Source organism: Mucilaginibacter pocheonensis (assembly GCF_031456535.1).
GTDB classification, from domain to species: Bacteria; Bacteroidota; Bacteroidia; order Sphingobacteriales; family Sphingobacteriaceae; genus Mucilaginibacter; species Mucilaginibacter pocheonensis.
This window is the reverse complement of record NZ_JAVDUU010000002.1, coordinates 230,687-692,059: the sequence shown is the minus strand read 5'-3', so window position 1 is coordinate 692,059 and position 461,373 is coordinate 230,687. Positions and strand designations below refer to the sequence as shown.

Annotated in this window: 422 protein-coding genes, 4 tRNA genes and 1 pseudogene (2 of these 427 only partly in view); 194 read left to right on the top strand and 233 right to left on the bottom strand. The window is 42.8% G+C overall.

Translation table 11 applies throughout. The features are described 5' to 3' along the window. The 4 genes from J2W55_RS09940 to J2W55_RS09925 all read left to right on the top strand — a co-directional run. Positions 1-698, top strand: the 3' portion of a protein-coding gene (locus J2W55_RS09940) for an endonuclease/exonuclease/phosphatase family protein (protein ID WP_310095033.1). It extends 418 nt beyond the left edge of the window; the window shows 698 of its 1,116 coding nt (coding positions 419-1,116); its start codon lies off the left edge, out of view; it ends in the stop codon at positions 696-698. 9 nt (positions 699-707) lie between these two features. Continuing rightward, positions 708-1,550, top strand: coding sequence for an NAD-dependent epimerase/dehydratase family protein (locus tag J2W55_RS09935; protein WP_310095030.1), 843 nt, complete (start codon positions 708-710; stop codon positions 1,548-1,550). 79 nt (positions 1,551-1,629) lie between these two features. Further along, positions 1,630-3,093: a cysteine--tRNA ligase gene (cysS, locus tag J2W55_RS09930; protein ID WP_310095026.1), complete on the top strand. Its 1,464-nt coding sequence runs from the start codon at positions 1,630-1,632 to the stop codon at positions 3,091-3,093. Between the two features lie 273 nt (positions 3,094-3,366). Next, the gene (locus tag J2W55_RS09925; protein WP_310095023.1) at positions 3,367-4,230 is read left to right on the top strand and encodes a hypothetical protein; all 864 of its coding nucleotides are present in this window, start codon (positions 3,367-3,369) and stop codon (positions 4,228-4,230) included. A gap of 89 nt (positions 4,231-4,319) precedes the next feature. Here the strand turns inward: J2W55_RS09925 and J2W55_RS09920 are convergent, their stop codons facing one another. Both J2W55_RS09920 and J2W55_RS09915 read right to left on the bottom strand, forming a co-directional pair. Further along, entirely contained in the window at positions 4,320-5,282 is a 963-nt protein-coding gene (locus J2W55_RS09920) for an AAA family ATPase (protein WP_310095020.1), read from the bottom strand. Positions 5,283-5,291: 9 nt separating this feature from the next. After that, entirely contained in the window at positions 5,292-6,764 is a 1,473-nt protein-coding gene (locus J2W55_RS09915; RefSeq protein ID WP_310095017.1) for a peptidylprolyl isomerase, read from the bottom strand. 181 nt (positions 6,765-6,945) lie between these two features. Between J2W55_RS09915 and J2W55_RS09910 the strand changes: the two genes are divergently transcribed. From J2W55_RS09910 to J2W55_RS09900, 3 genes are all read left to right on the top strand, one after another. Beyond that, positions 6,946-7,518, top strand: coding sequence for a hypothetical protein (locus tag J2W55_RS09910; protein WP_310095014.1), 573 nt, complete (start codon positions 6,946-6,948; stop codon positions 7,516-7,518). A 46-nt stretch (positions 7,519-7,564) separates the two neighbouring features. Then, complete coding sequence (locus tag J2W55_RS09905) at positions 7,565-8,152, top strand: non-canonical purine NTP diphosphatase (RefSeq protein ID WP_310095013.1); 588 nt, start codon at positions 7,565-7,567, stop codon at positions 8,150-8,152. An 88-nt stretch (positions 8,153-8,240) separates the two neighbouring features. Next, positions 8,241-8,723, top strand: a complete 483-nt coding sequence (locus J2W55_RS09900) for a hypothetical protein (RefSeq protein WP_310095011.1) — start codon at positions 8,241-8,243, stop codon at positions 8,721-8,723. A 102-nt stretch (positions 8,724-8,825) separates the two neighbouring features. Here the strand turns inward: J2W55_RS09900 and J2W55_RS09895 are convergent, their stop codons facing one another. Beyond that, entirely contained in the window at positions 8,826-9,968 is a 1,143-nt protein-coding gene (locus J2W55_RS09895) for a lactonase family protein (RefSeq protein WP_310095008.1), read from the bottom strand. A 73-nt stretch (positions 9,969-10,041) separates the two neighbouring features. Next, on the bottom strand, positions 10,042-11,463 hold the full coding sequence (locus J2W55_RS09890; protein ID WP_310095007.1) for a pseudouridine synthase: 1,422 nt from the start codon (positions 11,461-11,463) through the stop codon (positions 10,042-10,044). A 231-nt stretch (positions 11,464-11,694) separates the two neighbouring features. Here J2W55_RS09890 and J2W55_RS09885 point away from each other — a divergent pair, with 231 nt between their 5' ends. Then, entirely contained in the window at positions 11,695-12,477 is a 783-nt protein-coding gene (locus J2W55_RS09885; RefSeq protein WP_310095004.1) for a lytic transglycosylase domain-containing protein, read from the top strand. A gap of 164 nt (positions 12,478-12,641) precedes the next feature. Here J2W55_RS09885 and J2W55_RS09880 read toward each other — a convergent pair whose 3' ends face one another. Continuing rightward, positions 12,642-13,031, bottom strand: a complete 390-nt coding sequence (locus tag J2W55_RS09880) for a hypothetical protein (protein ID WP_310095001.1) — start codon at positions 13,029-13,031, stop codon at positions 12,642-12,644. A 367-nt stretch (positions 13,032-13,398) separates the two neighbouring features. Between J2W55_RS09880 and uvrA the strand changes: the two genes are divergently transcribed. Then, positions 13,399-16,248 carry an excinuclease ABC subunit UvrA gene (gene uvrA, locus J2W55_RS09875; RefSeq protein ID WP_310094998.1) on the top strand — a complete coding sequence of 950 codons (2,850 nt, stop codon included), beginning with the start codon at positions 13,399-13,401 and terminating at the stop codon, positions 16,246-16,248. 112 nt (positions 16,249-16,360) lie between these two features. Here the strand turns inward: uvrA and J2W55_RS09870 are convergent, their stop codons facing one another. Further along, on the bottom strand, positions 16,361-17,797 hold the full coding sequence (locus tag J2W55_RS09870; protein ID WP_310094993.1) for a DNA sulfur modification protein DndB: 1,437 nt from the start codon (positions 17,795-17,797) through the stop codon (positions 16,361-16,363). A 243-nt stretch (positions 17,798-18,040) separates the two neighbouring features. Here J2W55_RS09870 and J2W55_RS09865 point away from each other — a divergent pair, with 243 nt between their 5' ends. The 5 genes from J2W55_RS09865 to J2W55_RS09845 all read left to right on the top strand — a co-directional run bounded on the left by J2W55_RS09865 (position 18,041) and on the right by J2W55_RS09845 (position 24,903). Further along, a complete protein-coding gene (locus J2W55_RS09865) occupies positions 18,041-18,436 on the top strand; it encodes a hypothetical protein (protein WP_310094990.1) in 396 nt (131 codons plus the stop codon). Positions 18,437-18,642: 206 nt separating this feature from the next. Beyond that, on the top strand, positions 18,643-20,001 hold the full coding sequence (locus J2W55_RS09860; RefSeq protein WP_310094987.1) for a TolC family protein: 1,359 nt from the start codon (positions 18,643-18,645) through the stop codon (positions 19,999-20,001). 13 nt (positions 20,002-20,014) lie between these two features. Then, positions 20,015-23,266 carry an efflux RND transporter permease subunit gene (locus tag J2W55_RS09855; protein WP_310094984.1) on the top strand — a complete coding sequence of 1,084 codons (3,252 nt, stop codon included), beginning with the start codon at positions 20,015-20,017 and terminating at the stop codon, positions 23,264-23,266. Further along, positions 23,263-24,345 carry an efflux RND transporter periplasmic adaptor subunit gene (locus tag J2W55_RS09850; protein WP_310094981.1) on the top strand — a complete coding sequence of 361 codons (1,083 nt, stop codon included), beginning with the start codon at positions 23,263-23,265 and terminating at the stop codon, positions 24,343-24,345. Before J2W55_RS09855 ends, J2W55_RS09850 begins: the two co-directional genes overlap by 4 nt. A 138-nt stretch (positions 24,346-24,483) precedes the next feature. Then, positions 24,484-24,903 carry a VOC family protein gene (locus J2W55_RS09845; protein WP_310094979.1) on the top strand — a complete coding sequence of 140 codons (420 nt, stop codon included), beginning with the start codon at positions 24,484-24,486 and terminating at the stop codon, positions 24,901-24,903. A gap of 7 nt (positions 24,904-24,910) precedes the next feature. On the opposite strand, the gene J2W55_RS09840 is transcribed toward J2W55_RS09845, so the two are convergent. Genes J2W55_RS09840 through J2W55_RS09825 form a run of 4 tightly spaced genes read right to left on the bottom strand, consistent with a single transcriptional unit; the run spans position 24,911 to position 27,307 of the window. Next, positions 24,911-25,303 carry a DoxX family protein gene (locus J2W55_RS09840; RefSeq protein WP_310094976.1) on the bottom strand — a complete coding sequence of 131 codons (393 nt, stop codon included), beginning with the start codon at positions 25,301-25,303 and terminating at the stop codon, positions 24,911-24,913. Positions 25,304-25,323: 20 nt separating this feature from the next. Beyond that, the gene (locus J2W55_RS09835) at positions 25,324-26,358 is read right to left on the bottom strand and encodes an EamA family transporter (protein ID WP_310094974.1); all 1,035 of its coding nucleotides are present in this window, start codon (positions 26,356-26,358) and stop codon (positions 25,324-25,326) included. 1 nt (position 26,359) lies between these two features. Then, the gene (locus J2W55_RS09830) at positions 26,360-26,788 is read right to left on the bottom strand and encodes a cupin domain-containing protein (protein WP_310094972.1); all 429 of its coding nucleotides are present in this window, start codon (positions 26,786-26,788) and stop codon (positions 26,360-26,362) included. Positions 26,789-26,806: 18 nt separating this feature from the next. Beyond that, positions 26,807-27,307 (bottom strand): TQO small subunit DoxD, encoded by a 501-nt coding sequence (locus J2W55_RS09825; protein WP_310094969.1) that lies wholly within the window; start codon positions 27,305-27,307, stop codon positions 26,807-26,809. Between the two features lie 167 nt (positions 27,308-27,474). Between J2W55_RS09825 and pdxR the strand changes: the two genes are divergently transcribed. Then, positions 27,475-28,959, top strand: a complete 1,485-nt coding sequence (gene pdxR, locus J2W55_RS09820) for a MocR-like pyridoxine biosynthesis transcription factor PdxR (RefSeq protein WP_310094967.1) — start codon at positions 27,475-27,477, stop codon at positions 28,957-28,959. Here pdxR and J2W55_RS09815 read toward each other — a convergent pair. After that, positions 28,956-29,858, bottom strand: a complete 903-nt coding sequence (locus J2W55_RS09815; protein WP_310094965.1) for a metallophosphoesterase family protein — start codon at positions 29,856-29,858, stop codon at positions 28,956-28,958. The genes pdxR and J2W55_RS09815 overlap by 4 nt on opposite strands. Before the next feature lie 92 nt (positions 29,859-29,950). Further along, the gene (locus J2W55_RS09810) at positions 29,951-30,883 is read right to left on the bottom strand and encodes a glutamate--tRNA ligase family protein (protein ID WP_310094962.1); all 933 of its coding nucleotides are present in this window, start codon (positions 30,881-30,883) and stop codon (positions 29,951-29,953) included. A 49-nt stretch (positions 30,884-30,932) separates the two neighbouring features. Between J2W55_RS09810 and J2W55_RS09805 the strand changes: the two genes are divergently transcribed. The 4 genes from J2W55_RS09805 to J2W55_RS09790 all read left to right on the top strand — a co-directional run bounded on the left by J2W55_RS09805 (position 30,933) and on the right by J2W55_RS09790 (position 34,941). Further along, entirely contained in the window at positions 30,933-31,232 is a 300-nt protein-coding gene (locus tag J2W55_RS09805; protein ID WP_310094959.1) for a Dabb family protein, read from the top strand. A gap of 682 nt (positions 31,233-31,914) precedes the next feature. After that, on the top strand, positions 31,915-32,802 hold the full coding sequence (locus J2W55_RS09800; RefSeq protein ID WP_310094957.1) for a glycosyltransferase family 2 protein: 888 nt from the start codon (positions 31,915-31,917) through the stop codon (positions 32,800-32,802). Between the two features lie 241 nt (positions 32,803-33,043). Then, positions 33,044-34,120, top strand: a complete 1,077-nt coding sequence (locus tag J2W55_RS09795; RefSeq protein ID WP_310094954.1) for a GNAT family N-acetyltransferase — start codon at positions 33,044-33,046, stop codon at positions 34,118-34,120. Positions 34,121-34,137: 17 nt separating this feature from the next. Then, positions 34,138-34,941 (top strand): phytanoyl-CoA dioxygenase family protein, encoded by an 804-nt coding sequence (locus J2W55_RS09790; RefSeq protein WP_310094951.1) that lies wholly within the window; start codon positions 34,138-34,140, stop codon positions 34,939-34,941. Between the two features lie 256 nt (positions 34,942-35,197). On the opposite strand, the gene J2W55_RS09785 is transcribed toward J2W55_RS09790, so the two are convergent. Then, the gene (locus J2W55_RS09785) at positions 35,198-35,629 is read right to left on the bottom strand and encodes an SPW repeat domain-containing protein (protein WP_310094948.1); all 432 of its coding nucleotides are present in this window, start codon (positions 35,627-35,629) and stop codon (positions 35,198-35,200) included. Between the two features lie 293 nt (positions 35,630-35,922). Here J2W55_RS09785 and J2W55_RS09780 point away from each other — a divergent pair, with 293 nt between their 5' ends. Continuing rightward, on the top strand, positions 35,923-36,063 hold the full coding sequence (locus tag J2W55_RS09780) for a hypothetical protein (protein WP_310094944.1): 141 nt from the start codon (positions 35,923-35,925) through the stop codon (positions 36,061-36,063). A gap of 82 nt (positions 36,064-36,145) precedes the next feature. Here the strand turns inward: J2W55_RS09780 and J2W55_RS09775 are convergent, their stop codons facing one another. Then, positions 36,146-38,101 carry a TonB family protein gene (locus tag J2W55_RS09775; RefSeq protein ID WP_310094942.1) on the bottom strand — a complete coding sequence of 652 codons (1,956 nt, stop codon included), beginning with the start codon at positions 38,099-38,101 and terminating at the stop codon, positions 36,146-36,148. Between the two features lie 3 nt (positions 38,102-38,104). Further along, positions 38,105-38,476 (bottom strand): BlaI/MecI/CopY family transcriptional regulator, encoded by a 372-nt coding sequence (locus J2W55_RS09770; RefSeq protein ID WP_310096478.1) that lies wholly within the window; start codon positions 38,474-38,476, stop codon positions 38,105-38,107. Positions 38,477-38,641: 165 nt separating this feature from the next. Between J2W55_RS09770 and J2W55_RS09765 the strand changes: the two genes are divergently transcribed. Then, positions 38,642-40,159 carry an MBL fold metallo-hydrolase RNA specificity domain-containing protein gene (locus J2W55_RS09765; RefSeq protein ID WP_310094938.1) on the top strand — a complete coding sequence of 506 codons (1,518 nt, stop codon included), beginning with the start codon at positions 38,642-38,644 and terminating at the stop codon, positions 40,157-40,159. Here J2W55_RS09765 and J2W55_RS09760 read toward each other — a convergent pair. From J2W55_RS09760 to J2W55_RS09745, 4 genes are all read right to left on the bottom strand, one after another. Continuing rightward, the gene (locus tag J2W55_RS09760) at positions 40,090-41,652 is read right to left on the bottom strand and encodes a M20/M25/M40 family metallo-hydrolase (protein WP_310094936.1); all 1,563 of its coding nucleotides are present in this window, start codon (positions 41,650-41,652) and stop codon (positions 40,090-40,092) included. The two genes, J2W55_RS09765 and J2W55_RS09760, sit on opposite strands and share 70 nt — an antisense overlap. A 154-nt stretch (positions 41,653-41,806) precedes the next feature. Continuing rightward, complete coding sequence (locus tag J2W55_RS09755; RefSeq protein WP_310094933.1) at positions 41,807-42,499, bottom strand: response regulator transcription factor; 693 nt, start codon at positions 42,497-42,499, stop codon at positions 41,807-41,809. Between the two features lie 80 nt (positions 42,500-42,579). After that, the gene (locus J2W55_RS09750; RefSeq protein ID WP_310094930.1) at positions 42,580-44,391 is read right to left on the bottom strand and encodes a sensor histidine kinase; all 1,812 of its coding nucleotides are present in this window, start codon (positions 44,389-44,391) and stop codon (positions 42,580-42,582) included. 262 nt (positions 44,392-44,653) lie between these two features. Further along, complete coding sequence (locus J2W55_RS09745) at positions 44,654-45,022, bottom strand: DUF3127 domain-containing protein (protein WP_310094928.1); 369 nt, start codon at positions 45,020-45,022, stop codon at positions 44,654-44,656. 89 nt (positions 45,023-45,111) lie between these two features. Between J2W55_RS09745 and J2W55_RS09740 the strand changes: the two genes are divergently transcribed. The 5 genes from J2W55_RS09740 to J2W55_RS09720 all read left to right on the top strand — a co-directional run bounded on the left by J2W55_RS09740 (position 45,112) and on the right by J2W55_RS09720 (position 49,327). Beyond that, positions 45,112-46,284 carry a THUMP domain-containing class I SAM-dependent RNA methyltransferase gene (locus J2W55_RS09740; RefSeq protein ID WP_310094925.1) on the top strand — a complete coding sequence of 391 codons (1,173 nt, stop codon included), beginning with the start codon at positions 45,112-45,114 and terminating at the stop codon, positions 46,282-46,284. Beyond that, positions 46,285-46,782, top strand: a complete 498-nt coding sequence (locus J2W55_RS09735) for a hypothetical protein (RefSeq protein ID WP_310094918.1) — start codon at positions 46,285-46,287, stop codon at positions 46,780-46,782. Between the two features lie 197 nt (positions 46,783-46,979). Next, positions 46,980-47,222, top strand: coding sequence for a helix-turn-helix domain-containing protein (locus tag J2W55_RS09730; protein ID WP_310094916.1), 243 nt, complete (start codon positions 46,980-46,982; stop codon positions 47,220-47,222). A gap of 104 nt (positions 47,223-47,326) precedes the next feature. Beyond that, complete coding sequence (locus tag J2W55_RS09725; RefSeq protein ID WP_310094913.1) at positions 47,327-47,974, top strand: HD domain-containing protein; 648 nt, start codon at positions 47,327-47,329, stop codon at positions 47,972-47,974. Positions 47,975-48,016: 42 nt separating this feature from the next. Beyond that, positions 48,017-49,327: a carbohydrate porin gene (locus J2W55_RS09720; RefSeq protein WP_310094910.1), complete on the top strand. Its 1,311-nt coding sequence runs from the start codon at positions 48,017-48,019 to the stop codon at positions 49,325-49,327. Positions 49,328-49,544: 217 nt separating this feature from the next. Here J2W55_RS09720 and J2W55_RS09715 read toward each other — a convergent pair whose 3' ends face one another. Then, the gene (locus J2W55_RS09715; RefSeq protein WP_310094908.1) at positions 49,545-50,429 is read right to left on the bottom strand and encodes a UbiA family prenyltransferase; all 885 of its coding nucleotides are present in this window, start codon (positions 50,427-50,429) and stop codon (positions 49,545-49,547) included. 167 nt (positions 50,430-50,596) lie between these two features. Between J2W55_RS09715 and J2W55_RS09710 the strand changes: the two genes are divergently transcribed. Genes J2W55_RS09710 through J2W55_RS09675 form a run of 8 tightly spaced genes read left to right on the top strand, consistent with a single transcriptional unit; the run spans position 50,597 to position 57,679 of the window. Further along, positions 50,597-51,130 (top strand): YceI family protein, encoded by a 534-nt coding sequence (locus tag J2W55_RS09710; RefSeq protein ID WP_310094906.1) that lies wholly within the window; start codon positions 50,597-50,599, stop codon positions 51,128-51,130. A gap of 21 nt (positions 51,131-51,151) precedes the next feature. After that, positions 51,152-52,261, top strand: coding sequence for a type III polyketide synthase (locus tag J2W55_RS09705; RefSeq protein WP_310094903.1), 1,110 nt, complete (start codon positions 51,152-51,154; stop codon positions 52,259-52,261). A 3-nt stretch (positions 52,262-52,264) separates the two neighbouring features. Further along, positions 52,265-53,389: an NAD(P)/FAD-dependent oxidoreductase gene (locus J2W55_RS09700; RefSeq protein WP_310094900.1), complete on the top strand. Its 1,125-nt coding sequence runs from the start codon at positions 52,265-52,267 to the stop codon at positions 53,387-53,389. 18 nt (positions 53,390-53,407) lie between these two features. Then, positions 53,408-54,106, top strand: coding sequence for a methyltransferase domain-containing protein (locus J2W55_RS09695; protein ID WP_310094898.1), 699 nt, complete (start codon positions 53,408-53,410; stop codon positions 54,104-54,106). A gap of 9 nt (positions 54,107-54,115) precedes the next feature. Further along, on the top strand, positions 54,116-55,180 hold the full coding sequence (locus J2W55_RS09690; protein WP_310094895.1) for a sensor histidine kinase: 1,065 nt from the start codon (positions 54,116-54,118) through the stop codon (positions 55,178-55,180). Positions 55,181-55,227: 47 nt separating this feature from the next. Next, entirely contained in the window at positions 55,228-55,878 is a 651-nt protein-coding gene (locus J2W55_RS09685) for a DUF47 domain-containing protein (RefSeq protein ID WP_076371689.1), read from the top strand. 20 nt (positions 55,879-55,898) lie between these two features. Then, positions 55,899-56,909 (top strand): inorganic phosphate transporter, encoded by a 1,011-nt coding sequence (locus J2W55_RS09680; RefSeq protein ID WP_310094886.1) that lies wholly within the window; start codon positions 55,899-55,901, stop codon positions 56,907-56,909. A 38-nt stretch (positions 56,910-56,947) separates the two neighbouring features. Next, on the top strand, positions 56,948-57,679 hold the full coding sequence (locus J2W55_RS09675) for a DUF4197 domain-containing protein (RefSeq protein WP_310094883.1): 732 nt from the start codon (positions 56,948-56,950) through the stop codon (positions 57,677-57,679). A gap of 97 nt (positions 57,680-57,776) precedes the next feature. On the opposite strand, the gene J2W55_RS09670 is transcribed toward J2W55_RS09675, so the two are convergent. Both J2W55_RS09670 and J2W55_RS09665 read right to left on the bottom strand, forming a co-directional pair. Next, positions 57,777-59,153, bottom strand: a complete 1,377-nt coding sequence (locus J2W55_RS09670; protein WP_310094880.1) for a carboxypeptidase-like regulatory domain-containing protein — start codon at positions 59,151-59,153, stop codon at positions 57,777-57,779. A 13-nt stretch (positions 59,154-59,166) separates the two neighbouring features. After that, positions 59,167-59,739 carry an RNA polymerase sigma factor gene (locus tag J2W55_RS09665; RefSeq protein WP_310094876.1) on the bottom strand — a complete coding sequence of 191 codons (573 nt, stop codon included), beginning with the start codon at positions 59,737-59,739 and terminating at the stop codon, positions 59,167-59,169. Between the two features lie 81 nt (positions 59,740-59,820). Here J2W55_RS09665 and J2W55_RS09660 point away from each other — a divergent pair, with 81 nt between their 5' ends. Continuing rightward, positions 59,821-61,749 (top strand): vWA domain-containing protein, encoded by a 1,929-nt coding sequence (locus J2W55_RS09660; RefSeq protein WP_310094874.1) that lies wholly within the window; start codon positions 59,821-59,823, stop codon positions 61,747-61,749. A 145-nt stretch (positions 61,750-61,894) separates the two neighbouring features. On the opposite strand, the gene J2W55_RS09655 is transcribed toward J2W55_RS09660, so the two are convergent. From J2W55_RS09655 to J2W55_RS09640, 4 genes are read right to left on the bottom strand one after another with little or no spacing between them, the layout of a single operon-like run. Further along, on the bottom strand, positions 61,895-62,629 hold the full coding sequence (locus J2W55_RS09655) for an NADPH-dependent F420 reductase (RefSeq protein WP_310094872.1): 735 nt from the start codon (positions 62,627-62,629) through the stop codon (positions 61,895-61,897). A 32-nt stretch (positions 62,630-62,661) separates the two neighbouring features. Further along, on the bottom strand, positions 62,662-63,111 hold the full coding sequence (locus J2W55_RS09650; protein ID WP_310094871.1) for an SRPBCC family protein: 450 nt from the start codon (positions 63,109-63,111) through the stop codon (positions 62,662-62,664). Positions 63,112-63,123: 12 nt separating this feature from the next. Beyond that, on the bottom strand, positions 63,124-63,447 hold the full coding sequence (locus tag J2W55_RS09645; protein WP_310094869.1) for an ArsR/SmtB family transcription factor: 324 nt from the start codon (positions 63,445-63,447) through the stop codon (positions 63,124-63,126). Position 63,448: 1 nt separating this feature from the next. Continuing rightward, positions 63,449-63,880 carry an SRPBCC family protein gene (locus J2W55_RS09640; protein ID WP_310094867.1) on the bottom strand — a complete coding sequence of 144 codons (432 nt, stop codon included), beginning with the start codon at positions 63,878-63,880 and terminating at the stop codon, positions 63,449-63,451. A 253-nt stretch (positions 63,881-64,133) separates the two neighbouring features. Between J2W55_RS09640 and J2W55_RS09635 the strand changes: the two genes are divergently transcribed. From J2W55_RS09635 to J2W55_RS09625, 3 genes are all read left to right on the top strand, one after another. Further along, positions 64,134-64,694 (top strand): helix-turn-helix domain-containing protein, encoded by a 561-nt coding sequence (locus tag J2W55_RS09635; protein WP_310094865.1) that lies wholly within the window; start codon positions 64,134-64,136, stop codon positions 64,692-64,694. Between the two features lie 109 nt (positions 64,695-64,803). Continuing rightward, positions 64,804-65,538, top strand: coding sequence for a heavy-metal-associated domain-containing protein (locus tag J2W55_RS09630; RefSeq protein WP_310094863.1), 735 nt, complete (start codon positions 64,804-64,806; stop codon positions 65,536-65,538). A 210-nt stretch (positions 65,539-65,748) separates the two neighbouring features. Continuing rightward, positions 65,749-66,636 carry a PfkB family carbohydrate kinase gene (locus tag J2W55_RS09625; RefSeq protein WP_310094861.1) on the top strand — a complete coding sequence of 296 codons (888 nt, stop codon included), beginning with the start codon at positions 65,749-65,751 and terminating at the stop codon, positions 66,634-66,636. Positions 66,637-66,650: 14 nt separating this feature from the next. Here J2W55_RS09625 and J2W55_RS09620 read toward each other — a convergent pair whose 3' ends face one another. The 8 genes from J2W55_RS09620 to J2W55_RS09585 form a co-directional block, all read right to left on the bottom strand. After that, complete coding sequence (locus tag J2W55_RS09620) at positions 66,651-67,439, bottom strand: tetratricopeptide repeat protein (protein ID WP_310094860.1); 789 nt, start codon at positions 67,437-67,439, stop codon at positions 66,651-66,653. After that, complete coding sequence (locus J2W55_RS09615) at positions 67,417-69,231, bottom strand: BatD family protein (RefSeq protein WP_310094859.1); 1,815 nt, start codon at positions 69,229-69,231, stop codon at positions 67,417-67,419. Before J2W55_RS09615 ends, J2W55_RS09620 begins: the two co-directional genes overlap by 23 nt. An 18-nt stretch (positions 69,232-69,249) precedes the next feature. Continuing rightward, positions 69,250-69,993 (bottom strand): tetratricopeptide repeat protein, encoded by a 744-nt coding sequence (locus J2W55_RS09610; protein ID WP_310094858.1) that lies wholly within the window; start codon positions 69,991-69,993, stop codon positions 69,250-69,252. After that, positions 69,990-71,030 carry a vWA domain-containing protein gene (locus J2W55_RS09605; protein WP_310094857.1) on the bottom strand — a complete coding sequence of 347 codons (1,041 nt, stop codon included), beginning with the start codon at positions 71,028-71,030 and terminating at the stop codon, positions 69,990-69,992. Before J2W55_RS09605 ends, J2W55_RS09610 begins: the two co-directional genes overlap by 4 nt. A 213-nt stretch (positions 71,031-71,243) precedes the next feature. Then, complete coding sequence (locus tag J2W55_RS09600; RefSeq protein WP_310094856.1) at positions 71,244-72,248, bottom strand: vWA domain-containing protein; 1,005 nt, start codon at positions 72,246-72,248, stop codon at positions 71,244-71,246. Further along, positions 72,245-73,210, bottom strand: coding sequence for a BatD family protein (locus J2W55_RS09595; RefSeq protein ID WP_310094855.1), 966 nt, complete (start codon positions 73,208-73,210; stop codon positions 72,245-72,247). Before J2W55_RS09595 ends, J2W55_RS09600 begins: the two co-directional genes overlap by 4 nt. Further along, positions 73,207-74,088 (bottom strand): DUF58 domain-containing protein, encoded by an 882-nt coding sequence (locus J2W55_RS09590; protein ID WP_310094854.1) that lies wholly within the window; start codon positions 74,086-74,088, stop codon positions 73,207-73,209. The genes J2W55_RS09595 and J2W55_RS09590 overlap by 4 nt, the downstream gene beginning before the upstream one ends. Positions 74,089-74,187: 99 nt before the next feature. After that, complete coding sequence (locus J2W55_RS09585; RefSeq protein ID WP_310094852.1) at positions 74,188-75,243, bottom strand: AAA family ATPase; 1,056 nt, start codon at positions 75,241-75,243, stop codon at positions 74,188-74,190. 260 nt (positions 75,244-75,503) lie between these two features. Here J2W55_RS09585 and J2W55_RS09580 point away from each other — a divergent pair, with 260 nt between their 5' ends. Then, positions 75,504-76,550, top strand: a complete 1,047-nt coding sequence (locus J2W55_RS09580) for a YjiK family protein (RefSeq protein ID WP_310094850.1) — start codon at positions 75,504-75,506, stop codon at positions 76,548-76,550. Between the two features lie 28 nt (positions 76,551-76,578). Here J2W55_RS09580 and J2W55_RS09575 read toward each other — a convergent pair whose 3' ends face one another. Continuing rightward, entirely contained in the window at positions 76,579-77,427 is an 849-nt protein-coding gene (locus J2W55_RS09575; RefSeq protein ID WP_310094847.1) for a DUF4198 domain-containing protein, read from the bottom strand. A gap of 59 nt (positions 77,428-77,486) precedes the next feature. Here J2W55_RS09575 and J2W55_RS09570 point away from each other — a divergent pair, with 59 nt between their 5' ends. After that, complete coding sequence (locus J2W55_RS09570) at positions 77,487-79,466, top strand: alpha-ketoacid dehydrogenase subunit alpha/beta (protein ID WP_310094846.1); 1,980 nt, start codon at positions 77,487-77,489, stop codon at positions 79,464-79,466. Positions 79,467-79,605: 139 nt separating this feature from the next. On the opposite strand, the gene gldD is transcribed toward J2W55_RS09570, so the two are convergent. The 4 genes from gldD to J2W55_RS09550 form a co-directional block, all read right to left on the bottom strand. Beyond that, positions 79,606-80,184: a gliding motility lipoprotein GldD gene (gene gldD / locus J2W55_RS09565; protein WP_310094844.1), complete on the bottom strand. Its 579-nt coding sequence runs from the start codon at positions 80,182-80,184 to the stop codon at positions 79,606-79,608. Next, a complete protein-coding gene (locus J2W55_RS09560; protein WP_310094843.1) occupies positions 80,181-80,981 on the bottom strand; it encodes a shikimate dehydrogenase family protein in 801 nt (266 codons plus the stop codon). Before J2W55_RS09560 ends, gldD begins: the two co-directional genes overlap by 4 nt. 230 nt (positions 80,982-81,211) lie before the next feature. Further along, entirely contained in the window at positions 81,212-81,973 is a 762-nt protein-coding gene (locus J2W55_RS09555; RefSeq protein WP_310094841.1) for a phosphosulfolactate synthase, read from the bottom strand. Between the two features lie 225 nt (positions 81,974-82,198). Continuing rightward, positions 82,199-83,602, bottom strand: coding sequence for a tetratricopeptide repeat protein (locus tag J2W55_RS09550; RefSeq protein WP_310094840.1), 1,404 nt, complete (start codon positions 83,600-83,602; stop codon positions 82,199-82,201). Between the two features lie 239 nt (positions 83,603-83,841). Here J2W55_RS09550 and amaB point away from each other — a divergent pair, with 239 nt between their 5' ends. Together amaB and J2W55_RS09540 are read left to right on the top strand one after the other, a co-directional pair. Next, positions 83,842-85,383, top strand: a complete 1,542-nt coding sequence (gene amaB / locus J2W55_RS09545) for an L-piperidine-6-carboxylate dehydrogenase (protein ID WP_310094839.1) — start codon at positions 83,842-83,844, stop codon at positions 85,381-85,383. Positions 85,384-85,407: 24 nt separating this feature from the next. Further along, the gene (locus J2W55_RS09540; RefSeq protein WP_310094838.1) at positions 85,408-87,060 is read left to right on the top strand and encodes a S8 family serine peptidase; all 1,653 of its coding nucleotides are present in this window, start codon (positions 85,408-85,410) and stop codon (positions 87,058-87,060) included. A gap of 74 nt (positions 87,061-87,134) precedes the next feature. Here J2W55_RS09540 and J2W55_RS09535 read toward each other — a convergent pair whose 3' ends face one another. From J2W55_RS09535 to ileS, 3 genes are read right to left on the bottom strand one after another with little or no spacing between them, the layout of a single operon-like run. Continuing rightward, complete coding sequence (locus tag J2W55_RS09535; protein WP_310094837.1) at positions 87,135-87,740, bottom strand: lipoprotein signal peptidase; 606 nt, start codon at positions 87,738-87,740, stop codon at positions 87,135-87,137. Continuing rightward, positions 87,741-88,124: a TraR/DksA family transcriptional regulator gene (locus J2W55_RS09530; RefSeq protein WP_310094835.1), complete on the bottom strand. Its 384-nt coding sequence runs from the start codon at positions 88,122-88,124 to the stop codon at positions 87,741-87,743. Continuing rightward, positions 88,125-91,517 carry an isoleucine--tRNA ligase gene (gene ileS / locus J2W55_RS09525; RefSeq protein ID WP_310094832.1) on the bottom strand — a complete coding sequence of 1,131 codons (3,393 nt, stop codon included), beginning with the start codon at positions 91,515-91,517 and terminating at the stop codon, positions 88,125-88,127. It lies immediately after the preceding gene. A gap of 83 nt (positions 91,518-91,600) precedes the next feature. Here ileS and J2W55_RS09520 point away from each other — a divergent pair, with 83 nt between their 5' ends. Beyond that, positions 91,601-91,804, top strand: coding sequence for a hypothetical protein (locus J2W55_RS09520; protein WP_310094829.1), 204 nt, complete (start codon positions 91,601-91,603; stop codon positions 91,802-91,804). Between the two features lie 55 nt (positions 91,805-91,859). Then, positions 91,860-92,060: a hypothetical protein gene (locus tag J2W55_RS09515; protein ID WP_310094827.1), complete on the top strand. Its 201-nt coding sequence runs from the start codon at positions 91,860-91,862 to the stop codon at positions 92,058-92,060. Here J2W55_RS09515 and J2W55_RS09510 read toward each other — a convergent pair. Together J2W55_RS09510 and J2W55_RS09505 are read right to left on the bottom strand one after the other, a co-directional pair. Next, complete coding sequence (locus J2W55_RS09510) at positions 92,057-92,833, bottom strand: SDR family oxidoreductase (protein WP_310094824.1); 777 nt, start codon at positions 92,831-92,833, stop codon at positions 92,057-92,059. The two genes, J2W55_RS09515 and J2W55_RS09510, sit on opposite strands and share 4 nt — an antisense overlap. Positions 92,834-92,969: 136 nt before the next feature. Then, a complete protein-coding gene (locus J2W55_RS09505) occupies positions 92,970-95,303 on the bottom strand; it encodes an efflux RND transporter permease subunit (protein ID WP_310094821.1) in 2,334 nt (777 codons plus the stop codon). A 160-nt stretch (positions 95,304-95,463) separates the two neighbouring features. Between J2W55_RS09505 and J2W55_RS09500 the strand changes: the two genes are divergently transcribed. The 5 genes from J2W55_RS09500 (at position 95,464) to J2W55_RS09480 (ending at position 103,495) form a co-directional block, all read left to right on the top strand. Then, positions 95,464-95,832: a diacylglycerol kinase family protein gene (locus J2W55_RS09500; protein ID WP_310094816.1), complete on the top strand. Its 369-nt coding sequence runs from the start codon at positions 95,464-95,466 to the stop codon at positions 95,830-95,832. Further along, a complete protein-coding gene (gene recO / locus J2W55_RS09495; protein ID WP_310094814.1) occupies positions 95,822-96,547 on the top strand; it encodes a DNA repair protein RecO in 726 nt (241 codons plus the stop codon). The genes J2W55_RS09500 and recO overlap by 11 nt, the downstream gene beginning before the upstream one ends. Positions 96,548-97,016: 469 nt before the next feature. Then, positions 97,017-97,544 (top strand): DUF2062 domain-containing protein, encoded by a 528-nt coding sequence (locus J2W55_RS09490; protein WP_310094810.1) that lies wholly within the window; start codon positions 97,017-97,019, stop codon positions 97,542-97,544. 893 nt (positions 97,545-98,437) lie between these two features. Then, positions 98,438-101,608 carry a SusC/RagA family TonB-linked outer membrane protein gene (locus J2W55_RS09485; RefSeq protein ID WP_310094808.1) on the top strand — a complete coding sequence of 1,057 codons (3,171 nt, stop codon included), beginning with the start codon at positions 98,438-98,440 and terminating at the stop codon, positions 101,606-101,608. Positions 101,609-101,626: 18 nt separating this feature from the next. After that, complete coding sequence (locus tag J2W55_RS09480) at positions 101,627-103,495, top strand: RagB/SusD family nutrient uptake outer membrane protein (protein ID WP_310094806.1); 1,869 nt, start codon at positions 101,627-101,629, stop codon at positions 103,493-103,495. Positions 103,496-103,679: 184 nt separating this feature from the next. Here the strand turns inward: J2W55_RS09480 and J2W55_RS09475 are convergent, their stop codons facing one another. From J2W55_RS09475 to J2W55_RS09465, 3 genes are all read right to left on the bottom strand, one after another. Further along, positions 103,680-103,994 (bottom strand): hypothetical protein, encoded by a 315-nt coding sequence (locus tag J2W55_RS09475; protein ID WP_310094804.1) that lies wholly within the window; start codon positions 103,992-103,994, stop codon positions 103,680-103,682. A 255-nt stretch (positions 103,995-104,249) separates the two neighbouring features. Beyond that, positions 104,250-104,555, bottom strand: a complete 306-nt coding sequence (locus tag J2W55_RS09470) for a MafI2 family immunity protein (RefSeq protein WP_310094802.1) — start codon at positions 104,553-104,555, stop codon at positions 104,250-104,252. A 311-nt stretch (positions 104,556-104,866) separates the two neighbouring features. Beyond that, complete coding sequence (locus tag J2W55_RS09465; RefSeq protein WP_310094799.1) at positions 104,867-105,460, bottom strand: hypothetical protein; 594 nt, start codon at positions 105,458-105,460, stop codon at positions 104,867-104,869. 415 nt (positions 105,461-105,875) lie between these two features. Between J2W55_RS09465 and J2W55_RS09460 the strand changes: the two genes are divergently transcribed. Together J2W55_RS09460 and J2W55_RS09455 are read left to right on the top strand one after the other, a co-directional pair. Then, a complete protein-coding gene (locus tag J2W55_RS09460) occupies positions 105,876-106,256 on the top strand; it encodes a hypothetical protein (RefSeq protein WP_310094797.1) in 381 nt (126 codons plus the stop codon). Positions 106,257-106,642: 386 nt separating this feature from the next. Continuing rightward, a complete protein-coding gene (locus J2W55_RS09455; RefSeq protein ID WP_310094794.1) occupies positions 106,643-107,050 on the top strand; it encodes a hypothetical protein in 408 nt (135 codons plus the stop codon). Positions 107,051-107,260: 210 nt separating this feature from the next. Here J2W55_RS09455 and J2W55_RS09450 read toward each other — a convergent pair. Further along, positions 107,261-107,335: transfer RNA gene (locus J2W55_RS09450), tRNA-Val, on the bottom strand. A 127-nt stretch (positions 107,336-107,462) separates the two neighbouring features. Then, the gene (locus J2W55_RS09445; RefSeq protein WP_310094792.1) at positions 107,463-107,774 is read right to left on the bottom strand and encodes a hypothetical protein; all 312 of its coding nucleotides are present in this window, start codon (positions 107,772-107,774) and stop codon (positions 107,463-107,465) included. 460 nt (positions 107,775-108,234) lie between these two features. On the opposite strand from J2W55_RS09445, the gene J2W55_RS09440 reads away from it, so the two are divergent. Beyond that, positions 108,235-108,930: a ferritin-like domain-containing protein gene (locus tag J2W55_RS09440; protein WP_310094789.1), complete on the top strand. Its 696-nt coding sequence runs from the start codon at positions 108,235-108,237 to the stop codon at positions 108,928-108,930. 13 nt (positions 108,931-108,943) lie between these two features. Beyond that, a complete protein-coding gene (locus tag J2W55_RS09435; protein ID WP_310094786.1) occupies positions 108,944-109,801 on the top strand; it encodes a ferritin-like domain-containing protein in 858 nt (285 codons plus the stop codon). A gap of 70 nt (positions 109,802-109,871) precedes the next feature. Here J2W55_RS09435 and J2W55_RS09430 read toward each other — a convergent pair whose 3' ends face one another. Together J2W55_RS09430 and J2W55_RS09425 are read right to left on the bottom strand one after the other, a co-directional pair. Next, a complete protein-coding gene (locus J2W55_RS09430) occupies positions 109,872-110,336 on the bottom strand; it encodes a thioredoxin family protein (RefSeq protein WP_310094783.1) in 465 nt (154 codons plus the stop codon). Positions 110,337-110,421: 85 nt separating this feature from the next. Continuing rightward, the gene (locus J2W55_RS09425; protein WP_310094781.1) at positions 110,422-112,185 is read right to left on the bottom strand and encodes a DUF6600 domain-containing protein; all 1,764 of its coding nucleotides are present in this window, start codon (positions 112,183-112,185) and stop codon (positions 110,422-110,424) included. Positions 112,186-112,380: 195 nt separating this feature from the next. Here J2W55_RS09425 and J2W55_RS09420 point away from each other — a divergent pair, with 195 nt between their 5' ends. Beyond that, positions 112,381-113,343: an isopenicillin N synthase family dioxygenase gene (locus tag J2W55_RS09420; RefSeq protein WP_310094779.1), complete on the top strand. Its 963-nt coding sequence runs from the start codon at positions 112,381-112,383 to the stop codon at positions 113,341-113,343. Between the two features lie 42 nt (positions 113,344-113,385). On the opposite strand, the gene dtd is transcribed toward J2W55_RS09420, so the two are convergent. After that, positions 113,386-113,844 carry a D-aminoacyl-tRNA deacylase gene (gene dtd, locus J2W55_RS09415; RefSeq protein ID WP_310094776.1) on the bottom strand — a complete coding sequence of 153 codons (459 nt, stop codon included), beginning with the start codon at positions 113,842-113,844 and terminating at the stop codon, positions 113,386-113,388. A 183-nt stretch (positions 113,845-114,027) separates the two neighbouring features. Between dtd and J2W55_RS09410 the strand changes: the two genes are divergently transcribed. Then, on the top strand, positions 114,028-115,263 hold the full coding sequence (locus tag J2W55_RS09410) for a cystathionine gamma-synthase family protein (RefSeq protein WP_310094774.1): 1,236 nt from the start codon (positions 114,028-114,030) through the stop codon (positions 115,261-115,263). 98 nt (positions 115,264-115,361) lie between these two features. After that, complete coding sequence (locus tag J2W55_RS09405) at positions 115,362-116,549, top strand: serine hydrolase domain-containing protein (protein WP_310094772.1); 1,188 nt, start codon at positions 115,362-115,364, stop codon at positions 116,547-116,549. Positions 116,550-116,597: 48 nt separating this feature from the next. On the opposite strand, the gene rsgA is transcribed toward J2W55_RS09405, so the two are convergent. Then, complete coding sequence (gene rsgA, locus J2W55_RS09400; protein WP_310094770.1) at positions 116,598-117,518, bottom strand: ribosome small subunit-dependent GTPase A; 921 nt, start codon at positions 117,516-117,518, stop codon at positions 116,598-116,600. Between the two features lie 258 nt (positions 117,519-117,776). Here rsgA and thrA point away from each other — a divergent pair, with 258 nt between their 5' ends. The 5 genes from thrA to J2W55_RS09375 all read left to right on the top strand — a co-directional run bounded on the left by thrA (position 117,777) and on the right by J2W55_RS09375 (position 123,870). Beyond that, complete coding sequence (gene thrA / locus J2W55_RS09395) at positions 117,777-120,227, top strand: bifunctional aspartate kinase/homoserine dehydrogenase I (RefSeq protein ID WP_310094768.1); 2,451 nt, start codon at positions 117,777-117,779, stop codon at positions 120,225-120,227. A 46-nt stretch (positions 120,228-120,273) separates the two neighbouring features. Continuing rightward, positions 120,274-121,272 (top strand): homoserine kinase, encoded by a 999-nt coding sequence (locus J2W55_RS09390; RefSeq protein WP_310094766.1) that lies wholly within the window; start codon positions 120,274-120,276, stop codon positions 121,270-121,272. Between the two features lie 241 nt (positions 121,273-121,513). Then, complete coding sequence (thrC, locus tag J2W55_RS09385) at positions 121,514-122,824, top strand: threonine synthase (RefSeq protein ID WP_310094764.1); 1,311 nt, start codon at positions 121,514-121,516, stop codon at positions 122,822-122,824. An 87-nt stretch (positions 122,825-122,911) separates the two neighbouring features. Then, positions 122,912-123,268 (top strand): hypothetical protein, encoded by a 357-nt coding sequence (locus J2W55_RS09380; RefSeq protein WP_310094762.1) that lies wholly within the window; start codon positions 122,912-122,914, stop codon positions 123,266-123,268. Then, positions 123,265-123,870: an HAD family hydrolase gene (locus tag J2W55_RS09375; protein ID WP_310094761.1), complete on the top strand. Its 606-nt coding sequence runs from the start codon at positions 123,265-123,267 to the stop codon at positions 123,868-123,870. Before J2W55_RS09380 ends, J2W55_RS09375 begins: the two co-directional genes overlap by 4 nt. Before the next feature lie 378 nt (positions 123,871-124,248). Here J2W55_RS09375 and J2W55_RS09370 read toward each other — a convergent pair whose 3' ends face one another. Then, on the bottom strand, positions 124,249-126,153 hold the full coding sequence (locus J2W55_RS09370) for a beta-N-acetylhexosaminidase (RefSeq protein WP_310094758.1): 1,905 nt from the start codon (positions 126,151-126,153) through the stop codon (positions 124,249-124,251). Positions 126,154-126,338: 185 nt separating this feature from the next. Between J2W55_RS09370 and J2W55_RS09365 the strand changes: the two genes are divergently transcribed. Continuing rightward, positions 126,339-127,730 (top strand): Gfo/Idh/MocA family protein, encoded by a 1,392-nt coding sequence (locus tag J2W55_RS09365; RefSeq protein ID WP_310094756.1) that lies wholly within the window; start codon positions 126,339-126,341, stop codon positions 127,728-127,730. Between the two features lie 69 nt (positions 127,731-127,799). On the opposite strand, the gene J2W55_RS09360 is transcribed toward J2W55_RS09365, so the two are convergent. From J2W55_RS09360 to pdeM, 6 genes are all read right to left on the bottom strand, one after another. Beyond that, complete coding sequence (locus J2W55_RS09360; protein WP_310094754.1) at positions 127,800-128,588, bottom strand: succinate dehydrogenase/fumarate reductase iron-sulfur subunit; 789 nt, start codon at positions 128,586-128,588, stop codon at positions 127,800-127,802. A 53-nt stretch (positions 128,589-128,641) separates the two neighbouring features. Continuing rightward, positions 128,642-128,848: a four helix bundle protein gene (locus J2W55_RS25850; protein WP_310096477.1), complete on the bottom strand. Its 207-nt coding sequence runs from the start codon at positions 128,846-128,848 to the stop codon at positions 128,642-128,644. Positions 128,849-128,889: 41 nt separating this feature from the next. Further along, positions 128,890-128,994 (bottom strand): four helix bundle protein, encoded by a 105-nt coding sequence (locus J2W55_RS25845; RefSeq protein ID WP_310094752.1) that lies wholly within the window; start codon positions 128,992-128,994, stop codon positions 128,890-128,892. Between the two features lie 86 nt (positions 128,995-129,080). Continuing rightward, positions 129,081-131,015, bottom strand: coding sequence for a fumarate reductase/succinate dehydrogenase flavoprotein subunit (locus J2W55_RS09345; protein ID WP_310094750.1), 1,935 nt, complete (start codon positions 131,013-131,015; stop codon positions 129,081-129,083). A 131-nt stretch (positions 131,016-131,146) separates the two neighbouring features. Continuing rightward, on the bottom strand, positions 131,147-131,929 hold the full coding sequence (locus tag J2W55_RS09340) for a succinate dehydrogenase cytochrome b subunit (protein WP_310094747.1): 783 nt from the start codon (positions 131,927-131,929) through the stop codon (positions 131,147-131,149). 1,011 nt (positions 131,930-132,940) lie between these two features. Then, positions 132,941-133,606: a ligase-associated DNA damage response endonuclease PdeM gene (gene pdeM / locus J2W55_RS09335; protein WP_310094745.1), complete on the bottom strand. Its 666-nt coding sequence runs from the start codon at positions 133,604-133,606 to the stop codon at positions 132,941-132,943. 227 nt (positions 133,607-133,833) lie between these two features. On the opposite strand from pdeM, the gene J2W55_RS09330 reads away from it, so the two are divergent. The 12 genes from J2W55_RS09330 to J2W55_RS09275 all read left to right on the top strand — a co-directional run bounded on the left by J2W55_RS09330 (position 133,834) and on the right by J2W55_RS09275 (position 141,847). Beyond that, positions 133,834-134,226: a hypothetical protein gene (locus tag J2W55_RS09330; protein ID WP_310094741.1), complete on the top strand. Its 393-nt coding sequence runs from the start codon at positions 133,834-133,836 to the stop codon at positions 134,224-134,226. 170 nt (positions 134,227-134,396) lie between these two features. After that, positions 134,397-134,816, top strand: coding sequence for a cobalamin B12-binding domain-containing protein (locus J2W55_RS09325; protein WP_310094739.1), 420 nt, complete (start codon positions 134,397-134,399; stop codon positions 134,814-134,816). A 12-nt stretch (positions 134,817-134,828) separates the two neighbouring features. Then, positions 134,829-135,611, top strand: a complete 783-nt coding sequence (locus tag J2W55_RS09320) for an enoyl-CoA hydratase/isomerase family protein (protein ID WP_310094736.1) — start codon at positions 134,829-134,831, stop codon at positions 135,609-135,611. 373 nt (positions 135,612-135,984) lie between these two features. Next, positions 135,985-136,581, top strand: coding sequence for a hypothetical protein (locus J2W55_RS09315; protein ID WP_310094733.1), 597 nt, complete (start codon positions 135,985-135,987; stop codon positions 136,579-136,581). Between the two features lie 172 nt (positions 136,582-136,753). Then, positions 136,754-138,172 (top strand): sigma-54-dependent transcriptional regulator, encoded by a 1,419-nt coding sequence (locus tag J2W55_RS09310; protein ID WP_310094731.1) that lies wholly within the window; start codon positions 136,754-136,756, stop codon positions 138,170-138,172. Position 138,173: 1 nt separating this feature from the next. Continuing rightward, a complete protein-coding gene (locus J2W55_RS09305) occupies positions 138,174-138,383 on the top strand; it encodes a hypothetical protein (RefSeq protein WP_310094729.1) in 210 nt (69 codons plus the stop codon). An 88-nt stretch (positions 138,384-138,471) separates the two neighbouring features. After that, a complete protein-coding gene (locus J2W55_RS09300; RefSeq protein WP_310094727.1) occupies positions 138,472-139,515 on the top strand; it encodes an AI-2E family transporter in 1,044 nt (347 codons plus the stop codon). Positions 139,516-139,666: 151 nt separating this feature from the next. Then, positions 139,667-139,933: a YtxH domain-containing protein gene (locus tag J2W55_RS09295; RefSeq protein WP_310094725.1), complete on the top strand. Its 267-nt coding sequence runs from the start codon at positions 139,667-139,669 to the stop codon at positions 139,931-139,933. Between the two features lie 65 nt (positions 139,934-139,998). Then, the gene (locus J2W55_RS09290) at positions 139,999-140,346 is read left to right on the top strand and encodes a phage holin family protein (protein ID WP_310094724.1); all 348 of its coding nucleotides are present in this window, start codon (positions 139,999-140,001) and stop codon (positions 140,344-140,346) included. Positions 140,347-140,351: 5 nt separating this feature from the next. Beyond that, the gene (locus tag J2W55_RS09285; RefSeq protein ID WP_310094722.1) at positions 140,352-140,792 is read left to right on the top strand and encodes a hypothetical protein; all 441 of its coding nucleotides are present in this window, start codon (positions 140,352-140,354) and stop codon (positions 140,790-140,792) included. A gap of 63 nt (positions 140,793-140,855) precedes the next feature. Beyond that, positions 140,856-141,506 carry a tRNA (guanosine(46)-N7)-methyltransferase TrmB gene (gene trmB, locus J2W55_RS09280; RefSeq protein ID WP_310094720.1) on the top strand — a complete coding sequence of 217 codons (651 nt, stop codon included), beginning with the start codon at positions 140,856-140,858 and terminating at the stop codon, positions 141,504-141,506. 8 nt (positions 141,507-141,514) lie between these two features. After that, positions 141,515-141,847: an MGMT family protein gene (locus tag J2W55_RS09275; RefSeq protein ID WP_310094718.1), complete on the top strand. Its 333-nt coding sequence runs from the start codon at positions 141,515-141,517 to the stop codon at positions 141,845-141,847. Here the strand turns inward: J2W55_RS09275 and J2W55_RS09270 are convergent. Continuing rightward, a complete protein-coding gene (locus tag J2W55_RS09270; protein ID WP_310094716.1) occupies positions 141,842-142,201 on the bottom strand; it encodes a VOC family protein in 360 nt (119 codons plus the stop codon). The genes J2W55_RS09275 and J2W55_RS09270 overlap by 6 nt on opposite strands. A 91-nt stretch (positions 142,202-142,292) precedes the next feature. Then, positions 142,293-143,546, bottom strand: coding sequence for a hypothetical protein (locus tag J2W55_RS09265; protein ID WP_310094714.1), 1,254 nt, complete (start codon positions 143,544-143,546; stop codon positions 142,293-142,295). A gap of 93 nt (positions 143,547-143,639) precedes the next feature. Here J2W55_RS09265 and J2W55_RS09260 point away from each other — a divergent pair, with 93 nt between their 5' ends. The 6 genes from J2W55_RS09260 (at position 143,640) to J2W55_RS09235 (ending at position 150,931) form a co-directional block, all read left to right on the top strand. Continuing rightward, positions 143,640-143,984 (top strand): carboxymuconolactone decarboxylase family protein, encoded by a 345-nt coding sequence (locus J2W55_RS09260; RefSeq protein WP_310094711.1) that lies wholly within the window; start codon positions 143,640-143,642, stop codon positions 143,982-143,984. 106 nt (positions 143,985-144,090) lie between these two features. Further along, a complete protein-coding gene (locus J2W55_RS09255) occupies positions 144,091-144,672 on the top strand; it encodes a DNA-3-methyladenine glycosylase I (RefSeq protein ID WP_310094710.1) in 582 nt (193 codons plus the stop codon). 200 nt (positions 144,673-144,872) lie between these two features. Further along, positions 144,873-147,680: a DNA polymerase I gene (gene polA / locus J2W55_RS09250; protein WP_310094708.1), complete on the top strand. Its 2,808-nt coding sequence runs from the start codon at positions 144,873-144,875 to the stop codon at positions 147,678-147,680. A gap of 314 nt (positions 147,681-147,994) precedes the next feature. Beyond that, positions 147,995-149,419, top strand: a complete 1,425-nt coding sequence (locus tag J2W55_RS09245) for a glycogen synthase (protein WP_310094706.1) — start codon at positions 147,995-147,997, stop codon at positions 149,417-149,419. Further along, complete coding sequence (locus tag J2W55_RS09240) at positions 149,416-150,678, top strand: glucose-1-phosphate adenylyltransferase (RefSeq protein ID WP_310094704.1); 1,263 nt, start codon at positions 149,416-149,418, stop codon at positions 150,676-150,678. The genes J2W55_RS09245 and J2W55_RS09240 overlap by 4 nt, the downstream gene beginning before the upstream one ends. A 70-nt stretch (positions 150,679-150,748) precedes the next feature. Further along, positions 150,749-150,931, top strand: a complete 183-nt coding sequence (locus J2W55_RS09235; RefSeq protein WP_310094702.1) for a hypothetical protein — start codon at positions 150,749-150,751, stop codon at positions 150,929-150,931. 75 nt (positions 150,932-151,006) lie between these two features. On the opposite strand, the gene J2W55_RS09230 is transcribed toward J2W55_RS09235, so the two are convergent. The 3 genes from J2W55_RS09230 to J2W55_RS09220 all read right to left on the bottom strand — a co-directional run bounded on the left by J2W55_RS09230 (position 151,007) and on the right by J2W55_RS09220 (position 153,338). Next, positions 151,007-151,687, bottom strand: a complete 681-nt coding sequence (locus J2W55_RS09230; RefSeq protein ID WP_310094701.1) for a metal-dependent hydrolase — start codon at positions 151,685-151,687, stop codon at positions 151,007-151,009. Between the two features lie 69 nt (positions 151,688-151,756). Next, on the bottom strand, positions 151,757-152,062 hold the full coding sequence (locus J2W55_RS09225) for a YbaB/EbfC family nucleoid-associated protein (RefSeq protein WP_310094699.1): 306 nt from the start codon (positions 152,060-152,062) through the stop codon (positions 151,757-151,759). Between the two features lie 61 nt (positions 152,063-152,123). Then, positions 152,124-153,338: a serine hydrolase domain-containing protein gene (locus J2W55_RS09220; protein ID WP_374726364.1), complete on the bottom strand. Its 1,215-nt coding sequence runs from the start codon at positions 153,336-153,338 to the stop codon at positions 152,124-152,126. A gap of 109 nt (positions 153,339-153,447) precedes the next feature. Here J2W55_RS09220 and J2W55_RS09215 point away from each other — a divergent pair, with 109 nt between their 5' ends. From J2W55_RS09215 to J2W55_RS09190, 6 genes are all read left to right on the top strand, one after another. Further along, on the top strand, positions 153,448-154,449 hold the full coding sequence (locus tag J2W55_RS09215) for a tetratricopeptide repeat protein (protein WP_310094696.1): 1,002 nt from the start codon (positions 153,448-153,450) through the stop codon (positions 154,447-154,449). Positions 154,450-154,496: 47 nt separating this feature from the next. After that, on the top strand, positions 154,497-155,342 hold the full coding sequence (locus J2W55_RS09210) for a CPBP family intramembrane glutamic endopeptidase (protein ID WP_310094693.1): 846 nt from the start codon (positions 154,497-154,499) through the stop codon (positions 155,340-155,342). A gap of 259 nt (positions 155,343-155,601) precedes the next feature. Continuing rightward, a complete protein-coding gene (gene fumC / locus J2W55_RS09205) occupies positions 155,602-156,999 on the top strand; it encodes a class II fumarate hydratase (RefSeq protein WP_310094691.1) in 1,398 nt (465 codons plus the stop codon). Between the two features lie 55 nt (positions 157,000-157,054). Then, positions 157,055-157,591 carry a fumarate hydratase gene (locus J2W55_RS09200; RefSeq protein ID WP_310094689.1) on the top strand — a complete coding sequence of 179 codons (537 nt, stop codon included), beginning with the start codon at positions 157,055-157,057 and terminating at the stop codon, positions 157,589-157,591. A gap of 1 nt (position 157,592) precedes the next feature. Then, positions 157,593-158,384: a S1/P1 nuclease gene (locus J2W55_RS09195; protein WP_310094685.1), complete on the top strand. Its 792-nt coding sequence runs from the start codon at positions 157,593-157,595 to the stop codon at positions 158,382-158,384. Positions 158,385-158,499: 115 nt separating this feature from the next. After that, on the top strand, positions 158,500-158,937 hold the full coding sequence (locus tag J2W55_RS09190) for a low molecular weight protein-tyrosine-phosphatase (protein ID WP_310094682.1): 438 nt from the start codon (positions 158,500-158,502) through the stop codon (positions 158,935-158,937). A gap of 48 nt (positions 158,938-158,985) precedes the next feature. On the opposite strand, the gene J2W55_RS09185 is transcribed toward J2W55_RS09190, so the two are convergent. Continuing rightward, positions 158,986-159,498, bottom strand: a complete 513-nt coding sequence (locus tag J2W55_RS09185; RefSeq protein WP_310094680.1) for a GNAT family N-acetyltransferase — start codon at positions 159,496-159,498, stop codon at positions 158,986-158,988. A 284-nt stretch (positions 159,499-159,782) separates the two neighbouring features. On the opposite strand from J2W55_RS09185, the gene hisS reads away from it, so the two are divergent. Further along, entirely contained in the window at positions 159,783-161,171 is a 1,389-nt protein-coding gene (hisS, locus tag J2W55_RS09180) for a histidine--tRNA ligase (protein WP_310094677.1), read from the top strand. A 59-nt stretch (positions 161,172-161,230) separates the two neighbouring features. Here hisS and J2W55_RS09175 read toward each other — a convergent pair whose 3' ends face one another. The 7 genes from J2W55_RS09175 to J2W55_RS09145 all read right to left on the bottom strand — a co-directional run bounded on the left by J2W55_RS09175 (position 161,231) and on the right by J2W55_RS09145 (position 171,606). Next, complete coding sequence (locus J2W55_RS09175; RefSeq protein WP_310094674.1) at positions 161,231-162,769, bottom strand: YifB family Mg chelatase-like AAA ATPase; 1,539 nt, start codon at positions 162,767-162,769, stop codon at positions 161,231-161,233. A 230-nt stretch (positions 162,770-162,999) separates the two neighbouring features. Continuing rightward, on the bottom strand, positions 163,000-163,380 hold the full coding sequence (locus tag J2W55_RS09170; protein ID WP_310094671.1) for a hypothetical protein: 381 nt from the start codon (positions 163,378-163,380) through the stop codon (positions 163,000-163,002). 299 nt (positions 163,381-163,679) lie between these two features. After that, a complete protein-coding gene (locus J2W55_RS09165) occupies positions 163,680-165,317 on the bottom strand; it encodes a carboxylesterase/lipase family protein (RefSeq protein WP_310094669.1) in 1,638 nt (545 codons plus the stop codon). A gap of 206 nt (positions 165,318-165,523) precedes the next feature. Then, positions 165,524-167,107 (bottom strand): M1 family metallopeptidase, encoded by a 1,584-nt coding sequence (locus tag J2W55_RS09160; protein ID WP_310094666.1) that lies wholly within the window; start codon positions 167,105-167,107, stop codon positions 165,524-165,526. 143 nt (positions 167,108-167,250) lie between these two features. Beyond that, positions 167,251-168,987: an RDD family protein gene (locus tag J2W55_RS09155; protein ID WP_310094663.1), complete on the bottom strand. Its 1,737-nt coding sequence runs from the start codon at positions 168,985-168,987 to the stop codon at positions 167,251-167,253. 111 nt (positions 168,988-169,098) lie between these two features. Next, positions 169,099-170,427, bottom strand: a complete 1,329-nt coding sequence (gene ffh / locus J2W55_RS09150) for a signal recognition particle protein (protein ID WP_310094660.1) — start codon at positions 170,425-170,427, stop codon at positions 169,099-169,101. 156 nt (positions 170,428-170,583) lie between these two features. After that, a complete protein-coding gene (locus J2W55_RS09145) occupies positions 170,584-171,606 on the bottom strand; it encodes a DUF3078 domain-containing protein (RefSeq protein ID WP_310094658.1) in 1,023 nt (340 codons plus the stop codon). Between the two features lie 254 nt (positions 171,607-171,860). Between J2W55_RS09145 and J2W55_RS09140 the strand changes: the two genes are divergently transcribed. Then, on the top strand, positions 171,861-173,297 hold the full coding sequence (locus J2W55_RS09140; protein ID WP_310094656.1) for a DUF2142 domain-containing protein: 1,437 nt from the start codon (positions 171,861-171,863) through the stop codon (positions 173,295-173,297). 48 nt (positions 173,298-173,345) lie between these two features. Here J2W55_RS09140 and J2W55_RS09135 read toward each other — a convergent pair whose 3' ends face one another. The 5 genes from J2W55_RS09135 to ruvX all read right to left on the bottom strand — a co-directional run bounded on the left by J2W55_RS09135 (position 173,346) and on the right by ruvX (position 177,106). After that, on the bottom strand, positions 173,346-174,149 hold the full coding sequence (locus J2W55_RS09135; protein WP_310094653.1) for a peptidase associated/transthyretin-like domain-containing protein: 804 nt from the start codon (positions 174,147-174,149) through the stop codon (positions 173,346-173,348). A gap of 152 nt (positions 174,150-174,301) precedes the next feature. Then, positions 174,302-175,135, bottom strand: coding sequence for a glucosaminidase domain-containing protein (locus tag J2W55_RS09130; protein WP_310094651.1), 834 nt, complete (start codon positions 175,133-175,135; stop codon positions 174,302-174,304). 64 nt (positions 175,136-175,199) lie between these two features. Next, a complete protein-coding gene (locus tag J2W55_RS09125; RefSeq protein ID WP_310094648.1) occupies positions 175,200-175,748 on the bottom strand; it encodes a glycoside hydrolase family 73 protein in 549 nt (182 codons plus the stop codon). Between the two features lie 3 nt (positions 175,749-175,751). After that, entirely contained in the window at positions 175,752-176,390 is a 639-nt protein-coding gene (locus J2W55_RS09120; RefSeq protein ID WP_310094645.1) for an O-methyltransferase, read from the bottom strand. A 302-nt stretch (positions 176,391-176,692) separates the two neighbouring features. Then, a complete protein-coding gene (gene ruvX, locus J2W55_RS09115; RefSeq protein ID WP_310096475.1) occupies positions 176,693-177,106 on the bottom strand; it encodes a Holliday junction resolvase RuvX in 414 nt (137 codons plus the stop codon). A gap of 166 nt (positions 177,107-177,272) precedes the next feature. On the opposite strand from ruvX, the gene J2W55_RS09110 reads away from it, so the two are divergent. The 6 genes from J2W55_RS09110 (at position 177,273) to J2W55_RS09085 (ending at position 182,541) form a co-directional block, all read left to right on the top strand. Then, positions 177,273-178,418, top strand: coding sequence for a DNA polymerase III subunit (locus tag J2W55_RS09110; RefSeq protein WP_310094642.1), 1,146 nt, complete (start codon positions 177,273-177,275; stop codon positions 178,416-178,418). Between the two features lie 2 nt (positions 178,419-178,420). Beyond that, positions 178,421-179,812 carry a PSP1 domain-containing protein gene (locus tag J2W55_RS09105; RefSeq protein WP_310094640.1) on the top strand — a complete coding sequence of 464 codons (1,392 nt, stop codon included), beginning with the start codon at positions 178,421-178,423 and terminating at the stop codon, positions 179,810-179,812. A gap of 2 nt (positions 179,813-179,814) precedes the next feature. Continuing rightward, positions 179,815-180,297 (top strand): gliding motility lipoprotein GldH, encoded by a 483-nt coding sequence (locus tag J2W55_RS09100; protein WP_310094638.1) that lies wholly within the window; start codon positions 179,815-179,817, stop codon positions 180,295-180,297. A gap of 90 nt (positions 180,298-180,387) precedes the next feature. Continuing rightward, positions 180,388-180,639: a hypothetical protein gene (locus tag J2W55_RS09095; RefSeq protein ID WP_310094634.1), complete on the top strand. Its 252-nt coding sequence runs from the start codon at positions 180,388-180,390 to the stop codon at positions 180,637-180,639. A 95-nt stretch (positions 180,640-180,734) separates the two neighbouring features. Continuing rightward, positions 180,735-182,105 (top strand): DNA recombination protein RmuC, encoded by a 1,371-nt coding sequence (locus tag J2W55_RS09090; RefSeq protein WP_310094631.1) that lies wholly within the window; start codon positions 180,735-180,737, stop codon positions 182,103-182,105. A 166-nt stretch (positions 182,106-182,271) separates the two neighbouring features. Continuing rightward, positions 182,272-182,541: a GIY-YIG nuclease family protein gene (locus J2W55_RS09085; protein ID WP_310094628.1), complete on the top strand. Its 270-nt coding sequence runs from the start codon at positions 182,272-182,274 to the stop codon at positions 182,539-182,541. Positions 182,542-182,808: 267 nt separating this feature from the next. Here J2W55_RS09085 and J2W55_RS09080 read toward each other — a convergent pair whose 3' ends face one another. The 3 genes from J2W55_RS09080 to nadA form a co-directional block, all read right to left on the bottom strand. Next, positions 182,809-183,240, bottom strand: a complete 432-nt coding sequence (locus J2W55_RS09080; RefSeq protein WP_310094625.1) for a hypothetical protein — start codon at positions 183,238-183,240, stop codon at positions 182,809-182,811. 3 nt (positions 183,241-183,243) lie between these two features. Next, the gene (gene thiL, locus J2W55_RS09075; RefSeq protein ID WP_310094622.1) at positions 183,244-184,287 is read right to left on the bottom strand and encodes a thiamine-phosphate kinase; all 1,044 of its coding nucleotides are present in this window, start codon (positions 184,285-184,287) and stop codon (positions 183,244-183,246) included. Between the two features lie 199 nt (positions 184,288-184,486). Continuing rightward, the gene (nadA, locus tag J2W55_RS09070) at positions 184,487-185,479 is read right to left on the bottom strand and encodes a quinolinate synthase NadA (RefSeq protein ID WP_310094618.1); all 993 of its coding nucleotides are present in this window, start codon (positions 185,477-185,479) and stop codon (positions 184,487-184,489) included. 408 nt (positions 185,480-185,887) lie between these two features. Between nadA and nadB the strand changes: the two genes are divergently transcribed. Both nadB and J2W55_RS09060 read left to right on the top strand, forming a co-directional pair. Next, positions 185,888-187,480, top strand: a complete 1,593-nt coding sequence (gene nadB / locus J2W55_RS09065; protein ID WP_310094615.1) for an L-aspartate oxidase — start codon at positions 185,888-185,890, stop codon at positions 187,478-187,480. 8 nt (positions 187,481-187,488) lie between these two features. Further along, a complete protein-coding gene (locus J2W55_RS09060) occupies positions 187,489-188,040 on the top strand; it encodes a hypothetical protein (protein ID WP_310094612.1) in 552 nt (183 codons plus the stop codon). On the opposite strand, the gene J2W55_RS09055 is transcribed toward J2W55_RS09060, so the two are convergent. Further along, positions 188,040-188,112 (bottom strand) — tRNA-Gly (locus J2W55_RS09055). The two genes, J2W55_RS09060 and J2W55_RS09055, sit on opposite strands and share 1 nt — an antisense overlap. 79 nt (positions 188,113-188,191) lie before the next feature. Here J2W55_RS09055 and J2W55_RS09050 point away from each other — a divergent pair. Next, entirely contained in the window at positions 188,192-188,704 is a 513-nt protein-coding gene (locus J2W55_RS09050) for a gamma carbonic anhydrase family protein (RefSeq protein WP_310094609.1), read from the top strand. Here the strand turns inward: J2W55_RS09050 and J2W55_RS09045 are convergent. The 5 genes from J2W55_RS09045 to J2W55_RS09025 all read right to left on the bottom strand — a co-directional run bounded on the left by J2W55_RS09045 (position 188,694) and on the right by J2W55_RS09025 (position 195,220). After that, entirely contained in the window at positions 188,694-190,343 is a 1,650-nt protein-coding gene (locus J2W55_RS09045; RefSeq protein WP_310094606.1) for an Ig-like domain-containing domain, read from the bottom strand. The two genes, J2W55_RS09050 and J2W55_RS09045, sit on opposite strands and share 11 nt — an antisense overlap. Positions 190,344-190,458: 115 nt before the next feature. Next, positions 190,459-192,321, bottom strand: coding sequence for a tRNA uridine-5-carboxymethylaminomethyl(34) synthesis enzyme MnmG (gene mnmG, locus J2W55_RS09040; RefSeq protein WP_310096474.1), 1,863 nt, complete (start codon positions 192,319-192,321; stop codon positions 190,459-190,461). Between the two features lie 135 nt (positions 192,322-192,456). After that, positions 192,457-192,702, bottom strand: a complete 246-nt coding sequence (locus J2W55_RS09035) for a CBU_0592 family membrane protein (RefSeq protein ID WP_310094603.1) — start codon at positions 192,700-192,702, stop codon at positions 192,457-192,459. Positions 192,703-192,704: 2 nt separating this feature from the next. After that, on the bottom strand, positions 192,705-194,567 hold the full coding sequence (locus J2W55_RS09030; RefSeq protein WP_310094600.1) for an ABC-F family ATP-binding cassette domain-containing protein: 1,863 nt from the start codon (positions 194,565-194,567) through the stop codon (positions 192,705-192,707). Continuing rightward, positions 194,564-195,220 (bottom strand): oxidoreductase, encoded by a 657-nt coding sequence (locus J2W55_RS09025; RefSeq protein ID WP_310094597.1) that lies wholly within the window; start codon positions 195,218-195,220, stop codon positions 194,564-194,566. Before J2W55_RS09025 ends, J2W55_RS09030 begins: the two co-directional genes overlap by 4 nt. Before the next feature lie 83 nt (positions 195,221-195,303). Here J2W55_RS09025 and J2W55_RS09020 point away from each other — a divergent pair, with 83 nt between their 5' ends. The 4 genes from J2W55_RS09020 (at position 195,304) to J2W55_RS09005 (ending at position 198,462) form a co-directional block, all read left to right on the top strand. Beyond that, positions 195,304-196,014: a pirin family protein gene (locus J2W55_RS09020; protein ID WP_310094592.1), complete on the top strand. Its 711-nt coding sequence runs from the start codon at positions 195,304-195,306 to the stop codon at positions 196,012-196,014. An 89-nt stretch (positions 196,015-196,103) separates the two neighbouring features. Further along, positions 196,104-196,880: an MlaE family ABC transporter permease gene (locus J2W55_RS09015; RefSeq protein ID WP_310094588.1), complete on the top strand. Its 777-nt coding sequence runs from the start codon at positions 196,104-196,106 to the stop codon at positions 196,878-196,880. Positions 196,881-196,882: 2 nt separating this feature from the next. Beyond that, positions 196,883-197,674 (top strand): ABC transporter ATP-binding protein, encoded by a 792-nt coding sequence (locus tag J2W55_RS09010; RefSeq protein WP_310094585.1) that lies wholly within the window; start codon positions 196,883-196,885, stop codon positions 197,672-197,674. Continuing rightward, entirely contained in the window at positions 197,671-198,462 is a 792-nt protein-coding gene (locus J2W55_RS09005; RefSeq protein ID WP_310094582.1) for an MlaD family protein, read from the top strand. Before J2W55_RS09010 ends, J2W55_RS09005 begins: the two co-directional genes overlap by 4 nt. 82 nt (positions 198,463-198,544) lie before the next feature. Here J2W55_RS09005 and J2W55_RS09000 read toward each other — a convergent pair whose 3' ends face one another. The 5 genes from J2W55_RS09000 to J2W55_RS08980 all read right to left on the bottom strand — a co-directional run bounded on the left by J2W55_RS09000 (position 198,545) and on the right by J2W55_RS08980 (position 203,957). Next, a complete protein-coding gene (locus J2W55_RS09000; protein WP_310094578.1) occupies positions 198,545-199,060 on the bottom strand; it encodes a glutathione peroxidase in 516 nt (171 codons plus the stop codon). A 48-nt stretch (positions 199,061-199,108) separates the two neighbouring features. Further along, a complete protein-coding gene (gene ybeY / locus J2W55_RS08995; RefSeq protein ID WP_310094577.1) occupies positions 199,109-199,534 on the bottom strand; it encodes an rRNA maturation RNase YbeY in 426 nt (141 codons plus the stop codon). Beyond that, the gene (locus tag J2W55_RS08990) at positions 199,534-199,959 is read right to left on the bottom strand and encodes an ATP-binding protein (protein WP_310094574.1); all 426 of its coding nucleotides are present in this window, start codon (positions 199,957-199,959) and stop codon (positions 199,534-199,536) included. Before J2W55_RS08990 ends, ybeY begins: the two co-directional genes overlap by 1 nt. Position 199,960: 1 nt before the next feature. Beyond that, positions 199,961-203,254, bottom strand: coding sequence for a DUF4175 family protein (locus tag J2W55_RS08985; RefSeq protein WP_310094571.1), 3,294 nt, complete (start codon positions 203,252-203,254; stop codon positions 199,961-199,963). Positions 203,255-203,471: 217 nt separating this feature from the next. Further along, positions 203,472-203,957 (bottom strand): hypothetical protein, encoded by a 486-nt coding sequence (locus tag J2W55_RS08980; protein WP_310094569.1) that lies wholly within the window; start codon positions 203,955-203,957, stop codon positions 203,472-203,474. A 296-nt stretch (positions 203,958-204,253) separates the two neighbouring features. Here J2W55_RS08980 and J2W55_RS08975 point away from each other — a divergent pair. Further along, positions 204,254-204,327 (top strand) — tRNA-Pro (locus tag J2W55_RS08975). A 145-nt stretch (positions 204,328-204,472) separates the two neighbouring features. Here J2W55_RS08975 and J2W55_RS08970 read toward each other — a convergent pair. The 7 genes from J2W55_RS08970 to J2W55_RS08940 all read right to left on the bottom strand — a co-directional run bounded on the left by J2W55_RS08970 (position 204,473) and on the right by J2W55_RS08940 (position 213,324). After that, a complete protein-coding gene (locus J2W55_RS08970) occupies positions 204,473-206,677 on the bottom strand; it encodes a hypothetical protein (RefSeq protein ID WP_310094566.1) in 2,205 nt (734 codons plus the stop codon). A gap of 168 nt (positions 206,678-206,845) precedes the next feature. After that, positions 206,846-207,808, bottom strand: coding sequence for a hypothetical protein (locus tag J2W55_RS08965; protein ID WP_310094563.1), 963 nt, complete (start codon positions 207,806-207,808; stop codon positions 206,846-206,848). Between the two features lie 5 nt (positions 207,809-207,813). Continuing rightward, positions 207,814-209,097, bottom strand: a complete 1,284-nt coding sequence (locus tag J2W55_RS08960) for an MBOAT family O-acyltransferase (protein ID WP_310094560.1) — start codon at positions 209,095-209,097, stop codon at positions 207,814-207,816. A 356-nt stretch (positions 209,098-209,453) separates the two neighbouring features. Continuing rightward, positions 209,454-209,735 (bottom strand): hypothetical protein, encoded by a 282-nt coding sequence (locus J2W55_RS08955; protein ID WP_310094558.1) that lies wholly within the window; start codon positions 209,733-209,735, stop codon positions 209,454-209,456. 26 nt (positions 209,736-209,761) lie between these two features. Next, the gene (locus J2W55_RS08950) at positions 209,762-210,127 is read right to left on the bottom strand and encodes a response regulator (RefSeq protein WP_310094554.1); all 366 of its coding nucleotides are present in this window, start codon (positions 210,125-210,127) and stop codon (positions 209,762-209,764) included. Positions 210,128-210,338: 211 nt separating this feature from the next. Further along, complete coding sequence (locus J2W55_RS08945) at positions 210,339-210,968, bottom strand: nitroreductase family protein (RefSeq protein WP_310094551.1); 630 nt, start codon at positions 210,966-210,968, stop codon at positions 210,339-210,341. A gap of 109 nt (positions 210,969-211,077) precedes the next feature. Next, positions 211,078-213,324: a transglycosylase domain-containing protein gene (locus J2W55_RS08940; RefSeq protein ID WP_310094549.1), complete on the bottom strand. Its 2,247-nt coding sequence runs from the start codon at positions 213,322-213,324 to the stop codon at positions 211,078-211,080. A gap of 117 nt (positions 213,325-213,441) precedes the next feature. Between J2W55_RS08940 and J2W55_RS08935 the strand changes: the two genes are divergently transcribed. From J2W55_RS08935 to J2W55_RS08925, 3 genes are all read left to right on the top strand, one after another. Beyond that, the gene (locus J2W55_RS08935) at positions 213,442-214,536 is read left to right on the top strand and encodes an Mrp/NBP35 family ATP-binding protein (RefSeq protein ID WP_310094547.1); all 1,095 of its coding nucleotides are present in this window, start codon (positions 213,442-213,444) and stop codon (positions 214,534-214,536) included. Between the two features lie 110 nt (positions 214,537-214,646). Continuing rightward, the gene (locus J2W55_RS08930) at positions 214,647-214,925 is read left to right on the top strand and encodes a NifU family protein (RefSeq protein ID WP_310094545.1); all 279 of its coding nucleotides are present in this window, start codon (positions 214,647-214,649) and stop codon (positions 214,923-214,925) included. Between the two features lie 111 nt (positions 214,926-215,036). Then, complete coding sequence (locus J2W55_RS08925; protein WP_310094543.1) at positions 215,037-215,672, top strand: peptidase associated/transthyretin-like domain-containing protein; 636 nt, start codon at positions 215,037-215,039, stop codon at positions 215,670-215,672. Between the two features lie 90 nt (positions 215,673-215,762). On the opposite strand, the gene def is transcribed toward J2W55_RS08925, so the two are convergent. After that, a complete protein-coding gene (gene def / locus J2W55_RS08920; protein WP_310094540.1) occupies positions 215,763-216,335 on the bottom strand; it encodes a peptide deformylase in 573 nt (190 codons plus the stop codon). Positions 216,336-216,467: 132 nt separating this feature from the next. Continuing rightward, positions 216,468-217,697 (bottom strand): M16 family metallopeptidase, encoded by a 1,230-nt coding sequence (locus J2W55_RS08915; RefSeq protein ID WP_310096473.1) that lies wholly within the window; start codon positions 217,695-217,697, stop codon positions 216,468-216,470. A 149-nt stretch (positions 217,698-217,846) separates the two neighbouring features. Between J2W55_RS08915 and hpt the strand changes: the two genes are divergently transcribed. Then, a complete protein-coding gene (gene hpt, locus J2W55_RS08910; protein WP_310094537.1) occupies positions 217,847-218,389 on the top strand; it encodes a hypoxanthine phosphoribosyltransferase in 543 nt (180 codons plus the stop codon). Between the two features lie 258 nt (positions 218,390-218,647). Here hpt and mfd read toward each other — a convergent pair whose 3' ends face one another. Then, a complete protein-coding gene (mfd, locus tag J2W55_RS08905; protein ID WP_310094535.1) occupies positions 218,648-222,004 on the bottom strand; it encodes a transcription-repair coupling factor in 3,357 nt (1,118 codons plus the stop codon). Positions 222,005-222,160: 156 nt separating this feature from the next. Between mfd and J2W55_RS08900 the strand changes: the two genes are divergently transcribed. From J2W55_RS08900 to J2W55_RS08890, 3 genes are all read left to right on the top strand, one after another. Beyond that, complete coding sequence (locus J2W55_RS08900) at positions 222,161-222,574, top strand: DUF4199 domain-containing protein (RefSeq protein WP_310094533.1); 414 nt, start codon at positions 222,161-222,163, stop codon at positions 222,572-222,574. After that, complete coding sequence (locus J2W55_RS08895; RefSeq protein ID WP_310094531.1) at positions 222,567-222,881, top strand: DUF2752 domain-containing protein; 315 nt, start codon at positions 222,567-222,569, stop codon at positions 222,879-222,881. The genes J2W55_RS08900 and J2W55_RS08895 overlap by 8 nt, the downstream gene beginning before the upstream one ends. A gap of 206 nt (positions 222,882-223,087) precedes the next feature. After that, the gene (locus tag J2W55_RS08890) at positions 223,088-223,450 is read left to right on the top strand and encodes a TM2 domain-containing protein (RefSeq protein WP_310094529.1); all 363 of its coding nucleotides are present in this window, start codon (positions 223,088-223,090) and stop codon (positions 223,448-223,450) included. Positions 223,451-223,566: 116 nt separating this feature from the next. On the opposite strand, the gene J2W55_RS08885 is transcribed toward J2W55_RS08890, so the two are convergent. Both J2W55_RS08885 and serS read right to left on the bottom strand, forming a co-directional pair. Further along, positions 223,567-225,222: a M28 family metallopeptidase gene (locus J2W55_RS08885; protein WP_310094527.1), complete on the bottom strand. Its 1,656-nt coding sequence runs from the start codon at positions 225,220-225,222 to the stop codon at positions 223,567-223,569. A 676-nt stretch (positions 225,223-225,898) separates the two neighbouring features. Beyond that, the gene (gene serS, locus J2W55_RS08880) at positions 225,899-227,170 is read right to left on the bottom strand and encodes a serine--tRNA ligase (RefSeq protein WP_310094525.1); all 1,272 of its coding nucleotides are present in this window, start codon (positions 227,168-227,170) and stop codon (positions 225,899-225,901) included. Positions 227,171-227,317: 147 nt separating this feature from the next. Here serS and rsmI point away from each other — a divergent pair, with 147 nt between their 5' ends. Then, the gene (rsmI, locus tag J2W55_RS08875; protein ID WP_310094523.1) at positions 227,318-228,037 is read left to right on the top strand and encodes a 16S rRNA (cytidine(1402)-2'-O)-methyltransferase; all 720 of its coding nucleotides are present in this window, start codon (positions 227,318-227,320) and stop codon (positions 228,035-228,037) included. A gap of 40 nt (positions 228,038-228,077) precedes the next feature. Further along, positions 228,078-229,697, top strand: a complete 1,620-nt coding sequence (gene lnt, locus J2W55_RS08870) for an apolipoprotein N-acyltransferase (RefSeq protein WP_310094521.1) — start codon at positions 228,078-228,080, stop codon at positions 229,695-229,697. Between the two features lie 192 nt (positions 229,698-229,889). Here lnt and J2W55_RS08865 read toward each other — a convergent pair whose 3' ends face one another. From J2W55_RS08865 to J2W55_RS08840, 6 genes are all read right to left on the bottom strand, one after another. Next, entirely contained in the window at positions 229,890-230,744 is an 855-nt protein-coding gene (locus tag J2W55_RS08865; RefSeq protein WP_310094519.1) for a BadF/BadG/BcrA/BcrD ATPase family protein, read from the bottom strand. Beyond that, positions 230,741-231,121, bottom strand: coding sequence for a response regulator (locus J2W55_RS08860; RefSeq protein WP_310094517.1), 381 nt, complete (start codon positions 231,119-231,121; stop codon positions 230,741-230,743). Before J2W55_RS08860 ends, J2W55_RS08865 begins: the two co-directional genes overlap by 4 nt. Positions 231,122-231,186: 65 nt before the next feature. Beyond that, the gene (locus tag J2W55_RS08855) at positions 231,187-232,506 is read right to left on the bottom strand and encodes a TolC family protein (protein ID WP_310094515.1); all 1,320 of its coding nucleotides are present in this window, start codon (positions 232,504-232,506) and stop codon (positions 231,187-231,189) included. Positions 232,507-232,511: 5 nt separating this feature from the next. Continuing rightward, positions 232,512-235,637, bottom strand: a complete 3,126-nt coding sequence (locus J2W55_RS08850; RefSeq protein ID WP_310094513.1) for an efflux RND transporter permease subunit — start codon at positions 235,635-235,637, stop codon at positions 232,512-232,514. A 4-nt stretch (positions 235,638-235,641) separates the two neighbouring features. After that, a complete protein-coding gene (locus tag J2W55_RS08845; protein ID WP_310094511.1) occupies positions 235,642-236,724 on the bottom strand; it encodes an efflux RND transporter periplasmic adaptor subunit in 1,083 nt (360 codons plus the stop codon). A 35-nt stretch (positions 236,725-236,759) separates the two neighbouring features. Beyond that, positions 236,760-237,194 (bottom strand): MarR family winged helix-turn-helix transcriptional regulator, encoded by a 435-nt coding sequence (locus J2W55_RS08840; RefSeq protein WP_310094506.1) that lies wholly within the window; start codon positions 237,192-237,194, stop codon positions 236,760-236,762. Positions 237,195-237,364: 170 nt separating this feature from the next. Here J2W55_RS08840 and J2W55_RS08835 point away from each other — a divergent pair, with 170 nt between their 5' ends. Both J2W55_RS08835 and J2W55_RS08830 read left to right on the top strand, forming a co-directional pair. Then, a complete protein-coding gene (locus J2W55_RS08835; protein WP_310094505.1) occupies positions 237,365-239,119 on the top strand; it encodes a M61 family metallopeptidase in 1,755 nt (584 codons plus the stop codon). A 131-nt stretch (positions 239,120-239,250) separates the two neighbouring features. After that, positions 239,251-240,573 (top strand): APC family permease, encoded by a 1,323-nt coding sequence (locus J2W55_RS08830; protein ID WP_310094503.1) that lies wholly within the window; start codon positions 239,251-239,253, stop codon positions 240,571-240,573. A 16-nt stretch (positions 240,574-240,589) separates the two neighbouring features. On the opposite strand, the gene J2W55_RS08825 is transcribed toward J2W55_RS08830, so the two are convergent. Further along, on the bottom strand, positions 240,590-241,003 hold the full coding sequence (locus tag J2W55_RS08825) for a hypothetical protein (RefSeq protein ID WP_310094501.1): 414 nt from the start codon (positions 241,001-241,003) through the stop codon (positions 240,590-240,592). A 388-nt stretch (positions 241,004-241,391) separates the two neighbouring features. Then, the gene (gene gltX, locus J2W55_RS08820) at positions 241,392-242,927 is read right to left on the bottom strand and encodes a glutamate--tRNA ligase (protein WP_310094498.1); all 1,536 of its coding nucleotides are present in this window, start codon (positions 242,925-242,927) and stop codon (positions 241,392-241,394) included. A 176-nt stretch (positions 242,928-243,103) separates the two neighbouring features. Here gltX and J2W55_RS08815 point away from each other — a divergent pair, with 176 nt between their 5' ends. Together J2W55_RS08815 and J2W55_RS08810 are read left to right on the top strand one after the other, a co-directional pair. Next, positions 243,104-244,318, top strand: a complete 1,215-nt coding sequence (locus J2W55_RS08815) for a sensor histidine kinase (RefSeq protein ID WP_310094496.1) — start codon at positions 243,104-243,106, stop codon at positions 244,316-244,318. Continuing rightward, positions 244,296-244,811: a DinB family protein gene (locus tag J2W55_RS08810; RefSeq protein WP_310094494.1), complete on the top strand. Its 516-nt coding sequence runs from the start codon at positions 244,296-244,298 to the stop codon at positions 244,809-244,811. The genes J2W55_RS08815 and J2W55_RS08810 overlap by 23 nt, the downstream gene beginning before the upstream one ends. An 86-nt stretch (positions 244,812-244,897) precedes the next feature. Here the strand turns inward: J2W55_RS08810 and J2W55_RS08805 are convergent, their stop codons facing one another. Together J2W55_RS08805 and J2W55_RS08800 are read right to left on the bottom strand one after the other, a co-directional pair. After that, entirely contained in the window at positions 244,898-245,272 is a 375-nt protein-coding gene (locus J2W55_RS08805; RefSeq protein ID WP_310094492.1) for a DUF6249 domain-containing protein, read from the bottom strand. 224 nt (positions 245,273-245,496) lie between these two features. After that, a complete protein-coding gene (locus tag J2W55_RS08800; RefSeq protein ID WP_310094490.1) occupies positions 245,497-246,186 on the bottom strand; it encodes an SIMPL domain-containing protein in 690 nt (229 codons plus the stop codon). Positions 246,187-246,413: 227 nt separating this feature from the next. Between J2W55_RS08800 and ku the strand changes: the two genes are divergently transcribed. The 4 genes from ku (at position 246,414) to J2W55_RS08780 (ending at position 248,808) form a co-directional block, all read left to right on the top strand. Further along, the gene (gene ku / locus J2W55_RS08795) at positions 246,414-247,184 is read left to right on the top strand and encodes a non-homologous end joining protein Ku (RefSeq protein ID WP_310094488.1); all 771 of its coding nucleotides are present in this window, start codon (positions 246,414-246,416) and stop codon (positions 247,182-247,184) included. 160 nt (positions 247,185-247,344) lie between these two features. Next, positions 247,345-247,500 (top strand): lmo0937 family membrane protein, encoded by a 156-nt coding sequence (locus J2W55_RS08790; protein ID WP_310094486.1) that lies wholly within the window; start codon positions 247,345-247,347, stop codon positions 247,498-247,500. A gap of 232 nt (positions 247,501-247,732) precedes the next feature. Continuing rightward, positions 247,733-248,314: an RNA polymerase sigma factor gene (locus J2W55_RS08785; RefSeq protein ID WP_310094484.1), complete on the top strand. Its 582-nt coding sequence runs from the start codon at positions 247,733-247,735 to the stop codon at positions 248,312-248,314. 5 nt (positions 248,315-248,319) lie between these two features. Beyond that, on the top strand, positions 248,320-248,808 hold the full coding sequence (locus J2W55_RS08780; protein ID WP_310094482.1) for an anti-sigma factor: 489 nt from the start codon (positions 248,320-248,322) through the stop codon (positions 248,806-248,808). Positions 248,809-249,072: 264 nt separating this feature from the next. Here the strand turns inward: J2W55_RS08780 and dapF are convergent, their stop codons facing one another. Beyond that, entirely contained in the window at positions 249,073-249,867 is a 795-nt protein-coding gene (gene dapF, locus J2W55_RS08775) for a diaminopimelate epimerase (RefSeq protein ID WP_310094480.1), read from the bottom strand. A 188-nt stretch (positions 249,868-250,055) separates the two neighbouring features. Here dapF and J2W55_RS08770 point away from each other — a divergent pair, with 188 nt between their 5' ends. Next, entirely contained in the window at positions 250,056-251,588 is a 1,533-nt protein-coding gene (locus J2W55_RS08770) for a Do family serine endopeptidase (protein ID WP_310094478.1), read from the top strand. Positions 251,589-251,725: 137 nt separating this feature from the next. Here the strand turns inward: J2W55_RS08770 and J2W55_RS08765 are convergent, their stop codons facing one another. From J2W55_RS08765 to J2W55_RS08750, 4 genes are read right to left on the bottom strand one after another with little or no spacing between them, the layout of a single operon-like run. Further along, complete coding sequence (locus J2W55_RS08765; protein WP_310094476.1) at positions 251,726-253,423, bottom strand: peptidase associated/transthyretin-like domain-containing protein; 1,698 nt, start codon at positions 253,421-253,423, stop codon at positions 251,726-251,728. Positions 253,424-253,436: 13 nt separating this feature from the next. Then, positions 253,437-254,420, bottom strand: a complete 984-nt coding sequence (locus J2W55_RS08760; protein WP_310094474.1) for a FecR domain-containing protein — start codon at positions 254,418-254,420, stop codon at positions 253,437-253,439. 4 nt (positions 254,421-254,424) lie between these two features. Continuing rightward, positions 254,425-255,054, bottom strand: coding sequence for an RNA polymerase sigma-70 factor (locus J2W55_RS08755; protein ID WP_310094472.1), 630 nt, complete (start codon positions 255,052-255,054; stop codon positions 254,425-254,427). Positions 255,055-255,078: 24 nt separating this feature from the next. Further along, positions 255,079-255,759, bottom strand: a complete 681-nt coding sequence (locus J2W55_RS08750) for a DUF6134 family protein (protein ID WP_310094470.1) — start codon at positions 255,757-255,759, stop codon at positions 255,079-255,081. 556 nt (positions 255,760-256,315) lie between these two features. Here J2W55_RS08750 and ypfJ point away from each other — a divergent pair. Further along, a complete protein-coding gene (ypfJ, locus tag J2W55_RS08745) occupies positions 256,316-257,173 on the top strand; it encodes a KPN_02809 family neutral zinc metallopeptidase (RefSeq protein WP_310094468.1) in 858 nt (285 codons plus the stop codon). A 138-nt stretch (positions 257,174-257,311) separates the two neighbouring features. Here ypfJ and J2W55_RS08740 read toward each other — a convergent pair whose 3' ends face one another. Beyond that, a complete protein-coding gene (locus J2W55_RS08740; RefSeq protein WP_310094465.1) occupies positions 257,312-258,367 on the bottom strand; it encodes a hypothetical protein in 1,056 nt (351 codons plus the stop codon). Positions 258,368-258,468: 101 nt separating this feature from the next. Here J2W55_RS08740 and J2W55_RS08735 point away from each other — a divergent pair, with 101 nt between their 5' ends. The 3 genes from J2W55_RS08735 (at position 258,469) to J2W55_RS08725 (ending at position 261,388) form a co-directional block, all read left to right on the top strand. Next, positions 258,469-258,900, top strand: a complete 432-nt coding sequence (locus tag J2W55_RS08735; protein ID WP_310094463.1) for a very short patch repair endonuclease — start codon at positions 258,469-258,471, stop codon at positions 258,898-258,900. A 61-nt stretch (positions 258,901-258,961) separates the two neighbouring features. Further along, positions 258,962-260,308 (top strand): DNA cytosine methyltransferase, encoded by a 1,347-nt coding sequence (locus tag J2W55_RS08730; RefSeq protein ID WP_310094461.1) that lies wholly within the window; start codon positions 258,962-258,964, stop codon positions 260,306-260,308. 246 nt (positions 260,309-260,554) lie between these two features. Beyond that, on the top strand, positions 260,555-261,388 hold the full coding sequence (locus J2W55_RS08725; RefSeq protein ID WP_310094459.1) for an N-acetylmuramoyl-L-alanine amidase: 834 nt from the start codon (positions 260,555-260,557) through the stop codon (positions 261,386-261,388). 78 nt (positions 261,389-261,466) lie between these two features. Here the strand turns inward: J2W55_RS08725 and J2W55_RS08720 are convergent, their stop codons facing one another. The 4 genes from J2W55_RS08720 to J2W55_RS08705 form a co-directional block, all read right to left on the bottom strand. After that, on the bottom strand, positions 261,467-263,134 hold the full coding sequence (locus tag J2W55_RS08720; protein WP_310094457.1) for a glutamine--tRNA ligase/YqeY domain fusion protein: 1,668 nt from the start codon (positions 263,132-263,134) through the stop codon (positions 261,467-261,469). Positions 263,135-263,229: 95 nt separating this feature from the next. Then, positions 263,230-263,505 (bottom strand): hypothetical protein, encoded by a 276-nt coding sequence (locus J2W55_RS08715; protein WP_310094455.1) that lies wholly within the window; start codon positions 263,503-263,505, stop codon positions 263,230-263,232. Between the two features lie 4 nt (positions 263,506-263,509). After that, on the bottom strand, positions 263,510-264,301 hold the full coding sequence (locus tag J2W55_RS08710; RefSeq protein ID WP_310094453.1) for an SDR family NAD(P)-dependent oxidoreductase: 792 nt from the start codon (positions 264,299-264,301) through the stop codon (positions 263,510-263,512). Next, complete coding sequence (locus tag J2W55_RS08705; protein WP_310094451.1) at positions 264,289-265,407, bottom strand: NAD-dependent epimerase/dehydratase family protein; 1,119 nt, start codon at positions 265,405-265,407, stop codon at positions 264,289-264,291. The genes J2W55_RS08710 and J2W55_RS08705 overlap by 13 nt, the downstream gene beginning before the upstream one ends. Before the next feature lie 292 nt (positions 265,408-265,699). Between J2W55_RS08705 and J2W55_RS08700 the strand changes: the two genes are divergently transcribed. The 5 genes from J2W55_RS08700 to J2W55_RS08680 all read left to right on the top strand — a co-directional run bounded on the left by J2W55_RS08700 (position 265,700) and on the right by J2W55_RS08680 (position 268,926). Further along, complete coding sequence (locus J2W55_RS08700) at positions 265,700-266,056, top strand: TM2 domain-containing protein (protein ID WP_310094449.1); 357 nt, start codon at positions 265,700-265,702, stop codon at positions 266,054-266,056. A gap of 39 nt (positions 266,057-266,095) precedes the next feature. Then, on the top strand, positions 266,096-267,193 hold the full coding sequence (locus tag J2W55_RS08695) for a Nif3-like dinuclear metal center hexameric protein (protein WP_310094446.1): 1,098 nt from the start codon (positions 266,096-266,098) through the stop codon (positions 267,191-267,193). After that, positions 267,193-267,936 (top strand): zinc ribbon domain-containing protein, encoded by a 744-nt coding sequence (locus tag J2W55_RS08690; RefSeq protein WP_310094443.1) that lies wholly within the window; start codon positions 267,193-267,195, stop codon positions 267,934-267,936. The genes J2W55_RS08695 and J2W55_RS08690 overlap by 1 nt, the downstream gene beginning before the upstream one ends. A gap of 125 nt (positions 267,937-268,061) precedes the next feature. Beyond that, positions 268,062-268,508, top strand: a complete 447-nt coding sequence (locus J2W55_RS08685) for a DinB family protein (protein ID WP_310094440.1) — start codon at positions 268,062-268,064, stop codon at positions 268,506-268,508. A 7-nt stretch (positions 268,509-268,515) separates the two neighbouring features. Then, the gene (locus J2W55_RS08680; protein ID WP_310094438.1) at positions 268,516-268,926 is read left to right on the top strand and encodes a ribosomal maturation YjgA family protein; all 411 of its coding nucleotides are present in this window, start codon (positions 268,516-268,518) and stop codon (positions 268,924-268,926) included. Between the two features lie 21 nt (positions 268,927-268,947). Here the strand turns inward: J2W55_RS08680 and J2W55_RS08675 are convergent, their stop codons facing one another. From J2W55_RS08675 to rsfS, 7 genes are all read right to left on the bottom strand, one after another. After that, complete coding sequence (locus J2W55_RS08675) at positions 268,948-270,018, bottom strand: PA0069 family radical SAM protein (protein ID WP_310094436.1); 1,071 nt, start codon at positions 270,016-270,018, stop codon at positions 268,948-268,950. A 29-nt stretch (positions 270,019-270,047) separates the two neighbouring features. After that, positions 270,048-270,692 (bottom strand): response regulator, encoded by a 645-nt coding sequence (locus J2W55_RS08670; RefSeq protein ID WP_310094433.1) that lies wholly within the window; start codon positions 270,690-270,692, stop codon positions 270,048-270,050. Beyond that, positions 270,658-271,488, bottom strand: a complete 831-nt coding sequence (locus J2W55_RS08665; protein WP_310094431.1) for a sensor histidine kinase — start codon at positions 271,486-271,488, stop codon at positions 270,658-270,660. The genes J2W55_RS08670 and J2W55_RS08665 overlap by 35 nt, the downstream gene beginning before the upstream one ends. Positions 271,489-272,185: 697 nt before the next feature. Further along, positions 272,186-272,545, bottom strand: coding sequence for a hypothetical protein (locus tag J2W55_RS08660; RefSeq protein WP_310094428.1), 360 nt, complete (start codon positions 272,543-272,545; stop codon positions 272,186-272,188). A 117-nt stretch (positions 272,546-272,662) separates the two neighbouring features. Beyond that, a complete protein-coding gene (locus tag J2W55_RS08655; RefSeq protein ID WP_310094424.1) occupies positions 272,663-273,316 on the bottom strand; it encodes a LutC/YkgG family protein in 654 nt (217 codons plus the stop codon). Between the two features lie 54 nt (positions 273,317-273,370). Beyond that, positions 273,371-275,470 (bottom strand): ATP-dependent zinc metalloprotease FtsH, encoded by a 2,100-nt coding sequence (gene ftsH / locus J2W55_RS08650; RefSeq protein WP_310094422.1) that lies wholly within the window; start codon positions 275,468-275,470, stop codon positions 273,371-273,373. 95 nt (positions 275,471-275,565) lie between these two features. After that, positions 275,566-275,940: a ribosome silencing factor gene (gene rsfS / locus J2W55_RS08645; RefSeq protein ID WP_310094418.1), complete on the bottom strand. Its 375-nt coding sequence runs from the start codon at positions 275,938-275,940 to the stop codon at positions 275,566-275,568. A gap of 47 nt (positions 275,941-275,987) precedes the next feature. On the opposite strand from rsfS, the gene J2W55_RS08640 reads away from it, so the two are divergent. The 4 genes from J2W55_RS08640 (at position 275,988) to pfkA (ending at position 280,092) form a co-directional block, all read left to right on the top strand. Further along, positions 275,988-276,758 carry a biotin--[acetyl-CoA-carboxylase] ligase gene (locus J2W55_RS08640; protein ID WP_310094415.1) on the top strand — a complete coding sequence of 257 codons (771 nt, stop codon included), beginning with the start codon at positions 275,988-275,990 and terminating at the stop codon, positions 276,756-276,758. Between the two features lie 4 nt (positions 276,759-276,762). Further along, entirely contained in the window at positions 276,763-277,215 is a 453-nt protein-coding gene (locus J2W55_RS08635) for a protein-disulfide reductase DsbD N-terminal domain-containing protein (RefSeq protein ID WP_310094413.1), read from the top strand. Between the two features lie 18 nt (positions 277,216-277,233). Continuing rightward, positions 277,234-278,973, top strand: a complete 1,740-nt coding sequence (locus J2W55_RS08630; protein ID WP_310094411.1) for a protein-disulfide reductase DsbD family protein — start codon at positions 277,234-277,236, stop codon at positions 278,971-278,973. Positions 278,974-279,114: 141 nt separating this feature from the next. Next, entirely contained in the window at positions 279,115-280,092 is a 978-nt protein-coding gene (pfkA, locus tag J2W55_RS08625; protein ID WP_310094409.1) for a 6-phosphofructokinase, read from the top strand. Between the two features lie 20 nt (positions 280,093-280,112). Here the strand turns inward: pfkA and J2W55_RS08620 are convergent, their stop codons facing one another. Both J2W55_RS08620 and J2W55_RS08615 read right to left on the bottom strand, forming a co-directional pair. After that, on the bottom strand, positions 280,113-281,861 hold the full coding sequence (locus J2W55_RS08620) for a PAS domain S-box protein (protein ID WP_310094407.1): 1,749 nt from the start codon (positions 281,859-281,861) through the stop codon (positions 280,113-280,115). Between the two features lie 83 nt (positions 281,862-281,944). Further along, a complete protein-coding gene (locus J2W55_RS08615) occupies positions 281,945-282,487 on the bottom strand; it encodes a 5' nucleotidase, NT5C type (RefSeq protein ID WP_310094404.1) in 543 nt (180 codons plus the stop codon). Positions 282,488-282,642: 155 nt separating this feature from the next. Between J2W55_RS08615 and J2W55_RS08610 the strand changes: the two genes are divergently transcribed. From J2W55_RS08610 to rplS, 8 genes are all read left to right on the top strand, one after another. Further along, complete coding sequence (locus J2W55_RS08610; RefSeq protein ID WP_310094402.1) at positions 282,643-283,179, top strand: 30S ribosomal protein S16; 537 nt, start codon at positions 282,643-282,645, stop codon at positions 283,177-283,179. Between the two features lie 78 nt (positions 283,180-283,257). Then, entirely contained in the window at positions 283,258-283,785 is a 528-nt protein-coding gene (gene rimM, locus J2W55_RS08605) for a ribosome maturation factor RimM (protein ID WP_310094400.1), read from the top strand. Positions 283,786-284,108: 323 nt separating this feature from the next. Next, on the top strand, positions 284,109-284,534 hold the full coding sequence (locus tag J2W55_RS08600) for a hypothetical protein (protein WP_310094397.1): 426 nt from the start codon (positions 284,109-284,111) through the stop codon (positions 284,532-284,534). Positions 284,535-284,551: 17 nt separating this feature from the next. Beyond that, positions 284,552-285,460: a hypothetical protein gene (locus J2W55_RS08595; protein ID WP_310094395.1), complete on the top strand. Its 909-nt coding sequence runs from the start codon at positions 284,552-284,554 to the stop codon at positions 285,458-285,460. Further along, a complete protein-coding gene (locus tag J2W55_RS08590; protein WP_310094393.1) occupies positions 285,457-285,657 on the top strand; it encodes a helix-turn-helix transcriptional regulator in 201 nt (66 codons plus the stop codon). The genes J2W55_RS08595 and J2W55_RS08590 overlap by 4 nt, the downstream gene beginning before the upstream one ends. A gap of 13 nt (positions 285,658-285,670) precedes the next feature. After that, positions 285,671-286,060 carry a VOC family protein gene (locus J2W55_RS08585; protein ID WP_310094391.1) on the top strand — a complete coding sequence of 130 codons (390 nt, stop codon included), beginning with the start codon at positions 285,671-285,673 and terminating at the stop codon, positions 286,058-286,060. A gap of 75 nt (positions 286,061-286,135) precedes the next feature. Beyond that, the gene (gene trmD, locus J2W55_RS08580; RefSeq protein ID WP_310094390.1) at positions 286,136-286,810 is read left to right on the top strand and encodes a tRNA (guanosine(37)-N1)-methyltransferase TrmD; all 675 of its coding nucleotides are present in this window, start codon (positions 286,136-286,138) and stop codon (positions 286,808-286,810) included. A 182-nt stretch (positions 286,811-286,992) separates the two neighbouring features. After that, positions 286,993-287,340 carry a 50S ribosomal protein L19 gene (rplS, locus tag J2W55_RS08575; RefSeq protein ID WP_310094388.1) on the top strand — a complete coding sequence of 116 codons (348 nt, stop codon included), beginning with the start codon at positions 286,993-286,995 and terminating at the stop codon, positions 287,338-287,340. Between the two features lie 1,065 nt (positions 287,341-288,405). On the opposite strand, the pseudogene J2W55_RS08570 reads toward rplS, so the two are convergent. From J2W55_RS08570 to J2W55_RS08555, 4 genes and pseudogenes are all read right to left on the bottom strand, one after another. Next, positions 288,406-289,059: pseudogene (locus tag J2W55_RS08570) on the bottom strand (phosphatidylserine decarboxylase family protein); the annotation flags it as partial. Positions 289,060-289,178: 119 nt separating this feature from the next. Next, complete coding sequence (locus J2W55_RS08565) at positions 289,179-290,015, bottom strand: phosphatidate cytidylyltransferase (protein WP_310094386.1); 837 nt, start codon at positions 290,013-290,015, stop codon at positions 289,179-289,181. Next, the gene (locus J2W55_RS08560; RefSeq protein ID WP_310094383.1) at positions 290,012-290,224 is read right to left on the bottom strand and encodes a putative signal transducing protein; all 213 of its coding nucleotides are present in this window, start codon (positions 290,222-290,224) and stop codon (positions 290,012-290,014) included. Before J2W55_RS08560 ends, J2W55_RS08565 begins: the two co-directional genes overlap by 4 nt. Next, complete coding sequence (locus tag J2W55_RS08555) at positions 290,224-291,168, bottom strand: CPBP family intramembrane glutamic endopeptidase (protein WP_310094381.1); 945 nt, start codon at positions 291,166-291,168, stop codon at positions 290,224-290,226. Before J2W55_RS08555 ends, J2W55_RS08560 begins: the two co-directional genes overlap by 1 nt. Positions 291,169-291,208: 40 nt before the next feature. On the opposite strand from J2W55_RS08555, the gene dusB reads away from it, so the two are divergent. Continuing rightward, positions 291,209-292,201: a tRNA dihydrouridine synthase DusB gene (gene dusB / locus J2W55_RS08550; protein WP_310094378.1), complete on the top strand. Its 993-nt coding sequence runs from the start codon at positions 291,209-291,211 to the stop codon at positions 292,199-292,201. Positions 292,202-292,247: 46 nt separating this feature from the next. Then, on the top strand, positions 292,248-292,634 hold the full coding sequence (gene apaG / locus J2W55_RS08545) for a Co2+/Mg2+ efflux facilitator ApaG/CorD (protein WP_310094373.1): 387 nt from the start codon (positions 292,248-292,250) through the stop codon (positions 292,632-292,634). Between the two features lie 786 nt (positions 292,635-293,420). Here apaG and J2W55_RS08540 read toward each other — a convergent pair. Together J2W55_RS08540 and J2W55_RS08535 are read right to left on the bottom strand one after the other, a co-directional pair. Continuing rightward, positions 293,421-294,449: a YXWGXW repeat-containing protein gene (locus J2W55_RS08540; protein ID WP_310094370.1), complete on the bottom strand. Its 1,029-nt coding sequence runs from the start codon at positions 294,447-294,449 to the stop codon at positions 293,421-293,423. Between the two features lie 231 nt (positions 294,450-294,680). Then, the gene (locus J2W55_RS08535; RefSeq protein ID WP_310094367.1) at positions 294,681-295,409 is read right to left on the bottom strand and encodes a zinc metallopeptidase; all 729 of its coding nucleotides are present in this window, start codon (positions 295,407-295,409) and stop codon (positions 294,681-294,683) included. 136 nt (positions 295,410-295,545) lie between these two features. Between J2W55_RS08535 and J2W55_RS08530 the strand changes: the two genes are divergently transcribed. Continuing rightward, positions 295,546-296,685, top strand: coding sequence for an NAD(P)/FAD-dependent oxidoreductase (locus J2W55_RS08530; RefSeq protein WP_310094364.1), 1,140 nt, complete (start codon positions 295,546-295,548; stop codon positions 296,683-296,685). On the opposite strand, the gene J2W55_RS08525 is transcribed toward J2W55_RS08530, so the two are convergent. After that, the gene (locus J2W55_RS08525) at positions 296,682-298,040 is read right to left on the bottom strand and encodes a UDP-N-acetylmuramoyl-tripeptide--D-alanyl-D-alanine ligase (protein ID WP_310094361.1); all 1,359 of its coding nucleotides are present in this window, start codon (positions 298,038-298,040) and stop codon (positions 296,682-296,684) included. The genes J2W55_RS08530 and J2W55_RS08525 overlap by 4 nt on opposite strands. Before the next feature lie 41 nt (positions 298,041-298,081). Continuing rightward, positions 298,082-300,238 carry a DNA helicase RecQ gene (recQ, locus tag J2W55_RS08520; RefSeq protein ID WP_310094359.1) on the bottom strand — a complete coding sequence of 719 codons (2,157 nt, stop codon included), beginning with the start codon at positions 300,236-300,238 and terminating at the stop codon, positions 298,082-298,084. Between the two features lie 218 nt (positions 300,239-300,456). Between recQ and J2W55_RS08515 the strand changes: the two genes are divergently transcribed. After that, a complete protein-coding gene (locus J2W55_RS08515; protein ID WP_310094356.1) occupies positions 300,457-302,967 on the top strand; it encodes a M14 metallopeptidase family protein in 2,511 nt (836 codons plus the stop codon). Positions 302,968-303,105: 138 nt separating this feature from the next. Here J2W55_RS08515 and J2W55_RS08510 read toward each other — a convergent pair whose 3' ends face one another. The 4 genes from J2W55_RS08510 to J2W55_RS08495 form a co-directional block, all read right to left on the bottom strand. Next, on the bottom strand, positions 303,106-305,559 hold the full coding sequence (locus J2W55_RS08510) for a TonB-dependent receptor domain-containing protein (RefSeq protein WP_310094353.1): 2,454 nt from the start codon (positions 305,557-305,559) through the stop codon (positions 303,106-303,108). Positions 305,560-305,900: 341 nt separating this feature from the next. Next, positions 305,901-306,113 carry a hypothetical protein gene (locus J2W55_RS08505; protein ID WP_310094350.1) on the bottom strand — a complete coding sequence of 71 codons (213 nt, stop codon included), beginning with the start codon at positions 306,111-306,113 and terminating at the stop codon, positions 305,901-305,903. Positions 306,114-306,139: 26 nt separating this feature from the next. Further along, positions 306,140-307,804, bottom strand: a complete 1,665-nt coding sequence (locus J2W55_RS08500; protein WP_310094346.1) for a PspC domain-containing protein — start codon at positions 307,802-307,804, stop codon at positions 306,140-306,142. A 23-nt stretch (positions 307,805-307,827) separates the two neighbouring features. Further along, positions 307,828-308,160: a PadR family transcriptional regulator gene (locus J2W55_RS08495; protein ID WP_310094342.1), complete on the bottom strand. Its 333-nt coding sequence runs from the start codon at positions 308,158-308,160 to the stop codon at positions 307,828-307,830. A gap of 184 nt (positions 308,161-308,344) precedes the next feature. Here J2W55_RS08495 and J2W55_RS08490 point away from each other — a divergent pair, with 184 nt between their 5' ends. Next, positions 308,345-311,602 carry a SusC/RagA family TonB-linked outer membrane protein gene (locus J2W55_RS08490; protein ID WP_310094339.1) on the top strand — a complete coding sequence of 1,086 codons (3,258 nt, stop codon included), beginning with the start codon at positions 308,345-308,347 and terminating at the stop codon, positions 311,600-311,602. A gap of 10 nt (positions 311,603-311,612) precedes the next feature. Further along, the gene (locus J2W55_RS08485; RefSeq protein WP_310094336.1) at positions 311,613-313,076 is read left to right on the top strand and encodes a SusD/RagB family nutrient-binding outer membrane lipoprotein; all 1,464 of its coding nucleotides are present in this window, start codon (positions 311,613-311,615) and stop codon (positions 313,074-313,076) included. 56 nt (positions 313,077-313,132) lie between these two features. Here the strand turns inward: J2W55_RS08485 and J2W55_RS08480 are convergent, their stop codons facing one another. Together J2W55_RS08480 and J2W55_RS08475 are read right to left on the bottom strand one after the other, a co-directional pair. Then, on the bottom strand, positions 313,133-313,540 hold the full coding sequence (locus J2W55_RS08480; RefSeq protein ID WP_310094333.1) for a DoxX family protein: 408 nt from the start codon (positions 313,538-313,540) through the stop codon (positions 313,133-313,135). Between the two features lie 25 nt (positions 313,541-313,565). Further along, positions 313,566-314,480, bottom strand: coding sequence for a S66 peptidase family protein (locus J2W55_RS08475; protein WP_310094330.1), 915 nt, complete (start codon positions 314,478-314,480; stop codon positions 313,566-313,568). Positions 314,481-314,579: 99 nt separating this feature from the next. Between J2W55_RS08475 and metG the strand changes: the two genes are divergently transcribed. Both metG and J2W55_RS08465 read left to right on the top strand, forming a co-directional pair. Continuing rightward, on the top strand, positions 314,580-316,649 hold the full coding sequence (gene metG / locus J2W55_RS08470) for a methionine--tRNA ligase (protein WP_310094328.1): 2,070 nt from the start codon (positions 314,580-314,582) through the stop codon (positions 316,647-316,649). A gap of 128 nt (positions 316,650-316,777) precedes the next feature. Next, positions 316,778-316,849: transfer RNA gene (locus tag J2W55_RS08465), tRNA-Arg, on the top strand. A 367-nt stretch (positions 316,850-317,216) separates the two neighbouring features. On the opposite strand, the gene J2W55_RS08460 is transcribed toward J2W55_RS08465, so the two are convergent. The 3 genes from J2W55_RS08460 to J2W55_RS08450 are packed head-to-tail and all read right to left on the bottom strand — an operon-like array spanning position 317,217 to position 319,698. Next, positions 317,217-317,621, bottom strand: a complete 405-nt coding sequence (locus tag J2W55_RS08460; protein ID WP_310094324.1) for a very short patch repair endonuclease — start codon at positions 317,619-317,621, stop codon at positions 317,217-317,219. Continuing rightward, positions 317,621-318,544, bottom strand: coding sequence for a DUF4928 family protein (locus J2W55_RS08455; protein ID WP_310094321.1), 924 nt, complete (start codon positions 318,542-318,544; stop codon positions 317,621-317,623). The genes J2W55_RS08460 and J2W55_RS08455 overlap by 1 nt, the downstream gene beginning before the upstream one ends. A gap of 2 nt (positions 318,545-318,546) precedes the next feature. Then, the gene (locus tag J2W55_RS08450) at positions 318,547-319,698 is read right to left on the bottom strand and encodes a DNA cytosine methyltransferase (RefSeq protein WP_310094318.1); all 1,152 of its coding nucleotides are present in this window, start codon (positions 319,696-319,698) and stop codon (positions 318,547-318,549) included. Positions 319,699-320,318: 620 nt separating this feature from the next. Here J2W55_RS08450 and J2W55_RS08445 point away from each other — a divergent pair. Then, the gene (locus J2W55_RS08445) at positions 320,319-320,876 is read left to right on the top strand and encodes a hypothetical protein (RefSeq protein WP_310094315.1); all 558 of its coding nucleotides are present in this window, start codon (positions 320,319-320,321) and stop codon (positions 320,874-320,876) included. Between the two features lie 362 nt (positions 320,877-321,238). Beyond that, the gene (locus J2W55_RS08440) at positions 321,239-323,599 is read left to right on the top strand and encodes an ABC transporter permease (protein ID WP_310094312.1); all 2,361 of its coding nucleotides are present in this window, start codon (positions 321,239-321,241) and stop codon (positions 323,597-323,599) included. A gap of 85 nt (positions 323,600-323,684) precedes the next feature. Here the strand turns inward: J2W55_RS08440 and J2W55_RS08435 are convergent, their stop codons facing one another. The 10 genes from J2W55_RS08435 to J2W55_RS08390 all read right to left on the bottom strand — a co-directional run bounded on the left by J2W55_RS08435 (position 323,685) and on the right by J2W55_RS08390 (position 335,825). Continuing rightward, complete coding sequence (locus J2W55_RS08435; RefSeq protein WP_310094309.1) at positions 323,685-323,885, bottom strand: hypothetical protein; 201 nt, start codon at positions 323,883-323,885, stop codon at positions 323,685-323,687. 18 nt (positions 323,886-323,903) lie between these two features. Further along, positions 323,904-324,131 carry a hypothetical protein gene (locus J2W55_RS08430; RefSeq protein ID WP_310094307.1) on the bottom strand — a complete coding sequence of 76 codons (228 nt, stop codon included), beginning with the start codon at positions 324,129-324,131 and terminating at the stop codon, positions 323,904-323,906. A gap of 1 nt (position 324,132) precedes the next feature. Further along, positions 324,133-324,324 carry a DUF2188 domain-containing protein gene (locus J2W55_RS08425; protein ID WP_310094304.1) on the bottom strand — a complete coding sequence of 64 codons (192 nt, stop codon included), beginning with the start codon at positions 324,322-324,324 and terminating at the stop codon, positions 324,133-324,135. A gap of 227 nt (positions 324,325-324,551) precedes the next feature. Then, positions 324,552-325,442 (bottom strand): helix-turn-helix domain-containing protein, encoded by an 891-nt coding sequence (locus J2W55_RS08420; RefSeq protein WP_310094300.1) that lies wholly within the window; start codon positions 325,440-325,442, stop codon positions 324,552-324,554. A 90-nt stretch (positions 325,443-325,532) separates the two neighbouring features. Beyond that, positions 325,533-326,351, bottom strand: coding sequence for an SDR family NAD(P)-dependent oxidoreductase (locus tag J2W55_RS08415; RefSeq protein ID WP_310094297.1), 819 nt, complete (start codon positions 326,349-326,351; stop codon positions 325,533-325,535). A gap of 116 nt (positions 326,352-326,467) precedes the next feature. After that, positions 326,468-331,774 (bottom strand): Ig-like domain-containing protein, encoded by a 5,307-nt coding sequence (locus tag J2W55_RS08410; protein WP_310094294.1) that lies wholly within the window; start codon positions 331,772-331,774, stop codon positions 326,468-326,470. 300 nt (positions 331,775-332,074) lie between these two features. Further along, positions 332,075-332,857, bottom strand: coding sequence for an indole-3-glycerol phosphate synthase TrpC (gene trpC, locus J2W55_RS08405; protein WP_310094291.1), 783 nt, complete (start codon positions 332,855-332,857; stop codon positions 332,075-332,077). A 206-nt stretch (positions 332,858-333,063) separates the two neighbouring features. Next, positions 333,064-333,675 carry an anthranilate synthase component II gene (locus tag J2W55_RS08400; protein ID WP_310094288.1) on the bottom strand — a complete coding sequence of 204 codons (612 nt, stop codon included), beginning with the start codon at positions 333,673-333,675 and terminating at the stop codon, positions 333,064-333,066. Positions 333,676-333,753: 78 nt separating this feature from the next. After that, positions 333,754-335,163, bottom strand: coding sequence for an anthranilate synthase component I family protein (locus tag J2W55_RS08395; protein WP_310094286.1), 1,410 nt, complete (start codon positions 335,161-335,163; stop codon positions 333,754-333,756). A 233-nt stretch (positions 335,164-335,396) separates the two neighbouring features. After that, positions 335,397-335,825 carry a cytochrome B gene (locus tag J2W55_RS08390; protein WP_310094283.1) on the bottom strand — a complete coding sequence of 143 codons (429 nt, stop codon included), beginning with the start codon at positions 335,823-335,825 and terminating at the stop codon, positions 335,397-335,399. A gap of 206 nt (positions 335,826-336,031) precedes the next feature. On the opposite strand from J2W55_RS08390, the gene J2W55_RS08385 reads away from it, so the two are divergent. After that, positions 336,032-336,553 (top strand): DinB family protein, encoded by a 522-nt coding sequence (locus J2W55_RS08385; protein ID WP_310094280.1) that lies wholly within the window; start codon positions 336,032-336,034, stop codon positions 336,551-336,553. 198 nt (positions 336,554-336,751) lie between these two features. Here the strand turns inward: J2W55_RS08385 and J2W55_RS08380 are convergent, their stop codons facing one another. Both J2W55_RS08380 and pdhA read right to left on the bottom strand, forming a co-directional pair. Next, a complete protein-coding gene (locus J2W55_RS08380) occupies positions 336,752-338,401 on the bottom strand; it encodes a dihydrolipoamide acetyltransferase family protein (protein ID WP_310094277.1) in 1,650 nt (549 codons plus the stop codon). A 40-nt stretch (positions 338,402-338,441) separates the two neighbouring features. After that, positions 338,442-339,437 (bottom strand): pyruvate dehydrogenase (acetyl-transferring) E1 component subunit alpha, encoded by a 996-nt coding sequence (gene pdhA, locus J2W55_RS08375; RefSeq protein WP_310094275.1) that lies wholly within the window; start codon positions 339,435-339,437, stop codon positions 338,442-338,444. A gap of 496 nt (positions 339,438-339,933) precedes the next feature. On the opposite strand from pdhA, the gene J2W55_RS08370 reads away from it, so the two are divergent. From J2W55_RS08370 to J2W55_RS08360, 3 genes are read left to right on the top strand one after another with little or no spacing between them, the layout of a single operon-like run. Then, on the top strand, positions 339,934-340,524 hold the full coding sequence (locus J2W55_RS08370; RefSeq protein ID WP_310094272.1) for a C40 family peptidase: 591 nt from the start codon (positions 339,934-339,936) through the stop codon (positions 340,522-340,524). 34 nt (positions 340,525-340,558) lie between these two features. After that, entirely contained in the window at positions 340,559-341,794 is a 1,236-nt protein-coding gene (locus J2W55_RS08365) for a CapA family protein (protein WP_310094269.1), read from the top strand. A 52-nt stretch (positions 341,795-341,846) separates the two neighbouring features. Further along, positions 341,847-344,192: a S9 family peptidase gene (locus J2W55_RS08360; protein ID WP_310094266.1), complete on the top strand. Its 2,346-nt coding sequence runs from the start codon at positions 341,847-341,849 to the stop codon at positions 344,190-344,192. 194 nt (positions 344,193-344,386) lie between these two features. Here the strand turns inward: J2W55_RS08360 and J2W55_RS08355 are convergent, their stop codons facing one another. Further along, entirely contained in the window at positions 344,387-344,572 is a 186-nt protein-coding gene (locus tag J2W55_RS08355; RefSeq protein ID WP_310094263.1) for a hypothetical protein, read from the bottom strand. 91 nt (positions 344,573-344,663) lie between these two features. Between J2W55_RS08355 and J2W55_RS08350 the strand changes: the two genes are divergently transcribed. The 6 genes from J2W55_RS08350 to J2W55_RS08325 all read left to right on the top strand — a co-directional run bounded on the left by J2W55_RS08350 (position 344,664) and on the right by J2W55_RS08325 (position 350,612). After that, entirely contained in the window at positions 344,664-345,602 is a 939-nt protein-coding gene (locus tag J2W55_RS08350; protein WP_310094261.1) for an SPFH domain-containing protein, read from the top strand. A 21-nt stretch (positions 345,603-345,623) separates the two neighbouring features. Continuing rightward, positions 345,624-346,190: a DUF922 domain-containing protein gene (locus J2W55_RS08345; protein WP_310094258.1), complete on the top strand. Its 567-nt coding sequence runs from the start codon at positions 345,624-345,626 to the stop codon at positions 346,188-346,190. Positions 346,191-346,837: 647 nt separating this feature from the next. Further along, positions 346,838-348,094 carry a pyridoxal phosphate-dependent aminotransferase gene (locus J2W55_RS08340; RefSeq protein ID WP_310094255.1) on the top strand — a complete coding sequence of 419 codons (1,257 nt, stop codon included), beginning with the start codon at positions 346,838-346,840 and terminating at the stop codon, positions 348,092-348,094. A gap of 202 nt (positions 348,095-348,296) precedes the next feature. Continuing rightward, positions 348,297-348,881: a DUF4142 domain-containing protein gene (locus J2W55_RS08335; protein WP_310094253.1), complete on the top strand. Its 585-nt coding sequence runs from the start codon at positions 348,297-348,299 to the stop codon at positions 348,879-348,881. Between the two features lie 180 nt (positions 348,882-349,061). Then, the gene (locus tag J2W55_RS08330; protein ID WP_310094250.1) at positions 349,062-350,081 is read left to right on the top strand and encodes a Gfo/Idh/MocA family protein; all 1,020 of its coding nucleotides are present in this window, start codon (positions 349,062-349,064) and stop codon (positions 350,079-350,081) included. 42 nt (positions 350,082-350,123) lie between these two features. Further along, positions 350,124-350,612 (top strand): TlpA family protein disulfide reductase, encoded by a 489-nt coding sequence (locus tag J2W55_RS08325; protein ID WP_310094247.1) that lies wholly within the window; start codon positions 350,124-350,126, stop codon positions 350,610-350,612. Positions 350,613-350,670: 58 nt separating this feature from the next. Here J2W55_RS08325 and J2W55_RS08320 read toward each other — a convergent pair whose 3' ends face one another. From J2W55_RS08320 to J2W55_RS08290, 7 genes are all read right to left on the bottom strand, one after another. Further along, positions 350,671-351,645: a transglutaminase family protein gene (locus J2W55_RS08320; protein ID WP_310094245.1), complete on the bottom strand. Its 975-nt coding sequence runs from the start codon at positions 351,643-351,645 to the stop codon at positions 350,671-350,673. A 15-nt stretch (positions 351,646-351,660) separates the two neighbouring features. Beyond that, positions 351,661-352,596 (bottom strand): alpha-E domain-containing protein, encoded by a 936-nt coding sequence (locus J2W55_RS08315; RefSeq protein WP_310094242.1) that lies wholly within the window; start codon positions 352,594-352,596, stop codon positions 351,661-351,663. Positions 352,597-352,688: 92 nt separating this feature from the next. Then, positions 352,689-354,137 (bottom strand): circularly permuted type 2 ATP-grasp protein, encoded by a 1,449-nt coding sequence (locus J2W55_RS08310; protein ID WP_310094238.1) that lies wholly within the window; start codon positions 354,135-354,137, stop codon positions 352,689-352,691. Between the two features lie 261 nt (positions 354,138-354,398). Further along, complete coding sequence (locus tag J2W55_RS08305; protein ID WP_310094235.1) at positions 354,399-355,532, bottom strand: acyltransferase family protein; 1,134 nt, start codon at positions 355,530-355,532, stop codon at positions 354,399-354,401. A 113-nt stretch (positions 355,533-355,645) separates the two neighbouring features. Beyond that, a complete protein-coding gene (locus J2W55_RS08300; RefSeq protein ID WP_310094232.1) occupies positions 355,646-357,427 on the bottom strand; it encodes a RagB/SusD family nutrient uptake outer membrane protein in 1,782 nt (593 codons plus the stop codon). 21 nt (positions 357,428-357,448) lie between these two features. Continuing rightward, positions 357,449-360,949 carry a TonB-dependent receptor gene (locus J2W55_RS08295; RefSeq protein ID WP_310094229.1) on the bottom strand — a complete coding sequence of 1,167 codons (3,501 nt, stop codon included), beginning with the start codon at positions 360,947-360,949 and terminating at the stop codon, positions 357,449-357,451. Positions 360,950-361,165: 216 nt separating this feature from the next. Next, positions 361,166-362,233 carry a FecR family protein gene (locus tag J2W55_RS08290; protein ID WP_310094226.1) on the bottom strand — a complete coding sequence of 356 codons (1,068 nt, stop codon included), beginning with the start codon at positions 362,231-362,233 and terminating at the stop codon, positions 361,166-361,168. Positions 362,234-362,506: 273 nt separating this feature from the next. Here J2W55_RS08290 and J2W55_RS08285 point away from each other — a divergent pair, with 273 nt between their 5' ends. Next, complete coding sequence (locus J2W55_RS08285) at positions 362,507-363,271, top strand: SDR family NAD(P)-dependent oxidoreductase (RefSeq protein ID WP_310094224.1); 765 nt, start codon at positions 362,507-362,509, stop codon at positions 363,269-363,271. A gap of 252 nt (positions 363,272-363,523) precedes the next feature. Next, a complete protein-coding gene (locus tag J2W55_RS08280) occupies positions 363,524-364,090 on the top strand; it encodes an RNA polymerase sigma-70 factor (protein ID WP_310094221.1) in 567 nt (188 codons plus the stop codon). On the opposite strand, the gene J2W55_RS08275 is transcribed toward J2W55_RS08280, so the two are convergent. The 13 genes from J2W55_RS08275 to J2W55_RS08215 form a co-directional block, all read right to left on the bottom strand. Then, positions 364,072-364,572, bottom strand: a complete 501-nt coding sequence (locus J2W55_RS08275; RefSeq protein WP_310094218.1) for a hypothetical protein — start codon at positions 364,570-364,572, stop codon at positions 364,072-364,074. The two genes, J2W55_RS08280 and J2W55_RS08275, sit on opposite strands and share 19 nt — an antisense overlap. A 47-nt stretch (positions 364,573-364,619) precedes the next feature. Further along, complete coding sequence (locus J2W55_RS08270) at positions 364,620-365,297, bottom strand: TonB family protein (RefSeq protein WP_310094216.1); 678 nt, start codon at positions 365,295-365,297, stop codon at positions 364,620-364,622. A gap of 49 nt (positions 365,298-365,346) precedes the next feature. Next, positions 365,347-366,033 carry a peptidoglycan DD-metalloendopeptidase family protein gene (locus J2W55_RS08265; RefSeq protein ID WP_310094213.1) on the bottom strand — a complete coding sequence of 229 codons (687 nt, stop codon included), beginning with the start codon at positions 366,031-366,033 and terminating at the stop codon, positions 365,347-365,349. Between the two features lie 9 nt (positions 366,034-366,042). Further along, positions 366,043-366,414, bottom strand: a complete 372-nt coding sequence (gene rbfA / locus J2W55_RS08260; protein ID WP_310094210.1) for a 30S ribosome-binding factor RbfA — start codon at positions 366,412-366,414, stop codon at positions 366,043-366,045. Positions 366,415-366,512: 98 nt separating this feature from the next. Continuing rightward, positions 366,513-366,884 carry a hypothetical protein gene (locus J2W55_RS08255; protein WP_310094207.1) on the bottom strand — a complete coding sequence of 124 codons (372 nt, stop codon included), beginning with the start codon at positions 366,882-366,884 and terminating at the stop codon, positions 366,513-366,515. Positions 366,885-366,893: 9 nt separating this feature from the next. Next, positions 366,894-368,120, bottom strand: coding sequence for an FtsX-like permease family protein (locus tag J2W55_RS08250; protein WP_310094204.1), 1,227 nt, complete (start codon positions 368,118-368,120; stop codon positions 366,894-366,896). A gap of 98 nt (positions 368,121-368,218) precedes the next feature. Next, the gene (locus tag J2W55_RS08245; RefSeq protein WP_310094201.1) at positions 368,219-368,857 is read right to left on the bottom strand and encodes an MBL fold metallo-hydrolase; all 639 of its coding nucleotides are present in this window, start codon (positions 368,855-368,857) and stop codon (positions 368,219-368,221) included. Positions 368,858-368,974: 117 nt separating this feature from the next. Further along, complete coding sequence (locus J2W55_RS08240; protein WP_310094198.1) at positions 368,975-369,586, bottom strand: SprT-like domain-containing protein; 612 nt, start codon at positions 369,584-369,586, stop codon at positions 368,975-368,977. 126 nt (positions 369,587-369,712) lie between these two features. Beyond that, positions 369,713-371,827, bottom strand: coding sequence for a ferrous iron transport protein B (feoB, locus tag J2W55_RS08235; RefSeq protein WP_310094192.1), 2,115 nt, complete (start codon positions 371,825-371,827; stop codon positions 369,713-369,715). An 11-nt stretch (positions 371,828-371,838) separates the two neighbouring features. Continuing rightward, positions 371,839-372,054, bottom strand: coding sequence for a FeoA family protein (locus J2W55_RS08230; protein WP_310094189.1), 216 nt, complete (start codon positions 372,052-372,054; stop codon positions 371,839-371,841). Positions 372,055-372,347: 293 nt separating this feature from the next. Further along, positions 372,348-372,683, bottom strand: coding sequence for a VanZ family protein (locus J2W55_RS08225; RefSeq protein ID WP_310094187.1), 336 nt, complete (start codon positions 372,681-372,683; stop codon positions 372,348-372,350). 60 nt (positions 372,684-372,743) lie between these two features. After that, positions 372,744-373,124, bottom strand: a complete 381-nt coding sequence (gene gcvH / locus J2W55_RS08220; RefSeq protein ID WP_310094185.1) for a glycine cleavage system protein GcvH — start codon at positions 373,122-373,124, stop codon at positions 372,744-372,746. A gap of 190 nt (positions 373,125-373,314) precedes the next feature. After that, a complete protein-coding gene (locus J2W55_RS08215; protein WP_310094182.1) occupies positions 373,315-374,031 on the bottom strand; it encodes a hypothetical protein in 717 nt (238 codons plus the stop codon). Positions 374,032-374,085: 54 nt separating this feature from the next. Between J2W55_RS08215 and J2W55_RS08210 the strand changes: the two genes are divergently transcribed. Next, the gene (locus tag J2W55_RS08210) at positions 374,086-374,793 is read left to right on the top strand and encodes an SAM-dependent methyltransferase (RefSeq protein WP_310094179.1); all 708 of its coding nucleotides are present in this window, start codon (positions 374,086-374,088) and stop codon (positions 374,791-374,793) included. A gap of 6 nt (positions 374,794-374,799) precedes the next feature. Continuing rightward, positions 374,800-376,392 (top strand): FAD-dependent oxidoreductase, encoded by a 1,593-nt coding sequence (locus J2W55_RS08205; protein WP_310094176.1) that lies wholly within the window; start codon positions 374,800-374,802, stop codon positions 376,390-376,392. Between the two features lie 124 nt (positions 376,393-376,516). Here the strand turns inward: J2W55_RS08205 and J2W55_RS08200 are convergent, their stop codons facing one another. The 4 genes from J2W55_RS08200 to J2W55_RS08185 all read right to left on the bottom strand — a co-directional run bounded on the left by J2W55_RS08200 (position 376,517) and on the right by J2W55_RS08185 (position 379,459). Further along, positions 376,517-377,113, bottom strand: coding sequence for a MiaE family protein (locus tag J2W55_RS08200; RefSeq protein ID WP_310094173.1), 597 nt, complete (start codon positions 377,111-377,113; stop codon positions 376,517-376,519). A 137-nt stretch (positions 377,114-377,250) separates the two neighbouring features. Next, on the bottom strand, positions 377,251-377,823 hold the full coding sequence (nadD, locus tag J2W55_RS08195) for a nicotinate (nicotinamide) nucleotide adenylyltransferase (protein ID WP_310094170.1): 573 nt from the start codon (positions 377,821-377,823) through the stop codon (positions 377,251-377,253). 88 nt (positions 377,824-377,911) lie between these two features. Then, positions 377,912-378,493, bottom strand: a complete 582-nt coding sequence (gene gmk / locus J2W55_RS08190) for a guanylate kinase (protein ID WP_310094167.1) — start codon at positions 378,491-378,493, stop codon at positions 377,912-377,914. A 90-nt stretch (positions 378,494-378,583) separates the two neighbouring features. Continuing rightward, entirely contained in the window at positions 378,584-379,459 is an 876-nt protein-coding gene (locus tag J2W55_RS08185) for a YicC/YloC family endoribonuclease (protein ID WP_310094164.1), read from the bottom strand. Positions 379,460-379,652: 193 nt separating this feature from the next. Here J2W55_RS08185 and J2W55_RS08180 point away from each other — a divergent pair, with 193 nt between their 5' ends. Then, the gene (locus J2W55_RS08180; protein WP_310094161.1) at positions 379,653-380,450 is read left to right on the top strand and encodes a hypothetical protein; all 798 of its coding nucleotides are present in this window, start codon (positions 379,653-379,655) and stop codon (positions 380,448-380,450) included. A 62-nt stretch (positions 380,451-380,512) separates the two neighbouring features. Here the strand turns inward: J2W55_RS08180 and rnc are convergent, their stop codons facing one another. From rnc to J2W55_RS08165, 3 genes are read right to left on the bottom strand one after another with little or no spacing between them, the layout of a single operon-like run. Then, positions 380,513-381,238, bottom strand: coding sequence for a ribonuclease III (rnc, locus tag J2W55_RS08175; protein ID WP_310094158.1), 726 nt, complete (start codon positions 381,236-381,238; stop codon positions 380,513-380,515). A gap of 10 nt (positions 381,239-381,248) precedes the next feature. Further along, positions 381,249-382,502: a beta-ketoacyl-ACP synthase II gene (gene fabF / locus J2W55_RS08170; RefSeq protein ID WP_310094155.1), complete on the bottom strand. Its 1,254-nt coding sequence runs from the start codon at positions 382,500-382,502 to the stop codon at positions 381,249-381,251. 19 nt (positions 382,503-382,521) lie between these two features. Continuing rightward, the gene (locus J2W55_RS08165) at positions 382,522-382,758 is read right to left on the bottom strand and encodes an acyl carrier protein (protein WP_031266521.1); all 237 of its coding nucleotides are present in this window, start codon (positions 382,756-382,758) and stop codon (positions 382,522-382,524) included. A gap of 154 nt (positions 382,759-382,912) precedes the next feature. Here J2W55_RS08165 and J2W55_RS08160 point away from each other — a divergent pair, with 154 nt between their 5' ends. The 4 genes from J2W55_RS08160 to J2W55_RS08145 all read left to right on the top strand — a co-directional run bounded on the left by J2W55_RS08160 (position 382,913) and on the right by J2W55_RS08145 (position 387,175). Next, the gene (locus J2W55_RS08160) at positions 382,913-383,332 is read left to right on the top strand and encodes an IPExxxVDY family protein (RefSeq protein WP_310094093.1); all 420 of its coding nucleotides are present in this window, start codon (positions 382,913-382,915) and stop codon (positions 383,330-383,332) included. Positions 383,333-383,398: 66 nt separating this feature from the next. Next, positions 383,399-384,835 carry a pyruvate kinase gene (gene pyk, locus J2W55_RS08155; RefSeq protein ID WP_310094088.1) on the top strand — a complete coding sequence of 479 codons (1,437 nt, stop codon included), beginning with the start codon at positions 383,399-383,401 and terminating at the stop codon, positions 384,833-384,835. Between the two features lie 140 nt (positions 384,836-384,975). Then, positions 384,976-386,451 carry a DUF5687 family protein gene (locus J2W55_RS08150; RefSeq protein ID WP_310094085.1) on the top strand — a complete coding sequence of 492 codons (1,476 nt, stop codon included), beginning with the start codon at positions 384,976-384,978 and terminating at the stop codon, positions 386,449-386,451. 1 nt (position 386,452) lies between these two features. Next, a complete protein-coding gene (locus J2W55_RS08145; RefSeq protein ID WP_310094082.1) occupies positions 386,453-387,175 on the top strand; it encodes an ABC transporter ATP-binding protein in 723 nt (240 codons plus the stop codon). A 108-nt stretch (positions 387,176-387,283) separates the two neighbouring features. On the opposite strand, the gene J2W55_RS08140 is transcribed toward J2W55_RS08145, so the two are convergent. Both J2W55_RS08140 and J2W55_RS08135 read right to left on the bottom strand, forming a co-directional pair. Further along, complete coding sequence (locus J2W55_RS08140; protein ID WP_310094079.1) at positions 387,284-388,528, bottom strand: peroxiredoxin family protein; 1,245 nt, start codon at positions 388,526-388,528, stop codon at positions 387,284-387,286. Between the two features lie 58 nt (positions 388,529-388,586). Beyond that, complete coding sequence (locus J2W55_RS08135; RefSeq protein WP_310094076.1) at positions 388,587-389,726, bottom strand: acyl-CoA dehydrogenase; 1,140 nt, start codon at positions 389,724-389,726, stop codon at positions 388,587-388,589. Positions 389,727-390,129: 403 nt separating this feature from the next. Between J2W55_RS08135 and J2W55_RS08130 the strand changes: the two genes are divergently transcribed. From J2W55_RS08130 to pnuC (J2W55_RS08120), 3 genes are all read left to right on the top strand, one after another. Next, the gene (locus tag J2W55_RS08130; RefSeq protein ID WP_310094075.1) at positions 390,130-390,372 is read left to right on the top strand and encodes a helix-turn-helix domain-containing protein; all 243 of its coding nucleotides are present in this window, start codon (positions 390,130-390,132) and stop codon (positions 390,370-390,372) included. Positions 390,373-390,458: 86 nt separating this feature from the next. Beyond that, positions 390,459-392,510, top strand: coding sequence for a M13 family metallopeptidase (locus J2W55_RS08125; protein WP_310094073.1), 2,052 nt, complete (start codon positions 390,459-390,461; stop codon positions 392,508-392,510). A gap of 50 nt (positions 392,511-392,560) precedes the next feature. Then, complete coding sequence (gene pnuC, locus J2W55_RS08120; protein ID WP_310094070.1) at positions 392,561-393,169, top strand: nicotinamide riboside transporter PnuC; 609 nt, start codon at positions 392,561-392,563, stop codon at positions 393,167-393,169. Here the strand turns inward: pnuC (J2W55_RS08120) and J2W55_RS08115 are convergent, their stop codons facing one another. Then, the gene (locus J2W55_RS08115) at positions 393,170-393,664 is read right to left on the bottom strand and encodes a GNAT family N-acetyltransferase (protein ID WP_310094067.1); all 495 of its coding nucleotides are present in this window, start codon (positions 393,662-393,664) and stop codon (positions 393,170-393,172) included. It lies immediately after the preceding gene. Between the two features lie 27 nt (positions 393,665-393,691). Beyond that, positions 393,692-394,942 carry a peptidase T gene (pepT, locus tag J2W55_RS08110; RefSeq protein ID WP_310094065.1) on the bottom strand — a complete coding sequence of 417 codons (1,251 nt, stop codon included), beginning with the start codon at positions 394,940-394,942 and terminating at the stop codon, positions 393,692-393,694. A 73-nt stretch (positions 394,943-395,015) separates the two neighbouring features. On the opposite strand from pepT, the gene J2W55_RS08105 reads away from it, so the two are divergent. From J2W55_RS08105 to J2W55_RS08090, 4 genes are all read left to right on the top strand, one after another. Continuing rightward, on the top strand, positions 395,016-395,762 hold the full coding sequence (locus J2W55_RS08105; RefSeq protein WP_310094062.1) for a hypothetical protein: 747 nt from the start codon (positions 395,016-395,018) through the stop codon (positions 395,760-395,762). Further along, positions 395,759-396,118 (top strand): MmcQ/YjbR family DNA-binding protein, encoded by a 360-nt coding sequence (locus J2W55_RS08100; RefSeq protein WP_310094059.1) that lies wholly within the window; start codon positions 395,759-395,761, stop codon positions 396,116-396,118. The genes J2W55_RS08105 and J2W55_RS08100 overlap by 4 nt, the downstream gene beginning before the upstream one ends. A gap of 70 nt (positions 396,119-396,188) precedes the next feature. Beyond that, complete coding sequence (locus J2W55_RS08095; protein ID WP_310094056.1) at positions 396,189-397,934, top strand: M14 family zinc carboxypeptidase; 1,746 nt, start codon at positions 396,189-396,191, stop codon at positions 397,932-397,934. Then, positions 397,935-398,564 (top strand): rhomboid family intramembrane serine protease, encoded by a 630-nt coding sequence (locus tag J2W55_RS08090; protein ID WP_310094054.1) that lies wholly within the window; start codon positions 397,935-397,937, stop codon positions 398,562-398,564. Here the strand turns inward: J2W55_RS08090 and J2W55_RS08085 are convergent. Further along, positions 398,533-399,549, bottom strand: a complete 1,017-nt coding sequence (locus J2W55_RS08085; RefSeq protein ID WP_310094050.1) for a hypothetical protein — start codon at positions 399,547-399,549, stop codon at positions 398,533-398,535. The genes J2W55_RS08090 and J2W55_RS08085 overlap by 32 nt on opposite strands. Positions 399,550-399,576: 27 nt before the next feature. Here J2W55_RS08085 and J2W55_RS08080 point away from each other — a divergent pair, with 27 nt between their 5' ends. Then, a complete protein-coding gene (locus J2W55_RS08080; RefSeq protein WP_310094048.1) occupies positions 399,577-400,587 on the top strand; it encodes a dipeptide epimerase in 1,011 nt (336 codons plus the stop codon). A 797-nt stretch (positions 400,588-401,384) separates the two neighbouring features. On the opposite strand, the gene J2W55_RS08075 is transcribed toward J2W55_RS08080, so the two are convergent. The 5 genes from J2W55_RS08075 to J2W55_RS08055 form a co-directional block, all read right to left on the bottom strand. Then, a complete protein-coding gene (locus tag J2W55_RS08075; RefSeq protein WP_310094046.1) occupies positions 401,385-402,182 on the bottom strand; it encodes an alpha/beta hydrolase in 798 nt (265 codons plus the stop codon). A 97-nt stretch (positions 402,183-402,279) separates the two neighbouring features. After that, entirely contained in the window at positions 402,280-403,140 is an 861-nt protein-coding gene (locus tag J2W55_RS08070; RefSeq protein WP_310094043.1) for a helix-turn-helix domain-containing protein, read from the bottom strand. Positions 403,141-403,212: 72 nt separating this feature from the next. Further along, a complete protein-coding gene (locus J2W55_RS08065) occupies positions 403,213-404,118 on the bottom strand; it encodes a prohibitin family protein (RefSeq protein WP_310094041.1) in 906 nt (301 codons plus the stop codon). Between the two features lie 9 nt (positions 404,119-404,127). After that, entirely contained in the window at positions 404,128-404,316 is a 189-nt protein-coding gene (locus J2W55_RS08060; RefSeq protein WP_310094038.1) for a DUF6358 family protein, read from the bottom strand. Positions 404,317-404,318: 2 nt separating this feature from the next. Then, positions 404,319-404,633: a rhodanese-like domain-containing protein gene (locus J2W55_RS08055; protein WP_310094035.1), complete on the bottom strand. Its 315-nt coding sequence runs from the start codon at positions 404,631-404,633 to the stop codon at positions 404,319-404,321. Positions 404,634-404,840: 207 nt separating this feature from the next. Between J2W55_RS08055 and J2W55_RS08050 the strand changes: the two genes are divergently transcribed. Then, a complete protein-coding gene (locus J2W55_RS08050) occupies positions 404,841-405,959 on the top strand; it encodes a DUF4407 domain-containing protein (RefSeq protein ID WP_310094032.1) in 1,119 nt (372 codons plus the stop codon). A 48-nt stretch (positions 405,960-406,007) separates the two neighbouring features. Here the strand turns inward: J2W55_RS08050 and J2W55_RS08045 are convergent, their stop codons facing one another. From J2W55_RS08045 to J2W55_RS08000, 10 genes are all read right to left on the bottom strand, one after another. After that, a complete protein-coding gene (locus J2W55_RS08045; protein ID WP_310094029.1) occupies positions 406,008-406,352 on the bottom strand; it encodes a four-helix bundle copper-binding protein in 345 nt (114 codons plus the stop codon). A gap of 72 nt (positions 406,353-406,424) precedes the next feature. Then, the gene (locus tag J2W55_RS08040) at positions 406,425-407,507 is read right to left on the bottom strand and encodes an SGNH/GDSL hydrolase family protein (RefSeq protein ID WP_310094027.1); all 1,083 of its coding nucleotides are present in this window, start codon (positions 407,505-407,507) and stop codon (positions 406,425-406,427) included. 151 nt (positions 407,508-407,658) lie between these two features. Further along, positions 407,659-408,759, bottom strand: a complete 1,101-nt coding sequence (locus J2W55_RS08035; protein WP_310094024.1) for a DUF6515 family protein — start codon at positions 408,757-408,759, stop codon at positions 407,659-407,661. Between the two features lie 160 nt (positions 408,760-408,919). After that, positions 408,920-409,492, bottom strand: coding sequence for a thiamine pyrophosphokinase (locus J2W55_RS08030; RefSeq protein WP_310094021.1), 573 nt, complete (start codon positions 409,490-409,492; stop codon positions 408,920-408,922). A gap of 75 nt (positions 409,493-409,567) precedes the next feature. After that, the gene (locus J2W55_RS08025; RefSeq protein WP_310094019.1) at positions 409,568-409,939 is read right to left on the bottom strand and encodes a hypothetical protein; all 372 of its coding nucleotides are present in this window, start codon (positions 409,937-409,939) and stop codon (positions 409,568-409,570) included. Between the two features lie 9 nt (positions 409,940-409,948). After that, the gene (gene thiE / locus J2W55_RS08020) at positions 409,949-410,572 is read right to left on the bottom strand and encodes a thiamine phosphate synthase (RefSeq protein WP_310094016.1); all 624 of its coding nucleotides are present in this window, start codon (positions 410,570-410,572) and stop codon (positions 409,949-409,951) included. A gap of 140 nt (positions 410,573-410,712) precedes the next feature. Continuing rightward, the gene (pafA, locus tag J2W55_RS08015) at positions 410,713-412,395 is read right to left on the bottom strand and encodes an alkaline phosphatase PafA (protein WP_310094013.1); all 1,683 of its coding nucleotides are present in this window, start codon (positions 412,393-412,395) and stop codon (positions 410,713-410,715) included. A gap of 713 nt (positions 412,396-413,108) precedes the next feature. Beyond that, positions 413,109-414,197, bottom strand: coding sequence for an acyl-CoA dehydrogenase family protein (locus tag J2W55_RS08010; RefSeq protein ID WP_310094012.1), 1,089 nt, complete (start codon positions 414,195-414,197; stop codon positions 413,109-413,111). Between the two features lie 75 nt (positions 414,198-414,272). Continuing rightward, positions 414,273-414,887, bottom strand: a complete 615-nt coding sequence (gene pnuC / locus J2W55_RS08005) for a nicotinamide riboside transporter PnuC (protein ID WP_310094010.1) — start codon at positions 414,885-414,887, stop codon at positions 414,273-414,275. A 7-nt stretch (positions 414,888-414,894) separates the two neighbouring features. After that, positions 414,895-417,348 (bottom strand): TonB-dependent receptor, encoded by a 2,454-nt coding sequence (locus J2W55_RS08000; protein ID WP_310094008.1) that lies wholly within the window; start codon positions 417,346-417,348, stop codon positions 414,895-414,897. Positions 417,349-417,767: 419 nt separating this feature from the next. Between J2W55_RS08000 and aspS the strand changes: the two genes are divergently transcribed. The 5 genes from aspS (at position 417,768) to J2W55_RS07975 (ending at position 422,551) form a co-directional block, all read left to right on the top strand. Continuing rightward, a complete protein-coding gene (gene aspS / locus J2W55_RS07995; protein ID WP_310094006.1) occupies positions 417,768-419,513 on the top strand; it encodes an aspartate--tRNA ligase in 1,746 nt (581 codons plus the stop codon). Positions 419,514-419,596: 83 nt separating this feature from the next. Next, the gene (locus tag J2W55_RS07990; protein ID WP_310094005.1) at positions 419,597-420,058 is read left to right on the top strand and encodes an FKBP-type peptidyl-prolyl cis-trans isomerase; all 462 of its coding nucleotides are present in this window, start codon (positions 419,597-419,599) and stop codon (positions 420,056-420,058) included. A 273-nt stretch (positions 420,059-420,331) separates the two neighbouring features. Continuing rightward, positions 420,332-421,639, top strand: a complete 1,308-nt coding sequence (locus tag J2W55_RS07985) for an amidohydrolase (RefSeq protein WP_310094003.1) — start codon at positions 420,332-420,334, stop codon at positions 421,637-421,639. 27 nt (positions 421,640-421,666) lie between these two features. Then, positions 421,667-422,179, top strand: a complete 513-nt coding sequence (locus tag J2W55_RS07980; protein WP_310094001.1) for a nuclear transport factor 2 family protein — start codon at positions 421,667-421,669, stop codon at positions 422,177-422,179. Between the two features lie 15 nt (positions 422,180-422,194). Further along, complete coding sequence (locus J2W55_RS07975; protein WP_310094000.1) at positions 422,195-422,551, top strand: low molecular weight protein tyrosine phosphatase family protein; 357 nt, start codon at positions 422,195-422,197, stop codon at positions 422,549-422,551. Between the two features lie 14 nt (positions 422,552-422,565). Here the strand turns inward: J2W55_RS07975 and J2W55_RS07970 are convergent, their stop codons facing one another. The 9 genes from J2W55_RS07970 to J2W55_RS07930 all read right to left on the bottom strand — a co-directional run bounded on the left by J2W55_RS07970 (position 422,566) and on the right by J2W55_RS07930 (position 435,561). Next, on the bottom strand, positions 422,566-425,460 hold the full coding sequence (locus J2W55_RS07970) for a DEAD/DEAH box helicase (protein WP_310093998.1): 2,895 nt from the start codon (positions 425,458-425,460) through the stop codon (positions 422,566-422,568). Positions 425,461-425,820: 360 nt separating this feature from the next. Further along, a complete protein-coding gene (dinB, locus tag J2W55_RS07965; protein WP_310093996.1) occupies positions 425,821-426,939 on the bottom strand; it encodes a DNA polymerase IV in 1,119 nt (372 codons plus the stop codon). A gap of 244 nt (positions 426,940-427,183) precedes the next feature. Continuing rightward, the gene (locus J2W55_RS07960; protein WP_310093994.1) at positions 427,184-427,645 is read right to left on the bottom strand and encodes a MaoC family dehydratase; all 462 of its coding nucleotides are present in this window, start codon (positions 427,643-427,645) and stop codon (positions 427,184-427,186) included. Positions 427,646-427,713: 68 nt separating this feature from the next. Next, a complete protein-coding gene (locus J2W55_RS07955) occupies positions 427,714-429,330 on the bottom strand; it encodes an ATP-dependent DNA ligase (protein WP_310093992.1) in 1,617 nt (538 codons plus the stop codon). Further along, on the bottom strand, positions 429,327-430,424 hold the full coding sequence (locus J2W55_RS07950) for a ligase-associated DNA damage response exonuclease (RefSeq protein WP_310093990.1): 1,098 nt from the start codon (positions 430,422-430,424) through the stop codon (positions 429,327-429,329). Before J2W55_RS07950 ends, J2W55_RS07955 begins: the two co-directional genes overlap by 4 nt. A 170-nt stretch (positions 430,425-430,594) precedes the next feature. Next, entirely contained in the window at positions 430,595-432,739 is a 2,145-nt protein-coding gene (locus J2W55_RS07945; protein WP_310093988.1) for a carboxy terminal-processing peptidase, read from the bottom strand. Positions 432,740-432,927: 188 nt separating this feature from the next. Further along, positions 432,928-433,425 (bottom strand): hypothetical protein, encoded by a 498-nt coding sequence (locus tag J2W55_RS07940; protein WP_310093987.1) that lies wholly within the window; start codon positions 433,423-433,425, stop codon positions 432,928-432,930. 275 nt (positions 433,426-433,700) lie between these two features. Continuing rightward, complete coding sequence (locus tag J2W55_RS07935; RefSeq protein ID WP_310093985.1) at positions 433,701-434,543, bottom strand: isoaspartyl peptidase/L-asparaginase; 843 nt, start codon at positions 434,541-434,543, stop codon at positions 433,701-433,703. Positions 434,544-434,637: 94 nt separating this feature from the next. Continuing rightward, positions 434,638-435,561: a cyanophycinase gene (locus J2W55_RS07930; RefSeq protein ID WP_310093982.1), complete on the bottom strand. Its 924-nt coding sequence runs from the start codon at positions 435,559-435,561 to the stop codon at positions 434,638-434,640. Positions 435,562-435,719: 158 nt separating this feature from the next. Here J2W55_RS07930 and cphA point away from each other — a divergent pair, with 158 nt between their 5' ends. Beyond that, positions 435,720-438,347, top strand: coding sequence for a cyanophycin synthetase (cphA, locus tag J2W55_RS07925; RefSeq protein ID WP_310093979.1), 2,628 nt, complete (start codon positions 435,720-435,722; stop codon positions 438,345-438,347). A gap of 127 nt (positions 438,348-438,474) precedes the next feature. Here cphA and J2W55_RS07920 read toward each other — a convergent pair whose 3' ends face one another. Then, positions 438,475-439,140 carry a DNA-3-methyladenine glycosylase family protein gene (locus tag J2W55_RS07920; RefSeq protein WP_310093977.1) on the bottom strand — a complete coding sequence of 222 codons (666 nt, stop codon included), beginning with the start codon at positions 439,138-439,140 and terminating at the stop codon, positions 438,475-438,477. A gap of 70 nt (positions 439,141-439,210) precedes the next feature. On the opposite strand from J2W55_RS07920, the gene J2W55_RS07915 reads away from it, so the two are divergent. From J2W55_RS07915 to J2W55_RS07890, 6 genes are all read left to right on the top strand, one after another. After that, positions 439,211-439,444 carry a hypothetical protein gene (locus J2W55_RS07915; protein ID WP_310093975.1) on the top strand — a complete coding sequence of 78 codons (234 nt, stop codon included), beginning with the start codon at positions 439,211-439,213 and terminating at the stop codon, positions 439,442-439,444. After that, positions 439,429-439,731, top strand: a complete 303-nt coding sequence (locus J2W55_RS07910; protein ID WP_310093974.1) for a type II toxin-antitoxin system RelE/ParE family toxin — start codon at positions 439,429-439,431, stop codon at positions 439,729-439,731. The genes J2W55_RS07915 and J2W55_RS07910 overlap by 16 nt, the downstream gene beginning before the upstream one ends. A 105-nt stretch (positions 439,732-439,836) precedes the next feature. Next, positions 439,837-441,117: a replication-associated recombination protein A gene (locus tag J2W55_RS07905; RefSeq protein ID WP_310093972.1), complete on the top strand. Its 1,281-nt coding sequence runs from the start codon at positions 439,837-439,839 to the stop codon at positions 441,115-441,117. 242 nt (positions 441,118-441,359) lie between these two features. Then, complete coding sequence (locus J2W55_RS07900; protein ID WP_310093970.1) at positions 441,360-444,692, top strand: vitamin B12-dependent ribonucleotide reductase; 3,333 nt, start codon at positions 441,360-441,362, stop codon at positions 444,690-444,692. Between the two features lie 250 nt (positions 444,693-444,942). Then, the gene (locus J2W55_RS07895) at positions 444,943-445,680 is read left to right on the top strand and encodes a carboxypeptidase-like regulatory domain-containing protein (RefSeq protein WP_310093968.1); all 738 of its coding nucleotides are present in this window, start codon (positions 444,943-444,945) and stop codon (positions 445,678-445,680) included. Between the two features lie 85 nt (positions 445,681-445,765). Next, positions 445,766-446,554 carry a DUF1835 domain-containing protein gene (locus tag J2W55_RS07890; RefSeq protein ID WP_310093964.1) on the top strand — a complete coding sequence of 263 codons (789 nt, stop codon included), beginning with the start codon at positions 445,766-445,768 and terminating at the stop codon, positions 446,552-446,554. Between the two features lie 12 nt (positions 446,555-446,566). Here the strand turns inward: J2W55_RS07890 and J2W55_RS07885 are convergent, their stop codons facing one another. Next, a complete protein-coding gene (locus tag J2W55_RS07885) occupies positions 446,567-448,129 on the bottom strand; it encodes a glycoside hydrolase family 10-like protein (protein ID WP_310093961.1) in 1,563 nt (520 codons plus the stop codon). Between the two features lie 348 nt (positions 448,130-448,477). Here J2W55_RS07885 and J2W55_RS07880 point away from each other — a divergent pair, with 348 nt between their 5' ends. Beyond that, entirely contained in the window at positions 448,478-449,392 is a 915-nt protein-coding gene (locus J2W55_RS07880) for a DUF8428 domain-containing protein (RefSeq protein WP_310093958.1), read from the top strand. A 116-nt stretch (positions 449,393-449,508) separates the two neighbouring features. On the opposite strand, the gene J2W55_RS07875 is transcribed toward J2W55_RS07880, so the two are convergent. The 11 genes from J2W55_RS07875 to J2W55_RS07825 all read right to left on the bottom strand — a co-directional run bounded on the left by J2W55_RS07875 (position 449,509) and on the right by J2W55_RS07825 (position 459,096). After that, positions 449,509-450,309, bottom strand: coding sequence for a hypothetical protein (locus J2W55_RS07875; protein ID WP_310093956.1), 801 nt, complete (start codon positions 450,307-450,309; stop codon positions 449,509-449,511). A 23-nt stretch (positions 450,310-450,332) separates the two neighbouring features. After that, positions 450,333-450,833 carry a heavy-metal-associated domain-containing protein gene (locus J2W55_RS07870; RefSeq protein ID WP_310093954.1) on the bottom strand — a complete coding sequence of 167 codons (501 nt, stop codon included), beginning with the start codon at positions 450,831-450,833 and terminating at the stop codon, positions 450,333-450,335. Between the two features lie 77 nt (positions 450,834-450,910). Further along, positions 450,911-451,300, bottom strand: a complete 390-nt coding sequence (locus J2W55_RS07865) for an HYC_CC_PP family protein (protein WP_310093951.1) — start codon at positions 451,298-451,300, stop codon at positions 450,911-450,913. Between the two features lie 153 nt (positions 451,301-451,453). Further along, the gene (locus J2W55_RS07860; protein WP_310093948.1) at positions 451,454-452,134 is read right to left on the bottom strand and encodes a YiaD family glycine zipper/OmpA-like lipoprotein; all 681 of its coding nucleotides are present in this window, start codon (positions 452,132-452,134) and stop codon (positions 451,454-451,456) included. 224 nt (positions 452,135-452,358) lie between these two features. After that, on the bottom strand, positions 452,359-453,693 hold the full coding sequence (locus tag J2W55_RS07855; protein WP_310093946.1) for a sensor histidine kinase: 1,335 nt from the start codon (positions 453,691-453,693) through the stop codon (positions 452,359-452,361). 3 nt (positions 453,694-453,696) lie between these two features. Beyond that, the gene (locus tag J2W55_RS07850) at positions 453,697-454,380 is read right to left on the bottom strand and encodes a response regulator transcription factor (protein ID WP_310093944.1); all 684 of its coding nucleotides are present in this window, start codon (positions 454,378-454,380) and stop codon (positions 453,697-453,699) included. A gap of 8 nt (positions 454,381-454,388) precedes the next feature. Continuing rightward, the gene (locus tag J2W55_RS07845) at positions 454,389-455,264 is read right to left on the bottom strand and encodes a hypothetical protein (protein WP_310093942.1); all 876 of its coding nucleotides are present in this window, start codon (positions 455,262-455,264) and stop codon (positions 454,389-454,391) included. Positions 455,265-455,294: 30 nt separating this feature from the next. Beyond that, on the bottom strand, positions 455,295-455,639 hold the full coding sequence (locus J2W55_RS07840) for a hypothetical protein (RefSeq protein ID WP_310093941.1): 345 nt from the start codon (positions 455,637-455,639) through the stop codon (positions 455,295-455,297). Positions 455,640-455,822: 183 nt separating this feature from the next. Next, positions 455,823-456,770, bottom strand: a complete 948-nt coding sequence (locus J2W55_RS07835) for an FAD:protein FMN transferase (RefSeq protein ID WP_310093938.1) — start codon at positions 456,768-456,770, stop codon at positions 455,823-455,825. Positions 456,771-457,081: 311 nt separating this feature from the next. Then, the gene (gene prfA, locus J2W55_RS07830; protein WP_310093936.1) at positions 457,082-458,155 is read right to left on the bottom strand and encodes a peptide chain release factor 1; all 1,074 of its coding nucleotides are present in this window, start codon (positions 458,153-458,155) and stop codon (positions 457,082-457,084) included. Between the two features lie 194 nt (positions 458,156-458,349). Next, the gene (locus J2W55_RS07825) at positions 458,350-459,096 is read right to left on the bottom strand and encodes a UDP-2,3-diacylglucosamine diphosphatase (RefSeq protein WP_310093933.1); all 747 of its coding nucleotides are present in this window, start codon (positions 459,094-459,096) and stop codon (positions 458,350-458,352) included. A gap of 24 nt (positions 459,097-459,120) precedes the next feature. Here J2W55_RS07825 and J2W55_RS07820 point away from each other — a divergent pair, with 24 nt between their 5' ends. After that, complete coding sequence (locus J2W55_RS07820) at positions 459,121-459,450, top strand: hypothetical protein (protein ID WP_310093931.1); 330 nt, start codon at positions 459,121-459,123, stop codon at positions 459,448-459,450. A gap of 106 nt (positions 459,451-459,556) precedes the next feature. Here J2W55_RS07820 and J2W55_RS07815 read toward each other — a convergent pair whose 3' ends face one another. Beyond that, positions 459,557-460,309 carry a hypothetical protein gene (locus tag J2W55_RS07815; RefSeq protein ID WP_310093929.1) on the bottom strand — a complete coding sequence of 251 codons (753 nt, stop codon included), beginning with the start codon at positions 460,307-460,309 and terminating at the stop codon, positions 459,557-459,559. Between the two features lie 331 nt (positions 460,310-460,640). Here J2W55_RS07815 and J2W55_RS07810 point away from each other — a divergent pair, with 331 nt between their 5' ends. Beyond that, a protein-coding gene (locus tag J2W55_RS07810; protein ID WP_374726363.1) for a prolyl oligopeptidase family serine peptidase crosses the window boundary here: on the top strand, positions 460,641-461,373 show its 5' portion. The gene runs 1,388 nt beyond the window's last position; the window shows 733 of its 2,121 coding nt (coding positions 1-733); it begins with the start codon at positions 460,641-460,643; its stop codon lies beyond the right edge, outside the window.

Genomic DNA, 461,373 nt, shown 5'->3' with positions numbered 1-461,373 from the left:
AGCCCGATATTATCGGCATCCAGGAGTTTTATACTAAAAACCGCGGGCAGTATGAAATGCGCGACTCGATAACCAGGATAATTGGAGCAGGTAATTTTTATTTTGAGCCATTTAACTTTAACAGCACTGAGGCTATAGGCATGGCTATATTTTCAAAATTCCCGATAGTTGGAAAGGGCATGATCCATTTTTCTGACACCAAATCAGAAAACCAGTGTCTGTATGTTGATGTAAAAAAAGGCGAAAAAACATTTCGTTTATATAGCGTGCACCTGCAGTCTATCCGTTTTGATCCTAAAGATTATAAATACCTTGACAGCGTATCAAAAAAAGGTAAAACTGATATGCAATCAACTAAAAGGCTGGGCGGCAAATTAAAAACAGCCTTTATTAAAAGAAGCGAGCAGGTATTTAAAGTAAAAGAACACGCCGCCAAATGCCCCTATCCTTATCTTATTACCGGCGATTTTAATGATACCCCAACCTCATTCGCGGTAAACCAGATGGCCAAAGGGCTTAAAAACGCATTTCGTGAAAAAGGATCAGGTTTTGGACGGACCTATAATGGTGATTTTCCTAATTACCAGATCGACTATATTATGGCAAGCCCGCAATTTGAAATAGCAACCTATAAGATCATCGAAAAAAAGCTGTCTGATCATTACCCGTTACGCAGTGACGTGGTGCTAAGTAATTGATAATTGGATATGAAAATCTTAGTTACGGGATCATCCGGCCAATTAGGATCTGTTACGGTGAAACATTTACGAGCCAGCGGATACATTGTTTCCGGCATTGATATAATTCCTTCCGTTACAACCGATAAATTAATTGATATTACCAATGCGGATGACGTTGAACGAGTAACCGGGGGCTTTGACGCCCTTATACATACTGCCGCTATACATGGCAAGCACTATGAGTTAAGTTGTCCCCGCGAAACGTTTATTGAAACAAATATTAAGGGCACGCTCCATTTATTGAATGCCTGTGTTAAAAATGGTATAAATAAATTTTTATACACCAGTACCACTTCTATATATGGCAGTGCCTTAATTGATGACCACAAGGCGGTTTGGGTTGATGAATTGCTTACCGAAAAGCCACGTGATATTTACGATATAACCAAACAAACTGCCGAACAGCTTTGCAAAGACTTTTTTTATAAGGAGGGACTTCAAACCTCGGTGTACCGTGTTGCCCGCTTTTTGCCCGAGGATGAAAACCTTAAAATAAATCACAGATTGTACCGCGGCCTGGATGAGCGTGATGGCGCAGAGGCGCTAAGGCTGGCTCTGGGGGTTTCATTCAGTGATTTTGAAATATTTAATATTTCTGGTAACCCGCCTTTTAACAAGCACGATCTTACCTTGTTAAAGCATGCTCCGGTTGATGTTATTCTGAAGTACTTCCCTGAGGCCAGGGATATTTATCAACAAAAAAAATGGACGTTCCCGCAAAGTATCGACCGTGTTTATGTTTGCGACAAAGCCAGGCAATATTTGGGTTATACCCCACAATACACTTTCGAATACTTATTGCATCAATAAATATATCTTTAATGCAATTTATTGGTCATGCCGGCAAGTTACTTAATCTTGAAATTGAAAAAATCGTAAGTTTGCGCTTATGCAACAAAATTTGTTTGTTTACAATACTTTAACTCGTAGAAAGGAAGAATTTAAACCGCTTAATGCACCGCATGTTGGCATGTATGTTTGCGGGCCGACTGTTTACAGCGACGTGCATTTGGGCAACTGCCGCACTTATATATCATTTGACCTGATGTTCAGGTACCTTACTCATATTGGCTATAAGGTGCGTTACGTTCGTAACGTAACAGATGCCGGCCACCTGGAAGGCGATGCCGGTGATGAGGGGGAAGACAAAATATCAAAAAAGGCAAAAATTGCCCAACTTGAGCCCATGGAAATTGTGCAAAAATATACCGTTGGTTTTCATGAGGTAATGCAAATATTTAACACCCTGCCGCCAAGTATTGAACCCACGGCTACCGGCCATATTATTGAGCAGATAGAGTTGGTTAAAGTTATACTTGAAAAAGGTTTTGCCTATGAGGTAGACGGAACGGTTTATTTTGATGTTGAAAAATACGACAAAACAAAAAATTATGGCGTATTAAGCGGCCGTAACCTGGAAGATCTGCTTAACAACACCCGTACCTTGGGCGGTCAGGAAGAAAAACATGGTAAACTTGACTTCGCCCTCTGGATAAAAGCAAAACCGGAACATTTAATGAAATGGCCCTCGCCCTGGAGCGTTGGCTTTCCCGGATGGCACCTGGAGTGCTCGGCCATGAGCCAGAAATACCTGGGCAACCAGTTTGATATACATGGCGGCGGCATTGACCTGGTACCCACCCACCACACCAATGAAATTGCCCAGCATGTGGCCTGCTGCGGTAAAAACCCGGCCAATTACTGGGTGCATACCAATATGCTTACTGTAAACGGTCAAAAAATGTCAAAGTCATTAGGCAACAGCTTTTTACCGCATGAGCTTTTTACTGGCAGTAACAGTATATTGAATAAAGGCTATAGCCCCATGACCGTCAGGTTTTTTATGCTGCAGGCACATTACCGCAGCACACTTGATTTTGGCAACGAGGCCATGGAAGCATCAGAAAAAGGCTTTAAGCGTTTAATGAATGCGTTTGCCCTGCTTAATGGCTTAAAGGCAAGTAATACATCCGAAATTGAAATTGAGCCGCTTTTGAACCGTTGCTATGCTGCCATGAACGACGACTTTAACAGCCCGGTACTTATTGCAGAACTTTTTGAAGCGTCGCGTATCATTAACTCTGTGCATGATGGTAAAATGAAGATAGATGAGGCCAATCTTCAATTGCTTAAAACCCTGATGAATACCTTTGTGCTGGATGTACTGGGACTAAAGGATGAACAGGCTGCTAATGATGACTTGCCCAATATATTAAACCTGATTGTCGATCTGAGGAGCGAGGCAAAGGCCAATAAAGATTATGCCATGTCTGATAAGATACGGGATGGCTTATCAAAAATAGGCTTTCAACTCAAAGACAGTAAAGAAGGCACCCTCTGGAGCAAATCATAAAAAGGCTACTTGTAATGTGCATTTAATTAAAACATAATTATAGCTGTTGGGTTAATTAGTTTTTAATTCAGTCAACTAAGACAATAAAATTATCTGCAGGTACAGGTTTCGCATGTTAAACTCTCCACATTTACAATTAAATATAATCATAACCGTTTCAGATAAAAACATATTTAGCGGCAATGTAACCAGGCCATTTACTTATGGCAATGGCCCAAATTACATTTCCGACTTAAAATTTATTCTTAAATTGCCCAAAAATCTAATATGATCATGAAGAAAATAATATTAGCTGCTACATTTATAGGCCATAGTATACTTGCCTTGGCGCAAACGGCTCCAGCTAAAGTAAATACCGTAGTTAACGCCGAAGAGGCTTTTAATAAGTTAGTTGAACGTAAAGGAATAAAAGATGGCTTTTTATCTGTTGCCGATCCCGAGGGCATTGTTTTTAAGCCCAATGCTGTTAAAATAACCGATTTTTATAATAGTATTGATAAGCAAGCAGGCAAATTAAGCTGGCAGCCCAAAATTGCCCGCATCTCGGCCAACGGCGACCTGGCCTTTACTGCAGGGCCATACATTTATTCAAATGGCAAAAGTGATGATGATAAACTATATGGAGACTATGTTTCCATTTGGCGTACTGACGCTGAGAATAAGCTAAAATTGCTGGTAGATCTGGGTATACAACACCCTGAACCGGAGCAGGAAGAAATAACTGATTTTAAAGAGCCTACAGCATCACGCACAGCGCCAAGTAAAGATCCGTTTGCTGCAAAAAACATTATCGTTGGCACTGATAAAATATTGAATCACTCTTTAACCATTTCTACATTAGCTGGTTACAAAGAGTTTTTAAGCCCGGAGGCACGTTATTATTTCCCTGGGTTTCAACCAATGACAGGTCCGGATGTTATTATGAAATTTATTAACAACCAAGCCATTGTTATCAGTGCTGAAACCATAGATGGCGGCCGCTCAAGCAGTAACGACCTGGCCTATACCTACGGCCGCGCACGTATTACCAAAGGCAACGTAGTGAGCAATTATAACTATGTGCGTATTTGGGAGTTAGATAAATCGAAAAAATGGGATATCCTGCTCGAAGTTTTCTCTGCAATTGAAAATGAATAACAGGTAACGGAATTATATAAAAGGGAGATGTAGTTGATACATCTCCCTTTTTGTTTAAATAAGCAAGCCTGACGACTTGAATAATTCCTTTAAAACAATTGTTCAATAATATCCGCTGCCGACAGGCCTTCGGCCTCTGCGTGATAGCTTCGTACAATACGGTGGCTTAAAATGGGTTTGGCAATAGCTTGCACGTCCTCAATATCCGGCGAATACTTTCCGTTGATAACAGCATGGCATTTAGCCCCCAGGATCAAAAATTGTGAAGCACGCGGCCCAGCACCCCAACTTAATAAACGATTGATCTGCGGCGAAGCAAACTCTCCGTTAGGGCGCGTTTTTGATACCAGTTTTACTGCATATTCCATTACATGATCAGTAACGGGGATGTTTCTTACCAATTGCTGAAAATAAATGATCTGGCTGGCGTTTAATATTTTATTTACGTCTGTTTGTATAGTACTGGTAGTATTTTTAACAACCTGCAGCTCCTCCTGAAACGTAGGGTAGTTTAACGCAACACTAAACATAAAACGGTCAAGCTGCGCTTCGGGCAATGGATAGGTGCCTTCTTGTTCAATAGGGTTTTGTGTGGCCAATACAAAAAAAGGCTTGGCAAGCTTATGGGTAATTCCTGCGGCAGTAACTGCTTTCTCCTGCATAGCTTCAAGCAAGGCCGCCTGCGTTTTGGGAGGGGTACGGTTAATTTCATCAGCAAGAATGATATTGGAAAAAACCGGGCCGGGTATAAATTTAAAGTTCCGGTCTTCGCCCAATATTTCGGAGCCGATGATATCTGATGGCATCAGGTCGGGCGTAAACTGAATGCGTTTAAAATCAAGGTCAAGCACCTGCGCAATAGTTTGCACAAGCAGCGTTTTGGCCAGGCCCGGCACCCCAACCAGCAAACAATGCCCGTTGCTAAAAATGGATACCAGCACAAATTTTACTACCTCATCCTGCCCAATGATAACTTTGCCTATTTCAGAACGTATTTGCTGATATGCCTGCCTTAAAGCATCTGCAGCTTCCACATCAGAGCGGTGTTGCATATTGTTTTGTTAGGGTTTAACCTGCGCAGTTGCAGGCGATGCAGTGATCCATTTTTTTAACACATCACATGACTGATAGTCCTGGTCAATTTTAATAAAGGTTTCTTTCCGGCGCTTTTCAAACCATTGGCTTATTACGCGGTTGTTTTTATCCTCATAAGCCATATCTTTTAGTTTAGGAAAATCCTGTTCTAAATTTGCCTTATGTGCATTTGTTGCCGATTTAAGGTATAAAATCTTATAGCTTTTTTTACCACCAGCGTCAGTAAACAAATCTGGTTTTGATATACTTCCAATTTTCATGGTGTCTACCGTAAGGGCAACCTTAGGGTCAAGCTTGTCAGTAGGAATGTAAGTTGAACGGCTTTGAACGTTTTCGGCATTCAGCATCATGCCACCGTTGTATTTGGTATCCTTGTCATCAGAATAATAGGCCGCCGCACTTGAAAAATCAATCTTTTTGTTTTTTATCATCAGGTTGTAAATACTATCAGCCTTGATTTTAGCCCTGTCTAAGCTGGCCTGGGTAATTACAGGCGTAATGAGTATATGGCGTACATGCACCTGTTCGCCCCGGCGCTCGATTACCTGTAAAAAGTGGAACCCAAAATCGGTTTCAAACACCGGTGATATTTCTCCCGCCTTAAGTTTAAAGGCATTTGCGGTAAATTCCTTTACAAAGGTAGTACGATCGGCAAAGCCAAGGTCGCCGCCATCCGGAGCCGAACCTGGATCCTGCGAATATAGCCGGGCCAGTGTTCCAAAATCTTCGCCTTTTTTAACCCGTTGACGCAGTTCCTCTGCTTTTTGCTTGTATAATTCCTTTTCCTCTTTATTCAATTGCGGCTGAAACGCTATTTCACCCACTTCAACCTCTTTATTAAAAGATGGGAGGCTATCCTTTGGTATCGATTCAAAATATTTTTTAACGTCCTGAGGGGTTACATTTAATTTTTCAGTAATATGTTGTTGCATTTTTTGCGCAACCATTTGCTCCTTCATATCCGGGCGAATCTCGTCCTTATACTGTATAACCGACCGGCCTAAAAATGCTTCCAGCTTTTCCTGGCCGCCTGCTCTTTGGGTCATTTCACGCATTCTGCGGTCAACATTATTATCAACCTCATCATCCTTCACTTCAATACTGTCAATAGCGGCTTGCTGCGCCAGCAATTTTTGCGTTAACAATGATTGCAGCACACGGCACTTAACTTCGGGATTGGGTTGATTACCTTCAACCAGGTAACGGGCATACTGTGTTTCAATATCTGACTGCAGTATAGGGCTGTTGCCAACAACGGCGGCAATTTTATCAAGCATATGACGCGGACCCGCAACTACAGCCGTATCGGCCTTAGCCGGTGTTTTTGCAGTTGAATCTGATTTAAAAAGTGATTTTGCAGTTGAATCGGGCTTGGTTTGCGCCCCGGCAATTGATATTATGAAAATAAACCCTAAAATGAATACCCCTAACTTTCTCATGTAATGCTCTTATACTCTAAATAAAACGGATTGATAACCCGTTAAAAACTACGAATTTCGGTAAAATTTATTAATTATAGCCGAACAAAAGATGTCAATTAAAATACCACCCTATATAATTGTGCTAATATGGTTATAAAGCTTGAAACGGTTTAACTACTTTTGGTTAAAATTTGTTAAAGTGAAAGTTGAAAATCCAGTAGCATTGCGCTTTTTATTACAGGACGAGCTTTATCTTTTAGATACCGACAGGCCTCTTTATGAAAACAGGGAGACCGCTGAACATATAATTGAAAAGCCTGAACCAGAAACAATAACACAGGCACAGGTTCCAACAATTCAAGTAACTAAGCCTGAGGTAAAAACGCCTGCAGTTACTTTTAATTATCTGGGGAAAAATTTAAAAAGCTTTTTAATACTGGTACACTACCCGGGGCTGGATTTTATTGCTGATGTGCATTTAACCGCTCTGCAAAACATATTAAAACGTAAGGATCTTGAAATTGATGATGTAGCCATACTAAATATGGACAAATACAACACCACCAATCATGACGAGCTGATCAGCTTTTTTAAACCCGCTAAGCTTTTGCTGTTAGGACAGGCAGCCCTGCCGCAAGGTATGGCGCCGCTCGCGCTAAACACCCCGAAACAACTGAATAACTATACTGCTTTATATAGTTTTAGTTTTAATGAGATGATGGAAAGCACCGAAAACAAGAAAACGTTTTGGGAGCAGATGAAAACGCTGTAAGTGCATAGTCCTGATCATTTCACTTTATGTTCTTAATCCTTAATAAATGCAGCAATTAGTTTTTGCAACAAATAACCGCCATAAACTGGAAGAGGTAGCCGCTAAGCTGGACGGTAAAATTCAACTGCTAACCCTCAATGATATTGGTTGTACTGATGATATTGAAGAAACGGGCACAACCTTTAAAGAAAACGCGGCAATAAAAAGCCGTTATATCTATCAAAAATATAAACTGAATTGTTTTGGCGATGACAGCGGGCTGGAAATTGATGCATTGAACGGCGAACCAGGTGTATACTCGGCCAGGTATGCCGGTGAGCATGGTAACCACGCTGCCAATATTAACAAAGTGCTCCTGAATTTAAGCGGTGAAACTAACCGTAAGGCGCGTTTCCATACGGTTATATCATTGATATGGAATGGCGAAGAACACTTTTTTGATGGAACTGTTGAAGGCAGCATCCGCACCAGCCCCAGTGGGACAGATGGTTTTGGTTACGACCCTATATTTGAACCCGACGGATATAGCGTTACGTTTGCCGAAATGAGCATGGCCGAAAAGAACAGGATAAGTCACCGGGCCAAGGCCATGGAAAAACTGATCAATTTCCTGAGCAGTATTGATAAACCTTAATATGCTTTGTTCGGTTATAGAACCAAACAGCCACGCTTAGTTATATTTGGCAGGGTTTATGCTCATATGCATTAAAATACCCTTAATCATGAAAAATATATTTCAAACCTCAATCGCAATCTTATCCCTTATTTTTGTTTTGTCGGCATGTTCGTCTACAAAAAACACTACCTCGAGTAATGTATCACGTGGCAAATTTGTGGGCACATGGACACTAAACAACGTTAGTTATGATGGTCTTGTTCAAAATGCCGTTCAGCAAGTATTTGACCAGGCACCTCCTGAAGCCTTTGCCGGCAGCACCTGGAAACTAACCAATAGTGGCAACGGTGTGTATACTTTAGCAAACGGTGCATCGCAAACCATATTTTGGTCGGTTTATAACGGTGGAACCACAGGTACGCAGTTTCAGTTTAAAAAATTATTTGAAGGCGATAAAGCTAAAAATGTATCTGAAGGCTACCGCTTGGATATAGCCAGCAACGATGGATCAACAATGACCTTAAAATCGCCGGTTGCTGTGGGTAATGGAACAGGATACATCATTTACTCTTTCACCAAAACTAAATAAGCACAGGCTTAAACAAAAAAAAGCTCAAAGCAGAAGAGGATTACACTCTTACTGCTTTGAGCTTTTTTATTTCAAGGGCATTTGGCTGCGTGCCTTAAAAGTTTAAAGGGCTGGCGCAAATTTCAAACAAACCGGGTTGCCAATTTCAAGTTTAAAACCAGTTGGCGTTATTTTACCGGTTGCATTATCAATTCTGAACACAAATATGCTATCGCTGTTTTGGTTAGCCACAAGCAGGAATTTTCCGGTAGGATCAATGGCAAAATCGCGTGGGTTTTTACCCATTGATGATTGGCGCTGAACAAAGGTTAGTTCGCCTGTTTCCTGGTTAATGGAATAAACAATAATTTCGTTGGTTTCCAGCCGGTTTGAGGCATATAAAAAGCGGCCATCGGGCGCTATATGTATAGCGGCCCCGGCGGTTTTCCCTTTAAATCCTTCGGCCAGCAGGGTTATGGTTTGCTTTTGTTTAAGCTTGCCGTTATCATAATCAAATACATAAACGTTTGAACCCATTTCAGTTATCAGGTACGCGTGTTTCTTATCCGGCGAAAAATCTAAATGCCTTGGGCCCTCTCCGGGGGTAACACTCACAAAGGCAGGGTCGGCTGGTGTTAAGGGCGAATTTTTTCCCGAACGGAAACGGTATATATTTATCCGGTCGGTGCCCAGGTCATTATAAAGCACATACTTGCCGTCGGGCGATAATAGGCTCATATGCGCATGAGGACCTTCCTGGCGTTCTTTGTTTGGCCCATGGCCGTCATTGCGTACGGTTTCTACACCGTTTGCCAGTGAGCCATCTTTATTTATGGGCATTACTGTTACCTGTCCGCTCGAATAATTAGCGATAAAAGCATTTTTACGGGCGTTGTCAACTGCAATATAGCAGGGGTTTGATCCCAGGGACGATTGCTTGTTCAAAAACACCATCTTACCGGTTTTAGGCTCAAATGAAAATGAACTTACCTCGCCTTTGGGCAATTCGTTTACGGCATAAATAAACTTGTTGTCGCTGCTTAGGGTTAAATAGGATGGATTTTCAACACCGTCAATCTGGCTTAAATAAGCCAGTCTGCCATTTTCGGCATAAAAGCGGTATATAGCTATTCCCTTACTGGTACCTGTGGTGTAAGTACCTATAACCAGATCATAGGTTGAGGGCCCTTTTTTTGTGATTTGCTTATTTTGCGCGTAAGAAAGCACAGGCAATAATAAGGCCATGATCAAAACAGTTTTTTTCATGTGTGATGACATTAGTTACAAAGCGCAAGATAACAAAACCAACAAAAAACGCCCTGATAAACAGGGCGTTTTTTTATTTTATTAAATGTTTTAACTGGATGATCTCCTGCTCGTCCAGATAACGCCATCTGCCGCGGGGCAGGTCTTTTTTTGTTAGGTTGGCATAAACCACACGGTCAAGCTTTACCACTTCATAGCCCAGGCTTTCAAAAATACGGCGCACAATGCGGTTTTTACCGCTGTGTATCTGTATACCAACTTCCCTTTTTGAGCCGCCGGCAACGTATGACACTGCATCGGGCTTTATTAAGCCGTCCTCCAGCTCAATGCCGAAACCTATTTTATTCAGATCGCCCTGGGTTAAGCTTTTGCTTAGCTCAACCTGGTATAGCTTGGTAATATTGCTGCGCGGATGTGATAGCTTATCTGCCAGTTCACCGTCATTAGTCATTAAAAGCAAACCGGTAGTATTCCTGTCTAAACGGCCTATAGGATAAATGCGCTCTTTGGTTGCTTTTTCAACCAGGTGCATTACCGTACGGCGTTCCTGCGGGTCATCGGTAGTAGTTATATAGTCTTTAGGTTTATTTAATAATACATAAACCATTTTTTCGCGGCGTAAGGTTTCGCCGTTGTATTTGATCTCATCCTTCATCGGATTGATCTTTGCACCCAGTTCATCAACCACCACGCCGTTAACCATTACCACCCCGGCAATAATCAGTTCATCGGCCTTGCGGCGCGAGCAAATGCCCGCGTTTGATATATATCGGTTAAGGCGAATCAATCCGTCATCCTTGGCTTTAGGTTCAGCGGCTTTTTTACGGCCGCGCAACGTTTTTACCGGCGCGTTCTCATCGCGTGTTATTTTATCGTAAACCGGTTTCCGCTGTGGCGGCCTTTCGCCGGAGTATGGTTTAGCTGCGCCTTCGCGCTTTTTAAACCCGCTGGCAGGTCTTTCCCCGAATTTCTTATCGGTTGAACGTTCTCCGGGTTTTGCGCCTGCATCAAAGCTCCTTTTGGGCCTGTCATCAAAATTTGATGTTCTTGCACGGGGCGACGAGTATGGTTTTTTGTCTCCGCTAAAACTTCTTTTTGGTTTTTCATCATCACCGCCTCCCGTTGGCCTGCCCGAATAGGGCTTGCTGCGCGGAGAAAACGATTTTCTATCGCCTGATGATGCACCATCCCTGAAATTGCTTTTAGAGGAAGTATCGCCGGTTGGGCGTCCTGAGTAAGGTTTTGATCTTGATGCTGATTTTTTATCGCCTGATGATGCCCCGTCTCTAAAATTGCTTTTAGGCTTATCATCGCTAAACCTGTTGCTTTGAAATGTTTTGGGTTCGGGCTTTGTGAATTTCTTTTTCTCTCCGTTTGGAGTAGCACGGCCTTTAGCCGTTGCAGGTCTTTTAGGTTTCTCGTCGCTTCCTGAGCTCCGGCCTGCTGTTCTTTTTGGCTTGTCGTCGCGACTACCTGTTGGTCTCTTAAATACCATATTTTTTTGTTTTGCGCTTTCGCAGCGTGAGGGTCAAAGGTACGCTTTTTTGGCAATTTTTAATCAAAAAAATCAAAAATTTTAAGCGGTTCAAAAAGCGGGTTTAAACAGTTTTAAAGCCCGTTTTTGAACCAAAAACAGCCGCTAAAAAAATTAGCAAAAAGCTAAGTATTTGATTATGTGCCTTGTATATCATACCTTTGCAGCACATTTTACCTTAATGTATAGTTAATGATAAAAAAAGAAATGATCAAAAAACACTTATTTACGTGCTCCGTAATGCTGGTGCTGGTTCTCATTTCAAAGCTTAATATTTTCAGCACAACCATCAACAGATCGGTTGTAAATACCGGAGATTTAAGCCATCGGACCTCGAAATTTATTTTTATAAAAAGCAATGCAAATGCATACAATTTTGCAAACGAAGCTTTACCTGTTAATGATGCCAGGGTTACACGTAAACTGACAAAATCGCTTAAACAGCACAATTTTAAAACAGTTCAGTCAACCGTGTTACATCGCAAAGCCGAAAAATGGTTCCCCGTTATTGAGCCACTTTTAAAGCTTTATGGTATCCCCGATGATTTTAAGTACATCCCGCTGGTTGAGTCGGGCCTTTGCGAAGGCACTTCACCAAAAGGAGCCCGTGGTTTATGGCAGTTTATGCCAGGCACGGCACGTACTTATGGCCTTAAGGTAGGCCGTGGTATTGATGAACGTAATAACTTGCGTAAATCAACCATTGCAGCCTGCAAGTACATCAAAGAACTATACGGTGAATTTAATAGCTGGACACTGGCTGCCGCTGCTTATAACAACGGCTCCATTAAACTTGAAAAAGCTATTAACAAACAAAATGAAGATAATTACTTCCGCATGAGCCTGAACCGCGAAACCGGTTCATACATTTACAAGCTTGTTGCCATGAAAGCAATTATCCAGCAACCTAAAAAGTATGGGTACAATGACTATTACGCGATGACCCAGCCTTCTCAATTGCTGAACTTTAATTAAGTATCCTAATTAGTTAAAGAAATATACGGAGCACCCGAGGCCGGCTTTCCCAGATGGAAGGCCGGCCTTTTTGCTTATATTACTGAAGAAGCGATTTAATGTTTTTTTGCCTGAGCCTGAATTGGCGAAAGTTGAGAATCAACGGAATTGATCTTCGCTCCTGGTTAATAGGTAAACTTAGGCATTCCGTTCTCACATGTTACACTTTTTGGAGCGATGATTAGGGAACAATCCGAATATACATCCCATTTTTTATTGAACTCGGCTTGCTGTGCTGTATATTCTTTTGTCTTTTGCAGAAATACCGCCGTATCTATTTTAATGGAATATGCTATATAACCGGTTGCTCCGCCACAAGCTTTTGAGCCTATGGCTGTGAACTTCCATTCACCGGCATCCACACAGTTAAATTGATGTGCCATCGTTTTAATATCAGCATAAAGTTCCGCAAGCTTTTTTTCATCGTCGGCTTTTAGGTTTTCGTGTGTCCTTTTACAGGATACAACAAAAAACAGGAGTATACCGGCGCTGAACAGCAGCATTTGCTTTTTCATAATTATATGATAATGATTTCTTTACAATACGGATCAAAAAGCAATATGCTACAGATGTTTTAAAAATATATTGCCGCACCTTATATCCCCCGGTCCTGAGTCCGCCCACTTCAGGTTACTATGCCTGCATTGCAACCATTATAAGTTCAAAGACGAGACCAGGAACAGTGCGATTAAATTTATGGGCATTCTCTAAATATTAACCTTATCCTGACATGCTTAGCATAAAATCCACATCAATTTTCTTTATCTTTGCGTAATTTTTTAGCAAACGCTTTTAAAGACACCTATCTCATAAAACAGTTTACGTTAGGCTTTTAAAACTAAGCCCGTTTACCCGGGTTTAATAAATTTGGCACCATAATACATGATAAAGGAAATACCTATTGACCTGGGCGAACAAAGCGAAGTTGAAGTTTACGGAGCCCGGGTGCATAACCTAAAAAATATCGACGTTTCTTTTCCGCGCAATAAGCTGGTAGTAATTACCGGCCTCAGCGGCAGCGGAAAATCATCACTGGCCTTTGATACCATTTATGCCGAAGGACAGCGACGCTATATGGAAACATTTTCGGCCTACTCACGCCAGTTCATGGGCGGTATGGAGCGCCCCGATGTGGATAAAGTATCGGGTCTTAGTCCGGTTATTGCCATTGAGCAAAAAACAACGAGTAAGAATCCCCGGTCAACCGTAGGGACCATTACCGAGATATATGATTTTATGCGCTTGCTTTTTGCCCGTACGGGCGACGCCTTTTCTTATACCACAGGCGAAAAAATGGAGCGCATGTCTGAAGATCAGATCCTGAAAACCATTACTGAAAAGTTTGACGGGCAACCGGTTAATATCCTTGCCCCGGTGGTAAAAGCCAGGAAAGGGCATTACCGCGAACTTTTTGAATCGATACGTAAACAGGGCTACCTTAAGGTATGGATTGATGGCGCCATGGTTGATGTTGAACCCAAAATGCAGGTTGATCGTTACAAGATTCATGATATTGACATTGTGGTTGACCGTTTGGTAGTATCTGAAAAGGACAGCAAACGATTATATACCTCTGTACAGGCCGCGCTTAAAATTGCAAAAGGCATTATCAGGGTAGGCGATAAGGACAATAATGTAGCTTATTACAGCAAGTATTTAATGGATCCGGTATCGGGCATATCATATGACGAACCACAGCCAAATACATTTTCTTTTAATTCGCCTTACGGCGCCTGTGAAAAGTGTAACGGTTTAGGATACATTTTTGAGGTTGATGAGGCTTCCGTTATCCCCAACCCTAAGTTGAGCATCCTGAACGGCGGGCTTGCCCCAATAGGCGAATACCGTGAAACCTGGATCTTCCAGGTGCTTAAATCGCTGGCAAAAAAATATGAGTTCTCTTTGTCAACCCCAATTGAGAAACTCACCCGCGAGCAGCTGGATATTATCCTGAACGGATCGCCGGAAATGATCACTGTTGCGGTGGAGTATAACAAATGGAACGTACAAAGCTACCAGATCACTTTTGATGGCATCATCAGGATGCTGGAAGAACAGCAGGAACGCCGCGGCGACGAAGGTGTGGACGATATGGAAAACTATCGCGTGCTTAAAACCTGCCCGGTTTGTGATGGCGCCCGCCTTAAAAAAGAATCATTGCACTTTAAGGTTGATAATAAAAACATATTTGAACTAGCCTGCATGGATATACGTACCCTGCAGGAGTGGTTTACCAACCTGGAAGACAGGCTTACCGAGCGCCAGAATGTTATAGCCAAAGAAATATTAAAAGAGATAAGGGCACGCATTGTGTTCCTGCTTGATGTTGGCCTGAGCTATTTAACACTCGACCGTACAGCCAAAACGCTTTCGGGCGGCGAGGCACAACGCATCAGGCTGGCTACGCAAATTGGCTCACAGCTAATGAATGTAATGTACATTCTTGATGAACCAAGCATTGGTTTGCACCAGCGCGATAACGAGCGTTTAATAAACGCCCTTAAAAACCTGCGCGATCTGGGTAATACCGTACTGGTGGTTGAGCATGACAAGGACATGATACTGGAGGCCGACCACGTAATTGATATGGGGCCTGCCGCTGGTGTACATGGCGGCGAGGTTGTTGCCGAAGGCACGCCGGCCGAACTGATGGCCAGGCACACGCTTACCACCAGCTATATTAATGGCGAGCGCTCTATAGCCATCCCCCAAAAGAGGAGGGAAGGCAATGGCAAAACATTAAGCCTTAAAAAGGCAACAGGGCACAACCTTAAAAAAGTATCTGTTGATTTTCCATTGGGCAAGCTGATCGGGATAACCGGGGTATCGGGCAGCGGGAAATCAAGCCTGGTCACGGAAACTTTGTATCCTATATTGAACCATCATTTTTTCCGCTCCAAGAAGCAACCGTTGCCTTATGAAAAAATTGAGGGCCTTGAAAATATCGACAAGGTTATTGAAATAGACCAAACGCCTATAGGCCGCACACCACGGTCAAACCCTGCCACTTATACAGGGGTGTTCTCTGATATCCGTAACCTGTATGTAGCATTGCCCGAATCAAGGATCAGGGGGTATAAGCCAGGGCGTTTTTCGTTCAATGTTAAAGGAGGGCGTTGTGAAACCTGCCAGGGCGCAGGCATGAAGGTTATTGAAATGAACTTTTTGCCCGATGTACAGGTTCCGTGCGAAGAATGCGGCGGCCGGCGCTACAACCGTGAAACACTGGAGGTTCGCTACCGCGGCAAATCCATCAGTGATGTGCTGGACATGAGCATTGAGGATGCCACTCCATTTTTTGAGCATATCCCTTCTATTTACCGCAAAGTAAAAACATTGTTTGACGTTGGCCTGGGTTATATAACCCTGGGACAGGCCTCAACTACCCTATCAGGCGGCGAGGCTCAGCGTGTTAAGCTGGCTACTGAGTTATCAAAAAAAGACACCGGCAATACTTTTTATATATTGGACGAGCCCACAACCGGCCTCCACTTTGAAGACATCAACGTGCTTTTAGGGGTGCTTTACCAATTGGTTGATAAAGGAAATACGGTACTGGTAATTGAGCATAACCTTGATGTAATAAAGGTGGCCGACCATGTGATAGATCTTGGCCCCGAAGGTGGCTCGGGCGGCGGTAATATATTATTTGCCGGCACCCCCGAAGGGCTGTGCAAAGTAAAGAACAGCTTTACCGGCCAGTTTCTGAAAAAGGAAATGGGGATAAAATAAAAAACTGTGTCGCTATGTTTCAGCGTCTCGTGATCAGGTAACCAATTTAATTGCATGTTCATAATACTTACGAAGTTTAAAACTTCGTAAGTATATCGCCCCTATAAAATCATTAATCACTTTTTCTTCTGCTTGGCAATCCGATACTCCAACGTATCATATCTCCTATAATAGGATAGATATCGTTATGTTTAGCACCAAATCTAAAAACCTTGGTATGTTCATCGTATTTTCCAATATCCCTGTTATAACCTTCATCTTCGGAGGGAAGGTATTCTGTTAGTCCCTCGAGACCATGGAAAACTCGCTCTTCTTCAGAAAAATCATAGTATCTCCACATCGGGTTATCATGACTAAAATCAAGGATTTTAATATTTGAAGACAAAAGTTTCGCATTCTCCGTTCCAGCCCATTCTTTATTCTTTCCGAAAGCCAAGTCAAACGTGAGCTTCGCTAATGCCTTAAGAACAACAGGTTGTGCAGCTACAGTTAACTGTTTCGAAGATACGTCATTAATATTATTAATACTTAAAACATTCTCCCAAAACTCACGGGCGATTTCAAGCTTAGGTTCTATAAAAGCAGGAACAGCACCATTGATATTAGTCTTATTCATGAATAACAGCGCATTAATAGCAACCAATTCTTGTCTAGTTAAACCCGAACTATTCCAATCTGTTTTTTCTTTATCATTGATTAATGAAAAATTAAATTCATTAAATAAATCATCAATGATAACCTCCTTAACAAATGAGTTTACGGGATTAGACCCATCAAAATTTAAAGCTAAACTTTTATCGACCTTTTTACTTAGATTATTTAAGTCGTGGAAAAGTTGCCTTTCCTGATCTATACTTAATCCGAGATGTACTTCCAATGAAACATAACACTCTCTTAACATTTCAAAGCAGTCCGCCCAAACATTTAATTGTTCTGTCGACATATCTGCTTTGGAATCTCCTTTGTATAATGAGCCTTTTGTTGGATATCTATGATAGGTTGCGATATTCTTTAAGAATTCATAAGTTAAATGAAGTCCCATTCTCCTATGCTGGCCGTCAACAATCCATAATGTGTCACCAGGATTCAGATATATTTTAAAACAGGATGTTTCTCCCTCCAAAGTCTGTAATGGGGTTACTTTTAAGTTTGTTCCATTTGGCTCGCAATTTCTCAATGAAGCCACAAGCGGGGGTATAGATAAGTAAGGTTGCATCCCAAGATTTTTTTGAATTTCTTCTAATGCTTTAGAAATAGGCAAACCGTGTTTTTGCTTTTTTCTTCTCGCGGCGGTTAGCAAACCTTTCAAAATATAGGTCGCAATATTTGAAGCGTGATTGATGTCTAATTTACGTTGTGCGATTTCAGTTGAACTTTTTGATTGCTCATTAGCAACTTCTGTCATTTCTTGTATTTCAAATAACGACAAGCTTACCGTGAATGTTCTATATCCAATATTAAACCCGATAAAGGTTTTAACAGGACGTCCATACGAGTTTTGTGTTGACAAAGCTTCTTCTAAAGAGAATACCTGAGAATAATTTTCCATGATTTTTTTTTAACGAAGATAAACAAATAATTAAAATAAAATGCCAGGATTTTTATTTAATTATCCTGGATGATAAAAATAAATCCCTGGATGATTATAAAAGTTCTATAATTGAATTAGCTGATCATAATTCCATAAATTATATAACACTTCCATTTAACTTCATCCTTACTTCATATTGCAACAATACTTTTGCACAAGCACATTTAAAATTTTACCATTTTTGCATTTAAAATTTAATAGGTGCAGCATAACAGCTTAGATAGGTTTAAAAAACTGCAGGTAATTATTTTAGTTGCCTGTTACTTTTTTATTGCAGTATCGCACCTGTTTTTTTTGCCAAGACTAACACAACTGACAGACAGGAACGCCAGAAGCCACAATTCTATTTTTAAGCGTAAGTCCGAAGTTTCTATCGCCGGCATTAACCACATAAATTTTCTTAAACGCACGGATAAGTTTATTGTAAATGATAAAAAATCGGCAATTGACCTGCTGAATATGGTTGTGGGCAGTTTTATATTACTGCTGTTCATGCAACAGATATGGAAGCTCGATCCAAAATACTACCTAACATTCAGATGGTTACCCATCAATTCGCAACTCACTTATTTAACCTGCTGCACTTTTAAAATTTGATTTACGCATTCGCCATGATCTGAGCAGAACGCCCGGATCTTGTATTTCAAATTAGTTCATCAATCATTTACCGGTATTTACTGCTCGCTGCTTGTAATTGCTGCGCCATATCATAATAGCGCTCATTTTGGCTGATCTGTACTGCCGGGATATCCCATTCCAGGAAACTTAAAATGCACGGTTTAAAAAGAAAAATACTTATGGGTATGGGTCTACTCCTTACCCTGCATACTTATGCGCAACAAAATAACCCGCCGGTGGGTTTAAAAACGCTGCTTACCCGGGTTGATCAAAATGCGCCCACGCTGCTTACCGACTCGGCCGCTATCGATATCCGGCGGGCCCAGGCGGCCGAAACACGTAATAACTGGCTGCCCAATCTAAAACTTAATTACCAGGCCGATGTAGGCACCAATAATAATGTGGCAGGCCCATACTTTGGTTTTGGCATTATTCCTTCAAACTCCAGGGGGGTGCGTACCACTGATAATACAACTGCCGTATCTGCCAATGTAGGTGTGGCGGCCCTTGACTGGGAGATCTACAATTTTGGCGCGTATGGCGCTCAAAACAAAGTAGCCAATTCAGACATACAGGTGGAGCAAAACCAATTCGCACGCTCGCGCTATCAGTTGCAGGCTTATACCATTAATAACTACCTGCAATTGCTGCGCCTGCATAACTTGTTGTCAATACAGGCCCACAACATACAACGGAACACAGAAATTCTCCGATCAGTGCAGTCGCTCGCCAAAAGCGGGGTAAGGGCAGGGGTCGACACCAGCATTTCGGAGGCCGAATTATCAAAAGCCAGGTTAAATTATATTGAATTGGCCAACCAGGAAAAGCAGGTGCAGCTGCAGCTTTCGGCGGTAAGCGGCATGCCCTATCAATCCATTGTAGCAGATACCTCTGTCGAAACCATGCTGATCGGTCAATCATCAGCTGTAAGGTCATTAAACCCCGATACCAGTAACCACCCCCTTATTAACTATTACAGGTCGGTATATCAAAACAGCCTGCAACGCGAGGATATGGTAAAAAAAAGCTACAACCCTAAAATATTACTGGAGGGAGCAGTTTGGGGCAGGGGTTCAAGTGTTGATGCGAACGATCATTTCAACCCTCTTTCAAGCGGCTGGGGGTTTGACCGGAACAATTACCTGGTAGGTATAGGCATATCCTATAATTTGGTTGACCTGCGCCGCAAACAGCTCAAACTGCGCACCCAAAAGGCCTCCACCAATTATAATTCGCAAAAACTGGCGGAGCAAAAACAATTGCTGGCCATAAACATAAGCCAGGCTGATGTGGAACTGGAAACTGCCCGGCAGCGCTTAGAAGAAATCCCGCGCCAGCTGAAAGCAGCAAACGACGGGTATCGGCAAAAGCTATCCCTGTATAAAAATGGCTTAACAGATATCATTGAGCTTAATGCCGCGCTCAACATCCTTTATCGTGCCGAAACAGATTACGCCCAGGCTAAATACAGCTACTCGGGAGCGTTGTTTCAAAAAGCGGTTACCGCAAACCAGGTCGGCACAATTTTAAACCTTTTAAAATAACTTAACTATGTCAATGGTCACATCAGCACTAAAAAGGCCAATCACTACGGTGGTGATCACTATGAGCCTTTTGATATTTGCAGTGCTTAGTGCAATAAAAATACCGATAGATATTTTCCCGCAGTTAAACCTGCCAACCATATATGTAATTGAATCATACGGCGGCATGTCGCCGCAGCAAATGGAAGGTTTCTTCTCCACGCGTATGCAGGATCAGTTTCTGTACGTAAACGGGGTAAAAACCATTACAAGCAAAAACATACAGGGTTTAACCATGCTTAAGCTGAGCTTTTATGAAAGCACAGATATGGCCGAAGCCGAAGCCCAGGTGGCCCTGCAGGTTAACCGGGCCATGAAGTTCTTTCCGCCCGGCGCGTTGCCGCCCCAGGTTGTCCGTTTTGATGCTTCCTCTTTGCCGGTTGGCCAACTGGTGTTATCCGCGCCATCCCGAAGCCTCAAAGAGATCTATGACATGGCCGCAACCCGTATCAGGCCCATGTTTGCTTCGGTTCCGGGCCTGTCTGCTCCACCTCCATTTGGCGCCAATTCACGGTCAATAACCGTAAATGTTGACCCCAATAAGTTGCGCAGTTATAATTTAACGCCTGATCAGGTGGTTGAGGCACTGGCCAAGTTCAATGTCATGTCGCCATCAGGTTACCTGCGTTTGGACAATACCATGTTTGTTACTTCTATTAACACGCTTGTAAAAAAGGTTGATGAGTTTGGCAATATTCCGGTGGTTACCAAAAATGGGGTGCCTGTTTTGGTAAAAGATGTGGCCCGCGTGGCCGATGCCAGCGACGTTACCGTAGATTATGCCCTGATAAACGGCAAGCGCTCGGTTTACATTCCGGTAGTAAAAACTGCCGATGCCAGTACCTGGAGTGTGGTTCAATCGCTAAAAAGCAAAATACCCGAGATGCAAAGCTTACTGCCCGATGATGTAAAGATCTCCTATGAATTTGACCAGTCGGTTTTTGTGATCAACGCGGTAAAAAGCTTAATGACCGAGGGTGGCTTAGGCGCTATACTTACAGGCCTGATGGTGCTGCTGTTCCTGCGCGACTGGCGAAGCAGCCTTATCGTAGTGATCACCATACCGGTATCTATCCTCATTGGCGTATTGCTATTAAGCCTGTTTGGCCAAACCATCAATATCATGACTCTGAGCGGACTGGCCCTTGCCATTGGTATTCTGGTGGACCAGGCCACCGTGACCATTGAAAACATACATCAGCACCTGGAAATGGGTAAAAGCAAAGCACAGGCCATTTATGATGCCTGTGAAGAAATTTCTTTCCCGTTATTGCTCATATTGCTTTGCATCCTGGCGGTATTTGCACCATCATTTATGATGAATGGCGTACCCAAAGCCATGTTTCTGCCTTTGTCCATGTCGATAGGCTTAACCATGATCGTATCGTACATACTGGCGCAAACACTGGTGCCAATTTTATCAAACTGGCTCATTAAAGCCGAAGTTTACCAACATTATGAGCATGGCGAACTGCATGCCCACGCGGGCGAAGCGCTGAATAAGCCCGAGGAAGAACAGGTTATACACCATTTAAAACAAGAGCAGCAACATCCTGAAAAAAATGATCTTTTTGAAAAGGTTAAGATGCGGTTTGTGAGCATTATACAAGGCCTCATGCCCGCCAAAAAGCTTATCGTACCGGTTTATCTTGTTGTGGTAATAGCGCTGGCGGGCTTATGTTTTGTTTTTATTGGGAAAGATATGATGCCCAGGCTCAATAACGGGCAGTTCCAGATCAGGATAAAAGAACCTGACGGAACCCGGCTGGAACGTACCGAAGATAAATTAAAACAGGTGCTTCAAATTATTGACAGTACGGTAAATCATCATGTAGCCATCAGTTCGGGTTATGTGGGCTTAATACCCAGCAGCTATGGCTCCAGCAACATGTATATATTCAATACCGGTACCCATGAGGCTGTTTTGCAGGTTAACCTTGACCCGGAGTACAAAATGAACATGGATGAACTGAAGGACGCACTGCGTAAAAACATCGGGGCACGACTGCCCGAGCTGCGTATCACCTTTGAGCCTATTGACATGACCGAAAAGATCATGAGCCAGGGAGCCGCTACGCCAATTGAAATAAGGGTAGCCGGCAAGGATATGGCACAGATTGAAAACTATGCCAATAAAGTACTGACCAGGCTTAAAAACATCACTTATCTGCGCGATGTGCAGATTGTACAGCCCCTGAAGTTTCCGGTGGTAACAATCACTTTAGATCGTTTAAAGGCTGCCCAATTGGGCCTGAACGTAACGGATATTGCCCGTTCAGTTACGGCCAGCACCTCGTCAAGCCGTTTTACCGAAAAAAACCAGTGGCTCGATGAAAAATCGGCTTACACCTACCAGGTGCAGGTGCAAATACCTGAATATGTGATGAACACCATGGATGAGCTTAAAGAAATTCCGTTGGTAAAAGGGCAGAACACTCCGGTTTTGGGTGATATAGCCGACTTTAAAGTAAAGTACGTTCCGGGCGAATATGATCGTTCAGGCCCCAGGCGGTTCCTTACCGTAAGCGCAAATATCTATAAAAAAGACCTTGGTACCGCAACTAACGATGTACGGCAGGCTATTAAATCGGTTGGCACACCACCCAAAGGTTTAATTGCCGAGGTAAAAGGGATGTCAAACCTGCTAACCGAAACGCTCACCAGCTTGCAGAATGGTTTAGCCTTCGCCATACTGGTAATATTGTTATTGCTGGCGGCTAATTATCAGTCGTTCAAGTTGTCGCTTACGGTATTATCAACTATACCGGCGGTAATACTGGGATCATTAACGGCATTGCTGCTGACAGGGTCAACGCTTAACCTGCAATCGTATATGGGCATGATCATGTCAACAGGGGTTTCTGTGGCTAATGCCATCCTCATTGTTACCAATGCCGAAACCCTGCGTTTAAATTATAAAGATTCTACCCGGGCAGCAGTAACCAGTGCCGCTATCAGGTTAAGGCCAATACTCATGACCAGCCTGGCCATGATGGCCGGTATGGTACCCATGGCATCGGGCATGGGCGAAGCCGGCGAACAAACCGCGCCGTTGGGCCGGGCTGTTATAGGCGGGCTGTTCGCGTCAACAATTGCCGCCCTGTTCATATTACCCCTGGTATTTGCATGGGTTCAACAAAAAACCACCTATAATTCGCCTTCACTAATGCAGGGTGTAAACACAAATGAAACAAAAGAACTTCAAACCGTAATAATAGAACCATGAAATCAAGATCCATCATATTAATAGGCGGCGTTTGCTTGTTTGCCGCCTGTTCCGGAAACCAAAAGCCTGTGGATATGACCCGGCAGGAAACAAAAAACAAAAATCAGTATCAAGTTGGGAGTATAACAGAAAAAGCGCTTTCAAGTAATGCACGTTTGCCCGGTCAGCTAAAGCCTTTTAATGAGGTTAACATTTTCCCAAAAGTGAATGGTTTTGTTAAAAAGTTATTTGTTGACCGCGGTACCATCGTAAAAAAGGGCGAGCTGCTGATAACCCTTGAAGCACCGGAAATGGAATCACAGTTACAGGCCGCCAATTCGCGCTATTTACAGGCCCAGGAAAACGCGCTGGCCAGCAAAGAGAAATATCGTCGCTTAAAAGAAGCTGCCAAAGAGCCCGGCTCGGTATCGCCGCTTGACCTGGATAATGCCATGGCCAAAATGAAGGCCGACGATGCCATGGCCCAGGCAGAGCGGTCAAATGTTGCATCTGTGCGCACGGTGCAGGATTATCTGAACATACGCGCGCCGTTTGATGGTATGATTGTTCAGCGGAATGTATCAGCCGGGGCGCTGGTATCGCCGGGCAAAGGTACCGATCAGCCCATGTTGGTGCTGCAGGACATCAGCAAGCTGCGACTGGAGGTGTATATCCCCGAAAACTATGTTGATCAGGTTGATTTAAAGCAGCCGGTTAAATTTACCTTTAATGCCATGCCAGGGGTTGAGCAAACCGCGAAAATAAGCCGCTCGGCCAACTCGTTGGGCAATATGCGCTCAGAGGCTATTGAAATTGATGTTCAAGATAAAAGCGGACAGCTTAAGCCCGGGATGTATGCCGAAGTGAGGATACCGGTGCTTTCGGGCGCTAAATCATTGCTGGCCCCCAACAATGCCATCGTAAGGTCAACCGAGCGCGAGTATATAGTGGCGGTTAAAAAAGGGCGGGCTGCTTTGATCGATATAAAGGAGGGTTTAAGCCGGAACGACTCGACCCAGGTATTTGGTGATCTGAAAGACGGCGATAAGATACTAAACCATGCCAATGATGAAGTGAAGGAGGGAACAATCATTCAATAAAATAGGGGCCGCCCGGTGCTGATACATTGGGGCGGCCTGTATTTTGTCGGTAATTGCCCGTTCAATTGTCGTATTACACCCCCATCCATTTGCGTTCCAACACCGATTTTTGTATTGTCAATCAAACTGTATTTTAAGATGGCAAACATCAATTCTTACCTCACATTCAATGGTAATTGCCTGGAGGCAATGACATTTTATAAAGATTGCCTCGGGGGCGAGCTCAGCGTTCAAACAGTTGGCGAATTGCAATTACCGCTTGCCGAGCCTATGCCACCCTGCATGGAAAAGTGCATTGTTCACGCTACGTTAATTAATGACTCTTTAGTAATTACCGCCTCTGATATGGTTCCTGAAACAGGTTTGATAAAAGGCAACTCCGTTTCGCTCTTACTGAGCTGTAACAGCGAAAACGAAGCAAGAACCTTTTATAATAAACTATCCATCGGCGGCGAGGCTACCCATCCCCTGGAAAATACTTACTGGGGTTCCATATTTGGCGATCTAACGGATAAGTTTGGCACACACTGGCTCATTAGCTTTGATAACCTCTACTGAATGTAATTTAAGCAATACTCAAACCGGGCTGCCTGATATTTAAACGCTTATGATGAAAAATATACGACCCAGCTAACAAAATATAGCCGATCAGTATAGGCAGCGATTGTAAAGTTTCGCCTATAGCGATGCCCGAAAATAAAGCGCCGGTAAGGTCAAAAGCAAACCCCGCGTAGGCCCACTCTTTAATTCTTGGGAATCCCGGAATTAAAATGGCTACCACTCCCAATAATTTGGCCGCCCCCATAAATGGCGATAAATAAGCCGGATAACCCAAATGCCTAAACACCGCAATGGCTTCGGGCATGGATAAAAGATCAGGAATGGCCCCCAACCCCATAAAAATTAAGAACAGAGCGGTAAAGATCCAGTAAATAATGTTTGTTTTCTTGGCAGACATAGGGTCGTATTTAAAGATTATTATGATTGATTTACACACATCCCGGTGTTTTGGGCTGTGCTTAAATATCTCTTTAACTTGCTATTACGCAGAACCTTCCCCAAGTGCGACAGTATTAAAGTGAATTTTCCGTATTTAACCATATTAACCAATAATACGCTTACCAGTATAATGAATAAACCCAGTATCTGCAATCCAGATATATTTTCATTGGCAAACAGGGTGCCCAACAATACCGCGATAACCGGGTTAACGTACGAGTGCGTACTTACCTCTGTAGCCGGACGCACTTTTAACAGCCATACATACGCGCTAAAAGCGGCAATGGAGCCAAAAAGTATAAGATAAGCAATGGCAAACCATGATTGTGCCGGCACCTGTGCAAAATGAAACGATTGAAATTCATGGTTAAACAAACCGGCGGGTATAAACGCCAGGCCTGCAATGATCATTTGCCATGATGTATTTACACGCGCGGGAGCATCGCTGCCACGTTTTTTGGAATATAATGAACCGACCGACCATGCGATGGGCCCGGCAAGTAATAAAAGCAAACCATTTAATTGCGCGTAACTAATGGCGCCGGCAAGTGATTTACTGATAGCCTCGCCAAACAGCAGGATTACGCCGGCAAACCCAAGTATAAGCCCGGCAATGGTGGTACGGCTTTTAAAATTAGTTTTCCAGTTTACTTTATCCAATAGCACAAACCAAATGGGATTAGCCGATACCATGATGGCCACCATGGCGCTGGGTAATGTACGCTCGGTCCAGATTACAATGCCGGTGGCTACAAAAAGCATGAGCAAACCGCTTATGCCCGAAGTGATGATATCCTTCATAACCCAAAGCTTGTCGCCTTTAAAGTAACACCAGGCCAGCAACAATACTCCGGCTGTAAAAAAGCGCATGGCGCCCATAAGCATTGGAGGGAAGCCTTGTACGGCCATTTGGATAAAAAAGTAAGTTGAACCCCATACTATATATACAATAACAAACGCTATTATTACTAAAAGGGTTGATGGTTTATTTGATGTTGATGATGCAGTTTCCATGTTATTTAATTTTTACAGGTACAGTACTGGGTTTGCCTTTTTCGGCTATAAAGAATACCAGTAGCTTTGCCGGTTTATTTGCACTGGTATTGCGGGTTACCGCGTGCAGGCCGTTTGGCTTTTCGTAAAAGGAGTCGCCTGGTTTATAATGGTACGTTTTACCCTCAAATGTTGATTCCAGCTCACCTTCAAGCAGGTAGCCAAAGGTTGGCACCGGATGCCGGTGCGGGGCAGATACGCTTGAAGGCGGAAAGGTTACCACCAGCATCTGTACTTCTTTATTACTGATGCCCGGCTGGTTCAGCATGGTTTTGAGCAAATAGGTTTCGGTTATTTTGCTGTTGGCGTTCTGATGGTCATGGTCCTGTGCATACAGCCTGCCCGGGTGTACAAATAAAAAGACCAAAATACAGGTGAATAGTGTTTTCATGTTTATGAGGTTTGCGGATCAAACAGCTTCCATGCTGCTTTTATCCTGGTAAATGCCTAATTGTTTATTAATTTTGCGGTGTTGCAGCCAGGAGTCAAAGCTCCAGGCGTAAGAAGGTAAAGTAGCCAGTAAAAAGCTGGCGGCACTCAGCGTGAAAACAGAATAGCCCAGGGGCGATTCGATCCCGAACGATAAGGCCATAGCCATTGCAAAGCAAAAGCCCAAAACCCCGCTACCTATAGCAGCCTGCCGGGTAAACAGCCCGAGCAAAATTAAAAGGCCGAATAAGGCTTCGCCTATAGTGGCTATAACTGCGAACGGCGGTATCAGCCATGCGGGCAAAAAACCCATTACCTGGCTGGCATAAGCCATAAAATGCGCCCAGTCGCCCCAGCCCACATGAGGTTTGCCATTGGCCCCCAATATACCCAGGCGATCAGCAACCTCCCAGATATAGGCCGAACCAATAGCTATCCGGAGATACAATGAGGCTAATTTGAAATTTTGAACGAGTTGCATAACGTAACTGACTTAATAAACAATACCTAAAGTTACGCTTAACCTGGACCACGTACATGGTCCACAAATCATAAACCATATAGTCCAGATGGTGACATTGTTATAAAACTTATTTAATTATTTGGCCTATATTTACAGGGTAAAATAAACCATTCAAATAGTCCAGCATGCTTTTAACCGGAAACTTAATAAGCATTGATAAAACAGCCCAAACCCCGGTATACCTTCAGGTGGCAAACGGTATCATTAACCATATCAGGCAGGGCAGTTTAAAACCGGGCGCCGCCCTGCCCGGCAGCCGTATACTTGCCAAAAACCTTGCAATACACCGGCAAACAGTAGTTGCGGCCTATGATGAACTGTATGCTCAAAGCTGGGTTGATGTTTATCCGCGCAAAGGCATCTTCATAGCAAAAAACTTACCTGATATAAAACCACGGCCTTTAACTGAAGCGGCCGAAAAAACCGGCTTCGCGTCAAAAACATATTTTGATGTTGATGATAATAAGATCCCTTTTAGCCAGCTGTTCACCCCGGCTAAAAACACCAACCTGGTGTTTAATGATGGTTTCCCCGATACGCGTTTAGCGCCTGTAGAATTGATGTTACGTGAATACCGGCGTTTTGGCAGCTATCATTTCACATCAAAATATTTAATGTACGGGCCCGAACATGGCTCAGAAAATTTGCGTGCTGAGCTTGCCCGTTTTTTGGGTGATACACGCGGATTACAGGTTAGCGCCGATCATATCATCATTACCAAGGGTGCGCAAATGGCGCTGTATCTTACCGCCCAGATACTGCTCTCCAAAAATGACACCGTAATAGCTGCCGATCCCGGATACCTTGAGGCTAATAACGTATTTGAGCAGGCGGGCGCAAATGTAGCGCTGGTGCCCGTTGATGATCATGGGATAAACCTTGATGCTGTAGAGGCCATTTGCAAAAAGAAAAAGGTAAGGCTGGTATATGTAATTCCACACCATCACCGCCCTACCACGGTAACCTTAAGTTCGGAGCGGCGCATGCAATTACTGGAGCTTGCCCATAAATATCGTTTCGCTATTATTGAGGACGATTATGACTATGACTTTCATTACTCCAGCGGCCCCATATTGCCACTGGCCAGTGCAGACTATTATGGCAGCATCATTTATATCGGGTCGTTTTGTAAAACCATAGCGCCGGGTATCCGCATAGGCTTTATGGTGGCTCCGCCAAATCTTATTGTTCAAGCTGCCCGGCTGCGCAAATTAATTGACCGGCAGGGCGAGCTGCTTTTAGAAGAAGCGATGGCCAGCCTGTTAAAAAATGGTGATATAGGCCGTCACCTCAAAAAAACAAACAAAATATACCACGAAAGGCGCGACACTCTTTGCAAGCTGTTAAAAGAGCAGCTGAATGACCATGTGAGCTTTAAGATCCCTGATGGCGGTTTTGCCGTTTGGGTAAACTATTTAAACGGAATTAAGGCGAATGAAGTGGCGCAAAAAGCGGCTGTCATGGGCCTGTCTGTCAGTAACGGCACGGGTTATTTTCATAACCCTGCACAAGCGGGCGGGTTTGTACGGCTTGGCTTTGCATCATTAACCCCAAAAGAAATTGAAACGGCTGTTGATATATTCGCCGGCGCAATCAAAAAGCTCCGTTAGTAGTTAATATAATCCTCGGTAAAGCTTCCATCGGCATAAAGGTCAATAAGGCCGTACCCGGGCGCGGTTTCCCTCCGGTTGCCCTCCCACCAGGCCCCGCTCACAGCGCCGTTGCATATATAGGTAACATGGTTGTAAACAACCTTATCGCGCAGGTGAATGTGGCCGCTCAGGCATAGCTTAACATTAGGGTGCCTGTAAAACAGGCTTATCAACTTAGCATTATCGGTATGCATATCCCCGCCAAGCATTACCCATTTGTTAACGGTATTATCTTCAATAAGATTGGTGGCGGTTAAAATAGGGATATGGGTCATGATCAGCACCGGCATATCGGCGCTGGTAGTTTTAAGCTCCTGCTCAAGCCAGGCATATTGTTCATGGCCCAGTTTGCCAATATACCAGGTATCATCAATATCTAAATGAACGCTGTCCAGTATAATGAATTTCCAGCCGCTTTGTATAAAACTATAATAAGGCTTTACAAGCCCCAGCTGATCCATGGAGTATTTTTTTCCATATATGGCTTGTCCTTTATCATTCTCGTTCCACCAAATATCATGGTTGCCCAAACAGTAATGTACCGGCAGGCTGCATTCCGTCTTCATTGTTGATTTGGTAAGCTGCCACTGGTCGTTAATGGTGCTTATGTTCTCTTTATTCATATCAAACACCATGTCACCGCCGTTTAATACGAAGTCAACTTTAGGCGTTTGTTGTTGTACATGGTGCAGGCATTTTACAAACCGTGCCGGCGCGTCAAATTTGTTTTTAAGATGGATGTCGGTTAAATGCGCAATCCTTAAAACAGGTTTCTTTTTTGCCTCAGTATTGCCAAATGTTAAGGAAGGGACCAAAAGCAGTCCCCCGATGTTTTTCAGAGCCGATCTTCTTTGCATAATCTTTTAGCTGTAGCTGCAAAGTTGCTTTATCTATTTCGATTTTACCTTAAATCGGGGTTAAATAATCTTCAAAAAATTTAGCAAACTTATCACAACCGGAATGCAATAGCCGCAAGCTGCTGCCAGTTCTCAGTATGTTGGTTAATCCCAAGCATTCGGGCGGTAAGTGTATAAATATCAGCTGCTGTATGGCCATGCTGACGCAGGTACCTGACAGACGTTGCCCCCGCCGATTTGGAGAGCTTTTGGCCCGATTGCTCCATAAGCAGCGGATGATGAAAAAACCCAATATGATGAAAAGCGCTTTGCTTAAGGGCCAAAGCCAGCTCATGTTGTGCCAGTGTAGACGGCCACAGGTCGTCCCCGCGTACCACCAGGTCAATCTCATAAAAAACATCGTCAATTAATGATGCAAGCTGGTATGATGGGAAGCCATCCTTCTTTTTAATAATAAAATTGTGCATGCTTGCCGGCAATGCGGCCCTGATGATGTGGCCGTCGTAATTTTTCACTGCCACATCATCACCTGTAGTAAGCAGGCGCCAGTTAACATTTTGGGCGGTTAAAGGCTGGTTATGCTCAAAACAGGTACAGCTGTTAACTAATCCTTCCTCGCGCATTTGCTTACGCGAACACGTACAGGCAAAAACAAGGCCCGCATCATATAATTGTTTAAAAGCAACATTATAAAGCGGCATCCGGTGCAGCTGGGAGTATTTATCCTTAAACTCTTTAATATCGCGCGGGCCCTCATCCCAGGGTATCTGCAAAAAGTTAAGGGTATCAAAAATATCCTGTAGGTACTCATCATTTACACGCAGCTGGTCAAGATCATCTATCCGCAGTAATATTTTAGCCCCGGTTTTTTGAGCAAGCCCGGCAGATATAGCAAAAGACAATACATTACCCAGGTGCAAAAAACCACTTGGCGTAGGAGCAATGCGGGTTTTATGGTAATTGGTAATATTGCTTATCACTTTTAATACAGCTGTACTTACGCCAAAGTACAAAAAGCAAAGCATCCGGTTAAATACCTGACCGGATATTTTTACATTTGCCGAAAAACACAAAATGATAGTACACCATGTTTTATTTTGGCTTAAAGCCGATACCAACGCTGATCAAAGAACTGAATTTCGCAAAGGCCTGCAGTCTTTACAGGGTATAGAAGTTATAAAAACATTGCACATTGGCACGCCCGTTACGGCTATTGATCGCCCCGTGGTTGATACAAGTTATACCTTTAGCTTAACCGTATTTTTTGACGACCTGGCCGCGCATGATGTTTACCAGGAGCATCCGCTGCATAAAGCGTTTTTGGAGCAGTTCCGCGTATTTTTTGAAAAAGTAGTTATTTACGATGCCGAATAAGGATAACTCCTTTGGTTAACCTTTTATAAAACAACAGGCCGCCTAATTAATGTTAAGCGGCCTGTTGCTTTTGATGCTAAAGTAGATACCGGCTTTGCTTTCCATTTAAGTACGACAGTTAAAGAACCGTACAAGCATGATACCTGCACACTTTTTAAGCCGTTGGGCCCGGTTTTGGGTTATCCTTTTACATATTTTGTAAACATTTTTAATTGCTTTTACAATAAGTGTAAAGTATTAAAAGGCGATTTACAATTTGATGTCAAAATATAAAGTTGCTTTATTATTGAGTGCCAATTAAATACATTTGACTATGTAAAAAGCTTATTATCAGCTTATTTTTTGCATTTGTAATAAAAACACCACCAAACTTTATCTTGCCGTTATAACACAGCATGCTATACAACACAGGTTTGAAACAGGCAATGCAAAAAAGCTGTAACAAAGTTTGGCCGGTACAAAACAAATTACGGTAAACCCATCATGTAAGTGATATTGCGAAGCTGTGACCAGCCCTTAATTTAATTGAACTTGTCCGTTCAAAAAACAACCCGTATTTACAATTTAAATATCCTGCTAACAATGTTATTCAATAAGTACAGAATCAAAACTACTGATGTTGGTTATGCCAGTCACCCCTCGGTCATACCGTTTGGCAAAATAAATGGATTGCCCAAACCTGATGCAAAAACTGTTAAAACAATATGGTATGATGATGAGGCATGATTTGATGGTCAGCATCTGCTGTATTACCTACAACCAGGAAAGGTTTATAGGCCAGGCTATTGAAAGTTTTATGATGCAGCAAACTGATTTTCAGTTTGAAATTGTTATTGGAAACGATTGTTCAAAGGATGGTACAGCCGCGGTGGTTGAATCGTTCATTGAAAAATATCCCGGAAAGATCAGGATGCTTACGAACGAAAAAAATGTGGGTTGCCACCACAACATGATCAACACACTTAAAGTTTGTAAAGGCAAGTATATTGCGCTATGCGAAGGTGATGACTACTGGACCGACCCCAACAAGCTGCAAAAACAGGTTGATTTTTTAGAGAATAACCCGGAGTATATTATTTGCTGCCACTATACAAAAGTGGTTGACACCGATAACAACACCCTGTATGTAAATCCAAAGCCCTCGCCTTTGGTACATACCTATTATGATTTGCTTACCGGGAAACAGGAAGAAACAAAAACGGCTACTGTATTATACCATAATGTGCCCGAAGTACACCAGCTATTTCAAAAACCATGGTATTTTGCCTGCTTTGCCGGCGATAAAATGTTAAAACTTTACGCCACCTTTAATACAGGCCTTAGTATATATGTAATGCCCGAGGTAATGAGCTGCTACCGGAACCATGTTGACGGTATATGGAGCATGATCAAAGTAGAATCGCGGATGGAAATGATGATCAGCGATTTTAACCTCATCATTAAACACTTTAGCTACCCGGCGTTTCAAAAGAAAAAGCTGTTGCTGCTATATGTAAAGAGATATATATTGTTTGAGCTGGCACGTTTTAGGATCCGCAAAGCTTATGATACTGTAAAATATCTGCTTTAACCCTCCCTCGCTGATCATTTATTACCTGATTGAGCATCATGGCAACACCGGCTATGATGCCGGTGATACGTATTGGCTTTTTTTAATTGACCAGGCTGTATAAAAAGGAGAAGGGCGCCGGGCGTTTAAAAATTTGTACAGCATTACACAACCACTACCCCCTCGCTTTCATTAACCCGAAAACATCCCTTATAAGTAGCCTTTAACCAATTATTTTACGTGCTCAAACCAACCTTATTTTATGCTTTACCGAAACTTTACCATCCGAAACAAAGAGCAATGGGATGCTTATATAACTAAGTCAAAAATGCACGAAGCGTATCATACCTGGTACTATCATTCTTTAAATAAAGAAGGCGAGGCGCTTTTATTTGTGCATGAAGAAGACGCTTTTTTTATTGCGCTGCCCGTAATTAAACGAAAGATCGAAGGCTCCTTACTTTTCGACCTGACCTCCGCTTATGGTTATTGCGGGCCGATGTCTGATATTGACCTCTCAGCTTTACCGCTACAAACCATTGCAAATTTTAAAGCGGCGTTTACAAACTTCATGAAAGAAGAAAATGCCATTTGCATATTTTCAAGACTGCACCCGTTCATGAATCAGCACCATTTGCTGCAAAGCATTGGGGGCCTGCAAGAAAACGGCACAACTTTATATATAGACCTTTCATTACCTGTTGAGGATCAAAGAGGTCGGTATGACAGAAGGCTTTTTAGGCAGATAAGAAAACTGCGCGAAAAAGGTTATGTGATGACGGAGGTTAATAATAAGGACGCGATTAAAAATTTCACCGAAATGTACTGCAAAAACATGGACCGGGTGAACGCCTCGCCAAACTATTATTTTGATGAACAGTACTTCGCCGATCTTTTAAATGTAGATGGTTTTGAAAATAAGCTCCTGCTTATTTACGACGGACCGGAGCTTATATGCGGGGCGCTCGTGTTATTGTCTGACAATATTATTCGCAATCACCTTTCGGCCACATCGCCTGAGTATCTGAAAGAATCGCCGAGCAAACTATTAACAGACGAGATAAGTATGATTGGAAGAAGGCTTGGGAAAAAGATCTTCCACCTGGGCGGCGGCGTAGGCGGCAAGGAGGATTCTCTTTTTACTTTTAAAAGGTACTTTTCTGATCTGCAGGTAAAGGACCATATATGGTGTTACATTAATGATGAACCTGCCTATAATGAGCTTGTTTTAAAAGCCGGAACAGAGATCAATGCGGAGTCGGGCTATTTCCCTTTATACCGCCAGCCCAAAAGAAAAACCCAGCCGTATGTATCAAACATAGAAGCCAGTACTATTTAACCGTTATCAATTACAAGATGAAAAATAAATTTGTTTATTCTGCAACTGACCTAACCACCTTTGATAAAATAATGGCTGATTATGGTTGGATTATTTATGAAGATGCATTAGATGCTAATTTTATTGAAGAGATTACCAGTTCATTGGTAAAAGCTTATGAGGTAAGGCGCGAAATTCAAATTGCAAACGGGATAGGTGCAAACATGAACGGCACACTTCACCATTTGGTGGAAAGAGATACTTTTACTTTGAAATTTCTTGACCAAAAATATTGTGCAAACCAGATAAAGCACTTCTTAAAAGGGAACTACATCCTGAACTCGCTGGGGGCTGTGATCAATTTAAAAGATGACAGGCCTTATGTGCAAAATATCCACAGGGACGTCAGGAGCTTTACCGGGGATTTTAAAGTAATGATCCAAATGATGATTATTTTAGATGATTTTACCCTTGAAAATGGGGCGACCTATTTTCTTTCGGGTTCCCATAAAAAGGACGACAGGCCGGATGATGATTATTTTTATAATAATGCCGATCGCGCGGTAGCAAAAAAGGGCAGCATTATTTTGTTTGACTCCAACTTGTGGCACGCCGCCGGGAAGAACAACACGAATGAGAAAAGACGTACGCTCACCATGGCGTTCACCCGTCCGTTCTTTAAACAGCAGCTTGACTACCCCCGGTTTTTAGGCTATGCCTTTGGCGAAACTCTGAATGAAGATCTGCGGCAGGTTTTGGGTTATAATTCCAGGACTCCCGAAAATTTGGATGAATATTATCAGCCAGTTGAAAAGAGGATGTACCAGCCGGGACAGGGTTAAAGCAAGGTTGTGCAGATGACTTTTATATAAAAAACGCTGTCAATTCCGGCATTTCACTTTTTTGCTCCAAAACAGCACCAAATAAAGTTAAAAACGAATGGAATAGATAGTTTTTATGCGTTTTTTGTTGATATTTAATCAAAAAATGATGGTCTAAACGCACATTTGCCGCATTAGCGCTCAAAGAAAAAGACAAAAAAAAGCCGTTTCATAATTTACTTATGAAACGGCTTTTTCATTTATTATTGAATCTGTTTTAAACAGATAACCTGCCTTCATGCGAATCTGTTGAACCAAGGCTGCCTTCGCGCGCCGGCTCATGTGGTTTATCCGTAAACGGCGAACCCTTAACAAAAAGGCCCATTACAACAATTAAACCACCTAAAAACACCTGCGGCCAAAAGGTTATTGCGGCATAACCATATATCCACGGCGAGCATAACAGGAATGAACCAGAAAGCACATCCAGGAAATTATGCATTCCCATAGGGAATTGTTTAATAAAACCCAATTTATTATTGCCAAAGATGGCCATTATAAGCTGGAACCATCCTATGATCATCGGCAGCAGTAAAGCAGAACCTATTTTATGACCCTCAAAACCAAATAACCATGGAGATGCGATCAGTACAATAGCAATTACATAGTTTAAACCGGCATAAAGTGTTTTTGGAATAAAACTTTTCATTTTTTAGCGAATTGTTGTAATTTATCTATATAAATATTATGTGTATCAAAAATTGTTTCAAAGTTAGCATTTATACAGGCAGTTGGCAATTAAAATGTGCATAATATAAATTGTACTGCTTTATGCATTTATTAATTATAAAAAACTACCTTTAATTGATCAGAAAGCGATCTTTTTTCTTCTGCTAAGCCAGGCATTGAACTATGAGCCCGGCAAATACCACAACAATATAAGCTAACGGGCACAAATAATCAGTGACCCAGTTTTATCTAACACTAAAAAACTATAAGACTATGAGCAAGGACAGACAGGCTATAAAGGAAAAAAAGAAACCCGCATCTGAAGGCAGTAAAAAAGCCCCTTCAGATTATCAATCAGGCAAAAAGGATTTTGTAAAGCCTATTGGAGACACCGGAAAAAAGAAAAAACAATAGCGCGAGAAAACAATAAAGCCCTGTAATAGAGACTATAACAGGGCTTTATTATTAACAATGTGCCATTAATTGTTATTGGGTGTTATTGTTTAGCTTTGCTTTTCGAATTGATGATAATCACCCCATTGGCACCCCGGCTACCATAAATGGCAACTGCTCCCTTGTCTTTAATAACATTAATACTGGCAATATTGTCTGAATTTAATGCTGTCATATCTGCCTTGGTTATTACTTTACCATCTAATATGTACAAGGGTTCGGGGCCCTGGTTGTTTTTATTGCTTCTAAATACAATAGAAGGCTGATTATTATGCCTTTTACCGGTGTCCTGTACAGCCGCAAATAAAACACCATTGCTTTGATCGCTTGATTCAACCGCTCCGGTTTTATTGGTACCCGGTTTACTTGATTTATCGTCATTTGCCAAACTAAAGTTAATTGGGACAGAATATTGAACGCGTACCGGTTCGCCGTTCTGTATGCCGGGCTTCCATTTTGGCGAGAGTTGCAGCACTCGCCGGGATTCATTATCCAACCCTTCGGTTACACCCCTTGTAATTTTAATATCAGTTAGTTCTCCATCCGGCTCTACAATAAAAGTCGCGATTACCCTTCCCTGTACACCCTTCTCCCGGTCGGCTTTGGGATATTTGATATTTGAAGCCAAAAACCTGCCGAAAGCATTAACTCCTCCGGGAAATTCAGGAACCTGTTCAACTGATGTAAATACCTGTCCGGTTTCCTTTGACACCGGTTTACCAGTCTCATTTGCTAATGTAAAGCTGATTGGAATGGAATACTGAACCCGCACTTTTTTTCCTTTAACGTTCCCAGGCTTCCATTTAGGCGATAATTTAAGCACTCTTACAGATTCATTATCCAAACCCTTGCTAATTCCCCTTACAACCTTTAAGTCAGACAAGGATCCATCCTTTTCAACAACAAAGGTTACAACAACGCGTCCCTGAATTCCTTTTTCGCGTTCGGCTTTGGGATACTTGATATTGGTACCTAAAAACCGGCCCAAAGCGTCAAGCCCGCCCGGAAACACAGGCACCTGATCAACCGAGGTAAATACCTTGCTGCGTGCGGTATCGGCAACCGCAATTCCATTGCCTGATGTGCCGTCGTCATCAAAAGCGTCTCCTAAAAAAGTGGGTTCAGCAGGTGTAGTAAATAATTGGTGTGCTTTATTGTTAATAGTAGTAACGGGTTTACTGTTATTAATGGTAGCTGATGATAAAATAAGCATCAGGATAAACAACGGGGCCGAAAGCCCGTATTTAATGAGCGATATACGCTGTGATCTATCTTTTTGTAACATGATAATACGCTGTTTTAATAAACTGTGGTTATAAAATGGATTCACTAATCGATGAGCCGGTGTTTCAAATGTTTGGCTCAACAGTAATAAGGCGTAATCAGCTTTGTTGGTGCCCGCTTGTACAGCCTGCCTGTCGGCAATGTATTCATGAATGTGTTTAATAGCATAACAATACAGATATACCACCGGGTTAAACCAGTTAATGATCATTACCAGTTCAATAAGCAATACATCTGCCGAGTGCCATTGTTGCGCGTGTACCCGTTCATGGGCAGCAATGATCAGGTTATCAGCATTATCCTCATCCAGCCTGATCTTATTAAAAAAAGAGTAAGCGGCTTTCGCCCGCGGTTGGTTAATTACCCTCCTTAATTTGATAAGTTGCCACATGAGCCGCAACGATAAAAATAATATGCCCACGCCATACAAAACAGTAAGAACCTGACCAATACTAATGTGGGTGGCCTCAATGGGCTTAAAACCGTAAACCAATACCGGACTGCTATAAATAGTATATTTTACCTGTTGTGTAATAAACAAATTCCGAACCCAGTCTACCTGTATAAGTGGTATAAAGAACGATAGTAACGCGGCCGTTACAAGGTAGATCCGGTTAAGTTGAAAGAAAGTTTCTTTCCGCAACAGCAAAACATAAAAAGCATAGAACAGCACCAGGTAAATATTTACCAGTAATAAGTATTGCCACCAGTTCATTTTTTATTTGTCTTTAAGTTTCTCTATCAGTTTCATAATGGCATCCGCCTCTTTCAGGTCTATCTTTTCTTTTTTTACAAAGAACGACAGCATGCGGTTTACCGAATTGTCAAAGTACCCGCTTAGCAGCTTATCAGCAGCGAAGTTCTGGTATTGGTCTTTGCTCACCACCGGATGGTACTGGTGGCTTTTGCCAAAAGCGGTATGCCCAACAAAACCCTTGGTTTCCAATATCCTGATAATGGTTGATACCGTATTATAAGCAGGCTTAGGCTCGGGTAACAGATCGATCACATCTTTTACATAACCCTTTTCAAGTTGCCATAATACCTGCATAATTTGCTCTTCGGCGCGCGTTAACTCTTTAATTTCCATAGTGCTCATTGATAGTTTTTTGATGCATTAACCAACACTGCATCAAATTTTCCAATTGGTTAATCTAAGGTAAAAACTATAATTCAAATTAACAACTAAAGTTTTAGTTTTTATTTTATTAAACTTTTATTGTGCATTTTCGTTAGCAAATTATACTCTTTATAAATGAATATAACCTTTCATGGGGCTGCCCGGAATGTTACCGGCAGCAAACACCTTATCAGACTAAAAAACGATACTTCTATTTTATTGGACTGCGGTATGTTCCAGGGGTTGGGTGATCAATCTGAGGATATGAACGAGCATTTTGGGTTTAACCCTAAAAAGGTCGATTTCATGATATTATCGCATGCGCATATTGATCATTGCGGCCTTATCCCGCGTTTGGTAGCCGAAGGTTTTAACGGCCCTATATTTTGCACATCGGCTACTATGGACCTGACCCGGATACTGTTGATGGACTCAGCTCACATACAAATGCAGGATGTTGAGTACAGCAACAAACACCGCGCCCGCAAAGGTTTGCCATTATTAACCGCTCTTTATACTGATGAGCAGGCTATGGACGCTCTAAGGTTGTTTAAAATTGTTGAATATCATGAAGAGTATGAAATAACGCCACAGGTAAAATTTAGCTTTACCGATGCCGGGCACATTTTGGGCAGCGCGGTTGTACATTTAGTTATACAGGAAGACGGGAAATCAACCCATATTACTTTTAGCGGTGACGTAGGCCGTTATAATGATATGCTGTTAAACGATCCGGAAACATTTGGGCAGGCCGATTATATTTTGCTGGAGTCAACTTATGGTGATTCGCTGCATAAAGACCTTGCCCCCATTGACCAGGCTTTGCTTGATATTATCAGGCAAACCTGCCTGGTAAAAAGGGGCAAACTAATTATCCCGGCATTCAGTGTTGGCCGCACACAGGAGTTATTATATGCCCTTAACGCCCTTGAATTAGAAGGGCAGTTGCCCGATATACCGTATTATGTGGATAGCCCGCTATCACAAAAAGCTACTGAGGTGCTTATGAACCATCCAGAAGTATATAATAACGATGTTAAAGAAGTTTTAAAAACCGATGCCAACCCTTTTGGATTTAAAGGCCTCCGCTTCATACAATCAACCGAAGAATCCAAGGCCTTAAATGATGATAACCGCCCTTGTGTAATCATCTCTTCATCGGGCATGGCCGAAGCCGGCAGGGTAAAGCACCACATTAAGAACAACATAGGCAATAGCAAGAACACTATTTTAATGGTGGGTTACTGTGAGCCAAATTCACTGGGCGGCCATTTACTAAAGGGCGACCATGAAGTGCATATTTTTGGTGAAACATTTGATGTTAGGGCCGAGGTAAGGTCGATCAAATCAATGAGCGCTCATGGCGACTATGAGGACCTGCTTCATTTCCTGGCAGGTCAGGATCCGGAAAAGGTAAAAAAAATATTCCTTGTTCATGGCGAGTATGAAGTGCAGCAGCACTTTAGCGACACGTTAAAAGAAAAGGGCTTTAAACATATTGAGATTCCTTACCAGCATCAGAAAATAGAACTGGATAAAAAAGCGCGCTATTGTTACCGAACAATAACGCACTTTTTGTTTTTTTACCTGGCTGGCTGTGGCTGCGGCAATGCTTTTCTTGGTATCATTTGTACCCGTTCAGAAGTATTGTAAACAAACGAAGCAATAATAGTTGCTGCCTGTTTAAGGTCGTCTTCGATCAGGCGGTCATAAGTGTCCTGGTTGCTGTGATGGGTACGTGAACCATAATCAACAGGGTCCTGTATAAACTGGAAACCCGGGATGCCTACTGCATCGAAAGAAAGATGATCCGTTCCACCGGTATTCCTGATGGTTAAGGTTGTTGCGCCAAGATCTTTAAACGGCTCGAGCCACGATTTAAATATCGGTCCCGCAGCCGAATCACCCTGTAAGTAAATGCCCCTAATTTTTCCTGTTCCATTATCCAGGTTATAATAAGCAGAAAGCTTGGCCTGCTCGGGCTTTAATTCCATAGTTTTGGGATCGCCAAAATGATTTAACACATATCCGCGCGAGCCAAATAATCCCTGCTCTTCCGAACTCCATAGCGCTATGCGTATGGTACGCTTAGGTTTAAAATTAATAGCTTTTAAAATGCGTATTGCTTCCATCATTACTGCACTGCCCGCGGCATTATCAGTAGCGCCGGTTGCAGCATGCCATGAGTCAAGGTGACCGCCAATCATAACCACCTGTTCTTTTAACCTTTTGTCGGTTCCGGGTATTTCGGCAACTACATCATATCCCTGCATATCGTTGGTTAAAAACTGCGTTTTAATATCAGCCTCCAGTTGCACCTTTTGCCCGGAATTTGCCAAACGTAAAATACGCTGATAATCTTCGCTGCTGGTTTCCAGCTCAGGTGCTACAGCTTTGGCGGTATCAGCATATGAGGCGCCATTTGTTGTAAACACCGTACCATCGGTTCCGCGGGCCTGGCTTAAAATCAGCGCCGCTTTTTCGGCATATGCAAAATCTCTTAAGGCAGCCTGAAAAGCCCGCGCTTTACGCATGGCTGCAAACTGAGGCGAATTTGAATCAAACGCCCTGCGTTGTGCGGCCGGCTGTTCTGTAGCATTGGCCATTTCAGCAAGTTCTTCATCGGTGTAACGGGCCGCATCTGATTTAAAACTACGCTCAACAAGAGGTTTTACATCGAATATTACCACCTTGTTTTGTAATTTCCCTTTATATTTATCCAGATCAATAGCCGAGTCGGCTTTAACCACTATTACATCGCCTTTAATTAATCCGTTAGTTCCCGGCGTCCATGCTTTGGGAATAGCTATAATGGCGTGATAATATGGAAGTGTAATAGCGGCATAGTTTTTTTGAACTTCCCAGCCCTTGCCAAATTTGCCCCAGGGCTCCAGTTTGGCATTTACCAATCCCCAGGTTTTTAACTGGCTTACGGCCCAATCTTGGGCCCGTTTTAATCCGGGAGAGCCTGAAAGACGCGGGCCGGCAACATCAGTAAGGTAAAAGGCAGTTTCCATTACTTTTGAATGGTTTAAGCCTTCCTCGCGTATCTTTTGTATAATCGCGGGGTCAACGGTTTCCTGTGCAAATAAAGGCAGGGATATTCCCGCCGAAATAAGGCATGAAAAAAGTAGTTTTAATTTCATAAACAATAAATTAATGTGATCAGTTAATAACAAACCTATCCATTTATTGCTTAAAAATCACCAGCCGGCGCTAACAAAGTTGTTACATGTGAAATTTTTGAAACCGAAAATTGCCTACAGCAACCTTAGCCATTGGTCAGTTTATTCCGTGCGGTTAATTGATGAGCAGCTTATAGCCGCGACCATGTACGTTAATGATCTCTACGTTAGGATCGTCCTTTAAATACTTGCGTATCTTGCTCAAAAACACATCCATGCTGCGGCCGTTAAAATAATTATCATCATGCCATATGTTCAGCAAAGCTTCCTCACGCGTAAGCACTTCATTTTTACGCATGCAAAGCAGCCTAAGCAATTCGGCCTCTTTGGTCGATAGTTTTTGCTGCATATCGCCAATAGTGATGATCTGCGTGGTATAATCAAATGTATAGCGACCTATTTTAAAAAGGGTTTGCTTTTCTTCCTCCTTTTTCTCGGTGTTTTCGGTACGTTTAAGCAAGGCGTTAATGCGGAGCAGCAACTCCTCGATGCGGAAAGGTTTGGTAATATAATCATCGCCACCCAGGTTAAAGGCTTGCATTTTATCCTCTATCATGCCCTTGGCGGTGGCAAAAATAATAGGTACATGCGGATTTATTTTACGGATATCCTTACCCAATGTAAAGCCATCTTTTTTGGGCATCATTACATCCAATATCAACAGGTCATATGTTTGTTTGGTAAAAGCCCGCAAACCTTCTTCACCATCCTTACACAAAACAACATCAAATTTACCCTTTAACTGCAGGTAGTCCTGTAGTAGCAAACCCAAATTGGCATCATCCTCAACCAGTAGTATTTTCTTCATGTAATTTGTTTAGCCCGGAAGTCGGAAAAGACCGCAAATCCCGGATTTTTAATGCTTTACCTTTTAATCTTTCCCCTGTTTTAAGTCAGCGAAAATTTAAGTTCAAACTCCGAGCCTCTTTCTTTTTCAGATCTTACGCTAATTGTGCCGTTAAGTCTTTTTACTATCGTATTTACATAACTTAACCCCAAACCAAATCCTTTAACATCATGGAGATTACCGGTTGGAATACGGTAAAACTGTTCAAATATTTTTGTTTGCTGGTCGCGGCTCATGCCGATGCCCTTGTCAGCCACCCTTATAAGCACATGCCCACCTTTTACCACAGTGCTTATGGTTATTTCAGGGGTGTCGGCACTGTATTTTATGGCATTATCAATGAGGTTATATAACACGTTCGAAAAATGCAGTTCGTCAGCTATAATAACCGTGCTTTCATCAGTAAGGCTCAGCGTTGTTTTGGCACCGCATTTATGAAGCTTAAGGGCCATGCTATCCAGCACAACGGCTATCATGTCATTTACATCAAGCGGTTTCTTGTCCAGCTTAAAATCGTCCTTTTCAATACGGGCTATATTCAGTACCCGTTCAATATGGCTGCCTAAACGGGCATTTTCCTCAAAAATGATGTTGGCCAGGCGCGATACGCGGCTTCTATCCTCAGTGATTTCATTATCCTTTAAAGCCTCACTGGCAATCATGATGGTTGATACCGGAGTTTTAAATTCATGGGTCATGTTATTAATGAAATCTATCTTCATTTCAGATACCTTTTTCTGTTTAAGAATGGAGAAGATCGTATAGCCAAAACAGAATATCAATACCACTAATAATCCACCTGTAGTGCCCATGGTGGCGGTCATATTCCTGAGTATCAATGAATTTTTTTGTGGGAAGGTCAGTTTGATCTTACCAGGATCATTGATCACATCCTTACTGAAAATTGGTGTCTGGTAGGTATTCGCTGCAATAAACACTGGCTTGGTACCGTCATTATCAATAGCGCTTGAAAATATAAGTGAATCGCTGTTGGCTGTGGTTACTTCATAGCTAAAAGGCAAAGAGATACCCTTATTATGCAACTCGAACCGCAGTAATGAATCTATCCAGAAAGGGTTAACACGTTTCTTTAGCGGTTCCCCTGTTTTGCGGTATTCCTCGGCCAGGTTCTCGATCACGGTTGTTTTCCCGCTGCTGAGGTTTTGCAGCGAATCCGTTTCCAACATCTTCTTTATCTGGGCAACCTGCCTTTCTTTTTGTTTCCGTATCTGTTCCCGTTGCCATAAAGGATTGATCTGCGGCACAGATATCAATTGCTTGCCAAACTGCGGATCAATATAAACATACCTCAGGGTATCGTATTTATGCAGTTTTTTGGGGCGACTTATGGTACGGGTGATACGTGTACGTACTATTTGCGGGGTAAAACGGCCATGTACCACACCAAACTCATCAGTATATTCCTCTACCTTTACCTGGAAATCAACGGAGCTTTCCTGTTGCAACAAACCGGCCAGTTCATCATCCATTTTTTTGTGCATGATCATCCGCTCCAGGCTATCACGTAAAATCGCTATTTTCTTTTCGCGTAAAGTTTGTTTTTTCCCTTTTGAGGCATATTGCTTATTAGCGCTGCTTTTTATTACCCTTATTTCGGCATTACCGTCACCCGTGTTAGCAACGTTACGCTGAGCTTTATTACTCAAAAAATTTACCGCGTCTTGTTTGCTGACTTTTGAAACCACATTGTTAAGCGCTTCATTAACAGAGCGGTCAAACAGTTCAGATTGCATCTGGTACGATTGCCTTAAAAAGTACAATTGCATGGCCATTACACCCAAAAGTGCAAAACCCATTAATCCTATAATTAAACCAATACTTCTTTTCTTCATTTATTAACAAGCAAAATTATTTTAAATAACTTTACAATAACTGCTTTTAACAAAATTTAACAATTGCCAACAGTCAATAACGGTTTGAAATATAACCTTTTGCTATTTACTAATCCTGGTCAGGTGTTCAGTTTACACAATATACAAAAATAGGAAGTATTGGTGGGTATAAAGCCAGATAGAGGGTGTGTATTATACCAAAAAGCGACCCATTTTTGTTAAAAATGGGTCGCTTTTTGTAAAGCCTTATTGTGCAGGCAAATTAAAACGGCAGATCGTCATCCTCGCTTGATGAGCTGATATCTGACGATGGCGCTGCATATTCCGGGGAGGTAGCGTTACCGGCACCTGCGGCCAGCGCGTTCACTCTCCATAATTGCAACGAATTAAAATAGCTTTTTTTACCTGTTTTATCGGTCCATGGGCGGCCTTTTAGGTTAAAGAAAACTTCAACGTCATCGCCTACTTTAACATTGTCCAGTAAACTGCACCGGTCCTGTATAGCTTCAAACTTTAAATATTCAGGATACTGAGGGTTCTCAATATATTCAAGTATCAGTTCACGCTTTTTAAGTGACTCCGTTACCTGTACTGTTGGCGACACTTCATATACCTTACCTTTAACTTCCATAATAATCTTCTCAAAAAAATTTAAAATGTAAAGTTAATAGATAAGAAATTAAAATAGGGTGTTTTTAATTTATAAATTCGCAAAATAATATGCAAGTTTTCCACACCGAGAGTAAAATCATAATTACCTGTAACAAAAGGCTGTCATCATACCTGCAACAGGAAGTTGAGGCATTGGGCTTTACACCAACCCGCGTTTTTCAAACCGGGGTTGAGCTTAAGGGTACCGTTACCGATAGCATTGCGCTTAATCTTAACCTGCGCTGCGCAAGCCAGGTGTTATACCTGTTAAAAAGCTTTAAAGCTGCTGATCCAAATGAGCTTTACAATGAACTGGTTACCATTGAATGGGAAAAACTGATAGATTTTTCCGGGTACTTTTCTGTGTCATCCAATGTAAATAACGAGCATATCCTTACACCTTTATTTGCCAACGTAAAAGTAAAGGATGCCATTGCCGATAGGATTAAGTCAATAAAAGGCATCAGGCCTAACTCTGGCGCCGATGCAAATAAAACCCTGGTGCACCTATATTGGCAGGATAGCGACGCCGACATTTTTATCGATACCTCGGGCGAAACACTGGCCAAACACAGCTATCGCAAAATACCGGGTAAAGCCCCTATGCTGGAAGCCCTGGCCACATCAACCATTATGGCTACCCGCTGGGACAGGGAAAGTACCTTTATTAATCCTATGTGTGGCTCAGGTACACTGGCCATTGAAGCCGCACTACTGGCCACGGATAAATGCCCGGGCTTATTCAGGATGAATTATGGTTTCATGCACATCTTAGGCTATGATGAAACGGTATTTTTTACAGAACGGCGCAAATTAAAGGACAAGGCCAAAAAAGAGACCGGCTTTAAGATCATTGCTACTGATATATCTGCTGACGCGGTTGACATCGCCAAAAAAAATGCAAAAACCGCCGGTGTAGAACATTTGATCGATTTTAGCGTTTGTGACTTTGAAGATACTGAAGTGCCCGAAGATGCAGGTGTGGTAATGTTTAACCCCGAGTATGGCGAACGACTGGGCGTACACTCCAAACTTGAAGCTACCTACAAACGTATGGGCGATTTCATGAAGAAAAAATGCCTGGGTTACCGTGGTTATATTTTTACCGGCAATCCCGACCTGGCAAAAAAGATCGGTTTGCGCCCGTCACGAAAAATTGAATTTTACAATGGCAAACTGGATTGCCGCCTTTTGGAATACGAATTGTATGAAGGCAGCAAAAGAGAGCCAAAAGAAGTATAAATGAAGAAGATCATATTTTTTACCATAGCTGTTTTATCATCTGTTTACTGTAAAGCACAAACTGAACTGGCATTCCCCTTTCAGGGCGGAGGCTCTGTAATGACCCGCTTTTTTAGAGACAGCCTGAAAGTTTCGCCGGAGATCATTAAGAAGAAAGCCTCGGGTACTGCTGTATTTAAATTCACAGCTGATGAAAAAGGAACCATTAAAAAGATCATCGTTTATTACGCCGATGATTATATTTTAACTCTGCCTATTATAGAGGCCCTCAAAAAATCGAACCATAAATGGGTTATCCCTGATCATGAAAAATTTCATGATTTCATTATTCCTTTTTCAATCAGCTTTAACCCGCCAACCATGGCCAGTAACGCTACAATAAAAGAAGCTTACAAATTTTATAGTCAGCGTAAACCCATTATATCATATAATCAGGTACCTTTAGAGTATGCTACGCTATTGCCAACGGTTGTTGTTAGTTATGATATAGCGGAGTAAGACTAAGATAACAATTTAGAGGAACGGATGACTTGTGGGGTATGCTATAAATAGGCAGCTTTCCACTGCATTTTATATATAGATATTTATTTAATTCGTCGTTTTATTCGCTAAATAAAAAAATTTTGTAATTAAAAGTAAAAATCAGCAATCCTTTTCATAGTTATAATCGTTTATTATATAACCAGATAAAATAAATGATGAAAGACTTATTGAACTTCAAAATAAAAGCAATTGCTGCCAATATCAGAAACGAGAGAGAAACCCTTAATTATACTCAGGAATACCTCGCTGCAAAATTGGGTATATCTCAAAACGCGTATAGTAAAATTGAACTGGGCTATACCAAAATAACCGTTGAACGGCTTTTTCAGATCGCAGCTATATTAAATGCTGATGTTCATGAGCTCATAAATACCGAAAAAGAAGTTGCTGCTTAACAAGCGCGAAGCAAAAAGCCTGAAATTTTTAAATATGTGTTCGAAGAAAGATCATTTTCTTTGTTTTGAACCACCTTTAAGCTTTTCATTTAAATTTGCAGCAGATGGAATACAATAACATTATTGATGCAACCGTAAAATTTGTTCGCGATACGCTTAAAGACGCCGAAGGCGGCCATGACTGGTGGCATATTCAACGGGTTTGGACAAACGCTAAACTAATAGCCCAAACCGAAAATGCACACCTGCTTACTGTGGAGCTCGCAGCACTATTGCATGACATTGCCGACAGTAAGTTTCATAACGGCGATGAAGAGATAGGTCCGTTTACTGCCGGGCAGTTTTTACGCAGCATAAATGTTGATGTTGCTGTTATTGAGCATGTGCAACAAATTATCAGGCATATATCATTTAAGGCAAGTTTCAATAAAGCTACTTTTCATTCAACCGAATTGGCCATTGTGCAGGATGCCGACCGCCTTGACGCCATTGGCGCTATAGGTATTGCCCGGGCATTTACCTACGGAGGATTTAAAGGTCGCGAACTTTTCAACCCTGAAATTAAACCAAACCTGAACATGACCAGGGAGGAGTATAAAAATACAACCGCCCCTACCATTAATCATTTTTATGAAAAGCTTTTATTGCTAAAAGACAAAATGAATACGGAAACAGGCAAGAAACTGGCCCTGCAAAGACATGAGTTTATGGAGGCATATTTGCAGCAGTTTTATATGGAATGCGGGTTGTAAACTAAATAAAGATTGCCTTTCTTTGCGCAAAAATTAAGGCTTATGAAAAAAACCTTACTGCTTTCTTTGATCCTGTTTAAAATAATTACCCTGTCAAACGCGCAGGATACGTTAAAACAGCAACGTTTTAACTTTCATTTCCAGCAAACCGTAATTACTCAGTATAAGCCCTCCTTTGGTGCAGACTATACAGGTGCTAATAGTTTGCTCACCAAGTCAGAAACACAGAGTTCATTAACAACCACTCTTTTTGGCGGGGCAAGGTTATGGAAAGGAGCCGAAGCCTATTTTAATCCGGAATTGTCAGGTGGTTCGGGTCTGAGCAAAACACTCGGGGCAGCAGGTTTCCCCAATGGCGAGACCTTTAGAGTGGGTGGGGCCGAACCCAAAATTTACATCGCCAGGTTATACTTTACACAAAATTTTGAGTGGGGCAGGGAAAAAGATACGATTGCCGATGACCTGAACCAACTGGGCGGACTCAAAAGCAAACGTTATTTCTCAGTAACCGTTGGTAAATTTGGCATGGCCGATTTTTATGATGGTAATGAATTTAGCCATGACCCGCGTACACAGTTCATGAACTGGGCGTTAATGGATAATGGAGCCTGGGATTACCCGGCCAATACCCGGGGCTATGTAATGGGCATACATACCGAATTAGGCCAACCCAACTGGACCCTGCGTTTTGCCTTTACCATGTCAACTACCGAGGCCAACGGCGCCATATGGGATGCAAAAATTGGCAAAGCCAATACCCAGACTTTGGAATATGAAAGGCGCTACACACTTAACGGAAACAAAGGAACAGTAAGAGTGTTGGGTTTCCGCAATAATGGCAAAATGGGCAATTATCGCCAGGCCCTTGCTATGAATCCAAACAATCCAGTAGTTGATACCAACCTGGTATATGGCAAACATAAATATGGTTTCGGTATCAGTGCAGATCAGTACCTGAGCAAGGATTTTGGCGTATTTGCTAAGCTAAGCTATAACAATGGCAAAACAGAAACCTGGTATTTTACCGAGATAGACCGCTCATTGAGCTTTGGCGGTGTGCTTAAGGGAAGCTCCTGGAAACGTGGCGACGATGAACTGGGCCTGGCCTTTGTAGCTAACGGTTTGTCAAAAGCCCACAGTGATTATCTTGCGGCAGGTGGTTATGGTTTTATAATTGGGGATGGCAGGTTAAACTACGGTCACGAACTTATAGCCGAGCTATATTATAAAGTTAACGCCTTTGAGAAAAAATTCTGGCTTAGTCCCGATTACCAGTTTATCATGAACCCGGCTTACAATAAAGATCGCGGCCCGGTAAATGTTTTTTCGCTGAGGGCACATGTGGAGTTTTAAGCGGGTCATTCACTTTAAATAACCGCCTCACCCGGCCGGGCCTGTAGGCCGGGGTGCAGCGGAAAACCTCATCGTGTTCACGTTCACGCGCCGTGAACACCGTGAACGCTAATGAACACTTGATAATCAAGCATTTATATTTACAGCCTTAATAGAAAACGTTTAAAACCCTCCAAACCCGCTTGCCGTCGCAAGGCGAAGAGTGACATAAGCAGCGTTATCCAAACACGGCCAGCACACCGAAATAGACCAACATGCAGGCCGAGCTTAAAAAATTCATGCGCATGGCATTTTTATAATTGGCATTTGCCGTTGATTGGCCCACTTTATAAAACCAGTAGTTGAAAAACAAAAATATAGGCAGCGCGCAAAGCAAAAAAAAGTAAAAATTAAGCATCATTCCCATGGAATGCCAGTAATAATAAGACAAAGCTATCCCCAGCGCAAACAATATCCCCGAAAAAATAAAAGAGCCTTTATAGCCCAGCAACAAACTCAGCGTTATATCGCCGCGGCGGCTGTCTTCAGCATGCTGATAAACCTGGGTAAGCGGATACGATGCGCCGATAAGGCACGAACAAATAGCCCCCGCCACAACAAAGCCGGTATCCCAATGATCAAACAGGCTTGATCCGCTCAAAGCGGTGTACGTTGTAAAATAAATAAACGCCCCCTGAAAAAAGAAAACCACCAGGAAACTAATAACCGGGTATTTTTTTAACCGCGTAGCCGGATGGCTATATAGTTTCGACATAATGCCGTACAACAATACCTCAAAGGCAAACTCCCAACTAATAAAAAACCCCAGCAAAAATGCCACTGCCTCAAGCAATATCGAAAAATAATAAAGACTGATATCAACCTCTGGAGGTTTGGCCAACAAAGCAATGCTGTCTTCATCGCGGTCAAAATAGCTGTTATACCCGTTACTTGCCGGGTAAGCCAGCAAATGCCAGATAAAAAATATGAGCAGCGCATGCGCCGGACGGATACCCGTTGCCTGGCTAAAGGCAAACAGATATACAGGCAGCAAAAAAACAGAAAAAACAAACCGGAGATGGGCCCATGCCGATGAAGTGGGTATTAGCTGTTTAAATTTCATCCGGGCGCAATTGTTTAAGTAAAGTTACAGTAAACATTTATTAAAGTTTAAACCAACCTATATCTTTATAAACGTAACGATTTTGAACATGGTTGCTTCATTGATACAGAATATAAAGTTGATGCGGTGTAAAATGTTATGTTTGAAAAGAACGTTGTAACTTCGAGATGAAAAAAATATATATCGCTTTAATTTTAGTAACTTTAGTAAGCAGCAGTTTTGCGCAGGTAAAATCTACGGTCACCAAATCGGCTGTAACATTTAAAATCAAGAACCTGGGTATTAATACCACTGGTAATTTTAGCGGGTTACAGGCTAATATACAATTTAAACCCACAGATTTGGCAAACAGCAGCATTGAGGGCTCTGTTGATGCAGGCTCTGTTAATACAGAAAACAGCATGCGCGATTCGCACCTTAAAGGCGCCGATTACTTTGATGTGGCCACCTATCCAAAAATCACGCTGAAATCTGTATCGTTTAAACAAAAAAGCTCAGGCAACTATATCGGCAGTTTCAACGTAACTATAAAAGATAAAACAAAGTTGATTGATGTGCCTTTTACATATGCCGAGTCGGGAAGTACCGCCGTATTTAACGGAAGTTTTACTATAAACAGGGCTGATTTTGGCATTGGCAGCAAAAACATGGTGCTGTCTGATGAGGCCACAGTTACAGTAAGTGCTCAGATCAGCAAATAAGCAGGGCTTATATAATTTTAAATGGATAGTTGCATCAGTGCCATTGGGATAGCAAATCCCGACAACCGATTAGCGCAAAATGATATTTACCATTTTATGGTGAACGCATTTGGACTGGATGCAATTAACGCCGCAAGGCTTAAAGGCATTTATGACCATTCGGGTATTGATTACCGCTATTCGGTGATCCCTGATTTTGGCACTACCGATGCTTCGCAATACGTTTTTTTTGAACAAACTGCTGATCTTGAACCTTTTCCCGGCACACAAAAACGGTTAAAGTTTTACGAGCGCGAGGCTATTTCTATTGCCATTAAAGCAGTACAAAATTGCCTGGATGGTTTTGATGCCGACATTTTACAGCAAGTAACCCACCTGATAACCGTTAGCTGTACCGGCATGTATGCGCCGGGCATTGATATTGAACTGGTTGAAAAACTGCAATTGAACCGTGATACCGAGCGCACCTGTATTAACTTTATGGGTTGCTATGGGGCCATCAACGCGTTAAAAGTGTCCGATTATATTTGCCGGGCCAACCCTCACGCCAAAGTATTGATAGTAAGTGTTGAGCTTTGCACCCTGCATTTTCAAAAAGGCAATACGCTTGACAACTGGGTGGCCAATTCTTTGTTTAGCGATGGTGCAGCAGCTGTACTGGTTGAAAATATGGCCAATCGTTTGGGCAAGGGCACCTGCCTTTCTTTAAAGAACTTTTATACCGAGTTTGTAACCGAGGCCCGCGATGATATGGGCTGGTACGTGGGCAATACCGGTTTCGAAATGAAACTTACTTCGAGGGTATCCAAACAGATCAAAAAAAACATCAGGGCCCTAACAGATCGTTTTTTGCAGAAAGCCAAAACCGATGCCGGGCATATAACTGCCTATGCGGTACACCCGGGCGGCCGCACCATACTCGAGGCGGTAGAAGAGGCTCTTGAACTGCCTGAAGAAAGCAATGCCTTTGCTTATCAAACCCTGCAGGAGTATGGCAATATGTCGTCGGCTACTATATTATTTGTTTTGCAGAAAATGCTGGCGGCACAAAACCTCAAGGGCCAAAAAATCATGAGCTTCGCTTTTGGGCCGGGGTTAACGGTTGAAGGTATGATACTGGAAATGCACTAACCCATGAACGATGTAATTGTAGTTGGCGGCGGCCTGGCTGGTTTATTCAATGCTATTTTGCTTAACCGTGCCGGTCTCCGGGTTACAGTTATCGAAAAAAAAACCTATCCCATGCACAGGGTATGTGGCGAATATATATCAAACGAGGTAATTCCTTTTCTTCACAAATTTGATATCGACCTGGAAGAATTAAATGTTGCGCGCATTAACCGATTGGAGGTTACCGCGGTATCGGGCGCCAAACTTTCACAAAAACTTGATCTTGGCGGTTTTGGTTTAAGCCGTTTTACGTTTGATAATTTGTTGTATAATAAGGCACTTCTTGAGGGCGTAAACATAATGACCGCCACCAGGGCAGAGGATATCCGCTTTGTTGATGATCATTTTGAGGTAAATATCCCCGGTGATATATTAATTGCACCGCTGGTTATCGGGTCATTTGGCAAACGCTCCAATCTTGATCAAAAACTAAAGCGGCCGTTCTTTTATAAACGCAGCCCCTACCTGGCCGTAAAGTTTCATGTCCGCATGGATTTTCCCGATGACCTTATTCAGCTTAATAATTATAAGGATGGCTATTGCGGCGTAAGTAAAACCGATGGCGACCGTTATTGCATGTGTTATATGGCCCACCGGGACGACCTGCGCAAATACGGCACCTTAGAAGCATTGGAAAAAAACGTGATCCGCAAAAACCCATACCTGGATGACATTTTTACTAACGCCGATTTTTTGCTGGATAAGCCAGAGGTGATCAATGAAATATCTTTCGAAAAAAAATCGCCGGTTGAGGATCATATCCTGATGAGCGGCGACACTGCCGGAATGATAGCGCCGCTTTGCGGTAATGGCATGACCATGGCTATCCATTCGGCCAAAATACTATCAGAAAAGATCATCAGGCATTATCATCCCGGTAAATTCACTAATAGTGCCCGTTTAAACCTTGAAGCCGATTACACCCAAAGTTGGAATAGCCGGTTTGCACAAAGACTGTGGGTAGGGCGTCAGTTACAGCGTTTATTCGGTAATAACAATACTACCGCTCTTACCTTAAATATTTTAAAAGGGCTCCCCGCAGTATCGCGTTTTTTGATCAGTCAAACCCATGGCAAACCTTTTTCCTGACCCCGACGTAATTATGGTATGCCTGATTTAAGAACACGTGTATTTGACGCCGAAATAATGGACGACCCGGATTTGCCGCATAGCGAAATAGCGCCGGTTTTAGCGGGCCTGGCTAAGGTAAACTCCTGGTTTGGCGGGCACAAAAGTCTGATAAACGTATTGAAGAATTTCCCCATACAAACCGGTTACTCCATAAGCGACTGGGGGTGCGGCGGGGGCGATACTTTAATTGCTATTGCCAAATGGGCTGCTAAAAATAAGCTTGATTTAAAATTGACCGGCATTGATATGGCACCTGCCGCTATCAGCTTTGCCCGCAAAGCATCTGCCGGATTTACTAATATTGATTATGTGCAGGCCAATGTTATTACAGATAAAGGCGATATAAAAACACATGACATTATTATCAGCAGCCTTTTCACTCATCATTTTGATGACGAGCAATGGGTACAGCTTATTAAAAACATGCACGCTTCGGCACGTAAAGGCATCATTATCACCGATCTGCACCGGCACTGGGTACTGTACTATGCCATAAAACTTATTACCGGAATTTTTACCAGCAATAAAATGGCACGCCATGACGGGCCGCTTTCTGTAAAACGGGCCTTTAAAAAACAGGATTTAGTGGCCTTATTAAAAAAAGCTGCAATTGATAACTATAATTTAACATGGCGCTGGCCATTTCGCTGGCAGTTAGTCATCCGCAAATTGTAACTTTACGATATGAATTTGCGTGTACTGGTTTTAATAACCGCCCTGGGCGTGGCTATAACGCTATCAGCCGTTAACTTTTATTTTCAGCACAAGTGGTACGATGTTATGGTTACCTTTCTGGCTACCCTCATCACCAGCTATGTGGTTTTTTATTACCTTATTGAAAAATACATTTATTCGCGCATAAAGCTTATCTACAAGCTTATCCACAATTTAAAACTGGGCCGCGACCTAAGGGATGCACTGGGCGAACATGTAAGCGCCAATCCCATTAACGATGTGGAAGCTGAGGTAAAAGAATGGGCAAAGCAAAAAAAGATAGAGATTGACGAACTGCGCAAACAGGAAAAATTTCGCCGCGATTTTTTATCAAACATCTCACACGAGTTTAAAACCCCGCTTTTTGCCATACAAGGCTATATTGAGGCACTGCAGGATGATGATTTTGACGACCGTGAAATGGCGCGTCAGTTTTTGGAAAAGGCCTCAAAAAACGTTGACCGCCTGAGCTACCTGATCAAAGACCTGGATGAGATATCAAAGCTTGAATCGGGCGAGATACCTATTAATTACAGCAAATTCAAGATCAATGACCTGATCAAGGAGGTTTTTGAATCATTGGAAATTAAAGGGAAGCAATACCATATTAAATTAATATTTAAACAAAAATATGATGAGGGCATACTGGTATATGCCGACCGTGAAAAAATAAGGCAGGTATTGGTTAACCTTATTGACAATTCATTTAAGTACGGAAAAGAAGAAGGCAGCACATCGGTAAGTCTTTTTGTGCTGCATGACCAGGTGTTGGTTGAGGTAACCGACGATGGCATTGGCATCGAAGAAAAGTTCCTTCCTCGCTTATTTGAGCGGTTTTACCGCACAGACAGCAGTCGCTCAAGGCAAATTGGCGGCTCGGGACTGGGGCTGGCCATTGTAAAGCACATTATTGAGGCTCACCAGCAAACCATTAACGTGCGCAGCACCGAAGGCCTGGGATCTACATTTGGATTTACACTGCAAATTGCCAAACAAACCTTACATTTACCGAATATACCCGTGTTAAAAAGTTAACATTAACTTAACATAGCAAACGTACCTTTACCCCAATTTAAAGCATTATGTCACTTAACAGTATATTCCAGTATTTTGTACCCAAGGATAAAAAGATATTTTTTCCTTTATTTGAGCAGGCAGCAAGCAACGTAGTTACTATGGCTACGGTATTGGTTGAGGCTGTAAACTCCAATAACCCCGCTACACAGGAGGAACTGTATAAACAGATTGATAAGTTAGAGAATAAAGGCGATGAGCTAACCCACCAGATATACCTGGAACTGGGCAAAAACTTTATTACTCCTTTTGACCGCGAAGACATACATGCGCTGGCCACCGCCATTGATGATGTGGCCGATTATATTCATGGGGCCGCCAACCGCATGAGCCTTTATAAAATAGATGACTTTAATGAGCACATCCGCAAATTGTCTGACCTGATATTACAGGCCAGTATTGACCTGGAAAAAGCGGTAAAGGAATTAAAAGACCTGCGTAATGTGCGCAACATTGCCGATTCATGCATCAGGATAAACAGTGTGGAAAATCAGGCTGATTATGTTTTTGACCGTGCCGTAGCCGACCTGTTCCTGTATGAAAAAGATGCCATCCGCCTTATAAAATACAAAGAGATACTTGCCGCGCTGGAAACCGCCACCGATATGTGCGAAGATGCCGCGAACGTTATGGAATCAATTTTAGTTAAAAACGCTTAAGCATACTTAATCATCACTAAATGGTTACCTCCCTACTTGTTGTTGTTGTTGTACTTGCCCTTCTGTTTGACTATACCAATGGTTTTCATGACGCTGCAAACTCTATTGCCACCATCGTATCAACCAAAGTATTAACACCTTTTCAGGCTGTCTTAATGGCCGCGGTGTTTAACTTTGTTGCCTACTTTTTTATAAAAGACCATAAGGTTGCAAATACCGTTTCAAAAATTGTACTGGAGCATTTTGTAACCATCCACGTAATACTTGCCGGCTTAATAGCCGCCATATCATGGAACCTCATCACCTGGTGGTTTGGTATACCCTCAAGCTCGTCTCATACGCTTATAGGCGGTTTTGCAGGCGCCGGGATGACCAACGCGCTTTATATGCACTTAAATCCTTTAAGCGCCATTGAAACTCAATATGTGGTAACCATTATAGCATATATTGTACTTGCGCCCTTTATTGGTTTGTTAATAGCTTATCTAGTAACCATACTTATACTGCACATTTGCAAAAGGGCCAAGCCCGCCGTTGCCGAACGCTGGTTTAAAAGGCTGCAATTGGTTTCATCGGCAGCGTTGAGTTATGCGCATGGCGGTAACGACGCGCAAAAGGTGATGGGTATATTATACGTAACCCTGGTTACCTCAAACGTAATTAAAAGCGGTGCGCCCATGCCCGAGTGGATACCACTTGCCTGTTACTCGGCTATTGCCGCAGGAACCATGTCGGGCGGATGGAAGATTGTAAAGACCATGGGATCAAAAATCACCAAGGTAACCCCGCTTGAAGGGGTGAGTGCCGAAACAGCAGGTGCCGTTACTCTTTTTATAACCGAACGTTTTGGTATTCCGGTATCAACCACACATACTATCACCGGTTCAATTATTGGCGTGGGCTTAACCAAGCGGGTTTCGGCGGTGCGCTGGGGCGTAACCATTAACCTGGTTTGGGCCTGGATCATAACCATACCTATATCTGCCCTTATTGCCGCGGGTGTATTTGCCTTATTAAAGGTTATCGGATAATTCTTCCGGGGCTGTATTTTTTTACTAATTTAACCGCCATGAGATCAAAAATTTTAGTAATAACGTCTTTACTGTTATTTATAACATTAACCAGTTGCGATACCCTGAATCAGGTTGCACAGGCAACTGTACAACAGCAGGGAACCCCGTCAACATTAGAAATTGGCAACGGTCTTAAACAAGCCCTTGAAATTGGCACTGGCAAAAGCTCAGACCAGCTTTCGGCTTTAAACGGCTTTTTTGGTAACGCGGCTATTAAGATCCTGTTTCCGCCAGAGGCTCAAAAAGCCGAAAAAACCTTACGCGGACTTGGCTTAAACAGCTTATGCGATAATGTAATACTATCCCTTAACCGCGCTGCCGAAGATGCAGCCAAGCAGGCAAAACCTATTTTTGTTGATGCTATTAAGCAAATGACCCTGCAGGATGTTACCAATATTTTGTTGGGCAACCAGGACGCTGCAACCCAGTATTTTAAACGGACCACTACCTCACAACTTACGCTTAAATTTAAACCGGTAATACAGGGGAGCCTTAATAAAGTAAACGCTACAAAATATTATACAGATGCCGCGCAGGCATATAACAAGGTACCCTTTGTAACAAAGCTTAACCCTGATATCAGCGATTATGTTACGCAAAAGGCTATTTCGGGCTTATTTGTTGAAATAGCTAAAGAAGAGCTGAACATTCGCCAAAACCTGGGTGCGCGTACCACACCGTTATTGCAAAAAGTATTTGCTTTTGCCGATAGGAAGAAAAAAGCATGATCAGGATATAATCATTAAACAAAAAAGCGAAGGAAAACCCTTCGCTTTTTTGTTTAATACCTCCGGGGATACTTTTTTAGTTTGTCACAGCTCCGGGTTATTTTTGTTTTTGGAACTTAACCTTTATGGTAACCTGCTCCGGTTTATGGCTATTGTTCCCAACCCATGAAGGGCCATTCTTTATCAGGTCTATCGCCTTTTGATCGGCCTGTGTATTCAGGCTTTTTTTAATTTTAAAATCACTCAGTGTGCCATCAGTCGCAACGGTGAAAATTACGTTAACATTACCGGTAGTGCCGTCAGGCAAAAAGGTGTTGGCCTGTAAATATTTTTTTAGGTCGCTCCAGCCATTTTGCGGATGCGCGCTTTGAACAGCCGTTTCTTCATCCGCTTCTTTCTTAGTTCCATAGCCAACAACAACAACCTCGCTTAGCGCCGCTTTATCCTGATCCAGCTCTACTTTTAAGCTGTCGCCGGCTTTAGCGTTTATCTGCTTCTTTTCATAGCCTATGGAAACTATATCCAGTGTTTCTTTATTATTGCCTGATGCCGGCAAAGCAAAATGCCCATACGTATTGGTAACGGTGCTTTTATTGGTTCCCTTAACGCGTATGGCGGCCCCAATTACAGGTGAGCCGTCGTCTTTTGAAATAATAATGCCCGAAATATTGGTGCCGGGAATTTGGCCTCCAAATTGTGTTTTAGCATCTTTTGAGGTCACCACTGTTAATCCTTCTACCTTGCCCTGTAGTTTTTTGTCAACCGCTGATACAGAATACTTTGCCTTGTTTTTCAGCATCTCAGCATTGTCCGCACTGTCCTGTTTGCTCTGCTGAGTGTAGTTCATCACTACCATTTCGCTTAACTGCTGGGTATTATCCTTTTTTTCTGCCTGGGGTTTAACCTCACGCAGGATCACCTTAGGCGGCTCGTTCGCGGTATAACCCGCGCTGGTTTGCGGAGCGGCTGCCGGAGACCTGGCATTATTGTCGGCGGCAGATATTTCCTGTTGATAAACCGCATTATCAGCCTGCTTTTCAACAGGTTTGTCAGCCTGTTTCAACACCGGCGCGGGTTTTGAATTTTGAGCTATTAGTGGCGCTTTTGCCTGTGATGCCAGCGCTTCGGTCTTTAAAGTGTCTTTGTGTTTTACCACGGTTTTATCCGGCACTACCACATTGGCCACTTTCTGGCTAACAGGTGCTTTTTTTAGCCATAAGCCCCCAATAGTTAGCACTATTATAACCGATGCCGCTATTGACCATACCTTCCACTGAATGATACGCCCGCTTTTTGCATTTGTACGCTGCACCAGGCGCCCGGACAGCTCATTAAGATTATCCTGCTGATCTTTTGCTACAGCACCGTACCCTTCCAGCGCATCCATTAAAAACGGATCATCAAGGGCCTCACGTTCCAGCTTGTGCATAGCTGTAGCATTAAGCTCCCCGTTCAGGTACTTCCTTATCTGCACTATATCTGCTTTTTTATTGCTCACTGCTCTTCTCCAGGCAAATTTTTAAATTCCGTTTGCCATTTTGTATATAACTTTTCACCTCGTTTAAACTAAACCCGGTAATATCCGCTACTTCTTTATAACATTTCTCCTTTAAATAAAAAAGGTCAATGCTTTGTTTTTGCGCCCCGGTCAGTTTATCAATACAGCGCTCCAATGCTATATAAGCTCCTTCGCGGTTATCAGTATCAGGATGCAAAAGCGGGGTAAATTCCATAACATCATCCAAATTAACCAACTCCATCTTTTTACCTGCCCTTAATTGCATCAAGCAATAATTGCGCCCAAGTACATATAACCAGCTCCTGAATACGCTGATATTGTGCTGTTTCACTTTAACAACCAGCTCTTCAAATATCCCCATCACCGCGTCTTTTGCCAGCTCCTCATCTTTGAGGTATTTTAAACAAACGCCATAAACCAAAGGCATATATCCTTCAAACAATTGGCCTAAAACCGCAACATCCCCGTTACTACGGTAAATAGATAGCAGCTCGTCGTCAGTCGGCGGACTTTGTTTATTCGGTTTGATAGAATTGGTCATTAAAAAGCGCAAAATAAATTTTTTAAACCGTTTATGGAAATTAACCGTTGCCTGCATCCTATTTAAAAAAACAAAAGAGTTATGAAGCAGCTATTATTCATATTAATGTTCGCAGGCTTAGCAGCGTTTAAGCCTACCAGCAGCCACCACATTAGCGGTACTGTTTATGATGAAAATAAAACGGTGCTGCCAGGGGCACAGGTGTTGGTGACGGGCACCCGCATTGGCACCCAAACAGATGCCAAAGGGCATTATGAAATTGACGTACCGGATAACAGAAAAACCCTTACATTCAGCTTTATCGGTTTTGAAACGCAAACCATAAAAACAGGCAAAAGCAATACAATAGATGTTTATTTGAAGGCATCAAATAAATCATTAAGCGAAGTTGTTGTGATTGGCTACGGCGTGCAAAAGAAAAAGGATGTAACAGCAAGTGTATCCAATGTCAATCCGGCGCCAATGCAAGACAAATCTTCTCGTTTAATGCTAAGCGAAAAAAATAGCAAAATGATTTACGGGGCCCAGGCATCTAACGGATATATGATGGAGCCCCCACAGGTAGAAAACACGGAAAGTTACAAAGGCATCAATGAAAACGGCTTTAAAACTGTGAGCAACGAGCCGCTATCAACCTTTTCGGTTGATGCGGACGCGGCATCATACAGCAATGTAAGGCGATTTATCAATAACGGGCAACTGCCGCCTGCTGATGCGGTAAGGATTGAGGAAATGATCAATTATTTTCATTACGATATAGCCGGCCCTGCCAATGATGAACCGGTAGCCATACATACCGAACTGTCTGCTGCGCCCTGGAACAGCAAACACCGCCTGCTGCGCATCGGCCTAAAAGCTAAAACCATCGCTACGGATAAGCTGCCGGCATCAAACCTCGTGTTCCTGATAGATGTTTCGGGGTCAATGAACGCGCCTAATAAACTGCCATTGGTACAATCATCTTTAAAAATGCTGGTTAACCAGCTAAGGCCGCAGGATAGGGTAGCCATTGTGGTATATGCCGGGGCAGCCGGGGTTGTATTGCCCGCCACCACAGGCAATAAAAAAACTACTGTTAACAATGCTATTGATAACCTGCAGGCCGGCGGCTCAACAGCGGGCGGCGAGGGAATTAAGCTGGCTTACAAAATTGCGCTGCAGAACTTTATGAAAGGCGGCAATAACCGGGTTATACTGGCTACCGACGGCGATTTTAATGTGGGCGCATCTGGTGATGACGATATGGAAAAATTAATTGAAAAGGAACGTGAAAGCGGTATATCACTATCTGTTTTGGGCTTTGGAATGGGTAACTATAAAGACAGCAAAATGGAAACCCTGGCCGATAAAGGCAACGGCAACTATGCCTACATTGATAATATTACCGAGGCGCGCAAAACGCTGATCAGCGAGTTTGGCGGTACTTTATTTACCATTGCCAAAGATGTAAAGCTACAGGTTGAATTTAACCCGGCCAAAGTACAGGCATACCGGTTGCTTGGATATGAGAACCGCGCCCTTAACAAGGAAGACTTTAACAATGATAAAAAAGATGCGGGGGATATGGGCTCGGGGCATACGGTTACCGCGTTTTATGAAATAGTACCGGCCGGTATCAAAGATGATTATTCGGGCAGTGTTGATCCGCTTAAATATCAAAAAAACAAACCAGTTACATATGCCAGCTCGTCTGATGAAATGCTGACTATTAAATTCAGGTACAAACAACCTGCCTCATCAGTAAGTAAGATGAGCCATACAGAGGTTTATGATAAACCGGTAGCTCTGGCTTCTACTACTACCGATTTCAGGTTTGCGGCCGCAGTGGCGGAGTTTGGTATGGTGTTGCGCGATTCGCAGTTCAAACAACACTCCACTTATGATGATGCCATAAAAATGGCACGCTCGGCCAAAGGCGATGACAGCGAAGGTTACCGTGCCGAGTTTATTAAACTGGCAGAAAGCGCCAGGCTATTAAGTCCGGGCAAAGCATTGGCATCAGAGGAATAAGCTTATACCAATGGGAAGGTCATTGGTTAAGGAAAAATAACATCGAATACGGAATGTCGAACATCCAACACAGAAGGTTTTAATTCAAAATCCCGCATTCCGTATTCGATGTTCGATATTGCTTTTTCATTAACCTAAATATTTATCAGTCCTGCAAGCTTTTCAGATAGGCGGGATAATCTTCCCTCATTAGTGCTTCGCTGGCTTTCCGTTTTGCAATGATAGTGTTCCGCATGTCGGCCCATGCTGTTCCCATCGTATCTATTCTTCTTTTTAGTTCTTTAATACCAATATCCCTGCAATAAATAGAAGAGCCCGGCTGCTGCTTCCATGACTCAGCAATATCGCCTACGTCAAAGGGATCAAAACCTAATTCATCCACCAGTTTAAACACAACTTCCTTTGCCCTTGCATCGTCGCCCGAAACGGCTAAAGCGATACGTTCCTGTGCGCCGCTGGCGCTGCCCATATCATTTAAACTTGTTGCAAGAATGGAGTTAAACACTTTAACAACCGGAAAGCCTAATTGCTCCTGTACCCACAAGCTATCAATACCGCTTTGGTCAAGCGCCGGTATGGCTCCATCACGCAGGGTTGGATAATAATTTCCAGTATCAATCACAACCACATCCCGCGGAAGGTTTTTGAACAGGTTTTGGGGGAGGTACGGCACGGCTTTTTGAGGGATGGAAACAATGATCACTTTTTTATTTTTTGTAACCTCTTCCACTGTTCCAGCCTCAACTCCAATATCAGCGGCAAGCTCTTTTAAAGAGGCCGGCCCGCGGGAGTTGGCCATAGCAACAGCATGTCCCAGCTTAACAAACTTTGATGCCAGGCACCTTCCCATTTCGCCTGAGCCAATAATTCCTATATTCATAGCTCAATATTTTAATATGCTCCGGTTTTTGTCTATTCTACCTTTGGGTTTGGCTGTCCTTTGCCTGTAGTAATAAGGCTTTGCAAACTACCTTTGATATAGCTGCTCCAGGCGCCAAAGCAAACATCATAACATTCATACGCCGGAACCAGGCCCCAATGGGTGAATTTGAGTTCGGTTTTTCCGTCTTTTTCAGCAATATCAAAGCTGATATCAGTATCGATCCACTCCGTTTTGTCTTCGGTGAAACTGAAATAGTTATCCAATACTTTCCAAACTACTTTTTTGCCGGGTATAACTTCTGTTAATTTCATGGTACACTTGTGCAGCTCCCAGCGTTGGTAGGTAAACTCATCATTGAGCTCGGTTGTTCCGCCGTCAATTCTTTCGGACCACCATCCGCGAACATTATTAACGGCATTGAATACTTCGTTGGGGGTTTGGTCTACCAGTATGGTAGTGGTAAAATCTGATGTAGTCATTTTGTTGATGTTTTAATTTGGCAATTTGTTATTTAATATAGTTTCTAACTTTTTTAGTTTAGACGCCCAGAATGCGTCAAAATACGCGAGCCATGCCTGCAGTTCTTCAAAGCCATCCTTTTTCAGCGTACAATATCGTTCCCGGCCAATGTCCTGAATGGAGATGAAGCCAGCGGTGTACAGGATCTTTATGTGTTTGGAAACGGCAGGCCGGCTCATGTCGAAATTATCAGCCAGGCTGTTGATGGTTAAGCTATCTTCTGACAGTAACATCAGCATTTTCCTCCGGCTCGGATCGCCGATCACCTGGAATGCGTCAAGCGTTGGTATGGCCATGTTATGCTGCGTTTAAAAGTTTGTCGATATTTTGGAGCTTTTCCAGCCAACCGTGAAGCAAGCCGTTGTAAAAATTCAGGTTTTCCTTTCTCGCGAAACCGCTGTGCTCCAGTAAAAGGTTGGTGCCTTTATCTTTGGGTTCCAGTTTCCATGTCACTACGGAATCAAGCGTGATGTCGCCTCCACCCGGACCGCTCTTCCAGGAATAGGAAAGCTTTTTAAAGGGGATGATCTCTAATACCCTACAATAAAAGATGCCGTCAAAATCAAGGCTGGGTATTGGACCTGTCCTGAATTGAAAATCGGCCCCTACAGTAGGCTGAAAATCATTTTTCATAAGCCATTGCTCCATCAGCTCGGGCTTTGTCAGATATTCCCAAACCGTTTCAATTGGATGGGAGAAGAAAAATTCATGTTTAATAATCTTTTTCATGATATGTAACTTTAGAGTTACCCAAATGTATATGTAACTTCTGAGTTACGCAAATATTTTCAAAAATAATTTACTGACTGCGATACTGTCAGGTTCAAAATATTCGACTACAAGGCTTCGCGGTAGGCAGGCAAAAGAGATCATCATATTAAATGCCGGTACTCTGTTATTAGGCATTTGATATTTATTCCTGTGCGGACAGGGCTTTTATACCAAATTAATTTATGCGTAATTTGTGTCACATTTATCATTTGTGAAACTCTACATAAAAAATATGGTATGCAACCGCTGTAAAACGGCGGTACAAACAGAACTGGAAAAAGTAGGTCTTGAACCCGCAAACATTGATCTGGGCGAGATCACGCTCAAAGAGAAGCCAACAGCTGTGCAGCAGGAAAAATTAGCCCAGGCGCTGAACAGCCTGGGGTTTGAAATGATCGACAACCAGAAAAGCCGGCTCATTGAACAGATCAAAACACAGATCATTAAACTGGTACATTACACCGATACGTCAACGCCCTTAAAACTGTCGGCCGTATTAACCGACCAACTGAACCACGATTATAGTTACCTGAGCAACCTGTTTTCGGCGGTTGAAGGGACTACCATCGAGAAGTATTACATCGCCCAAAAAATTGAGCGCGCAAAAGAACTGCTGGTTTATAATGAGCTCAATCTTTCAGCAATAGCGCTTCAAATGGGGTACAGCAGCGTAGCTTACCTGTCGGCCCAGTTTAAACAGGTAACCGGAATGACGCCTTCACAATTCAAAAACCTGCAAGGTCATAACCGTAAAAACATCGACGACCTGTAAACTATTCTTTAAGCGACAGCGAAAAATCTTATAACATCCATCAATAATTACGTAAAGCATTAGGCGGCAGCGGCAGGTAAATTTGTGTTATCAATTAATTATTTTAATCATGACACATACCTATCAAATAACCGGCATGACCTGCGGTGGTTGCCAGCATAAAGTTCAAACCCTGCTTTCGCAAATACCCGATGTACAAAACGTAGACATCTCATTAGCCGAAGGAACTGCCGATATTACCATGGCCCGGCATATCCCTACCGGCGTATTACAAGGGGCCCTAAAAGATTACCCAAAATATCAGTTAACCGAAGCTGCGCATACCCATGCCATGAGCCCGGAATTCGAGGATGAGAACCGGTCATGGCTGGCAACATACAAACCTATACTGCTCATATTTGGTTATATTTTAACCATAGCCGTTATAGCTGGCAATACCCAGCATGGTTTTATGAGCATGACAGCCATGCGCATATTTATGAGCGGCTTTTTCCTTGTATTTTCTTTTTTTAAACTACTTAACCTGCAGGGTTTTGCCGATAGCTACTCCATGTATGACATTATAGCCAAACGGTTCAGGCCGTGGGGTTATATCTATGCTTTTATCGAATTGGGGTTAGGCCTTGCCTTCGCGCTGAATTTCGCGCCCCTTGTGATGAATGCCATTACGTTTATAGTAATGACCGTAAGTTTAATTGGTGTACTGCAAAGCGTCTTGAATAAAAGGATGATACAATGTGCCTGCCTCGGGGCCGTATTTAATTTACCCATGAGCACGGTTACTATTGTTGAGGATGCGCTGATGATTATAATGAGCGCGTTAACATTGGTTAGTATCATTTAATTATACTTCATTATAAGGCGAAGGACGGGTATAAACACCTCCCTTTGCCTTTACATCATTGTATAATGTAACCATAGTTTTACCCACTTAAATGTCATTTATTTTACATGTTGAGCTACTGATTCCGATATAAGCATCTTATTGCCTACATTTGCGGTTTGCCCAAAATCATAAATATGTGAAGGGTAATTTATCAAAAACTGGAACTTCATGTATGATATTTGTTGCATAGGGCATATTACGTTAGATAAGGTGGTAACACCCAGGGCGGTTAAACACATGGCAGGTGGCACCTCTTTTTACTTTTCAAGCGCCATCCGTAATATGGATGTGAGCTATACCCTGGTTACCTCGCTTGCCGAAAGCGAAATGCACACTGTAGAAGCACTGCGTGCCAAAGGCACCGAGGTTCACGCCTCAACCTGCGCGCATACGGTATATTTTGAAAATATTTACTCAGACAACCAGGACCACCGTACGCAACGTGTACTACAAAAAGCTGATCCTTTTTCTATTGAACAACTGCTTGATATTAACGCCCGGATATTTCATTTAGGCCCGCTGCTGGCTGATGATATTCCGGTTGACCTGATCAGGGCCCTGAGCGCCCGCGGCAGGGTATCGTTGGACGCGCAAGGGTATTTACGCAAGGTTGAAGACAAAAACGTAGTTGCCGTTGACTGGCCCGCCAAAAAAGAAGCTTTACGCTATATTGATATCTTAAAGGTAAATGAGCATGAACTGGAAGCACTTACCGGCCTTACTGATATTAAAAAAGGTGCCGAAGTACTGGCCGGCTGGGGTGTTAAAGAAGTAGTAGTTACCCTGGGCAGCATGGGCTCCGTGATATATGCCGATGGTATCTTTTACAACGTACCGGCCTATGTGCCAAGCGCTGTAGTTGATGCAACCGGCTGCGGCGATACCTATATGGCGGGTTATTTATACCAACGCATCAAGGGCGCTGCGTTTCAGGAGGCCGGGGAATTTGCCGCTGCAATGGCCAGCTTTAAAATTGAATCGTCGGGACCGTTTACGGGCACTCAAGAGGATGTGATGAATTTGTTGGAGTTGGGACAAAAAACCTATAGTTACTGACCGGGACATTCCCCCTATATTTCCTTTACATCTGTAGCGTTTATCCAGCCTTCATTGCCGTTGGGCAGCCTTATCTTTATCCAGTCGTTATTATGCTCCAGGATTTCAATTTTCGCACCATCGTGCAGTACAAAAAGGTTCTTTGAAGCATTTGCAGGTTCGCTTTTGATGGTTACCGATCCACTGAAAACAATAGCCTCGCGATGGCTTTCAAAGTAGTCGGCCTGCCGCCCGGCTACAAAAATGAAAGCAAGCCCCAAAAATAACACCACCAGAGCTGTATAAAATGATGCCTTTTTTACACTTACCGAACCGGCAAACCGGTACAATATAAAAATACCGGAGGCTGCTAAAATAAACAGCACGCTCAATATAGCCAGTGTGTTCAAGGAAAGTCCTAAAATAAACGCATGCCACCATTTGGTGATAAAAAATTCGGGGGCCTCGTCAAACTTATCGGTGGTTTTTGAATTGGCCAGCTGCAGGTTAACACGAATATCTTCATCGCCGGGCGAAAGTTTATGCGCCTTTTCATAATACAGCAAGGCAGACGCTATATCGCCGGTTTTATAATAAGCGTTCCCCAGGTTAAAATAAACCGCCACCGACTGGTAACCGCCGTCAACCACTTTTTGGTATGATGCTATCGCCTCCTTGTATTGGGCTTTGGCATATTCGCTGTTCCCTTTTTTAAACAGAGCCATGGCAGCATCATCGCATAAAGCAATAAATGGCCATGCCACCAAAAGCAGCAATAAACACAGTATGTGCCTTATCCTGTTATATTTCATTTTCAATGTCATTGATCATGTTTTTTGCTTTGTCAAATACCTGCTGTGCCGATATACCCGATACAGGCGCGAAACGCGCCATATCGCACAAGTCAAGCGTCTCCAGCAGCGAGTTGATCAGCCCTTCATCAAGCGAACGGGCCTTCAGTTCGGCCGCAATCTTTTCACGGTTCAGATCGGCAGCCGCGATATTCAGCTTATCGCTTAAATAGCCATATAAGCCTTTAAACACATTTTCATAAAACAACCTGGAATTATTGGCCGATAGCTGGGCCTGCGCGCTGGCCAGGTGTTTGGCGGCTATTTTGCCCGCTTTACGGCTCTTTACCTTAACTATGTCGCTATTGTTCTTTTCGTCCCATTTACCATAGGCCAATGCCGCTAAAAACAAAAGCGGGCCGGCAGCAAGCAGGCTGTAATATAAACCCGACCCATAAAAGCCCTCACCTTCTTTGGTGATATTGGCATCAGTTTTAATATATCGAATATCTTTATTCAGCAATTTAACATCCTGCTTATCAGCGGGCGAAAAAGCGGTAACATTGTTTTCAGACAAGCCCTTGTTTACCTTAACCGGGAAGCCCCTACCAGTAAGGGTTACATATTTGCCGGTTGAGGGGTCGAAGTAGGAGAACTTAACCGGGTCAATGGTAAAATTCCCTTCATGCCTTGGGATCAGCAAGTAAGTATAGGTGCGGCTGCCCGATGACCCTTTTTCGCTTTCGGCAATAGAATCAACCGTTTTGGGGTCATACTTTTCAAAATCGGCCGGGAACGCAGGATTGATTGGTTTAAGGAGTTTAAGACTGCCTGTGCCCGAAATTTTAATTTTATAGTTGAGCGGCTCATTGGCTTTAAGCTCCTTCTTATCTAATGAAGTACTGATAGCGAACCTGCCCACCGCTCCGCCAAAACTATCGGGCTTGCCTGCCTGCGGCAGAGGGTTAACATGCACCACTACCGGGGCGCTCTTGATTTTATATTTTACGTCATTGTAAGAATCAAAAAACTGCCCGAACATGTCATCGTCGCTCGCGGCAGTTTCCCTCACCACAAAAAACATCGACATTGGATCAATGGTAATATCGCCGGCGTGCTCGGGAAACAAAATACTTTGCTTCATATCGGCCACATTATATTTTACACCCTTATAAACCTCGGTTCGCCATTTTACGTTCTGGTCGGGGTTTTTAATATCCTGGCTGTAAAAACCATTCAGATCAGGCAGCTTCTCCGGTTCGCTTCCAACGAGGGCCACCCGGGTATAAAGCCGGTAAGTAAGGGTGATCTGCTCGCCCAGGTAAACCCGGCTTTTATCAACCACAGCCTTAATGAACAGCGATTTGGATATATCAGTACCCGGTTTGTGCATCGTAACACGGCTATCAGGGGCATTTTGAGTTACTGCAGGGTTATTATTTTGAGAAGCGGCTCCCTTAACCACCTTCATTTTAATGGGATTGGTGCTCAGCTGTTTGCCATTTACAACAATGGTGGCGGGGCCAATGGTATAAGTACCCTCTTTAGCCGCAACCAACACATAGCTATACGCCATACTTGAGGAGGCATTCCCGTTTACGACCATCATACTGGTTGACACGTTTGGGCCCGACACTACAATAAAGTTGTTGAATGATGGTGGCGTAAAGCGGTCGCCGTTGCCGTTTACGGTAAAAGTAATTTCAAACTGCTCAGTTGTACCTACTTCTGTTTTACTAACCGAGGCTGTGAACCTGATATCGGCAGCAAACAGCAGGTTTACCTGGAGCAGCAATAACAACAATATGCAATATATTTTTTTCATTATTTAACGTAATAACGCTTACCAGTCTTTAGTGATATGCACTTTAGCGCCTTTTAACTTTTTGTTTTTCAGCTTATCCTGTGTTTGCTTTTCATCATTGTTCAGGGCTTCCAGCATGCGTTCGGCATCTTCTTTTGATACATTGTTGGGTTGCTGGCCATTTTGCTGATCGTTTTTATCCTGGTCTTTCTTATCCTGATCGTTTTTGTCCTTGTTCTGGTCCTTCTTATCCTTATCGTCGTTCTTTTTATCCTGATCCTTCTTATCCTTGTCCTTATTTTTATCGTTCTTATTATTCTTGTTATTCTTATTCTGGTTCTTTTTGTCCTGCTGCTGTTTTTTCAGTTTTTCCTGCGCATAGGCCAGGTTATACCGTGTTTCCTCATCCTGCGGATTGTTGATCAGCGATTTCTTATACGCGGCAATACTTTCTTCCAGTTTCTTTGACTCAAGCAGGGAGTTACCCAGGTTATGATATGCTTTCGCCAAAACATCTTTATTATTTGGCGACGCGGCTATTTTGTTAAACTGCTCGCCGGCCTCGGCATACTTCTTTTGTTTGTACAGGGCATCGCCGAGGTTAAAATTGCCTTCAATTGTTTTGTCCTTTTTACCAACCGACAGCCGGTAGTTTTTTTCGGCATCTTTATAGTTTTGCTGCTGGTACAAGTCGTTACCTTTTTTAATATATTTTTTTTCCTGCTGGGCAAAAAGGAACGAAGCCTGCAGCACTAATAATACAAGTATGATAAATTGCTTCATGGCTTTTTTACTTCAAATAACTTTAACCCGCTCAACCGCATATTTTTACGGTTCGAGATAAAAAACTCTATCACCAGCAGCACAAAGGCAATGCCCAGGAAAAACTGAAAACGGTCCTCAAAATCTTTGTATGATTTACTGTCGTACATTTTACGCTGTACTTTGGCTATCTGATCCATCACTATACTTAAGCCGCTGTTAGAGTTATTGGCCCTTACATAAACGCCGCTGCCGGCCGCCGCTATATCCCTGCACATATCCTCATTAAGCTTACTTACAACCGGTTTGCCCAGGCTATCGGTATGAAAACCAGCGGGCTGGCCATCCCTGTAAATTGGTATAGGCGCCCCGTTGGCAGAGCCCACGCCCAGTACATTTATAATTACACCCTTGCTTTTTGCCTGTGTAGCAGCTTCAACCGCGTTATCTTCATGGTTTTCGCCATCGGTTATAATGATCATGGCCTTACCTGTTCCGTTCTTAAAATCAAATGATCGCATGCCCAGGTCAATTGCCGCGCCTATAGCAGTGCCCTGGGTAGGCACCATGCTGGTGTTAATGGTATTTAAAAACAGCTTGGCGGCAGAATAATCTGTGGTGATAGGCAACTGTACATAGGCCTGCCCTGCAAAAACTATAATGCCTATGCGGTCATCATGCATCTTGTCAATAAGCTGGGCAATGGCCTGTTTGGCATTCTCAAGCCGGTTTGGAGCAAGGTCCTGCGCAAGCATACTGTTTGATACATCGAGCAGGATCATCAAATCGGCGCCTTTGCGTTTTACCTCTTCTGTTTTTGAACCCAGCTGTGGATCGGCCATGCCTACTATTAAGCAGGCATACGCCACCAAAAAAAAGATGAATTTAAGCCAGGGCCTTGAAAAGGAAACCTGGGGCATCATTAGTTTCACCACATTTTTATCACCCAATGAGGCAATAGCTTTCTTTTTCCAGCGGCTTATCACAAAAAACAGCAGGAGGAACACCGGGATCGCCCAAAGTCCCCATAAAATATCTATATGTGCAAAACGTAGCATTCTTTAATTAATTTTTTTACTCAAAACCTGAGCTATTCAGCATATATGTCCACGCGTCATTGCGAGGTACGAAGCAATCTCTACGCAGGCAGGTGCACCAGCGGGTTTAAACATTTCTGTCGGCTCTGTATAGTATAGAGATTGCTTCGTACCTCGCAATGACGCGTTTGCGTTTGGTTTAAACAATATTTTGCTTTGTAATTCACCATGCCGTTAAGTTAAAGCCCCTTTGAACAGGGTGTTTTTTAATAAAAATTCAAGCGATAACAATATCAGCGCTATAATAGCCCAGGGTAAAAACATCTCTGTTTTTTTATGATACTGGGTTACGTCAATCTTAGCTTTTTCCAGTTTGTCAATCTGGACGTAAATCTGTTTCAGCGTTTCATTGTCCGTGGCCCTGAAATATTTACCCCCGGTAATACGGGCAATTTTTGACAGGGTACCCTCGTCAATATCAACCTTCATACGCTGATACTGTACGCCAAAGGGCGTTTGAACAGGGTACGGCGCGTAACCGTTGGTGCCCAAACCCACCGTATAAACCCTTACGCCAAATTGCTTGGCAATTTCTGCAGCGGTAATAGGTGGTATGGAGCCCGAATTGTTTGAACCATCTGTAAGCAATATCACAACCTTGCTCTTTGCATCGCTTGTTCTTAAACGGTTCACGGCGGTTGCCAGACCCATGCCAATGGCGGTACCGTCCTGTATCATTCCGTTCTTTATATCGGCATACAGGTTTACCAGCACATCGTGATCAATAGTAAGGGGGCATTGCGTAAAGCTTTCGCCGCTGAATATCACCAGGCCAATACGGTCATTCGGGCGGTTCTGTATAAAATTAATGGCGATGTTTTTGCCCGCCTCCAGCCGGTTGGGTTTAAAATCCTCGGCCAGCATGCTGCCCGAGATATCTGAAGCGATCATGATATCAATACCTTCGGTAGTACTGTCTTGCCAGCTTAATGACGATTGCGGCCTGGCCAGCGCCACTATTAAAGCGGCCATGGCTAATGACCGTAATACAATACCCACGTGCCTGAACCGTGCCACATTGCTTTTTCTTATCACCGTAAACCCCCTGAGCGTGGGTACGCTCAGGTTACCCTGCAACTGGCGCTGTTTCCATATATACCAGCCTACCATTAACGGTATGATGATCAATAACCAGAAAAATGCAGGATGGGCAAACTCTATTCCCTTAAACCAGCTCATTTCTTATCCTCTTCCTTTATTACGGGTGTTTGAATTACCTGTTTGGTGTTGTTTACAAACGCCACCGCGTTATCCAGACTTTGCTCATTTTCATGCGGCAGGGGCTTTTCCTTTGCAAATTTCACCAAATCGGCCAGTACCAGCAGCTGGCGCAGTATATTCCGGTTGGCATCGGTAATATCCATATGCCTCAGGCTGGCAAATATCTCGTCAGAGGTTTGCTCCTGAGCCTGTATGGCATAACGGCTTTCCAGGTACTCGCGCACCACATCGCTTAGTTCAGTATGGTATTGTTTGGTTTGTTCCTGCTGCCAAAGTTTTTTATCGCGCAGTTCTGCCAGTTTCTGCAAAGCGGTAACATGGGGCGGTATAACCGGTTGTGGCGCCTCAACAACAACTTCTTTCTTTGGTCTTTTCCTGATGTAGTAAATAATACCTGCAATGATCAGTATTGCGGCCAGGCCGGCAACCACCCATACCCAGTTATCGCGCAGCCAGTCCATAAAAGTATAGGAAATAGCAAGCGGCTGCTTAATGTCATAAGCGGCTTTGGTGGTATCAACTGCAACGGTGGTCACCTGTAAGGTTAAGGGCTGTGTTTTAACATCGCCCCCGGGCGCATGGAACGCGTACGCCGGGATGGTATAGTTCCCGCTGTCAAACGCGGTAATAGTATAATTATGACGGATGGTTTCCAGGCTTACATCATCTTTATCAAATGTAGTATCAACTTTAACGCTTACTATTTGAATTTTACCAATACTATCGGCCAATGCGGGAAAATCAACTTTATCCTTAGCGTGAAAGCGTGCTATAAAGTGCAGCTGGGTTTGCTCGCCTATTTTTATGGCAACGCGGTCAAGCTTAGCCTCTGCTTGAACGCCCTGCGCACGGCTTTGATAAGAGAACCCGGTAAGCAGCACGGTAAATGTAAGCGCGTATTTAAAAAACAGTTTTATCATCTTTTGCCTTCCCGCTTTTTAAACAATGTCATTAATGGTTTTACGTAAGATTCATGTGTGCCAACGCTGGTAAAATCAACGCCTGACCTGCGGAAGGTTTCCCTTAAACGGTCGTTCCTTTTCAAGGCCTCGGCCTTAAAGGCATTGCGCACGGCAGCATCGGCGGTGTTAACCCATAGCAGTTGGCCGGTTTCTTCATCTTTCATCGGGATCAAACCCAAATCGGGGAACTCCTCTTCATGCTTATCATACAGCCTTAAGGCGATGATGTCATGCTTTTTATTGGCGATCTTTAGCTCGTCGTCAAAAGCCGGGCTTATAAAATCGGAGATAACAAAAGCCGTGCATTTTTTCTTGATCACCCGTGTAAAATATTTAAACGCCTCGGCAACGTTAGTACCTTTACTTTCGGGCTTAAAATCAATCAGCTCCCTGATGATCATCAGGATATGTGTGCGGCCCTTTTTTGGCGGGATGAATTTTTCTATTTTATCGCTAAAAAAGATCACACCCACCTTATCGTTATTTTGGATGGCCGAAAATGCCAGTACGGCACAAAGCTCCGTTGCCAGGTCCTGTTTTTGCTGGTTTTGGGTTCCAAAGTTTTCTGAGCCGCTCACATCCATCAGCAACATTACGGTAAGTTCGCGCTCCTCATCAAACACCTTAACATAGGGATGGTTAAAACGGGCGGTTACGTTCCAGTCAATAGTTCGTATCTCATCGCCCATCTGGTATTCACGCACCTCGCTAAAAGCCATACCGCGGCCCTTAAAAGCCGAGTGGTACTCGCCCGAGAATAAGTGGTTACTTAAGCCCCGGGTTTTGATCTCGATCTTTCTTACTTTTTTTAGCAGTTCTTTGGTATCCTTAGCCATAAGCCTCACCTAATCCTCTCCAAAGGAGAGCACTTTTGATTTGATAATTTTTAGTCTTTTCTTTTTACACCCTCTCCTTTGGAGAGGGCCGGGGTGAGGCTACGGCACCTCAACCGCGTTCAGTATACCGGTAATGATATTTTCGCTGGTGATGTTCTCGGCCTCGGCTTCGTAGCTCAAACCTATACGATGGCGTAATACATCATGGCATATAGCGCGCACGTCCTCAGGGATCACGTAGCCCCTGTGCTTGATAAAGGCATAAGCTTTGGCCGCCAGTGCCAGGTTGATACTTGCCCTTGGCGATGCCCCAAAAGTGATCAGGTTTTTATAATGCGCCAGCTTAAACTGCTCAGGGAAACGGGTGGCAAAAACAATGTCAACAATATATTGCTCAATTTTTTCGTCCATATACACTTCCCTTACAATTTTACGGGCGCGTACAATTTCTTCCGGCTTGATAATAGCAGTAGGTTTTGGCATCCCGCCAGGCAATATATTAGCGCGTATAATTCTTTTTTCTTCTTCCTTATCGGGGTAGCCAATAACCACTTTGAGCATAAAACGGTCAACCTGCGCCTCAGGCAATGGATAAGTACCTTCCTGCTCAATAGGGTTTTGTGTGGCCAGTACCAGGAACGGGTTTGGCAGCGGGAAAGTGTTATCGCCAATGGTAACCTGACGTTCCTGCATTGATTCCAGCAGCGCGCTCTGCACTTTGGCCGGAGCACGGTTTATTTCATCGGCTAGGATAAAGTTGGAAAACAACGGGCCTTTGCGTACTATAAACTCTTCCTTTTTTTGATTGTAGATCATGGTACCCAGCAAATCGGCAGGTAAAAGATCGGGAGTGAACTGGATACGGCTGTAATCGGCCTGTATGGCTTTTGCCAGCGTATTAATGGCCAGCGTTTTTGCCAGCCCCGGCACACCCTCTAAAAGGATATGGCCATCTGCCAGCAAACCGATCAGCAAACGCTCCACCATATACTTTTGCCCGATGATCACTTTATCCATCTCCATCTTAAGCAAATCAATAAAGGCACTCTCTTTTTGTATCATTTCATTCAGCGCCCTGATATCGGTTGAATACGATAAGTTACCCGGCACTGAGCCTGATAAAACATTTTCGGTATTACTCTTTAATTCTTCCATGCAATCTTTTTTATTCGGTAGGCAAACTTAAACACCCTAACATTTTTTTGCCACAAAAAACGCCTGTTTAATTGTTAAATAATGTTAAATTCTCACTTTTGGAGATAAATATATATGTTAAACGGTGTATTAAAGCTTAATTCTGACTTAAATTTTAAAACTAAACGCATATAGCTTGGCGATCAATATATTGTGCATCACATTATCTTAAGGGATGTGATTTATATGCTATATTTATACTGCATATTAACCCCTTGCTTATGTATAAAAAACAGTACCGGTATGTATTGCTGATAGCAGCGGCAATTATATGCACTTCGTTTAGCGTAAGCGCTCAAAACACCTTTAAAACCATAGCGCTCCCTCCTGCTATCAACAATGTATATGAAGAATTTTCGGGTATGACCATGTATGACAACCGGCTTTATCTTATACCGCAGTATGGCGATCACAAAAAGATCAAACTTGACGGCGATTTCTTCATATACTCAATACTTGCTGATAGCATTGGTCGGGTTATAGACGGTAAAGACGCAGCCTTATCCATTTACAGAAGTATCACCGTTAAAAATCTGGATAAACTTCCCGACTCTGTAAAAACCTATTATGAAGGTTTTGAGGCAATTACCATTGTAAATAATACCGTATTCTTATCCATAGAAACCGATGATACTTATAACTATTGCTTTTTACTGAAAGGTAAGTTGAATGCCAGTAAAAATGAAATAATAATTGACCCTGATGTTAAAACACTTAAAAGACCGCTTCATATTGAAAATGCCGGCTTTGAAAGTGTAACCTGGGTACCAAAAGAAAAAAAGTTACTGGCTTATTACGAATTTAACGCAAACCCTGAGGGAGGCAGTGGGTATTTAATAGATACTTCTTTTAAAATGCCTCCTGAACAGATAAAAACGCCATTTTTATATTTCAGGATCACAGATATTGCCGCTGCCAGTGATGATAAAATTTATGGTATCAATTACTTTTGGAACGGCGACTATAATGCCTACCTCAATAACGATATAATAAAAAACCAGGAAGAAAAAATAAAAAAAGCCATCCCGGATCTGCAAGACAGCCTAACCCGTAACGCCGACTATTTAAAAGCAAAAACAACCAGCTATGCCCGTATTGTAACGCTCAATAACCGCAATGATACAAGCTGGAAACAGGTTACGTCGGCCTTTCCGGCACCAAAAAACAATTGGGAGGGCATAACACTTTACCGTAAAGGCGCTTTGATCATTACAGATGCCAATAGGAGTTACAGGCAATTAAGCACGTTTGGCTATATTGCTTTTTAAGTAGATATAAGCGGGATTAAATCCTGGTTCAATGCTTATCCCCCAATCCAAATTCTTTATAGGTATTTGGCATACTGTCGGCATTGCTGAAAGCAAAGGTGAAGGTTGCGCCCCAGCTTTCAAAATCAGCATTTTTATCGGTCGATGCTTCAACATGTACCGAACTGATCATATAAATGCCCTCACGGCTTAGTTTAAAATAAACCTGGCCCTGGGCATCGGTACTTAACTTTTGCGGAAACACGTTGCCGTTTATGGTTTTAACATATACAATAACTACAGCATCCTTCAACTCTTTCCCTTTAAACAAAACCTGGGCCGTTACATCATCGCCATAACTGCTTTTGTAGGGATTTTGCTGTATAACTATCTCATAATCTTCGCCCAAAGGTTTGTCAAAGTCCTTGCCGTTGGCCTTATCAACAGCGATCAGGGTTTTTAAATAACGATTTGATTTTTCAACAAAATACTGCTGATTGCTATTCTTCGCGTCTTCAGCTATTTTATCCAACCCCTCGTTATCCAGGTATTTTAAGAATTTGTTCCTTTCAGATTCTATACTTTCACTTTTTACCAGTTCAATTAAAGCCAGGCCACTGTTTTCAAGCTGATAGTTAAGCACATTGGCTGATGTATCTTTTGAACCACTCAGATCTGTTCTTTTTGACCCTTCATACAACATGAATTTCGAGATCTTTTTAGGTTCATACTTATATTCCGCATCTTTTTGAAATTCATTACCGCTTAAAAGATGCAGGTTAAGCTTATCCCCCTTTTTCATATAAAAGCTTTGAGGAAGCAAAAAATAATCCTGCGAACTGGCGGCAAAACCAATGATCAATAATAGCGCGAACAATAAAAAACCGATTCGTTTCATAGTTTTTAGATAGGATCATCAAACATACAAAGTTTTAAAAACTTCAGTAGTTTTACAGTATGATTTTTGACCGTAAAGACCTGAATAACGAAAATTTAACATTTTTTTACAAAAAATTGCTATTGCCGCGACTGGTTGAGGAGAAAATGTTGATCCTTTTACGACAAGGGCGTATTGGCAAATGGTTTTCAGGAATAGGGCAGGAAGCCATTGCGGTTGGCAGTACGCTGGCCATGCAAAACGATGAGTACATTTTGCCAATGCACCGTAACCTCGGCGTTTTTACCACCAGAGATATTCCGCTTGCCAGATTGATGGCGCAGTGGCAGGGCAAGCCGTCGGGCTTTACCAAAGGGCGCGATCGCTCTTTTCATTTCGGGACACAGGAACATAGGATCATCGGTATGATATCACACCTTGGGCCGCAGCTGGCCCTGGCCGATGGTATTGCCCTGGCTGATGTTCTATCGCAGCAAAAAAAATCGACACTGGTATTTACAGGTGAGGGCGCTACCAGTGAAGGCGATTTCCACGAGGCCCTTAACATTGCCTCGGTTTGGAACCTGCCCGTAATATTTTTAATTGAGAATAATGGCTACGGCCTTTCAACCCCGGTTAATGAGCAGTACAATTGCCTTAAGCTTGTGGATAAGGCCATAGGCTACGGCATTGAGGGCCGCCGCATTGATGGCAACAACATACTGGAGGTTTACCATACTATCAAAGACATTAACCAAAGCATCCGTGAAAATCCGCGACCGGTTTTATTGGAATGCATGACCTTCAGGATGCGTGGCCATGAGGAAGCATCGGGCACCAAATATGTTCCGCAAAATTTATTTGAATGGTGGGCCGGAAAAGATCCGGTGTTAAACTTTGAACAATACTTACTAAGTGAGGGTGTGCTGCTGCCCGAATGGATCCCTGTCATCAAAAAAGAGATGACCACACTTATCGAATCTGAATTTGAAAAGGTGTATAACGAACCCGATATTTTGCCTGATATGGCAACCGAGGTAAGGGATATGTATCACCCCTACCAATTCCCCGCGGAAAACCCTCCCGCAACGCCGGCAACCAATAAACGTTATATTGATGCCATAAGCGACGGATTACGGCAGGGTATGCGTAAGTACGCCAACCTGGTGATCATGGGCCAGGATATTGCCGAATATGGCGGCGCGTTTAAAATAACCCAGGGGTTTGTTGACGAATTTGGCAAAGAGCGGGTACGGAACACGCCTATTTGTGAGTCGGGCGTTGTTGGGGCCGGCATGGGCCTGGCATTAAACGGGTACAAAGCCATAGTTGAAATGCAGTTTGCCGACTTTGTTACCTGTGGTTTTAACCAGATCATTAATAACCTGGCCAAAACGCATTACCGCTGGGCCCAGGCCGTTGATATGGTGATCCGTATGCCAACCGGCGCAGGCACGGGTGCCGGGCCTTTTCACTCGCAAAGTAATGAGGCCTGGTTTACCAAAACCCCAGGGCTTAAAGTTGTTTATCCGGCGTTCCCGGCTGACGCCAAAGGTTTGCTGCTGGCCGCTATTGATGATCCAAACCCGGTAATTTACTTTGAGCACAAATATCTTTACCGCAGCATCAGCGGCGAAGTACCCGATAATGACTGCCTGATAAAGATTGGCAAAGCTAATATTGTAAAACAGGGCAGTCGGGCAAGCATCATCACCTTTGGACTTGGCGTGCACTGGGCTTTGGAGTATGCTGATAAACATCCGGAATATTCAATCGAGATCATTGATCTGCGCAGCCTGTTGCCGTGGGACAAGCAAGCGGTTGAAGAAACTGTAAAGAAAAACGGCAGGGCGCTGGTTTTACACGAAGACACACTAACCAGCGGCTTCGGCGCCGAAATAGCGGCCCACATTGCCGAACATTGTTTTAAATACTTGGATGCCCCCGTTATGCGCTGCGGCAGCCTGGATACGGCAATCCCTATGAACAAAGCCCTGGAAGACCAGTTTTTGGCAAAGGCAAGGCTGGAGGAAACGATGGATAAGCTGCTTGCTTATTGAGTTTTGAGTAAATATTAATCATGCCAAATTTGTTTCGGCATCCCACTTACAAAGGTAAAGCACACAGGATAACTGTCCTGCGAGATCCTGAAACAAGTTCAGCATGACACACTTTTTATTTCTTAATTCTTGTCACGCCTTACTTCCATTTAAAACTCTTGATCATCACGGCTACATCCTTTTTTATAAAATTGAGTACGGGCTGGATGGAGTCAAGACGCGGCTCGGTGTTAAAATAAAGCGCACCGCGTAAATAGTTCCTGGTGCTATCGGTTAAAAAGAATTGCGCTGATGACGCGGCATTGCCATCAATAGTATAATAAATACCGTAAACCTTACGGTCGGTATAGCTAATCACACCTTCATCTATCGATGTTGCCTTTACCGTATGTTTAAAAGCGAAGGTGCGGGCATCTTCTACCAGTTCATTAAAAACTTTTTTTGACGTTACCGGCTGATAGCTCAAATGCAGCGTAGCTCCAAACTGCGGAAACTGCATATTTACCCAGCATGGTTTTGCGCCCTTGGTTTTATCGGGTTCAATAAAAGCATATTTAGGATAGCTAAAAGTATAAGGGCAACCGGCGTTATAATCCTGGTATTCCTTTTTTGGAAAAGCAATGCGATAATAGCCCCGGGGCTTGGGCGAATAATCATGATTACCCCCGCAAGCCGTAAAAAGCATCAGCGTTATAACCAATAACCCTATATATTTCATAGGCGGTTATCTTTTGCGTTCCATATCTCCCATGATCTTTCGGCCTGCAAAATGAGCATCTCATAACCGTTCTTGGTAACCGCGCCCTGTTCGCGTCCTTTTTTTAAAAACAAGGTTTCTTCGGGGTTGTAAATAAGGTCGTACAGCAAATGGTCGTCGGTTATAGCTTCATAGGGTATGGGCGGGCATTCGTCAATTTTAGGCGATGTGCCAACCGGCGTAGTATTAATGATGATCTTATGCTGTTTGATGTGGTGCGGTTTAAGATCAGTAAATAAAATATGATCAGGATGGGGTTTGCGGGTAACCGTTTTATAGGTGATGCCCATGTTTTCCAGTACGCATTTAACAGCCTTTGCAGCGCCGCCATCGCCCAGCACCAGGGCTTCGTCATTAGTGTCCCTGATCAACGGCCTTATCGACATCTCAAAACCATAAAGATCGGTGTTATACCCTTCCAGCCGGAAATCATGGCCCTGTACACCTACCTCGCCTGTAAAAGCGGCCTGCAGGGGGCTTTCGGCTATTACGCAAATACAGTTTACCGCACCGGCGGTGCGGGCATCATGCTCTATCCAGTCAAGGTAAGGCAGCACCGCTACTTTATGCGGGATAGTTACATTTAACCCCACAATATGCGGATTTACATCCAGCAGGTCCTGCAGGTCTTTAATGTGTTCAAGCGGGTATATATCATAAACAGCGTCTGTAATATTTTCGTTTTTGAATTTCTCGGTGAAATACTTCTTTGAAAAAGAGTGTGAAAGCGGATAGCCTATAAGCCCATATTGTTTCATGTGGTAATATTAATAACAATTCATAAGTAATGGAAAACTTTAAGTGCCATTATTACTTTCAATTAAAAAAATGACAACGGGTTTTAAATATTGTAAAATAATGTTTCCGGGTTTATCCTGCAGCGTTACCCATAAATCTGCCGGCAAGCTCACGTACCGAGCAGCCTGAAATAAAAAAAGCCTTCAGAAATTAATCCAAAGACTCTTCAACTTATAGTAAGATCAGTCAGTTATAAATTCAAAAAATGATCGAAAGTGTCGCTCCGGATCCCCAGGCGCAGTGTTTCGAGTGGTATAATATCAGCAGGGGCAATATTGCCCAAGCTTACATTGGCGCCTATCAGTTTTATGAACCAAACCTGCTGCGCCTTTTGCGGGGCCTCCCATATAATGGTTCCTTCGGGTATTTGTGTCAGTATTTCATCAACCAGGCCCTGTCTTACCTCGCCAGAATCACGATAGATCCCTACGTTGCCGCTTTCGCGCGCTTCGGCTATCACCTTCCATGAGCCCGCTTCAATTTCGGCATTCATCAGTTTGATCCATTTGTAAGGGGCAAATATCTTTTGCACATCCTTTGAGCCCACTTCTGATATTACGGTTACCTGTTTGGCCAGTTTAGTGATATAGTCGCACTTGATATCATGCTCAATGGTGATAGACCCATCAGATACTTCGCAATGCTCCAGTTTGTATTTATCCAGCAAACGGCGGTAATCATCAAACTGGTTACGTACAATAAAAGCCTCAAACAAGGTGCCGCCAAAATATACCGGTATACCAGCCTGCTGATATAAATTTATTTTTTCGCTCAGGTTTGGCGTAACATATGATGTAGCCCAGCCTAATTTAACAATGTCTGTATACGGCCCGCCAATCTCAATAAAATCTTCTACCTGCCTTAAACTTAGCCCTTTATCCATCACCATGGTAATGCCTTTATCACGGGGTTTTAATGTGCGTTCGGGGAGATCATTGATCATATAATTCATATAGATGCTTGGTTATAGCCTATAACTAAAAGTTCTAATGGCGCAAATGTCGGAAAAAAAACTGATATCAGTTATGCTAATTTCAAATGTACAGATGTATAAACGATGAAGTTTTTGTAAAAATTCTGATAGCGGTCACAAATAGGGGAGAAACTTACATTATACTAAAATGTGCAGCTGATGATCAAGTAAACATGATCAACAGCTGCACATTATTAACGGGTGTTACTTCGTATACCTGTTTATAATATCTACTATCACCTTATTTTTTTGTAGCTGAGGCAGATAGTCAAACAGTATATAATGCTTCTCGGGGTCGGCGGTAAGGGCCATTTCCAGGTGGTTCAAAGCCTCATTATATTCGCCTTTGGCAAACAGGTAGGCCACCATCCGGTAATAAAGCTCAGCAGCTTCCGGGTTATTTTTTATGGCTTCTGAAATAATTTCAATAGCGCCAACCAGCCGGTCCTGCTCATATAATATAGACGAATAATCGAGCCAGGCATCAATATCAAGCGGATTTAGTTCAACCACCTTCTCGTAAGCCTGTTCAGCTTCGGTCATGTGGCCCAGCTTATATTCGGCATCGGCAATCGCAAACCAATAGTCGGCATTGGCAATATCCAGGTCAAGCGCTTTTTTATAAAAGTGCAGGGCCTCAAAATAACGTTCCTCAAAATCAAGCGTAACCCCAATACCAAACCAGGCATCGGCCAGCTTGGGGTCCATTTTAACCGATTTCTTATAAAAAGCGCGCGCGTCATCCATCTGCTCAAGCTTTTCATAGCATTCGCCTATGGCGCAATAAGTATCGGCATTAGGCTGTTCATACTCAAAAGTATGGCGGTACACTTCAATAGCTTCGGCATATTTTTCCAGGTTAACCAGGGCGTTCCCTTTGTTAAAATAGGCTGATGCAAAGCTGTCCTTAATAAGTATGGCATAGTCATACGCGTCAATAGCTTTTTCAAACAGGCTCAGCTTGGTATAAGCGTTGCCTAAATTATACCAGGCGGCATAACTGTAAGGCTCGTTATCAATATACTGCTGGTAAAACTGAACGCTTTCCTGCTGGTTGTCCATTACATCATAGCAAAAAGCCAGCTCGTAAAGGGCATCCTGATTTTCCATATTTTGCTTAAGGCAAAGCTTAAGGTAAGTTATGGCGGTATCATAATCGCCCATGTTTTGATAAACGTAGGCAATATGCAGCAGTATCTCGTCGGTTTCTTCGGCAAGGCCCAATGCTTTTTCATAATTTTCCAGGGCTTCGCCATAGCGCTCCATACTTTCGTACAAATTGCCGCGGATGATATAGATATCCGCATCAGAAGCCTCCAGCATAGCAGCCTTGTCTAAAGCCGCGAAAGCTTCGGTTACCTTATTGGTTACAACCAGTAACTGTGCTTGCTTAATTAAAAAAACTGCTGCAAAAGGGTGCTGGTTACGCGCATACTCTGCTACTTGCAGTGCCTTGGCCGGATCATTTTTTTCGATGTAGTAGTCGATAATGTTCTCAAACGCCTGGGCATCAAAAAAGTACTGGTCGTGATTACGAATCATCTCCTCGTACCGTTCTACCGAAAACTTTGGATCTTCGGTAAAACCAAATTCAAATTCTTCTTCCATTCAATTTTGTTTGCAGAACATCCGCTTTAGGTTAACAATTGTTATTGCTTCGTAAAGACTTATTGAGTTCAAAATACAACAAGTAAGCGTCCGATTAACAATTAAGTTTTCCACATTCACACATTTATACAACAATTGTATTGCAATGCATTGATAATTAATAACAATCAATTAATAGGCCAAAGATGGGAAAACGAAAAATTGCCTTAAGATTTTTACCTTTGACAAAAGTAACAATTATGAACCTCGATATTTCAAATATTCTAAAACGTTTACATATAAACGATATTAATGAGGCTTTTAGTACTGGTGCTAACTGGGGCAGCAGCGCCGGGGCTACCGTAAAAGATGTAATATCGCCGGTTGATGGTAAAAAAATAGCATCGGTAAAATTTGCTGCCGAAAACGATTATAACCAGGTGGTTGAGCAGGCCGCACGCGCTTTTAAAACCTGGCGCAACACCCCTGCCCCAAAACGGGGCGAAATTGTACGCCAGATAGGCGAGGCCCTGCGTGCCAATAAACAGGACCTGGGTACCCTGGTATCCTATGAAATGGGCAAAAGCCTGCAGGAAGGCTTGGGCGAAGTGCAGGAAATGATAGACATTGCTGACTTTGCCGTTGGGCTTAGCCGCCAGCTTTATGGGTTAACCATGCACTCTGAAAGGCCCGAACACCGCATGTATGAGCAATATCACCCGCTGGGTATTGTGGGCATCATTTCAGCATTTAACTTTCCGGTGGCTGTTTGGAGCTGGAATTCATTGTTGGCATGGGTTTGCGGCGACGTTTGCATCTGGAAACCATCAGAAAAAACGCCCTTAACCGCTATTGCCTGCCAGCACATTGCACAGGAGGTATTTAAAAGGAACAATATTGACGAAGGGGTATCAAACCTGATTATTGGCGACCGTAACATTGGTGAGCTGATGGCTGCGGATACCCACGTACCATTAATATCTGCTACAGGCTCAACCCGTATGGGTAAAGCGGTCAGCGCCGCTGTTGGCGCGCGTTTGGGCAAAAGCCTGCTGGAGCTGGGTGGCAATAATGCCATTATTATAACAGAACATGCTGATCTGGACATGTCGCTTATCGGAGCGGTGTTTGGAGCGGTGGGCACCGCGGGCCAGCGTTGCACCAGTACCCGCCGGCTTATTATTCACCAAAGCGTTTATGAAGCCTTTAAACAAAAGCTGATAAACGCCTACGGGCAGATACGCATTGGCAACCCGCTTGATGAACATAACCACATGGGCCCGCTGATTGATCATGACGCGGTAAACCTGTATCTTGATTCTATTGAAAGATGCAAGGCCGAAGGCGGCAGGTTTGTGGTTGATGGCGGCAAACTGGAGGGCGACAACTATTTATCAGGATGTTACGTAAAACCCTGCATTGCCGAGGTGGAGAACCATTTTAAAATTGTACAGCACGAAACCTTTGCACCTATACTTTACCTTATTAAATATAGTACTATTGATGAGGCTATTGAATTACAAAACGGGGTGCCGCAGGGTTTATCTTCGGCTATAATGACCAATAATTTGCGCGAGGCAGAACAATTTTTGTCATATGCCGGTTCTGACTGCGGCATAGCCAACGTAAACATTGGCACGTCCGGAGCTGAAATTGGCGGCGCCTTTGGTGGCGAAAAAGAAACCGGCGGTGGTCGCGAATCGGGCTCTGATGCATGGAAAGTTTATATGAGGCGCCAAACTAATACTATTAATTACTCAAAAACGTTGCCTTTAGCACAAGGGATCAAATTCGATCTCTAATTTTTTTATTACTAACTTTTGTACATGTTTAATTTCCGCAAATTCCTTACAGGCACTACCTTATTAGTTTCATTTACCGTAATTCTACCTGCATCGGCACAAATACAGCCCAAACCAGAATCCGAATCGCCAAAAGGCTGGCAACTGATGGATCTGAAAGAAAATGGGTTTTATGGCATCAGCCTAAAACAGGCTTATACATTTTTACAGGGCAAAAAAAGCAAGCCTGTTGTTGTGGCTACAATTGATAGCGGTGTTGATACACTGCAAAAAGACCTGAAAAGCATTTTATGGGTAAACACCAGGGAAATTCCGGGCAACGGCATTGATGATGACCACAACGGCTATATTGATGATATACACGGATGGAATTTTTTAGGCGGCCCTGATGGCAAAGCCGATTTTAATGAAACCACCGAAGAAGTTAGGGAATACAACAAACTAAAAGGAAAATACGAGGCTATTACCGACACCAACGCTGTTGATAAAAAGCAATACGCATACTGGAAACGGGTAAAAACCCTTTATGACACCACCGTTAATAAGGCCCGTACCGAAACTGAACAACTGCAACCCATTATGAATGCCCTTATGGTGACCAGCGGTTATATAAAAAGGGGGCTTAATTTACCGGCTAACGGAACCTTTATGCAGGCCGATCTGGTAAAGCTTAAATTGAGCAATGATACCCTTACACAAAGTAAATATGTTTGGGATTCGATATTTTCACAAGAAGGCAGCAACCATACCAACGCTGCTATTATTAAAGACCTGAGCGAATATCTGGCTAAGTTAAATAACGATCTGTCGCCCGACCTGGAGGCCCGCAAACGCATTGTTGGCGATAATCCTGACACCTTGGATAATAAGCCCTATGGCAACAACCTGCTTAAATTTGCAGATGCATCACATGGTACCGGCGTAGCGGGGCTTATTGGCGCAATACGCAACAACGGATATGGTATTAACGGCGTTGCCGACAATATAAAGATCATGGCTATAAAGGCCGTACCAAATGGCGATGAGTACGATAAAGACATTGCCAACGCCATACGTTACGCTGTTGATAACGGCGCCCAGATCATCAACATGAGTTTCGGCAAAAAACTATCGCCGCATAAGGAATGGCTTGATGAAGCTTTTAAATACGCCGCGTCAAAAAATGTATTGCTGGTACAGGCGTCAGGCAATGACAGTGAAGATATGGATGCCAATCCCGATTTCCCGAATGACACGTTCCTGGACGGATCTTCAACCGATGCTGATAACCTTATAAATGTTGGCGCCTCGGGACCAAAACTGGGCGACCACCTGGCGGGTGATTTTAGCAACTACGGTAAAAAAAATGTGGATGTGTTTGCTCCCGGCGTTAAAGTAACCACCATTGATACCGATGCTGAATTTATGACAGAGGACGGCACCAGCTTTTCATCACCCATTACTGCGGGGGTAGCGGCCTTGGTATTGGAATATTATCCTTCTCTTAGCGCTAAACAGCTTAAGCAGGTTATCCTTCAATCTGCCACGCCTTTAACGGGTACTATGGTATTTAAACCCGGCAGCAAAACCATTAAGGTTGATTTTGCGTCGTTAAGCAAAACCGGCGGTATTGTAAATGCCTTTAAAGCATTACAGATAGCATCAAAAATGAAGGGCGAACAAGTAGCCGCAAATTAAGAGCTAATGAATATCAAAACAAAAAAGCCGCTTATAGCGGCTTTTTTGTTTGTTTCTGTAATTTTTAAATTGATTTACTCTTCAACCATTTCACTGTTGGGGCTGTTTACTTCCGGGGCTTCATGTTTAAAATAATGCTTTTGGAATAGCAGTATCATAATTACCCCTACACAAATGGCCGAATCGGCCAGGTTAAAAACAGGCCTGAAAAACTCAAACGATTCATTGGCCCACAACGGGAACCATGAAGGATAAGTACCCCTTAACAACGGGAAATAAAACATATCAACTACACGTCCGTGAAACAACGGGGCATAGTTATACATTACCCCATAAAAGGTTGAATCAATTATATTACCCACCGCACCCGCTAAAATCAGTGCAACATTCATGATGAGGCCGCGGTGGTATTTATGTTTTATTAAATATATAAGGCAGTAAACTATACCGCATACTGCAAAAATACGGAACAGCGTTAACGCCAGCTTTCCTGCAGCACCTCCCCATTCCATGCCAAAGGCCATACCGTTATTTTCGGTATAGTGCAACATTCCACGGCTGCCCAAAAAATGGATCTCTTCGCCCATGAACATATGCGATCTTACCCAGGTCTTGATGATCTGGTCGGCAAGAATAATAAATATAGCAGTTAAAAAAGGTTTGGTGTAAGCAGCCTTCATTTATTGCTTTAGTTTAGCTTCCATCGTTAGGGTGGTATGCGGTACGGCACGTAAACGCTCTTTTGGTATCAGTTTGCCTGTTTCACGGCAAATACCATAAGTTTTGTTCTCAATACGTATCAGCGCAGCTTCCAGCTGGTCAATAAACTTTTTCTGACGGGCAGCCAACTGGTTTATCTGTTCTTTTTCAAGTGTTGCCGACCCATCTTCAAGGGTTTTATAAGTACCGGCTGTATCATCAGTTCCGTTAGCATTAGGCGAACTTAACGAAGTTGCCAGAGAGTTTAACTCTTCTTTGGCGATACGCAGTTTATCAAGAATAAGAGTTTTAAACTCTTGCAGGTCTGATTCAGAATATCTGGTTTTTTCGTTTTCTACTTTCATTTATATTTTACTAATAACAATAAAAATTTCATTTTCATCAATGGTGACCAATTCACCATCATTTAGCTGGTTATCAAGCATTATGCTATCGGCTAAAATTTCGGCGCAAATATAGGATAAATTATTTTTTACCGCCTCACTTATGAATGGCTGGTCGCTAACGCGTACATTTATCTTATCAGTAACCTCAAATTCTTTCCCCTTACGCAGATTCTGGATACGGTTTATCAGCTCTCGCGATATACCCTCCTGTTTCAATTCGTTGGTTATGGTAACATCTAAAGCTACAGTTAGTTTTCCTAAATTTGCAACTTGCCATCCGGGAACGTCTTCTGCTATGATCTCAACATCTGTAGCCAGTATTAAGTATTTGTCATTAAGCACATTAACAACACCATCACTCTCCAGCTTAGCTATGTCATCCTGTGTAAAATTATTAATAGCTTCGGCCACGGCCTTCATATCCTTACCAACTTTTTGTCCTAAAGCTTTAAAATTGGGCTTTATTTTCTTTTTGATAAATCCGGCGGTGTCTGTAATGTACTCAATATCTTTGATATTTGTTTCAGATAATATTAACTCCTTTACCTGTTCCACATGTTGCTTAAAGCCTTTATCCAATATAGGCAATAATATTTTGCTGAGCGGCTGACGTACATTAATGCCCACCTTTTTACGCAGTGATAACACTAATGATGATACATCCTGTGCCAGCTGCATACGTTCTTCCAGGTCGGCATCAACCAGTTCATCATGGTAAGTTGGGAAATAAGCCAGGTGAACCGACTCAAATTCCTCTTTGCCGGTTACTTTATTCAAATCTTTGTATAAACGATCAGCAAAGAAAGGCGCTATGGGCGACATCAGCTTGGCTATAGTTACCAGGCAGGTATATAATGTTTGATAAGCCGACAGCTTATCCTCAGAGTTATCTGACCTCCAGAAACGGCGGCGGCTCAAACGGATATACCAGTTACTAAAATGCGCATCAACAAACTCCTGTATGGCACGGGCAGCCTTGGTTGGCTCAAAGTCGGCATAAAAACCATCAACCTCGCGGCTCAGGGTATTTAACAGCGATATGATCCAGCGATCAATTTCGGGGCGTTGGGTCAGCGCCACGTCGGGCTCCTGGTATTTAAACTTATCAATATTGGCATAAAGCACAAAGAACGAGTAAGAGTTGTACAGGGTACCAAAAAACTTACGGCGAACTTCATCAAGTCCTTCTTCATTAAATTTAAGGTTATCCCATGGCGAAGCATTACTGATCATGTACCATCGGGCGGTATCCGCGCCGTATTTATTAATGGTTTCAAAAGGATCAACAGCGTTACCTAAACGCTTTGACATTTTGTTGCCATTTTTATCAAGTACAAGGCCGTTTGATACCACATTTTTAAAGGAAATTCCCTTGTTGCCAACCAGGGAATTTACAGCTTTTATTTCATCGCTGCACTCGCTCAGCATTACTGCTATAGCGTGCAGGGTAAAGAACCAGCCACGGGTTTGATCAACCCCCTCGGCAATAAAATCAGCAGGGTAGGCATTTTTAAACGCCTCACGGTTTTCAAAAGGGAAATGCCATTGCGCGTAAGGCATGGCGCCTGAGTCAAACCAAACATCAATCAGATCGGGCTCACGAAACATTTTGTTGCCCGCCTGTGAGGTTAATATTACATCGTCAACATAGGGACGGTGCATATCTTCCAGCTTAAAGCCTTCGGGCATAAAACCGGCGTCAATTGATTTTTGTATTTCCGCGTTCAGTTCATCGATAGAACCAATACACTTTTCTTCGGTGCCATTTTCTTCGCGCCATATAGGCAGGGGGGTACCCCAGTAGCGTGAACGCGAAAGGTTCCAGTCAACCAGGTTTTCCAGCCAGTTCCCAAAACGGCCCGTCCCGGTTGATTCGGGCTTCCAGTTAATGGTTTTGTTCAGCTCAACCAGTTTGTCCTTTACCGCTGTGGTACGGATAAACCAGCTATCGAGCGGATAATATAGTATCGGCTCGTCTGACCGCCAGGAGTGCGGGTAGCTGTGCTCATATTTCTTAACGTCAAAGGCTTTGTTGTCTTCCTTAAGCTTGATGGCTATTAATACGTCGGTACCTTTAAAATCAGGCGCGGCACGTTCTCCATCCGTATAGTATTCGTCTTTAACATAGTGGCCGGCATAGTCGGTTACCTCATCAACAAAGCGGCCCTGTTTGTCAACCAGGGGAACATCTTTGCCAAATTCGTCCTTTACCATTACCGATGGCACATTATTCTCTTTACAGGCCCTAAAGTCATCCGCACCAAAAACCGAGGCCGTATGCACTATGCCGGTACCATCCTCCGTAGTAACAAAATCGGCCGGGATCACACGGAACGCATTTTTTTCCAGGTCCTCATTGCTTACATAAGGCATCAGTTGGTGATACCGCAAACCTATCAGTTCAACGCCCTTAAATTCAGCCCTTACCTCCCACGGTATAATTTTATCACCCCCTTTATAGTCCTGGAACGAAGCGTTTTCACCGTCGGCTTTAAAGTATTTACCAACCAGCGCTTTTGCAAGCACCACACTTACCGGCTCATAAGTATAAGGATTAAAGGTACGCAGCTTAACGTAGTCGATGTTTTCGCCAATAGCCAGCGCGCAATTGGATGGCAGCGTCCAGGGGGTAGTGGTCCATGCCAATATTACTGTATCCTCGTTTACATCTTCAAACAAAACCGGCATCAGCGGGTGCTGCTGGTCGTTCTTTAAATGAAACTGGGCTACTATGGTAGTATCTTTTACCATTTTGTACGTGCCTGGCTGGTTAAGCTCATGTGAGCTTAAGCCGGTACCTGACTTTGGCGAATACGGCTGTACGGTATAACCTTTGTATAAAAGATCTTTATTGTAAAACTCCTTCAGTATCCACCAAAGGCTTTCAATATATTCATTTTTGTAGGTAATGTACGGATCATCAAGGTCAACCCAATAGCCCATTTTCTCGGTCAGGTCGTTCCAAACATCGGTATAGCGCATTACCTCTTTGCGACAGGCATCGTTATAATCTTTAACGCTTATTTTTTTGCCGATATCGTCCTTGGTTATTCCTAAAGCTTTTTCAACTGCCAGCTCAATGGGCAGGCCGTGGGTATCCCAGCCGCCTTTACGCTTAACCTGGAAACCTTTTAACGTTTTGTAACGGCAAAAAATGTCCTTTATAGAACGTGCCATTACGTGGTGAATACCGGGCATGCCATTAGCGCTCGGCGGCCCTTCGTAAAACGTGTAAGGGTTACTTGCCGGGCGACTGCTGATACTTTTTTCAAATATCTGGTTCTGCTGCCAAAATTCCAGTATCTCTTTGCCTGTTTGCGATAGGTTTAACTGCTTATATTCCTTGTACATCTATATATTCTACCTTTTATCACCTCTTTTTTAAGAGGTTGCAAAAATACGGAATTTATAAATGATTTTTTTAATTTAGACGGGTGAAAAATAAAGTAAAGCGTACTATATTAATGCTATTGGTTGCCTTGATCCTGTTTTCGGCATCAATGGTTATCCCGGCTTTACATTATTCAAAGTGGAAAGATCTTGTACAGGGAGCGGCATTAGGCTTAACCATTGCCGGTATCATAAGTATAATTACTCTTATACTTGATTATTTGCGGGAAAGTAAACGGGGCGCATAACTGGTATTTAACCGGCTGATCAGCAATTTAAAAATAATCACGTAAATTAGGGTTTATGAAAACAAAGCAATTAATAACGCTTATAACCGGCGTGTTAACGGTTATTTTTTTGATCATTAATCTAACTTATGCCAAAAACCCAACCATTGATAAATGGACCAGCTTTGGTTTGGGCATTACTTCTGTATTTTTTATTGGAGAGGCCTTATTGCTTATTAAAGGCAGAAAAAACAATACCGAGACAAATCCCAATTAATAAATACTCCGGTTTGCGCCTCCATCAACCTGTATAGTGGTGCCGCTAATATAGGCTGCCTGTTCTGATGCTAAAAAAGTAACCAGCGCGGCCAGTTCCTCGGGCTTGCCAATGCGGCCAAGTGGTATACCTTTTGTTTTTTCGTGTAATGCCTGTTCAGGATCAGTATCTTGTGGTAAAGTATGCTTAATTCTGTCAGTAAGGATCAGGCCGGGGGCAACATTATTTACGGTAATATTGTAGGGGCCAAATTCATCGGCCATTAATTTGGCCATGCCTACCACACCCATACGCATACTGGTTGATAGTACCGAGTTGCCCAGCACCGCCTTTACCGAGCCGCTAATAATATTGATGATACGCCCGCTGCCAGTTTTTTGCATGTGGGGCAATACCAGGCGGCTTAACCGTGCAAAGCTAAGCAGATTAAGGTCAAACGCTTTTTGCCACTGTTCGTCATCAAAGTTCTCAAATTTATCAAACGGCGGCCCGCCTGCATTATTCAACAAAATATCTATGTGACCGAATGCCCCTGCGGCTTTTTCTACAAATGCCTCTATTTCATCAGCCTTTGATACATCCACAGGAATAGCAATCACTTCGTTGCCCGTAAGTTGTTTTATCTCGTCCGCTGCTTTATCAAGCTCAGTTTCATTACGCGAACCAATGATCACTTTTGCACCTTCGGCAGATAAGGCAGTGGCTATTGCTTTGCCTAATCCTTTACTTGCTGCCAATACCAGGGCTACTTTGTTGTTAAGTTTAAGATCCATAAAACCTTTCCATGCCCTCTTCAAACAAGAGGGTCTTTAATAGTTTTTAATATTTAAACAATACATCAACAGGCACTCAAAAGTTTCACCCGCGAAATTTTTAACTCCCTCGCCTTTGGGGAAGGCAGGATGGAGGCTACTCCTCAATATCCGGCCCTTTTAACTTCTTACGGTCTACCCCGCCATCCAGGCTCAATAAAAAAGCGGGCAGCAGGGTTAGGTTGCTAATCATTGCCACCAACAAGGTTATTGACAATAAAATACCCAAAGCCACGGTTCCGCCAAATTTTGATACCGCAAATATCCCAAAACCAAAAAACAATACTGTAGCAATAAATATCATGCTCACCCCGGTTTCGCGGATGGTATCTGATATGATCTGCGATATGCTTTTTGCGCTGTGGCGCAGTTCGTGCCGGTAGCGGGTTATAAAATAAATGGTTTGATCAGATGATATGCCCATCGCGATGCTGAATATCAGTATTGTTGATGGCTTTAACGGGATACCAAAAAAACCCATGATACCCGCTGTAATAATAAGCGGCACCAGGTTGGGCACCAGCGATACAGCTATCATTTTTATTCCCCTGAACAATATCCACATTACCCCGGCAATTAGTAAAATAGCCCAGGCCAGGCTTTCATATAAGTTTTTTAACAGATAATTGGTTCCTTTTATAAATATAATACTTGAGCCTGTAAGCTCAACATGAAATTTCTTTGGATTAAAGATCGAGTCGATACGAGGTTGCAATTCGGCCAGTACGGCATTCATTTTTTTTGATCCGGCATCAACCATTTCAAATGTTACCCGGGTTACCTGATGGGTGCTATCCAGATAACTGTTAAGCGTGCCTGAGCTTTTACCGGAGTTACCTGCATAGTTAAGAATGAAATTTTGCTCCAAACCATCGGGTAACCGGTAATATTCAGGGTTGCCCCCATAAAACGCCTGTGTTGAAAATTTTAATACCTGGATCAATGAGATTGACCGGCTAAACTCCGGATATGATGAAATAAGGCGTTCCAGTTTTTCCACCCTGCGAATGGTTCCCTGGTTCATTACCCCATTTTTGCGTCTGGTATCAATGCTTACTTCCAGCGGCAACACCCCGTTAAAGTTCGACTCAAAAAACTTAAGATCGGTTAATGTATTGTTATTCTGCGGCAAATCATCAACCACATATCCATTGATGTTGATCCTGTATATGCCAATAACAGAGATCCCGATAAGTACCAGCGTAGTTATATAAATAACTTTGCGTTTTTGATGTACCAGGCCATCTAAACCAGCCAACAAGGCTTTCATCCATTTGCGGTGCTTAATACCGGTTTGTTTTGCTTTAGGTTTTGGCAAATAGCTAAAAACAATAGGCACCAGTATCAGGCTCAGCGCGAATGTGGCCAATATGCTCAGTGAAGCCACCAGGCCAAATTGTGTAAGCAATTCGCTGTTGGTAAAACAAAGCACGCCAAAGCCTATGGCTGTAGTAATATTGGCAATAAATGTGGTTATCCCGGCTTTTTCAAGGGCTATCTTCAAAGCCTCCATTTTATCGCCTGATATTTCAAATTCGTGATAGTATTTATTGAGGATAAAAATAGTGTTGGGGATGCCAATAACTACCACAAGCGGCGGAATGATGCCTGTAAGTATGGTCATTTCATAATGCATTAACACCAACACGCCCAGGCTCCATACTACCCCAAGCACCACAATAAGTACCGGGAAAATAACCGGGAAGAACGACCTGAAAAAGAGCAGTAATATTAACGCGGTGATGAGTATTGATAAGCTTAAAAACATGGAGAATTCATGCGACACCAAATCGCCCACAACAGTCCTGATAAGCGGCAGGCCGGAGTAGTGTACTTTTATTCCGTGCTTTTGCTCAAACTGCATGCCCAAATCGGTCATTTTTTTGATGATGGGAACACGGTACGGGGTATTGATTATCTTGTCATCAAAAGTAACCGCCATAAGGGTTGATTTGCCATCATTGCTCAGCACCAAACCTTTATAGAACGGCAGGTTTAAAAGCTGCTGTTTTACACTATCAACGGCCTGAGCGGTTGGCAATTCCTGGCTAACCAGCGGTTTTATTACAAAACGGTGTTGTGCTGTATCTTTTTGCAGGTTGTAAATATTGGCTATAGAAACTACCGCTTTAATGCCTTTTATTTGTTGTAGCCGGGTGCCTATGCGGTACCAGTCATTAAATACATCTTTGTCAAAAATTTTATCTGACTTTATACCTATTACCATCGATGAAGCATCCTGGCCAAAGGTTTTTTTAAACTGGTTATAGCGTATATAGGCGGAATCGGTAACCGGAAGCACCTTACCGCCATTAAAGGTTATCTTTACTTTTGCAGCCTCAAAACCCATAAAAGTGCTTAGCGCTATAACGCAAATAAGTACTATAAGCCTGTTTTTGAGGATAAAAGAAGCGGTATGTTTCCAGAACATTACAAGTGATATTAAGGGCGGCGCTAAACTACGAATTTTGATCTATCCGCCGGTTGAGATATTTATATTGTGACAAAGAGATAGACATCAGCCTATTTACCGGCGCAAAGCACAAATAATTTAAATGTATAAGTATCAATAACAATGTACTTTTGTATGTATGAAAAGACTGATACGCAGTTTTGGTTTTGCCATTAACGGGTTGAAATATGCAACAGCTACCCAGCTTAATTTCAGGATACACCTGGTAGCCGGTATTGTTGTATTGGCAATGGGCCTGGCGTTTCATATTTCGGCTTCAGAGTGGCAATGGATTTTGCTGAGCATTACCTTAGTGCTGGTTACAGAACTTTTAAATACGGCCATTGAAACGTTAACCGATCTGGTTTCGCCTACTTATAATACCAAAGCCGGGCATGTTAAAGATATAAGTGCCGGCGCTGTAGTAATTGCGGCGGTATTTGCCCTTATTACTGGCCTCATTATCTTTTTACCCAAACTTATTTTACTGTTACCTCATGCTGCATAAAACCAGGGGCATTGTATTTAAGGCCACAGATTATGGCGAAAGCAGCGTTATTGTACAGTTACTTACCGAAAAGTTTGGCCTGCAGTCATACATCATTAATGGCGCTAAAAAACCGAAAGCCAAAATAGGCCGCAATATGCTGCAGCCGCTGCACCTGCTTGACCTGGTAGTTTACCACAAAAATACAGGCAGTGTACAGCGCATAGCCGAGCTTAAAAACTCACCGGTGCTGCAAACCATTCCTTATGATGTGATAAAAAGCTGCGTAGCCATATTCCTGAATGAGGTATTGTATAAAGCAATAAAACAACAAACGGCCGACGAAAATTTATTTGATTTTGTATTTAGCGCCATAGAATGGCTTGATCATCAAACGGGGAGCGTGGCTAATTTTCACCTGCTGTTTTTGGTACAGCTGAGCCGTTACTTAGGGTTTTATCCGGACAGGCAACTTGCCGGCAGTGCCGATTATTTTGATATGAAGAACGGCATCTTTAGTAAATATAAACCCGACAGCGTTTTGTACCTGTCGCCACCTCATACACAAAACTTTAGTTTGTTGCTGCAATGCAGCTTTGAAAACATGCAGCAATTAAAAATAAGCAATGACGAACGCCGTTACCTGATACAGAAACTATTAGAGTATTATGCCATCCACATTGAAGGCTTTGGCAGCATACGGTCGGCCGAGGTATTGGAAGAAGTATTGTCATAATAACCAAGCCGCATCCCGGTCTCAATTATCATGATATCTTTTACAGGGCATTTGAAATTAGGTGTTCTAAATAGTAAAGGAAGCCCTTATAACACAAAAAAAAGAGAAAGCCAATGGCCATCTCTTTTTTTTAGTTGACTGACCTCATTATTTACCATAAAGAACTAATTGGTTAGATCGATAATAACAATTGTTACAAATATATGCACTATAGAATTAGTAGACTAATTTTTTAATAAAAATTTAACATGTATTTTGCTAATAATGTGCATTATAATTAATGCCGCCTTATTAAATGTTTTTTAAACCTGCTATAATTACATTTACCTTTGGCTTTTTACAACAGAATGATTGCTTATTAAAAAGATAAAAGCTGCTTAATGTCAATACAGATAAATTTGCGCTGTGCCTTACCTAAATTTTGTTTAAAGCATGGAAATAACCCCGATAAGGTAAAGGCTGAAGCCCTATGAGTAATATCAAAAAGATAAATACACGGTTTTTGGAATTTTGGAAATGGATCGCTAAATCAGCCGATACACTCTGGATTTTGTTCAGTAAGGAAAAAAGTAAACAGTTTTTAAAAACACACCTGTTTAACCCAGATCACTCTGCACAACTTAAAGCTATATCAATCGGGTTTGGGGTATTTATGGGGATTGTGCCCATTTGGGGCTTTCAGTTAATAGTGGCCTTTTCCCTGGCCGCGCTGTTCCGCCTGAATAAAGCGCTGGTTATTTTAGCAGCACATATCAGCTTTGCGCCCATGATACCGGTAATAATTTTTCTGAGCTATAAAACCGGCGGTTACCTGATGGGAGATAATAATACAGACATTCCATTTTCAGGTAACATTACCATAAAATCAATCAGCTTACACCTTGAACAATATTTGTATGGCAGTATATCACTTGCCATAATTGCCGGTCTGGTGACTGGCCTGCTCAGTTTGGCATTACTTAAATTGTTTAAAAAGAAACCCATAGTTGTTGCCTGACAACAAAAAACGCCTGGTAAAAATTAAAACAGAAGCGCATAATGATGAATGCGCCAGTGCCTGGGAGCCTTTTTCACCCTTGCCTTCCCTAATAAAATAATATACCTTATTGAGTCAAAAATACTGACAGCCAATATTTGTGTAAAACCTTTTATCAGCGCTTAAGCGGATACGTGTGTTTTTACAGAATGTGCTATACTTAACTCCGCACGACAATTTTTTAACGAAAACGTTATCGTAAATAAAAATAGTTAAAGCTTATGAAAAACTGTTCACTCCCAATACTTTTGATAAATCCAACAATATTATTTAACCAATTATAAATAAACAAGCGATTTAATTTTTAATAAAACCGACTTAGTTATTATTGTTAAGCTGCCTTAAATACCTGCACGCTTCCGATGTACTGCAGAACGTAAGTGATATTGGTCCACATATGGTCCGACAGGGGATAATAGCGGCATATTAAGTAAAACGATTAACCATATATCATGAAAAAGTAGAACAGGCCCATTCAAAAAAAGAATCGGTAGTGGGTTCAGCACTACCGATATCTGTAAATGTTCCGTTAGCCAAACAACAACACCAGGTGTTGCAGGGAACGCTTTTGCCTTATTCAACCGAAATTTAAATAAGCCATACAAATATGAAGAAAAAACTCCCCCATTTTGTCATATAACGAGCTTTTGTACAGGAAAGTATCGTCAACAATTATGATCCGCGCAAATTAGCAGCCCAGGGATAAGTTTCCGGTATCGCATCAATTAAATTTTATGGGAAGGTAGCAGGTCGGTTATAACGGATCTGTTTGCCTGTTTGTGCAATTCTACTGAACTGGGCATTCGCCTTACTAAACAAAAATCTATAAATCAATTAATTAACCAATTAAAATTATGAGAAAACAAATTACTCTCCTTATTTTATTCTTGATGGCAGGCTGCACACTTGCCCTTGCCCAGGACCTTTCCATAAAAGGAACGGTTAAGGATAACAAGGGCCTGCCCGTACCCGGTGTATCTGTAAAGATAAAGGGTACCGGAAATGGTGTAGCCACTGACATAAAGGGCCAGTTCGCGCTCAGTGCTCCATCAAACAGCACGCTCGTGTTCAGCATAATTGGGTATGTTGCCCAGGAGCAATCAGTAAACGGCCGCACAACCATAAACGTTACTCTGGCCGAGGATAACAAACAGTTAAATGAAGTAGTGGTTGTTGGTTATGGTACCCGGCAAAAAAAAGACGTTACAGGCGCTGTATCGAGTGTAAAAGCCACCCAGCTTGAAAACGAAAACCCTAACAGTATTGGCGATGTACTGAAAGGGAATATCCCCGGGCTTTCCGTAAGCATGAATACTTCGGCAAAGGGCGGTGGCAATCTGCTTGTTCGCGGAAAGGCTACATTAACCGGCAATACATCCCCTTTAATAGTACTGGACGGAGTTATATATAATGGCCAGCAGGCAGATATCAACCCCAATGACATAGCCTCAATAGACGTGCTGAAAGATGCCAGCGCCCTTGCAGTATATGGTTCAAGAGCAGCAGCAGGTGTAGTTGCCATTACCACAAAAAAAGGTAAAACCGGACCGCCCCTCATCACACTTAATTCAAATTTTGGTATTGCGCAGTTAGAAAAAGAACAAAAAGTATACGGCCCGCAGGGGTTTTTAGACTGGCGTGCCGATGTTATGAGAAGCATTAACGTTAATAACCCTGCATACGAATATACTGATCCCAGAAAGCTGCCTGCCGATGTAACCTTAGAACAGTGGATGGCCTTAACAAATGCATCGGGCGATCCGGTTGACCAATGGTTGAGCAGACTTGGCTTAGTGCCAAATGAAAGAGCCAATTATATGGCTGGCAAAACTATTGACTGGTTTGACAAGGTTTTTCGGAACGGTTTCAGGCAGGACCACACGCTCAGCATGTCTGGAAGAAGGGAAGATGTTAATTACTACATGTCATTAAACTATACCAAAAACCAAAACCTTATTGTTGGGGGCGAATATAGTAACGTACGTGCAAGGTTAAATCTGGAAGGGCAGGCCACTAAATTTTTAACCGTTGGCATCAACGCTCAATATGCTGTAAGGAATGAGAGCGGTTTACCTGCCATTAGTAATGTTAATACCAATGCGGTTGACAGAACCCATACCACAGAAGCCGACTGGACCCAGATCACCAATAACTCTCCGTATGGCGATTTTTATAACCCGGATGGTTCACTCAGAAGGATCCCGACCGATGATGCCGGATTAAACGCTCGGAACCCTTTTTTAAATAATTATTATGATGAAAGCATGAACATACAGAATACTTTGTTTGCAAATCTGTATGCAAGGCTCACATTACCATTGGGCATCACTTTCCAAACAAATTTTACGCCCAGCTATGACTCATACCGCAATTTCTATCATAATTCATCACACAATCCTAATGTGACCGTACCGGGCGGACAGGCTCAGCGGGCTATGGAGAACCGCTATAATTACCAGATAGATAATTTACTTAAGTGGAACCGCACCTTTAACAATATTCACAATATTGATATTACTTTACTGGCCAATACCGAAAAGTATCAGTCATGGTATACTTACGAGTATAATGAGGGTTTTAATCCTAATGATGACCTGAGTTTCCATAACCTTGGCGCCGGCAATAAGCCAACCGTAAGCAGCGATGACCGTTACTCTACAGCCAATGCATACCTCGGTCGTATCAACTATACATTACTTCAACGCTATTTACTTACAGTCTCTGTTCGCAGGGATGGGTATTCGCTTTTTGGACAAAAGCACCCAACTGACAATTTTCCTTCAGTAGCAGGCGGCTGGATTTTTTCTGACGAGGATTTTATGAAATCAGCCAAATGGTTAAGCTATGGCAAGCTGCGCTTATCCTACGGCGTTAACGGGAACCGTGATATAAGGGACAATAATGGTACGGTTGACCCCAACCGGGCGCTTGCTGTTATTACCGCCGAAAAATATCCCACGGTTACTCCCGGGGGCACAGCTATTGCCAGCTCTGCTTTATACATCAGCAGAATGGCCAGTCTCGACCTAAAATGGGAGCGCACAACTTCACTGAACGCCGGCCTTGATTTTGCATTATTTAACAGCCGTTTAAACGGCTCAATAGATGTTTATAGCAAAAAAACCACCAATTTGCTGGTGCAAAGAACGCTGCCGCAGGTTTCGGGATTTGCAAGCGTTATTTCAAACATTGGCCAGGTAAACAATAAAGGATTTGAATTTGCTCTTTCCAGCAAAAATATAACAGAAGGTAATTTTACCTGGAACAGCACCCTTAACTTTTTCTTAAACCGCAATACCATTAAACATTTATATGGCCTGGCTGATGTTATTAATGCCGATGGAACGGTAAGCCGTATTGAAAACAGTGATAAAGCCAACGGCTGGTTTATAGGTAAGGATATTGACGCGGTATGGGACTACAAGGTCTTAGGTGTTTGGCAAACTAACGAAAAAGACCAGGCTGCACTATATGGCGCTGTCCCCGGCGATTTTAAATTGCAAAAACTGGTAAACAGCGGTCCTAATCAATATAAATATACTGATGATGACAAACAGTTTATTGGGCATGAATCGCCCCGTTTCACCTGGACCTTACGTAACGACTTCAACATCTATAAAAACTTTGACTTTTCCTTCCTGTTGCTTTCCAACTGGGGGCAGCTCAGGCGCTATAATCAGGCTATCAACAACCAGGGCGGCGTAAGTATTTCCAGAACCTCATCATATATACAACCTTACTGGACGCCCAATAATCCTATAAATGATTATGCCCGTTTAAACTCAGGCTCAAGCGGCACAACGGTAAATGTTTGGCGTAAAGCTTCATTTGTTAGGCTCAACACCGTTTCATTGGGTTATAATTTACCTAAATCATGGCTTACACCTTTAAAAATACAAAGTGCAAAATTATATGCCAATGTAACCAACGCAGCAGTATATGCCCCTAACTGGGACTATTGGGACCCGGAAAATGACGGTCCGACACCAAGGTATATATCGGTAGGCGTAAATGTAGTATTTTAAAAATTTGAACTGACTAACATGAAAACGATAAGCAAAAAAATAATAGCCTCTGTTACTTTAGCCGCTATGCTGGTTACAGGGAGCTGCAAAAAGGACTTTTTAAAACCAAAAGATCTTTCTGATTTTACTCCCGATCTAACTTTAACCTCGGTACCGGCTATGCAGGCCGCGCTTAATTTCTTAAATAAGAATTTGAGGGCTGAGTTCTTTGGCGATTCGGCCCCCATGCTTACAGAATCTATTTTTTCTGATGTAGCCGTTGAAGGAACTACAGATAAAACAACGCCGGCACAGGATTTGAATGTACGCATTACCCCAACAGCCGAGTTGAACAATAACGATTATAACAAGATAGGCTGGTACTGGAAACAATGGTACCAGGGCGTGCGTTATGCCAACACTATTATTAGCCGTATTGATAATGTTAAATATACCTCTGACGCGCAAAGGAATGATATTTTAGGTAAGGCCTATTTTCACAGGGCATATTGCTATTATCGCCTGGTTCATGAGTTTGGCGATGTACCCTGCCCCATCAAAGAGGAGAGTACCCCAAATGTTGCTTATGCAACCGTAAAACGAGAGGTGATCCTTCAAAAAATGAAAGCCGACCTGGAGTTTGCACAGCAATGGGTAACCGATGGTGGCAATAAAGGAGATGTTACCAAAGGCGCTGTGAGTCATTTACTTACCAAGATTGACCTTTCTTTAGGCAAGTTTGATGATGCCATTGCCGCTGCAAATTCTGTGATCAACAGCGGACCATACCATTTAATGACCGCCCGCTTTGGAAGCACCGGGGCCGATGCCACCAAAAATGTTATCTGGGACCTGCACCGCCCTGACAATAAAGCCATCGCAGCCAATACCGAGGCTTTATACCTGGTAATTGACCGGGATAACCTGGAAGGGAACACCGACCAGGGCTCGCAATTAATGCGCAACTGTACACCTTTTTATTCACAGGCCAATACCATACTTACTCCCGGCAAAAACAAAGCGGGGATAGTTGACGCCGTGAACGTTGAAATTCCGCTTACGCTTTATTATGGCAGAGGCATTGGCCGGTACAGGGGAACCTCATACAGCACACAGTATATCTGGACAGACGCCACCGATTTAAGGCATGCTCCGGGCAACTGGATAAACATGACCGACCTGGTTTATAATAACCCGGCCCTAAAAACCTCAGACCCCAGCTGGTATGGCAAGCACCTGGAGCAATGGACAAAAGATAATGTTGCCACCCGGTTTTTAAACGGGCCAAGAGATACCATACGCTGCTGGTTTGGCTGGCCGCATTATAAAGTATTTATCAGTTCAACCAATATCGCCACTGATAAATTCTGGAGCCCGCCCCGTGGTACCGATACCGACTGGTATGTATTCCGCTTAGCTGAAACGTATTTGTTGAGAGCAGAGGCTTATATATGGAAAGGCGACCAGGCAAGCGCCATGGCCGATCTGAATGTGGTTAGGGCACGGGCACAAGCCGCACCCTTAACTGATGCCAGTAAAATTAATTTAGGCACTGTACTTGACGAACGTGCCCGTGAGCTTTATTGGGAAGAACCCCGCAAAACCGAGCTTACACGGATGGCCTATATTTTTGCCCTAACCGGGAAGGCGTCATATACAGGCAAAACATACAGTATGAATAATTTCGCTGAATCGAACTTTTTTTATGACCGCATCATGGAAAAGACCGACTTCTACAACAAAGGAGTAATTACCAATTCGGGGAACACCTTTACTATATCGCCATACCATGTATTATGGCCCATTCCTAACAATGATATTCAGTTGAATATTAACGGTCATATCAATCAAAACAAAGGATATGCAGGCGCAGCAAGCAATGTGCCGCCGTTGGATAAAATTCCATAGGCCATTACTAAAAGAGGATAATGCTTTAAAGCATTATCCTCTTTTAGTAAATATCAGATAGTCGCTAAAAACCTATTCCGTTTTTAAGATTATGAGGATATTACTCTTTGCAGGCTGCAGCAAAACGCTGGATCACAGATTAAGAATGTTCAAACTCAATTCAGAGAATTTACATTTTCTTGCTTTACAGAGGCCTGTCAAAACCTGAATTGAATAAGCATATATCCCCTTTTAGGTCATCAGGTATATCTGACCAACTTGTATGACCAGTTATAACTAACTCGCAACCATACTCATCTTTAACAATCGTTACGATGTGTTTGTACCAATCTAAATAAGACCATTCTCTTGGTTTAGGTGAATACAAATGATGCTCTTTATCATTCCAATGGACCTCCGAGGCACTACGCCAGATCAAAGGAAACTTCTCTTTGTAAGGTTTAAGATATAATTGCCCATCTGTATTAATTCCGACTTCGATAATGTTATCTGTAGTCATTTACTTCAATACCTTTTAATAAAGTAGCTTACGATACTTTTGTGAATTTAGTGATCTCATTTAACGTCTAAAACCAGATTAGCTTATAAAAAGCAAAAACTCAACGCAGTGGTTGAATTGATTGCTATTAATATCTCTCCTAATATTACAAGCGGGATGGTTACGGCAAGAGTACTTATTTTACGCGCGCATGCAAGCGTTACCCGCTCTTGCATACACATTATCAACGTACTGCAAGAGGGATAGAATCTTTAATCAATTCTCTTCATAAACTGCAAAAACAACAAAATCGTGCTTTACATTTTCATTATAATCATAACCCACCTTGACTTCTGTATAAACTAAAAAATCCGGGATATGTGCCTGACTATTGGTTTCTATATCATCCAATAACTCCAATTCCAATTCTGAAGGTGTTTTTGAATAGTAAGCCGTTAGGTACATTTTATGTAAATCTAAATCAATATCAAGATATATACGCCTTAAATTAGGAGTTATGCTGAATGCTAAAAACCTTAGAACTGTCAGGTACAGATCAAACTTTTTTTCTTCGTTGGTCATAATCACTCTATTTATATTTTGTTGTTGAAGGGTGGATAGGAACTACTGTGGAAGATTTTATTCCTTTAATCAGAAATTTGTTGGTGGGCCTTACTACGCCGTTATCATAAAGACCTTGATTCCTTTATATTCAACATAATCCCCTTTTAGGCAGCATTTATGTGGAGAATTTATAGTAAAACAAGTCATAGTTTCCTTCTGTAGTACGTTTTACAAAGTAGTGAATAGCTGAGCGATTAAATTTATATGTGTCGTTCGCGAGACGCCATCTTTACAGATAACACGCAAGTAAGTATAACCCTGTATCTTAACTAAGGAACAACATCATAAGTTGTAGCATCATTATTGGAAAACAAATCAGCCATTAATTTCTTTCCGATCAGTGCCATTTCAGAGTTACTTGCATTCGTGTGAATGTGAAGTACAGGCGCTGATTCTGCAGAGTTATACATAGGCTTATTATTGTAGGTAGTGTCTGAGGTTTTCCAATGATGTTGATCGGCATATAAACGTAGTTCTTGAAGATAAGGCTTTTGATCTTCACTCATAACTTCAAACTCTATGTCGAAGTGATCTGCAGTAGGGATGAAGTAAATACAGTCCACACCATTTGAAGTAATTCCAAAGAAATCATATTCTAGTTGCCTCTTTTGTAAATGATAAAGCAGATTCGGTAACTCTGCTATTTTAATACGCGTGGCAACAAAACTATTAGACTGGCTTCGCTTATTTTCTTTTTTTGATACTTGCTTGCAGCTAATTATAGTTATTAGGGCAATTAGGAATACAGTGATTGATAAATATGGATAATGCAAAGTTATATGTGTTTTAATGAAATGTGATATTGTTTGGGCTGTTTCGCAAGTAGCCTTTGCGAAGATATGATGTCTATGAAGGATATTCAAATTGTTTATCCAACATGGTTTTTTGAAGATCGATTTTAATTTCCGTACCCCGCATCTGAAACTACAGCCGGGACATCCGCATATTTTAATTCAACTGCATCATGTCACCTACTTCTTTAATCCCCGATCTTCCATATCGCCTATGCCGGAAAAGGCCACGCTGATACATTTTATTATATGGTGATAGAATCTGATTAGTTGTTGTTGTTTCATATCATTTGGTTTGACAGAAAATAATTCCTTTTCTATGGGCAACAGGAAGAGGGGTAGATTCAAAACGGGTCGTTCGCCCAGAACACACTTTTAAATTATTTGTTGAAGCTACTTATTTATCGGGAGAGAGACCTTCTTGAAAACTTCTTGGATGAATATCGTACGCGTTTCTTAAATTCACTTTGTAAACTTATAATAACAGATGAATGAGGATAAAAGCCTGGTGGTTAAGACGCCGTTTGATGAGAACTTCTGTTTGCTTCTTGAATATCATTTAAGCAACATGCTCAGTAATTCAGAAGAGCCGCAATTCAAAGACTTGTGGTGTGATGGTGTTCAAATGCCTTCAGTCGATAGCCATCTATCAAAGAAAAGCGTTAACGACACAAGGAAGATCATAACCAAAGCATGGATTGGAGTGGATGGCCAAGATAATTATGATATGGTAATCAAATTTGGAAAGAGTTCCCTAAGGCTATACGCGAAGGGATTAAGTCTCGAATATTGCATTCCAAAAGAACAACTATCTGAATGGGTAGCCATTGACCTTGAAAACAAGGTGATTGAATTACAACTAAAGTGAAGTTGGTTGATTTAAATTTTAATGAAGCTATTGTCAATTGTAAAAGTATATTGTCCCTTGAACTCGTAATGCGTACCGTCCTCTCTGACGAACTCAACCTCAAATGAGGTCTCACTCCATACCTCTAAAACAACACCGATCATACCCGCCGCAATATTTTTATATTGTTGCTACTTCCTTTCGCAAAGTAAGCTGAGCAGTATAAACCTTAAATTATTACTTGCTCTAATTGGGGCCATGCTTGTCTTTATCCCATTTTGGCCGTTCAATGGGACAGATACCAAGATAGATTCTTTCCTTCTATCCCCGCTCATTATTTATACCATAGTAGTTGTAGGTGGCATATGGTTTTATAGCGTTGAAACCAATACTCAACCAATGGAGTCATGAAGCAAACGCTTATTTATAGTCTTAAGATCTGGCTAACAAGCGTAGTTATAGGCCCTTTGATTTACATAGTTCATGAAACTAAACTCCAAGATCTTAAAGGCAGTGCGGGGTTTATTCTGTATTCAATACCATATGGCCTTGCCCTATCTTCACTGATTTGGTTGCTGTTTTGGCTTTCTTTACATTGCATCTATCAACTAAATATAAGCACTTTAACATTCAAGCTATACCTTAGCTCTATCGGTTTTGTACTGTCATTGCTGCCGTTCTTTCTGATATTTGGCAACGATGATCCTATAACCTATAAAGAAATATTACCCTGGGCTTTATCTTATTGCATTGTGATTGTTGCCGGTGTGTGGTTCTTTAAGCTTAAACCTTCATCTTATTCGGTTAAGACATAGACGAAAAAGCTGTATCTTGCCTTTATTAAAAGGGAGCCAACTGATCCGATTGCCAGTATACTTACCTGAGCCACCTTTTAAATGGTTGAAGTAGCCTCTTAACAATTCTCGACTCGGCACTAAATAAGTCAGTGCCATGTTTATACCCCTTTTCAAGTAACCCATCAAACAAAAAACCCCTCAGAATTTAATCTGAAGGGTTTAAAAGTGTGGGAGTTACTGGGTTCGAACCAGTGACCCTCTGCTTGTAAGGCAGATGCTCTGAACCAGCTGAGCTAAACTCCCTTGCGTTTGGGACTGCAAATATAGAAGTTCTGATCTATTCTTCAAAAAAATATTTTCAATTTCATTTAAACAACTCACTTTTAGTTAATTGCATTTCAAAACTTGCTGAAAAGTGCTTGTTTTGCTATTACATGGCTATATTCTGGTTCGGACGCGGATCCTCCGGTAATATTTCCATTTTGGGACAATTGATATAATTAGCATACCATTTAATGGCATTAACCAAATCAATGGCGTCTTCGGCTGCAACATCAATGGTTTCAAACGCCAATAATTTATTGTCGGCATAACCATATAATTGCAATTCATTACTGTCCGGACTAAACCTTTCCTTATCAAGACAAAAAACTTTAACCTTCAAGCGCGTATCCCTTGAATGAATAACGTCCCGGCAGGGGTTTTTAGGGTCAGTTGCCAACAAGTAAATGTTATGGTCCATAAAAATGATAACAATGTTGGTGGCTTATGGTTTCTTGAATATAGCATTTAATAATAACCTGTTGGTTAAATTTTAACCGTGGGTAAATAGTAACCACATTTGGGAAGTATTTTCCACACTGTGCTGATAATCAGCTACCCCAAAAAGGTTTTAGCTTACTTACTTAGCCCGTTTTGTAAACTGGCATTACATTTGAATTAAACTTAATACCCTTCTCTAAAGGGTTGTTTTTCATAGGTAGATGTAGGGCCGAAACACTGCGAGAGTTTTTCGGCCTTTTTTATTTAAGAAATTTTTACGGCAAATAGTCCCACTTATTCCAACCCCCTCTGTTCAAATTGATTTAAAGTAAATTACTCTTGTTAGGAGTGAGGTATTTACCGCATCCTCCAATCCGTTAGGTTCAATTAGGCGTATATCTTCTACAAAACTAATCGAACACTTAAAAAACTTACCTTTTATGAAAACAGAACAACAAGAAAGCGTACTGGATGCAAATATGGCCCGAAGGTCGTTTTTGCGTTATGCCGGGGTGGCGTCGGTTGGCTTACTGACTACAGCAGCTTGCCATAAGGACCATAAGATCACGCCATCATCAACCGGGGTGGATCTTGGCGCTAAAAATGATTTCGCTATATTAAACTACGCCTATGCCTTAGAGCAACTGGAAGCGGCCTTTTACTTGCAAGTTGCGGCCACTCCTTTTAGCGGCATTACCAGTGCGGAAACTAAATTGTTAACTGATATTCGGGATCACGAAGTTCTGCACCGCGAATTTTTCAAGGCAGCCTTAGGAGCAAAAGCTATCCCTGATTTAACTCCGGATTTTTCTTCTATCGATTTTAGCAATCGCGCAAAAGTATTGGCTGCAGCAAAGGCATTTGAAGATACCGGCGTAACCGCCTATGATGGCGTTGGGTATCTTATTGAAAGTGCAGATTACCTGCTCATAGCAGGGAAGATTGTTTCTGTAGAAGCACGCCACGCTGCATTGATCAGCAATATGATTACTCCGGGATCGTTCGCCGGACCTGATGTAATTGATACAACAAATAGTCTAAATAAATCAGCAACTATCGGTGAGGTTCTTAAGATTGCCAACGGCTTCTTAAAAACTAAAGTTAGTGCAGTTAATTATGGTTACATAGCATCTTAAACCCTCCATCACTATGAATTTATTTAATATAATAGAAGAAATTGAAAACGTTGATCCGGAAGTTTATGGGCGGTTAAGCCCGCGCCGGGATGTGATCAAAAACATAACCAGTTTTGGTTCAAAAGTAGCAGTTGCAGCGCTTCCGTTTGCTGTGGGTACTATGTTTAAAAAAGCGTATGCTGCCGATGCAGCGGCTTCAACTGTAATTGGTGTATTAAATTACGCGCTTACTTTAGAGTATCTTGAATCTACATTTTATAACGCGGGTAAAGACAAAGGCATTGCTTTAATACCCGCAAGCGCTGCTACAAATTATTTTAACCAGGTAACAACAGACGAAAACAACCACGTTACATTCTTAACCTCTGTAATTAAATCATTAGGTGGCACACCTGTTTCAAAACCCGAAATTGATTTAACCGCAGGTAACGGATCGGGTGATGGTCCGTTTAAAGATGTATTAACAAATTACAGTACTTTTCTTGCTGTTGCCCAGGCGTTTGAAGACACTGGCGTAAGGGCCTATAAGGGTCAGGCCGGTTTCTTGTTAAAAAATCAGGTGGTATTAACAGCGGCATTATCCATTCATGCGGTTGAGGCGCGCCATGCTTCGGCCATTCGCCAGATCCGCGCTCAAACACCCTGGATCACCAGTACAACATCCTTAGGTAACGATACCGGAATTGCGCTGTTAAACGGCAACTATGATGGCGAACAAAATGTTACTCAGGGAGGTGTAAATGTTACCTCTTTAAAAAGCGCGACAAGCAGTACCACTTCTGTTGCCGTAGCCACGGCCGCTTTTGACGAGGCACTAAGCAGCGAGCAGGTTTTGGCCTTGCTATCAGGAAGTTTCCTGGTTAAACACTAATGTACAGCACCTTGTTATATGACAAATTAAAAGACCGGAATTTAAACTTTCGGTCTTTTTATTTAACCGTTTACTTATTAAGTGCTTGTACACCAAATTTTATCAGGTCATCCGCTTTTATAAACCCTTCGGTGCCGTAAACCGGCTTTCCCTTAGCATTAAAAATAATCAGTGTTGGATAAACCCGCAGTCCCCATTGTGCGGCAAGTGCCGGACCCTGTCCTTTTTCCATATCAATAGCCACATTTATAAAATTACCGTTGTAAAAAGCAGCTACTTTATTGTTTTTAAAGGTGGTTGCTTTAAGCATTTTGCAAGGCCCGCACCAACTGGCATAGGCATCTACAAAAATATATTTGTTTTGAGCGGCGGCGCGTTTTAAAGCTTCGGTCCATGAATTTTCAATAAAATTAATCTGTCCAGGCGATTTAACCACAGCCTTTGAACCAAGCTGAGCTTTGCCGTCAAATGCAAATAAGGTGAGAAGTAAAGTAATTGAGAGTATAAAATATAGCTTAAAAAATGATGGCTTCATAGATATAGCAGTCATAGGTCATAAAAATAGCACATATAAACCGTATTCGCTTATATGTGCTACCTTCTTATAAATAAAGTGTGAATTAATCGTTAGCCTGTGGCCTTGCCCGGTGCCCGCCTTGCTGTTGCTGACGTTGTTGCTGCTGCTGTTGACGCTGAGCTTCCTGCTGTTGCTGGCGTTGAGCCTGTTGCTGTTGACGCTGAGCCTCCTGCTGTTGCTGACGTTGCGCCTGTTGCTGTTGACGCTGCGCCTCCTGCTGTTGCTGGCGTTGAGCCTGCTGCTGTTGACGCTGTGCCTCCTGCTGTTGCTGGCGTTGCGCCTGTTGCTGTTGACGCTGCTCTTCCTGGCGTTGCTGACGTTGAGCATCCTGCTGTTGGCGTTGTGCCTCCTGCTGTTGCTGGCGTTGAGCCTGTTGCTGTTGACGTTGCTCTTCCTGGCGCTGCTGGCGTTGAGCCTGCTGCTGTTGGCGCTGCTCCTCCTGGCGTTGCTGACGTTGAACATCCTGCTGTTGGCGCTGTGCCTGCTGCTGTTGCTGGCGTTGGGCTTCCTGGCGCTGCTCACGCTGACTTTCTTGCTGTTGGCGCTGGGTTTCCTGACGCTGTTGCAATTGTTGTTGCTTTTGATCGTCCTGTTGCCTGCGGTGCGATTCTTGCTGCTGGCGCTGGGTTTCCTGGCGCTGTTGCAATTGTTGCTGCTTCTGAGCGTCCTGTTGCTGGCGTTGCGATTCTTGCCGTTGCCCGCCTTGGGTTTCCCGCGGTTGGCGCTGGCTTTCCTGCCGCTGCTGCAACTGTTCTTGTTTTTGAGCCTCCTGTTGCTGGCGCTGCCGTTGGGCCTGATTTATATTCGATGGCTCGGTACGTTGACCTGGCCTTGCATTTGGCTGCTCAGAACCCCGGTTACCAGGCTGGGTGGGCCTTGCAGCCCGGTCATTATTTACTTTTACCAGTTTATTATCATTGCTTTTAGCAATTTGCGCCAATCTTACAGCATTACTACGGTTTACAGTTGCCTGTCCGCCTACGCGGTGGGCAATACCTTCTGTAGGGTGCTCTCTCCTATACTCGGCTGCATTTACTACCCTGGCCGGGCGGGCATCTGGAGCTTTTCTTATTTCAGGACGATAGATGTTCAGCCTGTTATTGCTAATGGTCGGTCTGCCGGTTGGCCTGCTTGCATTGTTAACCCTGTATACCTGCACATTTTGGCGGGTAACACGCCTAACTTCGTTAACGCGGGGGCCGGTAATATAAGTACGATTGTTATAAACATAAGTGTTATTTATAACAGTAGTGTTATGAATAATATTAACCACCCTGGTATGAGGTGCATAATAGTTATAAATGTTAGGGCGGTTTATGTATGCCTGCGGTGCACATACCCAATAATAATCAGGAACACGGTAACCGCTGCCAAATGACAGGTTGATACTTATCCCGGGGGTTAAAGGAGCCCATCCGTAATAACCGCCACCCCTGCGCCAGCTAACCCAGGCCGGGGCCCACTCATGTCCGGGAATCCATTCCCAGCCATAATAATCATCATAGCGCCAGCGGCCATAATGAAAGGTTGCCCATCCCCATGGGTAATCAGATACCCAGGTGTTACCATAATCGGTTACTACCCAATGGCCGCGGGTAGCGTACGGCCTAAAGCCATCTTCGGCGTCAGGCACCCAAACGTTCCCGTAAGTGGGGTCATCTATCCAGGTACCATAGGGGTCCAGTTCGTCATAAAACTCCTGGTCAGAAACGTATTCTCCTTCCTGTGCCCGGGATTTATCTGGAGCGGCTAGCATTATTAAAAATGCTATTAAGCTTAAGCCGCATATTTTCTTTATTAATTTCATTTTCTATCAGGTTTAAAATGATCTGCGTATATAGGTATGACAAAACAAACTATAAAACGTTTAAAATGAGAATTGTTTTGCCTGATAATAATGTCAGCGGCGAGCAGTCCGGGCTTAAAACTTTTTTTATTTTTATACCTTGCATAAGCTATCTTAAATTAAATAATTTTACGTTTCATTATCCATACTACCATCATGAGCACAGTAAATATCCCAAGGCTTGACCTCAACAACTATATAAATGGCAGCGGTGCCGATCGCAAACAGTTTTCAGATGATATTGGCAGAGCCTTTAACGAAACCGGCTTTGTAACCATTACCAATCACGGCCTGAGCAAACAGTTAATAGATGACCTGTACGAGCAGGTTAAGGCCTTATTTGCCTTGCCCGATGCCACCAAATTAAAATATGAAATACCCGGGCTAGCCGGTCAGCGGGGATATACAGGCAAAGGAAAAGAGACCGCTAAAGGTTTTAAAACGCCCGACCTGAAGGAGTTTTGGCAAATAGGCCAAACCGTTACCGATGGCTCTGCCATTAAGGATCAATATCCCGACAATATAGTGGTTGAAGAGTTGCCCTCTTTTAACAGCACCACACGTGAGGTTTATCAAAAGCTGGAAAGAGCCGGTAAACATTTGCTTAGGGCAATTGCGGTTTATTTAAATTTAGACGAGAGCTATTTTGATGATAAGGTTCATAATGGAAATTCCATACTGCGTACCCTGCATTATTTCCCTATCCTTGATCCCGACTCGGTACCTGCCGATGCGGTGCGCGCCGGGGCGCATGAGGATATAAACCTGATCACTCTGCTTATTGGCGCAAGCGCCGACGGCCTTGAGCTGCTTACCCGCGAAGGCACCTGGTTCCCTGTTAAGGCCCATGGCGAAGATCTGGTGGTGAATGTAGGCGATATGCTGCAGCGTTTAACCAACAATAAGCTCAAATCAACCACACACCGCGTAGTAAACCCACCGCGTGAGCTCATGAAAAACTCGCGTTACTCCGTTCCGTTTTTCCTGCACCCGGTATCTGATATGGATCTGACCAGCCTGGAAACTTGTATCGACGCGCAGCACCCCAAAGTGTACCCTGATATTACCGCCGGCGAATATCTTGATGAACGTTTAAGAGAGATCGGTTTAAAAATGTAATAACAAAAAAGCCTTTTTCTATCAGGAAAAAGGCTTTTTTGTTTAATGATTGTCTTTGTCCTTAGTATCCATTATAACGGTAACGGGGCCGTCATTAAGTAAGCTGATCTTCATATCTGCCCCAAAAATACCGGCAGCTATTTTTTTACCTGTCAGCGTTTCAAGTGTTTGTATCATCTCTTCGTATAAAGGTATGGCCTTGTCGGGTTTGGCGGCGCGTATAAAAGAGGGGCGGTTGCCCTTTTTGGTTTGCGCAAAAAGGGTAAATTGCGATATCAGCAATATATTTCCATCCACATCGGCCAGGGCTTTGTTCATGAGGCCATTTTCATCACTAAACACACGCATACCCACAATTTTATTGGCCAGCCAGTTAAGGTCGTCGGCTGTATCGGCTTCCTCAATCCCCAATAAAACCAGGAAACCAGTCCCTATTTCGCCGGTTATTTTATTGTCAACTCTGCAGTTTGCTTCAGTAACGCGTTGTAATACCGCTCTCATAAATTAAAATAAACCCTAATTATCCTTAATAATTTTTGAATTTCACGAATAAAACTTTAATTCCCGCCTTATTATCTTGTTTATGTCAAATAGAACGTATTCATACAACGCACGCCTTTTAATTTCGTGTCTATTTCACTAAGTTCGCAACCGCTATTATGTTTTTTAATTAATAGGGGTAACATGACAACTAAAAAAGGCTTTACTACTTCCATTTTACATGCCGACCGCCTGGGGAAACCCGAGCACGGTTCTTTACATAAACCCATACATACTTCAGTAACCTACGGACATGAGGATGTACAGGACCTGGTTGATATTTTTCAAAACAAGAAAAAGGGTTACGCATACTCGCGCCAAGGCAACCCAACAGTTACCGCTTTGGAGCAAAAGGTAACACAAATGGAAAAAGGATTGGCTTCCATTGCTTTTTCAACAGGCATGGCGGCAATTTCGGCCACAATAATGGCCCTTATAAAACATACCGATCATGTTGTTGCCAGCTCTTTTTTATTTGGCAATACCCGCAGTATATTTCAAACCTATATTGACATGGGTTTAAACATCACGTTTGTTGATGCCACCGATGTTGAAAATGTACGTAATGAAATTAAAGAGAATACCCGCCTTGTTTTTGTAGAAACCATTGCCAATCCGGCCACCCAAATTGCTGATCTGGAAGCTATTGGCGAGCTGTGCGCGCAAAAAGGCATTATATATATGGTTGATAATACCATGACCTCCCCGTTTCTGTTTAACCCGATTGATGTTAAGGCTGGTTTGGTAATCAATTCATTAACTAAATATATTGGCGGCCACGGCAACGCGCTTGGCGGCAGCGTTACAGATACCGGCTTGGTTAACTGGACGGTATACCCTAACATATTTGAAACATTTAAAAAACAGGTAAAGCCCGAAACGCTTGGCCTTACCCAGATACGTAAAAAAGGGTTGAGAGATTCTGGCGGCACCTTATCGCCGGAAGCTGCGCATTCCATATCAGTAGGCGCCGAAACGCTGGCCCTGCGCATGGAACGCTGCTGTAACAATGCCCTGGCTTTGGCTCAATATTTTGAAACTCATCCGTTGATAAAAAAAGTATTCTATCCGGGAGTGAAAAGCCATCCGCAGCATGAGCGCGCCGCTAAACTGTTCAGGAAATTTGGCGGACTGATGAGTATTGAACTGGACGAAAGCCTTGATTGCCTTGCTTTTTTAAATAAACTGAAACTGGTTGTTAAATCAAGTAACCTTGGCGACACCCGCACACTGGCCATCCCGGTTGCACAGACCATATTTTTTGAGCTTGGCGCCGAAAGGCGCGCCGAAATGGGCATTCCTGAAACCATGATCCGTTTATCAATAGGTATCGAAGACCTAGACGATCTGATGGCTGATTTTAAGGAAGCATTGGGATAAGCTAAAGCTTAAAAGCCGCGGGAGAGTCTTAAATGGCAGGATAATTTATTATCAGGAGTGGGATAGGGGTTATCACATGTATTGTTGTATCATCATATATGAAGATCAAAAAAATTATTCCCTACGCCATTCTTATCAGTTTGATCTGTGTTTCAATGGCGAAAGCACAAACCAAACCCGACTCGCTTAACAACAAACTGCAACAGGCATTTACACAGGATAGCCTGCCCGGCATGTATGTGATCATGACCGATGCGCATCACATAACTTATGAGCATGGCTTTGGTTATGCCGATATCGCCAACAACATTCCCTATTCGGCCGCCACAATTCAAAACATCGGCTCGGTAAGTAAAACTGTTATAGCCGTTGCCCTGATGAAGGCCATCGAGCTAAAGTATTTTGCTTTAGAAACCGACATTAATGACATCTTGCCATTTAAGGTAGTAAACCCTCATGATCCAAACGGAAAAATAACCATAAGGCAATTAACCGATCATACATCGGGCATTGTTGATAACCCCGAAATCTATCATTACAGCTATCATTTTTATCCTAAACTACGGGCGTATGACAGCACCTCGTTAATTGTACTGAATAAGATGGGTTTCGGCGATAAATTGAAGGACACTTCCTTAACCCAGTTCTTTTACAATTATTTGTCGCCGCAAGGCCAATATTACAGCAAAGCTAACTTTGGCGATGGTGAGGCAGGAAGCACGTCATCATACAGCAACATCGGTTCGGCACTGGTGGCTTATCTTATCGAGATCAAATCGCATTTATCCTATGCCGATTTTACAAGGAAGTATATCCTGAAGCCATTAAGAATGGATCATTCCGGCTGGCATATTGCTGATGTTAATTTAAAAGACCACGCCAAATTATATCTCGATCAAAAAAGCTGGTTTCCACTATATGATCTTGTTACATACCCCGACGGTGGCTTAAAAACCTCGGCGGCAGATCTGAGCCGATATCTGATGGCAATTAGCCGGCACGATAAGAAACTACTGACCGAAGCATCATACCGGGCCATGTTCACCCCGCAGTTCAGCAACGAGCACCCACCCAAAAACATCAGTTTAACCTATCGTAACAAAGGCATTTTCTGGAATTTGTATACTAACGGCACCATCGGTCATGACGGAGACGACCCGGGTGTGGGCACCTATCTGTTCTTTAACCCGGCTACCGGCAAAGGTGGTTTATTCTTGTGTAATAAGTATTTACCCAACAAACAGGCCATAGTTGATGTATTGGTGAAAGAAGCGGCAAAGAAATAAACAGGGTATTTTCAATATCTCCTGATTCCGAAAGTCAGCCGTTTTAAACTACGCCCTCGTATCGTTACCGTTATAAATGCTCAAATAACTCTCATAGCGCGACAGTTCTATCTCGCCGTTTTCAAGAGCTTCCAATACGGCACAACCCGGTTCGTTGATGTGGCGGCAATTGTTAAAACGGCATTCGTTCATTCGGGAGCGCATTTCAGGGAAAAAGTGGCCAAGTTCCTGTTTTTCAATATCAATAACACCCAACTCGCGAATGCCCGGGGTATCAATAATAAACCCACCCTGTGGCAGTTCAAACATCTCGGCAAAAGTAGTGGTATGCATCCCCTTATCGCTCCATTCAGATACCATGTGTGTACGCAGGTCCAAATTAGGCAGTAAGGTGTTAATAAGGCTTGACTTACCCACGCCCGAGTGCCCCGAGAACAAGGTAACCTTGTCTTTCAGTATTTCCTGCACCTGGTCAATATTGGTACCCTCCAGTGCCGAGATCTCGTAGCAAGGGTAGCCAATGTTTTCATAAATAGCTTTATGGTCGGCCAGTATTTCCAACCCCTCGTCGCTAAACAGGTCAAGCTTGTTAAAAATTAGCCCCGCAGGAATGTCATAAGCTTCGGCAGTAACCAAAAAGCGGTCAATAAACCCCAGTGACGTTCGGGGAGAGGCCAAAGTAACAACCAGCAGGGCCTGATCAAGATTGGCTGCAATGATCTGCGCCTGCCTGCTCAGGTTAATGGATTTGCGGATAATATAGTTTTTACGCTGGTGTAAATTGGTGATCACGCCGTTGTCGCTATCGGGCTCCATTTCAAAATCAACTACATCGCCAACGGCCAGGGGGTTGGTGGTGGTGATACCCTTGATGCGGAACTTTCCCTTAATACGGCAATCTATTCGTTGCCTGTTGGGGGTTTGTACCTGGTACCAGCTTCCTGTTGATTTGGTGATTAGTCCGTGCATTTCGGGTGCAAGTTAGGAAAGTTAACAGGCATTGAAAAAATAAAACATTTTTAGCTTGCTTATTAAAGAAATATCTATTTACTTTGTCGACATTAAATATGACAACTAACAACACCATTATTACATCTATTATTACCACCGGCATAAAACTCGGAGGAAGATAATCGTATGGTGTAAAAACATAACAAGAAACCAAATGAAAGCCTTCCTCCGCAAAGAGGAGGGCTTTTTTTATTTAATATTGATACTAAACCATAAATGAAAGTTCTAAAATTTGGCGGTACGTCCGTAGGGTCTGTTGCCAGTATCCAAACTCTTTTAAACATCTTAAGTGATGAAGTTAAAAACGAAGAAAAACCGGTAGTGGTGTTGTCGGCCATGAGCGGGGTAACCAATCTGCTGGCATCAATGGCAAATGATGCCGCCAATGGCAAGGATTTTACAGCCGATTTAGCCGAGCTTGAAAAACGCCATTTCGACGTAGTGAAAAGCCTGCTTGATGTGCAAAACCAAAACCCCGCCTTTACCCGCTTAAAAATTCATTTTAACCAGTTAGAAGAGTTATTGCAGGGCATACTGACACTAAGGGAGCTTACCCCAAAAACCCGCGATCATGTATTAAGCTTTGGCGAACGCTGCTCAACCATTATGATAAGCAGAATTGCAGCCCAGCATTTTACCGATGTGCTTTTTGTTGATGCCGCCGAAGTGGTAAAGACCGACAGCGCCTTTGGCAATGCCCGGGTAAATACCGAATTGTCTGAATTACTTATCCGCAACCTTTACGAAGCTAATAGGGACAAGATGCTCATCGTAACCGGCTTTATTGCTGGTAACGAGGCCGGACAAACCACCACACTTGGCCGTGGGGGCAGTGACTATACCGCTGCCATATTTGGCGCAGCGCTTAACGCCCGCGAAATACAGATATGGACCGATGTTAATGGCATGATGACCGCCGACCCGCGTATGGTGAAAAAGGCATTCTCTTTAACCGAGCTTACCTATACCGAGGCAATGGAGCTTTCTTACTTCGGCGCCAAGGTGATATATCCGCCAACTATGATCCCGGCATTTTTGAAAAAGATCCCTATTGTGATCAAAAATACTTTTGAACCAGGGTTTGAAGGCACGGTGATCCGTCATGACTGTAAAGCTTCCAACCTGCCTATAAAAGGGATATCCTCAATCAACAACATCAGCATCCTTAATTTAGAGGGCAGCGGCATGGTGGGCAAATCGGGCTTTAGCGGCCGCCTGTTCTCATTACTGGCACGCGAGCAGATCAACATCATCCTCATCACCCAATCATCATCAGAACACAGCATTACTTTTGCGGTGCAGCCGCAGGATACCGAACGCGCCAAACTGGTAATTGAGCAAGAGTTTGAGCTGGAGCTGCTGGCCAAAAAACTGGAACACCTGGTTATCGAAAAAAACCTGGCCATTTTAGCCGTAGTTGGCGAAAACATGAAACAAACACCGGGCGTATCAGGCAAATTATTCCATGCTTTGGGTCGCAATGGTGTTAACGTAAGGGCCATTGCGCAGGGCTCGTCCGAGTATAATATATCGGTTATCATATCATCAAATGATCTTTCAAAGGCTCTTAATGCCGTTCATGATGCCTTTTTTGTACAGCTTACCAAAACCCTGCACGCCTTTTGCCTGGGAACCGGCAACATTGGTAAAACATTGTTTAACCAACTGAACGCGCACCGCGAATACCTTAAAGAGAACAATGGCATACAGGTAAAAATTGCGGGCATCAGCAATACCCGCAAAATGACCTTTAACAGCGATGGCATATCATTAGATACCTGGCAGGGCGACCTGCAGGCTTCGCCGCATGAGGCCGATCTGCAGACATTCATTGATAAGATGAAAGAAATGAACCTGCCTAACTGTGTTTTTATTGACAATACCGCCAGCCCGGTACCGGTAGGCTTTTATGAAAGCATTTTTCAGGCCAACATATCGGTTATTACCTGTAATAAAATTGGCAACTCGGGCAGTTATAAACAGTATAAAACTTTCAGGGATACTGCGCGCAGCCACGGGGTTGATTTCTTTTACGAAACCAACGTAGGTGCCGGCCTACCGATCATCAACACATTAAAAAACCTGATGAACAGCGGCGACAGGGTGCAACGCATCGAAGCCATCCTGTCTGGAACTATATCGTTCATCTTTAATAACTTTAAAGGCGATGCTAATTTCCATGACGTAGTAAAAGAGGCACAGGAAAAAGGTTACACCGAACCCGATCCGCGTGATGATTTGAGCGGTAAAGACTTTATGCGTAAAATGCTGATCCTTGCCCGCGATGCAGGTTACCAAATGGAAGAGGCCGACGTGGAGATTGAGAGCGTATTACCCAAAGCCAGTTTAGAAGCTAAATCTGTGGAGGATTTTTATACAACGCTTAAAACCGAAGATGCTCACTTTGCTAAGCTAAAAGAGCAAGCTGAAAAGGATGGAAAAGTGTTGCGCTATATTGGCAAGCTGGAAAATGGTAAAGTGACCATCACACTGCAAATGGTCGATGAAAATCATCCGTTCTACATGCTGTCGGGTAGTGATAATATCATATCCTTTACTACCGACAGGTACCGCGAGCGCCCGCTGGTTGTAAAAGGCCCCGGAGCTGGCGCCGAAGTGACCGCTGCTGGTGTATTTGCTGATTTGATAAATTTGGGAGCCAATTAATTGCCCCTCACTCCTCTAAAAAGCGGAGTAACAGTTTGATAACAATATGGAAGATAATAAGATACAAGAAGTAAAAAGCCCCTCGCTCATAACTACCCCTTCAGGGGGCTGGGGGGCTTCTGTCCACGTTTTTGCGCCGGCCACCGTGGCCAATGTGGTTTGCGGTTTCGATGTGCTGGGTTTCGCGGTTAATGAGCCAGGCGATGAGGTGATCATGCGCATGACCGGCAAACCGGGCATCACCATCAGTAAAATAACCGGCGATGACGGGCGCTTACCGCTTGACCCTGCCAAAAACACAGTAAGCGTAAGCGTGCAGCATTACCTGCAAAGCGTTGGTCGCGCCGATGTAGGCCTGGACATTGAACTGCACAAAAAAATGCCGATAGGCAGCGGGCTGGGCTCCAGTTCGGCCAGTACCGTGGCCGGGTTATTTGCTATAAAAACCCTGTTAGGCGATGAGGCCGACCCGGCAAAGCTTTTACCCTTTGCCATGAAAGGCGAAGAAATGGCCTGCGGGCAGGGCCATGCTGATAATGTGGCCCCGGCTTTATTAGGCGGCTTTGTGCTGATACGCAGTTACGAACCGCTTGATGTGGTACGCCTGCCGCACCCGGCGGGCTTATGGTGCGCCATTGTATTTCCGGATGTGGATGTGCCCACACGCGAAGCGCGCCAGATTATCCGTAAAAACATACAGATGAAGGACGCCGTAACTCAATGGGGTAATATTGCAGGCCTGGTGAGCGGCTTATTTATGCAGGATATTGACCTCATTGGCCGTAGCATGAAAGATGTTTTGGTTGAACCGGTACGGTCCATGCTGATCCCTGATTTTTATAAAATGCGCGAAATGGCCATGGGCATGGGCGCGGTAAGCTTTGGTATATCAGGTTCGGGTCCGTCGGTTTTCGCGTTCACAAAAGACGAAGAAACCGCCAGGCTCATCACCCAAAAACTACAGCAGCATTTAACCGGCCTTAAAATTGGTTCAAATACTTATGTATCAACCATAAATGATGCAGGCCCAAGGGTGCTGGGATAAAAATCCCATCCTCCCCGAAAGGGGAGGGTTTTAAAATAAAAAGCAAAAGGGTTGTCACCCTGGGCCCGTCGAAGGGCGTGCGCAGAGGCCCGCCATGCTTCGGCAAGCTCAGCATGACAGCCAACTTTATCATCCTGAGGAATGAAGGATCTCGCCGAATAGATGCATTACGTGCCCGGCATGACAAATAATAAATTAAATAAATCCCAAATCGAAAAAATCCGATATCCGAAATAAAAAAATGAAACTTTACAGTACTAACAACACATCATCACAAGTATCTTTTAAAGACGCTGTTTTTAACAGCATGCCGCAGGATAAAGGTTTATATATGCCCATCAGCATTCCCCGTTTAGATGCTGATTTTATTAACAACCTTGATAAATATACATTGCCTGAGATAGCTTTTCATATTGCTCAAAACCTACTCGGCGATTCCATACCTGCGCATGACCTTAAAGCCCTGATCAATAATGCCATTAACTTCCCTGCACCGGTTGTAAAGCTGGATGAGAATGTTCACGTGCTGGAGCTTTTCCACGGCCCTTCGCTGGCATTTAAAGATTTTGGCGCCCGTTTCATGAGCCGTGTAATGAGCTATTTTTTAGAAGAAGGCGAAAAACAACTTGATGTGCTGGTTGCCACCAGCGGTGATACCGGCGGCGCGGTAGCTTTAGGCTTTTTGGGCGTGCCCAATACCCGTGTAACTATATTGTACCCCAAAGGCAAAGTGAGCGGCGTGCAGGAGCAGCAGCTTACCACCAACGGCCAAAATATACGTGCGCTTGAAGTTGATGGTACTTTTGATGATTGCCAGGCGCTGGTTAAACAAGCGTTTACGGATGCGGAACTGAACGAGAAATTCAGGCTAACGTCGGCCAACTCTATCAACATTGCCCGTTTAGTGCCGCAAACTTTTTACTACTTTAATGCCTATGCACAGTTGTTAAGGCAGGGCGTTAAAAAGGTGATCTTCTCGGTACCGAGCGGAAACTTTGGCAACATTGGCGCTGGTTTGCTGGCCTGGAAAATGGGATTGCCGGTTGAAAAATTTATTGCCGCTACCAACGTAAATGATACTGTTCCCGCATTTTTGAAAACCGGGGTTTATGAGCCCAAACCATCAGTGGCTACGCTTTCAAACGCGATGGATGTGGGCAACCCAAGCAACTGGGTGCGTATTGCCGATATGTTTAAACAGGATATGGATGAGCTTAAAAAACTGGTTGTGGGCTTTAAATATAATGATGAAGAGACTGTAAAGGCCATCAACTGGGTTTTTGATACCTATGGTTATGTGGTGTGCCCACATACCGCTATAGCCTGGCAGGCCTTAACCGACTATCAGCATGATCATGCCAGCGCCGATACCGCGGGTGTGTTTTTATCAACAGCCCATCCGTGCAAGTTCCCTGATGTTTTCAGTGAGGCGATCAGCGCTAAGATCGAGATCCCTGAACAGGTGAAAGAGCTGGCATCAAAAACCAAGCTGGCAGTACCATTGGGTAAAGATTTTGAAGGATTTAAAGCTTATTTGTTAAGTGCTGAATAAGCCGGGCATCGCGTTATTATTAAAGTATAAAAATCATTGATCTATTTCAGGAAATTAAGGGATATTTGGTTTGTGAAACTTAATTCAATGTTCAACAGAAATTTAATTTTTATACTTTACCTGCTCCTTATTTCATTTACCGCCTGTAACAGCGGGAAAACGTTTGACCGCGACAAATGGAATTATGGCGACGGTTTAACTTTTCCAAACCGTAACCGGATGCTGAACGACCTGCTTGAGAATCAAAAGCTAAAGGGGAGGAAGTACTACCAGGTAATTGGGATGCTACATCGGCCGCAGGGGGGCGATTCAACCATGATGTATTACGAGATAGTCCGCAATATTGAACCGGGATCTGCCCCGTACAGAAAAAACCTTGTCCTTTACCTCAGTAAGGATTCAGTTGTAACAGGCACCAAAATTGTGGAAAGCGGAAAGAAATGATCAATACTATAATTTTCGACCTCGGCGCGGTTTTAATTGACTGGAACCCGCATTATTTATACAAAACCATATTTGATGATGAACAGGAAATGAAAAATTTCCTGGCAAACATCTGTACTCCCGATTGGAACGAAGAACAGGATGCCGGCCGCTCCTTACAGGATGGTACCGATATACTGGTAGCCCAGTTCCCGGAGCATGAAGCCAATATCCGCGCGTTTTATGGCCGCTGGCAAGAAATGCTGGGTGAACCTTTTCATGGCACGGTTGAACTGCTGCGCCGCTTAAAGGATAGCGGAAAATATAAACTGTATGCCCTTACTAATTGGTCGGCCGAAACCTTCCCGGTGGCTATGCAGCGCTATGATTTCCTGAGCTGGTTTGATGGCATTGTAGTTTCGGGCACCGAAAAAATGCGTAAACCAGCATCTGAGTTTTACCAGCTCCTGCTTAACCGTTATGGGGTGAACATAAACGAAGCGCTGTTTATTGATGACAATTATCGAAACGTGCTGGCTGCCGAGAAAGTAGGTATTAAAACCATCCATTTTACCTCTTCGGAACAGCTGGAAAAAGAACTGACCGAACAGAACTTGCTTTAAAATACTTTATTAGAACGAATGTCATTTCGAACGACAGAGAGAAATCTTGTACGCCTTACATGCTGATTACACGGCGTAGAAGATTTCTCTTTCGCATCCTCCACATTCCTCTCCTTGCTCTATCGAAATTACATTTAGGCTACTTCGTCCCTCATTCGAAAGCAAGGAAGCCTGTCATTTCGAACGATAGTGAGAAATCTTGTACACCTTACATGGTAATTTCCACGGCGTAGAAGATTTCTCTTTCGCACCCTCACTCATTCCTCTCTTTGCTCTATCGAAATGACATTTTTGAAGAGCTATTATATAAACCAGAAGTTTTTCAACCTGCTGTTTAATTTTTGCTAAAAAACACGCCCATTGGAAGTAAAATACTGATTACTTGATCCGGCTGTTCAGTTCTGATAACGGCATGGTAACCATGCGCCCAATTGGTTTTTTGCCTCGGTAAGTGATCACCCGCAATGTGGTGGCATCCTTTGGTGCATCAATGGGCCCGGTGTATTTTGGATAAAACCTGTCGGGGAACGAGTTGTCAAAACTGTAATAAATATCCAGACCCTCAACCTCATTCGTCAGGGTAATCTTCAGGGTATTATCCGGATTACGAACGGCAGTAAATGACGGGTCATAAACGCTTGGGGCATATTTGGTTTCGGCCTCATCAAATCGGTTAAATTGTTTTTCAACCTTACCAAAAAAGTAGTTCCAGTTTTTCTTTTCCTTCGGCGACCATACCGATTCGGCAATAGCCATTCCCCTTGGCCAGGTCATATACTCCGCCTGGCGAATGTTGTAAACCTGCTCTGTCCATAAATTAGCCTGGCCGCCTTTTATCAATTTGGCATCAACGCTATCAGGCACCGGTTCAAACTCGTATGATTTACTCAGGCGCAGCGTGGCGTAGATCTTGGTCTCGTTCACACGGTCGCTCTGCATATAATCAAGGTAGGCAAATGTGGTAGGGCTCATAACCACCTCATGACCCATTTTGGCCGCTTCAATGCCACCTTTTATGCCTCTCCAGCTCATTACAGCCGCGTTGGGCCCCAGGCCGCCCTCAATGATCTCGTCCCATCCCATGAACTTTTTACCTTTTGACTCTACAATTTTTTCCAGCCGTTTCTCAAAATAGCTCTGAACTTCCTGCTGGGTCTTTAGGTTTTCCCGGGTCATCAGGGCCTTAATGGCATCGCTTTGTTCCCAGAAATTTTTGGCGCATTCATCGCCGCCCATATGTATATAACCGAAAGGGAACAGCTGCGCAATCTCCGTTACAACTTTGTCTAAAAAGGTATATACGTTCTCATTGGCAGGGCAAAGGGTGTTATCAACAATAGCGGTATTATGCGGGCCGTTCCAGTTCATGAATGGCTCGCCCGAATTAACTACATATTTATCAGCGCCGGGCGTGCAAGACAATTCCGGGTAAGCAACCACCGCCGCAAGGCTATGCCCGGGCACATCAATCTCGGGCAGTATATCTACAAACCTGTCTTTGGCGTATTGCACCAATTCTTTAATATCATCCTGGGTATAAAAGCCGCCATAGGTACGCGGCTCATCCGCGGCAGGCGGCGTAAACGTACCAAACTGCCCAACCTTTTTTACGTTATAAGCACCAACAGTGGTTAGTTTAGGCAAGCTTTTGATCTCCACGCGCCAGCCCTCATCATCAGTAAGGTGCAGGTGCAGCAGGTTAAACTTATACTTCACCATAGCATCTATATATTGCTTTACCTCGGCTTTGGTAAAAAAGTGGCGCGCCACATCAAACATCAAACCCCTCCAGGCAAAGCGGGGATAATCGGTAATTTCAACACAAGGCGCTGCCCATTTTACATTTTTAACTGGCTCGATGCTTTCAATTTCCGATGGAAATAATTGCATCAGGGTTTGTACGCCATAAAACAGGCCGGCTGCCTCATTAGCCCTGATCACTATCTTTTTTGCTTTTACAGATAATTTATATCCTTCTTTGCCTATCAGTGTATCGGCTGTTTTATTCAGAACCAACCTGATCGATGCCGTTGGCGCAACAGTTTTTATAGTAACTGTTGAACCAGGAGCGGTTGATAGTTTCTTTTTAAGATAAGCCGATACCCCGGCAACCTCCGGTTGTGCGCCGGCCTCAACTATAACACGTTTAGGCAACAGGAACTGACCGGCAAACCGTGCAGCTTTCACCGGTTCGGGAATAATGGACAAGCCTGCCGGGGCTACCTGGCCAAATGATAAAAAGTGCACCATGCAGCCGCAAAGCAATAAGGATAATTTTTTCATACAGAGGGTTTTGGTTTATTAACGTCACGCAAATTAAACTTTTTAAATAATATTAAAAAGTTGCAGGCTAAATTTTGTTCTTTTATATTGCATACAAATACATCCGGTATTTGCGCCCCCTGCAATATATTACCGGATAGCATTTACCAATTATTTATTTACCTGACCTTCAAATAATAAAACCTATGGCAACCAACAGACGAAAATTTTTAAAGCAATTTGGCACTTCGGTCATCCTAACCTCGGCATCACTTACCAGCCTGGCTGCAAAGGAAGAGCATGAGCAGCGCATATTACAGGCCGAAAAACGTGTTAGCCCGAACGATAAGATCAGAATAGCTACCATAGGCATGGGCATTATGGGCTTTAACGATACCCGTGCGGCGCTAAGCGTACCGGGAGTTGAGCTGGTGGCCTGCTGCGATCTGTATAAGGGCCGGCTGGAGCGTGTTAAGGAAGTTTATGGTAACAACATTTTTACCACAACTAACTATCATGACATATTGAACCGCAAGGATATTGATGCCGTAATTGTTGCCACCAGCGACAACTGGCATACCCCCATTTCTATTGAAGCCATGCACAAAGGCAAAGCAGTTTATAGCGAAAAACCCATGGTGCACCATATTAGCGAAGGACTCAAAGAAATAAAAGCGCAGCAGGACACCAAAGCGGTGTTCCAGGTTGGCAGCCAGCGGGTAAGCAGTATTGCTTTCAAAAAAGCGCAGGAATTATACCAGGCAGGCGCCATCGGCAAGATCAATGCGGTTGAGGCATCTTTTAGCAGGCAAAGCGCGTTGGGGGCCTGGGAATATACCATCCCGCTTGACGCATCGCCTCAAACGGTGGGGTGGGACCAGTTTCAGGCCAATAGCAAGGTGAAGCATGGTTATGACAGCAACCGCTTTTTCAGATGGCGCAATTACCGCGAATATGGCACAGGCGTAGCCGGCGACCTTTTTGTGCACCTGCTTACCGGCATCCATTTCATAACCGGCTCTAAAGGTCCTGACAAGATATTTTCAATAGGGGGGCTCACTTACTGGAAAGATGGCCGGAATGTGCCTGATGTGATGAGCGCGGTGATCTCCTATCCCGAATCGCCAGAGCACCCAGCTTTTCAGGCTACGTTACGGGTAAACTTTGTGAGCGGCGAAGGCGAACGCTCTTCAACAAAAATAATAGGCTCTGAAGGGGTTATTGACATGAGCGATGGCGGCGGCTTTACCATACACAAAAGCAAAATGCCCGTGGCACCGGGCTATGGCGGCTGGGATTCATTTGAAACCTATCCCGTAGCCATGCAAAAGGCAATTGTTGAAGATTATAATAAAAAGTACTCCGCTGCCGACCAGCAAGCCCCTCGCCTGGACGATGTTACCTACCGCGAGCCCGAAGGTTATAACGATTCAAACGAGCACTTCGCCAATTTTTTTGATTCTATGCGGACGGGTAAACCTGTTGTTGAAGATGCCGTATTTGGTTTCCGCGCCGCGGCCCCGTGCCTGGCCTGCAACGACAGCTATTTTGAAAACAAGATCATTAAATGGGATCCGGTGAATATGAAGCTGGTGTAATTAATTATATTATAAAAAACAAGCAAGGCTTTGGGGTTCCCAAAGCCTTGCTTGTTTTTTTATCGGTGATTAAGCTCCGTGTTGCTCTTCGTGAATTTCTTCTTCGCGGAACAGTTTTGCGCTTAAATAATCGTTATTCATGCGGGCAATATTGGTTAGCTTAATTTCCTTAGGACATTCTGCTTCACAGGCGCCGGTATTGGTACAGCTGCCAAAACCTTCTTCGTCCATTTGTGCTACCATTGATTGTACACGGCGGTAACGTTCGGGCTGTCCTTGCGGCAGCAAACCTAACTGGGTTATTTTGGCCGATACGAACAGCATGGCCGACGCATTTTTACATGCCGCTACACAAGCGCCGCAACCAATACAGGTGGCAGAGTTAAAGGCCTCGTCGGCTATTATTTTAGGGATGGCTATAGCATTACCGTCGGGTACGCCGCCGGTGTTCACTGATACATAACCACCAGCCTGTTGTATACGGTCAAAAGCAGAGCGGTCAACCGCCAGGTCCTTTATCACCGGAAATGCCGAGGCGCGCCATGGCTCAATGGTAATGGTTTCGCCATCATGAAAGGTGCGCATGTGCAGCTGGCAGGTTGTAATGGCACGCTTTGGCCCGTGAGGGTGCCCGTTAATGTATAAAGAGCACATTCCGCAAATACCTTCGCGGCAATCGTGATCAAAATGGATAGGCTCGTCGCCCTTATGGGTTAAACTCTCGTTTACAACGTCAAGCATTTCAAGGAATGACATATCAGGCGAAATATTTTCGGCCTTGTAGGTCACAAATTTTCCCGCGGTCTGCGCGTTTTTTTGACGCCATACTTTAAGCGTCAGGTTCATATTTCCGTTCATTCTATTTAGATTTGAGATATGAGATTTGAGATATGAGACATTCTGTTTATTTACTAATTCAATAACATCTTTTGAAATGCATAATTCATTTTTTGCAACTCTTCAATCTGTTTAAGCAAGTCATTTAACAAATCGTCTTTTAATAAATTTAACTTATTTGATATAACTAATTGTGTTTGTAACTCATAAGCAGAACCATTGGCTATGCCTAAAAAGTTACAGAAGTCTTTTTTTGAGTTCCTCCCTGCGCCTTCGGCAATATTTGAAGAGATGGAAACTGCAGCGCGCCTGATTTGATTAGTTAGCCAAACTTTTCGTCTGATGGATAACTCACAGTTGCTTTATATACATCAACCGCCAGATCAACCGCTTTATTCCAAATTTTCAACTCCTTTAAATTATGCATGCTTTGGGTAAATTTGAGATATGAGACAGAATTCCTTGAAACCGTACAAGCAAAAGTCTCAAATCTCATATCTAACATCTCAAATCTTACTTATAACTTCTCTGTGTTAAATGCACTGATTCAAATACCAGCTCTTCTTTGTGCAGTACCTCGGGTTGGTTTTCGCCTTTAAATTCCCAGGCTGCTACAAAGGCAAAGTTATCATCGTCGCGCAATGCTTCACCTTCTTCGGTTTGTGATTCTACCCTGAAGTGGCCTCCGCATGATTCACGGCGCATCAGCGCATCGTCAACCATCAGTTCGCCAAGCTCAATAAAATCAGCTACGCGGCCGGCTCTTTCCAATGAAGCATTAACTTCCTCGTTTTCGCCGGTTACAATGGCGTTCTTCCAAAAATCAGCTTTCAGCTCCTGTATCAGGCCTTTTGCCTTCTTCAGGCCTTCTTCGGTACGGGCCATTCCGCAATATTCCCACATAATATGGCCAAGATCGCGGTGGTATTCATTAACTGTTTTGGTGCCTTTTAGCGCAAGCAGTTTATTTACATGCGCAATTACTTCTTTTTTGGTTTGCTCAAAAGCAGGGTGCGAAGTATCAACCTTTTTAGGACCGATGGTAGCCAGGTAATCGCCAAGGGTGTAAGGGATTACAAAATAACCGTCAGACAGGCCTTGCATTAATGCAGATGCACCCAGGCGGTTAGCCCCGTGATCAGAAAAATTACACTCGCCCAAAGCATAAAGGCCCGGTACGTTGGTACTTAAATTATAATCAACCCAAAGGCCGCCCATGGTATAGTGTACGGCAGGATAAATACGCATAGGTTGTTTGTATGGGTTCTCGTTGGTGATCTGTATATACATATCAAACAAGTTACCATACTTGGCAGCAACCGTTTCTTCGCCCAGGCGCTTTATAGCATCGGCAAAGTCAAGGAATACAGCAAAGCCCGATGAGCCTACGCCGCGGCCTTCTTCAACCATTTCCTTAGCGTTACGTGAAGCCACATCGCGCGGAACAAGGTTACCGAATGACGGGTATTTACGTTCCAGGAAGTAATCGCGGTCTTCTTCTTTAATCTGGTCGGCTTTGATCAGCCCTTTACGCAGCTGCTCGGCAAGTTCAACCGTTTTTGGCGCCCAAACCCGTCCATCATTACGTAATGATTCTGACATCAGCGTTAATTTAGACTGGTGATCGCCGGATACCGGGATACAGGTTGGGTGTATTTGAGTATAGCATGGGTTGCCAAAGAAAGCGCCGCGTTTGTGGGCCCTCCAGGCAGCAGTTACGTTTGAACCGATAGCGTTTGTTGACAGGTAGAACACATTGCTGTAGCCGCCTGTACACAACAGCACCGCGTGGCCTGAGTGCGTTTCAATAGCACCGGTGATCATGTTACGGGTAACAATACCTTTGGCATGGCCATCAACGACAACCACATCAAGCATTTCGGTACGGGTGTACATTTTTACTTTGCCAGCGTGTATCTGGCGATTAAGCGCTGAGTACGCTCCTAACAACAGTTGTTGTCCGGTTTGGCCGCGGGCATAAAACGTACGTGATACCTGCGAACCGCCGAAAGAGCGGTTATCCAGCATGCCGCCGTACTCACGGGCAAATGGAACACCCTGTGCTACGCACTGGTCAATAATGTTTACAGATACTTCGGCAAGGCGGTATACATTGCCTTCGCGGGCGCGGTAATCACCGCCTTTAATGGTATCATAGAACAAGCGATAAACACTATCGCCATCATTCTGATAGTTTTTTGCCGCGTTTATACCACCTTGTGCCGCAATAGAGTGCGCACGGCGGGGGCTGTCCTGAAAGCAAAAAGATTTTACGTTATAACCCAGCTCGGCCAGTGAAGCCGCGGCCGAAGCTCCTGCCAAACCGGTACCTACAATAATAATATCGTATTTACGCTTGTTGGCCGGGTTAACCAGCTTCAGGTTAAATTTATGCTTGCTCCATTTTTCGGCTAATGGGCCTTGAGGAATTTTAGCATCTAAACTCATTTCTCTTATAATTTATATTAGTGAGTGGTTGAGTGGTAAGTGGTGAATGTGTAAGCGGTGAGTGATTAACAACACCTTGCCATATTCAACCTGTTACAACCTGATCAACCATTTAACTTAATCAACTTAAATTAGCCTTTGTGTACAAAAAAGTAATACACAGGCATAAGGGCAAAACCCAGCGGTATAATAACCGCAAACAACCATGTACCTATTGCATATACTATAGGTGTATACTTACGGTGTACCCAACCCAGCGAGCGAAAAGCGCTCTGGAAACCATGTAACAGGTGAAATGACAAGGCACCCATAGCTATAACATAGATAAGTACATACCAGATGTTACCAAAGGTATGTGTTACACGTGCATGAAGGTCTTTTACCCTCACTATTTCCACATTGTTTTCAGTAGAAACAGAGTGATTGAAATCGGCAGATGCCGGTGTATAGGCCGACTCTGTAGTTTGGCCTGTAGCCAGGTCGGTACGATACTCCTTAAAACCAACTTCGTTGGTGTATTTATATTTGTACCAAAAATCGCCCATGTGTATCACTATAAACACAAACAGGATTGATCCTAAAAGTCCCATGTTTTTCGATGACCAGCTGGCATCTGATTTTGGCTGTACTGCATAACCCACCGGGCGGGCCTTGCGGTTTCTAACCGTTAAAACAACAGCATATACCGCATGTACTACTATACACAGGTACAAGATCCATGCAACAACTTCAATTGGTGGAAAGTGTGTTAAGAAGTTTGCATACACATTAAAACCAAAACCATTATCGTTGCTAAACAACAGCAGGTTGCCCCCAAGGTGCACTATTAAAAAAGTACACAAAAACAAGCCTGTTAAAGCCATGATCAGCTTTTTTCCCAGCGATGAGTTAAAGGTTTGTTTAAATTCGCTCATTATGAAATAGATTTATTTTTGGCAAAAGTATTTATTAAATGCCAAAAGATAGAAATGCAATTGGCTTATTACCCGCTAAATGGCTATTTAGAATCAATCTAAGAAATTACTTTCAAATTACACTGTGTTCTCTATATAATTGGTTTAAAAAACAGGGTGAATTTGATGTCCGCAGCGCTAAACTAATCGTTTGGGATATACTTTCTCCGCGCCGGCCGAACGGCTTCGGGCCAAAGCGGGCAGGACTTGCTGGCCTGGTTCGGCCGAGGGGGGATTAGCAATTTTGCCTGAACAAGACCGGTGTGGCAAAGAAGCATTTCTGGCGACTTGATAATTAATTAGAGATTAAGTATATCCTTAAACTGTTAAATGATAATTTTATAAGAAAGTTCTAATATCTTTCATAGCATCATGAAAGCACTGTTAAGCCTAATAAAGTGACCTGTTTTGATTGTGATGCTAATACCAAACAGACTGACGGTAAAGAGTACCAATGGTCAAACGGGCATAAGTTTAAAAAATGAAAAGATATACGATTTTGATCATTGGTTGTTTATTATGTCTATCAGGATGCGGAATGTTCTGTTTCGGAGTATCAATGTTTGCTTATCAAGGGCCTCCTTTAACTCCGTTTAAGAGCAAGTTAGGAGAGATTTCATTTTCCTGGTGGCTACCAACTATTATAGTGGGTGCAATCTTTTTAGTTTTTACTAAAAAGCCAAGTAAATAAATTACTTAACTTCTGTGGCTTGATACGTTATGGCCTCCTATCAAGACAAAAGTAACAGCCCTGGGATACAATTGGCGCTCTGCGATAGGTTTGTTCGCTCTGTATAGCATGCGGTTGCCACGCTACGCTCGCAATGACATGGGAAGATGATGCTTTTATTGCAAATGGGTAACGATAGGCTATTCGCTCTGTATAGCATAGAGATTGCTTCGTTCCTCGCAATGACGGGTATTTTTTTATTAATGGGCCGGGGGTGGATGAGTAATGCTGTAATTTTTTAGTTAATCAATCGCCATCACTTTATCTTTTAAAACCGCGAATATCCTGTCGGTTTTTTGGCTACGGATAGCCACCTTGCCGGTAAATTTACCGAAAGAGGGTAATATGGCCTGTCTGCCGCCAAACGCGAAACAAGGCAGGGTAATCTGTTGCCGTCCGCGCCCGCTTAAACAAACGCCGGGATGGATGTGTCCGCAAAAAACGTATCCCTCAGCGTTTTGCAGCTCATCGCCCTGCAATGGCTGATGCATCAGTAAAAAAGGACCCAACAACAGCTCGTCATATAGTTGAATATTTAATTGCTGGTAATGGCTATCGGCAATAATATCATGGTTTCCCCTGATCAGGATGATCTGTAAGCCGGGGAACTGACTGCGCCAAAGGATGAACCAGTCCCAGTCGTTATTCATGTCGCTATGAAAGAGGTCACCCAGGAACAACAGTTTTTCGGGCCGGTGCTCATATACCAGGTCAGACAGGGTAGCCAGGTCGCTTTGCTCCATATCGCGTGGTACGGCAATGCCTGCTTTGCGGAAGTGGCCAACCTTGCCAAAATGCACATCGGCAATAATCAAAGCTTTTTGCTGCTCCCAGTATATGGCTTTTTGAGGAAGCAGGGAGAGGTTTTGCCCGAGTAAATTAAATGGAGTTGCCGCACTGATCATCATAGAACGGCAAATTTAAAAAATTTATTCGGCGGATGGAGAAGTTGCTGTAGTTGTAAACTGTAGCTGTCCGAAGTCTCTGACTTCGGACTTTTATGCAGGTAGTCTGAAGACTACCGCGTGGATAACTGCAAGCCTTGATTGTAAAAGCGGCGGTAATTGTTTGATTTAGTGTAGCGCGGGTTTCATATCCGCCGTAATGGTATAAAGCCAATTGAAACCGAACCGATATGAAATTACAAAGACTTATTATGACGCCGTTGGCCCTGCTTGGTTTAGCTGCCTGCCATAAAGATAATGCCGAACCGGTAAAATTATCAGGCACCTATACAGGTATATTTAAATCAACCAGCCCAAATGCCGCGAGCGGTACAGTAAAACTTGTTGTTACCGATAAAACATACCTGGCGGAATTAAAAACTTTTATGAGGATTGAAAGCCGTGGTACATATACTATAAATAATAATCAAATAACTTTTAAAGACAGCACCGCGCATACCGCAAACTTTGACTGGAGCTTGCTGCTGAACGGCGTTTATGAGCAAAGTGCAAAGAACGATAGCCTGATACTGGTTAAAAAAGGCGAAGGCTATAGTTATATGTACAGGTTGAAAAAGCAGTAGGTCTTCCAGTGTTGTCATACACCTCCACTGCTATTGGGACGGGGGAGAAATCTGGCATGATTAATAGCCGGTGCCGAAACACTGCCGGGCAGCCTTTACATCATTATATATCTATATTAAAACAACATCATAAATTTCTTATTACTTTTACTGCAACCAATACGGTTTACATGAGTAATACCTTTAACCGACCCATTCGCGTTTTAGTTGCCAAGGTGGGGCTTGACGGGCATGACCGCGGAGCTCGCATTATTGCCACCTCCCTGCGCGATGCCGGCATGGAAGTAATTTATACCGGCCTGCGTCAAACACCCGAAATGGTGGTGAACACCGCCCTGCAGGAAGATGTGGATGCCATAGGCATATCCATATTGTCAGGAGCGCACATGACCGTTTTCCCCAGGATAATTAAGCTGATAAAAGAAAAGCAAATGGATGATGTGCTGCTTACCGGCGGCGGCATTATACCCAATGATGATATGCTTGCGCTAAAGCAATTGGGCGTTGGCGAGCTGTTTCCTCCCGGTACCAATACCCAGGATATTGTTGCCTATATTACAACCTGGGTGCATGAGCACCGTAATTTTTAATGACCAGAAGCCATGGAATATCAAAATTTACTGATACAAAATAAAGACCGCATACAATACATTATTATAAACCGCGAAAGCAAGCTTAACGCGCTGAACAAAGACACCCTTACCGAACTGCATACCGCGTTCTCTGAGGCTTTTAAAAACCCGGCAGTGGGTGGCATTATTATTACGGGCGCGGGCCCTAAAGCCTTTGTAGCCGGGGCCGACATCAGCGAGTTTGCACATTTTGATGTTGCGGGCGGCACAGCCCTCGCACAGCAGGGGCACTCTAAAGTGTTTGATCTGATTGCTAACGGCAACAAACCGGTAATAGCGGCAATAAACGGTTTTGCACTGGGCGGCGGCCTGGAACTGGCCATGGCCTGCCACATCCGCATGGCGTCTGAAACGGCAAAAATGGGTTTGCCCGAAGTAACGCTGGGTTTAATACCTGGTTATGGGGGCACACAGCGTTTGGCCCAGTTAATTGGCAAGGGAAAAGCTTTGGAAATGATCCTTACCGCTGATATGATAACGGCGGTAGAAGCACAGCAGTTTGGCCTGGTTACCCACGTGGCCTGCCCGGAAGACCTGCTACCCGCGGCCGAGGAACTATTGCAAAAGATATTATCAAGGGCGCCGCTGGCGTTAGCCTCGGCCATTCGCGCGGTAAACGCCGGATATACGGATGGCATAAATGGTTATCAAACCGAAATTGAGGAATTCGGCCATTGTTTTGGCACCCGCGATTTTAAGGAAGGTGTGGACGCTTTTTTAGGAAAACGAAAGGCAGAATTCAAAGGCGAATAGCGCATCTCCATTTTTAAGCTTTTCGCACCGCCAAAAAACTAAACTGAAATTTTAAAAAACCAGACGCGTTTCTGGTTTTTGAACAAATTGAGCGTTTTCTCGCTAAAAATGTGTTAAAAGCATTATAAACATCAATAAAACGACTTCAAAACACTTCTTTTTTAAGCTTGACCCTGCATTAATTTTACAAAAACCAGTGGGTTAAAATCTATTTTTACAATACCCTGACCATAAGACCCATTTGGTCAAAAAATAAATCATTGTTAATCAATTGATTAAATATTCATGACTTTTGGATGAAAAATCATATATGATTCTGTGCTTTACTTTGCACTGTGTTTATAAAAACATATATCAAAAACACACAATTGTTATGAAAAATACATTTAAAATTTCAGCCCTTGTTTTAGCATTTGCAGGATTTGCAGTAGGCGCTAAAGCACAAACATCTACCCCTTCAACCACATCAACTACAACTAAAGACGGTATCCGCTACAGCATCGGTGTTGATGCAGGTATCCCTCTTGGAGATTTTAAGGACAGCCACAAATGGAACTTAGGTGGTTCGGTACAGGCAGATATCCCGGTTCTTTCAAACCAGTTATTTGTAACCGTTAACGCTGGTTATAATAACGTATTCGGTAAAAAAGATATCGGTGGTGTTGCTGGCGCTGACGCTACTGATCTTCACTTAATACCAGTTAAAGCCGGTTTAAAATACTTCCCTATCGAGAACTTTTACGTTCAAGGCGAAGCTGGTGCAGCATTCTTGTTAAACAAATCTGACGTTAATGCTACCAAATCAACCGCGTTTGTTTATGCTCCTCAGGTAGGTGTTCAATTTCCTGTAAGCGCAAACGGTAACTTTATTGATGCTGGTATCCGCTATGAAGCAACTACCAAGTACAATAGCGCGTTTGATGCCAGCAAAGTTAATTTCCTGGGTATTCGCATAGCGTACGGGTTTTAATATGGCCCTACTTATACCTATAAGCAAAAGGGGACGGTCAATTGACCGTCCCCTTTTGCTTATGTGCTTTTTTTATATTTAAGCGCCGTTTTAAAATAAAGCTCCATAAATTAGCAACATTGTTAGTAACTTAACACGTTTAAATACATTTACCGTTATCAGTATTGCTTTTATGAAGAAAATCCTCATCATTGATGATGAAGTTAATGTGGCTTTATTGCTATCCAAATTTTTAATTCGCAACGGCTTTGATGTTAGTACCGCTTCAAGCGGCACAAGTGGTATGGAGGCGCTTAAAAACGATGAATTTAACCTTGTGCTGTGTGATTTTAGGCTGGAAGATACTGACGGCCGCGAGATGCTCAGAAATATAAAAAGTCAATATCCTAAAACCGGCGTAATTATTATTACCGGATATTCAGATATTAAAATGGCAGTTGAGCTTATTAAGATGGGCGCCTATGATTATATTACCAAGCCTTTATATCCAGATGAGATATTAAATACTATTAACAAGGCTGTTGAAACCCATTACGCTCTGGTAGAGGAGAGTGACAGTGACACCGTAATTATCGACAAATCAAAAAGCAAAGACAATAAAAAACAGGTATTTGTTAGTGAATTTGTAGCCGGCAACAGTAAGGCTTCAAAAGAGTTACTTCGGCAGATAGAACTTGTAGCGCCTACCAATTACAGCGTGATCATACTGGGCGAAAGCGGCACGGGAAAAGAATCGGTAGCCAAAAGCATTCACCTGAACAGCCCAAGGCATAACCAGCCTTTTATTGCCATGGATTGCGGCTCACTAACTAAAGAGCTGGCTGCCAGTGAATTCTTCGGACACGAAAAAGGGTCATTTACCGGCGCTTTATACACCAAGATAGGCCACTTTGAAATGGCTAACGGAGGCACTTTGTTTTTAGATGAAGTAGGGAACCTTTCATACGAGATACAAGCGGCTTTGCTGCGCACCGTTCAGGAACGGAAAGTAAAGAGGATAGGCAGCACAAAAGAAATTGACCTGGATGTTCGCATTATTATAGCTACTAATGAAAACCTGCTTGATGGTATACAAAAAGGTAAATTCAGAGAAGACCTTTATCACCGTTTTAATGAGTTTACCATATATATGCCGCCCCTGCGCGAGCGTGGTAGTGATATTATGCTATTGGCTCAACATTTTTTAAAGATGGCCAATAATGAGCTCGGACGCAATGTAACTGCATTTTCGCCCGAGGTTATTGATTGTTTTATGAATTACAGGTGGCAGGGGAATATACGGGAACTTAAAAATGTGATCAGACGGGCGGCTCTGCTGGCCGAAGACAACGAGATTACGATGAAAGCGCTTCCGCTGGAGATTTCAAATTTTAAAAACACCTCATTTGAACAATCCTTTGCCCCAATTTATGAAGCGCCTGAACTGAAAGAAACGCGGCACGATCTTAAAAACGCAGCGCTCGAGGCCGAATATGAAACCATTATTAAAGTTTTAAGAGAGGTAAATTTTAATAAAACAAAGGCAGCCGAGATATTGAACATCGACCGGAAAACATTATACAACAAAATGAAGGCTATAAACCTCAAATAAAATGGAAGATCAGCGGCAAGGGACAGAACACAACGATGATAACCTGCGTCAGCTGAGGCACGACATAAAAAATCAGCTTTCAAACATTCATCTCGCACTTGAGCAATTGAAATATGAGATCCCGGAAATTTCTGCCGATTGTTTGTTTTATCTGGATACAATTTCAACAAGTTCAAAGCAAATAGACAACCTGCTTAATACCCTTAAATAGCATTTTATAAATGCATATTACTTTAAAAAACGCTAAACCAATTTGGTGTTTTTTTGTTTTATATACAGCATAAACTAACTAAGCCTTAATGTCAATTTTTAATTATAAACAACGTAATAACATCATCCTGGTGAGCATTGTTGTGCTGGGTTGTTTTTTGTTGTATGCACTTAGCGGTTTATTTAGTTCCATATTAGGAGCCATTGTATTATTTACCATTTTTAGGCCCCTGTACATTACACTTGTCGACAAAAAAGGCTGGAATAAAGCACTTGTTGCCTTATTTATCATTTTCTTTTCGCTGATAGTCATAGTTATTCCGTTCTTATCGCTAAGTATAATGGTTGTTGGTAAAATTTCCAGCATCAATATCAAATCGCTGCCTATTGATCAATGGACTTCCAAAATAGATGCTTTTGCCGCTACAAATCTTAACCAGCCACATTTTGCCGAAAACACCTTACAAAAATTAGGGACTTTTGCTACCGAACTATTCCCATCCATATTGAGCAGCGCGGCAAACATTATCATAACCCTGCTGGTTTTATATTTCTTGTTGTATTTTATGCTCACCCAAATAAAAGAGTTTGAAGCGGGCCTGTTAAAATACGCGCCCTTTCGCGAGCAGCATGCATTAAAATTTGCGGCTGCCCTGCGCGATTCTACCTATTCCAACGTTTTAGGACAGGGAATAATAGCAATTACGCAAGGCACCTTACTGGCCATGGGCTTTTATGCATTCAAAATTCCGGATGCTGTATTCTGGGGAGTTATAGGCGCCTTTATTTCGTTTTTACCGGTTGTGGGGGCACCAACACTATGCATACCTGCCAGTATTATACTATTTGCACAAGGACATACTTTAAGTGGCATTTTACTTTTAGCATATGGCCTGTTATTCATAGGCAATGTTGATAACGTTTTACGGATGATCATCAACAGGCGCATCGCTAATACCCATCCTATCATATCAGTGATCGGGGTATTTATCGGATTGCCGCTTTTTGGAATTTTAGGCCTGGTTTTTGGACCAGTATTGTTATCTTACTTTTTATTGTTGCTGGAGATATACGAAACTAACAGAATGGCCGCTGATCGCCTTGAACGAATACGAACAACGCCAGAGAACTGACAAATTGAACACTTTTGTGAACACAACAACAAAACATTATGAGCTCAAAAGTGATTTTATATAAAAATTACAAACAAATTTGCTGATCTGTAATATTTGGCAGGATATTTAATCATATTAAAACAAATGTTCAACTTAAAATTATATTACAATGAATGATAACACAAAAGTAGTTGTTGCATTGCTTGCCGGTTTGGCAGCGGGGGCAGCTTTAGGGATCTTATTTGCGCCTGATAAAGGTAACGAAACACGCGACAAGCTCACTGAATCATTAAAAAATCTGGGCGATTCAATTAAAGAAACCGCCGCAGCCGAAATTGATAACCTGGTGGGGTTAAAAGACAAGGTGGTTGAAAATATAAAATCAAAGATTAGAGGTGCAGAAGAAGAGTACCAGGATGATCTGGAACACGCATAATTTACATTGTCCCGGATGATCTGTTTTTTGGATTGGATTGTCCGGGATCTATAAAATAAATATCTATGGAAGCCAAAAAGGAAACACCACCACTGCCGCCAATTGTTGATCAGCTAAAAGAATACGCCGAAACGCGATTCAAGCTGTTAAAATATGAAGCTATTGAGGGTGGAACTTCAATTTTAGCAAGTATGATCACTGATGTCATTACGGCTATAAGCATGATATTGGCTTTTATATTTGCCAGCTTTACCTTAGCTTATTATTTGTCCGACGTGTTAGATTCATTTTGGGAGGGTTTTGGATGTGTTGCGCTTATATATTTAATAATAGCAGTTATTATAAAACTTAACAAAGAGCGTATTGAAAAACCACTTGCTAACCTCTTTATCCAAAAAATATTTAAAAAATAAAAGCCATGGACTTCCAGATAAAGAATATTGAGGATCTGAGAGAGGAGATATCCAGGATCAGGATTATTCAAGAGCAGCAAGGGGTAGCATTGGCTAAACGCTTTAATAGCCCTTCAGCAATATTTTCAAGCATAATGTCCCTGATAAACTCAGGGAGTAATGACGATGGGGATAAACAGCCAAGTATTTTTAATCAGGATCTTTTAGGGCTGTTATCAAGAATTGTATTACCTGTCACCCTGAATAAAACCGTGTTCAAACGGTCAAACATCTTGGTTAAAGCATTAGTTGGCCTATTATCGCAAAAAGCGTCAAATTATATCAGTGGCGATGCGGTTCATACCATATGGGACAAGGCAAAATCAATTTTTAGCGGCATGTTAAAATCCAAACCACAAAGTACATCAAAGCCAATGCCGCATGTGCCGCCGCCGGTTGTTATGTAGTGTATTTTAACCAAAAGTTTTACAATTTACAGAAAAGGCTATTTTTGCACTTTATTTAATAAAGTGGGAAAAGATAAATTAAAACGCTTTGCCGAAATTGAAACCTTTAGCAACGTACTACAACTGGAGGCGGGTAAGCCTTTTAAAGGCCAGTGGAGCAATGCTTTTTTTAAAAACAACAATCCGGTAGTTTTGGAGCTGGCCTGCGGTAAAGGCGAGTACACTGTAAACCTGGCCAACTTGTTTCCTAATAAAAATTTTATTGGCATTGATTATAAAGGCAATCGTATTTGGCGCGGTGCCAAAACAGCCATTGAAGATGGTGTAACAAACGTTGCGTTTTTACGCATCCAGATAGAAAACCTGCTTGATTATTTTTACGACGGCGAAATTGATGAGATCTGGATAACTTTTCCAGATCCCCAGCCACAGTTGAGCCGAGAAAAAAAGCGCCTTACTTCTCCGCGTTTTCTCGATAAATACATTAAAATACTAAAACCGGGCGGCTGCGTCAATTTGAAAACAGATAATGACGGTCTGCACGCTTACACTGCCGAAAAAATAGAGGAACTAAAGCTAAAACTGCACGTTAAAACCGAAGACCTTTATCAGTCGCTTCATGCGGATGATGTATTATCGATCAAAACATATTACGAAAAAAAATATTTAAAGGATAATAAGAACATTAACTATCTTAAGTTTTCTTTTGCGTAAACTGATAAATGGACGATATTAATTTTTTTGATAAGGTGTACCAGGTAGCCCGGCTTATACCACCGGGGAGAGTAACCTCATACGGTGCAATTGCCAGTTATTTAGGAACTAAAGGGTCATCGCGCATGGTTGGCTATGCTATGCAGGCCGCCGGCAAGGTAGTTCCTAAAGTGCCTGCACACAGGGTGGTAAACCGGCAGGGCCTGCTTACCGCTAAATTTCATTTCGGGGGCGATTTGATGCAGCAACTGTTGGAAAGCGAAGGGGTTAAGGTAAAGGACGATCAGGTGCAGGATTTTAAAAACCTGTTTTGGGATCCGGCCATCGAGCTGGCGTTATAAAAATTGCAACAGCTCCATCCTGTTGCCAAACGGATCAATAAAAGCAAAACGCTCGCGGCCCGGGATCAGCGGTTCTTCAACTATTTCAACTCCGTTACTTACTAAATGTTTACGGGCGGCGGCAATATTGCTAACCTCAAACGCTGTATGCCTTATGGAACGGGGCAAACTATCTTCAACCCCGATATGCATTTCTATATCAGCCACTTTAAACCAATAACCGTCTGACGAGAACACATCGGGCCGTGTTATTGGCTGAAGGCCTATAACACGGGTATAAAAAAGTCTTGCTTCTTCCAATTTTTCATGAGGAACACAAATGTGTATATGGTCGGCCCGTTTAAAGTTGATCATGATCGCGGATTGTCTTTAGCTTTTCGGGTTGAAGAAATGCTGTAATAGCCCATCTTCCATCCTGATGCTCCGGTAAAGATAGATCACCGGGCTATTTAAACAAATAATTTACACCAAATTGAAATGCGGATAAGTCCGTTGTGTAATAAATATATCTGGTTATGGATGCAGGTATCCAGTAGGTACCGTAAATCTCAATGTGTTTGTTGATCTGGGTTCCTGCTTTTATAGGAAGAGAAATAACAAGGCTCTGAAACTGCGGGTATTTATTCTGGGTTGTAACAACACCATAGCTATAGGTAGTAACGTAGTTGTAATTATTATACTTAAAAACATTCACCGCTAACCCCACATCAAAAAACGCTTTTAAATTATCTGTGGAATAAAAATTATACAATATCTGCGGCGTTATTGCGGCATTAAATTGCTTGAAATCAAGATCATATTTTGTAGGACCGGTACCTTGCTGTTTCGAAAACTTAAATCGGTTCATAGCAGCAGCCACTTCCAACCTTACAACCAGCCTTTCGGTGTATTTGTTCAATAAAAAATCCATCCCTCCCGATATAACCGGCGAAAAAGCATTGTCGCTCGACCCTTCTTTAAAAGGGGCCACGGTATTGTCGCCCTTAAATTGTAGCTTACTGCTCCTTACTCCGGCCCCGGCAAAAAACCGCACACTTGAATTTATATGAACCGACTGCTGTGCTTTAGTACCGCCGTTTATCCCTATGGCAATGTCAGAAAGGTCATGTTCTGTATATGTTGCCTTCTGTATGCGTGTCAAAATCCCTTTATTATCCGGTTGGTACATGACCGCCAGTCGCAATAACTGACCAGTGTAACTGTTTATACTTGAAATGGATCGGTTTTCCTCATCATAGTACAAATATTGCTTTAAGCTAATAACGGTTTTAAGGCGCTTATCTAATACATAATAACTTGATTTAATGCTGTTCGTATATACATAAAGCGAGATATTTTTCCCGTCTACAACGTTTTTTAAGAAAACGGTATCTGTTACGTATGCAGTATCAAGCTTATGGCTTAATTGCGTCAGCTCAACAGTACTTGTGGTAATATTAACAACAAAACGATCATAGTATTCCGAATTATTTATTCCGAACGCATTCGCATTTAATACTGAAATTTTTTGGGGCGAACCGCTTAACGTTTGTTTGAAGGTGATCTCTTCGGGATTTCTGGCCCATTCCCGGTAGTCAATAAACCCATTTAATGTATCATTCTTAAAATTAACAACATAGCCGGGTTTGTAATTGCTTTGAGCGTTTAAAAAAAGAGGTACAACTGACAATAAAAGTACAACACAAATAAAATATTTCATATATAAGATTTAGGTTTGCTAAATATATTGGATTTTTTTTTTAAAAACTGAAGCGCCCTATAAATAGCATCAGAAATTTTACTTAATAAACTCATGGGAAAACTTATAGCAGAATTTGATGCCTACCGTACTAAAATGAACGATAGGATAATGGAGACAGCCAACACGAATATTAAACGTTTTTTTGCGCTTGATACAACCAGCTATGCCGAAGCCGCGTTAGATGTAAAGACTAAAGAAATGCTTGGCCTGGTAGCCAGCATGGTTTTACGTTGCGATGACTGCATAAAATACCACCTGGGTAAATGTCATGAAGCCGGCGTAACCAGCGACGAAATGAACGAAGTGTTTATGATTGCCAATCTGGTAGGCGGCTCTATCGTAATTCCCCATTACCGCCGTGCGGTAGAGTATTGGGATGAACTGAATGAAGATTAGCAAGTTGTGGGTTGTCTAAGTAATCATTTATAAATCGCACTAGTGGATTTATGTAACTCATAACTTCTCATTTGCAACAAGGTATTATCAAATTATTAAAACAGCTATGCCAACTGCTCATACAAAACTGCCAGATGAAAATTTAACCCGCTGTGCCTGGGCCGGCACCGATCCTTTATATAGAAAATATCATGATGAGGAATGGGGAAAAGAAACCCATGATGATAAAACGCTTTTTGAGTTCCTCGTGCTCGAATCGGCACAGGCCGGTTTAAGCTGGATCACCATTTTACGCAGGCGCGAGGGCTACAGAAAGGCGTTTGCCGGATTTGATGTAAAAAAAGTTGCCGCTTTTACCGATGAGGATGTTGAACGGTTAATGCAGGATACCGGCATTATTCGCAATCGCTTAAAAATTTTAGCAGCTATTAATAATGCACAGCTCTTTATTAAAGTACAACAAGAGTTTGGCTCATTTGATAAGTACCTGTACAGTTTTATGCCCAATGGTAAGCCCCTTGTTAATCACCCTGAACATACCGTCCCAGCCAGTACACCCATATCAGATGCTATAAGCAAGGATATGAAAAAGAGGGGATTTAAGTTTTTCGGAACCACCATTTGCTATGCTCATATGCAAGCCACCGGCATGGTGAACGATCATTTGGCCAGTTGCAGTTTTAAGTAAATTCAACCCGTTTGCAGACAAAAGCGCGTTTAACAAACTGCTTGTTGCGCCTCATTAAGGTATTTAATTCATTTTAATTCGTGCTATTGATGAAGCTTTTAATTCTATTTTTGCACAGAACCTTTATATTGTAAAGCTGCCAAGCATTAATGGTAAAAAGTCAAAGCCATTAATGACAATATAAAACTAGTGAACGTATCATGAAAAAACTATTTCTTTTGGATGGCATGGCCCTTATTTACCGGGCGCATTTTGCTTTAAGTAAAAGTCCGCGATTTACATCAAACGGACTAAACACATCGGCGGTAATGGGTTTTACCAATACCTTGCTTGATGTTTTGAAGAAAGAAAAACCAACACACATGGCCGTTGTATTTGATACCGACGCGCCAACCGAACGCCATACTGATTATGAGCATTACAAGGCCCATCGTGAAGCCATGCCCGAAGATCTGGCCAAAGCCCTGCCATATGTAATCAAAGTAATTTTGGGTTTTAACATACCGGTAATTACCTCCGATGGTTATGAGGCTGATGATATTATAGGCACACTGGCCAAAAAGGCTGAAAAAAAAGGCTATCAGGTTTATTGCATGACCCCCGATAAGGACTTTGCACAATTGGTATCTGAAAATATCCGCATTTACAAACCGGCCCGCATGGGTAACGAAATGGAGATCCTGGGTGTTAAAGAAGTACTGGAGAAATGGGAAATTGAACGGGTAGAGCAAGTTATTGATATTTTAGGCTTGTGGGGAGATGCTGTTGATAATATCCCCGGCATTCCCGGCATAGGCGAAAAAACAGCCAAAGCTCTAATTAAACAATACGGCTCTGTAGAGGAAATCATCAGCCATAGCCATGAGCTTAAAGGTAAACAGCGCGAAAATGTAGAACAATTTGCTGAGCAGGGATTGCTATCAAAAAAACTGGCCACCATATTGCTGGATGTGCCCGTTGAGCTCGATGAGGAAGGACTGGAGATTTGCGCGCCAAGTAAGGGGCTGCTGGAGCCGCTTTTTGCTGAATTGGAGTTCCGCACACTGGGGAAGCGTGTTTTTGGTGACGATTTTAGTATAACCGAAATGAAATCGGTATCGGTACAAACCGATCTGTTTGGCGAACCCGTTGCTACCGCCCGTAACACCATGACGGTTGATGTGGAGGATATATATGAAGACAACATCATTGCGGCGAAAAACATTGATAATGTACCTCATGAATACCACCTGGCAGATACCCTTGAAAAACGGGTAGAGCTGATCGATATATTACTCCAACAGCAAACCATTTGTTTTGACACGGAAACCACTGGTACTGATGCCAATCATTGCGAACTGGTTGGACTGTCATTTGCTGTTAAACCCGGACAAGCCTGGTATGTGCCCGTGCCGGCCAACCAGGATGATGCTAAAAGTATTGTAACAGAGTTTAAGCCGGTATTTGAACATAAACAAATTGGCAAGATCGGCCAAAATATAAAGTTTGATATTCTGATGCTCAAATGGTATGGCGTTGAAGTACAAGGTGACCTGTTTGATACCATGATGGCGCATTATGTGATAGATCCTGATACGCGGCATGGCATGGACATTTTGTCTGAAAACTATCTGAATTATAAGCCCGTTTCTATAACCGCGCTTATTGGCCCTAAAGGCAAAAACCAGGGCAATATGCGCGACGTGGAGATAGAAAAGATAAAAGATTACGCCGCTGAAGATGCAGATATCACACTGCAGCTTAAATCTGTTTTTGAGCCTAAATTAAAACAGGTGGAAAGCGAGAAGCTGATCAACGAGATTGAACACCCGCTGATATATGTACTTGCCGACATGGAATACGAAGGGGTGAAAATTGATCATAACACTCTTCGCGAGTTTTCAAAAGAACTGGAAACCGATATTGCCAAACTTGAAAAAACAGTTTATGACAAGGCTGGTGTGCGCTTCAACATTGCTTCGCCAAAACAACTGGGGGAGATATTGTTTGAAAAACTGATGCTTGATCCAAAAGCTAAGAAAACCAAAACAGGCCAATACCAAACCGGCGAGGATGTTTTGCTTTCGTTAGCCGCCAAAAGCGATATTGTGCGCGACATCCTGGATTTCCGCCAGTTGCAAAAATTAAAATCCACTTATGTAGATGCGCTGCCGCAAATGGTAAATCCTAAAACCGGGCGCGTGCACACTTCCTACAACCAGGCGGTAGCGGCAACCGGGCGCTTAAGTAGTGTTAATCCCAACCTGCAAAACATCCCTATCCGTACCGAGCGGGGCCGCGAGGTACGCAAAGCCTTTATCCCGCGCGACAGCGACCACAGTATCGTGTCGGCGGATTATTCACAGATTGAGTTGCGCATCATTGCAGAGATCAGTAAGGATGCCAATATGATGCAGGCATTTATCAACAACCTTGATATCCATACCGCCACAGCTGCTAATGTATATGGCATAAGCCCTGATGAAGTAACCAGCGATCAGCGCCGCAATGCCAAAGCGGTTAACTTCGGTATAATTTATGGCCAGTCGGCTTTTGGTCTTTCACAAAACCTGGGCATTCCGCGTAAGGAAGCGGCTGATATTATTGAACAATATTTTGCACAGTTCCCCGGTATAAAACAATACATGAGCAACACCATGAACTTTGCCCGCGAAAACGGTTATGTATGCACCCTGATGGGCAGGCGCAGGTACCTGCGTGATATTAATTCGGCCAATGCAACCGTACGCGGTTTTGCCGAACGAAATGCCATTAACGCGCCAATCCAGGGGTCGGCAGCTGATATGATCAAAATAGCCATGATCAATATCCACCGCGAGTTAAAAGCTCAAAAACTGGATGCCCGCATGACGATGCAGGTGCATGATGAGTTGGTTTTTGATGTGCCTAACCACGAAATTGAACTGGTTAAACCAATTATTATGCATAACATGAAAACCGCCATAAAAACCGAAGTGCCTATCCTCGTAGAAATTGGCACAGGCCTAAACTGGCTGGAAGCGCATTAAAGAACGGTATAAATAAACCCCGGTAGGGCAAAAAAACCTCCGCTGCCAAAACCAAGCGTTTTGATAGCGGAGGTTTTTAATTTTTGGCTGCTTAGCCTGTTTATACGGTTTTTTGATATAAACAAGGGGCTTTGTGTATCCAAATTAAAAAAGCCCTCCGGCCGTTTCGCTGATTTTAGTACAAATACTTCAAAGTAAAGCCTAAAACTTTACTAAGTTTTTTACAATAATCTACCTAAATTTTAAAAACTATATTAATTATAATAGGTTTCTCTTTTAGTAATCTTTGCTTAAATTGAGCCAATAAAACCTGAATGAAAATATTCCATCTGAGTGCTGAGTGTTACCCTGTTGCCAAGGTTGGCGGCCTTGCAGACGTTGTTGGCTCGCTGCCAAAGTACCAAAATATGGCAGGACTGCAGGCTGCGGTTGTAATGCCTTATTATGATAGAAAATTTACCCGCGAAAACGAATTTGATATTGTTTTTAACGCGGCCACATTATTAGACACCAAAAGGCTTTATTTTGAAATATTAAAAGAAAAAACCAACAAGCTTGGCTTCGAGCTTTTTTTAGTAAGGATACCGGGCTTGCTTGATCGTGAAAACGTATACAGCTACCCCGATGAAAGAGAGCAGTTCATCGCTTTTCAACTGGCTTTTCTGGACTGGATAAGCTATTCGCAGCAAACCCCGGATATTATCCACTGCCATGATCACCATTCAGGATTAGTGCCCTTTTTATTATATCACTCCAAATTATACCGCCGCCTGGCAAATACACCTACTGTATTTACCATTCATAACGGACAATATCACGGAGCCTTCGGGTGGGAGCACCTATCATACCTGCCTGAGATTGATCTAACACAAACCGGTTTGCTTGACTGGGCCGGGGGTATTAACCCGCTGGCATCGGCGGTAAAATGCTGCTGGCGCTATACAACGGTATCGCCAACCTATCTTCATGAGCTTTCTATTAACTCAAACGGGCTGGAATACCTGTTCTGGATTGAAAGTGCAAAAGGTTACGGTATTATAAATGGCATTGACACCGAGGTTTGGAACCCGAAAACCGATACTATGATTGCCGGCAATTTTACCTCAAAATCTATAGCAAAAGGCAAACAGGTTAATAAGGATGCCCTTTGCGAAAGGTTCGGATTAGATCCAAACAAGCCATTGTTTACCTTTATAGGCCGCTTAGTGATTGAAAAAGGGGCCGACCTGTTGCCCGAAGCCATTGAACTCAGCCTTATGGATCCCGCAGAAGAGGCCAGCTTTTTAATATTAGGCTCTGGCGACACGGAAATGGAAACTGCCCTGCTGGAACTTAAGGAAAAATATCCCGGCCGGTATAATGTATTTATTGGTTATGACGAAGCACTTGCACACCTTATTTATGCCGGCGCCGACTTTTTACTCATGCCATCGCGGGTGGAACCATGCGGGCTTAACCAGTTGTACTCGTTAAGATATGGCACCATGCCGCTTGTACGTAGTACCGGCGGGCTCATTGATTCTGTTATTGACTTTGGCGATGAGGGCGGTTATGGAATTCGCTTTAATAACGCCAGTGTTGCCGATATTAATCACTCCGTTTCCCGGGCCTGCGCCCTTTATCAAAATACCGTATTACTGCAACAGCTGCGCAAACGCATGATGGCACTCGATTTTTCGTGGGACCGGTCTGCAAAAGAATATATTAACCTGTATGAAAGTTTAAACCCTACGATATGACATCTAAAGTAATTTCAATTGTGCTTGGCGGTGGCCAGGGCAGTCGTTTATCACCCCTTACTGCAACACGTTCAAAACCAGCTGTTCCCATTGCAGGCAAATACCGTCTGGTTGATATTCCTATTTCCAATTGTTTGCACTCGGGTATTACACGCATGTATGTGTTAACACAGTTTAATTCTGCATCGTTAAATAAACATATCAAAAACACCTATCACTTTAGCAGTTTTAGCGATGCGTTTGTTGATATTTTAGCTGCCGAGCAAACGCCGTCGAACGTAACGTGGTATCAGGGTACTGCCGATGCGGTAAGACAAAGCCTGCATCATCTGGCGGTTCATGAGTTTGAGTATGTGCTTATCCTTTCGGGTGATCAGTTATACCAAATGGATTTTGAGGAGATGATCAATCAGCATATAGATGCGGGTGCCGATATTTCGATTGCGACCATTCCGGTTGATGCAGCAGATGTACCGGGTTTTGGTATATTAAAAACCGACGAGAACAATATGGTAACTGCCTTTATTGAAAAGCCTAAAAAGGACTTTGAAAGCTGGGCATCTGAAGTGAGCGATGAGATGCAGGCCAAAGGCCGCGTTTATCTTGCTTCAATGGGTATTTATATTTTTAACCGGAAACTTTTATATGACCTGCTCAACGGGAATGACCATACCGATTTTGGTAAGGAGATCATCCCTCAGGCAATAAAAGAGCATAAGGTATCAAGCTTCCAGTATGAAGGCTATTGGACAGATATTGGTACTATCCCATCGTTCTTTGAAGCGAATCTGGGCTTAACGGATGATATACCAGAGTTTAACCTTTTTGGCGAAAACCATATATACACACGGGCACGGATGTTGCCGCCGTCAAAAATATCAGGCACGTTGATGGAAAAATCCATCATTGCTGATGGCTGCATTATCACTGCAAAAAAAATCACCCGTTCGTTAATTGGCATACGTACCCGCATTGGTGTTGATACAACTATTGAGAACTGTTATGTAATGGGTAACGACAGCTATCAAACGTTGGAGCAAATTGCAGAACTGAAATTGAGCAGTTCGCCGATAATGGGCATAGGCGACAGGTGTGAGATCAAAAACGCTATTATTGACAAAAACACTTATATAGGCAATGATGTAAAAATAAACGTTGGCGAAAGATTACCCGACGGCGATTTTGGCACACATACGGTACAGGATGGCATTGTTGTTATAAAAAAACGGGCTATTATACCAAGTGGAACAATTATTTAATTTAAACTTAAAAAAACAATTCATTATTAATTTGTTATAATAGGTAAAAACTATTTAAAACAAAAAGACGATGAAAAAGGCACTTTGTATGATCGCTTTAGCAGCGATTTCTTTCGGGAGCGTTTTTGCGTATGGTACGGAAGTAAAAACCGGACACGGTTCAATGCAAACCGACACCACCAAGAAAAAGTGGAAACACAAAAAAATGAAGAAGGATACTACAATGAAGAAAGACACGATGAAAATGAAGTAATCTTCTTTATCAGCAAAAAGGCTTCCGATGAACACCGGAAGCCTTTTTGCTGCAATATTATGTAAGTTGACGTACTTACAAATCAATAGTTTCGCCTATGGCGGGCAGTTTTAAGTTAAGACCAGCTTTTATAAACTTTTCGGCCACTTCACTTTTGTCAATTTTAATTACCGGGAACGAGTCATAGTGCATCCCTACAATGTTCTTGCAGTTTATAAATGCGCTGGCTTTTATGGCATCATCGGCGCCCATCGTGTAGTTGTCGCCAATAGGTAAATAAGCCCACGCCAAATCTTCATCGGCAAGTAGCTTCATATCATAGGTAAGTGCAGTATCACCGGCGTAATATATATTTTTACCCTCGTTGGTGTAAATCACAAACCCGGCCGGGTTACCGCCCGGCGCCCCGTCGGGCATGGTGCTTGAATGTATGGCGTTAACCATTTTAACCCTGCCGAAGTCAAAATTAAAACTACCTCCAATATTCATACCATGTACATTATCAATGCCTTTGCCGTTAAGCCACGCGGCAATGTCAGCTATGCAAATAATTTGGGCTCCGCTGTTTTTTTGTATCGTGATCAGATCCGCCACGTGGTCGCCATGTCCGTGCGATACCAGGATATAATCTGGCTTAATGTCGTTAATATCAATTTGCTTAGCCAATGAATTAGGCGTAATAAATGGATCAAACAGTAGTTTTTTGCCGCCTGTTTCTATTTCAATGGCAGATTGTCCGTAATAAGTAGTTTTCATAGCGTATCAGTGTTTGTGGACTCGTATGCTTTAAATATCCGTGTTTAAGCGTAATGATAAAACCATTCCTTACTTCCCAAACATGCCGCCAAGGTCGCCAAACATATCTTTGGTCATTGCTGCCATTTCACTCTGACTTACATTATCAGCTTGTTCTGTGGCTTTGTTAATTGCCACTGCCAATAATTCCTCAATTTCTTCCTTATCCGCCCCGGCAAAAAAAGCGCTGTCGATATGTACAGATTGTACCACTTTATTACCGTTAACAGTTACGGTAATTTTCCCACCCTCGGCAGACCCGGATACGCTGATAGCATCCAAACGTTTTTTTACTTCGCCCGCTTTTTGCTGGGCTTCCATTAATTTATCAAACATGATATTTTAAATTAAATCTACAATCGCCTTAATTAACCTAATTAAACCAATTTACAGGCTGCTAATCGTCACTGGTATCGCCGTTACCATTATAAGCGCTTTTACGCACTATAGGCATACCCGCGGCCTTAAACAGATCATCAAGCTTTAATAAGCTGCCATTGGCTAAGTTAGTTAACAATACAATGGTAATATCGTTTTTCATATCGCGCAAATAAATATGCCTGAACCCGTGCCACCATCCTGTATGGTAAATAACTTGCTGCCCGGGTGCGGTAAATGTACGCCAGCCATAACCATAGCTAAAGTGCCCGTGTACCATAGGGTTACGAGGCACGTAGGCCGAATCAAGTGTGGATTGTTTTAACAACCGGCCTGCGCGTAAGGCACGGTCAAACAGAAAAAGGTCGGCCACTGTGCTGTAAATGCCCTTATCTCCAACTGGGCCATCCAAAAAGTTTTGTACAACAGAGTACCGCCATTGTCCGCGGTCGTGCCCAACCACATCAACCGGTATTTTATCATATACGGCTTTAGAATACACATGCGTATGTGTCATGCTGGCCGGCATAAATACATTGTCTTTCATAAACTGCGCGTATGACATGCCGCTAACCTTTTCAATAATGGCTCCAAGCACCATAAAGTTAGAGTTGTTATACAAGAACCGCTTATTAGGCACGTTAAAAGGGCGCGGCTTATAATCAGCTATCAATTTCATAGCCTCAGCATTAGTGAGCCCCTTTCTTTGATTAAGGTGCTGACTGCGGTATAAATCGTCAACAAAATACACGTAGTTCATCATACCCGACCGGTGAGTGAGCAGCAGGCGTATGGTAATGCCATCATAAGGAAAGTCGGGGAAAAACTTCTTCACGTTATCATCTAAGGTAAGCTTACCGCGCTCCATCAGCATTAAAATAGCGGTGGAGGTCATGGTTTTAGTTACCGACGCCAGCTCAAACTGCGAGCTTAATTTCAGGCTGTCACGATGCAGGTAATCTGCCCATCCAATAGCGTTTTCGTATATGATCTTTCCTTTTTTGGCAACCAGCACGTTGCCGTTAAACCCGCGGGTACGATGAAGCTCTTTCATAACTTCATCTATTTTTCTATCGGCATTTTTAGGGTTGTACGCCAGCAGCGCGGTGGTATCTAATGGCTTGCTGTTGGCAGGGCTTGTCCCTTTATTTTTATCATTGTTTTTTGATGAACAGGATGTCAATATCAGTAGGGCGGCGGTAAATGTTAAAACACTTTTGTACACTAATCTCATAAATAAATTTCTCACTCTTAAACGAATGCGAAAATTAGAAATTATACCGCATGTATATGTTAAAGTTTTAATTTTTTTCGTTTAATTGATACTCTTTATATGTTTAAGTATGAATATTCCGTCAAAATTGCGCTTCCTGGTAATTATCATATTGTTTGCTTCGGCCGCCAGGGCGCAGCAAACCGATATAAACGCGTTGATAAAGCAAGGGATACAGCTTAATAGCGAACATAATTATGCCGGAGCTATTGAAAAATACAAGCAGGCGTTAGTTACCGATCCCGACAATGCGCAGGCCAACTATCAGCTTGCATTTACCCTGCTTGCTTCGGGTAAGGGAACAGATGGCATTCCCTATTTAAACAAAGTAACTAAAACAACCAGCAATTTCACCGGGCCGGCCTTTGAGCTTTTGGGTAGTATTTACGATGCTTCGCACCAGCCGCAGCAGGCTATTGACGCCTACAAAGAGGGGCTTAAAGTAAAACCCGACTATCAGCCGCTGTATTTTAATTTAGGCATCGCATACTTTAGGGCACAGCAATATGCCAATGCCGAACAGGCTGCAATTGAGGCTATTAAGCTTGATCCTAAACATGCCAACAGCCAACGATTGTATGGTTTAGTTACCTTTCATCAAAACAAAAGGGCTGCCGCATTGCTGGGCCTTTGCCGCTTTCTGTTGCTGGAGCCCGATGGCCCCCGTTCGGCCGAGGCTTATACTAATATGCAAAGCATTTTAAAAGGAGGCACTCTGAAAACCGAAAAAACGGATGCTGCCAATATTGCTTTAAATAAAGCGCTTTCGGCGGCGGTAGCCACTACCGCGTCGAGAAGATATGCATCGCCGGCCGATCTGCTGGCGGCCCAGCTTAAAGCTATATTTGTGGCCGTTGGTCAGCTGGCCGAAAAACAAACCGGTAACAACTTTTTCAGGACTTATTATGCCTCGTTTTTTTATAAACTGGCCCAAACAGAGCACATGCCTGCATTTGCCCGGTTAATGGACATGAGCGCCAATAAAGCAGCCGACACCCAATGGCTGCAGCAAAATGAGGATAAACGAAAAGCGCTGGAATCCTGGGTGACCGCAACGGAAGGAAGTTTGTAAGAGGCCCCAATTTTCCCGCTTTAATAATATTCTTTATAATATTGTATATGGACAACCCTGAACCTCTGAACATTGATTATCCAAACGCTGCGCCAGTTATAGCAAAATTTGTATACCCCGACTGGAAATCTCTTTACAAGCTTTTTTTCATGTTTATTTTGTATTCAATAGTCGGCGCGATGGTTTTGGTTTTTTTTTGGAGGGACGCTAAAGATTGGGCTACCCCAACAGTAAAATCGCTCTCGAATCTTGTGCTTTACATTATTACGATGTTGCTTACAATTAGATACGCGATCAGGAAAAGCAACAAACAGTCTTTTTCTACCTTCAATTTTAGTTTTAATAGGATACCGGGTTGGCTTGTGCCTGTCATTATTATAAGTGCTTTAGCTTTGATCGTTGGCTTGGAGCGGATATCCAGCCTGATCCCGATGCCGGAATATGTGCAAAAGATTTTTGAAAAGACATTTACAAAAAATGTTTTTTCTCTTGTTACCGCCATTATTGCAGCTCCCATACTGGAAGAAATATTATGCAGGGGAATAATATTGAAAGGATTGTTAAAAAACTATTCTCCACGAACGGCTATCTTAATTTCGGCTATATTTTTTGGCGTGATACATCTCAATCCCTGGCAGGCGTTGACAGGCTTTTGTGCAGGTTTATTTTTAGGTTGGATTTTTTACAAAACCCAATCAGTAATACCTGGAATAATCATACATGCTACTATTAACATTACGGCTTCGTTGTTTTTATTTTTACCCAAACATCAGCGAGGGCTTTTTAACCTGTTAGGCATGCCTTATTATATTCTACTGTGTGTATGCGCCACGTTGATTTTTGTAGGTGGATGCGTAATCATTCAGAAAAAAACATTACCAACGACAGACTAATACCGCGAGAAGAATGAATTTTGAATGACAGAATCCTAAACATTTGATTATCAGATGTTCATTAATGTTCACGGTGTTCACGGATCGTGAACGTGAACATCACAAGGGTTTTAGGTTGTTTTCCCTTAAATTACCCGCACAAATACATCAAAAGTCTCCCACATCTCACGCTAACATCTTGTATTAAAAAGATTACGCTTAGCCATTCCCTTACATCATATAAAACCATAACTTTGCCCTGCAAAATTTTAATACTACCATGAGTTTCAGAACCGAACACGATACCATGGGCGAGGTACAGGTACCTGCCGATAAATACTGGGGAGCGCAAACAGAAAGATCACGCAATAACTTTAAAATTGGTCCCGAGGCATCCATGCCGAAGGAGATCATCGATGCGTTTGCTTATCTTAAAAAAGCCGCTGCCTATACCAATAGCGACCTGGGCGTGCTTCCGGCCGAAAAACGCGACCTGATTGCACAGGTTTGTGATGAGATATTAACGGGAGCATTAGCTTCGGAATTTCCACTGGTAATATGGCAAACAGGCTCGGGCACACAGTCAAACATGAATGTGAATGAAGTTGTGGCCAACCGGGCTCATGTATTACAGGGCAATAAACTGGGCGAAGGCAAAACTTTTATCCACCCGAATGACGATGTAAACAAATCGCAGTCGTCAAACGATACCTATCCTACAGCCATGCACATTGCTGCATATAAAATACTGATAGATGTAACCATCCCCGGTATTGAAAAACTGCGCGATACCCTGCAGGCCAAGGTTGAGGCCTTTAAAAACGTTGTAAAAATTGGCCGTACACACCTGATGGATGCTACGCCATTAACTTTGGGTCAGGAGTTTTCTGGTTATGTGTCGCAGCTAAACCACGGCCTAAAAGCTTTACGTAATACGCTTGACCATCTTTCTGAACTTGCGCTTGGCGGTACCGCCGTTGGCACAGGCATTAATACGCCAAAAGGCTATGATGTAAAGGTAGCTGAGTATATAGCAAAATTTACTGGTTTGCCATTTATTACCGCCGAAAACAAATTCGAGGCCCTGGCTGCACATGATGCCATTGTGGAAAGCCACGGAGCGTTGAAACAGATAGCCGTATCGTTAATGAAGATTGCTAACGATATCAGGATGCTGGCTTCCGGACCGCGCTCGGGTATTGGCGAGATCCATATTCCTGATAATGAACCAGGCTCATCTATTATGCCCGGCAAGGTTAACCCAACCCAAAATGAAGCGGTTACTATGGTGGCGGCTCAGGTAATGGGGAATGATGTGGCCATATCTATAGGCGGATCAAATGGTCATTATGAGTTAAATGTATTTAAACCTGTAATGGCGGCCAACTTTTTACAGTCTGCCCGTTTAATTGGCGATGCCTGCGTGTCCTTTAATGATCATTGCGCAAAGGGCATTGAACCAAACTACGATGGCATTAAAAAACACCTGGAAAACTCGCTGATGCTGGTTACGGCACTTAACCCGCACATAGGGTATGAAAATGCCGCCAAAATAGCTAAAACAGCATTGAAAGAAAATAAATCATTACGTGAAGCGGCTATAAACCTCGGCCTGCTGACCAATGAGCAGTTTGACCAATGGGTTAAGCCTGAAGACATGATAGGTAGCTTAAAATAACCTCACCAAAGCCCCTCTTCTAAAGGAGAGGGGCTTTTTATTGAACTTGCAGGGTATGCAAAAAATCCAACAAACACGCTTTTTCCTTTTCCGTTTTAAGCTATTTGCTTTAAGTTTTCTGCTTGGGGCCTTTAGCCTTACTGCATGTACCATGAACCCCGACAAACAAACACCCGGCGAAGAATACGTTCAAGGGGAGTGGCGGCAAGACTCGGTACCGGCGCAAAATCGCCTGGTTTCCTATTCATTATATGATCTTAAATTCAGCTGTGATTCTTTTTATATGAAGATCAGTTCATTCAGTAAGATAAATTATGGCCCGGATACCTGCATGAATAGTGGCCATTGGGCAGAATATATTAAAGGAACCTACTCACAAAAGCTGGATACATTGCACCTTAAAGGCGAGTTTTGTAATGCCGACGGCAGTTATAAAGACGAAAAAGGCTGCTTCCGCTCTGGCGATTATGAAGAATATTTTAAAGTGAAGCAAAAGACCGATTCGCTTATTCAATTTGCAAGTACGTCCAACGTTATACCCATCAATGCCCGTTTAATAAAAAGAACAAGCTGTGTACCTAAACCTTTGTGAAATGAAAAAGCACTTTTTCAAAAAGATCATCCTTATCGCATTATTGTATGTTCCCCTGCAAAGTATGGCCTGGGGAACAAATGGACACCGTATTTGCGGACAAATAGCTGACAGCTATTTAACCCCAAAAGCACGTAAAGCTATACAGTCTATATTAGGCCCTGAATCCATCTCCATTACCAGTAACTGGGCCGATTTTATAAAATCTGATCCTGCTTACAATTATATGTACAACTGGCATTTTATTGATCTGGATAAGGCATACACCTACCCGGAGCTGCAAGCCTATCTTAAACAGGATACCAGCGCCGATGCCTATACCAAAATGAACTTTTTGATTACAGGGCTAAAAAAGAAAAACCTTTCCGAAGCAAACAAGCTGCTTTATCTGCGTATGCTGATCCACATTGTAGAGGACGTGCACCAACCCCTGCATACCGGCCATACCACCGATAAAGGCGGCAATGATATTAAGGTACAGTGGTTTGGCAAGGAGAGCAACCTGCATTCGGTTTGGGATAGCCAGCTTATTGATTTTCAGCAGCTAAGCTATACTGAATATACCGCAATGATAAATCACACTACAGCGGCACAGCGTGTGAAGCTGCAAAAAGCGCCCATCAGTGAGTGGTTGTTTGAAAGCAACCAACTTGCCGAAAAACTATATGCAGATGTTAAACCTGGTGATAACCTGAGCTATAAATATAATTTTAAATATATAGAGATCCTTAATAACCAAATGCTTAAAGCCGGCATACGCCTGGCCGGGGTATTAAACAAGATATTTGGATAATTTTAAGGTGAAAGATAAAGGGTTGAATGGTTTGTTAAAAACATCTTCGGCACTTTACTTTTTGCATTTCAATTAAAAATCTTTTGCACTTTACATTCAGCTTTAACCTTAAAAAATGAAAATATTAATGGTTTGCCTGGGTAACATATGTCGTTCGCCGCTGGCTGAGGGTATTATGAAACACCAAGCGGCGGCAAGCGGACTAAATTGGGAAATTGACTCGGCTGGTACAGGCAATTGGCATGTTGGCGAAGCGCCAGACAGGCGTTCCATACGTACCGCCCGCAATCACGGCATTGATATCAGTAAACAAATTTGCCGGCTTTTTGAGGCGGACGACTTCGATTATTTCGACTATATTTATGTGATGGATAAAAACAATCTGAGCGATGTTTTAGCCATGGCCCGGAATGAGCAGGATGCGGAGAAGGTAAAACTATTACTCGGCGATAAGGTGGTGCCGGATCCTTACTATGATGACTCCCGGTTTGAACCCGTTTTTGAATTGATTGAAGGTGGTTGCAAGGATATTATCAGGGAACTTACCAAATAAACAATACGTCCATTGCTCAATGCGTAGCGATGAATAGCAAGAATGTACTCATAAAAAACTCTGTCTCACAACCTTAAATAAGGGCAAATCTTCACCATACCAAAAGGCACGGCCATGCGGCTCAAAGCCGGCTTTGGATAAAACCTTTTGCGAAGCCAAATTCTCCGGATGGGTAACTGCGCAAATTTCCTTTAGCCCAATTTCATTCAGGCCATAAAACACCAGGGCCCTGGCAAGTTCGGTGGCTATGCCGGCTCCCCAGTATTTAAGGTGCAGGCGGTAACCCAGCTCAATACTGTTGCTGTCATAGTCGCTGGGCGAAAGTATACATATCCCTATAAAGTCATTATCGGCTATATTAAAAATGCCCCAGCGCCCCATGCCCGATTGTTTTTGATACTCTTTGAGCGTATCCTTAAAAACCTTTCTGCTTTCCTGCGCTGTACGCTTTTTTACATAGCGTGTTAAGCGGGCATCGGCATCAAGCTCCAATAAAAGGGGTTCGTCCTCGGGTGTAAATTCACGTATCAGCAGGCGCGGCGTTTTAGCAATAATGTTCATGGTTCCTCAAAAATATATTATTCGCCTGTGGCTTAGGTAAACAGAATGTCATTTAAGCCGATACGGAATTACCGCCGGCGTCCCACGAATGCTGACATGAACGCGTCTGTACTTTTTTGATAAACCCACGCTTCAGATAAAGGATTTGCCTAATGGGTAGGCAACTACATGTTTTTTTTAACACCTTTCGGGGCCTTTCTGCATGTAAAAGTGCAAAAAGCGTGCGTTTTTGAACAAAAAAACTAAAAATTAACGCATAATTTGCTTTTTTGTACATTTGCCGCATGGCATCCATCAAACCATCTGTACCCAAAGGCACCCGCGATTTTTCACCTACCGAAATGGTGAAACGTAACTATATTTTTGACACCATTAAAAGTGTGTTCCGCAAATATGGCTACCAGCAGATAGAAACCCCAACGATGGAGAACTCATCTACCCTGACCGGTAAATATGGCGATGAGGGCGATAAGCTGATTTTTAAGATCCTGAATAGTGGCGATTTTTTGGCCAAGGTAAATCCGGAAAAGCTCACAACTCACAACTCCCAACTCATAACTTCCGACATCTCCGAAAAAGCCCTTCGTTATGACCTTACCGTGCCTTTTGCGCGGTATGTGGTACAGCACCAGAACGAGATCACTTTTCCGTTCAAGCGGTTTCAGGTGCAGCCGGTTTGGCGTGCCGACCGTCCGCAGCGTGGCCGTTACCGTGAGTTTTACCAGTGCGATGCCGATGTGGTTGGCTCCGATTCTTTACTGAACGAGGCAGAGTTTATCATGATCTATGACGAAGCCCTTGGTAAGCTCGGACTAAAAGATTTCAGTATAAAAATCAATAATAGGAAAATACTATCGGGGATTGCTCAAATTATAGATAAAGCTGATAACATCATCGACCTAACCGTTGCCATAGATAAATTAGATAAGATAGGGCTTGATGGCGTGATCAAAGAACTGCTGGAACGCGGTTTTACCCAGGCTGATATTGAAAAAATAAAACCGGTTATTTTACTGGAAGGCTCCAATACCGAAAAACTGCAAAGCCTGCGCGAAGCACTTGCCGATTCAGAGACCGGTCTGAAAGGTTGCGACGAAATTGAAACCGTATTTAATTATATAAAAAGCTGTCCGCTGCAAACTGCCAAACTGGAGCTGGACATTACCCTTGCCCGCGGATTAAACTATTATACAGGCGCCATATTCGAGGTTAAAACCAATGAGGTAAATATGGGTAGTATAGGTGGCGGCGGCCGTTATGACGATCTTACCGGCATGTTCGGGCTTAAGGGATTAACGGGGGTGGGTATCTCCTTTGGCGCCGACCGTATTTATGATGTAATGGAAGAGCTTAACCTTTTCCCGGCGGCGGCTAACCAGAGCACACAGGTACTCATCTGTAATTTTGATGCCGCGGGCGAACAATATGGCTTGCCGCTGTTACAGCAGTTGCGCCGCCAAAATATCAATGCCGAACTATATCCGGCGGGGGCCAAGATCAAAAAGCAAATGGAGTATGCCAATAATAAAAATATTCCCTACACGGTAGTAATTGGCAGCGACGAAATGCAAAGCGGCCTGCTTTCCTTTAAAAACATGACCACCGGCAACCAGGAAAAACTTACCGCCGAAGAGATTGTGGAAAAACTGGTAGATAACCGGGCAACTATTTGATCGTACAACGCAGACACGGAATAGCACCTTGTTGTCCTATTTGCCTTGTCTCCGCCATATTATCCTGCCCAGCCTTCTCTGTCCAAACTTCTGAAGTGTATAGCCTCGGCCAAATGTTCCAGCCTGATCTCTTCGCTTCCGGCAAGGTCGGCAATGGTACGTGATACTTTCAGAATCCGGTCATAAGCCCTGGCCGACAGGCCCAATTTTTCCATAGCCCTTTTAAGCAATGTTTGGCCCGCAGCATCTATTTTACAAAGGTCGCGCACCATTTGTGGGCTCATCTGGGCGTTAGCGTGCAAATCAGGCCGGTTGCCAAAACGCTCAACCTGTGCCTCACGCGCTTTGATCACCCGTTCGCGGATCAGCTCGCTTTTTTCTGCCGCACGGTCTGACGATAATTCATTAAAGTTTACCGGCGTTACCTCCACGTGCAGGTCTATCCTGTCCAGCAGCGGGCCCGATATTTTACTCAAATATTTCTGCACCATCCCCGGAGGGCAAATACATTCTTTTTCGGGATGATTATAATACCCGCAGGGGCAGGGGTTCATACTGGCTACCAGCATAAAGCTCGATGGATAATCCACCGTAAATTTGGCCCGCGATATCGTTACCCGGCGCTCTTCAAGCGGCTGGCGCATTACCTCAAGGGCACTGCGTTTAAACTCGGGCAGCTCATCTAAAAACAATACCCCATTGTGCGCCAGCGAAATTTCGCCGGGCTGCGGGTTACCGCCGCCGCCAACAAGAGCCACATCGCTGATGGTGTGGTGCGGCGAACGAAAAGGCCTTATCGTAACCAGCGCATCGGCAGCAGCCAGCTTACCGGCCACGGAGTGTATTTTGGTGGTCTCTAATGATTCATACAGGCTTAGCGGCGGCAATATGGAGGGCAGCCTGCGGGCCAACATGGTTTTACCAGCACCCGGAGGACCGATCAATATTACATTGTGCCCGCCCGCGGCGGCAATTTCCAGCGCGCGTTTAATATTTTCCTGGCCCTTTACCTCGCTAAAATCGCTGTCATAATTACTCAGGCTGTTATAAAATTCCTCGCGGGTGTTCACTACCTCGGGTTCAATACTTATATCGCCATTAAAAAAGCCTGCTACCTCTTTAATATTTTCCACCCCGTACACTTCCAGGTCGTTCACAATAGCGGCTTCACGGGCGTTTTGTTTGGGCAGTATAAACCCTTTAAAACCATCCTTACGTGCCTGTATGGCAATGGGGAGCGCCCCTTTAATAGGCTGCAGGCTGCCATCAAGCGATAGTTCGCCCATGATGATATACTTATCAAGGTTTTCGGATTCCATCTGGCCAGAGGCAGCTAAAACGGCTGTGGCGATGGTAAGGTCATACGATGACCCTTCCTTTTTAATATCGGCAGGGGCCATGTTTACTACAACCTGCTGGCGCGGCATCCTGAATCCGCAGTTCTTCAATGCCGATTCGATACGAAAATAGCTCTCTTTTACGGCCACATCGGGCAAGCCAACAATAAAATATTTGGTCCCTGCTGCAATATTTACCTCAACTGTTATGGTAATAGCTTCGATACCATAAACCGCGCTCCCAAAAGTTTTAACCAACACTGTGATAAGTTTAAATCAAAGCGAAAGATAAATATTTTTTATGGAGGTGAAAAAGGAGTGGGAATATTAAATATCGGCGAGGGAAAATCCTGGCTAAATATTGAACATCGAATGCAGGATGCCCATAAAAGAAAAACACCGAACACCAAAGTAAAAACCTTCAGTATTCGGTGTTCAAAATTCATTATTCGATATTAATTGCTTTTTACCGGGATCTCCTGTACTGTATTTTAAAACAGTAAAAGTCCGCAGGAAACAATTACGCTGGCCAGCACCATAACCGACCATACATTTTGATGCCGTCTGCTCATTTTTTCAAAAGCGACATTGAGCTTTTTTAATCGTTTATTGTTCAGCAATATAAAATGATTGAGCAGCAAAGCGCCAACAGCGCCCAATAAAATAGCTGTACCCATAGTTTCACTAACGCTAAACCAGCCCGATCTTAAACAAAGCTGGGCCAACAGCATCAAATTCGTCAATAAAATGATCATCAGGAAACTCACCCCAAAAAGTGAGTTGAAACGAGGTAAGCTGCCTTGTCCGAAATTTTTGAAGGTCCACCGGTAAAAACTTACATACACGGATTTATAAAATCTTGCAGTGTTCATAATGCTGTGGTTTAAGGTAAATAATCAGTTATAGTAAATATAAAGTATTATATATTGATATAACGGCAAATCATAAAATTTTATTGCGCAATTTTTATAAATAATATTGATTTAGATAGGTTTTGCTTAAAAAGACAAAAATTGTAATAAGTGGAGTTGTATGATGTGAACAATGCAAATAATACCTGCAAAAACTGGTTAAATTAAAAATAAACACGGTGTGTTGGTAGGGAGTATGCACCTATCGCATGCAAAAAGGGGCCGGTTAAAACCGGCCCTTTTTAATTCCAAAACAAGCTTTATTTTGCGGTGGCGGCCATTTCAAGCAGCACTTTATCATTATTTTGCTTTACAACCGACTGGTTATCAAACAACATGGCGGCTCCATTTTGCTGCGTGTAGGCCGGCCAGCTGGGCAACCCTTTGGCATTGGGGTTACCGGTACGGGCAAAGTTTATCCACGCCTGGCTCATTTTAGCGGCAAGGGCATAGGCTTCTTTACCGCCGCCTGTCATTTCTTCACAGCGTTTAATATTATCGAACTCAAATGGTATATCAATACAGTGTATTGATTTGTACATGCCATCCATAACCGGCGATTGCCAAGCAAACTGGTACATGTAAACAGGTGCTGCACCAGCCACCGCCGATTTGGCATTTGCCTGCCGCACCACGCCCGGCCTGAAAGTAGTAAGGTCAATGTCAATATAGTCGGATGGTTTTACCGTATTGGGATATGCTTTGTTTACTTCGGCTATATAGGCATCGGTTTTATCACCATATTTTTTTTGCAGGTATGCTTTGGCTTCGTCCATGGTAAACTTCCTGATGGCAGGGTTAATCATCGAAGCCATAAATTCTGTTTTGGTTGAACCAACCAGCAACGGGATATTTTTTGAAAGCTCAATAGCAGCAGGGTCGGTCATGTTGTAGGGTAAAAAGCTGCCGTCAACACTTGGTTCCCACATCAGGCCAAATGCGCCAACAGCCTTGCCTTCTGTTTTTAGCTGCTGCTGAACTTTTGCAAACGCTTTTTTGCAGGCAGCGCTCAGGCGCTCATACGACATGGTTTGTAACGAATCAACCTGTGCGGGTTGTAAATTTAAAACCTCCATCACTGCCGCACCAATCCGTTTGGACACATCGGCAGTCATAAAATCGCTGCGATAACTGCCGCTCTCAATAATAGCCTTTTGAAACAACCCTTTTGCCGATGGTGCATTCATGAGTGTGCCTACCTTTGCACCGCCTCCCGACTGGCCAAAGATGGTTACATTATCAGGGTCGCCGCCAAAACTGGCTATATTTTGCTTTACCCACTGTAGGGCGGCCACAATATCCATCATGCCCACATTGGCCGATGCTTTGTATTTATCGCCATAGGCCGACAGGTTTAAAAAGCCCAGCGCGTTTAAACGATGGTTAATGGATACCACTACAACATCGCCTTTTTTACTCAGGTTTTCGCCATCATAAGAGGGCAGCTCAATAGCCGAGCCCGCGCTAAAGCCGCCGCCATGCAGCCAAACCATTACGGGCCGCTTTTTTTGATCATTGATGCCGGGTGTCCAGATGTTGAGCTTTTGGCAATCTTCGTTCATATAACCCCAGTTATGCTGAAAAGCAAATTCAATAGGATCAATAACCGTTGTGGTGGCATCAATTGGGCAAACCGCACCATATACCAGCGAGGCACGAACGCCCTGCCATGACGCGGGCTTTTCGGGCGGCATAAAACGTTTGGCCTGCGCGTAGGGTATGCCTTTATAATTAAACATTCCGTTGTGAATGTAACCGCGAACCTGCCCGTTATCGGTACTGGTTACGGCTACATCGTCGCCGGCAATAATGGCGTCATTACTTTTACTTTGGCAAAAGCCATAAGTGGGTAAAAAACACATGGCTAAGACAGCCCAAAATTTGGAGACTTTTTTCATGACTTATCTGGTTTATATAATTGGTTTATAATTATCCTTTAGTTCGAATAACAGAAAACCACATGATATTACAGATAAAGTTTGACTGATAGGCTACCGGCTAACCATCTGAATTATCATTGTGTAGGTTTTACACAATGATAATTATAAATTTTTATTTCCCAATGCCGCAAAACATTTTTTTCCTGCAAATTATTGTACAGCAATTAATTGGCCGTTACCTCAAAAGAACCTAACAAATTAACGTCAGGATCGGCAATTACAGTTGTTGGCTTTGCCTTTACTGGGAATTGCACCGTTGTTGTTTTATCTTTTATGCTGATGTTGTGCAGTTCTCCGTCTAAAGTTACCTGTAACGGGAACTCATAAACGATGGCCTGTTTCTGTACAATGTTAATATCAGCTATATTTTTATCGGCGTCATAATGCCAGGTTATGCTCAGATCAGGGTGGCCCGCGGTGCGCAGCCATTGGTTAAAAAATTGTTTGAGGTCCTGCCCGCTGGTTTGTTCCATTACCTGTCGCAGGTCATCAGTATTGGCATTACCGCCGCGATATTTTGCATAGTAGTTACGGATGCCTTTCCAAAACAGATTGTCGCCCAGCTTGCGCCTCAGCATGTGCAATACCCAGCCGCCCTTCTGGTAGCTGTTGTCATTAAGTAGCTGCATATAGTTGCTGTTAACAGCCGTGTCAACCACCGGGGTAAGCCGTTTTTGCTCAAAGCGCAATACCATCTTTCTGTCAAGAGTTAAGCGCTTCCTCAGGGTATCGGCACCGTATTTATTCTCGAGGTACAAGTTGGTCATATACGTTGCAAAGCCCTCGCTAAGCCACAGGTGCCAAAAGTTTTTTTCGCTGGCGCCATCGCCAAACCACTGATGCGCAATTTCATGCGCCATTAGCTCTTCAATACCCGGCGCATTAACCGATTCCTCAAAATAAAATATGGCGCTGGCGTTCTCCATGCCGCCAAATATGGTTTTTGACTGTACATTGGCCAGCTTTTCATAGCTGTACGGACCAACCTTTTCTATAAAAAAGGGTAAAATCTCTTTGGCTACAGCATAACTTTTAAATCCGGCTTCTTTATTCTCGGGGAACACATAGGTATATACCGGTATTTTGCCAACATTGCCTGGGTGGCCAATGGCAAAATTCGCCACGCCAATCACCATAACCTTGGTTGGCAGCAGGGCGGCTTCACGCCAGTGGGTTAGCTTTGCATGACCAGGCAGTGTTTGCTCTTTTATTTTCAAGCCGTTTGATATCACCTGGTAATGATCTGGCGCGGTAACCACAAATTCAACCGTTGCCTTATCGGCCGGATGGTCAACACAGGGCAGCCAGTTATGCGCGCGGTTGGGCCAGTTATCACCAAAAAAGGTACGATGGCCAAATTTATTGGTTGATATGATGAGCCCATCGGCAGGTACGCCGGCATAACTTAATTTATAGCTGTGGATGCTGTTTAGCTTTGCTCCGGCATATATTTTAACTGCGTCACTATCCTGCACAAACTTCAGCTTTTTACCATTTTCGGTAACGGCCGATACCAGCATCCCCTTACCGGTGCTATTCTTTTTAACAAGGTTCAAATTAAATTCGCCTGTATTCTTGAGAAATTTGATAGCAACGGTAGCCTGGCCTTTAATGTTGTTATTAACATCATTAAGCTGCAGGGCAAATGTATAATGCTGTACATCAATAGCTGCCCCGGGAACCTGGGCATGAGCCGGAACAGTAAAAAGGGTTGGTAACGATAAAAGAACTGGAAATATCCTGCGCATAAGCTTCCTTCAAAATTGTATTGTACAGCAACAAAGCTAAATAAAAACAGGCTGTTATCTATCTGTACATCCCTGCGGACAATCATATTTTTTAACGTTGGTAAAACGTTACATTAACCCGATAGCCAATAAAAATAACTAGCTTATTTCAACCTCGTTAAAACCTTGTTCTTGTCGTTACAATTTCCGCTCAATTGGTAAACCTGCTTACGCCCCAACGTATCGCGTAAAGTTAAATTGATCTTAAAATCGTTTCCGTTTTCCATTTCTCCCATGATCTGGAACAAATAGCCCGAGCCACCATATCCTTTTGATGGTAAATGCAGCGGTGCAAAAGTGCTGAATTTGATATCGCCTTCTTCAGCGCTTATTTTCGTAACATCTGCAGCCCAGCCAACGCTCAGCAGGGCAATATCAATATGATGCGGCCCCCAGCTAATCCTGTCACTCAATTTGATATTGGCTTCGTAATACCTGTCAATACTGCCGATATAATAATACCTGTCACCAATTAAAAGCCCCAGGTTTGCTTCAGTTTCCCGGCTTCGCGGAGATCTTACCGCCTGGCGCAGAGCTTGTTTTTTGAATGAAACTTTTTTATAGATGTTCTGATCCTTAAACATTTCGTAAGTGCGCTCGATATCGGTATGGCTAACCGTTCGGCTGCTATTGGTGTTTAAAGGTATTACCGAGAAGGCTACGTCATCGCCCGCAATCTTTTCTACTTTTAACAATATCGGCGCTCCTCCGTAATAATCTGATCCAAGCGATCTCAATTCAAAAAAATCGTTCGTGTTGATCTTTTCCAGTTTATCCAGCATATCGGTTTTCATCCGTTGCTGCGCGACTTCATATTCGGTTCTTTCCTTATAATCCTTATACCACTCCATACTCCAATAGCCCAGGCCCCAAAGCATCAGGCCAATAGGTATGATCAGCAAATACCTTCCGCCGTTAACGCCGGTTCGTTTTTCCCTGATCACCGCCGTTCCCGAAATGCGATCATGCCATCCATTATCTCTCATTAAAAACGAGAAAGTTTCAAAAGGGATAAACCTGGCCAAGGATCGTTTCAAAACAGCACCAAAACCGGGTTTCTCCCCCTCGTTGTTAATTACACGCGTTTCGGTAAAATATTTGGCCGGTGTGGCACCAGTAAGCAATTCGAACGGAATGTAATATAACAGTCTGCAAACTGCGATAACAATTATCAGCGTAAATTTCTCGCCCACAACATTATAAAGCTTCACTAATATATTGGCATGCAGATCGCGATAAACAAGCGATTCGATCAATACCGAAAAAAGCAATATCCCCATAAACATATCTATCAGCAGGTTCATGAATCGCTGCTGCCGCGATGCACTAACATAACTGGTTGATACCTCGTCGCCATAAGTATCGGTTTGAGTTTCCAGCTCTTTTTGTTTATTAAAATATTCCAGCACTTTCCAGGCCAGCCAGATCCAGACCAGGCGGCTTAGCATATAGAGCACATAAAACAAAATGGTTCCACTAAGCCGGTGACTCAATGTGCTTGCAAATAACGTATAAATAGCATACGCCGAAAAAAGCGCTTTGTGAAATATGATGAGCGCAAAGCCAAACCGCGGCAGCCTTGTTTCTTTTCCTTTTGAAGCAACCAAAAATATCGCACCCAATAGCATCAGGAAGTAAAAGATCCAATTAAAAACATTGATGTTTGAAAAAATGCTATGCCATAGGTTAAACCAGCTTAAGTTTAACGAGCTTGCCAGGTCTGATGCCGCGCCGATAAAATAGCTATAGTTTCTGTTATATATTTCGGACAGGAAGCCCAATATGGGTACTGCAAAACATATAATTACCACACTTTTTGCAGAAAGTTGCTTTTTTAGCATAAGGTTAAGTTTATCTGATATAAAAGTAACAACAATGCCGGACAGATAAAGAAAATAAAAACGCCGCTTGTTTAGCAAGCGGCGTTTTTATATGTCTTAATAAAACTTATATTACATCTTCGGCATCCTACGCATCATGCTGGCCATTGCCGCAGGGTTGCTCATTTGCTTCATTACCTTTTTCATATCATCAAACTGCTTCATAAGGCGGTTTACCTCCTGCAGATCGGTGCCAGAGCCTTTGGCTATGCGGCTCCGGCGGCTTTGATTTATTGTTTCAGGATTTTCCTTTTCAAACGGGGTCATTGATTGTATAATGGCTTCGATGGCTTTAAAAGCGTTGTCATCAACCTCCACATCTTTCATCATTTTCCCTACGCCCGGTATCATTCCCATCAGATCTTTCATGTTGCCCATTTTTTTGATCTGCTGTATCTGGCTGTAAAAATCGTTAAAGTCAAATTTGTTTTTGCGGATCTTCTTTTGCAGCTCGGCGGCCTCTTTCTCGTCAAACTGTTGTTGGGCGCGTTCAACAAGGGAAATCACATCGCCCATACCCAAAATACGGGAAGCCATACGGTCGGGATGGAAAACATCAAGCGCTTCCATCTTTTCGCCGGTACCAATAAATTTAATCGGCTTGTTAACTACCGATTTAATTGACAGGGCAGCGCCACCGCGGGTATCACCATCAAGCTTGGTTAACACCACGCCGGTAAAATCAAGGCGGTCATTAAACACTTTGGCCGTATTCACCGCATCCTGACCGGTCATGGAATCAACCACAAACAATATTTCGTGCGGGTTAACCGCTGCTTTTACCTGCTCAATCTCCACCATCATAGCCTCGTCAATAGCTAAACGGCCGGCGGTATCAATGATCACAACGTTGTGTCCGTTCTGTTTGGCAAGCGCAATACCTTCGCGGGCTATAGCAACAGGATCTTTCGATTCGCGGTTAGCATACACCGGGATGCCTATCTGCTGGCCTAAAACTTCCAGCTGGTCAATAGCCGCGGGGCGGTAAATATCATCAGCAACCAGTAGTGGCTTCTTATTTTTTTGTGTTTTTAAGTAGTTAGCCAGTTTACCGGTAAAGGTGGTTTTACCGGCACCGTTAAGGCCTGCTATTAATATAATGGTTGGCGTAGCCGGAAAATTAAGTTCGGCTGTGGTACCACCCATTAGTTCGGCAAGCTCATCATTCATGAGCTTAGTTAGCAACTGGCCCGGCGAAATGGCAGTCAGTACATTCTGGCCTAAAGCCTTTTGCCTTACCTCATCGGTAAATGCTTTGGCGGTTTTATAGTTAACGTCGGCATCAAGAAGGGCTTTGCGAATCTCCTTCATGGTTTCGGCCACGTTTATTTCAGTAATAGTTCCCTGTCCTTTCAGGACCTTGAACGCCCTGTCGAGTTTATCCGAAAGATTTTCAAACATTATAATAAAGTACTTTAATCTTTTAAAGGTTACAAAGGTATGATTTTGAAATATATCCGTGAATTAATTTAGGAAACGCATTTGAAATGCATAACAGCCCGGTACCTTTGTTGAGGATACCGGGCTGCTGTGTATTAGCAAATTTCACACAATATCTTATGGGAACCTGTACAGCATCCCCAATGCAAGGCCTTCTGTTGCCTGCACATCTTTAGCGGTGTGCCTGTCATAAAGCATCGTTCCGTTGATGGTAACATTTATCAGCCTGTTTACTCGGGCTGATAATACCAGGTCAATACGGTGGGTTATATATTTAAGCTCCTGCCCATAAGGTATAAACAACGCGTAACGCGTGTTTAAGTGAACATTTTTCATGATATCCTTGTCAAACAACGCCACCATCTGGAACGCCAGATCGTTTTTAACCGTTTTTAGGGTATCCACACCATAATTATCTGTTTGGTATTTGTGAATGGAGTGATCTAAAACAAAGGTTTGCCTGGCGGTACCGGTGCCCAAACGAAGGTCAAAATAGGGGGCGGGCTTGTACTCAAAACCGAGCGCCTCTGTTAAATAGCCCGGCGACATAAAATTGGAGATATACTGCGCGTTTATTACGCCGTTACCCATATCTACATAGTTAAACCCTTTATCAAACTGCGACTCAAACGTAAGTGAACCAAAAAGGTACCAGTGTGCCGATAATTGTGAGGCTATCTTATTATCGAAATAGATACGATCATTGGTTTTGCGTTTACCCTGACCTTTATTTTTTGATACCCCGTAGGTAAGGTTCAGCTCAGAAACATAGCTGAACGGTGCCTTGTTGTACTCCGTGTGGTAAATAAAGTTTGTCCCTAAGGCTACAGCATTTACACCCCCGGCTGCATAATTGTTACTGAAAGCCGACTGGCTGAAATTAAGGCCAAAAGTAACCGCCTTTTTCCAATATATCACCTTATAATCAAGCATGTTTAACGGAACCTGGGCCCTTTGTATCTGTATTGGCCTTACGCGGGTAGGGATGGCATTTTTACGGGAATCGATCCTGAGTTTGTTGATCTGCGCGGTGTCAATCTTAACAGTGTCGCGCTTCAAAGAATCTGTTTGTTGTGCTTTGGCTTGAATGCCGCAGGTAATTGATACCAGGAAAAATAGTCCAAGTCTGGTTTTAATCATAGTAAACAAATTAAAGCAAAAATCTCCTTTTATAACACATTAATAAAAAATGTTAACAGATGGTTTTAAATAAATAAACATTTACGGCAAATTATTACACGCGTAAAAATACGCGGCTGCCCTTTTATCATTCAAAAAAACAATCCTTGTTTGCATAATTTTCACCTATAAAAACGTTAATAACGTTCTTCGGTGGTTTGTACTTAATATGATTAGTTTTGCCCCCGTACTATTAAATGTTAAAATTCTACCTGATGTTTAACCCTGTCGTTACGTATACAAATCTGCTGCAACGACTACATTATATTTATCTGCTTTATGCGATACCGATGGTTCTTGTGACCGCGGCCCTGATACCGCCGTTTCAAAACCCGGACGAGCCCAACCATTTTCTGCGGGCCGAACAGGTTTCGAGGATGGAACCTATCCCTGCTTTTCATCACCAATACGACACAAATGCCGTAAAAACAGCCATTCCTGCCGATTCTCTAGTACTGTACCCCACTCCCGGCGGGTTCAAGGCCGACGCAAGTATAATTGCAGCAGCCAGCATTTTTTCCCCGGTAGAGGCACAGGCCAATGTTAAAGTAACTGACAATATGTTTTTTGCTGCCAGGCAAATTAAATGGGGTACCGGCATTACCTATTTTAATTTTGGTAATACCGCCATTTATCCCCCTGTGGTTTACCTGATGCCTGCTTTGGGTACCGCCCTGGGTAAGCTGCTTCACTTGTCTGTTATCCGTACGCTTTTTATAGCCCGGCTTTTAAACGCCGCGTTGGCCGTAACGCTCAGCTTTTTTGCATTATTGCTGGCTAAGCGAAGTAAGATTTTACTTTTTATTGTTTTGCTGTTCCCCATGGTCATTGAGCTATTTGCATCGGTTAGCCAGGATGCTATTTTAATTAGCTGCGCTTTTCTTTTAGTGGCAATTATTGATCGGGCCGAATTTCATGCCGTTCCTAAATATCAGAGGTGGCAAATTTTCACCCTTATTATACTGATGAGCCTAATAGGGATGGCCAAACCACCTTATGCTTTATGCGCGGTTGTTTTTTTATTTCTCAGCATGAAGCCCAAAGTAAAAGTTGCGCTTTTAGGAGTTCCTTTTCTTGTCATTGCAACATGGCTTTATCTTGACCACGCAAACTTGTCTGTAATATTTGCGCCACCTTCGCTTCGGATAAACGCTAAATTACAGGCGCTGCATATTCTTCAACATCCTTTAAATTTTTTAAGAATGTTCTTTGATATTGATAAGGTGGCGGTTCTGGCAAATATCCGTTCGTTTATCGGTATTTTAGGCTGGCTCGATACCTCCTTTACCTTATTTTATTACTTTACCGCTTTTTTAATCCTTGTTTTGGGGTTTGTTATGAATGCCCGGTTTAAAACGGATAATCATTTTTGGCTGCGGGTTGCTGCTCTTACAGGTGTAATAATAACCATAGTCGCCCTAATGACTGTTCAATACATTACCTGGACGGCTTTAGACTCTCCTGTTTTAAATGGGATGCAGGGTCGGTACCTTTTACCCATTTTTCCATTTCTTGCACTGGCGTTGTGCGGTTCGGCAGTTCCAGATAAATTAAATAAGCTTAAAATGGTTCTCTATTCCTTGATCTTGTTATTCCCTCTATTTACCCTGATAAGCTTAATACAATTATTGATATCAAGATACTACTGTTAATAATAACGGGAAACAGGGTTCGAAACTGGTTATAAATACTAACAGCGATTATTTTTTATCCAGATCTTCTGTCTTGGGGGTAATCAATTGCGGCAGCTCATATTTGCGCGGCGTTCTTAAAAATCTTTTCAAATTGGCTTTTATAGAGGTAATAAATTCGTAATCGCTTGCCGTTTTCACCTGGTAGTAACCCGGACGGTACCGCTGCATAAAATCTGTAAGCTGCTGGTCTTTTAATTGCGTTATACTACCTACATAGGTTCGGTTAAACCGGTAATCTATCACATTTTGCTGGTAATCACGTTCTATTATTTCGCGCAGGTGCCCGGCGTTGCGGCCGCTGCGGCTCAGTGAGTTCCATAAGGCATCAATACCAATACCGGCTCCCAGCCCTGGGGTTACCGAAAGCACGTTGTGGTTATCCAGCGATCCGTAAATTTTAGTATAATCCCTTTTGGTGGCCTCCAGTTGTTTTTGCGGATTGAGCATAGTATCGCGCACAATAACCTCTTTAAGTTGTATAGCCGAGCGCTTCATATAAACTGCCAATGAAGCGTTATTTTGTACCTTCAAGGTATCGGGGTAGTGGTCGGGCTTGGTAAAAACCAATACGTCGCCGGGTTTGGCATCAATATTAAACTCGCCCTTAAAAGTGTTATAAACCGACTTTCCTGTAGTAACGTTGCGCACATTTACTTTCGCTATGCGACTTTTGCTATCCTTATCAAACACAATACCATCAACAATGGTTTTTTGCTGGGCAAAAACCTTTACTGATAATGTGCTAAAAATTAAAAGCATCCATATTTTCATGGTGGTGCCAAAAATAAACGTTCGGCAGTGCTTACTCATACTATTTAACAACAATTAACAGCTTTACAGGGTTTTTAAGAAAGGAAGGTATAGCCCAACTCGCCCGCAAGGGACAGCTTAAAACAAAATGCCCCGATACCAAAGGATTTAGAGAACATTCGCTTCCTTTTCTTGGATCCTTATCCTTTTCCCTACTTCACCACTATAAGCTTTTGGCCAATGGCAATATGGTCATCGGCAATACTATTTAACGCTTTTAGCTCATCAACTGTTATCCCAAAACGTTTTGATATGTTGTATAGTGTGTCGCCCGTTTTAACGGTATATATTTTATCGTCGGGCCTGGTTTTAGTAAGCGTATCTGTATTTGTATTCCCAATGCTGTCGTTGATCTGCGAAAGCACGCGGTCTTCGCGTTTAATTTTGGCTATCTCACCTTCCGACCGATCATACTGGTCAAGGTTATACTTTACAATAATGTTAATAAGCAGTTCGGGATATTTAGGGTTTGTAGCATACCCGGCCTTTTTTAATCCCCGGGCCCAACCCTCATAATCATTCTTATCCAACTCAAATAGCTTCGCATAGTTTTTCCGTTTTAAAAACGCGGAATGGTCACGATAAGAATCGTCGGGGTTATCATATACCCTGAAACATTCATTGGCGCTGTCATCATCCTTATAATAGCTTTTTCCCCTCCACTCACTGGTACATTTAATGCCGAAATGGTTGTTGGCCACCCGGGCGAGCTCGCTGTTGCCGCTGCCCGATTCAAATAAACCCTGTGCAAGAGTAATACTGGCGGGTATGCCATACTGATTCATTTCCTGTATGGCAATATCTTTAAAGCGGTCAATATATGACAGAGAAGTATATGACTGGTAGTTGGCTATAGCATCACGTTTGCCTTTTTTGATGCTGTTATTATTGCGGCGGGCCTGGCCGTTTGAAAGTGTTCCTTTTCTTGATGAGCACGAGCTAAAACAAATCGTGGCTATAAATAATAAATAAATTAGTTTTTGCATACAGCTAAACCGTTATGTGGGTTTAAATAAAATATGCCAAAATAAGATTTATAAATTGTATTTATTAATTTGTTTCTGCTAATTGAGGCTGATTTGGAGTTCTGGGTTGTTCTGCAGGTTTTTCGTCGAGATCATGCAGGTCGTACTTTTTAATAATGCCCAATACCTGCGATGCCCATTTACGGCTGCTTGCATACCCGCTGCGTTGTATTCCTTTTGCCCAGCCTAAATAATCATAATGGCTAAGCGCATCGGCCAGGTGGCTAAACTGCTTGCGCTCGGTCATGATGCGGGCAAAATCCTGGAACGAATCCATAACCGAATCATATTTTTTATAAGCCGTACGAACCTTTTTGTTGTGTTTGGTATAAACAGCGCCACCACCGCCTTTTACGCCAAACTGGTTGTTTAAATTTTGAGCTATGGTGCTGTTGCCGCATCCTGATTCATGCATGGCCACGCCCAGCACTATACTTGCCGGAATTCCTGTTTCGTGCATGATACGAACGGCATCATCTTTAAATTTTTCGATATATGATTGTGAAGTGTTTTTTTGAGCTGAAGCAGCTAATGTTGAGATCAACAGTGTTGTAATCAGTAAGATTTTCTTCATAATTTATTTTTTTCTGATAACCAGCAGCCCGTCGCGTACCGGCAGGATCAATTTTTCTACCCTGCTGTCAACAGCTATCTGGTCATTTAGTTTGCGGATATTTTCGGTATCGGCATCATTTTCGTTGCCATATACCTTTCCTTTCCACAAAACATTGTCAATTATTATTAAACCTCCGGACCGCACTTTATCAAATGTCATTTGAAAGTAAGTATAATTATTCTTTTTGTCGGCATCAATAAACACCAAATCAAAATTATCTTCCTTTAAATCAGCGATAATGGTCTCTGCCTGGCCAAAATGCAGCTTTATTTTGTTTTCAACATTTGTTAGTTTAAAGTGTGAATTTATGATATCCTCCATTTCGCGGTTCACTTCAATGGTATGGAGGGTGCCGCCTTCGGCCAATCCTTCGGCCAGGCAAATTGCAGAATAACCGGTAAATGTACCTATCTCCAAAATGAGTTTTGGCTGTATCATTTTGCTCAAAAAACTGAGCAGCCGGCCCTGATAATGTCCCGACAGCATATGCGGACGGAGCACCTTTAAATGCGTTTCACGGTTGAGCTTTTTTAATGCTTCGGGCTCCGGATCGCAATGGTTATCTAAGTATGCCTGAAGGTCATGTGGTAGAATATCCATGGCGCAAAGATAACCCGTTGATGGGTTTGATGGCGTTGCTTTAGCTAATTTTTTTTATAAAATACTGATTATTAGCGCGTTTTAATTGTTTGTTTAATCGTTTTAACCATTAATTTGCAGCCATTCTTAGTGATAGCCCTTAATTTAGGGGATACTATTTCTTTCCTTTTTATTAAAAATTTTTCTTGAAAATTTGCAATTAAACTCATCACAAATGAATACAAATTAGCAAGGCAACAAAGCAATAATCATCACGTCAAAAAACCATCTACAGATGCAAAGCTCCAGCTACATCAACACCATCAAAATAATCTGCGGTCCATCCAGCTTTGCAGTAGTATCACGGCCGATATGGTATCCACCAGTTCTTTATTTTGCCGGTTCTTTTTGTTCATTCCGCTTTGGGCTATGGTAGCTGATGCCATTTTGGAGGTAAAACGCTCGTCGAGCATTTCGATGGGAATCTCGGGGAATGTTTTTTTGAGTAGGTTCACAAAACCTTTTACGTGTATGGCCGATTGGGATGGCGTATTATCCATCTGCTTGGGTTCGCCTACAATAAAGCGCTCAACGGGCTCCGTTTGCATGTACTTTTTCAGGTAATCAATAATGTATTGCGGGTGTATGGTATCCAGCCCGGTGGCTATGATCTGCATGGGATCGGTAACCGCTATGCCAATGCGCTTGGTACCGTAATCAAAAGCCATTATTCTCATAGCACAAAGATAGGAGATGTGAGACATGAGATGCCAGATTTTTGCTTTAGTTTGATAATATAAAATGAGACCGCCGTACCAATCTCCGCCCCATATCTCATATCCCACATCTAAAAACTAACCCGCAATATCTTATATCTCACATCTAATTGCTATTTTGCACCAAATGCAGTTTAAAGATATAGTAGGACAGGAAGCAATAAAGCAACGACTGATTAACTCGGTTAATGAGAACCGGGTAAGTCATGCGCAGTTATTTTTGGGTCCCGAAGGTTCGGGCAGCCTGGCGCTTGCTGTTGCTTACGCGCAATATCTGTCGTGCGAAAATAAGCAACCCGATGATTCCTGTGGCGAATGTTCGTCATGCCGAAAGTATCAAAAGCTAATGCACCCCGATCTGCATTTTTCCTATCCGTTCTTTGCGAAACATAAGGACGATACCGCGCTTACCTTTATTGAGCAGTGGCGCGATGCTTTTACCAATAATCCGTATATGAGCCTGGACACCTGGCGCGGGTACCTGGATGCTGAAAATAAGCAGGCCAATATCAACATTGCCGAGTGTCACCAGATCATAAAAAAACTGAGCTTTAAGCCTTTTGAATCAGTATACAAGATATTGATCCTTTGGTTGCCAGAGTATCTTGACAAAGAGGGAAATGCATTGCTAAAGATCATTGAGGAGCCACAGCCAAACACGCTGTTTATTCTGGTGGCTCAAAACCAGGACCAGATATTAAATACCATTTTATCACGTACCCAATTAATAAAAATACCCGGCCTTGGTTATGAGGAAGTGAAGGACTATTTGCTAACGCAGCATAACCAAACAGAAGATGCTGCTGCCGAAATAGCCTACCTGAGCAATGGCAATTTAACCGAGGCTTTAACCATGCTGCAGCAGGACAACAAAGGGTACCACAACCTTTTTGTGCAATGGCTACGTTTCTGTTTTTCAAATAAAGGCCTTGAGGTTTTAACCTTTGTTGATCAGTTTGCCAAAATGGGCCGCGAAAATCAGAAAAACTTTTTACGCTATGGCATTAGCTTTATACGCGAATGCTGCCTGTTGATGGCCGGTGCCGGCAGCCTGGTGCATTTGCCTGCAAAAGAGCTTGAAACCGCACAAAAAATGACCAGCGTGCTTGATATTTCAAAAGCGAACTATATAAGTGCCGAGCTTGAAAAGGCTCATTATCACGTGGAGAGAAATGCAAATCCTAAAATTTTATTTTTAGATGTATCTTTACAGATTATAAAAATATTAAATTTAAAAACCATCCCTCAGGGGAGTCAATATATACCAAATTAACTATGGGTTGTGGAAGTTGCTCAACAGGGGGCGGATGCTCACCTGCGGGCTGCAAAAGTAATGGTTCATGCCTTACTAATGGTTGCAGCAAATTAGATGTTTACGATTGGCTTGCCCATATGGACATGCCTACAAATTATAAGCCGTTCCCGGTTATTGAAATAAAGTTTAAAGGCTCACGAAAAGAGTTTTTTTTAAACAGCGATAATATTTACCTGGAAGCCGGCGACCTGGTGGCTGTTGAGGCCGCAACTGGTGGTTACGATATTGGTCACGTATCGTTAACGGGCGAGCTGGTGCGCATGCAAATGGTGAAACGCCATGTTAAAGAAGCTGATGTGGCAAAAAAAATATACCGCAAAGCCACCGTTGCTGATGTAGATAAATGGAAAGCGGCCAAAGATATGGAATGGGAAACCATGCATAAATCGCGCAAGCTGGCACTTGATCTTAACCTGAGCATGAAGCTGAGCGACGTGGATTACCAGGGCGACAAAACCAAAGCCACGTTTTATTATACAGCCGAAGGTCGCGTTGACTTTAGGGAGCTGATCAAAAAAATGGCCGAAACCTTCCGCATCCGTATTGAGATGAGGCAAATAGGAATGAGGCAAGAGGCAAGTCGCCTGGGTGGAATCGGATCCTGCGGCCGCGAACTTTGCTGTTCAACCTGGCTAACCGACTTTAAAACGGTATCTACCTCTGCCGCCCGCTATCAAAATTTATCATTAAATACTTTAAAGCTGGCCGGGCAATGCGGTAAACTAAAGTGCTGCTTAAATTATGAGCTGGACACTTATATGGATGCCCTTAAATATATTCCGGATAATGTGAATGTGCTTAAAACTGAAAAGGGAGAGGCGCGCCTGCAAAAAACCGATATATTTAAAAAGATCATGTGGTTTAGCTACCCGCGCGAAGAATCATGGATTCCATTACCTATTAGCAAGGTAAAAGAAATTCAGCAGCAAAATAAAGACGGCATTATCCCAGCTGACCTTGGCGAACTGGTGGAAGTTGAGACCCAGCCGGTAAAAGTACTTGATTATGAAAATGTGGTTGGACAGGATAGTTTAACCAGGCTTGACGAACGCAGCCGCAATAAAAATCAAAAGAAAAACAAAAACCGCAATAAAAACCAAAAACCGGGGGGCCAGCCAACCGATAACCGTTCGGGGAATCAGGCAAACCAGGTGCGCCCGGGCATAACCCCGTCTGCCGAAAAACCGGTACAGGGTACTGCTGATGCAAACAGGCCCCAACAACAGGGAAACCGGCCGCCACAGGCGCAAGGCAATAAACCGCAACAGGAAAATAAAAACAACAACAGACGAAACAGGCCAAACCGCCCTAACCCAAATAACCGCAACAATAATCCTTCGGATACCAAGTGATCATGAAACCGGCCTTAAAAATCTTTTACCCGGCAGCATGTGCTCTGTTTATTATGCTGCTGGGTAGCTGCACCGACCCAAATGCTGTTATGGATAACAATACGGCCATAGCCAGCCATAACTGGTCATATGTGAATAAGGTTAAGTTTGATTGCAAAATTGATGACGATAAGGCCGCTTATAACCTTTATTTGAATTTACGCGTAACGGATAATTATAAGTATTCAAACCTTTTTGTGCTCATTTATCAGTCAACTCCGGGCGGTAAGGCAAAAGTTACCCGTTACGAGCTGAAACTGGCCGGCCGTGATGGCGAATGGTTTGGCAAAGGATCTGGCAATTTATACAGCTACCAAATGCCTTTTAAAACCGGTTATAAATTTCCTGCCGCCGGCATTTACCATTTTGAAATAGAACAGAACATGCGCGATAACCCCTTGCATGAAGTAAGTGATGTGGGCTTAAGAATAGAAAAGGCCAGGTAAACTTTCCCTGATTGGTGTTCATCAATCCCATTAAAAACAAATAATCAGAACCAATGCTGCGGGTGGATGTTAGTTTATTAAACATCAACTATGAAAAAGTTAATTATTATTGCTTTTGCAGCTGCCAGCCTCATTGTAGGCGCCTGCAACGGAACTGATAAAACCAATCGTAACAGCGACACCAGCGCCGCGAAGGGTAATAGCGGCCCGGCAGATAGTACCCAGGGCATAGGTACTTCATCCGCTTCCGGCAATAGCGCAGCAACTCCTGGTTCAGCTGATACCACTAACACCGGGGCCTCGCCCAATGTTCCTAAAGCGGATACGGCCGGGAACCCTTGATCACATTTACGAATGTAGATAATGGGTAAACCACTCTAACATTTATTTTGAAATACTAAAAATATTATCATATTTTTACTAATATTTTTATCAAAATGAATGCTGATACCCTATTGATCGTGTCTGTGCTGATACTGACGCTATCCGTTTTTTTATTCTTAAAAAGGCCCAAAGCACTTGAACTGATCTCTGCCGATGAACTGAATAAACTTCGTAATGAGTGTGATTCGTTTAAAATAGCTTTGGCCCGCGCCGAGGAAAAAGCCGACATTATAGCCGGCGAAAAGGAAAATATCATTCAGCTTTTAAAGGATGAAAAAACGCGCTTGCTTGACGAGCTGCTGTATGAGCGCACACAACTGGCTCAGGTTAATCAGCAGTTGGAAAGCATAAAATCATACCATCAGTCGCAGCAGGAAAAAATGCAGGAGCAAAAGATGGAGGTGGAGCAGATACGCTCACAATTTCAGCGTGAATTTGAAAACATAGCCGAAAAACTGCTCAAAGAAAAATCAAAGGAGTTTATTGATGTAAACCGCAGCAACCTGGATATGATCCTTAACCCCCTGAAAGAAAACCTGAAAGCATTTGAGGATAAGGTGGAAAAGGTTTATAACATGGAAGCCGCCGAACGCAATACCCTTAAAGGAGTGATTACCCAATTAATGGATCTTAACAAACAGATAAGTGACGAGGCTCAGAATTTAACCAAAGCCCTAAAAGGCGACAATAAAAAACAAGGCAACTGGGGTGAGGTTATACTGGAAAGGGTGCTGGAACGCTCCGGACTGGTACGCGACCAGGAATACCGCATACAAGCGGCCATGCAGGCCAATGACGGCACGCGATACCAACCCGATGTGATCATAGACCTGCCAGACGAAAAACATTTGGTAATTGATTCAAAAGTTTCACTTATTGCTTATGAACGATTGGTAAATGCCGATACAGCAGAAGACCGCAAGCTGTTTGCCAAAGCACATATCGAATCTATCCGTAACCATATAGGCGGCTTATCGTCCAAAAAATATCATGATCTGTACCGGATAAATTCGCCCGATTTTGTGTTGCTTTTTGTGCCTATCGAGTCGTCCTTTAGTATTGCTGTTCAGCTGGACGGTGAGCTTTTTAATTATGCCTGGGATAAAAAAGTGGTGATCGTTAGTCCATCAACTTTACTGGCCACATTGCGTACCATTGCCAGCATGTGGAAACAGGAGCGACAAAACCGCAATGTATTGGAAATTGCACGTCTGAGTGGCGATATGTATGATAAGTTTGTGGGTTTCCTGGGCGATATGGACAGCATTGGCAAAAACATTAGCTATACTCAAAATGCCTATAATAGCGCCCTCAATAAATTATCGGCCGGTCGCGGAAATTTGACCACCACCGCCGAAAAGATAAAGAAACTTGGGGCTAAAGCCGATAAACAAATAGACCAGAAGTTTATTGGGGATGAGTAAAGCTAAAGTTTCAATAGCTATATCATCGAACTGTTCTCCCATATGCTGGGTTGTTTGCTTGTCCTGTGGGATGCCGAAATAAATTCGGCATGACAAAATGGGTTATTTTTATAATTTATTAAATGTCACTTCAATATTAATGCTTTATAAACAGGGACATGTGTACATGATGTCAAATACTTATCGCACAGTATTTTATATTGGTGTTACGGCCGATCTTCGTTCAAGAGTATGGCAGCATATCAATGGCGAAGGATCGATATTTGTAAAAAAATACAAATGCCATGATCTTATTTATCACGAGTACTTTGAAAGGATAACCGACGCTATAGACCGGGAGAAACAATTAAAAAGATGGCATAAAGATTGGAAAATCAATCTCATTAAATCTATTAACCCGGAAATGAAGGATCTAAAAGTTGAGTTGGATCTTTGATCTTTCTTATATACCCCTTACCAGGTCATGCCGAATTTATTTCGGCATCTCATATGCTGAGCCGCTTTGCGGGTTGTTTGCTTGTCCTGTGGGATGCCGAAATAAATTCGGCATGACTAGATGGAGATGGATGGAGAGTCTTTTTAAAAAAAATCGCATTCTTAATTGTTGCGGGACATTTCTTGGGATGGTTAATTACATGCTTAATACTTAACATATGGCGTGCCGGAAGAAATTCGGTACGACTAAACTAAATATACCAGAAACTTAGTCCACTATCTCGGTCTTCTTCACATTAAACCAGGCGTTGGCCGGTTTGGAAAAAAGCAGTACTAAAGCAACAATTTCCACAGCTATCTCAACGGCATAAAATACCATAACCAGGTTGGTGAATTTTTCCATCTCGCTATTGTTTAACAGCTGTACAATATTGGATGAAAATAGAACCAAATTAAAAAACACCAGGATAAGCATCACAACTCTTGCCCATTTTTTACCCTGGTTGGTTGAGGATATAAAGAAGCTTATAAATAAAAAAACAACTATAAAAGGGACTACGCCAATACCATCGAGCCAGTCGGTGATCATGGATAAAATAAAGGCTATATACAATAAAATAATCCCCTTAACTACCTGCTTTGGTTTATCACTATCATCATTTGGCCGGGAATTAAATTTTTTAAAAAGACTGTTGAACATTTTTTAAGCCTTTTTAAACGCGTTCCACCCCTGTGCCTTTAAAGCATGTACATTACCTGATTTTGTAATAAGGTTGCAGCCTGCTGAAGGCTCTGTCATGTGTCCAATAATGGTGATATCCATTTTGAACTTTATCTTGTCATAGTCGGCCTGTTTAATGGTGAAAAGAAGCTCATAATCCTCACCGCCGTTTAGTGCGCAAACAGTAGGATCAAGGTTAAATTCGCGGGCCGTTTCATAGGTCATGGGATCAAGCGGAATCTTTTCTTCGTATAAGTTACAACCCTTATCGCTCTGCTTACAAATATGTAATATTTCGGACGCCAGGCCATCAGATACATCGATCATTGAGGTAGGCTTTACATCAATGCTTTTCAACAATTCCACAATGTCGCGCCGGGCCTCCGGTTTTAACTGGCGTTCTACTATATAATCTTTTCCTTCCAGGTCGGGCTGTATCTTTGGATTCTCCAGATAGATCAGTTTTTCGCGTTCCAGCAGTTGCAAACCTACGTAAGCGCCGCCAAGGTCGCCGGATATACAGATCAGGTCGCCATCACCTGCACCGCTCCGGTATACAATATCCGCTTCATCAGCATAGCCAACGGATGTTACACTAATCACCAAACCTTGTTTTGATGACGTGGTATCGCCACCAACAAGGTCAACATTATATTTTTCGCAAGCAATATAAATACCTTCGTATAATTCTTCAATTGCCTCCAAAGGAAACTTGCTTGACATGCCAATAGAAACAGTAACCTGCGACGCCATTCCGTTCATGGCATAAATATCGCTTAGGTTTACCTGTATAGCCTTATAACCTAAATGTTTTAGGGGAGTATATGCCAAATCAAAGTGGATCCCTTCGAGCAGCATATCGGTACTTATTAAAACTTTTTTGCCTGTAAAATCAAGTACAGCGGCATCATCGCCAACACCTTTTTGGGTGCTTTGCTGTGTTAGTTTTATATTTTTTGTGAGATGACTTATTAATCCAAATTCACCTAACTCTTCCAAATTTGTCCTGTCCTGATTTTCAAACATTGTTCCTTAAAAATTTAGTTCGCAAAAATACGAAAGCAAAGTCAATTACCGCGGCCCTCATATTCCATCATCTCCGCCGCAGGCGGGAAATTTTTTTAGAATTTTGGCCTTCAAGAACATCAATTATGCCCGGGCGCAACAAACCAACATCATCCGCCAGTGGCGGAAAAAAATTTTTAATTTTTAGCTCATAACAGCATTATAAACCCAGTTGGGCTGATATTTCAAGCATTCGTTCAATTGGTTTTACCGCACGCTCAATAATATGTTGAGGAACAGTAATTTCAGGCATTTCGTTTTTTAAACACAAATAAAGTTTTTCAAGCGTGTTACGTTTCATGTGCGGACAATCGTTACAAGCGCAAGTATTATTTGGTGGTGCAGGGATAAACACTTTGTCGGGATTCTCCTTTTGCATCTGGTGTAATATACCGGCTTCGGTAGCTACTATAAATTCCTTATCCGGATGGCTGCCGGCATATTTAAGTATGCCGGTTGTTGAGCCAATATAGTCGGCCATTTGCAATATAGTTTCCTCACATTCGGGGTGGGCCAATAATTTAGCGCCGGGGTGTCTTTCCTTTAGCTTTGTTATTTTTTCCCTGGAGAAAATTTCATGTACCATACAGGCACCGTTCCATAATACCAGGTCCCGACCGGTTTTTTTTGCCACATAAGCCCCCAGGTTCTTATCTGGTCCAAATATGATCTTTTGATCTTTTGGCAGGCTTTCTACTATGGCCACGGCATTACTTGATGTACAAACAATATCGCTTAAAGCTTTCAGTTCTGCCGTACAGTTTACGTAGGTGATCACCAGGTGATCGGGATAGTTTTCTTTAAACTTTTTAAACAAATGTGGCGGGCAACTATCTGCTAATGAGCAACCTGCCTTTAAGTCGGGTAATAAAACTTTTTTCTCGGGAGATAATATTTTGGCTGTTTCGGCCATGAAGTGTACCCCGGCAAAAACAATAACATCGGCATCAGTTTTCGCTGCTTGCTGTGATAACCCAAGACTATCGCCAATATAATCTGCAATGTCCTGAATGTCGGGTTCCTGGTAATAATGAGCCAAAATAACTGCATTTTTTTCCCTTTTTAGTTTTTCAATTTCATCAAAAAGATCAAGTGTGGGGTCGATGTATTCGTCCACAAATCCTTTCACATTTATTTCTTCGAAGATATCCATTTCAACAATTCAATTAATAACAACTAATTTTTTATATAAATAAAACTATTGTTTATTGGTGTGTTAGTTATGTTTAAAATTAGTTCCTGATTTGATATGAAAAATTAGTTTTAAGATTTTACTAACAATTTTCCACAGTTTTTTATTTTGTATTGGTTTGATTTTGTGATCTGTATGTCAATCAAATTTTACTTTTAAAAGTTATATGTTAATATTTTCTTAATGTAGAAAATGTTAGCTTTATCATTTGAACACCTCAAAAGTCGCTCAAAAATTATTCATATCTGCAACAAAAATGTAAGTTATCAACCCTTTTTTTATTTGTTAGGTATTTGTTTACACAAAATTAACATCTTTTGTACCTGTTATTAACACAAGTAGTACTTTTACACATCTTATATATAAAATATGACCAAAACTGTTGATTTTTTAGTAGTGGGATCAGGTATAGCCGGATTGAGTTTTGCCCTAAAGGCGGCAAAGCATGGTAAGGTTCTGATAGTTACAAAATCAAATGAAGACGAATCGAACACTAAGTATGCCCAGGGCGGCGTGGCGGTAGTTGTGGATAAAAAAGAAGATTCTTTTGAAAAACATATAGAAGACACGTTGATATCGGGAGATGGCCTTTGTGATAAGGAAGTTGTTGAAGCCGTTGTTAAAGAAGGACCGGCACGCATTAATGAAATTATTGATTACGGAACCAACTTTGACAAGACCAACGAAGGTTTTTATGACCTGGCTAAAGAGGGAGGGCATTCTGAATTCCGCGTATTGCACTATAAAGATGTGACCGGTTTGGAGATTGAAAGATCATTACTGGCAGAGATCCATAAGAACCCTAATATTGAGATATTAACACATTATTTCGCTGTTGATTTGATAACCCAGCACCATTTGGGCCAGCTGGTAGGTAAATCGAGCACAGATATTACCTGTTATGGAATATATGCCTTTAATACCGAAAGTAATGTGGTTGAAAAGATATTGTCAAAAGTTACCGTGATGGCCTCGGGAGGGGCGGGACATATCTACTCCATAACCACCAATCCCACTATTGCTACCGGGGATGGCATTGCAATGGTTTACCGGGCCAAAGGCAAGGTAAGGAATATGGAATTTATCCAGTTTCATCCAACGGCGCTGTATAATCCCGGTGAATACCCTTCGTTTTTAATATCCGAAGCTGTACGTGGGTTTGGAGGAATATTAAAACGTACCAACGGCGAAGAATTTATGCAGGAGTATGATCCCCGTAAATCACTGGCCCCGCGCGATATTACCGCCAGAGCTATTGACGCCGAGATAAAAAAATCTGGTGAGGACTTTGTTTACCTGGACATCAGGCACCGGAGCAAAAAGGATATTTTAAACCATTTCCCTAATATATATGCCAAATGTTTGGAAATTGGGATTGACATGACTAAAGATATGATACCTGTAGCCCCGGCTTGTCACTATATGTGCGGCGGTATTATGGTTAATCATAGCGGACAATCATCTATATTACGGTTGTATGCCTGTGGTGAATGTTCTTCAACCGGTTTGCATGGGGCTAATCGTTTGGCTTCCAATTCTTTACTTGAAGCATTGGTTTTCGCGCACCGTATATATGAAGACGCAATGGGTAAGTTTAATGATTTTGTTATCCCTGAGAATATTCCTGACTGGGATGAGCATGGCGTACAACTGTCAAATGAAGATATCCTGGTGACGCACAACGTACGCGAAATGCAAAAGCTGATGAATGACTATGTAGGTATAGTGCGTTCTGATTTCAGGCTGGAAAGGGCTATGCGCAGGTTAGGTCTTTTGTATGAAGAAACCGAATCTTTTTATAAAAAGACCAAACTATCTGTAAAGCTTTGTGAGCTGCGTAATCTGATACAGGTTTCATTTATTGTGGTAAAATCGGCTATGTTGCGTAAAGAAAGCCGCGGCCTGCATTACACTACCGATTACCCGGTACATGCTAACAAAGTAGAGGATACTGTGTTTTAAGAGCAATTATGATTAAAGCAAAAAAATATATAGATTTTATTTTTTTAGCCTTACTTGGGTTATCAATCTCAGTAAGCCTTTGTCTGCATTTTACGGAAGGCTTTGTGTTATCAATTAATAATTATTTAGCGCTGTTATCTTGGATTTTTGTTTTACTATTCAAGCTGATAAAACCTGATAAGGAATTTTTTGGTGTACTTATTCTTTTATTATTATCAACCATAGGAGTTATCAACTTTACTATAATTACGGTGAACGCTGAACTACATCATAGCGAAAGTGGGTTTGTTTATAATGGTATTGGTTTTAACATAATTTTCTTTTTGTTATTGATTGTTTATCTCGTGATGAACAAAAGAGCTACAAGTTATATTAAAATTCTTCTAAGAGGATCCGAGAAAGAACAGGAAGAGAAAAGAAATAAGATGATCAATTTTTATTATGAAAAATTCAAAGTTTTTGGAGACCAGGAGTTCAACGAATTAATAAATAATTTTGATCATTATCCAGTGGAAGCACAGGTAGCTTTAAATAGAATAAAAGCTGAAAAAATAAATTGAGCGGAAAACGGGATTCGAACCCGCGGCCTTCAGTTTGGGAAACTGATGCTCTACCAGCTGAGCTATTTCCGCTTAATTTTGTATCCAAACATAAATAAAAATTCAATCAAATCAACAAATCACTAACCCAATAAATCAATAATTAAGCTATATGCCTGTTATATTGCCCGTAAAAGATAAAAGCCCGGTTTGGGGCGATGATTGTTTTATAGCCCCGAATGCTACCATTGTTGGTGATGTGGTAATGGGAAAAAATTGTTCTGTTTGGTTTAATGCCGTGATCAGGGGTGATGTCCATTATATTAAAATTGGCGATAACACCAACATACAGGACGGCGCGGTAATACATGCTACCTATTTAAAAGCGGCAACCAATATTGGCAGCAATGTATCTATAGGGCATAATGCGTTGGTGCATGGCTGTACGCTGCATGACCACACGCTGGTAGGTATGGGCGCCATTGTAATGGATCATGCGGTAGTAAATGAATTTGTTATCATAGCAGCAGGCGCTGTGGTATTGGAAAATACCATTTGCGAATCAGGTTATCTATATGCCGGAATACCTGCAAAAAAAATAAAACCTTTGACAGATGAGCAACTGGCTATGCTCAAACAATTGCCCAATAACTATATCATGTATTCGGGTTGGTTTAAGGAGTAGGGGTTTCTTTAGGGATGGTTATACTTTCTTCTGCCTCCCAGTTTGGCCGTAATGATATAACATTAGGGCTTACCCAGGTGTTTTCGGGCTGACGTTTCTGACGTACGTTGCCGCTATCCCACTTGCCATTCTTATTTTCATCATAAACTACCCTAATAAGGTATTTTCCGGTTAAATAATTAGAATAAACTATAGGTGTACTTTTCGTTATAGGGTTACTTTGCAATACCGCTTTTTGCTCGTTCATCAGCTCAACAACATAAGCCTTTGCAGGATCGGGTACGGTTACTTTTACCGTAAGCGTGCTATAGTTTTCTGTTTTGTCAACCTGGAATTTTTTTGATATCCTTTTATTTTTATCGCCATAAATAGAAGTGAATGCCCCCTCGTTTAAAATGATCTCATACTTACTGCTCTGTCGCCACCGGTATTTTAAATAAATGTGTTTAAGGTTTCCGGTGTCTTTTTGTAAAGTATAATCACTTGTTGCAACGGCAATGGAATCTTCATTCAGGGTGATCTGTGAATTATCAAAATTTTCAATCGGCAGGCTTGCTATTAATTTCAGGTCGTTGTTTGGTTTAAGCAGACTATTGCCATTTATATTATATTGAAAGGTAAGCGTTCGTTTAAAAGATTCATTTTTTCGTTTCGAGAGCGATACCGTATCAATAGGTTTACCCTTATCATATAACGCAACCCTTATCGAATCAAAATTCATATTACGGAGGTAAACAGAAGCCGTATCCTTTGTTTTGCTAAACTCCACTTGTTTTTGCTTGTCAATGTCGGCCGGGTAAATAACTTTCATCGATGGGTTATCAAGTGATTTATTAAAAACGAAAAGTAATTTACCATCTGCATCAAAACGTTTTTCTGCGAACCTGAATTTTTCCGGGAGTTGTTTAAATAAGTTCAGTTGCACATTTGATGTGTCTGACCTGAGATGGATAGGTTTTTTAAGAAAAGCGATAAGTTCTATATCATTATCAAATATTTTATTCGGCGCGGTTTCTTTTAACGCGTATATGCGATAGTCGTCTTCACGTAAATTGTTTAAGCTAAAATTTCCCGATGAATCTGTTGTTGTAAAAATACTTGGTTTCTTTTTTCCAAAAAGCAGCGAATCCTGTTTTAGCGGAAATATCATCACGGTTACGTCTTTTTCTTTTTCCTGGGTTAGGGTATTGGTAACGGTTCCTGATATGCTTAATGAATCGATGTGACTGCCCGTTGAAAAAACATAAGTAAAATTTTTCATCACGTTACTTTCGTTCACGTCCTGTATTGACTTTCCAAAATTTATAACGTAAGTGGTATTTTTTTGAAGCGTGTCTTTAAATTTAATTTTGAGGTCCCTTTTGTTCGACGAATATTCCGGTGCTTTTTCCATCGCCGGGCTCATGCTTATTTCCTGGTACTGATTTGTCAGTTTTATAAACTCATCAAATTGCAGGTCAATTTCTTTAGCCTTAAAATTTCTGGTCTTGTTGGCAGGCACAGCCTTCAGCAGTTTGGGTGGGGTGAGGTCACGGGGGCCTCCCTGCGGTGGTTGCTGCGCTGCACAGCCATAAAGAAACAAAAGGACGATAAAAGGAGTTAAAAAATTGTAATAATTGACCCGTTTTTTGTTTAACATGGTTTTTAGGCGATATAAGCGATTTTTATGTTTTTATGAACCGTACTATTAAAAAATGAAAATAATTGATTTAAAAAGACTTTTTATAACTTATTTATTATCAGTTATTTACGAATTATCTTGATACATGAACCATTAAAACTGAAATATCAGAGGGCGAAACACCCGAAATGCGGGAAGCTTGACCTAAAGTACGTGGTTTTATCTTCATCAATTTTTCGCGTGCTTCTTTTGAAAGTGATACCAGGGTATGATAATTAAATTCCGGATTTATTTCCCGGTCTTCCATTTTTTTCATCCGGTCAACAATCTCCATTTCTTTTATAAAGTAACTCTCATATTTGATTTTTATTTCAGCCTGCTCAACAGTTTCTTTATCATAGGCTGATAATAATTCGGCCAATGTCGTATCTGCTTTTTTAAGATCATTGAAACCAACCTGCGGGCGGCTCAATAAATTAAATAATTTGGCACTTTGTGATAGGGGACTTGTACCCAGTTCGTCAAGCAATGAGTTTACATGTGACGGATCGATGGATCTGCTTTTGGTGTATGCAACAATATCATCAGAGTTTTTTACCTTTTGGCGTACCTTTTCCAAACGTTCATTACTGATTAAACCGAGCTCATGACCCATCGGACTTAGCCTGATGTCGGCATTGTCCTGGCGCAGAAGCAGGCGGTGTTCAGCCCTGGAGGTAAACATTCGGTAAGGTTCTTCAGTACCTTTTGTTACCAGGTCATCTATCAAAACGCCAATGTATGATTCTGATCTTTTCAATATCAGTTCGTGTTTATCATTGATCTTTTGATGCGCGTTTATGCCGGCAATAAAGCCTTGTGATGCCGCTTCTTCATAACCTGTGGTGCCATTGATCTGGCCGGCGAAGTATAGGTTGCTGACCAGTTTGGTCTCTAAGGTTAGGCCCAGTTGCACAGGCGGGAAATAGTCATATTCTATGGCATAGCCAGGCCTGAACATTTTAGCGGTTTCAAAACCGGGTATCTGGGTGAGGGCTTTGTATTGTACATCCTCTGGCAGCGAAGTTGAAAATCCATTTACATAGATCTCCACAGTGTTCAATCCTTCGGGTTCAACAAATATCTGGTGACGTTCGCGTTCGGCAAAACGGTTTATTTTATCTTCTATAGATGGGCAATAACGCGGACCCAAACCCTTAATGCGCCCGGTAAACATTGGCGATTTTTCAAAGCCTTCTTTTAGGGTTTCGTGTACATTGGTATTGGTATAGGTGATCCAGCAACAACGCTGTTCTTTGATCATATCAACATCAGTAAACGAAAAACGGCCGCGTTCTTCATCGCCCCATTGCTCTTCCATCCGGGTATAGTTAAGGCTTCGTCCATCAACACGGGGAGGGGTGCCTGTTTTCATCCGGCCGGAGTCAAAGCCCAGTTCTACCAGCTGTTCGGTTAAGCCGGTAGCTGCCTTTTCACCTGACCTGCCGCCGCCAAATTTCTTCTCACCTATATGTATTACGCCGTTTAAAAATGTTCCGTTGGTAAGTACAACAGCATCGGCTTCTATCTCTACACCAATAGAGGTACGCACACCTTTTACGGTATTGCCTGATACCAATATAGAGGTAACTGTGTCTTGCCAGAAATCTACATTGGGGGTCCTTTCAAGCGCTAAGCGCCACTCTTCGGCAAAGCGCATACGGTCGCTTTGTGCCCTTGGGCTCCACATTGCCGGTCCTTTTGATTGGTTTAGCATCCGGAATTGGATAGAAGTTTTATCCGTGATTATACCAGAGTATCCTCCCAATGCATCAATTTCCCGCACTATTTGCCCCTTGGCCACACCACCCATAGCGGGATTACAACTCATCTGCGCAATTGTCCCCATATTCATGGTGATCAGTAAAACAGATGAGCCCAGGTTGGCTGCAGCTGCAGCGGCTTCGCAGCCTGCGTGGCCTGCGCCAACAACAATTACATTATATTTTTTAAACATTTTCGCCTCCATGTTCCACGTGGAACATTAAATCTTTCTATCTACTTCTTTATTTAAGAAGCATGTTTTAAACCTCTTTTTGTGTCCATGTTCCACGTGGAACGTTTATTAATAGGATATACAAAATTATTCAATCTAAGCCGATGTTCCACGTGGAACTTTGAATAATGATATTAACGCTACAATACCCCAAATAGCCTCTAAAACAACAAAAGGGTAAAAATTAATAAGGTAGGATGAGTAGCAACAGGTAGCCGCGCCAGCAAAATTCATTAGTTTATATGCTGTGCTATCTGCTGTTAGTTTATTAAATAAATTTAATAAAAAAGCTATTAAAAGCACCACTACGCCCACCGATGCGATAATATCCGATGTTTTCATAACTATGATTCTTTTAGTTCAGTTAATTCAATCCAACGGGCACTTTTATCATCCAGTTTCTTGTTCAAATCATCAATCTGAGCTAAAATTTCATTGAGCTTTGCGGGTTCAATACCTACTCTGTTCAGTTGTTCTGTTTTATCCCTTATCTCGTTTTCAATTTTTTCAATTTCCGCTTCGGTAGTTTCCAATTCCTTTGCCTCTTTAAAGTTTAGCTTGCTTTTCTTTGGAGCGGGGATAGGGGTTTGTACAACCGGTGCTTTCTTGTTTTGTTGTTTCGCTTCTTCCAGTTCCAGGCGGTACGATGAATAATTTCCGTTGTATATCCGTACATTACCGCCATCTTCCATAATAAAAAGCTGGTCTGTAAGTTTGTCAAGCAAATACCTGTCGTGCGATACCATCATTAATACACCACCATAATTGGTTAAAAACTCCTCTAGTACGTTTAATGTATCAATATCCAGGTCATTTGTGGGCTCATCCAGTATCAGAAAGTTGGGATTTTTCATCAGGATGCTCATCAGTTGCAAACGTTTCTTTTCGCCACCGCTTAATTTGGATATAAACCCATATTGTTTAGCTGGCGGAAACAGGAATAAAGTAAGCAGGGCAGATGCTGATATCGTTTTACCATCAGCCATGGTAATAAACTCCGCGACATTCTTCACAATGTCAATTACGCGCTCATCTTCCTTAAAAGTAATGCCCGACTGATGAAAATAACCTAAAACTGTAGTTTCGCCTTTAATAACAGTTCCTTTATCGGGCTGTAACGCACCGGTGATCAGGTTAAGCAGGGTAGACTTTCCGCTTCCGTTTTTCCCCGCAAGACCGATGCGGTCGCCTTTTTTAAATACATAACTAAAGTTATCTATAAAAGTACGGCCGTTAAATGATTTGTAAAGATGTTCCATCTCCATGATCTTGTTTCCCTGTCGCGCTGTTTTTACGCTCAGCTCAACCTTTTCACGGATGCCGCCACTTTTGGTTTTCTCTTCCAGGTCATAATAGGCATCAATACGGGCTTTTGATTTGGTGCCGCGGGCCTGGGGCTGCCTGCGCATCCATTCCAATTCTTTACGCAGCAGGTTACTGTTTTTTTGGAATGCCGCCTCATCAGCCGCGTCACGCTCGGCTTTCTTTTCCAGGTAGTAACCATAACTACCATTGTAAGGCACTATCTTACCACGGTCTATCTCCAGTATCTCGTTACAAACATTATCCAGAAAATACCTATCGTGCGTAACCATTAAAATGGTTTTATTGCCTTCGGTCAGTAATTTCTCAAGCCACTCAATGGTATCAATATCAAGGTGGTTGGTAGGCTCATCTAAAATATAAATGTCAGGGTCTTCAATCAGCAATTTGGCCAGGGCCAAACGTTTTTTTTGCCCGCCCGATAGGGTATTGATCTTTTGGTTAAGGTGATGTATATCCAGCCTTCCTAAAATGGTCTTTATTTTATATTCATATTCCCAGGCATCCACATCGCTCATTTCTTCCATCACTTTTTCAATGGCTTTGGCATTATCGGGCTCGTTTTCTAAAAGCTCCTCATATTTGCGGATCAGTTGCTGTTGCACATCATCGGCATGAAAAATATAATCGCTGATGGTTACCGCGTTTTTAAAATGCGGGTCCTGTTCCAGGTATCCCATATTAAGGTCGCGGCTTTGCACTACTTTACCTTCGGTAGGTTTCAGGTGACCGGCTAATAATTTTAGCAGGGTAGATTTTCCCGCCCCGTTAACACCAACCAACGCTACGCGCCTGCCGCGGTTAATGCCGATGGTTATATTTTTAAAAAGCCAGTTGTCATGAAATTGATGACCAAGATTCTCTGCTGAAATGTAAGTGCTCACGATAGTTCTTTTATTTTATCAGACTCATATATAAATAAGCCTGTATTGGTTTTTATTGATTGTTTGTACATGGCAGCCGCTACCGTTGCCCCGGGGATGCTTCGGTATTTTTTCAGCCCTCCAAACAGTAAAGGATCTATTATTTTAAATAGCCCTGCCATTACTTTTTCCATCATCCGTTTTTCCGTTCTTTCGCCAGTTAATAATGATGGGCGATAAATATGTACTGCCGGAATGCCTATCTGTTGCAGATTAGCTTCCGTTTCGCCCTTTGTTTTTATATAAAAGGCCGACGACATTTTGTTGGCGCCGATAGAGGATACCAGGTGATATTGCCCAATACCGTTTTGATGCGCTAATTCTGCCAATCGGATAGGGTAGCCATGGTCAATTTTGCGGTACACTGTTAGGTTGGGCGTTTTATTTTTGGTTGTACCCAGGCAGCAAAAAACCGCATGGCCATTTATTGCAGCGGAATAGGTTTCCAGCTGGTCAAAATCGACCACCAGTTGGGTAAGTTTGGGATGTTTTAAAGGCAATTCTTTTCTGACCAGGATTAAAACTTGGTCATAAAAAGCCTCACGCAGCAAAATATCCAGTAATTTACTGCCAATTAGTCCGCTTGAACCTGCAATAATAGCTTTTTTTGCCATTGTACGCATAATTTTTGCAAAAATACGTATAATTTAATTGTGGAATAAAAATTGTATGTTTAAACATATAAATAGGAGATTAAATGAAAACAATATTTTATCCCGAAAACAAACGCGGGAAAAATGACATTGGATGGTTAAAAGCTAATTTTTCATTCAGCTTTGCGTCCTACCATGACCCTGAAAAAGTTCATTTTGGAGCATTACGGGTACTAAATGACGATACAATAGCAGCAGGTGCGGGCTTTGGCTCGCATCCGCATGACAATATGGAAATTGTTACTATTCCGCTAGAAGGTGCTTTGGAACACAAGGATAGCATGGGCAACACCGGGGTAATTAATGCGGGCGAAGTGCAGGTAATGTCGGCAGGAACAGGTATTTATCACTCTGAATACAACGCGTCACATACCAAAGAAGCTAAAACGCTGCAAATATGGCTTTTCCCGAAAGAGAGGAATATACAGCCGCGTTATGATCAGAAAAGTTTTAAGGAAGCCTTTAAACTTAACCAGTTAACCACCCTTATATCGCCGGTAAAAAGCGCTGATACGCTGTGGTTAAACCAGGATGCCACCTTTAGCATAGGCGATTTTGAAGCCGGAAAGCAAGTTAGCTATGATATAAAGACCACTGGCAATGGCGCTTATGTGTTTGTTATTGAAGGATCGGTTAAAATAAACAGTACGGTTTTAAACAAAAGAGACGCACTGGGTGTTTATGATACAAGTTCATTTAATATTGAAGCCGATCAACTGTCAAGATTCCTTATCATTGACGTACCCATGTCATAAACCAACAAGCCGAACCTGAAGGCCCAATTTTCTTGAACTGCGAACAACCGGGTAAAGTATTGTTTACCAGGAAATTATTAACGTAATGTATGGCAGAACAGGCAATAACCGGATGGAGAAAGTGGGCAGAGGGAATTGGTGAGCAAGGGGTTTTCTTTGCCAGGTTTTTCAGGAATATTTTTACCGGCAGCTTTGAATGGTCGGAATTTGTACGGCAATGTTATGAAATAGGCTACCGCTCCGTGATGCTGGTGGGCATTACCTCCTTTATCATGGGGCTGGTACTTATTGTACAGCTCAGGCCCTCGTTAGTAGAACTTGGGGCCGAAAGCATGCTCCCCAAAACACTTGCAGTATCGCTGGTGCGCGAAATTGGCCCGGTAATTACAGCCATTATCTGCGCAGGCAAAATTGCGTCGAGCATAGGCGCAGAGCTGGGCAGCATGAAGGTAACCGAGCAAATAGATGCTATGGAGGTATCAGGGGCCAATCCGCTGCAATACCTGGTGGTTACCCGCATTTTAGCAACCAGCTTTATGGTGCCCCTCCTGGCCATTATGGGCGATGTTATAGGGCTGTTTGGCGGCTATCTGGCCTTAAATATCACCGACGATATCAGCTTCCCGCTTTATTTTAATAAATGTATCGCTTCTCTTGACTTTTCAGACTTTCTGCCCGCCGTGGTTAAAACCGTATTTTTTGGTTTTGCAATAGGTTTTGTGGGTTGTTATAAAGGGTATCATTCCAACAAAGGGACCGAAAGCGTGGGTATTGCTGCCAATTCGGCTGTTGTAACCGCATCCCTGTGGATATTTGTTATTGATGCCATAGCGGTTCAGATCACCAGTTTATTATTTTATAAATAACGATGAAAGCTGCTGCCCAAAATACCGGAGACCAGGAAACGCCTGAATTTAAAAAAGATGAGGTGGTGATTCATGTTAAAGGCCTGAAGAAGGATTTTATTGATAAAAAAGTGTTAAAAAACATCTCTTTTGATCTAAAACGGGGCGAAAACATGGTGGTTTTAGGCAAATCCGGGTCTGGAAAGTCGGTTACAATAGAATGTATAGTTGGCATGCTAAAACCCGATGCCGGCGACCTTACCGTTTTTGGGAAAGAAGTAACCGCCATGAATGATGATGAGCTGAAACAGCTTCGTATGAAAATTGGGTTCTTGTTCCAGAGCGGGGCTTTGTATGACTCCATGACCGTGCGCGAGAACCTGGAGTTTCCGTTAACGCGGGTGTTAAAGCTTAAGGATCAGCAGGATATAGATAAGCGGGTGGAAGAGGTTTTGGATGCGGTAGGCCTGCTTGACGCTATTGATAAATTACCTGCCGACCTCTCTGGCGGAATGCGTAAAAGGGTAGGGCTTGCCCGTACAATGATTGTAAAGCCCGAGATTATGCTATATGATGAGCCTACTACCGGTCTTGATCCCATTACATCACGGGAGATCAGCGAGTTAATACTTCACATGCAAAAGAAATATAAAACATCCTCCATCATTATAACCCATGACATGGAATGCGTTAGGATCACTGCCGACCGCATTGTGGTAATGGATGACGGAACATTTATAGCTGAGGGCTCTTATAAGGAGCTGCAAAAATCGGCAAACGAAATTGTAAGATCCTTTTTTACCGAAACAACATGAAAACTACTTCTTCACAAAAAATAAAGATAGGCCTGTTTGTTTTTGCCGGTCTGGTACTATTGATACTGGGCATATTCTTTATTGGGAATCAAAAGAGCCTGTTCAATTCAACCTTTAACATTTACGGTACATTTAAAAATGTAAGTGGCTTACAAGCAGGCAATAATGTGCGCTTTGCCGGCATTAATATAGGGGTAGTTCAATCCATAAACATTATTACCGACAGTTCGGTAAGGGTTGATCTTACATTGAATAATAACGTGCGGAAATTTATAAAAACCGACTCTAAACTTAGCATAGGCAGCGACGGGCTGATGGGTGATAAGCTGATAATAATTGCTCCCGGAGGTATAAAAAGCCATGAGGAGATACAACCAGGCGGCCGCCTGGAATCAATTAACCCGGTAGATGTGGATAAAATAATAACCAAACTTACACGGGTGGCTGATAATGCTGAAACCCTGACTACTGATCTGTCGCAAATAGTGGGAAAGATCAACAGCGGTAAAGGGAGTATTGGCCGGCTGTTAAATAACGACAAAATAGCCAAAGACCTTGAAGGTACCGTAAAACAAGCGCAAACTACTATGAAAACGGTACATAAAACCACTAATACCCTTAATGAGGATTTGACAGCTGCACAGCATAACTTCCTGCTCAGAGGGTTCTTTAACAAAAAGAAAAAGGCGGCTAAAGCCCGGCAGGATTCGATTAAAAAAGTACAGGAACAAGCAAAAAAAGACAAAGAAAAAGCAGCGAAGAGCAAGGCCGACGATAAGGATAATTGAACCCAATTGCAGCTGAGCATTAATCAAAGAAGCCTGCCGATATCGGCAGGCTTCTTTGATCGTAATGAATGATACTTAATACTTAGTTAAGGTATTTAGTAATATCTGTTGATAACGGAGTGGTTTGAGACCTGAAACGATGTATCAGTTTGCCATTCTCATCTATCAGGAATTTTTCAAAGTTCCATTTAATATCGCCTGTAAAGTCAGGATTAGGGGCGGTTGTTAAATACTGAAACAACGGATCAATGTCAAGTCCGAGTACGCTAACCTTTCCGCTCATCGGAAAAGTAACGTTAAAATTTTCTTTGCAAAAGGTTTTGATGTCCTGGTTTGTTCCCGGTTCCTGACCGCCAAAGTTATTGGCCGGAAAGCCCACAACCACCAATTTGCCTTTATACTGTTCTGATAGTTTTTCAAGATCAGTATATTGTTTGGTAAAGCCGCATTTTGAAGCGGTGTTAACAATAAGTACTTTTTTGCCTTTGTATTTTGCCAGCGTAAAGTCTTTACCATCAATAGTTTTCAGTTTAAACTCATACACAGATGATGGCGCTGATATAAAAAGGAATGCCAATATTAACGTAAGTAATTTCATTTTGATTTGTAATTGATCGTGAAATAAATTCTTAAGTAAAATTAACCATTAAAAAAGTCTTTTTGCCAAATACTCATCTTCTTTTTGTGTCATTTTCTTCTTTGTAACAACACTTTTATCAGTGTAGCCTAAAAGGTGCAGTGCTCCATGAATAATTACGCGGTGAAGTTCGTCCGTTTCGGAGATGTTGAATTTGGCAGCATTTTCACGAACACGCTCAACAGATATAAAAATATCCCCCAAAATTTCATCTTTAACCGATGAATTATCAAAGGTTATGATGTCGGTATAAGTATCATGATTCAGATATTGCTGATTCATCGGCAGCAGATAGGCATCCGAACAAAAAACGTAGGTGAGCTCTTTTAATTTAAAGCCCTCGGCGGCAATGGCATCTTTGATCCACTTACGCACAAGGGCTTTATTTTTTAGTTTGTAGCTGATATCTTCTTCAAAAAACTGAATAGCGGGCATTATATTTTAAAGTGTAGTTCAATAGTGTTGCCTGCTGCATTAAAAATGCACTGATCGGCCAGGTGTTTTATTATAAAAACGCCCCTGCCGGTTAAATTCTCCAAGTTTTCGGGTGCGGTTGGATCGGCCAGATTGGTATAATCAAAGCCGGGGCCTTCGTCGCTAACGGTCCATATAATGCGTTTAGGTTCTACCTCAGCATTAATAATCACCTTTTTTGTTTCGTCGAGTTTGTTGCCATGTATAATGGCATTTATAACAGCCTCGTTAAGGCAAGTCATCATATTGGCAAAGGTATCTTCTGTTACCTGATATTTATCAGCAAGGCTCTCAATCAGCAGCTCAAGTTGCGCTATGCTCTCCGGTTTTGACGGTAGCTGTAACGTATACAGTTCGGTGCTGGTATGAACATTTGCCTGTTCCATGTTATTTGGCATTAAGTTGATCAAAGTAAGATTTTATTTTTTGTTTATAATACAAATTAAGTGCCGGAGATATTGTTTTTATTTGTTCTGTTTGTTTATTTCTTTGCTGCTGGTATCCCTGCAGCGCTTTTATATATCCAGGAGGTATGTCTTTACCGGCATGGCTTTCCCTTTGCTGATCCTGTTCGCGTTCTTGTTCGGCCTTTTCTGCTTCCAATAACCGGCTTTGAATTTGTTGTTGCCTTTTTAACGCGTCTGTTATCTTCCTGTTTACGAGATCATGCTCAGTTTGTTCCATTTCTTTCGAAATTTTATCCAAATCTCCCAGTCTGCCGGAACCATCTTTATTCTCTTCGCGATTTATTTGCTCAAGCGATTGCCTGATCATTTGCTGCTGGCGGGCCATACGGGCCAGTTGCTCACTCATATTTCCTTTACTTCCAGGCTGACTTTTTCCCGGGTTGCCTTGCTGCTGCATTTGCTCCCGCGCCTTTTGCATGTTCTGATTTAGCTGCTGCTGCATTTTGGCCAGTTGTGATACCGATTGATTTTTACTTTTGCCTTGCCCGCCTTTATTCATCATTTTTTGCAGTTGTTCTAACGCTTCGCTCAGCATAAGCGCCAGGTTATTCATAGATGTCATGGCATATTGCTGATGGCGGTTTGCTTCGGCAGTACGCCGATCGCCCAGATTATCCAAAGCCTGGTCAATATGCGAGTTAATACTGCTGATTTCCTGGTTTACGGTTGACTGTATTTGTGGAATGCGCCTGCTGATGGCATATAGGCTATCTTCGGCGGTTTTCAGGTTGTCCTTAATGTCCTTTTGATTTTGCGAAAGTGTAATATAAGCCGGATCTGTTGGATTGGTGCTTTTTAATGTTTGCATGATCTTTTCCTGGTTAAAGGAGCTATTGACCAGGCTTTTTAACAATTCACGTAATTGCTGCGCGTCAATAGCATTTTCCTTACTTTCACCTTCCTCATTTTTTTGATGCAATTTAGCTGCCAGTTGCTGCATTTCTTTAGCTGCCTGCTGCTGCGATTTGCTTGCGCCGCTTTTATTGTTCTTTTGCAATTCGCCCGCGCTTTGATCCATTTGCTTGTCAATGCTTTGGGTTTCCTTTTCAGGATTTTGAAAGTCCTGTTTACGCTCTGCCTGCTCGTTTGTTTTTTGCAGGTCCCCGAGGCCTTTTTTTATATCCTGAAAGTCTTTTTTCAGATCTTGCTGTTCCTGTTGCAATGCTTTTTGATCGCTGTTTTTCTGGCCGGTTTTGTCAGATAGCTTTTGTTGTTTATCGGCCAGTTTATTAAGCTCCTCAACACTTTGATTTAGCTTTTGCTCAAATTCCAGCTTTTTGTATAACTCCAGCATCCGGTCAAGCTCTTTTTTTAGCGATTTATTATCCATTTGCATTTTTGATAATTCATCGCGGGTGGCATCTTTTTGTTCCTGATCTAATAGTTTCTGCAGATTTTGCAGCAGTTCTTTTGTTTTTTGATCAAGCACGTTGTTAAAAAGATCCTCAATTTGCTTTTGTTTGGCCAGCAACTCCTCATTTTGTTGCTGGTTTTCCTGGCGGTTATACAGGTTCTTCTTATTATCGTCTTTAATTTCTTTTACCAGGTTTTCCAGATCGCGGCGCTTTTGAAGCAGATCTTCCACTTGTTTTTTTTCATCGAACGAAAGAGTGTTTTTATTTAGCAGTAATTGATTTAACTTTTGCGAATCATGCTCAACCTGCCCCGCCAATTTTATAGCCGATTGCATTTTTTGTTTTACGGCTTGTGTCCCGGCATTTAATTGCTCATTTATGGCCCTGGCGTCGGGCATATTGAGGGTACGCTCGGTACTGCGAGCTCTTTTGGGACCATTTACTCCATCATTATCTGCAACTTCAAAAAAGTAGGTTACACGGGCGCCCGGACTTATGCCCAGATCCTTCATGTTCCAGAAATAAAAAAAGTCCGACTGTGTTTGGTTCATGGAAGCATCTACCCGTTTAACAAACGTTTTTTGCTGGTTGTTGTTGCCCGGCGATTGCACGCTGTAATGGAAACTTAACGATGAGAATCCATGATCGTCCTGTATTTTTCCATTAAAATACAAGGCATTCATACTTATAGAATCGGCCTTTTCCTGTACTGTGATAGCCGGCGATTCATCGGCAATAACATTAATGTGGTAAGCCGCAGAGTCGCTATGGTTAACGAGCGGATTGATAGGATTAAGCTTGAAAACAGCATTTTTATAAACCCGCTCACTGTACTCAAACAGGTCGGCGCCGTTTGAGCGGGCCGCGTGTATTGTGCCATTCATATTAAATTGCAGGCCGGATGCATGCTGGGTATGTAATAGCCAGTGTACCTGTGTTCCTTCTGGAACAACAAGATCGCCTGCATTTATCAGTTTTTCGGCATTTTTGTGCAGGTAAGCCGGGTAAGTGAGCTCTACATCAAAATGCAGCAGGGCGGGCTTTTGATTTACCTTAATTTCATATTGCACCGAACTGAACCCGTTACCTATAAGCTTGAACTTTGTGTTTTGCTGCAGGTTGGTAAACAGGTAATGAAAACGGCTGATATTCTCTTTGTCGAGCTTAAATGTGTTGTTGGCGGTTTCAATATAAACATCAGAAGGCAGTCTGTCACCATCAAGTTTTAAATCAAGCTTCAGATCGTCGCCTTGTATTACATACAAGCTTTTATTAAGTATGTTAAAGCTAAAAGGAGCAACCGGTGCAAAATATTCATTGTGCCTGATAAGCCTTTTTGTACTTTCGGTTAGTACAGATGGCGCAGCAAAAGCCAGTACAATGATTACCGCCAATGGGGCCAGCACCCATTTTAAATACCGGCTGTTTTCGCGAATATTGATGGCCGATGGAAAACTAACCGGCTTAAGCATCTCTATTTTTTGATCAATACTCGCTTCGATAAGCGCCCGGTGGTTTTCATCGGCGGCAGCTAATTTTTTTAACTGCAGGGTATTTAGCAGCTTATCATTAACATCATGAAAATGTTTGCCTATAATTTCAGCGGCCTCATCATGAGTTAATGAATGCCCCAGTTTTAGCCAGGCCAGTAATGAGGGTAAAATAAGCCAGCATACCAGACTAATATTGAGCAGAATAAAGAAATAAAAAAGAATCGTACGAAAAACGATGTTAAAATTGCCAAAATATTCGCTCAGGGTAATAACAACATAAGCAGTAAATAGCCCCGCTCCTAAAAATATCAATCCCCTCAAAAAATTATTGAAATAGTATTTCCTGATGAAGATGTTGATCTTCATGATTAATACGTCAAAATTTTCGGAAGAGTTCATATTTCAGGATAAAACACTTGATACAATTTTAACGAAAAAACGGAGCAAATTATACAATACCACAATTAAGTTAAAATATAGTGTACTGTAAACCGTATGAGTGGTATTTTTAATTGTACTGTTTTGTGCCTGTTGTACTTTATTAACCCATGTGTTCTGTTATCCTATCCGCCGCGATAATTGGCTAATAAACATTTGCCACGCTTTGATTATCGGCCACCTGTGATGTTGACTGCAGGGTATAGCTAAAGAGAATTTGACCCGTATCAATATCGAATAATACCACGGCTACCGGGTTTTTGCGGTATGATTGATGCCGTTGCGTATTATAAAAGGTCTTCATTTTTTCTTTAATGATTTGCATTGTTTCTTCAAAATCAGCTGTTGATACGCTGCTAACCAGCTGATTGGTTAAAAGCCCGGCCCATTGCGGGTCAACATATCTTACCTGGCTTTCGATTGTTTGGATGGCCTGTTGCTGATGTTCGGCCGGGGGGAACACGTAAGAGGATTCACGGCGATATTTAAAAGCCTTAGGCGAAGTGAATGCATAAATGTCAGTCGATTGCAGATGGATACTTGCCCAAAAATAGCTATAGCCTTTTATTTTTTGTGCTTGCGATGTTATTGAGCTGCTCAATAAAATTAACATCATAAATGTCCATTTCATAACCCTAATTAATTGATATATTGTAGGTTAGGTATTTACATGCAAATTATTGATTTTAACAGTTTGTTTGCGGGCAATATTTGTACAATATGCTTTACATAATTGGGAAATATTGTAAAGCAGAACCGGGCATTATTCTTTGCAGATGATGGTGTATTATGTGTTTTGAAATTAAAAACCATAATATATATTTGCAGTTGAAAGGGCACATTGCCGCTTCAAAAAATAGTAACGGGTATAAGCGATAAAACAAGCTATTGCGGAAAAACGATACTATTAACACAAAATACCACATTCGGGATGTAGCGTAGCCCGGTATCGCGCCAGCATGGGGTGCTGGAGGTCGTGGGTTCGAATCCCGCCATCCCGACAAAAGGCGATATCAACCATAATCAAAAAAGCCCTTAAATCTATGATTTAAGGGCTTTTTTGATTATACCCCAACTCTCTCACGTCTCAATCATTTCATCAGATCAGGTATCCAATAGTTATTGAGTATATATACTCATTATGACTTAGAATTTAATTGTGACCTCTGCATTGCCCGGAACCAGGAATTCAAGATGCCCACCTTTGGCGGGTTTGCCTTTGAGGGGTTCTTGCTGACCTTTTACAATTACCTCAATGTCCGGTAACTTATCGCCGGTTTTGACCACCATAAGCCGGCTGGTAATACGCCCGTCGCCGGCGAGCCGGAACTTAACCGGAGGGCGTTTTTTTGGAGCGAATCCATAAACCGGATAATCCGTATAGATCATTAGGCCGGCATCGGGTACCTGCATATAATGCCGCGGCAGGATACCAAAGGCATTGCCGGCGCCGTAAACTTCCTGGCCCACCTGGCCATTCTGTTCCCAGCCGTCATGCAGGTCCTCCAGTGCTATCCATAGCCTTGGATCTACCTCGCCGATCTTCGGCTTTTCCTGCAGCGCTTCTTTTGGCAGCATAGGCGGATAATAATAAACGGCACGATCTGAAAGGTAACGAATATATTCTGCCATTAACAGGCGCACAGATGGTTCAATCTCTTCGGTTTCGGCATGTCTGAGGTAATCATGAAAAGCACAAAAAACCTCCTGTTCTTCATAAACCGCGGAATAGGGTGCATCGCTCAAGGGGAACAATGTGAAGAACGACGGAACGTTTTGACGGTGGCCATAGTTGCAATCCCAAAGTTGTACGTTTTTAAAAATATTTGCCAGGCACAAATAACTCAGGTTTTTGTACTGTTCCTTTTTGGTTGCTTTATAAAGGCGAAGCAAGGCCCCGGCCGAGAAAGCCGTATTGTTTGCCTGATAAAATAATTCAAAACCCAGGCCATGTAGTTTTTGAGCTGCCTTTTCGGCCTCCTGCAGATAGCGTTTTTTGCCGGTAAGTTCCCAGGCTTGCATCATCACATGGGCGTACAGACCGGGTACATCCTTTTCGCCGCCCTTGCCGGGCTGGGTTTCTGCTTTAAGCACCTCCAGCGTATCTATCTTATAGAATACCGGCCATTGGTATTTGAAATGATGCGCAACTTTGATAGAGAATTCAAGGGAATCCAAAAATAGTTTTTTAGCTATTTCATCGCCCTTTAGCGCCAGTCGCGATAAATTTAAAAGCGGATGATGCAGGTACCACGAATCCATTGTCAGCGGTTTTTTTTGTTCTTCTTCGCCTTCCAGCTGATCAGCCAGCTTTGGATGCCAGCGCAATATCGTGCCTAACTTTTCATCATAAAAGGCGGGTAAACCCCGTCTAATTTTTTCTATTACTTCAACCGTTGAACCGCTCCATTCCGCGTAATCCTGCAGCGGCAATAATACAGCCAGCTGCACCATGATCTCGGGTGGTGTAGCGTAATCACAAACATAAGCGTTAAAATAATGGTTGCCATCTACCTGCGACCAGCAGCCGGGGCTATCGATCAGATCGGCAAGGCCTTTTTTCAGGATGTCTGGCCAAGGTTTATAGGTTGTTTCCGGCCTTGGCAATGCCAGGTAAATAGCGGCCAGCAAGTCCAGATATTGTTTAACCATAGCCGGTTCATTGGCTGGTACCTCTTGAGAAAAAGCCACAAAAGCGTCACTAAGCACATAGGCTTTACCGGCTTCCAGCGGTTTATTTTTAATGGTGGGCGGCAGCGCAAAGCCAATCTCCGGCCACTCGCCGGCCACGGTATTTGCTGCCGAGGTTTCCGTCTGCTGGTTGTAATCGGCCAAAGCGGTCAGATTTTGAAGATATAATACCGAGCCCGCGCTTGGCCTGGTCAAACTAAAATAAAGCTGACCCGACCGGCTGCCCACCTGCTGTACATGAACCTTGCCTAATGCCAGCAAATCGCTGTCGGCGGCACCCAGTGGCACAATATCCCGTGGCCAAAAAGGAAAAAGTAATGGCGATACAGGTACAAGCGACGTGGTCATCCGCAGTACCGGCCGCTCTGCTGATGGCAGCTGAATATTGATCTGATATTTTCCAAGCAAGCAATTACCGCCAACTGATAATCCATCAGCTGTTTCTTTTACCTTTAAATTAAATTCATCGCCTGGCGAATACGCCAGCCGAAAGGCAATCCGGCTGCCTTTTGGCCAGCTTGCAACCAGCCAGCAGCTGTCGCCCATCATATAAATGTTAAAACGATAATCAAGTGCGGTCCGTTCAATAGCCGGCCGCGGGAGTAATCGGTTCAGCTCGCTATTTGTGTTCAATAGCCAGGGAGATATCGCATTTATCATAAGAAAGATTAAAATCGGATTACCGGTTTTCAAATGCCGGGGAAGCATAGATAGACCGGGTTATCATATAACTTTAATTTATCCTATTAGGTTTTAAATAATTTTGATCTGGCTTGTTCGATCATATAGCCCAAAGCTATATTGTTTGCCATAAGGCTACACGGCGTTTTATTGCTCTTGTGTAAGGTACATTGCCTTATTTGTTTGTATGTTTTTTTTAATAAAGGAGATAACCGTATCGGTATACAGGTTTGCACCAATGCCGTTTAAATGGGCGCGGTCGGCATAATATTCGGGGCGTTTAAGAACTGAATTATTTGTAAAATCCTGAAAAGGAATATGGTGATCCTTGCAAAGGTTTTTAATTTTTAAATATGAGTTCAGCTTGGTATCGTCATTGTACCTGGGCGATATAAAAACAAATAATTGTACCTGGTTGGTTTTACAAATGGTTATAAATGAAACCAGGGCTTTTATGTTGGCGGGGTCAACAAGATCTGCATATGGTGTAAAAGCGGTTTTTGTAGTCACCTTACTGGCATCCATTTTTTCATCCAAAGCGTTAAAGCCTAAAATGTATTTACTGGAGGGTAAAAAATGGTGCTGAAGTATCGAAAGCACCTGGCCGTTATAACGGTATGTTTTTGAAAGGCTTTTGTACATTTCAAATGGGCTCCGCTCTTTTATAATATCCTTTATAACATCTGATTGTTGCAAAAACGGCAGTAAAATAGATAGTTTATCCTTCTCGTCTTTATTCTGATCAAGTGCATCACTGTTGATATCTAAAATAACATACTGCGGAATATGATGTTGCAAGGCCAGCTGAAGCATAGCTGTACTATACAACAGCCCTTCGCCGTCGCGGCCGCCGTTATAACAATTGAGCCCAAAACTGTTTTTTATTGTTGATGAGTTGTAGTGGTGCGACGCCCTTGAACTGCCTAAAACCAGTATTTCTTCATCCTTATTGAAAGCAACGTGATTTGCCACGGCAAACTCACCGGTATTTTGATGGGTGAAGAAATAATACAGAACAGCGCCAATCAATTGGTCTATACAAATGATGATGAGCAAAAACAGGACTGCTCTTATTAAAAACTGTTTGTTTTTTGTTTTAAGCGACTGCATGTTTTCTAAAATTGAAAATAAATAAACTGCCCACCGTCAAAAACGCCGAATAAAAGGATAAAAAAGATCAGCACAGCATACGAGGCCATCCGGACAGCCAGTTTTTCGCTCGTTAAAAATTTTATATTCGGGTTGCCATATTCCTGCTTAAGCTCATAGAATAGTAAGGCAAATATGGCCATGAAATCATATACAAAATACGAGGGCTCGCCTATAAAAAAACCACTTTTAAAAACAAATACCCGGTTAATTATTCCCCAGGCTTCGCTTAGGGAGTTTGCCCTGAAAAATATCCAGGCCAGCGTAACCAATAAAAACGTGGAAATAATATTTAAGACTTTTGAAACGTATGTATTATGCAGCCCAAGCTTTTGCATAAGAGATTGCCGCCATGTTTTGCTAATAACGCCGGTAACCAGGTAAATTCCATGCAGTGTGCCCCAAACAATAAAAGTCCAGTTGGCGCCATGCCACAAGCCACTAATAATAAATACTACAAAAAGATTAAAATATAATCTTGCCTTTTTTACCCGGTTGCCGCCCAATGGTATATACACGTAATCCCTGAACCAGGTTGAAAGGGAAATATGCCACTTGCTCCAAAACTCGCCGATACTTTGTGCAAAGTATGGCCGCTTAAAGTTTTCCATCAGCTTAAAGCCCATTACGCGGGCGCTGCCAATAGCAATATCTGAGTAGCCCGAAAAATCACAATATATTTGAATGCCAAAAAACACAGATGCCAGTATAACACTCGCTGTTCCATGATTGGGATAATTGTTAAACACCGATTGTACGTATATGGCTAACCTATCTGCAACTACAACTTTTTTAAAAAAACCGATCAGCATCCGTTTTAATCCTTCAGAAACATCGGCAGCGTTAAATACCTTTTTCTCATGAAACTGGTGTAAAATGTTTTGCGGGCGCTCAATTGGCCCGGCAACCAGCTGCGGATAAAACATCACATATAAAGCGTAAATACCGAAGTGGCGCTCGGCCTTTTGGTTGCCCCTAAATACCTCAATGGTATAGCTCATGGCCTGAAAAGTGTGGAAAGACAAGCCTATGGGCAATAATATATTTAACAAAGGGATAGGGTTAGTATAGCCGCTCCATGATAATATGCCTGATAAATTGTTGTTTAAAAAGTTGAAATATTTAAATACAGCCAATACGCCAACATTGGCCGTAATACTTAATATGAGCAATAGTTTTTTCCTTTTAGGATTGGTGGTTTTTTCAAGATATATCCCGGCGAAGTAGTCAATTACTATAGTAAAAAACAAGATCAATATATAAATAGCCTTGAAGAACATATAAAAATAACAGCTGGCCACAAGTAATACCAACCATCTGAACTTATATGGACAGAGGAAATAAAGTAGGGTTACTATAGGAAAGAAAAGAAGAAAGCTAAATGAATTAAAAATCATCTGGTTAAAACTTCAAGTGTATATAAACTTATAGAAATAAAACCAGTGCTAAAATGCATTGCCGATGTTGTGCGCTATTATGTAAACTTAGTTGTAAATGTTTACACTCGTTTTTACATAAATAAGCGAGCGGTTATACACCGAAAGGACGAGCCGTTATTGAAAATTTATAGTCATCAAGTGGATCGCGGGGGAGGGGAATAAGAAAATTACATCCTGAATCTTAAGGAAACTGAGCGACCGAGTGCCTGAGCAAATTCCGGATCAATTAAAGGTCCGTCGCCCATTTGTACCCATGCTCCGCGGGCGTCTTTTTGCAAGGTTATTTTTTCACCATTAAGCAATATCTCCAGCTCGCAGGTGGCCTTACTAATTGGTGTTGTGTTTATCTGGTAAACGTGGTCGGTATCGTTATATGTTATACGTAGTGGCAGGCCCATCTTTTTCTTCTTCGGCGGTAAATATACAATTGTTGCTAATAAAACAAGCATTTTAAAAAAAATGGAATAAAAATTATTCAGGCGGCTAACTGATATTCAACCTTTTCAATCAGGTTGTTCATGCCAAATGGTTTGTGCAGTATATCATCCGGCGCGCCCTTTTGTTTAGGGGAGCCGTTAATATCATCATTGTCAGTACAGATAATAACAGGAAGGTTTTTTGTTTCTTTATTGAGCTTTAGCAATCGGCATACATCCCGGCCATCAATACCAGGTAATATAGAATCAAGGATGATCAGGTCTGGATGGTTGGTCCTGATGTTATTAAATATAAGATCGGCACGGTCAAGTGTAATTACATCATAGCCATTATTGGTTAATATATATGACATTACCTCGGCCATTAACTTGTTATGATCAACTATCAAAATTTTCTTTGCCATAGTCTTTCCATCTCTTCATATTAATCAACACAAAGTACATGCCATTGATTAACTTATGGTTATGTGATAGCCGGCAGGAAAACAAATACGGAAGGAAGTGTAGTTAAAAGATAACCGGGCAACACAAGGCAAAAAGAAAAGTTAATAACCCAATCAACAATTCTCCCGACAACAGCATCACTAATATGCCTGCGCGGCCCGGTTAATAACCTTATATGTGGATGAATAGTTCTTCTTTTGGCCTGCGTACCTTGATCATTTTGCTGTACACATCGTCATGGGCGCGGTAACCAACCGCCGCTATTACAGATGTGGTTAAGCCTTTTTCTTTTAAGCCAAGTATTTCGTCAAATTTGTCGGGATCAAAGCCTTCCATCGGCCCGGCATCAATGCCCATATCGGCAGCGGCACTTAATAATACCCCTAAGGCTATATATGTTTGTTTATGCGACCAGGCAATTTTTTGCTCATCAGTGCGGCTGTTCAGCGTGCCTAAAATCATTTGTTCAAAACCTTCCAGGCTTTCGCGCTCAACGCTACGGGTTGCAGCAACCAGGTCAATATATCTTTTTCCGAAATCTTCGTCGAGCTTGGTTAATGAGGCAAAAACAAATAATGCTGCAGAATCTGTGATCTGAGGCTGGTTATATCCGGCTGCACGTAATTTTTCTTTTGTTTCGGCATCCTGAACAACAATAACTTTAAAAGATTGCAAACCCAAAGAGGAGGGGGCAAGCTGCACAGCGCTTAAAAGATTATCTAGCTGTTGGGCGGTTATTTTTTTTGTGGGGTCGAATTTTTTAACGGCGGCGCGCCATTGTAATTTTTCTATGAGTGACATGATATTTTCTAATTATTTAAACAAAATTAGATGTTCAAACATCAATATTAGTCACAGCGATGTAATTAGATGTTTAAACATCTAATTACATCGCTTAATAAGTAGTGGATTATAGATTTGCCTTTTCTTTTAGCTCGTCTTCTTTGTCGCTTTGTTCTTTTTTAAGACGCCGTTTTTCCTGGCGGATTTCTTTCCTTGTTTTGCCGGTGGTATCGATATTATCTATCCGGTTCTTATAGTCGAGCTTAAGGGCTTCAATTTGTTCCTTTAATTTTTCCTTGGCCGATTTTTCTTTTAGTTTTTCTTTTTCTTCTGCTTTTTGAGCTGTTGTATCCTTTTTGCCAAAGAGCCGCTGAAAGAATGTTGGTTTTTTTACCGGATCTTCAAGCGCCGGCAAAAGTTCAGTATCATCGCTTTGCTTCATCAGGCTATCAGCGGTAGCTGTATCAACAGGCGCAATAGCGCGGCGCAGGCCTTCCCTTAAACGTACCTCGTAAAAGCCATAGGCGTTGGTATCACGCTGCGTATAGCCTTTTTGGGCCATTAGCCGGCCAATAAGGTTAAAGTAGCCGTGCAGCCCCGGCCGGAGTGTGCCATCGGGCTGAAAGGCGTAAAGGCCGCCTTTAGGGTAGGGAACAATGCTGGCCAGGTAAATACTTTCGCCCAGGGTAAGCTCAGAGGGTGATTTTCCAAAGTAGTAATGCGAGGCCTCTGATATGCCATAAATACCGCGACCCCATTCAATAATGTTAAAATAAACTTCCAGCATCCGGTTTTTGGTCATGATGCGGTTGTTTTCAATGATCCAAACAATCAGGATCTCTTCAATTTTGCGGGCCAGTGTTTTTTCCTTGCTCAAATAAGCGTTTTTAACCAGTTGCATTGATATGCCGCTGCCCCCCCGTTTAAATTTTTTGTCTTTAAAATCGGTGACCAGCGATTTTCTGATAGCCTCTTCAACAAAACCATGGTTGGTATAAAAAGAAGGATCTTCGGCTGTCATTACCGCGTTGCGCAGGGTTGGCGCAATACGTTCAAGCGGGGTAAACTCCGGATTTTCGGGGCCTATCAGGTGCGGCGACATGGGTTTGCCCTTTTCATAAGGCGTATAAACAAATGTGCTGTTAAGCTTGGTTAGGTCGGTTTTGCCATACTTCACTATCCTGAAATTATCTTTGCTCAGCCGCGAGTCGAATTGAAGATCGTCGGGCTTGGTGGTGTTCATATAAAAATTAAGCGCGTAATTTAGCTTGCCTGCAACCTGTATGCCATCAAGTGCCTCAAACATCCCTGATGGGAACGAATCAAAAATATCAGCGGCATTTAGCCAGCCGGTGTTAATTTTAAGCTCGTAAATTTTGACCGGGTTAAGCGTATACTTGATAAAAGGCCTTGCCGTAAGTTTTTTAATGTGGATAAGCGATGAGCTGTCAACCGAGATATAATTTTGGCCTACAAACAAATTTGCATCAATAGACGCGTCGGGAAATACAATATTGCCCGATGACAAAGCCGGATGATTAATGAGCAGGTTGTGTACTGCCCAGGAGCCAAAGATCTTTGTTTCGCCGCCGCCATGTTCAACTTTGGTTAACCGGGTGCTGATGGTATCAAAATTTAATTTAAGCTTAAACTTTTTTTCGATGACAGGCAGTTCAACCTTTTTACCCTGCGCGTAAAGTTTAACATCGATGTCTTTATCAGACGGGTGCATTTTGCCATCAATGTGCCAGATGGACGCCCCGTTATCCACATCAATAGTTGATGTAAGGTTGCCATCTTTAATCAGGGCGGTTTTGGCAAGTAGTCTTATCCTGTCGCTATCGGCCCTGAAGCTCAATAAAAAATTACTCAAGTGCAGGTTGTCCGGAATTTTATAGAGAATTTCGTTCACCAAGTGGTTGGCCAGTTGAGAGAGATCAACTTTAGTATGGGTTGCGGTGGAATCGCGTTTCTTTTTAAACAGGAAGTCGAAGTTTTTAACCCCTTTTACACTGGTAAGGTTAATAAAGCCATCCTGCAGATAAACATCGGCCAGTTTAATATTGCCAATAACCAGCGGAAGCAGCTTAACACTTACCACAAAGTTTTTGATGTTTAGCAGGCTGTCGCGTTGCTCCGGTACAATGGTGACATCGGAAAAAGAAACCGTGCTCATCCCCGTAAAATGGGCCGAACCTATTTTTACATCCAAATTATAATCGCTCCTGGCTTTTGCTTTAGCTTTGCTTATAGCTTTTTGAAGCAGGGCTTCGCGTTTTGAATAAACAATATATCCGCCTGTAAAAATTATCAGTAATAAGGGTATCAGTATAAATGCGGCTATGCGTATGTATTTAGGATTAAGGCGCTTCATTTGTAAATTTTTCCAAAACTAAACTAAATCTTATCCCCTGCAAACGGTTGTTTCTGCAAATTGTTTCTTTAACAAACGCAATTCAACAACCTGTTTTCATAAATTTGCCATAATATTATGATAATTACCAAAGAACAAGTTTTACAAGCCCTGGGCAATGTTGAGGAACCGGATCTGAAAAAAGACCTGGTTACCCTGAATATGATCCAGGATATCCATATTGATGGCAACAACATTAGCTTCTCGGTTATATTGACCACGCCGGCATGCCCGCTGAAAGCCCTGATTGAAAACGCATGCCGTAATGCCATTAGTCACTTTATTAACAAAGAGGCCGTGGTGAACATCAATATGACATCAAGAGTAACCTCTCAAAAAAACACGGGGGTGCCGGGCGTTAAAAATATTATAGCAGTAGCATCAGGTAAGGGCGGTGTAGGTAAGTCGACAGTGGCGGTTAACCTCGCGCTGGGTTTGGCAAAAGCCGGAGCTAAAGTAGGGTTGATAGACGCGGATATTTATGGCCCCTCTATACCCATTATGTTTGGTTTAGAAGGCGCCCGCCCGCAGGCCAGCCAGGTTGATGGGAAAACCCGCATCGAGCCGATTGAAAAATATGGTGTAAAGTTGTTATCGATAGGTTTTTTTACTGACCCTAACCAGCCTGTGCCGTGGCGTGGGCCCATGGTTTCAACCGCGGTAAAACAACTGTTTAATGATGCTGACTGGGGCGAGCTGGACTATCTGGTAATTGATTTGCCGCCAGGCACTGGTGATATTCACATTACTGTTACTCAAACCTTCCCCGTAACCGGGGCTGTTATTGTAACCACGCCGCAAAATGTAGCCCTGGCTGATGCCAAAAAGGGGATAGGTATGTTTTTAATGCCGGCCATTAATGTGCCGATACTGGGTGTGGTTGAAAACATGTCATACTTTACACCAGCCGAGTTGCCCGAAAACAAGTATTATATTTTCGGTCAGGGTGGTGGCCAAAAGCTGGCGAAACAACTTGATGTACCATTTTTAGGAGAAATTCCGTTAGTAAAGGGCATAAGTGACTCTGGCGACGCCGGCAAACCAACCATACTGGATGAAAACGGCGTGATGACCCAGGCGTTTTTGGAAATGGCCCGGCGTGTAGCGCAACAGATTGCCATATCAAACGCAAAAGCGGCGGATAGCCAGACTATTACTGCCGCCGCAAATTAAGATCAGGAATAAGCAACGGCGCAATTACCTTTGGTATAGTGTGGTAATTTATTCAAATAAGAATATTGTAAATAATTAAGTAACTTTACTTTTATTATAAATTAGTTAAAATGAGTTTATTGAATCAGGTAGAAACAGCTTTAGACACCATTCGCCCATATTTGGAGGCTGATGGCGGGAATGTTTCGATTGAGGAGATCACCCCTGAAGGTGTAGTTAAGTTAAAACTGTTAGGATCATGCGGATCATGCCCTATGAGTATCATGACGCTTAAAGCAGGCATTGAGCAGGCTATTAAAAAGGCGGTTCCGGAAATAACCGGTATTGAAGCCGTGAACTTAACAGATATTGATGACCCTAACGCGGTACTCCCAGAAAATTTAAGATAGTGTTAAGTATTGTTAAAAACCGTATGCATTTACGGTTTTAGCTTACTTTTGATTAAAGTTTTGAAACTTTTTCCGGCCGTAACGGGTAGGTAAGGAAAGAGGGACCGGTATATGAAATATTTAATTGTTATAATTTTTTTATTTGCAACAATTAGCGCCTTTGCCCAGGATCATAATGACAGGCCAATTGTGCAGTTCTCGGGTATTGTACATAACGCCGATAGCGCCAATGTAATAGTGCCTTATGTAACCATTACCAATGCTTCTTCACGTAACGCTGTCAGTTTAACAAACTATAAAGGTTATTTTTCTTTTGTTGCACATGAGCAGGATACCCTCCGCTTTACCTGTGTGGGGTATGGCCAGGTAACCATGGTTATTCCGGCAAATGTGCCTAATAAAAGCTATACGGTACAGGTATTGCTTAAACCGCAAATTATCAACCTGCCAACGTTCCACGTGTTCCCGTGGGCTACTACTGATGAGTTTAAAAAGGATTTCCTGGCTATAAAACTGGCTGATGATGATCTTGAAATTGCGCGGAAGAACATAAGCCGTACATCATTGACGGCTTTATCAAATGTATTACCGAGAGATGCACAGGAAATACAATCGGCAAATGCGCAGGGCATGCATACCAGCATATTAAACTCGCATTCGCTAACACCAAATCCTTTGCTTAATCCGTTGGCATGGGGCAGCTTAGTAAAGCAGATAACCGACGGCGACAACAAGAGCAGTAATTAAACTACCGACAAAGATTAAGCACCTTCTTTAGCGCTGGCTAATATTGAGGATTTGACTAAAAGCTTAAGAAACGAGGGGCAATAGTTACGCTTAACGGCCCTTTTTAACAGCCGGGAATTTCATCTTATAATCCACGTCAACCATCCCTTTTGATATTTCGTTCAGCTTTTTCTCGATGAGGCGCCTGCGGAGCGGGCTCAGCTTATCAGTAAACAGTTTGCCTTCAATATGGTCATATTCATGCTGTATAACACGGGCAGCTAAACCTTTAAAGGTATCTTCGTGGTGTTTCCAGTTTTCATCATAATATGATAACCTTACAACCGGCTTGCGGTAAACATCCTCCCTTATTTCAGGAATGCTTAGGCAGCCTTCATTAAAGCCCCATTCTTCGCCGGTTTCTTCTAAAACTGTAGCGTTTATAAATACCTTTTTAAAGTCTTTCAGGTCGGGTTCATCATCGCTAAATACAGAGGCATCAACTACAAATAAGCGCATTGACATGCCAACCTGTGGTGCCGCCAAACCAACGCCATGAGCGGCGTACATGGTTTCGAACATGTTTTCAACCAGTTCTTTTATATGCGGGTATTCCTCTGGTTCAATTGCTGTAGCTTTTTTTCTCAGAACAGGGTCTCCGTAGGCAATGATAGGGTATTTCATTAATATGGTCTCTTTTTCTTTTATTATTCGTTTTTCACCGGTACTTTCAATCGGCTAAGCCATTTAACATGGCCTGCCATTAATTGTTTTTAGCAATATAGGTGATATTTTAACCTTACAAAAATACAGGTTTTATTGCTTAGGCTCAAACTTCAATGTAATAAGCTTATGCAAATCAAACACTTCGTTACTTATTTCAAGTACCTGTTCTGCTGTTACGGCGTTAATTTTAGCAAATACGTCATCCAGCGTGTCAATGTGGTTAAAATCAAGTAAGCTTTTGGCCATTGAAATGATCAGGCCCATGCGGTTCTCTTCGGCCAGTGCAATCTGACCAATAAATTTTTCTTTGGCCTGATGCAGTTGCAGCGTACCCAGTTTTTGTTCGCGCAATTTTTTAAGCTCTTTATGTACCAGTTGTAAAGCTTTATCAGCTTTCTCGGCATCGGTTCCAAAATAGATGGAAAAAATACCGGTATCAGTAAGTGCCGTATAGTTTGACTCTATGGTATACGCAATGCCATGTTTTTCACGGATCTCCAGATTAAGCCGGCTGCTCATGCCCATGCCACCCAAAAGGTTATTTAAGAGCAATAACCCATTTTTGTATTTGTGCGATGATGAATATGCCTGGTTGCCAATAATACAATGTGTTTGCGATATGGGCTTGTTGACAATATAAATTCCACTTTGATTAGCCGCCGGAGTAAGCCGGGTTTTTTGAGGCCGGGTTTCAGCGATGGCCCCAAAATACTTTTCAGATAACCTGATCAGCTTTTTAAAATTGTAATTGCCATGAACGGCAAATATCATTTCGGCTGTGCTGTAATTAGCTTTGATAAAAGCCCTGATATCATCGCTGTTCATTTTGGCAACCGTATCTGGTGTGCCTAAAATGTTTTTACCAATGGGATGATCTTTAAAAAGCAATTCCTCAAAATCGTCCTGGATAGCCTCTTCCGGCTGGTCGAGGTATGAAGCGATCTCATCCAATATCACACCTTTTTCTTTTTCCTGTTCATCTTCAGGAAAGGTGGAATGGAAAAGAATATCTTCAAACAGATCCATTGAGCGCTCCAGGTGCTGATTAAGCAAAGAAGCGTGTATGCAGGTATATTCCTTGGTGGTGTAGGCGTTAAGGTCGGCGCCAACCAGCTCCAACCGGTTTAAAATTTGATTGGTGCTGCGCTTTTCTGTTTCTTTAAAGAGCAGGTGTTCTATAAAATGCGCGAGGCCTTCCTGTCCCGGATTTTCATCGCGCGAGCCTGCGTTTACGATAAAACAGCAGTGTGTTATGGCAGATGGCGCATGTTTATACAATATCCTGATGCCATTGGGTAAGGTGTAAGCCTGGTAGTCGATCATGAAGTGCAAAGATAACGTTATATACGTTACAATTATTTTGATGCCATTATAAGCGATTTATGCTATTTTAGAAGAAAAATGTAAAGAACATGCAAGTTATTTAATATTAATTTAATTAAGCCCCCAACATTAAAGTAGCCGCATCTATGAAAATTAAAATTGCCGATCTTGAATTTGAACCGCTTATCAATGAAACCCTAATAACAGAACGAACTAAAGCAATAGGACAGCAGTTAAATAACGACTACCAGCAAAGCATACCCGTATTTGTTGGTGTATTAAATGGCAGCTTTTTATTTATAGCTGACCTCATAAAGCAGATTGACGTTCCCTGTGAAATTGCCTTTACCAAACTGGCGTCTTATTATGGTGGTACCACCAGCAAACTTAAAATACGCGATGATATTGACCTCATCATGGATATAACGGGCCGTGATGTAGTAATCATTGAAGACATTGTTGATACCGGCAATACCCTCCATTACCTGATAGATAAATTAAAAGCGCGCAACCCATCATCTATCACCGCTTGCTCTCTGTTATTAAAGCCGTCGGCTTTGTTAAACCCAATTAAAGAGTTGAAATACGTAGGATTTGAAATTGAGAACGAGTTTGTTGTTGGCTACGGACTGGATTACCAGGAGAGGGGCCGGAATTTAAGAGATATTTATAAAAAGGTAGGGTATTAATCATTAAACGCCTTAGCGGTTTGTGTCATCACAAACCGCTGAGGCAAACCCAGGCAACGGCGGAGTAGATATCCCTAAGATTTGTGTCTCTACAAACCTCCATTTGATCAACTCCAAACATACCCGCTATTTCATTCAGGAATATACGAGCTGGTCAATGCTGTTTCTTCCCGCGGTTTGTGTCCTCACAAACCGCTTTTGAGGCGAAGATACAAGCAACGGGGAGCATTCTGAAGTTTGTTGGTACGCAAGCCTCTATTAATCAACCCCAACCATACCCGCTATTTCACTCAGAAACAATACGGCCTGGTCAATGCTGTTGACCCCCTCAATGCTTAAGCGCAGGGTGTTTTTTACTTCTTTAAGGTTGGTACGGCGCATATTGCTTTGTACAAAAGTGAGGACATTGCGAAAAGCATCCGATTCAAAGTAGGCCGACTGCTGGTTGGCGATAAAGTAACCCCTCAGCACATTCTTTTTAAGCGAAATCTTTTCGAAGCCAATAGCCTTGCCCAGCCATTGCAGGCGCATGGTGTTCAGCAAATCTTTTACCTGTGGCGGAATTGGCCCGAAACGGTCATGCAGTTGTTGCTGAAAAGCGGATAGCTCCACCTCATTTTCAAGCTTGGATAGCTCGGTATACAGGTTATACCGTTCGGAAATGTTGGTCACGTACTCGTCGGGGATCAGGATCTCCAGGTCGGTATCTATCTGGGTAAAGGAAATGAACGGGCGGGGTTTATCATCAGGAAAAACACCTTTAAATTCATCCTCTTTCAACTCCTGTATGGCTTCGTCCAATATCTTGTGGTACATGTCGAACCCAATTTCGGCAATAAAGCCGCTTTGTTCTGCCCCAAGCAGGTTACCGCTGCCGCGAATGTCCAGATCGCGCATGGCAACATTAAAGCCACTGCCCAGATCGCTGAACTCCTCAATAGCGCTCAGGCGTTTGCGGGCCTCGCTGGTGAGTGTTGACAACGGCGGACTTAACAGGTAACAATAGGCCTTTTTATTACTTCGGCCCACACGGCCGCGCATCTGATGCAGATCGCTAAGGCCAAACATATGAGCATAGTTAATAATAATGGTATTGGCATTCGGGATATCCAGCCCTGCCTCAATAATGGTTGTAGCCACCAACACATCATACTCATGATTCACAAATTTGAGCATTACATCTTCCAGCGCGTCGCCCTCCAGCTGCCCGTGTGCAATACCAACGCGAGCTTTGGGCACCAGCTTATGGATCATGCCACCCAGTTGGGGCAGATCGGCTACGCGATTATGGATAAAGAATATTTGCCCGCCGCGGTCAATTTCAAACTCAACCGCGTTTTTGATCAGGGTATCATTAAATACATGTAGCTCGGTAACCACAGGCTGTCGGTTTGGCGGCGGTGTGGATATGATGGAAAGATCACGTGCTCCCATTAATGAGAAATGCAGGGTACGCGGAATAGGGGTGGCCGTAAGTGTAAGCGTATCCACATTGGCGCGCATTTGTTTAAGCTTCTCTTTGGTTGATACGCCAAACTTTTGCTCTTCGTCAATGATCATCAACCCCAGGTCCTTAAATTTAACATCTTTGCTTACCAGGCGATGAGTCCCAATGATGATATCTACTTTGCCTTCTTTCAATTTATCTAAGGTTTCCCTGATCTGCCTACTTGATTTAAAGCGGTTAACATAATCAATGTTGGCCGGAAAGCCTTTGAGCCTGTCAGTAAATGTTTTGTAGTGCTGAGCCGCCAAAATGGTAGTAGGTACCAGTATAGCCACCTGCTTGCTATCGGCTACTGCTTTAAAAGCTGCACGCACGGCCACCTCGGTTTTGCCAAAGCCCACATCGCCACATATCAGCCGGTCCATAGGATGCGGCGATTCCATATCCTTTTTAAAATCGGCAGTAGCCTTTTCCTGGTCAGGGGTGTCTTCGTACAGGAATGAAGCTTCCAGTTCGGTTTGCAGGTAACTATCGGGAGAAAAAGCATTGCCGTGCTGCGACTTACGCAAGGCATAAAGCTTGATCAGGTCGCGGGCTATGTCCTTAACTTTTTTTTTTGTTGTTTTCTTGAGCCGTTCCCAGGTATCGGTGCCCAACTTGTTCATTTTGGGAACGGTGCCCTCTTTGCCGCTGTATTTTGATATGCGGTTTAGCGAGTTGATATTTACATATAACAAGTCATTATCGGCATATATGAGGCGGATCATTTCCTGTTGCTTGCCGTTCACTTCCACTTTTTCTAACCCGGCATATTTGCCTATACCGTGGTCAATGTGGGTTACATAGTCGCCGGGCTTTAAGTCACGGAGTTCTTTAAGGGTGATGGCCTGCGAGCGCTGATAGCCCTTTTTGAGCTTGTATTTGTAATACCGGTCAAATATCTGGTGATCTGTATAACAAGCCAGTTTTTGTTCATGATCCACAAAGCCTTCGCGGATGGAAACACTTATCGGGGTAAATTTTACCGTTTTATCCAGATCATCCAATATGGCATATAAACGCTCAACCTGCCGGGCCGAATCAGTAAGAATAAAATTCTCGATATGTTCGGCCTCATTATTTTTAAAGTTGTGGATAAGCAGCGTAAAATCTTTATTAAAAGACGGCTGCGGCCGCATATCAAAATTGATTGACGCGTTGGGTTGATAAAAAAACTGTTTGCCAAATTCCACCACAGGAAAATCATGCAGCTGATCGGCTATCAGCTTTTCGTCGGTGAAGCCAAACTTGGGATCGATCCATTCCGGGTTCTGTGCTTTTTCGTCGGCAGATAAGGCCGCCCACAGGTTTACCGCCTTTTTAAAGCCTGTTTGTATAATATCAAGCGTAAACTGCACGTCTTTTATCCAAACCTGCGTGCCGGCATCAACATATTCCAATAATGAAATGTTGCTTTCGGTTAAAAATTTTGATTGCACATTAGGTACAATGGTAATGCTTTTAACCTGCTCAACAGACAGCTGGCTTTCAATTTCAAACGTGCGGATAGACTCGATAAAGTCGCCGAAGAACTCGATGCGGTAGGGCAGGTTATGCGAGAACGAAAATATATCAACAATACCGCCCCTTATGGAGAACTGGCCAGGTTCATAAACAAAGTCAACCCGGTCAAAGTCGTACTCAATTAAAAACTCATTAATAAAATCGATGCTGAGCTTACTGCCGACAGCAATTTCCAGCGTGTTTTTTTCGAGTGATGAGCGGTCTATTACTTTTTCGGCTAAGGCCTCGGGGTAGGTTACAATAAGCTGTCCAAATTCTGATGAATGATTAAGCTCATTTAATACCTCGGCACGGGCCAGCACATTGCTGCTATCTGGTTGTGTAAATTCAAATGGTTTGCGGTATGAGGACGGGAAAAGCAGTACCTCTTTGCCAGTAAGGCTTTCCAGGTCGGCCTGGAAATACCCGGCCTCTTCGCGCTCGGGCAGCACAAATATCATGTGCTTATGCTGCAAAAAATACAATGCTACCGCCATGGCCGAATCACTTGACCCGACTAAACCACGAAGCTGTATCCTTGGATTTTTAGAAGCGTTAAGGGCAGTTGCCAGCGCTTTTATCCTGTTGTCAGCTTTATATCTGTCTAAAATATCACGGATGTTCAAAACTGATGCAAATGTACGAAAAAAGGACTTTTTAAATAATTAAAGCTAAATAGTATACAATTATGCAAACAATATTCGTGTATAATTACTTTTTAATGGTAAATTCAATAAACTTATAATTTAAGCCAACCTATTACTTTAACTAATTTTATAACCATGAAAAATGCAATTATTTGGGGTGTTGTTATTGGTGTATTAAGCGGAATATGGATGTTTGTAATGCACAGCTCGGGTATAACCCCCACGAATGACAAAGTAGCGACGCTTGAATACTTTTCTTTTCTGATACCTGCTTTAGGGTTATTATTGGGGATATACAGCTACCGCAAAAATGAATGCAAAGGGCAGATGGGGTTTTTGGAAGCATTGATACAGAGTTTTAAAATATTAATTGTAGGAGGTATTTTAACTGTTTTTGCCACTATATTGTATTTAAGTTATGCCCAGGTATCAATGAGCGATATACTTAAAGATTCGTCGGGGCGTATATTTGGTGCGCTACTGGTAGGTGTGATACTGGCCTTTGGTGTTTCGCTATTGTTTCACAACAAATCAAACAAGATTGATTAAACGGCTCTTCTCAAAATATTTTGAACTGGTTTTCTGGGTGGCTGCAATGTTGTCACTGGCGTTTACCGCCCCGGCGGCTCAATCGCATTTTTCTTTATGCCCTTTAAAACTAATGGGTATAAAATGGTGCCCGGGCTGCGGCCTCGGGCATGCTATTATTTATTTGTTTCATGGCGATATACGCAATTCATTTCATGCCCATTGGCTGGGCATCCCCGCAGTGCTCGTTATTTTTCACCGTATTTATGTTTTGACAAAAGACAGGATGGGCTATGGCCCGCGGTTTGAACAAAAGCACATTTCCTGAATTTATCGTCTATATTGCAGATAGCAGGAAGGAGCACGCCTAACCTGCATTTTTCAGGTCCTCGTTTAAATACCCGGTTTGTTTCACCGTTAAAATCTCCCAATTCACCGACTTGTTTTGCTTATTAGCCAGCTTTGTATATGCTGGTTTTGTTTGTTGCCCTACCTTTATATCATAAAACAAACAATAACCTTAAGCTTACTAAGATGAACACTTACCAAAATCCATATATAATGTTTGATGGGATGACACCTGAAGAACATGCCTTTTTACACCAGGCCATTAGCTCCCTTACCGAAAATCAGATAGGATACTTTATGAGCATTTACGGCAATAAAAGAAGGAATCCGCAGGACATTATGCTGGCGACGCTGGCTGGTTTTTTGGGAGTATCAGGCGTTCAGCGTTTCCTTACCGACCAGATAGGCATGGGCATACTGTACTTTTTTACCGCCGGCTTTTGTTTTATCGGTACTATTATCGACCTGATAAACTATAAAAATATCGCCAATGAATACAACAAACAAATGGCTTTTGAAAGCTTTAACATTGCAAAAATGAGCAACTAAAGTTCCCTCGCGGGGAATATAGTTTCACTATATATCAAAAAAAATCCACCTTCTGTTACGGGGTGGATTTTTTAGTTTTGTTAAACAATGTAAGTTCGGCATGGCGGAAAGCGATCTTATTTTGCGATGGATTTATCCCTCACCGCCTTAAATTCTGACCCGGGTTTCCAGCCGGGGAAAGAGGTTTCATTACTTAATTTGGTGCCCACCCGGTAAAGAATGTCAGCTATCTGGGCCATACCTGTGGCATCCATATCATCGCTGTAATTATCGGCAGGCTGATGATAGCGGTTATCACCGTAGTCTTTTTGCTTTTCCTCGCCGTAGTTTGCGCCGTGTGTTTTGCTCACACTCCCGTTGTTTATATCAAGCGCAGGCACCCCCAATTTGGCAAAGTTAAAATGATCAGACCGGTAATAACTACCCGATCCCGGGTGGCGGTCGCCAACGATGGAAAGCCCATCCTTTTTAGCTATATCAGCAACATAGTCTTCCAGTTCGTTCTGGCCTTTGCCGGTAATGGCAATGTCCTTTGTTTCGCCGTAATTGCCCAGCGCGTCCATATTAAGGTCGGCAATGGTTTTATCGAGTGGATAAATAGGATGAGTAGCGTAATATTCAGACCCTAAAAGGCCTTGTTCTTCGGCAGTTACCGCCAGGAATACGATGGAGCGTTGCGGTTTTTCTTTGGCCTGTTGAAATGCTTTGGCTACACTAATAATAGCTGCTACGCCGCTTGCATTATCAACCGCGCCATTGTAAATGCTGTCTCCTTTGGCATCTGGTTTTCCTATTCCAAGATGGTCCCAGTGAGCGGTGTATAAAATATATTCATCAGGCCGGGTACTGCCTTTTAGGATGCCCGCTACATTGTGTGATGTGGAGTATTTTAATTTATTATTTAAAGTTAAAGACACATTCATGTTTAGCGGAATAGCCTTAAACCCTTTTTTGCGGGCAACGGCACGGATATCACCGGTAACGCCGGAACCGGCTAATAATTTTTTAGCGGCATCCTCCGTAATCCAGCCCTCCACTTTACAACGCGACAAGTGTTTGTCCTTTTGAGTAAGGTAAAGTTTTGCACCACTAAAACTGTTGGTTACAACGCTCCATCCATAACTGGCGGGCTCGGTTTGATGCACAATGATCACCCCGGCAGCACCCTGACGCGCCGCTTCCTCGTATTTATAAGTCCACCGGCCATAATAGGTCATGGTATCGCCTTTAAAAAACGTAGGATCGCCGCTTTTAAAACCCGGGTCGTTTACCAGAACGATCACCGTTTTTCCTTTCACATCCAGGCCCGCGTAATCATTCCAGTGGTACTCCGGCGCAACAACGCCATAACCCGCAAACACGAGCGGTGACTTTTTAAGTTCAACGGTTGGCAGTTCCTGACGGGTGGAGGTTACAAAATCAGTTGAAACATGAAGGCTAACAGGTGATTTACCACCGCTGATCTCCATTGTTTCAGATGGCGTGCTGGTGATCTCAACCATGGGCACATCCTGAAAATAACTGCCATTGTTGCCTGGTTCAAGTCCAGCTTTTTTAAACTCAGCGGCTATGTAGGCAGTAGCCTTTGTTTCGCCGGCGGTAAATGGCTTGCGACCCATCAGGGAATCATTGGCCAGTACCGCGATATGCGATTTTATCTCCTCTGGAGATATAGCTTTTTCGGGTTCTTTGGTGTTGTTATTGTTTTGGTTGCATCCGGTTAATATGGCAAAGCCGGCTAATGCCAACAAAGAATAGTATCTGTAGTTCATAATGATGTGTTTATCCCAAATGTAATTAAAGGAAATGCTTAGTGCAAGAAAAGAGAGGGGTAAGGTGTTTGGCGGGGTGGGTTTAATTGCCAAACGAGTAAAAATTACTCCTGAATCGACTCACCCCGGCTACGCTACGCTGGGCGACCCTCTCTATGGCTTTGCCATAAAGAGGGTTGAGGAGATAATTGTTTTCTGCATTTGATTTTTCCCGTTCCCTCTTTGCGCCGCAGGCGTAGAGAGGGATGTCGAGCGAAGCGATGACAGGGTGAGTCTAAAACGCGGGAAGACTCACCCCGCCTACGCTGCGCTGGGCGACCCTCTCTATGGCTTCGCCATAAAGAGGGTTGAGAAGTAGTGATTTTTTCTTTGCCCCTTTGTCTAATTATTTTTTAGTTGATTTATAAACTCCCTCTTTGCGCCGCAGGCGGAGAGAGGGATGTCGAGCGAAGCGATGACAGGGTGAGTCTACACCGCGGGTTAGACTCACCCCGCCTACGCTACGCTGGGCGACCCTCTCTATGGCTTTGTCATAAAGAGGGTTGAGGAGATAATTGTTTTCTACATTTGATTTTTCCCCGTTCCCTCTTTGCGCCGGAGGCGGAGAGAGGGACGTCGAGCGAAGCGATGACAGGGTGAGTCTACACCGCGTGCCAAACGTAGCTCTTTAGGGGAACTAATCAATCCACTCAAACCGGGTATATGGCACTAATACCTCCGGTATTTTAATGCCCTTTTCCGTTTGATTGTTCTCCAGTAAGGTTGCTACAATACGGGGCAAGGCCAGGGCGCTGCCGTTCAGCGTATGGGCCAGCTGGGTTTTTCCCTCGGCATTGCGGAAACGCAGTTTTAACCGGTTGCTCTGGAATGTCTCGAAGTTTGATACCGATGAAACTTCCAGCCAGCGTTGCTGAGCCGCGCTCCATGTTTCCATGTCATAAGTTAAGGCAGAACCAAAGCCCATGTCGCCGCCGCAAAGGCGCAGTACACGGTACGGTAAGCCCAATTTTTGCAGCAATCCCTGCACATGGGCGCTCATTTGCTCAATAGTTTCGTATGATTTTTCCGGATGCACCACCTGTACTATCTCTACCTTATCAAACTGGTGTAAACGGTTCAAACCACGCACATGTGACCCATATGAGCCGGCTTCGCGGCGGAAACATGGCGTATGCCCGCAATTTTTTACCGGCAATTCATCTGCTTTTAATATTACATCGCGGTACAGGTTGGTAATAGGTACCTCAGCGGTTGGTATCAGGTATAAATTGTCAAGGCCAACAAAATACATTTGCCCTTCTTTGTCGGGTAATTGTGAAGTGCCAAAACCAGATGCCTCGTTAACCATTAATGGTACGCTTACCTCGCTGTAGCCTGCTTTTTCGGCCTCGTCAATAAAAAAGTTGATAAGCGCGCGTTGCAGCTTTGCTCCTTTATTTTTATAAACCGGAAAACCGGCGCCGGTTATTTTAACACCCAGTTCAAAATCAATCAGGTTGTATTTTGCAGCAAGCTCCCAATGGGGCAGGGCCGCAGCCGGAAGTTCCGGTTTAGCGCCATTTTCAAGCACCACTTCATTCTCTTCGGGTGTTAAGCCTTTGGGAACAGAGCTGTGGGGAAGGTTGGGTAGCAATACCAGCTTTTGGTACAGTTCTTCTTCAGTAAAAGCTAATTGTTCGCCAAGTTTTTTGATTTCTTCTTTCCACGTACCGGTTTTTGACTTGATCGCCTCGGCTTCGTCCTTTTTGCCGTTGCGCATCAGATCGCCAATTTGTTTGGCAGCTGCATTGGCTTCGGCCGAAATATTATCCAGGCTGGTTTGTGTTTGGCGGCGTTTATCGTCTAATTGAATAATTTCATCAACCAATTCGGTCTGTTTAAAATTTTTTACAGCCAAACGTTCTAAAACCTGTTCCCTGTTATCGCGGATATAACTAACTTGCAGCATTGAATTTATTTTTAGGCAAAGATATAACGAGTTGGCAGTTTAGAGTAGTGAGTTATAAGTTTTTTGTAAATAGTGATTATATAGGCGTATTTACACTAAACTTTTGTTGTTACTACTTACAACTTATAACTCACAATGCGAAACTGAATGCCCGGTAAACTATACTTAGTACCCACCCCCATAGGCAACCTGGAGGATATCACTCTTAGGGCCATCCGTATTTTAAAGGAGGCCGACCTGATACTGGCCGAAGACACCCGTACATCGGCACCGTTGCTGAAACATTTCGACATCCATCAAAAAGTATTTTCACACCATCAGCATAACGAGCACCAATCGTCAAACGAAATAGTAAAGTTTTTGCTGGAAGGAAAAAATATCGCGCTTATATCAGATGCCGGCACACCTGCCATATCCGATCCGGGATTTTACCTGGTACGTGAAGCTTTGAAATTTGACATTGCTGTAGAGTGCCTGCCCGGAGCAACAGCTTTTGTCCCGGCACTGGTAAATTCAGGTTTCCCTACAGACAGGTTTTGTTTTGAGGGCTTTTTGCCATTAAAAAAAGGCCGCCAAACACGCTATAAATTTTTAGCAGAGGAAGAGCGCACTATTATACTGTATGAATCGCCGCACCGTTTATTAAAAACGCTTGATGAAATGGCTGTTTATTTTGGCGCCGACAGGCAACTATCTGTATCGCGTGAGCTCACCAAAATGTTTGAAGAAACGGTGCGCGGAACAGTAGCCGAAGTGAAGTTATATTTTGAAACCCACCCGGTAAAGGGGGAGTTTGTGATTTGCGTAGCGGGAGCCCCGGCTAAGGCATCTAAAAATAAATATAAAGACGACGACGAAGCCGAATAATAAAAACGAATAAACGCCGTCATTGCGAGGTACAAATCAAATGAAAAAAAACCTTCCCTTAGCCATTCTTTCCGGTTTACTATTGTGGATAGCGTGGCCGCCTACGCCTTACACTACTTTCCTGCTGTTTATTGGTTTTGTGCCCATGTTGCTGGCTATAGAAAATATTATCCAGTCCACATCTGAAAAAAAGGGCAGGCAGATATTTAATGTAACTTTTATTGGCTTCTTTGTTTGGAACACGGCTTCTGTTTATTGGGTGTATAACGCTTTGAAACAGGTTGGTAACCTGGTGGCTATTCCCATCACACTGATTCCGTATTCGCTTGGTCCGCTGCTTATGGCAACGGCGTGCTGGCTGTATTACCGGTTAAGGATGGTAACCAATCGTGCCTGGGCCCTGGCTGGTTTTGTTTGCTTGTGGATAGGCTACGAATACCTGCACCAAAGCTGGGATCTTAACTTCCCATGGATGACCCTGGGCAACGGTTTTGCAGTAAGTCACCAGTGGATACAGTGGTACGAGTATACCGGCGTTTATGGCGGTACTATTTGGGTGTGGATATTAAATATACTTGCTTTTTTAATATATGCAGGCTTACGCGAGGCGCAATTGAAAGCGGTACGATTAAAGCTCATTGCCGCTTTTGCCCTGCTGTTGCTGCTACCCCTGGGCTTTTCCTTATATACTTACTATAACTATACTGAGCAAAAAAATCCATCAAATATCGTAGCCGTGCAGCCTAATATTGACCCGTATGAAAAAGCGGGAAGCATACCGGTTTCGCAGCAGATCGATGTTATGACCCATCTTTCGGATAGCATAGGGCAACCCAATACGGAGTTTTTTCTTTGGCCCGAAACTGCCATACCAGACTATATGGATGAGGACAGGATACAATCAAACAGCTCTTTTATACAGGCTAAGCGCTTTTTGACCAAATATAAGAACGGCAATTTGCTTACCGGTGCCGAAACCTATAAGATATACAATACCAGGGCTACAGCAACGGCCAGTCCGGATATGCATGGCCAGTTTTTTGACAACTTTAGCACGGCTTTGAACATTGAAAATAGCGGGCATGTGCAATTTTATCATAAATCAAGACTGGTGCCCGGTGCAGAGTCATTGCCATTTGGTAATGCGCTTGCGTTTTTAAAACCGGTGTTTGAGCATTTGGGAGGGGCTACCGGGGCCTATGGCAACCAGCCCGATGCCGGGGTGTTTTATTCGCAAAGTGGTATTGGCGCCGATCCGGTTATTTGTTTTGAATCTATTTGGGGCGAATATGTGGCCCGGTCGGTGCGTAAGGGTGCTCAATTCATCGCTGTTATTACTAATGATGGCTGGTGGGAGAACACATCAGGAAAAGACCAGCACCTGGACTATGCCAAGCTGCGGGCTATTGAAACACGGCGCTGGGTTGCGCGTTCGGCCAATACCGGCATCTCCGCTTTTATAAACCAGCGCGGCGATGTGGTGCAGCAAACCAAATGGTGGACAAAAACAGCCATTAAACAAGATATCAACCTTAACTCGGAACTTACCTTTTATGTTCAGCATGGCGACTATCTGCCAAGAGCCGCGAGCGTTATTGCGATTTTATTGATAGGGTTTATCGCAGTGAAGAAAGGATTTAAGAAAAGGGCGGTTGCCTGATGTTTAGCGTTTTATTGTGTTATGTAAAATCGAATCGTCTGATTATCAGGTGTTCATGGATGTTCACGGTGTTCACGGGATATGAACATGAACAGCAGGCGGTTTTTAGGTGCACATCAGATGCCAATCTCCAAATATTATTTAGCTTTTGGCGAATATAATCCCGGGTTAAAGATAACCAGGCTAAGTTAACTACAACCCGTTCCGTTTCAGGATAAAGGCCATGAGGTCATTAATGGGTTGTTTGATGATCTTGCCGGTCTTTACTCCCTGCTGATGGCAAAGCGCCGTTAGTTCTTCAGAAAAGGTATAGGCAATAGAGCCAACAAAGTGGCATTTATAGCGGTGATACTCTGGATACGATTTAATATTAGTTTCAATAAACTCCTGCAAGCCCCGCTCCAGCAGCGACTGCCCATAGGGCGTGGTTTTTATTTCACTTATAAAGCGCGAGAAGGAAGCAAGATAGGTATTGGCGTTAGGTTTTTGATACACATTCTTGATCACGATCTCTTTGTTTAGCCCATAAGCTTTATCAAATTTCTGGCTAACATCTGCAGGCATATTTCCGTACAGAAAATCAGTGATCAGCGCTTTGCCAAACCAGGTTCCTGAACCTTCGTCGCCCAGAACAAAACCCAGGCCATGCTGACCGTCATGTATGTTCTCTCCATCAAAAAATGAAATGTTTGATCCCGTCCCCATCACGCAGCAAATACCTTTTTCGCGCCCGCAGGTGGCGTATGCGCAGCCCAAAAGGTCGCTATCAACGCTTATAAAAGCCCGGCCGAATAACTGGCTTATGGCGTTTGAAACAATCTCGTGCCTGTCGGGGCTTGAGCAGCCGGCGCCAAAAAAATATATTTCCTCAATATTATCGGCATAGGCCACCATATCTGGCACCTGGTCATGTATTATTTTGGTAATTTCCTTTTCGGTTAAAAAATATGGGTTTAATCCCGCGGTTTTAAATGATATGGCCTCTTGCTGTGGGATACTGAGCAGCCAGTCTGTTTTTGAAGATCCGCTATCGGCAACTAAGATCATGGACAAATTTCTTCGAGCGCTTTAACGGTTAAAGGCTTATGAATAAATTGGGTAATATATTTATTGCTTAATGATTCTTTCATATCTGTAGGGTCAAGCGAAGAAGAAAGCATAAATATTTTTATATCATTCTTATTTATCGGGAGGGCATCATACTCCTGCAAAAACTCAAATCCGCTCATTATGGGCATCCGGATATCTAAAAATATGACATCGGGTATAATATCACCATCTCTCAGCAAACGTATAGCCTCGGCCGGCGACTGACTTACAATAATCTCTTCGGCAAAATTGCTGCTTTCCAAAATCCTTCGTGTAACAAAATTGTCGATGTAATTATCATCGATCAAAAGACAGGTTTTGTATGGAATTAACATTGTTTCAAAAATAGCTTTTTAAAACAATTTAAAAAATATGCGCAATAAATAAATACTTATTCGTCTTAATTAATATTGATACTGTTTGTGATCTGTTTTAAAGTAACTTCAGCAAGCTTTGCCTGGTACTGGGCCGCAAAAAATTTAGACTGAGCATCAAGATAATTGCGTTGCGCTTCCCTTATTTCCAAAGGGGTGATATTACCCAGCTTATATTTCTCCAATGAAATATCAAGATTTTTTTTAGCGATCACCACATTAGCCTGTCCCAGCTTTATGAGGTCGAGCCCTGATAAATAACTCACGAAAAAATTATTGATCTGCGCTTCTACATTCAGCCGGGTTTGCTTGGCGTCAATAGCAGCATTATCAATCTGTATCCTGGCGTTTTTTTCGCGCCGGTTTTGGTTAAAGCCATCAAAAATATTGATGGTAGCAGTCAGGCCGTAATTTAAACCATGCGTGTTTTGCGACAGCGTAAACCCTGCCGGCGTTTTACTATTTGAAAAAGTATAGCCCGAGGTTAAGGCTATCTGCGGGTACCGGCTTGAGCGAACCTGTTTTAAATTAATATCGGCCAGGCGCTTATTTATTTGTGCCGATAAAATAGCCGGGTTTTGCAATTGGGCGCTGTTAATAATATCTGCCATTATCAACTTATCATCAATAACAATGGTATCTGTCACAGAAAAATCTGTTTGCAGGTCTCGGATCAATAATTGGTTAAGTTGAATTTTAACCGCTTTAAATTGTTGATATTGTGTAACCAGGTTGGCGGTATCTGTATTGAGGTTTACCTGGGCATTTAAAACATCCAGTTTTGAAGCCCTGCCCACGGTAAATTTATCATTGGCGTAATGCAGCTGTGTGCGCGAAATGTCAATGGCCCCTTTCAACGCTTTTATCTGCTGGGCCTGGCTAATGAGGTCATAATAGGTGGTAATAACATTGGCAATAGTACTTTGGATGGTGTCTTTCAGTCTTACGGCACCCAGGGTATCCTGTGTTTTTAACTGATCATAATTGGCAAACATGTTAAAGCCGTCAAAAATGGTCCAGTTAAGATTTACGCCATAGTTGTTGTTGGAGTTTTTAGCGTCTTTGATGTTATTAACGGAGCCGTCATTACGGGTTTGCTTAGTGGTTTGGCGGCTGTTGGTTGTTGTAAAATCGCCGGTTACCTGCGGTAATACACCCGCATTGCCCAGGGTTACGTTGTTTGATGCAATGGTGGAGTTGTTTTGCGACAACTTTATGTTATAATTGTTTTTTAAGGCTATCTCTACCGCGTCTTTCAGGGTAAGCATAGGGGCATCCTGCGCCCAAGCCGTTACGCCTAAAATCATGCTGCAAAAAATAAAGAAAGCTATTTTTTTAGTGATCATATCGCTTATATGTTTTCAATTAGTTTGGGTATTTTTTCTTCCTCTATTTCGGTATCTTCAGGTTCATGGTCAGGATCGCGACGGGTTTTTGAAGCAAAGATCACATACATCATCGGAATAATATAAAGCGTTAGTATCAATGAAAACAACATACCACCCATGATTACAATACCTAATGATACCCTGCTTTTTGCACCCGCGCCTAATGCGAAAGCAATTGGTACCGAACCAAGTACAACGGCCAAGCTGGTCATTAGTATAGGGCGTAAACGCGCGGTTGCTGCTTCAACAGCGGCTTCGTATTTGGGGATGCCGTGTTCCATGCGCTGATTGGCAAACTCCACTATAAGAATACCGTTTTTAGTTACCAACCCCACGAGGGTTATGATACCTATTTCGCTGAAGATATTAAGGGTTTGATTAAAAAGCCACAGCGACAAAAACGCACCCAAAATAGCCAGAGGCACAGTGAGCATCACAATAAAAGGATCCATAAAGCTCTCAAACTGGGCAGCCAATACCAGGTATATGAGCAACAATGCAAAGCCAAAAGCAAAAAGGATGTTTGATGACCCCTCGGCATAATCACGCGATGGACCACTTAGCGCCGTGCTGAATGTTTCGTCAAGCATGCTTGCGGCTATGCGGTCCATCTCTTTAATACCATCGCCCACGGTACGGCCTGGCGCCAGGCCTGCTGAAATAGTAGCCGATTTGTAACGGTTAAAGTGATAAATAGCCGGTGGGGTGGCGCCTTCGGTAATCTTTACTACGTTATCCAACTGTACCAGGGTGCCCTTACTACTGCGAACATAAACCGATTTAAGGTCAAGCGGCTGATCGCGGTTGGCACGGTCAACCTGTGCAATTACCTGGTACTGTTTACCGTTTATTAAAAAATAGTCTAAACGGCCTGCACTGTAATACAATTGCAGCGTTTGAGCTATATCATCAACCGATACACCAAGGTCCCGCGCCCGGTCTCGATCGGTGGTTACGCGCAGCTCGGGTTTGGTGAATTTAAGATCCACATCAGTCCCCTGGAAAACAGGGCTCCTGGAAACTTCGGCAAAAAACTTGGGCAGTACTGTCCTTATTTTTTCGAAATCCTGGTTCTGAATTACATATTGCACCGGCAAAGATGTTTTTGACCCGCTGCCGCCACCGCTTATAGTTTGCTCCTGCACTACAATAGCCCGGGCATCGGGCATTTTGCTTAGTTTCTTATTTAACCAATCGGCCAGTTGTTGCTGTGTTCGTCCACGTTCATCGGGTGGTACAAGTCCCACACGCCCAAAGCCGGTATTAGCTCCCCTGCCACCAAATGAGGGCGAAACGATCTCAAAATTAACCGTTGCTTCGGGTATGGAATCATCAACAAGCTTGGCTACCTTATCCATGTACCTCGTCATATACTCATAAGTGGCGCCCTCAGAACCGGTTACACTATAGCGCAACAAACTGCGGTCATCAAGCGGGGCAAGTTCAGATGGGATGACCCTAACCAAAACCCCAACGATGATTAATGATACGGCCAATATTACAAATGAAACCCATCTCACCTTCATAAATTTAACCAGCGTGTTGGTATACGACGTGGTCATGTTTACAAAGAAAGGTTCGGTACGCTCGTAAAATTTTGACTTTTTGTTGCTTTTTCTGATCAGCTTTACGTTAAGCATGGGGGTTAATGACAGTGATACAAATGCCGATATCAACACCGCTCCAGCCACTACCACAGCAAACTCACGGAATAAGCGGCCTGTAAAACCTTGTAAGAACACAATAGGTAAAAACACAGCCGCCAGCGTAACTGAGGTAGATACAACCGCGAAAAATATTTCGGCCGAACCCTCAAAAGCTGCTTTGCGGATAGCCATACCGGCTTCTACCTTTTTGTAGATATTTTCTGTTACCACTATACCGTCATCAACCACCAGTCCCGTAGCCAGCACTATACCGAGCAGTGTTAATATATTAATGGAGAAACCAAAAATATACATAATAAAGAAAGCGCCTATTAATGAAACAGGTATATCAATCAGCGGGCGGAAGGCGATAAGCCAATCGCGAAAGAAAAGGTAGATAATGATTACCACCAGCACGAATGAAACAATAAGCGTTTCCTGTACTTCAGAGATGGACTGGTTAATAAACCTGGTATTGTCGAGCGCTACTTTTACCGAAATGTCCGAGGGAAGATCCTTCTTGATCTGGTCAAGGCGTTTATAAAAATCTTTGGCAATTTGAACATAATTTGCGCCCGGCTGCGGAACTATGGCCAAACCGATCATGGGTACGCCTGATTCCTTAAATATGGTTTCCTCATTGGCCGATCCTAAAACTGCGTATCCAATATCGCGCAGACGGATCACCCGGTTGCTGTCTGACCGGATAATGAGATCATTAAAATCTTTCTCTGTAGAAAGCTTCCCCAGCGCCCTGATGGTAACTTCCGTATTATTGCCCTCAATTTTTCCGGCAGGCAATTCCACATTCTCCTTAGCCAGCGCCGCGCCAATATCAGTAGCAGTTACACCCTGTGCCGTTAGCTTGTTAGGGTCTATCCATAAACGCATAGCATACTGCCGCTGGCCCTGTATGTTAACAGCGCTTACGCCAGGTATTGTTTGAAGGCCTTCCTGCAGCACATTTTCGGCGTAGTCATCCAATTGGTTAATGTTACGCGTGTTACTGCTTACCTCCAATGTGATAATATTATCGGCATTGGCATCGGCTTTGGTAACCACCGGCGGGGCGTCAATGTCTTGAGGCAACTGACGCTGGGCCTGACCAACTTTATCGCGTACGTCATTAGCCGCTGTTTCCAGATCAGCATCCAAATCAAACTCAACCGTAATATTGCTGGCCCCAACGGCGCTGTTTGATGATAGATTACGGATACCGGGTACACCGTTAATCGCTTTTTCGAGAGGTTCGGTGATCTGCGATTCAATCACATCGGCATTTGCGCCCGAATAACTCGTAGATACCGATATAATGGGCGGATCCACGGAAGGGAAATCCCTTACCCCTAAAAATTTGTAGCCGATAATGCCAAACACAACAATAACCACAGACATTACTGTTGCCAATACCGGCCTTTTTATACTAACTGAGGATAAACTCATAGGTTTACTTAATTACTTTAGCAATTTTTAAAGGAACCTTTGGCCGCATTTGTATTAGGCCCGATACTACTACACTGTCGCCGGGTTTTAGGCCGTCAATGATCTGTATTTTGGTATCCGTACGCATATCGGTTTTTACCGGTTTTGACATAGCTACGCCATTGTGATAAATGTAAACCAGGCTGCTTTTTAAATCGGGTATAACCGCCTGCGTGGGTAATAAAATGGTTTTGGGTATCTGATCAAGTGTTAGATTGATCTTTGCAAAGCCGCCCGCCGTAAGCAGTCCCTTAGGGTTGGGCGCTTTTGCCCTAACCGTTATGGTACGCGAGTTGACATCGATTGAAGGTTCAATAGCGTAAACGGCGGCAGTAAAGTCTTCCCTTGAGCTTTCGGTATTAAATCTGATCTTGCTGCCCGGGCCTATAATGGATAGATACCTTTCCGGAACGGAGAATGTTACCTTAGCCGGATCAATATTTACCAGTTGCGCAATAGGCGACTGGGGCGACAGGTACCCTCCGGGGCTCACATTGCGCAGCCCTATGGTGCCCGAAAACGGCGCCCTTATCTCGGTACGTGATATTTGCGCCTTAATTACATCGCCCTGTGCTTTTAACGAATTTAATGAGGTTAGCGAAGTATCATACTCTTCCTGGCTTATCGCCTCTTTTTGAAGCAATACTTTGTTGCGGAACTCCACCTGTTTTGCCAGCGTTATCTGATACTTGTTTTGCTGCAGCGACGCCTCCAGGTCCTGGTTATATACTTTAACCAGCAATTGGCCTTTTTGTACTTTACTGCCTTCTGTAAAATATATGCCGGTGATATTGCCCGCGGTTTGGCTAACCAGGCTTACTTTTTCGTTGGCATCAATTGATCCGGTTACATCTATAATATTATTTATGGCGGTATCCTTTACAATCATGACGTTAACCGTTACCGGGCCGTTCTTGCGCTTTCCGCCCTTTCCGCCCGCGGCGATAGCCGCGGCTGATTGTTTGGCGCCCGGGCTAAAAAACTTATTGTAAATTAAATAAGCAACCAGCAGTGCCAGCGCAATGTAAATGATATACCTTGTTCTCATATTGAATCAATCAATTTTTGTGATTTAGCTTTTTATCAGGTTGTGGTTAAGGGCTTTATGTTGTTTTGCATACGCAACAACACGCTTTCAAATATTTTCATGTCTGCATCAGATATCCCTTCGGTGATGCCTGAATTTATGTCTTTAAAAGTCTCTATAATATGCGGTACTGCCTGCCTCGCTTTTTCTGTAACCCTTAATAATTGTTCGCGGCGGTCATTAGGGTTATTTTCACGGTAAACAAATCCCTTTGAGCTAAGCAGGTTAATGATGCTTACCATGGCTGATTTATCTTTGCCCAGCATTTCTGCCAGGGCTTTTTGCGATAGCTGCCCGTCATAGTAACAAATTAGCGACAATATATAATGGTAGCGGGTCACATCCAGATGGGCGGTATGTTTGGCCAGTACGCTTTGGTATAATTTACCAAGACGTATCAGTTTACGCGATATGGGTTCTATTAACTGCATTATAAAATACAACAGCAAACTTAGTTAGTAGGTAATTAAAATAGTTGCATGTATCAACCATTTTACAAGTGCCGGCCTATGGCATAAATTTTTTGAAACTATAATTTTTTTAACTTGCGCTCATGAAATTAATCGGGCCTGTCATTACTTTTTCTTTAATATTATCTTTTATGAACCTATCTGTCAGTAAGGCGCAAAGTACTGTTAATATATCCTATAACGTGTCTTTCCCCGAAGCACAAGCGCACTATGCTGATATTGAAATGCACATTTCGGGTTTAAAACAAAATATACTTGACCTTAAAATGCCGGTATGGACACCCGGCTCATACCTCATCAGGGAATTTGCCAAAAATATAGAATCGTTTAGTGCTGCTGCCGGCAACAGGCCGGTTGTATCTCCAAAGATCAATAAAAACACCTGGCGCATAACAACCAAAGGCATACCGGCGGTAACTATTAAATATCGCGTTTATGCTAATGAAATTTCTGTTCGTACCAGTTATATTGATGCATCGCATGGGTTTCTGTCAACATCAGGGATATTTATCTACCCGGCCAATATGTTGCACCATCCGTCAACCATCCATATTAAACCATATAAGGACTGGGCAAAAGTGTCAACCAGCCTTGAAATGGTTAACGGCGATCCGTTTACACGTGTCTCTCCCAATTTTGACATCCTGTTCGATTCGCCAATTGAAGTGGGCAATCAAGATGTTTTTGGCTTTGATGCATCGGGTGTAAAATATGAAATATGCATGTACGGCGGCGGTAACTATGATAAAGAACGCCTTAAAAAAGATTTGCACCAGATTGTAGAACAGGAAACCGCCATTTACGGCGAGAACCCCAATAAACATTATGTGTTTATAGTGCATAATCATTTGAAAGGCGGCGGTGGCCTTGAACACCTGAGCTCGACTGTTTTAGGTGCTTCGCGCGACGCTTATAGTTCAGAGAAGGGTTATCAGAACTTTTTAAGCCTGGCAGCACATGAGCATTTTCATTTATGGAATGTAAAACGTTTACGCCCCATTGTGCTTGGTCCGTTTGATTATGATAACGAAAACTACACCACCAACCTTTGGATAGCCGAAGGCTTTACCGAGTATTACCAGGGAATAGCAGTACGTCGCACCAAGCTGTATCCGCCCGAAAATTACCTGGATGTATTGGCCGGAGAGTTTAATATACTGGAGAACCTGCCTGGTAAAAACGTGCAGACCGTTGCCGAATCGAGTTTTGACGCCTGGATAAAAGCCTACAGACCTAATGAGAATTCAGCTAACACCACTATATCATATTACAATAAAGGAGCCATAATTGCTATGATGCTTGATCTGGAGATCATTAACAGCAGCAAAGGCATTCATTCGCTTGACGACGTAATGAAGTACATGTACACTGAATATTATAAAACCCAAAAAAGGGGTTATACCGATGCCGAGTTTAAAAAAGGATTTGAAAAATTTGCCGGAAAAAAACTGGATGATTTTTATAAAAAATATATTAATGGCCTAACCCCGATTGATTATGATAAATACCTGGGCTATGCTGGCTATAAAATAACTGATGAACTGGCCACTAATAATGACGCGGCCCTTGGTGTAACCACCGTGACAGCTCCCAATAAAAAAGTAATAGTTACTTCTGTTATACGCGGCACAGCAGCATATATTGATGGTATTAACGTTAATGACGAACTGATAGCTGTTGACAATAATGCGATCACTGATGCCGCCACCATGCTAAATGACAAAAAACCGGGCGATAAAATAGAAGTAAGTGTTATGCGTGACGGTTTGCCGCTTACCCTGCCGGTTACTTTGCTGAAAAGCACCCGGGTTAAATATAAAATTGATTCTGTTGATAACCCCACCCCGGAACAATTGCTGGTACGAAAAAAATGGCTGAGCCTGTAGATGAGCAATCGGGAGACACTTTATTGGTGTTTCCCGACAGAAGAAACAGTAGAGACGCACCACATGCATCTTTTTTACTTTTAAATTCGGCATCTTTTAAAATCCGGGCATAAATTATATTTTTATAACTTATGCCATCAGCCGCAGCCTTAAGAAAGATCAGGCCTATACAGCTTATAGCTGTTATTTTCTTTACCGTTTCCGGAGGCCCTTATGGATTGGAGCCTTTATTGAGTTACGCGGGCGATCATGGCGCGCTGCTGATATTGCTCATAACACCATTGCTTTGGGATGTGCCGGCCATATTTACTGTATTGGAGCTTAATAGTATGATGCCTGTTACCGGGGGCTACTATAAGTGGGTTAAATATGCGTTAGGTACCCGATGGGGTTTTTACGAGGGTTGGTGGACCTGGCTTTACACTTTTGTTGACCTGGCTATATACCCGGTTTTGTTTGTACAATACGCCTCGTTTTTCTTCCCGGTTTTGCTGCAGTACCAGGTTCCGGTTTGCTTGCTCATTATCTGGGCATCGGCTGGGTTGAACATATTGGGGATTGTGCCCGTAGGTAAAGTGTCATTGTTTCTGAGTGCCGCGGTGCTTGCGCCCGTTATTATCCTCATTATTTTGGCTATTTATCATCATGGGGGCAATTTAACCATCCCGGCACCCTCATTGCAGCATATTCCATTTCCTTCATTCGGCATGGCGTTGTATACCGTGATGTGGAACTGCCTGGGATGGGATAATATCACTACTTATGCCGAAGAGGTTGAAAAACCGGTACGTTCATACAGAATTTCCATGATCATTGCATTTGCACTGGTTATGGTGGTTTATTTTTTTATTACCTGGATAGCACAGCAATCAGGTATCAATCATGACACCTTAACCAATGATGGTTTCCCGGCATTGGGCGTGCTGGTTGGCGGTCAATGGCTGGGCGTAGTAATTGCAGCCGGCGGCATGGCAAGTACGTTGGGTATTTACGCTGCTGTTTTGTTATCTGTGTCGCGGGTGCCACAGGTAATGTCTGAAGACCGTTTACTTCCTGCCGGTTTAAACAAACTTCACCGCCGTTTTAAAACACCATACATATCCATCGTTATTTGCTCGCTGGTGGTTAGTTTTATGATATTATGGACCTTTGCCGATCTGCTTATTATTGATGTAACCGTTTATGGCGCCGGTTTATCGCTGGAGTATATCTCGCTGATAAAGCTGCGGGTAAAAGAACCGCATAAGGCACGGCCATTTCGTATTCCTTTAAGCATTACAGGGCTTTGCCTGGTGTTGTTACTGCCTTTTGTTGTCTATATGGTTGCGCTGGGTGGCGCGTTTTCTTCAACTCCAGAGGCATTAAAGGCGGCAGTATTTGCTATAATCGCGTTGCTAAGCGCCGAAGTCGCCTGGCGCGTTATTTCAATAAGTCGGCCGCATCTAAAAAAGTGATAAGGTTTAGGTTTATTTAGTGCGACACTCTGGCCAGCAGATTAACTATTGGCGCTTCAATAAGATTTGATAGAATACTGGTAACATGTTTATTTTCAGCAGATTCTTTAAAATCTTCCGGATAAAATATATGATCAACACCAAGTGCTTTCAATAGGCTGTCGGTTGGGGTATGGGCCGAGCTCTTATAACAGCAAATTTTCATTTTGCTATATGCCGGATTGGTGTTTATGCGGCGTAATACTTTTTCAATATCCTTAACAAGGTGGTCATAATCAAATATGACCAGGTTCGGCCTGAGCTCATGTATGGAAGGAAAAATATTGCTTGTTGCCGAGATATGCCTGAACAGCTTGTTATTAGGCAGTAACTCAACCGCAAAATCGGAAGGAGCAACTAATAGCACATTTTTAGATCGTACACGGATCATGACCAATGAATTAAGGGAGCAATAAAATTAAATTATAAATATCATTTCAACCAAATATTATAGCTTATTGTAATAATATTGATACAAAAAACAACCGTTAAGCGTATAAATAATTTATTGATAATCAATTATTTTCTATTGAAAACACTAAATTAACCCAAAGTGAAATTTGGATTAAACGTTAACCATAACTACTGAATATATTATAGCATTGTTAAGTAGCCTTATTACGAGGCTGAGATTCAGTTTGTTGCCATATTATTCTTTATATTATAAAATAAATGGCAGCAACCTGATTTTTTAGCCAAACCTGATCATAAAATTACAGGAACACTCTCAAAACTCGTTGCTGCTGTCAGAAAGAGGGTGCAATTAATAAATCGGACTTCTATTCAGAAAGTGGCGAATTAAACGCTTCCAGGGCCTTTTCAATCCTGTTGATGGTTTCTTTTATACCTAATAATGCAGCTATGTCAAACACATGCGGCCCGAATTTACCGCCAACCAACATAATGCGGAAAGGCAGCATCACATCGCCTATTTTTAACTCTTTTTCTTCAGCCAAAGCTTTAAACTGCGCCTCCAGGCTGTGTGCGTCTGGCACTGGCTCGTTATTGCTTAATAAAGTTGAAAACGCGTTAAAGAAATTGGTTTTAGCATCGGTCCATTTTGGTTTTACAGCATTAAGGTCATATTCCTTTGGGTTTTCAAAAAAGTATCCGGCTTGCAGGTAAAAATCAGCCAGCAAAACACAGCGGTCCTTTATCAGGTCAATAACGGATAACAAGTAATCATCATTAAGCACAACCAGGCCTTTTTCCTGCAAAACAGTTTTAACTTTTGGCACCAAACTTTCAGCCCCGAGCCTTTTTATCCACTCGGCATTGAACCATTTGGCTTTTTCAAAATCAAATTTGGCTCCGGCCTTGCTTACGCGGTCAATCGAAAACTTTTCAATCAGCTCATCCAGTGTAAATATTTCCTGGTCGGTACCGTCGTTCCATCCCAGTGTGGCCAGTAAGTTCAGGAAAGCTTCGGGCAAAAAACCCAGCTCGCGAAAGCCAGGAGTAAGCTCGCCTGTTTTTGCATCAAACCAGCTCATAGCGTATACCGGGAAGCCAAGGCGTGCTCCATCGCGTTTGCTGAGTTTGCCATGTCCATCGGGTTTTAAAATTAAAGGTAAATGCGCCCATTGCGGCATATCGGCTTTCCAGCCCAGGTATTCCCACAATAATAAATGTACCGGGGCCGACGGCAACCACTCCTCGCCACGAAAAGCGTGCGAAATTTTCATTAGGAAATCATCAACCACCACGGCTAAATGGTAGGTAGGCATACCATCGGCTTTTAGCAGCACTTTATCATCAACCTGGTTGGTTTCAAAGCTCACATGCCCACGTATCATATCATTAAAGCTGATGGTTTCATCAGCAGGTATTTTTATACGGATCACATGCGGGGTGCCGGCATCAAGCAAGGCATCAACTTCGTGCTGGGGCAGCGAAAGTGAATTACGCAGACTGCCGCGGTAAACCTGCCCGTATTGAAAATTGGGAATTTCTTTACGGTTCTTATCCAGTTCTTCAGCAGTGTCAAACGCGTAATAGGCATGGCCCTGCATTACCAGCCGTTCGGCATACTCGCGGTAAATAGCCTTACGCTCACTTTGCCGATAGGGGGCAAACTGCCCACCCACAACCGGACTTTCATCGGGGTGCAGGCCGCACCATTTTAAACAATCTAAAATATATTCTTCAGCACCTTCCACATAACGGGTTTGGTCGGTGTCCTCAATTCTTAAAACAAAATCGCCCTGATGTTTTTTAGCGAATAAATAGTTGAACAATACAGTGCGCACGCCACCCAGGTGCAAACCACCTGTAGGACTTGGTGCAAAGCGAACTCTTACTTTTTTATCGGTCATGATGCGGCAAAGATAAGTTTTTTAAGATGTGCTGACGTGCAGATTTCAGATGTGCGGATAATAAGGACCGCTTTTTACTTCGGGATGTTTAATTAACAACCCCGCACCCGAAACGGTGCATTAATCAATCATCTTCACATTTCAAATAATTTTACGTTATTTGGAGCGTGGCCAGTATGAACCCATATCAACAAAAAAAACGTTGGAAATATTTCTTGCTTGCATTTGCAACAGTTATAGCCAGCGGATCTTTATTATATACCAGTTACCTGGTTAAAAACATTGCCCGATCAGAGCGCACCCGGGCGCAGGTATGGGCCATGAGCATGAGGCAGATATTAAACTCTGATGATAATGATTTTTTAAATTACGTGATAGCTGTACGAGACAGCCTCACTGTGCCCGCCATTGTTACCGATGCTAAAGGCGACATTGTATTGCAACGTGGATTGGATACCACTAAAACGCCGATAAAGCTTGAAGCCGAAAGCAATAAGAATAAAAAGTACGACCCCGATTATTTTATGGAAGAGCTGGCATACATGAAAAAGCAGCACGCTCCAATTAAACTAAAAATACTGGGCGAAGAAAACCTCATCTACTATAAAGACTCAGCCCTGCTTACCCAGTTGAGGCTGTTCCCCTATATTCAGTTAACGGTTATCGCTATATTTTTGCTGATGGCCTACACGGCATTTAGCTCCTCGCGTAAATCAGAGCAGGACCAGGTTTGGGTTGGCCTGGCTAAAGAAACGGCGCATCAGTTGGGTACGCCCATCTCGTCATTGATGGCCTGGATAGAGTTGATGAAGGAAAAATTTCATGCCGAAGAAGATATACTGGTGGCCGAAATGGAAAACGATGTAAAGCGGCTGGAGATAGTGGCCGATCGTTTCTCAAAAATTGGATCAAAGCCGGTATTGGAAGAGCATGCTGTTTATGAGGTGGTGAAGGATTTTGTTGATTATTTTAAAGTTAGGGTAAGTAAAAATATAGGATTTGAAATGAGCGGGAACCCGCACCTTAAAGCGGGCCTTAATATTCCGTTGTTTGATTGGGTGCTTGAAAACCTGCTTAAAAACGCGGTTAATGCTATTGATGGTAAAGGCAGCATTAAAATAGATATTGGTGGTAATAAGTTAAAAAAACAGGTGTTTATTGATGTAACAGACACCGGTAAGGGTATACAGCGCTCTAAGTTTGACACAGTTTTTCAGCCGGGTTATACTACCCGCAAGCGCGGATGGGGCCTGGGTTTGTCGTTAACCAAGCGTATGATAGAGAACTATCATAACGGACAAATATTTGTTAAAGACTCCGAGATTGGTAAGGGAACAACATTTAGAATAGTATTAAAAAACACACGCGATGATAAGCAAACCAGCGCCTAACGAATATTCACAACTTGCGGCCGGCTATGTAGGCCGTGTTCCTGATGCCCATGTAGTTGAATTACTGGAGCAGTTGATGGAATCGAGCTATAAGCTGTTCAGTAATCTTACTGATGTGCAGGCCGCTTACAGCTATGCCCCCGGTAAATGGACGGTTAAACAAGTGCTTGGCCATATGACTGATACGGAACGTACTTTTGCTTACCGCGCTCTGGTTTTTTCGCGCAATTATATTGAGCTACCTGGTTTTGATCAGGACATTTATGTAAATAATACTGATTTTAACAGCCGGAGCATACAGGACCTTGCCGCGGAATTTAAAGCCACACGACTATCAAATATTTATATGATCAAAGGGTTTAGCGAGGAGCAGTTGCTGCGCACGGGCATTGCCAGCGGTCATTTATTTTCGGTTAGGGCGTTTATTTATATGCTGGCCGGGCATGAGCTGTACCACCTGGATACTTTTAAAGAAAACTATCACATTTTTTAATTAGCAAAATAGTTTTAAATGCCGAAAAGCCCCTGTTAATACAGGCGCTTTTTAGCTGTTTGACCAATGTTGGGCCTTACTTACTGTTATTTTTGCAGAGTAGCATCTTCTTTATCTAATACCTCCTTTTTCTCTATCCGGTAGGAAAGGAATAGGCCCGCCCCTCCGAATATGGCAATCAGGGCTATGTATAAGAAAAATGTTTCATCATCCATGTTGCTAAACACCGAGTGATCTAAAATAAAGGCCAGAAACAAACCTATGCCTGAGCCTATAAGTAACAGCCCCCATTTTAGGTTTTGATAAGGCGCTGATTGTGGTTTGTAACTTCGGGGATCCATACCGCGTTCAATCATTGATAGCTTTTCGCGTTTGTTCAGATAAACGATCCCGAAGATCATTGTAAAAAAGCCGAGGGGGATTAAAATTCCTGCTATTACCCCCAATTCACCTGCTCCCATAATATTTAAGTTTAAATAAATTAATAATTTTTTTCTGTTGTTTAAACACCTGTTTTGGTGTATTTGTAAACTATGACTACACTGTTTTAAAACAGGTTACACCCCAGGAAAAAAAATATAGGCGAAAGTTGAAAGGGTGAGCCAAAAGGTTTTTAAGTGAAAAATCAGATCATAAAAAAGGCGAAAAGCAGATGCCTTTCGCCTTTAACCTTCGGCTTTTGCCCTTATTTTATTTCAAATACAGCCTGTATCTGAAAGCTTAATTTTATCTTTTTAAAGTCGATGTCTGATTCGGCAGGGCCGGCCGCGTCTGCCGCAGCTGATTTAAACATCATCATGGTCCGTGGTTGCGGAAAGCTGCTGTTGTCGCTTTCGGTAATGTTAAGCACCGGGCCTAACTTATCGCCCAATCCATTAACCAGGAAGGTAGCTTTATCCCTGGCAGATAGTAGAGCTTTTAATTTGAGGTCATTCTTCAGGTCGTTGATCTTTGAATAATCATAACTTTCGATATTGGTTGATTGTATACCCTTAGGGTCAACCTTTGCCAATATCTGGTTAAACTTATTCAGGTCGCGTAATTTAATAAGGTATTGCTTGCTTGCTAAAAAGTCGGGCGCCTTTTTCTTTTGATAAGTATTGTTCCAGGCCGATACATTGTTCATTGTAAAGTCTTCCTTGGCAATACCGGCATCTTTTACGCCTTTTTCAAGCTGATTTTCCAATACATCAATAGTAACACGGTTTTTACCGTTCATATATTCCTGTAATGATATGGATACATTTATAATATCAGGAGTAACTTCCTGTTCGGCAATGCCGGTTACTTCAATTTTGCGGCGCAAATCAACCGTTTGTGCAAAGGCCCCATAAGTAAACATAAGTGATACGGCAAGGATAAGTAGCTTTTTCATGTGTGATAGTTATTTTATAAAATATTATATGGTATGTGACTATGATAACGTGCCTAAAGTTTAATATGTAACAGGTATAATAATTTATTTGTTTAACGGCATATCCCCATGGCGGTATAAAGCTACTGCTTTGTTTGGGGTTTTACATGGGTATAGCCTGTGGGTCAATAATATAAAACTGTTTGGCCCTTTTAGTGGTTATATTATGGTATTTAAATGTTTGCGTCATGAGATCTATCTGGAAAGGTTCAATTGGTTTTGGTTTGGTAAGTATACCTGTAAAGCTGTATTCGGCTGTACAGTCAAGTTCGCTCGATTTAGATATGCTTGACAGTCGAGATCACTCACGCATACGGTTCCAGCGGGTAAATGAACATACCCACAAGGAAGTGCCTTACGATAAAATTGTAAAAGGGTATAAGATTAATGATGACTATGTTATTGTTGAAGAGCAGGATTTTATTGACGCCGCCCCCGAAAAGAGCAAGGTTATAGAGATAGAGAGCTTTGTAAACATTCAAGAAGTAAGCCCCATGTTTTATGAAACATCATACTATACCGAGCCCGATACTAAAAACAACAAAGCTTATGCCTTGCTGCTAAAAGCCCTGCAGCAGTCAAAAAAAGCAGGGCTTGCCCGCTTTGTATTGCGCAGTACCGAAAGCCTGTGTATTGTGCATCCGGTAAAAAATGTTTTGGTAGTAACCCGCATACGTTTTGGCCAGGAGATACGTGATACCGATGAGCTTAATATTGCCGATGACGTGAACATCAGTAAAAAGGAACTTGATGTGGGTTTGGCCCTTATTGACCAGTATGCTTCAAAGTTTGACATATCGAAATTTAAGGATGAATACCATACCGAGCTGCTCAATATTATTAAGGCAAAAGCTAAAGGTAAAAGAGCCACTGTTAAAAAACTTAAACCCCGTAAAACCTCAGGCGATGACCTGTATGATCAACTCATGAGTAGCCTTAAAGCCCGCAAAGGAGCGTGAGGTATGCCATAAACCTTTCGGGGGCGAAGGTTAGGTATTTGTTGCCCCGAACAAAAAAGTGCAAGCTGAAATAAACAAGCTTTTTTAATTTTTTAAAACATAATTAAGGTTAGGGGACTTATATAAGTATCTATGAAACATTAACTAAAATTAAAATATCATGAATTCACTGTTGTATATAATTGCCGTTGTTTTGGTGGTAGCCTGGGCAATCGGCGTATTTTTTGCTTCGGCAACCGGTCTTATTCATATATTGCTTGTTATCGCAATAATCGCTGTGCTATTAGGCATTATCAGAAGACCTACCGCTATATAAAGTCAGGTTAAAATAGAATAAATGAAGGCTCCCGACATCGTTTGGGGGCTTTTTTTGTTTCCGCCTGTCATGAAAATTAATATTTCTGATGGGTATAAACAGGCATGATAGATGGAATCGGCCCGCTGGGCTGCCTTAAAAAAGGGAAACCCGAACGGAAAGAAATTTATATTAAATTTACTTGAGCAATGTAACCTAAGTTAAAAACACGGCGTCAGAGAGGTTGTAATTCATGCAGAGCAAGCTTTCAGATATCGAACTCATAGAACAAACCCTGGCGGGTAACCAGTCGGCCTATGCTGATTTAGTTAAGCGACACCAGCGTTTTGTATTTACCCTGGCTATGCGTTTTGCAAAAGGGCGTGAAGATGCTGAGGAGATTGCGCAGGATTGTTTTGTAAAGGCATACCGCTCGCTGGCGTCGTTCCAGGGGCAGGCAAAATTTACTACATGGCTGTATAGTATAGTTTATACTACAGCGATGACATTTTTAAGAAAAAAAAGAATAGCGACAGATTCAATAGACGACGAGAACACCTATATACAGATCGAGAATCATGAATCGGGTTATGATACAAACAACGTAGAAAATAAATCAAGATCGTTTTACCTGAACCAGGCCATCGCGCAGCTATTACCTGATGATGCAGCCATCATTACCTTGTTTTACAAGGGTGAGCAATCACTGGAAGAAATTGCCAGAGCGTTGGATATGGAGGCTAATACGGTTAAGGTTAAACTATTTAGAGCGCGCCAGCGTTTAAAAGAAAAGCTGGAGCACAGTTTAAAACATGAGGTGAAAGAACTGATATGAACACCATGGAAGAAAAACTCTGGAATTATATTGATGGTACCTGTACTCCGGCTGAGCAGGATGCCATTGCCAGGCTTATTGAGCAGGATGAAGTGTATGCCAAAAAATATCATGAACTGCTGGCGCTTAACCAGGAGTTTGCAGCTATGGAGCTTGATGAGCCCCCAATGGCCTTTACTTATCATGTAATGGAAACCATCCGCACGGAAAATGCCATGAAACCGCTTAAGGCGGCTATTGATAAGCGTATCATTTTAGGCATAGGGATTTTCTTTGCCGTTACCATACTGGCTTTGCTGGGCTTTGTATTTGCAAATATTGACGTATCTGCTGTTAAAGTAAGTGTAAGCCTGCCCTCAAACTTAAAGCTGCCGGGTGCCAATAGTCTTATTAGCGGGCCATTTGTAAAATGGTTTTTGATGTCTGATGTAGTGCTCGCTTTATTTTTAGGAGATGCTTACCTGCGCCGTAAAAAGATGGCAAAACAGGCATAAGTGTAGTACACAGTGTACGCCAAAACCGACAACTGCCTATACAACTGGTCAGTTTTTGGTATTTATATTGATCAGGTGCCAGGTTTTAACGTGTGTTAAAGTAACACACATTATATAATTATAAAAAATATACAGCCCGCAAATTTTGGTATAGTAATTGTATAACCCTATACGAACTGGTAAACTTACCGGTTTAATTGTGATAAGGTTTAGGTTGAAAGTCCCCCGGAGCAAGTCTGGGGGGCTTTTATTTTTTACGTCTTTTTACAAAGCAGGAAGGTCAATCTCCCCACTAAATACCTGAACAGCAGGTCCCTCTAAAAAGATGTCAGTAAACACCTCTCCATCATAATTAAAACGGATATTCAGGTTGCCACCCAACACTTTAATGGGTGTGGTGATATGACCGGTTTTTTGATAATGGCTGGCCATAGCCAGCGCAACAGCGGTAACACCGGTTCCGCAGGCAAAGGTTTCGTCTTCAACGCCGCGTTCGAAAGTGCGTACAAAATAACCATCATCAACCGGTTCAACAAAATTTACGTTGATGCCCTTTTCGCGGTAAGTTGCATTATTGCGAATAGCTTTGCCTTCATGGTAAACATCACGGTGCTGCAGGTCATCAACCTGTTTTACATAATGAGGCGATCCGGTATTCAGTATATAAGCGCCTTTATCAGTCTTAATCTGGTCCACATCAATCATTTGCAGGCTCACCCAATCGCCAGCATCGGAAATTTTGGCATGGTGTGGGCCGTCAACTGCCAAAAATTCAGTCTCCGTTTTAATAATACCTAAAAATTTAGCGAAAGCTACAATACAGCGGCCGCCATTGCCGCACATACTGCTGGGCTGTCCGTCGGCGTTATAGTAAACCATTTCAAAATCAAAACCCTCTTTATTTTGAAGGAACATCATACCGTCGCCACCGATGCCAAAACGGCGGTCGCACAAGGTTGAAATAAGCTTTGGGTGGGCATGGTCTATCTTATTTTCACGGTTATCAACCAGTATGAAATCATTGCCCGCGCCCTGGTATTTATAAAATCGAATCTTCACAATAATGTCATTTAATATCAACTACTTAGCGTTAGGCTGCTTGTGACTAACAGCAGTAATTGCCGGGTAAAATCAATTTAACAAAATTTAACAAAAAACGCAATAACTTATCGTTGATAATATCGTCTATATGGTATTAAATTTGAGTTGTTAAATTATATAAACAAAATAAAGAAAGGCAAATATAAATGAAAAAGATAGGTTTAACACTATTAACCGCTTTTATGGGAGGTGCACTTGCTTTAGGCGCATATAAGGTGATTGAAAGCAAATATGCCGATAATATGAGCTTTGAAGAAAAGCAAAAAGTATACTTTACCAGCAACAAAACAGCGCCTGTTGTATCATCAACCGGATCGCTTGATTTTACAGAGGCCGCTGCCGCGGTAACTCCGGCGGTGGTGCATATCCGTACCACATACAGTAATCCGGCTGATGCGGGCCAAAACCCGCTTGAACAAATGTTTGGTGATATGTTTGGCCAGCGTATGCCGCAGCGCGGGCCGCAAATGGCATCCGGCTCCGGTGTTATCATTTCAACCGATGGTTATATTGTAACCAATAACCACGTGGTTGAAAAAGCCGATAAAATAACGGTGGCTACCAATGATCACCGTACCCTTGATGCTAAAGTGATCGGTACGGATCCAAGCACCGACCTTGCCCTGATCAAAGTGAACGCAGCAGACCTGCCTATTGTAAAACTAGGCAACTCTGATGATGTTAGGGTAGGAGAGTGGGTATTGGCAGTTGGTAACCCGTTTAATTTAAATTCAACAGTAACTGCTGGTATTATAAGCGCCAAAGGCCGTAACATTGGTATCATTGGCAGCGAAAACAATGATGACGATAATCCGTTTGGCCGCACCCGTACCCAGCAGGCACAGCCAAAACTGAACAAGGCTATTGAATCATTTATCCAAACCGATGCGGCCATTAACCCTGGTAACAGCGGTGGTGCGCTGGTAAATACCAAAGGTGAGCTGATTGGTATAAACGCTGCCATAGCGTCACACACAGGTTCGTACGAAGGTTATGGTTTTGCCATACCGGTTAACCTGGCCAAAAAAGTACTGAATGATATTAAAAAGTATGGTACAGTAAAACGTGGCTTTGTTGGTGTAAGCTTCAGGGAACTTAACCCTGATATTGCAAAAGATTTGGGTATAAATAACACAACAGGTTTATACGTAGCCGACCTGGTACCGGGCGGTGGCGCTGAGCAAGCCGGTATTAAAAAAGGCGATATCATCAATAAAGTTGAAGGTGTGCCTGTATATGAGTCGTCAGACCTGCAAGAACGCGTAGGCCGCTTACAGCCCGGTGATAAAATAAATATCTCCGTATTGCGCGATGGCAAAGAGAAAAACTTCGCAGTGACCCTTAAGGCTGATGCAACGCCAAATCGTACCGCGGCGGTTTCAAAATCGGCCGAGGAGTTGTTTAACAAGCTGGGTGCAAGCTTTCAGCCGCTTACCCCGGCTCAAAAAGCAAAGTTCCATGTTAACTCAGGTGTCCTGGTAACCCAGGTTCGTCCGGGCCGCGTGTTTGATAATTTTGAGATCCCTGTGGGCTCTATTATCACCAGTATCAATAAAACGCCAATAAATAGTGTGGCGGATATTGACAAGGCAATAACCAACCTGCGTAACGGCAATGTGGTAATTTCAGGTTACTATCCTGATGGAACAAACTTTAGCAATATGTTCCAGGTACAATAATGAGTTCTTTCCAGTTTTTTTTAATAAGCGAGAACCCGGCCAAAAGCCGGGTTTTTTTGTTTGTGTGTTTTGGGTAAAGATACATCACAGGGTACCTGTCATCTTTTTATGGTAAGATAAACACAGCATTGATAACGTCAGAAGAAGCTTAATCCCACCGTCCAGCCTACCCAGCCGCTCCAGCTATTGCTGCCATTGATAAAGCTGTGGTGCAGATCGCGAACGTAGGCGTAACCATTAACCGGGCCGCGCTGGTCCGAGTAAAAAAAGTTTAATGATGGTCCGGCGTTTACGGAGAATGATTTACCAAATTTATAAGTAAGGCAGGCATCCAGCCGGCTTAGCATATTTGTGCGTGCCCAGTTACCCTGGTAAACATATTGCTGGCTTAATTCAGGATTTAAACTAAGCCTACTGCCCATACCCAGCTCACGCCCAAACCCCAGGCCAAAGGCATATAACTTGCTGTTGTCATTTACCCGCATACCTCCCAGCCAAATGGTATACAGGTTTTTGCTGCCGGTTTTAAGGGCTACGTTGGCATGAAGTATTTCATTGGTTGACAATGCCAGTTTGTGATAGCCATAACGTACAATATTTATTAAGCCTATACTGTAACCCGACGAGGTATCGGCAATATTAACAAGGCCCAATTGCACGCCACGCAGGTTACGCGCATAATTAAAAAGCGCGGCTGCCTGTACGCCGCTAAATTTTTGCCCGATTATGTTGCCCAGCGCTGCCAGTTGTATGCCCGAAGCCTGGCCGCGGGTATAGTTCAATAAGCCGGATAACTGTATGCCACTTAAGTCGCGCTGTACGCCATTATGTAAAAGGGACAACTGTATTCCTCTAACGCTGCCTAACACAGTATTGTACAGCCCGCCCACCTGTACACCGTTAACGTTTCGGCCTACTACGTTAAATATCCCGGCTATTTGAACCGCGCCTACATCACCTTTATCCAAATTAAAAATAAGGCCAAGTTCAAAACCGTCAACCCCGGCATTATAACCGCCTACCGCGTTTAACGAAACAGTGTTAACCACCTGGCCGCTAAACTCACCGTGTGTGCTTACCCCGGGTATGGCCGAAGCCTGGAACGGCGCCTGAGCAATAAGGCCGCGCAGGTTGGCTGCTTGTATGCGCTGTTTGGTTGATAAAAAGAACCGGCCTAATGACGTGTTCTCAATACCATCATCGCCATTGCTTATCATGTATCCATCTTCGTCAAAAGGCGATTGGCTGGGGTTTACCGTAACGCCCGAAAGAAAGGTAATCGTGGTATCTTTATAAAACTCCTTGCTTATGGTGAGCGTCACAGGTTTTCCGTTGTTTTTTAAATGCAGCTCAAAATGACCGTCTTTACCGGTAAGCGTTGATTGCAGCAGCACACGGTCATACACACTTGCGTGTTCCAATTTTTTACCGCTTAGCTCATCGGTTACAAAACCGCTGATGTTGTACCAGTCGCCATCGGCAATGGCTTTTTCGGTAGTTAATGATAATTGCAGGGGAGCATAGCGCAGGATAACAAAATTGCGGGTTTCCTTATACTCAAAACGGTTTAGGAGCATGCGGTCAAGCACCTCTTTAATGGTCCAGTTATCGGCATTAATAGTAACCAGGCTATCGGTTTTTACAATATTGCTGTTATAGGAAAAAGTGAAATTGCCTTTTTGCTCAATGGTTTTTAATACGGTACCCAGCCGCATGCTGTTTACATGGATGGATATATTTTTGGCGAGGATAGATTCGGCGATGGCGCCGCGGCAAATTACCGGAAGCGCCAGCATCATTGCAGAGAAAAAAACATACCGGCTTAAATAACTCATGATAAAGCGGACATTATTTAAAAATGATCTGCTGGTTTTGGCGAACTACCGTGATCTTAAAAGTATCGGCAATTATTCCCAATATTTCATCAAGCGACTGCCCCTGGAAGGTTGTGGTGATAGGCAAATTCTGCAGCGATTTATTAGCTATAATTATGTGCGCGCCATATACTTCATTAAGTGTTTGTACCACCTCATGCAACGGGGTTTTATCACATACCAGCTGCCCTGTTAAATAATAATTATACAGTTTGCCTTTGCTGGCTTCTTTTGACAGCTGGCTCTGGTCACTGTTTACAGTTACCTTTTCGCCGGGATTAAGATCAATACTATTTTGCTTTTTGCTAACCTTTACAACGCCTGTTTCCACAATTACTTCGGTTTTGCCGTTACGGCTCTTGATATTGAATGACGTTCCAACCACCCTAACCGTTACATCGTTCACCTTAATTATAAAAGGTTTTGTTTTATTGGGCGTAACTTTAAAAAAGGCCTCGCCACGCAAACTTACCGGGCGCAGGTTGCCGGTAAACTGGTTCGGGTAAACTATGGTTGAGCGGGTATTAAGCGTAATCACCGATCCATCAGGCAGTGTTTGGGTATGTACCTTGTTCCTGCTGTCAATCCGCACAAATGCGCTCGCAGGGTTATCATAAACATGGTTAAAGGTTAACCAAAGCACTGTGCATATTAAAACTACCGATGCCGCCAGGCCTACCCAGTATGTAGGTTTTAGTTTTTTTATCAAAGCCTTTGGTGGTGCGGGCGCTGTGTTTTTTATGCGGTTTTGCAGGCGTATAAATGCGTCGTCTTTGCTCACATTACGGGCTGTAACCGGGCTTTGATCCCAAATGAGCTTAAATTCATCATAAAGCTTGCGGTTGGTTTCACTGGCAGCAATCCACTCCTCCACCTGTAAAAACTCGGCGGGCGTAACTTCGCCTGCCAGGTATTTTACCAGCATATCATCATTCATATTTGTATTGGCATTACTCATAATGCTACCATTTCATTAATAAAAGTAAAATAACAGGTAAAAACTCCGCCAGTTTTTGGCGCATTATCCGCAATGCCTTACCCATCTGGTTTTCAACTGTCTTAACAGAAAGCCCCATATGGTCAGCAATCTGTTGATATTTTAGCTGTTCAAACCTGCTCAGCTGAAAAATAATACGGCATTGCAGGGGCAGCCCGCTCATGGCGGCTTCAATATGCTGCTGCAATTCGGCGGTCATTATTTTTTTTGATGCCTGTTCCTCCCCGCCCTGCTGCAATTGCCCCGCATAATATACCCCGAACGATGCTTTAACTTTTTGGTGCTTTAAATAGTTAAGGCTTTCGTTATGCACCGCCCTGTAGAGGTATGATTTAAGCGAGCCATCGGTTTTCAGCTGGTCGCGCTTTTCCCATATCCTGCAAAACACATTTTGAACAATCTCTTCGGCCATTTCATCGTCCTTTAAAAAAGTATAGGCATAAACGTGCAAGCTTTCAAAATGCGCTTTGAACAGCCATTCAAATGCTTTTGGGCTACCTTCTTTTAATAAACTGATAACGGTGCTATCGCTGTATTCCACTTTAAACGGGTGAAAGTTTGAGCTAAAGATAGCTTGTTTGGCGGTCAAATTCATGAGGGAAGCGCGAAAAGCAAAATATCAGGCCAGCTGTATTTGAATGGTATAAAGCGAGTGGTGTATATCAACCTTACTGCAAATGCCATTGGTGTACGAATAAAAATTGTAGTTACCATCGGGCAGATCAATGCGGTAAACATGCTGCGACACCTGTTTTACCAGTAAAAACTGCTGGAAATTGTCTGAGTAGATCTGCGCGTTGTTATCAGGCTCTCGGCAATACAGCAGCATGAGGTTTTGGCTGATGTGTTTTTGAGTAAGCTGCCCGTTTTTACCTTCGGCCACGGTTTGATAGCAATCGCCGCAGGCCCGGGTTTGGCGATTGGCCTTTTCTTTGCCGTTAACATTGCGGCAAACGCTCGAGCTGATCAGTTTGCCATTTTGAAAAACCGATTCCTCGTGAATATCCACCTTAATGCACAGGATAAAGCGCATTTTTACCTGTGATGTCATTTTCAGGTACAGATCGTTGCCATCGCGTTTCTGGTACAGGTCCATGTGCCCAACTACCTTGCCGCTATGCAGCACATTGTATTTAACCATTTGCTCCTGTGCTATTAAGCCACCCGAAAAACAAACGAATGCAAACAGCGTGGTTGCTTTTTTAAAGGGTTTTACAAAAAGCGGAAGCTTGATGTTCTTATCTTTTAAGGCCGGGGCCAGGTATTTTTTATAAAGCCAGATGAGTAATGCGGGTATCATGGTGGTAAAATTTTAATAGAGAATAAACAACTGTATAAATGTTAACTACAGCTATTACAACATATTAAAACTTTACCCCTATGTGCTTTCATAATAATTGCCAGGATGTAAAATATCTATAAGCAGTAGACTTATTTATAAAGGGAGGGCACGCCAGGCGGTTATACTCACCCCGGCGTTGCTGCGCTCACCTATAGGCTTATGTTTTTTATCTTTTTTAAACCCTCTTTGCGGCGCAGCCGGAGAGAGGGTGGTCGAGCGAAGCGATGACCGGGTGAGTCGATTCACGAACAGAGCAACTTTTGCATTCCAGGCGGTTATACTCATCCCGGCGTTGCTACGCTCGCCGGCCCTCTCTTCGCCTATGGCGCAAAGAGGGCTTATGGGGATTTTGTTTTTTATTCTTTTTTTAGAACCCTCTTTGCGGCGCAGCCGAAGGGAGGGTGGTCGAGCGTAGCGATGACCGGGTGAGTCTATTCATTGCGCTTTCTTTGACGCCCTTGCAAACAATCGGCAGAATAATTAAGTTTATAATACACTTTAATCACACAACAACATGCAATGGTTTGGCAGACGCGAAAGCGATAATGTAGAGGATAACCGCGGTGGTGGCGGTGGACGCTTTGCCCTGGGCGGCGGTATTGTAAGTATCATAGCTTTGGCTATTTACTATTTTACGGGGATAGACGCCTCACAGCTGCTTAACCAGGTGTCCAGCAACAACCCGGTACAAACGGAACAGCGGGCCAAGGATCCCAACGCGCCCGAAGACAAGCAAAAGCAATTTGTGCGCGTAGTTTTGGCCGATACCGAAGATATATGGACCAAGCTTTTTAATGACATGGGTAAAACTTATGAGCAGCCCCACCTGGTGTTGTTTAGTGATGGCATCACCTCGGGTTGTGGTAATGCCAGTTCGGCTACAGGGCCGTTTTATTGCCCCGCTGATGCTAAGGTGTATATTGATCTTTCTTTTTATGATGAACTGCAGAACCGCTTTGGTGCCGCCGGCGATTTTGCGCAGGCCTATGTGATTGCGCATGAGGTTGGTCACCATGTACAGAATCTGCTTGGTATCTCGGCCAAAATGGACGAAGCACGCAGTCGGATGAGCGAAAGTAAATACAATAAACTGTCAGTAAAGCTGGAGCTGCAGGCCGACTTTTATGCCGGTGTATGGGCACACTATGAGCAAAGCCTTAAAAAAGTGCTGGACCCAGGTGACATTGAAGAGGCCCTGAACGCCGCTAATGCCATAGGCGACGACCGCCTGCAAAAAGAAATGCAGGGCCGCGTAGAGCCCGACAGTTTTACTCATGGCACCAGCGCCCAGCGCATGTACTGGTTTAAAAAGGGCTACGAAACCGGCGACGTAAACCAGGGCGATACTTTTGGAAATGGAGATTTGGAGTAGGGGAAGATACGTGATGCAATCGCAAACTATATTCTATCGCTACCTCCAATGTTCTCCTCGTGGTTATCAAGCTAAGTAGTTAGCATTTTTATGCCGAGCAAATTACCATGCGGAAGCCTTGCCTAGCGGAGGGCGGATTTATGTTAGATCTTCTATGAATTTTAATAATTCACTTTTTGAAATTCCGTCTAAATTTAAACTGGCTTTTCTTATTAATTTAATCCAATCACTAATCTTAAACAAGTCACTTGTGTTAAATTCCCAATATTTAGATAATTCTTCAGTAGGCGTATTTAATATAATATCTTTAATCTTTGAAAGGTGTTGAAACAGGTTATATAAAATTCTTGGAGCCTGTATATATGTATTAAAATTAGTCTTTATATTTATTCTTCCTCCGCCCGTGAATGTATCTCTTAAGCTTGGACACACAACTCCTTGAGTTGTTACAAGCCACATTGAAAGCCTGCTAAATTTAGCATTACTATTACTTAACAATTCGGGAAAATATGCAAATGCTTTAATTTTTATAATTTCTCGTTCCGTTTTTGAAAGATTACTCCAAAGCCTTATTACAATATTGCTTGATAAAGGTTCCGTTTGATCTAACCACCATAACTCATCTCCCCTTTTTAACCCATTTTTATAATAATTTGTTATCTCTCTTATTGGGTTTGGTCGTCTCCTCAGATCATCATAACCAATAGTCATTTTATCAAAAATCGTTTGATTAACGGCTAGATTCATATCAATCAAATAACGAGGGGAGTGGGTAACTACAACTTCCGCCAAGCATTCTTCATATGGCCTATATTTAAATTGAACTGGGTCTGCAAGTTTCCCAAAAAGAAGAAAAATCCTTTCAACGCCTTCTAATCTTGATGATTCTAATACGCTATTTCCGGTAGTTTTCCAATGGTTCTTGATTGTGGTCTTGACTTCAACACCGTAAAATTGTTTGGCAATAATATCTGGGAAACTCTGGCCAGGTGTACATACTATAGAGTTTTCAAAGGGAGTTCCGATTGCGAGGCTTTTCATTAAGTCAGTGGCATATTGTTCTAACTTAGTACCACTTAAATTGGCTATTTTTTCTTTGGACGAACCCGGCTGGTTATTTAATTCAATAACAGTGTTTTTTAATAATTGGTTAAATTCGCTTAGTTCAGGTGTTGGATTGGCTGATATAATCATAGTTTATTAAGTTTTAGAAATAACCTGTTTATTAATTGTTGTTATGGCGTTATAAATCAAACAATTTAAGTTTAAAAGTATTATTATTTGTTTATATAATTATGGCAGATACCGTTTCTTCCAAAAGGCGCAGTGAAATAATGAGCAATATTAAAGGTAAACATACGAAGCCTGAAATGATTGTCCGTGAATTTTTGCATTCCAAAGGTTTTAGATATAGAATTCATGATAAAAAATTGCCAGGAACGCCAGACATAAAGTTAACTAAATATAAAACGGTAATTTTTGTAAATGGCTGTTTTTGGCATGGACATGAAAACTGCAGAATATATGTGATGCCAAAAACCAACGTTGATTTTTGGAATGGAAAAATTGAGAAAAATATAGGTCGTGATAAAATAATTATCAACAATTTTGAAGAATTGGGTTGGAACGTTATTGTATTATGGGAATGCGCCTTAAAAAAGACAAAACGAAATGAGACTTTAAATTCCGTTGTTGAAAAAATTATTTCATTTGGCCAAAAAACTTAGCATTTTACTTTTTCTTTTTGTAAAATTGCAAAGTATAAAAACTTAAAACTACCATCCTAAAATGATAACTGATAATGAACTTATGGAGCCGCAATTTACTATTGAATTTAATAGACAAAAGCGCTCTGTTGATCTTTCAAATCCCGATGACGGCAAACATTTAAACGTTTTATCGTTATTTTCAGGATGTGGTGGGATGGATTTAGGATTTGAGGGAAATTTTAAGGTGCCCACCGCGTTAATTAATAAAAAAACATCCTCTGATTTTATTGAGGAGGAGGTAAATGAAAGCCTGACCTTGTTAAAAAAGACAAGATTCAAAACTGTTTTTGCCAATGATATACTACCTGACGCTAAAAACGCTTGGATCAATCATTTTTTTAAAAGAGGCGATTTTGAATGTGTCGACAAATTTCGTTCTGAAAGCATCGTTGATCTTGTAAAATTACATAATTCTCAAGAAAAGGTTTTTCCAGAAAAGGTAGATATTGTTACAGGAGGTTTTCCTTGTCAAGATTTCAGTATTGCAGGGAAGAGAAAAGGATTTGATTCTCACAAAAATCACCAGGGACATCTAAAGAATATCAATGAAGCGTCGGAGGAAACCAGAGGTAAATTGTATATGTGGATGAAAAGGGTTGTAGAAATAACACAACCTAAAATGTTTATAGCTGAAAACGTTAAAGGTCTAGTTAACCTAAGTAATGTCAAGGAAATAATACAAAAGGACTTTTCCTCTATCAATGGTAATGGTTACTTTGTTTTTGATCCTCAGGTTTTACATGCAGCGAACTTTGGAATTCCGCAATCACGTGAAAGAGTGATATTTATCGGAGTCAAAAAATCGGCTCTAAAGCCGGGTATACTCAAAAAACTGCAAAAAAAAGTACTTGATAATGAACTAAGTCCTTATCCTATTCCAACGCATTCTAACAAAGATGAAATAAGTGACTTGGCACCATTTACTAAACTTTCAGATATATTCTCACTGCTGGAAGAACCGGAACAAAGTGATGATTTATCACAGAAACACTATTCAAAAGCTAAATTTATGGGGGCACATTGCCAAGGCCAAACCGAGGTCAAACTTAATGGGATTGCTCCGACAATACGATCAGAACATCATGGTAATATAGAGTTCAGAAGACTTTCACAAGAAAAAGGAGGGAAACATATAGCCGAACTAGAAAATGGATTAATTGAAAGACGCTTAACTCCTCGTGAATGTGGTTTAATTCAGACTTTTCCTCTAGATTATGAGTTCGTTATTGGACACAAGCATAAAAAAAGGGGAAGCTTTTTAGTTAGTCCGTCTCAGGCATATAAAATCATTGGAAATGCCGTCCCTCCTTTATTAGCGTACCATATTTCAAGAAGAATTGAAAAAATCTGGGATTTGTATTTTTAATCATTCAGCTTTTATTAAGCTAAATCTCACTCCAAAAGCATATTTAGCTGATCATTAATCAAAGCAGAATATTTCGAATTGTAATGTATTGAATATCACGGCGTTCACAGGATTAAAAAATTAAATCGTTGATTATCAGGCGTTCATGATGTTCACGGGTGTTCATGTGCGCAGCGTGAACGCTTCAGCCGGGGTTTTTCACTTAGTGTATTATTTGCTTACATTAGCCATACGTATACTATCTCCATGAAAAGCAACTACTATATATTACTTTTAATATCTGCCATTGGGGCTCTTGGTTCCTGCTCGCCAAAGGGGCCATACGCTTTAACCAATAAAATGTACAAACGCCAAACCGACTCGGTAGTGCGCATTATTGAACAAACCCAGCCCCCTATGCTGCTTGACAGTAGCGGTTCCGCGGTTCCGGGCCAATGGGTAGGTACGGTTAACTTTAACCTGCGCAAGCCCAACTATGTGATCATCCATTTTACCGCGCAGGATTCTGTAAAACAAACCCTTAAAACTTTTACGCTGGTACGGCCGCAGGTGAGCGCGCATTATGTGGTGGCTAAAGACGGTAAGGTGTTCCACATGCTGAATGATTACCTGCGGGCCTGGCATGCAGGCATCAGCAAGTGGGGCAGCATCAGTGATATGAACAGCTGCTCCATCGGTATAGAGATAGATAATAATGGTAATGAACCGTTTAACGACGTACAGGTGAAAAGCCTCCTGGCACTGTTAACGCAGCTTAAAAAAGTATATAATATACCAACGGCCAACTTTATAGGTCACCAGGACATTGCCCCCCTGCGCAAACCCGACCCCGGACCGTTCTTTCCATGGAAGCTGCTGGCTCAAAAAGGTTTCGGCTTTTGGAGCGATGATCTGCTTGAGCTTCCGCCCGATAATTTTGATTATGCCACCGCGCTCAAACTTATTGGCTATGATACCAGCAACCTTACGGCAGCAATAGTAGCCTTTAAGCGCCACTTCGTACAAACCGATGTATCGCCCGCTATGACTCAGCTGGACCTGAATATTCTTTATAATGTATACAGAAAGTATGCCCCCTAACTCCCTGAAGAGGGAAATTCTTTGATTTATTTCAAAAAAAGCCGTTCCTTTTAAGAACGGCTTTTTTTTTTAGTCTTCTTACCGGGCTGTGGGACTTTTCCACCCATCCTTCAGGGTAACCGTGCGGTTAAATACCAGATGATCGGGTGTGGAATATTTGTCTAAAGTAAAATAGCCTTTGCGCATGAACTGAACGGCTTTGCCTGGTATGGCATTGGTAAGGTCGGGTTCAATATATGCTTTGGGCAGTATATGCAAGCTGTTGGGATTAAGGTACTCTTTAAAGTCACCATCCTCGTTAGATGGATCTTCAACCTGGAACAACCTATCGTACAGTCTTACTTCCGCAGTTTTGGCGTGTGGTACGCTTACCCAGTGTATGGTGCCTTTTACGTTGATTCCGCTTGTATCATTACCTGATTTTGATTCGGGCAAATAGGTACAATGGATCTCGGTCACGTTGCCATCAGCATCCTTCACAAAATCATCACAGCGTATGATGTAGGCATTTTTTAAGCGCACCATTAATCCAACACCTAAACGGAAGAATTTTTTAGGCGGATCTTCCATAAAATCATCACGCTCAATCCACAGCTCTTTGCTGAAGGGGATATCCCTTCCACCATCGCCGCCTTCAACCTCGGGATTGTTTTCGCCGTGCATAATTTCGGTCTCACCATCCGGATAGTTGGTCAGAATACATTTGATCGGGTCAAGTACAGCCATACGGCGCCAGGCTGTTTTGTTCAGATCCTCACGGATACAAAACTCCAGCAGGCCCACATCTATCATATTTTCGCGTTTGGCTACACCGATACGCTCACAAAACTCGCGGATACTTGCGGGAGTATAGCCACGGCGACGCAGGCCGCTAATAGTTGGCATACGAGGGTCATCCCAGCTTTCCACATGCTTTTCATCAACCAGTTGCAGCAGCTTACGCTTACTCATTACGGTATAGTTGAGATTCAAACGCGCAAACTCATACTGTTTTGAGGGAAAAAGATCCAGTTGCTCAATAAACCAATCATACAACGGACGATGGGGCACAAACTCCAGGGTGCAAATGGAATGGGTGATTTTTTCAATAGCATCTGACTGGCCATGGGCAAAATCATACATAGGGTATATACACCAGGTGTCACCGGTACGATGATGATGCGCGTGTTTAATACGGTACATCAAAGGGTCGCGCAGGTGCATGTTTGGCGATGCCAGATCAACCTTGGCCCGCAATACTTTGGCCCCATCGGGGTATTTGCCAGCTTTCATGTCGGCAAACAGCTGCAGGTTTTCGTCAATTGAACGGCTGCGGTACTGATTTGGCGTGCCGGGCTCGGTTGGGGTGCCCTTTTGTGCTGCAATTTCTTCGGCTGTGCTGTCATCAACATACGCCAGGTTGTTTTTTATCAGGACAACAGCAAACTCATACAACTGATCAAAATAATCAGAAGCATACAATTCTTCGGCCCATTCAAAACCCAGCCATTTGATGTCTTCCTTTATGCTGTCAACATATTCAACATCCTCTTTGGTAGGATTGGTATCGTCAAAACGGAGGTTGGTTTCGCCGTTATATTTTTGTGCCAGCCCAAAGTTCAGGCAAATAGATTTGGAATGCCCTATATGTAGATAACCATTAGGCTCAGGCGGGAAACGGGTTAGTACCCTGCCACCGTTTTTACCGGCAGCAATATCTTCTTCAACAATTTCCTCTAAAAAGTTCAGTGATCTTTCTTCGCTCATAAATAAAATAGCAATAACTACAAAAGTAACAAACTTTTTGATGTGCTGATTTCAGATGTGCAAATAGGAAGATACAGGCCCCTTAAACTCTCCCATTAGGAGGCTGGTGGGCATGGTATGATGTTATGATTCATGAGTATCCGCATCAGCACATCAACAGAAACATCGCGGGTAATATCAATACAAAGGTTTAAGCGGCCGCAAACCTTTACCTGGCAAATGTTGTAATGAAACTCCAGCAATAATCCCCGGAGACTACCTGAATTAATGACAATGGTTTCATCGTTTACAACCTCACAGGTATTGCTGGTGCAGTTAAAGTAGCTGCATAGGTTTTTAATAAGCCGGTATGTTGATAATGAAATGATCATATATTCATGAATCTAAAATAGTGTTTAATCTTCGCTTAATGATACTATCTTTTACATAAGCAGGTAACAAACTGTTTAATAAAACAAGCAGCCGGTTAACCATGCCCGGAATGATCTCTCTTTTGCCTTTCAGCAACCCATCAATAGCAATACGGGCAACTTGCTCAGGTTCAAGTATGGTGGCCTTGGATATCCCTTTCAGATTATTGTTCATTACCAGCAATTCGGGTTTGGTATTTATACCCCCGGGACTAAGCAAACTAAGCTTTACATTCGACCCATACAGCTCCAGTTGCAGGCATTTTGTAAAATAGCGGATAAATGACTTTGTAGCGCCATACACCTGTTTTTTAGGTACTACAAATAAACCGCCCAGGCTGCCCACGTTTAAAATATAAGAAGTTACAAATGAATCGGCTTGTGCCAGGAACATGCGCGTAAGCAGTACCGGCGTAATTACATTTAGTTCTATCTGCGTCTTATAAAATGCCATGCTTTTATCGCCAAACCACGACCAATTGCCTAACCCGGCATTGTTAATGAGTAAATGTGCCTTAATTTGCTGTCCGTTCAGACAATCAAATATTTCATGGTAGCTATCTGTGCATGTAAGGTCAGTTTCCAAATGATAAACTTTTATCTGAAAATTTTTACGGATAAAGGAGGCTAATTCCTGCAACCCAGATCCGGGCAGCGCCACCAGCATCAGATCGATATTCCTGCGTGCCAGCTCAATGGCGAACGATTTGCCCAGGCCTTCGCTGGCGCCTGTTACAATAGCTGTTAATTGTTGCATAACTGGGTTTTTTGAATGCCTTGTTCCTGTTTTTTTGCTGTCATTTTCGTTTCAACGGACTTTCTATTCTCCGGCTCTAAAGACTTTTCTGATCCGCTATCTTTATTCGTTCTGTTCTTTATTCCGTTTATCCCTTTAATATAACTAACGGTTTTATACAGGCCTTCCGAAAAAGGGGTTATGTTATATCCCAGCTGATCAATGGCTTTGTTGCTGCAGTACTTTTGATCGTATTTAAGGCGTTCGGCAAATTCGGGTAAAAACCGGGGTGATAAGCCCGTGAGCCTGATTTTTAACCACTCCAGCCGACTATAAAGCTCAATAGCGTTTAAAGGAATTTTTAAAAGGGTCCTTTGCATACCCGATACCTGCCGCAGCGTATCAAAGAAAGCATTAAAGCTGATATCATGACCGCCTAAGATATAACGTTCACCGGCAACCCCTTTATCCATAGCGGCGATATGGCCAGCCACTACATCGTCTAAAAAAGCATAATTCGCTACTTGTTCGCCGTTACCCGGTATAACGCGCCATTTGCCTTTTAAATAACCAGCTATTATTTTACCTACAGTGTTGCTATCCGTTACCGGGCCTTCGCCATATACACGCGATGGATTCACTATGGTTACGGGCAGCCCCTGTTTAACAAAATTCTGCACTTCCAGTTCGGCCAGGTATTTAGTGCGCTCATAGGCAATAGGAAAGCCTGAAATGCGCGGGTCGGTTTCGGTCATGGGATGTTTTAAGGTTGGTCCCCATACGCCACAGGTAGAAGTATGAACTATTTTTTTTACCCCGGTTTGGGCTGCTATTTCCAGAACATTGCGTGTACCGGTAACATTGGTATCATGATAGTCGTCCGGATTTCGGCACCACATTTTAGCCATGGCTGCGGTGTGATAAACCAGTGTACAACCTTCCATCGCCCTTAACAGGCTCTGCTTATACAGGATATTACCCAACACTGGTTCAATGTTTTTATGTTTTATTAAGTATGGATGATCGGTGTTGCGGCATAACGCCTTTACATCATATCCGGCCGTGGCCAATGCTAATGTAAGCTGCCGGCCAATAAAGCCTGTAGCTCCGGTAACTAATACTTTCATATCCGTATTACAACAGATGTGGCGCTTACCCCCATGAACAGTTTATTTAAATTTTCTGTCAGGATTATCTGAATGCTGCATCAACTCAGATTGTATTATGCCTTCTCCCGGCTCAATGTCAAATGATAGATAAGCTCATGCAGAAACATGCTTAAAAGAAATGAAATAAATCAAATACCCTGTTATTGTTCTCCCTTAAAATAAACGGTTTTCTGTTTTTTCATTTTAGTAGTTTATTTGATAAAATAATTAAATTTGAAAACAGCATTCTTACACCTTGACCAATATGAATATGAACCAGGACACCTACATGAACTTTGCCGACATGGGCCCCGAAGAAATGAGTTTCTTACAGCAAGCCACGGGCGAACTTAGTGAAAGTCAGAAAAAGTATTTTTACATGGTTTACACCGGCAAACGCAAGAATGCCAATGAAATACTAATTTTTACGCTCCTCGGTTTAGTGGGTTTTGCCGGTATACATCGGTTTGTTTTAGGGCAGATAGGTATGGGTATCCTTTATTTTTTAACCGGCGGCCTTTGTTTAATTGGTACTATTGTTGACTTAGTAAACAATAAATCACTCACTTTAAAGTATAATAAAGAAATGGCTTATGAAAGCCATCGTATGGCCATAATGACCAGTTAAAATTAAGTTAGGGCCAATGTATTATACTCATATTTGTTCATGAAATTAGGTTTACTTACGGCATATCTTGAAAGCCTGGCACCCCTGGCATACCAGGAAGATTATGATAACGCTGGTCTTATTGTTGGCAATCCCGATCAGGAAGTAACGCAGGCTCTGGTGTCGCTTGATTGCACCGAAGCCATAGTGGATGAAGCTGTTGCCACCGGCTGTCAGGTTATTATATCCCATCATCCTATAGTTTTTAAGGGGCTCAAAAAGTTCAATGGTAAAACCTATGTGGAGAGGGTGGTGGAGAAAGCCATCCGTAATCGCGTTGCTATATACGCGATCCATACCAATCTGGATAACATTATGAGCGGGGTAAACCAGCGTATTTGTGATACCCTGGGTTTAAAGAAATGCCGTATACTGGTACCGCGGCATAACTTGTTAAAAAAACTGGTGACCTTTGTACCTCAAAGCCATGCCGACGAAGTACGCAATGCTTTATTTGGGGCAGGAGCAGGCAACATCGGTAATTATAGCGAAACCAGTTTTAATACCGATGGTACAGGCACATTTAAGGGTAATGAGGCCACCAACCCTTATGTAGGTGAGCCGGGTACGCGCCATCACGAAAACGAAGTACGCATTGAAACCGTTTACCCGGCCAATATGGAAAGCAAGATATTGATGGCGCTGGTGCTGGCCCATCCATACGAAGAGGTAGCTTACGATCTGTTTAATTTAACCAACCAGCACCAGCAGATAGGAGCCGGAATGATAGGCGAACTGGAGCTGCCGCTAAATGAAGAAACCTTTTTATTCCATGTGAAGGACAAGATGTGTACGCACGTAATAAGACACACTGCTTTAACCGGTAAACCCGTAAAAAAAGTGGCCGTTTGCGGTGGTGCCGGCGGCTTTTTATTGAAGCACGCCATAGCGGCGGGTGCCGACGTTTTTGTCACCGCTGATTACAAGTATCATGAGTTTTTTGATGCGGAAGGAAAAATAGTGATTGCAGATATCGGACACTTTGAGAGTGAACAATTTACGGCGCAATTATTGTATGAAATAATTAGAAAAAAATTCACTACCTTTGCCGTCCGTTTAACAGAAGTAAATACAAACCCCGTCAAATATTTTATTTAATGGAACAAACCGTAGAACAGAAGCTTAAAGCTTTATACGAACTACAAACCATCCACACCAAAATAGACAGGATCCGCCAGGTAAGGGGCGAACTGCCAATGGAAGTTGCCGATCTGGAAGATGATGTTGCAGGTCTTGAAACCCGCATCCAAAAGATCAAAGCCGAGCTGGATGATGTAGAGGACGAAATAGTAACCCGCAAAAATCTGATCAAAGAGGCCCAGGCCAATATCAAAAAATACGAAGCGCAGCTTAACGAAGTTAAGAACAACCGCGAGTATGATGCTATATCAAAAGAAATTGAGATACAGGGATTAGATATTCAGGTAAGCGAGAAAAAAATAAGAGAGTATGGCTTTGAGATCACCTCGAAAACCCAGATCTATGAAAAGGCCCTTGCCGATCTTGAAGCACGCAGGAGCGATCTTGATGCCAAAAAAGATGAGTTAGGTACCATTACTGCCGAAACTGAAAAAGAAGAGAACGAACTTACCTTGCAGGCTGAAAAAGCTACAGGAAATATTGAAGAGCGTTTATTAACCGCTTATAACCGTTTGCGCCAAAACGCTAAGAACGGCTTGGCGGTAGTAACCATTCAGCGCGATTCATGCTCAGGTTGTTTTAACCAGATACCTCCTCAGCGCCAGTCTGATATCCGTCAGCGTAAAAAGATCATCGTTTGCGAACATTGCGGACGTATCCTTGTTGATGAGCAAATGGCTCTGGAAGCAGAAGAAGCATAAGCAAAGCAATCAAATATTTGATTGAAAAGATTAAAAAGGCGCCGCATAGGCGCCTTTTTTGTTGATATAAAAATAAGGAGTTTGTGCAATTGGCTATATTGCTGCCTCAAAACATATTAATAGTTATGATGGTAACGGTATTAAAAACATTGTTTCTGAGAGATCTTGGCAAGCTGAAAACCGAGATCGAGTCATATCACGACGAGCAAAATATTTGGCGTATTGATAGGCAGATCGTTAATACGGCAGGGAACCTGTGTCTGCATTTAATAGGAAACCTAAAAACATATATTGGTGCTGAACTGGGTAGAACCGCTTATATCAGGCATCGTGAACTGGAGTTTTCCATACGTAATATCCCGAGGGCAGAACTAATAAAAGGCATAGATGAAACAGCCCAGATGCTTGCTTCCACATTAGATAAGATGAGTGACCGTCAACTTGCAGAAGAATACCCGCAAATAGTAATGGACGGAAAAGTAACCACGGGTTATTTTTTAACACATTTGGCTATGCATCTTTCTTATCATCTGGGTCAGGTTAATTATCACAGACGGTTATTGGATAATTAAGTTGGCTATGCTCAGATCAAAAATCACCTATTTTGTTCTCATTATTATAACCATTATTGCGGGTTTGCTTTCCCGGCATTTCGCGATAATTCCGTTATTTATAGGTGATATCCTTTGGGCGCTGATGGTTTACTTTATCATACGATTTATTTTTATACGTAAACCGGTTAAATTGCTGGTGACGGGTAGCCTGCTGTTTTGTTATGCCATTGAGTTTAGCCAGCTGTACAAAGCTCCGTGGATAAATGATCTGCGGCAAACGCTGTTTGGTCGTTTGGTTTTGGGGGCGGGATTTTTGTGGAGCGATCTGTTGTGCTATACCCTGGGAGTGGGAATAGGTATCTGGATAGACATGAGCCTAAACAAAAGATTAACACATAAAACCCTTACAGCTATTAACAAATCATCTGCAAAATAAACGTAATTACTTAATCAGCGGTCAAAACATACTTGTTTGCTTTCCCTTTTTGGGTACAAATAAGGTATAGTCATATTCGGGCATTACACGGTCGGCTAAAAAGCGGTTACAAGCCATCCGGAACATCTGGTGGATAGATTGGGCTATATTTCCTTCACCGCTCATACGGCGACCGTAATCACTGTCATTCAGCTTGCCATCATGGCACGAACGTATCATGTTCAACACTTTATCGGCACGATCAGGAAATGCTTTGTATATCCAATCGCTAAATATCTCGGCTATGCTGCCGTTTAAACGTACCAGGGTAAACCCAGCGGCCAACGCTCCCCTGTCTGCCGCGGCTTTTATAATATTGGAAACCTCATTACTGTTGAGCCCGGGAATAATGGGTGCGGCCATTACTCTTACCGGTATGCCCTGTTCCGATAGCTTTTGTATTACTGCCAAGCGGCCTGTGGCTGTCACGGTGCGTGGCTCCAGCTTTTGACGCAGCTGCTCGTTTAATGAGGTGATAGATACATTAACATGTACCAGGTTCATAGTGGCAAGCTCTGTAAGGATATCCATATCGCGCAGGATCACATTGTTTTTGGTGATGATACTTACCGGGTTCCGGTATTTTAAAAACACTTGCAGCAGGCTGCGGGTAATTTTTAACCGGCGTTCAATGGGCTGGTAGCAATCTGTGTTACCCGATAGCATGATGCACACCGGCTGGTAGTTTTTTTTGTTAAGGTATTGTTCCAGCAACTCCGGGGCGTTACGTTTTACGATGATCTTTCTTTCAAAATCAAGCCCGGCACTAAAACCGTAATACTCATGACTGTTACGGGCATAGCAATAAATACAGCCATGTTCGCAGCCCTGATATGGGTTTATAGAGTACATGTGGCTTAGGTCCGGACTGTTTGATTCGCTCACTATCTTTTTAGGGGTTTCCTCAAAAAGCTGCGTTGCGGTATTCTCCAGCAGCGGCTCATCAATTCCCTCAATGTGCTCTACAGTGTATTTATTTTTTAAAAACCTGTTGTGGGTATTTACCTGCGCCCCCCTGCCTTTAAAATAGTCGGGATTGTCTTCATGTGCCATCCAACAAATTTGCTAATATTTTTAGCAAATTACAAATCAATAAGCTTGTTTTTTATGCTGTATAACACTAAGCCTACGCGGCTTTTTATTTGGAGTTTTTCGAAGAGCTGGTCACGGTAACTGTCAACCGTCCGAACGCTTATGCACATGGTATCAGCAATTTCTTTATAGGTAAGCTCGGTGCCGGTTAGTCGTAAAAACTCAATTTCGCGCGGGTTTAATTTTACGGCCGAGGCTTTGTCGTTGTTGAAGTTGTTTAATAAATGGTGAGTAACAAAATCAGGATAATAAAGTTCGCCGTCGGCCACTTTAAGCAGGGCGGCTTCAAATTCATGAGGTTCGGCATCCTTAAGCAAATAGCCTTTAACCCCTAATTTAACCATGGCGAGCACCTTTTCGGCATCTTCAAACATAGAAAGGATTATGGTGCGGATAGACGGATGGGATTTTTTGAGCCATTGCGCTGTTGATATGCCATCCATAACCGGCATATTAATATCAAGCAAAACAATGTCAGGAACAAGGCCTGAAGTTATCTTATCAACCAATTCCTTACCGTGTGCGGCTTCAAACAAAATATTGTAGCGGTTAAAACTTCCTATCAACGAGGCAATGCCGCTTCTGAAAAGGCGGTGATCATCAACCAGGGCTATTTGAATGGGTTCCGTTAGCATAAGTTTCTTGTACGAGAGGATTGAGCGATAGCTTAATATTGCAGCCGTTTCCTGGTGTGCTGTTTATAACGGCCTCTGCACCAATTAACGCTGCTCTGTTTATTATGTTGCGTAAACCTGATCCGCTTTTGTCATTTAGTAGTTCGGGCTGGAAACCAACGCCATCATCTTCGATGGTCAAATTAAACATTTGCGGTTTATAATACAAACTGATTTTAAAGTTGGCTGCTTCCGCGTGTTTTAAAACATTGTTTAAAGCCTCCTGAAATATCCTGAACAAAACCAGTTCGCGCTGTTCACCAAGCGGGTAAACATCGCCATCAACCAAAAACAACAGGTTAATAATGCCGCTTCTGTTAATGCGTTCGGCTTCCATTTCTAATGTTTTTACCAGGCCTATAGCGCTGATATGCTCAAAGCTGAGGCTTTTTGAAAGATTACGCAAATCACTGATGGATTGGGAAATAAGTTCACGATTGTCATTAATCTTTACCTTTTCGGTTTCTTCAAGGTTTTTGCCTAATACACCCAGGTTAAGTTTTACAAATGATAATACCTGTGTTACATTGTCATGCAGTTCGCGGCTTACATAGTTCAGGGTTTCTTCCTGAATTTCCATCCTGGTTTTGAGCAGCTCTTGTTGAAATGACGATTTAAGGTGCTCCTTTTCCAACATGTTTTTGTTTTGTTTCCGTTGGTAAACCAATAAAAAACTCACAATAAACACGCCTAAAAGCATTAACATGGCAGTGCCGGCAATCAGAATAAGGATAACTTCTTCGTCCTTGAAAAGCATAAAAATGAAACTGCTAAAAGTGAATATATAAACACACAGCCTATATCACAGATTACTTTGGCAACCATATAAAAGTGATAATTTTTTACATATAACATATAGCTAAAAAATGCGTAATAAAAAAAGTTTGTTAATGTATAAAATAATAAACCTATGGTTGTGTAAAATGGAGGGTAGCTGAGTAAGTCGAGATACTCGTCAGAATTATTGACCAGATTATAATAATAAATACATACGAGGGTTGCCAATATGGTATTTTGTACCACAATGCTTATAGTTGCCAAAGTCCAAAACCCTTGTATAAGAAAAATATCGATGAGCGTTATAGCTATACCTGCCACAATAGCCATATAAACTTTTTTTCTGTAGGATCTTCTTTTATCCAAAGAGGCCATAAACCAACCATAAATCGTCAGTTCAATAATTCCTTCAAAATTATAGCACCAGGCGTTAGTATGCCTCCACATAAGCCAGTCATACATATTGGCAAACTCAAAAATGACTATAAAGGCGAGGAAGGGAAGAAATATTTTAAAGTTTCTGTCAAGCTTTTTATAAGCGTATAAACAACATATGAAGGCAAATAATTCAAAGAAGAAATATAAAGAATTTAACATCTGCGGTATTGCCTTAAAAAATAAAAGCTAAAATAGAATATTTTAGCTTTTCTCCGGTTACCAATACTTAATGTTTTAAATTAGCAATATGGCGGGCATACCTTACCCTTGTTAAAAGGGTCCATTCCTTCCTCGCTATCAAGTAACGTGTCGCCACTTTCAATAGCATCAGTGTGCAAATCCCCGTTGTTAACTGTTCCCATTAAAATAGCTGTAGTTTGGTTAGGGTAATGGGGTTCATCGCGATCATAAGCTGCGAGATAAATTCGTACACCCGATGCGTTTTCAGGTAGTTTATTGATAAAGTCTTTGAAATTATCAAGAGGTATCCAAATAGACTGAGTATCATTGATGTTATGTGCTTTATCAATAAGGTTTTTACGGGTGGCATTGTAGTGGTCCACCATTTTTTTTGCAACAGATAAATTAATAGGTTCCATTATATTGGGGGTTTAATAATTATTAATCTGAAAATGATTATCATTCAGACAAGCAAAAGTATGATTTTCTGTTTTTAATAACTATTATATAAAGGGGTTCTGGCCGCTTAAAATATATTATTCGGGAGAGATACTGTCATCCAACAAAAATACAAAAAGCTCTTTAGGCCCATGAGCACCCAGCACGAGGGTCTTTTCAATGTCGGCAGTACGGCTTGGGCCCGTAACATTGCTTATCATAGATGGTAGCCTGCTGCCATATTTGTTTTTTAGCAGCTTAAACCCATCTTTAAGATCAAGCACCATTTGCGATGTATAGGCCAATACAATATGCACCGGCGGATATATGCTTAAGCGCCTGCCCGCCATGTTGCCGTTTGATAGTAAAATACTGCCATTACGTGCAACCAATGCCTCGCAAAAGGTAAAACCAACTTCTGCTTGTTCAAAATCTTTGTCGGTTTCGTAAAATGGATATTCAAAGCGGGTCAATATTTCCTGCAGGCCGGGTTCCCAACAGTATATTTTATGCCAGTTACGTTCTTCTGCAAGGGTTAGCAGGGTTTCAATGAATTGAATTTCATCTTCGCAAAATATAAACTGGCCGTTAACGGCGGTAAATTGTTCTGCAAAAATAACTTCGGGAATTTCCTCATCTGTTGCATAAAATGGCAGGTCTTCCAGTTGGGGGTATGGGTTGTCCCTCTTTTCCAGAAGCGCTTTCCTTATTTTTTTAAGCAGTTTTTCCTTTGATGTGGTAATATCCCTCATATTAAAAAGCAAAGCCACCAGCTTTATGAGCTGATGGCTTCTTTTAGTGTATGTTTATGCTTTTGAGTCGTGTCCGTCAACCCTTGACAGTTCGGGGTTGGTTATGTTTTCAGGTATAGCGTTGTTATCTACTTCTGGGTTTAAAGCAGCTTCGCCATTCACAAATTTATCATAAGTGGTACGTTCGTCAAAAGGACGTTTTCCTAATATCTCTTCCAGGTCTGATTGGAACAGCACTTCTTTCTCCAATAGTTTTTGAGCTATTTTCTCTAAGCCCTCACGCTTTTCGTTAAGCAATACTTTGGTTTTCTGATAAACCTCATCAACCAGTTTGCGTACTTCAGCATCAATCATTTCGGCAGTGGTGTCAGAGTATGGTTTGTTAAACTGGTACTCGCCCTGCGGATCATAAAATGAGATATTACCTACACTGCCGTTCATGCCATAAATTTTTGTCATAGCGTAAGCGAGTTTGGTAATACGCTCAAGGTCGCTCAGCGCGCCGGTTGATATTTTGCCAAAAACAATGTCTTCAGCAACACGGCCACCCATTGATACGCTCATTTCATCAAGCAATTGCTCGGTAGTATATAAAAACTGCTCTTTTGGCAGATATTGAGCATAGCCCAATGCCGCAACACCGCGGGGAACGATGGATACTTTCACCAACGGATCGGCATGTTCCAGGAACCAGCCCGCTATGGCATGGCCAGCTTCATGGTAGGCAACAATACGTTTTTCTTCTGGTGATATGATCTTGTTTTTCTTTTCCAGGCCGCCAATAACACGGTCAATAGCATCCTGAAAATCGGCCATGTCAACTGATTCCTTATTTTTACGGGCAGCTATCAAAGCGGCTTCGTTACAAACGTTAGCAATTTCGGCCCCGGCAAAACCTGGGGTTTGTGCCGATAACTTTTTAGCGTCAACACCATCAGATAGCTTAATAGGTTTTAAATGAACCTTAAAGATCTGTTCACGGCCTATCAGATCGGGCTTATCAATAGACACCTGCCTGTCAAAGCGGCCCGGACGCAGTAATGCCGAATCGAGTACATCGGGACGGTTTGTTGCAGCCAATATGATAATGCCAGAGTCGGTACCAAAGCCGTCCATCTCAACCAGTAACTGGTTCAATGTGTTTTCACGTTCGTCGTTACCGCCTACAATATTGTTTTTACCACGGGCACGACCAATAGCATCTATTTCATCAATAAATATGATACACGGTGCCTTGTCTTTAGCCTGGCGGAACAGGTCACGTACCCGTGACGCGCCCACACCCACAAACATTTCCACAAAGTCAGATCCCGACAGGGAGAAGAAAGGTACCTGCGCTTCGCCGGCAACGGCTTTCGCAAGCAGGGTTTTACCAGTACCCGGCGATCCAACCAATAAGGCGCCTTTAGGTATTTTACCCCCAAGGTTGGTATATTTCTTAGGATTTTTCAGGAAATCAACAATCTCCATTACCTCCTGTTTAGCCTCCTCAAGACCAGCCACATCATTAAATGTAACAGATACCTGGGCCTCCTTATCAAACAAGGTAGCTTTTGATTTGCCAATATTAAATATCTGGCCACCCGGGCCGCCGCCAGAACCACCTGACATACGGCGCATGATAAATATCCAGACACCGGCAAACAGGATCACCATGATTACACCCTGAACCAGCCAGTTTGATAAGAAACTTTCATGTCCCTGCTCATACTGTATAGATACCTTTTGATCTTCGGGCATATCCTTCTCGGCATTCTGTACAGATTGCTTCAGGCTTTCGTATGACGCATCAGTAAAGGTATACTGCGGGCCGTTGTTAGCCGTATTAAACAAATGCTGCTCTTTGGCAGCGTTGGCATACTGCGGCTTTTGCAGGCTTGCTTTTTTAATATAAACCTCGGCAACCACCAGGTCGCCGCTTTTATAGGCAACTAATTTTTCAACATCGTTTTGCTTTAACATACCTTCAAAATCCTGGAAGGTAATGCTTTTGCCTGAACCGCCGCTTAACAGGGTTGGCACCAGTAAAAATGCTAAAATAACAATACCATAAAGCCACATAATATTAAACTTAGGCGGTTTTGGAGGTGTTTTTTTATTAAGTATTTTCCTGATCGGTTTCGGACTTTCGGATTTATTATCTTTATCTTTCATTTCTTTGTTACGAGCTCAAACTTACAATCTATTATTTTAAAAATTTACAAAGGGCAATACCATGACATCGTTCGAGGCTCTTTTGTTACGAATGTTTAAGCACTTTTATAATATTTAATTTCGGCATCTCCCCACAGGTCCTCTACGCCGTAAAATTCGCGTTTATCGGTTCTGAAAACATGGATCACAACGTCCACATAATCAAGCAATATCCACTCGCCGTATTCTAATCCTTCTTTGCGCCAGGGTTCCTGTTGTGTTGCTTTGAAAATTTCATCTTCAATGCTATTGGCGATAGCCTTAACCTGAGTGGCCGAATCGGCATGACAGATCACGAAATAATCTGATACCGAGCTGAATATATTACGAAGGTCTAACCTTACAATATCATTCCCCTTTTTTTCCTGTATACCATGTATGGCAAGTTCAGAAATATAGGTTGATTGATTTAACACTTTGTTTTTTACCATCAAAAAGAATTAGTTTTGAACGTTTTTGAGTTAAAAATTATTATACTTTGCAAAATAACATATTTTCGGCATTATTTGTTGGTCAAAATTTGGTAACAATTAAAGAAGTTGATTCAACCAACACTTTCCTCAAGAATTTACTGTCAAATTCCAAGCCATTGCCCGAAGGTACGGTCATTATGGCAGAAAGCCAATACGCAGGCAGGGGGCAACAGCAAAATAAATGGCATAGCGAGCCCGGAAAAAATCTTACATTCAGTATTTTGCTGACACCGGGGTTTTTACCGGTTGTAAACCAGTTTGATCTTACGCGGGTGGTTAGCCTTGGCGTTTTTGATGCTTTGCTGCCTTATCTGGGTGATAAATTAAAAATAAAATGGCCCAATGATATTTATTATGACGAGCATAAACTGGGTGGCATACTGATAGAAGCACACATACAAGGCGACCATATAAAAAATGCAATAATTGGGATTGGCCTTAATATTAACCAGGAAAATTTTGAACCGGGCGCAGGGAATGCCATCTCTGTAAAGCAAATCTTACACAGGGATTATGATTTACGGACATTATTATCAGAAATTTGCGCTCATATTGAGGGGTATTACCTTAATTTAAAGGCCGGCAAAGTTTCGCTTGTAAGGAATATGTATTTAAGCCGACTATATTGGTTAAACCAGACGAAACATTTCAGATCAAATGATCAGATTTTTGAAGGGGTCATCAGGAATGTAAAGGATGAAGGATTGCTGGTTGTTGAAAATAATAATGAACAGCAGGAGTTTAGTTTAAAACAAATTGAATTTTTAAATAAATAGATAAATGAAGAAAGTATTGTTGGTTGTAATTGCGCTGGTTATTTGCGCAGGGGCTTATGCCCAGATAGAAACGCCGGTAAGATGGTCATACGCGGCAAAAAAATTGAACGATAAAGAAGCCGTTGTATTTTTGAAAGCAACCATTCAACCTGGCTGGCACATTTATTCGCTTAATGTTAAGGATGGCGGACCGATAAAAACTTCGTTTGAGTTTTCGCCGTCAAAATTATATGCGCCTATTGGTAAACCTGCAGAACCAACGCCGGTAACCAAATTTGAAAAAGCTTTTAACATGAATGTGAGCTACTTTGAAAAAGAAGTTGTTTTTCAGCAAAAAATAAGCCTTAAATCTGCAAAAGCTACCAATGTTACCGGTAAGCTTACCTATATGACCTGTAATGATAAAAAGTGCCTTCCGCCCGAAGATGTCGATTTTAATATTCCTTTAGGTAAATAATTATTTCGGCACGCACAAATGAAACTATTAACTAAGGGCGCTTATTTGCGTACGGCACTTGTTGTATTAACAGCACTGATAATTTTTTGCGCCGCAGCAACCAGGCCGGTTTACGCGGTTCAAAAAAACAAGGCTGATACAGTATCAATCAGCGATATTCAATTTACAGACATACCAACCGCTGCAGATAGCGTAGCCATACGAAAAAAGGCCGCTGATTCGGCAGCAAAAGCCGCCGCTGTCAAGCATGCCGCCCCAAAGCCCGAGAAACCCAAAACCCTTTGGCAGATATTTATTGAAGGCCTTTTAGGCGGATTTACAGCAGTGATATTACCCTGTATTTACCCATTGCTGCCGCTAACAGTCAGCTTTTTTACAAAAAAGAGCGGTAGCCGCAGCAAAGCGGTCTTTCAATCTCTTATTTATGGAGTATCCATCATTGTTATATATGTAACACTGGGCTTGCTGATCTCTGTAATTTTTGGGTCTGACGCGCTTAATGAATTGGCCACCAACGGCATATTTAATATATTTTTCTTTCTGTTGCTCGTTGTTTTCGGCATTTCGTTCCTTGGTGCATTTGAAATTACACTGCCCAGCTCATTGGCTAATAAGCTTGATGAAAATGCGGATAAGGGCGGCCTCGCCGGTATATTTTTTATGGCGTCAACGCTGGTAGTTGTGTCATTTTCATGTACGGGACCAATTATAGGTACCCTGCTGGTTGATGCTGCTTCAAAAGGAGATCGTTTAGGGCCGGCAATAGGGATGTTTGGCTTTTCGCTGGCACTGGCATTGCCGTTTACTATATTCGCCTTGTTTCCATCGGCATTAAAAAGCCTTCCTAAATCGGGCGGTTGGCTTAACAGTGTAAAAGTGGTTTTAGGTTTCCTGGAGCTTGCCTTTGCTTTGAAATTTTTATCAAATGTTGACCTGGCCTATCACTGGAACTGGTTTGACCGCGAGATATTTTTATCCCTTTGGATAGCTATTGGTTTACTGACAGGTCTTTACCTTATTGGTAAGATCAAGTTTTCGCATGACAGTGACATGCCCTATCTTTCCGTACCACGCACATTTTTGGCTATAGTAGTATTTGCATTTGTTATATACATGGTGCCCGGTTTATGGGGAGCGCCATTAAAGTCGATCAGTGCGTTTCTGCCGCCCGAAGCCACACAGGACTTTAATCTTTCAAGTGTGCCCGATGGTTCAGGCTCGTCTTCCCCGGCTCAGGCAACCGTGCCGGTGCCGGCAAGCATTGGCGAAAAAAAGTATGCCGGCAATTATACCCGCATAAAAACAAGGGGACTTGATTCATGGTATGATTATGACCAGGCTTTGCTGGTATCAAAGGCAACTCATAAACCTATACTGATTGACTTTACGGGGTTTAACTGCGTAAACTGCCGTAAAATGGAAGCCAATGTATGGTCGGACCCGGAAGTGTTCAGGCGATTGAAAAATGATTTTGTGCTGTTGCAGCTTGTGGTAGATGATAAAGCCGCGTTGCCGCCACAGGAGCAATTTGTTTCTGACTACAGTGGAAAGAAAATAACAACATTGGGCGGTAAATGGAGCGATTTAGAAGCTAAAAGATTTAACTCAAATTCGCAGCCTTTATATGTTATGCTGGACAGCAACGGCGATATGCTTAAAGACAAAAGCGGAGCAGAAATTGCGAGTTCGCCTGCAAATTATGATATCCCTTCTTATATAAAATTTTTAGACAGCGGAATAGCGGCTTACAAAAAGTAGTCCCTGCGTTAAAAAATAAGTGTAAATTCGCACAAATTTTTAAAAGCCGCCGTTATAATAGCAGCGGCTTTTAAAAGCACTAATTTTTTAAATTATTCAATTTTTAAGGTAGGGTTCCTAATTGCCCATATCAGTATAAAAATGACGCAGATTAAAAATATCGGACTTTTTACATCAGGTGGCGACGCGCCGGGAATGAATGCTGCCATAAGGGCGGTTGTACGTACGGCCATATATTACGATATTAATGTTACCGGCATCCGCCGCGGTTATGATGGCATGACCAAAGGCGATTTTATACCCATGAACCGTAAATCGGTTTCAAATATTATACAACGCGGCGGTACTATTTTAAAAACAGCCCGCTGTGACAACTTCAGAACAGCCGAAGGCCGCAAACAAGCTTACGATCAGTTACAAAAACACGGTATTGATGCACTGGTGGCTATCGGTGGTGATGGTACTTTTACCGGGGCCAAAATATTTGGCGCCGAATATGATATTCCTGTTATTGGCCTGCCAGGTACCATTGATAATGATTTGCTTGGAACTGATTTTACTATTGGTTATGATACGGCTATAAATACCGTTGTTGAGGCGGTTGACAAGATCAGAGATACAGCCGAATCACATGACAGGTTGTTTATTATTGAAGTAATGGGCCGCGACTCGGGCCTGATCGCCTTAAGAACCGGAATTGCCGCCGGTGCCGAAGCAATATTGATCCCTGAAAGTAAGGGTGGTATGGAAGGGCTATTTAACCGCCTTGAAAACGGCCGTAAAGATAAAACCTCCAGAATTGTGATAGTTGCAGAAGGTGAAGAGGCAGGCGGGGCTTTTGAGGTTGGCCGCCTGGTTCAGGAAAAATTTCCTAATTATGATACGCGCATCTCTATACTGGGTCACATTCAAAGAGGCGGCGCGCCAAGCTGTATGGATAGGGTTTTAGCAAGCCGGGTAGGCGCTGTTGCTGTTGAGGCCTTAAGAGATGGGCACCGTAATGAAATGATAGGCATAATTCACAACGAAATTGCTTATACGCCATTTGAGCATGCTATAAAACATCATGTTGAGATTAACCCTAACCTGTTGAAGCTGGTTGAGATACTGTCAATGTAACCGGGTTTTGCTTTTACAGGTTAATCGCCTGTAAAAGTATGATCAACTATTAAGCGTATTACATCGTCAATTTCGGTACTTACAACCTGCAAATATTTAAAGATCTGTTTATTATCAGGGTTTTGCAGGTTCTCCATGTCAATTAAATTGATCAATCCGAGCAAACTTGCAACGGGGCGGCGCAGTTCATGCGAACTTAACGCGGCAATGTTGCGCAGGCGTTTGTTTTGACCAAGTACCTCATGTTCGGTTTTAAGCCTGGCGGTTATATCATGCGCAAAGCAGCCAACCCCTTTAATCTCGCCATTGCCGGCATAAATAGGGTTAAAGTTTACTTCGTAAAATGCAGGTTGCTTTGTGTTGCCATTAATGCCTTCAATAATTACCGTATAAGTCTCATTTTGTAACGCTCTTTTATAATAAGCCATCCACTCATCAATTATGTGCTGCGGATAGCCCATGTTTTTGTAAGAGTATTTGCCCCTTTTTGGCGCAATGCCGGTTATTGCCTTTGTTTGCTCTATATAGGCATTATTCATGTAAACATAGCGGCCCTCTGTATCAACAGACCATATTTTATCGGTAGTGTTATTAATGAGTGCTTCAAGGTTGTTTTGAGCCCATAGGGCTTCTTCCTGCGCGCGCATTTCATAAGTTACGTTTTTAGAAAACACGGTTATGCCCTCTGCCGAAGGATAAACAACGGTACGGAACCATTTATTTAACGGTTCAAAATGCGTCATGAACTTAACACTCTTCTGTTTGGTTTTGGCCTCATAAAAAGCGCTGTTAAAAACGGTATTGACAAATGATGGAAATACATCCCATATTATTTTACCCAATACTTCGGTGCGGCTTTTGCCCCATACTTTTTCAAAAGCGGCATTTACGCGTACAAACCGCCAGTCGTTATCAAGAATAAAGAACGAATCGGTTAGGTTTTCAATAAAATCATCAAGCTTTTGGGCGGTCCTTTTTATTTCCTCTTCAATTTTTAGTTTGGCAGTTATGTCCCGGCCAATTCCCTGTATTTCGCAAACCTCGCCGTTTTTGTTAACAATTGACATTAATTCCCACTCGGTGTCATGTAAATTGCCCTGTACGTCGGGTTTTTTGTGCAGCAATGGGATCACCTTTCCCGGATTGTTAATACATTCAATAAAAGCGTTTTGGCAAAGGTGCGTTTCTTCCGGTATGGTGGTTATTGAAAAATGTTTACCTAATATATCTTCGGCGGCATAGCCAAAAGTTTTAAGGTACTGCTGGTTCACAAAGCTGTAATTTCCGTTAATATCTACCCGTATTAAAAAACTGGTTTGCGAATCAACGAGCGAATTTAAAAACTGTTTGCCAAGCGTGGCATCTGCCTGCTCATCGGGTTTGTCCAATACATATGACTGCGCAGGTTCCTCCAGGTGGTTGTTTGCCGGCAGCTCAATTATAACGCTTATTAAAATTTTATGCCCGGTAGCATCATCAATAATAAGACGCTTTTTATCGGCAATATTTTTAACCGCATACTGTGGGGTAGTAATAGAGTAGGTTAATTCAATAGGGCTGTTAGGGGTAAGGTTTTTAACACGCTCCTGTATCCCGGCCAGCTCCGTTTTGTTTATCAGCCTATCCCACAAACCGTTATCCTGGTGCAATTCCTTAGCCGTTATGCCCAAAACCGAACAAATGTTACCGGCAATAAAAAGATACCTTTGCTCATTCAGGTCATAAGCAAGCACACTTTCATTTAAAGCAATAGCTGTGTGGTTAAACATGCTCTAAAAATAGGGTAAATAAGGGTGAAACCGCTTTATTATATAAAGCATTTAAGTTAAAAAAAGTTTAAGAAACGCTAATGTTATGAACGGAGCAATTTAGCAGCAACCTCGTCCCAGTTATTTACTCTTTCAAAATCATCGATGAGCAAATTATGGGGCGATGTAAATAATAGTTTGCGGCCATTAAAGGTTACAAAGTTTTTTATCCGGTCGTCTATCATAATATCCACGTCCAATATTTTGTGTCCGCAAAAAATAATGTTGGTCCACGGAATAAAGGGGAAGTGTTCATTAAGCCATTCCTGCTTATCTTCTAACGAGTTTTTAAATTCCATTGCGGCCGATGCGATATATACATCATAGTTTTCCATAAGGGCTTTTACCACTTCCTGGCTACCGGGCATAACCGGCAGATCACGAAAAAAGCCTTTTTCATTAATGTATTGCCTTAATGAACTGCTTAAATGCGGAGGCAGTATTTCATGAAACTCTTTGCCGCGCATATCGCCCAACGATATTTTGGTTTGATGGCGGGCGTCATACACATCAATGAACTTAGCAATGGTATCGGCCAGCACCTCATCCATATCAATAGCTATACGTAATTTTCTGTTTATGCTCATGGAGTTGAAATTGCAATTTTTTTCAAATAAAGCATAGCCAGTTTTGCCTTAATAAATAATTAAATGCGAGGGTTTTAAATTGTTATAAATAATTTATACCTTTGCATCCCCGCAGAAATAACTCCGGGGACATGTTGAATACATAAAAATAAAAGATGGCAACTAAGATCAGACTGCAAAGACACGGTAAAAAAGGCAAACCTTTTTACTACATCGTAGTAGCAGACGCCCGCGCTCCGCGCGACGGTCGTTTTATTGAGCGTTTAGGTTCATACAACCCAAACACCAATCCTGCAACTATCGACATTAATTTCGACAAAACTTTAGAGTGGGTTAACACAGGTGCCCAACCTACCGATACTTGTCGCGCTATCCTTTCATACAAAGGTGTGCTTTACAAAAAACACTTAGAAGGTGGTGTTAAAAAAGGTGCTTTAACTGAAGAGCAGGCCGCAGCTAAATTTGCTGAGTGGACTGAACAAAAAGAAGGTAAGATCACCGGTAAAAAAACAAGTTTAGTTAATGCTAAAGACGAAGCACGTAAAGCTGCTTTGGCTGCTGAAGCTAAAAAGAAAGAAGAAAAAGCTGCTGCTATTGCGGCTAAAAATGCTCCTGTTGCCGAAGAAGTTGCAGAAGAGGAAGCTCCGGCTGAAGAAGCTGCTGCTGAAACCGATACTGAAAGCGCAGAATAATTTTTATTAATACGACTTAATTAATGGCGAAGCAACCAACAAACCGGTTCTTCGCCATTATTTTTTAATCCATATTTCATGAAAACGGAAGATTGTTTCAGGGTAGGCAGTATACTAAAAACCAAGGGCCTTAAAGGCGAAATGCAGGTATATGTAGACTTTGATGACCTTGACGCTATTAAATTTGACGCTGTTTTTATTGATATGGCAGGTAAACTCATCCCATATTTTGTAGCCAGCATAAAACACCTGCAAAAAAGCAACGCCTATTTGTACCTGGAAGATGTTGACAGCATTGAAAAAGCTGCCACGCTGGTAAAAAGGGACATCTACCTGCCCAACAAACTAAAGCCCAGGAAAAAGAAGAGCGAGTTTACCCTGAATGATGTAAAAGGTTTTATAGCCATTGACGAATCTCACGGCGAACTGGGCGAGATACTGGAGGTGCAGGAATACCCCCAGCAACTGATAGCCACTGTGCAATACCAAAGCAAAGAGATCCTTTTTCCGCTGAATGTAGATATCATTAAGGGAATAGACGTTGACGCCGGTGAAATTTATATTGACCTGCCCGAAGGATTGCTTGATGTTTACTTGTCTGAATAGTACTTCCGTCATCCTTGAACATAGCGAAAGACCTTTTCGTAGATAAAGACATAATGCCCGTGAAGACACGGCATTTTTATTAGAAATATTTTTGTGACAAGATGGGGTTGTCCAGTAGTTGTCTGAAGTCAGAGACTTCAGACAACTATGTTGGTAGCCTTCAGACTACTTAAGAAGGGTTAGAATGCAGAAATAATTCATCATGTTTGTTTTTAACCAATGTCCGTGTCCTCATGGACATTTGCTTAGGACAATTTTTTTTGTCAAATATATTTGACTTTTGTAAAGTTTGTTTTACATTTGGTAAACTAAGCTTTACAATTATGAAACCTTTATTTTTATTTCCTTACTGGTGCCGCTATTTGGGTTATGCATTGGTATTTGTACACATCCCAATTGTGTTATACAGCGAATCCCTTGGGTTTGATCATTCCGGTCATGATGACGCCCTTTTTACGGGCCAGCATCTCTTTTTTATATCAACAACCTTATTAATGGCGGTGGGCTTGTTCATAGCCGCATTTTCAAAAGAGAAAATAGAAGACGAGCAGATCTCCTTGCTCCGCCTGGATTCATTGCAGTGGGCGGTTTATGTTAACTATTTGTTTTTAATCATCAGCCTCATTTTTACAACAGACACCAGGCATATATTATTCCTGAATTTATTGGTTCCGCTTGTGTTTTTCATTGTTCGTTTCAGGTGGAAGATATACCAGAACAACCGTTTACTTAAAAAGGACACCTTTTAATTTTAAACCTCACAATTATGAAATCACGCTTTTTATTTCCAAACCAGTTTAAGCTGTTGGGATGGTTACTGGCAATACCGGGTTTTGTTTTGGGCTATTTTGTATTGTATCATGAATATAAAATTACTGGCTTTGAACTGGTTATAAGACATCAGGATGGTTTATTTATTTCGGCAGTTGAGAACTTTACCAACGAGCTGGCGCTCGCCATGATTGTTTTGGGGCTGCTGTTTATTGCCTTCTCCAAAGAGAAAAAGGAGGATGAGCTAACCGCCCGGATGCGATATAATGCCCTATACTGGGCCATATTGATCAACTATTTGATTTATGGTATCTGGTTAACTGCCACCATAATTCGCGCCGTATTTTTTCCCGATATCCGCGTTATTGGCGAATTTACTGATGTGCTGGCAACCACTATATATAACCTGTTTACACCACTTGTTATTTTTGTGGTGAGGTACTATTATCTGCGGTACAGCAAAAATGGTGAGTATAAGGTTGGTAAGCTATTTTATATGCCTTACAAACCTTATAAAATAATAGGTAGGCTGGTATCTGTAATAATATTGACCATGCTGCTTGTAATCTTTATAATTAAATGGTTTTTCAAGGAAGATATAAAAGGCCTGGATCCGTTATTTGATCTGTTTGTATTTTTGCCTTTGTCATTATTGATGTGGGCCTACAGTCGTGAAAAGAACGAAGATGAGTTTGTGGCGACACTCCGCCTGGAATCAATGCAATTGGCAGTATACATTAATTACGCTATTTTACTGGTGGCCAATTGCTGTTTGTTTTTTACCGGTTTCCTGATGTTTATGTTTATAAATCTGGCTACTATTGCGTTCTTTTTTGTGATGCGGTTTAATTATATATTATGGAAGTACAACAAGGAAGCAGAACAAGGGGAGCTTGCATCATGAAAAACAATATACGCGTAGAGCGCGCCATAAAAAATATAACCCAGGCCGACCTGGCCGACCAGGTTGGTGTATCGCGCCAAACTATTAACACTATTGAGAGTAATAAATATGTACCGTCAACCGTGCTGGCCTTAAAAATTGCCAGGGTGTTTGGAAAACCGGTTGAAGAAATTTTTACATTAGAAGAAGAAGATTAAAAACCAACTAATTATGCAAACCAAACCAACCTTTGCGCCGCAATTGGTTATCCCCAATGGGGTAACTGATATTAGTTTTTACCTTAAAGCCTTTGGCGCTACCGAGCTAAGGCGGTTTAGTAATGATGATGGCACCATTCATGTATCGGAATTAAGTATAAACGGCACTTTGTTTCATTTACATGAGCAAACGGGGCATTCGGCGGCCGTTAGTCCTGACAAGAATAACGGCACTACGGTAACAATCGGTCTTTTTGTTGATGATGTGTATGCGGTTGTAGCCCGGGCCGTGGAAGCAGGCGCTACCATAACATCGCCGGTGCAGGATTATGATTACGGGTACCGCCAGGGCGACATCAGAGATCCGTTCGGTCATCTTTGGATGATTGAAAAAGTTATCTAAGGGGAACAAATCAGGCTTGATCATACTGGTTTTATTCATCTGCATATCTGCACATCGATCACTATCTTTGTCCCTATGCGTTTTGATATCATATCCGTTTTGCCCGATCTGCTGGTAAGTCCTTTTGCCCATTCTATTTTACAGCGTGCGCAAAAAAAGGGTATAACCGAAATTCACGTACACAACCTGCGCGATTACTCAACCAACAAGCAAAAAAGCGTTGACGACTATCCATATGGCGGCGGCAGCGGCATGGTGATGACCATACCCCCCTTTGCTGCCTGCATTGAAAAGTTAAAGGCCGAAAGGGAATATGACGAGGTGATCTTTATGTCGCCTGATGGTGAGCGGCTTAACCAGGCCATAGCCAATCAGCTTTCTATTAAACAAAATGTGATTATTTTATGCGGGCATTATAAAGGTATTGACCAGCGCATCCGCGATATTTATGTAACGCGCGAAATTTCTATTGGCGATTACGTATTGTCGGGCGGTGAATTGCCTGCCGCGGTACTGGTAGATGCGGTGGTACGACTGATACCCGGTGTGCTAAGCGACGAAACATCGGCCCTGTCCGACTCGTTTCAGGATGATATGCTTGATGCCCCGGTATATACCCGCCCCGCCGACTGGAACGGCCACAGGGTACCCGATATACTACTGAGCGGCAACACGCCCGAAATTGAAAAATGGCGGTTTGAACAAGCCCTTGAGCGCACCAAAGCGCGCCGCCCCGATTTGCTGGAATAGATTGAGCTGCGCTTTGCAGAAAAGCGAACCGGTTGTGGTGCCGCCGAAAGAATAAAGGGTAAATTTGTTAGTAAAATACAAAATGTGGAAATTTTTAAAATACACTTTCATTTATTAAAAATTTTCCCTATAATTGCAATCCGATTTTTACGGGCTAAAAATCGCTTTAAGAGCTAAAAATCATGGATTTAGTAAAATTTGTTGAAGAGCAATCAGTAGAAAAAAAGCAGTTTCCTTCCTTTAAGGCGGGTGATACTGTAAGTGTGCATTATAAAATCAGAGAAGGAAATAAAGAACGTGTTCAGGTTTACCAAGGTGTTGTTATTCAACGTAACAGTGCAGGTACAACCGAAACTTTCACTGTTCGCAAAGTTTCAAACGGAATAGGTGTTGAGCGTATCTTCCCTATTAACTCTCCAAACATTGATAAAATTGATGTGAACAGCGTTGGTAAAGTACGCCGTTCTAAATTATACTACCTGCGCGAACTTACCGGTAAAGCAGCTCGTATCAAATCAAAAAGAGTTTAATTTTCCGTATCCGCTTGTAGCGGGTATGCACTTGATATTAAAAAGCCTTTCTGGATCTTCCGGGGAGGCCTTTTTTATGGCCGTTTTTTTATATAGGCTGTCATGCTGATTTTAAAAATCCGCGGACTTTGAAAGTGGAATGACACAAAAAAGGGCTGTCATCCTGAGCCTGCCGAAGGATAGCGGGGAAAGGCCCTGCGCGCGCTCTCGTCCCCTCAGGGTCTCTCGCAGAGGACCCGGAGGGATACAAATCCCACTTTGTCGTGCTGAACGGAGTGAAACATCTTCTTCAATAGAAAAGTCGGTGCCAAGCAAGGCGAAGAAGATCCTTCGCTATCGCTCAGGATGACAAACTTTTATGTTTTACATCCCCTTTTTTTACACTTCCTTGTCATGCGGGACGGAGTGAAGCATCTTCTTCAATAGAAAATCCTAAGACCGTCATTGCTGTAGAGGCGCGAAGCAATCGCGAACTACACAGGTCTGCCCTGTAATGTCAGGATTGCCACACTATCGCTCGCAATTGACATAAAAGCAAGCCGTCATGGGTAACTTGCTTCACCCCCCAAGGCCCTAACATGGGGCTAAGATCCCGAAATAAACTGGAGTTGATAGGACGGGTTTCAATTACGGGCGTGAGTAAGTACAACAACCTCAAAGAGTTCATCAATATCCACAAAATAAACACAGCAGTGTATCCTCACCGTTGCCTGTGTCCTCACAGGCAACTACGCCTAACGCAAAAAGCCGGATCATAAACCCGGCCCGCAATGCATAAATTACTCTTCTGTCCCTACTGGATCTCCTGAAAGGGACGAGTTATTCTTTTTTATCTTTTGTCTTAGTAGCGCCAGGCTTTTTGGCAGCCGGTTTTTTTGCTGGTTTTTCCGGCTCTTTGGCTTTGGGATGGTCAATCACCAGCGGCAGGTCTTCCTGATTTTCCACGTTTTTCACGTTCATTGGTTCAGCATCGGTAACCGGGGCTTCGGTAGGGGTGCTTAATGATTCTATAGGTACGGCTTTAGCAGCAGGCTCGTTTCTGGTAACATCAGTCAGCGCGCTGGGCAGCTCGGCCAGTACGGTACGGCCGCCTTTTACCACATCGCCAATGTTTACCAATACATTTGAGCCCAATGGTAAAAATACATCAACCCTTGATCCAAATTTAATAAACCCAAACTGCTGGCCCTGCTCTACAATATCGCCTTCCTTTACATACCATACAATACGGCGGGCCATTGCACCCGCTATCTGCCTGAACAGCACCGATACACCCTCACTGTTTTGAATAACAATGGTGGTACGCTCGTTTTCGGTTGATGATTTAGGGTGCCAGGCTACCAGGTATTTGCCTTTGTGGTATTTAAAATAACTTACCACGCCGGCTATGGGGTTGCGGTTCACATGCACATTTACCGGCGACATGAAAACCGATAGCTGTATACGTTTATCTTTTAAAAACTCTGTTTCTTCGGTTTCTTCAATAACTACAACCTTACCATCTGCCGGGCAAAGCACCGTTGTTTCATCAGTGCTGATATCAAAGAACGGACTGCGGAAAAACTGAAGTATCACTAAAAAGAACAGGAACGAAAAAATATAAATGATCCATTTTAAAGTATGCGCCTGGGGCATGTAAAACTGGATAAGTGCATTTAAAACAAAAATGAACAGTATGCTCAGCGCAAGGGAGGTATAGCCTTCTTTATGAATGGTCATAATATGGAATGATTTATTATTATTTTGGTATCAGGTAGTTAGTATCAAGTATAACGGTTTTTTTGCTGCTTTGTTAAGGTGTTTTGATAACTAACTGATACTAATTATTTACAAAATTACTAATTTGAAACGAAGTACAGGTATGTATAAACAATAGGGGCAGCTAATAAAAGCCCGTCGAACCTGTCGAGCAAACCGCCGTGTCCGGGCAAAATGCCCCCGCTGTCCTTCACGTTAATGCTTCTTTTAAACATTGATTCAACCAGGTCGCCCAGCGTGCCAAAGCACGATATTAAAACCGCTATGCTCACCCATTGTTTCCACGAAAGCTCATCATAATAATGGCTTAATATCAACGCGGCCCCGGCGCTTATTAAAATGCCGCCTATAAGCCCCTCGTAGGTTTTTTTAGGCGAATGCCTTTCAAACAGTTTGGTGCGGCCCAGTTTGCTGCCCACCAGGTAGGCGCCGGTGTCATTGCACCAAAGCATGATCAAAAACGCCAGCGGGATATGGAAATTAAAGCTGCCGCTTATAAAAGCCATTGCATGAAAAAACGCGAACGGAATTATGGCAAACAATATCCCCAAAAAAGTAAAAGCGATATTGTTGAAAGGCGCAGGCGTTTTTTTATAAAGCTCCTGTATAAACACCGCCGCGGCAGCCAGGGGAAGCAAAAGCAGCACCTTTGCCGCGGTATGGCCCTCGTTTAAAAAAGGCAATGCAAATTGCGCGGAATATACAAGCGCGGCCGACGCGGTAAAAAGCAATATGCCGTAAACTAACCCGGTAATCACATTGGGCTGCGCTGTGCCTTGTTTTATCAGGTTATAAAACTCAAACAGGCAAAATGATGCGAGTAAAAGATAAAATATGCTAAAAACGTACTGCCCTAATAAATTGGAGGCAACCATTACAATAACAAAAAAAAAGCCGGTGATGGCGCGTACTTTCATAAACTTATTTGATTGAGGATCATGATCTCAATGGCCTGGCTAAAATCCTCCTGGTGAATATAAACTTCAATATCGCCAAAGGCTTTATGTGATGAATCTTGCCTGTTTAATAAAACGGTATCAATATGGTGCCGGGTAAGCACTTGCTTAACAATTTCTGATTGATAAAAATTGGATGAAGTAAAAATTTTGATCCAGCCTTTTTCCATTAATAATCAAACACGGGCCTTTTGAGTGTTACATTCCTGTATATGTAAAGCAAAATTAAAATAATTATTAAGCTAAATGCATAGCTGGGATAATTAAATACGTGCTGATCATCAGGGTTTAAGCTTATTGATTTATGCTGATAAAGGTAGGTTATAACCACTGCCGATCCATTGTTTAAAAAATGCGCCCAAACGCCCGTCCAGATGCTGCCGCTCCAGGCTACAAAATATCCAAAAAACACACCCAGGGCCACACGAGGCAAAAACGAAAAGAACTCCATGTGGAAGGTGCTGAACAAAATAGCCGTTATCCAGATAGCGGCATGGGTGTTTCCTGTCCATCGAATAAACAAGGTTTGCACACAGCCCCTGAATAAAAACTCCTCGGCAATGGCCGTAAGTAAGCCAACAACAAATACCGCGAAAAGCATGGAGCCTACCGAGTTCATGGTAAGCATGGCATCAGTAGCTTTTTGCGCCTGCTGCTCCATGGTGCGCATAATATCTTCTATCGCTTTGAGCGGGCCGGGCAGGGTTAGTTTTTGGTTGATATTCACCAATACTTCCATCACCGGCGATGAAAACAGCATAATGGAAAATATGAGCAGCAATAAAATCGGCGCAAATTTAAAGGTTGGCTTTAAATACCTGGACGTGTCATGAACAATAAACCGGGCAAACAAAACCGGAACAACAAATAGTGGGATGGTTGTGCTTATTATTTGCAATATCCACAGGCCGGGTATGGTGTTTTTATTGGCGGTATTAAAGCTCATAACATCGGCAAGGGTTTTAGCGTCATAAACAACCCAGATAATGCCCGCCGCGAAGAGGCCGAACAGGATGAGTGCGAAAATTGTACCCGCTATTAAAATGATGAATTGTACCGACGGATGTACCTCTGTTTGCCGGGGCTCAAGCTCCTGAATGGGTTCTTTTATCATTTGACGTAAAATTCGTATTTTTGCAGCGCTAAAGATAAGCATGTCTGTACAAATAGGAAATATTGATTTAGGTGAGTTCCCGCTGCTGCTGGCGCCGATGGAAGATGTGAGCGATCCTCCCTTCCGTTACGTGTGCAAACAAAACGGCGCGGATATGATGTACACGGAATTTATTTCGAGCGAAGGATTGATCCGCGATGCAGCCAAGAGCCGGCAGAAACTGGATATATTTGAATACGAGCGCCCCATAGGTATACAGATATTTGGCAGCGACATTGACCACATGCGTGAAGCTACCGAGATTGCATCACTGGCCGGCCCCGACCTGATGGACATTAATTATGGATGCCCCGTAAAACAAGTGGCCTGCCGCGGCGCCGGCGCCAGTTTACTGCAGGACATTGACAAAATGGTGGCCATGACCAAAGCGGTGGTTAATGCTACACACTTGCCGGTAACCGTAAAAACGCGTTTGGGATGGGACGATAGTACCAAAAACGTGTATGAAGTTGCCGAACGTTTGCAGGATGTGGGGATAAAAGCTCTCACTATTCACGGCCGTACGCGGTCGCAAATGTATAAAGGCGTGGCCGATTGGTCGCTTATTCGTGATATTAAGAAAAATCCCCGCATTCACATCCCCATTTTTGGTAATGGAGATATTGATTCGCCCGAGAAGGCTGCCAACTGGCGCATGGAGTTTGGCGTTGACGGTATGATGATTGGCCGGGCCGCTATAGGTTATCCCTGGATATTCAGAGAGATCAAACACTTTTTTGAAACCGGCGAACATCTGGACAAACCCACTGTTACTGAGCGTATTGCAGCATGTACGGCGCATTTGCAGAAATCAGTTGAATGGAAAGGGCCCAAAACCGGCATCTTTGAAATGCGCCGGCATTACTCAAACTACTTTAAAGGAATTGATCACTTTAAAGAATATCGGATGAAACTGGTAACCGCCGGCACATTGGAAGATCTGTATGAAATTTTAGCAGAGATAGACGAAAAATATGCTATTGAAATGGCGTAATATTTGTTTAGATACTTTATATTTGGAATAAACAGAGACGATTCACATGGTTACCACTATAACTGAAGGTGTTAAGGTTTCCATAGAAACCATATATCAGCCGGAATATTCAAATCCGGCTAATGACCATTTTATGTTTGCCTACCGGGTAAATATCGAAAACATGAGCAATTACGCTATACAATTGATCAGCAGGCATTGGTATATTTTTGATTCAAACGGCGCAAAACGCGAAGTAGAGGGCGAAGGGGTAGTGGGCCAGCAACCGGTTATTGAACCCGGTCATGCGCACGAATATGTATCGGGCTGTAACCTTAAAACAGATATGGGCAGCATGAAAGGTGAGTACCAGATGACCCGCCTGCTCGACAATAGTTCGTTCAATGTTCAAATACCCGAATTTTACCTGATAGCACCATACCGAATGAATTAAGCTTAAAAAGCATTAAGATCATAAAATATACAAAAACGCCCGGTTGATTTATTAACCGGGCGTTTTTATATATAGCCTTTCCCTGAACCATAAAAGCAACAACTTCTTCACGCGTCATTGCGAGGAACGGAGCAATCTCTATGCTATACAGAGCGAATAAGCCTATCGCAGAGCGCTCAATTGCCGCTAAGGCTGTTACTTTGTCTTGATACAAAGTAACCAAACATCAAGTCACCAGAGAGGCTTCTTTGCCGCACATGGCCTTACCCTGCAAACCAGGCAGAACCACGGGCTGCTAAATTTTGCCGCTACTGCGTTCGCACACTACCCCGCGCTTCAGGCAAAATTGCTGATGCCCTTCCAGCCGCACTGGGCCACCATGTTCTGCCCGCTTTCACCCGAAGCTCTTCTGTTGACGGGGGAAACCAAGGAACTTGCTAATACCAAAAACACGCGTCAATTGCGAGGAACGAAGACAACCGACCGTAGCGAGCTCATTGATACCGAAAAAATAAACACAACATTAATAATCTCTATGCTATACAGAGCCAATAGCCTATCCCAGAGCACTCAATTACGCACATAACCTTTGCCCGCAAACCAAGCAGAACCACAGGCTGCTAAATTTTGTTTTGTCATCCTGAGGAACGAAGGATCTTCTTCAATAACGGATGCCAATGCCGTCTCTGCTTAAGTTCCCGCCCAAGGACCTGGCCGATAAAAATAAAAACCCGGACGACTGATCAATCCGGGCTTTGCTGTATATAGAGTTTAATTGAGGAGAACTTATTCCCGGCGCTTTTCATGCTCCTGGGGCCTGGCATTTTCATGCGGCCTTGTAGGTCCGGCGTGTGGTTGACGTTGCCGCGGGGCACCGGGGGCGTTATGATGGCTTTGCACCTGTTGCCTGCCGTTTTCTGCATGGGGCCTGTCGCCACCGGCATTTTCCGGGTTGGAGCGATGTGGTTTTTCTGCAGCATCATTGGCTGTTCGGGGCGATGTGGGTTTATCTGCTTGTTCTTGCCTTGCAGCTGTCCGGTCGTTATTGGCATCTGCAGCCGCGCGATGGTTGGCTGCCCCGTTTTCATCCTGAACTCTGGCTGTATGGCCTTCGGGGCTAAATCGTTTCCCGTTTACTTTATTCATAGCAGCCGTAGCAGGGTGTCCATTATTAACAGTAGCAAACTGGCTGCGGTCTTTACCTGCAACCTGGCGGTGGTTAAGCTGTTCATGGGTTGGTTGTACGTGCTGTTCATGTTCTGCGGCCTGCTCTTCGGGGCGCGGTTTGGCGGTTACGCCTCCTGGGCCGTTAAAACTGGTGTGGTTATTAACAGTTACATTATTTATAACCGTTTTATTTACATAGGTATTATGTACCACGGTATTGTTCACATTTACTACAGCTGTATTATAATGGAAAGTATTGCCTGACCACCGGCCGCCAACAAAGCCCGAGCCTATATAGCCATAGCCATAATTTACACCGCCATAAAAGCCAATATGCCTGCCCCAGTAACCTTCGTGGTACACATAAATGGAGCCATCATACCCCCAGTAGCCGGGTGTCCATAAAAAGCCTGGTCTTGGTGGGGCAACCCAAACGCCTGGCACCCAATAGTAACCCCCGTCTTCATTGTAGGCCCAGTAACCGGGTGTCCACAGGTAGCCGTCAACCGGGCATGGCGGTTGGGTATAAGTAGGTAAAGCCGGTGGAGCAAGCCGTACAGATATGCCTATACTTACCTGAGCATAGGTTTTAATTGCCGCTAAGGATACTATTAAAAGCACCATTAACATTTTTGTTGTCTTTTTCATGTCGATAAATTTTAAGTCAAACCTAAACCCGTAACATGAATATTACATTAAGAATGGCTTGCCTAAGACTTTGTCTTCATAAAAGCTTCATGCAATTAATGGGCTGATATACAGATCGGTATATTTATAGGTGATGGCTATCCAAAGCAAAAGCCCGGCTGATATATGAACCGGGCTTTTGCTTTGGATAAGCCTGTAAAAGGATACTGGCTCCTTTGGGGCCTGCTGGGTTTAATTTCTGCGGTTAAAAAGGAAAGATGCATAATAAACAAGTGTGGCCAGGGCACTTAAAGCGGCAACCACATAGGTCATGGCGGCCCACCAAAGCGCGTCTTTGGCTTGCTCATGTTCTTCGGCGGTTTGCATAATAGTGTAATTATTATCAAGCCACGCCAGTGCCCTGCGGCTGGCATCAAACTCAACAGGCAGGGTTATAAAACTAAAAAAAGTAACCAGCGCCAGCGCCGCTACGCCAATAGCCAATACATAAGGACTGCCTGAAAAAAACAACAGCATGATGCCAATAAACAACGTCCACTGCGTAAGGGTCGAAGCAATATTGATAACAGGTACCATAGCCGACCGGAAGCTTAGCCATCCATAAGCCTGGGCATGCTGTACGGCATGCCCGCACTCGTGCGCGGCTACCGCTGCAGCTGCTACGCTGCGGCTGTTATAAACATCGGGGCTTAAATTAACCGTTTTTGTTTCGGGGTTATAATGGTCGGTAAGCTGTCCTTCAACAGATACTACCTGTACATCAAATATACCATGGGCGCGCAGCATTTTCACCGCCACCTCCTGGCCCGACAGGCCGGAGAGTAAAGCCACCTCTGAATATTGTTTAAATTTACTTCTGAATCGCCACTGCACAATAAAGCTTACCAGGGCGACCGCAATCATCAGGAACCAAGCCGAATTGTATCCAATAACTCCAGTAATTAATGATAAGTGATTCATTTTAATAAAGAAAAATGTTAAAATATGTGTAAACGTGTGAATACTCATTCAAAAAGTATTCCGAATTAAGTTAAAAAGGTAAAATATATGTTAAAATGAACAGTTTTGATCGCTAACTTTTTACATTTGACAGCACATGGAACCGTCATTTTCATACTGGGAACGCACCGCATTTATTGACCACGCAGACGTAATCATTATAGGCAGTGGCCTGGTTGGTTTGAGTGCCGCCCTGCATTTAAAAAAACAGCAGCCTAATTTAAAAGTATTGGTTTTGGAACGCGGTTTTTTACCATCAGGCGCCAGTACTAAGAACGCTGGTTTTGCTTGTTTTGGTACAGTTTCGGAACAAATTGAAGCAATAAATCAATCATCTGAAGAAGATGCTATGAGTTTGGTTGCTTATAAATGGCGTGGACTTCAGCGGTTAAGAGAAAATCTTGGCGACCAAAATATAGCATACAACCAGCATGGCGGCCATGAGTTATTTTTGCAGGATGAAGAGGAAGCCGCTAAAAACTGTATCGCCCAGATGGAGCATCTGAATAAATTATTACAGCAAGCTATCGGAAAACCTGACATTTATGCAGTGGCTGATGCTAAAATTGCAGACTTTGGATTTAATAAAGTTAGTCATCTGATAAACAACCCTTATGAAGGGCAATTGCATACCGGTAAAATGATGCGTACGTTGTTAAATAAGGTATATAATTTAGGTGTGTTGGTTTTAAACAATTGCGCTATATCCGCAATTGAACAGGAAAGTGATCATATTTGTCTTACTACATCACAGGGGAATTTTAAAGCCGGTAAAGTAATCCTGGCTACCAATGCCTTTGCGAGTCAGCTTTTTCCAGATTTAAATGTGGTTCCTGGCAGGGGGCAGGTGTTGATCACCAAGCCGGTTCCCGGTTTAAAGCCGAAAGGTACCTATCATTTTAACAAAGGCTATTATTACTTCCGTAATATTGATAACCGTATACTGTTTGGTGGTGGCCGCAACCTTAATTATAAAGCCGAGGAAACCTGGGATTTCGGGCACACGGATATGGTAAAGGAAACGCTGGTAGATTACCTGAACGAGGTAATATTACCCGGTCAGCAGGTTGAGGTTGACTACTGGTGGAGCGGCATCATGGGCTTCGGTGAAGAAATAAAGCCCATAATAAAGGAAGTACGCCCCAGGGTGTTTTGTGCTGTACGCTGCAATGGTATGGGCGTAGCGATGGGTAGCTTGGTAGGCGAGGAGGTTGCGGAACTGCTGTTAAATAATTAAAAAAGCTCAACCAGCCTCTCCAGTGCCATGCCGCGCGATCCCTTGATCAAGACGGTGGAATTTTTTATAGGATTTGCCCTTAAACCCGAAATAGCATCGTCTGCGGTTGGATAAAAGCTGTTTTTGCCCGTTATTGGTTGCTTGATGTTATTTGCGGCTGCCGAAAAATCTTTTCCTATAAATATGCGTTCATCTACAGGCGTGTCAAATGCCTTTTTTATAACCGCGGTATGTTCGGCTATTGATTCCTGGCCCATCTCAAACATATCGCCCAATATCAGCACTTTTCGTTTTGCATCTATTTTTCCAACGTTTTCAATGGCTACAACCATGCTGCTCGGGTTGGCGTTGTAATAATCGCAAATGAGGGTGTTAGTGGCGGTTTGTACAATTTGCGACCGGTTGTTTTTAGGCTGATAACCTTCAATTCCATTATTGATCTGGTTGGTGGTAAGGTTAAAATAAGTGCCAATACTGATAGCTGCCAGTATATTGTTCAGGTTATAAGCACCTGTAAGCTGTGTTTTTATGGTATAGCTTTCGCGTTTTGCATTATTGGTCCATCGCAGCGTAAGTAAGGGAGCATTTTCAACTATTTCGCCGCTCACCAGGTTACTTGCACCCGTGTTGCCATAGTAAATAATATTATTTAACCCCCGGTCGGCTGCCATTTTAGTCAAAATATCATCATCACTATTTATAAAAACGCAAGCTTGGTCTTTACCTGGCTCTCGCCATTCACTTCCGGCACCACCTAAATAATCGTATAGTTCACCCTTGGCTTTTTTTACACCTTCAACGCCGCCAAAGCCCTCCAGGTGGGCCTTGCCTACATTGGTAATAAGTCCGTGCGAAGGTTGGGCGATGCTGCAAAGCAGTTCAATTTCTTTCTGGTGATTGGCTCCCATTTCAATTACGGCAAGTTCATGTGTAGCATCAATTGTTAATATGGTAAGTGGTACACCAATATGATTATTTAAATTACCCTGTGTAGCCTGTGTTTTAAAATGTTGTGATAGTACCGTATTTATAAGCTCCTTAGTGGTGGTTTTGCCATTGGTGCCTGTAAGGCCAATAACAGGGATATTTAACTGCCGGCGATGATGCCGGGCCAGATCCTGCAAGGAGGTTAACACATCATCAACCAACAAATACCGGTCACCTAATTTGTATTCGGGATTATCTATAACAGCGTATGCGGCGCCTGCTTCAATTGCCTGTTTGGCAAAAACGTTGGCATCAAATTTATCGCCTTTTAAAGCAAAAAACAGGCTGTTGTTAGCAATTTTGCGGGTATCTGTACTAATTACGGGGTGTTGCTGATATAACAGGTAAAGTTGTTTTGTAGTGGTCATGTTTATATTATTAAACGGGCCTTTGGCACCACAAAGTTAAATTATTCCGTTTTGTTCATCCAGCTTATTGCCGCTTTAATTTCGGCATACGTATAAGCGTCGCCTAAAACTTCTTTTAAGGGCGCCAAACGTTCAGCACCATAGCTTTCCACCGCTTCAATGATAACCGCTAATTTTGTTTCGGAAACCATTTCTTTAACGTCCAGATCGCCGGTTTGTACAAAATAGCTCAGGTGGCTTTCGATGGTTGTGGGCGACAAGTCGCGGACCTGGGCTATCTCCACAATACTTTTGCCTGAGCGGTATAAATTGAAGGTTTCGGTACGGGTGTCATTACCGTTTCGGGGTGCTTTGGTTCGCCCAGATTTTTGTTTGCGTTCACTTTTGGGCGATTTGTAAGCGATTTTTGATTCCAGGCCCTTTTCTTTGCAATAGTCTTTAACAGGATGCAGCAGCTCGCGGCCATAACGCGCCAGCTTAATATCACCAAAGCCGGATATCAGCCGAAGTTCATCTAAACTTTGAGGCAGGTAAGTGGCCATTTCCAGCAAGGTAGCATCAGACACGATAATGTAAGGAGGTACATTTTCAAGTTCGGCAATATTACGGCGGGTATTTTTTAACCTGCTCAGTAACTCAGCTTCATGCGGCGGCGCCGTCTCGGTATGGTGTTCTTCGGTTGTTTGTGTTTCAATAAATTCAACCTTTTGTATTCCCTTAAGTATAAGGGCACTTTGGGGGGTAAGTTTTAAAACGGGATAGCCTTCGCCGGTCACCTGTAAATACTCCATAGTAATTAGCTCCCGCATATAACGTTGCCAGTCGGTTTTACTGATATCAGCGCCTACACCATAGGTTTTAAGTTGCTTGTGTTCTTCGCGGATCTTTTCGTTCTTTGATCCGCGCAAAAAATCGATCACATAATTAACTCCAAAGCGTTCATTTAACCGGGACACTGCCGACAAAGCCTTTTGAGCGATCAGTGTACCATCAAAACGTTTAAACTCGGTGAGGCAAACATCACACGAGCCGCAATTAGGCGGGAAGGCTTCGTCAAAATAATTCATGAGATACTGCCTGCGGCACGATTGGAGCTGGCAATACCTCACCATATCGTTCAGTTTGTTGAGCATGATCCTGCTTTGCTCCTCGTTGCCCTCAATGCGGGCAAAGTGTTGTAGCTTACCTGCATCGCCCGGCGAATACAGGAGCAGAGCTTCAGAAGCTAAGCCGTCACGACCGGCGCGGCCGGTTTCCTGGTAATAGCCCTCAATGTTTTTAGGCAGATCAACATGTACTACATAGCGAACGTTTGATTTATTGATGCCCATGCCAAAGGCTATTGTAGCTACAATGATCTTTACATCATCGCGTAAAAAAGCCTCCTGATTTTTGGCTTTAGCTTCGTTGCTCATACCGGCATGATAAGCTTCGGCAGCAAACCCTTCGTTCTTCAGGTCTTCAGCCAGGCTCTCTGTTGATTTACGGGAAAGGCAATAGATGATACCCGACTCGTCCGGACGTTCATTTAAAAAGGCGATAAGTTGTTTGAAACAATTCTTTTTAGGAACAACCCGATAAGTAATATTATGCCGGTTAAATGATGACACAAACACCGCAGGTTTGTGAAGATTTAATTTTTCGAGAATATCCTTTTGTGTCAACTTATCGGCAGTGGCTGTAAGGGCGATAACCGGTACATTGGGAAACTCATTTTTTAACTGAGCAAGCATAAGATATTCCGGCCTGAAGTCATGCCCCCATTGAGATATACAATGCGCCTCATCAATAGCTATTTGCACTACATTAAGAGTCTTTAAAAAGGGTACCAGTTTATTTTCGGTTCCAAACAGGCGCTCCGGCGCAAGGTAAAGCAATTTTACCTGGCTGTTCTTCAGTTTTTCAACCAGCTGGCGCTGTTCTTCGGGTGTTTGCGCCGAATTTAAGAAAGCTGCTGGTATACCATTTACATTCAGGCTGTCAACCTGGTCTTTCATCAAGGCAATAAGCGGTGATATTACAATGGTAAGTCCGTTAAGTAATATAGCAGGCAGTTGATAGCATAATGATTTACCACCGCCAGTGGGCATCAGGGCCATTACATCCTGCTTATTTAAAACATGCTGAATAATAGTCTCCTGCTGATGTCTGAAATTACTGTAACCAAAATATTTTTGAAGAGCCTGTTGTGGTGTCATGTGTTATCAGATGTGCAGTTTTCAGATGTGCAAATGTGCAGATATTGTTCCATGTGCGGATGGGTAAATTTCAGATAACCCTACCTGAAGCTTTTACCCCAGTAAAATTAAAAATCATTCGTAAATTTAAAATCCTATTGTCTGTGTGTCATATATATCACCTGCACAATTGAATTTATTTACGCATATTAGCGAATATCTATTCCGCACTTAATACTATGATAAAAAAGCTACTCTTTGTTTTGATGGCTGTAATTTCCGTATCGGCCGCTTTCGCTCAAAAAATACAATCGCCCGATGAGTTTTTGGGTTATAAACTGGGTGATCAGTTTACGCCTCATTACCGTATTGTTGATTATTTTAAATATATAGCGCAGGTATCAAAAAATGTAAAGCTGCAGCAGTTTGGTACCACTAATGAGGGACGTCCGCTGCTGGCTATGTTTATCGCGTCGGACGAGAATATTGGCCGACTTGAGGAGATTAGACACAATAATTTACGCCTTGCCGGTATGGAAAGCGGCACGTCGGTTGCCAATGCGCCGGTAATTACCTGGCTAAGTTATAATGTTCATGGCAATGAACCCGCCTCGAGCGAGGCCGCTATGATAACATTGTTTGATCTGGTTGATCCGGCTAACAGCGAAACAAAGGCATGGCTAAAAAACGTAGTAGTTGTTATAGACCCCTGTTTAAACCCCGATGGTCGCGACCGTTACGTTCATTTCTATAATTCGGTACGAGGAGAGGTCCCGGATGCTAATCCAACCTCGCGCGAGCATGTAGAGCCTTGGCCCGGCGGGCGCATTAACCATTATTATTTTGATCTGAACCGTGACTGGGCCTGGCAGGCTCAAAAAGAAACGCAGGCTCGTGTTGGCCTGTTTAACCAATGGCTGCCCGAAGTTCATGTTGATTACCATGAACAGGGTTATAACTCTCCCTACTATTTTGCTCCGGCAGCCGAGCCCTACCATAAGGATATTACCCAGTGGCAGCGCGATTTTCAGGTTACCATAGGCAAAAACAATGCTAAATATTTTGACCAGAACGGCTGGATGTATTTTACCAAGCAGGAGTTTGATCTGCTTTATCCGTCCTACGGCGATACTTATCCTTTATATAATGGTTCTATCGGTATGACCTATGAGCAGGGCGGTATCAGCGCCGGTTTGGCTGTGCTTACCCGCAGCGGCGATACGCTTACTTTTGCTCAGCGCATAGCTCACCACCATGCCACAGGCCTTAGCACTGTTGAAATAGCCTCAGCAAACGCAAAAAGGTTATTGGATGAATTTAAAAAGTTTTATGATAACAGCCGAGCCAACCCTCCCGGCGAATATAAAACCTATGTTATTAAAAATGATAATAATAACAATGTCAATTCCCTGGCAAAAATGCTGGGCCGCAATGGAATAAAATACGGCTTTGGCCTGGGTAATAAAACCATTATTGGCTATGATTATTTTACCGGTAAAAACGAACAATACAAGGTTGGCGCCAACGATTTAGTTATAAATGCATATCAGCCTAAATCGGTATTGCTGCACGTATTGCTCGAGCCTAAAACCTTTATCGCCGATTCAAACACGTATGATATTACCGCTTGGGCTTTGCCATATGCCTATGGCTTAAAGGCCTATGGAGTTAAAGAATCATTGAAGCCCGCCGGCCCAACTGAAAATGTAATATCTCAGCAATCCTCTGTTAATACTCACGCGTACGCTTATGTAGCCAACTGGCAATCGGTTAACGATGTGAGGTTTTTAGCTGCTTTGCTTAAAAAGCAGTTTAAAGTACGTTACTCAGAGAAACCATTTGAGGCAGCAGGTAAAAAATTCGCGGCCGGCTCATTACTTATTACAAGGGCAAGCAATAACCGGGCTGATTTTGACCAGGTGGTTACCCAAACGGCAGCCGAACTTAATGAAGGGCTCGTTCCGTTAGCAACCGGTTTTGTTGATAAAGGGTCGGATCTGGGATCAGACGCGATAAGATATATACGACAGCCGCGTGTGATGCTGCTGGCTGGCGAAGGTGTAAACGCCGAGGCAATGGGGGAGGTGTGGCATTTGTTTGAGCAGCAATTAGGTTACCCCATTACACTCGTGAAATACCAGGATCTGGGCCGTACAAGGCTCGCGGACTTTGACGTTGCAATTTTTCCTGATGGCAGGTATGAAGACTTCCCGTCTGAAAAACTGCAAAACTGGATCCGTGAAGGCGGGAAGTTAATTGCGTTAGAAAATGCTGTTGCACTGCTTGCAGACCAGAAAGGATTTGCCCTTAAAAAGAAAGCTGAGAAAAAAGAAGACAAGGATAAAGCTGACGCTAAGGAAAAAGAAACGATAAAAATATATGCCAATCGCGACCGTGATGCTATCCGCTCCATGATTCCCGGTGCAATATTTAAACTGAACCTCGACAATACCCATCCGCTTGGTTTTGGGTTGCCTGATTACTATTATTCACTTAAACTGAACGATGATATTTATGATCTGTTGGACAATGAAGATGGCTGGAATGTGGGCACAATTAAAAAGAATAGCTATGTATCGGGCTTTGCCGGTGTACAATCCAAGCAAAAGATCAACAATGGTTTGCTGCTTGGTGTGCAGTCCCTGGGCCGTGGTTCAGTGATCTATATGGTTGACGACCCCCTGTTTCGCAGCTTTTGGGAAAATGGCAAGCTGTTGTTTAGCAACGCGGTATTTATGGTAGGGCAGTAGGTATTCTACTAATCGAGGCCCCAGCTCCCTAAAGGAGCCTTTGATTAGCGAATTTGAAATTAACACAAAACGGCCTGCATTATTTGATAATGCAGGCCGTTTTATGTTTAGAAAGCACGCCCCCTAAGGGGCTGGGGGCTAATTATTTCCTTTCACCCTTCCTTTTTCATCGTCGGCACCACTGCGGTGTTCGCGTGATTTTATTTTGCTGTTACCAAAATTATAGGTAAAGGTTAAGCGGGCAACGCGTGAGTCGCCTTTTTGCCTTACTTGAAAATCATTATTAAGTACCTGGCTGCTCACGTTGTTTCTGCGGAGATAAAAGATGTCATCAAGAGCCAGTTTGATATTCGCTTTCTTATCGGCGAATGAGTGACTTACACCAGCATCCACACCATAGCGTGGTTTTATTTTAAAGATGCTATAGGTAAGAGCTGATTGATAGTCGCCCATGATCTCAAATCTATAGCTGCCAAATGTTAAAGTTTGTGTGGTCTTGGCCTGGAAAGCCGCTTGGCCGTTGTTTAAATTTCCCTGGTTATTAACCCCGTTAGATTTAAAGCCCAGGTAAAATCCATTCACGTTGACATTTCCTGTCCACCATTTAGTGATGGTATAAGGTGCATTGATGTTAATATTGTATGAGTCCTGTGTTTGCAGGTTTTGATGCGTTTCAAATGTTTTTTGTCCCTGGGTTAATACCAGTTCGGCTATTACATCGGTGGTTCGGCTATAGCCTAAGCTTACGTTTATACTTTTATTATAGGTATAATTGAACTCAAAGTTATTGGTATACTGCGGCCTTAGAAAAGCATTGCCCTGTGAGTAGGTATAAGGATCAAGATAATACACAAAGGGGTTAAGATCGTCATAACCCGGGCGGTCTATACGACGGCTGTATGAAAAACTGATCTCATTTTTATCATTAAGTGTTTGATTGATAAAAACGCTCGGGAAAAAGTTAAGGTAGCTGCGGTTTACTGCCGACTGACCCATCAGATCGCCGTTTGATTGTGTATACTCAGATCTTAAACCCAACTGTACTGATGTTTTTTTGAACTGTTTGTTCAGGTTTAAATAACCAGCAGTTATTTTTTCGGTGTAAATAAAACGGTTTGTACGGGTAGTATCGTTGATATAACCATCACCCTCATCTATTTGGGCACGCAGGTCATTGTCAGTTTTAACACTGCTGAACTTTGCACCAACTTCCAGTTTTATGGTTTTTGTAAGGGGCTTAGCATAGTCAACCTTGGCAGTATATATGGTAATGTTTGACGGTGTTTGATTGCGAAGTAATTGCGGTGCCTTGGCCGAATTGCCGTTCGCTAAAAAATAATAGGTATCATACCGGGCGTTTGAATTGTTTTTAAATTTAGAGTAATCCAGATCAATACCTAACTCCTGTCCGCTGGTATCTATCTTGAGCCTTTCGTTCAGGTTAAGGGCAAAGTTTTTGTACGATTGGTCAATTATTGATTTTGTGTTCAGAGAAGTATCAATTGTATTTGGCTGTGAACCAATGGTTGTTTTTCCATCGTTGTTGTCTTTTTCGGTGTTTGAATAACCACTTACTACAAAGCCGATTGTGTTTTTGCTGGTTACATCATAATCAGCACCGATGCGATAGTTGTTATAATGGTTTGTGCTTTGCATTGGTGTAAATTGCCTGAAGTAAGAAGGTTTGCCGGTGCTATCTTTGGTAGTACGATCAATGGCAATCTCGCGCAAACGCTTGTTATCGCCCCGGCTAAGAGTGCCAAATACATTCAGGTTGCCTTGTTTATGATTTAAATTCAGGCTGGAATTGTCTCTCCAGAATTTACCTTTCGCCGCCCCAACAGTTATGCTGCCGTTAGTGCCCGACTGGCTATTTTTCTTCAGCTTAATATTGATAATGCCCGAATTGCCGGCGGCATCATATTTTGCCGAAGGGTTAGTAATGATCTCAATGGATTTGATGGTATTGCCATCGGTCGATTTTAATAATGTTGCTAATTGCGCAGCGGTAAGGTAAGTTAACTTATCATTGATCATTACGGTTACACCCTGTTTACCTTTAAGGCTAATGTTATCGTCTTTATCAATGGTAACGCCCGGTGCTTTTGCCAGGATCTCCATAGCGGTATTTCCAGCAGCCAGTACACTGTTCTCAACGTTCATGACAGTACGATCAATTTTGCGCTCTATTAGAGGTTTGTTTGCAGTAATGTTTACTGTTTTTAATGTGGTATTGCCTGCTTTCATGCTTAAGGCAGGGGCTGCGACTGTAGTGGCATTTTCTGACACTGTAAACGGAGTAGTTGCTGCTTTCTCATACCCTACAGCGGTTGCTTTAATTATGTATTTACCGGCATTTATATGATCAAATGTGTATAAGCCGTTGTCGTTACTTAAAGCGCCTTTAACTACGGTCGAATCTGTAGCTCTGATCAGGCTAACCGTAGCGTAATCCATAGGCTTGCCTTGTTCATTTGATAAAGAACCCGATATTTTGGATCCTCCGGATTTGCCGCTTTGGGCAAAAGACACACCCCAACTGATAAATACAAGTAGGAGTGTGAAAAATATGTTGGTTGTAGTGGTTTTCATGTTTATGGCGTTAAAAAGTAAAGGCAATAGGGCGTCATTAAAGAATTGCTTCTTTTTTAATTTAAATGAATAAGTTTTAGCTGTTTCGGTTGTTATCCGGTGTGAGTGTTAGTAAATTATAGTATATAGGCGATGCTTTTTCATAATGTTTTGTTTTATAGTTCAAATATGCTAACAGAACAGGTTTTTGTGTAATGCTTTTAGGTGAAGTCGGCGAAAGTTCCGGTAAACGGCCGGAAAATACCGATGAATATGCCTGCTTTCTGTTAATTTATTATCCGTTAAACCTGTTTGGTGTCGTTTTTTTTAATAAGATGCAAAAGCAGTGTATTAGGTTACAGTTAATTTAAATTTTTTAACACGGGGAAGATGTTTTTAACTACATCATTAATAAATAAAAAGCCCGGGTGCTGTACTTTGGATGGGTCGCAAGAGGCCGTTTTTAGCTGCTCTGATTTGAACGAACATGAATGGCTTGTATAGTGATGATTATAAAATGGTATGATAAGCCCGCTGAATAACAGCAGGCTTATATATTTTATTAAGGCTTTCATAGTAATAAGATTAACTTATTATTGGTTTACCGGGCTGGGGCGGTAGTATCAGCAGGCATTTTATTTTTTAGTGTATCGGCCTTTATTGCAGGAACAGTATCAACTTTACATTGCAAGCCATCAGCTGTCATGATGAATACGGAACCTGCAGGGTTATGTGTTGTATTGTTCTGTTCGCAGTCATACAGGTTAAAGTTCATATTACGATCAAGCTTTCCGTCAATCACCAGTTTGGTGTTCAATGGCACTTTTAGGGTCATGTGTAGTTCCTGGCCCCGCCATAGCGAACTATTAAGTCTTTCCAAATGGCGGTCAAACTTCAATATGGAATCTTTTTGTGTAAAACGATAGCTGATATTACGGGCATTGATCAGCGCGTCCTCATCATTGCGACCGCGGGCGGTGAATGATTCTATTAGAACAGGCTGAGGAACATCGCTTTTTTCTACATCTATCCGTACGCGATCCGGCGAATCCCAATCATCGCCATTATAATCATCATCCAAGATGATCATGCCGTTGAAGCGTTCCTTTATCCGCAGGCGCGTGCTATCTTCATTAGTCAAATACTTTGCATCGTTAAGCTGCAAATAATAAGTATTGTTTGCTGTGGGCTTTATGGTGATGGTTTTGCTCAGTTTTGCCCCTTCCCTGAAATCGGCAGAAGCCCTTACACCATAGTATACAACAGCGCCCAAAGAGGCCAGCCATATACATAATAAAGTGGTGCCTATTGATCTGTTAAATGTGGCGTTTTTAAACAGGAAACCTATAGTTAATAGTATAATAGTTAACAAAGGTATAGCCAGCAATAAAAACCCACCTGTAAGGAATATGAGGTTAACATCGCGGTTAACTATATTGAAAGGAAATATGTGATATATATCTGTTTTGCCAAAACCAACTAATGCAACAAGGCTCACAATAAGGGCAATAGCAAGGCCAAAGCAGGTAAGTAAAATTACAAGTCCTATCAGTTTAGCTAATAAGCTTCCCGTCCCTCTTAAAAATGTACCCAGGTGGTCAAAAAAATCCCCTACAAAATCACGGGCCTTATAAACAAAAGGACGGGCTTCGTGACGAAAGTTAGACAGGTTTTCCTTTACAGAGCTCATTTCATCTTCAAAATTCTTTTTAAAACCTTTCAGATCTTGTTTTTCGCCTTTCATGGCCATACGATCGGCCCGGCTAACAGCCTTAGGGATCACTATCCATAGTATGATATAGAGTATAAAGCCGCTTCCGGCAAAAGCAAATGATAAGGCGAAGGCCAGCCTGATCCAAACTGGTTGTATATCAAAATAATTTGCTATACCAGCGGCAACCCCACTAACCAAATGGTCGTCAGGATCACGAAAGAGCCTGCGGCGTTCAGTATTGTAAGTATAGCTGGAATGATTGCCGGAAGATTTAGTTTCATCTTCTGCAAATTCAAAATCCTCTACTGTGCCCATCTGTTCAATAACCAATTTAACGTCGGCCTCAACCACAACCTGTTTATTTTGGCTTGCAAGTATTTCGTTAAACATTTCGGCAATGCGGTTTTCAATGTCGGTTGTTATCTCCAGGCTATCGGCCGAGCTTGAAAAATGACGTTTTACGTCGGTCATATAAGCTTTGAGCACTTCGTAAGCATCCTCTTCTATATGAAATACGATGCCGTTTATATTTATGATAATTGTTTTGTTCATGATCTGTAAGTGTTAAGGTTTTTTTATTTTCTATCTCCAATGGCTGTTTCAACAGCATAAACCAGTTCCTGCCAGGTTTTATCCAGCTGTTCCAGCACCGTTTTACCCTCGTCAGACAATACATAATACTTACGTGGGGGACCCGAAATTGACTCTACCCAATTGTAAGTGAGCAGGCCATTATTTTTTAACCGGGTCAATAGTGGGTACAGAGTACCCTCAACTACAAGCAGTTGGGCTTTTTTAAGTTCAGAAATGATATCTGATGCATATGTTTCGCCCTTAGCTATGATGGAAAGAATGCAGTACTCCAGTATGCCTTTCCTCATTTGGGTTTGTGTGTTTTCAACAATCATAATACAAAGATATATGTTTTAAATTGTATTATGCAATACATAGTACTATAAATATCATTTTTAAATGCTAAAAGCCGTCATTTTGAAAAAAAAAGACTCATTTATGAGATTTTATTTGACTTTTTAATAATGTAACATTACTTTTATGATTAATTAACTATTAACTGATCTTATTATTAACGAAATGAAAAAACTTCTACTAGCAAGTTTGTGCATTCTGTTGTTATGCGTAACGCAGGCGTTTGCACAAAACCGTACAATTACTGGTACGGTTACGGCCCAAGAAGACGGCCTACCCATCCCGGGAGTCTCAGTAAGGGTAAAAGGAACCACAATCGGAACCCAAACCGGTACAAATGGTAAATACACTTTAAGTGTACCAGAAAATTCAGTATTAATTATAAGCTTTATAGGCTATGCACAGCAAGAAATTCCCGTTACTGGTGCTGTTATAAACGCAAAGCTTGTAGTATCGAGCAGGCAACTGGGCGAAGTTGTGGTAACAGGTGCGTTAGGTATTACCAGAACGCGTAACCAGCAATCATACGCAGCTCAGCAAGTTTCAGCTGATGAGGTTAACAAAACCCGCTCAGCCAGTTTTGTAACCGGATTGTCTGGTAAAATTTCCGGTTTGGAAATTCGCCAGAACAACGCGCTCGGATCTTCGGTAAACGTGGTATTACGCGGTGTTAAATCAATTACAGGGAATAACCAGGCGCTTTTTGTTATTGACGGTGTTCCTGTTGATAATTCAAACTTAAACGGGCGCCCTACCCCTAAAACTGGTGGTCAGCAGGATGGTCAAGGTGGTTATGACTATGGCAGCCCAGCATCAGACATTAACCCCGATGACATTGAATCGGTTACAGTACTTAAAGGTGCCGCTGCAAGTGCTTTATATGGTTCACGCGGTAGCAACGGTGTAATTTTAATTACCAGTAAAAAAGCTAAAAAAGGCCTGGGTATCATTATTAACAGCAGTATAAGCGTTGGTTCTGTTGATAAATCAACTTTTGCAAAATATCAACACAGCTACGGTGGTGGTTATGGCGCTTATTACCAGGATCCAAGCGCTCACTTCTTTTACGGCGATGTTAATGGCGATGGCAAATCTGACCTGGTTACACCAACAACAGAAGATGCATCTTACGGTGCTGCATTTGATCCAAATTTAAAAGTTTATCAATGGGATGCATTTGATAAAACATCTGCTAATTATTTAAAAGCTACCCCGTGGGTTGCTGCAAAAAATGATCCGACTTCGTTTTTTGTAAAACCAGTTTCAAATAACCAAAGCATCATGATTACAAATGGTACAGATGCCGGAACATTTAAATTAGGTTATACCAGAAGTGACGAAAATGGCATCCTGCCTAACAGTAATATTAAAAAGAACTCCGTGGATTTAGCGGGAACCTATAATATTACGCCTAAATTAACCGTAGGTGGTGCTGTTAATTATTATAACACTAATGGCCTTGGAAGACCAGGAACAGGTTATGATGGTGCCAGTGCAAGAAACGTTATGACTAACTTCAGGCAGTGGTGGGAAGTAAATAATGATGTAAAGGAATTAAAAGCAGCTTACGACAGAACCGGAAAAAATATTACCTGGAACTACGCTGATCCGTTGGCAGGTAACTTGTCACCTATTTTCTGGGATAACCCATATTATGTACGTTACCAAAACTTTGAAACAGATACACGTAATAGGTATTTGGGAAATGTGAATGTTAACTACAAACCAACCGAGTGGCTGACAATTACAGGCCGCACTTCATTAGACGCCTATACACAGTTAGATGAAGAGCGTAAAAACGTGTCCAGTGTTGGTGTTCCTTATTATTCAAGGAAAAACACAAGCTATTCTGAAACAAACTATGACCTGTTAGCGACTGTTGACAAGAACCTTTCAAAACAATTTAACTTGAAAGCATTGTTAGGAACAAATATCAGGAAACAAAATACTCAAAGTGTTTATTCAACTACAAATGGTGGTTTAATTGTTCCTTCAGTATACTCACTTTCAAATTCATTAAATACACCTAACGCTCCTTATGAATATAAAGGACTTAGAGAGGTTGATGGTATTTTTGCAGGTGCAACACTTACCTATAATAACTTATTAACATTAGACGGAACTATTAGAAGAGATAAATCTTCTACCTTACCGGCAGCCAATAATACATACTATTATCCTTCTGTATCCGGCGGCTTTATTTTCTCTGAATTGTTAAAACAATACAGCTGGTTATCATACGGTAAATTAAGAGCCAACTATGCACAGGTAGGTGGTGACGCTCCAATATATAGTGTTTTGGATACTTACACCATTACCCCCCCATTTGGCAGCAATCCACAATCATCTGTAAATACAACAAAGAATAATCCTAATTTAAAGCCAGAGCGTACAAAAAGTGCTGAAGTTGGTTTGGAGCTTGCTTTCTTTGATAATCGTTTAGGATTTGACGGAAGTTATTACTCTACCAAAACTTTTGACGAAATATTACCAGTAAACGTATCAACTGCTACCGGTTATTCATTTAAATATTTAAATGCAGGTACAGTTACTAATAAAGGTCTTGAGTTATCCTTAAATGGTAGCCCTATACGCACAAAAGATTTTAACTGGAAAATTACCTTAAATTATACCAGGAACAGAAGTAAGGTTACTGAATTATTTAAAGATGGTACAGGCGAGGAATCTAAAAATCTTGAGCTCAATAGCTATCAGGGCGGTGTTTCTATAAATGCAACTCTGAATCAACCATTTGGTACAATACGCGGAACAGATTATATATATGATAAAAGCGGTCAAAAAGTTGTTGGCGCAAACGGACAATATTTACAAAGCGGACCTACTGCTACCATTGGTAATTCAAATCCCGATTGGATAGGCGGTATCAATAACAGCTTTAGCTATAAAGGCTTTAATTTTAGTTTCCTGATTGATGTACGTAAAGGCGGCTCTGTATTTTCAACAGATATGTATTACGGTTTAGCTACCGGTCTTTATCCTGAAACAGTATATACTAATGACCTTGGCAATCCAGTTCGTAATACACTTGCCAACGGAGGAGGTTTCATCAGACCAGGTGTTACTGAAGCCGGACAACCCAACACTGTACGTGTAAGTGCCAGTAACTACGGCGCTTTTGGTTATGTTCGCTTACCCAATAAAGCTTTTGTGTATGATGCAAGCTACGTAAAATTAAGAGAAGCCCTTATTGGATACAGTTTACCGCAAAAAACGGTATCAAGCCTTGGGCCGATTAAAGAAGTTACTTTCCAGCTTATTGGAAGAAACCTGTGGATAATTCACAAAAATCTTCCTTATTCAGATCCTGAAGAAGGCTTATCATCAGGTAATTTACAAGGTTACCAGGTAGGTGCTTATCCAACAACACGCACCATTTCACTGAATTTGAAACTACGTTTTTAAGTAAAAAATTATGAAAAAAGTATTAGTAATCCTTTTACTGGCGTCGACATTTTCGGCCTGTAAAAAAGATATTACGAGTCTGAATACAGACCCTAAAAATCCAACGATAGTACCTTCTTATGCATTATTTACCAATGCCGAAAGAGTATTGACAAACACCGTAACATCATCAAACGTTAACTTGAATATTTTCCGTTTGATAGAGCAGCAATGGCAGGAAACAACCTATACAGACGAAAGTAATTATGATATTACCACTCGTCCTATTCCTGATAATGTATGGGATGCACTTTACAGAGACGTTCTTTATAACTTAGAACGAACCAAAAAACTGATCCCTACAGACGTAACCGGCGCTGTTGCGCAAAAGAATGAAATAGCTATTGCTGATATTGTGCAGGTTTACACTTATTACTACCTCGTTACAACTTTTGGTAACATTCCTTATTCTGAGGCTTTGGATATTGATAAGCCCTTCCCTAAGTTTGATGATGCAAAAACGGTATATACGCAGCTTATAACCCGCTTAGATGCTGATATTGCAGCATTGGCTGCAGGTGATAGTTTTGGATCTGCTGATGTTATTTATAGCGGTGATCCAACTGCCTGGAAAAAATTTGCGGCTACTTTGAAATTAAAAATGGGCATTACTTTAGCTGATGTTGATGATGCAAAAGCAAAAGCAACTGTTGAATCAGCCGTTGCTACTGGTGTATTCGAATCAAATGATGATAATGCCTTATTTCAATATCAAACCAGTCCTCCAAATACTAATCCTATCTGGGTTGACTTAATACAAAGCGGCAGACAGGATTTTGTTGGTTGCAGTACTTTAGTGGGCTATTTAAATCCACAAACTCCTTTAGCGGATCCAAGACTTCCGTATTATCTGACAGTTAACAGCTCTGGTAAATATGCAGGTGCTGCTCCGGGCGCAAGCGCGGCCTTTAGCGATTTTTCAAAACCTTCAGGCCCGTTATTGGTAAGCTCTTCTATCGGAAAAATTACCAATCCTGATTTTCCAGGATTATTGCTTGACTATGCAGAAACTGAATTTAATTTGGCCGAAGCAGTTTCAAGAGGATATTCAGTTGGTGGTGGGACCATTAAGGATCACTATGATAAAGGTGTAACCGCATCAGTAACTTATTGGGGCGCTTCACCGGCTGCAGCTGCTACTTATCTGGCTCAACCAAATGTTGCATTTGCTACCGCTACAGGCATAACGAATCTTCACAAGATTGCACTTCAGAAATACCTGGCATTATACAATCGCGGTTGGGATGCATGGATAGAGACCAGAAGGTTGGATTACCCTGTGCTTATTGCTCCTGAAACTGCTAAAACAGAGTTTCCGGTTCGATTAACCTATCCTGTTAATGAGCAAAACGTAAACGTAACTAATTACAATAAAGCTGCCGAAGCAATTGGTGGTGATAAAGTAACCACTAAGTTATTCTTCGATAAATATTAATAGCATAAAAAGGGGGACAAAAATAGTCCCCCTTTTTATTTTATAAAACGGTCTGTTTACTTTTTATCCACACTATATTTTCCCGGGCCAACAAATAAGAGCCCGGCAAATATGATTGCATCCTCAATAGCGTGCGATGCACCTCTCAGGCCCTCGCCACTGCCAATATGTGATGCCGCAGCTATGATCAGGGTAGTTATCATAAGTATGCACACCGGGCGAAATGCGAGTCCAATGATTAGCAGGAAACCACCGAAAGTTTCTGTTACCGCGGCAATAAAGCCCCATACAACCGGCCAAAAATGGATACCGATATGCCTGGTTGACGTGCCTATTTCTTTCCAGCTATTTATACCTCCTGTAAGCATAGGGTAGCCATAATGAATAAACGTAAGGCCTAAACCAATGCGGATAGTTAAAAGGCCAAAATTTTTGTAATTACTTAAATTGCTGAGTATCGCCATAGTTGCAAATGCTTTTGTATTTAAATTAAAATTTAACAGTTACATGCTGTTCATGTACAGACAGATCTACTGACCGGCCCAGTATTAAACTGCAATTATCAGGAATATGCCCGGCGGGGAAATCAAAGCATACCGGATAACTATATTCATTTACAATGTCCATGATTATTTGAGGCACGGTTTGGCCAAAAGGAATGTCATTATCTTTTATATCAGTAAAACCACCCACAATTAAACCTGCAAGGTGCGCCAGTTTCCCAGCCCGTTTCAGGTTACGTAACATACGGTCAATACTATACAGATATTCGCCCACATCTTCAATAAATAATATTTTGCCGGTATAGTCCATATCTGACACAGAGCCGGATACGGCTACAAGCAATGACAAATTGCCCCCAACCAGTATTCCGCTGCTTTTGCCGTTGCGGTTTAATGAGTGTGTTGTGTACTCGTAGCTTAGTTCTTCGCCAAACAGGGCTTTTTGTAAGGTAACCAGTGAATGTGCCGAAGCATCAGGAATGTTTACAGGCATTTGTCCGTGTATACTTTGTGCCTGGTAATTGGCAAATACATGGCTATGCAATATGGTAATATCGCTAAACCCTATTATCCACTTGGGGTTTTGAGCAAACCGGTTAAAATTAACCTTATCAATCATCCTGATAGTGCCATATCCTCCGCGTGCCGCTATAATAGCTTTTATGCTGTCATCATCAATAAAGCGTTGCAGATCATGGGCCCTCAACTCGTCATTGCCGGCAAACTGATGATATGATGCATTAACCGTATCCCCTAAAATAACTTCCAGTCCCCATGATTGCAGTAAAGCAATGGCATCCGTCATGGGATTGGGCAGCTTTTTGGCAGGACAGGTAATGGCTATTTTATCGCCCTTTTTAAGGTAGGGTATGGGTACGGGAGAAACCGGAGATTTACGCATGCTTGATAAAAACTTTCTGTTTTTGAGAATTGTGACTGCCGGACTTTCCGACTTAAATAAATTATCTTTGCAGCTTATTTATTACACGCCGCTTATTTAATGTCACAACTCAACAAATATAAACGATATACCGTTACATCGGCTTTACCTTATGCCAACGGACCCTTACATATTGGCCATCTTGCCGGGGCATATATTCCGGCCGACATTTTTGTACGTTACCTGAGGCTCAAAAAAAAGGATGTAGTTTACGTTTGCGGCTCTGACGAGCATGGCGCCGCTATCACCATCAAAGCAAAAAAAGAAGGCACTACACCACAGGCTATTATCGATAAATACCATTATCAAATAAAGGATAGCTTTGAGCAATTTGGGATAGCTTTTGATATTTACCACCGCACCTCATCGCCCATTCATCATGAGTTGTCAAAAGAGTTTTTCTTGAACCTTTATGAAAAAGATGAGTTTATTGAAAAATTTTCGGAACAATATTATGATGAGGATTATCAGCAATTTTTGGCCGACAGGTACATTGTAGGTACCTGCCCCAATTGCCATAACGAGAACGCATATGGCGATCAGTGCGAAAGATGTGGTACCTCATTAAGTCCCACCGATCTGATAAACCCGGTATCAACCCTAAGCGGCAAAACGCCTGTTTTAAAACCTACCAAACACTGGTATTTACCTTTAGATAAATACCAGCCCTGGCTTGAGCAATGGATAGACACTAAAGAGGGCATTTGGAAAGTTAACGTATTTGGTCAATGCAAATCGTGGCTTAAATCAGGCCTGCAGCCTCGCTCCATGACACGGGATCTTGACTGGGGTATTGATGTGCCGCTTGAGGATGCCAAAGGTAAAAAGCTGTATGTTTGGATGGATGCGCCTATAGGTTATATATCAGCAACCAAACAATGGGCTATTGATAACAATAAAGACTGGAAATTGTACTGGAAAAAACAGGCCGACGAACAAGACGATACCTGTCTGCTGCATTTTATTGGTAAAGACAATATAGTATTTCATTGCATCACTTTCCCATCCATATTACATGCTCATGGCGAATATATTTTACCACAGAATGTACCGGCCAATGAGTTTTTGAACCTGGAAGGTGATAAGCTGTCGACCTCGCGCAACCATGCGGTTTGGTTGCACGAATACCTGGAAGAGCTTCCGGGGAAACAGGATGAACTGCGTTATGTGCTGACCTCTATATTGCCCGAAACCAGCGACAGCGAGTTTACCTGGAAAGATTACCAGGCACGTATCAATAATGAATTAGTAGCCATATTAGGCAACTTTGTGAACCGGGTAATGATACTTATGCACAAGTTTTATGATGGTAAAATTGAAAGCCCGGTAAGCCGCATAGAACTCAGCGATGATAGCCTGAATAAAGAAGTAGGTTATTATTACGACGAGATAGAAAAAAACCTGGAAGCGTACCGTTACCGCCAGGCCCTGCAGGCGGTTATGGATATTGCCCGCCTGGGTAACCGCTACCTTACCGAAAAAGAGCCCTGGAAAACCATCAAAACCAACCCTGATGATGCCAAGCTGGCCCTGCACAATTGCCTGGTGCTGATTGGGCATCTGGCTGCTTGCGCGCAGCCATTTTTGCCTGCTACGGCTAAAAAGATCATCAGCATGTTAAACTGGCCTAATGAGGATCTTGCTTATGACCGGGAGATTTACTTTAATAATGGACATCAATTAAACCCGCCCGCCCTGTTGTTTGAAAAAATTGAGGACGACGTAATAGACTATCAGCTGCGCAAATTGCAGGCAAAAAAAGAAGTGGCGCCACCCAAATCAGCAGATGTGCAGCCGGCAAAGGAGAACATTAACTACGAAACCTTCACCACGATGGATATTCGTACGGGTACCATTTTGGCGGCTGAAAAAATAGCGAAAACCAAAAAGCTCCTTAAGCTGACCATTGATACCGGTATTGACGAACGGACCGTAGTATCGGGCATTGCCGAATATTACGAGCCCGAAGCTATTGTTGGCCAAAAAGTAAGCATATTGGTAAACCTGGAACCGCGTGAGATAAAGGGTATTGTTTCGCAAGGGATGATATTGATGGCCGAAAGCAGCGAAGGCAAATTAAGCTTTGTATCCCCGACAGAAGATTTTCACAATGGATCTGTGATCAGGTAAGCTTGGTACGCGTGCAGATTATAAAATTGGAGCGCTGTAAAAATTTGGCTTAAAGCATGTGATTTTTTCATCTATAATTTGCACCTTTGCAAGCTGATAAAGGATTTGCTTACAGCGGATCCGCACAAGGTCCCGTAGTTCAACGGATAGAATAGGAGTTTCCTAAACTCTAGATATGAGTTCGATTCTCGTCGGGACCACTTCACGGGAAAGGAGCGATAACTTCGCATCTTTCCCGTTTATATTTTCGCATAAGTTCCTATTAATCTGATATATTAATCCCGTTGCTTCATTCAATCCCATAGTTCGATATTTTTTTCCATCGAAATATAACTTTTCTTGAAATATCGAACCCAAAATCTGCCTTTTTAGATGGACATCTCCATCCAAATATAGTCTATGCAAGCTGAAGGCCATCCACGGCTTTTGCTATCATCCTGCCAACACTTAAAAAGTTCGATTTCTGTCTGTTGAATATACCGCTGATATTGACCACCTGATTCCGGCGGAATGCTTCTGCCAAGAGAATTATGAATATTAGGTTAGCTTTGATTTGTAAGGACTGATTTAGGCGGATAGAAAATTGATGACTTTATTCTTTAGTAAATCAGACTTCTTCAATTCACATTCCCACAGAATTAGCACCGCCCATCCCTCATGAATTAGTTTTTCCATTGTCTGTATATCACGGGCTTTATTTTTCTCGATTTTTTGGAGCCAGTATTCTGTATTGGTCGCCGGTATCCTGTCACCTCTTTTACAATCGTGGCCATGCCAAAAACAGCCATGAATAAATATTGCCTTTTTTCGGTTGGTGAATATAATATCCGGTTTACCGGGTAAGCTGGCGCTATGAAGCCTATACCGATATCCAAGACTGTAAATAAGTTTTCTGACGAGTAATTCAGGAGCGGTATTTTTGGATTTGACCGCCCGCATAATTTGGCTTCTTTTATCCGTGGTTTCCTTCACTATTGAATTTCGATGAGCAAACTCGGATCGGTTTCAAACTGCATAACCACCTCGTTATACCTGCTTACGAGGTCGCTGATAGCTACAGTCCTGCCCTGCTCGTCAAATTTTGCAAACTCGTAAAGATTAAGCGCAATAAATTGTTCGATTTCAAAAATATCGATCCGGGTCGCGAGGTTTACATTTTCTGCAAGGCCTTCAGCTAAAGTTAAGCCTCTTTTGGTCGTTACAATGATAGGGCGCTGCCCTTTTTCCAGGTTATCTTTGCAACGCGAGATAACCGATTCCGTAGGCGTAGCCGTAACGTGTAAGGCGACATTACCAATAAAAAAATCGCCGTTTCTGCCTGTCTGCGCATCCGAGGTTGAAAAACTATTATGAGTGAAATGTCCAACCCCCAAAGCACAATCTAACTTAGCCCCAACCAGGTGTTGTAAAATAGCACCTACATAATATACGCCCTGCGATTCCTTTTGACGTGATTCAGCCTGTTGAATAAGATCTTTGATTAGACTTCTCAAACTTTGAGAACTATCCAGTTTGATTTTAAGCGGCTTGCCCGAAAAAAAGATATTTACTTTTTCTATCCAAAACAGTTCAATCAGGTCAAGCTCATTTTCAGAGAAAGTATTTAGAAATTCGACGTATTCCCGCATGTTTCCGATACTTCCCCGGCTGGTTCTGCCACCCTCCTGTGCCAGTACTTTATCAATGCCGTGCCTTGCAAGGATGCTTTGAACAGCACCTTTTCCCAAGCCATACACCTGGCCGCCGCCATCGGTTAAAAGTGATTCAGCATCTAATGGCAGCCCTCTTTTTTTTGCGTGCTCGGTTATCACCAGGGCCACACTAAGTTTTCCTTTTGAATTAAATTTGTGGTCTATGTAAAACCGGTCTAACTCATTGTGTAAGGTTGTTGACATAGTTAAGCCGCTTTTTGAGATTTCTTAAGGTTTGACAAAACAGGTTCTAAAATATGTTTGCTTATATAATTAACCACAGGCACTACCACGCCGTCGCCTGTTAAATGATAGGCGTCATTGTATTTTGAGGGAAGTTTATAATCGTCCGGAAGACCCATTAACCTTGCTGTCTCTCTTGTTGATATTAATCTTGACCGAATTTCTTCTTTATGTACAAAGATCATAATCTGGCGGCTGGAACCGCCTGACGGGGTTCTCAGGCAACCTGAAATGCTGTCAAAGCGGACTTCAGCCCGCTGAACTTTAATTCCATATTCATCCTTACGGGTTCGTTTGTATATCGTGCCGACCTTTGGTTCCCCAAGTTCTTTGATCCTTTGTAGTTTTGATAAGTTAAGCGGGCTCATGAGACTGATAAGGCGTTGTGTTTCCGCCGGGGTATGCCAGCCAACGCTTTCAGGGTTTTCCTCGATATAATCCAACAGGCTGTTTTTTCTTTTTTCAGGGTGTGGTATGTTCCACCAAACCCATGAATTTTTTGCGGCCTCTTCAAGTTTTTGTTGGGCGTTTACCAGTGCTTTAGGGTGCCATTTGAAATCAGGCGATTCTTGAGTTAAAAAGGAAACGTCTGTTAAATCCTTTTGTACCCCTATAAAAAACAGCCTCGGCCTTGACTGCGGTAAAAAATCCACCGCGTCCATTACAACTGCGCCAAACAGGTAGCCCTCTTTTTGCAGGGCGTTGCATATTGCCGAAAAATCTTTTCCTTTATGAGATGTCAAGGCTCCGCAAACGTTTTCCAAAACAACCATCTTCGGCGCTTTGTCCTCAGTCTTTAATTTTTTAACAAGGTTCCAAAACGGCCAAAAAGTCCCTGACCGCGCACCTTCAAGACCGGCGCCTGAACCTGCCGAAGATAAGTCCTGGCAGGGAAAAGACGCCCATGTGAGATCAGCAGGATGTCTCAGGTTATCGGTTCCTATGTTGGCGATATCATCAACTTTTATTTCAGCATCCCCCCAATTGAGTTTATAGCTTTCAGCCTTTTTTATATCAATATCATTTGCAAAAACACACTCCCAATTCTGACCCAGGCCAGCCCTGGCCATTCCGCCGCCGCAGAAAAACTCATAAAATTTGAAGGGCTGATTCATATCCATCTACAATTTGAAATTACGGCTTTTTGTCTATTCCGTGTTAAGGTAATATAAAACCTCGTGAACACCGCTGTAAATTTAGACATTTACTATCATTTTACTTTATATGCCCCGAGAGTATCTATCAACATGTTATTTTGAGGTGTCTTAGATATGCAATCGCTGTTGTTTTCCAGGCATAAAAACTTAAAACAAACATGTTTTTGTGTGAAAAAATCGTCCAATTTACACTTGATATTTGCACACTGAAAGCTTATATTTTGTTTTTGTGAGTCAAACGTGAGTCTTACCAAAATTAAGGCCAAAAACGACCTTTAAACGATCATAGACCCAAGGAGTTCGATTCTCGTCGGAATTCCAATATTTTTCTTAGTAATTTACCGATACTTGTCAAAATAGTTTGAAACACTTCCCGTTTCCATATATTAAAACCGCTTTTATTGTACCGTCAGATCAATTAATAGCTGTAAATCTTCAATAAAATTATTGGAAATCGGAGCCTTTGAGACCACATTTAAACCCATCCATGGAAATAGCATGGGAAAGATTGTTGAAAAGCCTTTGGATGAAAATCTGAAGGTTTTTTAATTTTAAATGATTGTATATTAGTCTGCGTTATGAGTGCCGATTATTATATGCCTTTAGGTTTTGGGTTAACTTCGAAAGAAGTACGTCATCATTATGATCAAAATTTGCCATTAGCTGCCCATGAACTTGTTATCAGACCGCTTTTGTATAATAGTGAATATGCTTATGTGTATGGGCTGGACACAGATTCTGAATTGTATATCAATAATCAGGACATATTGACTAAAGACAAAGGAAAGTTTAAATTCGATATTAGCCAAGAATGTATCAAAGGACATGAATTAATATGGAATGTTCAAAGATGGACAAGAGGGTCTGTTGTGATAGTGTGCAAATTGGAAAAAATTGATTTCAAATCGATTCTCTCGGGTTGTTTTTATGTGGGTATAGCTGCAACACCCAATACAGGAAATACCCTTGCTGCGACTAAGTTTTGCAAAAAGGAAGCAGCTAAAGGTTGTTTAGCTTTTTGTTTCCCTGCATCAAATGGGTTAGACAGCATGCAGTTATATGTTGATGAACCATTAAAGTCTACACTTTTGAGAGAAGCTTTTAAATATCTACCTAATTTTCGAAACCGGCGATAGTTCGTTTTGTGGTCTGAGAACCACAATAATATCGATAAACAAATTAATCAGGAAGATTGAGAACTTACTATCATGATAAACGATTTAGAAGAGATACCTAAACGCTGCACAACCCAAATCACCCATAAAAGAGTTCAAGTTTTACAATCTAAGAACACCACATTAAACCCATCCACGTAAACAACCCCTGAAGAACTTTTTTATCTTATTGTAATTGCCGCTATCAATGTAATACAACCGTACGCAACCGTCCATTTATGAACGGTCGAAGGAATAATATAGCTAATAAAATATTGTTAATCAGTTAATTACATAACTGGCATGGTTTTGTAATACGGTAAGCTCAATAACACACTGTTGCCATGCTTAAAAACTATTTTAAAACCGCCTGGCGAAATTTATTTCGCAACAAATTTTATTCATTTATCAATATTGCCGGGCTTACTGCCGGGCTGGCTATTGGCATATTGATTTTGCTTTGGGTACAGGATGAGTTAAGTTTTGATGGCTTCCATAAAAACGCTGATAACATTTACCGCGTAGAGCTTTTTGGCGGCACAGGTGCCAGTAAACAAATTTGGGAAGTTACGGTAGCCCCCATAGGTCCGCTGGCTAAACAGCAGCTCCCTGAGGTGCTGGACCAGGTGCGCATAACCCCCAACTGGTTTTTTTCGCTATATAAATACAAGGACAAAGTTTTTGGCGAGCAAAACGTGACCTTCGCCGATCCTTCCCTGTTCAGCATCTTTGATTTTCCGCTGGTGGAGGGCAATACCGCAAAGCCTTTTTTAAATGATAACTCTGTTGTTATCACCAAAAAAACAGCGCGAAAATATTTTGGCACCGATGATGCCATTGGTAAAGTGCTTGTGGCCGATGGTAAGGAAAACTTTACGGTGAGTGGAGTTATTAACGATTTCCCGCTTAATTCCAGTATCAACTTTGATATGATCATGCCTATGAGTTACCACGTTAAATCAATGCTGGTAAACAGTAAGTTGGATGCGAATACCAATTTTAGCAATTACAATTATCAAACCTATTTTAAACTAAAACCGGGCACATCGTTAAAAAAGCTGTCGGCTAATTTGTTTAACATACACATTAAGCACCGGCCCGAAGATACCGATGCCGACTACCTGCTGCTGCCCATTAATAAAATGCACCTGTACAATGCCGATGGTACCGATCGCGGCATCCAAACCGTGCGTATTTTTATCATCATAGCCCTTGTTATTTTATTGATAGCCTGCATCAATTATGTCAACCTATCAACCGCCCGCTCGCTTTTACGCGCCAAAGAGATCAGTATGCGTAAAATTATAGGGGCGGGCAAAATGCAGTTATTTATACAGTTCCTGGCCGAAACAGCCCTGCTGTTCTTCATAGCCACGCTATTTGCATTGTTCGCTATTTACCTGCTTATGCCGGTATTTAACCAGCTGGCCGGCAAGCAACTAGTATTTAACCTGCTCAATCCGCACATCTGGCTCGTTATAGCCATTACGGTAGTAGCTACGCTGGCTTTATCCAGCATTTACCCCGCCATGTTGCTATCATCCTTCGAGCCGTTAAAAGCGCTGAAAGGTAAAATAAGCAACAGCATTGGCGATGCACTTTTCCGTAAAATACTGGTAGTGGTTCAGTTTACCTTTTCGGTAGTGCTTATTGTGAGCACTTTGGTTATCACCCAGCAGCTCAAATATATCCAGTCAAAAAATTTAGGGTACGATAAAAGCCGAGTTTTTGGTGTTTGGTTGCGCGATGCCTCAAAGCATTACGATGCCGTGCGGGCCGAGCTTTTGAAGCAACCCGGCGTGGAGGGCGTAACCCGGGCAACCAGCAACATCATTAGCAGCGGCATGATCTCGGGCGATAATTCATGGGATGGCAAAGCGCCTGGTCAAACCTTTATCCTGCACCCCATGGGTATTGATAAGGATTTTATATCGTTCTTTAAGCTCAAAATGCAGCAGGGCAGCAGCTTTAGCGGCGCCGTGGCCGATTCGACCCATTTTATACTTAACGAAGCCGCCGTAAGGGAGATCGGGATGAAAAATCCCATCGGTAAGCGTTTCCGTTTCCAAAGAACAAACGGCACCATCATAGGCGTGGTTAAAGACTTTCATTTTGCCAGCCTGCGCGAAAAAATTGCGCCTGCCATTTTCTTTTACCGCCCGTCTGTTTACCAAAGCATGTATATAAAAACTACCACCAATAATGCGGCCGCAGCCATAGCCGCGGCGGGTAAGCAGTTTAAACAATATAACGGCGAGTTCCCTTTTTCTTATAACTTCCTTGACGATATGTTCAATAACCTTTACCAGGGCGAACAGCGCGAAGGTACCCTGTTTAACTATTTTGCGGGCATGGCCATACTGATATCATGCCTTGGCCTGTTGGGCCTGGCGGCCTACACCGCCCAGGTACGCACCCGCGAAATTGGTGTGCGCAAGGTATTGGGTGCATCGGTTACAGGCGTTATCGGCCTGTTGGCTAAAGATTTTATCAAACTGGTACTTATTGGCATTGTAGTAGCAACCCCAATAGCCTGGTACGCCATGACCAGCTGGCTGGATGCCTTTGCCTACCGCATACCCATCCACTGGACGGTTTTTGTAGTGGCCGCATTTATTGCCATCGTTATTGCATTTGTTACCATCAGCTTCCAATCTGTCAAGGCAGCGCTGGCCAACCCGGTTAAAAGTTTACGGAGCGAATAAAGAATATGCATGAAGAATCGTTGTGCTTTTGGCCGGAGTTTGCAATGATACAACAGTAAAAACAGGGTTAATATCCACAGCATTGCTACCTGTTGCTTGGCTGCTTTACCGGACTGCTGCAAACAGCCACCGGGCGGCTTTTTTCGGGATGCGAGGCTGCGCGGGTATTATTGCACTTACCGAGGGCGACGTAAATTATAATAAAGATCACAATGGTTGACAGGCAGCCGCCGCCAAGCTTTTTGGCTCCCCAGGCAGCTATAATGGCCCTGAAAAATTTGTTCATAACACATGCGATTTAAGGTTAACTGGAATGGGCCGCTATATGGTTGCAGATGCTTTGCAGCAATTCGTTACTGAGCGGTTTGCCGGCAACCTGCCGCCAGCAATCGCCATATGATACCTCGGCAATCACTACGCCGTCCTGTTCAATGCCATACTTGCCATCGTTTTGGGTGATACGGTAATGATGCTCCGTGCCGCCTACAGTGGCGTCATAAGGAAAGCTGTTCAGTTCATCTTCGGGCTCCATACTATTCCTGTTGTTTTTTATCTCCGGCTTCTTTTTTAAAATGTAACCGGGCCTGTTTAAGGCCGGTGGCAATGGCTTCCCCTTCGTTACCGGTGGTCTTTAACACTTCGTTCGCAATCTCGGTAGCTTTATCCCTTATCTTCTTGGGTTGGTTTTTATAGCTTGGCGGGTAATCTCCGTTATACCAGGGCATAATTCCTCCTTTTTAGGTATTAACAGCGCAGACGATATTTTGATTGCGCCTATTGCATTAAACGAGTTGAGGAATTTGGGGCAAATATACGTTGTTTGACGTGCCGGGCACTTTTATTAAAAATTAAATGCCTGGTTATGAGGTGTTCATGAATGTTCACGGTGTTCACGAGGCGTGAACATGAACGCTATAAGCTTCTCCGAGCTTTGAACTGGAAAAAACGACCGTTAGTTTAAAAGTTGTTTTTTATACTGATTGGGGCTGATGCCGACTTCTTTTTTAAAAAGACGTGAAAAATAAGGAAGATTGTCAAAACCAAGGGTATAGGCTGTTTCGGCAATATTGTTATCAGAGCTCGTAAGCAGGTTTTTTGCTTCAGATATCAGAAATATATGTATCAGTTCCATGGCTGTTTTACCGGTTTCCTGTTTCAGGAGGTCGCTCAGGTAATTTGGCGATAAGTTAAGTTGAGCGGCCATTAGTTTAACGGTAGGCAGCCCTTTTTCATGCAGCAGGCCTTTTTCAAAATATCGCGAAAGTGCTTCATTGAATTTAGAAGCCGTTTTTCCAACCTGGTCAATGCGGTTAATAAATTGCCTTTTATAAAAACGCTGCGAGTATTTTAATATAGAGTCTATGTGCCCGAGAATGATATCCCTGCTGTATTCGTCCTGATTGTTATAATATTCTGTTTCAATTTTATGGTATAGCTCCCAAATGATCTGCTCCTCCTTTGGTGACAAGTGCAATGCCTCGTTGGTTTCATAATCAAAATAGCCATACTTTTTAATTTCTGAATGTAGTGGATGGCCATTTAAGAAATCTTCATGAAGAAAAATAAGGAAACCATTTTCTTCAAATTCAAGGTTTTTCAGCTCAATTATCTGCCGTGGTTTTACAAATGACATGGAGCCATTGTCATGATCATACTTGGTACGGCCATATAAAAAGGTACCCGATTTTAGTTTTTTAAATCCTATCATGTAAAAATCGCTGGTAAACGCCCTGTCGCCAATGGTGCAGGTATTATTGCATTGTGCCAGACTAAGAAGCGGATTTTCAGGCAGTGGGAATCCATTTTCACGACTCAGCTCGCCCAGACTTTTATAATGTTTCATGATTAAAAAAAATTAAAGCATAATTCACACTATTAAAAGTATGAATTATGCCGGGGTAAATAGCTTCGCTAATGTAAATTTAGTATAAGGTTATTTTCCGTGTGCCGCCGCCGCTACATCCTGCCATTCCTCCCATGTCGCTAAGCGTTGCTCATACACCTGTTTTACCCATGGTAAAGCTACTTTGCCCAGGAAAAGGCGTAGCGGAGGGTTTTCTGCGTCAACCAGTTTAAGCACAGCTTCAGATGTTGCTTCGGGCACTCCAAAAAAATCGGGAGTTGCACCTTCGGCGAAAGCGGCTTTTACGGCTTGATATTCGGGCATTGATTGGGCATGTATTGCAGAAGCGCCTCCCCAATCGGTAGCAAAGCCGTTTGGTTCAACTATAGATACATTTATTCCAAAATCTTTAACCTCAGCAGCCAGGGTTTCGCTTAAAGCTTCAACTGCAAATTTTGAGGCGTTATAAATACCTAAAACCGGTAAGGTAGCTACACCTAAAACGCTTGATAACTGGATGATATGTCCATATCCTTGTGCTCTCATTACCGGGATCACTGCCTGGGTTAGCCACAACAAACCAAATACGTTGGTTTCTATCTGGTCGCGTGCTTCTTGTTCGCTGGTTTCTTCAATTGCGCCAAATAAACCGTAACCTGCATTATTGATCAGCACGTCAATAGTGCCAAAATGTTGTTTTGCCCTCGCGATTGCTGCAAAATCAGCTTCGCGGTTATTTACATCCAATTGGATGGGAAGTATAGCATCGCCATACTTCTGAACCAGGTCATTAAGGGTTTCCGGGTTCCGTGCGGTAGCCACTACCTTATCGCCACGTTTCAGAAATGCTTCTGCCCAAAGCTTACCAAATCCGCGGGAAGCTCCGGTTATAAAAATTGTCTTTGCCATTGTTAAATTATTCAAATTAATAATGACACAAAGTTATTCCGAGCTGCTCAGGATAGTTTATACAAAAGGCGGTAATATAGATACATAATACGGAACAGATACTGATTTTTATATGGCTACCGGATAATTAGTACATATCCGGATAAAACCTGATTATTAACATTGGTGTTGATCTTATAATAATAGGTGCCTGCCGGTACGGGTTGGCCGTTATAAGTTCCTTCCCAGGGCTTGGAATAGCCTATGGAATGGAATAGTTGCTGTCCGTAGCGGTTAAATATATCTACTACAGCATTCTCGTAAGCAATAAGACCGCGTATGTCCCAAAAATCATTTGATCCATCGCCGTTTGGTGTAAATGTGTTTGGCACTATCAGCTGGGGCGATACCTTTATAAAGGTTTTATCAGTACTTACACATCCCCGCGAATCAGTTATTTGCAAAGTGTAGGTGCGGTCAACATCCCCGGTTAATACCGGGTTCTTTATGGTAGTGCTGCTTAAACCTGCAGCTGGCGACCACAAATATTGCACATTTTCATCACTCACGGTTGGGGTTAACGTAATGGTCCGATCTTTTAAAACATATCTTGTACCGCCGGCATTTAAAGTTGGTGGTGGGGTAAACTTAATGGTCATTTCATCGGTCGGTATATCACAAATTCCGGCGGCAGTAGCTGTAAGTATTAATGTAACAGAGCCACTTTGTATATCGGCCGCGCTTGGTATATAAAATGCATCGGGTTGCGTTGCCGAAGGGCTAAAGGTACCGCTGCCTGTTTTGTTGCTCCATAAAGCTCCGCCTGGAATTAAAATTCTGCCGCTTAATTTAATACTTTCGTCTTGTGCGCAAACATTCAGGTCAGCACCCGCATCAGCAGCAGGCGATGGTGCAAATGTTACGGTCATGTCTGAAGTTGATATGGCACAATCATCTTTACTCGTAGAGGATAAGGTCAGTTTAACTGATCCGGCAGCTTTATCCTCAGCTGACGGAATGTATTGCGCATCCAGTTGATCACTTGATGGGAAAAATTTACCTGTTCCGCTGGTTACCGACCATATCCCGGTACTGGTGCCACCTGTAACACTGCCAGCCAGCTTTATTGCCGTTGATGTTATACATTGGGTTTGGTCGGGCCCGGCATCTGCTTTTGGCGGCTCATTTACTTGAACATCAATAGAGGTGGCCGGGCTGGTACAATCATTTGTAATAACATACAGATTATAGGTACCGCCGTTGGCTGCTGTAACATTAGGAATATCCGGATTTTGCAATTCAGAAACATAGCCGTTTGGCCCTGTCCATTTATAAGTTGCCCTTGGAATGGTAGGGGTTCTGAGTTGTATGGTGCTACCCTCGCAAACAGGTGTGTTGCTGTTGGCCACCGGCGCATCTGCTTGCGGGTTTACGGTTACTACATAAGTGAATGGCGTACTGGTGCAGCCAAAAGCCTGGGCGGTTATAATATAGGTGACCTTAACGGCAACGGGTCCTGTATTAATTAATTTTTCATCAATAACAGCGTTGGTTTGATCGCTTACAGCCGGGTTACTGATGTTGGTAACCGCGTCACGTTTCCAGCTAAATGTGGCTGATGGTATGTTTGATGTAATGGTATAGTTTTGAGGTATTCCGCTGCAAACTGTTCCTATGACATCGCTGGTTATTTTAACTGCGGGGTTTACTTTCATTACCAGGCTGAAAGGCGGCCCCTGGCAATTGCTTGTTTTATAATTAAACACATAGGTTGCATCAACAGGAGCGGTTGAGGTGTTAAATAAAACCTCTTTGATCACAGGGGCGGTTTGCCCGGATACTGCCGCGTTACTTATCCCATCAACAGCGGCCCTGCTCCAGGTAACGCTTGCGCCACTGTTATCAAATTTAATTTCATACCCGTCAGTAGTTCCGTTACAAATGATAGCAGTTGCATCACTGGATACAACTGGTAGCGGATTTACAGTTACCTGGTAAGTAAAGGCAGGCCCTGTACAACCATTTGCTACCGGCGTGATAATGTATTTTACATTTACCGGGGTACTGAGGGTATTCATTAACGGTTCATTGATCGGTCCGTCTGTTTCGGCCGTTGCAGCAGGGTTGCTGATGCCTGCCACAGCCGCCCTGCTCCACGAAAAAGTGGTAGCTGGAATATCCGCTGTAATGGTATAATCAAGCGGGGTGCCGCTGCAAATAATACCGGTAGCAGCGCTTGTTACGTGAGGTGCCTGTGATACCTTAACATCAACTTGCGTACGCGGGCTTGTACAGCCGTTAACAGTGGTTTGTACGTAATAACTCTTATCCGCATTTAATACCGGCGTTACATAAACAGCTTTTGTTTCTAATAATGTACCGCCTATGGGAGCATCATACCATTTATAGGTGCCTGTTGAACCGCTTGCTGTAAGTGTTGCCGTGCCCCCTGCGCAGGCAGGTGATATATCAACTTGTGGCGCGGCGGGTGTTGGGGTAATATTTACGGTTACCGCTTTTCGGCTGCTGGTAATCCCGCTCTTGGTTACCTGTACATAATAAGTAGTAGTTGTGGTTAATGGCGGGGTTTTAAATATAGGACCAGTAAAAAGCTCTGTACCATCGCTGGCAGCATCGAACCATTTATAAGTACCGCCCGGCGCCGTAGCTACCAATGTAGCGGAGTTACCGATACAGACCGGATTACTTGTGACAGTTGGTGCCGGGGGAATAGGGTTAAATGTGATGGTAACAGTGGATGACACCGGCCCGCAGGGACCCGCCGGGTCGGCCGACGTAAAAGTAAGTGTGGCTTTGGTTTCGCCAGCGCGGGGCGTGTAAATAGCATGAGGATCTGTTTTGTCAGAAAATGACCCGTTTCCTCCTTTCCATATTCCGGAGCCGCTGGAAATTGTGGCCTCTAATTTAACCGGAGTGCCCGAAGGTACGGTCTGATTGGATCCGGCATTAACTGAAACCGCTTCGAAAATGGTTACCTGTGCTGTGCTGGTACGTGCCTGGCAACCTGCGGTTGCCGTTATGGTATTGGTAACCGTGTAAGTTCCTGCTTTACTTGCACTCAGATCAATTTCGCCTGTTGAGGTATTTTTGAAAACCAAACCAGCTGGCGATGAACTGTAAACACCTGCGCTTGCCCCAGCGCTAAAAACAGGCAATGGGTTGGGGCCACTTGTACAAAATGGTCCTTTATAGCTAAACTGAGCATCGGCGGTGGATGTAATAGTTATATCGGCGGTACTGGTGCCCGGGCAGGCGCCGCCATAGTCATAAGTAATGGTATATTTCCCCGGTATGCTGGCAGCAATGTTAATTTGGCCTGTAGAAGTGCTTACAAACGTAAGCCCGACCGGGGCTGCACTAAAAGTTCCCCCCGGAACGTAAATGGCGGGCGAAGGATTAGAACCTGAAGTACAAAATGTGCCAGATTCATATTTGAATTGCGGACTGGCCGTTGATATCATATTTACAGTTACCGCGCTGCGTTCACTAACACATGATCCATTGGTATTTTGTACATAGTAGGTGGTTTTTTTAACCAGAACGGGAGTTGAAAATGTATTGCTTGTGGCAAGCAAATTGCCGTCTTTGGGTGCGTCATACCATTGAATGGTTCCGCTGGCTGCGCTGGCTGTTAAATTGGCTGATGTGCCGGGACAAATGGAGGCATCATTAGCGGTAGGAGCTGATGGTATAGGATTTACCGTTACAGTTACCGCTTTACGCAGGCTGGTACAATCATTTGCTATACTTTGCACATAGTAAGTTTGGTTTGATGTTAGTACCGGGGTAACATAAGTTGACCCGGTAGTCAGCAAATTGCCGCCTGTGGCGGCATCATACCACTCATATTCATCAGGCGATCCGGAAGCAACAAGCGCAGCTGAATTACCCGAACAAATGCTCGTTGCGGGAACAGTTGGGGCCGGCACGGGTTCAAGTACCTTTACCGTTGCCGGGGTACGGGCACTTATACATCCTCCCACTGTGGTTTGAACATAATATGTAGTATTGCCAGTTAAGGCTGGGGTTACATAGGTGGCGTTTGATGATAAAAGTGTACCCCCTGTTGCTGAGTTGTACCATTGAAAGGTGCCGCCGGCTGCAGAGGTTGCTGTTAATGTTGCAACAGCGCCAGAACATATAACAGGTTCTGATACTGATGGAGCTGCCGGAGGCGGAGTTATATTGACATTAACAGCCGTGCGGTCACTTGTACAGCCACCGTTACTGTGCTGAACATAATAAATAGTCGAATTAGTAAGAACAGGAGTTTGAAAAGTCACCCCATTTTTAAGCAAGGTTCCACCGCTTGCCTGGTCATACCAAGCGTAAGTTCCGGTGGGAGCGGGATCGGCGGTTAATGTGGTGCTGGTTCCGTTGCAAATGCTAACGGTTTGTGTTGGCGGTGGTTGTGGAATTGGGTTTACAGTCACAATTACCGCCTTACGGTCGCTTTGACAATTGTTTATAGTAGTTTGTACATAATAAGTTGTTGTGGCTGTAAGCGGAGGCGTAGTGTAATCCGGACTTGAAATCAATGAAGTTCCGCCGGTTGGTACATCAAACCAATCAAATACACCATCAGGAGCATCGGCGTGTAAACTCGCAGACGAGCCTACGCAAGTAGAGACATCGCTGGCTGTGGGGGGCGGTGGCGGGGCGGTTACCCTGGCGGTTACCGGTGTTCGTACACTGGTACAGCCTCTTATTATGGCTACTACATGATATGTTTTGGAACTTGACAATACCGGAGTGACAAATGTTGGCCCGGTACCAACCTGGTTGCCTCCCGATGCTGCATCATACCAGGTGTAGCTGTCACCTCCGCTTGCTGATAAGGTAGCCACGCCTCCGGCACACAATGTTGCACCGGTAACACTTGGCTTGCCTGTAACATAAACAGTAACAGGAGTTCTGGGACTTGTACAGCCTGATACTGTTGTTTGCACATAAAATGTGGTGGTTTCAGTTATAATGGGAGTAATGTAGCTATCGCCGCTTTTTAAAAAAGTACCATCAACCGGTGCATCATACCATTGATAGTCTCCTCCGGGCGCTGTTGCCTTAAGCGTAGTGTAGCTGTTGGGGCAGATAATTTGATTGGCAGCTGTTGGAGCGTTTGGTGTAATTAATGATGTAATGGTTATACTTTTTGTAATTGGCTGGCAACCCGGCGTATTATCACTGACCGACACGGTATAGGTACCGGCTTTATTTACGCTTATGGATGGCGTTTTTTCGCCGGTGTTCCAAACATAATTATAAGGGCCGGTTCCGCCGGTTATTTTGGTAGTTAGAACAACACTTGTGCCTGAGCATATAGAAGAGCCTGAAGACGATAAGGTGACGTCTAATATGCAAATTCTGCTGTATGCTGTAAATGAGAAGATTATAAATGATAGTACGAGTAATTTTTTATGCATAAGATCCTATTGCACCCTTTATGACAGGTCACTTTCATGATCAATGGTTCATTCTGCACGGCCAAAGCATAGCTTGCAGAATTTTTGTCCCCTGGTGTTTTTAATAGTAAAAATGTTCGCAGTATAATACGTAAAACAGAAAATTTTGTTTGCTTAAATTGAACAAAATAGATGTTAGCAACATTACAGAAGAAAAGCAAATTCTCCAGCTATACAAAAAGTCCCCGGAAATTTAATCCGAGGCTTTTTGTAATAAAGTATAGTGACCAACGTATGGAAAAATAGAAAACGGATAGCGGGCTATAACTGCGCAACAAACTCCTTCATTGCCTGGGCAGGGTCGGCATGTTTCATAAAGGTTTCGCCAATTAAAAAGCCATTAAAGCCTTCCAGTTTAAGATGCCTTATTGTTGCCGGATCACTGATGGCGCTTTCAGATATTTTCAGGAATTCCGCAGGGATATGTTTGGCCAGTTGATACGATGTTTCTACAGATACAGTAAAATCGGTAAGGTTGCGGTTATTTACGCCAATGGCATCCAGTTTAGGATGTATACTGCGTTCCAGTTCTTCCAGGTTATGCACTTCAAGCAGTACATTTAAACCGATACTTTTGGCCAGTGTGGCCATGGTATCAATTTCTGCCGGTGTTAGTATAGCAGCTATCAGCAAAATAATATCGGCACCCAATGATTTTGCTTCTATTACCTGATACTCATCTATCATAAAATCCTTACGCAGTACGGGGATGGTGTTTACTGAACGTGCTTTGACCAGATCGGCCTTGCGACCCATAAAAAAATTGCGGTCGGTTAAAACAGATAGGGCAGAGGCGCCTGCGTTAGCGTAGCCGTTGGTAACTGCACTTACCCGCACTTTATCATTTATGATGCCTTTTGAGGGAGATTTGCGTTTAAACTCCGCTATGATGCCGCTGCGTTTGGGGTCAAGCAAAAATTCCTTGAACGAGTAAGTTTCGCGATGGAAATATTCTGACTCCTCCAGTTCAACGTACGAGGTGCGTTTTTTAGCTGATGCTACTTCCTTTTTTTTATTGGCAACTATTTTATCAAGTATGTTCATTAGGCCCCCTAACCCCCTTAAGGGGAATTTTGGTATTTTAAGAATTTAATTTTAAATGCTGTTGTTATCCCGTACTTGTTTTGGCACCCCCTATTAAGGCCGTATAACAAGAAGGCTAACCGTCGCGTAACACCCGGAAACAAGTTCAGGATAACCTTTCGTTTTTGTCTTTATCAATACAAAGCTATCATTATTTACCAATACCGTTAGCTTAGCCAGTTCTGCATCAATTCTTTCCCGTATTGGGTTAATATTGATTCGGGATGGAATTGTACGCCTTTAACATCATACTCCCGGTGCGATAATGCCATAATGGAGTTATCGGCTTCGTCAATGGCAGTTACCTGTAATATCTCTGGCAAACCTTTATCGCTTACAACCCACGAGTGATAGCGGCCGACTTTAAAGCTATTTGGCAGACCCTTAAAAAGATCTTCCTCTTCATCGGTAACTTTTATGGGTGTGGCTATCCCATGCATTGGCTGACTTAAATTGTGCAGGCTGCCGCCAAACACTTCGGCAATGGCCTGCTGGCCAAGGCACACCCCGAATATGCTTTTAGCAGGCGAATACTTTTCGATAACTTCCAGCAACAGTCCCGCTTCGGATGGTATACCCGGCCCCGGCGATAAAATGATCTTGTCAAAGGCGTCTACATCGTCAATAGAAAATTTATCATTTCTCCAAACCTCGCATTGCTGGCCAAGCTCATTAACCAAATGTACAAGGTTATAAGTAAAGGAATCGTAGTTGTCAATTATCAGGATGCGCCCCGGCTCTTTTAATGAAGCGTTGGCTTTGCTCTCTTGCTCGTTCATGTTATGTTTTTATTCTTTTAAGAATATTCTATCCAAATTTTAATCAATCATTTTAGGTCTGTCCCCTTTAAGAGGGCTCTAAAGCTCCTCTGCCAGTTCAAAGGCCCGCCTTAAGGCTGCTATTTTGTTATCAACTTCTTTCAGTTCGCTTTCGGCAACGGAGCCGGCTACAATACCTGCCCCGGCCTGGTAATGCAGCGTGTTATTTTTGCTGAGGAACGAGCGGATCATAATGGCGTGGTTAAAATCGCCGTTGAATCCCAGATAGCCAATAGCGCCGCTGTAAAAGCTGCGTTTTGCTTTCTCGTTCTCGTCAATGATCTCCATAGCGCGGTATTTAGGTGCGCCGCTCAGTGTACCTGCCGGATAGGTGTCGGCTACAATTTTAAAGGAGGATACCCCTGGCAATAATTTACCGCTCACATGCGATACCAGGTGTATCAAATGCGAGTAATATTGTACTTCCTTAAATGCCTTAACCTCTACCTGTTCGCAATGGCGACTCAGATCATTTCGAGCCAGGTCAACCAGCATTACATGCTCTGCCGATTCTTTTGGATCGTTCTCCAGGTTGCGGGCTATCTCGGCGTCTTTTTCATCATCGCCGCTCCGTTTAAAAGTTCCTGCTATGGGGAATATGCTGGCCACGTTATTTTTAATGGTGATTTGCGCCTCGGGCGATGAACCAAAGATCCTGAAGTCGCCGTAATCAAAATAAAACAGGTAAGGCGACGGATTGATAGAGCGCAACGCGCGGTAAACATTAAACTCATCACCCTGGAAAGTACGGGAAAACGCGCGCGACGGCACGATCTGGAAAACATCCCCCCTGAAAATATGCTGCTTCATTTTTTCAACAATACCAATAAACTCATCACCGGTAAGGTTTGATTGTTCATCGCCCTTGCTTTTAAAACTATACTCAGGAAAGTTTTTATTTTTGATAAGGTACTCCAGTTTTTCAATGCCGCCGTTTATAGCGCCACCCTCGGCCTGGTTATGAAAAATGTACAGCTCATTTTTAAAGTGGTCAATCGCTATAATATAACGGTAAATATGATACTGCATCACCGGTATCTGCCGGGTTGTATCATCGCTTTGTTTTAGCCTGATAGTTTCAAAATGCTCTACCGCTTCATGGGTAAAATAACCAAATAAACCGTTTGATATTATTTTGCCGGGGTTTGCGTCTGTTTCAAAACTGTCAATAAATTGATTTATCTGGTCTATCAGTTCAAACGTTCCGGCATCGTGGGTTTCCTGGCTGCCGTCGGGATATTGTTTTTTCAAAACGCCCTGATTTAAAATCAGGCCGCTTATAGGTTCGCAGCATATATAGCTCAGGCTGTTTTCGCGGCTATGGTAATCAGAGCTTTCCAGTAGGAGCGAATTGGGAAATACGTCCCTCAGGCGCAGGTAAATGCTCACCGGTGTCGTGGTATCAGCCAGTAGCTTTTTATGTGTGGTAGTTATTTTAAATTTGTTCATATGTTGTTTCAAAGAGTGTGTTAAACAAAAAAACCCGGCGAATTGGGGTCGCCGGGTTTCCTATTTAGGTTTACAATTGATTAGTTATCTCTGATCAAAAACGTATCCGGCTGCCAAATTTAATTGGTGCCACCAGCTGTTTTTATGAGTGTTTTTAATCATCGTGGTCACAAATTTATAAAGAAAAATGAATTACCAAATTTTTTCTGAAAATTTTTATTTGCTAAATCCTATTAGCCACGTGGAATTAATAGGATACCGGCTGCAATTATGATTAATCCGAGCAGATAAAATATAGAAATGGCCTTTTGCTTAGCTTCGGCACTAACGGCTCTTTTTGATTTGCTGTGACCAATAGTGATCAATACAATGGCTATCACCATTATAACCCAATGCTCAACCGTAAAAAAACGCAGGTGTTTTTCATGCATTGCATTTTTGGTAAACTGTACCAGCGGACTTATAAAGTATAATACAATGCCAATTAGCAGTTGTGTATGCACCGATATTAGAGCGAACAAACTAAGCCTGCGGTTAACTTCAGTATATGGTTTTTTGCTGATGAGGCCGGCCAGGGCATTTAAGGCAGCCAGTACTACGAATATCAATACAATATACCTGAAACCGGAGTGAAGTTGCTGGAAAAAGCTATAAAGGGTCATAATATAAATTTTTGCGTGAATATACGATAAAAGAAAAAGCTGTTAAAATATAGGGCTTATTTGACAATGTGTTAACGCTTATAGTAAAAGCGCAAGATGAATGAAATTTTGAATTTGTCGCAATTTGCCCTAAATCTGTCTTTTTTACCACCTGCGGTGCTGCCTAAATGTACCGACCTTTGAATGGGAATAAATAAAACATTTTTATGAAAGAGGAAATAATAAAAACCAATCAGCCATTAGCGGTTCAATTGCAATCAGTAGCTGATGACCTGATACAAACCTTAGATTTTATCAGGCAGGAGGATATCAATCGTATTCCGTTTCAGGGCAGCTGGACAGCCGCTCAGGTTGGTGAACATATCGTACTGTCTGTGTCGAGCATTACGGCGTTGCTTAAAGGAAATAGCGGCATAACAAACCGGGCGCCGGATAAACATATTCAGGCGTTAAAAGATATGTTTCTGGATCTTAATTTAAAATTCACTTCGGCCCCGTCAATTACGCCTGATGATAAGTATTATGATAAAGACATCCTGACCGCTAAACTGCAAATTGTGTTTGATGAGATGTTAGAGGTAATTGACACTAAAGATCTGACGGATTCATGCCTGGAGAGCGAATTTCCCGGTATGGGGCACCTCACACGGCTGGAGTGGCTGTACCAAACGCTCTACCATACCCAAAGGCATGTTCACCAGTTAAAAAATATTAAAGGATATCTTTAATGTTTTTGTTGGTTCAAATTTGGGTTGAGATAAGGGATTTCTGTAATCGCAATTATGCGTGTTCTATACCATGACAGCGGTGAGCAATTCGGTTGCGCTCCCGGTGACGCGGGTTTTATAAAACAAAAAGAGCGATGAAGTTAACTTCATCGCTCTTTAAATATCGTAAATCTGAAATCGAAATTCCGGAATTCGAAATCAGATCAGTAATCTTACAGGCTCTTCCAACAACGATTTTAGTGTTTGCAGGAATGCGGCACCCGTTGCGCCATCAACCACACGGTGATCACAGCTTAGGGTTACCTTCATAATATTGCCTGGTACTACAGCGCCGTTTTTAACAACCGGAACCTGTTGTATGCCGCTAACGGCAAGTATACAGGAGTTTGGTGTATTTATAATAGCTGTAAATTCATCAACACCAAACATTCCTAAGTTTGATATAGTGAAGGTTGAGCCTTCCATTTCGGCAGGCTGCAGCTTTTTAGCTTTAGCTTTACCGGCAAACTCTTTCACTTCAACAGAAATGTGGCTTAATGATTTGCCATCAGCAAATTTAATTACCGGCACCAGCAGGCCTTCGTCAACTGCAACAGCAACGCCGATATGTATATGTTCGTTAGTGCGTATTTTATCGCCCAGGAATGATGAATTAATAGCAGGATGTTGTTTTAAGGCAACCGCGCATGCTTTTAATACAAAATCATTAAATGATATTTTAACTGGCGCTACATCATTGATGCGGGTACGGGCAGCAATAGCCTGATCCATATCAATGGTCATGGTTACATAAAAATGCGGCGCGGTAAACAAGCTTTCACTTAAGCGGCGGCTAATAGCTTTGCGCATTTGAGTAACAGACCTTTCGGTAAACTTCTCTTCGCCTGTGTAAGTTGGCAGGGTGATAGGAGCCTTAGCCGCCGGGGCAGCTGCAGCTGCAGGAGCTTCGGTACTTGCAGGAGCTGGTTTAGCACTTGGCTTAAACTCTTCCACATCTTTCTTAATAATGCGGCCGCCTTCGGCACTGCCTTTTACATCATTAAGGTTAATGCCCTTATCTTTTGCTATTTTACGTGCCAGTGGCGATGCTTTAACGCGGCTGTCATCAGTAGTTGATGAGGCGGCAGGCGCGGCATCAGCGGTAGCTGCTTCAGCTTTAGGCGCGGCTTCTTCTTCTGCCGGTGCGGCAGCAGGGGCGTCGCCTGTATCCTGTAACAAAGGCGTAATATCGGTACCCTCTTTACCAACAATAGCTATAATGCCATTAACCGGCGCGGCTTCGCCTTCTTTTGGGCCGATGTATAAAAGTGTACCTTCTTCATAACCCACCACTTCCATAGTAGCCTTATCGGTTGCTACATCAGCCAGGGAGTCATCAGATTTAACTTTATCACCAACTTTAAAATTCCATTTTTCAATAACGCCCTCGGTCATGGTATCGCTAAGGGCAGGCATACGTATTACAGTAGCCGGTATACTTGACAGGTCAACCTTTGGTGCTGCGGTTGCGGCAGGTTTTTTATCAGCCACAGGTTTATCAGCTTCGGCTGGTTTTTCTTCTTTCTTTTCGGTGCCTCCGTCCTGTGTAAGGGCGGCTTTGTAATCTTCGCCCTCGTTACCTAAAACGGCAATAACGGCATCAACCGGAACGGCATTACCTTCTTCAACACCTATATATAATAAGGTGCCGTCCTGGTACGATTCAAAATCCATGGTAGCTTTGTCAGTTTCAATCTCGGCCAATACATCGCCTGATTTTACTTTATCGCCAACTTTCTTATGCCATTTCGCCAATACCCCTTCGGTCATGGTATCGCTCATTTTAGGCATTTTAACTACTTCGGCCATATACTATTTAATAGAATAAAATATTTATATAAATATAGGATTAGTCTCTGATGTATGGATAGTCTGCCTGAACATAAACATCTGTATATAGTTCAGAAGCTTCGGGCCATGGTGATTCCTCAGAAAATTTAACCGATTCTTCAACAATAGCTTTTATCTTGGCGTCAATCTCTTCAAACCATTTCTCATCAGCATAACCTTCTTTTACTATAACTTGTTTGGTTATTTCAATAGGGTCTTTTGCTTTGTAGCTTTCCAGTTCTTCTTTAGTACGGTATTTCTGAGGGTCAGACATAGAGTGACCTTTGTAACGATAGGTGCGCATTTCCAAGAAGGTTGGTCCTTCACCGCTGCGTGCGCGCTGAACGGCTTCGTCCATTGCTACGTGTACAGCAGCAGGGTCCATTCCGTCAACAGCTTGCGATGGTATACCGTAAGGCAGGCCTAATTTATAAATGTCTGTTTGTATGGTGGTACGCTCAACAGAAGTACCCATGGCATAACCATTGTTTTCACAAACAAAAATTACGGGTAATTTCCAAAGCGCGGCCATATTAAAGGTTTCGGTCAATGCGCCCTGGCGTACTGCCCCGTCGCCCATATAAGCAATATTTACAAACTCGGTACCTTTATATTTTTCGGCAAAAGCGATACCTGCTCCCAGCGGAACCTGACCGCCAACAATGCCGTGGCCACCATAAAAGTGTTTTTCTTTATCAAACATGTGCATGGAACCGCCCTTGCCTTTTGAGCATCCGGTGGCTTTACCATACAATTCGGCCATAACAGCATTTGGTGTTACACCTTTAGCAAGGGCATGAGCATGGTCGCGGTAAGCGGTTATCATGCTGTCTTCCTGCTTTATTACAGACATGGCTCCGGCCAGTACAGCTTCCTGCCCAATATACAGGTGGCAAAAGCCCCTGATCTTTTGTTGTCCGTATAACTGTCCTGCCTTTTCTTCGAACTTGCGCATTAAAAGCATTTGTTCGTACCACATCAGGTAAGTGTCTTTGTTAATTTCGATTGAACTCATGTAATTAAAACAATCAATTTCTTGGAGTAAAGCGCAAATCTAATTATATCCTTGAAATTATCGAAACTGCAACGAATTTGTTGTGCAGTTTATTTTTTATTTCAAATAAATGCTATAAAATGAGCATGGATTATCGCGTTTTGTTTGTTTAGCCAAACTTTATATGGCTATATTGTTATAATGCCGAAGTTTTTTAGATGCAATAACGCGATTTAGCGCTAAATTTTGACATCTTTTGGTCAAATTGGTGTCTGTTTTTTTAATAAAAAAGCCGGAGGCGATAAAAATACCCAAATCTTTAAAGTAGCATAAACGTAACCAGGAAGGGCTATAATTAATAAGATTTTTGGCATAGATGGATTATTTATATTTTTTGAAAAAAAAGTGCCATTTATTTGCAATTTTAAAAAATATAGATAGTTTTGTATCCAACGGCATACACCATGTCTGATTTAATAAACAATTTGTTGGCCCTAACAGCAAACCAAAGCGTTAAATGAAGAAAACAATCCTTGCTATTGCATTAATTTTCAGCGTTTTAGCCTCGCAGGCTCAAACAGGAAATACTACCACTAATACAACCGACAAGGCACCTGACGAACAGGAAGGTTTAGCAAAAACATATTTATCACAAATTATGGGTGTTGCATTATCTGCAACCTCAAATATGAAACTTTTTCATTTTGTTTACGATTGGATAGGCACTCCTTACCATTTTGGCGGTGAATCAAGAAAAGGTATTGATTGCTCAGCCTTTACAAAAGAACTTTACAGCGAGGTTTTTAATCTGGATATTAAACGGAGCTCACGCGATATTTTTAGCATGGTTAACCCTGTTGGTAAAGACGATCTGAAAGAAGGCGACCTGGTTTTCTTTAAGATACATAGCCGCAGAATTTCACATGTAGGTATTTACCTGGGTAATGGCCGTTTCGCCCATGCATCATCAAAAGGTGTGGCTATCAGCAGTCTTGATGACAATTACTACAGCCGTTATTTTTATAGAGGCGGCCGTTTGCTGGCTTCATTTAAGGATGAGCTTACCGGTGCTTCAACCCCAACTACAGACGAGGATAACAATAATTAAAGAAATTCAATTAAATAATTAATTTAGTCCTTTCATGAACATGAAGGGACTTTTTTTTGTACTAAGATTATTTATAATGTCCGTTGCCGGCGGTGCGCTGCTGTTTTTACAGGGGTGTGAAAGCCCGGGAACAATAAAGCAACCAACTATACAGCACAGTAAGCCTTTGACTCGGGAGGGTTTGCCGCACAGCGCAATACCAATTCATCATGATTCGGTTTGTGTAGCTGCCGTGGGCGATATCATGCTGGGCACATCATATCCCGATAGTACTACCCTGCCGCCAGATAGCGCGCGCGATAGTTTTAAAGCAGCCGCCGCCGAATTGAGAAATGCTGATGTTGCATTTGGCAACCTTGAAGGCACTCTGGTTGATACCGGAGCCCCGGCATATTTCAGGCTTCATCAGCGTAGCAAGCCTTTCCTGTTCAGAATGCCGGTAAAATATGCCTCGGTTTTAAAGGATGCCGGCTTTAATGTGGTTAGCCTTGCCAATAACCATATCAATGATTTTGACGAAAATGGGCGTAAAAGCACTGTTCAGGCCCTTGATAGCCTGGGTATAAATTACGCTGGTTTACTTATACGGCCTTCAACAGTATTTGAGTTAAAGGGCGTTAAATATGGGTTTTGCTCATTTGCACCTAATGCAAATACGGTATCAATACATAACCTGCAGGGAGCTGCCCAGATCATCAGGAAACTTAAGCAGCACTGCGATATTGTTATTGTATCATTTCATGGTGGTGGCGAAGGTGTAGACTTTGAGCATGTGCCCTTTGCTGTTGAGTCATACATTGGCGAAAAGCGCGGAGATGTGTATGCCTTTGCCCATAACGCCATTGATGCAGGCGCCGATCTGATATTTGGGAACGGCCCTCATGTGAACCGGGCCATGGAAATGTACAAAAACAGGCTGATAGCCTATAGCCTGGGTAATTTTTGTACTTATAAGTCGGTGAGTGTGAGCGGTATATGCGGCATGGCACCCTTGCTTAAAGTTTACGTGAATAAAAAAGGCGAATTTTTAAGCGGTCGTATCCTGTCGTTCAGGCAGGCTCATGATAAGGGGTTGGTGAGGGATACGCTCAATCAGGCCATGCTGAGGATAAGGATGCTTACCGCGATGGACTTTCCGGATGCCGGTTTAAATATTTCTGATGATGGCGATATAACGGCAGTGCGCAGCCCAATAATTCCCTCACAAAAGTTACAGCGTTTAAGGAGCGAAAACACACCTAAAAACGTTAATTTGCGTGTTAATTTGTAAAATTTAACACTTTAAACAAACATTTTAACACTCTAAACACACGTTTAAGCGTATGAATAAATATTTATTATCAGTTACTATTTTGGCGTTTGCATTAAGTGCGAATGCCCAGCAGGGCAACACCCTCACGGAAAAAGATTACGCCCGTGCCGAAGGTTTTATGAGCTACAACACCGAGCAGTTGGTTGATCATGGCCGGGTTACCCCCAACTGGATTGGCGGCGATAAATTCTGGTACCGTATTTTAACCGCGCAGGGCAGCGAGTTTATTTTGGTTGATCCCGCCAGGAAAACACGTACCCCGGCTTTTGACCAGCAAAAACTGGCGGCGGCACTATCAACCGCATTAGGCAAGGGGTATGAGGCTGGCCGGCTTCCTTTCCGTACCATTAGCTTTTCGGCCGATGGTCGTTCTGTTTTGTTTGAAGCGAATGGGAAATCATGGAAATGCGATCTGCAAAGTTACCAGGTTACTCCTGATGATGCGATGGTTGGCGACAAGGCAGCAGGCCCCCGCCGCAGAGGTATCGATGACGAAGTTTTATCGCCCGACGGAAACCTTGCGGCATATATAAAGGACTATAATTTGTGGGTTAGGGATACCAAAACCGGCAAACATACACAACTTACAACCGACGGAGCAAAGGATTTTGGCTACGCCACCGATAACGCGGGCTGGAAATCATCAGACGGGCCGGTGCTGCGCTGGTCGCCAGATTCAAAAAAGATAGCCACCTTTAAACAGGATGAGCGCAAGGTGGGCGATATGTACCTGGTTACCACCAATGTTGGCCATCCAACGTTAAAGGCATGGAAATATCCGCTGCCGGGCGATTCGGTAATTGCTACCATCCAACGGGTGATCATTAATATTGACGGCCCTAAAGTTATCGGCCTACAGGTACCGCCCGACCCGCACCGGGCCACATTGAGTGATGATATTGCCAGCAGCGGAACTTTTGACGATGTGGACTGGAATGCCGATGCTTCAAAATTGGCGTTTGTATCAACCTCCCGCGATCATAAGCAAGAGAAATTCCGCATTGCTGATGCTGCTACAGGAGCTGTTCGCGAAGTGTTTGAAGAAACCGTACCTACACAATACGAATCGGGCCAGGGGACTATTAACTGGAAATATCTGGCAAAGACCAATGAAATTATCTGGTTCTCGGAGCGCGATAACTGGGGCCATCTGTATTTATATGATGCGTTGACCGGTAAACTTAAAAACCAGATCACTAAAGGCGACTGGGCCGTTACAGAACTGCTGAAGGTAGACGAAAAGAATCGGCTGATATACTTTTTGGCCGACGGCCGCGAGCCGGGCAACCCATATTTTACCCATTTATATAAAGTAGGCTTTAACGGTAAAAACTTAAGCCTGCTAACACCCGAAGAAGGAAATCACCAGGTTACTTTATCCCCTTCAGGCAATTATTTTATTGACAGCTATTCAAAACCGGATGTTGCGCCGGTTACTGTGCTGCGCAGCCTTAACGGTAAACTGGTTAGTACGTTAGAAAAAACGGATATCGCCAGACTTACAGCTGCCGGTTGGAAGGCTCCAACACCTATCACCGTTAAAGCGCATGACGGGCAAACAGATATTTATGGCCTCATGTTTACGCCTACTAATCTTGATCCCTCAAAAAAATATCCTATTATAAATAACATTTATCCCGGACCGCAGGGGGGTAGTGTGGGCAGCTGGTCGTTCTTTTCTGCAAGGGGCGATTGCCAGGCGCTGGCCGAACTGGGGTTTGTGGTTATTCAGCTGGAGGGTACCAGTAACCCGCTGCGTTCAAAAAGCTACCATGATATGAATTATGGTCACATGGCCGAAAATACCCTGCCCGATCAGGTTACCGGTATGCAGCAGTTGGCGCAAAAATATTCTTATATTGATATTAACCGCGCGGGCATCTGGGGGCATTCCGGCGGCGGCTTTGCAACTGCCGCGGCTATGTTCCGCTTTCCCGACTTTTTTAAAGTAGGTATATCAGAATCGGGCAATCACGATAACCGCAACTACGAGGATGACTGGGGCGAACGCTATATTGGTTTGCTTACCCCGCAGCCTGATGGCACGTCGAATTACGAAGCGCAGGCTAATCAGAATTACGCTAAAAACCTGAAAGGGAAATTAATGCTTGCTCATGGGCTAATGGATAATAACGTACCGCCGTATAATACCATGCTGGTAGTTGAAGCCCTGGAGAAAGCCAATAAAAATTATGACCTGGTGGTATTCCCTAACAGCGCGCATGGCTACGGGCAGTATTCATTATATATGACACGCCGCCGTTGGGATTATTTTGTAAAGAACCTGATGGGCGCCGAACTGCCAAAGGAATATTTATTAAAGGGTAAAACAGACCCACGCAATAGTATGCAATAAAGTATAAACTGTAAATAAAAGCGGTCGGATCATTTGGTCCGACCGCTTTTGTTAAGTTGTTATTTAAGCAGAATATCTTATCCGCAGAGGTTAATAATCATAGTTGGCGACGATTATAATTCAAGCCGCTATATTATAACTTTTCTGCTCACAAATTTTAAAGAAGAAGCTTAAGCCTGGAAATTCCCGCAGTGTCAAGCTTCGTCTTTTGTATTACGCACCAAACCAATGCCGGTAAAGAAAAATATAATGGCAATAATGCCGGTTACTACCAGGGTAGTGGTTCTGCCGGTATGGTTTATAACTCCCAAACCGGTATAAATTAAGCCGATAATGCCAAGTACGGTAAGTATGGCTCCAAATGTTCGTTTTAGGTTCATGATGATTAGTTGTGTTTTTTAAGCATTTTTATAAAAACAAATAACACACCAATAATTAATACTACATTTATTTACTAAATATTATCAACTTATGACAGCCGGAATCACCTTTGGATTAATTGTACTCATTATTCTGATTATTTTATCAACGTCATTTGTGTCTGTAAAACAGGGCACTATAGTGGTAATTACCGTATTTGGAAAATACAGGCGCATACTTACCCCGGGCCTGAATTTCAAATTACCTTTTATTGAAAACATATACTCCAAAATATCTATCCAGAACCGGTCGGTCGAGCTGGAGTTCCAGGCTGTAACCTATGATCAGGCCAATGTGTATTTTAAAGCCATGTTGCTGTATTCGGTATTGGACCAGCAGGAAGAAACCATTAAAAACGTAGCTTTTAAATTTGTTGACGAGCGTAACCTGATGCAGGCGCTTATCCGTACAGTTGAGGGGTCGATCAGGGCTTTTGTAGCCACCAAACGCCAGAGTGAAGTGCTCATATTAAGACGCGATATTGTGGAACACGTAAAAGAGCAACTTGACCAGATACTGGAAAGCTGGGGCTATCATTTACAGGACCTGCAGCTAAATGATATTACGTTTGACGATGTGATCATGAAATCAATGAGCCAGGTAGTGGCTTCGAACAACCTGAAAGCCGCTGCCGAAAATGAAGGTCAGGCGTTATTAATTACCAAAACAAAGGCCGCCGAAGCCGAAGGGAACGCGATCAAAATATCGGCCCAGGCGGAGCGCGAGGCCGCGCAGCTGCGTGGTCAGGGCATTGCACTGTTTCGTGAGGAAGTAGCCCGCGGTATGACCGTTGCCGCCAAAGAAATGGCCGAGGCCAATATGGATACCTCCGTGATCATGTTTACCATGTGGACAGAATCTATCAAGCATTTTGCCGAAAACTCACAGGGCAATGTGATATTCCTCGATGGATCAACCGACCAAATGCATCATACGTTAAAAGAATTAATGGGTTTAAACCTTTTACAGGCCGACGCGGTCAAAAAGTAAAAGTTTTAACCTGCGAGTTTCATGAATGTAAGATGGATTAAGTGTATAGGCGTAGCAGCCCTGTTTTTATTGACGATAGACCGGGCATCGGCCCAGCAACAATTCCATCAGTTAACGGTTAATGATTTTGGCGGCGCCCCGCGTACCAACGCACGGGGTGTTATAGCTTATACCAATTGCACCATTGATTTTAGATACCAGGCAAACCGGAGCAACGGTAGTTATATTATAAACGCGTTTGTTCGGCTGATCCTGAATACGGAAAAGTCCTGGCTCGACAGGAGCCGTATATCCTCGCCACAGGTTTTGGCTGAGGTATTAAAGCATGAGCAGGGACATTACACCATAGCTTATCTGGAGCAGCAGGAGGTATTGCGCGAAATTGGCAGGGCCCGCTTTAGCCGGAATTATCAATATGAGGCCATGTCTCTTTTTAACCGCATTGATGCCAAATACAAACAACTAAACATTGATTACGACGAGGATACCCAACACATGACCGACCGCATACAGCAACACAGCTGGGACGTGTATTTTCAGAAACAGCTGCGGGTTATGCCGGGTGTACAGGGTGAAGGGACTGATTGAGTTGACTCACCCCGGCTCCGCTTCGCTGGCCGACCCTCTCTATGGCTTTGCCATAAAGAGGGTTGAGGAGGAGTGGTTTTTTCTTTGGTCCTATTGTCTAATTATCTTTTATCTGTTTGTGAATTCCCTCTTTGCGCCGGAGGCGGAGAGAGGGATGTCGAGCGCAGCGATGACAGGGTGAGTTTAAACGCGGGCAGACTCACCCCGGCTACGCTTCGCTGGCCGACCCTCTCTTTGGCTTCGCCATAAAGAGGGTTGAGGAAGAGTAGTTTTTTCTTTGTTCTTTTATCCAACTATCTTTTACCTGATTTATAAATTCCCTCTTTGCGCCACAGGCGGAGAGAGGGATGTCGAGCGAAGCGATGACAGGGTGAGTCAAAACAGCGGGGGACTCACCCCGGCTCCGCTTCGCTGGCCGACCCTCTCTATGGCTTCGCCATAAAGAGGGTTGAATAGGTAGTTTTTTTGCTCTATTGTCTAATTACCTTTTATCTGATTATAGACTCCCTCTTTGCGCCGGGGGCGGAGAGAGGGATGTCGAGCGAAGCGACGACAGGGTGAGTCTAAACGCGGGTGAGTCTAACTATATGAAAGTCCTGCAGTCATCCAAATATCACTATATTTGCCGCTCATAAAAACATACTTCCATGAGTATTTCTGTATTAGCTCAAAATCTGCGCGGCTCCGAAATTATAAAGATAGCAGGCGAGGTAAACGAATTAAAAAGACAGGGCCAGAATATTGCCAACCTGACGATCGGCGATTTCGACTCCAATATCTATCCCATCCCAGCTGAACTGAAAGCAGGCATTGTGGAGGCTTACGGTCATAATCAAACCAATTATCCGCCGGCTGATGGTATGTTGAACCTGCGCCAAAGCGTATCCTCATTGTTAAAAAACAGGTATAACCTTTCCTATTCGGCCAACGAGATACTGATATCGGGCGGTTCGCGCCCGCTTATTTACTCAACTTTTCTGGCGGTGGTTAACCCGGGCGAGAAAGTGGTTTTCCCGTTACCGTCATGGAATAACAATCATTATAGCGACCTTTTAAATGCCGAGGCCGTTATGATACCTACCACCCCCGAAAATAACTTTATGCCAACGGCAGACGAGATCCGTCCGCATTTAAAAGGCGCGGCGTTACTGGCTTTGTGCTCGCCGCTTAATCCTACGGGTACCATGTTCGGCAAAAAAGACCTGGAAGAAATATGCGACCTGGTTATTGCCGAAAATAAGAGCCGGCCTGCAGGGCAAAAACCTTTGTACCTGATGTATGACCAGATCTATTCGCAGTTAACCTTTGGCGAATACAAACATTACGATCCCGTTACTTTACGCCCCGAACTGAGGGATTACACCATATTTATTGATGGCGCATCAAAATGCTTTGCTTCAACGGGGGTAAGAGTTGGCTGGGGCTTTGGTCCGGCACACGTGATTGATAATATGAAAGCCATTGTAGGGCACATGGGTGCATGGTCGCCCAAGGCCGAGCAGGTAGCTATGGCCGGTTTTATAACCAATGATGCAGCTGTTGATACCTACCTGAATGATATTAAGGGCAAGATACAAAGGAGCCTGAATACCCTGCATGAAGGTTTTCAGGCATTGAAAGCCGAAGGTTTCCGGGTAGATTCCATTGTGCCGATGGGGGCTATTTATCTTACCCTGAAAATTGATTATGCAGGCAAGGTAGCGCCTGATGGAACAGTGTTGAAAGACTCGGCCGATATTAACTTTTACCTGATCAGGGAAGCTGGGGTAGCGCTGGTGCCATTTTCGGCTTTTGGTACCGATGACGATGTAAACTGGTTCCGCGCATCGGTTGGGGCAAGCACGCTGGAGGATATTCAGCAGCTAATACCAAGGGTAAAGGCAGCCTTATCAAGATTAAAGTAATCCGGCTGTTTATATATAAAGAAAGGCCATCATGTTAAACCATGGTGGCCTTTTTAATTTTTAAATATTGGTAAAAGATCATGTCTTTATAAGTGCTGGGCTTGTTACACAGGCATGGAACATTAATTTATTTTCTGAATACGAAATTTGAAACTTATTCAAGTATAATTTGTTTCCTATAAAACAAATATAAACACTCACTATGAAAAAGTTAAGTTTAATTATGATGTTCGTGCTATCTGCATGGATGTTTCAGGCATGTAATAACGGTGCCAAAACCGACAGTAAAGAAAGTGCCGACAGTACAAATGAAGTTAAAGACACAACAACAACCGGCGCAACAGGCATAGCAGTTGACGAGGCTGATGCCAAATTTGCTACCGATGCAGCCAATGGTGGTTTAGCCGAAGTTGCCGTGGGCAAAGTTGCCGAACAAAAAGCAGTGAACAAAAGCGTTAAGGATTTTGCCGCTATGATGGTAAAAGATCATGGTAAAGCAAATGATGAGTTAATGGCCATAGCCAAGGCTAAAAATATAACCTTGCCCGCTGCGCCAAGTGACGACAAACAAAAAGAACTCACTGATCTTTCGGCTAAAACTGGAGGCGATTTTGATAAGGCATATGTAGATGCCATGGTTGACGGCCATAAAAAAACAATAAGCATGTTTGAAGATGCTGCCAAAAACTGTAAAGATGCCGAGTTAAAAGCATTTGCAACCAGCACATTGCCAATTATAAAGGGCCATTTAACTGAAATTGAAACTATTAAAAAAGGCTTGAAATAAATTTAGCTTATTATTAAAACGTAAAAACGGGGAGGCGGCATGTCTCCCCGTTTTCTTTTATATAATTATTGGATTAGCCCGTATAAAACAATAATTTTAGGCGTTGCCAAAGCTATAACAGCTTTGTTCAGTCAAAAACTACCCGGCCGGCTTGCGGCGGAAAATAAAACGAATAGATTTATGTCATCAAAACCAATAATAACAGGCCTGATGGCCTACGGCATGTCGGGCAGGATATTTCATGCCCCATTTTTAGTTACCAACCCCGGCTTTACTTTTAGAGCCGTTGTAGAGCGACATGAAAAAAAAGCCGGCAAACGTTATCCTGATGTAATCAGTTATAATTCCATTGAGGGGTTGCTGAGTGATGAGGAAATTGAGCTTATTATTGTAAATACACCCAATAACACGCATTTTGATTATGCTGTGCGGGCTCTTAACGCCGGTAAGCATGTGCTTATTGAAAAACCTGCCGCGGTAACATCTGCAGAGGTGAAAACCTTGTTCGACCTGGGTAAAAAGCTGGGGCTTAAGGTAATGATATATCAAAACCGCCGGTATGACAGCGGTTTTTTATCTGTAAAAAAAGTTATTGAAAGTGGCAGGCTTGGCGAACTGATCGAGGTTCATTTCAGGCTCGACAGGTACCGGATGCCCATTGGGCCAAAAGTGTTTAAAGAAGCTAAAGATACGCCGGGTAATGGCCTTACCTATGACCTGGGCGCGCACCTGGTTGATAATGCCATAAGTTTGTTTGGGAAGCCACTAAGCTTTGTTAAAACCACCGCTACACACAGGCCGGGTTCGCAGGTTGATGATTACTTTAATTTTCATCTCACCTATCCTAATCAATTGCATGTTTATTTAACCTCCGGTTTGTTGATAGCCGAGCATTTACCCGGCTTTGTAATTCATGGCACGCTGGGCAGCTTTGTGAAGCTGCGCACCGATGTGCAGGAAGCGCAGCTGGATGAAGGGATGATGCCCACAGACGACGGCTTTGGCATTGAACCCGAAGGCAGTGATGGCAAACTGGTACTGATGGGGCCCGATAACCAGAAAACAATAGAGTGGGTACCATCAGATAAAGGTGACTACAATGGATTATTTGACGCCGTTTATCATACTGTGCGAGATAACGCGTTATTTCCTATAACTGAGGAGCATATAGCCTGGCAGATAGAATTGCTGGAAAGTTAAAAATATCGTAACTATGCTTAAATGAAATATTATATCAACATAATGAAAAAAATATACTTATTCCTTTGCCTGCTTATTGCAGCTGGATGTACCGATGCTCAAACACTGGGGGCCAACTCAGGTATTCCTCCTTATCATATATTGACTACTGATAGTGTTTATGTTACCCCGGCCAATCTGAAAAAGAACAAACCGGTAATGATCATTTATTTTGCGCCTGACTGCGGCCACTGCCAGCATCTGATGTATGACCTTAAACCACAGCTGCCAAATATTAAAGACGTTCAGATCGTAATGATAACGTTTGTAACCCAGCTTAAAGCTATACAGGTTTTTCGGCGTGACTTTGGTTTGGAGAAATATCATAATATAACCATAGGAACTGAAGGCTATACTTATTTGGTGCAAAAGTTTTATCAGATAAAAAACACGCCTTATATTGCGATTTATGACCACAACGGCAAATTAGCCCAGGCATATGATAAAGTGCCAAGGATTCCGGTACTGATGCAGGCCATTAAGAAAGTTTAACGGCAAACGCTCGCATCGCTTTTATACAATAATGTGGTTGACAGGTTATACCACCTGATCATTGTTGCTGCTGCTGTTGCTGGATGATTTCCATATAACGCTGATAGCTATTTTTGGGCAGTTCGGTTACCGGTTGCAACGGCGCTGTGTCATGAATAAATTTGTTGTCGTCATAGGAATTACAGGAGTTCTCATCCTCAACGGTTACAGAAACTTCCAGCTTATGGCCGGATGATCCTTTGTACACCCCTTTTACAGGTGAACAGTCAGAAAAATTACGCCCTACCGCTAAACGCACATGGGTTTCGTTGGCTATGCAGTTATTGGTAGGATCAATGCCCAGCCAGCCATAATCGGGTATATAAACTTCGGCCCAGGCATGGGTGGCGCCTTCGCCGCGCATAGCGCTGCTATGGGTACAAATATAACCGCTTACATAACGTGCCGGTATTTTTAACAACCGCAGCATCACCATTAAAATATGGGCAAAATCCTGGCAAACACCAGCTTTTAATTTCCATACCTCATCAAGTGTAGTTTCAACCGTGGTAACACCTTTAATGTATTCAAAATTCTGATACACGTAATTGCAAAAACGGAGCGCTATCTGGTACGGGGTATCATTTTTTGATCTTTCCTGTTCTACAATAACCTGCAGCTCAGACAGTCCTTCAAAATATTCCTGTTTTAAAAAATCAATATAAGGCATGGTATATTGCAGGCGTTTCAGATCTTCCCATTGCTGTTCCGGGAAAATATCATTTACAGGCAATGGTCGCTGCCTGGTAATAACCTCAAGTTTTGAGTTAATAAGCATCAGGCAATGTTGTTCGCTGTAAGTAAAACTACCCACCTCGTTGCCATAGTAATCAATATGCGTATCAATTACCGGATTACCGGTAACCTGCATATCCTGTTTTATCACATCCTGATAGGCGTCCTTTATCGGAAAAAGGATGATCTGGTTGGCGCTGTCGCGCACCAGGCCCTCGTAGGTATATTTGGTTATATGTTGTATTTTAAATTCGGGCATAATTTTTCAATTAAGTTATGAATTGGCAAAATAATACTCATTAAGTGAATTACCCACACCATACAGTTCGCTCCTGATCTGGGTAAGAAATACGTGCAAACCTTCCTGCCGTATGCTCCTTACCGAACTATACTTGATCCGGCTTTGCAAGCGCCCTATCTGAAATGACATTTCCCGGTAGGTATCTATGTTAGAATCATTCTTAAGCCGGTCAAAATAGCGTTGTATATTGTTTACCGAGTATATTACAGAGCGCGGGAAATCATTATTTAAAACCACCTGTTCAAGTATGTTTTCGGCCTCAAAACCTTCGCGATAGGTTTTTAAGTAGAGCTCATATCCGCCTAAAGACAGTAGCAGGTGTTTCCAGTAGGTGGTATCGGTCAGCAGATCGGGGTTATCACTTACTGAACTGAATTTGGTGTCCAGGATATCAACCGATTGTATAGCCCGCTCCAGATATTTCCCAATATTCATAAAACTGCGGCCTTCACCGCGTTCCATTGTAATTTCAACCGTACCATAATACAGCATTACCTGTTTTATTAAAACATCAAGCACGCCAATAGGGTCCTCGCGTTGCAATGCCCGCTCAAGCCGGGCGTCTTTTACGGTATGATAATATTCGTTGAGGCATTGCCACAGGTCTTTGGTGATATGCTCCTGTACACCCCGGGCGTTTTCGCGCGCAAGGGTTATGATGTTTAATATGGAATTAGGATTGTTTTTGCCCGTTACCATGTATTTTAAAACCGACCGGCTGTTGTTGTCCAGCTTATCGGCTCCCTCTTCATGAAGGCCGGCAAATATCCTGATCACCGGCTCCCAGGTAAATTCCTGAACCGTATCCTGCGATGAGGCATAATTTATTTTGAGCATCCTCAGCATACCATCGCTTCGCTCAATGTAACGGCTTAACCAATAAAAACTTGCTGCTACCCTGCTTAACATATTAGCCCCCTAACCCCCTAAAGGGGGAATTTCTTGATTTGTTTATTTCTTTTTTAATTCTTTTACCGCGATATGCTCGCTCTTAAGGAACCTTAGGCCAATACCCAGGTGTCCTTGCTGCCGCCGCCCTGCGAGCTGTTTACCACCAATGATCCTTCTTTAAGGGCAACACGGGTGAGCCCGCCGGGTACTATTTCAATACCATCCGGGCCATACAAGGCATATGGCCTTAAATCGATGCGGCGGGGTTTTAATGCCCCCTGCATATAGCATGGCGCGGCCGACAGGCTAATGGTTGGCTGTGCAATAAAGTTACGCGGATCTTTTAATATCTCCTTTTTATAGTCGTCAATTTCCTGGTCTGACGCGGCATGACCCATCAGCATACCATAGCCGCCGCTGCCATTGGTTTTTTTAACCACCATATTATTAAGGTTTTTGAACACATGTTCACGCTCATCAGGATTACCCAGCTGGTGCGTAGGTACGTTCTTGAGGATAGGCTCTTCGTTCAGATAATAGCGTATCATTTCGGGAACGTAAGCGTATACAGCCTTATCATCGGCAACACCGGTACCTATAGCATTTACTATGGCTACGTTGCCCTTACGGTACGCGCCCATAATACCGGCCACCCCAAGCATGCTTAACGGGTTAAATACCAGCGGATCGAGGTATTCATCGTCTACCCGGCGGTATATTACATCAACTTGCTGCAAGCCGGTTGTGGTTTTCATATACACCTTATGGTTATTTACCACAAGGTCGCGCCCTTCAACCAGTTCAACTCCCATTAGGCGAGCCAGCGTTGTATGTTCAAAATACGCGGAGTTATATATGCCGGGGCTAAGCAAAACTATAGTAGGATTGGATATTTGCCGCGGAGATAGTGCCAGCAGGTTTTTATATAATATGGTTGGATATTCTGTTACGCTGCGAACCCCGCATTGTGGCAGCAGATCAGGAAACAGGCGCTTGGTGATCTCGCGGTTCTCGAGCATATAACTTACGCCTGAGGGCGTGCGCAAATTATCTTCCAGTACGTAAAAAGTACCGTCTTCATCGCGTATCAGGTCAATGCCTGATATATGCACATAAATATCAAAGGGGACTTTAAGCTGATACATTTCGCGCAGAAAATGCGGGCACGAATAAATGATATCAATAGGCACTATGCCGTCCTTTACAATAAACTGGTTATGGTAAATATCCTTCAGGAAAAGATTGAGCGCGTTAAGGCGTTGTTTAATGCCTTTCTCTACAAATGCCCATTCGCCCGCGGTTATAATGCGCGGAATAATATCAAACGGAAATATCTTTTCAATGCCTTCGCCGCTGTTATAAACCGTAAAAGTAATGCCCTGGCTCATGAACAAACTTTTGGCCAGTTCTTCTTTTTTATTCAGGTCATCCGCCGATTCTTTTGAGATATACTCAATTACTTTACGATAATGATCGCGAACATTGCTATCTGCCCCATACATTTCGTCCCAAACGCCGTCAATTGGGGTGTATTTGTTAAAATAAACTGATTGTTCCATATAAAATTTGCTAAAACCAGAAATTAACCAATCAATTATTTTGAAAAATGTAATTTATGAAGTGTTTTCGATAAAAAAGCAAATTATTTTAAAAATTTTGTAATTATTTTACTCAATTATCATTTTTATTGGCTTTTACTATAGTGTATGATAATTTTAAGGTGCAAACACGCTTATCAAAAAGGCAACCAATTTAAATTTCAGCCCATAAAAAAAGCGCGATCATATAACGACCGCGCTTTTTTTGATGACTAAGGTTTATTACACCCTGATATATATTTTCTTTTTATCCAGTATCCAGCCAACGCACCAGCAAATAAGCATATAACTTACAGCAAACAGCAGCGACCCGATGGCTCCGGGGGCAATTACCTGGTAAAAGGACGTATTTATCCCGTCAAATAAACTTACACCTGGTTTTATATTGATCATCCAGAAAAATATGATCAATATTTCTGAAAGTACATAAATAGGCAGTGGATTTTTACCAAGTATGGTGAAGAACCTTGTCCAGTTCCATTTATTCCAGTTGTTAATTTCCAGGGCGTACACCAGGAACGACAGGATCACGAGATCGAGCCCGGTGGTAACAAGCACGAATGAACTGGTCCAAAGTTTTTTATTGATCGGAAATACCATGTTCCAGCAAAGGGCCAGAAATATGAACAGGCAGCCCATAAGCAGCATTTTTGCAATGGTGTCATATCCTTTACCTTTTTGTTGTATAAACTTACCGGCATAATAGCCAATAACAACATTAACAATTGCCGGCAGGGTACTTAAAATACCTTCAGGGTCAAACGCTATTTTTTCGCCGTGGTACATATGGTTGTCGCCCAGTATGTATTTATCAAGGAAAATACCTGCATTGCCTGTAATGCTCAGCGGATCATTGGGATTGCCAAATACAAGTAAGATTATCCAGTAGCCAATCAAAAACAGCGCTGATAAAATAAAGACCGATTGTTTTGACAGGAAATGGATCATGAGCGATGCAAAACAATAACATAAGGCTATGCGCTGTAAAACCCCCATAATACGGGTATGCGATATAGGCGATAAGGAAATATGTCCGTTGTTAAAATTAAAAAAAGGAAACCAGTACATGAGGTAGCCTATTAAGAAAATTAGCAGGGTGCGCTTAAATATTTTACCCAGAACGGCGGCATTACCCATTTCCTGGTAACGTTTCATTGAAAAGCTCATGGCATTGCCTACCGCGAACAAAAATGAGGGGAATACAAGGTCGGTTGGTGTAAAGCCATGCCAGGCAGCATGCTCAAGGGGCGAAAACGCAGCCGCTCCACTGCCGGGTGTATTTACAATGATCATAAAACATATGGTCATACCGCGAAACACATCCAGCGATAAAAATCGCGTTGATGATTTATTCATGAGTTGTTTTAATATTTAGGGTTAAAATGCTTAAAACAGGAGGGTGATAAGCTGCAATTTAAACAAAAACCGGGCAGAACAATATAGTCACCCGGTTTTTGACTGAATTTTTATTAATGATAGCCTGGATTTTGTTTGAGTTGCGGTGTGCCTCCGCTTGCACTTAAATCAATTTCTGCAAGTGGTATGGGATAGTATTCACTTTTCCCTTTTACAAATTTGCCGCCCCTTACATCGTTTGTTAAAGTGCTTTGATAAGCTATGTAAGCATTAAGCTCAGTATCAGCAATACCCCACCGTACAAGGTCAAAAAAGCGGTGACCTTCCATAGCCAGTTCAATTTTGCGCTCAAAATAAATGGCTTTCAACGCAAAGTCTTTGCTTGCAAAAGCGCCGCCAGGATATGGGCTTATTTTATAATTGGCAGCCGGCGTATTCGTAAAACCAGCCGTTGGCTTGTCGTTATTTTTATAGGTATGTACCCAGCCTGTTGTATTGGCGGCCCTGTTTCGTACCATATTTACATAACTTTCAGCTTTATCTAAATTACCAAGCTGCGCTTCGGCTTCGGCAGCCATCAGCAATACATCGGCATAACGGATAAGGTTATAGTTAATGCCGGAGCCAGGTGCCCAGGATGTATTATCGCCATTGGTTTCCTGCTCGGCCTGGCCATAAACATTTTTAATAGGTGAGTATGGGCCGCCATATTGCTGGTCTCTTATCCAATCAGCACCCGGGTGTACTCCCCAATCAAGATAGGGTACTCCACGGCGGCCGGCAGTCCAGTCTAACCGCGGATCAATGGTTCCCGCATCCGGGGTAAAACTTTCATCGGCTGCTACGCCCATGTCTGTTTTTATGGCGTGGCTATTGTAATCGTCGAGATACGGCAGCCCGGTGACAGCGTTGGTACGGAAATGGTTTACCAGGTCAATGGAAGGCTGGTAAAAACCGCAGCAGCTAAAAGGGCTGCTATTTCCATACGGAAAGTTAAGCATATCGCCATTGTTGGCATTTGACGGACCGTTAGGGTCGGTATTAGCTGCGGCCTGAACTGCAAATACAGATTCGGCGCTGTTATTAGTAGCTGCCCGGAAGTTATCATTAAAACGGGCATTCAATGCATATTTCTGACCGCTTGCTGTTACGCCCTGAGCTATTACAGCGTCAAAAACCACCTTTGCCTCCGCATATTTATGTTCATATAAATAAGTTTTAGCCAGATAAGCTCCTGCTGCCCATTTATTGGCCCTGCCCACATTGTCTTGCGTTGCCGGCAGGTTATCATAAGCATATTTAAAGTCCGCCTCTATTTTAGGCCATATATCGGTAGTATTCGGCTGATTGATGTTGGTAGTAGTTTCATCAAGATACGGCACATTATTAAACATCTTTTTAAGGTCAAAATAATAATGCCCCCTTAAAAACCTGGCCTGGGCCACAATGTTGGTTCTGGCTGCGTCTGTTATCTTGGTTACCTTTGCCAATATTTTTAAGGTGTTGTTTGTACGTGAAACACCTTCATAATCTGCCCGCCATTTACTATCAAAAAAACTGTTACTGGCGTCAGGATTATATTTCATCATGGGTTCAATTTGCTGCTGATCGCCGGCAATACTTCCTTTTGAAGCATCGCCGCCTACAACGCCGCCATATATCCAGTTATCGGGAGAGGCCTCCCAGGCACTTCCTCCGCCTACTGCGGCATCGCCGCCTTGCTGGCCGTCTAAAACCGCGTAAGCGCCAATAAGTAGCTGGTTAGCGCCGTCTTCGGTTTCCAAAAATTGTGGTTCAAGTGCTCCTGTAATAGGTTTATCAAGATATGATTTTTTACACGCCGCAAGCGACAATGCGCTAAGCAGTATTATAGTGATATATTTTTTTGCTTTCATTGTAATACTTTTAAACTGTGGTTATAATGAAAAATTAACTCCGAATAAAAATGTGCGCGGGCTGGCATAACTACCTTCGTCAATACCAAAATCGGTTGTAGTACCATTCAACTCCGGATCAACACCACTGTAACCTGTTAAGGTGAACAGATTGGTTGCCGATACATAAATCCTTAATTTTTGGATCCCAGCCTTTTTTAAGCTGTTGATATTGAAGGTATAACCGATCTGTGCATTACGCATGCGCACATAGGTTCCGTTTTCAACAAAGTATGAGTTAGGCGTTGCCCCGCTGCTTGTTGATGCATCAAGTTCCTGAATCGGGGCTTTTGCATTCTGATGCGTTGGTGTCCATGAATCATTAAGGGCAGTGTAGCTTTTAGCTGTTCCAAAAGAGGAATAAAAATCCCGCCAGTATTTTACACTGTTCCATAATTTATTTCCAAATGAGCCATACAGGAATATACTGGCATCAAAGTTTTTATAATTTACACCGAGGTTTAAACCGGCAGTAACTTTGGGGTTTGGATTACCAAGGAAGGTACGGTCTGCCTCGGTTATTATTCCATCGCCATTTACATCTTTATACCTGAAACGGCCTACTTTAACATCTGACTGGTAAACGGCATTGGGGTCATTCGTTATTTTTTGCGTACCCGCGTTAGCTGCATCAATTTCGCCCTGGGTATTCCAGAAACCTGCTACTTGATATCCGTAAAACTCGCCTAAGGAGTGGCCTACCTGGTTGCGGGTAATAGGGCTATCAAAACGGCTTGTTGCCGTGCCGGGGAAATAGTTTGCATCATCTGATACTCTTGATATTTTATTACTATAGGTTGTTATTGTACCCGTAGCGCTAAAATTAAGGTCGCTGCTGGCTTTAATATTGCCCGTTACCGAAATGTCAAGACCATCAGTTTTCATCTTTCCGACGTTTTGGGCAGGTACCGCTCCGTTACCGGCGGTGCCTAATTGCGTAGCCCCATATAACAGGTCTTTGATATCCTTACGGTAATAATCGGCGGTTACAGCTATTTTTCCGTCAAATAAGGTAGCATCAAAACCAAAGTTGGAGTTAATATCCTTTTCCCATAAAGCATTAGGATTTGCTATCTGGTCCTGATAGAAACCAGGGATAAGGTTTGCGGTGCCATCCAATGGATAATATGACTGACCAATGGTGCTGTTAAAAGTGATATGAGCATCCTTTGAACCCATATTCTTTTGGTTGCCCATTATACCCCAGCCGCCGCGTAATTTTAAATCACTGATCCATTTCACATCTTTCAGGAAGCTTTCCTGTGAAATACGCCAGCCGGCGCTAAATGCAGGAAAATAACCATACCGTTGATTTGTAGGGAACTTTGACGAACCATCACGACGGATGGTTGCATTAAACAGGTATTTTTCATTATAAATATAATCAAGGCGGGCAAACTCTGAGAACAGCGAATTACTGCTCCTGCTGCTGAATGTGTTTTTGTTAGTTGTACCTGTTGAAAGGTTAACATAATCAGGATCAAAAGTATAAAAGCCTTGTATACTGCCACCCAGATTGCTTGTATGGTCTTCGACGGCCTCGGTGCCTATCACCACATTAATATTATGCTTTCCAAAGGTTTTTTGATAGGTAAGTGTATTTGTCCAGTTATAGCTGTAGTCGGTATTTGAGTTTTCACTATAACTGTTTATTGTGGAGTTCTCCACGTTTTCATAGGTAGGGTAAGTAAAGGAGTGATCATTGCTGTTAACAATATCGCCGCCAAAACTGGAGCGCAGGGTTAGGCCTTTAATTATATCAGCTTCGGCAAATACGTTACCCAATATTCTGTAACTGGTTGATCCGCTTGTTTTGGTGCGGTTCTGTATAGCTACAGGGTTATTGGCGTCGCCCAGGCCTGTGCCATAACTGCCGGCATAGTTGCCCATAATATCATAAACCGGTATAATGGGCTGTTCTCTCAGCGCATGTGCAATTACCCCATCAGGATCATTGGTGCTCACCTGCCCGTGGGTAGTAGCGTTATTTACCTGCGGCGTTTTGGTGATGGAATAAGCAAGATTTTCGCCAACCCTGATGTGTTTGTTTATATTAAAGTTTGTATTTGAGCGTAAAGTATATCTTTTCAGATAGGTATCAATCAATGTACCCCGCTGGTTAAAGTAGTTAAGCGAAAACAAATAGCTTGCCTGATCGGAGCTGCCGCTTAATGATATATTGTGACTGGTCATTGGCGCGTTCTTAAATATCGCGTGATACCAATCTGTTCCGGCTTTGTTGGCCCTGGTTATCCTGTAAAAATTTCCAAAATCATCTGGCGATGTAAAATTTGGATTTACATAGTATTTTGAAGGGTTAACAGCAGGCGAACTCTCTTTAGCACCTGCGGGCGTTATATAATCAGGAACTGTATAGGCTGACCCGACGCCGGTAGGATTATACAAAGGATCTTTAAAATCATCGTCGCCCGAGTTTTTTTGCGCCGTCATTTTCAGGTCGGCCATTTGCTGTGGGGTAATGGTATTCCAAACGTTGCCGCCTTTGGGTACCTGCGAACCATAATAAGCATCATATTGGATACTTACTTTGCCCTTGCCTTTTTTGGTGGTGATGATGATAACCCCGTTTGCCGCCCGGGCTCCGTATATTGAGGCCGAACTCGCATCCTTTAAAACCTGGAACGTTTCTACGTCATTGGGGTTAAGGGTACTTACATCATAAGTTTCCATACCATCAACCACATATAATGGTGTATTATCGCCAAAGGTGTTAAACCCACGTATATGTACCTGTGGTTCTTCGCCGGGCTGGCCCGATCCGGTAACGGTAACGCCCGACGCCTGGCCCTGCAACTGGCTGTTTACTGACGATGAAGCCTGCTTGTTTAGGTCTTTAACATTTACAACCGCTACGGCGCCGGTAAGGTCCTTTTTCTTTTGCGTAGCATAGCCTACTACCACAACTTCATTTAATGATTTTGACTCCTCGACGAGTGTTACATTAATAATGGTTTGTCCGTTAACTGCTATTCGCTGTGCGGTAAATCCCAGAAATGAAAATTCAAGAGTGCCCGTACCATCAGGAAGGGTAAGGCTGTATTTACCGTTAATATCTGTTACCGTACCTAATGAGCTTCCTGCAAGCTTTACGCTTACCCCAGGCAGCGAGCCACCATTTACATCCCTAACTACACCGGTAACCGTAACTGTGGCAATACTTTTACCATCAACCGGTTTGATGATAATGATGTCATCAACTACCTGAAAGGTAAGTTTCTGACTTTGAAGCACATTTTTCATTACCGTTTCAATGGAGGCATCCTGCAGCTCTACATTTATCTTTTTATCTACATTTACCTGGTCGAGCCGATAAAAAACCGTGTATTTACTGTTTTTCTCTATCTGTTTAAACATTTGTTTAACCGAGATATTATTTACATTAAAATTGTAAACGTTTTGCGAATAGACGGTAGCATGTATATGCAGTATCCCCGTAAAGAGCAAAACAGTAACAAGCTTCATAATTTTAATCGTTTTTTGCCATGCACGCACAGCCATTGCAGATTTCCTGTCAAAATTTATCATAAATTTGTTTATTAATTAGTTAATACGATGCTTCCCCAAGCGTAGGGTATTAGCTATTGATTTTACATAGCCCGGGTGTTAGCGCACACCGGGCTTTTTTTGTTGAAGGAGTGAGAGTTATTTTTTTTCCATACGTTGTTTTAAGTTATCAATTTAGTTATCGTTGCTTTTAGTAATGTTTACAGTGTTGCCGGTTATGGAGTAGCTGATATCTGTATTCCCTTTTATAAGGTCTAATACCTTATCAATAGTGGCTACATTTTTAAAACTGCCAGAATACCTTATGTTTTTCAGGCTGGCATCATCCATATTTATTTTTACGTTGTATCTGCGCTCAAGCACTTTTGATATTTCATCAAGTGTATTGCCGTCAAACACCAACAGGTTTTCTTTCCACCCGTCATATTTATCCATCCTGGCCGAATCTATCTGCAGCACCTGGATCTCATTCAGGTTTTTAAGCTCTTGCACATCAGCGGGTTTATAAGCGTATTTTTCTTTTTGTTGCTGATAATATATGCGTAATACCTGCTGCGGCTTCACATATATACGGCTCATTTCGCGTGTGTCGCTATCAACATTTCCTTCAACTGAAACTTCGCCCTTTACTACTGTTGTTTCCAGAAACTGGTCATTTAGATAAGCTTTAAGATTAAACTTGGTGCCAATATCCCTAATGGTATAATTTTTTGTGTTTACAATAAAAGGAATAGTTTTTTTTTCGGCTGCTATTTCAAAAAATGCCTCGCCTTCCAGGTAAACCGTGCGGTTTTTTTTGCCAAAATCGGTATTATAGCTTAGTTTACTGCCTGCATTTAACCATATCAGTGTGCCGTCGCTTAAAACAACTTTTTTGATACCGCCATTGTTAACCGATACTTGCCGTATGCTTTGAACATTTTGAGCATAGTGCCCTATCAACAAAGCCGAAAGTATACCGAACATTACAACTACAGCTGCTATCTTACTCCACTTATATAATTGCCTGTATTTGGTTTCCTGCGGAATCACCAATGACGAAAATTTGTTAAAAGCTTTTTCTTCATCAACAACCCCCGGTTTCAGGTACAGCATGTTTTGCCAGGTTTCATACAGCTGGGCAAAATACTGCGCGTTCTCCGGATGCGCGTTTATCCAATTCCTAACCTGGTCGGTCTCACTTTCGTCAGCCTCGCGGGTAATGTACTTTACTAATAATAGTTTTATCTCTTCGTTGTCCATTCCTGTTATAATAGCATGACAATTAAAAGCGGGCTTACCCTCAAAGTCCGGAAAAAAAAATTACGGATATGTAATAAGCAGATATGGTGTTAAGCTTTTATTCTAAAAACATTTTGCCGGGATACTGGTAATTAGGTAGTTATCAGTAAGCTCATGGAGCGGGAATTAATCTCTTTGTTTGTTAATATTTGAAATTTGCAAATAATGGATTGATTTGTTCAAACACCGGGCTTCATTTGATTACCATCTTTGCATCAATAAAAATTAAAACAAATGGAAAACAAAAATAAGATAGCTTTAGTAACCGGCGGCAGTCGCGGGTTGGGCAAAGACATGGCTTTACGGCTTGCAGAAAAAGGTATAGATGTTATCCTTACTTACCACAGCAAAGAGCAGGAGGCGCAAAACGTTGTAGCACAAATTGAACAAAGCGGACAAAAGGCGGCCGCGCTTCAGCTTAACACAGGTGATATAAAAAGCTTTGATGCCTTTGTTGACCAGCTGAAAGATACATTAACCAATAAGTTTGGCGCCAGCCACATTGATTTTTTGATCAATAATGCCGGCATTGGCGGATATAAACTTATAAGCGAAGTAACAGAGGAGTTTTTTGACGAACTGCTGAACATTCACTATAAGGGCGTTTATTTTTTAACACAAAAAGTGATTCCTCTTATGAATGACGGCGGCGGTATTGTTAATGTATCAAGCGGCCTCACCCGCGTCGCCCTTCCCAGGTCATCAGCCTATGCTTCTATGAAAGGTGCCATTGAAGTATTTACCCGGTACCTGGCCAAAGAGCTGGGAGCGCGCGGAATCAGGGCCAATACAATAGCCCCAGGTGCTATATTAACCGATTTCGGCGGCGGGCACCTCAGAGCAAGTGAACAATCGCAAAAGCTGGTGAGCGATATGACCGCATTGGGCCGACCTGGAGAAGCGGAGGATATTGGCGGTGTAGTTGCCTTTTTATGTACAGAGGACGCGCGTTGGGTTAATGGCCAGCGTATTGAAGTTTCCGGCGGAATGCTGGTTTAATAATAGTACTATAAACAAAAAAGCAGGGTGATGCAGTTCGGCATCACCCTGCTTTTTTTGTTTATAGCAAGGCCTGCAGGATATTCGGGTATATGATTAAAAAGCATATATTAATTGTGTGCAGTGTACACTATGCAAAATGTTTTATAATTGTTTTAGTAATATTCCCATATTAAATTTGAAGGTTTTGGAAAAAATACTTAACTTGTTAAAGTTTTTTAAAAAGTACCGCGTTGATAAAGCATGAAATAAATGATTACCAAAAGCAACGATATACTAATTACAAAACTTACTCAGGGTGATGCCGGGGCATTTGAAGTTTTATTTAAACTTTACTACACCCGCCTTACATTTTTTGCCAACCGGTTTGTAAATGATCTTTCTGTAGCCGAAGAAATTGTTGCCGACGTATTTACGCTTTTATGGGAAAAGGGGCATGAGGTTACATTTTCAACATCGGTAAATGCCTATCTTTTTAAAATGGTGCAAAACCGTAGCCTTAATTATTTAAAGCATCAAAAGATCGAGAATTTATATGTTACTTATCTGGAAAAGAACGATCTTTTTAATGAAATGCGCAGCGTTGTTGAAAATGGTTATGACGAAAAAGAGCTGGCCGAGCAAATAAATGCTGCTATAAATACCCTACCTTATAAGTGCCGTGAAATTTTTGTGTTGAGCCGTTTCAGCGATATGAAATATAAGGATATAGCCAACCAACTCAAAATATCACCTAAAACTGTTGAACGCCAGGTGAGTATTGCCCTTGAAAAATTAAGGCGCACGTTAAAGCATGTAACCTATATGCTGTTTTTATAAGCGGGCGCCATTTGCTCCAGTTTCCTGATATCGCGATAGCAAATGTAAAGCGGTATAATACCAAAAACACCAAAACAGCAATCAATAAACCGCCAGTAAACCGGGATACCACGTATTGGCCCGGCAATAAAAGCCAGCGGGAATACCATAATACAGGCAATCATACCAAACTCAATTACCCAGATATTTTTTACCGGATCTCTCAGCGGCCCGATAAACACCGTAGCTATAACGAGGTGTCCGAATGCGAGCCAGTCGGTACCATAGCTTAAGTAAGGATAATTTTGGTTAGTGATTTTTACAGCCGTATAGATCTTCGTGATCCAGGGCTGTATAAAGGCCGGAAAACTTTGCGCGTGCGCGGCGAAAAATGATAGTTCTGTTTCAATAGGGAATGCGGTTACCCCACTTAATACCAGCCCTATAATAAATATGATAACCCAGGTTTTTACTCTTTTGCGTAACTGCAGCTCGTTTTGCATGACGGGGTGAATGTAAAAAATCTTCACCAATTATATGCGCAGATTTATCAGCGGCCGCCGCAATATTTTGCAATGAAACTGTCGGCTTTATCACTGCCTATATTACGGATAAAATTCCAGTCGGTGCAGGCGCTTTCCTTGTCGCCTTGCTTTAATTTTTCATTGGCCTGTTTCAGCAGGTCACTTATCAGCTCGTCATCAAACCCCAATTGTTTTTTCAGGGTAAGAATATACTGTTCCTTTGACAGGTCGGCCTTGCCTTTGTATTTATTGATGTAATAGTTGGTCACCGCGTTTTCAAGCTCCTGCCGGTTCTTATAATCATCAATAGCTGCCTGCATGTTGGCGGCACTTACGTTTCCACAACGGTTTGTTTCGGGGTCAAACCTAATAGGTTGTACCAGGGTGGTTGTGGTTACATAATCAGCCGGTACTATCCATTGGCCCGACGTAAGTTTTATAACCCGCAGGGCTTCATCATCAAGATCAATACCCAAACCCCGCTGTACTTTAGCATCAGCAACGCGCCCGTTTTTATCAAGCTTAAAGGCCACATCAATAGTTCCCGAAATACAATTTTGCCTGGAATATTCGGGATATACTATTTTAGATTTTAAAAAAACACTAAGCGCTTGAGGCCCGCCTTTAAAAGCCGGCTGGGCAAAAACAGCAAATGTTGATGCCAGCATTACGATGGGGCTTATGAACAAGCGTTTTATCATCATATAAATATCGACAATTAAACGGATATAAAGTTTAACGAAGGGGGTAGATTTAAAACCCAAGCAGTAGCCCCGGATCAGGAATGTTTTTCCGGTATTTTTCCTTTTCTGAATACTTGCATACACCGGGATAATCGCCATAGTTCCCTTCCATGTCAAACATAAGCTGGAAATGAAGATGTGGCGGCCACTGGCCGTTTTCCTGATTGTTGCCCAATGTGGCTATCTGCTGATTTTTGTGTACAGACATACCAACGCTCAATCCATCCAAACTTTGGCGGCTCAGGTGGCCATACAGGCTATACAGAGCCAAACCGTTAAGGTCATGCTGCAATATAATTGCCGGGCCATAGTCGCCCTGGTTATTATTATCCTGAAAGCTATGTACTTTGCCGGCAAGTGGCGCATAAACCGGTGTGCCGGCATCGCTCCATATATCAATTCCAAGGTGCAGGCGGCGGGGCTCGTCCTCTGTATCAAAATGCGAGCTTACAGCATATATGGTTCGATGTTCCATATAACCGCCAATGCCATACCGGCAATTATTGGCCCGTAGTTTATCGCTCACCCAATTGCTGAAGGCTTGCGTATCAGCAATAATTGCTGTGGTTAGTTCCGTATTGGCAGCGGTAAGGTCAAGCGGAAAAAGCCGGTCGGTACCGGCATTATAATCAACCACTTTGCCAACAGCTTCGGGGTTGTTTTGCAAATAAGTTTTTAAACGGGCATGAAGGTCCATCCAAATATATTATTCGGCGTCGGGCTGGCGTTCTTCTTTGCTTATTTTTTCAAATATCTTATCCATGCGTTCCACGTATTCGCTGGTATCATCAACAAAAAACTCCAGCTGCGGAATTATCCGCACCTGGTCTTTAATGCGGGCTCCCAGCTTATACCTGATCTCCGAAGCGTGCGACTTGATGGTTTGAAGGGCCAGTTGCAAATTGTTATTTCCAAAAAAGCTTAAAAATATACGTGCGATAGCCAGATCGGGAGTTACGCGTACCTTAGTAATGGTTACCAGGGTATTGGGCAGGTAATTTACACCTTCCCGCTGAAATATTGCAGCCAGGTCCTGCTGTATTACTCCGGCAAATTTTTGCTGACGTTTTGATTCCATAGTTATTAGTTAACGCCACAGTGGCAGATGAGTTTTATTTATTTTTACGCCTAAATATGCAGGTCTTGTTAATAATTAAAGCTATTAATAATAAATAACTAATTGCACATATCCTGGGGTATCTCTTTGGTTATTTTTATTAATTTTTTTACTACCAGCGTGCTATCATATTCAGAACCCATACCCTCTATGCCCGATTTTGATTTAATGCCCTCTACCTCAACGTACACCGGCTCATAAGGCTTTTCAAAGTTTAGTTGTGAGTATTGCAGCTCAAGCTGGGCCGAGCTGTCGGCCACCCAAAATTCGCGGCCGCTGTCACAATCTTTAAATGATTTGATTTCGGGGCCAAAGCTGTACAGTCCCTTATAAATTGTAGGTTCGTCAGTCTTTGGTGATTTTCTGTTACATGAGCATGCAGCAATTAAAACAAGTAAGAATGCGAAACATTTAATATACTTTATCCTCATATAACAAATTTACAAATCCTGTTTGATTTCGTCCAGTCCTTTAATGCTTAACCGGGCACTTATTCCAGCCGCTATTACAGATATTACTGTTACCGTTAAAAATACCAGGCCAAAATTGGCAATATCAATATCAATCGGATAGGCATCAATTACTGACATTTGCGCTCCCATTTTTATTAAGCCATAGTGCTGCTGCAGCAGGCAAAAGCCAAGGCCAAGTAAAATACCCACAACACAACCAACCAATGATATCATCATTCCCTCAAAAAAGAAAATGCCCTGAATGGTTTGCTTGTTGGCGCCCAGGCTGCTTAAAATAGCAATATCCTTGCGCTTATCTATCACCAGCATGGTTAACGAGCCAATGATATTAAATATTGCTATGATGAGCACAAAGGTAAGTATCATAAATATTGACCAGCGCTCATAATTAAGTGTTTTATATAGCTCGGTGTTTTGTTCCTTGCGGTTTTTTACAGTAAACTTATTACCTATTTCGTCTTTTATTTTATTTTGGATCCATGTTAAGTTAGTGCCCCGTTTATAAGTAAGCTCAATTGATGACACTTCTTTTGGCTGATCCAGCAGCTCGCGGGCAAACTCAATCGGGGTAACCAGGATATCGTCAAATTCCTGCTGTATGGCAAATACACCCGATGCGTTAATTGGCCTTACTACAAATTCATTTAAAGGGTTGGCAGAGTTTACCACACCGCGCCTGGGTGAAAATATTTGCAGGGGCGACAAGCTATCATGTACGTTGATCCCCAGATTGGCTTGTATGGTTGCGCCAACCACGGCAAACATCTGCCCGTTACTTTTAAGGGTAAATGAACCATTTGAAACGGTGCTGTCTAACTGTTTGTTCTTTAAAAAATCATCGCTTACTCCTTTAATTGTCCCAAGAAACGTTCTGTCTCCGTACTTTATGAGCACTTTTTCCTGTAACACCTGGGTGTAGGAGATGAGGCGAGTATCTGTATGAAGCTTGTTGAAGTAGGGGGTATTGGGGTCAAAGGTTTTGCCCAGATGGGCTTCTATTTTTATTTCGGGCGTAAAGTTACTGTATAATGAAAGGATCACTTTTTCGAAGCCGTTGAATACCGACAGTATAATGATGAGGGCCGCGCTGCCAATTAAAACCCCAAGCATGGATATGCCCGAAATAATATTGATGACATGCATCTTTTTGCCCGAAAACAGGTACCGCTTAGCTATGTATACGGAAGTATTCAATTACGTTGTGAGTTTACGTTATACGTTTTGATCTGTAAATTACTATTTTTTTGCAAACGTATTACGTAAAACGTATCACGTACAACTTTAGCATTTTGTTAATTTATAAACGGGTTGTTTTGTTTTTCATATCCAATAGTGGTTTCGGGGCCATGGCCGGGATAAACGGTGCAATCATCGGGCAGGGCAAATAGTTTAGTGGTGATATTATCGATCAGCTGATTGAAATTACCGCCAGGCAGGTCATAACGACCAATGCTGTTTCTGAACAACACATCGCCGCCTATTAAAATATTGGCACCCTTGTCATAAAAACATAAAGAGGCCGGCGAATGGCCCGGCGCAAATATCAAATTTAACGTGGTGTTGCCAAATTGTATGCTGCCGGTTTCGGGCAGGTACTCATCAGGCAGGGGAGATACTTCATACCGGATACCCATTTGCGGAGCGTAGGCCACAACAGATGCTAAAACAGGCGCCTCGCCAATATTAAATTTAGGCTTTAAACCATACTTGTCAAATATGAATTTATTGCCCAGCACGTGATCAATATGGCAGTGGGTATTGAGCAGCAGCACGGGTTTCAGGTTATTGTCTTTTATAAAATTTACTACCACATTTTGTTCGGTAGCGGTATACATTCCAGGGTCAATAATTACACATTCGCCGCTTTCATCATATAACAAGTAAGTGTTTTCCTGGTAAGGGTTATTTACAAATGATTTAACTTTTGCCATAGGGCAAAAGTACGCATTTAATTGAACGCCAAATATGGAACATCTAAGTTTGGAGTTAACTGCTTCAGTATCGGACATCCAAAATCGGGTGCCCGATATTTTCCATATTATTGTTTACTAATCCTCCACCAGCTCTACCTCAGCAACCGGACTAAATAAGTAAACGCGCTTAGTGGCTATTTCTATACATTTAAACCGCTTGCGCAATTGCTCTTCTTTACGGAACACCCGGTCGCCTTTTATTTTGAACAGCGCTTTAAACGGCACTTTCTCTACAGTGAGCAATGATTCTTTTGGCTCATCATACCTGCGCAGCGAGCGGTACAGGTTAAGATCGGAGCAACTGGAGGCGGCCGGATTATTCAAATAACTGGTGATGGCGTGTTTAACATCCTGCGGAAAAATATCCTTTTCAAAAAAGGGCTGCATCATTTTTTTGAAATTGGCCTTCCACTCGGTGCCGTGTGGCTTGGCTTTATGTTTATGCTCGTTCCAGGTGTGCAGGTGTGCAAACTCGTGTACGGTAGTTACCAAAAAAGCATAGGGGTTAAGATCATAATTGACCGAGATGCGGTGGCCTTTACCACCGTGGGGCGAACGGTAATCGCCAAATTTGCTGCCGCGGTTGCGCGAAATCTTAAATTCGCATTTAAAGTAGTCAATCCAGCGGCCAATCAGCGGTGCCGCATCAGGTGGAAGATACTTTTCTAAAACTTTTACTTTATCCAATTTTTACCTCAATACAAATATAGTAACCCTTTAGTGGATAGTCCAAAGATCATGGTTGATAGTTTGTAAAGTTATTAGTTAAGGAGTTTAGCCAAACTTGTTAATTAGGAGGCACGGGTTATGAACTTACTTTAGCAGGGTATATACTATAAAGCTGGCCGTGTACGCCAGAACAGTCATATAAGCAAACTGGGCGGCGGGCCAGCGCCAGTTCTTGGTTTCGCGGTATACCACGGCCACGGTGCTGGCGCATTGCATTGCAAAGGCATAAAACATCATGAGCGAAAAGGCTACAGCCAGTGTAAATACCGGTTGCCCGGTGTTTGGATTGGTGGCACTGTGCATTTTCTGCTGTACCGATTCCAGTTTATCAGCGTCGCCCTCCACGCTGTAAATAGTAGCCATGGTGCCTACAAATACCTCGCGGGCTGCAAATGAGCTAATAAGCGCTATACCTATTTTCCAATCAAACCCAAGCGGTTTAATTACCGGCTCAATCACATGGCCAAATACCCCCGCATAAGATGTTTCCAGCTTTTCAGACGCGACAACCTTGTTCAGGCTATCGGGCGTCATGGTTTTGGTGTATTGTGATTGACTGTATTTTTGGTCTATCCGGGCAAAAGTATTGCCGGGGCCGTATGATTTAAGCACCCAAAGTATAATAGAGACAGCAATGATGACCTTGCCAGCTTGTAAAACAAATGTTTTGGAGCGGTCATACATGGTAAAACCAACATTTTTCCACCTTGGCATACGGTACACCGGCAGCTCCATAATAAAGTAACCGCGTTCCCTGGCCTTTAAAATAAATTTCATTACAAAAGCCACCGTAATGGCCGATACGATGCTGAGCAGATACATTGCGGTAAGCGCCAGCCCCTGCAGGTTAAACAGCCACCATACATTACGGTTGGGCACAACCAGCGCTATAAGCAAGGTATAAACCGGCAAACGTGCGGAGCAGGCCACCAGTGGAGTAACCATTATGGTGATCATCCGGTCTTTCCAGTTCTCAATGTTGCGTGTGCTCATGATAGATGGCACGGCGCAGGCAAAGCCGCCAATTAATGGCACCACTGATTTGCCGTTTAAGCCAACCTTGCGCATTACCTTATCCATCATAAATGTAACCCGCGACATGTAGCCGGTATCTTCTAAAATGGATATCAGGGCAAATAAAATGGCTATCTGCGGAATAAATACCATTACGCCGCTTAAGCCGGCCAATACGCCATCAACCAGCAAGTTAACCAACGGACCCGGAGGTAAGGTTTTACTGATTACGCTTTGCAGCCAGATGAACAGATCTTCGATGAGTGTCATCGGGTAAGCCGACCATGAGAATATGGCCTGAAATATGAACATTAGTATGGCAAAGAAAATTACAAAGCCAAATACCTTATGCGTAAGTATTTTGTCGATCCTGTTGCTTATTGATTCGTCATGCGCCGTTTCGGGCTTTTTAACGGTATCATACAGCAGGTCATTTATAAAGTTATAACGGGCTATGGTTTCGGCCGCCTGCGCCTTTTGCGAATGGAATGAAAACTCCTGTTCCAGCTGTTCAATATGATCACTTTCGGTGGTTGAAAGATAGCTTACGGTTTCATGCTGGTGTGCCAGCTGCAGGGCAAAATAAGGGTTGTCAATTTTCAGGTCGTTCTTAATTTGTCCTATTATTTGCGGGGCAATAGCCTCTACATCAATAGTATCCTGTTGCAGTGCAACTTTATTGGCATAGGCAATGGTGCTTTTTAGCTGATCTATCCCTTTAATCTTACGTGCTGAAATGGGCACCACAGGCACGCCCAGTTTTTTAGCAAACAGATCAATGTCAATAGTAATACCTGCCTTATCAGATACATCTATCATGTTTAAGGCAACTACAACGGGTATTTTTAAATCGGCTATCTGGGTGTAGAGCAACAGGTTGCGCTTTAGGTTTGATGCATCAAGTATCACCACGATCAGATCGGGTATCAAACCTTTGGCCTTATCGGCCAAAACAGAAAATACAATGGATTCGTCCTTGCTTTTTGGATAGATGCTGTAAGTGCCGGGTAAGTCAATGATTTCGGCCATGCGGCCATCTGGTAGCTGGCAAAAGCCTGTCTTTTTATCAACAGTAATTCCCGGAAAATTTCCTATTTTTTGATTAAGACCGGTTAAAATGTTAAAGAGAGTTGATTTACCGGTGTTTGGATTTCCTACAAGTGCAACTCTTATATCGGCTTTCAATGGTTACAAAACTATTGCAAAATAATGGTGGAGGCTTCAAATTTACGCAGACTTAACTGGTAGCCCGAAACGTGGATGGCAATTGGATCGCCAAGGGGGGCAATACGTGAAATTCTTATTTCCTCGCCGGGCAAGCAACCCATTTCCATCAATTTTACTGACATTTCCAGATCAGTAAATTCCTTTACAATTCCTGTTTCGCCTACTTCAAGTTGTGAAAGTTTCATCGTATAATTTTAACCACAGCAAATGTAATCTTATTTATATTAAATCCAAATAAGAACGCCTGCAAATATGCAGATTTCAAATATGCCAACGAAAACTGATTAAATTATGACAAGACGGGTTTACTTATACCGATTTTGAAGACTGAAAATACTTGCTATTGTTAGAAGCCCATCAGCATATTGTGAGATGGGAGTTTGTTTTTACCTTGCCAAAATGCGGGCAGCCGCAGCCTTTTTTAAATATTCCGCAGGATGAAAGGCTCATTAATACTATTGCCCCCGCTAATATGAGTTTACCTTTTTTCATAACCAATTGCTCCAATTGTTACCATCACGCTAAAAATTCCCATACACGTCCCCAGGGTATCCGCAAACAGGTCGCTCCAGTCGGCGCTGCGCCATGTAAAAATGGTGAGCTGAAGAATTTCTATCAGCCCACCAAAAATAATAGCAAACACTGTAACTAAAACAGCTTGTTTATACGAGAAGGCCATAGGTTTTTGTTGCCTTATTATTCCGTTACAATAAAGTACTACCAGCGTGAAAAAGAAACCGGTATGGGTAAGCTTATCAAAACCCGGAAAAAACATGGGGGAGTCGCCCACATCGCCCAGGTTGGCCGTGCACATTATAAAAACAAATAAGGCCCACAAAATAGTGAGCCCGTGATATTTTAAGAAAGAAATCATTTAAACTCCGATAACCGTCTTGTAATCATCAGCCGATAACAGGGAATCTACAGATCCGGCATCAGCAAGAGATATCTTAACCATCCAGCCTTCGCCATAAGGATCGGTGTTTACCAGTTCGGGCTGGCTGTTTAAAGCCGCATTAACCTCGGTAACTGTACCAGCAACCGGCATAAACAGGTCTGACACGGTTTTTACCGCCTCAACGGTTCCAAAAACCTCATCCTTAGCAACTTCTTTCCCAAGGGATGCAATATCAATGTAAACAATATCGCCTAATTCGCCCTGTGCAAACTCTGTGATACCTACGTATGCTTCATTGCCTTCAACTCTTATCCACTCGTGGTCTTTGGTGTATTTTAATTCAGCGGGAAAATTCATGTTGTTGATTTTATGTGCTCAAAAATAATAAAACTTTAGGCTATCACAATATTTTAAGATTTATTGTGGGGGCCGTTGTTTGAACCGTGATTAAGTAAGATTTATTGGATCTTTGGATTTTCCATATCCAAACAATCCTTTAACCCCAGGAATCCCGGTTCATATAAAGTTTTGGTTCAGACAAACCCGCTTACGCTGCATTAGAAATATATTTAACCAGGCTTCTTTTAGCTATAGGCAATAAAGTTTGCTCAAGCGGGAAAGTGATGTCGCTATGAACATAATATACTGCCGGATTTGGCAAAAACTTATTCCGGTTTATTAAATTCAGCTTCATAGCCTCGGGGGTGTTGGTTATGCTGTGTTCATATGTATCAATAAATGATACGTTTATGCCACGGTATTTATCGTCTTTCCCTTCAAAAATGGTAAGCTGGTACTCATATATCCGGTTGGTACGCTCTTTTCCATTATGCAATGAAAAGTACCCGTGATATGGCATCAGGGGCTCAATGCCAACGGGGTTAATGTTAAGACGGCTTTCCACAAAGTCATATATTTCCTTACCCGTTTGTATAGTGTTATCCATCTTGGACATAGCATAGGCTATAATTTGCTCAATTTCCTGCATGCTTTGATCGTCCTGGATTATTTTTTGATAGGTAAGTTTTACGGCATCAATATCGGCTTGGGTCAGGCGTTGCGGAAATGCCTGCTGCAGCAATGATTTGTTCTTTTTAAAGTCAATAAGATTATTGTAGTGAAAGATCAAATCGGCAAGATTGGGGTACAACCTGCTCTTATCAAAATGACGGTTAATTTCCTGTAGATAATTTAACAGGACATACTTTTTGTGTTCAAAATCAATGTATCCTTCAATAAACCAATTTACGCCTAATGCTTTCATTTTTCAGGCTCCTTTCAATAGCTTAAATTAAACAAAAAACACCAACTTTGCAATATGCCTTATGGAACCCTTTATTTAATACCCGTACCGCTTGCCGAAGAAGCGGCCGCCAAATCATTTACTCCTTACCTGGTTGATACTATTAACAGTATCAAAGAATACATTGTGGAAAATGAAAAAACCGCACGTAAATTTTTAAAACAAGCCGGTTTAAAAATCCCGCAAAGCGAGTTGATTGTACATGACTACAGCAAACATAACCGGGATATGGGTAAAGCTGAATTTTTTAAGGGCCTGCAAGCCGGCAATGATGTTGGCCTGATGAGTGAGGCCGGTTGCCCCGGCATAGCCGACCCGGGCGCGGAAATTGTGGACAAAGCCCATCGCATGGGTATAAAAGTGGTGCCGCTGGTTGGGCCAAGCTCCATTTTGCTGGCGCTTATGGCTTCGGGCTTTAACGGGCAAAGTTTTACATTTCATGGTTATCTGCCTATTGACAAAGTGCTGCGCAGTAAAAAGATTAAAGAACTGGAAGGCCTGGCCAACCGGTTAGATCAAACCCAGATATTTATTGAAACGCCTTTTCGCAACAATCCGTTGCTGGAGGAGATATTGAAAACCGCCGGCCCTAAAACCAAACTTTGCATAGCCTGTGATTTAACTGCCGCTACAGAGTTTGTGCAAACTAAAACTATAGCCGAATGGCAAAAAAAGATTCCTGAATTACATAAGAGGCCAACAATTTTCCTGCTTTTTCATTAGTAAATAATGACACTTACCCAGCAAAATACCAGCGTACTGATAGTTGGAGCCGGTCCTTCGGGGCTGATGATGGCTGCCCAGCTATTGCGCTATGGTGTTCAGCCTGTAATTATTGATAGTAAGCAAGGGCCTACCAACCAATCAAAAGCATTGGCGGTGCAGGCCCGTTCGCTTGAAATTTACAGGCAAATGGGTGTTATTGAAACCATTATAAAAGGTGGTAAGCAAGCCGACGGGATAGTTTTTAACCAGGAGGGAAAAGAAGTAGCCGCCTTGTCTTTAAATAATGTAGGCGGCGGAGAAACTCCTTTCCCTTTTGTACATCTTTATCAGCAAAGTAAAAACGAACGCCTGCTGCTTGATTATTTAACGCTCAATTGCTGCCCGGTTTATTGGGACACCTCGCTGCTGTCCCTTGAACAAAATGAAGGCAGGATCACTGTGCAGTTAGAGAGCGATAACGAGACACAAACCATCAGTTGTGACTGGCTGATAGGCGCCGACGGCGCGCATAGCCAGGTACGCAGGCAAATACAGGTATCTTTTACCGGCGATACTTATCAGCACCAGTTTTACCTGGCCGATATTAAAATAACCAATGCCTTGGGCAACCGGGTAAACCTGTTTTTATCAAAAAAAGGGTTTGCCGGTTTTTTTCCAATGCCCGAAGATCAGTGTTACAGGATTGTTGGCCAGCTGCCCGATGCGGTGGTTAAAGCCGATGATCTGGTTATAAATGACATTTTGCCACACCTTAATGCCGTAACCGGTACAATTATAAAGGTTGAACAAACCAACTGGTTCACTACCTATCGTTTGCACCACCGCATGGCTGATAACTTTAGGCAGGGGCGGTGTTTTTTAATTGGCGATGCCGCGCATATCCACTCGCCCGTAGGCGGGCAGGGCATGAACACAGGCTTGCAGGATGCTTATAACCTGGCCTGGAAACTGGCCGGGGTTGTAAATAACCAGCTTAATGAAACCGTTTTGAATAGTTATGCCGCCGAGCGGATGCCGGTTGCCAAAGACCTGCTGAACACTACTGATCGTATCTTTAAAATGATACTATCGGGCAATTGGGCCATTAACCTGTTTAAGAAATGGGTACTGCCAGCGGTATTGAAAACAGTTTGGAGTAAACCTACGTTAAGAAACGCATTTTTTAAACGGGTATCGCAAATTAGTATATCTTACCGGGATAGCAATATCAACCTGCACCTAAGCCATAACTCGCCTGTAAAAGCTGGCGACAGATTACCTTATCTGAAAGTATTTGACGAGAAGAAACAACTGGAAACCGACCTGCATGAGTGGTGCGGCAAACCCGGTTTTACCATGATAGCCATGGGCAAATTAAAGGAAATAGATCTTTTCACTTTAGCAAAGTGGATTACCCAAAGGTACCCCGCCGGCCTTAATTTTTTTTACCTGCCACCATCAGGCAGGAACCAGCATGTATTTGATGCTTTTGGGATAGCAGAGAACCAAAAGCGAGCGCTCATTGTGCGCCCGGATATGCACATCGGTTACATTAATGATGTGGTAGATATTGACATGATGGATAATTACTTACAGAATATAATTGGATTTAAATAAAAAAATTGCAGGGCAAGCTGCAAGAGCAGCATAGCAGTTGTCAAGAAAAAAGCGCCTATAAAGTAACGCATTCAAAACCGGTAATAAAAAAAGTATCGGTAATTAGCAGGTTTGTATAGATGAACTACCCGTGTATAGATTCACTTTTACCGTAGTTCTGTATTACCCGGGCCTCATATTCCAAAAACTCTTTCCAGCGTGCATCCACATCTGTTTCAACCGAGTACTTTTTGGCCAGACGAATGAATGTGGCATAATGCGTGGCTTCGCTTATCATGAGCTCATGATAAAATTCAGAGAGGTACGCATCATTTATATTTTCAGATAATACCTTAAACCGCTCACAGCTGCGGGCTTCTATCATAGCCGAAAACAACAAGCGATCTATCAGTTGAGCTTCGCGGCCACCGCCGGTAATTATAAATTTGCGCAGTTCATTCACGTAATTATCCTTGCGCTCACGGCCCAGTACAAAGCCACGTTCAAGGATAATATCATGCACCCGTTTAAAGTGATCCATCTCTTCCTGCACCAGCAATGCCATCTCCTGCACCAGATCAGACAGGTTGGGGTTTTGTACTATGAGGGTAATGGCGTTGCTTGCCGCTTTTTGCTCGCAAAAAGCATGATCGGTCAAAAGCTCCTCAATATTGCTTTCCACAACATTTTTAACCCAAAGCGGATCAGTAGGCAGCTGTAATTTAAGTATGGTTTTTTCCATCACGATAACAAAGATAGTTGAAGAAGGGTGAAAGGTAAAAGGATAAAGCTAAAAGATAAAGAAAAGGATGGCCGGGAAGAAAAGGTAAAGGCTAATTAAGCTGTAAGGATAAACTTTTTTATTCCTTAACTTTTCGCCTACCTATACAAACTTTTGCTCTCAATGAATTTCAAAACCGGGTCGGGCACAAAATATTGAACGTTCTTTTTTTCAGCGATGGATTTACGGATGAACGTTGCAGACAGTTCCATTAGCGGGGTCATGGTGATGGTAACTGATGGATGACTTGCCAGCTCGGCATTTTCATAACCAGGGCGCGGATAAACAAATATATTGTAGTCACGCAATATTAACTTGTAGTTTTTCCATTTATGTAATGTCCCCAAATTGTCTGACCCCATAATGAGGGCGAACTCATGCTCGGGATACTTTTCTTTCAGATGGGTTAGGGTGTCAATGGTATATGATGGTTGCGGCAGCCTCAATTCCACATCGCTTACCGCAATATTAGTGGCGTGATCTGTGGCCAAACGGGCCATTTCAAGCCGGTCATAAGTATTAATAAGGTCGCCATACTTTTTAAGCGGGTTTTGTGGCGATACCACCAGCCAAACCTTATCAAGAGAGGTGTGGTTGGCCATATAATTAGCAATGATCAAATGCCCTATGTGTATAGGGTTAAATGAGCCAAACAATAAACCTATTTTCATATCAGGAGCCCCCTTAACCCCCGAAGGGGAATAAACGAATATATTTTTTGACGAATGTGAAGCCCTGACTAAACTTAGTATCCTCCCTTTAGAGGACCGGGGAGTTAATAAAGTTCCTTACCATCTCCTCTGCTTCCTTGCAAGCCGTTTCAAGATCGTAATTTTTAAGAATAATATCAAATTGCGGGGCGTATTTTAGTTCTTTTTCGGCCTTGGCAAAGCGTTCTTTTAATTTTTCTTCGCTATCAGTACCCCGGCCTGTAAGGCGCTCAATCAAAACCTCTAATGACGGGGGCTGCACAAATATGGCCAGCGCCTGTCCGTCGTATTTACGTTTAAGGTGCATACCGCCTTCAACATCAATATCAAATATTACTGTTTTGCCTTTTTGCCATATCCGCTCAATTTCGGTACGCAGCGTGCCGTAAAATGTACCGCTATAAACCTCTTCAAATTCAACAAATTGTTTTTTGGCAATGCGGTGTAAAAACTCCTCTTTACTTATAAAATAATAGTCTTTTTCATGCACCTCATCACCGCGACATTCACGGGTTGTTGCCGAAATTGAGAACTCAAGCTCAGGCATTTTACTAAGCAAGTGATGTACTATGGTGGTTTTACCCGCTCCTGACGGAGCCGAAAATATGACGAGTTTACCTTCTTTGGTCATTGGTGTATTAGTTCATTTGCTCATTTGTTCGCTGGTACAATTTTTCATCGGTAAAAAACCGATGGGCTAATGAACCATTGAACGAATGAACTATAAAACGTTCAATAATTGTTCTTTAATTTTTTCGAGCTCTTCTTTCATGCCAACTACCAGCTTTTGAATATTGGCATCGTTGGCTTTTGAGCCCAGAGTGTTTATTTCACGTCCAATCTCCTGCGATATAAAGCCCAGCTTTTTACCATTGGCATCAGCATTTTTCAGGGTTTCAATAAAATATTCACAATGCGTTTTAAGCCTTATTTTCTCTTCGGTAATGTCAAGCTTATCAATATAATATATCAGTTCCTGTTCAAAACGGTTTTGATCAATAGCTTCGCGGTTAGCGGCCTCATTTAAAAAGGTGTTCAGCCTTTCGCGTATCAGGGGGATGCGTTTGGGGTCTTCCAGTTCAACCAGTTCCAGGTTTTTCAGAATGATGCCAATGCGATATTTGAGGTCATTTTCCAGTACATTTCCTTCATCAACCCTAAATTGCTGAAATGCCGCCAATGCCTGCTGAAATGTTTTTTCAACCTGTTTCCACTCATCTTCAGATACGGTTTCATCATCATATTTAACAACCTCGGGCAACCCAAGGGCAAGCTCTAACAGATTGGTGGCCGGTTCATTAAGTTCCTGGCTTACATCTTTAAGCTGCTGGTAGTACTGCTTTAGTAAGGCACGGTCAATACCGGCTGCCCGCACCGCAGCATTTACCTGCTCTGCATTAATGGACAGGTTCACTTTGCCACGCTCAATTTGTTTACTGCAATCGTTGCGAAGCTGAAACTCTTTTTCGGAAAATATTTTAGGCAGCCGAAGTGATAGTTCAAGAAATTTACTGTTCAGGGATTTGATCTCAACGGTATATTTTGTATTACCTGAATCAAAACTGGCAATTCCATACCCTGTCATGGATTTTATCATGTGCAAAGATAGGATTTTTAGTTTGAAAGTTGGAAAAGCCCGATAGGTCTGAAAATGAGCTCGGTTCGCGAGAAAAAGCTTTGTTGTTATTGCTGGCGTTTCCTGCTTCTTCAATTTTCTGATCTGCATATTTTAACACTTTTTCACACTTAGAGTAAAATACAGTTGGTATATTTACGTTCTATAAATATTAATGCGCTATCGCTTTTACCTGCTTCTAACCATCTGCTTTTGTTTTGTTTTAAAGGCATCAGCACAGGAATTTACCCTTAAAGGCGTGATCTCCAAAAAAAGCTCGCCCGATCGTATCGGTCAGGTGCTGATCAAAAATCTGAAAACAAATAACCTGATGATAAGTGATGATCTGGGGTGGTTCTCTATAAAAGCCTCTGCTGGTGATACTCTGCTTTTTACTAAGGATGAGTTTACACCTCAAAAAGTGGTTGTGCTTAACAACAGCGATATGCCTGTATATATGCAGCCCGTTATAAAACTTAATGAGGTGAAGGTTTTAGGGCAAACTAAAAAGCAGGAGCTTAATGATGTAATGAGCGACTATCGCAAACAGGGTACATTTTATAATGGAAAGCCGCCTGTGCTTTCTTTCTTAGCGAACCCACTTACAGGCATTTATGAGCTGTTTGGCAAAACTCCGGGGCGGGCACGGCGCTTTGCCAATTTTGCAAAAGGCGAGGCGGAGCAAGCCGAAATTAACAGGCGGTACAATGTTAGTTTTGTAAAGCAGTACACCAGACTGCCTACTGACAGCGCCGCTCGCAGGTTCATGAATTACTATACGCCATCATACGAAGACCTAAAACAGTGGACCGATTATGACTTGATCAAGCATATGCAAAAGTCATACGAGTTTTACAAAAACAGCAGCGAAAAGGATGTGCTGGAAGGGTTTAACTCGCCTACCTTTATAAAAAAGGATACTACACTGAGGCTGTCGCAACCGGGAGAAACCCTGAAGAAAGAAAAGCATTAATAGAGAGATGTCTTTGTGGGAAAAGAGCAGTGTTGATCTTTTTATTCTTGTTCATTTATATTTCAAATGCCCAACGCTTCACAGGCTTTTTCGGCGGCCAGTTTTTCCGCATTCTTTTTACTGAACTCTTTGCCTTCGCCCAGTACTTCGCCATCAATATTTGCCTGAATAGTAAATAATTTATTGCTTTCGCCCTCCTGATTAATTACCAGTTCAAAGATAATATCCCGGCCATGGCGCTGGCAGTACTCAATTAATTTACTTTTAAAGTTGGTTTCGGTTTGCTCAAGCTTATGAATATCTATATGCGATTTGATGATGTGGTTTATCAGGAAACTCTTGGTAAAATCATATCCCTTATCCAAATACACCGCGCCGATTAGGGCTTCAAAAGCATCGCCAAGCAATGAGCCCTGCCTGCTTGAGTTAAGCATGCGGCTATCATATTCTATCAATTTGTCAAAGCCAAGTTTGCGGCCAAGCTGGTTAAGGTTTACACGGCTCACAATTTTTGAGCGCAGTTCGGTTAAAAAACCTTCATCCTCATAAGGATATAGCTTAAAGAGTACTTCGGCCACTACACTGCCTAGCACGGCATCGCCCAAAAACTCCAATCGTTCATTGCTGTTCTTTACCCCTTTTTTTATATTCTGGGCAACTGATTTATGCCGGAATGCCAAGCGGTATAAAGACAAATTGCCCGGTACAAAACCGAGCAAGTTCTTTAAAATCTTAACGTATTTTCTATTGGGTGATATATATAGCTTGTAAAACTGACTTATAGGCATCAAACCACGATTAATCTTCGTACTTTTTGAATATCACTGAAGCATTATGGCCACCAAAACCAAATCCGTTGCTTTGCACTATCCTTATATCGCGTTTTTGCGCGGCATTGAAGGTAAAGTTTATTTTGGGGTCAAAAGCAGGATCGTCTGTAAAATGGTTAATAGTTGGCGGGATGATGCCATGTTTTAAAGCCAATATTGATGCAATAGCTTCAACCGCGCCGGCAGCACCCAATAAGTGGCCTGTCATGGATTTGGTTGAGCTGATATTTATACGATAAATATCATTGCCAAAAACATCATGTATAGCTTTTATTTCCTGCGGATCGCCAATTGGGGTTGATGTGCCGTGAACATTCACATAATCAATATCAGCAGGAGTAAGGTTAGCATCTTCAAGAGCTGCGCGCATAACCAATGCCGCTCCAAGCCCATCGGGGTGTGGTGCTGTCATGTGGTAAGCATCAGCGCTCATGCCACCGCCCATCATTTCGGCATAAATTTTAGCGCCGCGGGCTTTAGCGTGCTCCAGTTCTTCTAAAATAATGGTACCTGCACCTTCACCAGCCACAAAACCATCCCTGTCCAAGTCAAACGGACGCGATGCCGTTGCAGGATCATCGTTACGGGTTGATAATGCGTGCATAGCGTTAAAGCCGCCGATACCTGCTTCATTAATAATAGCCTCAGAACCACCGCTTATAAACATATTAGCTTTACCCAAACGGATATAGTTAAATGAATCAATAAGCGAGTTGTTTGATGAAGCACAGGCAGAAACAGTTGAGAAATTTGGCCCGCGCAAGCCATATTTAATAGAGATATGGCCGGGAGCAATATCAGCTATCATTTTAGGGATAAAGAAGGGGTTAAAACGGGGTGAACCATCGCCTTTGGCAAAGTTCACAACTTCGTCTAAAAAGGTTTTTAATCCGCCTATGCCTGATCCCCAGATAACTCCTATTCGACTGGTATCTAATTTTTCAAAGTCTAACCCTGCATCCTTTACTGCCTCTTCGGTTGAAAAAAGAGCGTATTGAACAAAAGGATCTAACTTGCGGGCGTCTTTACGGCCCAAAAAACCATCCGCATCAAAGTTCTTTACTTCACATGCGAATTTAGTTTTGAAATTGGTGGTATCAAAACTTTTAATTAAGGCAGCGCCACTTACCCCATTGATCAACCCGTTCCAGTATTCTGAAACTGTATTGCCAATTGGAGTAAGTGCTCCAAGCCCGGTTACTACAACTCTTTTAAACTCCATTTAATCCAGTTAGGGAGTCTTATTTAACGTTTTTTTCAAGGTAAGCAACAGCCTGACCTACAGTACCGATAGTTTCAGCCTGATCGTCAGGAATAGCCACGTTAAATTCTTTTTCAAACTCCATGATTAATTCCACGGTGTCTAACGAGTCGGCACCAAGATCATTGGTGAAACTCGCTTCTGGCGTAACTTCACTTTCGTCAACACCCAGTTTTTCTACGATAATAGCTTTTACTCTTGAAGCGATATCAGACATAGTCTTTATAGTTTAATGATTAATAAAAATTCAGTGCAAAGAAAAATAAATTCTGTCAATTATCAAATCTAAAACTTTTACAATATATTTCGTTAACAAAATTTTATTCAAACAGTTTCGATTTGTAATTTTGGCATTTGTAAAAGTAATGATTTTGAACAGGAAATTTTTAAAGTTTGAGATCGATTTTGATTTTGTGCTTATAGCAATAACCACATCATTAAAAGATTACCGCGTTTGTTATCTTATCAACAAGTCTTTAAATTTTAATTTTATCAGAACAGACGACCTCTCCGTTGATATCTATCAGGGGGCCGAGCCTGTTTTATTTTCACTGTTTCATTATCAGTGGGAAACAACCGAAACAGATTTCTACTTTATTGGTAATAAGGGCTCTGACGGATATTTGGTGCCCGAAATTAAAAGCGCGGATTACTTTTTAATGATCAGGAACTATATTGATGATGATGACCTTGATAACCTGATAACAACCATAAACCGGATACCTGAAATTGTTGCGGCAGTAAAGATTGATCCGAAAAAAATAAAATCACGCGAAAATCTGTTATTTTAGCGCCGAATTTAAAAATAGTGTTGGTTTTACACTAAATATAACGTAAGCCAGTTTAACCCGAACAATATGAAACTATACTATAATCGTACTAAAATTGTAGCCACCATGGGCCCGGCATCAGCTAAAAAAGATGTTTTATTAGCGATGATAAAAGCCGGTGTTAATGTTTGCCGCCTTAATTTTTCGCACGGAAGACCGGAAGATCATAAAGCTGTAATTGATACCATCCGCGAAATTAATGAGCAATATAAAACCAACGTTGGCATTTTGGCCGACTTGCAGGGCCCCAAAATCCGTATTGGTTTGGTAAAAGATGGAGGCATCCATTTAGTGAACGGTTCGCATATTAAGATCACTACCCAGGAGTGTATAGGTAATGACGAGCAGATATACATTACTTATGATACCTTCCCTCAGGATGTGCAGGCTAATGAGATTATTTTACTTGACGACGGAAAGCTGCAGCTGCGGGTTATTGAAACCAACAAACTTGATACGGTAATTTGTGAGGTTGTTCACGGTGGTATTTTAACCTCACGCAAAGGGGTTAACCTGCCAAATACCAAAGTGTCTATCCCAAGCTTAACCGAAGAGGACCTGATAAACCTTCAATTCGCGTTAAAATATGATGTAGAGTGGATAGGCTTATCATTTGTACGTACCGGTCAGGATATTACTGAATTGAAACATATTATTGCCCAAAGCGGTAAGGCTGCAAGGGTTATAGCCAAGGTTGAAAAGCCCGAAGCTATTGACAATATTGACGAAATTATTGCCGCTACCGATGGCGTAATGGTTGCCCGTGGCGATCTTGGCGTTGAAATGCCTTTAGAAGAAGTACCATTACTGCAAAAAATGATAGCAAGCAAATGCCGCGCGGCATCAAAGCCGGTAATTGTAGCTACCCAAATGCTGGAGTCAATGATCACCACGCCGCGCCCAACACGGGCCGAGGTTAATGACGTGGCTAACTCTGTACTTGACGGCGCCGATGCGGTGATGCTGAGCGGCGAAACCTCAGTTGGTGAATTCCCTGTTATTGTTATTGAAACCATGGCCAAAATTGTACGTAACGTTGAAGAGTTTGGCTATAGCTTTAATACCGTAAAAGAGGCGAATACAGATCCTTTATCGGTAGATTATCTCAGTAACGCGGTTTGCGAATCGGCGGTTCACCTGGCCCAGCATACCAACGCGGTAGGCATAGTATCCATGACCACCTCCGGGTATACCGCATTTCAGATATCAAGCCACAGGCCACAGGCAAGTACCTATATATTTACATCAAACAAGCAATTGTTAAACGCGCTGAGCCTGCTTTGGGGCGTACGCGCTTTTTATTATGATCAGCTGGAAAGTACCGATCAAACCATAAGCGATGTAAACGGTATACTGAAATCTGAAGATCTCATCAAAACAGGCGATGTAGTGATCAATACTGCTGCTGTGCCTATTATTAAACAAGGTAAAACCAATATGCTTAGAGTAAGTATTGTTGAATAACGCTTATTTAAATACTTTTAATGGAAAAAAGGTCCGCGGTGTAAACAGCGGGCCTTTTTTTGTAGAATAAACTTTATCTTACATAAAAAGGGTATATTCATAAGGTGATATTATTAATATGTCTATCCAAAACCAAGTAAATGATAACTACTTTTATTAAGCATGAGCTAAAAGCTTTCTGGCGTTCAAAAAATACGGGTAAAAGTGTTGCCATACGCATAGTAATGGCTATTTTGATCCTTTACCTGTTTATAAATGTACTTGTTGCAGGTATATTTTTAGACCTGGCCCTTGATAAGATATTCCCTGATGATGACCTGGTTAAATCATTCTGTGGTATTATCCTCATCTATTTTTTGTTTGATCTGCTCATGCGACTGCAACTGCAGGAACTGCCAACTCTACGTGTGCAACCTTATCTGCACCTTCCAATAAAAAGAAACACATTGGTACGGTACCTGGCTATAACTGCAGTTTTTTCGGTCTTTAACCTTTGGCCTTTTGTATTGTTCATGCCCTTTGTTTTTAAGGTGGTTGCTGCAGATTTAGGGGCGATAGTTGCGCTTGCCTTTGTGCTTGCCATTACCGGCTTAACTATTCTTAACAATTACCTGGCCCTTTATATTAAACGCAGGTCAAACCTCAACGGCTGGTTATTCCTGATTGTGGCCGCTGTTTTAATACTCATCACCACGGCCGATTTTAAATGGCACCTATATTCGCTGCATAATATTTCTTATCTGTTTTTTGGCCGCTTGCTCCATACACCCGCATTGGCAATAATACCTTTGGCGCTTGGGCTTGTTATGTATTACTTTAACTTTTTATACCTTAAGCAAAATCTTTATCTTGAAGAACTCACCGCGCACAAGGTAAAAAGCTATAAAAGCAGCACCGATATTCCGTTTCTTAATCGTTTTGGCCGGGTGGGCGACCTTGCCGCCAACGAAATAAAATTGATGCTGCGTAATAAACGCCCACGTTCGGCCCTTATCATGGGCTTGTTCTTTATGTTTTACGGGTTAATATTTTATACCAATGCCGCATATGGCGAAGGGTTTAAAATTTTTGTAGGCATGTTTATGACAGGGATATTCATCATCAGTTACGGACAGTTTATGTTTAGCTGGCAAGGGTCGCATTTTGATGGTTTGCTGGTGAGCAAAATAAGCTACTCCGATTTTGTGAAAGCCAAATACCTGATATTCACCGTTATTTCAACAATTGCATTTTTATTGACCACTCCCTATGTTTATTTTGGATGGAAGGTATTATTGATACATTTTATAATGTACCTGTGGAACATAGGCATAAATACTACCATTGTATTATTTTTTGCCAATCGTAATTTTAAACGTATCGACCTGTCAAAGGGCGCTTCGTTCAATTGGGAGGGAGTTGGTGCAACTCAATTGCTTATTTCATTCCCGCTGTTAATAACACCTTATATTTTTTACGGCCCTTTTGCTATTTTTAAACATGGTGATATTGGTCTTGCCATACTGGCCATAATAGCTGTAATATTTATATTAACCCGTAACTATTGGATAAAGCAACTGGAAGCTGATTTTTATAGCAAGCGATACCAGATAGCCCAAGGCTTCAGAAACAAATAATATGATTGAAATAAAGAACCTTAAGAAAATATATAATGGCATTACCGTTGTGGATGTGCCGCATTTAGAGATAGGTAAAGGCGAAAGCGTGGGCCTGGTTGGCAATAACGGCGCGGGTAAAACCACGCTGTTCCGGATGGTGCTTGATTTGATACGCCCCGAAAGCGGCGAAATACTGTCAAACGGCGAGGTAGTGGCCGGGCATGAGAAGTGGAAAAGCTATACCGCTTCATATCTGGATGAGGGTTTCCTGATCGAGTACTTAACACCCGAAGAATACTTGTATTTTATTGGCGGCCTGCACCAGCAAAGCCAGGCACAGGTTGATGAAACCCTGGCCCAATTAACTGATTTTTTTAACGGCGAGATATTAAGCCGGGGCAAATACATACGCGACCTTTCAAAAGGGAACCAATGTAAGGTTGGTGTGGCTTCATGCCTGTTGCAAAACCCGCAATTACTGATGCTTGACGAGCCGTTTGCCAATATTGATCCCAGTACACAGTTCAGGTTAAAGAACATGCTGAAGGACGCCAACAAGAATAAAGGTATCACTACGATAGTTTCCAGTCATGACCTTAACCACATAATCGATGTATGCGACCGTATCCTGCTGATGGAAAAGGGAGTGATCATTAAGGATATAGCTACCAGTTCGTCAACCCTGAGTGAATTGGAAGATTATTTTGGAGTAGGGCAAACGTTAAGCCCCCCGGCCCCTTAAAGGGAGAGTTTTTTTGACCTACAATGCCAATAACAAATGATTTATAAAATCAAAAAGCCGGTTTTTTAACCGGCTTTTTGCTACGATATGCAATTCAAATGCTCCCCTTTAGGGGGCCGGAGTACCTTCGGCCAGCAGATCATTTGTCAGCTTCTCAAACTCGCTGATAAATTCGGTATAGTGTTCGCCGGTGCCGGGACCGTTAAAGCCGGTGTGTATTTTACGCACATCGCCGCTTTTATCAATAATAATAGTTGTAGGGAAACCAACCACTTTGGCCAGCATAGGCAGGCTTTCGGCTGTCTCGGCCCTGTTGCTGGTGTAACCGGTTATCAAAAGAGGGTAGGGTACATCAAACCTGTCTTTTATTTGTTGTAAAGCTTTTTTCGATTTCTCAAAATCACGCGTACGTTCATAAGCCAAACCAATAACTTCGACGCCTTTAGGCTGAAACTTTTTGTAATAGTTTACCATATAAGCGGTTTCGTCCATACAATTGGGACACCATGAGCCTAATATCTGTACAATAACCACTTTGTTTTTATAGCGAGGATCCTGCAGCGATACCTCTTTGCCATTCATGTCTTTAAACGTAAAATCAATTTTTTTATAGCCCGGCTTAAGCGCCGTTAACGAATAAGCATCAGGCAGTTTGGCATTTTCATTTTTAATAGCCGACCAGGGTTGTACGGAGGTGGCTCCCGCATAAAACTTGCCATCGGTTATGGTTCCTGCATCCTTAACGGTAGCTGTAAAAGCATAAGCATGTCCGCCATCAAAGCATGACAGGTATAGTTTATCACCTGATACCGATCCTTCAAGGAAACGATAATCGCCGGTAGTGGTTAAAAAAGTACCGGTAAGCTTTGTGCCATTTTGCTTAAACTCGCCAATTGTGGTGTCGCGGTCTTCGCCTTCGCCCATAACCGCCAGCCAACGGCCCTCTATATTATATGTAGGTTTAACCGGTGTTTTTACAAACCGCCATGCCGTATTTGGCTCCGCCGCAAATTCAATTGTAGCATCACGTTCACCCAGGTGCCTTACCCACTGGCCTTTTAAACTGCCGGCATCCAGCTTCAATCTAAATTCGGAGTTAAATAAAGGCATGTGTATAAAAACCGAATCGCCTTTTGTGGTTACATCAGTTACTTTAAATCTTTCGGCGCCGTTAATTATGGCCAGTTGTTGTTTACCAGCAGTATCCTTTACGTCAAAGTTAAAAGGTATATCGGTACGGGAGGTTGTTTTTAGGGCGCCGCGCCACAAACCTGTTTTAAGTTTGGTTTGGGCAAACGATGCCTGTAAAAGCAAAGTAAGGAATAAGGTGGTTATACTGATTTTATATTTCATTTTAAAAAAATAGTCTACTAAGTTGATATACTTTGTCAAAAGTATAAAAACGTGCCAACTATTTCAACACTTCGCGAGAAATTACAATCCGCTGAATTTCAGAGGTGCCTTCATATATCTGTGTTATCTTGGCATCGCGCATTAAACGCTCCACATGATACTCTTTAACAAAACCGTATCCGCCGTGTATCTGCACTGCTTCAACCGTGGTACGCATGGCTACCTCAGAGGCAAAAAGTTTGGCCATTGAGCCCGCCTGCGTGTAGGGTTTCCCATGGTCTTTTAACCAGGCGGCTTTAAGGCATAACAGGCGTGCGGCTTCAATTTCGGTAGCCATATCGGCCAGTTTAAATTGAATAGCCTGCAGGTCGGCAATTGTTTTGCCAAAGGCTTTACGTTCCTTAGCATATTTTACAGACAGCTCATGGGCGCCCGAAGCTATCCCCAAAGCCTGTGCGGCTATGCCTATGCGGCCGCCTTCTAATGTGCTCATGGCAAACTTAAACCCAAAGCCTTCATCTCCTATCCGGTTCTCTTTAGGTACCTTAACATCAGTGAACATCAGGGAATGGGTGTCAGATCCGCGTATGCCCATTTTATTTTCTTTAGGGCCAACCGTAAAGCCCTCCATTCCTTTTTCAACAATAAGCGCGTTAATGCCGTGGTGCTTTTTTGAGGCATCCGTTTGGGCTATCACCATATAAGTAGATGCCGAATTGCCATTGGTTATCCAGTTTTTTGTGCCGTTTAGCAGGTAGTGGTCGCCCATATCAATAGCGGTGGTACGTTGTGAGGTAGCATCAGAGCCAGCCTCAGGTTCCGAAAGACAGAATGCACCTATTACTTCGCCTTTGGCCAGCGGCACCAGGTATTTCTGTTTCTGGGCCTCCGTGCCATACTTTTCAAGACCATAACAAACCAGCGAATTATTTACCGAAACGACTACCGATGCCGACGCATCAATTTTTGAAAGCTCCTCCATAACCAATACGTATGATATGGCATCCATACCGCTGCCGCCGTACTGCGGCGAAACCATCATACCTAAAAAACCCAGTTCGCCTAATTTCTTTATTTGTTCGGCCGGAAATTTTTGATGTTCGTCGCGTTCTATTACGCCGGGCTTTAATTCTGTTTGTGCAAAATCTCGCGCCGCCTGGCGTATCATTAGCTGTTCTTCTGTAAATTCGAAATGCATAATATTTAAAAAAAATAAATATAGTAATTACTATGCACGCATAGTAAAATTATTGCATAAAAAAAGAGAGCTTTTTTCAAAGCTCCCTTTCCCCTAATTAATTTAAACTATTGATTAAACCCAAAACAAAGAACAAAAAATCTCAACTTGGGCGTCTGAGAATTCAAAATAAGTTTTTCACAGGTAGGTGATTCTAATTTCTTTTTTTCACAGATATATGCAGGGCTACTTGAGCTAAACAATTTTGTTGCCACAATTTTTAAACGATGCTAAATAAATAGTCTGTAAAATATTTGTTCAGACATGTATTTATTACCGATATTTTTCGTGAACTTTAATTACATTTTAATATTTATTTTTCTGCCTATATTATAAATTAACTGTCCATTAGCCATTAAGCATTATGCTACTTACTGATTTTGAATACCTTAGCAACTCTGATGATGCTTTTAAGAAAAAAGTAGCACTCCAAATTAAAAACCTGAGGCGGCAAAACCAGGTAACCCAGGAGAAGTTTTTTACTGATACCAACATCAATATAGCCCGGTTAGAGTCGGGTAAGATAGATATCAGGTTAGATACTTTAAGGAAAGTTTGTTATTATTTTGATGTTTCTTTGGCTGGTTTTTTTCAAGGCATATATTAAACAGGTATTATTTTTATTAAATTGTTATTTTGAATTCTACTATTCCATACATGCGTTGTATTTTATAACATACACTTAAAAAATTTATGACCAAAAAAACTCCACGCCGGGTAATTATGACCGGTGCCCTCGGTTTGTTACTGATTGCCGCCTGCCAAAACAAAACAAAAATTTATGCCGATAATGACCCGCTTCTTAAAACCATGGATACCGCGGTAAAGCCTGGCGACGATTTTTTTAAATATGCTAATGGTACCTGGCTCAGGAAAAATCCGATACCGCCGGCTTATGCTGCCTGGGGAATTGGCAATGTCGTGGAGGAAGAGCTGCGTGACCGCATGAAGAAAATAAATGAGGATGCCCTTAATGCCAACGCTGCAAAAGGAAGTAATACTCAAAAGATAGGCGATTTTTATTACAGCGGTATGGATACCGTTGAAATTGAAAAGCAGGGTTTATCGCCCCTTAAAGATGAACTGGCCAAAATTGAAGCGATAAAAGACGTTAAAGGATTGATTGAGGAGTTTGCTCACCTTAAAAATATCGGGGTGGGAACACCAATTGGCGCCTACGCGGGTCAGGACAGCAAGAACAGTGAAAAGATATTGCTTCAGCTTGATCAGTCGGGCATTGGCCTGCCCAACCGCGATTATTATTTTAATACAGATGCGCACAGTGTTGCCATACGCACTGATTATCAGCAAACGCATTTGCCCGCATTGTTTAAACTTACAGGATTGCCACCCGATGCTGCAATTGCCGCAGCCAAAAAAGTATATGGCCTGGAGAAGTTTTTGGCCGATAGCAGCCGTAAGCTGGAAGACCTGCGCGACCCCTACCGCAATTATAATAAAATGCCATTGGCCGGTTTAAGCAAGTTAAGCCCGGATGTGGATTGGAAGCCAACATTTGAAAAAATGGATTATAAACATGTGGATACCGTTATTGTTGGTCAGCCCGAATATTACCGCGCCTTAAATAAAGCGCTGAAAACCTATAGTATTGATGATTGGAAAAACTATTTGCGCAAAAATCTGATAACCGCTTTTGGATCATATTTAAGCAAGCCTTTTGATCAGGAGCTTTTCCGTTTTTATGGTACGGTGCTTAATGGTAATAAAGAACAGCTGCCCCGCTGGAAACGGGTGCTGGATACCGAGAACGATTTAATGGGCGAAGTACTGGGACAAATATTTGTGAAAGAGTATTTCCCCGAAAAAACAAAGGAACGCTACGTAAAACTGGTTGAAACCATGCGCGCCACCTTTAAGGAGCATATTGAAAAGCTTGACTGGATGAGCCCGGCCACCAAAGAAAAAGCTTATTATAAATTAAGTAAAGTAATGCCAAAAGTGGGCTATCCTGATAAATGGAAGGATTTTTCGACCCTTGAGATCAACCGCGGGCCGTATGCTTTAAATGTAATGCGTGCAAATAACTGGTGGCATAAATACCGGGCAGCCAAATTGGGCAAGCCGGTTGACCGTACTGAATGGGGGATGACACCGCAAACGTATAATGCTTATTATAACCCGTCAAATAATGAGATTGTATTGCCCGCTGGGATCTTCACTATCCCGGGTTCTAAAGACGAGAACATTGACGACGCCGTAATATATGGCTACGCGGCGGCATCAACCATCGGCCACGAAATGACACACGGCTTTGACGATGAGGGCAGGCAGTTTGATGCCAAAGGAAATTTAAAAAAATGGTGGCTGCCACAGGATTCGGTTAGGTTTACCCAGCGGGCCCAAATGCTCATAAACCAGTTTAATGGCTACAGTATTTACGGCTTGCATGTAAATGGTAAAGCTACCCAGGGCGAAAATATTGCCGACCTGGGCGGTATTGTAATAGGGCTTGACGCGTTTAAGAAAACCGATCAATATAAAGAAGGGAAACCCATTAACGGGCTAACGCCATTGCAACGATATTTTTTGGGTTATGCCCTGGGCTGGCTTGGGCAGGAACGCAAGGAATCATTGTCAAGCCAGATACTAACTAATGAACACGCGCCCGGCTTTATGCGGGTTAACGGGCCGTTTACCGATGTGCCCGAGTTTTATGAGGCTTTTCATATTAAAAAAGGCGATAAGATGTGGATAGATCCGGACAAGCGGGTGAGGATATGGTAAGGTCCTGGGGAGAGATTTAAAGGGGCTTACCTTTTTAAAATATTTGATCAATGCAGGTTGTTCATTTTCTTCAGGAATGGTGGGGCCATCAAACCTGGCCGGAAGTTATAGGTGTTGTTACAGGTTTGCTCTGCGTGTACCTGGCTGCTGTAAACAACATTTGGAACTGGCCTTTTGCCATAATAAGCGTGGGCCTTTATATCTTCATTTTTTTTGAAGCCCGCCTTTATGCCGATATGGGTTTGCAGTTTTACTTTATGACCATGAATGTTTACGGCTGGTATCATTGGAGCCATAATCCTCCGGCCCAAAAAAAGGCACCCGTTATATTCATCAGCAAACGCGAGGTTATTATAGCTGTAATTGCGGTAATATTGTTCACCATTATATTGGGTTCGGTTTTAAAGTACACCACGGCCTCGTTCCCTTATCTGGATAGTTTTTGTACTGCCTGCAGTTTAGTAGCCCAATATCTGCTGGCCCGCAAAGTGTTACAAAACTGGCTGATATGGATATTTGTAGATATTATTTATGTAGGTATATATACTTTTAAGGAACTGCATCTCACCGCTATTATGTACGTTATTTATGCGGCAATGTCCCTTTTAGGCTACCTTGACTGGAAAAAAGAATATAAGAAACAGATCAGCACCCCATAATCAAAGCTCCTTCCGCATCACATAATCATTCATCCAATAAGGGCCAATGGCAATATCCTCTTCATAGGCTATGGCAAAGCCCATTTTTTCGTAAAAAGTTTTGGCGTTATTATAGCGGTTTACATTGAGTTCCAGTACCTTTTTACCCGCGTCTATTGTTTTTTGGGCCACCTCGTTGATGAGTATTTTGCCGTATCCCTTGCCTTGCGTTATGGGCAGGCAGTATAATTTATGCAGTTTATAAATGTCGGCATTTTCCTCACGCGGCGAATAGGATGCAAAGGCCACGGGCTTCCCGTCTTCAAACAATAGCAGATAGGTTTGCAGGTTATTTTCAATCTGGTTTCTGATCTTATCTGCCGGGTAAATTTCGGTCAGCATGTATGTTATTTGTTCTTCGTCCAGTATGGGTCCGTAGGTCACCCACCATGTCTGGTCGGCTATCTGCCTGATGGTTTCAACATCATTTACAGTAGCAATTTTGATGATAAACATGTTAAAATTTACTTTTTTAGATAGTTTTTAACTCTTTTCTTCCCATATTTTACACAAATGCAATATGGTTTCAACCGCTTTTTGCATGTCCTGTACCGACACCCATTCCTGCTTGCCGTGAAAGGCATGTTCGCCCGCAAAAATGTTGGGGCAAGGCAAACCCATGAACGACAACCTGGAACCATCGGTGCCACCTCTTATGCTGCAAAGCCTGGCGGTTAAGCCGGTACGGTTAATGGCTTCCATGGCATACTCCACTATTTGGGGGTGTTCGTCGAGCACATTTTTCATGTTACGGTATTGCTGGCTTACAGTCAGGCTATAGGTAGATGCCGGATATCTTTGCAACACCCTTTCGGCCGTTCTGCGGATCACATTAGCATGGTCGTTTAGCTTTTTTTCATCAAAATCGCGGATGATAAAATCTATACCGGCGGTTTCTACATGCCCTTCTACAGCCACCGGATGAATAAAGCCCTGCATACCCTCCGTATGCTCGGGCGATAAAGCATCTGGTAATGCCGCTATAATTTCGCCGGCAATTTTTATAGCGCTTTCCATTTTGCCTTTTGCAAAACCCGGGTGGGCGCTAACCCCCTGTATAGTAAGCCTGGCCCCATCTGCCGAAAACGTTTCATTTTCCATATTGCCGGCGCTTTCGCCATCTATGGTATAACAGGCATAGGCGCCCAGTTTGGCAATATCCACGTGGTCAACACCGTGGCCTACTTCCTCATCGGGGGTAAATAATATGCGGATGGTGCCATGCTTTATTTCGGGGTGGTTCATCAACTGGTAACAGGCATCCATAATTTCGGCCACACCGGCTTTGTTATCGGCGCCCAATAAGGTAGTGCCGCTGGCGGTTATCACATCATGGCCCAATTGATTTTTCAGGTCGGGGTGCTCGGCCTGCCTGATAACTTGCGCGGGGTCGTCAGGCAATATAATATCCTGCCCCTGGTAATTTTTATGAATAATAGGTTTTACATTTTTTCCGCTGCAATCAGGCGCTGTATCCATGTGCGAGCAAAAACAAATTACGGGCACTTGCTTGTCCGTATTGCCTGGTATAGTGGCATATACGTAACCAAACTCATCAAGGTGAGCATCCTCTACGCCAATGGCCAGTAGCTCATCAACCAGTAAGCGGCCCAAATCTTTTTGCTTTTCTGTTGACGGAAACGAAACAGAAGAGGGGTCTGATTGCGTATCAATGGTAACGTAACGTAAAAAGCGTTCGGTTACCGTAAAGTTTAATAATGAATTAAAGTTCATAAACTATATTAGTAAAATCACCGGCCGGCCCACCGGGCGCGTTCTATTTGTAAATATTGATTAAAATTTAGCTTTGAAAAAATTTATTCTGTTTTTTATTCTGGCAACGTTTTCGGTTATCGCGCAGGCGCAAAGTGGTTATAATTATTATGAGTGGGGCTTTGGCGGAGGCATTGGCTACGGCAAGGGCTATACAGATACCAAAAAACAGGACTATCACCCTATATTTAACGTCAATATCGCTTACAATTACAACCCGTACCTGCCTATAGCGCTCGAATTTCAGCTGGGAACACTTTCGGGCGGCGGCCGCACCCGCGATAAAGATGCATCGGGCCGGCAATATAAAAACAATTTTAAGGCGCTGATCCTGCACAGCGACTTTCAGGCAGGCGACTTAATAGACTACTCAGACAATGGCATTTTAAATGTTGTCAAAAACTTTTACCTTGGTACAGGTATTGGCGCTGTTTTCAATAGCATGAAAGATATACAGCGCACCAATTTATATATTGAAAACGGGCCGATCGGGACTACCAGGGGCTTTGAAGGGAAAGACAAAAGTGTAAACATGGTTTTGCCCCTACGGATTGGTTATGAATTTAAAATTTATGACGATTATGATCAGGTAGGGTATACCATTACTATTGGATATGAACATAATTATACGTTTGGCGAAGGTTTGGACGGGTATAACGATGACCCGCAAATATTCAAGAATAACGCGCCCGACCAATATGCTCACTTTACTTTGGGTTTCAGGTATAATTTTGGCAATACGGTATCATACAATAAACTGATAAGGAACTTTAAATTTTGAACATAGAAGAACTGCGCGATTATTGCCTGCAAAAACCGGGAGCAACCGAGGGTTTTCCTTTTGGCGAGGATACCCTGGTGTTTAAAGTTGGCGGTAAAATGTTTTTACTCACCGGCCTCCAAAGCGGCAATAGTTTTAACGCCAAGTGCGATCCTGAACGGGCGGTTGACCTGCGCGAACGCTATACTGAAGTACAGCCCGGCTATCACATGAATAAAAAAATGTGGAACACCGTACATATGGATGGTTCATTACCCCGAAAGCTACTGTGCGAACTGATTGATCATTCGTATGAACTGGTGGTGCAAAGCCTGCCCAAAAAGATACAGGCCGAAATTGACGAGCTCAAAGGCTGATAGTAAAAATACCCTTACACAAGTGACGGCTTTTTATACTTAACCCTATATTTGGGCAATAGCACCTTTCATGAAAATAATTTTATCGGCCTTATTGGTTTGTTTTATATCGTGGTCTGCCAGGGCGCAGCTTACCCCATTTGAACTCAGCAGAGATAAAAACTATACCGCCACCTATGCACAGGTAATTGCTTATTATAAAAACCTGAACAAGCTGTACCCGCGGCAAATGAAAATGCTTAGTTATGGCACTACAGATGTTGGTAAACCGCTTACCCTTATCGTGCTATCGCGCGACGCGATTTTTGACCCGATACTCATCAAAAAACAGAACAAGCGGGTGCTGCTCATTAATAATGGCATCCACCCGGGCGAGCCTGAGGGTATTGATGCCAGTATGATGCTGGCGCGCGACCTGCTTAAAAAAAATGAGCTGCCAAAAGATGTAGTTATCTGTTTTATCGCATTGTATAATATTGATGGCAGCCTTAACCGTGGTCAAAGCCGCGTTAGCCAGAACGGCCCGGTGGCCTATGGTTTCAGGGGCAATTACCGCAATCTTGACCTTAACCGCGATTTTATAAAAGCCGACAGTCGGAACGCCCTGGCATTTACGCAAATACTAAATACCTGGAAACCCGAGATATTTTTGGATAACCACACCAGCGACGGCGCCGATTATCAGTACGTAATGACGCTGATAGAGACCCAAAAGGACAAACAAAACCCCATCCTGGCCAATTATACTACCAAAACACTTACGCCGTACCTGTATAACCACATGAAAAAAAGCGGCTATGAGATGATACCTTATGGCGCCGGCGAAGAGGGCTTGCCCGATTCTGGCATTGTTAGTTTTTTAGAAACGCCCCGCTTTGCCACTGGTTTTACAGCGCAGCACAACATCATCAGTTATATTACCGAAACGCACATGCTCAAGCCTTTTGATAAACGGGTGTATGCCACATACGACTTTATGCAGCACCTGATAGCTATTAACCAGCGGGACGCCAGGTTGATAGGAGAGCTTAAACAAAAAGCCGATGAACAGGTAACAAAACAAAAAACATTTGCTCTAAACTGGGTGGCCGATATGCAAACCATAGATACCATTACCTTTAAAGGTTACAGTGCCGAATATAAAACCAGCGAAGTAAGCGGTTTAAAACGGTTGTATTACGACCGCAATAAGCCCTACACCAAAACCATAAAATATTACAATACCTATAAAGTTACCGCAACTGCCGATAAACCAATGGCCTATGTAATACCGCAGGCATGGGGCAAAATTATTGACTTGTTTAAACTGAACGGGGTTAAAATGCAGCAGCTGGCCCATGATACCACGCTGAACCTGCAGATGTATTACATTACAGACTATAAAACCCCGCAAAGACCTTTTGAAGGACATTACCTGCACACAGGCGTTCAGCTAAACCCGGTGGATATGCCGGTTAAGTTTTATACCGGCGATTATGTGGTATATACTAACCAGCCCATTAACCGTTATATAGTGGAAACTTTAGAGCCGCAGGGCGTCGACTCTTTTTTTACCTGGAACTTTTTTGATTCCATGCTGGCCGAAAAGGAATACTTTTCCGACTATGTTTTTGAGGATATGGCCGCGGATCTGCTTAAAAAGGATCCCGCGCTTAAACAAAAACTGGATGATGCTAAAAGCAAAGACTCTAAGCTGGCCGGCAGCGCACAGGCACAATTGTTCTTTGTTTACCGCAATTCGCCGTATTTTGAAAAAACTTTTATGCGCTACCCGGTGGGCAGGCTGTTAACTGATACCAAACTTGATCTTAAATAAATGGAATACCTGATAATAACGCCCGTAGCGTCTGTCATATTTGTTATTACCCTCATCACTTCAATATATGCCTTTTACAATCAAAACTTGTATGGCAAAATGATGCTGCATCCTTATAGTGTTTCGCGCGGGCACGGCCTTTACACGCTTATTACCAGTGGCCTTATCCACCGCGATACTATGCACCTGCTGTTCAATATGATGTCTTATTACTTTTTCGCTTTTCAGCTGGAGCAGGTTATAGGGCACTGGCAGTTTGGCTTACTGTACGTAGTAAGCCTTATTTTAAGTGATATGCCTTCGGTATTAAAAAATAAAGAGAATTATAATTACTATAGTCTCGGTGCATCAGGAGCTATCAGCGCTGTTGTTTTTGGCGCTATATTGTATTTCCCGCTGGCAAAAATGGGTTTGATATTTTTGCCTATCCTTATACCTGCTTTTGTATTTGGTATCCTGTATTTAATTTATTGCAGCTATGCCTCCAAATACAGTCGCGATAATATCAATCACGACGCGCACATGTATGGTGCATTAAGCGGTTTACTGATCACCTTTTTGCTCAACCCGCCGGTACTGCCGGCATTTGTTCAGCAAATCAGCGGGGCAGTTCAATCAATGCTGCGTTAATAAAGCGGCCATCGGCATCAAACAAAAAGCTCATAGGTTCATCAGGTTTTTTGATGATCTCGAGCAGCAGGAAACCCCAGTTTTTCCAGAAGTTTTCCAGTACCTGGCCGTAAACTTTGTTCATCCAGTCGTCAAAAAGCGGTTTGCTGCTGGTGCCGCGCAGGGGCATGGCCTCCACGTAAATAGTATCGGCAACGGGTAAAATATTATACTCGGGCAGGCGGTTAAACAGGTAGGCCGAGTAAAAAAAGCGGGCGTTTAACTCCTCAAATTGTATTGGGTGCAGGGTTTGCCCCCTGGTTTTTTCCAGTGCCTCGCGGTGATAGCTGGCATTAGCGCCGTTATCCTGCAGGCAAATGATAATGCCGAAATCTTTTATCCTTAATGAAAAGGTAAGCGTATTGATCTCATCGCGGTAGCCAAAAATATCCCCCGCATTATCAACCTTAAACAAAACCAGGCTAAATGGTTTAAAGCCATCAAATTCAATGGGCAGGTTTAAACTTTGCAGCATCAAATGCAGGTGGCTGAATTTATGGATAATGGCCTGCGACATGTTAAACTCTTCGCCCTGGGCGTGCTGCTGCCTGATACCGGCCTGTATCTCGTTAAAAATAATCCCGTAAAGCAGCTTACCGGCCCACTGAAACAATTTCAGCTCATCGAGTTGTTTGATTGCTTCATAACCGGTATCAAAAGCGGCAGCTATTTCTGCCTCAAGCGGTTCGAGGTACTGCTCATTCACCGCGGCGGCACAGGGGAGCTTCAGGTCCTTATAGGTGGCCATGCTTTCGTCAAGCAGCTTAAAGGGCTTGTCTTCCAGTTCGTAACGGCTCATGAGCCATTGCGGAAAAACCTGTATCTTTTCTTCTTCAGAGTTTAACGCCTGTCCGGTAAGGAAACATTTGCTGTTACTGAAATTAAAACGCTCAAACGGTGAATAAATTTGTGCCGGCATGGGCGCAAAGATAAGCACGTTTTTCATTCTAAAATTTTAGCTTTGGTTTTTAACATGGAACTGACATATCAACCGTTTGAACTGCAATTAAAGCACGCCTTTACCATAGCCAAATTTTCGCGTACCTCAACACCGGTTATGCTGGTGCAAATAAAGCACGAAGGTTTTACCGGTTATGGCGAAGCCTCCATGGTACCCTATATGGGCGAAAGCCATGAAACAGCCACGGATTTTTTAAGCAAGGTTAACATGGGCCGGTTTAACTATCCCATTGATTTTGCCGCCATCACTAATTATCTGGATAGTATTGCGCCGGGCAACCCTGCTATAAAAGCGGCTATTGACATTGCCCTGCATGATCTTGACGGAAAAATAAAACAGCAGCCCTGCTGGCAATTATTGGGCAGCAACCCTGCCCTTATGCCGGTAACCAGTTTTACCATAGGCATTGATACGCCCGAAATGATCATTAAAAAAGTAAAGGAAGCCGAAGGTTTTAAGGTGATTAAGGTAAAGCTGGGCCGCGATACGGATAAAGAACTGATAGGCACTATACGTTCGGTTACCGATGTGCCGCTTTATGTAGATGCCAATCAGGGCTGGACCGATCTGCAGCAAAGCCTTGATATGACCTTTTGGCTGCAAGAGCAGGGCGTACAGCTGATAGAACAACCCATGCTCAAAACTGACCCCGACAGTAATGCCTGGCTTACAGAACGCAGCCCTATCCCCATTATTGGCGATGAAGCGGTACAGCGGTTTGAAGATGTGGTGAAGGCCAAAGGCGTGTATACCGGCATTAATATCAAACTCATGAAATCGGCTGGTATGTATGAGGCCAGCCGGATGATAGCCAAAGCCCGGGAACTGGGACTGAAGGTCATGATAGGCTGCATGACCGAAACCAGCTGCGCCGCGCTTGCCGGCCTGGCGCTTGCCCCGCAAGCCGACTGGGTTGACCTTGACGGCCCCTTCCTGGTAAGCAACAACCCGTACCAGATGCCTGATTTTGCCGATGGCAGGTATGTGCTGAACAATGACGCGGGTTTGGGGATAAGGATGTAGGCACGGATTTTTTCTTGTTAAATACAAAAAAAGCGTCATTGCAAGGTACGAATACAACCGACCGTAGGGAGCTCATTAATACCGCTAAAATAACACAACATTAATAACCTCTATGCTTTACAGAGCAAATATGCCTATTGTAGAGCGCTCAATTGCCGCTGAGGCTGTTACTTTTGTCTTGATACAAAAGTAACCAAAAGATCAAGTCAGCAGAATGCTTCTTTGCCGCACATGCCTTTGCCCTGCAAAACAGGCAGAACCACGGGCTGCTTAATTTTTACTCCACTTCGTTCCCGCTATCCCAGCTTCAGTAAAAATGGCTAATGCCCTTCCTGCCGCACAAGCCCAACATGTTCTGCCCGCTTTCACCCGAAGCTTAACTGCTGACGGGAAGAATGATGGTTATAATTAGATGATTAAAGTTGGCTGTCATTCTGGGCTTGTCGAAGTATGGTGGGCTGGCGCGCGGGGGAATGTTGTCATCCTGAGCGATAGCGAAGGATCTTCTTCACCTTGCTAAACGCTGGCTTTTCTTTTAAAGCTAATGCTTCATTCGCTACCCATAGGTGGACGGGCCTGTCACCCTGAGCTTGTCGAAGGGCGCGCGTAGAGGCCTTTCCCCGTTATCCTTCGACAAGCTCAGGATGACAGCCCTTTTTTGTGTCATTCCACTTTCAAAGTCCGCGGATGTTAAAATTCAGCATAACAAATATTTCATAGTAATAGCGATTTTCAAGAACAAAAAAGCCCGGGTGCCATTAAAGGCATCTGGGCTTTTTTATAAATAATGTTACGGATTATTTTTTTGCAGCAGCGTTGTTAGCAGCTTCAATAATAACTTTGGCTACGGCATCGGGGTGTGAGATGAATACTACGTGACTGGCTTTTATTTCGGTTACTTTAGAGCCGGCACGTTTGTACATGTTACGTTCAATGTCGGGGTTAATTGCTTTGTCTTCAGTAGCTACTATGGCATAGCTGGGTTTGGTTTTCCAGGCAGCTTCAGTAATTGGGGCTACAAAACCTTGCGCGGCTATAGGACCTTGTGAAGCATACATAAAATCGGCTTCTTCTTTACTCAGGTCGGCAGCAAAACCGGCATGGAATTTTTCTTTGCTAAAATATACAAAACCTTTATCGTCTGGAGGCAGTATACCGTTTTCGGGCGCTGCAGGTAACGACTGAACCAGCTTCAGGGTGGTTTCGCCATTGTCAGGTGCAAAGGCGGCTATATATACCAGGCCAACTACCTTGGGGTTTGTACCTGCTTCGGTAATTACTGTTCCGCCCCAGGAGTGGCCAACCAGTATCACTGGTCCGTCTTGTTTTTCAATAGCGCGGTTTGTGGCGTCCACATCGTCTTTAAGAGATGTTAAAGGATTTTGAACAACGGTTACATTGTAACCTTTTTTTGTAAGGATATTGTAAACACCTTTATAGCCCGAGCCATCGGCAAAAGCGCCATGCACCAGCACAATGTTTTTTACGGGTGTTTGTGCCTCTGCTTTAGGAGCTGAGCCAATAATGGTTGATAAAATAATTGCTGAGGCGGCTATGCCGCTTTTTAATGAGTTTTTTAGTGATTGAGTTTTCATTGTTTTTGTATGCTGATGTTTTATGTTCGAATCAACAATACAAAGGTGCAGTAATTATCGGTACTGCAGAATGAATATACTTCCCGATGGCTTGTACTTATTTCCCTGCCACGGCCAGGTTTTTACTGTTCCTGAAATCTGTTGGCGAAAACAGGGTGTGTTTTTTAAAAAACTTGCTAAAATGCGCCGCATCATCAAAGCCCAGTTCATAAGTAATTTGCTTAGCCGATTTGTCGGTATAAAACAGCAGGCGTTTGGCTTCTATTAGTATGCGCTCCTGTATGATCTGTACTGGCGATTTATGGTTATACAGCGCGAAAAGATTTGACAGTGTTTTGGGAGATTTATTTAACCGGCCGGCGTAATAACTCACGCTGTGCTGTTCATGAAAGTTCATCTCTACCAGTAAATTAAACTTACGCAGTATATGAAAGCGGTCGTCATTAAGCTTTACGTTAGGAAAGCTGCCCAACCGGGCCAGCCGGGTAATCATGATAATAAGCCGCTTTAATAACATCAAGATCATATCGTTCTGTATATGATCATCAGTTTTAAGTTCCTCAATAAATATATCCAGCATCAGCTGTAGCTTTCGCTGGGTAGGTTCATCCAGGCTGATGAATACATTATCGTTCATTCCAAATAAAAAACCCACGCAGCTTACCTCAGTGTCATGGTCAACAATACAATAAAACTCGCGGTTAAATTGCCAGGCCACAACATCGGCTGATTGCTCAAAACAAAACGACTGGTTAAACATGAGCGGCACTATAGTTTGCGGCATAAAATCATGCTGCGTGCCGTCAATGGTTATGGTTTGTTTTTCACCGCGGTTCCAGGCTATGGTAAAGTATTTATGATCATGATCGCGGGTATAAAACAGGCGGTCAAACCGAGTTTCGTTATAGAACAATAACAAGTCGCCGCCTGTGTTCAAGTCTGATACTGATAGTTTCATGGCGGGGATAAAGATATTACAAAAACAAAAGGATGTGGTTAGGCCGTGTCATTTTCCGGCCTGCGCCATCCCTTATTTATCGCTCAGCAAAATGGGGTTCCCTTTGCCACCGCCAATAATGATCACTTTGGCATTGGGCGACAGGGCTATTTCCTTTTGGGCCTTAATAGCTTCGTATTGCAATTGCTTATCTGACAAGCCGGTTGACAGGATCCGCTGATAATCAGCTATACCCTGTGCTTCTACGCGCTTGCGTTCGGCTTCCTGGCGTTCCTTTTGCAATACAAACTGCATTTTCTGCGCATCCTGCTCAGCATTTATCTTTGATTCGATGCTGGCCCTTACCGAGGCGGGCAGGGTAATGTTACGCACCAGGATCTGCTGTAGCTCAAGCCCGCGTTTTGAGAAATTTGTTGAAATGGTACGGTTTATTCTATCCTGAAACTCCTGCCGTTTTACCGAGTAAAGGTCAACAGCAGTATAATTAACCGCATTGTCACGTATAACAGTGCGCGATACCGGGCGAACGATCTTATCAAGATAAGTTTCGCCAATGTTCTGCATAATGTAAGGAGCCCTGTCTGGGCTCACCTTGTATAAAACAGAAAGATCAATGGTAACTTCCAGCCCGTCTGAAGATAGTACCCTTATGGCATCGTCACCTTCTTTCTGGCCTTCGTTATTAACGGCGCTCATGGTATACGTTTGCGTTTGTATATCAAAGGTGGTAACATCAACCAAGGGGTTAATGATGTGCAAACCGCTCTCCAGTATATTATCCTGTACTTTGCCAAAAAGGGTTTGCACACCAACTTTGCCCGGTTCAATAATTTTAAACATGGATAGTAATAAGCCAACGGCAACTATTACTATCCCGGCGGTACTTACTATACCGCTAAACCTGCCGGCCGGTTCGGGCGAGCGCTTGAGCACTATACCCACAATGAGCACAATAACTCCTAATATTGCAATAAACATGCAATGAAGTTACTGCTTTTTTTGCGAGTTCTTTACGTCTTTTAAAAGTCTTATTTTTAACACAATAACTACGCCCGCAATAAGTATTGCGGCACCCAGCAGGGTGTAATTTTTATTGGTATTGGCCTGGTATGCCACAAATAGGCATAAAACTATACCTATAGTATACAGCACATTAAGCACTAACTTAAAAGCCATAATTAATATACGTTAAGCGTTGGGTCAATTTCGGCAGCCCAGGCCAGTATACCACCCTGTAAATTTGAAAGATTGGTATAGCCTAATTGCTGCAATTGCATAATGGCGGCCGCGCTGCGTTTACCGCTGCGGCACATTACCACAACCGGTTTATCCTTGCTTATTTTATCGGCCTCAATTAAAATACCGCCGAGTGGTATCAGTTGTCCGCCTAAATTAGATGTTTCATACTCAAAATCTTCCCTCACGTCAATCAATTGAAAATCTTCGCCGTTGTCCAATTTTTCTTTTAGTTCCTGTACGGTTATCTCGTTCATGTCAAATAAAATTATAATCCAAAGGTAGCTTTTTTTCTATATCAAATAATTAAGCCCGATTTTTGTAACAATCAATGCTTAAGTGCGTTTTATGTATAATATTGCACAATACTTATGTTTTGATGCAGTAGGTGTCTATAAATAACGGTGGCAATGAGAAAGGTTTACAATACTATAACATTACCACCACTAAAAAAGATCGTATAAATGAAAAAAATTACCCGCTTTTTCTGGTTTTGTTCAGGAGCGCATATTGATACCCTAAAAAAATACCCTATTGAGCATAATAAATATGTGGGCATAGGCGCCACCATATTTTTTACGGCCCTGTTTGCTTCCCTATCGGGAGGGTATGCCATGTATTTTGTTTTTAACGGGGACGCGTTTGCCGTTGGTTTTGCCATTTTGTTTGGCCTGCTTTGGGGCACTGCCATTTTTAATATGGACCGCTACATTGTATCAAGCATTAATAAGGAAGGCACTACCAACCAGCAGATATTGCAGGCCTCGCCCCGTATCTTGCTGGCTATTATGATAGGTATAGTTATTTCGCGCCCGCTTGAACTTAAGATATTTGATAAAGAGATACGCCAGAAGCTAAAAACCTCATACCTTAAAGGCCAGCACCGTAAAATTGATACACTCGAAAAAACCTATCAGCAAAAATATGCCATGGAGATGGGTAAGAACGGCGACCTGAAAAAGGAAAAAGATTCATTGGAAAGGGACATTAACCGTTCGCGCTACCAGCTTAACCAGGAAGTTTTTGGCGATAAAACCAACCAAACATCGGGTATTACAGGTTATGGTACCTATGCCAAGCAAAAACAAGCGGTACTGGAAGAAAAAGAGAACAGGTTAAAACAAGTGACCCAAAACCTGGGACAAATGGATGATTACCTTGCGGCACGTAAAGACTATGAGGGACTGAACAGCACCCGGCTGTTTACGGAGCACCAGCTGGACAGTCTGTCGAGCATTGCGGGCTTTAGCGACCGTAACTGGGCGCTTGGGCAACTTACCTACAATGAAAACGGCACGCGCGATCTGGATACTTACCTGGCTATTTCCTTTATCGGGTACCTGTTCATCCTGTTTGAGTGCCTGCCGGTATTTGTAAAACTGATGTCGCCCAAAGGACCATATGATGTGGCAATAGCCAAAATATCTGAAGCCAATATTTATTTTGCCGAAAAGGACAAGGATCGTGATATAGCAGTTACCGACAATATTTATGATCATGCGGTAGGTACGGATATTGAACGGCGAAAGAAGATCATCACCTCCCAATCAGATTATGATTTTGAGCGCCATAGTTACGAGTAGATGATATAATGCCATATACCATGGCGCTGCAAAAAGCATTGGTTTTGCTTACCGCTGTGTAATAGGCTCATGGTGCTCATGGCACGCGTCGGCACAAATACGGCAGGCTTCGGCGCATTGCTGGCAATGGTCCTGATCATGCTTGCTGCATTCATCCGCACAAAGCCGGCATATCTCTTCGCATAATAATAAGTACTGGTGTGCAATCACAGAATCGCGCTGCAGTAGGCGGGCGGCCTGCGCGCAAATATCGGCACAATCCCGATCAAGGCTGATGCATTGCGCCATCATTTGTATGTCGCGTTCATGTAAACAAGCAAGCGCGCAGTTTTCACAAGCCGCAACGCAATTCAGCAATTTTTGAATTAGCTCCTGGTGATTATGATTTTCCATATCAGTAGTTATTTAAGTAATATTAAATAATAATACCCTATGGTTTAAAATTGTTTTTCCTAATTTAAATTGCTACCATCCCTTAAGCTGTTTCAGATAAGCCGTTAGTTCGTCGGCTATAAACTCATGCTCTTTCATGTCGGGGTGGGCACCGCAACCCTGGTAATATCTTCTGGAGAAAAAATATTTAAACACTTTTTTATCACCGCTGGTATTGGCATATGCGGTAACAGCGGTAAGATAGCGCTGTAGTACAGGTGTTAATTTTTCGTCGGCCATGGGGCTGCTCAGGCAAACTATATCGGCAGCGGGATATTTTTGCCTTAATGCAGCAATGAAGTTAACATAGGTATCGCAAAACAATACGGAATCCTGCACGCCATCATTTTGGCCCAGGCATACAGTAACCACATCGGGCTGGTAGCGTTTAAAATCCCAGGCCAGCGAGTCATTGCGCAGGTAAACCTTGTCAAACACCCGCGGCATGGTTATATCCATATTGCAGCAGCTATGTACCAGCCCAATGCCCGATACGGAGGTAAGCTGCCATTGCGCGTTTAAATTGCGGGAGGTTCGCGCGCCGTAACTCATGTAAGCATTATGCTGATCATACCATTCACCCTTACCGCACGGAGTGGTTGATTGGTCCATACCTGCGCCGCTGGTTATGGAATCGCCTATGTATTCAACCTTGCGGGTGGGTTGTTCTGGCAGGGGTAAAAGCTGCACGCATCTTATGCCAACAAAGTCAATATAGCCTATCTGCGATTCGGTATCCTTGCAAATAACTATGGTATGTTCGCCGTCGGCCAGTCCTTCGGCTACCGTTAATACATTGGTTTTACCCGTGGTTTGTACACGGTAGGGGGCGTTGTTATCAACAGCTATTTCCAGATAATTATAGGTTTTACCGTATAATACTTCGTCATTGATCAATAACTCGCATTTTTTTCCTTTAAAGCGGGCTTTGATATAAACACCCGGCGCCCACATACGCGGTTTTAAGGGATTTGAAAAATCAATGCGCCCCGCGTATTGTATGTTCGTGTTATTGGGCCTATATAATTTAAGCGTTTCATTTAATATCACTGCATTGGAATCCCATGATATATGCAGGAGTACGATAAAAAGTAAACCAGTTATATATTTCATCATATCAGGTAAAAGTGTGCGGTAAAATTAGCCATTTATCAATACCTGTATAAATACTTTTTATAACATTTAATATAACAAATTTAAATAATAAGCAAAAAGGCTGCTCCTGATGAAGGAGCAGCCTTTTTTGCTACGATTTTTTATATTTTTTTTATTGTTGCTGATCCTGCTCTTGATTCTGATCTGCGGGATCGTCAGATGGGGTACCTACAATTTTGTAAGCTTTGTTCCCATTGTTGTCAGTTGTTTCCTGGTAATAAAAACCATCCGGAGACACATAAAGCTTTTCACCGTTGATCTTTATTTTCCTGCTATCCTCAGGCAGCTGGCCAACAACATCACCTATTTGAGGGGCTTGCTGATAGTCGCCATTTCCCTGGTCGGTATTCAGTTCGCCGTCTTTACCTGCAATTACATAGGCGGCTGTGCCATCGTCTTTAGTGATAGGCTGATAGTAAACACCGTTTGATTCATAATACTGCTCGCCATTGATCATGATCGATTGTGCATCAGAAGGCAGTTTTTTAATCTCGGCACCTACCGGTGGTTCAACCACGGTATATTGATCATTGTACTGGCGGTAGTATAAACCATCACTGTAATAGTACTGATAATCACCCCAGTAAAACGGATAGTATCCGTAAGGTAAAAACCCTATGCTGAAGCCAAGTCTTGGCAAATAATAAGAATTATAATAGTTGCGGTACGGGTACCAGTAATGGCTTCCGAAATATCCACCGCGGCCACCATATCTGCCCGAATAAACACGGTTTCCGTATCCATAATTGCCGCCACGGTAATAAGTACCACGGCCGCCATTATAAGCACGCCTGTCAACACTGGCATAGCCACGGGAACCATAGCTGTAATTTCTTGTAGCAGTTCCGCCGTTAACACGGTTACCACCAGGTGCTGCATTTATATTTTGCCTGTTTGCATAACCGTAATTACGCTGCGGGGCCACACTAATGCCGCTGCGAACAGCGCTACCTGAACCATAGCTACGTTGTGGAGCAGCTACCGCGGCACGGTTGCCACCACCATAATTAACTGAAGGGCGTGAAACAGATGGACTGATTGAAGGCCTCGAGAAACCGCCGCCACCACCACCGCCACCTGATGATCTTACGGCACCGCCACCGCCGCCGCCACCACCGCCACCTCTACGCTGTGCATTGGCAGTAAAAGCTAAAGACAGGCTCATCAGAGCGCCTAAAGCAAATGTGAATAAATTTTTATATGTCCGTTTCATGATGAAAATTTTTTACTGACCAGCCCGGTATTTTGGCTGATATAAATATATAGACTAATAATTGCTTTAACGGTTTAACGTATATTTAATTATAATTAACAAAAAGTACACCAACAAATATTTTAGCTGTAAAAACAGCTTATTTATACACTATACTGACTTAACCCAGCTCTTCGGCAATAAACAGGAACGGTTGTTTGAACTGCAGTGTAAAAAAACCGTCATGGGTGGTTTTATATATGCCCGGCCCTGCCGGCACTAACCCAATATAATTCAATTCAGCAGCGTCGGACAGTAGCTTTATGGCATCGCCTGCCGGTTTCCACTTACTAAAGCCTGAACTAACCGCGTAAATTTTTTGATGTTTAAAAAATATTACGAGATTAATTTTATCAGCATAGCCTTCAAAATCACGGAGTTCCAACATATCAGTTACGATATTTACAGCCGGATAATTATGCTTTATCAAATATTTTAACGCCGCTCCTGTCAATGTGTCATCACCGCGGGCTATCAGTTTTACGTCCGATTGCAAACCTTCATTATCCTTATTGGTAACTATCCAATCCACCTTAATACCAAAGGTATCCAGTTTTTCGGCTGTATGCGGGGTGGTTATCACTGTGGGGCTCCACTCCAGTAACTGGCCCAGCAATTCTTCCGAAAAATCTTCAAGCCCCAGCACCAACAGCGCCGGCTCCTGTTTTTCGCGTACAATATGGTGCGAAGACATTAGATAAAAGTAGGTAGATTAAATGAATATTTAGTGAAAATTTAAGTCAAGGATAATTGAATAATAATATCAACGTCAGGCTAAATAACTTCTCACTCTTGGAGTTATATTAAAAATGTTTTTATCAATTAATTCATCTTTTAATGCCCAATAATCCAATAAGTCCTGATAATTGTGAGGCTCATTATTAATGATGTTTTTTATTTGATTCCAGTATAAATCATCTTTATCCGGATCACTATCCAAAAACTCATCATACGAAGCTAATATTAATGACAAAAGAGCCTGTTTGACCGGTAAAGAAATAACTGGATTTTCAAATGCTTTTATAAATTCATTTAATCTTCCTGAATCAGCCATTTCAATATCCCAGTCTTGTTCACCCCCTTTTGCAGGTAAATCAAATAATTCATTTAGATATTTAATGGCTTGCAGATATGGTGACATATAGATAGTTTAATACACCTTTCTGTAAAACTCCTTCACTGCGGCGGCGGGTTCAAGCGCAAGGTTAATGGCTCCCGATACCGCCACGCCGTAGACGCCTGTTTGCAATAAATGATCAACATCCTGTAGTTGTATGCCGCCCACCGCAATAACCGGGATATCAACGGGCTGTTTCTCCAGTTTTCGATACCCTTCAAAACCAAGCAGCGGATAGTTATTGGGTTTAGTATCGGTATGCGCGAAGGGGCCGTAGCCGCAATAATCAACTACAGCAAGGGCTTGTATTTTTAACAACTCATTGGGGTTGGTGGCCGACGCCCCTAAGGTTTTATCTTCGCCAATTATTTTACGTATGGTTACCAGGTCGGCGTCAATATCTTCTATATGCACACCTTGCGCGTCAACCCGGTGAATAAGGTCGTAATGATTGGTGATGATGAGCGTAGCGCCCCAGTCGTCGCAGATCTCCGCTATTTCGTTGATCTCATCTATCAGTTCATCCTCGGGCTTGCTCATGCAGCGGTATTGCACCCAGTTTGCACCAGATTCGCAGGCTGTTTGCACCTGTTGTACATGGCTGCGTTCGGCAAGGTCCTGAGTTAAATAATGAAATTTAGATATGTATTTTTTCATGATCATCAGAAAAATGACTTTGTGTTACCAAAGCCGGGAAACATTTTATCGACAAAGAGACGCATGGCCGCGTCTCTTTGTATTAATAATTTAAACATAACCTGCACAAATGCAGCTACCGGCATAGCGCAGGTTATGTTCTATAATTTTTCCTGTACCAACGCCTCGCTGATGGTTTTGCCTATGTTGCCATTAGGGGCCTGTATGTGTAATAATGAGGCAACTGTAGGTGCAATATCAGTCATGTGTGTTTGGCGGGTAAGGCTGCCGTGTTTAATGCCCCAGCCCATAAATACCAGCGGAATATGAGTGTCATAAGGGCTCCAGGTACCATGTGTTGTACCGGTAGCGCCATGGCCCGAGTACCATCCGGATTTTAAAACGATCTGTATAACACCGCTATGCTCGCGGTTATAGCCGTTGATGATGCGGTAACGTAATTCCTCAGGAACGGTTGTTGCCTGTACCTTTTGCATATCAACAGCAAAAGCAATTGCCGGTTGTTTTTGCAGGTATTGAATGCAATCGAGCTTTAACAACTCCTCGTTTAAACCCTCTTTTTGTATGGCGGCATTGTTCAAATTTACCTGGTAATTATCCATGCTGATCACCAGGTTTTTCACTTTGTACTTATCTTCCAGCAGCTTATTCATTTCCTTTTGGGCGTCCGCGTCATTCCATGTTCCGGCTGGTATGTTATGATCAGTAAGGAAAGTTGCATTATGCGCGGCGCCATGATCGGCAGTTAAAAATACCGAGTAATTGCCTTTGCCCACGGTTGCATCCAGGTAGCTAAAAAAAGAAGCGAGGTCACGGTCAAGCCTCAGGTAAGTGTCTTCGGCCTCTACCGAGTTAGGGCCAAACTGGTGGCCAACATAATCTGTTGATGAAAGGCTCACGGCTAAAAAGTCGGTCACCGTATTTTTGCCCAGTTGTTCGCCTTCAACAGCTGCTTTAGCCAGGTCTAAGGTCATGGAGTTACCATAAGGGGTCGACCGGATCATGCCCATTTTGCCGTTATACAGTTCAGAAGTTTTAACCGGAAAGGTAGGAGAGGCAGTTCCGGGAAATTTCCCTTCGTACCTGTCGCTGTTATCAGGGGCGCTTTGCAGATAGGTATTGATGGGGTACAACGTGTTCCAATCCTGTTTCAGGTATTTTTCGGGTATTTTCTGATCATTGAATTTTTTGGTCCAGGCAGGCAGGTCGGTCATATAATAAGTACTGCTTATCCAGTTGCCCGAGGCATCGTCAAACCAGTATGCGGCATTGGCGGAGTGGCCCGCCGGTAAAATTCCGCCGCGGTCTTTAAGCGCTATGCCTATCACCTTTGAACGGAAGTTTGTAGCCAGCCTTAATTCATCGGTAACCGTAGTTACCAGCAAGTTGCGTGGCGACATCTGCCCTGCTTTTGAGGTGCTGCCCACGGCCCTTACCGTACTGTCATCAGTACAGTACATGGATTTTCCGGTGGCCTGTATAATAAAATCGTTGCCGGCAATGCCATGCACAGCAGGTACAGCACCTGTATAAATGCAGGTATGCCCGGCTGCTGTAACCGTTGGTATATAATCAATATTGGTGTTTTCGCAGGTAAACCCATCATTCAATAAGCGCTTAAATCCGCCGGTTTGATAGCGGTCATAATATCGGTACAGGTAATCCCAGCGCATTTGGTCAACCACAAGGCCAACTACCAGTTTAGGGCGTGGCAATGAGTTTGCAGCAGGTGCTGTTTGAAGGGTTGCGGTTTTTCTTTTTTGTGCGGATACCGAAATGGCAGTGACAGATAATGAAATAAGCAGTAGATATTTAAACTTCATTTTGTTGATTTGGATTTGCCAAATATCAGCAATGCTTTCAAAATGCAGTATGATTTTTATGTTAATTATAGTTTATTGTTACAAAGGATGGATTTGAGATTTGGGACCGGATCTGCGCAGCGTGGCAGTAACTTCCCCACACGTCATTGCGAGGTACGAAGCAATCTCTATGCTATACAGAGCAAATAAACCTATTACAGAGCGCTCATTGTCGCTAAGGCTGTTACTGTGTTTTGATAGGAGACTATATACGAGGTTAGACCAAATGTTGTTAAATTTTAGAATCTCGTATTGTTCTTTTTTTAAATAGTAGAAAAACTACACCTATTGTTATGGGTATAAGAGAAATGCAATATGTACCCAAGCTAATTCTTCCTGATTCTCCTTCTATTTCAGGGTCATTCAGTCCTGTTAAAAAAATAAGGAAAAGTACTCCACTAATTATAAAAAACCATCCTAAAAGTAGCTTAAAAACCTTCATGATAATTATTTTTTCGGTATTGGTTTTGGCTTATCCTCTTTTTTAGGCTTAGCAGATGAAAGATGTTTAATGCTTCCTATGGGGTTTTATCTTGCTTTACCATAGTACTAAGTTAAATAAAAAACTACAAGACGGCACGAGATCTTCTCAATCTAAGGACCCATAATAAGCCAATTCTCCGCCAGAAATGCTTCTTTACGCACATCATCCAACATGATAAACTGATTTTTTATCAGCTTTCAAATGTAAGCAGGGAATGCTGGCTGGCGGTATGCAGATCGCGCCATACCTGGTTTATCTCCGTATCAGGATTGGCGGCCTGTAAGCCACAATAGGGGTATAGCTCATCTACACATGCCCTGGCAGTTTTGGCCAGGTTGCGACTGGCTGTGCTTACCTGCTGCAATGAAGATGCCCCGCCGGTTAAATCGCCCGGCCATGATGTATCAATCGCACGGTAAAAATCAGTACGCGCGGCATTCAGCTTGTCTGTCAAATTTTTTAACAATTGTTTAATGGTGTTCTTTTGAGCCGTGTTTAGTTTTTCGCCCTTTATTTTTTCGTCGAAGATGAGCCCGCACAGATCCGTAAAATGAACCGCGAGGCCCGCTATGTTTGCCGCCAGTGTTGCCTCCGCCAGTTGTAAAAACGGATATTGATACAGGGGCTCATTGATCACCGCATAGTTAGGGTCTATCCTGAAGCAGCGATCTTTTTCCACAAAAAGATCACGAACTTCATAAGCATCGCTGCCGGTTCCCATCATGCCTATAAATTTCCAGGCAGATAGGAAGGTTACGTCCTTGCGGTCAAAAATAAAGGGTATTATCAGCGGGCTGCCGTCATCATTTAAAACGGTTTCTTTACCTTGTTTAATTACACAATTGGCGGTTAAATGCGTGGCATGGTGTACGCCGCTGGCGTATTTCCAACGGCCGTTTATAATGTACCCGCCATTGGTAATGGTTGCCGTTCCGGTTGATGCGCCACTGCCCGCCAGGCATAAATGAGGGTGGGCAAACAGGTGCGGGGCAATTTGGGGCGATAAAAATCCGCCGAACCAGCCCGCGCCGCTGCACAATGTAACTACCCAGCCCAGGCTGCCGTTGGCCCAGGCCAGGCTTTCTTCCAGCCGTACCATTTCAGGTAATGCCAGCTGCAAACCACCATACGCCCCAGGGACTAAAAATTTGAACCAGCCCTGCTCATGAACAAGCGCGAGCTGCGCCGGATGCAGCATGCCTGCATCTTCGGCCCAGGGTACATGCTCCCGGATTATTTTAACCCATTCTGGCTTGAGGTGCTGCGAGGGATGGATCATTTAGATGTGAGATATGAGATATGAGATATGAGATATGAGAAAAGGTCATGTAAGTTATTGGTTTTAGCTCAGATCTCATGTCTCAAATTCCCTGTCCTTTTTTAAAACTTTTTTCCATTCAAAATAACCAAAACAAGCTACTATAAATAAAAACACCGTTAATATGGCAAACATCGGTAGCTTTTTATAAAACAACAGCGGAACGGCAAACAGGTTGGAGATGTTTAAAAATATCCAGTTTTCTATCTTCCGGCGGGCAAGCAGCCACATGCCCGCCCAGGCGGTTGATGATACAAAGGCATCCCAAACCGGCACGTTTGATGGTGTAAAGTTTTTAAGCAGCATGTATAATACAGCCCAGCCGCCCAATGATATGGCCAAACTTATCAGCCATTCGTTTTTATTGGACCAGGCGACCTTCACCGGTGGCTGGTCGCGTTTTTTTATCCAGTACACCCAGCCATAAATGCTCATTACTACGTAATATACGTTCAATGCAGATTCGGCGTACAGCTGGGCTTCCATCAACAGCACAATGGATAACACCGTAGCCAAAATACCCGTAGGATAAAGCCAGATATTATTAACCCGTGCCAGCAAAACCTCTGCAACACCCAGGGCAACGGCAAGCCATTGCACCCAGGTGGTTTCTTTTATCTGTTCAATAAAAAGCGTTATGAGGTTATGCATAATTCACTTAAAAATTAAGGCTTAATGATGCCATAAAGTTGCGCGGCGCCTGCGGGAAAAAGTAGTTGTAGTTCATCACATGGCCGCTTTCAATATCAGGATAAGTAGCACCATTGGCTTCATACTTTTTGCTGAAGATGTTGTTTACCTGCAGACCCAGACCAATATTTTTTACCGACTTTACGCTGAAATTATATCTTAATCTTACATCGCTCACAAAATAACTTTTAAGGTAGCGGTTTACGGCGTAAGGGTTATCCGCGTTGTCGGGCGCTATGTCAAAGCCTTCGGGGTTGCGGTTCATGGTATTATCAATGTATTGCTTGCCAATATATTTACTGATAAAAGCGATCTCGCCCCCCTTTAACGGACTGTAGCTGATCACACTTGAACCGGTGAACGACGGTGAAAAGGCAATGTCGGTTTTTTTAAAGCTTTCGCCTACCAGGGTGCCGTCGTCATAATTTGAGAAAAACTGCTGATAGTTCTTGATCTTATTGGTACTTAAAGTAGCGGTTACCGCCCAGTTTAACTGCCGGGTAATTTTTACCCTGCCATCAAGCTCCAAACCCCCGCGGTAGCTGTCTTTCACGTTAGTACGTACAGGCGAACCTACATCATTAAGCGCGCCGGTTAATATCAGCTGGTTTTTGTACAACATGTAAAACGCATTGATGCCGCCGGTAAACACATCATTGGCGGTGCGGTAGCCGGCCTCAAAATCTTTCAGGTTTTCTGACTTAGGCCTGTTCTGCGGCGGCGAGTCTACATAGTCGTCACGGTTGGGTTCATGGTTGCCCACCGCAAAAGAAGCGTATACGTTGCTGTGTTCATTAAACTGGTAAGTAATACCAGCTTTAGGGTTAAAAAAGTTAAGTTCGGCGGTTTGCTGTGCGTTATTCAGATTTTTATCAATGCCAAAAAATGAGTAGCTGATGTGGCGGTACTGCATATCTGCATACAGTAAAAACTGGTTAACATGCCACTCTGCACGGCCAAAAATATTGAAATCCTTTTTTTTGGCATTATCACGGTAATACTCATAATCAGGGCCAATACCGGCACTTTCTTTAGTATAAATAATATTGCCATAGTGAGCGCCCGAATATTGGTTATAAGCACCGCCCAGGTTTAAATTCAAATTGCTTTTGGGCTGATATTTTAGGCCATAGGTAACACCATAAAAATCATTATCCAGCCACAGACGGCGTACCAGGTCGGTAGTGCCGATGGTATCTGCGCCAATAATAACCGGGCTAAGGCCGTAATTGCTTACCGCGTCCTGCGGCCGAAACTCCTCGTAATACCCCTTCCCTTTGGTATAGTGCAGGGCACCGCTAAAGGATAGTTTATCTGATAACTTTTGATCATACAGCAACTGGTAATGATTTTGCGTATAGTTGTCAACCTGGTCTTTATAAAATGAACCGTCAGACATCAGGCCCAGCTCATTATAGGTACGGTTATCGGGCCGGGTATTATCTCCAATCACGTAATCGGCCACGCCATTCCAGGCCTGATAGGTACGTTCATAACCCGTAAACACATTTGCCCGTATAGTGCTGTTTTTGCCATACCAGGCACCGCTCACGAAAAACGATTTAAGGTTTGATGCCGCCCGGTCAATAAAGCCATCAGAGTGAATGCGCGACAAGCGGCCATCAAGGCTAAAATGTCCGCCTAATAAACCCGTACCCGCGCTCACGGTATTTTTGATAGAGCTGTATGAGCCCGCCGAAGTATTGATCTGGGCGTAAGCAGTATCCCTGCGGGTAGTGGTTTGTACGTTGATACTGCCGCCAAAAGCACCTGCCCCATTGGTTGAAGTGCCCACGCCGCGCTGTATCTGGATATTATCAATAGATGAAGCGATATCAGGTATGTCCACAAAGTACGAGCCCTGACTTTCTGAATCGTTATAAGGGATGCCGTTTATGGTAACGTTAACCCGGGTAGCATCAGAACCACGTATACGAATGCCTGTATAACCAATACCGGTGCCTGCGTCTGAGCTTACCACTACAGACGGGGTTTGATTTAGCAGGTAGGGCAAATCCTGCCCGAAGTTATTTTTGTCGAGGTCCTTTTTTGAAAGATTAGTATAAGCAGTTGGCGAGTTTTTGCTGGCCCTGGTAGCATTTATAGTAACCTCCTCGGCAGTAAGCGTACCTTTTGCAAGGGAAATATCAATAACCTCGTTCTTAGTTAAATTAATGCTTTTGCTGATGGCCTGATAGCCGATAAAGCTTACTTTAAGTGAATAATTACCAGCCTTAAGATCGGTAAAACTGTACATCCCCGCGGCATCTGCAACAGCGCTTATAAACGGTTTTGTAATAGTAACGGAAGCTCCGGGCAAGGCGTCGCCCAGTTCGTTGGTGACCTTGCCGGTAATGGAAAATTGGGCCGATGCCAAAAAAGGAAGTAGCAGGGCTGTTAAAGCCACAAATAGAAATTTCAAAATGTATGATATTAAAATAGTTAATCCATCTGCCCATCAGGGTTAATGTGCAGTACACTTAACTTGGTACCTCTCCCTACGCCGGCATTACCCGGATCAGGTGCAGCCCTCCGGCCCCTAAAGAAGGACGGCGGGCATGGGTTTGATCTCAGCCTGTCTTTCAGTTTGGTAAAAACAATCAAAATTGTTTTTGAACCCAAAGCAAGGCACCCCTTGAGAATTATGGAGCAAAGATACAATTTGATTTGGGAATTCGGGATTTTCCGTTTCGGATTTCCGGATTAACCAGAGCGGCAGGTTGATATAAAGTTAAAAACCCCTGATGGGTTTAAAGTATTCAAAAATTCAAAAACCGAAATCGAACGTCCAAAATCCGAAATCAAAAACTTACTTTTGCAAACTTTTACAAAACTATTGCTATGCTTAGAACTCATACCTGCGGCGAATTAAATATCAGCAACTTAGGTCAATCGGTTACTTTGTGCGGATGGGTACAAAAATCGCGCGATCTGGGTGGTACCACATTTATTGATGTGCGCGACCGTTATGGTTTAACCCAATTGGTTTTTAATACCGATACCGATGCCGCCCTGCGCGAAATAAGCCGGGGTCTGGGGCGCGAATTTGTGATAAAAGTTAGCGGCAAGGTACTTGAACGTACCAATAAGAACCTGAAAATACCAACCGGCGAAATTGAAATTGCTGTAGATGGCATTGAAATACTGAACGCGGCCAAACTGCCCCCGTTTTTAATTGAGGACGAAACCGACGGCGGCGAAGAGCTAAGGGCCAAATACCGCTACCTTGACCTGCGCCGCGCACCTATACGCAGTAACCTGGTACTGCGCCATAAATTGGCCCAGGAGATACGCAAGTACCTGGATGGGCTTGATTTTATTGAGGTGGAAACCCCGGTGCTGATCAAATCGACCCCGGAGGGGGCGCGCGATTTTGTGGTGCCAAGCCGCATGAACCCGGGCGAATTTTACGCCCTGCCGCAATCGCCTCAAACTTTTAAGCAATTACTGATGGTAAGCGGTTTCGACCGTTATTTCCAGATAGTGAAATGTTTTAGGGATGAAGACCTGCGGGCCGACCGCCAGCCGGAGTTTACACAGATTGACTGTGAACTGTCGTTCATTACCCAGGAAGACATTCTGAATATTTTTGAAGGATTAACCCAGCACTTATTCAAAACCGTAAAAGGTATTGACCTGGGCGCTTTTCCGCGGATGCAATATGCTGATGCCATGCGCCTTTATGGCTCTGATAAACCTGATGTGCGTTTCGGGATGGAGTTTGTTGAACTGAATGATATTGTAAAAGGTAAAGGCTTTGGCATTTTTGATAATGCCGAACTGGTGGTTGGCATCAACGCCAAAGGCTGCGCCAGCTACACCCGCAAACAAATTGATGAACTTACCGAATGGTTAAAACGCCCGCAAATTGGCGTTACCGGTATGATCTATTGCCGGTATAACGAGGATAGCACCTTAAAATCATCAGTTGATAAATTTTACAGTGAAGATGAGCTGACCAATTGGGCTGCCGCTTTTAATGCTGAAAAAGGCGACCTGATGCTGGTACTTGCCGGCCAGGCCGATAAGGTACGCAAACAACTAAACGAGCTCCGGTTGGAGATGGGCACCCGCTTAGGGCTTCGCGATAAAAATAAATTCGCTCCGCTGTGGGTGCTGGATTTCCCGCTGCTGGAGTGGGACGAAGAAACCGGCCGTTACCACGCCATGCATCACCCGTTCACCTCGCCGAAACCTGAGGATATTGCCTTGTTAGATTCCGATCCCGGAGCTGTACGCGCCAATGCCTATGACCTGGTGATCAACGGTACGGAAGTTGGCGGTGGTTCTATCCGTATCCATGACCGCGCTATGCAGTCGCTCATGTTTAAGCATTTAGGCTTTTCGCCCGAAGAGGCGCAAAAGCAATTTGGCTTTTTAATGGATGCCTTTGAGTATGGTGCACCTCCGCATGGTGGCCTGGCTCTTGGTTTTGACCGCCTTGTATCCATATTTGCCGGGTTGGATTCTATCCGCGATGTGATCGCTTTCCCTAAAAACAATTCGGGCCGCGATGTGATGATCGATTCGCCATCAACCATCGCTGATGCGCAAATGACCGAGCTAAAGATCAAAACAACTGTTTAATCTTCTATCGATAAATAACCCGAGCCCTCTTCAACTATTTCTTTTCGCAGAAATCTTGAAGAGGGTTTTTTTATTAAATACCAATGAGGACATACATTTTACTGCTTACCGCTATCGTCATCCTGTTTGCATCCTGTACCAATGAAGCACCATTTGACGCCGCCAAACAAGTCCGGCTTGATGATTCAACCATCAGGGCCTACCTGGCAGCTAACCCGGCTATTAAGGCGGTTAAAGATACTTCGGGGTTATACTACCAGATCATTAATCCTGGTAAGGGGGCAAACCCAACCCAGGAATCAACAGTAACGGTAAACTATGCTGGTAAGCTGCTTAATGGAAATACTTTTGATTCGGGAAAAGGGTTTACAAGTCCGCTGATGGGTTTAATTACCGGCTGGCAGGTTGGTATTCCCCATGTTAAGCCCGGGGGCCGCATACTGCTCCTTATCCCATCGGCCATGGGGTATGCCAATAACCAAGCCGGCAGCATCCCGCCCAACTCGGTGTTGCTGTTTGATATCGACCTGATCGGTTTTAAATAATATAAACGGGCCGTGTCCTGTTACCGCACATTTTACACTGGCTTTATTATAATTACCGGTTTAGCTTGCGGAGGCATATTACGTGCATCTCTCCGTTTCAAAATCTTTCGGATTATCCTTATCCCGTTTAAATCACATTTTTAACGGCCCCGGTTATTTTTTAACATTGTTGTATCGGTAAAAACTGTCAAACCTAAACAGCTTCTTATAAACGCCCACATTACCATTTTTAAAGTATTGTTCTTATATTAACTCTTTCAAAAAAACCTGGGCATGAAAAAAAGCTGGATTTTGTTTTTTTCGCTATTATCACTTACCACATTTGCTCAAGACAGGGCGTTAACAACACAGGTAAGCAGCAAAGCCGACGCCTTGCAAAGCCAGGTAATTGCCTGGCGGCGTGATTTTCATGAGCACCCTGAACTGGGCAACCATGAAGTACGCACATCTGCTATTATTGCCAAACACCTTCGGTCGTTAGGGATACAGGTACAAACCGGCATTGCCACAACCGGCGTTGTAGGTATTTTAAAAGGTAGTAAGCCCGGCCCGGTAGTTGCTTTACGTGCGGATATGGATGGTTTGCCGGTAATTGAGCGCACGCCGGTACCTTTTGCATCAAAAGTAAAAACCACCTACAACGGGCAGGAAGTAGGGGTAATGCATGCCTGCGGGCATGACTCGCACATGGCTATTTTAATGGCTGTTGCCCAGGTACTGTCAACCATGAAAAATGAATTGCATGGTACGGTAAAGTTTATCTTTCAACCGGCGGAGGAAGGTGTGGAACCCGGCCAGAAGGGCGGCGCCGAAGAGATGGTAAAAGAGGGTGTGCTTGAAAACCCAAAGGTTGATGTGATATTTGGGCTGCATATCAATTCGCAAACCGAAGTGGGTAAGATCACTTATCGCCCGGGCGGAACGATGGCCGGGGTAAATGATATGCAGATCATAGTAAAAGGGCGGTCGGCACATGGGGCTTACCCATGGTCGAGCATTGATCCCATTGTGGTTTCGGCCGAAATTATTAACAACCTGCAAAGCATTGTGAGCCGCAATATTGATATAACCCAAAACCCCGCGGTGGTAACCATTGGCGCTATTAAAGGCGGCAACCGCTCCAACATTATCCCCGAATCGGTTGAAATGCTGGGCACCTTGCGTTCCTTTACAGCAGCCGACGAGAAACTGTTGATTGAACGTGTTAAACAAATAGCCACCAAAACGGCCGAAGCGCAGGGAGCCACCGCCGAAGTGAAGATACCTTACAGCAACCACTACCCGGTTACCTTTAATGACCCTAAGCTAACCGAAAAAATGCTGCCCAGTTTGCAGCATACCGCCGGGACCGAAAACGTGCTGTTGCGGCCACCCGTAACCGGGGCCGAAGACTTTAGCTTTTATGAGGAAAAAGTTCCGGGGATTTTCTTTTTTTTAGGGGGGATGCCTAAAGGAGGCGATCCGCTTAAAGCGCCATCGCACCATACACCTGATTTTTATATTGACGAAAGTGGATTTACATTAGGAGTTAAGGCCCTTTGTAACTTAACTTTGGATTATATGAGCAACTTTGGCAAATAGCATAGGCCTTATTAACTGATCATGATGATGAAAAATACATTTACTACGGTATGTATGGGCTTGTTTATAACCCTGCTGGCTGTGCAAAAAAGCCATGCTGCAGGCGTAACCGGCTCAGATTCTGTAAAAACCATAAAGACATTAAAACCCGAGGTTTTAGATGTGGTAAATACGGTGTTAAAAGCCTCCTATACTTTTAAAATTGAAAAGGTTTCTGATGTTTATACCCCCAATGCCGTTGTTAGCGATGAGCAGCAACCTTTTTCATGGAACGGCCAGCTGGCAGGTGTTCAATGGGTAAACTCGGTTCAAAAGGCGGTTAATGATTTTAAAATAAAGGATTTTAAGGTTGACATTAAGCGCGTTAAGGTTTTTCAGCAAACAGAAGAGGTAGCTTATCTGGTAGTGCCTGTTGAATACACGGGTACCATTAATGGCGAACCATTTGACGAAGAGGGCGCATTTTCGTTCGTGCTGCGGGTTGTAGGCGGTAAGTGGCTTATTAAAAGCCAGGCCTGGGTGCCTAAAAATGGCTTGTAAATAATAATTATTCAATTGCCTAATCTACTTTTCATCTGCAGTAAAAGCCAATGGCGCAGCCCAACTGCCGAGCTTTTGTTTAAAGGGCATCCCCAGCATACCGCCTGTTCTGCAGGTACCAGTGATAAGGCCCGCATCCGTGTAAGCCAGAAAATGATTAACCGTGCCGATGTGATATTTGTAATGGAACGCAAACACAAAAGCTTGCTTATGCAACGATTTGAAATTGCAGGCAAACAACTGATTGTGCTGGATATTGAAGATAATTACCTGTTTAATGATCCTGAACTGATCAGTATTTTAAAGGTGGCTTTAGAAGGGTATTTAAAAGCTAATAATAAAATTAGCCAATTGCTTTGTACCTCGCAGTAACGTAACGGCGCCGCCTATCCCAATATCTCTTTAATATCTTCAGGCGTAAGCGATTTGATAAAGCTTTCTTCGGTAGTAATAAGGGCGCGGCTCAAACTTAATTTGCGCTGCTGCAGGGCAAGGATCTTTTCTTCAACCGAATCTTTGGTGATGAATTTATAAATAAACACATTTTTGGTTTGGCCAATACGGTGGGTACGGTCAATGGCTTGTTGTTCTACAGCCGGGTTCCACCACGGGTCAAGGATAAATACATAGTCGGCCTCGGTAAGGTTAAGTCCAACGCCGCCTGCCTTGATCGAGATGAGGAACACCCGTGTTTTAGGGTCTTCCTGAAATTGTTTCACCACATCGCCGCGGTTTTGGGTGCTGCCATCAAGGTATACGTAAGGGATGCCCTCACGCTCAAAGTGCTCGCGGTAAATAGTCAATTGCTTTACAAACTGCGAAAACACCAGTACTTTATGGCCCCCATCCAATACGTTGGTCAGGGTGTGCACCACGTTTTCAAACTTACCGCTATCGCCCTCATAGTCGTTATCAATCATGATAGGGTGGTTGGCAATTTGCCGCAGCTTGATGAGTCCCTGTAGTACCTGTATCTGCGTTTTTGCAAAAGTGCCGTCTTCCAGACTTTTAAGCAGTTCGTTACGGTATTCTGATTTTACTTTTTCATATACCGATGCCTGTTCTTCACTCATCTGGCAGTAAAAAAGGTTTTCGGTTTTTGGAGGCAACTCGGTAGCTACCTGCTCTTTGGTACGGCGTAAAACAAAAGGTTTTATAAGAGCCTGCAGCTTGCGGGCCTTGTCTTCATCTTTTTTCTTTTCAATGGGGGTCACAAATTCATTCTGGAAAAATTGCTGGCCACCCAGCAAACCCGGGTTAATGAATGACATTTGGGTCCATAAATCGTTAACTGAATTTTCAACCGGGGTACCGCTCAATATCAATTTAAAACGCGATTTCAATTGCTTAACCGACTGAAAAGATTTTGACGACGGGTTTTTGATATTCTGGCTTTCGTCAAGAATCACGTAGTCAAAAAAGTAGCTTTTAAACATTTCAATATCAATACGGCTGATGCCATAAGTGGTGATCACTACATCATAATTGGCAAACACGTCGGCCGAGCGATAGCGCATGGTGCCCGTATGCACCATCAGTTTTAGCTGCGGGGCAAACTTTTTGGCCTCATTGAGCCAGTTATAAATTAACGAAGTGGGCATGATCACCAGCGAAGTGCTTTTGCTGCCGGCCGCCTCGGTATCCTCCTTGTGCTTTTGCAGCAGAGCAAGGGTTTGTATGGTTTTACCAAGCCCCATATCATCGGCCAGGCAACCGCCAAAATGATAATCTTTTAAAAAGTGGAACCAGTTATACCCGGCTTTTTGGTAGGGCCGTAAATTACCTGCAAAATGTTGCGGCATCATAATATCTTCCAGCTCATCAAAATCAGTAAGCTTTTGCAGTTTGCGGGTCATGGTTACATTAGCCATTTCGCCCCCGGCCAGATCATTCACCAGGCCAATATGATGCCGACGCAGTTTAAGATCATTATTCCCTTCACTAAAATGCAGCAGGTTGCCATATTGCGAAAACCATTTCTCGGGGATAACCGCTATTTCGCCCGATGGCAGTATAAACTCCTTTTTATGGTTAAGGATATGATTTTTAAGCTGAATGAACGGTATACGGTAGGGACCGAACCATACTATGGCATGAATATCAAACCAGTCGTTATTTTCCTTTACCTCCAGGTCAATTTTACTGTTGCCAAACACATAGCGTTTTTGGCCCTCGGGCTGCTCCAGTTCAAAGCCCTGCTCAATCAGCTGGTCATGGTGCTGGTTAAGCCATTCAAAAACCGAGAAAGAATGGTCGGCATCCTCATCGTGGTTATTTACTTCCAGATTTTGGAACAGGCTTGATGCCGTTTTAAGGCCCAGTTGCTCCAGTTGCGCCATTTTATTTTTTTCCCAGGCAATGGAGCGCTTAATGCGATGGAATATATAGTCGTCGCCATTTTTTTCCATCCTTACAGATACGTGCCTGCCATCGCCATACGGGAAAATATAGCCGGCATATTTAAAGTACAATTGCAGTTGTGAGGTACCTCCCTCTATATATATAGGCTTTAAGGCTGCCTGCGCATCATACTTTTCGGTATTGATGGTAAAGCCCTCGGCATAAACATTATGTTTTTCTATGAGCGGACCAACAAATTTTTCAAAATACGACAGTTCCGATGACCGGGGTATGGCAATAAACCGTTTGTTAAGAAAAGGCACCAGTTTTTTGCCCTCTATCTCCTTGTCAAAATAATACAGGGTATCGTCAAGCAGCATCCAGGCCGGGTGATTGCAAATGATCTCGGCATTTTTAAACATGAACTCAATGCGCATGCCCTGGTATTTAATAGTAGGAAAATACCTGATCTCTTCCTCATTGCGTCTGAAATGAAACAGTACCGATGCCGGTTCTGTGGCTATCTGCAATTTTTTTTCGCCGGGGTAGCCCTCCTTGCTCATCTGGTACACCTGTTTGTTGCACAACAAGGTAAGCGCTTCGGCCATGCGCCTTTCCATTTTTGGGCGGATGGTATCAAACAGCTGCTCGTTAAATATTTTGGCAAAAAATTCAAACGGGCGAATAGGTTTTTTATAATATCGTTTAATCACGTTGCCCTGTTCCATCTCCTCCAATATTTTGATGAGCTTTATATCGGTATCGTCAAGGCAGTGGCTAAATTCTTTGGCTGTATTGGAGAATAAACGCTGATGTGTTAATGAAAATTCGCCGTTGGGATTAAGCTGAACGATGTGCGGTTCAATAACGTACGACAGGTACTCATGCCGGGCAACGGCATATATAATTTGACATGGTTTTGTACTGTCGACGCGTAGCATTTAAACTTTTAATAAAAAAATTTATTGAAGCTACATCAACAAAAAATTCAAACGTAATGAGAATTTACTGTATTTGGAAGAGTTTTTTGTTAAATAATTGTTAACAGGAGCTTTTAATTGACTTAAAGAGTTGATTTTGTGTTTAAAATGGAAGGAAACAGGGGTGCGGAACATGGGAGACGGGGCACGGGATTAAGGAACAAGAGCATAGATAAAGGAGCAAGAGACAAGGAGTGAAGATTGCCGTTATTCGGCTGAATGTGGGGGTGGCGAATATTCAATCAGTTGATTATCAAGTGTTCATGTTTGTTCACGGTGTTCACGCGGCGTGAACATGAACATCATAACTGAGCCTGGGAGCTAAAATTCCAGCGCCAACTGATCGCCGGGGCCTGCTGGCCGCTCTGCTTTTTGTTTTGGTATGGCGTCGCCAAAGTTGGAGAGGGATATACCCAGCAGCCTGATCCTGGCATCCTCGGTATTTGTGGCCGCTATGAGTTGTTTAGCCGTTTTGTTAATGGTTTCCAGATCGTTAAATGCTGTAGGGAATGATTGGTTGCGGGTTATCTGCTTAAAATCGCTGTATTTTACTTTGAGGGTAAGGGTACGGCCCTTTAAATCGTATTTAATAAGGCGGTTATAAACGGTTAAGGCAATTTTGTCCAGTTCGGCCTCCATTTCTTCCAGCGTGGTAAGGTCATAAGCAAAGGTATCTTCGGCTCCTAACGATTTTGTTTCCCGGTGCGGCTGCACCTCGCGGTTATCAATCCCCCGAACTATCTGGTAGTAAAATTTACCTGTTTTGCCAAAATGCCGTAGCAGTTCGTCCTCAGTGAGTTTTTTTAGATCGGCGCCGGTATGTAGTCCCATTTGTTTCATTTTTTGGGCGGTTACCTTGCCTACGCCAAAAAACTTCTCAACCGGCAGCCGCTCCATAAAATCTTCGATAGATGAAGGCCCGATAAACTTCAATCCATCGGGTTTGTTGATATCGGATGCTATTTTGGCTACAAATTTGTTGATAGACACCCCCGCAGAAGCGGTTAACTGCAATTCGTCTTTTATGGCCTGTTTTATTTGTTTGGCAATTTCAATGGCCGAGCCTACATTCAGTTTATCATTGGTTACATCAAGATACGCCTCATCCAAAGATAGCGGTTCGATCAGGTCGGTATAACGGCTAAAAATTTCCCTGATCTTTTGCGATGCCTCATTGTAAGCCGCAAAGCGCGGCCTCACAAATATCGCATCCGGGCAAAGCTGCAAAGCCCTTTTTGATGACATGGCCGAGCGAACCCCAAATTTACGCGCCTCATAACTTGCAGTGGCCACTACGCCGCCCCGGCCTTGCGGCAGGCCGCCAACTACCAGGGCCTTTCCGCGGTATTCGGGGTTGTCGCGCTGCTCAACCGATGCATAAAAGGCATCCATATCAATATGGATTATTTTGCGGATGATCTGGACCGGTTCGTTTTGCATACAGTGTGATATACAAATATACGGAGCCATTTTGCTAAAAAGAATGGCCAAGCGATGTTAGACTCACGTGGCTACACGAGGGCGTTTAAAAAATTGAAAAGAGCTATGCAGGAGATAAAGAATAAAGAAACGAAAAGTTCCCAACCCTCTTTCCGCCGAAGGCGAAGAGAGGGTTGGCGAGCGAAGCAATGCCGGTGTGATTGTGAGTATAACCGCCAGACAAGCGCATTCAACTCATATAGTATTACCCAATAAAGTGGTACAGAAAAACCACGTCGCCGGCAAAGGCAGGTTTCTTTTGGCCGTCTATTTCAAGTTCGATGGACATGGTGGTTTTGGTAACCCCGCGTAAATTGATAAGGCTGGAGAGTTTAACTTTTAACCGCACCTTGTCATTTACCAAAACAGGCTGGGCAAAACGCAGGTTTTCAATGCCATAGTTAATTTCCATTTTAAGGTTACGGATATCGGCTATCTGTTTCCAAAGATATGGGATCAGCGACAGGGTAAGGTAACCATGTGCTATTGTTGTTTTAAAAGGGCTTTCGGTTTTTGCTTTTTCAGGATCAGTGTGTATCCACTGGTGATCAAGCGTAGCATTGGCAAATTTATTGATCTGCTCCTGCGTAATGGTATGCCATGCGGATACGCCCAGTTCTTTACCTAATAGTGTTTCAAATTCGTTATAGTTATTTATAATGATCATCGGTAAACTATTTATAGCTTTTAACTGGCAAAGTAATAAATTAATTACGTGAACTAATATTAAAATTATTATTCGCCCAAAAGCGCTTTTAAACTTTCTAAAGTATCGGCCTCTTCTTTTGGTTTATCATGCCGCCACCTCAATATCCGCGGAAACCGCAGGGCAATGCCCGATTTATGCCTTGTTGATTTATTGATGCCTTCAAAGCCTATCTCAAATACCAACTCGGGTTTTACAGTACGAACCGGACCAAATTTCTCAAGCGTGTTACGCTTAACAAAATGATCTACCTTGTTGATCTCCGCATCAGTTAAGCCCGAATAGGCTTTGGCAAAGGGTACCAGCTTATCGCCATCCCAAACGGCAAAAGTATAATCGGTGTACAGATCGGCCCGGCGACCGTGGCCTTTTTGCGCATAGATCATCACGGCATCAACAGACAAGGGATCTATTTTCCACTTCCACCAGTCGCCCCGGCGACGGCCAACCTGGTAAGTGGCGTTCTTTCGCTTCAGCATAATGCCTTCGGCTATCATGGCGCGCGATTGCCCGCGCATTTCACCCAATTCGTCCCAGGTACTAAACGGTATCAGTACCGATATCCTGAATATTTCAGGGTACGGAGTAACGGCCTGCAGTTGTTCCAGTATTTCCCGCCTTTCTGTCTGGGTTTTGGAGCGGATATCTTCCTTATTATATTCCAAGCAATCATAAGCAATTACAGCAACCGGGTTTTCGTCCAGTATTTTTTTACTCAAATTTTTTCGACCGATACGGGTTTGAAGTATATTGAACGGCATAGGCAGGCCATTGCTAAAGGCCAGGATCTCACCGTCTATTACCACACCATCGGGCAGCGCGTTTAAAAAGGGATGCAATTCAGGAAACTTCTCGGTAACCAGGTCCTCGCCCCGGCTCCATATAAATATTTCACCACTGCGTTTGATCATCTGGGCACGTATGCCATCCCATTTCCACTCGGCCTGCCATTCGCTGGCATCGCCAAGGGCTGCACCAACTTCGTCTGGCATTTTCTGCCTTTCGGAAGTTTCCTGAATGGGGTAAGCCAGAAAAAACGGGTAGGGCCGGGATATGTTTTCGGCCGCGTCCTGCTCTTCTATCAGCTGCGCGTATTGGTAAGTTTCAGGCAGCCAACTGCCCATAACCCGGTGGGTAAGTACTGTGGCCTCTAATCCCGAAATATCCGCCAGGGCCTTGATCACCAGGTTTTGCGATACGCCAACCCTAAAACTGCCGGTAAGCAGTTTGTTAAACACAAAACGTTCCTGGCTATCAAGCATGGCCCATGACTCCAGCAACCATAACTTTTTTTCGGCTTCGGTTTTATCCTTTAGCGCATTGATTTCGGCAATCCATTCGGTGAGTGTCTTGCTATTGGTACTTGCTGTTTCGGGCATAAGCAGGGCCATGGTCTCGGCAAGATCGCCTACTACATGGTAACTTTCCTCAAATAGCCAGGCCGGTATATTTGATGTTTCAATTGCCCAGGTACGTATTAATGTTGAATTGATCTGCCGTTTCGGCTGGCGGCCGGTAAACAGGGCCAGCATGTGCATTTTATCGGTATCAGGCACGGTAGTAAAATACTCATTCAGTACCCTGACCTTTTCATTGGTCTTGTTCGTTTCATCCAACGACAGAAAAAGCTGGGCAAAAGCTCTCATGAAACCCCTCCTAAGTTCTCTTCAACAGAGAGAGCATTGTTTATGTCTTCAACTTGATTTTCAAGCTCGCGCTCCTCCTGGGGTAGGCTTGCGGGATTTTCCTCTTCTTCTCCGCCATACAAAGTATGCACCTCATGCGCGTCGAAGCCAATCTCGTTCAAATATCTTGAAAAGGTTGCGGTGTAACCATGTGTAAGGTAAACGCTTTCGCAGCCGGTTGCGTCAATAGCACTAATAAGCCCGTTCCAGTCAGCATGATCTGATAATACAAAACCCCGGTCGGCAGCGCGGCGGCGTTTAGCTCCTCGAATAGCCATCCAACCCGAGCAATAACCAAAGCTATAAGGCTGAAATTTACGCATCCAGGGTGTACCAACGGATGAAGGCGGAGCTAAAATAATCCCTTTTCTTACCTCTTCTTTAGGAGAGTCCACGGTAATTCTTTCGGTCGGATTTAATGATACGCCATTACGCCGCAGTGCCTCATTGGTGTTTTCGATGACACCGTGAGTATATACTTTGCCGTTAAACAGATCGAGATTTTGCAATATGCGTTGCGCCTTACCCAGGGAGTAACCAACCAAAACAGTAGCCAGGCCGTGATGTATATTGGCGCGCCACCAATTATTTATATCCTCAAATACTTGTACCTGGGGTTTCCAGGTATAAACGGGCATCCCAAAGGTGCATTCTGAAATAAAGTGATGGCACTTTACTGGCTCAAATGCGGTAGATACGCCATCATTTTCTAATTTGTAATCTCCGGATACTACCCATATCTCGCCCTGGTATTCCACTCTTATTTGCGCTGATCCGACCACATGACCCGCCGGATACAGAGATATGGAAACACCGTTCTTTATCACAGATTCACCATATTCTACGGTCTGCAGCTGAATTTCACCTAAGCGGTAACGTAACACCTCTTTTGATAGATAATGCGCCAAATAGCGTTTATGGCCCAAATAAGCATGATCGGCATGAGCATGGGTAATAACAGCATCATCAACAGGCTTCCATGGGTCAATATAAAATTTGCCCCGGGCGCAATAAATTCCGCTTTCGGTAAATTCAAGTAACGGTTTTTTAGCCATGTTACCTATTAAACCTTTGGAAAGCGAATTAGTTTGCCCTGCACCTTAAGGGGCTTTTTGAACTGCTAACCTACATCATGCCCTGAGGTTATAAACAATAAAACCCGGCTCTGAAAAGAACCGGGTTTGATATGTTAATCCCATGAACTCCCTTTTAGGAGGCTGGGGGCTTACTGCGGTTTTACGCTGGTTAGCTTTGGTTCAAGACCAATGTAGTCGGTAAGGATTTGGCCGGCCTCGCGTTTTACAAAATCCAGATCTTCATTTTTTGGTTTTGCCTGTCCTTTTTTAAGCGCCGGTAAACCTAAAGCGACGCGGCGCAGGTTGTTACGCTCTAATGATTTTTTCTCGTCGGCGTCACGCTGCTTTTTCAAATCGGCCTCATTAAGGCTTACATTGTCTTCGGCGTCATGCTTTTTAAAATCGGCAATGTCTTCCAGCATGTATTTGTAACTGTCGCTGGTAGCCATACGCTGATCATGCAGCTTTTTTAGCTGTGGCAAAACGCCTGTAAAATCGCCGGTTTTGGTATAATCGGTTTTAGCGATGATATCAAAAGGCATGGCTGATGGCTCAGTGTCCTCACCATATTTATCCAATGGGATCAATGACGGGAACGAGATATCAGGTGTTACCCCTTTGTGTTGTGTTGAATTACCACTGATGCGATAAAATTTAGCTATGGTTAAATTAAGCTGACCATAAGTGCTCTGGCTACCGGTTGATACTGCTTTTTTTCCACCTGTTGCCGCACCTGCCAGCTGCTTGATCTTATCGCGGATTGGCGAACCCAATACACGGTCAAGGTCAATGGCGCTTTGAACAGAGCCTTTACCATAGGTTTGGGTGCCCAGGATAATGCCGCGTCCATAATCTTGTATAGCGCCAGAGAATATTTCAGATGCCGAGGCACTGAAACGGTCAACCAGGATGCCTAACGGTCCAGCATAAGCTATCGCCGGATCATCGTCTTTATCAACTTCAATCTGTTCTTTAGTGTCTTTTACCTGTACAACCGGACCGGTTTTAATGAACAGGCCGGTAAGTTCAATGGCTTCCATCAGTGAACCGCCGCCGTTTTCGCGCAGATCGATCACTATGCCATCCACGTTTTCACGTTTCAGGGTGTCTAATATCAGCTTAACATCGTGCGTTGTACTTTTGTAATTTGGATTGCCTGCTTTGTAATCATTAAAATCGATATAGAACGCAGGTATGGCAATAACACCTATTTTAACTGTTTTACCATTACTGTTATACGTACGGATCTCTTTTTTGGCTGATTGATCTTTTAAAATGATCTTCTCGCGTACCAGTTCAATTACCTTTGGTTTACTACCTGCCGCGGCTCCTGCAGGCAATATCTCAAGCCTTACAATTGTGCCTTTGGTGCCGCGTATTAAAGCTATAGCGTTTTCAATGCGCCAGCCAACTACATTTTGGAAATCGCCGGTTTTACCTTGTGCAACACCAACAATACGGTCATCAATATTTACGAGTTTGCTTTTATCGGCAGGACCGCCCGGAACTATTGTTTTAATGGTGACATATTCATTGTCTACAGCAAGCGATGCGCCTATACCCTCTAACTGACGCGACATCTCGATATTAAAATTGGCCGCGTTTGATGGATTAAAGTAGTTAGTATGCGGGTCAATAGCCTCGGTAAAGGCATCCATGAAGTATTGAAAAACATCCTGGTTTGACAGCTTATTTGCCTGCGACAATAAGTTCTGATACCTTTTTTTAAGCGTCTCCTTATTTTTAGCCATGTCATTATTGGCTAATTTGAGGTTTAGCAGATCGTATTTTACGCGTTTTGACCACATGGCATCCATTTCGGCCTGGGTAGCGGGCCATGGCAGCTTGTCACGGTCATAAACAAATGATTCTTTTTTATCAAAATCAAAATTTTTATTAAGCTGAGCCAGCGAATAGTTTACATGCTCAATGTACCGTTTTTGAAAAACGTTGAATATGTAAAAAGCGTCATTTAAATTGCCGCTTTTCAGATCATCGTCAAGTACGGTTTTATATTTATCAAAACTTGCTACATCAGAAGCTAAAAAGTAGCTGTGGTTTTCGTCAAGCGACTTAATGTAACGGTTAAATATAACTTCGGAGATCGAGTCGTTCAAATCAACCTTCTTATAATTATAATTTGATATGAGGGATGCCACCTGTTTACAAACAACACTTTGTTGCTCATCGGGCTGCAGATCGGTTGAACCGGGAACTTTTACAGGTTTTGACGGCGATGCTTTACAAGCAAGAGCAGCGGCCAGCACCAATACTAAATATACTTTCTTAAACATATCTTTTACTGTAGTTAAATCGGGGTGTGTGTAAAACATCAATACTTGTGCCTATTATTAAATTGCTAATGTAAATAAAAAGAGACAGTGATAATACTGTCTCTCATATTACAATAACAATTATACGATAATGTTTTACTTGTAGTATATAAGCACTTAGCATTTTACGCTAATGTTACATAAAAAAGTTACTTTATAGCGGGTTTGGGGTCAGCGTCAGCCGTTTCGGCATAGCGAATTTCTGTTTTTAGCGTGTTCTTGTTATCCTCAAGATAATGCATTTGCTTGTCAACAGCGGCTACATCCATGGTAAGGCCAAGTGAACTGGCCAGGCCGCGGGCCTCAACAAGATCCTGTTTAGCCTGTGCAAAATCGCCATAGCCGGTTTTTACGGCAGCCAGGTTTATCAGATTGGTAATGGTGTGCCTGTTATCATTTTGCTGTCGCGATATCTGTAAGCTTTGCAGTAAATACCACTTGGCTTCTGATAACCTGTTCTGCTTCAAATACATTTGCGCAAGGTCGCTAAAATTGTAGCTTGCAGAATTATAAACGCGGAAACGCATGTTATGCTGAGCTGTTTTCATAACTGAGGCTTCCATAAGCAAAAGCGCATAAGGGGTACGCTCAATTTTGGCGTACATAATACGGGTATTTGCAATATGGGCAACGGGTAATCTTTTCATGGAATGGTCCTTTAAAAGAGCAATTTGCGGATAGCGGGTATGCTTTTTAAAGGGGTTATACTTATACCACTGTGCAGACACAGAAAGGCTAAGGGAACAGAAGATTACAAGTAAAATGAATCTCATTTAATCTTTTTGACTGGGCTTAAAATAAATTAATCAGTAAACAAATATAATAATATATTAAAGGCAAGCAATACCTGTAACACAGTAATTACTAAATCAGTCCCTTTAACGTAGCGATGGCACCCAATGTTATAATTAATTTTTTTAATTTATTCAAAAACTTCAATATCGCCGTCATGGAGGGCCCAAACCATATAAGGGTGCGTATCCGCATGGTAAATATGACCCTCGGCTGATATTCCGATAACGCCTGCAAAACCGTTAAAAGGCTTTAATTCATCAAGTGTTTTATCGGTGGCTATTGGCAGCGGCATGCCGTCGGTAACGCGGGTAACAATTTTTGTAGCTACTGACCCGCTTACAATATCTTCGCCTACGCCGGTGCATGAAATTGCAGCGTGGGCATTGGCATAGTTGCCCGCCGTAGTTGCCGAATCACTTACCCGGCCCGGTATTTCAAAGCCTTTACCCCCGGTTGAGGTTGCCGAGGCCAGATTTCCATACAAATCAAGCGCAACGCAGCCCACTGTGCCCAGCCTGATAGAGTCCTTTAGTTTTTTTTCATATTCCTGGCGGCGCTGCGGCGTTTCGGGGTTATAATAAGGCACGCCATTATTGCGGGCAAAATCACGGGCGCCCTTGCCGCTTAAAACGCGGTCGTCATAAGCCAATAACTTTTCTGTTATACAGATGGGGTTCTTTACATCCTCAATATTTATCACACCCGAAAAACGCTGGGTTTTGCCGTCCATGAGTGATGCGCTCAACCTTATTTTACCGTCGCTTTGTATCTGTGAGCCGGTGCCGGCGTTAAAAAGGTCGCAATCTTCAAGCAAACGTACAGCAAATACTACCGTTTCAATAGCAGTATGTGTAAGCAGGTATTTATAACCCAGCTCCACAATTTCTTTTAAAGCTTCTTGCTTGGCTTGTTTTACCTCCTGGTTGGTGCGCGATTCGCTAAAGAAACCGCCATGTATAATAATCTTCATTTTAACGAAGTTAATGGATCTTCAAAAAAATATTTTCTGTTATGCCCAAAAGCTCAGGATAACATATCTATATTAAACAAAGATATAGGTTTATTTATTGCAGCAGATCGCCACTATCAGGTGCATGTATAAAAACGCCCTCCTCTACTTTAACAGTTTTTTTAATGATCAAACGATGTTGTGTCAGGTCATATCTGTCAAAAATAGACATTACATGTACTTTGAGGTTATCAATAGAAACCGGCGAGCCCAGCTCTACATCATAAATGTTGGTTGCCACGATATTGCGTCCATCCACCAGGATGATCAGTCCGGAGCCTATAGCTTCCATCATATAACCTTCGGTGATCAGCAGGCCGGTATCTTCGCCCAGGCCAATGCCCAAAATTCCCGGATTGGTGGCCACTGCATACATGAGCCTGCCAATGCGGCCGCGCTGTACAAAGTGTGTGTCAACAATTACCGAATCAATAAAGCCTAATCCCGCCGTAATTTGTACCTCGCCCTTGATAAGTGCCTCGTTACTTTGACCGCGATAGATCATGTGGGTTGAAGCTGCCGCTGCTCCTGCGGATGTGCCCGCTATTACAAAAGCTTCTTTTTGATAACGTTGTTTTAATATCTGTAAAAACTCGGTACCTCCAAAAATGGCGGTAAGCCTGAGCTGATCGCCACCGCTGAACATCACTACATCGGCTTTACGGATACGCTCAAGATATTCAGGGTTAGTTGTATCCTCGCGGCTTTTTATGTGCAGAACATTAACATTGGTAACATTTAACTGGCCAAAGGCCTTGATGTATTCGTTGCCAACCAGTTCAGGAATTTGTGACGCAGTGGTTATTACTTCAATTAAAGAGCCATCATGTTTGGCAGATTCGGTAATAATGCGTTTTAAAATGCCCTGTTCAAAAAACTTAATATAATCGGGTTGCATGATGTGTTCCTGGATAGTAACATTGCTTCCCATATCAACCGCTCCGCCTATAATTATTAGTTTTCCTTTCGGGACAATCATAATTTTAACAATATATTAATACAAATTAAGATAAAAACCCGCACATACGCAGACTATTGTAAACATTTAATGCCTTTTTAGCTATAAAGTTTTATTTACACTGGTAAGTTTTATAGTTTTAGAGAAATTAAGCCGGTTTAAAAATTGCTAATCAACTTATGAAGATCGAGAATATTCAAGTATTACGTGGGCCAAACATCTGGAGCATCCGTCGTAAAAAATTAATACAAATGCGGCTTGATCTGCAGGAGATGGAGCACAGGCCCACCAATGAGATTGATGGGTTTTATGAGCGGCTTGAAAGCCTGTTGCCCAGCCTGTATACCCATCGCTGTTCGCCCGGCGTGCCCGGCGGTTTTTTTCAGCGGGTAATTGCAGGTACCTGGATGGGGCATGTTATTGAACATATAGCGCTCGAAATTCAAACGCTTGCAGGAATGGATACCGGCTTTGGCCGCACCCGCGAAACCAAGACCAAAGGTGTATATAACGTGGTTTTTGCCTACCTGGAAGAAAAAGTTGGTGTTTTTGCTGCCGAGTCGGCAGTGCGTATTGCACAAGCGCTGATAAATGGGGAAGATTATGACCTGGATGCTGATATACAACAAATGCGCGAGATCCGTGAAAATACCCGTTTAGGACCAAGTACAGGCTCTATTGTTGAAGAAGCCATTGCAAGGGACATTCCCTGGATAAGGCTCAACAATCAATCATTGGTACAGCTGGGCTATGGTAAAAACCAGGTACGTTTCCGCGCCACCATGACCGAAAAAACCAGCAGTATTGCCGTTGATATTGCCAGTAATAAAGACGAAACCAAGCGTATGCTGCAGGAGCAGGCCATACCTGTTGCCAAAGGTATTACCATTTCATCAGTTGAAGGGGTGGCCGAAGCCATACGTAAAGTGGGATTCCCGCTGGTTTTTAAACCGCTTGATGGCAACCACGGGCGCGGCATTTCCATCAACATACAAACAGAGGAAGACGCGATTGCTGCCTATGAACATGCTGCCCGTATATCGCGTAGGGTAATTGTGGAACGCTTTGTTACCGGGTATGATTTCAGGGTATTGGTAATTGATAATAAAATGGTAGCTGCCGCCCTGCGCGACCCTGCACATATTATTGGTGATGGCTTATCAACCATACAACAACTTATAGATAAGGAAAACGCCGACCCCCGCCGTGGTTACGGACATGAGAATGTATTAACGCTTATTGATATTGACCGCGATACGCTCGACCTCATTGAAAAGAAAGGCTATACGCTTGAAACTGTACCGGCAAAGGATGAAAAGGTTTTTGTAAAATCGACCGCCAACCTGAGCACGGGCGGTACATCTGTTGATGTTACCGACCATGTGCACCCACAGAATATTTTTATCTGCGAGCGCATATCGAAAATTATCGGGCTGGATATATGCGGCATTGATATTATGGCCGTGAACCTGACCGAGCCGCTTACTGAAAATGGCGGTGTAGTGCTGGAAGTAAATGCCGCACCGGGTTTCCGTATGCATATTGCCCCAAGCGAGGGCTTGCCGCGCAATGTTGCCGGCCATGTGCTGGATATGTTATACCCAACAGGGAAGTCGGCCAGGATACCTATTATTGCTATTACCGGCACCAATGGTAAAACCACTACCACACGCCTGATAGCCCATATTGTAAAAAACAACGGGCACCGAGTGGGCTTTACCACGTCTGACGGTATTTACGTGCAAAACAATATGATGCTTAAGGGTGATACTACCGGCCCGGTAAGCAGCGAGTTCATATTAAAAGACCCCACGGTTGATTTTGCCGTACTGGAAACCGCCCGCGGCGGTATCCTGCGCTCGGGCCTGGGTTTTGGTTTTTGCGATATTGGTGTAGTTACCAATATACAGGCAGATCACCTGGGATTGGCAGATATTCATACGCTTGATGACCTGGCCCGGGTAAAAAGTGTAGTGCTTAATTCTGTTAAAAAAGATGGATGGGGCGTTTTAAATGCCGATAATGAACATTGTGTACGTATAGGCAATAAAGCCGATTGCAACATTGCCTACTTTAGCCTTAACGAAAACAATCCTATCATTAAATCACATTGCCGTAAGGGTGGTATTGCAGCCGTTTGTGAAAATGGTTTTATCACCATACAAAAGGGCGATTGGAAGATACGCGTACAACGTACTATCCTGATACCGCTTACTTTTGGGGGTACGGTTCCTTTTATGATTGAGAATGTACTGGCTGCAACCCTTGCCGCATTTTTATGGGGATTTAAAACCGAGGATATAAAAATGTCATTGGAAACTTTCATCCCGTCGGCAGCGCAAACCCCTGGGCGCATGAACATTTTTGAGTTCAAAGACTTTAGGTTTATGATTGATTTTGCGCATAATCCAGATGGTTATAACGGCATCAAAGAGTTTTTAAAACATATCGATTCACCGCTAAAAATTGGTATTGTAGCAGGTACGGGCGACAGGCGTGATGACGACATCCGCGAATTGGGTAAAATATCGGCCGGGATGTTTGATTATATCATCCTCCGCCAGGAAAAACACCTTCGCGGCCGTACTGCCGAAAATATTTTGAGTTTGCTTAGCGAAGGGATCCGCTCGGTTGATCCTGATAAACCTATAGAGATTGTGCCTAAAGAGGTTGATGCCATTAAACATGCCATGAGTTTGGCCAAACCAGGGGCTTTCATCACCGCCCTGAGCGATGTGGTTGATAACGCCATTGAAACTGTGCAAAATTACCAGGAGCAGGAACGTAACGGGTTGTTTAACGTTTAGCGTCCAAGCCCCTTAAAGGCGAGCTTTTTGAACGGATATCTTCAATATTGTAAGGTGCGAAGCAATCTTTACGCTATACAGAGCACGTTTTGTATAGTATAAAGATTGCTTCGTTCGAAATGACTTTTTATTTATTGATTTGCTCGACAACTCCACCTTTAGGAGTCCGGTGGGCGGGGGCCGACAAATAATAATGCCATAGTAGCATACTCGCAACGGTACGATAGGGAGCCCATTGTTCTGTGACAGCAAGCAGTTCTTCTCTCGTAGTTTCTTTGGGTAATGACTTTACCCGCTTCAATGCGTTCACTGCCGCCAAATCGCCAATAGGGAAAATATCGGCGTGCTGCAGCACAAACATCAGGTATACATCGGCAGTCCAGTTGCCGATGCCTTTAAGGGAGGTTAGTTTAGCGCGGATCTCCTCATCAGGCAATTGCTCCAGTTCGGCCAGGTTGATCTGTCCGCTGATGATGGCCCCGGCCAGGTGTTTGGTATACGTTGTTTTCTGACGACTGAAATAACAGGCTTTAAACTCCTCGTCGGTAAGCAGCAGCACCCTTGCCGGCGTAATTTCCTGTATATATTCGCGTAACTTATTCAATGCCGACAGTGCCGATGCCAATGACACCTGCTGCTCCAGGATAATGTGCACCAATGTTTCGAACGTATTTGGCCTTGACCATAACGGCGGGTAACCATAGGTATTAATGATATGGGCCAAATCAGCATCAGCCGAAGCAAGTTCATCACATATGGCGCGATAGTTGGATTGGTTAAACTGTTTAAACATTTGGTTGTTGTTGATCAATTGATGTGCTTTTGACAAAATAAATAATTATTTTAGCATTAAATTGAATAGTATGAACATTCAAGCGGAGAAATTAAATCTTTTGCAAACCATCATGAATACCAATGATGAAGGATTGATCATGGATGTAAAGGCCTTTTTATCAGGCAGAAAAGCTGATTGGTTCGATGAGTTGAGTGATGAGCGGCAAAAAGACGTAATGGAAGGTTTAGCCGAAGCAGATCGCGGCGAAACTGTTGCTCATGCCGAAGTCGTAAAACTATTCGGGAAATGGGGATTGAAATAGTATGGACTAAAAAGGCTGTTCAAACATTTAGCAAAAGAATAGCTTATTTAGAAGAACATTGGACAGAAAAAGAGATATTCGATTTTACAGCTCGTGTAAATGAGTATCTCGAAACGTTACAGACCCAACCTTTAATGTTTCGTAAATCTGCAAGAATAAAACATACACACATCGGTGTAATAATCAAACAAGTTTCATTGGTTTACAGGATAAAGCCTAAAAGTAAAACCATTGAACTGATCACTTTTATTGATAACCGGCAAAATCCTAAAAAGAATAAGATCTAAATACTTTTTCTGACATTGCTTCGTACCGCAATGACGCAGGAGGTTAATATCGATTAATTGCTAATTTTTTTAGGATTTAGCAATTTGTTTTCTGATTTTTACAATATGAACAATCTGCCTCCTTTAGCCGAACGTATGCGCCCAGGGTCGCTTGACGATTATGTGGGGCAAAAACACCTGGTTGGTCCGGGTGCGGTTTTGCGTAAAGCCATAGAATCCGGTTCGTTACCATCCATGTTATTTTGGGGGCCTCCCGGGGTGGGTAAAACTACGCTGGCCTATATCATTTCGCAATCATTATACCGTCCGTTCTTTTCATTGAGCGCCATCAACTCCGGTGTAAAAGACGTGCGGGAAGTAATTGAAAAAGCATCCTTGTTAAAAGAACAGGGCGAAACGCTGCCTATATTATTTATTGATGAGATACACCGTTTCTCCAAATCACAGCAAGATTCCCTGTTGGGAGCTGTAGAGCGCGGCATAGTGACCCTGATAGGTGCTACTACCGAAAATCCATCGTTCGAGGTGATCTCGGCTTTACTGTCGCGCTGCCAGGTGTATATCCTGCAGCCTTTGGCCGAAGAAGACCTGCTTAACCTGCTGGATAAAGCCATGAAGGAGGACGTGGTGCTGCAGAACAAAAAGATCATTATTAAAGACCATGAAGCGTTGCTGCGCCTTTCGGGGGGCGATGCACGCAAACTGCTCAATATATTCGAGTTGCTGGTAAATGCCTTTGATACCACCGAAATAGTTTTAACCGACGAAGTGGTACTGGAACATGTACAGCAAAATATGGCCTTGTATGATAAAACCGGCGAACAGCATTATGATATCATTTCGGCCTTCATTAAATCTATGCGGGGTTCAGACCCTAACGGGGCGGTGTACTGGCTGGCCCGCATGATTGTTGGGGGTGAGGATCCCTTGTTCATTGCCCGCCGGATGCTTATCCTGGCATCTGAGGATATTGGCAATGCAAACCCTAACGCGCTTTTGCTGGCACAAAGCTGTTTTGAAGCTGTAAATAAAATAGGTATGCCCGAATCGCAGCTTATTTTGTCGCAAACAGCTATTTACCTGGCAACATCTGCTAAAAGTAATTCGGCAACAACGGCAATTGGGGCGGCAATAGCACTGGTGCGTCAAACCGGCGACTTGCCGGTTCCACTTCACCTGCGCAATGCACCAACCAAATTCATGAAAAATATTGGCTATGGAAAAGATTATAAATATGCCCATAGCTATGAAGGCAATTTTACGGAGCTCGACTTTTTACCCGACGCGGTTAAAGGCACCCAGCTTTACCAGCCCGGCAATAACGCCAAAGAAAATGAATCAAAAGAAAAACTAAGAAAACTTTGGGGCGATAAATATAAGTATTGAACTTATTGCCAAAACGGGCTCACATAGGGTCCCGGTTGGCTGTTAAATTTCCTTTATTTTAATTATTAACACGGTAATATACTAATAATAAGTTAATTATAAATCAATATATCATACAGGGGCCTACTAATCGACATGTGTGGAAAACTCTGAATAGTATGATGATAGTGATAATAATAGCTTTGATTAAAACACCCTAATGTTTTGAAATAGTATTTTACACCTCATCAAACTATTAAACTATGGCCAGGAATAATGCTCCAAAAAAATCCGATTCAAACAACGGGAAAGGGCTTAAAACAACACGTTATTTTACCAGCGAAGCCATTAATGTATTTGACCTTTTTAAGTACGAAAAAAAATCATCAGTAATCCGTAATCCTTCGGGCGACGCGGTTTTTGAAATGAATGATGTAGAAGTACCCTCTACATGGTCGCAGGTGGCTACTGATATACTGGCACAAAAATATTTTCGTAAGGCGGGCGTACCGCAACCCGATGGTACAAGCGGGTCAGAAAAAAGCATAAAACAGGTTGCCCACCGCATGGCCAACTGTTGGAAATACTGGGGCCAGCGTTATGGCTATTTTGCCACATCAAAAGATGCTGACATATTTTATGACGAAATAGTTTATACCATTGTAGGGCAACTGGCAGCGCCAAATTCGCCGCAATGGTTCAATACCGGGCTGCATACCTCGTATGGCATTACCGGTAAGCCGCAGGGGCATTATTTTGTTGATCCCGTTACCGAAGTGCTGAGTAAATCAACATCGGCTTACGAACGGCCGCAGCCACATGCCTGCTTTATTCTTTCGGTTGATGATGATCTGGTGAACGAAGGTGGTATCATGGACCTTTGGGTACGTGAAGCCCGCATATTCAAATATGGCTCGGGCGTAGGCACCAACTTCTCGAAGATTCGCGGCGAAACAGAAAAACTTGCCGGCGGTGGTTATTCATCAGGCCTTATGTCATTCCTAAAAATTGGAGACCGGGCCGCGGGGGCCATCAAATCGGGCGGTACTACCCGCCGGGCAGCCAAAATGGTTTGCCTTGATCTTGACCACCCCGAAATTGAAGGTTTTGTGAACTGGAAAGTGGAGGAAGAAAAAAAGGTAGCGGCGCTCATAGCCGCGGGCTATTCGTCAGATTATGAGGGCGAAGCTTACCGCACCGTATCGGGCCAAAACTCCAATAACTCAGTACGTGTTCCTAACAGTTTTTTTCATGCTTTAAAAGCAGGAGCTCCCTGGGAACTGAAAAGCCGCATGAGCGGAAAAACTACCAAAACCATCCCCTCGCAAAAACTATGGGACGATATTGCTTTTGCAGCCTGGGCCTGTGCCGACCCCGGCGTACAGTTTGACAGTACCATAAACGAGTGGCATACATGCCCCGAAGGCGGGCGCATCAACGCATCGAACCCATGTTCGGAATATATGTTCCTGGATAATACTGCCTGTAACCTGGCCTCTATCAACCTGGCACATTTTTTTGATCCCGAAACCCGGGTGTTTGATGTGAAAGGATTTGAGCACACCTGCCGTATATGGACTATTGTACTTGAAATATCCGTGCTGATGGCGCAATTTCCATCCAAAGAGGTTGCGCAGTTATCTTATGATTATCGCACTTTAGGTTTAGGTTATGCCAACTTAGGCTCAGCGCTGATGGTAAACGGCATTCCGTATGACAGCGATAAGGCACGGGCTATTGGCGGTGCTATTACGGCTATCATGACAGGTACCGCCTACGCCACCTCGGCCGAAATGGCGCGCGAGCTTGGGCCGTTCCGCAAATACAATGATAATAAACAGCACATGCTGCGCGTAATGCGCAACCATCGCTATGCTGCTTATAACTCTACCGAAAATTATGAGAATTTAGAGATAGCCCCTCCGGGCATCAACCCTAAATACTGCCCGGATTACTTGCTTTCGGCCGCATGTAACGCCTGGGACAAGGCAGTTGAAATGGGCGAAAAGTACGGTTATCGTAACGCCCAAACCACCGTTATTGCCCCAACCGGCACTATAGGGCTGGTAATGGACTGCGACACAACCGGCATCGAGCCGGATTTTGCACTGGTAAAATTCAAAAAATTATCAGGCGGCGGTTATTTCAAGATCATTAACCAGGCAGTGCCCCAGGCATTGCGCAACCTGGGTTACCGGGAGCATGAAGTTACCGCCATTGTAAACTACGCAAAAGGTACGGCCACTTTAAAAGATGCCCCGCACATTAATACCGACTCGCTTAAGGCTAAGGGTTTTACTGATAACGAGCTGGAAAAGCTGGACAAAGGACTGGTATCGGCATTTGAGATCAGTTTTGCGTTCAATATCTGGACATTGGGCGAAGAGTGCCTGAAACGCCTGGGTATTACAGCCGAACAATACAACGCACCTGACTTTAACGTGTTGCGCAGCCTGGGTTTCAGCAAAAAACAGATTGCCGAAGCCAACGAATACATATGCGGAACCATGACCATTGAAGGTGCGCCATACTTAAAGGAAGCACATTATCCCATATTTGATTGTGCTAACAAATGCGGCGCCAAAGGCGAACGCTATATACATGCACACGGACATATTAAAATGATGGCCGCCGCGCAGCCTTTTCTTTCGGGTGCTATATCCAAAACCATTAACCTGCCTAACGAGGCTACCGTTGATGAGATCAAGGATTGTTATGAGCAGTCATGGGCGCTGGGCCTTAAAGCCAACGCGCTTTACCGTGATGGTTGTAAATTATCGCAGCCGCTGTCAACCAAATCAGATGCTAAGGAACAAGCTGACGAAAAGCTGGATACCGTGGAGGAAGTATTGGGCGAGGCAGCCAATGTAAAACTAAGCGACCTAACCTCTGAACAGGTGATTGAGGCTGCAATGGCCATCATGGAAAAATCTAAAGACACCAATTTTATGCGCCAGCTATCGCGCGTGGTGCAAAAAAAGAATCTGCCCTTTAAACGCAGGGGCTTTACCCAAAAAGCTATTATTGACGGGCAAACCGTATTTGTGCGCACCGGTGAATATGAGGATGGCACCCTGGGTGAAATATTTGTGGATATGCACAAAGAAGGCGCTACTTTCCGCTCGCTGATGAACTGTTTTGCTATTGCGGTTTCGGTTGGTTTGCAGTATGGCGTACCGCTGGAAGAGTATGTAGAGAAATTTACCTTTACCCGTTTTGAGCCTGCCGGTATGGTAACCGGACATGCCAATATAAAGAGCGCTACAAGTATTATTGATTACATTTTCAGGATGCTGGGTTATGAATACCAGGACCGTACCGACCTGGTGCATATCATTACTGATAAGAACGGCATATTGGGCAATCCGCAAATGGGCGATGAGGATATTAATACTGACGAAAGCAATGTATATGTGCCTGTTAATAAACCGGCAGCTGTAGACGGCTTCAGCGGTAAAAAACAAGGCCTGTCGGTAGACCTGAGTATGGGCGTGCAGAGTGATGCTCCAAGCTGCAATGTGTGCGGCCATACCACCGTGCGTTCTGGCACTTGTTATAAATGCCTTAACTGCGGCAACTCTATGGGTTGCTCTTAATTAGCGTCTTTGTTCTGTTATAATAGTTAGTGTGTAAGCCCCGCCATAAGCGGGGCTTTGTTTGTTGGCATTTATCCAGTGCCATCCCGTTTCCAAAGCATCTGATAGGATTTACTGGCCACAGAAAGTAGATGCCTTAGTACGTTAACCATAGCAGGGGAGTATATCGGGTTAAAAAATGTTAAACCAATTCGGCAAGTCGTACCCGGCGGTTATGTTTGTAATAGTTTGATGATCAAATGTCAAAGATATGCGCTGCCTGCTTATTCTGTTTATAGCCTGTATCGGTGTATGCTCCTATGGGCAAACAATAAGCGGTATAGTAACTGATAAGAAAACCGGGCAAACTATCACCGGCGCTTGGATCACCTCATCGAAAGCAACAACTATTAGCGGCCTGTTGGGAGAATTTACCATTAATGTGGTTAAGCCTGCCGACACCGTAAGAATAAAAATGCAGGGTTATAAATTATATGTGCTGCCAATTGCTCCATCGGTAAATAAGAATGTACATATAGCTTTAGACCAGGCCGTTATAGAATTGAACGAAGTTTATGTAACAGCCAAAAGAAACCGGCTGAAAGACTCCCTGAATAACCGTAAAATGTTTGCAAGGGAATTTAACAGCTCGGCACCTAAATTAAAAGACATTATTGTGGTTTCGCGCAATCCTGGGCCGTTGCAGGCTGCAGGTATCACTATTGTTCCTTCACAATTTATCAGAGCTTTAACCTACAAACACAGCAAGGAATACAAATTTAAAAAAGTGCTGATAAGGGATGAGCAGAACAGATATATTGACAGCAAGTTTGGTGAGGAGCTGGTAACACAACTTACCAGCCTCAAAAATGATTCCCTGCTGAATTTTATGGACCAATACAGACCCTGTATTGATCAAATTAAAAAGATGACCGATTATGATATCAGGGCATATATTAAAGCCAGTATCAGTAAATTCAGGAGCGATACCCTGCATCAAACTAAATGATCAGATGTTTTCTTAAATTTATTTTCATAATTGATATTCATTCAACAATTAAAGCTGTTGTTTTGCTATTAATTACGATAATCCTATGAGTAACATATTGCATATTTTAAATGGTGATGCCGCGCTATCGGGTTTTAATGAAACCGGCCTCGACGGCGATGTAATGGTGTGGCGCGAAGTCCTCTCTGAAGGTCCGCTGCAGGAAAATATCTTATCGGGTAGCTTCTGGAGTGCACGTTCCAATTGGATAACCAGTACTTTCAACGAATCGCCGGAGGGGTATCAGCATAAAGTTATAGATGAACTCGGGAAGCTGAATAGTACCTATACGGAGATCAACCTTTGGTTTGAGTTCGATTTGCATTGCCAGGTGAACTTGCTGGGCGTATTGCGCATGCTTTCAGGAAAAACGGATATGTCTGCCCCAGCCATTTATCTTATTTGCCTTGCCGATTGTGTTCAGTTTAACTTTGCCCGGGGCCTTGGCGAGTTGAGCGGCGAACAATTTGAAGAACTGTATGACGGGCGGGAGCGACTTAACGAATGGGAATTTGAGCTGGCTGCTGAAGCCTGGCAATTATATGTTGCCGGCGATACTGCTGAATTGCAGCGGTGGCTCAATGAAAATTCATTTTGGGGAGCTGTTCCCTTACTTAAACCGGCGTTGCAAGCACACTTAAAACGGATGGAAACCAACGCGCAGGGCTTAACCTATATTGAACAGCGCTTGCTGGATATTTACAAGAGCGGCGCTAAAACACGGTCGGCCATATTTGCCGCTTTTTGGGATACGGAAAAGATATTTGGTATGGGCGATCTGGAAATTGATATTTATCTGAACCGGTTAAAAGAAAAGCAACTCATTAACCTCTAAAAATGCCAAAGCTTACGGGACTTTTACCGCAATGGTTGGCGAACGGTCACTTTCGTTTTTTAGCCGGTCAATAGCAGTAATTACATATAAATAGGTTTTACCCCTTTGCACGGTATTATCCTCATAAGCTAAATTGGTATTGTATTGAATATGCAGAATATTTTTAGGGTCGTCTATATTTATCTTATCGCCATCATTAAACCGGTATATCACATAACCATAAACCGGTTGCTCGTCTTTAGCTAATGTTGGTACCATCCACTTCAGTTGTACGTGGTTAAGTACTGCCTTTGCGGTTAAATCGCGCGGTACGTTAGGAGCAATGGAATCAAGCCAAAGCATAGGGGGCGGTAAAGCGGGATAGCGATAGTAATTATTGCGAAGCGAATCGGTAAACCCAAGCGGGTTACCGGTAATGGAATTTGAGCTAAAATAAACACTGCCCTGTACCCTGGGATTATCACGCATTAAATTGATTTGATTGGGCAGCTGCGCCGGATTTTTAAAGGCCAGGGTTTTGCGTTCATTAATGCGGTAAGCCGCCTGCCCTATATACAGGTGCCTGCCAAAGGTATTATCGCTCCACCAATCCAGCAATTTTTCAAAATCGGCTGATCTGTTGCCTATCGGCCAGTAAAGCTGCGGATCAATGTAATCCACCCAACCTTCTTTTACCCATTTACGGGTATCTGCATAGTTTTCATAATAGGATGAACCACCATTAGTTTCAGACCCCTCGTCGTTCTGAGCCTTATTGGCCCATATTCCAAACGGACTTACACCAAATTTAATGTCGGGGTTATGCGCGTGTACGCTGTCGCCTATCATTTTTATCAGCAGGTCAACATTGTGCCGGCGCCAATCCTTTATATTATCATAGCCTTCGCCGTACTGCTTAAAGGTTTCCTCATCGTTTATTTTTTGCCCGGCAATAGGGTACGGATAAAAATAATCATCCATGTGTATGCCGTCAACATCATAGTTATCAACCACATCAAGTATTACCTGCACAATATAGTCGCGCACTTCGGGCAGGCCCGGATTAAAGGTTTTGATGCCGCCGTAAGTAAAAAACCATTCGGGTTTTATTTTAGTGATATGCTGCGGACTCAGCGCGGCAAAATTTCCGTCAAAGGTGGCACGGTAGGGGTTAAACCATGCATGCAGTTCCATACCGCGCTTGTGTGCCTCGGTTATAGCAAATTCCAGCGGATCATAAGCGGGGGTAGGGCCCTGGCCCTGTTTACCGGTTAAATATTTTGACCACGGCTCGCGGCTTTTGGCATAAAAGGCATCAGCAGCGGGCCTCACCTGCAGCATTACCGCATTGATACCGGTTTCCTGGTGCGAATTTAATATATCCAGCAATTCCTGTTTTTGCTTGTCGGGCGTAAGCCGTGTGCTGGTTGGCCAGTCAATATTTACTACTGTGGCTATCCATACACCTCTAAACTCGCGTTTAGGTTCAGTTTTTACCAATACAGGCTCGGCTGAAGGTTCTGCCGGCTGTGCATTAACGGCTACAATTGTAAACAGGGGTATGATCAGAAGTATAAATTGGCGAAATTTATGCATCAATAAGAATTAAATTAAAAGCTGCAAAGATATAAAACTCATAACGTAGCAGTTTTATATCAAGTATAAAATTTGCAGCTTTATTGTGATTTAAGCTTTTTGTGCTTATTTTTAACGTTACCAAACATAATTATTTACCCATAATTCTTTTAAAAATCATAATTTTAGTGTTTCAACGTTTAGTAACGGTGAGCACAGGAACGCTGGCAACTTGTAAAAATACAGGTAAAGCACAAAATATCGTTTTTTATAGATATGCTTGTAAATTAAACCCAATAGTTAAATAGCTGCTTTTTTTAAAACAGCTTTGCTTTTTAACTGTATTAAAACATTAAACATTTAATTGCTATGGAAAATCAATCCGGTCAACCATCTAAGAAAAACTCGAATGTCATTTATTTCCTCATTGTGGTGGTATTGGCTTTATTAGGTACTGATGTGTATCTGTATTTGCAAAAAAACAAATCAGATATCAAAGTAGTGTATCAGCATGATGAACAAACACGTTTGCAAACCGAACTTGACAGTCTTGAATCACAAATTGAGCAGGTAAATGCCGGGAAAGCAAAAATGTCGCAACAGATGCAGGCCAAGAACGATTCTTTAAGGGCAAAGATCAAAGTATTAAGAACGCAGTTGGCCAAGGGTAAACTTACCCATGCCGAACTGGTAAAGGCTCAGGAAGATGTAAAACAGCTGAGGTATTTTGTAACCAAATACACTGCGGATATTGAGGAGCTGAAGAAACAAAACCAATCGCTCACCACAGAAAGGGATACTTTAAAAACCAGCCTTGCCACCGTTGCTAAAAAAGCCGATACGCTCACCAAGCAAAACCAGGACCTGGATGCGAAAGTAAAAGTGGCGCAGGCGCTCAAGCTGGCAACAGCAAATGTGGTAGCCTATAAAATTAAAGGCAGTGGTAAAGAAGTTGACGTTTCACGTGCCGGCCCGGCCAAAAAAATTAAGATCAATTTTACAGTGGCCAGCAATAGCATAGCTATAAAGGGCTTGCATGATGTTTATGTACGTATTATTGATCCTACAGGCAACCTGATAACCCCGGTTGATGGCGGAACGTTTAGCGCTGATAACCAGGATTTGCAGTATACCTATAAAACATCAATTGATTTTAAGGATGATGGCAGCCTGTACACTATTGATTGGGTTAACCCTAATCTTCCGTTTCAAAAGGGCACTTATACCGTATTGCTTTATGCAGATGCGGGTACTATGGGTAAAACAGGCTTTACCCTCAAATAAGCTGTAAGGTTAATCAACTATAAAATCAAAAAGCGCCCTGTTCTGGTTATCCGGAACAGGGCGCTTTTGTTATGACAAGCTGTTTTTAATAATCGCATCTGATTATGGGCACGGCATCACAAATTAAAAAAGTTATACTCCAGCCTGATCAGGTACATGTTTTTGCTGTTGCGTAACATATCATTATAAAGCGGAGCACGGTATGAAAGGTCAAGGCGGCAAACGCTGTTAAAAATAAACTGTAACCCGGGTGCAGCGTCCAGGTAACTTTGCCCGTGGCCCGGGTTGGTTTTGCCCAGCAGCTCAACATACAGGTTAACATTTACCTGCTGGTAATTTTGATAATTGCGCGGAAACATCAGATATCCCGCTGATAAAGTATAGGCTATAGCATTTCTGGCCTGTGACAAGGGCAGCATATAGCCGCCCCTGTTGTCAAAGGCGCGCAAATAACTCGCCGAGCCCGAAAGTGCCAGTTTATGCAAAAGCTGCGTGAACACTACGCCGCTTTGCAGGCCTGAGTTATCGCCTTCTAATGTTATTTCCTGGTTAGGCAAGGGATTATTAATGCTCGATGCTTTAATGAAAAAAGCTGCGCGCGAATGCCTTTGTACCGTATCAATTGATAAAAACCGGTATTTGGCATATATGCTGCCCCCTTCAAAGTGCTGGCTGCTGTTATAATAATCAGAAACATATATGGAGCTGTGCACCATTAAATGCCGGCTAACGCCATACATGGCTTCAAAAGTGCTCCTGTTTTTATAGTCGGGTTTAAAAAATCCCTGGTTTTCAATACGGAGGCCTAATGATCCGGTGGCCATATTGCTGGCTGGCTCCGTATTTACATAAAGCTCCTGCGCAAATGCAGGGCAGGTTATTGCCGCAAGGCAAATAGCCAATAAAATAGTCTTCATAGTGATGAATTTTTAAGGAAGACTTATATAGCTAAATGATAAACGCGGCCGCTTGCCGGGGTAGCATCGGTTACCTGACTCAGGTATTTTTTTGAAACCGATTTTGGCGCAAATCCGTTATCAACTATTGTGAAATTAACACTTCCGCTAAAGGTTTTATCGGCAGCATTCAATAACCGGTAGGTATCGCCATTATAGCTAAAATGATTGTCGGCAATTTGAGTATTATCAAAGTTAAAGGTGGCTTTAAGACTGTTTACCGAAAAGCCGGATCCCTGAACCTTTTTGCTGATCTGTTCAAAATTTACAGGTACATCATTTTTAAAAGTAATGAGGTATAAATTACGCATCAGATCGGTTTTAATATCACTCACAAAAGGAAGGCTGCGTAAAGCCTTTTCGGTTGATTTGGCGCAAAGGGCGCAGGTAAGGCCGCTAACTTGTAGCTCGGCTTTGGTAAACTGGGCATGGGCTGCAGTAACGGTAAGGGTAAGTATTAGGATGAATATTTTGATGGTTTTCATTTTGATCTTAATTAATTGTTATAAAATAATCCGCGATAATTTTATCGCTATCTCACAGTACAGGCAATTAATGTTTATCAAATACGAAAAATACAATTTTTAATAAATAAGGCTATGTTTTGCCAGAGACTATCTGGCGGTCCGCGTTCAAAAGATACATCTGTAGATGGCTGCTGCGAAGGTGGAAAGAAGTTATTGAAAGATAAACGGGTAATTTCAAAGCCAAAAAGCTTTGACAAGATAGAGAAAGGTTCTGCCTGGTGGGCATCTTTTACTTTGATCTGTAATTGCTTGTCTTTGCAGCACCTCATTTTGCCGCAGGCCTGCTTCATTTTGCTGTTAATAGCAGGCGAATCAATTTGAACAGAAGCTATCCTGGTACCACAATAATGCAGGTTAAGCGCAAAACCCAGCACCGTAACCGTGTACATTATGGTTAATAAGAAAGCTCCTGACCTTTTTATCATATAACAAAAATACTATTTAACTCATTGACTACAAATTGTTTTTAGATATTAATGATAAATGCGCGCCGTCTAAAACATATAAAGCAAAAAACCCGGCCCTTGCGGCTGGGTTTTTTGCTTTATTAACTTGATCTTTTTATTATGTGGTATTAATTATTGAGCGGCTTGTTTAGCTTGTTGCTTCATTTGATCATTAGCAACAATAACTATTTCAACCCTGCGGTTTTGCGCGCGGCCTGCAGTGGTGGTGTTATCAGCAATTGGTTCGCTTTCGCCTTTGCCTTTGGTTGTTAAACGCGATGGACTTACATTGTCGGCAGCTATAAATGATTTCACTGATTCGGCCCTTCTTACCGAAAGATCCATATTGTGCGAATCGGAACCGGTGTCATCAGTATGGCCTACAATTAAAATATTGGTATTTACGTTTTTTTGCAACGAAGCAGCAAGGTTTTGCAGGTTAGTTTGGGCGGCTGGTTTAAGATCGGCCTTGTCTGTATCAAATAAAATACCTGAATCAAACTTAACCAAAATACCCTCACCTTCGCGGGTTACCGTTGCTCCTGGCACGGTCTGCTTAATTTCTGCAGCCTGCCTGTCCATGTTACGGCCAATAAATGCGCCGGCAGTACCACCAACAGCACCACCAATTATGGCGCCTAAGGCAGTGTTACCCGCAGCTTTACCAATAAAAGCACCAACTGTACCGCCTGCACCCGCGCCAATTGCCGCACCTTTTTGTGTTTTGGTCAATGAATCGCAACCTGAGCCTAAAACACCTACTGTAGCTAAAGCCAAACTTAGCGTGGCAATCTTAATTTTAAGAGTTTTCATATTAATTATGATATGTTTATTTATTGGTATTTGCAAAGCAGATGCCAAAACGGTAAAAAACAACCGTTGTTTTTTAAAGGGGGTAAATGCGCACTATTACTATATTTTTTTAATATTTAGGAAAGTATTTTTCAGACGGGCATTAGCCATTTTGACATCACTTCACAAAATGGCTTGTTTTTAGTACAAGAGTTGTAAAATTGTCGCTACAATAAACCCGATGTTTAGCTAACCACAATTAACGTAGCCGGAAAAATAAGTTTGAATGTACTGCCCAGGTCTTTTTCTGATACCACTTCAATATCAATATTATGAAACGTGGCTATTGATTTAACAATTGGCAAGCCCAGGCCAAAACTATCCTGCTGTAACGACTGCCGGAATTTTTTGAAGCGGTTAAATATAAATGGCAAAGCATCGGCATTAATCCCTATACCATTGTCGGTTATGCTAACAATGAAGTTGTTATGTACCGCGACGCCTGTTATTTTAATATAGCCGCCTTCGCGGTTGTATTTAATGGCATTATTTATAAGGTTGAAAAACAGGTTAAACAACAGGAACTTGTTAACATTTACTAAATTCCAGTTATCGGGTATTGATATGTCATAAGCTATGTTTTTTTCCTGCAGGCGTATGGAGATCTCGTCATATACATCCTGCAACAGCTCGGTTAGCGGAACTTTGTCTTCCTTTAAAAACTGTTCGTTCTCAATTTGCGATATCAGCAATAAAGTTTTGGTTATGCTTTTTAAACGGTTCAATATCTTCTGCATTTCAAGCAGCCTTCCCTTTAGTTCATCATTAATGTCCTCCTCTTCAAACATGTTTTCAATTTTTGATTGAAGGATAGATATCGGGGTCATCAGTTCATGCGAGGCGTTTGAAATGAACTCACGTTCTTTATGAAACTTATCAGCAATGGTTTCTATCATTTTATGGATGCTGATATCCAGGTATTCAAAATCAGTAGTTGTGGTGCGTACCTTGTGGTAAGAATGAAAGTTTGGAAACTTTTGCGCTACAAGCTTGGTTTTAATAATGAGCCGCAGCGGTTTAAGCACATAGTTTGAATAAAACTGATCGGCCAGGATGGTTAATAATATCATACCCAGCAGCACCTGGAACGCAATGTTTTGCAAAGGGGCGCTGGTTTCATCAAGGGTATCTACGCTTTTGCCAATTTCGAGCAGGTAATTTTTACCTTTAACCTTAAAGGTATGGCTTAGTATCCGGTATTGAAGCGTATCGCCCTCGCTAAACAGGCGTCTGCCTCTTTTTATAGTATCTGAAAAATAATTGGGATCAACCTCCTCCAAGCTTATGTATTCCTCTTTAAGCGGCAGGTAGCTGCCATAACCTTCTCCGTTTTCAATATAAGCTTGAATGCCGTGAGTTTGTACTATTTGCAGTAGTTTGTTTTTTTGTTTGTTGAGCTTGCTGTCAACATAATTACTGCTAATATTTCTGATCAATACAGGTACCAGCAATACAAATAGTATCACGATCACCAATTTTGATATGGCGTTAAAGAGCGTAAGTTTTGTTCTTAGTCTCAATACTTAAGCGTTGATCTTTATTTTATAGCCCAGGCCCCGTACGGTTTCAAGCCAGTCGGGCGGGGCGAAGGCATTTAATTTTTTACGAATATTTTTAATGTGCGCGTCAATATAGTTTGAATCATAGTCGTTATTTACTACACTGCCCCAAATATGCTCGCTCAATTGCATACGGGTTAGGGTCCTGTTTTTGTGTAAAATTAAATAAGCTATCAGGTCAAATTCTTTTTTGGTGATGGTATTAACAACGCTGTCATGATATGAAATAGTACGATTGGTTAAATCTATCACAAACCCGGCTAATTCAATGATGTTGTTTTTTACTCCGAATTTACGACGTATTATAGCCTGCATGCGGCTTTGTAATTCCAGCAATGAAAACGGTTTGGGCAAATAATCATCGGCGCCCAGGTCAAGCCCTTTTATCCGGTCGGTAATTTCGGCGCGGGCTGTTAAAATAATGCAGGCAGCCTCTGAATCCATTTTCTTCACTTCCCTTAACAGGTCGAGCCCATCATAATCAGGCAGTCCGAGGTCTATTAAAATAAAATCATATAAATTAACGGCGATCTTTTCAGAGGCAGAAGCGCCGTTAAAGCATACATCACAAATGTAATTATAGTTGGTCAGAAATATTTCAAGTTCCTGCGCAAGCGCTTTTTCGTCTTCGATGATCAACACAGTCATAGGTCCGATCAATAAAAAAGGTAGTAAAATGTAAAATTGAAAAACGACTCACGGCGGTTTTCAAGTGTTCCTTCAACGTTTACAGGAATGGAGTAACGCCAGGAAGCTTCAAGGGTATAATGAGGCCTGTTGTAGGCCACCGGTACTTTAAAGCTGTAGTTCAGCATGTTGAATCGCCTGTTCCTGCGTGCCGCCGCCGGGTCAATATGCTCAATGATGCTGGGTGGCAGTACATGCTGGTAACGGTGATCAACCTCATATCGCTGCACAAAGTTCTGTGTACCCAGGATCATGTTGAATGAAGGATTAAATGAAAGGTAATCCTGGTCGTCAAAAATACTCCAGCTGCTTTCAAAGTATTTTGAATTGCTTATGGTAGTAAAAAAGTCATTGGATTTGCCAAAAAGATAATCAAATACTACGCTTGTTTTAAGGATATGCCAATCATAGGAGTTTTTTAAGTTGATATCATTTGATGATGCCGACTTAATAACATTGGCGTTTTTGTTAAAGATAAACCGGGTGTAACTGGCCGCGCCCGAAAACGCTTTTGAAAACTTATAAAAATACCCGCCGCCTACGTCAACCTCATCAACCGGGGCATAACCTAAAACCTTTAGTACTGAACTATACACAAATAGGCCCGATTTGCTGTTATATATGACATCGCCGGTTAAAAATGGATATTTGATTGGTCCGGTGCGCCCAAAAAACAGGGCATCGCTTCCATAGCTTACCCCCACAGAAACCGACTTTTTGCGAATAATAGTATCAGTATCAGCAACTAACCGGTGGCTGCGCCCGGTTAAAAGGCCCCAATCCATACCTTCAGCATATAGGGTGCTGCTGCTGGCAATAAATAAAAGTAAGCAAAAGTACTTCATCAATAATTGGTAAATTTTTTATTAACCTGTTTAATTGCCATTTCTTCTGGGTATCTCCGGCGGGCGTTCCAATCCCTCGGGCCGGCGCTGTCTTTTAGGTTTTGGTTTAGGCACTATGGGTACGCCTGAGTCATCAACCTTTTCGGGCTTGGCCTGCTTTTTAGCCTTTGCTACCTCTTTAATTTTATTTTTTTCGTCCAGATCGCGTTGTTTAGCATTTTTGGGCAATAAAGTATCCTGTGCTGCTTTATCATGCTTCAACATACTGTAATCCTTGTTAAAAACGGTGTTTGATTCACTGTTTTTAATGCCGGCAAATAATAAACATGGCGCAAATATCAATAACAGGACAATATACGCAAACCACTTTATCATTGAGAGGAGGAAAAACTTAAAATTATTTTCAAATATCGGCCAATTTAAACAGTTAAACCTAAGGGGAGGGCTCTGTTTATAAAAAATTCATTTACTTCCATATTTGGATACAAAACACTGAAGTAAATGAATTTTTGAAGCTAAAGTTTACAGGAATGGTTACAAGTATAACAGATGTTTATATCAGATACTAACATCCTTTGATGTATAAATACGGTTTTGATCATCAATGATGATACAGGCAATTTGATTGAGTTGATTGATCAGGTATAAGCCAGCATTAACACCAATATTAATTACTGGTGATGCCATTGCATCAGATAGTTCGGCAGTTGGACTAATAATGCTTACGCTTGTGATCTCGCTCACCGGGAACCCTTTTTTTGCAGTTACCACGTTTACAAATTTATTGTCGCTGATGTTTGCGTACTTGTCGGCATTAACCGATGTTGCAAAAGCCAGATTGCTGATATCAAGATGTGCAAATGGTTGTTTGCTTTGGTCAGGATCGGCAGCGGCAACAGTCCAAGGTTTTAAGTTTGGTTGTGTACCCCAGGTAAGCAAATCGCCGCCAACGTTAATAACTCCGCTGCTTACGCCGTTCATTTGCAAAATATATTTCACCCTGTCGGCAGCGTAACCCTTGCTATTTGCCCCAAAGCCAATACGCATCCCTTTTTCCTTTAAAAAAACGGTTTGCCTGGCGGCATCAATCACTACATTTTTATAATTGGTAAGCATTACGCGCGAAGGCGCAATTTTTACATCGGCATTTTCAGCAAGGGCAGCATCGTCGCCGGTATAACCTGTGCCTGCAAAATAGGTAATATCAAAAGCACCATGGGTAAGTTCTGATATTTGCAGGGCTCTGTCAATCAGCCTGAAAATTTCGGCATTGGCCTTTACGGGTTCAACACCGGCATTCCGGTTGATCTGGTTAATGCTGTTGTCTTCGCTAAATGCCGACAGCAGTTTTTCAACACGGTTAATTTCATTAATGGCAATATCAATTTGTTCATCGGCCAGTAAAGGATCGTTCCCCACTACACTAATTTCAAATTTATCACCCATTAAACGTACGCTACGCCTATAGGTGGTTAAATTATTGGTTAAAGTTTTTACAGCCAGCATAAATAAAATTTAGTTATCGTCAAAAAAATAGGCGGCAATTAACGTGTTTAAAAACTATACGATAGCATTAGTCAAAGTGCTACATTACCGCCCTACAAAAACTAAAGTAGCCCCCTTATATGAAAATAAGATGAAAAATGGCAGGATAAGTGCCCCGAATTGCGGATTTTACAATTTTTAACAATTGATTTACAATTGGTTATCAGAATAACCCCGATCTCGTTAAAAATTGGTAAAAAAGAAAGATCCCGGCCTATTAGTTAATACGGCCAGGATTTTTTATGATGATAATTTGATGGCTTAAGATGTGCTTAAACTACGGTTCCTTCTTTTAGTTTCTCAGCATTTTCTGCAAACTGTAATGATTCCAGTATCTCCTGCAAATCGCCGTTCAATACGCCAGGTAAGTTATATATAGTAAGCCCGATGCGATGTTCGGTTAAGCGGCCCTGCGGGTAGTTGTAGGTACGTACTTTAGCAGACCGGTCGCCGGTTGATACCATGGTTTTGCGTTTTTTGGATGTTTCTTCCAGGTGTTTCTGCAATTCCATTTCATACACCCTTGAGCGTAATACCTGCAACGCCTTATCGTAATTTTTTAATTGCGATTTTTGATCCTGGCATTGTGCCACAATACCGGTAGGGATGTGGGTTAACCTTACGGCAGAGTAGGTGGTGTTTACCGATTGACCGCCCGGTCCTGATGCGCAAAACAGATCTTTACGGATATCACTTACCTGCAGGTCGATGTCAAATTCGTCAACCTCGGGCAATACCACAACCGAAGCGGCAGAAGTATGTACCCGGCCCTGTGTTTCGGTATCAGGCACACGTTGTACACGGTGTACGCCCGATTCGTATTTCAGGGTGCCATAAGCATCTTCGGCTATTACATTAAATACAATTTCCTTGTAACCGCCGCTGGTACCTTCGGTATAATCAACCAATTCCGTTCTCCATCCACGTTTTTCACAATAGCGCATATACATGCGATAAAGGTCGCCCGCAAACAAGGCCGCCTCATCGCCGCCTGTTCCGCCGCGTATTTCAACAATGGCATTTTTACTGTCTTCGGGATCTTTTGGGATCAGCATCAGGCGTATCTCTTCTTCCTTTTCATTGCGCTGAATTAACAGTTCGTCGAGTTCGGCTTTTGCCATTTCCCTAAACTCTTCATCCTTTTCAGTAGCCAGTATCTCTTTATTAGTTTCTATATTGCTTACAATGTTGCGGTATATATGATACTCGTCAACAATTTTGGCAAGGTCTTTATATTCTTTATTTAACTGGGCAAAGCGTTTCATATCCGACATAACCTCCGGATTACTCAGTTCGCCTTCTACGCTCTTCCAGCGTTGAAATATCAGTTCTAATTTCTCTAACATATACTAATTTTCAATATTAATGCAGCAGCTGTTTTAATAATGGTCCGGCTAAGAAAGTCTTTACGTTTTTGGTCGGGTACAGGGCCTGCTACAAAAGCCCACAAAAGTACGCATTTTCAGGCATATATAGTTCAGCGTATTGTAAGTAATGGGATGGAGCAATGTGTTTTGGATCAGCAGTAATTATGGTGATATTATTCAAAACTTTTAAGCGCAAGCGTTGTGCCGTCAAATTCCGCATAAGTGTTGTAATTTACCCATTCGCCCAGGTTTATATAACGGCTGTTTGGGTTTAATTGTATATCGAGCGGTAAATGGCGGTGCCCAAAAATAAGGTAATCATAAAAATTATTTTGCAGCTCTTCCCTGCAAAAAGCCACAAGCCATTCCTGCTCGCCTGGTTTAGGATCTTCTTTTTTCTGATTACTGATGCGGCTGTGTGTTGACCAGTAATTGGCTATGCCCACACCCAAGTTTGGGTGTACGCGGGCAAAAAGCCATTGACAAAATTTACTGCGGAAAAACTTTTTTAAGACTTTGTAAAACCCATCGCCAGGGCCAAGACCATCGCCGTGGTGAAGGAAGAATTTTTTCCCCCCGCGTTCAATTTTTAATTCATTGCTGATAATGGTAGCCCCAAGTTCTTTTTCAAAATAGCTAAACATCCACATGTCGTGGTTACCTTTAAAAAGATAAAGCTTTACGCCGGCATCGGTAAGTTCGGCCAGTTTGCCCAAAAAACGGATATATCCCCGGGGCACAACCGTTTTGTATTCAAACCAAAAGTCAAAAACATCGCCCATTAAAAATAGCTCGGCGGCATCGTTCTTTATACTGTCGAGCCAGTTCACTATCCTGTCTTCGCGTTTGCGGCTTTCAGAATAGCTGCCGGTGCCTAAATGAAAATCAGATGCGAAGTAAAGCTTGTTGCGGGTTGACATACCGGGCAAAAATACAGTTTAACCATGAAAGGAAAAAGCCGGAATGATAGGGATAAATTGAGCAAACAACCTGGTGGCTTTGTGGTTGTATGTAAAACGAAAAAAGCTATGACCAATCCAGAAAATCCAAATCTTGATGATGCCCGTGAAGACGAAGATCCAGGCAATGAATTTGAACAAGGCGAAGGAAAAGATACCGGCAACGAGTTGCTTGATACGGATGAACCCAATATCAGCGCGTTGGAAGCAGCCAGCCGTGCATCAGAATCGGCCTATACTTTAAACTTTGATGATGAACTGCCACCAAAGCCGAATGATAAAGGTGATGGCACACAATCCGAAGCAAAGAAGTAACCAAGGTTATTTGTAAGCCGGGGCCACTTAAAAGGACATTAAAACAAAACAGGCAGCTGATCTATCAACTGCCTGTTTTTGTATGATAATGCAGATAGTTTGCTTATTAAAATTCTTTGAGCAAACCAAGTACAAGCTGTCCTTCGGTCATGGGTTGTTTGGTTACAATACGGCCCACATTGCTGGTACGGCCGGTAGTGGTAATATTGGGCCCTTTTGATTCAATATAATTGCCTTTAAGCATTAAGCCCCAGCCGGCACCCATATTAAATTTAATGGCGGCGCTGCCACCATAGGCAAACACCGTAGCTTTTGAGCTTTGCTGCGTAAACGCGGCGGTTTGGGCAGGCACTCCGTCAATAGATACTTGCAAACTTGGCGTGGCGGTATTTTTTATAACACCGGCAGATGCTCTCAGGTCAAAGCTTAAGCGATGGTACACAAAGGTATACTGCGGCCCTAATAAAATGTTATAGCTTCTGTAGCGCTTATCGGCGGTAACCGTTGAGCCGTCGGCCTTAAAATCGTCTGTATAGCCCTGTGATAATATTTGATCATCATTATAAGTTAGGTTGCCCTGGTCTTGTTTTGATATGGTGTAACCGATGGCAAGATGTTTATAAATATAAACGGCCCCATCAATACCTATTACAAAGCCTTTTTTTGCGAAACCCGATTTTGGGTTGCTGTAATCAGTGCTTTTAAAATCTTTAAATGGCCTTGACTGGCCACCAAATATACTGATGTAGCTTTTAAGTTTTGCCGGCGTGTCCTCGTCAGTGTTGGTATCCTGGGCCAGGGAGTTAAACGCTATCAGCATAAATAAAGCTGTAGAAAGTAATGTAAAGGTTTGTTTCATGTTATAAATTGTACTAATAACTTGTATGTAAGCTTGCCGGTTACCTGCTTATTTGGTTTAGCAAACGTGTAAAAAAAAGCATTATTATCAATAAAGGCATTATCAACCAAGATCCATTGTAAATAAATAATTACACAGATGTCTACTGCTAAACTATGGTTGGTTTTTAGCAATGCCTGTTTTTCATAATCGGGGGCTAATATAGCTTGCCCCGGCCAATTAAATGGCAGCAATTGGGCAAAATTAACAACTTTTAACCTTTATCGGCCAAATTGGCTACCGGCATTATGGTCAAATCCCTATCTTTAGTTCCCTGTAATTTAAAATTAACATGAAACTAACTGCCTGTTTATTTGCATTAGCTGTTTTATTTTGCGGTGAAACCAATGCTCAACAAATGACTATAAAAGCACTATCCTATCCACAAACCAAAAAAGTTGATACCGTTGACACCTATTTTGATACACATGTTCCCGACCCGTATCGCTGGCTGGAAGACGACCAGGCCGCCGATACCAAAGAATGGGTAAAGGAAGAGAATAAGGTAACACAAAATTACCTGGGCCAGATCCCTTACCGTAATGAGATGCATAAGCAGCTGGAAAATTTATGGAATTATGAAAAGTACAGCGCACCGTTTAAAGAAGGTAAATACACCTATTTTTATAAGAATGACGGTTTGCAAAGCCAATCCGTACTATACCGCCAGATTGGTGACAATGGTACGCCTGAAATATTCCTTGATCCCAATAAATTCTCGGCCGACGGCACTACCTCCCTGCAGGGAATTGATTTTACCAGGAATGGCGAGTTGGCCGCTTACCAGATATCAGAGGGCGGGTCAGACTGGCGCAAGGTGATTGTGATAAAAACTGACGATAAAAGTATTGTTGGCGACACCCTTAATGATATAAAATTCAGTGGCCTGGCCTGGAAAGGTACTGATGGTTTTTATTATAGCAGTTATGACAAACCTGTAGTAGGCAGCCAGTTATCAGGGATGACACAGTTCCATAAATTATATTACCACAAGTTGGGCACCCCGCAAAGTACGGATAAGCTTA

What these genes read in the sequence shown, in the direction of transcription:
- J2W55_RS07880 (WP_310093958.1), top strand. Translation starts at nt 448,478, where the DNA reads ATGGAAAATCAATCCGGTCAACCATCTAAGAAAAACTCGAATGTCATT.
- J2W55_RS07865 (WP_310093951.1), bottom strand. Translation starts at nt 451,300, where the DNA reads ATGATAAAAAGGTCAGGAGCTTTCTTATTAACCATAATGTACACGGTT.
- J2W55_RS08900 (WP_310094533.1), top strand. Translation starts at nt 222,161, where the DNA reads ATGAAAAATGCAATTATTTGGGGTGTTGTTATTGGTGTATTAAGCGGA.
- J2W55_RS07850 (WP_310093944.1), bottom strand. Translation starts at nt 454,380, where the DNA reads ATGACTGTGTTGATCATCGAAGACGAAAAAGCGCTTGCGCAGGAACTT.
- J2W55_RS07970 (WP_310093998.1), bottom strand. Translation starts at nt 425,460, where the DNA reads ATGCTACGCGTCGACAGTACAAAACCATGTCAAATTATATATGCCGTT.
- J2W55_RS08705 (WP_310094451.1), bottom strand. Translation starts at nt 265,407, where the DNA reads ATGAAAGTATTAGTTACCGGAGCTACAGGCTTTATTGGCCGGCAGCTT.
- J2W55_RS07945 (WP_310093988.1), bottom strand. Translation starts at nt 432,739, where the DNA reads ATGTTTAAGAAAGTATATTTAGTATTGGTGCTGGCCGCTGCTCTTGCT.
- J2W55_RS09100 (WP_310094638.1), top strand. Translation starts at nt 179,815, where the DNA reads ATGAAACCGGCCTTAAAAATCTTTTACCCGGCAGCATGTGCTCTGTTT.
- serS (WP_310094525.1), bottom strand. Translation starts at nt 227,170, where the DNA reads ATGCTGCAAGTTAGTTATATCCGCGATAACAGGGAACAGGTTTTAGAA.
- J2W55_RS08535 (WP_310094367.1), bottom strand. Translation starts at nt 295,409, where the DNA reads ATGAATCACTTATCATTAATTACTGGAGTTATTGGATACAATTCGGCT.
- trpC (WP_310094291.1), bottom strand. Translation starts at nt 332,857, where the DNA reads ATGAACATACTTGATAAAATAGTTGCCAATAAAAAAAAGGAAGTAGCA.
- J2W55_RS09555 (WP_310094841.1), bottom strand. Translation starts at nt 81,973, where the DNA reads ATGAATTATATGATCAATGATCTCCCCGAACGCACATTAAAACCCCGT.
- J2W55_RS08560 (WP_310094383.1), bottom strand. Translation starts at nt 290,224, where the DNA reads ATGGAAAAAGGCTGGATCAAAATTTTTACTTCATCCAATTTTTATCAA.
- J2W55_RS08685 (WP_310094440.1), top strand. Translation starts at nt 268,062, where the DNA reads ATGATGGTAACGGTATTAAAAACATTGTTTCTGAGAGATCTTGGCAAG.
- J2W55_RS08445 (WP_310094315.1), top strand. Translation starts at nt 320,319, where the DNA reads ATGAGTGCCGATTATTATATGCCTTTAGGTTTTGGGTTAACTTCGAAA.
- J2W55_RS08115 (WP_310094067.1), bottom strand. Translation starts at nt 393,664, where the DNA reads ATGTTTATCATCAAAATTGCTACTGTAAATGATGTTGAAACCATCAGG.
- dinB (WP_310093996.1), bottom strand. Translation starts at nt 426,939, where the DNA reads ATGCAAAACGAACCGGTCCAGATCATCCGCAAAATAATCCATATTGAT.
- J2W55_RS09745 (WP_310094928.1), bottom strand. Translation starts at nt 45,022, where the DNA reads ATGGAAGTTAAAGGTAAGGTATATGAAGTGTCGCCAACAGTACAGGTA.
- J2W55_RS08860 (WP_310094517.1), bottom strand. Translation starts at nt 231,121, where the DNA reads ATGTTAATTCCATACAAAACCTGTCTTTTGATCGATGATAATTACATC.
- J2W55_RS09425 (WP_310094781.1), bottom strand. Translation starts at nt 112,185, where the DNA reads ATGAAATTAATAAAGAAAATATGCGGCTTAAGCTTAATAGCATTTTTA.
- J2W55_RS09270 (WP_310094716.1), bottom strand. Translation starts at nt 142,201, where the DNA reads ATGATCAACTTTAAACGGGCCGACCATATACACATTTGTGTTCCTCAT.
- J2W55_RS07860 (WP_310093948.1), bottom strand. Translation starts at nt 452,134, where the DNA reads ATGAAAACTCTTAAAATTAAGATTGCCACGCTAAGTTTGGCTTTAGCT.
- J2W55_RS09715 (WP_310094908.1), bottom strand. Translation starts at nt 50,429, where the DNA reads ATGAAATTTAAACAGCTAATACCCACTTCATCGGCATGGGCCCATCTC.
- J2W55_RS08435 (WP_310094309.1), bottom strand. Translation starts at nt 323,885, where the DNA reads ATGAACAAATTTTTCAGGGCCATTATAGCTGCCTGGGGAGCCAAAAAG.
- J2W55_RS08135 (WP_310094076.1), bottom strand. Translation starts at nt 389,726, where the DNA reads ATGCATTTCGAATTTACAGAAGAACAGCTAATGATACGCCAGGCGGCG.
- J2W55_RS08365 (WP_310094269.1), top strand. Translation starts at nt 340,559, where the DNA reads ATGAACATGAAGGGACTTTTTTTTGTACTAAGATTATTTATAATGTCC.
- J2W55_RS08010 (WP_310094012.1), bottom strand. Translation starts at nt 414,197, where the DNA reads ATGATCCATCCCTCGCAGCACCTCAAGCCAGAATGGGTTAAAATAATC.
- J2W55_RS08785 (WP_310094484.1), top strand. Translation starts at nt 247,733, where the DNA reads ATGCAGAGCAAGCTTTCAGATATCGAACTCATAGAACAAACCCTGGCG.
- J2W55_RS08130 (WP_310094075.1), top strand. Translation starts at nt 390,130, where the DNA reads ATGCTACTTACTGATTTTGAATACCTTAGCAACTCTGATGATGCTTTT.
- J2W55_RS08040 (WP_310094027.1), bottom strand. Translation starts at nt 407,507, where the DNA reads ATGATGAAATATATAACTGGTTTACTTTTTATCGTACTCCTGCATATA.
- J2W55_RS08770 (WP_310094478.1), top strand. Translation starts at nt 250,056, where the DNA reads ATGAAAAAGATAGGTTTAACACTATTAACCGCTTTTATGGGAGGTGCA.
- J2W55_RS08370 (WP_310094272.1), top strand. Translation starts at nt 339,934, where the DNA reads ATGAAGAAAACAATCCTTGCTATTGCATTAATTTTCAGCGTTTTAGCC.
- J2W55_RS08095 (WP_310094056.1), top strand. Translation starts at nt 396,189, where the DNA reads ATGAAAATAATTTTATCGGCCTTATTGGTTTGTTTTATATCGTGGTCT.
- J2W55_RS09630 (WP_310094863.1), top strand. Translation starts at nt 64,804, where the DNA reads ATGACACATACCTATCAAATAACCGGCATGACCTGCGGTGGTTGCCAG.
- J2W55_RS08045 (WP_310094029.1), bottom strand. Translation starts at nt 406,352, where the DNA reads ATGGAAAATCATAATCACCAGGAGCTAATTCAAAAATTGCTGAATTGC.
- J2W55_RS09005 (WP_310094582.1), top strand. Translation starts at nt 197,671, where the DNA reads ATGAAAACTACTTCTTCACAAAAAATAAAGATAGGCCTGTTTGTTTTT.
- J2W55_RS08050 (WP_310094032.1), top strand. Translation starts at nt 404,841, where the DNA reads ATGAAAAAAATTACCCGCTTTTTCTGGTTTTGTTCAGGAGCGCATATT.
- J2W55_RS09645 (WP_310094869.1), bottom strand. Translation starts at nt 63,447, where the DNA reads ATGGCCATACCAACGCTTGACGCATTCCAGGTGATCGGCGATCCGAGC.
- J2W55_RS09735 (WP_310094918.1), top strand. Translation starts at nt 46,285, where the DNA reads ATGAAGAAGATCATATTTTTTACCATAGCTGTTTTATCATCTGTTTAC.
- J2W55_RS08055 (WP_310094035.1), bottom strand. Translation starts at nt 404,633, where the DNA reads ATGAACGAGATAACCGTACAGGAACTAAAAGAAAAATTGGACAACGGC.
- J2W55_RS07900 (WP_310093970.1), top strand. Translation starts at nt 441,360, where the DNA reads ATGGCCAGGAATAATGCTCCAAAAAAATCCGATTCAAACAACGGGAAA.
- J2W55_RS09840 (WP_310094976.1), bottom strand. Translation starts at nt 25,303, where the DNA reads ATGTCTGCCAAGAAAACAAACATTATTTACTGGATCTTTACCGCTCTG.
- J2W55_RS07955 (WP_310093992.1), bottom strand. Translation starts at nt 429,330, where the DNA reads ATGAGAGCTTTTGCCCAGCTTTTTCTGTCGTTGGATGAAACGAACAAG.
- J2W55_RS09920 (WP_310095020.1), bottom strand. Translation starts at nt 5,282, where the DNA reads ATGCAACACCGCTCTGATGTGGAAGCTGCAGATGCTTTAAGGCAGGCA.
- J2W55_RS09560 (WP_310094843.1), bottom strand. Translation starts at nt 80,981, where the DNA reads ATGAAACAATATGGGCTTATAGGCTATCCGCTTTCACACTCTTTTTCA.
- J2W55_RS08360 (WP_310094266.1), top strand. Translation starts at nt 341,847, where the DNA reads ATGAATAAATATTTATTATCAGTTACTATTTTGGCGTTTGCATTAAGT.
- J2W55_RS09780 (WP_310094944.1), top strand. Translation starts at nt 35,923, where the DNA reads ATGAGCAAGGACAGACAGGCTATAAAGGAAAAAAAGAAACCCGCATCT.
- J2W55_RS08300 (WP_310094232.1), bottom strand. Translation starts at nt 357,427, where the DNA reads ATGAAAGCAAAAAAATATATCACTATAATACTGCTTAGCGCATTGTCG.
- J2W55_RS08430 (WP_310094307.1), bottom strand. Translation starts at nt 324,131, where the DNA reads ATGGAGCCCGAAGATGAACTGAACAGCTTTCCTTATGACGCCACTGTA.
- J2W55_RS08690 (WP_310094443.1), top strand. Translation starts at nt 267,193, where the DNA reads ATGGAACAAACCGTAGAACAGAAGCTTAAAGCTTTATACGAACTACAA.
- J2W55_RS08165 (WP_031266521.1), bottom strand. Translation starts at nt 382,758, where the DNA reads ATGTCTGATATCGCTTCAAGAGTAAAAGCTATTATCGTAGAAAAACTG.
- J2W55_RS09655 (WP_310094872.1), bottom strand. Translation starts at nt 62,629, where the DNA reads ATGAATATAGGAATTATTGGCTCAGGCGAAATGGGAAGGTGCCTGGCA.
- gcvH (WP_310094185.1), bottom strand. Translation starts at nt 373,124, where the DNA reads ATGAATTTTCCCGCTGAATTAAAATACACCAAAGACCACGAGTGGATA.
- J2W55_RS09860 (WP_310094987.1), top strand. Translation starts at nt 18,643, where the DNA reads ATGGGTCTACTCCTTACCCTGCATACTTATGCGCAACAAAATAACCCG.
- J2W55_RS09785 (WP_310094948.1), bottom strand. Translation starts at nt 35,629, where the DNA reads ATGAAAAGTTTTATTCCAAAAACACTTTATGCCGGTTTAAACTATGTA.
- metG (WP_310094328.1), top strand. Translation starts at nt 314,580, where the DNA reads ATGTCACAACTCAACAAATATAAACGATATACCGTTACATCGGCTTTA.
- J2W55_RS09195 (WP_310094685.1), top strand. Translation starts at nt 157,593, where the DNA reads ATGAAAAAGCACTTTTTCAAAAAGATCATCCTTATCGCATTATTGTAT.
- J2W55_RS08600 (WP_310094397.1), top strand. Translation starts at nt 284,109, where the DNA reads ATGAAACCTTTATTTTTATTTCCTTACTGGTGCCGCTATTTGGGTTAT.
- uvrA (WP_310094998.1), top strand. Translation starts at nt 13,399, where the DNA reads ATGATAAAGGAAATACCTATTGACCTGGGCGAACAAAGCGAAGTTGAA.
- J2W55_RS08380 (WP_310094277.1), bottom strand. Translation starts at nt 338,401, where the DNA reads ATGGCCGAAGTAGTTAAAATGCCTAAAATGAGCGATACCATGACCGAA.
- J2W55_RS09230 (WP_310094701.1), bottom strand. Translation starts at nt 151,687, where the DNA reads ATGAAAACTACTTATTACGGACAATCTGCCATTGAAATAGAAACAGGC.
- J2W55_RS09815 (WP_310094965.1), bottom strand. Translation starts at nt 29,858, where the DNA reads ATGCAAAGAAGATCGGCTCTGAAAAACATCGGGGGACTGCTTTTGGTC.
- J2W55_RS08225 (WP_310094187.1), bottom strand. Translation starts at nt 372,683, where the DNA reads ATGTGCACGGCCAACCTGGGCGATGTGGGCGACTCCCCCATGTTTTTT.
- J2W55_RS09835 (WP_310094974.1), bottom strand. Translation starts at nt 26,358, where the DNA reads ATGGAAACTGCATCATCAACATCAAATAAACCATCAACCCTTTTAGTA.
- J2W55_RS09485 (WP_310094808.1), top strand. Translation starts at nt 98,438, where the DNA reads ATGAGAAAACAAATTACTCTCCTTATTTTATTCTTGATGGCAGGCTGC.
- J2W55_RS08710 (WP_310094453.1), bottom strand. Translation starts at nt 264,301, where the DNA reads ATGCAACAATTAACAGCTATTGTAACAGGCGCCAGCGAAGGCCTGGGC.
- J2W55_RS08630 (WP_310094411.1), top strand. Translation starts at nt 277,234, where the DNA reads ATGAAACTATTAACTAAGGGCGCTTATTTGCGTACGGCACTTGTTGTA.
- J2W55_RS09615 (WP_310094859.1), bottom strand. Translation starts at nt 69,231, where the DNA reads ATGAAAAAAATATATTGCATATTGTTGTTATTGCTGCTCCAGGTAAAC.
- J2W55_RS08980 (WP_310094569.1), bottom strand. Translation starts at nt 203,957, where the DNA reads ATGAAATGGACATTTATGATGTTAATTTTATTGAGCAGCTCAATAACA.
- J2W55_RS09340 (WP_310094747.1), bottom strand. Translation starts at nt 131,929, where the DNA reads ATGAGCGAATTTAAACAAACCTTTAACTCATCGCTGGGAAAAAAGCTG.
- J2W55_RS09580 (WP_310094850.1), top strand. Translation starts at nt 75,504, where the DNA reads ATGTATAAAAAACAGTACCGGTATGTATTGCTGATAGCAGCGGCAATT.
- J2W55_RS09880 (WP_310095001.1), bottom strand. Translation starts at nt 13,031, where the DNA reads ATGAAAAAGCAAATGCTGCTGTTCAGCGCCGGTATACTCCTGTTTTTT.
- J2W55_RS08515 (WP_310094356.1), top strand. Translation starts at nt 300,457, where the DNA reads ATGATAAAAAAGCTACTCTTTGTTTTGATGGCTGTAATTTCCGTATCG.
- recQ (WP_310094359.1), bottom strand. Translation starts at nt 300,238, where the DNA reads ATGACACCACAACAGGCTCTTCAAAAATATTTTGGTTACAGTAATTTC.
- J2W55_RS07905 (WP_310093972.1), top strand. Translation starts at nt 439,837, where the DNA reads ATGAACAATCTGCCTCCTTTAGCCGAACGTATGCGCCCAGGGTCGCTT.
- J2W55_RS09690 (WP_310094895.1), top strand. Translation starts at nt 54,116, where the DNA reads ATGAATTTGCGTGTACTGGTTTTAATAACCGCCCTGGGCGTGGCTATA.
- J2W55_RS08200 (WP_310094173.1), bottom strand. Translation starts at nt 377,113, where the DNA reads ATGGAAAAAACCATACTTAAATTACAGCTGCCTACTGATCCGCTTTGG.
- J2W55_RS09845 (WP_310094979.1), top strand. Translation starts at nt 24,484, where the DNA reads ATGGCAAACATCAATTCTTACCTCACATTCAATGGTAATTGCCTGGAG.
- J2W55_RS09625 (WP_310094861.1), top strand. Translation starts at nt 65,749, where the DNA reads ATGTATGATATTTGTTGCATAGGGCATATTACGTTAGATAAGGTGGTA.
- fabF (WP_310094155.1), bottom strand. Translation starts at nt 382,502, where the DNA reads ATGGAGTTTAAAAGAGTTGTAGTAACCGGGCTTGGAGCACTTACTCCA.
- J2W55_RS09480 (WP_310094806.1), top strand. Translation starts at nt 101,627, where the DNA reads ATGAAAACGATAAGCAAAAAAATAATAGCCTCTGTTACTTTAGCCGCT.
- J2W55_RS08060 (WP_310094038.1), bottom strand. Translation starts at nt 404,316, where the DNA reads ATGGCTTTTAAGTTAGTGCTTAATGTGCTGTATACTATAGGTATAGTT.
- J2W55_RS09850 (WP_310094981.1), top strand. Translation starts at nt 23,263, where the DNA reads ATGAAATCAAGATCCATCATATTAATAGGCGGCGTTTGCTTGTTTGCC.
- J2W55_RS09300 (WP_310094727.1), top strand. Translation starts at nt 138,472, where the DNA reads ATGTCAATTTTTAATTATAAACAACGTAATAACATCATCCTGGTGAGC.
- J2W55_RS08940 (WP_310094549.1), bottom strand. Translation starts at nt 213,324, where the DNA reads ATGAAGCGCCTTAATCCTAAATACATACGCATAGCCGCATTTATACTG.
- J2W55_RS08505 (WP_310094350.1), bottom strand. Translation starts at nt 306,113, where the DNA reads ATGAAAGCCTTAATAAAATATATAAGCCTGCTGTTATTCAGCGGGCTT.
- J2W55_RS08355 (WP_310094263.1), bottom strand. Translation starts at nt 344,572, where the DNA reads ATGAACCTAAAACGAACATTTGGAGCCATACTTACCGTACTTGGCATT.
- J2W55_RS08480 (WP_310094333.1), bottom strand. Translation starts at nt 313,540, where the DNA reads ATGGCGATACTCAGCAATTTAAGTAATTACAAAAATTTTGGCCTTTTA.
- J2W55_RS09265 (WP_310094714.1), bottom strand. Translation starts at nt 143,546, where the DNA reads ATGAAATATTTTATTTGTGTTGTACTTTTATTGTCAGTTGTACCTCTT.
- J2W55_RS08695 (WP_310094446.1), top strand. Translation starts at nt 266,096, where the DNA reads ATGAAATTAGGTTTACTTACGGCATATCTTGAAAGCCTGGCACCCCTG.
- J2W55_RS09460 (WP_310094797.1), top strand. Translation starts at nt 105,876, where the DNA reads ATGAATGAGGATAAAAGCCTGGTGGTTAAGACGCCGTTTGATGAGAAC.
- thrC (WP_310094764.1), top strand. Translation starts at nt 121,514, where the DNA reads ATGAAACTTTACAGTACTAACAACACATCATCACAAGTATCTTTTAAA.
- J2W55_RS25845 (WP_310094752.1), bottom strand. Translation starts at nt 128,994, where the DNA reads ATGCATAATTTAAAGGAGTTGAAAATTTGGAATAAAGCGGTTGATCTG.
- J2W55_RS08440 (WP_310094312.1), top strand. Translation starts at nt 321,239, where the DNA reads ATGCTTAAAAACTATTTTAAAACCGCCTGGCGAAATTTATTTCGCAAC.
- J2W55_RS09905 (WP_310095013.1), top strand. Translation starts at nt 7,565, where the DNA reads ATGCAGCAATTAGTTTTTGCAACAAATAACCGCCATAAACTGGAAGAG.
- J2W55_RS08800 (WP_310094490.1), bottom strand. Translation starts at nt 246,186, where the DNA reads ATGAAAAAGCTACTTATCCTTGCCGTATCACTTATGTTTACTTATGGG.
- J2W55_RS08035 (WP_310094024.1), bottom strand. Translation starts at nt 408,759, where the DNA reads ATGAAACGGACATATAAAAATTTATTCACATTTGCTTTAGGCGCTCTG.
- J2W55_RS09895 (WP_310095008.1), bottom strand. Translation starts at nt 9,968, where the DNA reads ATGAAAAAAACTGTTTTGATCATGGCCTTATTATTGCCTGTGCTTTCT.
- J2W55_RS09240 (WP_310094704.1), top strand. Translation starts at nt 149,416, where the DNA reads ATGACATCTAAAGTAATTTCAATTGTGCTTGGCGGTGGCCAGGGCAGT.
- thiE (WP_310094016.1), bottom strand. Translation starts at nt 410,572, where the DNA reads ATGAAAAAATACATATCTAAATTTCATTATTTAACTCAGGACCTTGCC.
- J2W55_RS08495 (WP_310094342.1), bottom strand. Translation starts at nt 308,160, where the DNA reads ATGATTGTTGAAAACACACAAACCCAAATGAGGAAAGGCATACTGGAG.
- J2W55_RS07875 (WP_310093956.1), bottom strand. Translation starts at nt 450,309, where the DNA reads ATGAAGACTATTTTATTGGCTATTTGCCTTGCGGCAATAACCTGCCCT.
- J2W55_RS09000 (WP_310094578.1), bottom strand. Translation starts at nt 199,060, where the DNA reads ATGAAATTACTTACGTTAATATTGGCATTCCTTTTTATATCAGCGCCA.
- J2W55_RS07840 (WP_310093941.1), bottom strand. Translation starts at nt 455,639, where the DNA reads ATGATAAAGTGGTTTGCGTATATTGTCCTGTTATTGATATTTGCGCCA.
- J2W55_RS09305 (WP_310094729.1), top strand. Translation starts at nt 138,174, where the DNA reads ATGGAAGATCAGCGGCAAGGGACAGAACACAACGATGATAACCTGCGT.
- nadD (WP_310094170.1), bottom strand. Translation starts at nt 377,823, where the DNA reads ATGAAAATAGGTTTATTGTTTGGCTCATTTAACCCTATACACATAGGG.
- rsmI (WP_310094523.1), top strand. Translation starts at nt 227,318, where the DNA reads ATGCCCGGTAAACTATACTTAGTACCCACCCCCATAGGCAACCTGGAG.
- J2W55_RS08845 (WP_310094511.1), bottom strand. Translation starts at nt 236,724, where the DNA reads ATGAGAACAAGGTATATCATTTACATTGCGCTGGCACTGCTGGTTGCT.
- J2W55_RS09235 (WP_310094702.1), top strand. Translation starts at nt 150,749, where the DNA reads ATGAAAAAGGCACTTTGTATGATCGCTTTAGCAGCGATTTCTTTCGGG.
- J2W55_RS08275 (WP_310094218.1), bottom strand. Translation starts at nt 364,572, where the DNA reads ATGCAAAACGAGCTGCAGTTACGCAAAAGAGTAAAAACCTGGGTTATC.
- J2W55_RS09810 (WP_310094962.1), bottom strand. Translation starts at nt 30,883, where the DNA reads ATGCTTTGCTTTTTGTACTTTGGCGTAAGTACAGCTGTATTAAAAGTG.
- J2W55_RS09245 (WP_310094706.1), top strand. Translation starts at nt 147,995, where the DNA reads ATGAAAATATTCCATCTGAGTGCTGAGTGTTACCCTGTTGCCAAGGTT.
- J2W55_RS09765 (WP_310094938.1), top strand. Translation starts at nt 38,642, where the DNA reads ATGAATATAACCTTTCATGGGGCTGCCCGGAATGTTACCGGCAGCAAA.
- J2W55_RS09885 (WP_310095004.1), top strand. Translation starts at nt 11,695, where the DNA reads ATGATAAAAAAAGAAATGATCAAAAAACACTTATTTACGTGCTCCGTA.
- J2W55_RS08740 (WP_310094465.1), bottom strand. Translation starts at nt 258,367, where the DNA reads ATGATTATATCAGCCAATCCAACACCTGAACTAAGCGAATTTAACCAA.
- J2W55_RS08205 (WP_310094176.1), top strand. Translation starts at nt 374,800, where the DNA reads ATGACACTTACCCAGCAAAATACCAGCGTACTGATAGTTGGAGCCGGT.
- J2W55_RS09805 (WP_310094959.1), top strand. Translation starts at nt 30,933, where the DNA reads ATGATAGTACACCATGTTTTATTTTGGCTTAAAGCCGATACCAACGCT.
- J2W55_RS09380 (WP_310094762.1), top strand. Translation starts at nt 122,912, where the DNA reads ATGTTCAACAGAAATTTAATTTTTATACTTTACCTGCTCCTTATTTCA.
- pyk (WP_310094088.1), top strand. Translation starts at nt 383,399, where the DNA reads ATGAAACTATACTATAATCGTACTAAAATTGTAGCCACCATGGGCCCG.
- aspS (WP_310094006.1), top strand. Translation starts at nt 417,768, where the DNA reads ATGCTTAGAACTCATACCTGCGGCGAATTAAATATCAGCAACTTAGGT.
- J2W55_RS09455 (WP_310094794.1), top strand. Translation starts at nt 106,643, where the DNA reads ATGAAGCAAACGCTTATTTATAGTCTTAAGATCTGGCTAACAAGCGTA.
- J2W55_RS08415 (WP_310094297.1), bottom strand. Translation starts at nt 326,351, where the DNA reads ATGGCAAAGACAATTTTTATAACCGGAGCTTCCCGCGGATTTGGTAAG.
- rbfA (WP_310094210.1), bottom strand. Translation starts at nt 366,414, where the DNA reads ATGGAATCAAAACGTCAGCAAAAATTTGCCGGAGTAATACAGCAGGAC.
- J2W55_RS09675 (WP_310094883.1), top strand. Translation starts at nt 56,948, where the DNA reads ATGAGATCAAAAATTTTAGTAATAACGTCTTTACTGTTATTTATAACA.
- J2W55_RS07940 (WP_310093987.1), bottom strand. Translation starts at nt 433,425, where the DNA reads ATGAAAAGATTACCCGTTGCCCATATTGCAAATACCCGTATTATGTAC.
- J2W55_RS09700 (WP_310094900.1), top strand. Translation starts at nt 52,265, where the DNA reads ATGAACGATGTAATTGTAGTTGGCGGCGGCCTGGCTGGTTTATTCAAT.
- J2W55_RS09755 (WP_310094933.1), bottom strand. Translation starts at nt 42,499, where the DNA reads ATGAAGAAAATACTACTGGTTGAGGATGATGCCAATTTGGGTTTGCTA.
- def (WP_310094540.1), bottom strand. Translation starts at nt 216,335, where the DNA reads ATGAAATACCCTATCATTGCCTACGGAGACCCTGTTCTGAGAAAAAAA.
- prfA (WP_310093936.1), bottom strand. Translation starts at nt 458,155, where the DNA reads ATGTTAGAGAAATTAGAACTGATATTTCAACGCTGGAAGAGCGTAGAA.
- J2W55_RS07930 (WP_310093982.1), bottom strand. Translation starts at nt 435,561, where the DNA reads ATGATTGTCCCGAAAGGAAAACTAATAATTATAGGCGGAGCGGTTGAT.
- recO (WP_310094814.1), top strand. Translation starts at nt 95,822, where the DNA reads ATGCTGCATAAAACCAGGGGCATTGTATTTAAGGCCACAGATTATGGC.
- pepT (WP_310094065.1), bottom strand. Translation starts at nt 394,942, where the DNA reads ATGAACTTTAATTCATTATTAAACTTTACGGTAACCGAACGCTTTTTA.
- J2W55_RS09135 (WP_310094653.1), bottom strand. Translation starts at nt 174,149, where the DNA reads ATGAGTAAGCACTGCCGAACGTTTATTTTTGGCACCACCATGAAAATA.
- J2W55_RS08345 (WP_310094258.1), top strand. Translation starts at nt 345,624, where the DNA reads ATGAATGTAAGATGGATTAAGTGTATAGGCGTAGCAGCCCTGTTTTTA.
- J2W55_RS09345 (WP_310094750.1), bottom strand. Translation starts at nt 131,015, where the DNA reads ATGAGTTTAGATGCTAAAATTCCTCAAGGCCCATTAGCCGAAAAATGG.
- J2W55_RS08620 (WP_310094407.1), bottom strand. Translation starts at nt 281,861, where the DNA reads ATGTTTAACCACACAGCTATTGCTTTAAATGAAAGTGTGCTTGCTTAT.
- J2W55_RS08805 (WP_310094492.1), bottom strand. Translation starts at nt 245,272, where the DNA reads ATGGGAGCAGGTGAATTGGGGGTAATAGCAGGAATTTTAATCCCCCTC.
- J2W55_RS09110 (WP_310094642.1), top strand. Translation starts at nt 177,273, where the DNA reads ATGCAGTTTAAAGATATAGTAGGACAGGAAGCAATAAAGCAACGACTG.
- gmk (WP_310094167.1), bottom strand. Translation starts at nt 378,493, where the DNA reads ATGACCAAAGAAGGTAAACTCGTCATATTTTCGGCTCCGTCAGGAGCG.
- J2W55_RS08395 (WP_310094286.1), bottom strand. Translation starts at nt 335,163, where the DNA reads ATGAACAAATTTAAAATAACTACCACACATAAAAAGCTACTGGCTGAT.
- J2W55_RS09080 (WP_310094625.1), bottom strand. Translation starts at nt 183,240, where the DNA reads ATGTTCAACAGTCTTTTTAAAAAATTTAATTCCCGGCCAAATGATGAT.
- J2W55_RS09435 (WP_310094786.1), top strand. Translation starts at nt 108,944, where the DNA reads ATGAATTTATTTAATATAATAGAAGAAATTGAAAACGTTGATCCGGAA.
- J2W55_RS09440 (WP_310094789.1), top strand. Translation starts at nt 108,235, where the DNA reads ATGAAAACAGAACAACAAGAAAGCGTACTGGATGCAAATATGGCCCGA.
- J2W55_RS09540 (WP_310094838.1), top strand. Translation starts at nt 85,408, where the DNA reads ATGTTTAATTTCCGCAAATTCCTTACAGGCACTACCTTATTAGTTTCA.
- J2W55_RS09510 (WP_310094824.1), bottom strand. Translation starts at nt 92,833, where the DNA reads ATGGATCTTAAACTTAACAACAAAGTAGCCCTGGTATTGGCAGCAAGT.
- rsfS (WP_310094418.1), bottom strand. Translation starts at nt 275,940, where the DNA reads ATGGTAAAAAACAAAGTGTTAAATCAATCAACCTATATTTCTGAACTT.
- J2W55_RS08790 (WP_310094486.1), top strand. Translation starts at nt 247,345, where the DNA reads ATGAATTCACTGTTGTATATAATTGCCGTTGTTTTGGTGGTAGCCTGG.
- J2W55_RS09140 (WP_310094656.1), top strand. Translation starts at nt 171,861, where the DNA reads ATGTTTAACCCTGTCGTTACGTATACAAATCTGCTGCAACGACTACAT.
- J2W55_RS08320 (WP_310094245.1), bottom strand. Translation starts at nt 351,645, where the DNA reads ATGCCCGAATTTAAAATACAACATATAACCAAATATACCTACGAGGGC.
- ybeY (WP_310094577.1), bottom strand. Translation starts at nt 199,534, where the DNA reads ATGCCCGCTATTCAGTTTTTTGAAGAAGATATCAGCTACAAACTAAAA.
- J2W55_RS09500 (WP_310094816.1), top strand. Translation starts at nt 95,464, where the DNA reads ATGAAAAGACTGATACGCAGTTTTGGTTTTGCCATTAACGGGTTGAAA.
- J2W55_RS09445 (WP_310094792.1), bottom strand. Translation starts at nt 107,774, where the DNA reads ATGGACCATAACATTTACTTGTTGGCAACTGACCCTAAAAACCCCTGC.
- J2W55_RS07985 (WP_310094003.1), top strand. Translation starts at nt 420,332, where the DNA reads ATGAAAAAAAGCTGGATTTTGTTTTTTTCGCTATTATCACTTACCACA.
- ku (WP_310094488.1), top strand. Translation starts at nt 246,414, where the DNA reads ATGAGATCTATCTGGAAAGGTTCAATTGGTTTTGGTTTGGTAAGTATA.
- apaG (WP_310094373.1), top strand. Translation starts at nt 292,248, where the DNA reads ATGGTTACCACTATAACTGAAGGTGTTAAGGTTTCCATAGAAACCATA.
- J2W55_RS08385 (WP_310094280.1), top strand. Translation starts at nt 336,032, where the DNA reads ATGAAAGAGGAAATAATAAAAACCAATCAGCCATTAGCGGTTCAATTG.
- J2W55_RS07845 (WP_310093942.1), bottom strand. Translation starts at nt 455,264, where the DNA reads ATGAAGTACTTTTGCTTACTTTTATTTATTGCCAGCAGCAGCACCCTA.
- J2W55_RS08025 (WP_310094019.1), bottom strand. Translation starts at nt 409,939, where the DNA reads ATGTCACCATATCTGCAAGCCATTAAATATCTAAATGAATTATTTGAT.
- J2W55_RS08425 (WP_310094304.1), bottom strand. Translation starts at nt 324,324, where the DNA reads ATGCCCTGGTATAACGGAGATTACCCGCCAAGCTATAAAAACCAACCC.
- J2W55_RS09200 (WP_310094689.1), top strand. Translation starts at nt 157,055, where the DNA reads ATGCAAAAAATCCAACAAACACGCTTTTTCCTTTTCCGTTTTAAGCTA.
- J2W55_RS08660 (WP_310094428.1), bottom strand. Translation starts at nt 272,545, where the DNA reads ATGGAACCTATTAATTTATCTGTTGCAAAAAAAATGGTGGACCACTAC.
- J2W55_RS09120 (WP_310094645.1), bottom strand. Translation starts at nt 176,390, where the DNA reads ATGGATATTCTACCACATGACCTTCAGGCATACTTAGATAACCATTGC.
- J2W55_RS09570 (WP_310094846.1), top strand. Translation starts at nt 77,487, where the DNA reads ATGATTTTTGACCGTAAAGACCTGAATAACGAAAATTTAACATTTTTT.
- pdxR (WP_310094967.1), top strand. Translation starts at nt 27,475, where the DNA reads ATGCTTTTAACCGGAAACTTAATAAGCATTGATAAAACAGCCCAAACC.
- J2W55_RS08945 (WP_310094551.1), bottom strand. Translation starts at nt 210,968, where the DNA reads ATGTCACTCATAGAAAAATTACAATGGCGCGCCGCCGTTAAAAAATTC.
- J2W55_RS09620 (WP_310094860.1), bottom strand. Translation starts at nt 67,439, where the DNA reads ATGACATTGAAAATGAAATATAACAGGATAAGGCACATACTGTGTTTA.
- J2W55_RS08670 (WP_310094433.1), bottom strand. Translation starts at nt 270,692, where the DNA reads ATGCTAACGGAACCCATTCAAATAGCCCTGGTTGATGATCACCGCCTT.
- J2W55_RS08885 (WP_310094527.1), bottom strand. Translation starts at nt 225,222, where the DNA reads ATGAACTACAGATACTATTCTTTGTTGGCATTAGCCGGCTTTGCCATA.
- J2W55_RS09275 (WP_310094718.1), top strand. Translation starts at nt 141,515, where the DNA reads ATGGACGATATTAATTTTTTTGATAAGGTGTACCAGGTAGCCCGGCTT.
- J2W55_RS08325 (WP_310094247.1), top strand. Translation starts at nt 350,124, where the DNA reads ATGAAAAAAATATACTTATTCCTTTGCCTGCTTATTGCAGCTGGATGT.
- J2W55_RS09925 (WP_310095023.1), top strand. Translation starts at nt 3,367, where the DNA reads ATGAAGAAAATAATATTAGCTGCTACATTTATAGGCCATAGTATACTT.
- J2W55_RS08090 (WP_310094054.1), top strand. Translation starts at nt 397,935, where the DNA reads ATGGAATACCTGATAATAACGCCCGTAGCGTCTGTCATATTTGTTATT.
- J2W55_RS07920 (WP_310093977.1), bottom strand. Translation starts at nt 439,140, where the DNA reads ATGTTTAAACAGTTTAACCAATCCAACTATCGCGCCATATGTGATGAA.
- ileS (WP_310094832.1), bottom strand. Translation starts at nt 91,517, where the DNA reads ATGTACAAGGAATATAAGCAGTTAAACCTATCGCAAACAGGCAAAGAG.
- J2W55_RS09330 (WP_310094741.1), top strand. Translation starts at nt 133,834, where the DNA reads ATGAAATTACAAAGACTTATTATGACGCCGTTGGCCCTGCTTGGTTTA.
- J2W55_RS09665 (WP_310094876.1), bottom strand. Translation starts at nt 59,739, where the DNA reads ATGACCAATTCTATCAAACCGAATAAACAAAGTCCGCCGACTGACGAC.
- J2W55_RS09490 (WP_310094810.1), top strand. Translation starts at nt 97,017, where the DNA reads ATGAGTAATATCAAAAAGATAAATACACGGTTTTTGGAATTTTGGAAA.
- J2W55_RS09505 (WP_310094821.1), bottom strand. Translation starts at nt 95,303, where the DNA reads ATGTTCTGGAAACATACCGCTTCTTTTATCCTCAAAAACAGGCTTATA.
- J2W55_RS07960 (WP_310093994.1), bottom strand. Translation starts at nt 427,645, where the DNA reads ATGATCATTATAAATAACTATAACGAATTTGAAACACTATTAGGTAAA.
- J2W55_RS08455 (WP_310094321.1), bottom strand. Translation starts at nt 318,544, where the DNA reads ATGTCAACAACCTTACACAATGAGTTAGACCGGTTTTACATAGACCAC.
- J2W55_RS09145 (WP_310094658.1), bottom strand. Translation starts at nt 171,606, where the DNA reads ATGATTAAAACCAGACTTGGACTATTTTTCCTGGTATCAATTACCTGC.
- dusB (WP_310094378.1), top strand. Translation starts at nt 291,209, where the DNA reads ATGTCTGTACAAATAGGAAATATTGATTTAGGTGAGTTCCCGCTGCTG.
- J2W55_RS09900 (WP_310095011.1), top strand. Translation starts at nt 8,241, where the DNA reads ATGAAAAATATATTTCAAACCTCAATCGCAATCTTATCCCTTATTTTT.
- J2W55_RS09255 (WP_310094710.1), top strand. Translation starts at nt 144,091, where the DNA reads ATGCCAACTGCTCATACAAAACTGCCAGATGAAAATTTAACCCGCTGT.
- J2W55_RS08850 (WP_310094513.1), bottom strand. Translation starts at nt 235,637, where the DNA reads ATGAGTTTATCCTCAGTTAGTATAAAAAGGCCGGTATTGGCAACAGTA.
- J2W55_RS09600 (WP_310094856.1), bottom strand. Translation starts at nt 72,248, where the DNA reads ATGAGCTGGTTTAAGGGAATAGAGTTTGCCCATCCTGCATTTTTCTGG.
- J2W55_RS09210 (WP_310094693.1), top strand. Translation starts at nt 154,497, where the DNA reads ATGGACAACCCTGAACCTCTGAACATTGATTATCCAAACGCTGCGCCA.
- J2W55_RS09050 (WP_310094609.1), top strand. Translation starts at nt 188,192, where the DNA reads ATGCCTGTTATATTGCCCGTAAAAGATAAAAGCCCGGTTTGGGGCGAT.
- J2W55_RS08970 (WP_310094566.1), bottom strand. Translation starts at nt 206,677, where the DNA reads ATGATAAATGCGATATCTCCCTGGCTATTGAACACAAATAGCGAGCTG.
- J2W55_RS08145 (WP_310094082.1), top strand. Translation starts at nt 386,453, where the DNA reads ATGATTGAAATAAAGAACCTTAAGAAAATATATAATGGCATTACCGTT.
- J2W55_RS08085 (WP_310094050.1), bottom strand. Translation starts at nt 399,549, where the DNA reads ATGAAAAACGTGCTTATCTTTGCGCCCATGCCGGCACAAATTTATTCA.
- J2W55_RS08590 (WP_310094393.1), top strand. Translation starts at nt 285,457, where the DNA reads ATGAAAAACAATATACGCGTAGAGCGCGCCATAAAAAATATAACCCAG.
- J2W55_RS09575 (WP_310094847.1), bottom strand. Translation starts at nt 77,427, where the DNA reads ATGAAACGAATCGGTTTTTTATTGTTCGCGCTATTATTGATCATTGGT.
- J2W55_RS09190 (WP_310094682.1), top strand. Translation starts at nt 158,500, where the DNA reads ATGAAAATATTAATGGTTTGCCTGGGTAACATATGTCGTTCGCCGCTG.
- J2W55_RS09585 (WP_310094852.1), bottom strand. Translation starts at nt 75,243, where the DNA reads ATGGAAGAATTAAAGAGTAATACCGAAAATGTTTTATCAGGCTCAGTG.
- J2W55_RS09315 (WP_310094733.1), top strand. Translation starts at nt 135,985, where the DNA reads ATGAAAAATACATTTAAAATTTCAGCCCTTGTTTTAGCATTTGCAGGA.
- J2W55_RS08150 (WP_310094085.1), top strand. Translation starts at nt 384,976, where the DNA reads ATGATAACTACTTTTATTAAGCATGAGCTAAAAGCTTTCTGGCGTTCA.
- cysS (WP_310095026.1), top strand. Translation starts at nt 1,630, where the DNA reads ATGCAACAAAATTTGTTTGTTTACAATACTTTAACTCGTAGAAAGGAA.
- J2W55_RS08290 (WP_310094226.1), bottom strand. Translation starts at nt 362,233, where the DNA reads ATGGACAACGAAGAGATAAAACTATTATTAGTAAAGTACATTACCCGC.
- J2W55_RS08585 (WP_310094391.1), top strand. Translation starts at nt 285,671, where the DNA reads ATGCAAACCAAACCAACCTTTGCGCCGCAATTGGTTATCCCCAATGGG.
- J2W55_RS08840 (WP_310094506.1), bottom strand. Translation starts at nt 237,194, where the DNA reads ATGCAGTTAATAGAACCCATATCGCGTAAACTGATACGTCTTGGTAAA.
- ftsH (WP_310094422.1), bottom strand. Translation starts at nt 275,470, where the DNA reads ATGAAAGATAAAGATAATAAATCCGAAAGTCCGAAACCGATCAGGAAA.
- J2W55_RS07895 (WP_310093968.1), top strand. Translation starts at nt 444,943, where the DNA reads ATGCGCTGCCTGCTTATTCTGTTTATAGCCTGTATCGGTGTATGCTCC.
- J2W55_RS08595 (WP_310094395.1), top strand. Translation starts at nt 284,552, where the DNA reads ATGAAATCACGCTTTTTATTTCCAAACCAGTTTAAGCTGTTGGGATGG.
- J2W55_RS08400 (WP_310094288.1), bottom strand. Translation starts at nt 333,675, where the DNA reads ATGAACGAGCAAGAGAGCAAAGCCAACGCTTCATTAAAAGAGCCGGGG.
- J2W55_RS08985 (WP_310094571.1), bottom strand. Translation starts at nt 203,254, where the DNA reads ATGAAGATCAACATCTTCATCAGGAAATACTATTTCAATAATTTTTTG.
- nadA (WP_310094618.1), bottom strand. Translation starts at nt 185,479, where the DNA reads ATGGATATCTTCGAAGAAATAAATGTGAAAGGATTTGTGGACGAATAC.
- J2W55_RS09045 (WP_310094606.1), bottom strand. Translation starts at nt 190,343, where the DNA reads ATGTTAAACAAAAAACGGGTCAATTATTACAATTTTTTAACTCCTTTT.
- J2W55_RS09770 (WP_310096478.1), bottom strand. Translation starts at nt 38,476, where the DNA reads ATGGAAATTAAAGAGTTAACGCGCGCCGAAGAGCAAATTATGCAGGTA.
- J2W55_RS09170 (WP_310094671.1), bottom strand. Translation starts at nt 163,380, where the DNA reads ATGAACACTGCAAGATTTTATAAATCCGTGTATGTAAGTTTTTACCGG.
- J2W55_RS09660 (WP_310094874.1), top strand. Translation starts at nt 59,821, where the DNA reads ATGAAGCAGCTATTATTCATATTAATGTTCGCAGGCTTAGCAGCGTTT.
- J2W55_RS09680 (WP_310094886.1), top strand. Translation starts at nt 55,899, where the DNA reads ATGGTTACCTCCCTACTTGTTGTTGTTGTTGTACTTGCCCTTCTGTTT.
- J2W55_RS08270 (WP_310094216.1), bottom strand. Translation starts at nt 365,297, where the DNA reads ATGATGATAAAACGCTTGTTCATAAGCCCCATCGTAATGCTGGCATCA.
- J2W55_RS08490 (WP_310094339.1), top strand. Translation starts at nt 308,345, where the DNA reads ATGAAAAAACTTCTACTAGCAAGTTTGTGCATTCTGTTGTTATGCGTA.
- pafA (WP_310094013.1), bottom strand. Translation starts at nt 412,395, where the DNA reads ATGAAGTTTAAATATCTACTGCTTATTTCATTATCTGTCACTGCCATT.
- gldD (WP_310094844.1), bottom strand. Translation starts at nt 80,184, where the DNA reads ATGAAATATATAGGGTTATTGGTTATAACGCTGATGCTTTTTACGGCT.
- fumC (WP_310094691.1), top strand. Translation starts at nt 155,602, where the DNA reads ATGAGTTTCAGAACCGAACACGATACCATGGGCGAGGTACAGGTACCT.
- J2W55_RS08855 (WP_310094515.1), bottom strand. Translation starts at nt 232,506, where the DNA reads ATGATCACTAAAAAAATAGCTTTCTTTATTTTTTGCAGCATGATTTTA.
- J2W55_RS09775 (WP_310094942.1), bottom strand. Translation starts at nt 38,101, where the DNA reads ATGAACTGGTGGCAATACTTATTACTGGTAAATATTTACCTGGTGCTG.
- J2W55_RS09260 (WP_310094711.1), top strand. Translation starts at nt 143,640, where the DNA reads ATGGGAAAACTTATAGCAGAATTTGATGCCTACCGTACTAAAATGAAC.
- hpt (WP_310094537.1), top strand. Translation starts at nt 217,847, where the DNA reads ATGAAAATTAAAATTGCCGATCTTGAATTTGAACCGCTTATCAATGAA.
- J2W55_RS08700 (WP_310094449.1), top strand. Translation starts at nt 265,700, where the DNA reads ATGAACCAGGACACCTACATGAACTTTGCCGACATGGGCCCCGAAGAA.
- J2W55_RS09650 (WP_310094871.1), bottom strand. Translation starts at nt 63,111, where the DNA reads ATGACTACATCAGATTTTACCACTACCATACTGGTAGACCAAACCCCC.
- J2W55_RS08485 (WP_310094336.1), top strand. Translation starts at nt 311,613, where the DNA reads ATGAAAAAAGTATTAGTAATCCTTTTACTGGCGTCGACATTTTCGGCC.
- J2W55_RS08780 (WP_310094482.1), top strand. Translation starts at nt 248,320, where the DNA reads ATGGAAGAAAAACTCTGGAATTATATTGATGGTACCTGTACTCCGGCT.
- rplS (WP_310094388.1), top strand. Translation starts at nt 286,993, where the DNA reads ATGGATTTAGTAAAATTTGTTGAAGAGCAATCAGTAGAAAAAAAGCAG.
- J2W55_RS09530 (WP_310094835.1), bottom strand. Translation starts at nt 88,124, where the DNA reads ATGAAAGTAGAAAACGAAAAAACCAGATATTCTGAATCAGACCTGCAA.
- J2W55_RS09410 (WP_310094774.1), top strand. Translation starts at nt 114,028, where the DNA reads ATGACAACTAAAAAAGGCTTTACTACTTCCATTTTACATGCCGACCGC.
- nadB (WP_310094615.1), top strand. Translation starts at nt 185,888, where the DNA reads ATGACCAAAACTGTTGATTTTTTAGTAGTGGGATCAGGTATAGCCGGA.
- J2W55_RS08230 (WP_310094189.1), bottom strand. Translation starts at nt 372,054, where the DNA reads ATGAAACTTTCACAACTTGAAGTAGGCGAAACAGGAATTGTAAAGGAA.
- J2W55_RS08390 (WP_310094283.1), bottom strand. Translation starts at nt 335,825, where the DNA reads ATGACCCTTTATAGCTTTTTCCAGCAACTTCACTCCGGTTTCAGGTAT.
- J2W55_RS09740 (WP_310094925.1), top strand. Translation starts at nt 45,112, where the DNA reads ATGCAAGTTTTCCACACCGAGAGTAAAATCATAATTACCTGTAACAAA.
- J2W55_RS08635 (WP_310094413.1), top strand. Translation starts at nt 276,763, where the DNA reads ATGAAGAAAGTATTGTTGGTTGTAATTGCGCTGGTTATTTGCGCAGGG.
- J2W55_RS08890 (WP_310094529.1), top strand. Translation starts at nt 223,088, where the DNA reads ATGAACACTTACCAAAATCCATATATAATGTTTGATGGGATGACACCT.
- J2W55_RS07885 (WP_310093961.1), bottom strand. Translation starts at nt 448,129, where the DNA reads ATGCATAAATTTCGCCAATTTATACTTCTGATCATACCCCTGTTTACA.
- J2W55_RS08555 (WP_310094381.1), bottom strand. Translation starts at nt 291,168, where the DNA reads ATGATAAAAGAACCCATTCAGGAGCTTGAGCCCCGGCAAACAGAGGTA.
- polA (WP_310094708.1), top strand. Translation starts at nt 144,873, where the DNA reads ATGAAAAAACTATTTCTTTTGGATGGCATGGCCCTTATTTACCGGGCG.
- J2W55_RS08965 (WP_310094563.1), bottom strand. Translation starts at nt 207,808, where the DNA reads ATGCAGTCGCTTAAAACAAAAAACAAACAGTTTTTAATAAGAGCAGTC.
- J2W55_RS08750 (WP_310094470.1), bottom strand. Translation starts at nt 255,759, where the DNA reads ATGATACCCGCATTACTCATCTGGCTTTATAAAAAATACCTGGCCCCG.
- J2W55_RS09470 (WP_310094802.1), bottom strand. Translation starts at nt 104,555, where the DNA reads ATGACCAACGAAGAAAAAAAGTTTGATCTGTACCTGACAGTTCTAAGG.
- J2W55_RS08615 (WP_310094404.1), bottom strand. Translation starts at nt 282,487, where the DNA reads ATGAGCATAAACAGAAAATTACGTATAGCTATTGATATGGATGAGGTG.
- pdeM (WP_310094745.1), bottom strand. Translation starts at nt 133,606, where the DNA reads ATGATGATCAGTGCGGCAACTCCATTTAATTTACTCGGGCAAAACCTC.
- J2W55_RS09475 (WP_310094804.1), bottom strand. Translation starts at nt 103,994, where the DNA reads ATGACTACAGATAACATTATCGAAGTCGGAATTAATACAGATGGGCAA.
- J2W55_RS08735 (WP_310094463.1), top strand. Translation starts at nt 258,469, where the DNA reads ATGGCAGATACCGTTTCTTCCAAAAGGCGCAGTGAAATAATGAGCAAT.
- J2W55_RS08310 (WP_310094238.1), bottom strand. Translation starts at nt 354,137, where the DNA reads ATGGAACAATCAGTTTATTTTAACAAATACACCCCAATTGACGGCGTT.
- J2W55_RS08475 (WP_310094330.1), bottom strand. Translation starts at nt 314,480, where the DNA reads ATGCGTAAATCTCCGGTTTCTCCCGTACCCATACCCTACCTTAAAAAG.
- J2W55_RS08280 (WP_310094221.1), top strand. Translation starts at nt 363,524, where the DNA reads ATGATTACCAAAAGCAACGATATACTAATTACAAAACTTACTCAGGGT.
- J2W55_RS08030 (WP_310094021.1), bottom strand. Translation starts at nt 409,492, where the DNA reads ATGTCTTCGCACCATATTGTACGCGAAAAACAGGAGCCGGCGCTGTTG.
- J2W55_RS08070 (WP_310094043.1), bottom strand. Translation starts at nt 403,140, where the DNA reads ATGAAACTATCAGTATCAGACTTGAACACAGGCGGCGACTTGTTATTG.
- J2W55_RS09360 (WP_310094754.1), bottom strand. Translation starts at nt 128,588, where the DNA reads ATGAACGGAAATATGAACCTGACGCTTAAAGTATGGCGTCAAAAAAAC.
- J2W55_RS08185 (WP_310094164.1), bottom strand. Translation starts at nt 379,459, where the DNA reads ATGATAAAATCCATGACAGGGTATGGAATTGCCAGTTTTGATTCAGGT.
- J2W55_RS08950 (WP_310094554.1), bottom strand. Translation starts at nt 210,127, where the DNA reads ATGGCAAAGAAAATTTTGATAGTTGATCATAACAAGTTAATGGCCGAG.
- J2W55_RS09695 (WP_310094898.1), top strand. Translation starts at nt 53,408, where the DNA reads ATGCCTGATTTAAGAACACGTGTATTTGACGCCGAAATAATGGACGAC.
- J2W55_RS08245 (WP_310094201.1), bottom strand. Translation starts at nt 368,857, where the DNA reads ATGGCAAAAGTTAAATCATTTGTAAATAACCCTTACCAGGAAAACACT.
- J2W55_RS09935 (WP_310095030.1), top strand. Translation starts at nt 708, where the DNA reads ATGAAAATCTTAGTTACGGGATCATCCGGCCAATTAGGATCTGTTACG.
- J2W55_RS08655 (WP_310094424.1), bottom strand. Translation starts at nt 273,316, where the DNA reads ATGAGGGATATTACCACATCAAAGGAAAAACTGCTTAAAAAAATAAGG.
- J2W55_RS09310 (WP_310094731.1), top strand. Translation starts at nt 136,754, where the DNA reads ATGAAGAAAATCCTCATCATTGATGATGAAGTTAATGTGGCTTTATTG.
- J2W55_RS07910 (WP_310093974.1), top strand. Translation starts at nt 439,429, where the DNA reads ATGGGGATTGAAATAGTATGGACTAAAAAGGCTGTTCAAACATTTAGC.
- rnc (WP_310094158.1), bottom strand. Translation starts at nt 381,238, where the DNA reads ATGCCTATAAGTCAGTTTTACAAGCTATATATATCACCCAATAGAAAA.
- J2W55_RS09890 (WP_310095007.1), bottom strand. Translation starts at nt 11,463, where the DNA reads ATGGTATTTAAGAGACCAACAGGTAGTCGCGACGACAAGCCAAAAAGA.
- ruvX (WP_310096475.1), bottom strand. Translation starts at nt 177,106, where the DNA reads ATGAGAATAATGGCTTTTGATTACGGTACCAAGCGCATTGGCATAGCG.
- trmD (WP_310094390.1), top strand. Translation starts at nt 286,136, where the DNA reads ATGCGTTTTGATATCATATCCGTTTTGCCCGATCTGCTGGTAAGTCCT.
- J2W55_RS08760 (WP_310094474.1), bottom strand. Translation starts at nt 254,420, where the DNA reads ATGAGTAATGCCAATACAAATATGAATGATGATATGCTGGTAAAATAC.
- J2W55_RS09870 (WP_310094993.1), bottom strand. Translation starts at nt 17,797, where the DNA reads ATGGAAAATTATTCTCAGGTATTCTCTTTAGAAGAAGCTTTGTCAACA.
- J2W55_RS09220 (WP_374726364.1), bottom strand. Translation starts at nt 153,338, where the DNA reads ATGAGATTAGTGTACAAAAGTGTTTTAACATTTACCGCCGCCCTACTG.
- J2W55_RS09420 (WP_310094779.1), top strand. Translation starts at nt 112,381, where the DNA reads ATGAGCACAGTAAATATCCCAAGGCTTGACCTCAACAACTATATAAAT.
- gltX (WP_310094498.1), bottom strand. Translation starts at nt 242,927, where the DNA reads ATGACCGATAAAAAAGTAAGAGTTCGCTTTGCACCAAGTCCTACAGGT.
- J2W55_RS09010 (WP_310094585.1), top strand. Translation starts at nt 196,883, where the DNA reads ATGAAAGCTGCTGCCCAAAATACCGGAGACCAGGAAACGCCTGAATTT.
- J2W55_RS09760 (WP_310094936.1), bottom strand. Translation starts at nt 41,652, where the DNA reads ATGAAATTAAAACTACTTTTTTCATGCCTTATTTCGGCGGGAATATCC.
- J2W55_RS08925 (WP_310094543.1), top strand. Translation starts at nt 215,037, where the DNA reads ATGAAATATTTAATTGTTATAATTTTTTTATTTGCAACAATTAGCGCC.
- J2W55_RS09515 (WP_310094827.1), top strand. Translation starts at nt 91,860, where the DNA reads ATGAAAACAAAGCAATTAATAACGCTTATAACCGGCGTGTTAACGGTT.
- rsgA (WP_310094770.1), bottom strand. Translation starts at nt 117,518, where the DNA reads ATGCACGGACTAATCACCAAATCAACAGGAAGCTGGTACCAGGTACAA.
- J2W55_RS09020 (WP_310094592.1), top strand. Translation starts at nt 195,304, where the DNA reads ATGAAAACAATATTTTATCCCGAAAACAAACGCGGGAAAAATGACATT.
- J2W55_RS08450 (WP_310094318.1), bottom strand. Translation starts at nt 319,698, where the DNA reads ATGAATCAGCCCTTCAAATTTTATGAGTTTTTCTGCGGCGGCGGAATG.
- J2W55_RS08210 (WP_310094179.1), top strand. Translation starts at nt 374,086, where the DNA reads ATGCCTTATGGAACCCTTTATTTAATACCCGTACCGCTTGCCGAAGAA.
- J2W55_RS08725 (WP_310094459.1), top strand. Translation starts at nt 260,555, where the DNA reads ATGAAAAGCAACTACTATATATTACTTTTAATATCTGCCATTGGGGCT.
- J2W55_RS08765 (WP_310094476.1), bottom strand. Translation starts at nt 253,423, where the DNA reads ATGAGTTATTTAAGCCGGTATGTTTTTTTCTCTGCAATGATGCTGGCG.
- J2W55_RS07890 (WP_310093964.1), top strand. Translation starts at nt 445,766, where the DNA reads ATGAGTAACATATTGCATATTTTAAATGGTGATGCCGCGCTATCGGGT.
- J2W55_RS09105 (WP_310094640.1), top strand. Translation starts at nt 178,421, where the DNA reads ATGGGTTGTGGAAGTTGCTCAACAGGGGGCGGATGCTCACCTGCGGGC.
- J2W55_RS09605 (WP_310094857.1), bottom strand. Translation starts at nt 71,030, where the DNA reads ATGCTACGTTTTGCACATATAGATATTTTATGGGGACTTTGGGCGATC.
- J2W55_RS09185 (WP_310094680.1), bottom strand. Translation starts at nt 159,498, where the DNA reads ATGAACATTATTGCTAAAACGCCGCGCCTGCTGATACGTGAATTTACA.
- J2W55_RS09320 (WP_310094736.1), top strand. Translation starts at nt 134,829, where the DNA reads ATGGAATATCAAAATTTACTGATACAAAATAAAGACCGCATACAATAC.
- J2W55_RS09155 (WP_310094663.1), bottom strand. Translation starts at nt 168,987, where the DNA reads ATGCTAAAAAAGCAACTTTCTGCAAAAAGTGTGGTAATTATATGTTTT.
- J2W55_RS08720 (WP_310094457.1), bottom strand. Translation starts at nt 263,134, where the DNA reads ATGAGCGAAGAAAGATCACTGAACTTTTTAGAGGAAATTGTTGAAGAA.
- J2W55_RS07815 (WP_310093929.1), bottom strand. Translation starts at nt 460,309, where the DNA reads ATGAAACAAACCTTTACATTACTTTCTACAGCTTTATTTATGCTGATA.
- J2W55_RS08295 (WP_310094229.1), bottom strand. Translation starts at nt 360,949, where the DNA reads ATGAAGCTTGTTACTGTTTTGCTCTTTACGGGGATACTGCATATACAT.
- J2W55_RS09405 (WP_310094772.1), top strand. Translation starts at nt 115,362, where the DNA reads ATGAAGATCAAAAAAATTATTCCCTACGCCATTCTTATCAGTTTGATC.
- J2W55_RS09060 (WP_310094612.1), top strand. Translation starts at nt 187,489, where the DNA reads ATGATTAAAGCAAAAAAATATATAGATTTTATTTTTTTAGCCTTACTT.
- J2W55_RS09550 (WP_310094840.1), bottom strand. Translation starts at nt 83,602, where the DNA reads ATGGAAGAAGAATTTGAATTTGGTTTTACCGAAGATCCAAAGTTTTCG.
- J2W55_RS08730 (WP_310094461.1), top strand. Translation starts at nt 258,962, where the DNA reads ATGATAACTGATAATGAACTTATGGAGCCGCAATTTACTATTGAATTT.
- J2W55_RS08955 (WP_310094558.1), bottom strand. Translation starts at nt 209,735, where the DNA reads ATGCTTGTTTTATTAGCAACAATTGTATATTTACCGCCGAAGAAGAAA.
- ffh (WP_310094660.1), bottom strand. Translation starts at nt 170,427, where the DNA reads ATGTTTGAAAATCTTTCGGATAAACTCGACAGGGCGTTCAAGGTCCTG.
- J2W55_RS08665 (WP_310094431.1), bottom strand. Translation starts at nt 271,488, where the DNA reads ATGCTTTTCAAGGACGAAGAAGTTATCCTTATTCTGATTGCCGGCACT.
- J2W55_RS09375 (WP_310094761.1), top strand. Translation starts at nt 123,265, where the DNA reads ATGATCAATACTATAATTTTCGACCTCGGCGCGGTTTTAATTGACTGG.
- J2W55_RS08255 (WP_310094207.1), bottom strand. Translation starts at nt 366,884, where the DNA reads ATGAGGATAAAGTATATTAAATGTTTCGCATTCTTACTTGTTTTAATT.
- J2W55_RS09535 (WP_310094837.1), bottom strand. Translation starts at nt 87,740, where the DNA reads ATGAAGGCTGCTTACACCAAACCTTTTTTAACTGCTATATTTATTATT.
- J2W55_RS09090 (WP_310094631.1), top strand. Translation starts at nt 180,735, where the DNA reads ATGAATGCTGATACCCTATTGATCGTGTCTGTGCTGATACTGACGCTA.
- J2W55_RS08065 (WP_310094041.1), bottom strand. Translation starts at nt 404,118, where the DNA reads ATGTTTATTGCAATATTAGGAGTTATTGTGCTCATTGTGGGTATAGTG.
- J2W55_RS08125 (WP_310094073.1), top strand. Translation starts at nt 390,459, where the DNA reads ATGACCAAAAAAACTCCACGCCGGGTAATTATGACCGGTGCCCTCGGT.
- J2W55_RS08565 (WP_310094386.1), bottom strand. Translation starts at nt 290,015, where the DNA reads ATGAAAGTACGCGCCATCACCGGCTTTTTTTTTGTTATTGTAATGGTT.
- J2W55_RS07990 (WP_310094005.1), top strand. Translation starts at nt 419,597, where the DNA reads ATGAGGACATACATTTTACTGCTTACCGCTATCGTCATCCTGTTTGCA.
- J2W55_RS08815 (WP_310094496.1), top strand. Translation starts at nt 243,104, where the DNA reads ATGAACCCATATCAACAAAAAAAACGTTGGAAATATTTCTTGCTTGCA.
- J2W55_RS08350 (WP_310094261.1), top strand. Translation starts at nt 344,664, where the DNA reads ATGACAGCCGGAATCACCTTTGGATTAATTGTACTCATTATTCTGATT.
- J2W55_RS09430 (WP_310094783.1), bottom strand. Translation starts at nt 110,336, where the DNA reads ATGAAGCCATCATTTTTTAAGCTATATTTTATACTCTCAATTACTTTA.
- J2W55_RS07935 (WP_310093985.1), bottom strand. Translation starts at nt 434,543, where the DNA reads ATGAAGATTATTATACATGGCGGTTTCTTTAGCGAATCGCGCACCAAC.
- thiL (WP_310094622.1), bottom strand. Translation starts at nt 184,287, where the DNA reads ATGTTTGAAAATCAGGACAGGACAAATTTGGAAGAGTTAGGTGAATTT.
- J2W55_RS08335 (WP_310094253.1), top strand. Translation starts at nt 348,297, where the DNA reads ATGAAAAAGTTAAGTTTAATTATGATGTTCGTGCTATCTGCATGGATG.
- J2W55_RS09165 (WP_310094669.1), bottom strand. Translation starts at nt 165,317, where the DNA reads ATGAAAAAAGTCTCCAAATTTTGGGCTGTCTTAGCCATGTGTTTTTTA.
- J2W55_RS08420 (WP_310094300.1), bottom strand. Translation starts at nt 325,442, where the DNA reads ATGAAACATTATAAAAGTCTGGGCGAGCTGAGTCGTGAAAATGGATTC.
- J2W55_RS08835 (WP_310094505.1), top strand. Translation starts at nt 237,365, where the DNA reads ATGAACCTATCTGTCAGTAAGGCGCAAAGTACTGTTAATATATCCTAT.
- J2W55_RS09215 (WP_310094696.1), top strand. Translation starts at nt 153,448, where the DNA reads ATGAATATTCCGTCAAAATTGCGCTTCCTGGTAATTATCATATTGTTT.
- J2W55_RS07980 (WP_310094001.1), top strand. Translation starts at nt 421,667, where the DNA reads ATGAAAAATACATTTACTACGGTATGTATGGGCTTGTTTATAACCCTG.
- amaB (WP_310094839.1), top strand. Translation starts at nt 83,842, where the DNA reads ATGAACCTCGATATTTCAAATATTCTAAAACGTTTACATATAAACGAT.
- J2W55_RS09290 (WP_310094724.1), top strand. Translation starts at nt 139,999, where the DNA reads ATGGAAGCCAAAAAGGAAACACCACCACTGCCGCCAATTGTTGATCAG.
- J2W55_RS09710 (WP_310094906.1), top strand. Translation starts at nt 50,597, where the DNA reads ATGAAAAAAATATATATCGCTTTAATTTTAGTAACTTTAGTAAGCAGC.
- J2W55_RS09095 (WP_310094634.1), top strand. Translation starts at nt 180,388, where the DNA reads ATGAAAAAGTTAATTATTATTGCTTTTGCAGCTGCCAGCCTCATTGTA.
- lnt (WP_310094521.1), top strand. Translation starts at nt 228,078, where the DNA reads ATGAAAAAAAACCTTCCCTTAGCCATTCTTTCCGGTTTACTATTGTGG.
- J2W55_RS09720 (WP_310094910.1), top strand. Translation starts at nt 48,017, where the DNA reads ATGAAAAAAACCTTACTGCTTTCTTTGATCCTGTTTAAAATAATTACC.
- J2W55_RS08865 (WP_310094519.1), bottom strand. Translation starts at nt 230,744, where the DNA reads ATGATCTTAGTTGCCGATAGCGGATCTTCAAAAACAGACTGGCTGCTC.
- J2W55_RS07820 (WP_310093931.1), top strand. Translation starts at nt 459,121, where the DNA reads ATGAAAGGAAAAAGCCGGAATGATAGGGATAAATTGAGCAAACAACCT.
- J2W55_RS09325 (WP_310094739.1), top strand. Translation starts at nt 134,397, where the DNA reads ATGAGTAATACCTTTAACCGACCCATTCGCGTTTTAGTTGCCAAGGTG.
- J2W55_RS09800 (WP_310094957.1), top strand. Translation starts at nt 31,915, where the DNA reads ATGCAAAAACTGTTAAAACAATATGGTATGATGATGAGGCATGATTTG.
- J2W55_RS08525 (WP_310094361.1), bottom strand. Translation starts at nt 298,040, where the DNA reads ATGACCACTACAAAACAACTTTACCTGTTATATCAGCAACACCCCGTA.
- J2W55_RS07825 (WP_310093933.1), bottom strand. Translation starts at nt 459,096, where the DNA reads ATGTCAACCCGCAACAAGCTTTACTTCGCATCTGATTTTCATTTAGGC.
- J2W55_RS09125 (WP_310094648.1), bottom strand. Translation starts at nt 175,748, where the DNA reads ATGAAGAAAATCTTACTGATTACAACACTGTTGATCTCAACATTAGCT.
- J2W55_RS09370 (WP_310094758.1), bottom strand. Translation starts at nt 126,153, where the DNA reads ATGAAAAAATTATCCTTATTGCTTTGCGGCTGCATGGTGCACTTTTTA.
- J2W55_RS09730 (WP_310094916.1), top strand. Translation starts at nt 46,980, where the DNA reads ATGATGAAAGACTTATTGAACTTCAAAATAAAAGCAATTGCTGCCAAT.
- J2W55_RS08930 (WP_310094545.1), top strand. Translation starts at nt 214,647, where the DNA reads ATGAGTTTATTGAATCAGGTAGAAACAGCTTTAGACACCATTCGCCCA.
- J2W55_RS09610 (WP_310094858.1), bottom strand. Translation starts at nt 69,993, where the DNA reads ATGAAGCAATTTATCATACTTGTATTATTAGTGCTGCAGGCTTCGTTC.
- dtd (WP_310094776.1), bottom strand. Translation starts at nt 113,844, where the DNA reads ATGAGAGCGGTATTACAACGCGTTACTGAAGCAAACTGCAGAGTTGAC.
- J2W55_RS09855 (WP_310094984.1), top strand. Translation starts at nt 20,015, where the DNA reads ATGGTCACATCAGCACTAAAAAGGCCAATCACTACGGTGGTGATCACT.
- J2W55_RS08080 (WP_310094048.1), top strand. Translation starts at nt 399,577, where the DNA reads ATGGAACTGACATATCAACCGTTTGAACTGCAATTAAAGCACGCCTTT.
- J2W55_RS08715 (WP_310094455.1), bottom strand. Translation starts at nt 263,505, where the DNA reads ATGATCATTTCATTATCAACATACCGGCTTATTAAAAACCTATGCAGC.
- J2W55_RS08500 (WP_310094346.1), bottom strand. Translation starts at nt 307,804, where the DNA reads ATGAACAAAACAATTATCATAAATATAAACGGCATCGTATTTCATATA.
- J2W55_RS09595 (WP_310094855.1), bottom strand. Translation starts at nt 73,210, where the DNA reads ATGATAAAACTGTTTTTTAAATACGCGCTTACATTTACCGTGCTGCTT.
- J2W55_RS07950 (WP_310093990.1), bottom strand. Translation starts at nt 430,424, where the DNA reads ATGGCTAAAAAACCGTTACTTGAATTTACCGAAAGCGGAATTTATTGC.
- J2W55_RS09225 (WP_310094699.1), bottom strand. Translation starts at nt 152,062, where the DNA reads ATGTTTGATAAATTAATGGAAGCCCAGCAAAAAGCGGGCGAAGTAAAA.
- J2W55_RS08610 (WP_310094402.1), top strand. Translation starts at nt 282,643, where the DNA reads ATGGCAACTAAGATCAGACTGCAAAGACACGGTAAAAAAGGCAAACCT.
- pnuC (WP_310094070.1), top strand. Translation starts at nt 392,561, where the DNA reads ATGCAGGTTGTTCATTTTCTTCAGGAATGGTGGGGCCATCAAACCTGG.
- J2W55_RS09285 (WP_310094722.1), top strand. Translation starts at nt 140,352, where the DNA reads ATGGACTTCCAGATAAAGAATATTGAGGATCTGAGAGAGGAGATATCC.
- J2W55_RS08935 (WP_310094547.1), top strand. Translation starts at nt 213,442, where the DNA reads ATGATAATTACCAAAGAACAAGTTTTACAAGCCCTGGGCAATGTTGAG.
- J2W55_RS08410 (WP_310094294.1), bottom strand. Translation starts at nt 331,774, where the DNA reads ATGCATAAAAAATTACTCGTACTATCATTTATAATCTTCTCATTTACA.
- pfkA (WP_310094409.1), top strand. Translation starts at nt 279,115, where the DNA reads ATGACGCAGATTAAAAATATCGGACTTTTTACATCAGGTGGCGACGCG.
- J2W55_RS09130 (WP_310094651.1), bottom strand. Translation starts at nt 175,135, where the DNA reads ATGCAAAAACTAATTTATTTATTATTTATAGCCACGATTTGTTTTAGC.
- J2W55_RS09750 (WP_310094930.1), bottom strand. Translation starts at nt 44,391, where the DNA reads ATGAAGAAAAGAAGTATTGGTTTAATTATAGGATTAATGGGTTTTGCA.
- J2W55_RS09790 (WP_310094951.1), top strand. Translation starts at nt 34,138, where the DNA reads ATGAAAAATAAATTTGTTTATTCTGCAACTGACCTAACCACCTTTGAT.
- J2W55_RS09085 (WP_310094628.1), top strand. Translation starts at nt 182,272, where the DNA reads ATGATGTCAAATACTTATCGCACAGTATTTTATATTGGTGTTACGGCC.
- J2W55_RS08215 (WP_310094182.1), bottom strand. Translation starts at nt 374,031, where the DNA reads ATGAAAGCATTAGGCGTAAATTGGTTTATTGAAGGATACATTGATTTT.
- J2W55_RS08315 (WP_310094242.1), bottom strand. Translation starts at nt 352,596, where the DNA reads ATGTTAAGCAGGGTAGCAGCAAGTTTTTATTGGTTAAGCCGTTACATT.
- J2W55_RS08140 (WP_310094079.1), bottom strand. Translation starts at nt 388,528, where the DNA reads ATGAAATATAAAATCAGTATAACCACCTTATTCCTTACTTTGCTTTTA.
- J2W55_RS07835 (WP_310093938.1), bottom strand. Translation starts at nt 456,770, where the DNA reads ATGCTGGCTGTAAAAACTTTAACCAATAATTTAACCACCTATAGGCGT.
- pnuC (WP_310094010.1), bottom strand. Translation starts at nt 414,887, where the DNA reads ATGCATAACCTCATAACGCTTTTTATTGAACAGATAAAAGAAACCACC.
- mnmG (WP_310096474.1), bottom strand. Translation starts at nt 192,321, where the DNA reads ATGTTTAAAAAATATAATGTAATTGTTGTTGGCGCAGGCCACGCAGGC.
- hisS (WP_310094677.1), top strand. Translation starts at nt 159,783, where the DNA reads ATGGCATCCATCAAACCATCTGTACCCAAAGGCACCCGCGATTTTTCA.
- J2W55_RS08680 (WP_310094438.1), top strand. Translation starts at nt 268,516, where the DNA reads ATGCTCAGATCAAAAATCACCTATTTTGTTCTCATTATTATAACCATT.
- J2W55_RS09825 (WP_310094969.1), bottom strand. Translation starts at nt 27,307, where the DNA reads ATGCAACTCGTTCAAAATTTCAAATTAGCCTCATTGTATCTCCGGATA.
- J2W55_RS08510 (WP_310094353.1), bottom strand. Translation starts at nt 305,559, where the DNA reads ATGAAAACCACTACAACCAACATATTTTTCACACTCCTACTTGTATTT.
- J2W55_RS09365 (WP_310094756.1), top strand. Translation starts at nt 126,339, where the DNA reads ATGGCAACCAACAGACGAAAATTTTTAAAGCAATTTGGCACTTCGGTC.
- J2W55_RS08330 (WP_310094250.1), top strand. Translation starts at nt 349,062, where the DNA reads ATGTCATCAAAACCAATAATAACAGGCCTGATGGCCTACGGCATGTCG.
- J2W55_RS09725 (WP_310094913.1), top strand. Translation starts at nt 47,327, where the DNA reads ATGGAATACAATAACATTATTGATGCAACCGTAAAATTTGTTCGCGAT.
- ypfJ (WP_310094468.1), top strand. Translation starts at nt 256,316, where the DNA reads ATGCAATGGTTTGGCAGACGCGAAAGCGATAATGTAGAGGATAACCGC.
- cphA (WP_310093979.1), top strand. Translation starts at nt 435,720, where the DNA reads ATGAAGATCGAGAATATTCAAGTATTACGTGGGCCAAACATCTGGAGC.
- J2W55_RS07870 (WP_310093954.1), bottom strand. Translation starts at nt 450,833, where the DNA reads ATGAAAACCATCAAAATATTCATCCTAATACTTACCCTTACCGTTACT.
- J2W55_RS09640 (WP_310094867.1), bottom strand. Translation starts at nt 63,880, where the DNA reads ATGAAAAAGATTATTAAACATGAATTTTTCTTCTCCCATCCAATTGAA.
- J2W55_RS09705 (WP_310094903.1), top strand. Translation starts at nt 51,152, where the DNA reads ATGGATAGTTGCATCAGTGCCATTGGGATAGCAAATCCCGACAACCGA.
- J2W55_RS08830 (WP_310094503.1), top strand. Translation starts at nt 239,251, where the DNA reads ATGCCATCAGCCGCAGCCTTAAGAAAGATCAGGCCTATACAGCTTATA.
- J2W55_RS08675 (WP_310094436.1), bottom strand. Translation starts at nt 270,018, where the DNA reads ATGGCACATGAAGACAATCCCGACTATTTTAAAGGCAGGGGGGCGCAG.
- pdhA (WP_310094275.1), bottom strand. Translation starts at nt 339,437, where the DNA reads ATGAGTTCAATCGAAATTAACAAAGACACTTACCTGATGTGGTACGAA.
- J2W55_RS08180 (WP_310094161.1), top strand. Translation starts at nt 379,653, where the DNA reads ATGCGCTATCGCTTTTACCTGCTTCTAACCATCTGCTTTTGTTTTGTT.
- J2W55_RS07915 (WP_310093975.1), top strand. Translation starts at nt 439,211, where the DNA reads ATGAACATTCAAGCGGAGAAATTAAATCTTTTGCAAACCATCATGAAT.
- J2W55_RS08540 (WP_310094370.1), bottom strand. Translation starts at nt 294,449, where the DNA reads ATGAAAAAGACAACAAAAATGTTAATGGTGCTTTTAATAGTATCCTTA.
- J2W55_RS08530 (WP_310094364.1), top strand. Translation starts at nt 295,546, where the DNA reads ATGGAACCGTCATTTTCATACTGGGAACGCACCGCATTTATTGACCAC.
- J2W55_RS08755 (WP_310094472.1), bottom strand. Translation starts at nt 255,054, where the DNA reads ATGAATTTGACCGCCAAACAAGCTATCTTTAGCTCAAACTTTCACCCG.
- J2W55_RS08265 (WP_310094213.1), bottom strand. Translation starts at nt 366,033, where the DNA reads ATGGACCTTCATGCCCGTTTAAAAACTTATTTGCAAAACAACCCCGAA.
- J2W55_RS09160 (WP_310094666.1), bottom strand. Translation starts at nt 167,107, where the DNA reads ATGCGCAGGATATTTCCAGTTCTTTTATCGTTACCAACCCTTTTTACT.
- J2W55_RS08285 (WP_310094224.1), top strand. Translation starts at nt 362,507, where the DNA reads ATGGAAAACAAAAATAAGATAGCTTTAGTAACCGGCGGCAGTCGCGGG.
- J2W55_RS09795 (WP_310094954.1), top strand. Translation starts at nt 33,044, where the DNA reads ATGCTTTACCGAAACTTTACCATCCGAAACAAAGAGCAATGGGATGCT.
- J2W55_RS09830 (WP_310094972.1), bottom strand. Translation starts at nt 26,788, where the DNA reads ATGAAAACACTATTCACCTGTATTTTGGTCTTTTTATTTGTACACCCG.
- J2W55_RS09015 (WP_310094588.1), top strand. Translation starts at nt 196,104, where the DNA reads ATGGCAGAACAGGCAATAACCGGATGGAGAAAGTGGGCAGAGGGAATT.
- J2W55_RS09590 (WP_310094854.1), bottom strand. Translation starts at nt 74,088, where the DNA reads ATGGCTAAGGATACCAAAGAACTGCTAAAAAAAGTAAGAAAGATCGAG.
- J2W55_RS09685 (WP_076371689.1), top strand. Translation starts at nt 55,228, where the DNA reads ATGTCACTTAACAGTATATTCCAGTATTTTGTACCCAAGGATAAAAAG.
- J2W55_RS08305 (WP_310094235.1), bottom strand. Translation starts at nt 355,532, where the DNA reads ATGAATAAATCATCAACGCGATTTTTATCGCTGGATGTGTTTCGCGGT.
- J2W55_RS09915 (WP_310095017.1), bottom strand. Translation starts at nt 6,764, where the DNA reads ATGAGAAAGTTAGGGGTATTCATTTTAGGGTTTATTTTCATAATATCA.
- J2W55_RS09295 (WP_310094725.1), top strand. Translation starts at nt 139,667, where the DNA reads ATGAATGATAACACAAAAGTAGTTGTTGCATTGCTTGCCGGTTTGGCA.
- J2W55_RS08990 (WP_310094574.1), bottom strand. Translation starts at nt 199,959, where the DNA reads ATGGAACAGGCAAATGTTCATACCAGCACCGAACTGTATACGTTACAG.
- J2W55_RS08825 (WP_310094501.1), bottom strand. Translation starts at nt 241,003, where the DNA reads ATGATCCGTGTACGATCTAAAAATGTGCTATTAGTTGCTCCTTCCGAT.
- J2W55_RS08810 (WP_310094494.1), top strand. Translation starts at nt 244,296, where the DNA reads ATGATAAGCAAACCAGCGCCTAACGAATATTCACAACTTGCGGCCGGC.
- J2W55_RS09035 (WP_310094603.1), bottom strand. Translation starts at nt 192,702, where the DNA reads ATGAAAACATCGGATATTATCGCATCGGTGGGCGTAGTGGTGCTTTTA.
- J2W55_RS09390 (WP_310094766.1), top strand. Translation starts at nt 120,274, where the DNA reads ATGGAAGATAATAAGATACAAGAAGTAAAAAGCCCCTCGCTCATAACT.
- rimM (WP_310094400.1), top strand. Translation starts at nt 283,258, where the DNA reads ATGAAAACGGAAGATTGTTTCAGGGTAGGCAGTATACTAAAAACCAAG.
- J2W55_RS09025 (WP_310094597.1), bottom strand. Translation starts at nt 195,220, where the DNA reads ATGGCAAAAAAAGCTATTATTGCAGGTTCAAGCGGACTAATTGGCAGT.
- J2W55_RS08075 (WP_310094046.1), bottom strand. Translation starts at nt 402,182, where the DNA reads ATGAAAACTCAATCACTAAAAAACTCATTAAAAAGCGGCATAGCCGCC.
- J2W55_RS08340 (WP_310094255.1), top strand. Translation starts at nt 346,838, where the DNA reads ATGAGTATTTCTGTATTAGCTCAAAATCTGCGCGGCTCCGAAATTATA.
- thrA (WP_310094768.1), top strand. Translation starts at nt 117,777, where the DNA reads ATGAAAGTTCTAAAATTTGGCGGTACGTCCGTAGGGTCTGTTGCCAGT.